Origin of the sequence: Mycobacterium sp. 050128, assembly GCF_036409155.1 — a bacterium.
Taxonomy (GTDB): Bacteria; Actinomycetota; Actinomycetes; order Mycobacteriales; family Mycobacteriaceae; genus Mycobacterium.
In genome coordinates this window covers 341482-802854 of record NZ_JAZGLW010000001.1, presented here as the reverse complement: position 1 = coordinate 802854, position 461373 = coordinate 341482, and the positions used below count along the sequence as shown (strand labels likewise).

442 protein-coding genes, 4 tRNA genes, 6 pseudogenes and 1 riboswitch (2 of these 453 cut by a window edge) are annotated in these 461373 nt (G+C 66.4%); of the genes and pseudogenes, 270 read left to right on the top strand and 182 right to left on the bottom strand.

Annotation, left to right across the window (positions count from 1 at the left end; translation table 11 throughout):
• Both SKC41_RS03905 and SKC41_RS03900 read right to left on the bottom strand, forming a co-directional pair.
• A protein-coding gene (locus SKC41_RS03905; RefSeq protein ID WP_330976408.1) for an NAD(P)/FAD-dependent oxidoreductase crosses the window boundary here: on the bottom strand, positions 1–799 show its 5' portion. It extends 503 nt beyond the left edge of the window; 799 of the gene's 1302 nt are visible here — the first part of the coding sequence; the start codon lies at positions 797–799; its stop codon lies beyond the left edge, outside the window.
• Positions 800–855: 56 nt separating this feature from the next.
• Positions 856–2601: a cytochrome c biogenesis protein DipZ gene (locus SKC41_RS03900; protein WP_330976407.1), complete on the bottom strand. Its 1746-nt coding sequence runs from the start codon at positions 2599–2601 to the stop codon at positions 856–858.
• Between the two features lie 110 nt (positions 2602–2711).
• On the opposite strand from SKC41_RS03900, the gene SKC41_RS03895 reads away from it, so the two are divergent.
• The 3 genes from SKC41_RS03895 (at position 2712) to SKC41_RS03885 (ending at position 6994) form a co-directional block, all read left to right on the top strand.
• Complete coding sequence (locus SKC41_RS03895; protein ID WP_330976406.1) at positions 2712–3401, top strand: TetR family transcriptional regulator; 690 nt, start codon at positions 2712–2714, stop codon at positions 3399–3401.
• 198 nt (positions 3402–3599) lie between these two features.
• The gene (locus SKC41_RS03890) at positions 3600–4043 is read left to right on the top strand and encodes an MmpS family transport accessory protein (protein WP_330976405.1); all 444 of its coding nucleotides are present in this window, start codon (positions 3600–3602) and stop codon (positions 4041–4043) included.
• Positions 4044–4072: 29 nt separating this feature from the next.
• Positions 4073–6994 (top strand): MMPL/RND family transporter, encoded by a 2922-nt coding sequence (locus SKC41_RS03885; protein ID WP_442931659.1) that lies wholly within the window; start codon positions 4073–4075, stop codon positions 6992–6994.
• 4 nt (positions 6995–6998) lie between these two features.
• On the opposite strand, the gene SKC41_RS03880 is transcribed toward SKC41_RS03885, so the two are convergent.
• From SKC41_RS03880 to SKC41_RS03860, 5 genes are all read right to left on the bottom strand, one after another.
• Positions 6999–7277: a hypothetical protein gene (locus tag SKC41_RS03880; RefSeq protein ID WP_330976403.1), complete on the bottom strand. Its 279-nt coding sequence runs from the start codon at positions 7275–7277 to the stop codon at positions 6999–7001.
• Positions 7278–7419: 142 nt separating this feature from the next.
• Positions 7420–7872 (bottom strand): DUF5078 domain-containing protein, encoded by a 453-nt coding sequence (locus SKC41_RS03875; RefSeq protein WP_090599662.1) that lies wholly within the window; start codon positions 7870–7872, stop codon positions 7420–7422.
• A 65-nt stretch (positions 7873–7937) separates the two neighbouring features.
• Positions 7938–8858, bottom strand: coding sequence for a crotonase/enoyl-CoA hydratase family protein (locus tag SKC41_RS03870; protein WP_330976402.1), 921 nt, complete (start codon positions 8856–8858; stop codon positions 7938–7940).
• A gap of 15 nt (positions 8859–8873) precedes the next feature.
• Complete coding sequence (locus tag SKC41_RS03865; RefSeq protein WP_330976401.1) at positions 8874–9200, bottom strand: hypothetical protein; 327 nt, start codon at positions 9198–9200, stop codon at positions 8874–8876.
• Positions 9197–11221, bottom strand: coding sequence for a prolyl oligopeptidase family serine peptidase (locus SKC41_RS03860; RefSeq protein ID WP_330976400.1), 2025 nt, complete (start codon positions 11219–11221; stop codon positions 9197–9199). The genes SKC41_RS03865 and SKC41_RS03860 overlap by 4 nt, the downstream gene beginning before the upstream one ends.
• An 82-nt stretch (positions 11222–11303) precedes the next feature.
• Between SKC41_RS03860 and exaC the strand changes: the two genes are divergently transcribed.
• The 6 genes from exaC to SKC41_RS03830 are packed head-to-tail and all read left to right on the top strand — an operon-like array spanning position 11304 to position 15994.
• Positions 11304–12827 (top strand): acetaldehyde dehydrogenase ExaC, encoded by a 1524-nt coding sequence (gene exaC, locus SKC41_RS03855; protein WP_330976399.1) that lies wholly within the window; start codon positions 11304–11306, stop codon positions 12825–12827.
• Complete coding sequence (locus SKC41_RS03850) at positions 12827–13315, top strand: DUF779 domain-containing protein (RefSeq protein WP_330976398.1); 489 nt, start codon at positions 12827–12829, stop codon at positions 13313–13315. The genes exaC and SKC41_RS03850 overlap by 1 nt, the downstream gene beginning before the upstream one ends.
• An 18-nt stretch (positions 13316–13333) precedes the next feature.
• A complete protein-coding gene (locus tag SKC41_RS03845; RefSeq protein ID WP_330976397.1) occupies positions 13334–13609 on the top strand; it encodes a putative holin in 276 nt (91 codons plus the stop codon).
• Positions 13602–14255, top strand: coding sequence for a hypothetical protein (locus SKC41_RS03840; protein WP_330976396.1), 654 nt, complete (start codon positions 13602–13604; stop codon positions 14253–14255). The genes SKC41_RS03845 and SKC41_RS03840 overlap by 8 nt, the downstream gene beginning before the upstream one ends.
• A gap of 59 nt (positions 14256–14314) precedes the next feature.
• The gene (lpdA, locus tag SKC41_RS03835; protein ID WP_330976395.1) at positions 14315–15712 is read left to right on the top strand and encodes a dihydrolipoyl dehydrogenase; all 1398 of its coding nucleotides are present in this window, start codon (positions 14315–14317) and stop codon (positions 15710–15712) included.
• Between the two features lie 6 nt (positions 15713–15718).
• Positions 15719–15994 (top strand): hypothetical protein, encoded by a 276-nt coding sequence (locus SKC41_RS03830; protein ID WP_330976394.1) that lies wholly within the window; start codon positions 15719–15721, stop codon positions 15992–15994.
• A 4-nt stretch (positions 15995–15998) separates the two neighbouring features.
• Here SKC41_RS03830 and SKC41_RS03825 read toward each other — a convergent pair whose 3' ends face one another.
• A complete protein-coding gene (locus SKC41_RS03825; RefSeq protein ID WP_330976393.1) occupies positions 15999–16577 on the bottom strand; it encodes a carboxymuconolactone decarboxylase family protein in 579 nt (192 codons plus the stop codon).
• Complete coding sequence (ramB, locus tag SKC41_RS03820) at positions 16574–17998, bottom strand: acetate metabolism transcriptional regulator RamB (protein WP_330976392.1); 1425 nt, start codon at positions 17996–17998, stop codon at positions 16574–16576. Before ramB ends, SKC41_RS03825 begins: the two co-directional genes overlap by 4 nt.
• A gap of 163 nt (positions 17999–18161) precedes the next feature.
• Here ramB and SKC41_RS03815 point away from each other — a divergent pair, with 163 nt between their 5' ends.
• The 4 genes from SKC41_RS03815 to SKC41_RS03800 all read left to right on the top strand — a co-directional run bounded on the left by SKC41_RS03815 (position 18162) and on the right by SKC41_RS03800 (position 22484).
• Positions 18162–18956 carry an acyl-[acyl-carrier-protein] thioesterase gene (locus SKC41_RS03815; RefSeq protein WP_330976391.1) on the top strand — a complete coding sequence of 265 codons (795 nt, stop codon included), beginning with the start codon at positions 18162–18164 and terminating at the stop codon, positions 18954–18956.
• 263 nt (positions 18957–19219) lie between these two features.
• A complete protein-coding gene (gene aceA / locus SKC41_RS03810) occupies positions 19220–20506 on the top strand; it encodes an isocitrate lyase (RefSeq protein WP_330976390.1) in 1287 nt (428 codons plus the stop codon).
• Positions 20507–20651: 145 nt separating this feature from the next.
• A complete protein-coding gene (locus tag SKC41_RS03805) occupies positions 20652–21515 on the top strand; it encodes a 3-hydroxybutyryl-CoA dehydrogenase (protein ID WP_330976389.1) in 864 nt (287 codons plus the stop codon).
• Positions 21516–21623: 108 nt separating this feature from the next.
• Positions 21624–22484 carry a cyclopropane mycolic acid synthase family methyltransferase gene (locus tag SKC41_RS03800; RefSeq protein ID WP_330976388.1) on the top strand — a complete coding sequence of 287 codons (861 nt, stop codon included), beginning with the start codon at positions 21624–21626 and terminating at the stop codon, positions 22482–22484.
• Between the two features lie 48 nt (positions 22485–22532).
• Here the strand turns inward: SKC41_RS03800 and pcaA are convergent, their stop codons facing one another.
• A complete protein-coding gene (pcaA, locus tag SKC41_RS03795) occupies positions 22533–23396 on the bottom strand; it encodes a cyclopropane mycolic acid synthase PcaA (protein ID WP_330976387.1) in 864 nt (287 codons plus the stop codon).
• 180 nt (positions 23397–23576) lie between these two features.
• On the bottom strand, positions 23577–24278 hold the full coding sequence (locus tag SKC41_RS03790; protein ID WP_090599733.1) for a TetR/AcrR family transcriptional regulator: 702 nt from the start codon (positions 24276–24278) through the stop codon (positions 23577–23579).
• Positions 24279–24415: 137 nt separating this feature from the next.
• Between SKC41_RS03790 and SKC41_RS03785 the strand changes: the two genes are divergently transcribed.
• The 6 genes from SKC41_RS03785 to deoC all read left to right on the top strand — a co-directional run bounded on the left by SKC41_RS03785 (position 24416) and on the right by deoC (position 28657).
• The gene (locus tag SKC41_RS03785) at positions 24416–25783 is read left to right on the top strand and encodes a DUF445 domain-containing protein (protein ID WP_330976386.1); all 1368 of its coding nucleotides are present in this window, start codon (positions 24416–24418) and stop codon (positions 25781–25783) included.
• Positions 25784–25863: 80 nt separating this feature from the next.
• Positions 25864–26271, top strand: a complete 408-nt coding sequence (locus SKC41_RS03780; protein ID WP_330976385.1) for a helix-turn-helix domain-containing protein — start codon at positions 25864–25866, stop codon at positions 26269–26271.
• A gap of 313 nt (positions 26272–26584) precedes the next feature.
• The gene (locus SKC41_RS03775) at positions 26585–27193 is read left to right on the top strand and encodes a heparin-binding hemagglutinin (RefSeq protein WP_330976384.1); all 609 of its coding nucleotides are present in this window, start codon (positions 26585–26587) and stop codon (positions 27191–27193) included.
• Between the two features lie 72 nt (positions 27194–27265).
• A complete protein-coding gene (locus SKC41_RS03770) occupies positions 27266–27553 on the top strand; it encodes a DUF2516 family protein (protein ID WP_207768449.1) in 288 nt (95 codons plus the stop codon).
• 4 nt (positions 27554–27557) lie between these two features.
• Positions 27558–27989 (top strand): DUF2599 domain-containing protein, encoded by a 432-nt coding sequence (locus tag SKC41_RS03765; protein WP_330976383.1) that lies wholly within the window; start codon positions 27558–27560, stop codon positions 27987–27989.
• A complete protein-coding gene (deoC, locus tag SKC41_RS03760) occupies positions 27989–28657 on the top strand; it encodes a deoxyribose-phosphate aldolase (RefSeq protein WP_330976382.1) in 669 nt (222 codons plus the stop codon). The genes SKC41_RS03765 and deoC overlap by 1 nt, the downstream gene beginning before the upstream one ends.
• 165 nt (positions 28658–28822) lie before the next feature.
• Here deoC and SKC41_RS03755 read toward each other — a convergent pair whose 3' ends face one another.
• The 3 genes from SKC41_RS03755 to SKC41_RS03745 are packed head-to-tail and all read right to left on the bottom strand — an operon-like array spanning position 28823 to position 31158.
• Positions 28823–29776: an LmeA family phospholipid-binding protein gene (locus SKC41_RS03755; RefSeq protein ID WP_330976381.1), complete on the bottom strand. Its 954-nt coding sequence runs from the start codon at positions 29774–29776 to the stop codon at positions 28823–28825.
• Positions 29773–30615 carry a carbon-nitrogen hydrolase family protein gene (locus SKC41_RS03750; RefSeq protein ID WP_330976380.1) on the bottom strand — a complete coding sequence of 281 codons (843 nt, stop codon included), beginning with the start codon at positions 30613–30615 and terminating at the stop codon, positions 29773–29775. Before SKC41_RS03750 ends, SKC41_RS03755 begins: the two co-directional genes overlap by 4 nt.
• 21 nt (positions 30616–30636) lie before the next feature.
• Positions 30637–31158 (bottom strand): DUF2505 domain-containing protein, encoded by a 522-nt coding sequence (locus SKC41_RS03745; RefSeq protein ID WP_330976379.1) that lies wholly within the window; start codon positions 31156–31158, stop codon positions 30637–30639.
• Between the two features lie 26 nt (positions 31159–31184).
• On the opposite strand from SKC41_RS03745, the gene SKC41_RS03740 reads away from it, so the two are divergent.
• Together SKC41_RS03740 and SKC41_RS03735 are read left to right on the top strand one after the other, a co-directional pair.
• On the top strand, positions 31185–32258 hold the full coding sequence (locus tag SKC41_RS03740) for a UDP-N-acetylmuramate dehydrogenase (protein WP_330976378.1): 1074 nt from the start codon (positions 31185–31187) through the stop codon (positions 32256–32258).
• 51 nt (positions 32259–32309) lie between these two features.
• The gene (locus SKC41_RS03735) at positions 32310–33692 is read left to right on the top strand and encodes a L,D-transpeptidase (RefSeq protein ID WP_330976377.1); all 1383 of its coding nucleotides are present in this window, start codon (positions 32310–32312) and stop codon (positions 33690–33692) included.
• On the opposite strand, the gene SKC41_RS03730 is transcribed toward SKC41_RS03735, so the two are convergent.
• Positions 33676–34425 carry an SDR family oxidoreductase gene (locus SKC41_RS03730; protein WP_330976376.1) on the bottom strand — a complete coding sequence of 250 codons (750 nt, stop codon included), beginning with the start codon at positions 34423–34425 and terminating at the stop codon, positions 33676–33678. The genes SKC41_RS03735 and SKC41_RS03730 overlap by 17 nt on opposite strands.
• 178 nt (positions 34426–34603) lie before the next feature.
• On the opposite strand from SKC41_RS03730, the gene SKC41_RS03725 reads away from it, so the two are divergent.
• The 6 genes from SKC41_RS03725 to regX all read left to right on the top strand — a co-directional run bounded on the left by SKC41_RS03725 (position 34604) and on the right by regX (position 40764).
• A complete protein-coding gene (locus SKC41_RS03725) occupies positions 34604–35911 on the top strand; it encodes an ROK family transcriptional regulator (protein WP_330976375.1) in 1308 nt (435 codons plus the stop codon).
• A 69-nt stretch (positions 35912–35980) separates the two neighbouring features.
• Positions 35981–37294 carry a D-inositol-3-phosphate glycosyltransferase gene (gene mshA / locus SKC41_RS03720; RefSeq protein ID WP_330976374.1) on the top strand — a complete coding sequence of 438 codons (1314 nt, stop codon included), beginning with the start codon at positions 35981–35983 and terminating at the stop codon, positions 37292–37294.
• Between the two features lie 85 nt (positions 37295–37379).
• Positions 37380–37904: a YbjN domain-containing protein gene (locus SKC41_RS03715; protein WP_330976373.1), complete on the top strand. Its 525-nt coding sequence runs from the start codon at positions 37380–37382 to the stop codon at positions 37902–37904.
• Between the two features lie 39 nt (positions 37905–37943).
• Positions 37944–38693: a phosphoglyceromutase gene (locus SKC41_RS03710; RefSeq protein WP_330976372.1), complete on the top strand. Its 750-nt coding sequence runs from the start codon at positions 37944–37946 to the stop codon at positions 38691–38693.
• Positions 38694–38854: 161 nt separating this feature from the next.
• Positions 38855–40084 (top strand): sensor histidine kinase, encoded by a 1230-nt coding sequence (locus tag SKC41_RS03705; RefSeq protein ID WP_330976371.1) that lies wholly within the window; start codon positions 38855–38857, stop codon positions 40082–40084.
• Positions 40081–40764, top strand: coding sequence for a two-component sensory transduction protein RegX (regX, locus tag SKC41_RS03700; protein ID WP_090599796.1), 684 nt, complete (start codon positions 40081–40083; stop codon positions 40762–40764). The genes SKC41_RS03705 and regX overlap by 4 nt, the downstream gene beginning before the upstream one ends.
• A gap of 135 nt (positions 40765–40899) precedes the next feature.
• On the opposite strand, the gene SKC41_RS03695 is transcribed toward regX, so the two are convergent.
• A complete protein-coding gene (locus SKC41_RS03695; protein WP_330976370.1) occupies positions 40900–41376 on the bottom strand; it encodes an NUDIX hydrolase in 477 nt (158 codons plus the stop codon).
• A 609-nt stretch (positions 41377–41985) separates the two neighbouring features.
• Between SKC41_RS03695 and SKC41_RS03690 the strand changes: the two genes are divergently transcribed.
• On the top strand, positions 41986–43833 hold the full coding sequence (locus tag SKC41_RS03690; protein ID WP_330976369.1) for a PPE family protein: 1848 nt from the start codon (positions 41986–41988) through the stop codon (positions 43831–43833).
• Positions 43834–43866: 33 nt separating this feature from the next.
• On the opposite strand, the gene SKC41_RS03685 is transcribed toward SKC41_RS03690, so the two are convergent.
• A complete protein-coding gene (locus SKC41_RS03685; protein WP_330976368.1) occupies positions 43867–44808 on the bottom strand; it encodes a hypothetical protein in 942 nt (313 codons plus the stop codon).
• 31 nt (positions 44809–44839) lie between these two features.
• A complete protein-coding gene (locus SKC41_RS03680) occupies positions 44840–45625 on the bottom strand; it encodes a hypothetical protein (protein WP_330976367.1) in 786 nt (261 codons plus the stop codon).
• Between the two features lie 173 nt (positions 45626–45798).
• Here SKC41_RS03680 and SKC41_RS03675 point away from each other — a divergent pair, with 173 nt between their 5' ends.
• The 9 genes from SKC41_RS03675 (at position 45799) to SKC41_RS03635 (ending at position 53464) form a co-directional block, all read left to right on the top strand.
• Complete coding sequence (locus SKC41_RS03675) at positions 45799–46815, top strand: Ppx/GppA family phosphatase (protein WP_330976366.1); 1017 nt, start codon at positions 45799–45801, stop codon at positions 46813–46815.
• Positions 46812–47888, top strand: coding sequence for a hypothetical protein (locus tag SKC41_RS03670; RefSeq protein ID WP_330976365.1), 1077 nt, complete (start codon positions 46812–46814; stop codon positions 47886–47888). Before SKC41_RS03675 ends, SKC41_RS03670 begins: the two co-directional genes overlap by 4 nt.
• A gap of 15 nt (positions 47889–47903) precedes the next feature.
• Entirely contained in the window at positions 47904–48746 is an 843-nt protein-coding gene (locus SKC41_RS03665; protein WP_330976364.1) for a sugar phosphate isomerase/epimerase family protein, read from the top strand.
• 24 nt (positions 48747–48770) lie between these two features.
• Positions 48771–49595, top strand: a complete 825-nt coding sequence (locus tag SKC41_RS03660; RefSeq protein ID WP_330976363.1) for a thioesterase family protein — start codon at positions 48771–48773, stop codon at positions 49593–49595.
• A gap of 36 nt (positions 49596–49631) precedes the next feature.
• Positions 49632–50510, top strand: a complete 879-nt coding sequence (gene proC, locus SKC41_RS03655) for a pyrroline-5-carboxylate reductase (RefSeq protein WP_330976362.1) — start codon at positions 49632–49634, stop codon at positions 50508–50510.
• A 140-nt stretch (positions 50511–50650) separates the two neighbouring features.
• Positions 50651–50905, top strand: coding sequence for a cell division/environmental response transcriptional regulator (locus SKC41_RS03650; RefSeq protein WP_036466538.1), 255 nt, complete (start codon positions 50651–50653; stop codon positions 50903–50905).
• A 184-nt stretch (positions 50906–51089) separates the two neighbouring features.
• Positions 51090–51191, top strand: a complete 102-nt coding sequence (locus SKC41_RS03645) for a 30S ribosomal protein bS22 (protein ID WP_003402602.1) — start codon at positions 51090–51092, stop codon at positions 51189–51191.
• 84 nt (positions 51192–51275) lie between these two features.
• The gene (locus SKC41_RS03640) at positions 51276–52403 is read left to right on the top strand and encodes an SDR family oxidoreductase (protein ID WP_442931554.1); all 1128 of its coding nucleotides are present in this window, start codon (positions 51276–51278) and stop codon (positions 52401–52403) included.
• On the top strand, positions 52385–53464 hold the full coding sequence (locus SKC41_RS03635; RefSeq protein WP_330976361.1) for a lysophospholipid acyltransferase family protein: 1080 nt from the start codon (positions 52385–52387) through the stop codon (positions 53462–53464). The genes SKC41_RS03640 and SKC41_RS03635 overlap by 19 nt, the downstream gene beginning before the upstream one ends.
• Before the next feature lie 145 nt (positions 53465–53609).
• Here SKC41_RS03635 and SKC41_RS03630 read toward each other — a convergent pair whose 3' ends face one another.
• The 5 genes from SKC41_RS03630 to SKC41_RS03610 all read right to left on the bottom strand — a co-directional run bounded on the left by SKC41_RS03630 (position 53610) and on the right by SKC41_RS03610 (position 57031).
• Complete coding sequence (locus SKC41_RS03630) at positions 53610–54536, bottom strand: cyclopropane mycolic acid synthase family methyltransferase (protein WP_330976360.1); 927 nt, start codon at positions 54534–54536, stop codon at positions 53610–53612.
• A gap of 10 nt (positions 54537–54546) precedes the next feature.
• Positions 54547–55080: an FAS1-like dehydratase domain-containing protein gene (locus SKC41_RS03625; protein ID WP_330976359.1), complete on the bottom strand. Its 534-nt coding sequence runs from the start codon at positions 55078–55080 to the stop codon at positions 54547–54549.
• 46 nt (positions 55081–55126) lie between these two features.
• Positions 55127–56044 carry an HAD family hydrolase gene (locus SKC41_RS03620; RefSeq protein WP_330976358.1) on the bottom strand — a complete coding sequence of 306 codons (918 nt, stop codon included), beginning with the start codon at positions 56042–56044 and terminating at the stop codon, positions 55127–55129.
• Positions 56045–56436: 392 nt separating this feature from the next.
• Positions 56437–56727 carry a WXG100 family type VII secretion target gene (locus SKC41_RS03615; protein ID WP_330976357.1) on the bottom strand — a complete coding sequence of 97 codons (291 nt, stop codon included), beginning with the start codon at positions 56725–56727 and terminating at the stop codon, positions 56437–56439.
• Entirely contained in the window at positions 56720–57031 is a 312-nt protein-coding gene (locus SKC41_RS03610) for a WXG100 family type VII secretion target (protein ID WP_330976356.1), read from the bottom strand. Before SKC41_RS03610 ends, SKC41_RS03615 begins: the two co-directional genes overlap by 8 nt.
• 96 nt (positions 57032–57127) lie before the next feature.
• Between SKC41_RS03610 and SKC41_RS03605 the strand changes: the two genes are divergently transcribed.
• From SKC41_RS03605 to SKC41_RS03575, 7 genes are all read left to right on the top strand, one after another.
• On the top strand, positions 57128–57388 hold the full coding sequence (locus tag SKC41_RS03605; protein ID WP_330976355.1) for a glutaredoxin family protein: 261 nt from the start codon (positions 57128–57130) through the stop codon (positions 57386–57388).
• A gap of 122 nt (positions 57389–57510) precedes the next feature.
• Positions 57511–58878, top strand: coding sequence for a glutamyl-tRNA reductase (locus SKC41_RS03600; RefSeq protein WP_330976354.1), 1368 nt, complete (start codon positions 57511–57513; stop codon positions 58876–58878).
• Between the two features lie 14 nt (positions 58879–58892).
• Positions 58893–59840, top strand: coding sequence for a hydroxymethylbilane synthase (gene hemC / locus SKC41_RS03595; protein ID WP_330978740.1), 948 nt, complete (start codon positions 58893–58895; stop codon positions 59838–59840).
• 32 nt (positions 59841–59872) lie between these two features.
• On the top strand, positions 59873–61543 hold the full coding sequence (locus SKC41_RS03590; protein WP_330976353.1) for a uroporphyrinogen-III synthase: 1671 nt from the start codon (positions 59873–59875) through the stop codon (positions 61541–61543).
• A complete protein-coding gene (hemB, locus tag SKC41_RS03585) occupies positions 61544–62524 on the top strand; it encodes a porphobilinogen synthase (RefSeq protein ID WP_330976352.1) in 981 nt (326 codons plus the stop codon). It abuts the gene before it with no gap.
• Between the two features lie 39 nt (positions 62525–62563).
• Positions 62564–63106, top strand: coding sequence for a DUF3093 domain-containing protein (locus tag SKC41_RS03580; protein WP_330976351.1), 543 nt, complete (start codon positions 62564–62566; stop codon positions 63104–63106).
• Positions 63103–63363, top strand: a complete 261-nt coding sequence (locus tag SKC41_RS03575; protein ID WP_330976350.1) for a hypothetical protein — start codon at positions 63103–63105, stop codon at positions 63361–63363. Before SKC41_RS03580 ends, SKC41_RS03575 begins: the two co-directional genes overlap by 4 nt.
• Here the strand turns inward: SKC41_RS03575 and SKC41_RS03570 are convergent.
• On the bottom strand, positions 63347–63781 hold the full coding sequence (locus SKC41_RS03570) for an STAS domain-containing protein (RefSeq protein ID WP_330976349.1): 435 nt from the start codon (positions 63779–63781) through the stop codon (positions 63347–63349). The genes SKC41_RS03575 and SKC41_RS03570 overlap by 17 nt on opposite strands.
• 305 nt (positions 63782–64086) lie before the next feature.
• Here SKC41_RS03570 and SKC41_RS03565 point away from each other — a divergent pair, with 305 nt between their 5' ends.
• Both SKC41_RS03565 and SKC41_RS03560 read left to right on the top strand, forming a co-directional pair.
• Entirely contained in the window at positions 64087–65334 is a 1248-nt protein-coding gene (locus SKC41_RS03565; RefSeq protein ID WP_330976348.1) for an acyltransferase family protein, read from the top strand.
• A gap of 214 nt (positions 65335–65548) precedes the next feature.
• The gene (locus SKC41_RS03560; RefSeq protein ID WP_330976347.1) at positions 65549–66244 is read left to right on the top strand and encodes an Rv0518 family GDSL lipase; all 696 of its coding nucleotides are present in this window, start codon (positions 65549–65551) and stop codon (positions 66242–66244) included.
• Between the two features lie 275 nt (positions 66245–66519).
• Here SKC41_RS03560 and SKC41_RS03555 read toward each other — a convergent pair whose 3' ends face one another.
• Positions 66520–68733 (bottom strand): SGNH hydrolase domain-containing protein, encoded by a 2214-nt coding sequence (locus tag SKC41_RS03555; RefSeq protein WP_330976346.1) that lies wholly within the window; start codon positions 68731–68733, stop codon positions 66520–66522.
• 20 nt (positions 68734–68753) lie between these two features.
• Positions 68754–69629, bottom strand: coding sequence for an alpha/beta hydrolase (locus tag SKC41_RS03550; RefSeq protein ID WP_330976345.1), 876 nt, complete (start codon positions 69627–69629; stop codon positions 68754–68756).
• A gap of 214 nt (positions 69630–69843) precedes the next feature.
• Between SKC41_RS03550 and SKC41_RS03545 the strand changes: the two genes are divergently transcribed.
• The 3 genes from SKC41_RS03545 to SKC41_RS03535 all read left to right on the top strand — a co-directional run bounded on the left by SKC41_RS03545 (position 69844) and on the right by SKC41_RS03535 (position 73147).
• Entirely contained in the window at positions 69844–70992 is a 1149-nt protein-coding gene (locus SKC41_RS03545; RefSeq protein ID WP_330976344.1) for an LLM class flavin-dependent oxidoreductase, read from the top strand.
• Positions 70993–70994: 2 nt separating this feature from the next.
• A complete protein-coding gene (locus SKC41_RS03540) occupies positions 70995–72329 on the top strand; it encodes an MFS transporter (RefSeq protein ID WP_330978739.1) in 1335 nt (444 codons plus the stop codon).
• A gap of 86 nt (positions 72330–72415) precedes the next feature.
• Positions 72416–73147: a class I SAM-dependent methyltransferase gene (locus SKC41_RS03535; RefSeq protein WP_330976343.1), complete on the top strand. Its 732-nt coding sequence runs from the start codon at positions 72416–72418 to the stop codon at positions 73145–73147.
• Here the strand turns inward: SKC41_RS03535 and SKC41_RS03530 are convergent.
• Positions 73144–74343 (bottom strand): PPE family protein, encoded by a 1200-nt coding sequence (locus SKC41_RS03530; RefSeq protein ID WP_330976342.1) that lies wholly within the window; start codon positions 74341–74343, stop codon positions 73144–73146. The genes SKC41_RS03535 and SKC41_RS03530 overlap by 4 nt on opposite strands.
• Before the next feature lie 428 nt (positions 74344–74771).
• Between SKC41_RS03530 and SKC41_RS03525 the strand changes: the two genes are divergently transcribed.
• Positions 74772–76118, top strand: coding sequence for an amino acid permease (locus SKC41_RS03525; RefSeq protein WP_330976341.1), 1347 nt, complete (start codon positions 74772–74774; stop codon positions 76116–76118).
• Here SKC41_RS03525 and SKC41_RS03520 read toward each other — a convergent pair.
• Entirely contained in the window at positions 76115–76510 is a 396-nt protein-coding gene (locus tag SKC41_RS03520) for a nitroreductase family deazaflavin-dependent oxidoreductase (protein ID WP_330976340.1), read from the bottom strand. The genes SKC41_RS03525 and SKC41_RS03520 overlap by 4 nt on opposite strands.
• 154 nt (positions 76511–76664) lie before the next feature.
• On the opposite strand from SKC41_RS03520, the gene hemL reads away from it, so the two are divergent.
• Genes hemL through SKC41_RS03485 form a run of 7 tightly spaced genes read left to right on the top strand, consistent with a single transcriptional unit; the run spans position 76665 to position 83948 of the window.
• On the top strand, positions 76665–77996 hold the full coding sequence (gene hemL, locus SKC41_RS03515) for a glutamate-1-semialdehyde 2,1-aminomutase (RefSeq protein WP_330976339.1): 1332 nt from the start codon (positions 76665–76667) through the stop codon (positions 77994–77996).
• Positions 77996–78607 (top strand): histidine phosphatase family protein, encoded by a 612-nt coding sequence (locus SKC41_RS03510; RefSeq protein ID WP_330976338.1) that lies wholly within the window; start codon positions 77996–77998, stop codon positions 78605–78607. Before hemL ends, SKC41_RS03510 begins: the two co-directional genes overlap by 1 nt.
• A gap of 2 nt (positions 78608–78609) precedes the next feature.
• On the top strand, positions 78610–79248 hold the full coding sequence (locus tag SKC41_RS03505) for a TlpA family protein disulfide reductase (protein ID WP_330976337.1): 639 nt from the start codon (positions 78610–78612) through the stop codon (positions 79246–79248).
• Complete coding sequence (locus SKC41_RS03500) at positions 79245–80024, top strand: cytochrome c biogenesis CcdA family protein (protein ID WP_330976336.1); 780 nt, start codon at positions 79245–79247, stop codon at positions 80022–80024. Before SKC41_RS03505 ends, SKC41_RS03500 begins: the two co-directional genes overlap by 4 nt.
• Positions 80025–80071: 47 nt before the next feature.
• On the top strand, positions 80072–81661 hold the full coding sequence (gene resB / locus SKC41_RS03495; protein ID WP_330978738.1) for a cytochrome c biogenesis protein ResB: 1590 nt from the start codon (positions 80072–80074) through the stop codon (positions 81659–81661).
• Entirely contained in the window at positions 81658–82632 is a 975-nt protein-coding gene (gene ccsB / locus SKC41_RS03490) for a c-type cytochrome biogenesis protein CcsB (protein ID WP_330976335.1), read from the top strand. Before resB ends, ccsB begins: the two co-directional genes overlap by 4 nt.
• Before the next feature lie 32 nt (positions 82633–82664).
• Positions 82665–83948 (top strand): nucleotide-binding protein, encoded by a 1284-nt coding sequence (locus SKC41_RS03485; RefSeq protein ID WP_442931553.1) that lies wholly within the window; start codon positions 82665–82667, stop codon positions 83946–83948.
• An 8-nt stretch (positions 83949–83956) separates the two neighbouring features.
• Here the strand turns inward: SKC41_RS03485 and SKC41_RS03480 are convergent, their stop codons facing one another.
• Complete coding sequence (locus SKC41_RS03480) at positions 83957–84118, bottom strand: hypothetical protein (protein ID WP_330976333.1); 162 nt, start codon at positions 84116–84118, stop codon at positions 83957–83959.
• Positions 84119–84164: 46 nt separating this feature from the next.
• Here SKC41_RS03480 and SKC41_RS03475 point away from each other — a divergent pair, with 46 nt between their 5' ends.
• Entirely contained in the window at positions 84165–84533 is a 369-nt protein-coding gene (locus SKC41_RS03475; RefSeq protein ID WP_442931552.1) for a DUF4229 domain-containing protein, read from the top strand.
• 2 nt (positions 84534–84535) lie between these two features.
• On the opposite strand, the gene SKC41_RS03470 is transcribed toward SKC41_RS03475, so the two are convergent.
• Together SKC41_RS03470 and SKC41_RS03465 are read right to left on the bottom strand one after the other, a co-directional pair.
• Positions 84536–85543, bottom strand: a complete 1008-nt coding sequence (locus SKC41_RS03470; protein WP_330976332.1) for a beta-ketoacyl-ACP synthase III — start codon at positions 85541–85543, stop codon at positions 84536–84538.
• Positions 85544–85702: 159 nt separating this feature from the next.
• On the bottom strand, positions 85703–86581 hold the full coding sequence (locus SKC41_RS03465) for a 1,4-dihydroxy-2-naphthoate polyprenyltransferase (RefSeq protein WP_330976331.1): 879 nt from the start codon (positions 86579–86581) through the stop codon (positions 85703–85705).
• Between the two features lie 111 nt (positions 86582–86692).
• On the opposite strand from SKC41_RS03465, the gene SKC41_RS03460 reads away from it, so the two are divergent.
• Both SKC41_RS03460 and SKC41_RS03455 read left to right on the top strand, forming a co-directional pair.
• The gene (locus tag SKC41_RS03460; protein ID WP_330976330.1) at positions 86693–87469 is read left to right on the top strand and encodes an S-methyl-5'-thioadenosine phosphorylase; all 777 of its coding nucleotides are present in this window, start codon (positions 86693–86695) and stop codon (positions 87467–87469) included.
• A complete protein-coding gene (locus SKC41_RS03455; RefSeq protein WP_330976329.1) occupies positions 87466–88494 on the top strand; it encodes an NAD-dependent epimerase/dehydratase family protein in 1029 nt (342 codons plus the stop codon). The genes SKC41_RS03460 and SKC41_RS03455 overlap by 4 nt, the downstream gene beginning before the upstream one ends.
• A gap of 6 nt (positions 88495–88500) precedes the next feature.
• On the opposite strand, the gene SKC41_RS03450 is transcribed toward SKC41_RS03455, so the two are convergent.
• Positions 88501–90171: a DUF7937 domain-containing protein gene (locus SKC41_RS03450; protein WP_442931551.1), complete on the bottom strand. Its 1671-nt coding sequence runs from the start codon at positions 90169–90171 to the stop codon at positions 88501–88503.
• A gap of 227 nt (positions 90172–90398) precedes the next feature.
• On the opposite strand from SKC41_RS03450, the gene SKC41_RS03445 reads away from it, so the two are divergent.
• The 3 genes from SKC41_RS03445 to SKC41_RS03435 are packed head-to-tail and all read left to right on the top strand — an operon-like array spanning position 90399 to position 93505.
• On the top strand, positions 90399–92180 hold the full coding sequence (locus SKC41_RS03445; RefSeq protein WP_330976327.1) for a hypothetical protein: 1782 nt from the start codon (positions 90399–90401) through the stop codon (positions 92178–92180).
• 9 nt (positions 92181–92189) lie between these two features.
• Positions 92190–92846 (top strand): glycosyltransferase family 2 protein, encoded by a 657-nt coding sequence (locus SKC41_RS03440; protein WP_330976326.1) that lies wholly within the window; start codon positions 92190–92192, stop codon positions 92844–92846.
• Positions 92843–93505, top strand: a complete 663-nt coding sequence (locus SKC41_RS03435; protein ID WP_330976325.1) for a TIGR04282 family arsenosugar biosynthesis glycosyltransferase — start codon at positions 92843–92845, stop codon at positions 93503–93505. Before SKC41_RS03440 ends, SKC41_RS03435 begins: the two co-directional genes overlap by 4 nt.
• Before the next feature lie 130 nt (positions 93506–93635).
• Here the strand turns inward: SKC41_RS03435 and SKC41_RS03430 are convergent, their stop codons facing one another.
• A complete protein-coding gene (locus SKC41_RS03430) occupies positions 93636–94382 on the bottom strand; it encodes an SDR family oxidoreductase (protein ID WP_330976324.1) in 747 nt (248 codons plus the stop codon).
• A gap of 110 nt (positions 94383–94492) precedes the next feature.
• Between SKC41_RS03430 and SKC41_RS03425 the strand changes: the two genes are divergently transcribed.
• On the top strand, positions 94493–95041 hold the full coding sequence (locus SKC41_RS03425) for a TetR/AcrR family transcriptional regulator (RefSeq protein ID WP_330976323.1): 549 nt from the start codon (positions 94493–94495) through the stop codon (positions 95039–95041).
• Between the two features lie 65 nt (positions 95042–95106).
• Here SKC41_RS03425 and SKC41_RS03420 read toward each other — a convergent pair whose 3' ends face one another.
• From SKC41_RS03420 to SKC41_RS03365, 12 genes and pseudogenes are all read right to left on the bottom strand, one after another.
• Positions 95107–95457, bottom strand: a complete 351-nt coding sequence (locus SKC41_RS03420) for a DUF732 domain-containing protein (protein WP_330976322.1) — start codon at positions 95455–95457, stop codon at positions 95107–95109.
• Between the two features lie 51 nt (positions 95458–95508).
• The gene (locus SKC41_RS03415) at positions 95509–96873 is read right to left on the bottom strand and encodes a PPE family protein (protein ID WP_330976321.1); all 1365 of its coding nucleotides are present in this window, start codon (positions 96871–96873) and stop codon (positions 95509–95511) included.
• 14 nt (positions 96874–96887) lie between these two features.
• Positions 96888–98093, bottom strand: a complete 1206-nt coding sequence (locus tag SKC41_RS03410; protein WP_330976320.1) for a PPE family protein — start codon at positions 98091–98093, stop codon at positions 96888–96890.
• Between the two features lie 576 nt (positions 98094–98669).
• Positions 98670–99911, bottom strand: a complete 1242-nt coding sequence (locus tag SKC41_RS03405) for an APC family permease (RefSeq protein WP_330976319.1) — start codon at positions 99909–99911, stop codon at positions 98670–98672.
• 6 nt (positions 99912–99917) lie between these two features.
• Positions 99918–101270, bottom strand: coding sequence for a hypothetical protein (locus SKC41_RS03400; RefSeq protein ID WP_330976318.1), 1353 nt, complete (start codon positions 101268–101270; stop codon positions 99918–99920).
• 11 nt (positions 101271–101281) lie between these two features.
• On the bottom strand, positions 101282–102346 hold the full coding sequence (menE, locus tag SKC41_RS03395) for an o-succinylbenzoate--CoA ligase (protein ID WP_442931658.1): 1065 nt from the start codon (positions 102344–102346) through the stop codon (positions 101282–101284).
• Positions 102347–102414: 68 nt separating this feature from the next.
• A complete protein-coding gene (locus SKC41_RS03390) occupies positions 102415–102744 on the bottom strand; it encodes a DUF3349 domain-containing protein (protein WP_330976316.1) in 330 nt (109 codons plus the stop codon).
• A gap of 51 nt (positions 102745–102795) precedes the next feature.
• Entirely contained in the window at positions 102796–103095 is a 300-nt protein-coding gene (locus SKC41_RS03385) for a hypothetical protein (RefSeq protein ID WP_330976315.1), read from the bottom strand.
• A 17-nt stretch (positions 103096–103112) separates the two neighbouring features.
• A pseudogene (locus tag SKC41_RS03380) lies at positions 103113–104307 on the bottom strand (inorganic phosphate transporter).
• A gap of 97 nt (positions 104308–104404) precedes the next feature.
• Complete coding sequence (locus tag SKC41_RS03375; RefSeq protein WP_330976314.1) at positions 104405–104812, bottom strand: VOC family protein; 408 nt, start codon at positions 104810–104812, stop codon at positions 104405–104407.
• A gap of 13 nt (positions 104813–104825) precedes the next feature.
• Positions 104826–105458 carry a maleylpyruvate isomerase family mycothiol-dependent enzyme gene (locus SKC41_RS03370; RefSeq protein ID WP_330976313.1) on the bottom strand — a complete coding sequence of 211 codons (633 nt, stop codon included), beginning with the start codon at positions 105456–105458 and terminating at the stop codon, positions 104826–104828.
• 36 nt (positions 105459–105494) lie between these two features.
• The gene (locus SKC41_RS03365; RefSeq protein WP_330976312.1) at positions 105495–106391 is read right to left on the bottom strand and encodes an SDR family oxidoreductase; all 897 of its coding nucleotides are present in this window, start codon (positions 106389–106391) and stop codon (positions 105495–105497) included.
• A gap of 112 nt (positions 106392–106503) precedes the next feature.
• Between SKC41_RS03365 and SKC41_RS03360 the strand changes: the two genes are divergently transcribed.
• Positions 106504–107409 (top strand): AEC family transporter, encoded by a 906-nt coding sequence (locus SKC41_RS03360; protein ID WP_330976311.1) that lies wholly within the window; start codon positions 106504–106506, stop codon positions 107407–107409.
• A gap of 7 nt (positions 107410–107416) precedes the next feature.
• Here SKC41_RS03360 and SKC41_RS03355 read toward each other — a convergent pair whose 3' ends face one another.
• The 3 genes from SKC41_RS03355 to SKC41_RS03345 are packed head-to-tail and all read right to left on the bottom strand — an operon-like array spanning position 107417 to position 109734.
• Positions 107417–108319 (bottom strand): 1,4-dihydroxy-2-naphthoyl-CoA synthase, encoded by a 903-nt coding sequence (locus SKC41_RS03355; protein ID WP_330978736.1) that lies wholly within the window; start codon positions 108317–108319, stop codon positions 107417–107419.
• A 13-nt stretch (positions 108320–108332) separates the two neighbouring features.
• Positions 108333–108782, bottom strand: coding sequence for a nitroreductase family deazaflavin-dependent oxidoreductase (locus tag SKC41_RS03350; RefSeq protein ID WP_330976310.1), 450 nt, complete (start codon positions 108780–108782; stop codon positions 108333–108335).
• A gap of 13 nt (positions 108783–108795) precedes the next feature.
• Complete coding sequence (locus SKC41_RS03345) at positions 108796–109734, bottom strand: aldo/keto reductase (RefSeq protein WP_330976309.1); 939 nt, start codon at positions 109732–109734, stop codon at positions 108796–108798.
• Positions 109735–109817: 83 nt separating this feature from the next.
• Here SKC41_RS03345 and SKC41_RS03340 point away from each other — a divergent pair, with 83 nt between their 5' ends.
• A complete protein-coding gene (locus SKC41_RS03340; protein ID WP_330976308.1) occupies positions 109818–110366 on the top strand; it encodes a TetR/AcrR family transcriptional regulator in 549 nt (182 codons plus the stop codon).
• 84 nt (positions 110367–110450) lie between these two features.
• Here the strand turns inward: SKC41_RS03340 and fadD8 are convergent, their stop codons facing one another.
• Entirely contained in the window at positions 110451–112052 is a 1602-nt protein-coding gene (gene fadD8 / locus SKC41_RS03335; protein WP_330976307.1) for a fatty-acid--CoA ligase FadD8, read from the bottom strand.
• Positions 112053–112129: 77 nt separating this feature from the next.
• Here fadD8 and SKC41_RS03330 point away from each other — a divergent pair, with 77 nt between their 5' ends.
• From SKC41_RS03330 to SKC41_RS03300, 7 genes are all read left to right on the top strand, one after another.
• Positions 112130–113734 (top strand): amidohydrolase, encoded by a 1605-nt coding sequence (locus SKC41_RS03330; RefSeq protein WP_330976306.1) that lies wholly within the window; start codon positions 112130–112132, stop codon positions 113732–113734.
• 50 nt (positions 113735–113784) lie between these two features.
• Entirely contained in the window at positions 113785–114702 is a 918-nt protein-coding gene (locus SKC41_RS03325; protein WP_442931657.1) for an o-succinylbenzoate synthase, read from the top strand.
• Positions 114699–115481 (top strand): alpha/beta fold hydrolase, encoded by a 783-nt coding sequence (locus SKC41_RS03320; protein ID WP_330976304.1) that lies wholly within the window; start codon positions 114699–114701, stop codon positions 115479–115481. Before SKC41_RS03325 ends, SKC41_RS03320 begins: the two co-directional genes overlap by 4 nt.
• Positions 115482–115604: 123 nt before the next feature.
• Positions 115605–117254 carry a 2-succinyl-5-enolpyruvyl-6-hydroxy-3-cyclohexene-1-carboxylic-acid synthase gene (menD, locus tag SKC41_RS03315; RefSeq protein ID WP_330976303.1) on the top strand — a complete coding sequence of 550 codons (1650 nt, stop codon included), beginning with the start codon at positions 115605–115607 and terminating at the stop codon, positions 117252–117254.
• Positions 117251–117775: a DUF3592 domain-containing protein gene (locus tag SKC41_RS03310; protein ID WP_330976302.1), complete on the top strand. Its 525-nt coding sequence runs from the start codon at positions 117251–117253 to the stop codon at positions 117773–117775. The genes menD and SKC41_RS03310 overlap by 4 nt, the downstream gene beginning before the upstream one ends.
• 77 nt (positions 117776–117852) lie before the next feature.
• The gene (locus tag SKC41_RS03305) at positions 117853–119013 is read left to right on the top strand and encodes a glycosyltransferase family 4 protein (protein ID WP_330976301.1); all 1161 of its coding nucleotides are present in this window, start codon (positions 117853–117855) and stop codon (positions 119011–119013) included.
• Positions 119014–119132: 119 nt separating this feature from the next.
• Positions 119133–119825, top strand: a complete 693-nt coding sequence (locus tag SKC41_RS03300; RefSeq protein ID WP_330976300.1) for a demethylmenaquinone methyltransferase — start codon at positions 119133–119135, stop codon at positions 119823–119825.
• 3 nt (positions 119826–119828) lie between these two features.
• Here SKC41_RS03300 and SKC41_RS03295 read toward each other — a convergent pair whose 3' ends face one another.
• The 3 genes from SKC41_RS03295 to menJ all read right to left on the bottom strand — a co-directional run bounded on the left by SKC41_RS03295 (position 119829) and on the right by menJ (position 122297).
• Positions 119829–120248 carry a DUF732 domain-containing protein gene (locus SKC41_RS03295; RefSeq protein ID WP_330976299.1) on the bottom strand — a complete coding sequence of 140 codons (420 nt, stop codon included), beginning with the start codon at positions 120246–120248 and terminating at the stop codon, positions 119829–119831.
• Between the two features lie 42 nt (positions 120249–120290).
• Positions 120291–120980 (bottom strand): class I SAM-dependent methyltransferase, encoded by a 690-nt coding sequence (locus SKC41_RS03290; RefSeq protein WP_330976298.1) that lies wholly within the window; start codon positions 120978–120980, stop codon positions 120291–120293.
• Between the two features lie 84 nt (positions 120981–121064).
• Positions 121065–122297, bottom strand: a complete 1233-nt coding sequence (gene menJ, locus SKC41_RS03285) for a menaquinone reductase (RefSeq protein ID WP_330976297.1) — start codon at positions 122295–122297, stop codon at positions 121065–121067.
• Between the two features lie 51 nt (positions 122298–122348).
• On the opposite strand from menJ, the gene grcC1 reads away from it, so the two are divergent.
• From grcC1 to SKC41_RS03270, 3 genes are all read left to right on the top strand, one after another.
• Positions 122349–123356, top strand: a complete 1008-nt coding sequence (grcC1, locus tag SKC41_RS03280) for a nonaprenyl/(2E,6E)-farnesyl/geranylgeranyl diphosphat synthase (RefSeq protein ID WP_330978735.1) — start codon at positions 122349–122351, stop codon at positions 123354–123356.
• A 95-nt stretch (positions 123357–123451) separates the two neighbouring features.
• Complete coding sequence (htpX, locus tag SKC41_RS03275) at positions 123452–124312, top strand: zinc metalloprotease HtpX (RefSeq protein WP_330976296.1); 861 nt, start codon at positions 123452–123454, stop codon at positions 124310–124312.
• A 272-nt stretch (positions 124313–124584) separates the two neighbouring features.
• A complete protein-coding gene (locus SKC41_RS03270) occupies positions 124585–124935 on the top strand; it encodes a type II toxin-antitoxin system HicB family antitoxin (protein WP_330976295.1) in 351 nt (116 codons plus the stop codon).
• Here the strand turns inward: SKC41_RS03270 and SKC41_RS03265 are convergent.
• Positions 124932–125957, bottom strand: coding sequence for an NAD(P)H-dependent glycerol-3-phosphate dehydrogenase (locus SKC41_RS03265; protein WP_330976294.1), 1026 nt, complete (start codon positions 125955–125957; stop codon positions 124932–124934). The two genes, SKC41_RS03270 and SKC41_RS03265, sit on opposite strands and share 4 nt — an antisense overlap.
• A 183-nt stretch (positions 125958–126140) precedes the next feature.
• Between SKC41_RS03265 and SKC41_RS03260 the strand changes: the two genes are divergently transcribed.
• Complete coding sequence (locus SKC41_RS03260) at positions 126141–127592, top strand: trypsin-like peptidase domain-containing protein (RefSeq protein ID WP_330976293.1); 1452 nt, start codon at positions 126141–126143, stop codon at positions 127590–127592.
• A gap of 27 nt (positions 127593–127619) precedes the next feature.
• Here the strand turns inward: SKC41_RS03260 and SKC41_RS03255 are convergent, their stop codons facing one another.
• From SKC41_RS03255 to SKC41_RS03240, 4 genes are all read right to left on the bottom strand, one after another.
• The gene (locus tag SKC41_RS03255; RefSeq protein ID WP_330976292.1) at positions 127620–129131 is read right to left on the bottom strand and encodes a flavin-containing monooxygenase; all 1512 of its coding nucleotides are present in this window, start codon (positions 129129–129131) and stop codon (positions 127620–127622) included.
• 84 nt (positions 129132–129215) lie between these two features.
• Entirely contained in the window at positions 129216–129830 is a 615-nt protein-coding gene (locus SKC41_RS03250) for an RES family NAD+ phosphorylase (protein WP_330976291.1), read from the bottom strand.
• Complete coding sequence (locus tag SKC41_RS03245; protein ID WP_330976290.1) at positions 129827–130336, bottom strand: hypothetical protein; 510 nt, start codon at positions 130334–130336, stop codon at positions 129827–129829. Before SKC41_RS03245 ends, SKC41_RS03250 begins: the two co-directional genes overlap by 4 nt.
• Before the next feature lie 53 nt (positions 130337–130389).
• On the bottom strand, positions 130390–130881 hold the full coding sequence (locus SKC41_RS03240; RefSeq protein WP_330976289.1) for a YajQ family cyclic di-GMP-binding protein: 492 nt from the start codon (positions 130879–130881) through the stop codon (positions 130390–130392).
• A 69-nt stretch (positions 130882–130950) separates the two neighbouring features.
• Between SKC41_RS03240 and SKC41_RS03235 the strand changes: the two genes are divergently transcribed.
• The 4 genes from SKC41_RS03235 (at position 130951) to SKC41_RS03220 (ending at position 133299) form a co-directional block, all read left to right on the top strand.
• A tRNA-Tyr gene (locus SKC41_RS03235) sits at positions 130951–131036 on the top strand.
• 65 nt (positions 131037–131101) lie between these two features.
• Positions 131102–132376, top strand: a complete 1275-nt coding sequence (locus SKC41_RS03230; RefSeq protein WP_330976288.1) for a tyrosine-type recombinase/integrase — start codon at positions 131102–131104, stop codon at positions 132374–132376.
• Between the two features lie 282 nt (positions 132377–132658).
• Positions 132659–132856 carry a helix-turn-helix transcriptional regulator gene (locus SKC41_RS03225; RefSeq protein ID WP_330976287.1) on the top strand — a complete coding sequence of 66 codons (198 nt, stop codon included), beginning with the start codon at positions 132659–132661 and terminating at the stop codon, positions 132854–132856.
• A complete protein-coding gene (locus tag SKC41_RS03220) occupies positions 132853–133299 on the top strand; it encodes a hypothetical protein (RefSeq protein WP_330976286.1) in 447 nt (148 codons plus the stop codon). The genes SKC41_RS03225 and SKC41_RS03220 overlap by 4 nt, the downstream gene beginning before the upstream one ends.
• 215 nt (positions 133300–133514) lie before the next feature.
• On the opposite strand, the gene SKC41_RS03215 is transcribed toward SKC41_RS03220, so the two are convergent.
• The 9 genes from SKC41_RS03215 to SKC41_RS03175 form a co-directional block, all read right to left on the bottom strand.
• Positions 133515–134237 (bottom strand): GIY-YIG nuclease family protein, encoded by a 723-nt coding sequence (locus SKC41_RS03215; protein ID WP_330976285.1) that lies wholly within the window; start codon positions 134235–134237, stop codon positions 133515–133517.
• Between the two features lie 20 nt (positions 134238–134257).
• The gene (locus SKC41_RS03210; protein ID WP_330976284.1) at positions 134258–134854 is read right to left on the bottom strand and encodes a recombinase family protein; all 597 of its coding nucleotides are present in this window, start codon (positions 134852–134854) and stop codon (positions 134258–134260) included.
• Positions 134855–135118: 264 nt separating this feature from the next.
• Positions 135119–136876, bottom strand: coding sequence for a hypothetical protein (locus SKC41_RS03205; RefSeq protein WP_330976283.1), 1758 nt, complete (start codon positions 136874–136876; stop codon positions 135119–135121).
• A 336-nt stretch (positions 136877–137212) separates the two neighbouring features.
• Positions 137213–140962, bottom strand: coding sequence for a hypothetical protein (locus tag SKC41_RS03200; protein WP_330976282.1), 3750 nt, complete (start codon positions 140960–140962; stop codon positions 137213–137215).
• Between the two features lie 399 nt (positions 140963–141361).
• Positions 141362–142366 (bottom strand): zinc-binding dehydrogenase, encoded by a 1005-nt coding sequence (locus SKC41_RS03195; protein WP_330976281.1) that lies wholly within the window; start codon positions 142364–142366, stop codon positions 141362–141364.
• Positions 142367–142488: 122 nt separating this feature from the next.
• Positions 142489–143433 carry an aldo/keto reductase gene (locus SKC41_RS03190; protein ID WP_330976280.1) on the bottom strand — a complete coding sequence of 315 codons (945 nt, stop codon included), beginning with the start codon at positions 143431–143433 and terminating at the stop codon, positions 142489–142491.
• Positions 143434–143448: 15 nt separating this feature from the next.
• Positions 143449–144198, bottom strand: a complete 750-nt coding sequence (locus tag SKC41_RS03185) for a cysteine hydrolase family protein (protein ID WP_330976279.1) — start codon at positions 144196–144198, stop codon at positions 143449–143451.
• A 72-nt stretch (positions 144199–144270) separates the two neighbouring features.
• Complete coding sequence (locus tag SKC41_RS03180; RefSeq protein WP_330976278.1) at positions 144271–144837, bottom strand: TetR/AcrR family transcriptional regulator; 567 nt, start codon at positions 144835–144837, stop codon at positions 144271–144273.
• A 69-nt stretch (positions 144838–144906) separates the two neighbouring features.
• Positions 144907–145077 (bottom strand): hypothetical protein, encoded by a 171-nt coding sequence (locus tag SKC41_RS03175; protein WP_330976277.1) that lies wholly within the window; start codon positions 145075–145077, stop codon positions 144907–144909.
• Between the two features lie 88 nt (positions 145078–145165).
• On the opposite strand from SKC41_RS03175, the gene SKC41_RS03170 reads away from it, so the two are divergent.
• Positions 145166–146191, top strand: coding sequence for an FkbM family methyltransferase (locus SKC41_RS03170; RefSeq protein WP_330976276.1), 1026 nt, complete (start codon positions 145166–145168; stop codon positions 146189–146191).
• Between the two features lie 6 nt (positions 146192–146197).
• Here the strand turns inward: SKC41_RS03170 and SKC41_RS03165 are convergent, their stop codons facing one another.
• The 6 genes from SKC41_RS03165 to SKC41_RS03140 all read right to left on the bottom strand — a co-directional run bounded on the left by SKC41_RS03165 (position 146198) and on the right by SKC41_RS03140 (position 155668).
• The gene (locus tag SKC41_RS03165; protein ID WP_330976275.1) at positions 146198–148183 is read right to left on the bottom strand and encodes a molybdopterin-containing oxidoreductase family protein; all 1986 of its coding nucleotides are present in this window, start codon (positions 148181–148183) and stop codon (positions 146198–146200) included.
• A 172-nt stretch (positions 148184–148355) separates the two neighbouring features.
• Positions 148356–149693: a hypothetical protein gene (locus SKC41_RS03160; RefSeq protein WP_442931550.1), complete on the bottom strand. Its 1338-nt coding sequence runs from the start codon at positions 149691–149693 to the stop codon at positions 148356–148358.
• A gap of 91 nt (positions 149694–149784) precedes the next feature.
• Positions 149785–150762 (bottom strand): DUF1254 domain-containing protein, encoded by a 978-nt coding sequence (locus SKC41_RS03155; RefSeq protein WP_442931549.1) that lies wholly within the window; start codon positions 150760–150762, stop codon positions 149785–149787.
• Positions 150763–150793: 31 nt separating this feature from the next.
• A complete protein-coding gene (locus SKC41_RS03150) occupies positions 150794–152029 on the bottom strand; it encodes a cytochrome P450 (protein ID WP_330976272.1) in 1236 nt (411 codons plus the stop codon).
• A 114-nt stretch (positions 152030–152143) separates the two neighbouring features.
• On the bottom strand, positions 152144–153376 hold the full coding sequence (locus SKC41_RS03145; RefSeq protein WP_330978734.1) for a cytochrome P450: 1233 nt from the start codon (positions 153374–153376) through the stop codon (positions 152144–152146).
• Between the two features lie 105 nt (positions 153377–153481).
• Entirely contained in the window at positions 153482–155668 is a 2187-nt protein-coding gene (locus SKC41_RS03140) for an FUSC family protein (protein WP_330978733.1), read from the bottom strand.
• Positions 155669–155867: 199 nt separating this feature from the next.
• Here SKC41_RS03140 and galT point away from each other — a divergent pair, with 199 nt between their 5' ends.
• A complete protein-coding gene (gene galT, locus SKC41_RS03135) occupies positions 155868–156980 on the top strand; it encodes a galactose-1-phosphate uridylyltransferase (RefSeq protein ID WP_330978732.1) in 1113 nt (370 codons plus the stop codon).
• Positions 156977–158065 carry a galactokinase gene (locus SKC41_RS03130; protein WP_330976271.1) on the top strand — a complete coding sequence of 363 codons (1089 nt, stop codon included), beginning with the start codon at positions 156977–156979 and terminating at the stop codon, positions 158063–158065. Before galT ends, SKC41_RS03130 begins: the two co-directional genes overlap by 4 nt.
• Before the next feature lie 131 nt (positions 158066–158196).
• Here SKC41_RS03130 and SKC41_RS03125 read toward each other — a convergent pair whose 3' ends face one another.
• Positions 158197–158679 carry a hypothetical protein gene (locus SKC41_RS03125; protein ID WP_330976270.1) on the bottom strand — a complete coding sequence of 161 codons (483 nt, stop codon included), beginning with the start codon at positions 158677–158679 and terminating at the stop codon, positions 158197–158199.
• Positions 158680–158925: 246 nt separating this feature from the next.
• Here SKC41_RS03125 and SKC41_RS03120 point away from each other — a divergent pair, with 246 nt between their 5' ends.
• Positions 158926–161559, top strand: coding sequence for a GH92 family glycosyl hydrolase (locus SKC41_RS03120; protein ID WP_330976269.1), 2634 nt, complete (start codon positions 158926–158928; stop codon positions 161557–161559).
• 8 nt (positions 161560–161567) lie between these two features.
• Here SKC41_RS03120 and SKC41_RS03115 read toward each other — a convergent pair whose 3' ends face one another.
• Positions 161568–163943: a flippase-like domain-containing protein gene (locus SKC41_RS03115; RefSeq protein ID WP_330976268.1), complete on the bottom strand. Its 2376-nt coding sequence runs from the start codon at positions 163941–163943 to the stop codon at positions 161568–161570.
• A gap of 201 nt (positions 163944–164144) precedes the next feature.
• Here SKC41_RS03115 and SKC41_RS03110 point away from each other — a divergent pair, with 201 nt between their 5' ends.
• The 4 genes from SKC41_RS03110 to SKC41_RS03095 all read left to right on the top strand — a co-directional run bounded on the left by SKC41_RS03110 (position 164145) and on the right by SKC41_RS03095 (position 168031).
• Complete coding sequence (locus SKC41_RS03110) at positions 164145–165092, top strand: class I SAM-dependent methyltransferase (RefSeq protein ID WP_330976267.1); 948 nt, start codon at positions 164145–164147, stop codon at positions 165090–165092.
• A gap of 154 nt (positions 165093–165246) precedes the next feature.
• Positions 165247–166668, top strand: coding sequence for a CehA/McbA family metallohydrolase (locus SKC41_RS03105; RefSeq protein ID WP_330976266.1), 1422 nt, complete (start codon positions 165247–165249; stop codon positions 166666–166668).
• Positions 166669–166737: 69 nt separating this feature from the next.
• Entirely contained in the window at positions 166738–167253 is a 516-nt protein-coding gene (locus tag SKC41_RS03100; protein WP_330976265.1) for a nitroreductase family protein, read from the top strand.
• Positions 167254–167347: 94 nt separating this feature from the next.
• Entirely contained in the window at positions 167348–168031 is a 684-nt protein-coding gene (locus tag SKC41_RS03095) for a class I SAM-dependent methyltransferase (RefSeq protein WP_330978731.1), read from the top strand.
• Here the strand turns inward: SKC41_RS03095 and SKC41_RS03090 are convergent, their stop codons facing one another.
• From SKC41_RS03090 to SKC41_RS03080, 3 genes are read right to left on the bottom strand one after another with little or no spacing between them, the layout of a single operon-like run.
• The gene (locus SKC41_RS03090; RefSeq protein WP_330976264.1) at positions 168032–169318 is read right to left on the bottom strand and encodes a cytochrome P450; all 1287 of its coding nucleotides are present in this window, start codon (positions 169316–169318) and stop codon (positions 168032–168034) included.
• A 14-nt stretch (positions 169319–169332) separates the two neighbouring features.
• Positions 169333–170712 carry an NAD(P)/FAD-dependent oxidoreductase gene (locus SKC41_RS03085; RefSeq protein WP_330976263.1) on the bottom strand — a complete coding sequence of 460 codons (1380 nt, stop codon included), beginning with the start codon at positions 170710–170712 and terminating at the stop codon, positions 169333–169335.
• Positions 170713–170721: 9 nt separating this feature from the next.
• Positions 170722–170922 carry a ferredoxin gene (locus tag SKC41_RS03080; protein WP_330976262.1) on the bottom strand — a complete coding sequence of 67 codons (201 nt, stop codon included), beginning with the start codon at positions 170920–170922 and terminating at the stop codon, positions 170722–170724.
• Between the two features lie 173 nt (positions 170923–171095).
• Between SKC41_RS03080 and cynS the strand changes: the two genes are divergently transcribed.
• Positions 171096–171566, top strand: a complete 471-nt coding sequence (gene cynS / locus SKC41_RS03075) for a cyanase (RefSeq protein ID WP_330976261.1) — start codon at positions 171096–171098, stop codon at positions 171564–171566.
• Positions 171566–172573, top strand: coding sequence for a patatin-like phospholipase family protein (locus SKC41_RS03070; RefSeq protein ID WP_330976260.1), 1008 nt, complete (start codon positions 171566–171568; stop codon positions 172571–172573). Before cynS ends, SKC41_RS03070 begins: the two co-directional genes overlap by 1 nt.
• A 110-nt stretch (positions 172574–172683) precedes the next feature.
• Here SKC41_RS03070 and SKC41_RS03065 read toward each other — a convergent pair whose 3' ends face one another.
• From SKC41_RS03065 to SKC41_RS03055, 3 genes are all read right to left on the bottom strand, one after another.
• Positions 172684–173379, bottom strand: a complete 696-nt coding sequence (locus SKC41_RS03065) for a crotonase/enoyl-CoA hydratase family protein (RefSeq protein ID WP_330976259.1) — start codon at positions 173377–173379, stop codon at positions 172684–172686.
• Positions 173380–173404: 25 nt separating this feature from the next.
• A complete protein-coding gene (locus tag SKC41_RS03060) occupies positions 173405–174247 on the bottom strand; it encodes a hypothetical protein (RefSeq protein ID WP_330976258.1) in 843 nt (280 codons plus the stop codon).
• 79 nt (positions 174248–174326) lie between these two features.
• A complete protein-coding gene (locus SKC41_RS03055) occupies positions 174327–175049 on the bottom strand; it encodes an MBL fold metallo-hydrolase (RefSeq protein ID WP_330976257.1) in 723 nt (240 codons plus the stop codon).
• Positions 175050–175160: 111 nt separating this feature from the next.
• Between SKC41_RS03055 and SKC41_RS03050 the strand changes: the two genes are divergently transcribed.
• The 12 genes from SKC41_RS03050 to rplA all read left to right on the top strand — a co-directional run bounded on the left by SKC41_RS03050 (position 175161) and on the right by rplA (position 180242).
• The gene (locus tag SKC41_RS03050; protein ID WP_330976256.1) at positions 175161–175370 is read left to right on the top strand and encodes a type II toxin-antitoxin system VapB family antitoxin; all 210 of its coding nucleotides are present in this window, start codon (positions 175161–175163) and stop codon (positions 175368–175370) included.
• An 85-nt stretch (positions 175371–175455) separates the two neighbouring features.
• A tRNA-Thr gene (locus SKC41_RS03045) sits at positions 175456–175528 on the top strand.
• Between the two features lie 36 nt (positions 175529–175564).
• A tRNA-Met gene (locus SKC41_RS03040) sits at positions 175565–175638 on the top strand.
• A gap of 44 nt (positions 175639–175682) precedes the next feature.
• Positions 175683–175850 carry a 50S ribosomal protein L33 gene (rpmG, locus tag SKC41_RS03035; RefSeq protein ID WP_066818100.1) on the top strand — a complete coding sequence of 56 codons (168 nt, stop codon included), beginning with the start codon at positions 175683–175685 and terminating at the stop codon, positions 175848–175850.
• 74 nt (positions 175851–175924) lie between these two features.
• Complete coding sequence (gene hadA, locus SKC41_RS03030; RefSeq protein ID WP_442931656.1) at positions 175925–176377, top strand: (3R)-hydroxyacyl-ACP dehydratase subunit HadA; 453 nt, start codon at positions 175925–175927, stop codon at positions 176375–176377.
• On the top strand, positions 176364–176792 hold the full coding sequence (hadB, locus tag SKC41_RS03025; RefSeq protein WP_330976254.1) for a (3R)-hydroxyacyl-ACP dehydratase subunit HadB: 429 nt from the start codon (positions 176364–176366) through the stop codon (positions 176790–176792). The genes hadA and hadB overlap by 14 nt, the downstream gene beginning before the upstream one ends.
• 3 nt (positions 176793–176795) lie before the next feature.
• Complete coding sequence (gene hadC / locus SKC41_RS03020; protein WP_330976253.1) at positions 176796–177314, top strand: (3R)-hydroxyacyl-ACP dehydratase subunit HadC; 519 nt, start codon at positions 176796–176798, stop codon at positions 177312–177314.
• A 146-nt stretch (positions 177315–177460) separates the two neighbouring features.
• Positions 177461–177533, top strand: a tRNA-Trp gene (locus SKC41_RS03015).
• A gap of 137 nt (positions 177534–177670) precedes the next feature.
• Positions 177671–178153 carry a preprotein translocase subunit SecE gene (secE, locus tag SKC41_RS03010; RefSeq protein ID WP_330976252.1) on the top strand — a complete coding sequence of 161 codons (483 nt, stop codon included), beginning with the start codon at positions 177671–177673 and terminating at the stop codon, positions 178151–178153.
• A gap of 29 nt (positions 178154–178182) precedes the next feature.
• A complete protein-coding gene (nusG, locus tag SKC41_RS03005; RefSeq protein ID WP_330976251.1) occupies positions 178183–178959 on the top strand; it encodes a transcription termination/antitermination protein NusG in 777 nt (258 codons plus the stop codon).
• 61 nt (positions 178960–179020) lie between these two features.
• Positions 179021–179449 carry a 50S ribosomal protein L11 gene (rplK, locus tag SKC41_RS03000; protein ID WP_036466645.1) on the top strand — a complete coding sequence of 143 codons (429 nt, stop codon included), beginning with the start codon at positions 179021–179023 and terminating at the stop codon, positions 179447–179449.
• 85 nt (positions 179450–179534) lie between these two features.
• The gene (gene rplA / locus SKC41_RS02995; RefSeq protein ID WP_090600221.1) at positions 179535–180242 is read left to right on the top strand and encodes a 50S ribosomal protein L1; all 708 of its coding nucleotides are present in this window, start codon (positions 179535–179537) and stop codon (positions 180240–180242) included.
• Positions 180243–180316: 74 nt separating this feature from the next.
• Here rplA and SKC41_RS02990 read toward each other — a convergent pair whose 3' ends face one another.
• From SKC41_RS02990 to SKC41_RS02940, 11 genes are all read right to left on the bottom strand, one after another.
• Positions 180317–181534: an RNA polymerase sigma factor gene (locus tag SKC41_RS02990; protein WP_330976250.1), complete on the bottom strand. Its 1218-nt coding sequence runs from the start codon at positions 181532–181534 to the stop codon at positions 180317–180319.
• Between the two features lie 9 nt (positions 181535–181543).
• On the bottom strand, positions 181544–182242 hold the full coding sequence (locus SKC41_RS02985; protein WP_330976249.1) for a YciI family protein: 699 nt from the start codon (positions 182240–182242) through the stop codon (positions 181544–181546).
• 112 nt (positions 182243–182354) lie between these two features.
• Positions 182355–183251, bottom strand: coding sequence for a hydroxymycolate synthase MmaA4 (mmaA4, locus tag SKC41_RS02980; protein ID WP_330976248.1), 897 nt, complete (start codon positions 183249–183251; stop codon positions 182355–182357).
• A gap of 145 nt (positions 183252–183396) precedes the next feature.
• The gene (locus tag SKC41_RS02975) at positions 183397–184278 is read right to left on the bottom strand and encodes a cyclopropane mycolic acid synthase family methyltransferase (protein WP_330976247.1); all 882 of its coding nucleotides are present in this window, start codon (positions 184276–184278) and stop codon (positions 183397–183399) included.
• Between the two features lie 145 nt (positions 184279–184423).
• Positions 184424–185287, bottom strand: coding sequence for a cyclopropane mycolic acid synthase MmaA2 (gene mmaA2, locus SKC41_RS02970; protein WP_330976246.1), 864 nt, complete (start codon positions 185285–185287; stop codon positions 184424–184426).
• 93 nt (positions 185288–185380) lie between these two features.
• Positions 185381–186244, bottom strand: coding sequence for a cyclopropane mycolic acid synthase family methyltransferase (locus SKC41_RS02965; RefSeq protein WP_330976245.1), 864 nt, complete (start codon positions 186242–186244; stop codon positions 185381–185383).
• A 140-nt stretch (positions 186245–186384) separates the two neighbouring features.
• Positions 186385–187248 carry a cyclopropane mycolic acid synthase family methyltransferase gene (locus tag SKC41_RS02960; protein ID WP_330976244.1) on the bottom strand — a complete coding sequence of 288 codons (864 nt, stop codon included), beginning with the start codon at positions 187246–187248 and terminating at the stop codon, positions 186385–186387.
• A 95-nt stretch (positions 187249–187343) separates the two neighbouring features.
• Positions 187344–188261 carry an alpha/beta fold hydrolase gene (locus tag SKC41_RS02955; RefSeq protein WP_330976243.1) on the bottom strand — a complete coding sequence of 306 codons (918 nt, stop codon included), beginning with the start codon at positions 188259–188261 and terminating at the stop codon, positions 187344–187346.
• Positions 188261–189607, bottom strand: coding sequence for an ABC1 kinase family protein (locus SKC41_RS02950; RefSeq protein WP_330976242.1), 1347 nt, complete (start codon positions 189605–189607; stop codon positions 188261–188263). Before SKC41_RS02950 ends, SKC41_RS02955 begins: the two co-directional genes overlap by 1 nt.
• Positions 189608–189668: 61 nt before the next feature.
• Entirely contained in the window at positions 189669–190244 is a 576-nt protein-coding gene (locus SKC41_RS02945) for a DinB family protein (protein WP_330978730.1), read from the bottom strand.
• 23 nt (positions 190245–190267) lie between these two features.
• A complete protein-coding gene (locus tag SKC41_RS02940) occupies positions 190268–190417 on the bottom strand; it encodes a hypothetical protein (RefSeq protein WP_442931548.1) in 150 nt (49 codons plus the stop codon).
• Positions 190418–190508: 91 nt separating this feature from the next.
• On the opposite strand from SKC41_RS02940, the gene SKC41_RS02935 reads away from it, so the two are divergent.
• The 5 genes from SKC41_RS02935 to rplL all read left to right on the top strand — a co-directional run bounded on the left by SKC41_RS02935 (position 190509) and on the right by rplL (position 197583).
• A complete protein-coding gene (locus tag SKC41_RS02935) occupies positions 190509–194678 on the top strand; it encodes an NEW3 domain-containing protein (RefSeq protein WP_330976241.1) in 4170 nt (1389 codons plus the stop codon).
• Complete coding sequence (locus tag SKC41_RS02930; RefSeq protein ID WP_330976240.1) at positions 194675–195292, top strand: DUF7158 domain-containing protein; 618 nt, start codon at positions 194675–194677, stop codon at positions 195290–195292. The genes SKC41_RS02935 and SKC41_RS02930 overlap by 4 nt, the downstream gene beginning before the upstream one ends.
• A gap of 6 nt (positions 195293–195298) precedes the next feature.
• Positions 195299–196204 carry an ROK family protein gene (locus SKC41_RS02925; RefSeq protein ID WP_330976239.1) on the top strand — a complete coding sequence of 302 codons (906 nt, stop codon included), beginning with the start codon at positions 195299–195301 and terminating at the stop codon, positions 196202–196204.
• 327 nt (positions 196205–196531) lie between these two features.
• On the top strand, positions 196532–197155 hold the full coding sequence (rplJ, locus tag SKC41_RS02920; RefSeq protein ID WP_096284707.1) for a 50S ribosomal protein L10: 624 nt from the start codon (positions 196532–196534) through the stop codon (positions 197153–197155).
• 32 nt (positions 197156–197187) lie between these two features.
• The gene (gene rplL, locus SKC41_RS02915) at positions 197188–197583 is read left to right on the top strand and encodes a 50S ribosomal protein L7/L12 (protein WP_085222909.1); all 396 of its coding nucleotides are present in this window, start codon (positions 197188–197190) and stop codon (positions 197581–197583) included.
• A 58-nt stretch (positions 197584–197641) separates the two neighbouring features.
• On the opposite strand, the gene SKC41_RS02910 is transcribed toward rplL, so the two are convergent.
• Complete coding sequence (locus SKC41_RS02910) at positions 197642–198316, bottom strand: TetR/AcrR family transcriptional regulator (RefSeq protein WP_330976238.1); 675 nt, start codon at positions 198314–198316, stop codon at positions 197642–197644.
• Between the two features lie 95 nt (positions 198317–198411).
• Here SKC41_RS02910 and SKC41_RS02905 point away from each other — a divergent pair, with 95 nt between their 5' ends.
• The 4 genes from SKC41_RS02905 to SKC41_RS02890 all read left to right on the top strand — a co-directional run bounded on the left by SKC41_RS02905 (position 198412) and on the right by SKC41_RS02890 (position 209040).
• Positions 198412–199941: a carotenoid oxygenase family protein gene (locus tag SKC41_RS02905; RefSeq protein WP_330976237.1), complete on the top strand. Its 1530-nt coding sequence runs from the start codon at positions 198412–198414 to the stop codon at positions 199939–199941.
• Between the two features lie 174 nt (positions 199942–200115).
• Entirely contained in the window at positions 200116–201126 is a 1011-nt protein-coding gene (locus tag SKC41_RS02900; protein ID WP_090600281.1) for an ABC transporter ATP-binding protein, read from the top strand.
• A gap of 443 nt (positions 201127–201569) precedes the next feature.
• Positions 201570–205055 (top strand): DNA-directed RNA polymerase subunit beta, encoded by a 3486-nt coding sequence (rpoB, locus tag SKC41_RS02895; protein ID WP_442931547.1) that lies wholly within the window; start codon positions 201570–201572, stop codon positions 205053–205055.
• Positions 205056–205089: 34 nt separating this feature from the next.
• Complete coding sequence (locus tag SKC41_RS02890) at positions 205090–209040, top strand: DNA-directed RNA polymerase subunit beta' (RefSeq protein WP_090600289.1); 3951 nt, start codon at positions 205090–205092, stop codon at positions 209038–209040.
• A 152-nt stretch (positions 209041–209192) separates the two neighbouring features.
• On the opposite strand, the gene SKC41_RS02885 is transcribed toward SKC41_RS02890, so the two are convergent.
• Both SKC41_RS02885 and SKC41_RS02880 read right to left on the bottom strand, forming a co-directional pair.
• Positions 209193–210983 (bottom strand): hypothetical protein, encoded by a 1791-nt coding sequence (locus SKC41_RS02885; RefSeq protein ID WP_330976235.1) that lies wholly within the window; start codon positions 210981–210983, stop codon positions 209193–209195.
• Positions 210980–211216: a hypothetical protein gene (locus SKC41_RS02880; protein ID WP_330976234.1), complete on the bottom strand. Its 237-nt coding sequence runs from the start codon at positions 211214–211216 to the stop codon at positions 210980–210982. The genes SKC41_RS02885 and SKC41_RS02880 overlap by 4 nt, the downstream gene beginning before the upstream one ends.
• A 116-nt stretch (positions 211217–211332) precedes the next feature.
• On the opposite strand from SKC41_RS02880, the gene SKC41_RS02875 reads away from it, so the two are divergent.
• The 5 genes from SKC41_RS02875 to SKC41_RS02855 all read left to right on the top strand — a co-directional run bounded on the left by SKC41_RS02875 (position 211333) and on the right by SKC41_RS02855 (position 216292).
• Positions 211333–212091: a deoxyribonuclease IV gene (locus SKC41_RS02875; RefSeq protein ID WP_330976233.1), complete on the top strand. Its 759-nt coding sequence runs from the start codon at positions 211333–211335 to the stop codon at positions 212089–212091.
• Between the two features lie 59 nt (positions 212092–212150).
• Complete coding sequence (locus tag SKC41_RS02870; RefSeq protein ID WP_330976232.1) at positions 212151–213779, top strand: acyl-CoA dehydrogenase family protein; 1629 nt, start codon at positions 212151–212153, stop codon at positions 213777–213779.
• 85 nt (positions 213780–213864) lie between these two features.
• Complete coding sequence (locus SKC41_RS02865) at positions 213865–214803, top strand: crotonase/enoyl-CoA hydratase family protein (RefSeq protein WP_330976231.1); 939 nt, start codon at positions 213865–213867, stop codon at positions 214801–214803.
• A 2-nt stretch (positions 214804–214805) separates the two neighbouring features.
• A complete protein-coding gene (locus tag SKC41_RS02860) occupies positions 214806–215528 on the top strand; it encodes a PaaX family transcriptional regulator C-terminal domain-containing protein (protein WP_330976230.1) in 723 nt (240 codons plus the stop codon).
• Entirely contained in the window at positions 215525–216292 is a 768-nt protein-coding gene (locus SKC41_RS02855; RefSeq protein WP_330976229.1) for a crotonase/enoyl-CoA hydratase family protein, read from the top strand. Before SKC41_RS02860 ends, SKC41_RS02855 begins: the two co-directional genes overlap by 4 nt.
• A 4-nt stretch (positions 216293–216296) precedes the next feature.
• On the opposite strand, the gene SKC41_RS02850 is transcribed toward SKC41_RS02855, so the two are convergent.
• Complete coding sequence (locus SKC41_RS02850) at positions 216297–216782, bottom strand: DUF3060 domain-containing protein (protein ID WP_330976228.1); 486 nt, start codon at positions 216780–216782, stop codon at positions 216297–216299.
• A 39-nt stretch (positions 216783–216821) separates the two neighbouring features.
• The gene (locus tag SKC41_RS02845) at positions 216822–217199 is read right to left on the bottom strand and encodes a DUF3060 domain-containing protein (protein WP_330976227.1); all 378 of its coding nucleotides are present in this window, start codon (positions 217197–217199) and stop codon (positions 216822–216824) included.
• Between the two features lie 189 nt (positions 217200–217388).
• On the opposite strand from SKC41_RS02845, the gene SKC41_RS02840 reads away from it, so the two are divergent.
• From SKC41_RS02840 to SKC41_RS02795, 10 genes are all read left to right on the top strand, one after another.
• A complete protein-coding gene (locus tag SKC41_RS02840; RefSeq protein WP_330976226.1) occupies positions 217389–218036 on the top strand; it encodes a TetR/AcrR family transcriptional regulator in 648 nt (215 codons plus the stop codon).
• A 280-nt stretch (positions 218037–218316) separates the two neighbouring features.
• On the top strand, positions 218317–218691 hold the full coding sequence (gene rpsL, locus SKC41_RS02835) for a 30S ribosomal protein S12 (protein WP_007767794.1): 375 nt from the start codon (positions 218317–218319) through the stop codon (positions 218689–218691).
• The gene (gene rpsG / locus SKC41_RS02830; RefSeq protein WP_025738357.1) at positions 218691–219161 is read left to right on the top strand and encodes a 30S ribosomal protein S7; all 471 of its coding nucleotides are present in this window, start codon (positions 218691–218693) and stop codon (positions 219159–219161) included. The genes rpsL and rpsG overlap by 1 nt, the downstream gene beginning before the upstream one ends.
• A gap of 86 nt (positions 219162–219247) precedes the next feature.
• Positions 219248–221353, top strand: a complete 2106-nt coding sequence (gene fusA, locus SKC41_RS02825) for an elongation factor G (protein ID WP_330976225.1) — start codon at positions 219248–219250, stop codon at positions 221351–221353.
• A gap of 160 nt (positions 221354–221513) precedes the next feature.
• Positions 221514–222704 (top strand): elongation factor Tu, encoded by a 1191-nt coding sequence (gene tuf, locus SKC41_RS02820; protein WP_066818171.1) that lies wholly within the window; start codon positions 221514–221516, stop codon positions 222702–222704.
• Positions 222705–222875: 171 nt separating this feature from the next.
• Positions 222876–223670 carry a PE family protein gene (locus SKC41_RS02815; protein ID WP_330976224.1) on the top strand — a complete coding sequence of 265 codons (795 nt, stop codon included), beginning with the start codon at positions 222876–222878 and terminating at the stop codon, positions 223668–223670.
• Positions 223671–223766: 96 nt separating this feature from the next.
• A complete protein-coding gene (locus SKC41_RS02810; RefSeq protein ID WP_330976223.1) occupies positions 223767–224591 on the top strand; it encodes an SHOCT domain-containing protein in 825 nt (274 codons plus the stop codon).
• Positions 224592–224670: 79 nt separating this feature from the next.
• Positions 224671–225498, top strand: a complete 828-nt coding sequence (locus tag SKC41_RS02805; protein WP_330976222.1) for a mycofactocin-coupled SDR family oxidoreductase — start codon at positions 224671–224673, stop codon at positions 225496–225498.
• 25 nt (positions 225499–225523) lie between these two features.
• Positions 225524–226696 (top strand): NAD(P)/FAD-dependent oxidoreductase, encoded by a 1173-nt coding sequence (locus SKC41_RS02800; RefSeq protein ID WP_330976221.1) that lies wholly within the window; start codon positions 225524–225526, stop codon positions 226694–226696.
• 4 nt (positions 226697–226700) lie between these two features.
• Positions 226701–227684: a D-2-hydroxyacid dehydrogenase family protein gene (locus tag SKC41_RS02795; RefSeq protein ID WP_330976220.1), complete on the top strand. Its 984-nt coding sequence runs from the start codon at positions 226701–226703 to the stop codon at positions 227682–227684.
• A gap of 73 nt (positions 227685–227757) precedes the next feature.
• Here SKC41_RS02795 and SKC41_RS02790 read toward each other — a convergent pair whose 3' ends face one another.
• The 4 genes from SKC41_RS02790 to mftR form a co-directional block, all read right to left on the bottom strand.
• Positions 227758–229023 (bottom strand): VOC family protein, encoded by a 1266-nt coding sequence (locus SKC41_RS02790; RefSeq protein WP_330976219.1) that lies wholly within the window; start codon positions 229021–229023, stop codon positions 227758–227760.
• Complete coding sequence (locus tag SKC41_RS02785) at positions 229020–229541, bottom strand: RNA polymerase sigma factor (protein WP_330976218.1); 522 nt, start codon at positions 229539–229541, stop codon at positions 229020–229022. The genes SKC41_RS02790 and SKC41_RS02785 overlap by 4 nt, the downstream gene beginning before the upstream one ends.
• A 65-nt stretch (positions 229542–229606) precedes the next feature.
• Positions 229607–230659, bottom strand: coding sequence for a DUF2332 domain-containing protein (locus SKC41_RS02780; RefSeq protein ID WP_330976217.1), 1053 nt, complete (start codon positions 230657–230659; stop codon positions 229607–229609).
• Positions 230656–231252, bottom strand: a complete 597-nt coding sequence (gene mftR, locus SKC41_RS02775; protein WP_330976216.1) for a mycofactocin system transcriptional regulator — start codon at positions 231250–231252, stop codon at positions 230656–230658. The genes SKC41_RS02780 and mftR overlap by 4 nt, the downstream gene beginning before the upstream one ends.
• A 98-nt stretch (positions 231253–231350) precedes the next feature.
• Between mftR and mftA the strand changes: the two genes are divergently transcribed.
• The 7 genes from mftA (at position 231351) to mftG (ending at position 238035) form a co-directional block, all read left to right on the top strand.
• Entirely contained in the window at positions 231351–231440 is a 90-nt protein-coding gene (gene mftA, locus SKC41_RS02770; protein ID WP_036466690.1) for a mycofactocin precursor MftA, read from the top strand.
• On the top strand, positions 231425–231754 hold the full coding sequence (gene mftB / locus SKC41_RS02765; RefSeq protein ID WP_330976215.1) for a mycofactocin biosynthesis chaperone MftB: 330 nt from the start codon (positions 231425–231427) through the stop codon (positions 231752–231754). Before mftA ends, mftB begins: the two co-directional genes overlap by 16 nt.
• Entirely contained in the window at positions 231751–232944 is a 1194-nt protein-coding gene (mftC, locus tag SKC41_RS02760; RefSeq protein WP_330976214.1) for a mycofactocin radical SAM maturase, read from the top strand. The genes mftB and mftC overlap by 4 nt, the downstream gene beginning before the upstream one ends.
• Positions 232945–232946: 2 nt before the next feature.
• Positions 232947–234128 (top strand): pre-mycofactocin synthase MftD, encoded by a 1182-nt coding sequence (gene mftD, locus SKC41_RS02755; RefSeq protein WP_330976213.1) that lies wholly within the window; start codon positions 232947–232949, stop codon positions 234126–234128.
• A gap of 250 nt (positions 234129–234378) precedes the next feature.
• Complete coding sequence (gene mftE / locus SKC41_RS02750; RefSeq protein ID WP_330976212.1) at positions 234379–235110, top strand: mycofactocin biosynthesis peptidyl-dipeptidase MftE; 732 nt, start codon at positions 234379–234381, stop codon at positions 235108–235110.
• A gap of 73 nt (positions 235111–235183) precedes the next feature.
• Positions 235184–236596 (top strand): mycofactocin biosynthesis glycosyltransferase MftF, encoded by a 1413-nt coding sequence (mftF, locus tag SKC41_RS02745; RefSeq protein ID WP_330976211.1) that lies wholly within the window; start codon positions 235184–235186, stop codon positions 236594–236596.
• 8 nt (positions 236597–236604) lie between these two features.
• Positions 236605–238035, top strand: coding sequence for a mycofactocin dehydrogenase MftG (gene mftG / locus SKC41_RS02740; RefSeq protein WP_330976210.1), 1431 nt, complete (start codon positions 236605–236607; stop codon positions 238033–238035).
• Positions 238036–239060: 1025 nt separating this feature from the next.
• Here mftG and SKC41_RS02735 read toward each other — a convergent pair.
• Complete coding sequence (locus tag SKC41_RS02735; protein WP_442931546.1) at positions 239061–240686, bottom strand: MFS transporter; 1626 nt, start codon at positions 240684–240686, stop codon at positions 239061–239063.
• Positions 240687–240830: 144 nt separating this feature from the next.
• Here SKC41_RS02735 and SKC41_RS02730 point away from each other — a divergent pair, with 144 nt between their 5' ends.
• From SKC41_RS02730 to SKC41_RS02660, 15 genes are all read left to right on the top strand, one after another.
• The gene (locus SKC41_RS02730; protein ID WP_330976208.1) at positions 240831–241439 is read left to right on the top strand and encodes a TetR/AcrR family transcriptional regulator; all 609 of its coding nucleotides are present in this window, start codon (positions 240831–240833) and stop codon (positions 241437–241439) included.
• 668 nt (positions 241440–242107) lie between these two features.
• Entirely contained in the window at positions 242108–242413 is a 306-nt protein-coding gene (gene rpsJ / locus SKC41_RS02725) for a 30S ribosomal protein S10 (protein ID WP_003873519.1), read from the top strand.
• A 15-nt stretch (positions 242414–242428) separates the two neighbouring features.
• Positions 242429–243082: a 50S ribosomal protein L3 gene (gene rplC / locus SKC41_RS02720; protein ID WP_036466700.1), complete on the top strand. Its 654-nt coding sequence runs from the start codon at positions 242429–242431 to the stop codon at positions 243080–243082.
• On the top strand, positions 243082–243768 hold the full coding sequence (gene rplD / locus SKC41_RS02715; protein ID WP_330976207.1) for a 50S ribosomal protein L4: 687 nt from the start codon (positions 243082–243084) through the stop codon (positions 243766–243768). The genes rplC and rplD overlap by 1 nt, the downstream gene beginning before the upstream one ends.
• Entirely contained in the window at positions 243768–244070 is a 303-nt protein-coding gene (gene rplW / locus SKC41_RS02710; RefSeq protein WP_330976206.1) for a 50S ribosomal protein L23, read from the top strand. The genes rplD and rplW overlap by 1 nt, the downstream gene beginning before the upstream one ends.
• Positions 244071–244099: 29 nt before the next feature.
• Positions 244100–244942, top strand: coding sequence for a 50S ribosomal protein L2 (rplB, locus tag SKC41_RS02705; protein ID WP_090600413.1), 843 nt, complete (start codon positions 244100–244102; stop codon positions 244940–244942).
• Positions 244943–245017: 75 nt separating this feature from the next.
• Entirely contained in the window at positions 245018–245299 is a 282-nt protein-coding gene (gene rpsS / locus SKC41_RS02700; protein ID WP_025738376.1) for a 30S ribosomal protein S19, read from the top strand.
• Positions 245296–245883: a 50S ribosomal protein L22 gene (gene rplV, locus SKC41_RS02695; protein ID WP_330976205.1), complete on the top strand. Its 588-nt coding sequence runs from the start codon at positions 245296–245298 to the stop codon at positions 245881–245883. The genes rpsS and rplV overlap by 4 nt, the downstream gene beginning before the upstream one ends.
• Positions 245883–246719 (top strand): 30S ribosomal protein S3, encoded by an 837-nt coding sequence (rpsC, locus tag SKC41_RS02690; protein ID WP_090600419.1) that lies wholly within the window; start codon positions 245883–245885, stop codon positions 246717–246719. The genes rplV and rpsC overlap by 1 nt, the downstream gene beginning before the upstream one ends.
• 3 nt (positions 246720–246722) lie before the next feature.
• Positions 246723–247139, top strand: coding sequence for a 50S ribosomal protein L16 (gene rplP, locus SKC41_RS02685; RefSeq protein ID WP_077077568.1), 417 nt, complete (start codon positions 246723–246725; stop codon positions 247137–247139).
• Complete coding sequence (gene rpmC, locus SKC41_RS02680) at positions 247139–247384, top strand: 50S ribosomal protein L29 (RefSeq protein WP_330976204.1); 246 nt, start codon at positions 247139–247141, stop codon at positions 247382–247384. Before rplP ends, rpmC begins: the two co-directional genes overlap by 1 nt.
• Positions 247384–247728 carry a 30S ribosomal protein S17 gene (gene rpsQ / locus SKC41_RS02675; RefSeq protein WP_330976203.1) on the top strand — a complete coding sequence of 115 codons (345 nt, stop codon included), beginning with the start codon at positions 247384–247386 and terminating at the stop codon, positions 247726–247728. Before rpmC ends, rpsQ begins: the two co-directional genes overlap by 1 nt.
• Before the next feature lie 158 nt (positions 247729–247886).
• Positions 247887–250247, top strand: a complete 2361-nt coding sequence (locus SKC41_RS02670; protein WP_330976202.1) for an arylsulfatase — start codon at positions 247887–247889, stop codon at positions 250245–250247.
• Positions 250248–250299: 52 nt separating this feature from the next.
• On the top strand, positions 250300–250938 hold the full coding sequence (locus SKC41_RS02665) for a hypothetical protein (protein ID WP_330976201.1): 639 nt from the start codon (positions 250300–250302) through the stop codon (positions 250936–250938).
• 87 nt (positions 250939–251025) lie between these two features.
• Positions 251026–251955 carry a DUF4436 domain-containing protein gene (locus tag SKC41_RS02660; protein ID WP_330976200.1) on the top strand — a complete coding sequence of 310 codons (930 nt, stop codon included), beginning with the start codon at positions 251026–251028 and terminating at the stop codon, positions 251953–251955.
• Positions 251956–251979: 24 nt separating this feature from the next.
• Here SKC41_RS02660 and pstS read toward each other — a convergent pair whose 3' ends face one another.
• Positions 251980–253107: a phosphate ABC transporter substrate-binding protein PstS gene (gene pstS, locus SKC41_RS02655; RefSeq protein ID WP_330976199.1), complete on the bottom strand. Its 1128-nt coding sequence runs from the start codon at positions 253105–253107 to the stop codon at positions 251980–251982.
• Between the two features lie 466 nt (positions 253108–253573).
• Between pstS and SKC41_RS02650 the strand changes: the two genes are divergently transcribed.
• The 13 genes from SKC41_RS02650 to rplO all read left to right on the top strand — a co-directional run bounded on the left by SKC41_RS02650 (position 253574) and on the right by rplO (position 260971).
• Complete coding sequence (locus SKC41_RS02650; RefSeq protein WP_330976198.1) at positions 253574–254461, top strand: DUF4436 domain-containing protein; 888 nt, start codon at positions 253574–253576, stop codon at positions 254459–254461.
• 30 nt (positions 254462–254491) lie between these two features.
• Positions 254492–255391, top strand: a complete 900-nt coding sequence (locus tag SKC41_RS02645; protein WP_330976197.1) for a formylglycine-generating enzyme family protein — start codon at positions 254492–254494, stop codon at positions 255389–255391.
• A 135-nt stretch (positions 255392–255526) separates the two neighbouring features.
• Positions 255527–256480: a DUF4436 domain-containing protein gene (locus tag SKC41_RS02640; RefSeq protein WP_330976196.1), complete on the top strand. Its 954-nt coding sequence runs from the start codon at positions 255527–255529 to the stop codon at positions 256478–256480.
• A gap of 270 nt (positions 256481–256750) precedes the next feature.
• The gene (gene rplN, locus SKC41_RS02635; protein ID WP_085233453.1) at positions 256751–257119 is read left to right on the top strand and encodes a 50S ribosomal protein L14; all 369 of its coding nucleotides are present in this window, start codon (positions 256751–256753) and stop codon (positions 257117–257119) included.
• Positions 257120–257437: a 50S ribosomal protein L24 gene (gene rplX, locus SKC41_RS02630; RefSeq protein WP_090600435.1), complete on the top strand. Its 318-nt coding sequence runs from the start codon at positions 257120–257122 to the stop codon at positions 257435–257437.
• Between the two features lies 1 nt (position 257438).
• Positions 257439–258011, top strand: a complete 573-nt coding sequence (gene rplE, locus SKC41_RS02625; RefSeq protein ID WP_090600436.1) for a 50S ribosomal protein L5 — start codon at positions 257439–257441, stop codon at positions 258009–258011.
• A 4-nt stretch (positions 258012–258015) separates the two neighbouring features.
• On the top strand, positions 258016–258201 hold the full coding sequence (locus SKC41_RS02620) for a type Z 30S ribosomal protein S14 (RefSeq protein ID WP_090600437.1): 186 nt from the start codon (positions 258016–258018) through the stop codon (positions 258199–258201).
• An 86-nt stretch (positions 258202–258287) separates the two neighbouring features.
• Complete coding sequence (gene rpsH, locus SKC41_RS02615) at positions 258288–258686, top strand: 30S ribosomal protein S8 (protein ID WP_036466727.1); 399 nt, start codon at positions 258288–258290, stop codon at positions 258684–258686.
• 10 nt (positions 258687–258696) lie between these two features.
• Complete coding sequence (gene rplF / locus SKC41_RS02610; RefSeq protein WP_096284799.1) at positions 258697–259236, top strand: 50S ribosomal protein L6; 540 nt, start codon at positions 258697–258699, stop codon at positions 259234–259236.
• A gap of 2 nt (positions 259237–259238) precedes the next feature.
• Positions 259239–259640 (top strand): 50S ribosomal protein L18, encoded by a 402-nt coding sequence (rplR, locus tag SKC41_RS02605; RefSeq protein WP_330976195.1) that lies wholly within the window; start codon positions 259239–259241, stop codon positions 259638–259640.
• A gap of 22 nt (positions 259641–259662) precedes the next feature.
• Entirely contained in the window at positions 259663–260352 is a 690-nt protein-coding gene (rpsE, locus tag SKC41_RS02600; RefSeq protein ID WP_330976194.1) for a 30S ribosomal protein S5, read from the top strand.
• On the top strand, positions 260349–260531 hold the full coding sequence (rpmD, locus tag SKC41_RS02595) for a 50S ribosomal protein L30 (protein WP_330976193.1): 183 nt from the start codon (positions 260349–260351) through the stop codon (positions 260529–260531). Before rpsE ends, rpmD begins: the two co-directional genes overlap by 4 nt.
• On the top strand, positions 260528–260971 hold the full coding sequence (gene rplO, locus SKC41_RS02590) for a 50S ribosomal protein L15 (RefSeq protein WP_330976192.1): 444 nt from the start codon (positions 260528–260530) through the stop codon (positions 260969–260971). Before rpmD ends, rplO begins: the two co-directional genes overlap by 4 nt.
• Here rplO and SKC41_RS02585 read toward each other — a convergent pair.
• Positions 260968–261561 (bottom strand): TetR/AcrR family transcriptional regulator, encoded by a 594-nt coding sequence (locus tag SKC41_RS02585; RefSeq protein WP_330976191.1) that lies wholly within the window; start codon positions 261559–261561, stop codon positions 260968–260970. The genes rplO and SKC41_RS02585 overlap by 4 nt on opposite strands.
• A gap of 89 nt (positions 261562–261650) precedes the next feature.
• Here SKC41_RS02585 and SKC41_RS02580 point away from each other — a divergent pair, with 89 nt between their 5' ends.
• Positions 261651–262559, top strand: coding sequence for an alpha/beta hydrolase (locus tag SKC41_RS02580; RefSeq protein WP_330976190.1), 909 nt, complete (start codon positions 261651–261653; stop codon positions 262557–262559).
• On the opposite strand, the gene SKC41_RS02575 is transcribed toward SKC41_RS02580, so the two are convergent.
• Positions 262560–263489 (bottom strand): LLM class flavin-dependent oxidoreductase, encoded by a 930-nt coding sequence (locus tag SKC41_RS02575; RefSeq protein ID WP_330976189.1) that lies wholly within the window; start codon positions 263487–263489, stop codon positions 262560–262562. It lies immediately after the preceding gene.
• Positions 263490–263528: 39 nt separating this feature from the next.
• Here SKC41_RS02575 and sppA point away from each other — a divergent pair, with 39 nt between their 5' ends.
• Positions 263529–265331 (top strand): signal peptide peptidase SppA, encoded by a 1803-nt coding sequence (sppA, locus tag SKC41_RS02570; protein WP_330976188.1) that lies wholly within the window; start codon positions 263529–263531, stop codon positions 265329–265331.
• Between the two features lie 51 nt (positions 265332–265382).
• On the opposite strand, the gene SKC41_RS02565 is transcribed toward sppA, so the two are convergent.
• The 3 genes from SKC41_RS02565 to SKC41_RS02555 all read right to left on the bottom strand — a co-directional run bounded on the left by SKC41_RS02565 (position 265383) and on the right by SKC41_RS02555 (position 268256).
• Positions 265383–266297, bottom strand: a complete 915-nt coding sequence (locus SKC41_RS02565; protein ID WP_330976187.1) for a class I SAM-dependent methyltransferase — start codon at positions 266295–266297, stop codon at positions 265383–265385.
• A 75-nt stretch (positions 266298–266372) separates the two neighbouring features.
• On the bottom strand, positions 266373–267287 hold the full coding sequence (locus SKC41_RS02560; RefSeq protein WP_330976186.1) for a class I SAM-dependent methyltransferase: 915 nt from the start codon (positions 267285–267287) through the stop codon (positions 266373–266375).
• Positions 267288–268256, bottom strand: coding sequence for a class I SAM-dependent methyltransferase (locus SKC41_RS02555; protein ID WP_330976185.1), 969 nt, complete (start codon positions 268254–268256; stop codon positions 267288–267290).
• Between the two features lie 108 nt (positions 268257–268364).
• On the opposite strand from SKC41_RS02555, the gene SKC41_RS02550 reads away from it, so the two are divergent.
• Positions 268365–268616, top strand: a complete 252-nt coding sequence (locus SKC41_RS02550) for an SDR family NAD(P)-dependent oxidoreductase (RefSeq protein WP_330976184.1) — start codon at positions 268365–268367, stop codon at positions 268614–268616.
• Positions 268613–269845, top strand: coding sequence for a zinc-dependent alcohol dehydrogenase (locus SKC41_RS02545; protein ID WP_330976183.1), 1233 nt, complete (start codon positions 268613–268615; stop codon positions 269843–269845). The genes SKC41_RS02550 and SKC41_RS02545 overlap by 4 nt, the downstream gene beginning before the upstream one ends.
• Positions 269846–269893: 48 nt before the next feature.
• Here SKC41_RS02545 and SKC41_RS02540 read toward each other — a convergent pair whose 3' ends face one another.
• Entirely contained in the window at positions 269894–270538 is a 645-nt protein-coding gene (locus tag SKC41_RS02540) for a class I SAM-dependent methyltransferase (RefSeq protein ID WP_442931544.1), read from the bottom strand.
• 75 nt (positions 270539–270613) lie between these two features.
• Here SKC41_RS02540 and SKC41_RS02535 point away from each other — a divergent pair, with 75 nt between their 5' ends.
• Positions 270614–271465, top strand: coding sequence for a helix-turn-helix transcriptional regulator (locus SKC41_RS02535; RefSeq protein WP_330976182.1), 852 nt, complete (start codon positions 270614–270616; stop codon positions 271463–271465).
• Here SKC41_RS02535 and SKC41_RS02530 read toward each other — a convergent pair.
• Positions 271462–272496: an NAD(P)H-dependent amine dehydrogenase family protein gene (locus SKC41_RS02530; RefSeq protein WP_330976181.1), complete on the bottom strand. Its 1035-nt coding sequence runs from the start codon at positions 272494–272496 to the stop codon at positions 271462–271464. The two genes, SKC41_RS02535 and SKC41_RS02530, sit on opposite strands and share 4 nt — an antisense overlap.
• Positions 272497–272559: 63 nt before the next feature.
• On the opposite strand from SKC41_RS02530, the gene SKC41_RS02525 reads away from it, so the two are divergent.
• The 4 genes from SKC41_RS02525 to SKC41_RS02510 all read left to right on the top strand — a co-directional run bounded on the left by SKC41_RS02525 (position 272560) and on the right by SKC41_RS02510 (position 275813).
• Positions 272560–273291, top strand: a complete 732-nt coding sequence (locus tag SKC41_RS02525; RefSeq protein ID WP_330976180.1) for a maleylpyruvate isomerase family mycothiol-dependent enzyme — start codon at positions 272560–272562, stop codon at positions 273289–273291.
• Positions 273292–273310: 19 nt separating this feature from the next.
• The gene (locus SKC41_RS02520) at positions 273311–273889 is read left to right on the top strand and encodes a TetR/AcrR family transcriptional regulator C-terminal domain-containing protein (protein ID WP_330976179.1); all 579 of its coding nucleotides are present in this window, start codon (positions 273311–273313) and stop codon (positions 273887–273889) included.
• A 131-nt stretch (positions 273890–274020) separates the two neighbouring features.
• A complete protein-coding gene (locus SKC41_RS02515; RefSeq protein ID WP_330976178.1) occupies positions 274021–274590 on the top strand; it encodes a TetR/AcrR family transcriptional regulator in 570 nt (189 codons plus the stop codon).
• Entirely contained in the window at positions 274587–275813 is a 1227-nt protein-coding gene (locus SKC41_RS02510) for a cytochrome P450 (RefSeq protein ID WP_330976177.1), read from the top strand. The genes SKC41_RS02515 and SKC41_RS02510 overlap by 4 nt, the downstream gene beginning before the upstream one ends.
• Here SKC41_RS02510 and SKC41_RS02505 read toward each other — a convergent pair.
• The 3 genes from SKC41_RS02505 to SKC41_RS02495 are packed head-to-tail and all read right to left on the bottom strand — an operon-like array spanning position 275800 to position 278365.
• Positions 275800–276726 carry an MBL fold metallo-hydrolase gene (locus tag SKC41_RS02505; RefSeq protein ID WP_330976176.1) on the bottom strand — a complete coding sequence of 309 codons (927 nt, stop codon included), beginning with the start codon at positions 276724–276726 and terminating at the stop codon, positions 275800–275802. The genes SKC41_RS02510 and SKC41_RS02505 overlap by 14 nt on opposite strands.
• The gene (locus SKC41_RS02500) at positions 276723–277379 is read right to left on the bottom strand and encodes an L-fuculose-phosphate aldolase (RefSeq protein WP_330976175.1); all 657 of its coding nucleotides are present in this window, start codon (positions 277377–277379) and stop codon (positions 276723–276725) included. The genes SKC41_RS02505 and SKC41_RS02500 overlap by 4 nt, the downstream gene beginning before the upstream one ends.
• On the bottom strand, positions 277376–278365 hold the full coding sequence (locus SKC41_RS02495; RefSeq protein ID WP_330976174.1) for an NAD(P)-dependent oxidoreductase: 990 nt from the start codon (positions 278363–278365) through the stop codon (positions 277376–277378). Before SKC41_RS02495 ends, SKC41_RS02500 begins: the two co-directional genes overlap by 4 nt.
• A 30-nt stretch (positions 278366–278395) precedes the next feature.
• Here SKC41_RS02495 and SKC41_RS02490 point away from each other — a divergent pair, with 30 nt between their 5' ends.
• Together SKC41_RS02490 and SKC41_RS02485 are read left to right on the top strand one after the other, a co-directional pair.
• Entirely contained in the window at positions 278396–279769 is a 1374-nt protein-coding gene (locus tag SKC41_RS02490) for a xylulokinase (protein WP_330976173.1), read from the top strand.
• A gap of 34 nt (positions 279770–279803) precedes the next feature.
• Positions 279804–280469, top strand: coding sequence for a GNAT family N-acetyltransferase (locus SKC41_RS02485; RefSeq protein ID WP_330976172.1), 666 nt, complete (start codon positions 279804–279806; stop codon positions 280467–280469).
• 37 nt (positions 280470–280506) lie between these two features.
• Here the strand turns inward: SKC41_RS02485 and SKC41_RS02480 are convergent, their stop codons facing one another.
• Positions 280507–281430, bottom strand: a complete 924-nt coding sequence (locus SKC41_RS02480; protein ID WP_330976171.1) for a class I SAM-dependent methyltransferase — start codon at positions 281428–281430, stop codon at positions 280507–280509.
• 10 nt (positions 281431–281440) lie between these two features.
• Complete coding sequence (locus tag SKC41_RS02475) at positions 281441–282352, bottom strand: class I SAM-dependent methyltransferase (RefSeq protein ID WP_330976170.1); 912 nt, start codon at positions 282350–282352, stop codon at positions 281441–281443.
• Between the two features lie 256 nt (positions 282353–282608).
• On the opposite strand from SKC41_RS02475, the gene secY reads away from it, so the two are divergent.
• The 10 genes from secY (at position 282609) to SKC41_RS02425 (ending at position 291785) form a co-directional block, all read left to right on the top strand.
• Positions 282609–283934: a preprotein translocase subunit SecY gene (gene secY / locus SKC41_RS02470; protein WP_330976169.1), complete on the top strand. Its 1326-nt coding sequence runs from the start codon at positions 282609–282611 to the stop codon at positions 283932–283934.
• The gene (locus SKC41_RS02465) at positions 283931–284476 is read left to right on the top strand and encodes an adenylate kinase (protein ID WP_330976168.1); all 546 of its coding nucleotides are present in this window, start codon (positions 283931–283933) and stop codon (positions 284474–284476) included. Before secY ends, SKC41_RS02465 begins: the two co-directional genes overlap by 4 nt.
• Positions 284477–284478: 2 nt before the next feature.
• Entirely contained in the window at positions 284479–285279 is an 801-nt protein-coding gene (gene map, locus SKC41_RS02460) for a type I methionyl aminopeptidase (RefSeq protein ID WP_330976167.1), read from the top strand.
• A gap of 51 nt (positions 285280–285330) precedes the next feature.
• Positions 285331–285876 (top strand): sigma-70 family RNA polymerase sigma factor, encoded by a 546-nt coding sequence (locus tag SKC41_RS02455; protein ID WP_330976166.1) that lies wholly within the window; start codon positions 285331–285333, stop codon positions 285874–285876.
• Between the two features lie 70 nt (positions 285877–285946).
• Entirely contained in the window at positions 285947–286717 is a 771-nt protein-coding gene (locus SKC41_RS02450) for a zf-HC2 domain-containing protein (protein WP_330976165.1), read from the top strand.
• A gap of 74 nt (positions 286718–286791) precedes the next feature.
• Positions 286792–288534 carry a thiamine pyrophosphate-binding protein gene (locus SKC41_RS02445; protein ID WP_330976164.1) on the top strand — a complete coding sequence of 581 codons (1743 nt, stop codon included), beginning with the start codon at positions 286792–286794 and terminating at the stop codon, positions 288532–288534.
• On the top strand, positions 288515–289162 hold the full coding sequence (locus tag SKC41_RS02440; protein WP_330976163.1) for an SRPBCC family protein: 648 nt from the start codon (positions 288515–288517) through the stop codon (positions 289160–289162). The genes SKC41_RS02445 and SKC41_RS02440 overlap by 20 nt, the downstream gene beginning before the upstream one ends.
• A gap of 7 nt (positions 289163–289169) precedes the next feature.
• The gene (locus SKC41_RS02435) at positions 289170–290189 is read left to right on the top strand and encodes a 3-oxoacyl-ACP synthase III family protein (RefSeq protein WP_330976162.1); all 1020 of its coding nucleotides are present in this window, start codon (positions 289170–289172) and stop codon (positions 290187–290189) included.
• Entirely contained in the window at positions 290189–291226 is a 1038-nt protein-coding gene (locus SKC41_RS02430; protein WP_330976161.1) for a pyridoxal phosphate-dependent aminotransferase, read from the top strand. The genes SKC41_RS02435 and SKC41_RS02430 overlap by 1 nt, the downstream gene beginning before the upstream one ends.
• Positions 291227–291284: 58 nt before the next feature.
• Complete coding sequence (locus tag SKC41_RS02425) at positions 291285–291785, top strand: MarR family winged helix-turn-helix transcriptional regulator (protein ID WP_330976160.1); 501 nt, start codon at positions 291285–291287, stop codon at positions 291783–291785.
• On the opposite strand, the gene SKC41_RS02420 is transcribed toward SKC41_RS02425, so the two are convergent.
• The 4 genes from SKC41_RS02420 to SKC41_RS02405 are packed head-to-tail and all read right to left on the bottom strand — an operon-like array spanning position 291782 to position 295799.
• Positions 291782–292150 (bottom strand): STAS/SEC14 domain-containing protein, encoded by a 369-nt coding sequence (locus tag SKC41_RS02420; RefSeq protein ID WP_330976159.1) that lies wholly within the window; start codon positions 292148–292150, stop codon positions 291782–291784. The genes SKC41_RS02425 and SKC41_RS02420 overlap by 4 nt on opposite strands.
• Positions 292151–292194: 44 nt before the next feature.
• Complete coding sequence (gene mmsB, locus SKC41_RS02415) at positions 292195–293082, bottom strand: 3-hydroxyisobutyrate dehydrogenase (protein ID WP_330976158.1); 888 nt, start codon at positions 293080–293082, stop codon at positions 292195–292197.
• A gap of 10 nt (positions 293083–293092) precedes the next feature.
• Positions 293093–294262 (bottom strand): acyl-CoA dehydrogenase family protein, encoded by a 1170-nt coding sequence (locus SKC41_RS02410; RefSeq protein ID WP_330976157.1) that lies wholly within the window; start codon positions 294260–294262, stop codon positions 293093–293095.
• Between the two features lie 4 nt (positions 294263–294266).
• Positions 294267–295799, bottom strand: coding sequence for a CoA-acylating methylmalonate-semialdehyde dehydrogenase (locus SKC41_RS02405; protein ID WP_330976156.1), 1533 nt, complete (start codon positions 295797–295799; stop codon positions 294267–294269).
• 120 nt (positions 295800–295919) lie between these two features.
• On the opposite strand from SKC41_RS02405, the gene SKC41_RS02400 reads away from it, so the two are divergent.
• The 6 genes from SKC41_RS02400 to SKC41_RS02375 are packed head-to-tail and all read left to right on the top strand — an operon-like array spanning position 295920 to position 300429.
• Positions 295920–297347 (top strand): NAD(P)-binding protein, encoded by a 1428-nt coding sequence (locus SKC41_RS02400; RefSeq protein ID WP_330976155.1) that lies wholly within the window; start codon positions 295920–295922, stop codon positions 297345–297347.
• Between the two features lie 43 nt (positions 297348–297390).
• Positions 297391–297933, top strand: a complete 543-nt coding sequence (locus SKC41_RS02395; protein WP_330976154.1) for an RNA polymerase sigma factor — start codon at positions 297391–297393, stop codon at positions 297931–297933.
• Positions 297930–298640, top strand: coding sequence for a Rieske (2Fe-2S) protein (locus tag SKC41_RS02390; protein WP_330976153.1), 711 nt, complete (start codon positions 297930–297932; stop codon positions 298638–298640). The genes SKC41_RS02395 and SKC41_RS02390 overlap by 4 nt, the downstream gene beginning before the upstream one ends.
• Before the next feature lie 24 nt (positions 298641–298664).
• Positions 298665–299081, top strand: coding sequence for a cupredoxin domain-containing protein (locus SKC41_RS02385; protein ID WP_442931655.1), 417 nt, complete (start codon positions 298665–298667; stop codon positions 299079–299081).
• A gap of 35 nt (positions 299082–299116) precedes the next feature.
• The gene (locus tag SKC41_RS02380) at positions 299117–300025 is read left to right on the top strand and encodes a metallophosphoesterase family protein (protein WP_330978727.1); all 909 of its coding nucleotides are present in this window, start codon (positions 299117–299119) and stop codon (positions 300023–300025) included.
• Complete coding sequence (locus SKC41_RS02375; protein ID WP_330976152.1) at positions 300022–300429, top strand: hypothetical protein; 408 nt, start codon at positions 300022–300024, stop codon at positions 300427–300429. Before SKC41_RS02380 ends, SKC41_RS02375 begins: the two co-directional genes overlap by 4 nt.
• Here the strand turns inward: SKC41_RS02375 and SKC41_RS02370 are convergent.
• From SKC41_RS02370 to SKC41_RS02335, 8 genes are all read right to left on the bottom strand, one after another.
• Positions 300380–301453 (bottom strand): acyltransferase family protein, encoded by a 1074-nt coding sequence (locus SKC41_RS02370; protein ID WP_330976151.1) that lies wholly within the window; start codon positions 301451–301453, stop codon positions 300380–300382. The two genes, SKC41_RS02375 and SKC41_RS02370, sit on opposite strands and share 50 nt — an antisense overlap.
• Before the next feature lie 344 nt (positions 301454–301797).
• Complete coding sequence (locus tag SKC41_RS02365; protein ID WP_330976150.1) at positions 301798–302925, bottom strand: acyltransferase family protein; 1128 nt, start codon at positions 302923–302925, stop codon at positions 301798–301800.
• Positions 302926–303111: 186 nt separating this feature from the next.
• Positions 303112–303723, bottom strand: a complete 612-nt coding sequence (gene rfbC / locus SKC41_RS02360; RefSeq protein WP_330976149.1) for a dTDP-4-dehydrorhamnose 3,5-epimerase — start codon at positions 303721–303723, stop codon at positions 303112–303114.
• A gap of 1 nt (position 303724) precedes the next feature.
• The gene (gene rfbB, locus SKC41_RS02355) at positions 303725–304720 is read right to left on the bottom strand and encodes a dTDP-glucose 4,6-dehydratase (RefSeq protein ID WP_330976148.1); all 996 of its coding nucleotides are present in this window, start codon (positions 304718–304720) and stop codon (positions 303725–303727) included.
• 26 nt (positions 304721–304746) lie between these two features.
• Entirely contained in the window at positions 304747–305613 is an 867-nt protein-coding gene (locus SKC41_RS02350) for an LLM class F420-dependent oxidoreductase (protein WP_330976147.1), read from the bottom strand.
• Between the two features lie 21 nt (positions 305614–305634).
• Positions 305635–306498, bottom strand: coding sequence for an LLM class F420-dependent oxidoreductase (locus SKC41_RS02345; RefSeq protein WP_330976146.1), 864 nt, complete (start codon positions 306496–306498; stop codon positions 305635–305637).
• A 48-nt stretch (positions 306499–306546) separates the two neighbouring features.
• Positions 306547–308070, bottom strand: coding sequence for an ATP-binding protein (locus SKC41_RS02340; RefSeq protein WP_330976145.1), 1524 nt, complete (start codon positions 308068–308070; stop codon positions 306547–306549).
• 14 nt (positions 308071–308084) lie between these two features.
• A complete protein-coding gene (locus SKC41_RS02335; RefSeq protein ID WP_330976144.1) occupies positions 308085–309761 on the bottom strand; it encodes an FAD-dependent oxidoreductase in 1677 nt (558 codons plus the stop codon).
• 257 nt (positions 309762–310018) lie between these two features.
• Between SKC41_RS02335 and infA the strand changes: the two genes are divergently transcribed.
• The 8 genes from infA (at position 310019) to truA (ending at position 314783) form a co-directional block, all read left to right on the top strand.
• Positions 310019–310240 (top strand): translation initiation factor IF-1, encoded by a 222-nt coding sequence (gene infA, locus SKC41_RS02330; RefSeq protein WP_003418601.1) that lies wholly within the window; start codon positions 310019–310021, stop codon positions 310238–310240.
• A gap of 33 nt (positions 310241–310273) precedes the next feature.
• Positions 310274–310387 (top strand): 50S ribosomal protein L36, encoded by a 114-nt coding sequence (rpmJ, locus tag SKC41_RS02325; protein WP_003879483.1) that lies wholly within the window; start codon positions 310274–310276, stop codon positions 310385–310387.
• A gap of 217 nt (positions 310388–310604) precedes the next feature.
• On the top strand, positions 310605–310979 hold the full coding sequence (gene rpsM, locus SKC41_RS02320; protein WP_239722188.1) for a 30S ribosomal protein S13: 375 nt from the start codon (positions 310605–310607) through the stop codon (positions 310977–310979).
• 6 nt (positions 310980–310985) lie between these two features.
• Complete coding sequence (rpsK, locus tag SKC41_RS02315) at positions 310986–311405, top strand: 30S ribosomal protein S11 (protein ID WP_090600535.1); 420 nt, start codon at positions 310986–310988, stop codon at positions 311403–311405.
• Positions 311406–311415: 10 nt separating this feature from the next.
• Positions 311416–312021 carry a 30S ribosomal protein S4 gene (gene rpsD / locus SKC41_RS02310; RefSeq protein WP_090600537.1) on the top strand — a complete coding sequence of 202 codons (606 nt, stop codon included), beginning with the start codon at positions 311416–311418 and terminating at the stop codon, positions 312019–312021.
• A 76-nt stretch (positions 312022–312097) separates the two neighbouring features.
• The gene (locus SKC41_RS02305; protein ID WP_090600539.1) at positions 312098–313141 is read left to right on the top strand and encodes a DNA-directed RNA polymerase subunit alpha; all 1044 of its coding nucleotides are present in this window, start codon (positions 312098–312100) and stop codon (positions 313139–313141) included.
• A gap of 174 nt (positions 313142–313315) precedes the next feature.
• Complete coding sequence (gene rplQ / locus SKC41_RS02300) at positions 313316–313945, top strand: 50S ribosomal protein L17 (protein WP_330976143.1); 630 nt, start codon at positions 313316–313318, stop codon at positions 313943–313945.
• Entirely contained in the window at positions 313884–314783 is a 900-nt protein-coding gene (gene truA, locus SKC41_RS02295) for a tRNA pseudouridine(38-40) synthase TruA (RefSeq protein ID WP_442931540.1), read from the top strand. The genes rplQ and truA overlap by 62 nt, the downstream gene beginning before the upstream one ends.
• Positions 314784–314813: 30 nt before the next feature.
• Here truA and SKC41_RS02290 read toward each other — a convergent pair whose 3' ends face one another.
• The 6 genes from SKC41_RS02290 to SKC41_RS31830 all read right to left on the bottom strand — a co-directional run bounded on the left by SKC41_RS02290 (position 314814) and on the right by SKC41_RS31830 (position 321370).
• Positions 314814–315458, bottom strand: a complete 645-nt coding sequence (locus SKC41_RS02290) for a cutinase family protein (RefSeq protein ID WP_330976141.1) — start codon at positions 315456–315458, stop codon at positions 314814–314816.
• Between the two features lie 84 nt (positions 315459–315542).
• Positions 315543–316205: a cutinase family protein gene (locus SKC41_RS02285; protein ID WP_330976140.1), complete on the bottom strand. Its 663-nt coding sequence runs from the start codon at positions 316203–316205 to the stop codon at positions 315543–315545.
• Positions 316206–316235: 30 nt separating this feature from the next.
• Positions 316236–317102, bottom strand: a complete 867-nt coding sequence (locus tag SKC41_RS02280; protein ID WP_330976139.1) for a cutinase family protein — start codon at positions 317100–317102, stop codon at positions 316236–316238.
• 126 nt (positions 317103–317228) lie between these two features.
• Positions 317229–317477: a hypothetical protein gene (locus SKC41_RS02275; protein WP_330976138.1), complete on the bottom strand. Its 249-nt coding sequence runs from the start codon at positions 317475–317477 to the stop codon at positions 317229–317231.
• Positions 317478–317488: 11 nt separating this feature from the next.
• On the bottom strand, positions 317489–319945 hold the full coding sequence (locus SKC41_RS02270; protein WP_330976137.1) for a nucleoside triphosphate pyrophosphohydrolase: 2457 nt from the start codon (positions 319943–319945) through the stop codon (positions 317489–317491).
• A 780-nt stretch (positions 319946–320725) separates the two neighbouring features.
• Entirely contained in the window at positions 320726–321370 is a 645-nt protein-coding gene (locus SKC41_RS31830) for an HIT family protein (RefSeq protein ID WP_442931539.1), read from the bottom strand.
• A gap of 398 nt (positions 321371–321768) precedes the next feature.
• On the opposite strand from SKC41_RS31830, the gene SKC41_RS02265 reads away from it, so the two are divergent.
• From SKC41_RS02265 to SKC41_RS02245, 5 genes are all read left to right on the top strand, one after another.
• Positions 321769–323742, top strand: coding sequence for a GNAT family N-acetyltransferase (locus tag SKC41_RS02265; RefSeq protein WP_330976136.1), 1974 nt, complete (start codon positions 321769–321771; stop codon positions 323740–323742).
• A 756-nt stretch (positions 323743–324498) separates the two neighbouring features.
• Positions 324499–324942 (top strand): 50S ribosomal protein L13, encoded by a 444-nt coding sequence (gene rplM, locus SKC41_RS02260; protein WP_330976135.1) that lies wholly within the window; start codon positions 324499–324501, stop codon positions 324940–324942.
• 50 nt (positions 324943–324992) lie between these two features.
• A complete protein-coding gene (gene rpsI / locus SKC41_RS02255; RefSeq protein WP_442931654.1) occupies positions 324993–325475 on the top strand; it encodes a 30S ribosomal protein S9 in 483 nt (160 codons plus the stop codon).
• Between the two features lie 136 nt (positions 325476–325611).
• Positions 325612–326949, top strand: coding sequence for a phosphoglucosamine mutase (glmM, locus tag SKC41_RS02250; protein WP_330976134.1), 1338 nt, complete (start codon positions 325612–325614; stop codon positions 326947–326949).
• 47 nt (positions 326950–326996) lie between these two features.
• Positions 326997–327314 carry a type VII secretion target gene (locus SKC41_RS02245; RefSeq protein ID WP_330976133.1) on the top strand — a complete coding sequence of 106 codons (318 nt, stop codon included), beginning with the start codon at positions 326997–326999 and terminating at the stop codon, positions 327312–327314.
• Here SKC41_RS02245 and SKC41_RS31825 read toward each other — a convergent pair.
• On the bottom strand, positions 327272–327637 hold the full coding sequence (locus SKC41_RS31825) for a hypothetical protein (RefSeq protein WP_442931537.1): 366 nt from the start codon (positions 327635–327637) through the stop codon (positions 327272–327274). The two genes, SKC41_RS02245 and SKC41_RS31825, sit on opposite strands and share 43 nt — an antisense overlap.
• 146 nt (positions 327638–327783) lie before the next feature.
• Here SKC41_RS31825 and SKC41_RS31820 point away from each other — a divergent pair.
• Positions 327784–327858: pseudogene (locus SKC41_RS31820) on the top strand (hypothetical protein); the annotation flags it as partial.
• Positions 327859–327871: 13 nt separating this feature from the next.
• On the top strand, positions 327872–328711 hold the full coding sequence (locus SKC41_RS31815) for a hypothetical protein (RefSeq protein ID WP_442931536.1): 840 nt from the start codon (positions 327872–327874) through the stop codon (positions 328709–328711).
• Positions 328712–328714: 3 nt separating this feature from the next.
• Here the strand turns inward: SKC41_RS31815 and SKC41_RS02235 are convergent, their stop codons facing one another.
• A complete protein-coding gene (locus tag SKC41_RS02235) occupies positions 328715–329758 on the bottom strand; it encodes an LLM class F420-dependent oxidoreductase (protein WP_330976131.1) in 1044 nt (347 codons plus the stop codon).
• 118 nt (positions 329759–329876) lie between these two features.
• On the opposite strand from SKC41_RS02235, the gene SKC41_RS02230 reads away from it, so the two are divergent.
• Both SKC41_RS02230 and SKC41_RS02225 read left to right on the top strand, forming a co-directional pair.
• A complete protein-coding gene (locus SKC41_RS02230; RefSeq protein ID WP_330976130.1) occupies positions 329877–330287 on the top strand; it encodes a TA system antitoxin ParD family protein in 411 nt (136 codons plus the stop codon).
• Between the two features lie 13 nt (positions 330288–330300).
• The gene (locus SKC41_RS02225) at positions 330301–330879 is read left to right on the top strand and encodes a zeta toxin family protein (protein ID WP_330976129.1); all 579 of its coding nucleotides are present in this window, start codon (positions 330301–330303) and stop codon (positions 330877–330879) included.
• A gap of 2 nt (positions 330880–330881) precedes the next feature.
• Here SKC41_RS02225 and SKC41_RS02220 read toward each other — a convergent pair whose 3' ends face one another.
• Positions 330882–331721 carry a dienelactone hydrolase family protein gene (locus SKC41_RS02220; RefSeq protein WP_330976128.1) on the bottom strand — a complete coding sequence of 280 codons (840 nt, stop codon included), beginning with the start codon at positions 331719–331721 and terminating at the stop codon, positions 330882–330884.
• Positions 331722–331730: 9 nt separating this feature from the next.
• A complete protein-coding gene (locus SKC41_RS02215; RefSeq protein ID WP_330976127.1) occupies positions 331731–332237 on the bottom strand; it encodes a DUF2510 domain-containing protein in 507 nt (168 codons plus the stop codon).
• Positions 332238–332422: 185 nt separating this feature from the next.
• On the opposite strand from SKC41_RS02215, the gene glmS reads away from it, so the two are divergent.
• From glmS to SKC41_RS02180, 7 genes are all read left to right on the top strand, one after another.
• Positions 332423–334288: a glutamine--fructose-6-phosphate transaminase (isomerizing) gene (gene glmS / locus SKC41_RS02210; RefSeq protein ID WP_330976126.1), complete on the top strand. Its 1866-nt coding sequence runs from the start codon at positions 332423–332425 to the stop codon at positions 334286–334288.
• 31 nt (positions 334289–334319) lie between these two features.
• Positions 334320–335162, top strand: coding sequence for a DUF4436 domain-containing protein (locus SKC41_RS02205; RefSeq protein ID WP_330976125.1), 843 nt, complete (start codon positions 334320–334322; stop codon positions 335160–335162).
• Between the two features lie 193 nt (positions 335163–335355).
• The gene (locus tag SKC41_RS02200) at positions 335356–336195 is read left to right on the top strand and encodes a DUF4436 domain-containing protein (protein ID WP_330976124.1); all 840 of its coding nucleotides are present in this window, start codon (positions 335356–335358) and stop codon (positions 336193–336195) included.
• A 39-nt stretch (positions 336196–336234) separates the two neighbouring features.
• Positions 336235–336948, top strand: coding sequence for a rhomboid-like protein (locus SKC41_RS02195; RefSeq protein WP_330976123.1), 714 nt, complete (start codon positions 336235–336237; stop codon positions 336946–336948).
• 73 nt (positions 336949–337021) lie between these two features.
• Positions 337022–339643 (top strand): carboxylate--amine ligase/circularly permuted type 2 ATP-grasp protein, encoded by a 2622-nt coding sequence (locus tag SKC41_RS02190; protein WP_330976122.1) that lies wholly within the window; start codon positions 337022–337024, stop codon positions 339641–339643.
• Position 339644: 1 nt separating this feature from the next.
• Positions 339645–341426, top strand: a complete 1782-nt coding sequence (locus SKC41_RS02185; protein ID WP_330976121.1) for an N-acetylglutaminylglutamine amidotransferase — start codon at positions 339645–339647, stop codon at positions 341424–341426.
• Positions 341427–341430: 4 nt separating this feature from the next.
• Positions 341431–343326: an alpha/beta hydrolase family protein gene (locus SKC41_RS02180; protein WP_330976120.1), complete on the top strand. Its 1896-nt coding sequence runs from the start codon at positions 341431–341433 to the stop codon at positions 343324–343326.
• Here the strand turns inward: SKC41_RS02180 and SKC41_RS02175 are convergent.
• Positions 343323–344255: a class I SAM-dependent methyltransferase gene (locus SKC41_RS02175; protein WP_330976119.1), complete on the bottom strand. Its 933-nt coding sequence runs from the start codon at positions 344253–344255 to the stop codon at positions 343323–343325. The two genes, SKC41_RS02180 and SKC41_RS02175, sit on opposite strands and share 4 nt — an antisense overlap.
• A gap of 92 nt (positions 344256–344347) precedes the next feature.
• Here SKC41_RS02175 and SKC41_RS02170 point away from each other — a divergent pair, with 92 nt between their 5' ends.
• The 12 genes from SKC41_RS02170 to SKC41_RS02115 all read left to right on the top strand — a co-directional run bounded on the left by SKC41_RS02170 (position 344348) and on the right by SKC41_RS02115 (position 355923).
• Positions 344348–345778 carry an NAD(P)H-hydrate dehydratase gene (locus SKC41_RS02170; RefSeq protein WP_330976118.1) on the top strand — a complete coding sequence of 477 codons (1431 nt, stop codon included), beginning with the start codon at positions 344348–344350 and terminating at the stop codon, positions 345776–345778.
• A gap of 21 nt (positions 345779–345799) precedes the next feature.
• Positions 345800–347197, top strand: a complete 1398-nt coding sequence (locus SKC41_RS02165) for a glutamate decarboxylase (protein WP_330976117.1) — start codon at positions 345800–345802, stop codon at positions 347195–347197.
• A gap of 102 nt (positions 347198–347299) precedes the next feature.
• On the top strand, positions 347300–348466 hold the full coding sequence (gene alr, locus SKC41_RS02160; protein WP_330976116.1) for an alanine racemase: 1167 nt from the start codon (positions 347300–347302) through the stop codon (positions 348464–348466).
• Between the two features lie 52 nt (positions 348467–348518).
• Positions 348519–349571, top strand: coding sequence for an alpha/beta fold hydrolase (locus SKC41_RS02155; RefSeq protein WP_442931653.1), 1053 nt, complete (start codon positions 348519–348521; stop codon positions 349569–349571).
• 1 nt (position 349572) lies between these two features.
• The gene (gene tsaE / locus SKC41_RS02150) at positions 349573–350037 is read left to right on the top strand and encodes a tRNA (adenosine(37)-N6)-threonylcarbamoyltransferase complex ATPase subunit type 1 TsaE (protein ID WP_442931652.1); all 465 of its coding nucleotides are present in this window, start codon (positions 349573–349575) and stop codon (positions 350035–350037) included.
• The gene (tsaB, locus tag SKC41_RS02145; RefSeq protein ID WP_330976115.1) at positions 350034–350663 is read left to right on the top strand and encodes a tRNA (adenosine(37)-N6)-threonylcarbamoyltransferase complex dimerization subunit type 1 TsaB; all 630 of its coding nucleotides are present in this window, start codon (positions 350034–350036) and stop codon (positions 350661–350663) included. The genes tsaE and tsaB overlap by 4 nt, the downstream gene beginning before the upstream one ends.
• A complete protein-coding gene (rimI, locus tag SKC41_RS02140) occupies positions 350660–351127 on the top strand; it encodes a ribosomal protein S18-alanine N-acetyltransferase (RefSeq protein ID WP_330976114.1) in 468 nt (155 codons plus the stop codon). The genes tsaB and rimI overlap by 4 nt, the downstream gene beginning before the upstream one ends.
• Positions 351124–352149, top strand: a complete 1026-nt coding sequence (gene tsaD, locus SKC41_RS02135; RefSeq protein ID WP_330976113.1) for a tRNA (adenosine(37)-N6)-threonylcarbamoyltransferase complex transferase subunit TsaD — start codon at positions 351124–351126, stop codon at positions 352147–352149. Before rimI ends, tsaD begins: the two co-directional genes overlap by 4 nt.
• Positions 352150–352390: 241 nt before the next feature.
• Entirely contained in the window at positions 352391–352693 is a 303-nt protein-coding gene (groES, locus tag SKC41_RS02130; protein ID WP_090600574.1) for a co-chaperone GroES, read from the top strand.
• A 78-nt stretch (positions 352694–352771) separates the two neighbouring features.
• On the top strand, positions 352772–354394 hold the full coding sequence (groL, locus tag SKC41_RS02125) for a chaperonin GroEL (RefSeq protein ID WP_330976112.1): 1623 nt from the start codon (positions 352772–352774) through the stop codon (positions 354392–354394).
• A 248-nt stretch (positions 354395–354642) separates the two neighbouring features.
• Positions 354643–355242, top strand: a complete 600-nt coding sequence (locus tag SKC41_RS02120) for a hypothetical protein (RefSeq protein ID WP_330976111.1) — start codon at positions 354643–354645, stop codon at positions 355240–355242.
• A gap of 213 nt (positions 355243–355455) precedes the next feature.
• Positions 355456–355923 carry a cupin domain-containing protein gene (locus SKC41_RS02115; protein ID WP_330976110.1) on the top strand — a complete coding sequence of 156 codons (468 nt, stop codon included), beginning with the start codon at positions 355456–355458 and terminating at the stop codon, positions 355921–355923.
• On the opposite strand, the gene SKC41_RS02110 is transcribed toward SKC41_RS02115, so the two are convergent.
• Complete coding sequence (locus SKC41_RS02110; RefSeq protein WP_330976109.1) at positions 355901–356725, bottom strand: TetR family transcriptional regulator; 825 nt, start codon at positions 356723–356725, stop codon at positions 355901–355903. The genes SKC41_RS02115 and SKC41_RS02110 overlap by 23 nt on opposite strands.
• A 77-nt stretch (positions 356726–356802) precedes the next feature.
• On the opposite strand from SKC41_RS02110, the gene SKC41_RS02105 reads away from it, so the two are divergent.
• Genes SKC41_RS02105 through SKC41_RS02090 form a run of 4 tightly spaced genes read left to right on the top strand, consistent with a single transcriptional unit; the run spans position 356803 to position 360744 of the window.
• Entirely contained in the window at positions 356803–358011 is a 1209-nt protein-coding gene (locus SKC41_RS02105) for an FAD-dependent oxidoreductase (RefSeq protein ID WP_330976108.1), read from the top strand.
• A gap of 36 nt (positions 358012–358047) precedes the next feature.
• Complete coding sequence (locus tag SKC41_RS02100) at positions 358048–359028, top strand: methylenetetrahydrofolate reductase C-terminal domain-containing protein (RefSeq protein ID WP_330976107.1); 981 nt, start codon at positions 358048–358050, stop codon at positions 359026–359028.
• Entirely contained in the window at positions 359025–359780 is a 756-nt protein-coding gene (locus SKC41_RS02095; protein ID WP_330976106.1) for a class I SAM-dependent methyltransferase, read from the top strand. The genes SKC41_RS02100 and SKC41_RS02095 overlap by 4 nt, the downstream gene beginning before the upstream one ends.
• A gap of 46 nt (positions 359781–359826) precedes the next feature.
• Positions 359827–360744: an LLM class F420-dependent oxidoreductase gene (locus tag SKC41_RS02090; RefSeq protein WP_330976105.1), complete on the top strand. Its 918-nt coding sequence runs from the start codon at positions 359827–359829 to the stop codon at positions 360742–360744.
• Here the strand turns inward: SKC41_RS02090 and SKC41_RS02085 are convergent, their stop codons facing one another.
• Together SKC41_RS02085 and SKC41_RS02080 are read right to left on the bottom strand one after the other, a co-directional pair.
• Positions 360745–361206, bottom strand: a complete 462-nt coding sequence (locus SKC41_RS02085) for an OsmC family protein (protein ID WP_330976104.1) — start codon at positions 361204–361206, stop codon at positions 360745–360747. It abuts the gene before it with no gap.
• Between the two features lie 106 nt (positions 361207–361312).
• A complete protein-coding gene (locus SKC41_RS02080; protein ID WP_330976103.1) occupies positions 361313–362041 on the bottom strand; it encodes a superoxide dismutase family protein in 729 nt (242 codons plus the stop codon).
• A 50-nt stretch (positions 362042–362091) separates the two neighbouring features.
• Between SKC41_RS02080 and SKC41_RS02075 the strand changes: the two genes are divergently transcribed.
• On the top strand, positions 362092–362604 hold the full coding sequence (locus SKC41_RS02075) for a hypothetical protein (RefSeq protein WP_330976102.1): 513 nt from the start codon (positions 362092–362094) through the stop codon (positions 362602–362604).
• Positions 362605–362668: 64 nt separating this feature from the next.
• Here the strand turns inward: SKC41_RS02075 and SKC41_RS02070 are convergent, their stop codons facing one another.
• Positions 362669–362977 carry a WhiB family transcriptional regulator gene (locus SKC41_RS02070; RefSeq protein ID WP_036466967.1) on the bottom strand — a complete coding sequence of 103 codons (309 nt, stop codon included), beginning with the start codon at positions 362975–362977 and terminating at the stop codon, positions 362669–362671.
• Between the two features lie 356 nt (positions 362978–363333).
• Here SKC41_RS02070 and SKC41_RS02065 point away from each other — a divergent pair, with 356 nt between their 5' ends.
• The 3 genes and pseudogenes from SKC41_RS02065 to SKC41_RS02055 form a co-directional block, all read left to right on the top strand.
• The gene (locus tag SKC41_RS02065) at positions 363334–364149 is read left to right on the top strand and encodes a hypothetical protein (RefSeq protein ID WP_442931532.1); all 816 of its coding nucleotides are present in this window, start codon (positions 363334–363336) and stop codon (positions 364147–364149) included.
• Between the two features lie 80 nt (positions 364150–364229).
• Complete coding sequence (locus SKC41_RS02060) at positions 364230–364805, top strand: sigma-70 family RNA polymerase sigma factor (protein ID WP_330976101.1); 576 nt, start codon at positions 364230–364232, stop codon at positions 364803–364805.
• A pseudogene (locus SKC41_RS02055) lies at positions 364798–365490 on the top strand (anti-sigma-D factor RsdA); the annotation flags it as partial. The gene SKC41_RS02060 and the pseudogene SKC41_RS02055, both read left to right, overlap by 8 nt.
• Before the next feature lie 20 nt (positions 365491–365510).
• On the opposite strand, the gene SKC41_RS02050 reads toward SKC41_RS02055, so the two are convergent.
• On the bottom strand, positions 365511–365924 hold the full coding sequence (locus SKC41_RS02050) for a DUF5319 domain-containing protein (protein ID WP_003879523.1): 414 nt from the start codon (positions 365922–365924) through the stop codon (positions 365511–365513).
• Positions 365925–366075: 151 nt separating this feature from the next.
• On the opposite strand from SKC41_RS02050, the gene guaB reads away from it, so the two are divergent.
• The 3 genes from guaB (at position 366076) to SKC41_RS02035 (ending at position 370652) form a co-directional block, all read left to right on the top strand.
• Positions 366076–367665, top strand: coding sequence for an IMP dehydrogenase (guaB, locus tag SKC41_RS02045; RefSeq protein ID WP_330976099.1), 1590 nt, complete (start codon positions 366076–366078; stop codon positions 367663–367665).
• A gap of 14 nt (positions 367666–367679) precedes the next feature.
• Positions 367680–368807: a GuaB3 family IMP dehydrogenase-related protein gene (locus SKC41_RS02040; RefSeq protein WP_330978725.1), complete on the top strand. Its 1128-nt coding sequence runs from the start codon at positions 367680–367682 to the stop codon at positions 368805–368807.
• 99 nt (positions 368808–368906) lie between these two features.
• Positions 368907–370652 carry a GMC family oxidoreductase gene (locus SKC41_RS02035; RefSeq protein ID WP_330976098.1) on the top strand — a complete coding sequence of 582 codons (1746 nt, stop codon included), beginning with the start codon at positions 368907–368909 and terminating at the stop codon, positions 370650–370652.
• Positions 370653–370705: 53 nt separating this feature from the next.
• Here the strand turns inward: SKC41_RS02035 and SKC41_RS02030 are convergent, their stop codons facing one another.
• Both SKC41_RS02030 and SKC41_RS02025 read right to left on the bottom strand, forming a co-directional pair.
• Positions 370706–371608 carry a TauD/TfdA dioxygenase family protein gene (locus tag SKC41_RS02030; protein WP_330976097.1) on the bottom strand — a complete coding sequence of 301 codons (903 nt, stop codon included), beginning with the start codon at positions 371606–371608 and terminating at the stop codon, positions 370706–370708.
• 152 nt (positions 371609–371760) lie between these two features.
• Positions 371761–375300, bottom strand: a complete 3540-nt coding sequence (locus SKC41_RS02025; protein ID WP_330976096.1) for a non-ribosomal peptide synthetase — start codon at positions 375298–375300, stop codon at positions 371761–371763.
• Between the two features lie 104 nt (positions 375301–375404).
• Between SKC41_RS02025 and SKC41_RS02020 the strand changes: the two genes are divergently transcribed.
• Both SKC41_RS02020 and SKC41_RS02015 read left to right on the top strand, forming a co-directional pair.
• Positions 375405–377081, top strand: coding sequence for a (2,3-dihydroxybenzoyl)adenylate synthase (locus SKC41_RS02020; RefSeq protein WP_330976095.1), 1677 nt, complete (start codon positions 375405–375407; stop codon positions 377079–377081).
• On the top strand, positions 377078–382279 hold the full coding sequence (locus tag SKC41_RS02015) for a type I polyketide synthase (protein ID WP_442931530.1): 5202 nt from the start codon (positions 377078–377080) through the stop codon (positions 382277–382279). Before SKC41_RS02020 ends, SKC41_RS02015 begins: the two co-directional genes overlap by 4 nt.
• Positions 382280–382286: 7 nt before the next feature.
• Here SKC41_RS02015 and SKC41_RS02010 read toward each other — a convergent pair whose 3' ends face one another.
• The 6 genes and pseudogenes from SKC41_RS02010 to SKC41_RS01985 all read right to left on the bottom strand — a co-directional run bounded on the left by SKC41_RS02010 (position 382287) and on the right by SKC41_RS01985 (position 389790).
• Positions 382287–384662, bottom strand: coding sequence for a glycoside hydrolase family 65 protein (locus tag SKC41_RS02010; protein WP_330976094.1), 2376 nt, complete (start codon positions 384660–384662; stop codon positions 382287–382289).
• Positions 384659–385463, bottom strand: a pseudogene (locus SKC41_RS02005) (beta-phosphoglucomutase family hydrolase). The gene SKC41_RS02010 and the pseudogene SKC41_RS02005 overlap by 4 nt, the downstream one beginning before the upstream one ends.
• A gap of 25 nt (positions 385464–385488) precedes the next feature.
• Entirely contained in the window at positions 385489–386370 is an 882-nt protein-coding gene (locus SKC41_RS02000; protein ID WP_330976093.1) for an alpha/beta fold hydrolase, read from the bottom strand.
• Between the two features lie 5 nt (positions 386371–386375).
• Complete coding sequence (locus tag SKC41_RS01995) at positions 386376–387191, bottom strand: class I SAM-dependent methyltransferase (RefSeq protein WP_330976092.1); 816 nt, start codon at positions 387189–387191, stop codon at positions 386376–386378.
• The gene (locus tag SKC41_RS01990; RefSeq protein WP_330976091.1) at positions 387188–388258 is read right to left on the bottom strand and encodes an NmrA family NAD(P)-binding protein; all 1071 of its coding nucleotides are present in this window, start codon (positions 388256–388258) and stop codon (positions 387188–387190) included. Before SKC41_RS01990 ends, SKC41_RS01995 begins: the two co-directional genes overlap by 4 nt.
• A complete protein-coding gene (locus tag SKC41_RS01985) occupies positions 388255–389790 on the bottom strand; it encodes an MFS transporter (RefSeq protein WP_330976090.1) in 1536 nt (511 codons plus the stop codon). Before SKC41_RS01985 ends, SKC41_RS01990 begins: the two co-directional genes overlap by 4 nt.
• A 79-nt stretch (positions 389791–389869) precedes the next feature.
• Here SKC41_RS01985 and SKC41_RS01980 point away from each other — a divergent pair, with 79 nt between their 5' ends.
• Positions 389870–390508, top strand: a complete 639-nt coding sequence (locus SKC41_RS01980) for a winged helix-turn-helix transcriptional regulator (protein ID WP_330976089.1) — start codon at positions 389870–389872, stop codon at positions 390506–390508.
• A gap of 29 nt (positions 390509–390537) precedes the next feature.
• Here SKC41_RS01980 and SKC41_RS01975 read toward each other — a convergent pair whose 3' ends face one another.
• Positions 390538–391191, bottom strand: coding sequence for a TetR/AcrR family transcriptional regulator (locus SKC41_RS01975; RefSeq protein WP_330976088.1), 654 nt, complete (start codon positions 391189–391191; stop codon positions 390538–390540).
• Positions 391192–391250: 59 nt separating this feature from the next.
• Here SKC41_RS01975 and SKC41_RS01970 point away from each other — a divergent pair, with 59 nt between their 5' ends.
• A complete protein-coding gene (locus tag SKC41_RS01970) occupies positions 391251–392447 on the top strand; it encodes an acyl-CoA dehydrogenase family protein (RefSeq protein ID WP_330976087.1) in 1197 nt (398 codons plus the stop codon).
• Positions 392448–392467: 20 nt separating this feature from the next.
• On the opposite strand, the gene SKC41_RS01965 is transcribed toward SKC41_RS01970, so the two are convergent.
• Positions 392468–393562: a cytochrome P450 gene (locus tag SKC41_RS01965; protein ID WP_330976086.1), complete on the bottom strand. Its 1095-nt coding sequence runs from the start codon at positions 393560–393562 to the stop codon at positions 392468–392470.
• Positions 393563–393635: 73 nt separating this feature from the next.
• Between SKC41_RS01965 and SKC41_RS01960 the strand changes: the two genes are divergently transcribed.
• On the top strand, positions 393636–394211 hold the full coding sequence (locus SKC41_RS01960) for a TetR/AcrR family transcriptional regulator (protein ID WP_330976085.1): 576 nt from the start codon (positions 393636–393638) through the stop codon (positions 394209–394211).
• Between the two features lie 10 nt (positions 394212–394221).
• The gene (guaA, locus tag SKC41_RS01955) at positions 394222–395817 is read left to right on the top strand and encodes a glutamine-hydrolyzing GMP synthase (protein WP_330976084.1); all 1596 of its coding nucleotides are present in this window, start codon (positions 394222–394224) and stop codon (positions 395815–395817) included.
• On the opposite strand, the gene SKC41_RS01950 is transcribed toward guaA, so the two are convergent.
• On the bottom strand, positions 395818–396423 hold the full coding sequence (locus SKC41_RS01950; protein ID WP_330976083.1) for a hypothetical protein: 606 nt from the start codon (positions 396421–396423) through the stop codon (positions 395818–395820).
• Positions 396424–396528: 105 nt separating this feature from the next.
• Here SKC41_RS01950 and SKC41_RS01945 point away from each other — a divergent pair, with 105 nt between their 5' ends.
• Both SKC41_RS01945 and SKC41_RS01940 read left to right on the top strand, forming a co-directional pair.
• Entirely contained in the window at positions 396529–397215 is a 687-nt protein-coding gene (locus SKC41_RS01945; RefSeq protein WP_330976082.1) for a hypothetical protein, read from the top strand.
• 6 nt (positions 397216–397221) lie between these two features.
• A complete protein-coding gene (locus SKC41_RS01940; protein WP_330976081.1) occupies positions 397222–398805 on the top strand; it encodes a DNA polymerase Y family protein in 1584 nt (527 codons plus the stop codon).
• 6 nt (positions 398806–398811) lie between these two features.
• Here the strand turns inward: SKC41_RS01940 and kasB are convergent, their stop codons facing one another.
• The 4 genes from kasB to SKC41_RS01920 form a co-directional block, all read right to left on the bottom strand.
• Positions 398812–400065, bottom strand: a complete 1254-nt coding sequence (gene kasB, locus SKC41_RS01935) for a 3-oxoacyl-ACP synthase KasB (RefSeq protein WP_330976080.1) — start codon at positions 400063–400065, stop codon at positions 398812–398814.
• A gap of 103 nt (positions 400066–400168) precedes the next feature.
• Positions 400169–401188, bottom strand: coding sequence for a nucleoside hydrolase (locus tag SKC41_RS01930; protein ID WP_330976079.1), 1020 nt, complete (start codon positions 401186–401188; stop codon positions 400169–400171).
• 55 nt (positions 401189–401243) lie between these two features.
• On the bottom strand, positions 401244–403244 hold the full coding sequence (locus SKC41_RS01925; RefSeq protein WP_330976078.1) for an SDR family oxidoreductase: 2001 nt from the start codon (positions 403242–403244) through the stop codon (positions 401244–401246).
• A gap of 19 nt (positions 403245–403263) precedes the next feature.
• Positions 403264–403977, bottom strand: a complete 714-nt coding sequence (locus SKC41_RS01920; protein WP_330976077.1) for a histidine phosphatase family protein — start codon at positions 403975–403977, stop codon at positions 403264–403266.
• 94 nt (positions 403978–404071) lie between these two features.
• Between SKC41_RS01920 and SKC41_RS01915 the strand changes: the two genes are divergently transcribed.
• Positions 404072–404947, top strand: coding sequence for a MaoC family dehydratase (locus tag SKC41_RS01915; RefSeq protein WP_330976076.1), 876 nt, complete (start codon positions 404072–404074; stop codon positions 404945–404947).
• On the opposite strand, the gene otsB is transcribed toward SKC41_RS01915, so the two are convergent.
• Positions 404944–406023 carry a trehalose-phosphatase gene (otsB, locus tag SKC41_RS01910; RefSeq protein WP_330976075.1) on the bottom strand — a complete coding sequence of 360 codons (1080 nt, stop codon included), beginning with the start codon at positions 406021–406023 and terminating at the stop codon, positions 404944–404946. The two genes, SKC41_RS01915 and otsB, sit on opposite strands and share 4 nt — an antisense overlap.
• Before the next feature lie 59 nt (positions 406024–406082).
• A complete protein-coding gene (locus SKC41_RS01905; RefSeq protein ID WP_330976074.1) occupies positions 406083–407426 on the bottom strand; it encodes a wax ester/triacylglycerol synthase domain-containing protein in 1344 nt (447 codons plus the stop codon).
• 161 nt (positions 407427–407587) lie between these two features.
• Here SKC41_RS01905 and SKC41_RS01900 point away from each other — a divergent pair, with 161 nt between their 5' ends.
• Entirely contained in the window at positions 407588–410923 is a 3336-nt protein-coding gene (locus tag SKC41_RS01900) for an error-prone DNA polymerase (protein WP_330976073.1), read from the top strand.
• 144 nt (positions 410924–411067) lie between these two features.
• Complete coding sequence (locus SKC41_RS01895; protein WP_330976072.1) at positions 411068–411712, top strand: nitroreductase family protein; 645 nt, start codon at positions 411068–411070, stop codon at positions 411710–411712.
• Position 411713: 1 nt separating this feature from the next.
• Here SKC41_RS01895 and SKC41_RS01890 read toward each other — a convergent pair whose 3' ends face one another.
• Positions 411714–412040 carry a YciI family protein gene (locus SKC41_RS01890; protein WP_330976071.1) on the bottom strand — a complete coding sequence of 109 codons (327 nt, stop codon included), beginning with the start codon at positions 412038–412040 and terminating at the stop codon, positions 411714–411716.
• 36 nt (positions 412041–412076) lie between these two features.
• Positions 412077–412541: a tRNA (cytidine(34)-2'-O)-methyltransferase gene (locus tag SKC41_RS01885; protein ID WP_330976070.1), complete on the bottom strand. Its 465-nt coding sequence runs from the start codon at positions 412539–412541 to the stop codon at positions 412077–412079.
• A 31-nt stretch (positions 412542–412572) separates the two neighbouring features.
• Here SKC41_RS01885 and SKC41_RS01880 point away from each other — a divergent pair, with 31 nt between their 5' ends.
• The 6 genes from SKC41_RS01880 to SKC41_RS01855 all read left to right on the top strand — a co-directional run bounded on the left by SKC41_RS01880 (position 412573) and on the right by SKC41_RS01855 (position 418107).
• Complete coding sequence (locus tag SKC41_RS01880; RefSeq protein WP_330976069.1) at positions 412573–413178, top strand: class I SAM-dependent methyltransferase; 606 nt, start codon at positions 412573–412575, stop codon at positions 413176–413178.
• Between the two features lie 250 nt (positions 413179–413428).
• Positions 413429–416200, top strand: coding sequence for a sensor histidine kinase (locus SKC41_RS01875; protein ID WP_330976068.1), 2772 nt, complete (start codon positions 413429–413431; stop codon positions 416198–416200).
• A complete protein-coding gene (locus SKC41_RS01870; RefSeq protein ID WP_330976067.1) occupies positions 416197–416598 on the top strand; it encodes a serine protease inhibitor in 402 nt (133 codons plus the stop codon). Before SKC41_RS01875 ends, SKC41_RS01870 begins: the two co-directional genes overlap by 4 nt.
• 6 nt (positions 416599–416604) lie before the next feature.
• Positions 416605–416979, top strand: a complete 375-nt coding sequence (locus tag SKC41_RS01865; protein WP_330976066.1) for a DUF742 domain-containing protein — start codon at positions 416605–416607, stop codon at positions 416977–416979.
• The gene (locus tag SKC41_RS01860; protein ID WP_330976065.1) at positions 416960–417532 is read left to right on the top strand and encodes a GTP-binding protein; all 573 of its coding nucleotides are present in this window, start codon (positions 416960–416962) and stop codon (positions 417530–417532) included. Before SKC41_RS01865 ends, SKC41_RS01860 begins: the two co-directional genes overlap by 20 nt.
• A gap of 5 nt (positions 417533–417537) precedes the next feature.
• On the top strand, positions 417538–418107 hold the full coding sequence (locus SKC41_RS01855) for a pentapeptide repeat-containing protein (protein WP_330978723.1): 570 nt from the start codon (positions 417538–417540) through the stop codon (positions 418105–418107).
• A 7-nt stretch (positions 418108–418114) separates the two neighbouring features.
• On the opposite strand, the gene SKC41_RS01850 is transcribed toward SKC41_RS01855, so the two are convergent.
• The 3 genes from SKC41_RS01850 to SKC41_RS01840 all read right to left on the bottom strand — a co-directional run bounded on the left by SKC41_RS01850 (position 418115) and on the right by SKC41_RS01840 (position 424557).
• Positions 418115–420607, bottom strand: coding sequence for an ATP-binding cassette domain-containing protein (locus SKC41_RS01850; protein WP_330976064.1), 2493 nt, complete (start codon positions 420605–420607; stop codon positions 418115–418117).
• A 4-nt stretch (positions 420608–420611) separates the two neighbouring features.
• Positions 420612–423266, bottom strand: coding sequence for an ATP-binding cassette domain-containing protein (locus SKC41_RS01845; protein WP_330976063.1), 2655 nt, complete (start codon positions 423264–423266; stop codon positions 420612–420614).
• Between the two features lie 76 nt (positions 423267–423342).
• Positions 423343–424557 (bottom strand): NADH:flavin oxidoreductase, encoded by a 1215-nt coding sequence (locus tag SKC41_RS01840; RefSeq protein ID WP_330976062.1) that lies wholly within the window; start codon positions 424555–424557, stop codon positions 423343–423345.
• A gap of 39 nt (positions 424558–424596) precedes the next feature.
• On the opposite strand from SKC41_RS01840, the gene SKC41_RS01835 reads away from it, so the two are divergent.
• A complete protein-coding gene (locus tag SKC41_RS01835) occupies positions 424597–425442 on the top strand; it encodes a bifunctional methylenetetrahydrofolate dehydrogenase/methenyltetrahydrofolate cyclohydrolase (protein ID WP_330976061.1) in 846 nt (281 codons plus the stop codon).
• Entirely contained in the window at positions 425439–425723 is a 285-nt protein-coding gene (locus SKC41_RS01830) for a DUF3017 domain-containing protein (protein WP_330976060.1), read from the top strand. The genes SKC41_RS01835 and SKC41_RS01830 overlap by 4 nt, the downstream gene beginning before the upstream one ends.
• Here the strand turns inward: SKC41_RS01830 and SKC41_RS01825 are convergent.
• Entirely contained in the window at positions 425720–426274 is a 555-nt protein-coding gene (locus SKC41_RS01825; protein WP_330976059.1) for a DUF732 domain-containing protein, read from the bottom strand. The two genes, SKC41_RS01830 and SKC41_RS01825, sit on opposite strands and share 4 nt — an antisense overlap.
• A 270-nt stretch (positions 426275–426544) precedes the next feature.
• Between SKC41_RS01825 and SKC41_RS01820 the strand changes: the two genes are divergently transcribed.
• From SKC41_RS01820 to SKC41_RS01810, 3 genes are all read left to right on the top strand, one after another.
• Positions 426545–427987, top strand: a complete 1443-nt coding sequence (locus SKC41_RS01820; protein WP_330976058.1) for an FAD-dependent oxidoreductase — start codon at positions 426545–426547, stop codon at positions 427985–427987.
• Between the two features lie 133 nt (positions 427988–428120).
• Positions 428121–429485, top strand: coding sequence for an HNH endonuclease signature motif containing protein (locus SKC41_RS01815; RefSeq protein ID WP_330976057.1), 1365 nt, complete (start codon positions 428121–428123; stop codon positions 429483–429485).
• Positions 429486–429661: 176 nt separating this feature from the next.
• The gene (locus SKC41_RS01810) at positions 429662–430078 is read left to right on the top strand and encodes a pyridoxamine 5'-phosphate oxidase family protein (RefSeq protein ID WP_330976056.1); all 417 of its coding nucleotides are present in this window, start codon (positions 429662–429664) and stop codon (positions 430076–430078) included.
• On the opposite strand, the gene SKC41_RS01805 is transcribed toward SKC41_RS01810, so the two are convergent.
• From SKC41_RS01805 to SKC41_RS01790, 4 genes are all read right to left on the bottom strand, one after another.
• Positions 430050–431405 carry an MFS transporter gene (locus SKC41_RS01805; RefSeq protein ID WP_330976055.1) on the bottom strand — a complete coding sequence of 452 codons (1356 nt, stop codon included), beginning with the start codon at positions 431403–431405 and terminating at the stop codon, positions 430050–430052. The two genes, SKC41_RS01810 and SKC41_RS01805, sit on opposite strands and share 29 nt — an antisense overlap.
• Positions 431406–431512: 107 nt before the next feature.
• Positions 431513–432247: a class I SAM-dependent methyltransferase gene (locus tag SKC41_RS01800; RefSeq protein ID WP_330976054.1), complete on the bottom strand. Its 735-nt coding sequence runs from the start codon at positions 432245–432247 to the stop codon at positions 431513–431515.
• Positions 432244–433392, bottom strand: a complete 1149-nt coding sequence (gene metX / locus SKC41_RS01795; protein ID WP_330976053.1) for a homoserine O-acetyltransferase MetX — start codon at positions 433390–433392, stop codon at positions 432244–432246. Before metX ends, SKC41_RS01800 begins: the two co-directional genes overlap by 4 nt.
• Positions 433393–433402: 10 nt before the next feature.
• A complete protein-coding gene (locus SKC41_RS01790; RefSeq protein ID WP_330976052.1) occupies positions 433403–434740 on the bottom strand; it encodes a bifunctional o-acetylhomoserine/o-acetylserine sulfhydrylase in 1338 nt (445 codons plus the stop codon).
• 174 nt (positions 434741–434914) lie between these two features.
• Positions 434915–435036, bottom strand: a riboswitch (SAM riboswitch).
• Positions 435037–435163: 127 nt separating this feature from the next.
• On the opposite strand from SKC41_RS01790, the gene SKC41_RS01785 reads away from it, so the two are divergent.
• Both SKC41_RS01785 and SKC41_RS01780 read left to right on the top strand, forming a co-directional pair.
• Entirely contained in the window at positions 435164–437410 is a 2247-nt protein-coding gene (locus tag SKC41_RS01785; RefSeq protein ID WP_330976051.1) for an NADP-dependent isocitrate dehydrogenase, read from the top strand.
• Between the two features lie 26 nt (positions 437411–437436).
• Complete coding sequence (locus tag SKC41_RS01780; protein ID WP_330976050.1) at positions 437437–438666, top strand: NADP-dependent isocitrate dehydrogenase; 1230 nt, start codon at positions 437437–437439, stop codon at positions 438664–438666.
• A gap of 12 nt (positions 438667–438678) precedes the next feature.
• Here the strand turns inward: SKC41_RS01780 and SKC41_RS01775 are convergent, their stop codons facing one another.
• Complete coding sequence (locus SKC41_RS01775) at positions 438679–439524, bottom strand: alpha/beta fold hydrolase (RefSeq protein ID WP_330976049.1); 846 nt, start codon at positions 439522–439524, stop codon at positions 438679–438681.
• 82 nt (positions 439525–439606) lie between these two features.
• On the opposite strand from SKC41_RS01775, the gene trpS reads away from it, so the two are divergent.
• A complete protein-coding gene (gene trpS / locus SKC41_RS01770) occupies positions 439607–440638 on the top strand; it encodes a tryptophan--tRNA ligase (protein WP_330976048.1) in 1032 nt (343 codons plus the stop codon).
• A 10-nt stretch (positions 440639–440648) separates the two neighbouring features.
• Entirely contained in the window at positions 440649–441677 is a 1029-nt protein-coding gene (gene yhjD, locus SKC41_RS01765; RefSeq protein WP_330976047.1) for an inner membrane protein YhjD, read from the top strand.
• On the opposite strand, the gene nagA is transcribed toward yhjD, so the two are convergent.
• Genes nagA through SKC41_RS01750 form a run of 3 tightly spaced genes read right to left on the bottom strand, consistent with a single transcriptional unit; the run spans position 441674 to position 444455 of the window.
• Positions 441674–442801, bottom strand: coding sequence for an N-acetylglucosamine-6-phosphate deacetylase (gene nagA, locus SKC41_RS01760; RefSeq protein WP_330978722.1), 1128 nt, complete (start codon positions 442799–442801; stop codon positions 441674–441676). The two genes, yhjD and nagA, sit on opposite strands and share 4 nt — an antisense overlap.
• The gene (locus SKC41_RS01755; protein WP_330976046.1) at positions 442792–444129 is read right to left on the bottom strand and encodes a sugar porter family MFS transporter; all 1338 of its coding nucleotides are present in this window, start codon (positions 444127–444129) and stop codon (positions 442792–442794) included. Before SKC41_RS01755 ends, nagA begins: the two co-directional genes overlap by 10 nt.
• Positions 444126–444455 carry a hypothetical protein gene (locus tag SKC41_RS01750; RefSeq protein ID WP_330976045.1) on the bottom strand — a complete coding sequence of 110 codons (330 nt, stop codon included), beginning with the start codon at positions 444453–444455 and terminating at the stop codon, positions 444126–444128. The genes SKC41_RS01755 and SKC41_RS01750 overlap by 4 nt, the downstream gene beginning before the upstream one ends.
• A 149-nt stretch (positions 444456–444604) precedes the next feature.
• On the opposite strand from SKC41_RS01750, the gene SKC41_RS01745 reads away from it, so the two are divergent.
• Both SKC41_RS01745 and SKC41_RS01740 read left to right on the top strand, forming a co-directional pair.
• Positions 444605–445906 (top strand): MFS transporter, encoded by a 1302-nt coding sequence (locus tag SKC41_RS01745; RefSeq protein WP_330976044.1) that lies wholly within the window; start codon positions 444605–444607, stop codon positions 445904–445906.
• Between the two features lie 78 nt (positions 445907–445984).
• A pseudogene (locus SKC41_RS01740) lies at positions 445985–447208 on the top strand (MFS transporter); the annotation flags it as partial.
• An 11-nt stretch (positions 447209–447219) separates the two neighbouring features.
• Here the strand turns inward: SKC41_RS01740 and SKC41_RS01735 are convergent.
• The 3 genes from SKC41_RS01735 to SKC41_RS01725 all read right to left on the bottom strand — a co-directional run bounded on the left by SKC41_RS01735 (position 447220) and on the right by SKC41_RS01725 (position 451911).
• The gene (locus tag SKC41_RS01735; RefSeq protein ID WP_330976043.1) at positions 447220–450123 is read right to left on the bottom strand and encodes an MMPL/RND family transporter; all 2904 of its coding nucleotides are present in this window, start codon (positions 450121–450123) and stop codon (positions 447220–447222) included.
• The gene (locus SKC41_RS01730) at positions 450120–450557 is read right to left on the bottom strand and encodes an MmpS family transport accessory protein (protein WP_330976042.1); all 438 of its coding nucleotides are present in this window, start codon (positions 450555–450557) and stop codon (positions 450120–450122) included. The genes SKC41_RS01735 and SKC41_RS01730 overlap by 4 nt, the downstream gene beginning before the upstream one ends.
• Before the next feature lie 109 nt (positions 450558–450666).
• Entirely contained in the window at positions 450667–451911 is a 1245-nt protein-coding gene (locus tag SKC41_RS01725) for a D-alanyl-D-alanine carboxypeptidase family protein (RefSeq protein ID WP_330976041.1), read from the bottom strand.
• A gap of 168 nt (positions 451912–452079) precedes the next feature.
• Here SKC41_RS01725 and SKC41_RS01720 point away from each other — a divergent pair, with 168 nt between their 5' ends.
• Positions 452080–452373, top strand: a complete 294-nt coding sequence (locus SKC41_RS01720) for a hypothetical protein (protein WP_330976040.1) — start codon at positions 452080–452082, stop codon at positions 452371–452373.
• A gap of 33 nt (positions 452374–452406) precedes the next feature.
• On the opposite strand, the gene SKC41_RS01715 is transcribed toward SKC41_RS01720, so the two are convergent.
• Complete coding sequence (locus SKC41_RS01715; protein ID WP_330976039.1) at positions 452407–453804, bottom strand: aspartate aminotransferase family protein; 1398 nt, start codon at positions 453802–453804, stop codon at positions 452407–452409.
• Here SKC41_RS01715 and SKC41_RS01710 point away from each other — a divergent pair.
• Positions 453803–454744 carry a sigma-70 family RNA polymerase sigma factor gene (locus SKC41_RS01710; protein WP_330976038.1) on the top strand — a complete coding sequence of 314 codons (942 nt, stop codon included), beginning with the start codon at positions 453803–453805 and terminating at the stop codon, positions 454742–454744. The two genes, SKC41_RS01715 and SKC41_RS01710, sit on opposite strands and share 2 nt — an antisense overlap.
• On the opposite strand, the pseudogene SKC41_RS01705 reads toward SKC41_RS01710, so the two are convergent.
• Positions 454695–455306 (bottom strand): annotated as a pseudogene (locus SKC41_RS01705) (carboxymuconolactone decarboxylase family protein); the annotation flags it as partial. The gene SKC41_RS01710 and the pseudogene SKC41_RS01705 overlap by 50 nt on opposite strands.
• A 91-nt stretch (positions 455307–455397) precedes the next feature.
• Between SKC41_RS01705 and SKC41_RS01700 the strand changes: the two are divergent.
• A complete protein-coding gene (locus SKC41_RS01700; protein ID WP_330976037.1) occupies positions 455398–455844 on the top strand; it encodes a hypothetical protein in 447 nt (148 codons plus the stop codon).
• Here the strand turns inward: SKC41_RS01700 and SKC41_RS01695 are convergent.
• The 4 genes from SKC41_RS01695 to sdhC are packed head-to-tail and all read right to left on the bottom strand — an operon-like array spanning position 455816 to position 459194.
• Entirely contained in the window at positions 455816–456631 is an 816-nt protein-coding gene (locus tag SKC41_RS01695) for a succinate dehydrogenase iron-sulfur subunit (RefSeq protein ID WP_330976036.1), read from the bottom strand. The two genes, SKC41_RS01700 and SKC41_RS01695, sit on opposite strands and share 29 nt — an antisense overlap.
• Complete coding sequence (sdhA, locus tag SKC41_RS01690; protein WP_330976035.1) at positions 456631–458385, bottom strand: succinate dehydrogenase flavoprotein subunit; 1755 nt, start codon at positions 458383–458385, stop codon at positions 456631–456633. Before sdhA ends, SKC41_RS01695 begins: the two co-directional genes overlap by 1 nt.
• 3 nt (positions 458386–458388) lie before the next feature.
• A complete protein-coding gene (locus SKC41_RS01685; protein ID WP_330976034.1) occupies positions 458389–458859 on the bottom strand; it encodes a succinate dehydrogenase hydrophobic membrane anchor subunit in 471 nt (156 codons plus the stop codon).
• On the bottom strand, positions 458856–459194 hold the full coding sequence (gene sdhC, locus SKC41_RS01680) for a succinate dehydrogenase, cytochrome b556 subunit (RefSeq protein ID WP_330976033.1): 339 nt from the start codon (positions 459192–459194) through the stop codon (positions 458856–458858). The genes SKC41_RS01685 and sdhC overlap by 4 nt, the downstream gene beginning before the upstream one ends.
• 264 nt (positions 459195–459458) lie before the next feature.
• On the opposite strand from sdhC, the gene SKC41_RS01675 reads away from it, so the two are divergent.
• The 3 genes in view from SKC41_RS01675 to SKC41_RS01665 are tightly spaced (each overlapping or abutting the next) and all read left to right on the top strand, a layout consistent with a single transcriptional unit that may run on beyond the window.
• Positions 459459–459860: a cytidine deaminase gene (locus tag SKC41_RS01675; RefSeq protein ID WP_330976032.1), complete on the top strand. Its 402-nt coding sequence runs from the start codon at positions 459459–459461 to the stop codon at positions 459858–459860.
• Entirely contained in the window at positions 459857–461155 is a 1299-nt protein-coding gene (locus SKC41_RS01670; RefSeq protein ID WP_330976031.1) for a thymidine phosphorylase, read from the top strand. Before SKC41_RS01675 ends, SKC41_RS01670 begins: the two co-directional genes overlap by 4 nt.
• Positions 461152–461373, top strand: the beginning of a protein-coding gene (locus SKC41_RS01665; RefSeq protein WP_330976030.1) for an adenosine deaminase. 867 nt of this gene lie beyond the right edge of the window; the window shows 222 of its 1089 coding nt (coding positions 1–222); it begins with the start codon at positions 461152–461154; its stop codon lies beyond the right edge, outside the window. The genes SKC41_RS01670 and SKC41_RS01665 overlap by 4 nt, the downstream gene beginning before the upstream one ends.

Genomic DNA, 461373 nt, shown 5'->3' with positions numbered 1-461373 from the left:
CGACGACGGCTGCGTCGAACAGCCGCGGCGGGTTGTCGCCCGACCGCACCCACACGCCGTCGGGTACCCGCCGCAGCGAGGTCACCGGCGTCCCGGTCGACACCTCGGCGAGCCGTGCGGCGATGGCCTGCACGTAGTGCGCCGAACCCCCGGTCACGGTGCGCCAGGTGGGGGAGCCGAACACCGAAAGCATGCCGTGGTGGTCGAGGAAGACGAACAGATAGCGCGCCGGGTAGCGCAGGGCGTCGTCGCCGGCGCACGACCACACCGCCGCGACCAGTGGGGTGATGAAAAAGTCGATGAAATAGGACGAGAAGCGGTGCCGGCGCAGAAAGGATTCCAGCGTCTCCAGTTCCTCTGGCTCGGTGCTGTCGTCGCGCAGCAGCAGCGCCGCGGCGCGGTGGAAGCGGGTGATCTCGGCGAGCATGTGCAGGTAGCGGGGCCGCAGCGACTGCTTACACGCGAACAACCCACTCAGGCCCAGGGCGCCGGCGTATTCGAGCCCGATCTCGTCGGCGCGCACCGACATCGACATCTCGGATTCCTGGGTGGCCACCCCCAGCTCGCTCAGCAGCCGGCACAGCGTCGGATAGGTACGGTCGTTGTGCACCAGAAACGCCGAGTCGACGCCGATCACCGCGCCGCCGTCGTCCAGGAAATGGGTGTGCGCGTGGCCGCCCAGCCGCACGTCGGCTTCATACAGCGTGACGCGGTCCCGGCCGGACAGGATGTAGGCGGCGGTAAGGCCGGCTACGCCGCTGCCGATGACCGCGACTGAACGCACGTGTGACGAGTCCACGACTCCTATTCGTAACCACGCAGCTGGCGGATGGGCTGCTTCGCCCTTAAGGATGTCTAGCCGAAAGTGAACGAAAACACCTGCAGGCCCTTGCTCACCTGCAGGTCGAACTGATCGCGGTGGGCGCCGCCATCGGACACGATTTCGTGCAGCGTGGGGACGCCGCCGATCGGTGTGGTGGTGGTTTTCCCGTCGCGGGTCATGGTGATGGTTCCGGTGCCGCCCACGACGACGAAGACGCTCTTGGCCGTGTAGTTCAGCCGGATCGCGGCGTCGTCGCTTTCGGCGGTGATGCCCTGGTCGTCGAGGGTCCACCGGCCGCGCAGGGCGAATCTGTCGTTGGCCAGCTGTGCCGGGAAGCCGAACCCCGCGGTGCCCGCCTGATAGCTGCCGTCACCGCCGTAGGTGGTGGCTTTGTCGGGCGCCAGGTAGGTCTCGGGGGTGAGGTTGGTCTTCGGGGTGGTGTCGGCCCCGTTGGCCGGCGCGGGCAGGGCGACGTTCGGATTGGCGTCCCTCAGCAGTTGGCGGATCAGCTTCTCGGTGCCGTCGTAGTCGCCTTCGCCGAATTTGGTGTGCCGCAGCGTTCCGTTCCCGTCGATCAGGTATTCGGCCGGCCAGTACATGTTGTTGAAGGCGTTCCAGGTCGCGTAGTCGTTGTCCAGCGCGATGGGGTAGTCGATGTGCAAGCCGGCGGCACCGCTGGCCACGTTGCCGGGGACCCGTTCGAAGGCGTACTCGGGAGTGTGCACCCCGATGACCACCAAGCCGCTGTCGCGGTAGCGGTTGTACCAATCGACGACGTGCGGGATGGCGCGTTGGCAGTTGATGCAGGAGTAGGCCCAAAAGTCGATCAGGACGACCTTGCCCCGCACCGACGCGGGGTCGAGCGGTTTGCCGTCCGGGGTGTTGAGCCATCCGGTGATGCCGGTGATGGCCGGGGCCTGCCCGCACTGCTGCAGCTCGGTAGCGCCGTCGGTGCAGTTGGTGGGCAGCCCGTTACTGGTGTTGCCCTGATTGAGTTCCAGCACGCTACCCGTGGTCGGCCCCGGTGGGTGACTGGGGATCAGTGAGCGTTGGATATCGTTGGCGCCCAAGCGATTCTGCATCGCAGTCGTGTAGTCGGGGACGGCGCGCTGCAGCAGGGCGGGTAAATTGAACACCAGCGCCACCGCGAGCACGATCATCATGATTCCGCCGACGATCTGAATCTGGCGTTGACGACGGCGGAAGGCCGTAACCCGTTGCGCGACTTGCCGTCCGGCCAGCGCGAAAGCCAACAGCGGTATCGCGTTGCCGAGCGCGAACGTGGCGGTCAACACGAACGTGGCCGGCCCGAGCGACGTCGTGCCGCCGGCCACCACGATCGCGGCCAGCACCGGCCCGGCGCAGGGTACATACAGGGCGCCCAACGTCAGTCCCAGGCCGAAACCATCTGTGCTGGCGCTGCTTTGGCGTTGCGGTAGGAAGGCGAACGGCCGCTCGATCAGGTGTTGCAGCGGCGGGAAGATCAAACCCAGGCCGATCAGAGTGAGCACCACCAGTGCGGTCCACCGGATGGCATCCTGCGGCAGATGCAGTGCTGACAGCAGCGCGGAGCCGATCAGGGTGGCCAGGCTGAAGCTGCACACCAGGCCCGCGATCACCAAGTAGGGACGCATCGCCGAACTCAAACCGCGACTGCTGGCTTTGCTGTCGCTGCCGTCCATGCCGGACAGAAAAATCACCGGAAGCACGGGCAGGATGCATGGCGAGATGCCGGTGATCAGGCCACCGAGCAAGCCGATGAGCGCAATTGTGTGCATACGAGTTATTCGAGACGGCGGCGGTTACGGACGGGATAAAAGACGCTCACGACTCTCCACGGTAGCCGCCGGCGGAAAGCACATCGCGTGCGTTATACAAATCACATGACGTGCGTTACGCTCCGTCGGTGGCGCAACTCACGTTTCAGCGTGCCCGCACCGAAGAGAACAAGCGCCGACGTGCGGCCGCACTCGTCGAAGCCGCGCGCTCCCTGGCACGCGAGACCGGGGTTGCGTCGGTGACGCTGACCGCCGTCGCCGGTCGCGCCGGCATTCACTACTCGGCGGTGCGCCGCTACTTCACTTCGCACAAAGAGGTCCTGCTCCATCTCGCCGCCGAGGGGTGGGTGCGATGGTCGGGCACGGTGTGCGAGGAGCTGGCTCAGCCGGGCCCCATGTCGCCGGCGCGGGTGGCCGAAACTTTGGCCAACGGGCTGGCGGCCGATCCACTGTTCTGCGACCTGCTCGCCAATCTGCACCTGCACCTCGAGCATGAGGTGGAGGTGGATCGGGTGGTCGACATCCGGCGAACGATCTCCGCCGCCGCGGTCGCCCTCGCCGATGCCATCGAACGCGCGCTGCCCAAACTCGGCCGCTCGGGCGCGTTCGACAGCTTGATCGCCGCCTACTCGTTGGCGGCCGCTTTCTGGCAGATCGCCAACCCGCCGGAGCGGCTCACCGATGCCTACGCCGACCAGCCGGAGGCCGTGCCGCCCGAGGAGTGGAATATCGAATTCGGCCCCGCCCTCACCCGGGTGCTCACCGCCACTTGCATCGGTCTCCTCGCCGAATCGCCATGAGCAGAAAGCGGATTGGGATGTTCGAACTCCGAGCCATCGCAGCGTCGGCGAACCCGGACCGGCCCGCCGCGCGCCGGAGCGCGGGCGCGTTTGCGGGACTTGGCGCACCGAAGCAAACGGTGCGCGGCTCGCGCGGTCCGGCCATGGCTCAAGCACTCGGACGGGCGGTTGATCGCTCGGCAAGCGGAAGGTGAGTGAGTGGCAAAGGCGCCTGTTGCCAATGCGGTGAGACGACTGTGGATCGTTCTCGTCATCGCGGTCGTGATCGCGGTAGCGGTTTTCTGCGTCCTTCGCCTGCGCTCCTTCTTCGGCAATCACGACACGTCGGGGATCGGCAGCAGCAGCCTGGACGACATCAAGCCGTTCAACCCGAAGCACGTGGTCTACAAGGTGTACGGGTCGGGGAGCACCGCCAATATCAACTATCTGGACATCAATGCCCAGCCGCGGCGCATCGACAACGTGCCTCTGCCCTGGACGCTCTCGGTCACCACCACGCTCCCGTCGGTGAGCGTCAACGTGGTCGCGCAAACCGACGGAGACCAGATCGGCTGCCAGATCATCGTGAACGACGTAGTCAAGGACGAAAGGTCGGTCACCGGAGTGAACGCTGAAACCTTTTGCATAGTGAAGTCCGCATGACCGATCACCAAGCCGCCGGGCTTCCCCACATGCCGCTTTTCGCGCGGTCGGTGTACAAATTCGCGCCCTTGATCGTCGTGGGCTGGGTCGCGCTGGTGGTATGCCTGTCCATGTTCGTCCCCGACCTGGAAACGGTCGGCAAGCAACACACCGTGCCGATGAGCCCGAAAGAGGCGGCATCGATGCAGGCGACGCAGCGCGTCGGCAAGGTCTTCAACGAATTCACCAGCGACAGCGCAATCATGATCCTGCTGGAGGGTGACAAGCCGCTCGGCGACGACGCCCACCGCTTTTACGACCAGCTGATCAAGAAGCTCGAGGCGGACACGACGCACGTCGAGCACGTCCAGGACTTCTGGGGCGATCCCCTGACGGCGGCCGGCTCCCAGAGCTCGGACGGCAAGGCCGCCTACGTGCAGGTGTATCTGCGGGGTAACCAGGGCGAGACCAAGGCCAACGAGTCCGTCCGATCGGTTCGCCGAGTGGTGGACTCGACGCAACCGCCGCCCGGGGTGAAGGCGTACGTGACCGGTGCGGCGGCCCTGACCGCCGATCAGTCGGCGGCCGGTGACAAGGGCGTCATCTTGGTCACCCTGCTGACGTTCGCCGTGATCATCGTGATGTTGCTGTGGGTGTACCGCTCATTCATCACCATGTTCGTCACCCTGGTGATGGTGGTGCTCGAGCTGTTCGCGGCGCGCCAGGTTGTCGCGTTCCTGGCGCATAACGAGGTCATCGGCCTGTCAACCTTCGCCGTGAACCTGCTGGTGTTGATGGTGATCGCGGCGAGCACCGACTACGCCATCTTCGTGCTGGGCCGGTACCAGGAGGCGCGATCGCTGGGCGAGGACCGAGAACAGGCCTTCTACACCATGTTCCACGGGACCGCGCACGTGGTGCTGGGCTCCGGCCTCACCATCGCCGGCGCGATGTATTGCCTTAGCTTCACCCGCCTTCCGTATTTCCAGAGCCTCGGCATCCCGTGCGCGGTGGGGACGCTTGTCGCCGTGTTCGCGGCGCTCACCCTCGGGCCGGCCATCTTGGCGGTGGGCAGCCGCAGTCGCTTCCACCTGTTCGACCCCAAGCGGAAGATGCGGACCCGGGGCTGGCGGCGCGTGGGCACCGCGATCGTCCGGTGGCCGGGGCCGATCCTGGGCGTGTCGATCGGCATCGCGCTCATCGGCCTGCTGGCACTGCCCGGCTACAAGACCAATTACGACAACCGCCAGTACCTTCCGGCGAGCACGAAGGCGGTCGTCGGATACGAAGCCGCGGAGCGGCACTTCTCCAACGCCCGGATGAACCCGGAACTGCTGTTGATCGAAAGCGATCACGACATGCGGAATCCGGCGAACATGTTGGTACTGGACCGAATTGCCCGATTTGTCTTCCACATCCCCGGCGTTGCCCGCGTCCAGACGATCACCAGGCCGCTGGGAGCGCCGATCGAGCACACATCGATCCCGTTCCAGATCAGCATGCAGAACACGACGCAGGTCGAAAACCAGGAGTACATGAAGAAGCGGATGGCCGACATGCTCACCCAGGCCGACGCGATGCAGATGTCCATCGACACGATGCAGCGGATGTACGACATCACCTCGAAGATGGCCGCCGTCACGCACCACATGGACGGCCTCACGCACGAGATGCTGGACGTCACAAGCAATATGCGTGACGAGATCGCCAACTTCGACGACTTCTTCCGACCGATCCGCAGCTACTTCTATTGGGAGAAGCACTGTTTCGACATTCCGGTCTGCTGGTCGCTGCGATCCATCCTGGATGCCCTCGACGGCCTGGATCAGATCGTCGAAAAGTTCCAGTACCTGTCGAATGACATTGGTCAGCTTGATGCGTTGCTACCGCAGATGCTGGCGCAGATGCCGCCGATGATCGCAACGATGTCCACGATGAAGCAGATGATGCTGACCATGCACAGCTCGATGAACTCGATGTACGACCAGATGGACGTGATGAGCCAGAACTCGACCGCCATGGGTCAGGCGTTCGACGCGGCCAAGAATGACGACTCCTTCTATATTCCGCCGGAGGTCTTCGACAACCCCGACTTCAAGCGCGGTCTGAAGATGTTCTTGTCGCCCGACGGCCACGCCGCCCGTTTCATCATTTCCCATGACGTCGCTCCGGCGACGCCCGAAGGCATTTCGCACGTCGATCCGATCAAGTTGGCGGCGAAGGAAGCGATCAAGGGCACGCCACTGGAGGGCTCCAAGATCTGGCTGGGCGGCACGGCCGCGGTCTACAAGGACATGCGAGACGGGTCCAAGTACGACCTGATGATCGCCGGGATATCGGCGGCCAGCCTGATCCTGATCATCATGCTGATCATCACCCGCAGCCTGGTCGCCGCGATCACCATCGTGGGTACCGTGCTGCTGTCGTTGGGAGCCTCCTTCGGCCTCTCGGTGCTCGTCTGGCAGGACATCCTGGGCATCGAACTGCACTGGATGGTGCTGGCGATGTCGGTCATCCTGCTGTTGGCAGTGGGGTCCGACTACAACCTGCTGCTGGTGTCCCGATTCAAAGAGGAGATCCACGCGGGGTTGAAGACCGGAATCATTCGGTCGATGGCCGGCACCGGTGCGGTGGTGACGTCTGCCGGTCTGGTGTTCGCCGCCACGATGGCGACGTTTGCGATCAGCCCGCTGCGCGTCATGGGGCAGGTCGGAACCACCATTGCCCTGGGCCTGTTGTTCGACACCCTGATCGTGCGGTCGTTCATGATGCCGTCGGTCGCGGCGTTGATGGGGCGCTGGTTCTGGTGGCCGACGCAGGTGCGCACCCGCCCGGCCAGTCAGATGCTGCGGCCCTACGGCCCGCGCCCCGCGGTTCGCAAATTGCTCAACGAGCCCCTGCTGGTGCCCGCCAATGGCCAGTCACCCAACGGGCAGGCGGCCACTACGGATCGCTTCCCGGCGCACTACTGACGGATTACAGCGCTACCACCTGGGGCAGCACGTCGTTGGTCTCTTGCACTGACTCGCCGCAGGTGCGGCAGTGCGAACTCGCGTAGCGGCGAAGCCGTCCGACCTTCACCCGCGCCTCGGGCTCGACGTGCTGTCCACGAACCACGCACAGCATGTCGACGACCAGGCCGGCTTCGCGGGCGTGCACGTGCACGATGCGTGTGGTCGGGGCGTCGGAGTCGCCGACGACCTCACGCCAGTCGAGGGCTGCGGCTGGGAGCGTGGCTGGGGTCGCGGTGCGCATGGCCACCACTATTCCCCGTGCGCTGGTCGGCAAACATCCACCGAACGGGCCTGACATCGGCTGATTCGGTTGTCCCCCAATCGGGGGACGAAAAGCAATTAACCCCGGGCCGGGCCCGGGGTTAATTGGTGAGTGCGGGGGTTTACGCCCAGTTCCAGACCGACATGTCGCCGGGCGGGTACTGATTGCAGATGTCGGTCGACTTGGCGACCACACCCTTGTTGTTGAAGAAGATCTTCATGTGGTTGGGCCAGGCCACCCAGAGCGGGTCGGAGACCGGCGCGTAGAAGTTCTCGGAGTAGCCGCGACGGTCCTGCGGCGCCAACGAGTAGAACCAGTGCGCCTTGTCGATCGTCGCCTGCTGGACGTTCGGGTGGTTGTTGAAGTCGATCATGTACCGCTGGTAGTACACCGGGCTGGTGTCCCGGGTGGCCGCCAGGATCTGCTCGGCGTCACACGTGGTGTTGATCATCCGGCGGGGGATCGGGAAGTCCTCCGTGGAGTCCGCCCCCGCGGTCGCCGGGACGGTCACAGCGGCCATCCCCATTGCAAAGAACATGGCGCCTGCGCGCAGGCACGAACTCAGCCGAGACATAGGTATCACGGTAGCACTTCGGGCATCCTGCGGGCGAGTCTTGGTCGACCTTTTAGTCCAGCTTATTAGCTATCACTATCAGGGACGATGACGTGCGAGGGGTCGGGTCGCAGGTCAGGTGGGGCCTGGCTGTAGTCGCCGAAGGGGCCGTCGCGGCGCTGCACCGCGGCCCGGACGCCCTGGGTTTGAGCGGTGTCGATGAAGCCGAGCGCGTCGGGAGTATTGCGCATCAGGCCGTCCAGGATGCCGCCCAGCGTTTGGGTGGACGCCAGGCCCATGTTCTCGTAGGCCTGGTTGACGATCAGCTTCTGCGCCTGCAGCTGCGACAGTGGGATGTGTGCCAGCTCGGCGGCGATCTCTGCCACCCGGGCCTCGAGGCGGTCGAACGGCACCGCCTCGTTGATCAGCTCGATCTGGGCGGCCTGGACGCCGGACAGCGGCCGGCCGGTCAGCGAATGCCACTTGGCCTTGGCCAGGCTCAGGCGGTAGAGCCACATGCCGGTCAGGTACGCACCCCACATCCGGCTGTAAGGAGTGCCGATGACGGCATCTTCGCTGGCGATGATGATGTCGGCGCACAGCGCGTAATCGCTCGCGCCGCCGACACACCAGCCGTGCACCTGCGCGATCACCGGCTTGGACGCGCGCCAGATCGCCATGAACTTTTGCGTCGGCCCGGTCTCGCGGGCGCTGACCATCGCGAAGTCCTTACCCGGATCCCACTTGCCGTCGGTCATCATCGACGCGCCCCACTGCTGGAATCCGCCGCCGAAGTCGTAGCCGCCGGAGAACGCCCGGCCGGCGCCGCGCAGCACGATGACCTTTACTCCCGGATCCCGCTCGGCGAGGCCGATGGCGGACTCGATCTCGTCGGGCATCGGCGGCACGATCGTGTTGAGGTGCTCGGGGCGGTTCAGCGTGATGGTCGCGACCGGACCGGAGGTCCGGTACAGCACGGTCTCGAAGTCGGGCTTGGAATCTGACATAGGCCCCAGTGTGGGCTAGCGCTCCTCGACGGGCGGGTCGGGTTCGCGATTTTCCGGACTCGACGCGTAGATCTGGTCGCCGATCTTGAGGTAGGGCGTTGTGAAGTAAGCCGTGCTCAGGACCAGTGTGGAGAAGATCAGTGTCGTGATGACGGCGTTCGGCCACAGTTGTCCCGTCCCGAAGCCGAAAAGGACGATGCCGAGAGCCGAGGTCCCCCAGTAGAAGTACCGGGCCTTGCGGCGCTGCGAGATGAAGCGAAAACGCGACTGCGCCCACCCCGCGATGATCAGGATCAGACCGGCGATGACCATGCCGAATTCGATGATGTCGAGGATCTTCACGGTTGGCCTCCCAGTGTCCGCCATAGGAACGAATAGCTCAGAGCCGATTTGAAAGCGGCTTGCTCATTGTCCGCCGCACCGGCGTGCCCACCCTCGATATTCTCGTACAACCAGACCCGGTGGCCCGCGGCCTGCAGCGCCGCGACCATCTTGCGGGCGTGGCCGGGATGCACCCGGTCGTCGCGCGTGGACGTGGTGAACAGCACCTGAGGGTAATGACGCGTCGCCGAAATGTTCTGGTAGGGCGAGTATTTGGAGATGAAATCCCAGTCGTCCGGGTTGTCGGGATCGCCGTACTCGGCCACCCATGACGCGCCGGCCAGCAACAGGTGGTAGCGCTTCATGTCCAGCAGCGGCACATCGCAGACCAACGCGCCAAACTTCTCCGGGTACTTGGTCAACATGATGCCCATCAGCAGGCCGCCGTTGCTGCCGCCCTGGGCGCCCAGTTGCGCGACACTGGTGATGCCGCGGTTCACCAAATCGTCTGCCACCGCGGCGAAATCCTCGTCGACCTTGTGCCGGTTCTCGCGCATCGCCTGGGTATGCCAGCGCGGCCCGTACTCGCCGCCGCCGCGAATGTTGGCCATCACGTAGGTGCCGCCGCGGGCCAGCCACAGCCGGCCCAACACCCCGCTGTACCCGGGCGTCCTGGAGGATTCGAAACCGCCGTAACCGCCGAGCAGGGTGGGGCCGGGGCCTTCGAGCGCGCGTGACCGCACCACGAAGTACGGGATCTTCGTCCCGTCGTTCGACGGCACGAAATACTGTTTCACGTCCAGGTTTTCGGCATCGAAGAATTCCGGCGCAGACTTGATCTGCTCGAGTTTCCCGGCGCCGGTGCCGCGCAGCAGCTGCGAAGGCATATCGAATCCACTTGAATCCAAAAAGAATTCGTCGCCGGTGTCGTCGGCGGCCGCGATCACCGTGTTGGTCGCCGGTGGGATTCCGGCGATCGCTTCGCGCTGCCAGGTGCCGGGCATGACGATTTCGACCCGGCTGGCGACGTCGGCCAACGTGACCAGCAACAGCCGGTCGCGGGTCCACGCCGTCTGGTGCAGGCAGGTGTGCTCGTCCGGTTCGAAGACCACTTGCAAATCGGCTGTCCCGGCCAGGAATTCGTCGTAGCCGGCCGCCAGTAGTGAGCCGGCGCGATAGGTGGCGGCGCCGAACGTCCAATCGCTGCGCAGCTCGATCAACAGCCATTCACGATGAATCGACGTGCTCGCGTCGGTCGGCACGTCGATGCGGATCAGTTCCGACCCGCGTATTTCGTAGAGCTCCGAATTCCAGAAGTCGATGGAACGGCCCGCGAAGCTGCGCTCGAAGCCCGGCGTCCGGTCGGCGTTCGCCCCGGCGCTGACGTCGGTACGTGTGCCGGAGAAGATCGTCTCGGCCTCGCTCAACGGAGTGCCGCGCCGCCATCGCTTCACGATGCGCGGGTATCCGGATTCGGTCAGCGAATCGGGGCCGAAGTCCGTGCCGACCAGCACCGTATCCGGGTCGGCCCAGCCGATCTGCGACTTGGCTTCCGGCAGCGCGAATCCGTCGGGGATGAATTCCCGTGTGCGCATGTCGAATTCGCGCACGATCACCGCGTCCGAGCCGCCGCGGGAGAGATTGACCAGGGCGCGGGTGAACTCCGGTTCGATGACCGTGGCGCCGGCCCACACCCACTTCTCGTCGTCCGCTCGACCGAGCTCGTCGACATCGATCAGCACGTCCCACTCGGGGGAGTCGCTCCGGTAGCTGTCCAGCGTGGTGCGCCGCCAGAGCCCGCGCGGGTTGGCGGCGTCGCGCCAGAAGTTGTACAGGTACTCGCCGCGGCGGCGCACATAGGGGATGCGGGCGTCGGTGTCGAGCACCTCCAGGGCCTCGGCGCGCATCCGTTCGAAGTCCGCGTCGCAGAACTGCGCCATCGTCGGTTTGTTGCGCGCCCGCACCCAATCCAGCGCCTTTTCGGCGGTGACGTCCTCAAGCCACAGGTGTGGGTCGTCGGGGTCCGAATCTGTCGTTGTCATGAAAGCCCTGTCATGGAAGCCATTGTGGTCCCAGCGGTAATGTGAGCTGTATTACAGGTGAAGCAGAATGGAAGTCGAGCTAATGACTGTCTTCGCACGCCCGGGTTCCAGCGGGGCCCTGATGTCCTATGAATCGCGGTACGACAACTTCATCGGGGGTGAGTGGGTCGCACCCGCCAAGGGCCGCTACTTCGAGAACCCGACGCCGGTGACCGGCCAAACGTTTTGCGAAGTGGCGCGGTCCGACGAGGCCGACGTCGACAAGGCGCTCGATGCCGCACATGCCGCCGCCCCGGCCTGGGGCAAGACCTCACCGGCCGAGCGGGCCGCGGTTCTGAACAAGATCGCGGATCGCATTGAAGCGAACAAGGATTCGTTGGCACTTGCCGAAGTCTGGGAGAACGGCAAGCCGATTCGCGAGACGCTGGCCGCCGACATCCCACTGGCCGCCGATCATTTCCGGTATTTCGCCGCCGCGATTCGCGCCCAGGAAGGCTCGCTGTCGCAGCTCGACGACGACACCGTCGCCTACCACTTCCACGAGCCGCTGGGGGTCGTCGGGCAGATCATCCCGTGGAACTTCCCGATCCTGATGGGCGCCTGGAAGCTGGCGCCGGCGCTGGCCGCCGGCAACACGGTGGTGCTCAAGCCCGCCGAGCAGACGCCGGCGTCGATCCTCTATCTGATGTCGTTGATCGCCGACGTGATTCCGCCGGGTGTGGTCAACATCGTCAGCGGATTCGGCGTCGAGGCCGGCAAACCGCTGGCGTCCAGTGACCGGATCGCCAAGATCTCGTTCACCGGGGAGACCACCACGGGCCGACTGATCATGCAGTACGCGTCGCAGAACCTGATCCCGGTCACGCTCGAGCTCGGCGGCAAGAGCCCCAACATCTTCTTCTCCGACGTGATGGCCGCCAACGACAACTTCCAGGACAAGGCTCTCGAGGGCTTCACGATGTTCGCCCTCAACCAGGGCGAGGTGTGCACCTGCCCGTCGCGCAGCCTGATCCAGTCCGACATTCACGACGAGTTCCTGGAGCTGGCCGCGATCCGGACCAAGGCGGTGCGGCAGGGCGACCCGCTGGACACCGAGACCATGATCGGTTCGCAGGCCTCCAACGATCAGCTGGAAAAGATCCTGTCCTACGTCGAGATCGGCAAGGGGGAGGGCGCCAAGGTCATCACCGGCGGTGAACGTGCCGAACTAGGCGGTGACCTGTCCGGCGGCTACTACATGCAGCCGACGATCTTCTCGGGCAACAACAAGATGCGCGTCTTCCAGGAGGAGATCTTCGGGCCGGTGGTGACGGTGACGTCGTTCACCGATTTCGACGACGCGATGAGCATCGCCAACGACACCCTCTACGGCCTGGGTGCCGGGGTGTGGAGCCGCGACGGCAACACGGCCTACCGCGCCGGCCGCGAGATCAAGGCCGGCCGGGTGTGGGTCAACTGCTACCACATGTACCCGCCGCACTCGGCGTTCGGCGGCTACAAGCAATCCGGCTTCGGCCGCGAGACCCACCAGATGGCGCTCGACCACTACCAGCAGACCAAGAACCTGTTGGTGTCCTACGCCGACAAGGCGCAGGGCTTCTTCTGATGCGCGCTCCGGCGACCCCAGCAGGTGTCGTCATCACCGATGCCGCCGCCGACCTGCTGGCTCGGTTGCAGGACCGTCACGGGCCGGTGATGTTTCACCAGTCCGGCGGCTGCTGTGACGGGTCGTCACCGATGTGCTACCCGCGCGGCGACTTCCTCGTCGGTGACCGCGACGTGCTGCTCGGCGTCCTCGACGTGGGAGCCGACGGCGTCGCGGTGTGGATCTCGGGTCCGCAGTACGCGGCCTGGAAACACACCCAGCTGGTCATCGACGTGGTGCCCGGCCGCGGCGGCGGATTCAGCCTGGAGGCACCCGAGGGGGTGCGGTTTCTCAGTCGCGGCCGGGTCTTCACCGACGAGGAGAAAGCCCAGCTAGACACCGTCCCGGTGATCACCGGCGCCGCGTATGAGCGGGGCGAGCGACCGTCGATTCGGGGCCCGGTGATTGACGAAGCCGTGCCGGAAACGTGCCCGCCTCGTAGTCCGTGACTCAGTACCCTCGATGAGGTGATACCGCTACCCCGGCCCTGGCTGCTGGCCAGCGCGATGCTGATCGGCACCGCGGTCGGCTTCCTGGCGGGGGTGGCGTCGACGGTGCTGGTCCACACTCCGATGCGGTCCGACGTCGTCATCGCACTGGTGGTCGGGCTGCCCAGCTTGATCGGGTTGCTGACGATCCTGTTCTCGGGGCGCCGGTGGGTCACGATGCTGGGCGCGTTCATTCTGGCCATCGCACCCGGCTGGTTCGGGGTACTCGCCGCCATCGAGGTGACCGGTGGCTGACAAAAAGGTCGACAAAAAAGTTGAGGACGACCGCGCGTCCAATCCGGGGACCGAGCCGTTCGTCCCGGATTTCGAGGACACCGGCACCCAGGGATTCGTCCCGGACTTCGAGGACACCGGTGAGCATTCGGTGCCGTTCGTGCCGAACTTCGACGACACCGGCGTGCAGCTGATCCCCGTCGCCGCGAAGGAGCCGGCCAAATCCGAAGCCAACGAAGCCAACGAAGCCAACGAAGCCGCGGCCGAGGCGCCCGCCGTTGCCTCCCAGGCGGATGCCGAGCCGGCCGGTCTACCGGTGCAGTCCGTCACCGTCCCCGGTCGCTACCAGTACCTGAAGTGGTGGAAATTGGCGCTGGTGATCCTCGGCGTGTGGGCCGCGACGGCCGAGGTCGGGCTGAGCCTGTTCTATTGGTGGTTCCACACAATCGATAAGACGCCGGCGGTCTTCATGGCGCTGGTCTACGTCGTCGCGTGCACCGTCGGCGGCGTGATGCTGGCGATGGTTCAGGGCCGGCCCATCATCTCGGCGCTGTCCATCGCGGTGATGTCCGGACCGTTTGCGTCCGTCGTCGCCGCGGCACCCCTGTACGGCTATTACCACTGCGCGCGGACGGCTCATTGTCTGGTCGGCGTCATCCCGTATTGACCCAACAGGGTAGGTCCGGTGTCGTGCGGTGAGAAGTCCTCGCACACTAGTGTGGGCTCGTGACTTCTCACTATGACGTCGTTGTCCTTGGAGCTGGTCCCGGCGGATATGTCGCAGCGATTCGCGCCGCGCAGCTCGGTCTGAACACCGCGGTCGTCGAACCGAAGTACTGGGGTGGAGTCTGCCTCAACGTCGGCTGCATCCCGTCCAAGGCGCTGCTGCGCAACGCCGAACTCGCGCACATCTTCACCAAGGAAGCCAAGACGTTTGGCATCGGCGGCGAGGCGACCTTCGACTACGGGGTCGCCTTCGATCGCAGCCGCAAAGTGGCCGAGGGCCGCGTCGCGGGCGTGCACTTCCTGATGAAGAAAAACAAGATCACCGAGATCCACGGCTACGGGCGCTTCACCGACTCTCACACGCTGTCCGTCGATCTCAATGACGGTGGCAGCGAGACGGTCACGTTCGACAACGTCATCATCGCCACCGGCAGCAGCACCCGGCTGGTTCCCGGCACGTCGCTGTCGGAGAACGTGGTCACCTACGAAGAACTGATCCTGTCCCGGGAGCTGCCGCAGTCGATCGTCATCGCCGGGGCCGGCGCCATCGGCATGGAGTTCGGCTATGTGCTCAAGAACTACGGCGTCGACGTGACCATCGTCGAGTTCCTGCCGCGCGCGCTGCCCAACGAGGACGCCGACGCGTCCAAGGAGATCGAAAAGCAGTTCAAGAAATTGGGTGTCAAGGTCCTCACCGGAACCAAGGTCGAGTCCATCACCGACGGTGGTTCCGAGGTCACGGTCACCATTAGCAAGGACGGTAAGTCCGAGGAGCTCAAGGCCGGAAAGGTGTTGCAGGCCATAGGTTTTGCGCCCAATGTCGACGGCTACGGATTGGACAAGGCCGGCGTCGCGCTGACCGACCGCAAGGCCATCGGGATCACCGACTACATGCGCACCAACGTCGACCACATCTACGCGATCGGCGACGTCACCGGCAAGCTCCAGTTGGCCCACGTCGCGGAAGCGCAAGGCGTGGTCGCAGCCGAAACCATTGCCGGTGCAGAGACTTTGGCGCTCGGCGACTACCGGATGCTGCCGCGGGCGACGTTCTGCCAGCCGAACGTCGCCAGCTTCGGGCTGACCGAGGAGCAGGCCCGCGAGGAAGGCTACGACGTGGTGGTGGCCAAGTTCCCGTTCACCGCCAACGCCAAGGCGCATGGTGTGGGCGACCCCAGCGGTTTCGTCAAGCTGATCGCCGACGCCAAATACGGTGAGCTGATTGGCGGTCACCTGGTCGGCCACGACGTATCCGAGCTGCTGCCCGAGCTCACCCTGGCGCAGAAGTGGGACCTGACCGCCACCGAGCTGGCCCGCAACGTGCACACCCACCCGACCATGTCCGAGGCGCTGCAGGAGTGCTTCCACGGCCTGACCGGCCACATGATCAACTTCTGAGCGCTGATGATTCGCGGCGAGACCATTCTCGGTGCCCTGGCGGGCGCGGCTACCGGTTATGTGCTGTGGCTGGTTGCCATTTCACTCGTCGGCGACAACGCGACGGCGGGCCACTGGGGTCCGCTGGTGTTGCTGGGGTCGGTGCTGCTGGGAGTTTTCGGCGCGATCTGGGGTTTCGTGTTACGCCGGCGCCGCAAATACCTGTGGGCGGCGTTCGCTTTCGACTTGCCGATACTGCCGGTACTTTTGACGCTGGCGGTGCTGGCCGACGTCTACGCCTGAGGCACTATCTCGGGTTGTCCAACTCGATGTTCAACGCGGATATCGTCGCGGCCAGCCCATCGTATTGCGTTGCGAGCAAGCAGAATTCGATGAGCCGGTACCGGTCGAGGTGCATCGCGAGTTGTCGCCAAGTGTCCTCGCTGATGGATCGGTTCTTGATCAGCTCATCCGTCGCGTTCAGCAGCGCCTGTTGCCGGGCGCTCAATATCACCCGGGGCCCGTCGCCGTCCGGAGCGTCAGGCCAAGCGAAAATCGTCGCCTGCATGTGAGCGTCCAAACCGAATCGGCGTCCCATCTTCCGATGGTGCTGTAACTCGTATTCGCTCGACCGCAAATGCGCGACGCGCAGGATCACCAATTCGGTATCCACCCGCGGCAACCGGCCACGCAGCAGCCGGCCACCGTACAGCGACCAGGCCCAGAACAGCCCTTGGCGCTGACCGAGCGTGGTGAACAGATGCATCTCCGGTGCCTGCAGTTTGCGGGCGGCGCCTTTGGCCAGCAGCCAATTGAGTGGGCCCAGCCGGCGTAACTTGGTGGACGACGGGATGCGGGCGACGTGGCCGGCCTGCGTGCCGCTCATGGCTGTTTCACCAAGTACGGCGAGACCGTGCTGCGGTGCTCGTCGAGATCGAGGGCGTGGCCCAAAGCCGGGAAGGCCCGCTGTGGACAGTTATCGCGTTCGCAGACACGGCAACCCGCGCCGATGGGCGTGGCTGAACGGCCCGGGTCTCCCGACAAGTCCAGTCCTTCCGAGTAGACGAGCCGGTGTGCGTGCCGCAGCTCGCAGCCCAGCCCGATCGCGAAGGTTTTACCTGGCTGACCATACCGGGCTGCGCGGCGCTCTACGGTGCGGGCCACCCACATGTAGTTGCGGCCGTCGGGCATCTGCGCGATCTGCACCAGGATCTTGCCCGGGTTGGCGAACGTCTCGTAGACGTTCCACAGCGGACAGGTGCCGCCGCTGGAGGAGAAGTGAAAACCGGTGGCGGACTGACGCTTCGACATATTGCCGGCGCGGTCCACCCGGACGAACGAGAACGGCACCCCCCGCATCGACGGCCGTTGCATCGTGGAGAGCCGGTGCGCGATGGTTTCGTAGCTTACCGAGTAGAACGCCGACAGGCGCTCGACGTCGTAGCGGAAATTCTCGGCGACGTCGTGGAATTGACGGTAGGGCAGCACCGCGGCGGCAGCGAAGTAATTGGCCAGCCCCAGCCGGGCCAGCGTGTGGGACTCGTCGCTGGTGAATTTGCCCTCGGCGACCATGCTGTCGATCAGGTCGCCGAACTCGAGGTAGGCCAACTCGGCGGCCATCTTGAAGACCTGCTGGCCCAGCGAGAGGTAATTGCTCATCTCCAGCGTCTTGGTCTTGGGCTCGTAGCGGTGCAGGACCGTGTCGCCCAGGTCGATGCGCCTGTTGATGTGGACGCCGTGCACCTCGGTGAGCCGACGGGTCAATTCGCGGGCCAGGTCGCCATGGTTCAGCCGGGTGTGCACAGTCAGGTCTTCGGCGGCGGTGTCCAGCGCGTGCAGGTAGTTCTGCCGTTGGTAGAAGTAGTCGCGCACCTCCTCGTGCGGCATCGTGATCGATCCGCTGCCGCTGCCGTCGGAGTAGCGCTCCTCGGTGGCCGCGGCCAGCTGCGCGGTGGTGAGCCGGTAGCGCCGGTGCAGGTTGACCACCGCGCGGGCCAGGGTCGGATGGGCGTTGACCATCGCGGCGACCTCGGGCGCGTCGACGTTGATGTCCAGATCGCGATCCATGGTCACCTCGCGCAGCTCGGCGACCAGGCGGGTGTCGTCCTGGGAGGCGAAGAAGGTCGCGTCGACGCCGAACACCTCGGTGATCCGCAGCAGCACGGCAACCGTCAGCGGGCGCACGTCGTGCTCGATCTGGTTGAGGTAGCTCGGCGAGATCTCGAGCAATTGGGCCAGCGCGGCCTGGGAGAACCCGCGCTCGTTGCGCAGCTGGCGAACGCGTGACCCGACGAACGTTTTGGACATTTATGCCAGCTTACCTGGGTTGCGAAGAATCGATTTGCAGACTTGGCAATCAAGAATGGACGTCGTCAGGTTTGGCGTTTGTCCGCCGTCGTTGGCATGATTCGCCACGGGGTCTCAGGCAAACCCCGGGATTCCGGACGTAAAGCAATTGGGGAGCGAAGTCGTGAGCCTGGACAAATCAATGATGCCGGTGCCCGACGGTCACCCAGACGTGTTCGACCGGGAGTGGCCGCTGCGGGTCGGCGACATCGACCGCACCGGAAGGCTGCGGCTGGACGCCGCCTGCCGGCATATTCAGGACATCGGCCAGGACCAGCTGCGCGAGATGGGCTTTGAGGAGACCCACCCGCTGTGGATCGTCCGGCGCACGATGCTCGACCTGGTGCGGCCGATCGAATTCCAGGACATGCTGCGCTGCCGGCGCTGGTGTTCGGGCACCTCCAACCGCTGGTGCGAGATGCGGGTTCGCGTGGACGGACGCAAGGGCGGCCTGATCGAATCCGAGGCCTTCTGGATCAACATCAACCGGGAAACCCAGATGCCGTCGCGCATCTCCGACGACTTCCTCGAGGGACTGCACAAGACGACGTCCGTCGACCGGCTGCGGTGGAAGGGCTACCTGAAGCCTGGCAGCCGCGACGACGCGGCCGAGATCCACGAGTTCCCGATCCGGGTCACCGACATCGACCTGTTCGACCACGTCAACAACTCGGTCTACTGGAGCGTCATCGAGGACTACCTGGCGTCGCACGTGGAGTTGATGCGGGAGCCGCTGCGCATCACGATCGAGCACGAGGCGCCGGTGGGGCTGGGTGACAAGCTGGAGATCATCTCGCACATTCATCCGGCCGGATCGACCGAACAGTTCGGTGCCGGACTCGCCGATCGCCCTGTTAGAACGCTCACATATGCGGTCGGAGACGAGACGAAAGCGGTCGCTTCGCTCTTCAATCTCTAACCGGACAAGCGTTCTGGTAAATTGTTGGCTGACCTGCGGATACTGGTTACTGACGGGTAGCTTCTGAAACGGTTCAGTTGCTGTACATCTTCGCAAACTTTGCAAAATCGACGCGGAGCCGTGGCCTAAATTGGCAATGGAAATGGGTGGACCAGCATCAACACCCTGTGCCATGGTCGTGTCAGCACACGAGCGAAGTTGAGCCTCAATCATCGCAAGACGCGCGATGCGGCTCAGAATTCAGAATCAAAGGAGTAAGCCCAATGTCTGTCGTTGGCACCCCGAAGAGCGCCGAGCAGATCCAGCACGACTGGGACACCAACCCCCGTTGGAAGGACACCAGCCGCACCTACACCGCTTCCGATGTCGTGGCCCTGCAGGGCAGCGTCGTCGAGGAGCACACCCTGGCCCGCCGCGGCGCCGAGGTGCTGTGGGAGCAGCTGCACGACCTGGAGTACATCAACGCTCTGGGCGCCCTGACCGGCAACATGGCCGTGCAGCAGGTGCGCGCCGGCCTAAAGGCCATCTACCTGTCCGGTTGGCAGGTTGCCGGGGACGCGAACCTGTCCGGCCACACCTACCCCGACCAGAGCCTGTACCCGGCCAACTCCGTGCCGCAGGTCATCCGTCGCATCAACAACGCGCTGCTGCGCGCCGACGAGATCGCCAAGGTCGAAGGTGACCGGTCGGTGGAGAACTGGCTGGCGCCGATCGTCGCCGACGGCGAGGCCGGTTTCGGTGGCGCGCTCAACGTGTACGAGCTCCAGAAGGCGATGATCGCCGCAGGCGTCGCGGGGTCGCACTGGGAAGATCAGCTCGCTTCGGAGAAGAAGTGCGGCCACCTCGGTGGCAAGGTGCTGATCCCGACTCAGCAGCACATCCGCACCCTGACCTCGGCGCGTCTGGCCGCCGACGTCGCCGGTGTGCCGACGGTCGTGATTGCCCGTACCGACGCCGAGGCGGCCACCCTGATCACCTCGGACGTCGACGAGCGCGACCAGCCGTTCATCACCGGTGAGCGGACCAAGGAAGGCTTCTACCGCGTCCGCAACGGCCTCGAGCCGTGCATCGCGCGGGCCAAGGCCTACGCGCCGTACTCGGACCTGATCTGGATGGAGACCGGGACCCCGGACCTCGAGCTCGCGGCCAAGTTCGCCGAGGGCGTCAAGTCCGAATTCCCCGACCAGATGCTGGCCTACAACTGCTCGCCGTCGTTCAACTGGCGCAAGCACCTGGACGACTCCACCATCGCGAAGTTCCAAAAGGAGCTTGGCGCAATGGGATTCAAGTTCCAGTTCATCACGCTGGCCGGCTTCCACGCGCTGAACTACTCGATGTTCGATCTGGCCTACGGCTACGCCCGCAACCAGATGAGCGCCTACGTCGAGCTGCAGGAGCGCGAGTTCGCCGCCGAGGAGCGCGGCTACACCGCAACCAAGCACCAGCGCGAGGTCGGTGCCGGTTACTTCGACCGCATCGCCACCACGGTGGACCCGACCTCGTCGACCACCGCGCTGACCGGCTCGACTGAAGAGGGACAGTTCCACTGATCGGACGTTGACCAGCCGCAGCATCGCACGTCTAAAGCCCATTCGGGGCGATGCTGTGGCTGTCTGCCGATGAAGTAGCGTAGGCCCCGCCCGGCGATCCCGGGCGGGGCCTATCGCGTTTAAAACATACGACTGGAGAAACGCAGTGAGCGACAAAGGAATTCAGCGGGTTGGGGTTGTCGGGGCCGGCCAGATGGGGTCTGGAATCGCCGAGGTCTCGGTCCGCGCCGGCGTCGCGGTCACGGTGTACGAGACCACCGAGGCGCTGATCACCGCTGGCCGAAACCGCATCGTGAAATCGCTGGAGCGTGGCGTCAGCGCCGGCAAGGTGACCGAGCGCGAACGTGACCGCGCCCTGAGCCAGCTCACCTTCACCACCGACCTGACGGACCTCGCCGACCGCCAGCTGGTCATCGAGGCGATCATCGAGGACGACGCCGTCAAGGCCGAGGTTTTCGCGAAACTCGACGAAGTGATCACCGATCCCGACGCGGTGCTGGCGTCGAACACCTCGAGCATTCCGATCATGAAGATCGCGGCCGCCACCAAGAACCCGCAGCGGGTGCTCGGCTTGCACTTCTTCAACCCGGTGCCGGTGCTGCCGCTCGTCGAACTGGTCAGCACGCTGGTCACCGACGAAGCCGCCGCCGCGCGCACCGAGGAGTTCGCCGGCTCGGTGCTGGGCAAGCAGGTGGTGCGCTGTTCCGATCGGTCCGGCTTCGTGGTGAACGCCTTGTTGGTGCCCTACCTGCTGTCGGCCGTCCGGATGGTCGAGGCGGGATTCGCCACTGTCGAGGATGTGGACAAGGCGGTCGTCGCCGGCCTCTCGCACCCGATGGGTCCGCTGCGGCTATCGGATCTTGTTGGCTTGGACACACTCAAACTGATCGCCGACAAGATGTTCGAGGAATTCAAAGAGCCGCACTACGGGCCCCCGCCACTGCTGCTCCGCATGGTGGAGGCGGGTATGTTGGGCAAGAAATCGGGTCAGGGTTTCTACACCTACTGAGCCGAAAGGCGAAGTTTTCCCCGCACGTCGCATTGCCGTCGTCAGAGCCATAAGCCCGCGTCAGGTATCATTTCCGCGGTCACCAACGCGAGAGGTATCTATTTTCCCATGACGCAACTCAGGCCGTATTACGAAGAGTCGCAATCCATCTACGACGTGTCGGATGAGTTTTTCGCATTGTTCCTAGACCCGACGATGGGCTACACCTGCGCTTACTTCGAGCGTGACGACATGACGCTGGAAGAAGCACAGAACGCGAAGTTCGATCTGGCGCTGGGCAAGCTGAACCTCGAGCCCGGGATGACGTTGCTCGACGTCGGCTGCGGCTGGGGCGGAGCGTTGCAGCGCGCCGTCGAGAAGTTCGACGTCAACGTCATCGGAATCACGCTCAGCCGCAACCAGTTCGAGTACAGCAAGAAGCGGATGGCCAAGATCCCCACCGACCGCACCGTCGAGATACGGTTGCAGGGCTGGGAAGAATTCGAGGACCGCGTCGACCGGATCGTCACCATCGGCGCGTTCGAAGCCTTCAAGTCGGAGCGTTATCCCGCGTTCTTCGAGCGTGCCTACAACGTTCTGCCCGACGACGGCCGGATGTTGCTTCACACAATTCTGGCTTACACGCAGAAGCAGATGCATGAAAACGGCGTCAAATTGACGATGAACGACATCCGATTCGCCAAGTTTATTGGCGACGTGATTTTCCCGGGCGGACAGCTGCCGGCGGTGGAGGACCTGTTGAAGCTCGCGCCCGACGCCGGATTCTCGGTCGAAAAGGTGCAATTGCTGCAGCCGCATTATGCCCGGACGCTGAACATGTGGGCCGCCAACCTCGAGGCCAACAAGGACAAGGCGATCGAGATCCAGTCCGAAGAGATCTACGACCGGTACATGCACTACTTGACGGGTTGTGAGAACTTCTTCCGCAAGGGCATCTGCAACGTGGGGCAATTCACCTGCGTGAAGTAGACCCCGGCAGAAGCGGCGGGCCGGACCGATGTCCGGCCCGCTTTTCGTTTACTTCTCCAGCGTGAACTGGTCGACGTCGGTGTAGCCCTCACGAAACAGGTCGGCGCAGCCGGTCAGGTACTTCATGTAGCGGTCGTAGACCTTTTGCGACTGGATCTCGATCGCCGTATCCCTGTTGGCTTCCAGCGCGGCCGCCCACATGTCCAGCGTGCGCGCGTAGTGCAGCTGCAAGGACTGGGTTCGGGTGAGATTAAAGCCGGCATCGGCAGCGTGCTCTTCCACCAACGCCGGGGTGGGCAGCCAGCCGCCGGGGAAAATCTCGGCCAGGATGAATTGGGTGAAGTGAACGACCTCGCGGGTCAGCGGCACGCCGTTGGCCCGGGCTTCCTTGAACGAGGGGCGCACGATGGTGTGCAGCATCATCACGCCGTCGTCCGGCAGCACTGAGTAGGCCATCTCGAAAAAGCGGGCCCAGCGGGCGCGTCCGAAGTGCTCGAAAGCGCCGATCGACACGATCCGGTCGACCGGCTCGTCGAATTTCTCCCAGCCCTCCAGCAGCACTCGGCGGGTACGCGTCGTGTCGAGCTGGTCGAACGACTTCTGAACGTGCTCGGCCTGGTTCTCCGACAACGTCAGGCCCACGACGTTGACGTCGTATTTTTCGATGGCGCGCCGCAGCGTGGCGCCCCAACCGCAGCCGATGTCCAGCAATGTCATCCCCGGCTCGAGGCCCAGCTTGGACAGTGACAGGTCGATCTTGGCGAGCTGGGCCTCTTCGAGGGTCATGTCGTCACGCTCGAAGTAGGCGCAGCTGTAGGTCTGGGACGGGTCCAGAAAGAGCCGGAAGAAGTCGTCAGACAGGTCGTAGTGCGCCTGCACGTTCCCGAAATGCGGCGTGAGCTGCGCGGCCATAACGAAAGAAGCCTTTCTGTCTCCCGGAGGGCGGCGACGAACTGGGGAATGCCCATCGGCCTCCGGTGCATGCCCTGTGCATGCTATCGGTTTGACCGGCGCTAGTTCATGCGAGCGGCCGTCACATAGGGTCACACGAGACAGGTGCAATTCACAAACGAGCCGCAAGCCAGAGGGGGTTTAAGGCTCCCGCGGCGGCACTATCGGCGAAGGATGCGGCTCCTCGCGGAACTTCTCCAGTGATCCGCCGACTTCGACAATTCCGCACAGCGCGTTCCAGCTGAGCATGGTCAAGTAGTCGATGAGTTCGTCTCTTGTCATCCGCGGATTCGACATCCACGAGTGTGTGGCCAACTGCACACCGCCGACGATCAAATAGGACCACGGCTCCGCGCCGCCGGTGTCGATCCCGGCCTGCAGCATGCGCCGGCGCATCAAGACCGCGATCATGCGGGCGATGATCCGCTCGGAGTCGGCGATCACTTTGCTCTTGCTGGCCGAGCTGTTGGCCATCACGAACCGGTAGGGCTCGGGTTCGTTCGCCACGGTGTCGACGTAGACGCGGATGACCTCACGGGTCAGGTCCAGGCCATCGAGATTGGATGTCAGCGCGGCGGCCATGTTCGGAATCAGGGTTGTCTGCGCGAAGCGCATCATCACTGCCGTCGTGAGGTCGTTCTTGTCGACGAAGTAGCGATACAGAACAGTCTTGGAAACCCCGATCTCGGCAGCGATCTCGTCCATGCTGAGGTAGCGGCCGTGTCGGCGGATTGCGTCGATCGTGCCATCGACCAGCTCGTTGCGGCGGTCCACCTTGTGCTGATGCCAGCGCCGCTTGCGACCGTCGGTCTTCACTATTACAGCCGGGATTTGCTCTGTCACTGTCGACGATTCCCATTCACTAGACGCTGTCGATACTACGGCGTGGGGGTCTGTTTGGCGGACACGGACGCCGTGTGTGAGGGGCTTTACCGGCGGTGTCGTAACACGAACTCGCCCAAGCGATACATGATGGTGGGGTGTCACATAGAGCCGAGGGATCGGGTTCGGCCGCATCGCGGCCGGAGCCGACCACGCCCACGGCCGCCGCGGGCCGGACTCCTACGTCGCTCGCGGAGTCGTTCGCTGGAGCCGATCCCGAGGCGGACGCGCAGCGGCGGGTGGCGCTTCGCCGGATGAAATTGGTGGCACTGAGCTTCTTGGTCGGTGCCACAGTGGTGTTCCTGGCGTGCCGCTGGGCGCAGGCGCACGGCAGCGTGGGCGCTTGGGTCGGCTACGTCGGCGCGGCCGCCGAGGCCGGCATGGTGGGTGCCCTCGCGGACTGGTTTGCGGTGACCGCGTTGTTCAAGCACCCGTTGGGCATCCCGATCCCCCACACCGCGATCATCAAGCGGAAGAAGGACCAGCTCGGCGAGGGCTTGGGCACCTTTGTGCGGGAAAACTTCCTGTCGCCCGAGGTGGTGGAGACCAAGCTGCTCGACGCCCAGGTGCCGGGGCGGCTCGGCAAGTGGCTCTCGGAGCGGGCGCATGCCGAGCGGGTGGCCAGCGAGGCGGCGACAGTGCTGCGGGTCCTCGTCGAGTTGCTGCGCGACGAGGACGTCCAGCAGGTGATCGACCGGATGATCGTGCGGCGAATCGCCGAACCGCAGTGGGGGCCGCCGGTCGGCCGGGTGCTGGCGACGCTGCTCGCCGAGAACCGGCAGGAAGCCCTGATTCAGTTGCTCGCGGACCGGGCCTTCCAGTGGTCGCTGAACGCGGGCGAGATCATCCAGCGAGTGGTGGAGCGTGATTCGCCGACCTGGTCGCCGCGGTTCATCGACCATCTCGTCGGCGATCGCATCCACCGTGAGCTGATGGACTTCACCGACAAGGTGCGCCGCAACCCAGACCACGAGTTGCGCCGCTCGGCGACCCGCTTCCTGTTCGAATTCGCCGACGATCTACAACACGACCCGGACACCATCGCGCGCGCCGACGCGATCAAAGACCAGCTGATGGCACGCGACGAGATCGCCAACGCGGCCGCGACGGCGTGGAAGACGCTGAAGCGGTTGGTGCTCGAGGGCGTCGACGATCCCTCCAGCGCGTTACGCACCCGCATCGCGGACAGCGTCGTTCGCATCGGGGAGTCGCTGCGCGACGACGTCGAGCTGCGCGACAAGGTGGACGGCTGGATCGTGCGGGCGGCTCAGCATCTGGTCTCGCAGTACGGGGTCGAGATCACCGCGATCATCACCGACACGATCGAGCGCTGGGATGCCGAAGAGGCGAGCCGGCGGATCGAACTGCACGTGGGCCGTGACCTGCAGTTCATTCGGATCAACGGCACCGTGGTCGGATCACTGGCCGGGCTGGTGATCTACACCGTCGCGCAGCTGTTCTTCTAGGGGTGCTAACTACTGCTTGCAAATGCAAGCACATGGTCGTACGCTCTGTCGTACCAGCCATCGCACCCTAGGAGCACGCAATGCCACCGGAGGAGACGCTCTCCGCCAAGGTGTCGACAGCGGCTTCCGACATCGGCGGCTTCATCCGCAGCCAGCGTGAACTCGCCCAGGTGTCGGTGCGACAACTTGCCGAGCTGGCTGGTGTCAGCAATCCCTATCTGAGCCAGGTTGAGCGCGGACTGCGCAAACCTTCTGCCGACGTTCTGAGCCAGATCGCGAAAGCACTGCGGGTTTCCGCCGAGGTCCTCTACGTGCGGGCCGGGATCCTCGAGCCGAGCGATAAGAGCCAAGTGCGTGACGCGATCATCACCGACACGGCGATCACCGAGCGTCAGAAGCAGATTCTGCTCGAGATCTATACCTCATTTGCCCTGCAAAACGAATCGATCCATGAGGAGTGTTCGCCCGAATCCGACAACCACGAGTGAGGTAGCCCGGCCGGGCCGACTCAGCTGCGAAACGCCTGAGCACGAGTTGGTGACGTATATCCCAACGGCCGCCGGGTTACCCAGAAGGGAAGGATGCACCGATTCCCACTGATTCCCAGGCGCGACGCTGCGCCCACACCCACTCGATCGTCAACCCGACCCGACCAACCAGGAGGTTTCCCGGCAAGCCGCGTGCCATGTCAATCCGCGGGTCTTGATTACTCCTCGCACGAGGAGCCGACGCTTGCCTCGACTTCCATACCGAACACTTCAGCAACCCTGAGAACGACAACCGACCATGAAAGGAAACACCATGGCTGACAACTCGAACATCGAAGAATTACGGGCACCGTTGCTGGCGGCCCTGGGCGCAGCAGACCTGGCCCTGGCCACCGTGAACGAGCTCATCGGCAACCTGCGTGACCGCGCCGAGGACACCCGCACCGACACCCGCAGCCGGGTCGAGGAGAGCCGTGCTCGCATCGCCAAGCTGCAGGAAGACCTGCCCGACCAGTTCACCGAGCTGCGTGAGCGCTTCACCCCCGAGGAACTGCGTAAGGCTGCCGAGGGCTACCTGGACGCCGCGACCAACCGCTACAACGAGCTGGTTGACCGGGGTGAGGCCGCGCTGCAGCGGCTGCGCAGCCAGCGGCCGTTCGAGGAGACCACGGCGCGCGCCGAGGGCTACGTTGACCAGGCCGTCGAGCTGACCCAGGAAGCACTGGGCACGGTGGCGACGCAGACCCGCGCGGTCGGCGAGCGTGCCGCCAAGCTGGTCGGCATCGAGCTCCCCAAGAAGGCCGAGTCGGCCGGCAAGGCAGTGGCCAAGAAGGCTCCGGCCAAGAAGGCTCCCGCCAAGAAGGCCGCGGCCAAGAAGGCTCCGGCCAAGAAGGCCCCGGCCAAGAAGGTCACCCAGAAGTAGATCGGATTCCGAGTTGCCCTTCGGGGCAACTCGGATTCGACGTTTACGACGCTGCCCGCATACCCTTGAGTCGTGAATCATGCTGTGGGCACCGTCATGTTGGTCTTGCAGATCGGCGTCCTGGTGATGTCGGTCTACGCATTCATTCATGCGGCGATGCAGCGACCCGACGCGTACACCGCTGCGGACAAGCTGACCAAGCCGGTGTGGCTGGTGATCCTGGGCCTGGCCGTTGCGTTGACATCCATCCTCAGCTTCGTTTTCGGCGTGCTCGGCATGGCGATCTCGGCCTGCGCGGCGGGTGTGTATCTGGTCGACGTGCGGCCCAAACTTCTGGAAATCCAAGGCAAGTCGCGCTGACGCGATGAGGGCCGTGCTGGCCGCGGTCGTCGCGCTGCTGGGCTGGGTGCCCGCTGTGCCCGTTGTGGGCACCGCGTCGGCCGATCCCGGCACCGGTGAGGTCAATCCCGCCCCGCCGTTTGTCGACCACACCGCGTGGGCGCAGTGGGGACGGCTGGCCAGCTTGCGGGTCTTCCCGACGCCGTCGGGGCGGCTGGCCTCCCGGCAGCCCAACACCGCGGGTGCGGCCGACGAGGCGTGGGCCGAGGTGTTGGCGATGGCACCGAACGCCGATACCCCCGGCATGCGTGCGCAATTCATCTGCCATTGGCAATTCGCCGAAATGGCGCAACCCGGCAAGACGAGCTGGAACCTCGAACCATGGCGGCCCGTCGTCGACGACGCCGAGATGGTCGCGTCCGGCTGCAATCCGGGCGGCCCGGAGGAACCGTTCTGATGACACTTCGTCGAGAACAGCTCGCGGCACTCGTCGACCACACCCTGCTCAAACCCGAGGCCACCGACGCCGACGTGGTCGCGCTGCTGGCCGAGGCCGCAGACCTGGCCGTCTACGCGGTCTGCGTCTCCCCGTCGATGGTTCCCGTCGCCGCCGCGGCCGGTGGGGTCCGGGTCGCGACGGTGGCCGGCTTTCCGTCCGGCAAGCACGTCAGCGCGATCAAGGCCGAGGAGGCCGCCCAGGCGGTGGCAGCCGGGGCGAGCGAAGTTGACATGGTCATCGACGTTGGCGCCGCACTGGCCGGCCAGCTGGCCGCGGTGCGCTCCGACATCGCGGCGGTGCGCGCCGCAGTGCCCGATGCCGTCCTCAAGGTGATCGTGGAATCGGCTGTGCTGCTGGGTGATTCGGACGGACGCACGCTGACCGACGTGTGCCGGGCAGCCGAAGAGGCCGGCGCGGACTTCGTCAAAACCTCGACCGGGTTTCATCCCGCCGGTGGGGCGTCGGTGCGGGCCGTCGCGCTGATGGCCGAGGCCGTCGGCGGTCGCCTCGGGGTCAAGGCCAGCGGCGGTATTCGCACCGCCGCCGACGCGATCGCGATGGTGGACGCCGGGGCGACCAGGCTCGGCTTATCCGGGACGCGGGCAGTACTCGACGGACTCGGCTAAATCCCGGCGCCCAGCCGCGGCCTTCGAGTGTGCGTCCAGGGCGGTAAAGCCGCACAAATCCCACCCTGTGCGCTCACTTAACGCCCTGGGCGCTCACTTAACGCCCTGTGCGCTCACTTAATGCCCTGGGCGCGCAGCGAAAGCCCTGGGTGCGCGGCGGAAGCCCTAAATGTTGGCGAAGCAGGAATCGTTGTTTTCGCCGGCCGGAATCGTGGCGTTCTGGGTCGAGAAGTGGCTCGTCACGCCCGTCGGCGTCACTTGCACGCTGTCGGCGTGAATACCCAGCGGGTAGTCGGCGGTCAGTTTCGCGGTGTACGCATCGAGCGTGGACTGGACGCTTTCGCGGGGCAGCGTGAAGCCCAACGCGTTGAAGCTCTGAATCTGCAGCTGAATCCCCTTGCCGGACACCACGGGCTTGGTCGTGATGTTGTCCAGCATTCCCTTCAGTTCGATGGTGCCGTCGGCGGGATGGGTGGTCACGCTGTTCGTGACAAACGGGCCCAGCACCGGGATCGCGTTCTGCACCGAATCCTTGATGCCGTCACTGGTCCAAGTGATGGTCGCGTCGAGTGATCCGATGGTGCCCTTGGACGACGACGTCCGGTCCAGCTTGACGTCTTTGATGACGATGTCGATCTTCATACCCTTGGCATCGCGGATCTGGTTGCCGGCCGTCGACACCGAGATGTTGGTGAAGTGCTGCGTCGCGAGTTGCCACAGCAGCAACGGCGCGACTCCGAACGATGCCGTGGCCTGATCCTGGACCTCGCAGGCCACCGCCTCGGCGACCTTGGTGTCGGCCACGTGGCGGGCGTAGAGCTCGCCGCCGATCAGCCCCGCGACCACCAGCGACACCACGATGACACAGATCAGAACTATGGACAGCGGGTCGCGAAATCTCTTCTTCGTCGGCGGCTCGGGCTGTTCGCTAGGCCGGGTAACCCGTTCGGTGGGACTGAGCGGCGGCAGGGGTGGCGGTGCATAGCTGGCCTGCTGGGTGTCCGCTCCCGCCGGGTAGTGCTGCTCGGTCGGAGCGGTGGTCGGGCCGAACGGACCGTGATCCTCGCTGGGAGCCCACGATGACGGGCCCTCGTGCGGTGGTCCTGGTGGGTTCGTCACCCAACCGATTCTGCCCTATCGCAACGAGCAAAGTCGGACTGGTTGCGCAGCACGGCGATGCTGTCGCGGGCCTTCGCGACCAGGGTGGCGTCGATGTCGGCCAGCACCAGTTGTGGGTCGGGGCCGGCCGACGCGACCACCTCGCCCAGCGGCGAAGCGACCAGACTGCCGCCGACGCCGGTCGGCGCGCCCGCGGAAGACCCCGAGCCCGCCAGTGTGTCAGCGGGATCGGCTTGACCGGCTGCGGCGACGTAGCTCATCGAATCCAGTGCGCGGGCGCGGGCCAACAAGGTCCACTGTTCGAGCTTTCCGGGACCCGAACCCCAGGACGCGCACACCGCGATGAGCTGGGCGCCCCGCCGGGCCAGCTCGGTGTAGAGCTCGGGAAAGCGGATGTCGTAGCAAACGGTCAACCCCACCCCGACACCGTCGACGGTGATCACCACCGGTTCCCGGCCCGCGGCGACGGTGCGCGACTCGGTAAAGCCGAACGCGTCGTAGAGATGGATCTTGTCGTAGTGGGCGTCCGGCTGATTCGGTGTGCCCGGCCCGGCCGTGATCAGTGTGTTCGTCACGCGGCCGTCGCCGGCCGGGGTGAACATGCCGGCGATCACCGTGACGGCGGAGTCGGCCGCGATCTGCCGGACCCCGTCGGCCCACGGCCCGTCGACGGGTTCGGCGATCGGTGCCAGTGGGACGCCGAACCGGCACATGGTCGCTTCGGGAAACACCACCAGCGTCGCGCCGGCGTCGGCGGCCCGGGCGGTGTAGTCGCGCACCTGCCGCAGATTGGCCGCCGGATCGCTGCCACTGAGCATTTGCGCCAACGCGATTCGCATGGCCGCCAGCTTAGAAGCGAATCACGCGTTGTTGGTGATCCACGCGGTGGTGAAGCGCTGCTCTCTGCTCACCAGATCGGCCAGATGCGTGCCGATGATGTTCTCCACCTTGCCGCCGATCAGGGGAATCCGGACGTGGATGCTGACCCGGAACGTCAGGCGGGCGCCGCCGCGGTCAATGGGCGACAGCTCGGCGGTGCCCAGAACATTCACCGGGGTATCCACGATCGAGCCCTTGATGGACGCGGTGGCGATGCCATCGGTGACCGGTCCCCATGTCTCTTCGCGTCTGAAGAACAGATCGCCCCGGTGCAGCTGGGTGACCATCGCGGGCAGGTTGTGGCTGTGCACTTCCTGCAGCGTCACCACTTCAATGGTGCCGTCGTCGCCGGCTTCCCCACCCACGCGGATCGACTCCAGCCGCGCCTCGTCGACCGGAATGTCGGCCAGCCTGGCCCGCCAGTAGTCGGGCTCAGCGAACGCCCGGTGCAGTTCTTCGACGCTGCCCTGATAATCGGCGGACAAGTCGAATGAGCGGGGCATAGCAGGTCAGGCTACCGTTACGGGCCGTGACCGGATCGCTGTTCGCTGGTGCGCGCGTCGCCGAGGCGGTGCCGCTGGCGCCGTTGACCACGTTGCGCGTCGGACCCGTCGCGCAACGCCTGATCACCTGCACCAGCAGCGAACAGGTTGTCGCCGTGCTGGCCGAGTTGGACGGCGCAAGTGACGGTCCGGTGCTGGTGTTCGCCGGCGGCTCCAACCTGGTGATAGCCGACGACCTGACCGACCTGACCGCTGTGCACGTGGCCACCCGCGGGATCACCGTCGACGGCCGGCTGCTGCGCGCCGAGGCCGGGGCGGTGTGGGACGACGTGGTGGTCGCGGCGATCGAGCACGGGCTGGGCGGGCTCGAGTGCCTGTCCGGCATACCGGGATCGGCGGGAGCCACCCCGGTACAAAACGTCGGCGCCTACGGCGCGGAGGTGTCCGACACCATCACCCGGGTCCGGGTGCTGGATCGCGGCAGCGGCGCGGTGCGCTGGGTACCCGGCGACGAGCTGGCCTTCGGCTATCGCACCAGCATGTTCAAGCGGGCCGGTCCGCACGTTCCCGGGGTCGTGCTGGAAGTGGAGTTCGCACTGGACGATTCGGGCCGCAGCGCGCCCTTGCGCTACGGCGAGCTCACCGCGGCACTGAACGCGGCCAGCGGTGAGCGTGCGGATCCGCGCGCGGTTCGCGAAGCGGTGCTGGCCCTGCGTGCCCGCAAGGGGATGGTGCTCGACGCGGCCAACCACGACACCTGGAGCGTGGGTTCGTTCTTCACCAACCCGGTCGTCGCGCCGGAGGTCTACGAGTCGCTGGCCGGCCGCACCGAGGAGCCGGTGCCCAACTATCCCGCGCCCGGCGGCGTCAAGCTGGCCGCCGGCTGGCTGGTGGAGCACGCGGGCTTCGGCAAGGGCTATCCCGACACCCCGGGCGCGCCCTGCCGGTTGTCCACCAAGCACGCGCTTGCTCTGACCAATCGAGGCAACGCCGCCACGGCGGACGTGATGACCCTGGCGCGGACCATCCGGGACGGGGTCCGCGACGTGTTTGGCATCACACTGGAACCCGAACCGGTGCTGCTCGGCTGCCGCCTGTAGCTGTGGATTTGATGTGGCTGTAGGCTTTCGCGACTCGTCGTGGCGTAAGCGGTGTCGGTACTGCCGGTATCTTTTATTGTCGTGAGCACATCCCCCGAACAACCGCCGATTAATCGGCGGTTGGCGTTGGCAGCCCTTGGGCTGGGTGTGTTCGCGCCGAGCGTGCTGGCCGCCTGCGGCAGCCCCTCGGCTAAGCAAGCGCAGAAGAACAAAGAGCAGTCGGCGCCGAGTCTGAAATACCAGCCCGCCTTGGACAACCACGGGACCGCCGCCGACGTGGTTCCCATCGCCCCGGTCAGCGTCGCGGTCAGCGACGGCTGGTTCCAGAAGGTGGCGTTGACGAATTCGTCCGGCAAGGTCGTCGCCGGAGCGTTCAACGCCGACCGCACCGTCTACACGACCACCGAGCCGTTGGGCTACGACAGCAGCTACAGCTGGAGCGGTTCGGTCGTGGGCCACGACGGCAAGACCGTTGCCGTCACCGGCAAAATCACCACCGTCGCGCCCACCAAGAAGGTTGACGGCGGCTTCCAGTTGGCCGACGGCCAGACCGTCGGCGTCGCCGCGCCGATCATCATCCAGTTCGACGCGCCGATCAGCGACAAGGCTGCAGTCGAGCGGGCGCTGACCATCACCACCAACCCGCCCGTCGAAGGCAGCTGGGCCTGGCTGCCCGACGAGCAGCAGGGCTCCCGCATCCATTACCGCCCGCGCGAGTACTACCCGGCGGGCACCACCGTCAACGTCGATGCCAAGTTCTACGGGCTGCCGTTCGGCGACGGCGCCTACGGCTTGCAGGACATGTCGTTGAAGATCCAGATCGGCCGCAAGCAGGTCGTCAAGGCCGAGGTGTCGTCGCACCGCATCCAGGTCGTCACCGACGCCGGCGTGATCATGGACTTCCCGTGCAGCTACGGCGAGGCTGACAAGGCGCGCAACGTCACCCGCAACGGCATCCACGTGGTGACCGAGAAGTACGCGGACTTCTACATGTCCAACCCCGCGGCGGGATACAGCCATGTGCACGAACGCTGGGCGGTGCGAATCTCCAACAACGGCGAGTTCATCCACGCCAACCCGATGAGCGCCGGTGCACAAGGCAACACGAACGTCACCAATGGCTGCATCAACCTGTCGAACGAGGACGCCGCGGAGTATTACCCGACCGCGATGTACGGCGACCCGGTCGAGGTGACCGGCAGCTCGATCCAGCTGTCCTACTCCGACGGCGACATCTGGGACTGGGCCGTGGATTGGGACACCTGGGTGGCCATGTCGGCCCTCCCGCCGCCCAACGCGCACCCGCCGGCCAGTCAGATCCCCGTCACCGCGCCGGTCACGCCGTCGACCGCGCCGAGTCTGTCGGGCACGCCCACCACGACCACGACCACGACGACTACGTCCAGTTCGGGGTCGCCTAGCCCCGGCGGTTGAACCGCATCGTATTGGCCTGATCACGTGGCTTGAGCACGATCAGGTCCAGGTCGACGTGGGAGGGGCGTGACGCCACGAACCCGATCACCTCGGCCACGTCGGTCGCCGTCAGCGGTGTGATGCCGGCATAGACCGACTCCGCGCGTTCCTGATCGCCGTCGAATCGGACCAGTGAGAACTCGGTTTCCACGGCGCCCGGGGCGATTTCGGTGAGCCGCACCGGCTTGCCCAGCAATTCGCCGCGCAGCGTGCGGTGCAGCGCGCCCTGGGCGTGCTTGGCCGCGGTGTAGCCGGCGCCTCCGTCGTACACCTCGAGCGCGGCCACCGAGGTGACGGTGACGATCAGGCCGTCGCCGGAGTCGACCAGCTTGGGCAGCAGCGCGCGGGTGACCCGCAGCGTGCCAAGGACGTTGGTCTCCCACATCCAGCGCCAGTGCTCGAGGTCGGTGTCGGCGACGGGTGCCAATCCGCGAGCGCCGCCGGCGTTATTGACCAGTACATCGACCCGGCCCAATTTGCTGGCGAGTGCCTCTACGGCTGCGTCGTCTGTGACGTCAGCCACAATTGGTGTGCCGTCTATCTCGTTGGCGATGGCATTTATCCGGTCCGCGCGTCGCGCCACTGCGACGACGTGAAACCCAAGGGCGGCAAGGGTTTTGGCTGTTGCTTCGCCGATTCCGGAACTGGCACCGGTAACTACCGCAACCCGTTGATGCGCGTTATTTGAACTCACTGAGCCAACTCTAATAAACGTGCTAAATTCCTGAGGTGCACCACAGCGCCCTGTTCAACAACACTGCCGCGTGTCTTTGCGCGGCATGTGCGTGTTGTTGCCGCGCACTTTGCCGCGCCTGAACCCAAAAACAGGTTGTGGCCAAGACCGGCCATCAGAACTCGGACAAAGGACGCTCGTGCGCTCGACTTCTCTCACTCATACTCATCATTCGCCCAGCCGTAAGGGTCACCTGCGGCTGCACCGCCAGATTCTGCCGCCGTCGCTGCACATCTCCGACTCCGCTGCGGCCTCGGTGTTCCGGGCGGTCCGGCTGCGCGGCCCGGTCGGCCGCGACGTCATCGCCGGGGTCACCTCGCTGAGCATCGCGACGGTGAACCGGCAGGTCATCGCCCTGCTCGACGCGGGCCTGCTGCGGGAACGCGCAGACCTGGCCGTCTCCGGAGCCATCGGACGCCCACGGGTTCCGGTGGAGATCAATCACGAACCGTTCGTGGCGCTGGGCATCCACATCGGTGCGCGGACCACCAGCATCGTGGCGACCGACCTGTTCGGCCGCACGCTGGACACGGTGGAAACGCCGACGCCGCTGAGCCCGCCGGCCGCCGCGCTGACCGCGCTGGCCGAAAGCGCCACCCGCTACCTGAGGCGCTGGCATCGCCGGCGGCCGCTGTGGGTGGGGGTCGCCATCGGTGGCACTGTCGACGGCGCCACCGGCCATGTGGACCATCCGCGGCTGGGCTGGCGGCAAGCGCCGGTCGGGCCGGTGCTGGCCGACGCGCTGAGCCTGCCGGTTTCGGTGGCTTCGCACGTCGACGCGATGGCCGGCGCCGAGCTGCTGCTCGGCATGCGGCGGTTCGCGCCGAGTTCGCCGACCAGCCTGTACGTCTACGCCCGCGAGACCGTGGGATACGCGCTGGTGATCGGCGGACGGGTGCACTGCCCGTCCAGCGGTCCGGGCACCATCGCGGGCCTGCCCGCGCACTCCGAGCTGCTCGGCGGCACCGGACAGCTCGAGTCCACGGTCAGCGACGAGGCCGTGCTTGCCGCGGCTCGCCGGTTGCGCATCCTGCGCCCGGCGCCGGCTGGCCGCGCCAACGGCCCCGCCACGGGCATCACCGATCTGGTGCGCCTGGCCCGGGCCGGCAACCAGCCGGCCAAGGATCTGCTCGCGGAGCGCGCCCGAGTCCTGGGTGAGGCGGTTGCGCTGCTGCGTGACTTGCTCAACCCCGACGAACTCGTGGTCGGTGGCCAGGCATTCACCGAGTATCCCGAGGCGATGGAGCAGGTGGAGGCGGCATTCGCCGAGCGTTCGGTGCTGACGCCGCGGGATATCCGCGTCACCGCCTTCGGCAACCGCGTGCAAGAGGCCGGAGCGGGCATCGTGTCGCTGGGCGGGCTTTACGCCGACCCGCTGGGTGCGATGCGCCGTGCCGGGGTGATCGGCTCCCGGATCCCGGAGGTCGTCGACGAGTCTTCCGCCTAACGCGAACGGCTTGGGCTGGCTGCCGGACCGTGCTGTAAAGATGAAAGAGTGCGGCACGACGAGGTCCTCATGCGCAACGATCCGCGCCGGGTCGCGCTATTGGCAGTGCACACCTCACCCCTCGCTCAACCGGGTACCGGTGATGCCGGCGGGATGAACGTGTACGTGCTGCAAAGTGCGTTGCATCTGGCGCGGCGGGGCATCGAGGTGGAGATCTTCACCCGGGCCACCGCGTCGGCCGATCCGCCGGTCGTCGAGGTTGAGCCCGGAGTGCTGGTGCGCAACGTCGTTGCCGGGCCGTTCGAGGGCCTGGACAAGTACGACTTGCCTACCCAGCTGTGTGCGTTCGCGGCCGGGGTGCTGCGTGCCGAAGCCTCGCATGAGCCCGGTTACTACGACATCGTGCACTCGCACTACTGGCTGTCCGGACAGGTCGGGTGGCTGGCCCGCGACCGTTGGGCGGTGCCGCTGGTGCACACCGCGCACACGCTTGCCGCGGTGAAGAACGCCGCACTGGCCGCCGGCGACGCGCCCGAGCCCCCGCTGCGCACGGTGGGGGAGCAGCAGGTCGTCGACGAGGCGGACCGGCTGATCGTCAACACCGAAGACGAAGCGCGGCAATTGGTTTCGATCCATCACGCGGACCCCGAGCGGATCGACGTGGTCCATCCCGGCGTCGATCTGGAGGTGTTCCACCCGGGCGAACGCCGGGCGGCGCGCGTCGCGCTGGGCCTTGCGCTAGACGAACAGATCGTCGCGTTCGTCGGGCGAATCCAGCCGCTGAAGGCACCCGACATCGTGCTGCGGGCAGCGGCGAAACTGCCGGGCGTGCGCATCGTGGTGGCCGGCGGGCCGTCGGGCAGTGGTCTGGCTACCCCGGACGGACTGGTTCGCCTGGCCGACGAACTCGGGATCGGCGAGCGGGTGACGTTTCTGCCGCCGCAGTCCCGGCCGAACCTGGCGACCCTGTTCCAGGCCGCGAATCTTGTTGCAGTGCCCAGTTATTCGGAGTCCTTCGGCTTGGTCGCCGTCGAGGCGCAGGCGTGCGGCACGCCGGTGGTGGCGGCAGCGGTCGGCGGGCTGCCGGTTGCGGTGCGTGACGGCGTGAGCGGCGCGCTGGTGCCCGGGCATGACGTCGACGACTGGGCCCACGCGCTCGACGAGCTGCTGCGCCTGGACGGCACGGCCCAGGGCGCGGCGATGAGCCGGGCCGCGGCCACGCACGCGGCGACGTTCTCGTGGGAGAACACCACCGACGCGCTGCTGGCCAGCTATCGCCGGGCCATCGGTGATTTCAGCGCCGCGCGGCAGCGCCGGGTTCGCGACCGGGTGGCGGCGCGTAAGCCGCGTCGTTGGACGCCGCGCCGCGGGGTGGGCGCATGAGCCGCGCCGGCGAGGGGGACGTGGGGGGGTGGGCGCATGAGCCGCGCCGGCGAGGGGGACGTAGCGATGAGGAGGAGTGGCGCGCATGAGCACTGCGGTGCAGCAGGTGATTGAGCATGCGCTCGACGCCAGTGAGCTGACGTACTCGAAACACGAAGGCGCACATGGCGGGCCGGCGGGTCTGGTGGTCGAGTTGCCCGGCGAGCGCCGGCTCAAGACCAACACCATCCTGAGTATCGGTGAACACTCGGTGCGCGTCGAGGCGTTCGTGTGCCGCAAGCCCGACGAGAACCACGAGGGCGTCTACCGGTTCCTGCTCAAGCGCAACCGTCGGCTCTACGGGGTGTCCTACACATTGGACAACGTCGGCGACATCTACCTGGTCGGCCGGATGTCGCTGGCATCGGTGGACGCCGACGAAATCGACCGGGTACTCGGCCAGGTGCTCGAAGCGGTGGATTCGGACTTTAATACGTTGCTGGAGTTGGGGTTTCGCACGTCGATTCAGAAGGAATGGGATTGGCGGGTATCACGCGGCGAATCGTTGAAGAATCTGCAGGCGTTCGCGCATCTGATCGACGAGGAAGACGATGACGACCGCTCTGACTAGTTAGGCGAGCGCCACACCGTGCGTGAGAGACTGACCGGCATGGGTGACACTGCGACGCTGGTGCTGCTTCGTCATGGCGAAAGCGAATGGAACTCGCTAAACCTGTTTACCGGATGGGTCGACGTCGGACTGACCGAAAAGGGCCGGGCCGAAGCGGTTCGCAGCGGCGAGCTGCTGACCCAGCACGGCCTGCTGCCCGACGTGCTTTACACCTCGCTGCTGCGCCGCGCGATCACCACGGCGCACCTGGCGTTGGACGCCGCCGACCGGCTGTGGCTCCCGGTGCGACGCAGCTGGCGGCTCAACGAACGCCACTACGGGGCGCTGCAGGGCCTGGACAAGGCCGAGACCAAGGCCCGCTACGGCGACGAGCAGTTCATGGCCTGGCGGCGCAGCTACGACACCCCCCCGCCGCCGATCGAGAAGGGTAGCGAGTTCAGCCAGGATGCCGACCCGCGCTACGCCGACATCGGTGGCGGCCCGCTCACCGAATGCCTGGCCGATGTGGTGGTGCGTTTCCTGCCGTACTGGACCGACGTGATCGTGCCGGATCTGCGCTTCGGCAAGACGGTGCTGATCGTCGCCCACGGCAACTCGCTGCGCGCCCTGGTCAAGCACCTCGACCAGATTTCCGACGACGAGATCTCCGAGCTGAACATTCCGACCGGCATTCCGCTTCGCTACGACCTGGACGCTGATTTGCGTCCGGTGGTGCCCGGCGGCACCTACCTGGACCCGGAGGCAGCGGCCGCGGGCGCCGCGGCGGTAGCCAGCCAGGGTGCCCGGTAAGATTGACGCGGGCTCATTTTTCTCCGCTTTTGAGCGCCAAAGGCCCGTAGGCCAAATTTCGCATGAACTGCAGCCGAACACCTGTAGCGCAAGTTGTGACTTGTCCGATTTTGGCCTCGTTCCGCTAGGGCTGCGTTCACCAGATTTGTAGGATTTTGTTCGTGACTGTGTTCTCGGCGCTGTTGCTGGCCGGGGTCTTGTCCTTGCTGGCGCTGGCCGTCGGAGTGGCGGCCGGCACTCGGTTGTCCGCACGCGTGGTGCGACGGCGCCAGCGAGTGGCCACCGAGTCGACCGGCATCACCGTCGCGCAGATGCTGCAACAAATCGTCACCCTGATGCCGCTGGGCGCCGCGGTGGTGGATTCGCATCGCGATGTCGTTTACCTCAACGAGCGGGCCAAGGAACTGGGCCTGGTACGCGATCGGCAGCTCGACGACCAAGCCTGGCAGGCGGCGCAGCAGGCGCTGGGCGGCGAGGTCGTCGAATTCGACCTACAGCCCGGCAAGCGCGGGGCCGCCGGACGGTCCGGGATATCGGTGCACGGGCAGGCGACGCTGCTCAGTGAGGAAGACCGCCGGTTCGCCGTGGTCTTCGTTCACGACCAGTCCGACCATGCGCGCATGGAGGCCACCCGCCGCGACTTCGTGGCCAACGTCAGCCACGAGCTCAAGACCCCGGTCGGTGCCATGGCGCTGCTGGCCGAAGCCCTGCTGGCGTCGGCGGACGACTCCGAAACCGTGCGCCGGTTCGCCGAGAAGGTGCTGATCGAGGCCAACCGGTTGGGCGACATGGTCGCCGAGCTCATCGAGCTCTCCCGGCTGCAGGGCGCCGAGCGATTGCCGAACGTCGTCGCTGTCGAGGTCGATACCGTTGTGGCCGAAGCGATTTCACGTCACAAGGTGGCTGCGGACAATGCCAAGATCGAGGTTCGCACCGACTCGCCCACCGGTTTGCGGGTGCTGGGGGATCAAACGCTGCTGGTGACCGCATTGGCCAATCTGGTCTCCAATGCGATCGCCTACTCGCCGCCGGGCTCACCGGTGTCGATCAGCCGTCGCCGTCGTGGCGACAACATCGAAATCGCGGTTACCGACCGCGGGATCGGGATTGCGCTAGAAGACCAGGAGCGGGTCTTCGAGCGGTTTTTCCGGGGGGACAAGGCGCGTTCGCGAGCCACCGGCGGTAGTGGGCTGGGGCTGGCGATCGTCAAACACGTTGCGGCCAATCACGACGGCAGCATCGGTGTGTGGAGCAAGCCGGGAACCGGGTCGACGTTCACGTTGTCCATCCCGGCCTATCAGGACGCCGATAGCGACGAGGAAACCGAGCAACCCCGGGCTCGCGAAGCGCGACCCAACAGATCCCAACGAGAGGAAGAACTAAGTCGATGACCAGTGTGCTGATCGTGGAGGACGAGGAGTCGCTTGCCGATCCACTGGCCTTCCTGCTTCGCAAGGAGGGCTTCGAAGCCACCGTGGTGACCGATGGGTCAGCGGCGCTGTCCGAGTTCGACCGTGCCGGCGCGGACATCGTGCTGCTTGATCTGATGTTGCCGGGCATGTCGGGCACCGACGTGTGCAAGCAGCTGCGCGCTCGCTCCAGCGTGCCGGTGATCATGGTGACGGCCCGGGACAGCGAGATCGACAAGGTGGTCGGCCTGGAGCTCGGCGCCGACGACTATGTCACCAAGCCCTATTCGGCGCGTGAGTTGATTGCCCGGATCCGGGCGGTGCTGCGCCGGGGCGGCGACGATGACTCCGAGATCAGCGACGGCGTATTGGAGTCCGGTCCGGTCCGGATGGACGTCGAGCGGCACGTCGTTTCGGTCAACGGTGACACAATCACGTTGCCGCTCAAGGAGTTTGACCTGCTCGAGTACCTGATGCGCAACAGCGGTCGGGTGCTGACCCGTGGACAGTTGATCGATCGGGTGTGGGGCGCGGACTACGTCGGCGACACCAAGACGCTCGACGTCCACGTCAAGCGGTTGCGGTCCAAGATCGAAGCCGACCCCGCCAACCCGGTGCACCTGGTGACGGTGCGCGGGCTGGGCTACAAGCTCGAAGGCTAGGCGTTCGCAGCAGGCTCTCGTGGGCCCGCCTTTCGTTGTCGCTCAGCCCTTTTCGTTGAGTGTGCACTGAGGGCGGGAATTCGGGCGATTTTCCGCAGAGGCCGCACGCTCGTCGCCCAGGATGCGCGCTGGGCCCTAGAACCTGCTGGAGTCGAATACGGTCCGCTCCTCGTCGGCCGCGCCTGCCTCGATGCGCCGACGCATGTTCGCTGTCATCGGCGGAAGCTCGTCGAGATCGAACCACCTCGCCTCGGTACTCTCGTCGTCGGCCGCATACGGCTCCCCGGACAGCCACTTCATTCGAAATACGTGATCCAGGTACTGCGCGTGATCGCCGTTGGCGTGCACCGTCGGCTGGCCTACATGGACCCAGGCGAGTCTGACAGCCTGCACACGAACCCCGGCTTCTTCGAGTACTTCACGCACGGCGCAATCCGCTGGATTTTCGCCCGGTTCCACGATTCCCGTCACCGCTGTCCAGGCGCCGTTATCCGATCGCTTCACCAACAGAACTTTGTGGTCATGAATGGTGACGGCGGTAACACCGGGCAACCACAAGGGCGCATGGCCAATCGCGCGACGCAACTCAACGATGAAGTCGGGAACCGGCACACACCTTTCCTAACACAGGATCTCGTGGGCGACACGCTCGAAGGCTGGGCGTTCGCCTGCTGTATGGCTTCAGGTAGCGACGGCGGGACCCCGCGTCGTGTCGGTCAGTGGTGACGCAACTACGTTGCCGCTCAACGATTTCGAATTGCTTCGAGTGCCAGTCGTCGTATAGCACCGATCCCAAACATGTTGTGGCACAGGGGTGACCGCACGCTGTTGGTTGCCATGGCGGCCGAGCTTGCTGGAGTCGGCTCTGCACTGCGGCAGTGCCGTGCCCGGACCCCCGCGGCGTTGATTTCCCGAGGCTGCGCGGACCTGAATGCCGCCGAGAGATCGAAGCTCGCTGTTTAGCTTTTGGTAACGGGAATATCAACGGCGCGGCACCAGAAATAAGCCAAAAGAAATGTAACTTAAAAATGCGTAACACGGCGACAAACTCGCTGCGGACCGCTGGCGATCGTTCCCGAAACGACAGTGCCGCCAAGCATTTCACGGTTCTACCCCATGGTTACCGCCGAGCTTAAGCATGCTTTCACTGGGCGTTCACGTGTGCCGCGTTAATGTACTCGTGTCGAAAATCGCCGCGCTTAACTCGAAAAGAGGAAAGCCATGGACTTTGCGTTGATGCCGCCCGAGGTCAATTCCGGTCTCATGTACAGCGGCCCCGGGTCGGGACCGATGCTGGCGGCCGCGGCGGGCTGGGACGCGGTGGCCGTCGAGCTCGAGTCGACCGCGAGCGGCTGCGCGTCGCAGGTCTCGGCGCTGACCGGCCAGACGTGGTTGGGCCCGTCGTCGACGATGATGAGCGACGCGGCCACGGCCTACGTGGACTGGTTGTCTACCGCCGCCGCTCAGGCCGGGGAAACCGCAGCGCAGGCCTACGCAGCGGCGGCGGTCTACGACGAGGCGTTCGCGATGACGGTGCCCCCGCAGCTCGTCGCGGCCAACCGGCTGCAGTTGATGGTGTTGGTGGCGACCAATTTCTTGGGGCAGAACACCCCGGCGATCGCGGCCTGCGAAGCCCAGTACACGGAGATGTGGGTTCAGGACGCCACCGCGATGTACAGCTACGCCAGCGCTGCTGAGCCCCTGAGCACGCTGAAGCCGTTCGACGAGCCGCCGCAAACCACCAATCCGGCCGGGGCGGCCGACCAGGCCGACGCGACGGCTCAGGCCGCCGGCAACGCCACCGCCGCTGAAACCCAAGCGGAGCTCAGCAAGGTTCTCAGTTCGGCGGTCAGCGCCAACATCCAAGTCGTCAATGCCAGTGGCACCACTATCACTGCAACCGTTCCCACCGGCGGCACCGTCAGCCTCGGCCCCGGCGCCAGCCTCGCCCTCAGCCCCGGCAGCACGCTGAGCATCGGCCAAGGCGGCTCACTGGCGATCGGCCAGGCCAGCTCCGTCACCCTCGGCCAGAGCAGCGCCCTCACCATCGGTCAGGCCAGCTCCGTCACCGTCGGCCAGGGGAGTTCAGTGGGCGCTCTCAGCATCGGCCAAGGTGGCTCATTGACCGTCGGTACCGCCGGCCCCAACAGCTCCGCCTTGCTCGCCTCCAGCTCAGTCACCGGTTCTGGCCCAGTCACGGTCGGCACCGGCCCGGGCTCCGTCACCATCGGATCCGGCTCCGTCTCCGTCGGCTCCGGCTCCGTCCAGGTCGCGTCCGGCGGCTCCCTCAGCGTCGGCTCGGACGCCACCGTGTCGGGCTCCACCGCCACCACGGCAGCCCCCGGCTCCGTCTCCGTGGGCTCAGGCTCCATCTCCGTCGGCCCCGGCAGCTCGGTCACCGTTGCCCACGGTGGCGGCGTCTCCGTCACCTCGGGGTCGGTGAGCGTCGGCTCCGTCGCCCCCGACGGCACGATGGCCTCCAGCTCGTTCACTGTCGGCCCCGGCTCCGCCGTCTCCGTCGGGGATTCGGCGCACTTCTCGGTCGGTGGCGGGCTGTCATTCGGCACTGGCCCCGGCGCCTCCGTTGACCTGAGCTACAGCAGCGTCACCATTGCCCCGCAGGGAAGCCTCGACGTCGTGGGCAACCTGAGCGCCCTCAAGAGCAGCCTCGCCGTAGGCACGCATGCCCACCTCGCGGTCGCCCCTAAAAGTGCAATGGCTCTCAAGGCCAGTGCCCTCGCCGTCCCCCACGACGTCACCCTCGCGGTCGGAAATACCACTGTCCAAGGCGGTTTGGCGATCGACAACGGCGTCGTCGTCAGCCAGACCGGTGTTACCACGGTGCTCGCCGACGGCACCGCCGTAACGGGTGTCGACCCCAGCCTCGGCGTCGCCTCCGCGGGCTCCGCGGGCTCCGCCGGTGCGTCGTCGGCGCCGGCTCTCGGATCACTCAGCAGTGTGTCGAGTGCGACAAGCCTGTCCGGAAACGCAGGTCTCTCGGGTCTCTCGGGAATCCAGCCCGACATCGGAGTCAATGGTGTGCTGGATGTTCTCGGCGCTGTTGAGTAACGGGTGGAGCGACTGGCCCTGGGGCTCATGCGCTTAGCGCAAACCGACTTCAGCATGCCCGATTCCCCGCACTGACCAACTGTGGTCGACGACGCGGTCATGGCCTCGGCGGCGACTGATCTCGATGCGAATGTCGGCCTGCTCGGAGTTGGTGCACACCGCGGTGGCCCCGTCCGGATCGGTGTAGCGCAGACTCACGCACCTGCCCTCTGGCTGGTCGACCCGGATGGACACGTCGCGGTTCCCGATCCGGCCCTTCAGCTGCCAGTGCTCCAAGCCGAGTGTCGTGCGCATCCGAAGCGAGGGCAAAGGGCTTGCGGGCCAATCCTTTCCGTCGATACGGAAACGAACGAAGGCAAGCGGCGCAAGCCGGCGCAGCCCGGGCTTCTGTGACACCGCGGTGACCACCTCCAGGACGTCGCCGCCGCCGAGATCGGCGTGGATCCAGCCCCAGCGCTTGGCGTTGCCGTGCCCGTAGATGTGCGCGAGGGCTCCTCGCCAACTGTTGACCGGGTGGGTAGTCCCGTTGATGTTCAGCGACCCCGCGAAGTCGGCGCTGGGTGCGATCACCACCTGGGCGGCGGGCAGCAGCTCGCGCTTCCAGGCCACGCGGGGAAACGTCCACAGCGGCCCGGTGGCGTCCGTCCAGACCAGTTCCCATCCGAGCGATCCGGCCCGCCCGGTCAGCCCTTCGGGCCCCATGCGCACGCCCCTGATGTCGAACCAGGCCGCACCGGCGGCGGGTTGAGCAGACTCGGGGCCGAACCGTTCGGTGCGCGGTGGGCCGTCGGGCGGAAACCAGGTCGCCCAGCCATGCGCATAGGGGGCGCCGTCGGGAGTGGGGGAGACCGTCTCGCCGTGAATCCACAGCCCGGCCCGCGTCAGCGGATCCGACAGGGTGGCGTACCAGACTTCTAGCCGCCCGGCCTCGCCGCGCCACCGCGGGGCCGCCGCCAAGCGCACTTCGTCATTCATGGGCACACCTCCGCCCGGGTGGGGCGTGCGGCTACTCCGCGATCCGGGTCGCCGGGTGGATGGCGATTAGCCCTAATTGGCTGCGGCGCTTGCACATTGCCGCCAATTCAGCGTAGGCCTTGGAACCGAGGAGCTCGGTGAGTTCGTCGGCCAGGCTTTCCCATACCTGCTTGGCGCCGACGTGTGCAGCCGGATCGCCGGTGCAGTACCAGTGCAGGTCGGCGCCGCCGGAGCCCCAGCCGCGGCGATCGTATTCGGTGATCCAGGTCTTCAGGATCTCCGTGCCGTCGGGCCGGGTCACCCATTCCTGGCTGCGCCGGATCGGCAACTGCCAGCAGACCTCGGGTTTCATCGTCAGCGGCGCCACGCCCAGCTTGAGCGCCTTGCTGTGTAGCGCACAGCCGACGCCGCCGGGAAAGCCGGGCCGGTTCAAGAAAATGCACGCGCCTTTGTATTTGCGGGTGCGGTGTTGGGGCTGGCCGTCATGCTCGTCGAGTTCGAGGTAACCCTTACGGCCCAAACCTTTTTCGCGGAATTGCCAATCGGCCGCGGTGAGCTGCTTGACCGCGTCGTCCAAGCCGGCGCGGTCGTCGTCGTCGGACAGAAACGCGCCGTGCGAGCAACACCCGTCATCCGGCCGGCCCTCGACCGTGCCGCGGCAGGCCGGGGTGCCGAACACACACGTCCAGCGCGACAGCAACCACGTCAGGTCGGCCGCGATCAAGTGCTCCGGATTGTCCGGATCGAAGAACTCCACCCATTCACGGGCGAAATCCAATTCAACTTCTTGCCCTGGCTCGGGGTGCGAATTCGCCACGGATGCAACGTTAGACCAAAATTCGTATCCGTTGAGCCGCTGACACTCGCGCCCCCGGAGCGTGGATCAGCTGATCTTGAATTGCTTCAAGATCGCGGCGGCCGACACCGGATTGTTGTGCTCCTCAGCGGGGCGCAACCGCAAGCGCATCGTCGTCCCGCTAGTTTGTTTTCGTGCGATTAGGCGTGCTCGACGTGGGTAGCAATACGGTGCATCTGCTGGTGGTTGATGCCCACCGCGGTGGGCACCCCACCCCGATGAGTTCGACGAAGGCCACCTTGCGCTTGGCCGAGGCCACCGACAGCTCGGGAAAGATCACCAAGCGCGGGGCCGAAAAACTGATCTCCACGATCGATGAGTTCGCCAAGATCGCCCTCAGCTCCGGCTGCGCGCAGCTGATGGCGTTCGCCACCTCCGCGGTGCGCGACGCCGAGAATTCCGATGACGTGCTGAGCCGGGTGCGCAAAGAGACCGGTGTCGAGTTGCAGGTGCTGACCGGGGTGGACGAGTCGCGGCTGACGTTCCTGGCGGTGCGCCGCTGGTACGGGTGGAGCGCCGGGCGGATCATCAACCTCGACATCGGCGGCGGTTCGCTGGAGCTGTCCAGCGGCGTCGACGAAGAGCCCGAAGTCGCCTTGTCGATGCCGCTGGGTGCCGGGCGGCTGACCCGCGAGTGGCTGCCCGACGATCCGCCCGGGCGGCGCCGGGTGGCGATGCTGCGCGATTGGCTGGACGCCGAGCTGGCCGACGCCAGCGTCGCCGTGCTCGAAGCTGGCGCCCCGGACCTCGCGGTGGCAACGTCGAAAACGTTCCGGTCGCTGGCCCGGCTCACCGGCGCGGCGCCGTCGGCCGCCGGACCACGCGTCAAGCGGACGCTGACGGCCAACGGCCTCAGGCAACTCATATCTTTCATATCTAGGATGACCACCGCTGACAGGGCGGAATTGGAAGGAGTCAGCGCCGAGCGGGCGCCGCAGATCGTGGCGGGCGCTTTGGTGGCGGAGGCGAGTATGCGAGCGCTGTCGATCGAAATAGTGGATATCTGCCCGTGGGCGTTACGGGAAGGTCTCATCTTGCGCAAGCTCGACAGCGAAGCCGACGGAACCGCCCTCGTAGAGACCTCGGTGCGCAATGCTGGAGGTCAGGCAGTAGATCGGAACACCCACCGATCGAGAGGCGACAAATCATGACCGGACCACACTCAGATACCGAGAGCCCCGGCACTCGGCCCATCTCGGTGGCCGAGCTGCTGGCCAGGAACGGAACCATCGGCGCCCCGGCGGTCACCCGACGCCGGCGCCGCCGGCGCGGCGACAGCGACACGGTCACCGTCGCCGAATTGACCGGCGAGATTCCCGTCATCCGTGACGACGACGAGCACGGCGAGACGACACACGAGGCCAATGGGGCCGTCGAGGTCGCCGCACCCGGGGCCGAGGTCGAAGCGGCGGCCGAACCCGTCTCGGAAGCCGTCGTCGCCGAACCGGTCACCGAGGACCGGCCCAAGGCGGCGGCCCGGCCCGAGCCCGCGGCCCGCCCCGAGCCCCGCTGGCCCAAGTCGCCGCCGCAGCCGCCCCGGGCAGGGCCCGAGCGCAGTGCCTACCCCCGGCCCACGCGCCGTCCCGATGCACCAGAAGCCGAGTCGCCCGCGAAGCCCGCCGGTAAGCCCGCGCCATCCTCCGGCGCCGAGGACATGAGCCCGGATCCGCTCGAGCATTACGCCGACATCCCGGTCGACGTCATGGACTCCGACGTGCGCGAAGCCGAACCCGCGACCGAGGATTCCGCCTACGTGCGTTCCTACCTGCAGGCGTCGGATTCGACGCTGTTCGGCGGACAGACCCTCGCCGACGAAGTGGCCCGGCGACGCAGCGACGAGCGAGAGAGCGCCGACGCGGACTCGCTGACCGCGGAAAAGGCGCCCGCCCAGGACGGCGTCGCCCTAGCGCCGCCCCGCGCGGACAAACCCAAGGATGCCCATCCGGCGCCCGGCAAACTCGAGGCGCTCTGGCACGGCAGCTTGACCGTGTTGCAGTCGATGCTGGCCGTCGCATTCGGCGCCGGGCTCTTCATCGCGTTCGACCAACTGTGGCGATGGAACAGCCTGGTGGCCCTGGTGCTGTCGGTGCTGGTCATCCTCGGCCTGGTGGCCGGAGTGCGGGTGGTGCGCAAAACCGAGGACATCGCGAGCACGCTGATCGCGGTGGCCGTCGGGGCGCTGATCACCCTGGGACCGCTGGCGCTCTCGATGCAGTCCGGCTAGGCGTCACCCGCAACAGTGCGTCCAGCAATCAAGGTCGGCCTGTCCACGGCCTCGGTCTACCCGTTGAGGGCCGAGGCCGCATTCGAGTACGCGGCCAGGCTCGGCTACGACGGCGTCGAGCTGATGGTGTGGAGCGAGACGGTCAGCCAGGACATCGCCGCCGTCAAGAAGCTGTCGCAGCGCTATCAGGTGCCGGTGCTGTCAGTCCACGCACCCTGCCTCCTGATCTCCCAGCGGGTGTGGGGCTCCAACCCGATTCCCAAGCTGGAACGCAGCGTGCAGGCCGCCGAGGAACTCGGCGCGCAGACCGTCGTCGTGCACCCGCCGTTCCGCTGGCAGCGGCGCTACGCGGAAGGATTCAGCGAACAGGTGACGGCCCTGGAAGCGTCCAGCGACGTGATGGTCGCGGTGGAGAACATGTTCCCGTTCCGGGCGGACCGATTCTTCGGGACCGACCAGTCGCGGGAACGGATGCGCCGGCGCGGCGGTGGGCCGGGACCGGCGATTTCGGCGTTCTCGCCGTCGTACGACCCGCTGGACGGCAACCACGCGCACTACACGCTGGACCTGTCGCATACCTCGACCGCCGGCACCGATGCGCTGGAAATGACCGAGCGGATGGGCGCCGGGCTGGTGCATCTGCATCTGTGCGACGGCAGCGGCCTGCCCGCCGACGAGCATCTGGTGCCCGGGCGCGGCACCCAACCCACCGCCGAGGTGTGCCAGCTGCTGGCTGCCGGCCATTTCGCCGGCCACGCCATCCTCGAGGTGTCCACTTCCAGCGCCCGCTCGGCCAGCGAGCGCGAAGCCATGCTCGCCGAATCGCTGCAGTTCGCCCGCACGCATCTGATGCGCTGACCGCGCAGTGACCCTCAGGAGACCATGACCGCGCTATTCACCACCGCAATGACGTTGCGGGAGGTAGATCCGGGTGTATTCGAGGGAGAACTCAACAAGCACTGGACCATCGGTCCCAAGGTGCACGGCGGCGCGATGCTGGCATTGTGTGCCAACGCCGCGCGTCACGCCTGCGCCGAGGCCGGGCACGAACCGGTGGCGGTGTCGGCGAGCTTCCTGTGGGCACCCGACCCCGGGCCGATGCGGCTGATCACCTCGATCCGCAAGCGTGGCCGGCGGATCAGCGTCGTCGACGTCGAACTCACGCAGGGTGATCGCACCGCCGTCCACGCGGTGGTCAACCTGGGCGAGCCGGAGCACTTCGAACCCGGCGGCGACACCGCGCCGCTGCTGTCGGCGAATCCGGTCCTGGACCTGATGGCGCCGGAACCGCCCGACGACATCGAACCGATCGGGCCCGGCCACCCGCTGGCCGGCCTGGTGCACCTGGGTGAGGGCTGCGATGTGCGCCCGCTGCTGTCGACGCTGGCGCCCAGCACCGACGGGCGGCCGCCGATGCTGCAGATGTGGGCGCGGCCGCGCGGCGTCGCTCCTGACGGCCTCTTCGCGCTGATGTGCGGCGATCTGTCCGCGCCGGTGACGTTCGCCGTGGAGCGCACCGGCTGGGCGCCCACGATCCAGCTGACCGCCTTCCTGCGCGCCCTGCCCGCCGATGGCTGGCTGCGCGTGATCTGTACCTGCCTGGAGATCGGGCACGATTGGTTCGACGAAGACCACATCGTCGTCGACAGCTTGGGGCGACTCGTCGTGCAGTCCCGGCAATTGGCACTGGTGCCCGCGCCCCGGTAGCCGGGCGAAGCCGAGCCGTCTGCGATGCTTTCTCCCGTGGCGAGAATCGCGATCATCGGTGGCGGCAGCATGGGCGAGGCCCTGCTGTCGGGTCTGCTTCGGTCCGGGCGGAAGGTCAAGGACCTAGTGGTGGCCGAACGCGTCCCGGAACGCGCCAAGTACCTGGCCGACACGTATTCGGTGCTGGTGACGTCGTCGGTGGGCGATGCGGTGAGTGGCGCGACGTTCATCGTCGTCGCGGTCAAGCCCGCCGATGTCGAGTCGGTGATGGAGAAGCTGACCAAGGCCGCTTCCGCGGTCGAGGGGGACGGCGCCGAGCAGGTCTTCGTCACCGTCGCGGCGGGGATCACGCTCGCCTCCCTCGAGTCCAAGTTGCCCGCCGGGACGCCGGTGGTCCGGGCGATGCCGAACGCGGCGGCAGTGGTGGGTGCGGGGGTGACCGCGCTGGCCAAGGGCCGTTTCGTCACAGCGCCGCAGCTCGAGGAGGTGACGGCGCTATTCGACGCCGTCGGCGGAGTGCTGACCGTGCCCGAGTCCCAAATGGACGCGGTGACCGCACTGTCGGGATCGGGACCCGCGTATTTCTTTCTGATGGTCGAGGCACTGGTGGACGCCGGCGTCGCGGCGGGTCTGAGCCGGGGCGTGGCGACAGACCTGACGGCACAGACGATGGCCGGATCGGCGGCGCTGCTGCTGGAAAGGCTGGATCAGCAGCCGGGGCCTGCCGACAGCGAGGCAATGGGCAAACAGTCGGACGCCACCGCGGCGCAACTGCGGGCCATGGTGACCTCGCCTGGCGGTACGACCGCCGCTGCGCTGCGCGAACTCGAAAGAGGAGGCCTGCGCACCGCCGTCGACGCCGCCGTTCAGGCCGCAAAAACGCGCTCTGAGCAGCTAAGAATTACATCGGAATAATTTAAAGATGTCAAAATGATTGTCCCCCACCAGTACCAGTAACCCCACTAGTCCCGCTATTCTCCTTTCTGTATGCCCGTGTGGGTGCCGGCGGAGGGGAAGCCGCTGGCATTGCGCGAGCCTGACACGATTGGGTTGCGATGACGTCTACGAACGGGCCATCGGCGCGAGATTCCGCAGGTAAGCCGCGGGACACAGCTTCGGCCGATAGCCAGGCAAGGACACAATTTCTGACCGTCGCCGAGGTGGCCGCCCTGATGCGGGTCTCCAAGATGACGGTTTACCGCTTGGTGCACAACGGAGAGCTGCCGGCGGTACGAGTTGGCCGGTCCTTCCGCGTGCACGCCAAGGCGGTGCACGACATGCTGGAGACGTCTTACTTCGACGCCGGCTGAGCCGGTCGCCCGCCGCGAGACGCCGGCGGACGGATCGGGACCGACGCGTGGGGCGTGGCCATTCAAGCGGCCGCGCGACCGGCGGTTTGGTGTTCGGTGTTGCCCGCCGGGTAAAGTGACCCCGGAAGTTTTCAAGTCCTTTAGCAGTCCTTAAGAAGCGGTCACAGCTCAGATAGCGGAGTTCATGGGTTCAGTAATCAAGAAGCGGCGCAAACGTATGTCGAAGAAAAAGCACCGCAAGCTGCTGCGCCGCACGCGAGTGCAGCGCAGAAAACTCGGCAAGTAAGCCCGGCTTCGCCGCACCCATGCACTCGCCGACCACCGCGCGGCCATAGCGCCGGCGGATCATCTCGGCCGTTAGGCTGTTCGGGTGGATTCGTCGAGCGGGGGCGGCGCCGGAACCGGCGACAACGCGGATAACACCATGCACTACCCGAAGGTGGTGTTGGTGACCGGTGCATGCCGGTTTCTCGGCGGCTACCTGATTGCCCGGCTGGCGCAGAACCCGCTGATCCAAGGGGTTATCGCGGTGGACGCGATTGCCCCGAGCAAGGACATGCTGCGCCGGATGGGCCGGGCCGAGTTCGTCCGCGCCGACATTCGTAATCCCTTCATAGCCAAGGTGATTCGCAACGGCGACGTCGACACGGTGGTGCATGCCGCCGCGGCGTCGTACGCGCCGCGCTCCGGCGGCACGGCCGCGCTGAAGGAACTGAACGTGATGGGCGCGATGCAACTCTTCGCGGCCTGCCAGAAAGCGCCCTCGGTCCGACGCGTCGTGCTGAAGTCGACCTCCGAGGTGTACGGGTCGAGCCCACACGACCCGGTGATGTTCACCGAGGACAGCAGTAGCCGTCGTCCGCTGCGCGGTGGTTTCGCCAAGGACTCCCTCGATATCGAGGGATACGCGCGCGGACTGGGCCGGCGTCGCCCCGATATCGCGGTGACGATTCTGCGGCTGGCCAACATGATTGGCCCCGCGATGGACACCACCCTGTCGCGCTATCTCGCGGGCCCGGTGGTCCCGACCATGTTCGGGCGCGACGCGCGGTTGCAGTTACTACACGAGCAAGACGCGTTGGGTGCGCTGGAGCGGGCCGCGATGGCCGGCAAGGCCGGCACCTTCAACATCGGTGCCGACGGCATCATCATGCTGTCGCAGGCGATCCGTCGCGCGGGCCGGATTCCGTTACCGGTACCGGGTTTCGGAGTGTGGGCGCTCGATTCGCTGAGACGAGCTAACCGCTATAACGAGATCAATCGTGAACAATTCAATTACTTGAGCTATGGCCGAGTCATGGACACCTCGAGGATGCGCACCGAGCTCGGCTACCAGCCGAAATGGTCGACCGCGGAGGCGTTTGACGACTACGTTCGCGGTCGTGGCCTGACTCCCATAATCGACCCACATCGGGTACGCTCCATGGAGGGTCGCGCGATAGCCTTAGCGCAGCGCTGGGGAAGCCGAAATCCAATTCCATGGGGTGGGGTCAGGTAGATATCGTGGCGGGTGAAACCAGAGCGAATGTCATTCCCCTGCATAGCAATAGGAGTCGCGTCGCAGCTCGCCGGAGAGCCGAAGCCTCCCGTCAACATCCTTCCCTGATGTCCGATCCGCACGGCCCGGCCTCGGCCGAACAGATCGCCGCTGTGGTCCGCGAGATCGACGAGCACCGTCGCGTCGGCGGGGGGACTTCGTCAACTGAGGCTCCGCTCAACGAGTTTGCGCAACAAGTCGCAGGGGTCGCCGGATTTCTCCGGCAGCGGCTGACGGGTGATTACAGCGTCGACGAATTCGGGTTCGATCCGCACTTCAACAACGCGATCGTTCGGCCTTTGCTGAGATTATTTTTCCGGAACTGGTTCCGCTGCGAGGTCAGCGGAATCGAGAACCTGCCGACCGAAGGCCCCGCGTTGTTGGTCGCCAATCACGCCGGGGTACTGCCGTTCGACGGACTGATGTTGTCGGTGGCGGTACACGACGAGCATCCGGCGCAGCGGGACATGCGGCTGCTGGCCGCCGACATGGTGTTCGACCTCCCTCTGGTCGGCGAAGCCGCCCGCAAGGCGGGGCACACGATGGCCTGCACGACGGACGCGCACCGGCTGCTGGCCGCGGGCGAACTCACCGCGGTGTTCCCGGAGGGCTACAAGGGCCTGGGCAAGCGCTTCGAGGACCGCTATCGGCTGCAGAGGTTCGGTCGCGGTGGCTTCGTGACGGCGGCGCTGCGCACCAAGGCGCCGATCATTCCGTGCTCGATCATCGGATCCGAAGAGATCTACCCGATGCTCACCGACGTGAAGCTGCTGGCGCGCCTGTTCGGCCTGCCCTACTTCCCGCTCACCCCGCTGTTCCCGTTGGCCGGTCCGGCCGGCCTGGTACCGCTGCCGTCGAAGTGGCGCATCGCCTTCGGTGAGCCGATCTACACCAACGACTACGCCGCGTCGGACGCCGAGGACCCGATGGTCACCTTCGAGCTGACCGACCAGGTGCGCGAGACGATCCAGCAGACGCTGTACCGGCTGCTGGCCGGGCGTCGCAACGTCTTTCTCGGTTAGCACCGAACGTCGGGTTCCTGCGCGACTCGACCGCATTTCTGCCCAACAACTCGACGTTCGTCCGCGTGTCCGGCGCCTCGGCGCACCTACCAGCACAAACGCAGACGCCCCGGGCCGAACGGCACCGGGGCGTCTTGCGTACGAGTTACTTGACCAGAGTGAACTGGCAGACGTTGGTGTAGCCGTCGCGGAACAGGTCCGAGCAGCCCCGCAAGTACTTCAGGTAGATGTCGTAGGTCTCCTGCCCCTTCAGGGCGATCGCCTCTTCCTTGTGCGCCTCGAGGGCATCGGCCCAGGCGGTCAGCGTCGGGACGTAGTTCTTGCCGATGAAGTGGTGTCGCTCGATCTTGAAACCCGCATCCGTCGAGTATTTGTCGACCAGGTCGACCTGGGGCAACTTTCCGCCCGGGTAGATCTCCTTCAAGATGAAGCTGATGAACCGCAGCAGGGTCATGTTCACCTTCAGGCCCATTGCGTTGCCCTCTTCGCGGCTGGGGACCACGATCGAGTGCAGCAGCATGCGGCCGTCGTCGGGCAGCAGGTCGTAGTACTTCTTGAAGAAGGCCGCGTACCGCTCGTACCCGGCGTCACCGGCGCCGTCGGCGAAGTGCTCGAAAGCGCCCAGCGACACGATGCGGTCGATCGGCTCGTCGGGGAATTCCTCCCAGCCCTGGATCCGCACCTCTTTGCGGCGGGGGCTGTCCATCTTGTCGAACTCCGCCACGCAGTGGGCGTGCTGGTTCTCGCTGAGCGTCAGGCCGATGACGTTGACGTCGTACTCGGCCACCGCGTGCCGCATTGTCGAGCCCCAGCCGCTGCCGATGTCGAGCAGCGTCATGCCGGGCTCGAGGTTCAGCTTGTCCAGGGCGAGCTTGCGCTTCGCGTACTGCGCCTCTTCGAGCGTCTTGGTGAGATTCTGCGGGTCCGGATTTTCATCGAAGTAGCCGCAGCTGTAGGTCATTGACGGGTCAAGCCAGAGCTTGAAGAACTCGTTCGACTTGTCGTAGTGCGACCGGACTGCTTCGACCGGCGGCTTGAGCTGGGTACCAGCCTTTTCCCCCTGGGACGTCATTAAATCGACCCTACTTTCGTGCAGATATTGATGCAATCGCGGCGACGGTTTCTTCAGCGCGCGCGTCTGGATGTGAGGCTTCACCGAGCATCGTAACGACGCTGGTGACGATCGGTTTGCCGTCGGCGTCTGTTACCTCACTGCGGATCTCCGCGATGACAGTGCCGTGTGACTCGATGACCGAGTCTAGATACGTATCGAAGTACAACTTGTCGCCGGCCAGGATCGGGCGGTGAAATGTGAATTTCTGGTCGCGATGCAGCACCCTGGCGATGTTGATCGGGATGCTGAACTTCGTGAAGATATCCAGCTGGACCCGCCGTCCGGCGATTGCCAGGAATGTCAACGGAGCCACGACGGCCGGATACCCCGCTTCAGCGGCGTCAATCTCGCTGAAGTGCGTCGAGTGGTCGTCTTGTACCGAGGCCGCGAACTCCCGGATCTTCTCGCGTCCGACCTCGAAGTAATCCGGCGCCCGGTAATGGCTGCCGATGATGCCTTGGGTCCCCTCGGGAAGGGTCGTGGCCCCCTCTGATGGTGTCATGGCGTTGCGGGCTCCCCACTTAATCGATGCTCAGCGGCGCAGCCTATCAGCGGGATTGGCGCCGGGATGCCAATGCGGCCAGCGCACCGCCCGCGGCGCCGAGCGCCAGTGCCGACGGCACCCCGATCCGCGCGGCCTTGCGAGCGGTCCGGAAGTCGCGGATCTCCCATCCCCGTTCCCGGGCCAGGCTGCGCAGCCGGGCATCGGGGTTGATGGCGACCGCCGTGCCCACCAGCGACAGCATCGGCACGTCGTTGTAGCTGTCGGAGTAGGCCGTACACCGTTTGAGGTTGAGGCCCTCGCGGATCGCCAGGGACCGAACGGCGTGCGCCTTGCCCGGGCCATGCAGAATGTCGCCGACGAGCCGACCGGTGAAGACGCCGTCCACCGACTCCGCGACGGTGCCGAGGGCTCCGGTCAGGCCGAGTCGACGCGCGATGGTCGCGGCAAGCTCATACGGCGTTGCCGTGATCAGCCACACCTGCTGGCCCGCGTCCAGGTGCATCTGGGTGAGCTCCCGAGTGCCGGCCCAGATCTTCTCGGCGATGATCTCGTCGTAGATGTCCTCGCCGAGAGTGACCAGCTCTTCGACCGAGCGGCCCTCGATGAAGGTGAGCGCTTTGCGTCGGCCGGCGGCGACGTCGTTGCTGTTCTCCTTGCCGAGCAGCTGAAACTTGGCCTGCGCGTAGATGAATCCGATCACGTCGCGATAAGTGAAGTAGTTGCGCGCGGCCAGACCGCGTCCGAAATGCACCGCGGAGGAGCCCTGCACCAACGTGTTGTCGACGTCAAAGAACGCCGCGGCGGTCAGGTCGATCGGCGGTTGCGGGCCACCCTGCGCGCCCGTCGCCTGCTGCAGGTCCTCGAGCGCGCGGGCGGCACTGGCATTGGCGGCCACGGACTCCAGGTCAAACCGAACGGCGGGGTCGGCGTTGTCCGACTCATCCGACTCTGAGGAAGTCATCACCACACCTCCTAGATCGCCGGCCGCCTGGTGGCCGGTGCTGCGGCCGCCATCAACCCTATCCGGCAGGTGTCACGGTCGGGTTTACGCCTCTGGCATGCGTTGATGTCACGACAGCCGGTGGCGTGGTGACGGTCGGTTGGCTATGTGAAATAGCTTCGTGCCCTTAGGGTTTGGCCCCGACAGTGCGGGCGCGCAACCTGCCGTGCACGCCGGGGTCCGACACACCGTTTATTGCCCGGGTTGCGCAGTTGATCTGCTATATCGCAGCGCCGCACCGGCGGGATCACCGACAGCGCCGCGGCCATACCGGCGCCAACCCCTCGCGGCGGTGACCACCTCGGGCCCAGCTCCGCCGAGGGCCACCGGATCGACTCCCAGGGGGGATCCGCTCACGACCACATCGCCAAATTCGTCGACATGGCGCCGGTGTAGTTGCTGTGCGCCGTCGCACCGGCCGTTCGCAGCCGAGCCAGCGCCGCACGCATCATCGCCTCGCCGCGAGCCCAGTGTTGATGGGCTTCGGCATGGGCGGTCGCCCCCTCACCCGTCCACGTCGTGTGCAGATTGCTTACCAGAGAGTCGATTTCGGTCAACATGCTCTCGGCATAGCGTTGAAATTCGGCCATCCGCTGCACGGCATCCGCCAACGCCTGCGGATCCACCCGAAACGCCTCAGCCACGGTGCACCTGCCGAACCAGTTGCGTGGAGACGGCCTCGTTGTGCTGATATTCCTTGCCGGCTTGGTCTACCGCCTTGGCCAACACCGACAACCCCGTCTCGACCTCGCGGGCCCCGCGATGCCAGAGCTCCCAGGCGGCCGAGTAGGCGCTTCCTGATCCGCCCTGCCAGCCGCCCAGCATTTCGCCGACTTGGCCGTCCAGCTCGGCCAGCTGACTCCGGAGGTTTTCGGCGCCACCCAGCAGCGCCTGAGCGAATCCGGCCATCATCTGCGGATCGACGCGCAGCTCGTTGTCGGCAGCCATAGCCGCAACCTAGTAATTGCCGGAGCGCGCCACAATTCACCCCGCGCCGCCGCCCGAGGCCGGCAGGCTGCCCGGGGCCGATGCCACACTGGTGCCATGACTGAGCGCCCCAAGGTGGAGCTGCTGACTCGCGACGGATGCACCATCTGCGAGCGGGCCCACGCGCGGCTGGCGGAACTAGCCCGGGAGCTGAATTTCGACTTGGCCACCACCGACGTCGACGCCGCCGCGGCGGCCGGCAACCCCGGGCTGCGGGCCGAGTTCGGTGACCGGCTGCCCGTGATTTTGCTGGACGGCCGCGAGCACAGTTACTGGGAGATCGACGAGCCACGGCTGCGCGCGGACCTCACTGGCTAACGCTGCGGGCCGGAAGCGCGGTGGCCGCGGACTCATTATTTGGTAGCCCACCGAATAAACGTTTACCGTAGACAGCAGTTCAGTTACTGGAGTAGCGAGGGAGCTGGCCAGGTGATGCTGCCGTGAGCATCTTGCTCTTCGGGGTTTCGCACCGTAGTGCGCCGGTCTCCGTTCTGGAACAGCTCAGCATCGACGAATCCGATCGCAACAAGATCGTCGACCGGGTTTTGCAGTCGCCGCTGGTCACCGAGGCGTTGGTGCTGTCGACATGCAACCGGGTCGAGGTCTACGCGGTGGTTGACGCGTTCCACGGCGGGTTGGCCGTAATCGGGCAGGTGCTGTCGGAATACTCCGGAATGTCGATGGGCGACCTCACCAAATACGCCTACGTGCGCTACAGCGAGGCCGCCGTCGAGCACCTGTTCGCCGTTGCCAGCGGTCTGGATTCCGCGGTCATCGGTGAACAGCAGGTGCTCGGGCAGGTGCGCCGGGCCTACGCCACCGCCGAGTCGAATCGCACGGTCGGGCGGGTGCTCCACGAGCTGGCCCAACGTGCGTTGTCGGTCGGCAAGCGCGTGCATTCCGAAACGGCGATCGACGCCGCCGGCGCCTCGGTGGTGTCGGTCGCGCTGGGCATGGCCGAACGCAAGGTGGACGGACTGGCGGGCAAGACCGCGGTCGTCGTCGGTGCCGGCGCGATGGGCGCCCTGTCGGCTGCCCACCTGATCCGGTCCGGCGTCGACCACATCCTGGTCCTCAACCGGTCGCTGTCCCGGGGACAACGACTGGTCCGCAAGATCCGCGAATCGGGCGTGCGTGCCCAGGCGATGACGCTCGACCGGCTCGCCGACGCACTGGCCGACGCCGACGTGGTGGTCAGCTGTACCGGTGCGGTGAGTCCGGTGGTATCGCTGGCCGACGTGCACAACGCGCTGGCCGCAGCGCAGCGCGACGAAGCGGGCCGCCCGCTGCTGATCTGCGACCTGGGCATGCCCCGCGACGTCGATCCCGCGGTGGCCGGATTGCCCGGCGTCTGGGTCGTCGACGTGGATCGCATCCAGCACGAGCCCTCGGCTCACGCCGCCGCCAGCGACGTCGACGCCGCACGCCACATCGTGGCCGCCGAGGTTGCTGCCTACCTGGCCGGACAGCGGATGGCCGAGGTGACCCCGACCGTGACCGCGTTGCGCCAGCGCGCCGCCGACGTCGTGGAAGCCGAGCTGCTGCGGCTGGAGAACCGGCTCCCGGGACTCGAGAGCGCCCAGCGCGAAGAGGTCGCTCGCACCGTTCGGCGCGTGGTGGACAAGCTGCTGCATGCTCCGACCGTGCGAATCAAGCAACTCGCCAGCGCCCCCGGCGGCGACAGCTACGCCGAGGCCCTACGCGAGCTTTTCGAACTTGACCAGACCGCTGTCGACGCCGTGGCTGCGGGTGAATTGCCAGTAGCCCCAACGGGATTCGACGCCGGCACGCAGCAATCCGCCGAGTAACCCGATTGGCGCACGTGATCCGGTTAGGCACGCGGGGCAGTCTGCTCGCTACCACTCAGGCCTCCCTCGTTCGAGACACTCTGATCGCCAACGGCCACCCAGCGGAGTTGGTGATCATCAGCACGGCCGGTGACCAGTCCTCGGCGCCCATCGAGAGTCTGGGGGTGGGCGTGTTCACCACGGCGTTGCGCGAGGCGATCGTGGACGGCCGGGTCGATGCTGCCGTGCACTCGCACAAGGATTTGCCGACCGCCGACGACCCGAGGTTCACCATCGCGGCCATCCCGGCACGCAATGACCCGCGCGACGCGCTGGTCGCGCGCGACGGGCTGGTGCTCGGGGAGTTGCCGGCGGGTTCGCTGGTGGGCACGTCCTCCCCGCGACGGGCCGCGCAGCTTAGGGCATTGGGTCTCGGTTTGGAAATCCGCCCCCTACGAGGCAACCTAGATACCAGGTTGAACAGGGTAAGTAGTGGTGATCTAGACGCCATCGTGGTGGCCCGGGCCGGACTGGCCCGCCTGGGCCGGCTCGCTGATGTCACCGAGACGTTGGAGCCGGTGCAAATGTTGCCAGCACCGGCTCAGGGTGCGCTCGCCGTGGAATGCCGCGCCGGTGACAGCCGGCTCACGGCAGTGCTGGCGGAGTTGGACGACTCCGACACACGCGCAGCGGTCACCGCGGAGCGAGCCTTGTTGGCCGAACTGGAGGCGGGTTGCTCCGCACCGGTGGGAGCGATCGCCGAGGTGGTCGAGTCCATTGATGAGGACGGCCGGGTCTTCGACGAGCTGTCGCTGCGCGGTTGCGTGGCGGCGCTTGACGGATCCGACGTGATCCGCGCGTCCGGCATCGGCGCTCCCGAGCGGGCCCGAGAGCTAGGGCTCTCGGTGGCATCGGAGCTGTTGGAGTTGGGCGCGGGAGAGCTGATCGGGGGAGCGCGGCAAAACCCCGCGCATGAGAAATAAATGACGCTAAAAGGGATGACGTGGGAGCGACAATGACGACGCGAGGGCGCAAGCCGAGACCGGGCCGCATCACGTTCGTGGGTTCCGGCCCGGGTGATCCGGGATTGTTGACCACGCGGGCGGCCACAGTGCTGGCCAATGCGGCCCTGGTGTTCACCGATCCCGACGTACCCGAACCGGTGCTGGCGCTGATCGGCAAGGACCTGCCGCCCGTTTCGGGCCCGGCACCCGCCGAACCACCACCCGCGACCAGCGATCGGTCGCCCGACGCGGATCCGCCACGGGCGGCGCCGACGGTGCTGTCCGGTGGCGCCGACATCCGCCCGGCGCTCGGTGAGCCCGCCGAGGTCGCCAAGACGCTGACCGCCGAGGCCCGCACGGGCGTCGACGTGGTGCGGCTGGTGGCCGGTGACCCGTTGACGCTCGACGCGGTGATCAGCGAGGTGAACGCCGTCGCGCGGACGCACCTGCACGTCGAGATCGTGCCGGGGTTGTCCGCGACCAGCGCGGTGCCGACGTATGCGGGTCTGCCGCTGGGCTCCTCGCACACGGTGGCCGACGTGCGCGACCCACATGTGGACTGGGAGGCGCTGGCGGCCGCTCCCGGCCCGCTGATCCTGCAGGCCATGCCGACGCATCTGGCCGACGCGGCGCGCACGCTGATCGAGCACGAGCTGGCCGAGACCACTCCGTGCGTGGTGACCGCGCAGGGCACCACCTGTCAGCAGCGTTCGATCGAGACCACGCTGCACGGGCTGACCGATGCGGCCGTCGTGGCCGGCGCCGGCGACCCGGCGGGCCCGCTGACCGGGCCGCTGGTGGTGACCATCGGCAAGACGGTCAACAGCCGGTCGAAGCTGAACTGGTGGGAGAGTCGCGCCCTGTACGGCTGGACCGTGTTGGTGCCGCGGACCAAGGACCAGGCCGGCGAGATGAGCGAGCGGCTGACCTCCTACGGCGCGCTGCCGGTCGAGGTGCCGACCATCGCGGTCGAGCCGCCGCGCAGTCCCGCTCAGATGGAGCGTGCCGTCAAGGGATTGGTTGACGGCCGCTTCCAGTGGGTGGTGTTCACCTCCACCAACGCCGTGCGCGCGGTGTGGGAGAAGTTCGGCGAGTTCGGGCTAGACGCCCGCGCATTCTCCGGCGTGAAGATTGCCTGCGTGGGCGAGTCGACCGCCGACCGGGTCCGCGCTTTCGGGATCAGCCCCGAGCTGGTGCCGGCCGGGGAGCAGTCCTCGCTGGGTCTGCTGGACGACTTCCCGGAATACGACAGCATTTTCGACCCGGTGAACCGGGTACTGCTGCCGCGCGCCGACATCGCCACCGAGACGCTGGCCGAGGGGCTGCGCGAGCGTGGTTGGGAGATCGAGGATGTCACCGCGTACCGGACCGTGCGTGCGGCACCTCCGCCGGCGTCCACCCGCGAAATGATCAAGACAGGCGGCTTTGACGCGGTGTGCTTCACCTCCAGCTCGACGGTGCGCAACCTGGTCGGCATCGCCGGTAAACCACACGCGCGCACCATTATCGCCTGCATCGGCCCCAAGACGGCCGAGACCGCCGCCGAGTTCGGCCTGCGGGTGGATGTGCAGCCCGATACCGCGGCCATCGGCCCGCTGGTCGACGCGCTGGCCGAACACGCCGCGCGGTTGCGCGCCGAGGGTGCGCTGCCACCGCCGCGTAAGAAGAGCCGCAGGCGCTAAATGAGCTTCCCGCGGCAGCGCCCGCGTCGGCTCCGTTCCACCCCCGCGTTGCGTCGCTTGGTGGCGCAAACATCCTTGGAGCCAAGGCATTTGGTGTTGCCGATGTTCGTCGCCGACGGGATCGACGAACCGCGGCCGATCCCGTCGATGCCTGACGTTGTGCAGCACACTCGCGAATCGCTGCGCCGTGCGGCCGCCGATGCGGTCGAAGCCGGAGTGGGCGGGCTGATGCTGTTCGGTGTGCCGCTCGACGAGGACAAGGACCCGACCGGCTCGGCCGGTACCGACCCCGACGGCATTCTCAACGTCGCACTTCGGGACCTGGCCAAGGATCTCGGTGACGCCACGGTGCTGATGGCCGACACCTGCCTCGACGAGTTCACCGATCACGGTCACTGCGGCGTCCTCGACGCCCGAGGCCGGGTGGACAACGACGCCACGCTGAGGCGGTACGTGAAATTGGCTGTGGCGCAAGCGGAGTCGGGCGCTCATGTGGTGGGTCCGAGCGGCATGATGGACGGGCAGGTGGCCGCCATTCGCGACGGTCTGGACGCGGCGGGCTACACCGATGTGGTGATCCTGGCCTACGCCGCGAAGTTCGCTTCGGCGTTCTACGGCCCGTTCCGGGAAGCGGTGAGCTCTAGCCTGTCCGGCGATCGTCGTACCTACCAGCAGGAACCCGGCAATGCCCGAGAAGCGCTGCGTGAGATCGGGTTGGACATCGACGAGGGCGCAGACATCATCATTGTCAAGCCCGCGATGAGTTACCTCGACGTGTTGGCCGCCGCGGCGGAAGTCTCGCCGGTGCCGGTGGCCGCCTATCAGGTTTCGGGGGAGTACGCGATGATTTGTGCTGCGGGAGCGAACAATTGGATCGACAAGCGCGCCGCGGCGCTGGAATCGCTGATCAGTATTCGCCGTGCCGGTGCCGACATCGTGCTGACCTATTGGGCCGCGGAGGCGGCGGGTTGGCTTTCCTAGCGGCCACATCGGCGGTAGACATTCAGGGATGAGGCTTCAATGACGACAGCGAGGGATGTTGATCCCGGGCCGTTGTTCTACGAACCCGGCGCCAGCTGGCTTTGGGTGTTGAGTGGTCCGGTGGCGGCGGTTTCGATGGTCCTGATCGAAATGTGGAGTGGCGCAGCGATATCGCTGTGGGTCCCGGCCATTTTCCTGGTGATGGTGTCGGCCTTCATCTCGCTGCAGATTAAGGCGGCGCGGATCCACGTGTCGGTCGAACTGACCCAGGATGCCTTGCGTCAGGGCACCGAGACGATCTTGGTCCGCGAAATCATCAAGGTTTACCCCGAACCGGAGAACCCGGCGAATTCCGACAAGGAGTTGGCGCGCTGGCAGTCGGCTCGGGCGCTCGGCGAACTGTTCGGGGTGCCGCGCGGCCGGACCGGAATCGGCCTCAAGCTGACCGGGGGTCGCACCGCGCAGGCCTGGGCGAAACGCCATCGTCGTCTACGGGAAGTGTTGACCCCGTTGGTGCAGGAGCGCGTGGAGCCGGCCCGAGCAGACGCCTGGGACATCGACGACGATGAGCCCGAGCTGTGATGGCCCGATATCGCGCGCTGGCCGAACTCGTCGTCGCCTGTGCGGCGCTGGTGGGAGTCGGGGTGAGCTGGCTGCACGCGCGACACATCGTCCTCGTCGCGCCGATCACCGACGGCCAGCCGTCCACGACGGCGCTGGTATACAACCCACAGCTGCTGCTGCTGGCCATGCTGCTGGCGATGATCGCCGGAGTGCTGGGCGTCCTCGGGATCGCCAGGCTGCGGCGCGCTCGAGGCGCCGCTACGCCGTCTTCCTGAACAGCGGCAGTGTCAGCCGGCGCCGGCTGACGACCGCGTCGGCCAGGTCGCCGAATGCCTCGGGCACCGAGCCGGCGGTCGGAAACGCCGCGTCACCGTCGCCGGCGACCAGCTGCTCGATCACGCCGTCACCGGCGACCAGGGTCCACTCCACCCCGGCGCGGCGGCAATCCTCGTCGAATGTGTACAGCAACGAGAAACCGGCACCGGCGAAGTGGGTCACGGCGCTGATGTCGAGCACCAGGGGATTGTCACCGACGATGAAGCGGCGAACGCAGCCGCTGACCCGGTCGACATTGACGGCGTCGATCTCTCCCCGGATGGTCACCACCGTGGCGAGGTGGCGGCAGTGCGCCCGGACTTCGGCTCCGCCGCAGTCGAGGCTGCCCTGTTGTGCCGTGGTCATCGCGATCGTCATGACGCCCCCATTTCGGGTGATGGTGCGGAGGCCGCCCGCAGTGCCGACCAGCTAGTTATAACGGTGCCCGCCAAACTTAAGGAGACCGACAGTTACGTCTAACTGTTTGCTAAAAAGCTGACGGAGGCGGTGCCGGCGGAGGTATACGAGCGGGCACACCGTCGCCGTCACGAGATCCGGGCCGCCGCGCTGTTAGGCTGCTCTGGCTACCGGTTGCGAGTCGGGGGGCTTGGCATAGGGCGAAATGCCCGGTCAGCCGGGTGAGAAGGCCAACGAAACTGCAGGGTCCAGAGCGAAAGAGCGTCGTGCGCAGCGCAGAGATCAAGGGTGAGATCAAGGCCCTGACGGGACTCCGCATCGTCGCCGCGGTGTGGGTGGTGCTGTTTCATTTCCGGCCGATGCTGAGCGACATCTCGCCCGATTTCCGCGAGAACCTGGCCCCGGTGCTCAATTGCGGCGCCCAAGGCGTCGACCTGTTCTTCATCCTCAGCGGGTTCGTGCTGACCTGGAACTACCTGGACCGGATGGGCCGTTCCTGGTCGACGCGCGAGACCCTGCACTTCCTGTGGCTGCGGTTGGCCCGGGTGTGGCCGGTTTACCTGGTCACCATGCACCTGGCCGCGCTGCTGGTGATCCTGTCGCTGCACGTCGGCCATGTGCCGCTGCCCGAGGCGAACGACCTCACCGCGGTCAGCTACATCCGTCAGGTCCTGCTCGTGCAGCTGTGGTTCGAGCCGTTCTTCGACGGAACCAGCTGGGATGGGCCGGCCTGGTCGATCAGCGCGGAATGGCTGGCTTACCTGCTGTTCGGCGTGCTCGCCCTGGTGGTCTTCCGGATGAAGCTGGCCACTCGGGCGCGGACGCTGATGTGGCTGGCCGTGGCGGCCTCGCTGCCGCCGGTGGTGATGCTCTTGGCCAGCGGCCACTTCTACACGCCGTGGAGTTGGCTGCCGCGGATCGTGACGCAGTTCGCCGCGGGAGCGCTGGCCTGCGCGGCCGTGCGCCGGTTGCGGCTGAGCGTGCGCGGTCGCCACATCGCCGGATACCTCTCGTTGTTGTTGCTGGCCGCCGTGGTGGGCGTCCTGTACTGGTTCAACGCCCATCCGATCAGCGGGGTCGTGGAAAACGACAGCGGCGGCGTGGTCGACGCGCTGTTCGTCCCCCTGGTCATCACGCTGGCGGTCGGCCTGGGCAGCCTGCCCAGGCTGCTGTCCACCCGGGTGATGGTCTACGGCGGGCAGATCTCGTTCTGCCTGTACATGGTGCACGAGCTGGTGCACACGTCCTGGGGATGGGCCGTCGAACAATTCGAGCTCACGCCGTGGGAGTCCGATTCCCCCTGGAAATGGAACGTATTGGGCCTGTTCGCGATCGCTCTGGCGCTGTCCAGCCTGCTCTATCACGTCGTGGAGGAGCCCGCTCGTCGCTGGATGCGCCGGATGGTCGACGTCCGTCCCGCGGCCCAGCCGACCGAGCCCAGCGAGTCGGTCCCGGCCAGGGTTCACCAGATCGACGGTGGACTGGAACCCGTCGCCGAGCGCACGGCTTCCTGAGTGCCCGCGAATCATGCTGTGCCCCATAACCTCTCGGACCAGGAGTTGGCAGTGGTAACCGCACCGCACTGGTAGCTTGGGGCATGCTGATCGACTCGGTCCCGGTTCACACGGTGCAACAGCGCGTTGACGGCCGGTCCGCGTCGGTTATTCGTACGATTTCCGTTGGTTGGGGTGCACTACCAGGCCATGCCGTGCACAAGGGGAGGTAAGAGTGAGTCGTCTGGCCGCGTTCGTCGTCAACCTCGCTCTGCTGGTCGGCCTGGGCTGTAAAGTCGTGGCGCCCCCGGCACCCGTGCGGCCTTACCAGGCATTGACGCTGGATGGCCGGCTGACCCACATCGCGGTGGTCGGCGACTCCTACACGACCGGCACCGACGAGGGTGGCCTGGGCCCGAACGCGTGGACCGCCGTTGCCTGGCAGACACTCACCAAGCGCGGCCTGCAGATCGACGCCGATGTGGCGGCCGAGGGCAGGGCCGGTTATGCGGTACCCGGCGACCACGGCAGCATTTTCGAGGATCTGACCGCCAGGTCGGTCAAGGCCGACGACGTGCTGGTGGTGTTCTTCGGCTCCCGCAACGACCAGGGCACCGATCCCGGCATGCTGGCCGGCCGGGCGCGCGACACCTTCCAAGTCGCGCGGATCCTGGCACCGACGGCGAGATTCCTGGTGATCGGGCCGCCGTGGCCGACCGCCGATGTCCCCGAATCCGTGTTGCAGATTCGTGACGTGCTCAACTCCGAGGCGCGGGCCGCGGGCGCGGCGTTCGTCGACCCGATCGGCGCCCACTGGTTCGTCGACAGGCCCGACCTGATTGGCCCAGATGGCGTGCACCCCAACGACGCCGGGCACCGATACATGGCTGACAAGATTGCGCCGCTGATTCGCACACAGCTATTGAGGTAGCGAGGCACCGAAAGTTTCGGCGGGCTGGCCCCCTCAAAATGCCAGCCGCGCAAGGCTTTACGCGCCAACCCTTAGCGCTTAGTCTTCTGCGTGCCGTTCGTAGTCCCACTGCTCCAGGCGTGCTTGTAGCTGCATCAAGCCGATTCCGACGACTGGCGTAGCAGCCGCGATGCAGACCAACAAAAGCGGGGACATTTCAAACCTCCAAAACCCTTATATTCGTAACACGTTCGCTTTCGCGGCGGGGTTCATTCGCAAAGAAAGTCATCGCAACGTCATCCGTCCGTTATGGCTCCGTCTGCCAGTGCGCCCAGCACTGGTGCCAACAACTCCGCATATTCGGTTGTGACGTGGTTGTCGTCGCGAAACACCAGGGTGTTACCGACGATCATCGGGCAACGTTGTGCCGTGCAGAACAGGTCGGTGAGGTCGGCGTAGTGGCCGCCATTGCCGGTGGCCGCGGCCCGCTCAGCGGAGATACCGCCGTCGTTGACCGCGACCGAACGGTTTGGCGCGCAGGCGGTGGCGTCGTCCAGGTGTCCGGATAGGCACGTGGGCACCGGGGACTGCGGATCCGGGGCGGGGCCGAGAACCAGGACGGTCGCGCCGGTGCGCCGCAGTTGTGCGACGGTGCGACCCAGCGTCTCGATCCACGCCGGGTCGTAGGACACGAAACCGAAGTCGCCGCCGTAGCGCCGGCTCATGTCCAGCACGACCAACCGCGGATGCTCGGCCGCCACCCGGGCCAGGACCTGCGCGCGCCACTGTTCGCACTCGGTGTACTCGCGGCCCAGATACGGGCTGTCGATGGGCAGGTCCTGAATCGGGCAGGTCACTTTGGCCATCGTTTCCAGTCGCCAGTGCCGCTGCTCGGCGACCTGCGCAAAGGCCGGGTTCCACATCGCCGCGTGCGAGTCGCCGATCAGCGCGACCGTCGTCGGAGAGCCGATGTCGCCTGCCGCGCACTCGCTTTGCCCGATGTCACGCCAGGAGCGCACGCAGCCGTTGACGAAGACGGCGGCCTTGTCGGCCGGTGCGTGGGCCAGCGGCGGATCCAGGTTCGACGGAACGGCCCGCAGGCCGGCGGCCTTCGCGACGGCGTCGCGCACCTGCGCCAGGGCCTGCTCGACGGCCGTTTGTTGCGCACCGGCGTTGGGGGCGGCGCTGGGCAGCGCCATGATGGTGGCCTTCGCCGCGGCCGGGCCGTGGCCGACCGGAACCGGTATCACCGTCAGCAACAGCACGCAGGCGGATGCGGTGGCGGCACTGGCGATCCCGGCCACCGCCAGGCTCGTCTTGGCCGACCGGCGCAGCGCAGCGGCGAACCGGCCGGGATTCTCCACCAGATGCAACGTGATCACCGCGAGCCCGGCGGAGACCGCCGTCGCGGCCAATCGGGCCGCCAGGCCCGCTTCGCCCAGCAGCCGCGGCATCAGCAGCAGCACCGGCCAATGCCAGAGGTACCAGGAGTACGACACCCGCCCGATCGCGCGCATCGCCGGCCGGCACAGCAACCGGCCGACCCCCAGGCTGCGGGTGACGCAGCCGCCGCCGATGACCAGCGCGGTGCCCAGCGCCGGCAGCAGCGCCGCGGTGCCGGGGTAGGGCGTGGCGGGACCGAGCTGGGTGCAGGTCAGCAGGATCAGCGTCAGGCCGCCCCAGCCGGCGACCGCCGCGGGCAGCAGCGGCAGCCGGCGCCACTGCTCGATCGACAACGCGACCAGCCCGCCGACGGCCAGCTCCCAGGCGCGGGTGGGCAACGAGAAGAACGCCCACGGCGGCGAGCTGCGGGTCCACAGCACGGCCGCCGTCAGCGAGGCCGCGGCAACCAACGCCAGCACGGCCGCGTACGGCGCCGCCTTGGCCTTGGAATCCGCCTTGGAATCGGCCTCGGAATCGGCCTCGGAATCGGCTTTAGCGCCGCGCCGCACGCGCCCGACCAACCACGCGGTGCCGATGATCAGCACCGGCCACACCAGATAGAACTGCTCCTCGACGCCGAGTGACCAGTAGTGCTGGAACGGTGAGGGCGCCTCGGCGTTCAGGTAGTCGGTGCCTTGGTGGGCGAAGCGGTAGTTGCCGACGTAGAGCGCACTGGCGATGCCGTCGAGGAATACGCTGCGCGCCTGCAATGGCGGCAGCACGGCGGCCGCCGCAATGGCGGTGACGACGGCGACGGTGGCCGCGGCCGGCAACAGCCGGCGGGCCCGTGCTCCGTAAAAGTGGCCCAGCGCAATGGTTTTAGCGGTTCTGACTTCGCGCCACAGCAGGCCGGTGATCAGGAAGCCAGAGATGACGAAAAAGACGTCGACGCCGATGAAGCCGCCGGCGGTACCGGGTATGCCCGCGTGGTAGGCAACAACGGCGACAACCGCGACGGCCCGCAGGCCCTCGATGTCGGGGCGGAATCCGCGTCGCTGGATTTGTCGGGTGGGGCCATCGCCCGCTGGTGAGGGCGGGCTGGTCGCGGTTTCCTGCCGGACTGCCATGCCTTTGTTGGGATGCCTCGCTAGGTCGCCAGCCAGGAAAGCTCGCCGGGTAATTGCAAACGCCACCACGTCATGTCGTGGCCTCCGACGGTGAAGCTTACCGCCGGAGGCGTCTTGAGCTGGCTCACGAATTGGCGTGTCGCGGGATAGAAACGGTCGAATGTCCCGCAGTCCACCCGCAGCGGAATCTGGGACAACGCCGGCAGGCCCATGACGCTGTTCGTCATCCAGTCCTCTTCGCTGTCAAACGCTTTGGGTGCGCAGTCGGCGTAGGACGTGTACAGCGCCGGGCTGATTGCGCAGATCCCCGCGGTCCGCGACGGCCCCAGCTTGGCGCCCAGGCGCAGTGCCCCGTATCCACCCATGGACCAGCCCATGAAGCCCACCCGAGACGTATCCATGCCCATGGAGCCCAGCATCGGCAACAGCTCGTCGAGAACCATCGCACCGGAGTCGGTGCCGTCGGCCCGCTTGTGCCAGTAGGAGTCACTGCCACCGTCGACGCCGACCACCGCGAACGGTGGCTTGCCCTCCTTGGCCAGCCGGACCAGCGCGTCCTCGACGCCGCAGTCCAGCATCATGTTTGCGTCGCCGTCCTTGCCGTGCAGCGCGATAACCGGCCGCAGCAATCCGCTCTGCGACGTCTGCCCGGGCGGCAGCGCGATCACCCAGTTGGTCTTGACCCCGCCGCGCGCCTTGGAGATGAACGAGCCCGTCAGTTTGTTGGGCAGGTTGCTGCTCGCGGTCGACGGTTCGAACGGGGCGGGCAGTGGCGCCGCCTGTGGTTCGAGTGGATCCAGCCAGGCACTCAACGCCCAGGCACCTGCGGCCGCGACGGTGGCACTGGCGCCCATTCGCAGCACCGCGCGGCGGTTCGATTCAGGCACGAGCGTCATGATGCCGCGCCCCCCGCGCCATTCCGACCCCGTTGCGGCGTTTGCAAGAGCATTGTGATGCGGCAGTCATCGAGCAGTGACGTGCGGCGCATCACAGTCGGGCGGATTGAATCTGCGAGGTTTCAACCCTCGCGCCGCACAACATGCTTCGCGACGCTGGAGCTTTCATGCATGGTTGCGAAGCGAATGCTGATCAAGGACGGAAGAGGATTCGATGACTCTGGCATTTCACTGGTTTTTGCCGACGTACGGGGATTCGCGCAACCTCGTCGCCGGCGGGCACGGTACGTCGATGCACGGCGACCGGCCCGCGACTTTGCGCTATCTGCATCAGATTTGTGCCGCCGCCGAGGACAACGGTTTTGAGGCGGTGCTCACACCGACCGGATTGTGGTGTGAGGACGCCTGGTTGACGACGGCGACGCTGATCGAGCGCACCGAGACGCTGAAGTTCCTGGTCGCCTTTCGCCCGGGCCTGCTGAGCCCCACCCTGGCCGCACAGATGGCCGGCACCTTCCAGCGCCATTCGGGTGGACGGCTGCTGCTCAATGTCGTCACCGGTGGCGAACCCCACGAGCAGCGGGCCTATGGGGATTTCCTGGACAAGCAAGCGCGCTATGCACGCACCGCCGAATTCCTCGACGTGGTGCGGCAATTGTGGACCTCGAAAGAACCGGTGACCTTCGCCGGTGAGCACGTTCACATCGAGGGCGCACAACTGAACAATCCGCCCGACCCGATTCCGGCGGTGTTCTTCGGCGGCTCGTCCGGGTCGGCCGGGCCCGTCGCCGCGAAGTACTCCGACGTCTACCTCACCTGGGGTGAACCGCTGGCGGCCGTCGGCGAGAAATTGGACTGGGTGCGCGGGCTGGCCGCCGATGTCGGCCGGACCCTGAAATTCGGGCTGCGGATCCACGTGATCAGCCGCCCGAGCGCCGAGGAGGCCTGGGCCGAAGCTGATCGGCTGCTCGAGGCGATCGACCCGGCGGACGTCGAACGCGTGCAGGCGAGCCTGGCACGCAGCGAATCCGAGGGACAGCAGCGAATGCTGAAGTTGCACGGCGGCAAGAGCGGTCAGCTGCTGATCGCACCCAACCTGTGGGCCGGCGTCGGTCTGGTGCGCGGCGGGGCGGGCACCGCGCTGGTCGGATCCCACGAAGAGGTCGCGCAGCGGCTGATCGAATACGCGGACCTCGGCATCGACCACTTCATCTTGTCCGGATACCCGCACCTGGAAGAGGCGTACTGGTTCGGCGAGGGCGTACTGCCGCTGCTGGAGCGGCGGGGCGTGTGGAAGCACCCGAACCGCACCTCCCGGCAGCCGGCGTCGTCGACGCCGTTCGCGGCCGCCTCGGCGCAATAGCCATGGCGACGACGCTGCCCGCCCCCGCACCGGCGGCCACCCTCGACGAGTCCGACGCCGACCGGCGCCGGCGCCTGCGCACCGTCGTCGCCGCGAGCCTGCTCGGCACCACGGTGGAGTGGTACGACTTCTTCCTCTACGCCACCGCCGCCGGGCTGGTGTTCAGCAAGCTGTTCTTTCCCAACGCGAGCTCACTGGTGGGCACGCTGCTGGCGTTCGCGACGTTCGCCGTCGGGTTCGTCATGCGGCCCGTCGGTGGCCTGGTGTTCGGCCACATCGGTGACCGGATCGGGCGCAAGCGCAGCCTGGCGCTGACGATGCTGATCATGGGAGGTGCGACGGCGCTGATCGGCGCGCTGCCGACTGCCGCTGCGATCGGGGTATGGGCGCCGATCCTGCTGCTGGTGCTGCGCGTGCTGCAGGGTTTTGCGCTCGGCGGTGAGTGGGGCGGTGCGGTGCTGCTGGCCGTCGAACACAGCCCCGGCGACCAGCGCGGCCGGTACGGGGCGATCCCGCAAGTCGGCCTAGCGCTGGGCCTGGCGCTGGGGACCGGCATCTTCGCGCTCCTTCAGGTCGAGTTGGGTTCGGCGGAGTTCCTCGCCTACGGCTGGCGCATCGCCTTCCTGCTGAGCCTGGTGCTGGTCGTGGTCGGCGTCCTGGTGCGCTGGCGCGTCGACGAGACACCGGCGTTTCGGGAACTGCGCGACCTCGAGGTGGCGTCCACCGTGCCGATCCGCGAGATTTTCCGCGGAGCCCGTGCTAGGCGAAACACCTTGCTGGGACTGCTTTCTCGGTGGGCCGAAGGCTCGGCGTTCAATACCTGGGGCGTGTTCGCGATCAGCTATGCCACCGGGGCGCTGGGCTTCCACAAGGTGCCCGTCCTGGTCGTGGTGACCATCGCCGCCCTGGTGATGGCGGTGCTGTTGCCCGTGTCGGGCGCGCTGACCGACCGGTACGGCGCCCGGCGGGTCTACCTGGTGGGCGTGGTGTGCTACGGGCTCGCGACGTTCCCGGCGTTCGCCCTGTTCGGCACGAAGAACCTGGTCTTGTTCGGGCTGGCGATGGTCATCGTGTTCGGTGTCGTGCACGCGCTGTTCTACGGCGCACAGGGCACGCTGTTTTCGTCGCTGTATCCGACCCAGACCCGTTACACCGGATTGTCGTTCGTCTACCAGTTCTCGGGCATCTACGCCTCCGGGGTGACGCCGATGATCCTCACCGCGCTGATCGCGGCCGTCGGCGGCGCGCCGTGGCTGGCGTGCGGGTATTTGGTTGCGACGGCTTTGATTAGCGTGATCGCCACGGCGCTGATTCGCGACCAGGATCTATATCTCTAAGCCCCCTGGACAATCGCTTTCCTCAGTAGGCTGCACAACTGAAGTTGCCGTTCCCCGTCGGCAGCCGCCGAGGAAGCGAGAACACAGTGACTGACGCCGGTTTCGAACCGCTCTACGACCAAGCAGAGCACTCCGCCGGGCGGATCCCCTGGGATATCGGCGGCCCGCAGCCCGCGGTCCAGCAACTGGCGGCTTACGGCGGGATTCGCGGCGAGGTGCTCGATCCCGGTACAGGTCCCGGCTACCACGCGATTTACTATGCGTCGCAAGGCTATTCGACTGTGGGCATCGACAGTTCAGCCACCGCGATCGAGCAAGCCAAGCGTAACGCCGAGCGGGCCGGCGTGGATGTCGATTTCCGGGTGGCCGACGCTACCGAGCTGGAAGGCTTCGAGGGCCGGTTCGACACGGTGGTGGACAGCGCCTTTTATCACGTGTTCTTGAATGACGAGGACATCCAGACGCGGTACGCGCAGGCGCTGCACCGGGCCACCAAGCCCGGGGCGCGGCTGTACATGTTCGAGTTCGGTCCGCATAACGTCAACGGCCTTCAGTGGACGGCCATACCCGCCGACAACTTCGAGCGGGTGCTCGGCGGCAGCGGTTGGCGCATCGACTACTTGGGCGGCACGACCTATCAGGCCCGGTTCCTCAAGGAGGCGTTCGACGCGATGAAGACATTCGCCTCCGAGCAGCAGGGCGAGATTCTGGAGAAGATGCGACCGCTGGTGCATCGGCTGGGCGTTATCGATCCACTGCTGGAAGATCACCGGGTGCATCTTCCGGTCTGGTCCGTGGTGGCTACCCGCCTGGACTAAACAGGTTCAAGGGCGGGCGCTTGCAACGGCATCGGGACACCGGCGTCGGCCTGGCCCAGCAAGCCGGCGCGGGACGGCGTGCAGACCGTCTCGCCCAACAGCGCGCTGGCGTTGAGCTGGGGCTGGATTCCCGAGGTTCCCGCCAACCCCGGTGAGCCGCTTGCGACCGCGGCCGTCGGCGCCGCCGGGGCCGTGCCGGAGGCGATGGGCGTCGCGGACGGGGTCAGGGAGGTGATCGCGAATCCCTCACCGCTGATGTTGGCCGTGCCGCTGCCGACGTCGACGAGGGCGGAACTGCCGGCGCTGAGCATCACTGGGGCGTTTGGCTGGACTGCGGTTGCGACGCCCTGCTCTAAAGGTATTGAGAAGCCGTCCCCCAGCAGGATGACGCCGTTGCCGCTTTGGAGGGTGACCGTAACGGTGGAGTCGGCTTGCGCCCCGATGAACGTCACGCTGTTTTCGCCGAGGGTGGTTGCCACGGTGTAGGAGCCGGGACCGATGGCGGGGTCGGCGTAGGCGGCGGCGCTCGAGGCGAGCTGGTTGGTGATGCCGCTCGAGTTCAGTTGCTGCGTGGTGGTATTCGAGCTGAGCTGTACCAGGGATTGGGTGCGGGCGCTGGTGGTGTTGGCGGCGGCCTGGGCCACGGCGCGAGTCTGGTCCGGCTGCCCTTCCGGCCGAGTGGTCTGTTGCGGTTGTCCAAAGGGTTGCAGTGCACTGGCGATCTCGGAGTCGGCGGCGTAGGCGTACATCGCGGTGGCGTCTTGGACCCACATCTCCATGTACTGGGCTTCGGTGGCCGCGATCGCCGGCGTGTTCTGTCCCAGGAAGTTGGTGGCCACCAACCCCATCAGCTGCGCCCGGTTGGCCGCGACGACCGGCGGGGGCACCGTCATCGCGTACGCCGCCTCGTAGGCGGCTGCGGCGGCATACGCCTGTGCGGCGGTTTTCGCGGCCTGAGCGGCGGTGGCGTGCAGCCATCCGACTTGGTGTGCGGCCGCGCCCGCCATCATCAGCGACGAAGGGCCCAGCCAGCGGCCGGTCAGCTCCGCGACCTGCGCGGTGCAGCCACTCGCGGCCAACTCCAGCTGAGCGGCCACCGCATCCCAGCCCGCTGCCGCCGCCAGCATCGGTCCCGCCCCGGGGCCGGTATACATGAGCCCGGAGTTGACCTCGGGTGGCTGCAGGGCGAAATCCATGGCATGAGCCTCTTTTCGGCCATAAGCGTGCTTTTTGCGGAGCTACATGCATGCGCAACGGATCTAACGCCGCGCACGTAAACGCGCGGCGACAGCGTGCTGAAGCTCCGTTATAGACCACGGAATTCATGCGTGAAAACGTCCTCGCTACGGGAATTCCGGATGCCTGAGGGTTTGAATTACGTTCTGTCCCACCATTTCACGCGATATTCTCAACGCACGTCGAATCCAGGTAGCTCGAGCTAACACACCGCGGGTCCGGCTAAGGGTGAGCGGGCGCCGCTCGCATGCCTGAGGCGTGGCGGCTGCCTGCGTATGCTGAGCGCACGTGGTCGGGCGCTTCCGGTTGATGCCACGGCACCCATGTGCTGTGGTTAATCTCCAAGACTAGCTGGGGGCGTGCCGGGAGGCCCGTGACATGGCAAGACGTGAGTAGCACTGCGGAGCTACGCCAAGGGCTTTCGCAGCGACAGCTGAGCATGATCGCGCTCGGCGGTGTGATCGGCGCCGGATTGTTCGTCGGGTCGGGCGTGGTGATCCGGGACACCGGCCCCGCCGCGTTCCTGACGTATGCGCTGTGCGGCCTGCTGGTTGTCCTGGTGATGCGGATGCTGGGCGAGATGGCCGCCGCCAACCCGTCGACCGGATCGTTCGCCGACTACTCGGCCGAGGCGCTGGGCGGCTGGGCTGGGTTTTCGGTGGGCTGGCTGTATTGGTACTTCTGGGTGATCGTCGTCGGGTTCGAGGCGGTCGCCGGCGGCAAGGTCCTCAACTACTGGTTCCACGCGCCGCTGTGGGTGCTGTCGCTGTGCCTGATGGTGTTGATGACCGCGACGAATCTGTTCTCGGTGACATCGTTCGGCGAGTTCGAATTCTGGTTCGCCGGAATCAAAGTCGCGACCATCATCGCCTTCCTCGGCATCGGCGCGGCATTCGTGCTCGGCCTGTGGCCGGGTCACCACGGCGGGTTCGCCAACCTGACCGCCCACGGCGGATTCTTCCCGAAGGGCATCGGCGCGGTCTTCGCCGCGATCGTCGTGGTGATCTTCTCGATGGTCGGTGCCGAGATCGTCACGGTCGCCGCGGCCGAAAGTCGCGACCCGGCGCTCGGGGTGCAGCGAGCGACGCGCTCGGTGGTCGTGCGCATCGCCATCTTCTTCGTCGGCTCGGTCTTTCTGCTCGTCGTCATCCTGCCGTGGAACTCGGTCGAGCTCGGTGCTTCGCCCTATGTCGCGGCGTTCAAGCAGATGGGCCTGCCCGGCGCGGATCAGGTGATGAATGCGGTGGTGCTCACCGCGGTGTTGTCCTGCCTGAACTCCGGCCTCTACACCGCCTCGCGCATGCTGTTCGTGCTCGCCGCGCGCAACGAGGCGCCGATGCGGCTGGTCAAACTCAGCGGGCGCGGGGTCCCGCACTTCGCCATCTTGTTCTCGTCGGCGATCGGGTTCCTGTGCGTGCTCATGTCCTGGCTGTCGCCGCGCACGGTGTTTCTATTCCTGCTCAATTCCTCGGGCGCGATCATCTTGTTCGTCTACTGGCTGATCGCGTTGTCGCAGATCATCCTGCGCCGCCGCACTCCTCCGGAGAAGCTGCGATTGAAGATGTGGTTTTTCCCGGTGCTGTCGATCCTCACGTTGGCCGGAATCACCGCCGTGCTGGTGCAGATGGCGTTCGACCATTCGGCGCGCAGCCAGCTGTGGCTCAGCCTGTTGTCGTGGGCGGCGGTGCTGGCGATCTACGCCGTCGCCCGCGCGCGGGGCCGCCGCGCCGCCTAGGAAGTCTTGGTGAACAGCACCGCCTGCTCGAACGGCAGCCGCCCGAAGACGCGCCGCGTCCCGCTGCTCACATGCTCGGCCGCCTCATCCCTGGTCACGACCTGGGGGTTGGTGATGCCGAACGTCTTGCCGTGGCGCCGCATCTTTCCGCCGTCGGCGGCCTTGAGGTTCTTCAGCCAGTCGCGATCCGGGCCGTAGGTCAGCAGCACCGCGATGCCGGGCTTGCCGTCGACGGTGGCGTCGAACGCGCTCACCGGCGTGCGGAACTCCTTGCCGGACTTACGCCCGGTGTGCTCGATGATCGCGAAGGACGGGGCCCAGCCGGCCCACATCTTCTGAATGGGGTTGGTGACGTGCCGGTTAAAACGGGCCAGGCCTTGGGGAAGTTGCATAACCACCATCCAACTCTTCGTCGGCGGGCGACTTCAAGGCGTCGCCGCTTAATCGGGGGCAAACGGTCGAGGAGCGCAGGCATCCGGCCAACAGGACGCCCGACTGCTACACCCTGTAGTTGAGCGATCGGCCGAGACTGGGACACTGGTCGGTATGGGCAGCACTGATCAGGCGACCGCGTCGGTGCGCACCTCGGCGCGGCTGTTCGACGACGCCTGCAAGGTCATCCCCGGCGGGGTGAACTCGCCGGTGCGCGCGTTCACCGCGGTAGGCGGCACGCCGCGGTTCATCACCGAGGCGCACGGCTGCTGGCTCACCGACGCTGACGGCAATCGCTACGTCGACCTGGTCTGCTCCTGGGGTCCGATGATCCTGGGCCACGCGCACCCCGCCGTGGTCGACGCGGTCGTCAAGGCCGCGGCGAACGGTCTGTCGTTCGGGGCGCCCACCCCCGCGGAGTCCGAGCTGGCCTCCGAGATCATCGGCCGGGTCGCGCCGGTCGAGCGGCTCCGGCTGGTGAACTCCGGCACCGAGGCCACGATGAGCGCGGTGCGGCTGGCGCGCGGCTTCACCGGCAGGGCCAAGATCATCAAGTTCTCCGGCTGCTATCACGGCCACGCGGACGCGTTGCTCGCCGACGCGGGATCCGGGGTGGCGACGCTGGGTCTACCGTCCTCGCCGGGTGTCACCGGCGCCGCCGCGGCCGACACAATTGTTCTGCCGTACAACGACATTGATGCGGTGCGCGAAACGTTCGCGCGGTTCGGCGACCAGATCGCCGCGGTGATCACCGAGGCCAGCCCCGGCAACATGGGCGTCGTCCCACCGGGCGTCGGCTACAACGCGGCGCTGCGGGCGATCACCGCCGAGCACGGCGCGCTACTGATCGTCGACGAGGTGATGACCGGCTTCCGGGTCAGCCGAAGCGGTTGGTACGGAATCGATCCCGTCGCCGCCGACCTGTTCACGTTCGGGAAGGTGATGAGCGGTGGGCTGCCCGCCGCTGCGTTCGGCGGGCGGGTCGAGGTGATGGAGCGCCTGGCGCCGCTGGGGCCGGTGTATCAGGCCGGCACCTTGTCGGGCAACCCGGTGGCGATGGCCGCCGGGCTGGCCACCCTGCGCACCGCGGACGACGCCGTCTACGCCGCGCTGGACGCCAACGCCGACCGCCTGGCCGGACTGTTCTCCGAAGCGCTCACCAATGCTGGTGTGCCGCACCAGATTCCGCGGGCCGGCAATATGCTCGGCGTGTTCTTCACCGACACGCCGGTCACCGACTTCGCGTCGGCACGCAACAGCCAGACTTGGCGCTATCCGCCGTTCTTCCACGCCCTGCTGGACGCGGGGGTCTACCCGCCCTGCAGCGCGTACGAGGCGTGGTTCGTTTCGGCGGCACTCGACGACACCGCGTTCGCGCGAATCGCGGCTGCGCTGCCCGGTGCCGCGCGCGCCGCCGCGAGCGCGACCCAAGAGGGAGAATCTTGATGGCCGAACAAACCCGGGTGCATGTGATGCGCCACGGCGAGGTGCACAACCCCGACCGCATCCTGTACGGGAGGCTGCCCGGATTCCACCTGTCCGACAGGGGGAAAGCGCAAGCGGCGGCGGTCGCCGACGCGCTGGCCGGCCGCGACATCGTCGCGGTCATCGCCTCGCCGCTGCAGCGGGCCCAGGAGACCGCGACTCCCATCGCGTCCGGGCTCAACCTGCCGATCGACACCGATCCCGCTCTGATCGAGTCGGCGAACTTCTTCGAGGGCCGCCGGATCAGTCCCGGCGACGGCGCCTGGCGCGACCCCCGGGTGTGGTGGCAGCTGCGCAATCCGTTCACGCCATCGTGGGGCGAGCCCTATCGCGAGATCGCGGACCGCATGTCGACCGCGGTGGACAAGGCGCGGGCCCGCGGCGCGGGCCACGAGGTGGTGTGCGTCAGCCATCAGCTGCCGGTGTGGACGCTGCGGCTGCACCTGACCGGCCAGCGGCTGTGGCACGACCCGCGGCGGCGCGAATGCGACCTCGCCTCGCTGACCACCCTGGTCTACGACGGCGACCGGCTGGTCGACGTCGAGTACTCCCAACCGGCGGGCGGCACCTGACCATGCTTCGGCCGATGATCGCCGTGGCCGTGTTGGCAATCTGCGGATTGTCGACCGGCTGCTCGGCTGGTCATGATGCCGTCGCGCAGGGCGGCACCTTCGAATTCGTTTCTCCCGGAGGCAAAACCGACATCTTCTACGACCCGCCTTCGAGTCGCGGCCGCCCCGGCCCGCTGTCCGGACCGGATCTGGCCGACCCGTCGCACACGCTGTCGCTGGACGACTCGATCTTCTCCGGCAACGTCGTCGTCATCAACGTCTGGGGCCAGTGGTGCGGGCCGTGCCGCGCCGAAGTCACCCAGCTGCAGCAGGTGTGTGACGGCACCCGCGCATCCGGGGCGTCATTCCTGGGCATCGACGTGCGCGACAACAACCGTCAGGCGGCCCTGGACTTCGTCAACGATCGAGCCGTCACCTACCCGTCGATCTACGACCCGGCGATGCGCACCCTGATCGCCTTCGGCGGCAAATACCCGACCACCGTCATCCCGTCGACGCTGGTGCTGGATCGCCAGCACCGGGTGGCGGCGGTGTTCCTGCGGGAGTTGCTGGCGTCCGATCTGCGGCCGGTGGTGCAGAAGCTGACCCAGGAAGCGCCGCCGGGACTGAAGACGCCGGGGCAGCAGGGTTCGTCTCGATGACCGGTTTCGCACAGACGGCCGCCGCCGGGCCCTTGCTGGTAGCCCTCGGTGCCTGCGTGCTCGCGGGGCTGGTGTCGTTCGCCTCGCCCTGCGTGGTGCCGCTGGTGCCCGGCTACCTGTCGTATCTGGCCGCGGTGGTCGGGGTGGACGACCAGCCGGGGTCCGGCGCGGTCAAGGCCCCGCCCGCGGCCCGGTGGCGCGTCGCCGGGTCGGCGGCACTGTTCGTCGCCGGATTCACGACGGTGTTCGTCCTCGGCACCGTCGCCGTGCTCGGGATGACCACGACGCTGATCACCAACCAACTGGTGCTGCAGCGCGTCGGCGGCGTGCTGACGATCGTGATGGGCCTGGTATTCGTCGGCCTCATTCCCGCTTTGCAGCGCCAGGTCCGGTTCAGCCCGCAACAGCTGACGACGGTCGCCGGGGCGCCCGTGCTGGGGGCGGTGTTCGCGCTGGGCTGGACGCCGTGTTTGGGCCCGACGTTGACCGGCGTGATCACCGTGGCCTCGGCCACCGACGGCGCGAATGTCCCACGCGGCATCCTGCTGGTGATCGCCTACTGCTTGGGGTTGGGAATCCCGTTCGTGCTGTTGGCTTTTGGCTCGGCCCGCGCGGTCGCCGGCCTCGGCTGGCTGCGCCGGCACAGCCGGGCCATCCAGGTCTTCGGCGGCGCGCTGCTGATCGCGGTCGGGGTGTTGCTGGTCACCGGCGTGTGGAGCGACTTCATCTCCTGGCTGCGCGACGCGTTCGTCAGCGACGTGAGGTTGCCGATTTGAGACAAGTTCTGGCTTGGACGCGCAACACCTGGCGCGCGCTGACATCGATGGGCACCGCGCTGGTGCTGCTGTGTCTGCTGGCGCTTGGTGCGATCCCCGGAGCGCTGCTGCCGCAGCGCAGCCTCAACGCGGGCAAGGTCGACGAGTACCTGGCCGCCCACCCGACCATCGGCCCGTGGCTGAATCGGCTGCAGGCCTTCGACGTGTTCTCCAGCTTCTGGTTCACCGCCATCTACGTGTTGCTGTTCGTCTCCCTCGTCGGCTGCCTGACCCCGCGGATGGTCGAGCACGCCCGCAGCCTGCGCGCCACGCCCGTCGCCGCCCCGCGCAACCTGGCCCGGCTGCCCAAGCACACCAGCGCGCGGCTCACCCTGGCCGACGAGGCCGACCTGAACGCCCTGGCGAACAAGGTCGCGGGGCGGCTGAACGGCTGGCGGACCGTGATCCGACACGAGGACGACGCCGTCGAGATCTCGGCCGAAAAGGGCTACCTACGCGAATTCGGCAACATCGTCTTCCACTTCTCGCTGCTGGGGCTGCTGGTCGCGGTGGCCGTCGGCAAGCTGTTCGGCTACGAGGGCAACGTCATCGTCATCGCCGACGGCGGCCCCGGCTTCTGCTCGGCCTCACCGGCCGCGTTCGACTCGTTCCGCGCCGGCAACACTGTCGACGGCACCTCGCTGCACCCAATCTGCTTGCGAGTCAACGACTTTCAGGCGCACTACCTGCCGTCCGGGCAGGCCACGTCGTTCGCCGCCGATATCGACTACCAGGACGGCCGCGACCTGGCGGCCAACAGCTGGCGGCCCTACCGGCTGGAGGTCAACCACCCGCTGCGGGTCGGCGGCGACCGGGTGTACCTGCAGGGCCACGGCTACGCACCCAGCTTCACCGTGACCTTCCCCGACGGGCAGAAGCGCACGTCGACCGTGCAGTGGCGGCCCGACAACCCGCAGACCCTGCTCTCGTCGGGGGTGGCGCGCATCGACCCGCCGGCCGGCAGCTATCCCAACGCCGGCGATCGGCGCCAACACCAGATCGCGATCCAGGGTCTGTTGGCGCCCACCGAGCAACTCGATGGCGCGCTGTTGTCGTCGCGGTTCCCGGCGCTGGACGCCCCGGCGGTGGCCGTCGACATCTACCGTGGCGACACCGGCCTGGACAGCGGGCGTCCGCAGTCGTTGTTCACCCTGGACCCGCGGCTGATCGAGCAGGGCCGGCTGACCAAGGAGAAGCGGGTCAACCTGCGCGCCGGCCAACAGGTGCGCATCGACCAGGGTCCCGGCGCGGGCACCACGATCCGGTTCGACGGCGCCGTGCCGTTCGTCAACCTGCAGGTCTCCCACGACCCCGGCCAGGCCTGGGTGCTGGTCTTCGCGATCACGATGATGGCCGGGCTGCTGGTCTCGCTGCTGGTGCGCCGCCGCCGGGTATGGATTCGTCTGATGCCGGTGGAATCGGCCCCCGGTACGGTGAACGTCGAGCTGGGCGGCTTGGCCCGCACCGACAACTCCGGTTGGGGTGACGAGTTCGAAAGGCTCACCGAGCGCCTGTTGAGCGGGCTTGACGAATCCGGCGACCCGGGCCACGCCCACGACCCAGCGTCCAGAAGGAGTTCTGAGGTGGACGTCACGTGAACACCACACACGTCAATATCGGCCTGGCGCGCTACTCCGACTGGGCGTTCACCTCGGCGGTGGTGGCCCTGGTCGTCGCGCTGCTGCTGCTGGCCTTCGAGCTCGCCTACGCCGGCAGCCGGCGATCCGACGACCGCGAACGGGTGCTGGCCGGCGTTGCCGCCGACAGCGCCACCCCCGGCATCGTCGAGGACGTCGACCGGCGGCCGGTCGACGAACGCGCCGGGCGGGCCGGGCTTGCCGTCGTCTACCTCGGCATCGGTCTGCTGCTGGCCTGCCTGGTGCTGCGCGGCCTGGCCACCATGCGGGTGCCGTGGGGCAACATGTACGAGTTCATCAACCTCACCTGCCTGTGCGGGCTGATCGCCGGCGCCATCGTGCTGCGCCGCCCGCAATTCCGCCCGCTCTGGGTTTTCCTGCTGCTGCCGGTGCTGATCCTGCTCACGGTGTCCGGGCGCTGGCTCTACACCAATGCCGCACCCGTGATGCCGGCGCTGCAGTCCTACTGGCTGCCCATCCACGTGTCGGTGGTCAGCCTGGGCTCCGGGGTGTTCCTGGTCGCCGGCATCGCCAGCATCCTGTTCCTGCTGCGCACCTCGCGGCTGGGCGACCCCGCGACCGAGGGGGCCCTGGCCCGAATCGTGCAGCGGCTGCCCGACGCGCAGACGCTGGACCGCATCGCCTACCGCACCACGATCTTCGCGTTCCCGGTCTTCGGTTTCGGGGTCATCTTCGGAGCCATCTGGGCCGAGGAGGCCTGGGGCAGGTATTGGGGCTGGGATCCCAAGGAGACGGTTTCTTTCATCGCCTGGGTGGTATACGCGGCGTACCTGCATGCCAGGTCGACCGCGGGATGGCGGGACAGGAAGGCCGCCTGGGTCAACGTGGTCGGTTTCGTGGCCATGGTCTTCAATTTGTTCTTCGTTAACCTGGTGACCGTGGGCCTGCATTCGTATGCCGGCGTGGGCTGACAGTTAGGAAGCAACACCGCAACAAGGGGGAAATGCACGTGGCTGAGCAGTCATCGAGTGGCGTGGGGGCGCCGGAACATCCGACGGCTGATTTGAATCCGCAGGAGCAGCAGTCGGCCGGCGAGACGTCTTCCGATCCCAACGCCGAGGCGCCGACCAGGGCCTTCGCCGGCTTCCGCACCGAGCGTCGGGTCACGGCAACCGAGCGGCGCGAAGCACCGGCGCCTCCCCCGGCCGGGATGCCGCCCTGGGATTCCACGCCGGTGACCGGCATCCCGCGGGTCGACCCGACCGCATACGGCGCCTACTACAACGGCCCCTCCGAGGCGCCCGCGCAAGCCCCGGCCCCGTACCGCCGCGAGCACCTGCCGCATACGCCGTATCCGGAACTGTCCACCGGCATGCTGCTGCGGCCGATCAAGCCGCCGCCATCGGAAGGCTGGCGCCGGCTGGTCTACGTGCTGTCCGGCCGGACCATCAACCTGGGGGAGAGCCCTCGGGCCGCCCGGCAGAACAACCTGGTGGCGTCGGTCAACCGGCCGTTGCGCGGCTCCTACCGGATCGCGGTGATCTCCCTGAAGGGTGGCGTCGGTAAAACCACGATCGCCGCCACGCTGGGTGCCACCTTCGCCCAGATCCGCGGCGACCGGGTGGTGGCCGTCGACGCCAACCCCGACCGCGGCACCCTGAGCCAAAAGATCCCGCTGGAGACCGCGGGCACGGTGCGTCAACTGCTGCACGACGCCGGAACGGTCGAGCGCTACAGCGATGTCCGCCGCTACACCTCGAGGGGCCCGAGCGGGCTGGAAGTGCTGGCGTCGGAAAGCGATCCGGCGGTATCGGAGGCATTCAACGCCGACGACTACACCCGCACCCTGGGCATCCTCGAGCGCTACTACGGCCTGGTGATCACCGACTGCGGGCCCGGCCTGCTGCACTCGGCGATGTCGTCGGTGCTGGAGAACGCCGACGTTCTGATCGTGGTGAGTTCCGGTTCCATCGACGGTGCGCGCAGCGCCTCGGCGACGCTGGACTGGCTCGACGCGCACGGCCACGAAGCGCTGGTTCGCAACTCGATCGCGGTCATCAACGCGGTGCGCCCGAAGACCGGCAAGGTCGACATGAACAAGGTGGTCGATCACTTCTCGCGGCGCTGCCGCGCGGTGCGGTTGGTGCCCTACGACGCTCATCTCGACGAGGGCGCCGAGATCCACCTGGATCAGATGCGGCGGGAGACCCGTGAAGCACTCACCAGCTTGGCTGCCGTTGTCGCCGAAGGGTTTCCGGGAGACCAGCCGAACCTCGGCATCGCTTAACGGAGCGGTCAGCGGGGGTTGTCGTCCCCGCTTTCCAACCGCCGCATGAAGTCTGGATCGTCGTCGGGTCCGATGACGCGGGTCTTCGGCCGGTGCGCCTGCGATCGCGCCGCGCGCCAGCCAATGTAGATCAGCGTCCCCAAGACCAGGACAACCACCAGGTAGAGCACTGCACACCTCCTTTGAGCGAATATACTCGCGCCGTAGGCTCGAGCTGTGTCAGAAGGGCCAAGCGACAACAGCACTGGGAACACTCCGTCGGACGACGCGCCGCAGCGCACCCGCGACAGCGCGGTTGTCGACGTTTTGCTCTACGCGGCGGCGCGGCTGCTGCTGGCGCTCGTGCTCACTGCAGTGATCTATCTCGCGGCGCGGCTGCTCGGCGTCAATCAGATCCCGATCGTCGTCGCGGCTTTGTTCGCGTTGATCATCGCGATGCCGCTGGGCATCTGGCTGTTCGGCCCGCTGCGCCGGCGTGCCACGGCTTCGCTTGCGGTTTCCGGCGAACGCCGGCGCGCCGAACGCGAACACCTGCAAGCCCGGCTGCGCGGTGAGGCCGGCGACGACGAACCCTCCAAGAGCTGAGCTCAGTAGTTGGGCATCCGCACGACCTGCGCGGCATAGCTCAGGCCCGCGCCGTATCCGATCAGCAGGGCCAGATCGCCGGGCCGCGACGCCCCGGTGGCGAGCAGCTCGGCCATCGCCAGCGGAATGGACGCCGCGGACGTATTCCCGGTGTGCTCAATGTCATTGGCGACAATCGCGTCCGGGCGCAGGTTCAGATTCTTGGCCAGTACCTCGTTGATCCGGGCGTTGGCCTGATGCGGGATGAATACGTCGATCTGATCGGACCGCACGCCCGCGGCGTCCATCGCCTGTCGCCCGACCTTGCCCATTTCGAATGCGGCCCAACGGAAGACAGCGCTGCCTTCGAGCCGAAGAAACGGGCGCGGGCCGGTCGGGTTCTCGGTGTACGCGATCCAGTCGATGTCCTGACGGATGGCCATGGCCTGCTCGCCGTCGCTGCCCCAGACGGTCGGCCCGATTCCCTGCTCGGGCGTCTCGCCAAGCACGACCGCGGCGGCGCCGTCGGCGAAGATGAAGCAGTTGCTGCGGTCGAGCATGTCCACGGTGGGGGACAGTTTCTCCGAACCGATGACCAGCATCTTGGCCACGCTGCCGCCGCGGATCATGTCGGCCGCGACGCCCACCGCGTAGCCGAAGCCGGCGCATCCCGCCGAGATGTCGAATGCGGGCACACCGGTTGCGCCCAACGCCGAAGCGACCGCCGGTGCGCTGGCCGGGGTCTGCAAGAACTGGGTGCTGGTGGCGACGATGACGCCGTCGATGTCGGTCGCTTCCAGTGCGGCCTTGGCGATCGCTTCGCGGCTGGCCTCGACCGACATCGACGCGACGGATTCGTCGGCGGCGGCGAAGCGGCGGGTCTTGATGCCGGTGCGCGAGTAGATCCACTCGTCGGAGGAGTCGATGTTGCGACACAGCTCCTCGTTGGTGACCACGCGTTCGGGGCGGTAGGCGCCGACGCTGAGCAGTCCGATGTTCCTGGGCCCATTTGTCGCGGCGATCTGCTGCATTGCGCTCCTCGCTCGGGCTTGCTGTGTAAGGGCTGTCACATCGACGCTAACGCGTGTTGTCGGAATCCGACGACGTCTTCGTGAAGGAATCCCTTATCGGGTGTGCCGCTACGGCGACGACGCGCCGGCGAAGTCCGCCCTCAGCGCATACTCACCGCATCAGGCAGGGTGGGCCAGCGCCAGTGCCGCGGCCACCGCGACCGCCCAGACCAGCATCGTCAGCCCGGTGTCCCGCAGCACCGGGATCAGCTCGGGGCCGCCGCGCCCGGATCGCACCGGCCCGGCGGCGCGCAGCGCCAACGGGGTGGCAATCAACCCCACCGCACACCACGGCGTCGCCAGCATCAGCACCAGCGTCAGCACCCCGGCGGTCGCCAGCAGTCCCTGATAGAACAACCGGGTGCGGGTATCGCCGAGCCGCACCGCCAGGGTGATCTTGTGCGCCTGCGCGTCAGTCGGGATGTCCCGCAGATTGTTGGCCACCAGCACCGACGACGACAGCGCGCCCGTGGCCACCGCCAGCACCAGTCCCACCCAGTCCACCCGCAGCGCCTGGGTGTACTGCGTGCCCAGCACGGCGACCAGCCCGAAGAACACGAACACCGCGACCTCGCCGAAGCCCGCATACCCGTAGGGCCTCGAACCGCCGGTGTACAGCCAGGCGCCCGCGATGCACGCGACACCGACCGCGATCAGCCATGGCGCGCTGAGCAGGGCCAGCGCCAGACCGGCCGCCGCGCTCACCGCGAGCGACGCCACCGCGGCGGTCAGCACCGCTCGCGGCGTCGCCAGTTTCGAGCCCACCAGCCGGGCCGGGCCGGACCGGACGTCGTCGGTGCCCCGGATGCCGTCGGAGTAGTCGTTGGCGTAGTTGACGCCGACCGTCAGCGCGACGGCGACGGCCAGCGCCAGCAGCGCCTTCCACCACACGGCGCCGTGCTGCCAGGCCGCCGCACCGGTGCCCGCGACGACCGGCGCGATCGCATTGGGCAGCGTCCGCGGTCGGGCCCCCGAAATCCACTGCGCAAAAGTGGCCACCAGGGCATCCTGCCCTATGCACCACAATGGGCGAATGCCCGCCGGTGATGATGCAGAGCAAAAGAGCGATGTGGGGGCACCTCCCGCTTGCGGGGAGAGGAAGCGGCGTAAATGCTCGGAGTGATCGGCGGCAGCGGCTTCTATACATTCTTCGGCTCCGACGTGCACCACGTCAGCCCCGACACCCCGTACGGCCCGCCCAGCGCCCCGCTGACGGTGGGCACTGTCGGGGAGCACGAAGTCGCCTTCCTGCCCCGGCACGGCGCCAAGCACGAGTACTCGGCGCACACCGTGCCGTACCGCGCCAACATGTGGGCGCTGCGCTCGCTGGGTGTGCGGCGGGTGCTCGCGCCGTGCGCGGTGGGCAGTCTGAATCCCGCGTATGGACCGGGCTCCATCGTGGTGCCCGATCAGCTGGTGGATCGCACCAACAGCCGCGCGGACACCTACTTCGACTCCGGTGCGATTCACGTCGACTTCGCCGACCCGTATTGCCCGGCCTTGCGCGAGGCGGCCACCGGCCTGCCCGAGGTGGTCGACGGCGGCACCATGGTGGTGATCCAGGGCCCGCGATTTTCCACCCGCGCCGAGAGTCAGTGGTTCGCCTCGGCGGGTTTCACGCTGGTAAACATGACCGGATATCCGGAGGCGGTGCTGGCTCGTGAACTTGAAATCTGTTATGCGACAATCGCTTTGGTGACCGATTTGGATGCCGGCGTCGGCCACGGTGACGGCGTGAAGACGGTCGACGTGATGGTGGAATTCGAGAAGAACATCGAGCCGTTCAAGACGCTGGTGCGCGAGGCCATCGCCCGGGTTGCCGTTGAGCGCGACTGCACGCACTGCCTGTCGCACACCGGCGTCACGCTGCCGTTCGAGCTGCCGTGAGGGTGTTGCTGACCGGCGCGGCCGGTTTCATCGGGTCGCGGGTGGACGCGGCGCTGCGCGCGGCGGGTCACGAGGTGATCGGCGTCGACATGCTGTTGCCTGCCGCGCACGGACCAAACTCGTTGCTGCCCAACGGATGTCACCGGGTCGACGTCCGGGACGCCGAGGCGCTGGCCCCGCTGCTCGACGGTGTGGATCTGGTGTGTCACCAGGCCGCGATGGTGGGCGCCGGCGTCGACGCGGCCGACGCGCCCGCCTACGGCGGTCACAACGACTACGGCACCACGGTGCTGCTGGCGCAGATGTTCGCCGCCGGGGTTTCTCGCCTGGTGCTGGCATCGTCGATGGTGGTGTACGGGCAGGGCCGCTATGAATGCCCGCAGCACGGGGAGGTCGACCCGCTGCCGCGACGGCGCGCGGACCTCGATGCCGGCGCCTTCGAGCACCGCTGTCCGCTCGGCGGCGAGGAGCTGGCCTGGCGGCTGGTCGACGAGGATGCCGCCCTGCGGCCGCGCAGCCTGTACGCCGCCAGCAAGACGGCCCAGGAGCATTACGCGCTGGCGTGGTCGGAGTCGACGGGCGGCTCGGTGGTGGCGTTGCGCTACCACAACGTCTACGGTCCCGGCATGCCGCGCGATACCCCGTACTCCGGAGTGGCGGCGATCTTCCGCTCGGCGCTGGAAAAGGGCCAGGCGCCAAGGGTTTTCGAAGACGGCGGCCAGATGCGCGACTTCGTCCACGTCGACGATGTGGCGGCCGCCAACCTCGCTGCCACCGCTGACCGCGACGGTTTCACCGCGGTCAATGTCTGCTCGGGACGGCCGATCTCGATCCTGGACGTGGCCACGGCGATCTGCGAGGCGCGCGACGAGGCGGTGTCCCCGGTGATCACCGGGCAGTACCGCAGCGGCGACGTGCGCCACATCGTCGCAGACCCCGCCCGTGCCGCCGAGGTGTTGGGCTTCCGAGCGGCGATCGATCCGCGTAAAGGCCTGCGCGAGTTCGCGTTCGCGCCGCTGCGCTGACTCGCGCTAGGACGGGTCGTGCGGCGGCCGGTAGATCTGCGGCTTGGAGATCGGTAGCTGGCTGGTGGCCGAGTCTTGGTCTTCCGGGCCGCGGAAGATCCGCGGCGCACCGGCCAGTTGCGGTATTGCGGTGGTGGGTGATTCGCCGGTGTGGATCCGGGTCGTCGCATCGGCCGAGGCGGGGAGAGCGCCGGTCGGGATGTGGGTAGTCGGCGCCTCGGCATTCTGCGCGACGGCACGCCTGCGGGCGGCCCGGCGACGCCGCCGCAGCCGGCTGAAGTGTCCGGTGATGATCGCCGCCACCAGGATGCACACCGCCAGCGCGGACAGCGCGACGTCGAAGGTGCTGGTGATCTGCTGGGCCAAATCGTTTCCGTAGACCGGGTTTTGCACAGCATTGGGCGCTTCCTGGAACCGCGGCGCCAGCACGACGCCTACGATGACCCGCGAAATGCTCAGTGTGGCAACAAGTCCGCACAGCGTCGTGATCAGCCGGGCCGAGGCCGACGCTTTGCCCAGGTTGATCCGCAGCCAGATGGCCAGGGCGGCGGTGGCCACGTCGAACGCGGCCAGCACCACGCTATCGTAGCGCGAGTACGGGTAGTTCAGGCTCACTGCGACGGCCAGGTCGGTGATCCGCATCGCCACCGACCCCAGGCTCCAAATGACGATGAGCAGCAGGCCGGTTCGGGCCGCCGCCCGCCAGGCGCCTTCCTCGGACGACACGGTGCGGGCCCGCCCGAACAGCGTGCGCGGCACGAAGATCGCCGCGGCCGCGGCCCACGCCAGATAGCCCTCGAACCCGACGCCCGCCGTCGACGTGTTCTGCGCGATGCCGTGGAACGCGTCGATGTCACGGCCGACCGGGAGCAGCCAGACGATGATCCCGGCGACCAGCGTCGAGGCTCCGAGCGCGATCGTCGCCAGCCGGGACGCCCTGGTGCCGCTGAGCAGCCACCGCGAAGCCACGAGCACCGCGAGCAACGCGACCAGGCCGTACACCGTCGCCGTCACGATGACCGCGATGTTCTGCTTACCGAAGTCGCCGGCCGAGTCGCCCAGCGCGTACTTCACCCGCCAGTACAGGGTGAAGCCGAAGCTCAATGCCGCGGCCAGCATCGAGACGTAGCCGATGATCTGGGCGGACCGGTGCCGCCCGTCCGCGGCGTCGTCGTCCGGCGCCGCGGCGTGACCGCCCGATTGCGTGCTCAGCAGCGCGCCGGCCACACCCAGCCAGGCGCCCGGCCCGACACCGCCCGGCACGGTCACGGATCCGCCGAAGCGGACGGTCTCGAACGCGTCGAACCCGACGAAGCCGAGCACCAGCGCCAAATAGGGAGCGTTGAGCGCCAGCCGAAGCCCGCTGACCGTCCGCCCGAAACCGGGCAACGCGATGGCGATCAGCGAAAGCAGCGTCACCCCGATCAGGGCCGCGAACACGGACGGGTTGCTGTCGGCGATCGCGATGCCGAAGTACAGGTTCCACGGCAGCAGCGCCGCAGCGAGGAGCAACACGGCGGCGGTCAGGTCGGCCACGACGTTGCGTCGCGGGGCCGGCGCCCCGGCAACCTGCGGGTCCGCCGCCGGCACACCCCTGATGGGGCCGGTAGGCGCCTCGTCGCTGCTCTGGCTCACGGTTCCCCCCGGGTATCGAGGACGGTCACTGACGGCGCACATTCGCTTCGGCGGCCGGGGAACCCCCTGCCGAGGCGACTTCGTTGCTTACTTGGAAACATAATCTCCGTTCGGACGACGCGGGAGTGACCGCCCGGTCTGGGAACGCCGTTACGCTGCGCCTGTAGGCGAACGGGGTCGCCCGAATGATTGTTACTGCCGACGGTACCGAAGTGTAATGATGCCGGGACAAGCTGGTTGCGGGGTCGGCCAGCCGAAGGAGAGCAGGTATGGACGTCGTTTTGGGGGTCGCTGTCACCGGCCCCGTCGCCCGCTTGGCGCTTGTCGGAGCGGGTGCCGGCGGTAGTGACGTTATCGACCAGTCCGTCGTCGACCTGGCTAACAACCCCATCGAACAACTCACCGAAACCGTGGTCGGGACGAATCGGCTGCTGGCGAACGAGCACCACCGCCTGGTCGGGACCCGGTTGTGCTGGACCGACCATCCCAGCGCCGACCAGCTGCGGCAGGCGCTGGAGGATTCCGGCGTGCACAACGTCGCGGTGCTGTCGCAGTCGCAGGCGGTGACGGCGCTGATGCGCGCGGCGGGCCGGTCCGGCGGCGCGCTGGTGGTGGACGACAACACGGCGACGCTGTCGGTGGTGGGCTCGGCCGACGGGGATCCCGATGCGCCGCCGACCATGTTGGCCAGCGAGCTGCTGGGCGGCGACGCCACCGGCACGCTGGACACGATGATGGCGCGGCTAGGTGAGCACCCCGACGCCACCAACGACGTGTTTCTGGTGGGTGCCTCGTCCGATCTCCCCGGGGTCGCCGACCAGCTCCGCGACGCGACGATGCGGGTGCAGATTCCCGAAGACCCCACCTTCGCGCTGGCCCGCGGCGCCGCGATCGCCGCCGCACCGCCGACCGCAGACTCCACCGCGATGGCCCCGGCGGTCGGGCTGACCGGCGATGCGACCGCGATGGCGCCCGCGGCCGGGCTGACCGGCGATGCGACCGCGATGGCCCCGTCCGCCGGGTTGGCCGATCCCGCCGCGGTCGACCAGCTGGCCTACTCGATGACCGACGATGACGACGACCTGTTTGCGGGCGAGGTCGACGAGTTCGACGACTTCTATGACGACGACCCCGACGCGGAGACCGGCCCGCTGAAACTGAGCCGCCGGTCCTTGCTGGTCGGCAATGCCGTGATCGCCTTCGCGGTCATCGGGGTGGCCTCGCTGGCCGTCGCGGTGGTGGTCGCCGTCCGGCCGACCGCGGCCCAGGAGCCCGTGGTGGGACACCAGAACGCCGCGCCGGGCAAGTTCATGCCGCTGTTGCCGACCCAGCAGCAGGCGCCGGTGCCCCCGCCGCCACCCGAAGCGCCCAACGCGGGCTACCAGGGCGGCGTCATTCCGGCTGTGCCGCAGGCGCCCGTGGGTCCGGCACCGGTCGCTCCCGCTCCGGAAGCGCCGGTTGTTCCAGGCCTGGTGCCCAACCCGGACGGGCCGATTCCGATGCCGGTGCCGATCATCATCCCGTACCCGGGCTGGCGGCCACATCCGTGGTATCCGCCGTACACGCCGCCGACATACACGACGCCGACGACGCCGACGACACCGACCACGCCGACCACCCCGACGACGCCGACCACGCCGACCACCCCGACGACGCCGACGACGCCCACGACGACCCCGTACACGCCGCCGACAACGCCGACAACGCCGACGACCACGCCGATCACGCCGACGACCACGGTCGCGCCGACGACGACGACGCCGTACACGCCGATCACGCCGACGACGACCGTGGCTCCCACCACGGTCGCTCCCACGACGCAGCAGACCGAGACGCAGCAGACGCAGACGCAGCAGACCCAGACGCAGCAGCCGATCCAGCCGACGCAGACGCAGCAGCCGGTCCAGCCGACGCAACAGCCCTCCCAGCAGACGGTGGCGCCGAAGCCGCCCGTACAGCAGCAGACCGTGGCGCCCAAGCCGCCGCCGCAGACCGCGGCCCCCAAGCCCCCATCCAGTGGCGGGGGCGGTCACTCGTCTTCCGGGTTCTGATCGCGGCTCATGCCCGGCGATCTGGTCACGGTGGTGCTGCCGTGTCTGAACGAGGAGGAGTCGTTGCCGGCGGTCCTGGCCGCCATTCCCGCCGGCTATCGAGCACTGGTCGTGGACAACAACAGCACCGATGACACCGCGGGCGTCGCCACCCGGCACGGCGCTGACGTCGTCGCCGAACCGCGGCCCGGATACGGCTCGGCGGTGCACGCCGGCGTGGTCGCCGCGACGACTCCGATCGTGGCGGTCATCGACGCCGACGGCTCGATGGATGCCGGCGACTTGCCGCGGCTGGTCGCCGCGCTCGAGCAGGGTGCGGACATGGCGACCGGCCGGCGGCGGCCCGTGGCCGGGCTGCACTGGCCGTGGGTCGCGCGGGTGGGCACCGTGGTGATGAGCTGGCGACTGCGCACCCGTCACGGGCTGCCGGTCCACGACATCGCGCCAATGCGGGTCGCCCGCCGGGATGCGCTGCTGGGTCTCGGGGTCGTCGATCGACGCTCCGGGTATCCGCTTGAGTTGCTGGTGCGTGCCGCGGCGGCCGGCTGGAGTGTCGTCGAGCTCGACGTCAGCTATGGCCCCCGCACCGGTGGCAAGTCGAAGGTCAGCGGTTCACTGCGGGGCAGCATCACCGCGATCCTGGACTTCTGGAAAGTGATTTCATGACCGACCTCCCGGCCACGCTGCTGGTGGTCGCCAAGGCGCCGGAGCCCGGACTGGCCAAGACCCGGCTGGCGGCTTCGGTCGGCGATCGGGTCGCGGCCGAGATCGCCGCGGCGGCGTTGCTGGACACGCTCGACGCGGTGGCCGCCGCCGCGGTGAGCTCGCGGGTGGTGGCGTTGACCGGCGACCTGGATGCGGCCGCCGGTGCGGCGCAGATCCGGCAGCGGCTCGCGTCGTTCACGGTGATCGAGCAGCGCGGTGACGACTTCGCCGACCGGCTGGCCAACGCCCACGCCGACGCGGCTGACGGCTTCCCGGTACTGCAGATCGGCATGGACACCCCGCAGGTGACGGCCGAGCTGTTGACCGACTGCGCGCGCCGGCTGTTACGGGCGCCGGCGGTGCTCGGCCCGGCCGACGACGGCGGTTGGTGGGTGCTCGGGGTGCAGAATCCGGCGATGGCCGAATGCCTGCGCGCCGTGCCGATGTCTCAACCCGACACCGGGGAGCTCACGCGAAAAGCTCTGCACGACAACGGTATTGACGTTCTACTGGTGCAGCAGCTGAGCGACTTCGATGTCATCGCCGATGTCGCCGCGGTACGAGAGGCGTGCGCACCGGCCAGCCGTTTCGCACGCGCCACCCGCGCGGCGGGACTGTAAGCCGACGCTCACGGCCGCCGCCTCGATCGAGGGTGCGCCCAGGGCGGCGACACGCCGCACCGTCCCGCCGCCCGGGCATACTCAACGCCGCCCGGGCACACTCAACGCCGCGCTCGCACACCCATGAACGTCAGGCGGTATATCCGCCGTCGACGTTCCAGTTGGCTCCCGTCACGAATCCCGCCTCCGGGCCAGCCAGGAAACTCACGACTGCGGCGACGTCACCGGTGTGCCCGTAGTGGTCCAGCGCCATGACTTGCCGCATGGCGTCCGCGAATGCGCCATCGGCGGGGTTCATGTCGGTGTCGATCGGACCGGGCTGCACGTTGTTCACGGTGATTCCGCGCGGACCCAGCTCGCGGGCCAGGCCAAGGGTCAGCGATGCGACCGCGCCCTTGGTCATCGCGTACACGGCCAACCCCGCGACCGGGACACGGTCGGCGTTGATGCTGCCGATGTTGATGATCCGCGAACCCTCGCCGAGGTGACCGATCGCGCTGCGGATCGCCGAATAAACGCCGCCGATGTTGATCGCCACCACGCGGTCGAACTGCTCCTGCGGGTATTCGTCGATCGGCGCCATGTACGCGGTCCCGGCATTGTTGACGAGGATGTCCAATCCGCCGAGGTCGGCGACGGCCTGCTCGACCGCTGCGCTGACCTGTGCCGGATCGGCGCTGTCGGCGCGAATGGCCACCGCCTTGGTCCCGTTGGCGGTCACCTCGGCAACGAGCTTGTCCGCCTCGGCGGCCGATGACGCGTAGGTGAACGCCACCGCGGCACCGTCGGCGGCGAGCCGGCGCACGATTCCCGCGCCGATTCCGCGCGCGCCGCCGGTTACCAGCGCTCGGCGTCCGGCTAGGGGTGCTGTGCTCATGTCGCTGCCTCTCGTCGTAGTTTCGAACCGATTGGTTACAAAGTATGATCTGCTCAAGCCGGTTGTCGAGCGAAAGATGCGGCTGTGACGTGGATCACGGAAGGCAGAGCGTGGCGGTAGGGCGACCCCGGCAGTTCGACCCCGAACAGGTCGAGGGCATCGCGATGCGGCTGTTCTGGCACCGTGGCTTCGACGCCGTGTCGATCAGTGATCTGACCGAGGCGACGGGGGTGAATCGTCGGGGCATCTACGCCGAGTTCGGCTCGAAAGAAGGCCTCTTCGAGCGGGCCAAGCGGCGCTACATCAATGGTCCGGGCGGCTACATGGCAACGGCGCTCGCCCGCGCGACCGCCCGCGAGGTCGCCGAAGCCATGGTGCATGGAGCGGCCGACGCGACATCGGGTGACCCGGATGGCTGCCTGCTGGTCGGAAGCGCGGTGGGATTGGCCGAGTTTCGTGATGCGGCCGCGCGTGAGCTGGCACGCCGGTTCGACAAGGCGGTGACCGCGGGCGAACTCTGCGACGTCGACACCATGTTGCTGGCTCGCTGGATTAGCGCGGTCTGCCAAGGCATTGCAATCCAGGCCCGTAGCGGTGCCGATCGTGCGGAACTGCACGCGATCGCCAATCTGGCCTTGGCGGGTTGGCCGAAGTCCTAGTGTGAACTCCGGCCCCTACCTGCCCGACGGGTTGCGGTCGACGCGAAAGGCATTGATCCGCAAAGCTAACCGCGTCCGCCCCTGCCAGTTTCCTCGAGTTGTTTCGGGCAGTACGACTTCGCGGAAATCGTCGCGAACTGGGCCGCACCACTGGTGGTCAGCGCGGGGTTGTTTTCCTTGAGATCATTGAGAAGCTGCAGACCGGACACGCCGCGAGAGATCAATCCGCACACCGATTTTCCCGCGGCTATCGCTTGGCCGGGGTCCGCAAAGCTGATCCCCACCGCATGCAGGTCCGCCAGGAAGATTTCGTTGTTGTCATCGACGGCAGCTTCATCGACACCGGTTTCGGCATGCCCGGGCACCGCGATGACGAATCCCATCGCGATGCCGAGAACGGCTAGCAGCAGTTTCATAATTCCTCCGTCGGTGTGCTGATAGTCTTCCGCTGCAAGGGATTTCGTCCGCTACCCGAGGTTGGATTCGGTCGGAACGAGCGGGGTCTGGACGTCGTCGGTGACGTGCACCGCGTGGACGCCGGGCGTGGTCGTCAGCCTGGCAACCAAGTCGTCGAGCCCGGCTTCGTCGACGCTCCAGTGCTGCACCTGGTCGGGCTGTTCTTGCAGTTGCGCGATGACGCGGTCGAGTTTGACCGGACCCACGCGGCGCTCGCCGGTGATCGCGCGGGCCTGGATGCCGGTTGCGCCGACGACGCGCGAGACCGGGCTGCCCAGCGCACCGCCCGCCAAACTGCCCAGGGTCGCCTCGTTGATCATTGCGGCCGGGAACTCGGCCGCGGGCGCCGCTGCGACGCCGGCCGGCAGCGCGCTGGAGGTCAACCTGATCGCCGGGGTGGCGGTCGCCCAGCTTGGCGGCACCGACATCGATCCCACCGTCGGCGCGCCGCCCAGAACCGCCGACACCGGCCGCACCGCGCCGACCGCAGCAAGATGCCCTGGTGAAGCCAGACCGGCGCCCAGCGACGACTTGGCCATCGCGGCACTCCACGGCGCGTAGATGAAGAAGTTCTTCCACTGCGAAACACCAAGGCCGATACTGGCATTGACGACGTTGGTCCAGGTGCCCTGACTGCCGATCGACGAAATGGCGGAGTACAGCGCCTCCCACATCGGTGCGACGTCCGAGCTCCCCGTCACGCCCGCGATCAGTTGCTGCCAAAACGTCGCGTACTGGCCGGTGAGCGAATTGATGTAGTTCTCCAGCTCCGTCAGCCATGACGACAGAGATTGAGGTGGGGCCGCTGCCGCCGCGGCTGCTTGCGTCGCCTGCGCGGTCGCGGTGGTGGTTTGCGGCGCCTCGCCGAACGCCGTCAGCTCGCCCGCGGATTCCGAGGCGCTGGCGTAGCTGAACATCACCTCGACGTCCCGAGACCACATCTGGGCGTATTCGGCTTGGTTGGCCGCGATCTCCCCGTTGTTTTGGCCGAGGATATTGGTCGCCGACAGCTCTTCCAGCTCGAGACGATTCTCGATGATCAGCGCCGGCGGCACGGCCGCCGCCAACGCGGCCTCGTACGCGCGGGCCGCGGCCAGCGCCTGGGACGCGGCCTGCTCGGCCTGAGCCGCCGTGGTCGACATCCACGTCACATACGGTGCCAATGCTGCCGCCATGGCCTCGGACGACGGACCCGCCCACGATTCGCCGACCAGTTCCGAAATCACCGATCGGTACGAGGCCGCGGTGGAATGCAACTCCGCGGCCAGCGCCTCCCAAGCCGCGGCAGCGGCCAAAAATGAACCCGAACCCGGGCCCGAGTAGAGCAGACCGGAGATCAGCTCCGGTGGCTGCACCGCGAAATCCGCGAAAACCATTGCCGTGCCTATCCTTATCTCGCGTTGGGCGGTATCACGATGACCGTGGAGGTCGTCGCGATGTCGTCCAGTGCCACCGCACCGGGAACGCGCACGGCGGGGGCCACGGCGCGAGTGGCAGTCCCGCCGACAGCGCGGCCGGCCAGACTCGACAGGGCCGTCGGGGCGAACATGCCCTCGCTGGCGGCCACCGCGGGCGCGGCCTCGAGCGTGGCCGCCGGCAGCTCCAAGGCAACCGTCCTGATCGCCGGAACGGCCGACGCCCAATTCGCCGGCACCGACAACGCGCCGACCGTGCCGGCGCGACCCGCCGCGGCCGCCACCGCCCCGGCCGGGTGCGATGCGCCGGACCCGGTCAGCAGGTCGCTGTGCAGCAACGGCGCCAAAACCCCAAGCAGCGGCTTGGGGTGCAGGAGCGGTCCAATGCCTTGGATACCCGTGCCCACGGACGGGATGCTGATCGCGACCTGGTACCAGTTCCTGAACAGGCCCGCGATCCCGAGCGGGTTGTATGGCCCGGCCACGAAGTTGGTCATGAAGCCGTTGAACGTCTTCAGAATCCCCGTGATGTCCTTGATGCCCAACGGAACCTCGACCGCTGCGGCGTTTGCGGTGGCGTTCGCGGCGAGGCCTTGCACCGCGGCCGCCTGGCCGGCCGTGGCGACGACGGCGGCCGACTGGCCGGCCGCGGCGCTGTCGTTTGTCGTCGTGGGGGGTGCGGTGAACGGAGTCAGCCGCGTCGCAACTTCGGCGGCCGCGGCGTAGCCGTACATCGCGCCGGCGTCCTGGGCCCACATCTCGGCGTACTGAGCCTCGGTGGTCGCGATCGCCGGCGTGTTCTGACCCAAGACGTTCGTCGCGATCAACGACACCAACAACGCCCGATTGGCCGCGACCACCTGGGGCGCAACGGTAGCCGCGAAGACGGCCTCGAACGCGCCGGCCGCGGCCTTGGCTTGCAATGCCGTCTGCTCGGCTTGCGCGGCAGTGCTTTCCAGCCACGCGAGGTACGGCGCTGCCGCGGCCAACATCGACGTCGACGAGGGCCCAAGCCAACCGCTGAGTAGCTCAGCGATTACGAACCCGTAAGACGCTGCCGTTGAACGCAATTCGCTGGCCAGCCCATCCCAGGCAGTTCCAGCGGCCAGCAGCGGCGCCGACCCCGGCCCAGAGTAGATCTTGCCGGAGTTGATCTCCGGAGGTAGCGCTCCGAAATCCATTGCCTTCCCTCCGCCGGCGCCTGACCACCACGTTCCGCGCATGACTTCGCCGACATCGTTGAACGTCAACAACATTGAGCGGCTGCCACCATCGCTAGTCGATGACCGCGATGGGTTGCCGGTCATTGAGCTGCTCTCGTGGCCAGTACGCTAGCCAGCCCCGGCCGGACAACCTGGCCGTCGACTTCGGCCGCCGCGACGGCGGCCGAACGTGGGTCGAGATTCGGTGGCGGGCCATGCAAGGCGCCGATGACCCCATCTACCTCGTGTTAACGTCGAAGCTCGGCAGGGTGAACACATATAAAACACACAGGCGCCTTCTACCGGCCGACGATGCCGTAAATTTAAATCTCCCTACCACTAATTCGGATCCTCGCCAGCAAAGGCATCGGACGTTGATGCGCACCCGATGGCCTCGCCACCTCGGCAGCGGATCTGACGCCCGGCCTGGGGCCTTCGGCACCGGTAAGGCCAGTTGAACGGCTCGATATGCGATCGATCACTGGCAACATGTTGGCTCCACACCGGCCGGTAGAGCCGGCCGGCCGGCTTCTCTTTGGTTAACTGCCGGGAAGCTCAGTCGCGTCGGCGCAACACGGCCGCGCGCCCCCCGATCCCGACGGCGAATACCGCCAGCCCCGCGGCCGCCGATTCCCACGGCAGGGTAGCGACCAGCAGCAGGCACCCGGCCAGTCCGCCGGCATTCACCACCCGGCGCCGGTGCAATGTATACGCGGCGGCGTTGGCGATCGCGTAGTAGATCAGCACCCCGAACGACGAAAAGCCGATCACTCCACGCAGATCCACCGCACTCACCAGAATGCAGACCACTACGCCTATCGCGATCTCGGCGTGGTGCGGCACTCGGTGCGCCGGGTGCACCGCCGCCAGCCAGCCCGGCAGATCCCGGTGCCGGGCCATCGCCAGCGTGGTGCGCCCGAGCCCGGCGATCAGCGCCAGCAGCGCGCCCAGGCTGGCCAGCGCGGCCCCGACCGAGATCACCGGAACCAACTCCGGGGCGCCGGCCGCCCGCACCGCCTCGGCCAGTGGCGCAACGGCATTCGCGAGCCGGTCGGGTCCCGCGGCCAGCAGTGCGGCCACCCCGACAACCAGATAGATCACCACTGCGATCGCCAGGGCAACCGAAATCGCGCGGGGGATGGTGCGGGCGGGGTCGCGGACCTCCTCGCCCATCGTCGCGATGCGGGCATATCCGGCGAACGCGAAGAACAGCAGCCCCGCCGACTGCAGCACCCCGTAAATCGAGCCGGTGAACCACGAGCCGCTCAGCTGTGCAAGGTCCGGCTTGCTCATCGCGATGCCGATGACCACGGCGGCCAGTGCAATCAGTGTGCACGCCAACAGAATTCGGGCCAGCATCGCGGTCTTGGTGACGCCGCGGTAGTTCAGGGTGGTCAGCAGGACCACGGAGGCGATCCCGACGATGCGCTGCACCCAGACATCCGCCCCGGGAACCGCGTAGGCGGCGACGGTGAGCGCCATCGCCGCGCACGACGCCGTCTTGCCGATCACGAATCCCCACCCCGCGATGAAGCCCCACCACGGGCCGAGGCGTTCCCGGCCGTAGATGTACGTTCCCCCCGACGTCGGATATTGCGCGGCCAGTTGCGCAGACGAGGTGGCGTTGCAGTAGGCGATCACCGCGGCCAGCGCCAGCCCGATCAGCAAACCCGTGCCCGCGGCCCGCGCGGCCGGGCCGAACGCGGCGAACACCCCGGCCCCGATCATCGAGCCCAGCCCGATAACGACCGCATCGGTCGTATTGAGTCGGCGCGCCAGTACGGGTTGATCTTCCATGTCCGCCTACCAGAGGGTGACCATGACGGTATTGACCAGGAGCGCACCGGCCGCGTTGATCGCCAGCCACGTGCGGTGCGACCGCACCGCCAGCAGCGCGGGCGCGGCGGTCAGCCAGATCGTGAACGGCAGCCAGATCCGTTCCACCTCGGCCTTACTCAGCATGCTCAGGTCGGCGCAGACGATCGCGGCCAGCATGGCCAGCAACACCAGGTGAAACCCGGAGCGGCGACGGACGGCGGCACCGTCGAACACCCGGGTGATGCCCGCGACACCGCCGAGGCCGATCGCGCACACCACGCAGGCCAGATTAGCCCACCACCAATACTGGAACGGCCGGTCGTGGGCGATCCCCTGCCAATAGCGTTGCTGCACAAGGGTATAGCCGTCGAACCAGTAGAACCCGGCGACGGCGAAGGTCACCGCGACCACCAACGCGGTCAAGGTGGCCGGGCCGAGTGCCCGCAGCGCCGGGCGAAAATCCTTGGCGGAAACCAGCACGGCCGCGGCGGGAAGGCCCAGCAGCGCCAAGCCGTAACTGAGGAAGACGCACCAGCCGAGCAGCAGCCCGGCGGCGGCCGCGATCAGCGCGGGAAAGCGGACCGGCCGGTGCACGGCCACCGCCAGCAGTGCGATGCCCCACGCCGCGACGCCGGCGAAGTAGCCGTCGGCCGAGACCGCCACCCAGATCGCCGTCGGCGCTATCGCGACGAACGGGGCCGCCAGCCGCGCGGTCTGCTCGTCGGCCAACGCGCGGATGGCGATGACCACGGCCGCTGCCGCGCTGGAGCCGACCAGTAGGCACAGTAGGCCCGCCCACGCGCCGCCGTGCAGGCCGAGCCGGTCCAGCCAGACGAAGGTCAACAGCGCGCCCGGCGGGTGCCCGGACACATGGGTGATCCAGGAGTTGGGCTGGTAGTCGAGGATCCGGGTGGTAAACGTGCGCACCGTCGCCGGAATATCGGCGACGGTGCGCACCTGGGTCACATATTCGTCCCTGGTGGTCAACCGGCCCGCGAAGCCGCGCTGCCAGCCGTCGATCATCGCCAGTGCGAATGCCCACCCGCAGGCCACCGCCCAGGTGCTCAGCGTCAGCGTCCGCCACGAAAGGCGTTGAGCGACAGCCGGTCCCCACGCGACGGCGGCGATTGCAAGCAGAACCGCGGGACCCGTTCCCCAGCTGGCGTGCACCTCCCAGGCGCCGAACAGCGGTGCCGCTTGCGCGTGGGTGGCGAAGCGCTCGACGCCGAGGTCCAGCCGCGGCCTGACGCCCCAATTCAGCGACGGCAGCACCACCGCGGCGGCGACCAGGGCGGCACCGGCCGCTGCGGCCAGCATTTCCCGGCGGGCAATCCTCACGATCGTCCAGCCTATTGATCGGCGCCGAACCGGCGCACCAGCGCCGCCCGGTCTACCTTGCCGATGCCGCGGCGCGGCAGCGCGTCGACGATGTGCAACTCGCGCGGCGCGGCGGTGCCGTCCAGGCTGTCGGACACATGTGCGCGCAGCGCGTCCAGCGTCGGCGGTCCGAAGCCGTCCCGCAGCACGATCGCCGCCACCACCCGCTGCCCTAACCGGTCGTCGGCGAGTCCGAACACCGCGCAGTCGCCGACCGCCGGGTGGGTGCACAGCACCGCTTCGACCGGTTGCGGCAGCACCGTCAGCCCGCCCGTACTGATCGCGTCGTCGGCGCGGCCCAGCACGGTCAGCACACCGGAGGCGATCGAGCCGAGGTCGTCGGTGCGGAACCAGCCCGGCTCGGCGAACGGGTCGGGATCGACCGGGTTGCGATAGCCCTTAGCCACGGTGGCGCCGCCGATTACGATGTGCCCGTCGTCCACCCGCAGTCGCACGCCCTCAAGCGCGACGCCGTCGTAGACGCAGCCTCCCGCGGTCTCGCTCATCCCGTAGGTGCGGACCACCGTGATCCCCGAGGCCGCGGCGGCTTCGAGCACCGGTCGGGGAGCGGGGCCTCCGCCCAGCAGTACGGCGTCGAGTTCGGCGAGCGCGGCCGCTGCCGGCGGATCGGCCAAAGCCTTGGCCAGTTGCGCGGCCACCAGCGACGTGTAGCGCCGGCCGGCGCTCAATGTGCTTACGGCACGCGGCAATTCGGCGGTATCGAACCCGGAGGAGACGTCCAGCTCGACGGGCGCCGACCCGGCCAGCACGCTGCGCACCAGCACCTGGATACCGGCGATGTGATACGGCGGCAGCGCCAGCAGCCAGCTGCCCGGCCCGCCGAGACGGTCATGGGTGGCGGCTGCGCTCGCGGTCAGGGCCGCGGCAGTCAGCAAGGCGCCCTTGGGTTTTCCGGTGGTGCCCGACGTGGTCACGACCAACGCCACGTCGTCGTCGACGGCTTCGCCCACCCGCAAGGCGTCCAACTCGCAATTCGGTTGTGCCGCAACAAAGGCCGAGTCACGGCCGGCCAGCACCCGCTCCAAAGCGGGCAGCATTACTGCGGCAGCGGAGCCGGGCGAGACATACAGCGCACGCAGAACGGCTATGCGTGCGCTCCGCCATCGAGGCCATCGAGCTCGTCATCGTCGTCGTACGGGTCGTCCAGGGGCCAGCCCTGGGCGGCCAGCCGCGCACGCACCCGCTCGATGTCCTCGGGCGACGGCAGCTCGTCGGTCAACTTGCTGATCATCACGCCGATATCGATGTTGTCGAAATCGCCGCGTTCCATCAGCGCGTTGGCCACCAGCCGGACCTCGTCGTTGGACAGCCGGTTAGCCAACAGCGCCAGCAGGGCGAAGGTATCCGTCGGGGGAATGCCCTCCGGATAACCCGCGCGCAACCACGAGACAACCGAGGTGAGGAATCGGTTCATTCGATCAACTCCGCCCGGGGGCTCGGTAGTTCGGTGGACGACGATTCGATGTTACTTAAGCTTGGCCCCTAAGAAGGGATACCCGGTGTGATGCGCAATGAAATCGCGCGCGATGAATAACACGCCAACAACGATCACCGTCACCACCAGTGCGTAGATCAGCCAGGCCAGGACGGATAGCAGCGGGTTCGGCTGGGACGTGCTGCCGTCGGCGCCGACATCGCCGGAGCCGAGCGCTTGCAGCCGGATCCCCACCGCGAACAGCCCGGGTAGGAAAGCGCCGGCCAGCATGCTGAAGAGCAGGATCTTCAGCGTTGCCTCGTAGTTGAACCACTCGCTCAGTTGACTCATCGGACGCTACCCCACACTCACGTCGTCGGAACCGGCAGCGGCGCCCACCTTGGCCCCACCGGTCGGGCTTTTCTCATCGAGGCCGGCGGTCAGGTCGCCCTTCCATTCGTCGTTGACGTTGTGTTGGTCGACCTTGTTCTTGCGAGACCGGATGTAGATGGCGGCCGAGACCGCGACCAGGAGCCCGAAGCCGACGACGGCGCCGGGGTATCCGCCGATGTAGTGGACGATCCAGTAGGTGACCGCACCGACCAGGCCGGCCAGCGGAAGCGTCACCACCCAAGCAACGGCCATCCGTCCGGCGACGCCCCAGCGGACCTCACCGCCGGGCTTGCCCAGCCCGCTGCCCATCACCGAGCCGGTGCAGACCTGCGTGGTCGACAGCGCGTAGCCGAAGTGTGCGGACAGCAGAATCACTGCGGCAGAGGATGATTCGGCAGCCATGCCCTGCGGCGACGTGATTTCCACGAGGCCCTTGCCCAGCGTGCGGATGATCCGCCAACCGCCCAGGTAGGTACCCGTGGCCATCGCTATGGCGCAGCAAACGATGACCCACATCGGCGGGACCGCGGCGCTCTTGCTGACCGAGCCGTAGGACATCAGCGCCAGGAAGATGATGCCCATCGTCTTCTGGGCGTCGTTGGTGCCGTGCGCCAGCGAGACCAGCGACGCCGAGCCGATCTGGCCGCGCCGGAACCCGGCTTCGGTGCGCTCCTTGTGCAGGCCCCGGGTGATCCGGAAGACCGCCCAGGTCGCGCAGGCGCCGACCAACAGGGCCACGAACACCGAGATGACGGCCGGGATGATCGCCTTGGACATCACGCCCGACCAGATCACCCCGTGCGCGCCGACGGCCGCGATCGTGGCACCGATGATGCCGCCGATCAGCGCGTGCGACGAGCTCGAGGGGATACCGAGCAGCCAAGTCAGTAGGTTCCAGACGACGCCGCCGACCAAGCCGGCGAACACCAGTTCCAGTGACACGATGCTGGAATCGATGAGGCCCTTGGCGATGGTGGCCGCAACGGTGGTCGACAGGAACGCGCCCACCAGATTGAGCACCGCGGAGAGCGCGACTGCTGTTTTGGGCTTCAGGGCACCACTGGCGATCGAGGTCGCCATGGCGTTCGCGGTGTCATGGAAGCCGTTGGTGAAATCGAATGCCAATGCCGTGACTACGACAATGATTAGGAGGAACAGTTGTATGTCCACAGCGCCTGATTCTGATGGTTGGGGAATTAAATTGTCGAATGCTCAACTAGGTGAATCGCAGGTATATCATCAGTCGTCGCCAGATGTTACCTGTCAGTTAACCAGCCGTTCCCTGCTGTTCACCTCGGGTGTCGCGGCGTAACGGGTGGTCGCCCGGAACCTCGACGAAGATGAGCGTAATGCCATCCGGATCGGTCACGTGCATCTCTTTGAGACCCCACGGCTCGCGGCGCGCCTCGCGGGCAATCGGCACCCCGCGGCTTACCAGTTCGGCCTGGGTTGTCTCGATGTCGCGGACCTGCAGCCACAACGCGCCGGGGAAGGGTCCTTGGGCGCGCTCGCCGTCGCTCCAGCCGGTTAGCTCCAGCAAAGATTGGCCCGCGAAAAACACTGTGCCAGCACCATAGTCGCGGTAGATGGCCAGGCCGATTTCGTCGCGGTAGAACGTCAACGACCGCTGATAGTCAGCCGGCCGAAGCAGCATTCGGCTGAACAGGATCTCCATAAGCTCGTGTCTATCACGTCGCCGACGCGCATCGGCGTTGCAACAAGGCCACGCCCGGCCCGGTGAGCTCGGCGCACGCGCTGGCCCGTCCGGTCATGGCAAGCAGCAACGACAGCAGCGGGCCCTCGACGGTGTCGCCCCGTCCGTGCTGCCAGTCGCAGTCCGTGGCAGACAAGCTCAGCCCCCCGATGCGCTTCTTGGCGCCGATGAGCATGTTGGAGCCCCGGTAGAAGTCGATCACCCGGCGAACGGTGTCCAAGTCGTAGCTGTGCGGGATGCCCAGCGGTCGGCGGATGTCGGCGCCGTGGATCACCACCTCACCGAGCCAGGAGATTTTGGGGCCCGGCGGCGCGGAGGTGGAGTCCTGCACGCCGCGGAATTCGCCCAGCGTGGCTGCCGCGTCACGCCCGAGGTGCTTGACGATCTGGTCGTTGGCGAACCTGTCGAAGTTGAACCGGGCCTTCGCCATTGCGGCAAAGAACGAGGCCGGATTCAGCGAGGCCGTCGCCGACAGGTGAGCGACCACATCGCGCACTGTCCAGCCCGGGCAAAGTGACGGCTGATCCCATTGCGTCGGCGTGAGGTCGGCGAGATCCATCGCGAGCGCACCGCGCTCGGCAGCAATGGTGGTCCAGAGATCCGACATAGTCCTGAGAGGGCAACGCTAACACTCCGAAGGCGGTCAGCTCCCGTTCTCGCGATTGGGCTGTAGGTTCTGGCGCTGCATCAGGGTGTTCACCCAGCGGGGCCCGATGGTGTCGAGTGCCCGGGCCGCGATCGCCATTCGCGGGGCGATCCGCACCGGCCGGGTGCGGGCTGCGGTGACCATCCACTCGGCGGCTTCTTCTGACGTCAGCGCGGGCAATCCGTCGTAGGCCTTCGTCGGCTCGATCATCGGCGTGGCCACCAATGGGTAGTACAGCGTCGTCGAGTGCACACCCCGTCGGCCCCACTCGGTTTCGGCGACGCGGCTCACCGCGGACAGTGCCGCCTTGGATGCGTTGTAGGGGGCGAACAACGGCGACGCCTCGGACAGCACTCCCCAGGTCGAGACGTTGATGATGTGGCCGTCGCCGCGCTCCAGCATGCCCGGCGCGAAGCCGCGGATCAGCCGCAGCGGCGCGTAGTAGTTGAGCACCATGGTCCGCTCGACGTCGTGCCAGCGCTCCAGCGACTCGGCCAGCGGCCGGCGGATGGACCGGCCGGCGTTGTTGATCAGGATGTCGATCCCGCCGAGACGCTCGTCGACGTCGGCGACCAATGCATCCACGGCATCCATGTCCGAGACGTCGCAGGGGATCGACAGCGCCGTGCCGCCCGCGGCGGTGATGCGGTCGGCGAGCGCGTCGAGCAGGTCGCGCCGGCGGGCGACGACCACCACGGTGGCGCCCTGCTCGGCCAGCCGCTCGGCGCCGGCTTCGCCGATGCCCGACGACGCCCCGGTCAGCAGGATTCGCTTGCCGTCCAGGTCGATCGGCTTGATCGCGGGCCGGTTGACCAGCAGTTGCGGAGACATGGGCGGCCGCATGCTGGCCAGCACAATCTGGTCGGCGAACCGGCGAATCGGACTCTTGCTCACAGGCCCGGAGTCTATTCGGCGGCTGGGTCACGCAAGGGTGCGGCGGGTTGCTTCAATGCGTCGGAAACGTCTTGTTCGCCCTGCGGCTCGGGCCGTCGAGAAAGCGGGTTTCATGCAGCAAATCGCGTTGGTCTTAGCCTGCCTGGTCATCGGTGTGGCGTTGCGACTGTCGGGACGGTTACCCGACAACGCGACACAGGTGCTGGGCGGCTGGGTGATCAACGTGGCTCTTCCGGCGGCGGCCTTTCACAGCGTGCACAACCTGACGATCCGCCCGGACTGGTGGCTTGCCGTGGCGACGCCGTGGCTCGACGTGGTCTTCGCCATCGCCGTGATCGTTCCCATCTGTCGTGCGCTGCGCTGGTCGCGGCAACGCACCGGCGCGTTGCTGCTTGCCAGCGGCTGGTGTAACACGGCGTTTCTGGGACTGCCGCTGATCATCGCCTACGCCGGCGAAAAGTATTTGGCCCTGGGCATCGTGATGGATCTGTGCGGTTCGTATCTCGCGGTCTCCACCGTGGGCATCGCGATCGCCTCGGTGGCGAGTTCGAGCGAATTCAGCTGGCGCAAGGTTGCCAAGCGGATCGCGACCTTCCCGCCTTTCCTGGCGATTCTCATCGCGTTCGCCACCAATCATCTGGACCGTCCGATGTGGCTGACGGAGATCATCGATGTGCTGGCGCAGACGTTGACGCCGCTGGCGATGGCGGCCGTGGGCTATGCCCTGCGGCTGGACCGGGTGGCCGGCCGCATCTTGCCGTTGTGCGTGGGTCTGGGCTATCGGCTGTTCCTAGCGCCCCTGGCTCTCGCGCTCCTGTACCTTGCGCTCGACCAGGCCAGCGATCCCGTCGCCAAGGTGGCGATGCTGGAAATGGCGATGCCGCCGATGCTCGGTGCGAGCATCATCGCGATGGAGTACGACCTGGAGCCGGAACTGATCGCCCTGCTGATCGGGATCGGAGTTCCGGTGTCGATGCTGACGACATGGGCCTGGTGGTCGCTGATTCTGGTGCTGTGAGCGGACCCTAGAAATAGCGCGGGAACGGGCTCCAATCCGGCTCGCGCTTCTCCAGGAACGCGTCGCGGCCCTCGACCGCCTCGTCGGTCATGTAAGCGAGGCGGGTGGCCTCGCCGGCGAACAGCTGCTGGCCCACCAGGCCGTCGTCGAGCAGGTTGAACGCGAACTTGAGCATCCGTTGCGCCTGTGGGGATTTGGCGTTGATCTCGGCCGCCCACTGGATGCCGGTGCGTTCCAGGTCGATATGGTCGACGACGTCGTTGACCGCGCCCATGTGGTGCATCTGCTCGGCGGTGTAGGGGCGGCCCAGGAAGAAGATCTCCCGGGCGAACTTCTGGCCGACCTGACGGGCCAGATACGCGCTGCCGTAGCCGCCGTCGAAGCTGCCGACGTCGGCGTCGGTCTGCTTGAAGCGGGCGTGCTCGCGGCTGGCCAGCGTCAGGTCGCAGACCACGTGCAGGCTGTGCCCGCCGCCGGCGGCCCAGCCGTTGACCAGACAGATGACCACCTTCGGCATGAAGCGGATCAGGCGCTGCACCTCGAGGATGTGCAGCCGGCCGGCGCGGGCGGCGTCGACGGTGTCGGCGGTCTCGCCGGAGGCGTATTGGTAGCCGGAGCGCCCGCGGATGCGCTGATCGCCGCCGGAGCAAAACGCCCAGCCGCCGTCCTTCGGGGACGGGCCGTTGCCGGTCAGCAGGACGACGCCGACGTCGGGGGACATCCGGGCGTGGTCGAGCACCCGGTACAGCTCGTCGACGGTGTGCGGCCGAAACGCGTTGCGCACCTCGGGGCGGTTGAATGCCACACGGACCGTCGCGTCGTCGACGTGGCGGTGGTAGGTGATGTCGGTCAGATCGCCGAAGCCGTCGACCGGCCGCCAGGCCTGCGCATCAAATGGGTTGTCAATCAAGGCCATTCAACTCCTATGCGGGGTCCAGGCGGAACACCGCGCAGCGGCCCGCCAGACGCTCGAACTCGTCGGGACTGCCCTCGGTGACGAGTCCGGACCGCTTCATGAATCCCACACCCGTGGGCACCTCTTGGGGGAACAGCCGCAGAATCGGCCGGCCGTCGGCCGCGGATAACTCCACCATCCGCACCCGCTCGGTGCGGCGGCCGCGGGCCACGGTCGCCTGTCCGGCGGCCCGCACGTTGGCCACCCAGTCGGCGCCGGGGAATCCGGCGACGACGTACTGTTTGGCGTCGACGGTCATCGGCGTCACCGGCGTCGAGCGCTCACGTCCCGATTTGCGTCCCGGCACCGTCAGCACGACGGGACTTTCGCCGCCGAAACTCATTCCCAGCCGCGACATCTGGATGAAGAGTTTGTTGGCCGGCTTCAGCCACCACGGCGGCTTGATCGGATTGCCCATGCGACCACAGTAGTCAGCTCTGCGTCGCCTCCAAGAAGGGTTCGACACCGTGCGCCCACGGGTCCGTCCCCGGGGTGGTGATGGCGTCCAGCGCAGCGATCGCCTCGCCGCTCAGCGCGACGTCAGCCGCGCCGATGTTCTCCTCGAGATGGTCGATCGAGCGCGTCCCCGGAATCAGCAGCGTGGTCGGCGCGTGCGCCAGCAACCACGCCAAGCCGACCTGGGATGGTGTCGCGCCGATTTCGCCGGCGATGTCGATCACGACGGGGTTGTCGGCGACCTTGGGATAGCCCGGAAATGACGACCCGAGGGGGATGTACGGCACCCAGGCGATGCCCTCGGCCGTGCAGGCGTCGATCATCTCCTCCTGCGAGCGGTCGAGCAGGCTGTAGGCGTTCTGCACGCAGACGATGTTCGCCGGCAAGGCCCGGCGCAGCACGTCGAGCGGCACACTGCTGACGCCGATTGCCCCGATCTTGCCTTCGTCGCGCAGCTTGATCATCTCAGCCAGCTGGTCGTCGAGGTCGACGATTTGGTCGCCCTCGGCGGCCACGCCCGGGCCAAGGTCCATCCGCCGCAAATTGACCACCGGAATGCAGTCCAGGCCCAGCTGACTCAGATCGTCTTCGACGGCCGCGCGAAGTTCAGCGGGCTGCTGGGCGGCGGCTAGCGGCGTCGGGTCGTCGCCGGTCCACCTCGCCCCGACCTTGCTGACAATGACGAGGTCTTCGGGGTAGGGGGCCAGCGCCGCGCGGATGCGGCGATTCACCTCGCCGGGGCCGTAGAACGACGCGGTGTCGATGTGGTTGACGCCCAGTTCGACGGCGCGACGCAGCACCGCCGCGGCGTCGTCGGGCGAGGTCTCGAACAGCTGCATGGCGCCGTACCCGACGCGGGCGACCGCCGCCGCGCCGATACTGCCCAAGCCGCCGGGCTGTGGTTTGTCCGTCATGGTGCTCCTTATCCCGTGAGACACTGGAGAATGCGGAGGCCCCTCCGCTTGATCGAGAGTAGCAGAAACGGAGGAGCCTCCGCTTGGCTGGCAGTACCCGGTCCGACGCGCGCCGAAATCGCGAAAAGCTCCTCGAGGTGGCGACCGCGGCGTTTGCCACCGCCGATGGGCGCGCGGTATCGCTGGAGTCGATCGCGCGCGCCGCCGGCGTCGGAATCGGCACGCTGTACCGGCATTTCCCCAGCCGGGAGGCGCTCGTCGAGGCGATTTTCCGCGCCGAGCTCGCCGAGGTGGCCGCGGCGGCCGAGCAGCTGCTGGACAGGCATCCGCCCAAGACCGCGCTGCGGCGCTGGATGGACCGCTACGCCGGCTTCGTGGCCGCCAAGCGTGGCATGGCGGAGTCGCTGCACGCGATGTTCGACTCCGGTGTCGTGCAGCGCAGCCAGACCTACGACAGCGTCGTCGGTGCCGTCGAGAGGTTGTTGCGGGCCGGAGCCGACGACGGCAGCCTGCGCGCCGACGTCCGGGCCGATGACGTGGTGTCCAGCCTCATCGGAATCTTTCTGGCCACCGGCTCACCGGAGCAGACCGGCCGCATGCTCGACCTGCTGGTCGCCGGCATCGCCACGTAGGCCCGCTCTGTCGACCGCCAGCGCCCGGCCAGCCGGGCGCTGGGACACGAACGCCCGGCCGGCCGGGCGCTCGAGCCGGCCGACTTAGCCCACCGAGCGGGCGGCGCCTTCCCAGAACCGCGCGCGCACGGCCTTCTTGTCCGGCTTGCCCAGCCCGGTCAACGGCAGCGCGTCGACGATTTCGATCCGCTTGGGCGACTGCACCGAGCCCTTGCGCTCCTTGACCGCGGCCTGGATCTCGGCCGTCATCGCCTCGATCGCGGCCTCGTGGGTCGGTGCATCGGCGCGCAGCACCACCACCGCGGTGACGGCCTCGCCCCACTTGTCATCCGGCGCCCCGACCACACACACCTGCGCGATGGACGGATGCTCGGCGATCACGTCCTCGACCTCGCGTGGGAAGACGTTGAAACCGCCGGTGACGATCATGTCCTTGACCCTGTCGACGATGAAGTAGAAGCCGTCCTCGTCCTCGCGGGCCATGTCGCCGGTGTGCAGCCAGCCGTCTTTAAAAGTCTTCGCCGTCTCTTCGGGTAAATGCCAGTAGCCACCCGCCAGCAGCGGTCCGCTGACGCAGATCTCGCCCGGCTCGCCCTGCGGCACCGGCTTGCCGTCCTCGCCCAACAGCGCAACCCGGGCGAACAGCGTCGGGCGTCCGCACGACGTCAGCCGCTTCTCGTCGTGCTCGGACTTGGCCAGATAGGTGATCACCATCGGCGCCTCGGACTGGCCGTAGTACTGCGCGAATATCGGGCCGAACCGCCGGATCGCCTCGGCCAGCCTCACCGGGTTCATCGCCGAGGCGCCGTAGTAGACGGTTTCCAGCGAGGACAGGTCCCGGGTCTGCGAATCCGGGTGGTCCATCAGTGCGTAGAGCATCGAGGGCACCAGCATGGTGGCCGTAATCTTTTGTTCTTCAATGGTTTTGAGCACCTCGGCCGGGTCGAACTTGCTCAGCACCACCATCTCGCCGCCCTTGACCACGGTCGGCGTGAAGAACGCCGCCCCGGCGTGCGACAGCGGCGTGCACATCAAGAACCGCGGGTTCTCCGGCCACTCCCATTCGGAGAGCTGGATCTGGGTCATGGTGGCGATGTTTCCGGTGGTGCCCAGCACGCCCTTGGGCTTGCCGGTGGTGCCGCCGGTGTAGGCCATGCCGCCAATGTGGTCGGGCGGCAGCTCGGCGACCACCAGCGGCTTGGGCTGGTACTTGGCCGCCTCGGCCGACAGGTCCACGGCCACCCCGGCCAGCGCCTCGGGAACCGGGCCGATCGTCAGGATCTGTTTGAGCGAGTCGACCTTTTCCAGCAGGCCCAGTGCGCGCTCCACGAACGCCGGGTTGGGGTCCACGATCAGCGAGCTGGCACCGCAGTCCGACAGCACGTAGGCGTGGTCGTCCAGCGAGCCGAGCGGATGGAGCGCGGTACGCCGGTAGCCCTGGGTCTGGCTGGCGCCGAGGATCATCAGCACCTCGGGGCGGTTCAGTGCCAGCAGCCCCACCGTGACACCGGTGCCGGCGCCAAGCGCCTCGAACGCCTGGGTGTACTGGCTGATCCGCTCGGCCAGTTCGCCACCGGTCAGCGTGGTGTCGCCGAGGAACAGCACCGGCCGGTTCTTGTGGCGCTTGAGCGCGCCCACCAGCAGATGGCCGTTATGGGTCGGATGGCGCAACAAATCGTCACTCATGGGGCAAGACTAGAACGTGTTACAATTCTTGTCTGCCGCCCCCTCGGCAGGCGTCGGCAGCACTAGGCTTTCTGCCCATGGCGCAGGCAGATCTCGTCGTTACCGGAACCATCCTTACCGTCGATGACGCCAGGCCCACCGCCGAGGCGCTCGCCATCGCCGATGGCCGCATCGTCGCCGTCGGCAGCCGCTCCGAGGTCGCCGAGTTCATCGGCGCCGACACCCAGACCGTCGACGTCGGCGACGGCTGCGTGCTACCGGGATTCATTGAGGCACACGGTCATCCGCTCATGGAGGCCGTCGCGCTGTCGGACCGGATCGTCGACATCCGACCGGTCACCATCCCCGGCCCCGACGACGTCATCGCGGCGATTCGTCGCGAGGTCGCGCAGCGCGGATCAACGGGCGCCTACCTGAACGGCTGGGACGCGCTGCTGCAGACCGGCCTGCCGGACCCGACGCTGGCGTGGCTGGACGACATCGCGCCCGACGGCCCACTGGTGATCATTCACAACTCCGGGCACAAGGCCTACTTCAACTCGCACGCCGCCCAACTCAACGGCCTGAGCCGCGACACCCCGGACCCCAAGGGCGCCAAGTACGGGCGCGACGCCGACGGCGAGCTGGACGGCACGGCCGAGGAGATCGGCGCGGTGTTCCCGCTGCTCGGCGGCGCCATCTCGGGCGACAGCTACCCGGCGATGCTGCTGGCCGAGTGCGCCCGGCTCAACCGGGCCGGGCTGACCACCTGTTCGGAGATGGCGTTCGATCCGAACTTCGGGCCGATGGTGGCGCAGTTGCACGACCGGCTGACGGTGCGGCTGCGTACCTACGAGGTCTCCAACGCGCAGATGGCCACCGCCGCGGTCCCCGGCCAGGGCGACGACATGCTGCGCCAGGTGGGCATCAAGATCTGGGTGGACGGTTCGCCGTGGATCGGCAATATCGCGCTGTCCTTTCCCTACCTGGACACCGAGGCCACCCGCTCCATCGGTATCCCGCCCGGTTCGTGTGGCTGCGCCAACTACACCGCCGAGCAGCTGCGTGAGATCGTCGGCGCGTACTTTCCGCTGGGCTGGCAGATGGCCTGCCATGTGCAGGGCGACGCCGGCGTGGACACCATCCTCGACGTCTACGAAGAGGCGCTGCGCGCCCATCCGCGCGACGACCACCGGCTGCGCCTCGAGCACGTCGGGGCCATCCGGCCCGAGCAGCTGCAGCGCGCCGCCGACCTCGGCGTGACCTGCAGCATCTTCGTCGACCAGATCCACTACTGGGGCGACGTGATCGTCGACGGGTTGTTCGGCGAGGAGCGCGGATCCCGTTGGATGCCGGCAGGATCCGCCGTGGCCACCGGCATGCGGATCTCGTTGCACAACGACCCGCCCGTCACGCCGGAGGAGCCGCTGCGCAACATCAGCGTGGCCGTGACGAGGACGGCGCCCAGCGGCCGGGTGCTGGGCCCCGAGGAGCGGCTGACCGTCGACCAGGCGATCCGCGCCCAGACCATCGACGCGGCCTGGCAGCTGTTCGCCGACGACGACATCGGCTCGCTCGAGGTCGGCAAGTACGCGGACCTGGTGGTGCTGTCGGCCGATCCACGCACGGTGCCGCCCGAGCAGATCGCCGATCTCGAGGTGCGGGCGACGTATCTGGCGGGCCGCCAGGTCTACAGCCGGTGAGGCCGGCTTTGGGCGATCTGCTGGATCGCCTGCATGTGGTGGCGCTGCCGATGCGAGTGCGGTTTCGCGGCATCACCACCCGCGAGGTCGCGCTGATCGAGGGACCGGCGGGGTGGGGCGAGTTCGGCGCCTTCCTGGAATACGGGCCGGCCGAGGCGACGGCGTGGCTGGCCTCGGGCATCGAGGGCGCCTACCGGGCGCCGCCGCCGGTGCACCGCGACCGCATCCCGATCAACGCCACCGTGCCGGCCGTGGCCGCGGCTGAAGTGCCGGATGTGCTGGCCCGCTTTCCCGGCGCCGAAACGGCCAAGGTGAAGGTCGCCGAGCCGGGTCAGACGCTGGTTGACGACGTCGCCCGGGTCAACGCGGTGCGCGAACTGGTCCCGATGGTGCGGGTGGACGCCAACGGCGGCTGGACGGTCGACGAGGCGATGCTGGCCGCGGCCGTGCTGACCGTCCACGGCCCGCTGGAATACCTCGAACAACCCTGCGCCACCGTCGACGAACTTGCCGAGCTGCGGCGGCGGATCGACGTGCCGATCGCCGCCGACGAGAGCATCCGCAAGGCCGACGACCCGCTGGCGGTGGTCCGCGCCGGCGCCGCGGACATCGCGGTCCTCAAAGTCGCTCCGCTGGGCGGGATTTCGGCCCTGCTGGACATTGCCGCCCAGATCGACATCCCGGTCGTGGTGTCCAGCGCGCTGGACTCGGCGGTCGGCATCGCCGCCGGCCTGCGCGCCGCGGCGGCATTACCGCGACTGTCGCACGCTTGCGGGCTGGGCACCGGCGGGCTGTTCCTGGAAGACGTCGCCGCTCCCGCCGCGGTCGTCGACGGCCACCTGGCCGTCGGGCCTGTTGCACCCGACCCGGAGCGGCTGAGCGCGCTGCGGGCATCGCCCGAGCGTCGGCAGTGGTGGATCGACCGGGTCAAGGCCTGCCATCGGCTCCTTGTACCGTCGATCGAGTGATCAACCTGGCGTATGACGACCGAGGCAGCGGTGAGCCCGTGGTCTTCATCTCGGGCAGCGGCGGCCCCGGACGCACCTGGTTACCGCATCAGGTCCCGGCCTTCACGTCCGCGGGTTATCGCGTGATCACCTTCGACAATCGCGGGATCGGCGCCACCGAAAACGCCGAGGGGTTCACGACGGAGACCATGGTCAACGACACCGCGACCCTGATCGAGTCCCTGGGTGCGGCCCCGGCGCGCATCGTCGGGGTGTCGATGGGCGCGTTCATCGCCCAAGAGCTGATGGTGGCGCGCCCCGAGCTGGTGACCGCCGCGGTGCTGATGGCCACCCGCGGCCGCCTGGACCGCGCCCGTCAGGGCTTCCATGAGGGCGAGCAGGAGCTCTACGCGTCCAGCACCGTACTACCGCCCGCTTACGAGGCGAAAGTCCGTGTGCTGGAGAACTTTTCGCGTAAAACGATCAATGACGACGTGCTGGTCGCCGACTGGATCACCATGTTCCGGGCCTGGCCGGTCAAGCGCACCCCCGGGTTGCGCACTCAGCTGAGCGTGTCCCCGCAGACCAGCCGGCTCGCGGCGTACCGCGGCATCAACACCCCGGTGCTGGTGATGGGATTCGCCGACGATGTCATCACTCCGCCGCACTTGGGGCGCGAAGTCGCTGACGCCTTGCCCAACGGCCGCTACGTGCAGATCCCCGACGCGGGCCATCTCGGGTTCTTGGAGCGGCCCGAGGCGGTGAACAGCGTGGCGCTGAAGTTCTTCACCGAGGTCTGATTGCCCGCTTCCTCCTCCCGTCGCTGTGCGTCGGGCATCGTCAGCGCGTTGGTTTGATTGCCCGCTTCCTCCTCCCGTCGCTGCGCGTCGGGCATCGTCAGCGCGCTGTGACACCCTGTAGGAGTGAATCCTTCGACGACACAGGCTCGCGTCGTCGTTGACGAGCTGATCCGCGGCGGCGTCCGCGACGTGGTGTTATGCCCCGGCTCGCGCAACGCCCCGCTGGCGTTCGCGCTGCACGACGCCGATCGCTCCGGTCGCCTCCGGCTGCATGTGCGCATCGACGAACGCACCGCCGGCTATCTGGCCATCGGGTTGGCGATCGCGGCGGGCGCGCCGGTCTGCGTGGCGATGACCTCGGGCACCGCGGTCGCCAATCTCGGTCCGGCCGTCGTCGAGGCGAACTACGCGCGGGTGCCGCTGATCGTGCTGTCGGCCAACCGGCCCTACGAATTGCTGGGCACCGGGGCCAACCAGACGATGGAGCAGCTGGGCTACTTCGGCACCCAGGTTCGCGCCGCGATCAGCCTGGGCCTGGCCGAGGACGCGCCGGAGCGACTGGATTCGCTCAATGCGACCTGGCGGTCGGCCACCTGCCGGGTATTGGCGGCGGCCACCGGTTCTCGCACCGCCAATGCCGGGCCCGTGCAGTTCGACATCCCGCTGCGCGAGCCGCTGGTGCCGGATCCGGAGCCGCACGGCGCGGTGACGCCGCCGGGCCGGCCCGACGGCAGGCCGTGGACCTACACGCCGCCGGTCACCTTCGACCAGCCGCTGGAAATCGATCTGTCGCCGGACACCGTCGTCATCGCCGGCCATGGCGCCGGCGTGCAGCCCGCCCTCGCGCAGCTGCCGACCGTGGCCGAACCGACCGCGCCGGCGGCGGCCAATCCGTTGCACCCGCTGGCCCTGGCGCTGCTGCGCCCGAAGCAGGTGATCATGCTCGGCCGACCGACACTGCATCGCCCGGTCTCGTCGCTGCTGGCCGACCCGAAGGTGCCGGTGTACGCGCTGACCACCGGACCGCGCTGGCCGGACGTCTCGGGTAACTCGCAGGCCACCGGAACCCGGGCGGTGACCACGGGGACACCCAACCCGGCGTGGCTGGACCGCTGCTCGGAGATGAACCGGCACGCCGTCGCGGCGGTGCGCGGCCAGCTCGCGGCGCATCCATTGACCACCGGACTGCACGTCGCCGCCGCCGTGGCGGATGCGCTGCGACCGGGCGATCAGCTCGTGCTCGGGGCGTCCAACCCGGTCCGTGACGCCGCGCTGGTGGGGTTCGACACGACCGGCATCCGGGTCCGGTCCAATCGCGGCGTCGCCGGCATCGACGGCACCGTGTCCACCGCGATCGGTGCGGCACTCGCGCACGAACGCAACGGCACGACCGAGAACCCGGCCCGTACCGTCGCCTTGATCGGCGACCTGACGTTCGTCCACGACAGCTCCGGGCTGCTGATCGGTCCGACCGAGCCGACGCCGCGCCATCTGACCATCGTGGTGTCCAACGACAACGGCGGCGGCATCTTCGAATTGCTGGAGCAGGGCGACTCGAGGTTCTCGGACGTGTCCTCGCGGATCTTCGGCACCCCGCACGATGTGGACGTCGGAGCGCTATGCCGCGCCTACCACGTCGAATGCCGTCAGGTCGAGCTCGACGGACTGGACGCGGCGCTCAATGAATCCGGCGCCGGGATGCGGGTGCTGGAGGTCAAGGCGGACCGGTCGTCGCTGCGCGGACTCCATGCCGCCATCAAGGCTGCCTTGTGAAGTCACCAAAAGCATTGCTGCGCAGTCTGATCCACGGTCGCAGCGATGAGCCGCCGGGCACGCCGGCGCGGATTGCGTTGCGGCTGGCCCGGATCGCGGTGCTGGTCATCGCCGGGCTGGTGACGCTGCAGTCGGTGTTGCTGGTAGCCGGCGCCTGGCGCAATGACCTCGCGATCCGGCACAACATGGGTGTGGCGCAGGCGGAGGTGCTCAGTGCGGGGCCGCGCCGGTCGACAATCGAATTCGTCACACCTGAGCGAGTCACCTACCGGCCCGAGCTCGGCGTGTTATACCCGTCCGAATTAGCCACGGGTATGCGGATATACGTCGAATACAACAAGAGCGACCCGAACCTGGTGCGAGTCCAGCACCGCAACGCCGGGCTGGCGATAATCCCGGCAGGGTCGATCGCGGTCGTCAGTTGGCTCGTCGCCCTGGTTGTGCTGTTAGGCCTCGCGCTGATAGACAAGCGATTGGACCGGCGCGACACGGCCGAAAGTGCGGGTAGCAAAGACGCATAACGCTTTATGCGGCAAATTTCGCGCCCCGTATGCCAGTCGGCAACCTCAGAGACAGGCAGTGCTGACAGTATGTCCTCGTGCGCGTTGCGATCGTCGCAGAATCCTTTCTGCCACATGTCAACGGTGTCAGTAATTCAGTAATCCGCGTACTAGAGCATTTGCGCCGAACGGGCCATGAAGCTCTGGTGATCGCCCCCGACACCCCGCCCGGTGAACCTCCCGCCGAGCGCATTCACGACGGCATCCGGGTACACCGGGTGCCGTCGCGGATGTTCCCGAAGGTCACCACGTTGCCGCTTGGTGTGCCCCGGCCGCGACTGCTCAAGGTGCTGCGCGGATTCCAGCCCGATGTGATGCATCTCGCATCGCCGGCGCTGCTGGGCTACGGCGGCGTGCGAGCAGCGCGCTACCTCGGCGTGCCGACGGTCGCCGTCTATCAAACCGACGTACCGGGTTTCGCCGAGAGCTACGGCATCGGGATCACGACCCGCGCGGCGTGGGCGTGGTTCCGCCACCTGCACCGCCTCGCCGACCGCACGTTGGCTCCTTCCACGGCGACGATGGAATCGCTTGTCGCCCATCGAATCCCGCGGGTCCATCACTGGGCGCGCGGTGTCGACATCATGGGATACGCGCCGTCGGCGCGCGACGAGGCATTACGGCAGCACTGGTCGCCCGAAGGCAAGCCGATCGTCGGATTCGTGGGCCGGTTGGCGCCGGAGAAGCATGTGGAACGCCTCGCCGGCCTTGCCGCCGCCGGTGACGTGCAGGTCGTCATCGTCGGAGACGGCGTCGACCAGCAAAAGCTCCAATCGGCAATGCCCACAGCGCGATTCACCGGCGCCATGTACGGCGCCGAGCTCGCCGCGGCGTACGCGAGCATGGACGTTTTCGTCCACACCGGTGAGCACGAGACGTTCTGCCAAGTCGTGCAGGAGGCGCTGGCGTCCGGGTTGCCGGTGATCGCGCCCGACGCGGGGGGACCGCGTGACCTCGTCACCCCGTGGCGCACCGGACTGCTCTTGGGAGTCCACGAATTCGAGCAGCGGCTACCCGAAGCGGTGGGACATCTGCTGGCCGAGCGGCCGCGCTATTCGCAAGCCGCGCGCAAGAGCGTCCTGGCCCGCACCTGGCCCGCCATCTGTGACGAGTTGCTCGGGCACTACACGGCCGTGCAATCCCCCATCGCCAGGGCGCGCGCCCGCAACGCGCAACGCAAACTCGCGCAAGGCGAGTGACGCTGCGCCGCTAGCCCTGCGCTGGTTCGGCGACCGGCTGCCACCGCTCCAACGATGTCACGCGCTGATCGGCGCACCTTTGCCGAGCGGCGCGAACTGGGCCGGGTAGCGTCTTCGTCGTGAGTCGTGCGGCCTTGGACAAGAACCCCCGGGAGGTCGCGTCGATGTTCGACGGCGTCGCCCGACGCTATGACCTGACCAACACCGTGTTGTCGCTGGGGCAGGACCGGTATTGGCGACGGGCGACCCGCTCGGCGCTGCGGATCGGACCCGGCCACAAGGTGCTCGACCTCGCGGCGGGCACCGCGGTGTCCACGGTGGAACTGGCGAAATCCGGAGCCTGGTGTGTGGCGGCCGACTTCTCGGTCGGGATGCTCGCCGCGGGCGGTGCGCGCAAGCTGCCGAAGGTCGCCGGCGACGCCACCAAGCTGCCGTTCGCCGACGGCGTATTCGACGCCGTCACAATCAGTTTCGGTTTGCGCAACGTCGTCGACCCGCTGGCGGGGCTGCGGGAGATGGCCCGGGTCACCCGGCCCGGTGGACGCCTGCTGGTGTGCGAATTCTCCACACCCACCAACGCGCTGTTCGCCACCGTCTACAAGGAATATCTGATGCGGACGCTGCCACGGGTAGCGCAGGCGGTGTCCAGCAACCCCGACGCCTATGTGTATCTCGCGGAGTCGATCAGGGCCTGGCCCGATCAAGCCGCACTGGCAGAGCAGATGGCACAAGCGGGATGGTCGGGCGTGCGGTGGCGCAACCTGACCGGCGGAATCGTGGCGCTACATGCGGGGCATAAGCCCCTGCGCTGACGACTAGTTCGGGTGTTGGCCCGCGGCCTGGACGACGCCCACCTGGTCCGGGCAGTAGTGATCGACGGCCGCGCCGAGGAACTGGAACGCCTGTCCCTGGCTAGTACCCCGCGGCAGGTTGTGCTGGATGAAGTTGGCCGACTGGTACGCGTCGTGGTCCACGCCCCTGCCCAGCCGATCGCAGGCGATCTTGCCCAACCACGCGAGCTGGTCCTGCGGCTGGTAGATGCCGAAGCCGTTGACGGTTTGCTTGAATGGGGCGTCGTAGTCGCTGGGCGGCGACGGCGTCCGCAGCGGCGTCGGAGCCGGAGGCGGCAGCGGCGGTGTCGTTGGGTCGGCCATTGCCGGCGCTCCCAGCGATGCGCCCAGCGAAATTGCGGCCGCCGCCGCGGCGACGCTTGCAAGCAGCTTGGTACCCCTCATTAGCCGGACTATACACCGCGATAACGACTGGTTCACGGCCGATCAGCCAAGATGGGCGGTCAGCAGCCAGCCGCCGACCGACTTCAGACCGGTGGGCTCGTCGCGAATGTCGACGATGCCGGGCATCCCGACCGAGCCGCTCGGCAGCTGGGCGTGCAAACGGGCCGGCCTGATCTCGTCGACGACCCAATACTTGGACACGGCGTCGCGAAGTTCGTCGGCGGTCACCGCATTGATCGGGCCTTCGGGCACCGCGGCCTTGTCGAAGACCAGGGCGAAGTAGGAGGCGCCCGGCGCCGCGGCGCGGCTGATCGACTGCTGGTAGCCCTCGCGCGCCTCGACCGGGATGGAGTGGAACAAGGTGCTGTCGACGATGGTGCCGAACCGACCTTCCGATCCGGGTGGGTATCCGGTGAACGCGCTGATGTCGGCGACCTCGAAGGTGGCATTGGTCAGTCCCCGTCGCGCGGCCTCGCGGCGGGCCAGGTCGATCGCCGTGGGCGACATGTCGAGGCCCACCGTGTTGTGGCCCCGTTCGGCCAGCGTCAGCGAGATGGCGGCCTCGCCACAACCCACGTCGAGGACGTCGCCGTGGAACTTGCCCTGCTCGATCAGGGCGGCCAGCTCGGGTTGTGGGACGCCGATGCTCCAGGGCGGACGCACTCCCGCACCTAACGTGGTGGATTCGCCGCGGTAGACCGTTTCGAACTCGAAATCAGTTGGCTGAGTCATGCCTCCAGATATATCAATCGTACTGATACATGTCAACGAAGTTGATATTGCGCGCAGCGTTGGATGGCGGGCACAAAAGTTGGTTCAGCTGAACGGCGTTCGACGATCGATGAGTCGCGAGAGCCGGCCGCCGCCGCGCCAGGCCCGGGCTACCCAGTCGGCGTCGTCGTCGGTGACCAGGTTGGCCATCACCCGCACGGCGATCGTCATCAGCGTGGTCGAGCGCATCGCGATGGGGCCGGTGGCGGGCAGGAACCGCTGGAAGGTCAGCAGCAGCGCCAGCCGGCGCGCGACCGAGAATCCGCGGCCGTAGTGGTCGGACAACAGCGCCGGCCACACCTTCGACATATCGCTGGAGTCCAGCAACTCAGCGGCCAGCCGCCCGGTCTCCAGGCCGTAGTCGATGCCTTCGCCGTTCAACGGGTTGACGCAGGCCGCGGCATCGCCGATCAGCACCCAGTTCGGTCCGGCCACTCCGGAAACGGCACCACCCATCGGCAACAGCGCCGACGAGATCGCCCGCGGTTCACCGCTAAAGCCCCACTCGTCGCGGCGCAGGTCGGTGTAGTAGGAGATCAGCGGGCGCAGTGACAGGTCGGCCGGCCGCTTCGACGTCGACAGTGCTCCGACGCCGATGTTCACCTCGCCGTTGCCCAGCGGGAAGATCCAGCCATACCCCGGCAGCACGGCGCCGTCTGGGGAGCGGAGCTCGAGATGCGATGTCAGCCAGGGGTCCTCGCTGCGCGGGGTGGTCAGATACCCGCGGGCCGCGACGCCGTACACCGTCTCTTGATGCCAGCGCCGGCCTAGCTTGCGGCCGAGTGGGGAGCGGGCCCCGTCGGCGACGATCAGCTGACGGCAGCCCACCTCGGTGCCGTCGGCCAAGATCAGCGAGGTCACCTTTCGTGACGAGTCATGATGTGCACCAACGGCTTTAGCGCCGAGCAGCATGCGTGCCCCGGACTCCTCGGCGACCTTGCGAATTCGGTCGTCGAGCTCGAGGCGGGCCACAGCGCTACCGGTCGACGGGAACGACGGGCCGGGCCAATCCACTTCGACCTCGCCGCCGAACCCGCTCATCCGCAGGCCCCGGTGCCGGATGCGGGTGTCCAGCCAGGCGCCGAGGCCCAGGTTTTCCAGTTCGGCAACCGCGCGTGGAGTCAGCCCGTCGCCGCACGGCTTGTCGCGGGGGAAGCTGGCGGAGTCGACGACGAGGACGTCGCGGCCGGCGCGAGCGGCCCAGGCGGCGGCCGCCGAACCGGCGGGCCCGGCGCCCACGACCACCACGTCGGCCCCCGTACCAAGCCTGGTCTCCACGCCCACCAGTATGTTGGTCGCGTGAGTACTCCGGCGAATATGGGTGGTCGGGTGAAGACTCCTGCGACGGTGGTGGCAGGCATTGATTTTGGCGACGCCGCGTTCGCCACGACGGTGCGCGACGGCGTTTCGAAGATCGAGCAGCTCATGGACGTCGAGTTGCGCAGCGCCGATGAGATCATGACCGATTCGTTGACCCATCTGTTCAAGGCCGGCGGCAAGCGATTCCGGCCGTTGTTCACCGTGCTGTCGGCGCAGATCGGGCCGAACCCGGATGCGCCGGAGGTAACGATCGCCGGCGCCGTCATCGAGCTGGTGCATCTGGCCACGCTGTACCACGACGACGTGATGGACGAGGCCGAAGTGCGCCGCGGCGCTCAGACCGCCAATCTGCGCTGGAGCAACAACGTCGCGATCCTGGCCGGCGACTACCTGTTCGCGACCGCATCGCGGCTGGTATCGCGGCTGGGGCCCGACGCGGTGCGGCTGATCGCCGAAACGTTCGCTCAGCTGGTCACCGGGCAGATGCGGGAGACCCGCGGGGTGGCCGAAGGGGCGGATACGATCGAGCACTACCTGAAGGTGGTGTACGAGAAGACGGCCTGCCTGATCGCCGCGGCCGGCCAATTCGGCGCGATGTTTTCTGGGGCCGACGACGAGCAGGTCGCCCGGCTGAGCCGGCTCGGCGGCATCGTGGGCACCGCGTTTCAGATCTCCGACGACATCATCGACATCGACAGCGACTCGCATGAGTCGGGCAAGCTGCCCGGGACCGACATCCGCGAGGGCGTGCACACCCTGCCGATGGTCTACGCGCTGCGACAACCCGGGCCGGACGGCGACCGACTGCGCGAGCTGCTGTCCGGTCCCGTCGAGGACGACGACGCGGTGGCCGAGGCGCTGCGGCTATTGCGGGCGTCGCCGGGCATGGCCCAGGCCAAGGAATTTCTGGCGCAGTACGCCGCGAAAGCCCATCATGAGCTGGGGCTTTTGCCCGACGTCGCCGGCCGGCGCGCGCTGCAGACGCTGGTCGACTACACGATCAGCCGGCACGGCTAGCGGGTCATGGAACCCGGAAGGTCGTCCGGGGCGTTCAATTGACGGTAGTCACGCGATGAGCGAGTTCGCCCATGTCTTCTCAAGGAGGACAACCGATGACCTGGCATCCCCATGCCAACAAGCTAAAGACCTTCCTGCTGTTGGCCGGTATGTCCGCGATGATCGTGTTCGTGGGCTCGCTGTTCGGCAGGACGGCGATGTTCCTCGCGCTGATGTTCGCCATCGGCATGAACCTGTACACGTACTACAACAGCGACAAGCTGGCGCTGCGCGCGATGCACGCCCAGCCGGTTTCCGAACTTCAGGCTCCGGTGATTTATCGGATCGTGCGCGAGCTGGCCACCGCCGCACACCAGCCGATGCCCCGGCTGTACATCAGCGACACCAACGCTCCCAATGCCTTCGCGACCGGACGCAATCCGCGCAACGCCGCGGTGTGCTGCACCACCGGCATTCTGGACATCCTCAACGAGCGTGAGCTGCGCGCCGTGCTGGGCCACGAGCTCTCGCACGTCTACAACCGCGACATCCTGATCTCCTGTGTGGCCGGCGCGCTGGCGGGCGTGATCACCGCCCTGGCCAACATGGCCATGTGGGCCGGCCTGTTCGGTGGCAACCGCGATGGCGAGAATCCCTTTGCACTGCTGCTGGTTTCGCTGCTGGGCCCGATCGCAGCGACGGTGGTCAAGCTGGCCGTCTCGCGATCCCGCGAGTACCAGGCCGACGAGTCCGGCGCGGTGTTGACCGGCGACCCGCTGGCCTTGGCGTCGGCCTTGCGCAAGATTTCCGGCGGTGTGCAGGCGGCCCCGTTGCCGCCCGAGCCGCAGCTGGCCAGCCAGGCCCATTTGATGATCGCCAACCCGTTCCGCACCGGTGAGCGCATCGGCGCGATGTTCTCGACGCACCCGCCCATCGAAGATCGCATCCGCCGGCTGGAAGCGATGGCGCGCGGGTAGTCGGCACGCTGTCACGGCCGGAGCTGTCCGGGCCATGCGTGCTTTCGTAATTGCGATATCGCATGCGCTGTCGCGTTTGAAAACAGCCGCATGGTCCGCGGTGCCCGGCACGCTGGCACGGCCGGAGCTGCTCGGACCATGCGTGCTTTCGCAATTGCGATATCGCATGCGCTATCGCGTTTGAAAACAGCCGCATGGTCCTCAGCGCCCGTCCACAGCTCCCCCCGGGCGTGACTGTCGAAATCGATAGCGCCTGTGCTACCAGTTCGTGGGTGAACCACTACACCTACCGGGTGGAATGGTCGCCCGATTACCACGAGTACATCGGCGTCTGTCTTGAGCTGCCGTTCCTGCATGAACGCGCCGCAACCGCGCACGACGCGCTGACTGCGATCACGGCGACCGTCGATCAAAGGCTTGCCGAAATGCAGGGGTTCGAGCCACCGCCGCCCCTGGGCGAGCGCTCGTACAGCGGCACCTTCGTGGTCAGGACATCGCGGGCACTGCACGCACGCCTTGCCCGCGAGGCCGTCGAGCAACGCGTTTCGATGAACCAGTGGGTGGTGCAAAAGCTAAGCGGCCGCGAATTGCCCAGCGCCATAGGGCTTTTCGGCTTCGATTAGAAACCGGAGCCGTGCACCTCGTGCCCGGGCACCTCGGCGATCAAGCCGCTGTAGGCCTGCTCGACCGTCGAGCCGTGGTTGATGACGCCGTCGACTTCGCGGGCGATCGGCATGCTCAGGCCGCAATCGTTGGCGAACTCCATGATCACGCTGGCGGCCTTCACGCCCTCGGCGACCTGGTTCATCGACGTAATGATCTCGTCGAGGGGCTTGCCCGCGCCGAGTTGTTCACCGACGTGGCGGTTGCGGCTGCGCTGGCTGGTGCAGGTGACGATCAGATCACCCAGGCCGGCCAGCCCGGGGAAGGTGTCGGGATCCCCGCCCAGTGCCACGCCCAGCTTCGTCATCTCGCGCAGGGCCCGGGCGATCACCAGCGCGCGGGTGTTCTCGCCGATGCCCAGCGAGTAGCCCATCCCAACGGCGATCGCATAGACGTTCTTCAGCGCACCCGCCATCTCGACGCCGACGACGTCGTCGCTGGTGTACACGCGGAACCGCCGGGTGCGGAACAGCCCCGACAGTCGGGTCGCCAGATGCTGGTCGGGCATCGCCAGCACCGCCGCGGCCGCATAACCCTCACCCACCTCGCGCGCGATGTTCGGTCCGGCCAGGATGCCCGCCGGATGACCCGGCAGCACCTCCTCGATGATCTGCGACATCCGCATATTGGTGCCCTGCTCCAGCCCCTTGACCAACGACACCACCGGAACCCAGGGCCGCAGTTCCTTACTCAGTTCGGTCAGCACGCCGCGGAAGCCGTGCGAGGGCACGCCCATCACCAGAACGTCGGCACAGTTGGCGGCCTCGGCGAAATCGGTAGTGGCCCGCAGCGTCTCGCTGAGGATCACGTCGTTACCGAGGTAGCGCGTGTTGCGGTGGTGTTCGTTGATGTCATTGGCGGTCTCCTCGGAGCGCACCCACTGCAGCGTCGGTCCTCGGCGCGCGCAAATGGACGCCACGGTGGTTCCCCAGGAACCACCGCCAAGGACAACGACTTTGGGTTCGCGCATCTCGGCTGCCATGAAGCTCAGCGTATTGCCGAAACCTCACATTTAGTAGCAGTTCACTCGGAGTGTGGGTCGGCGCCGAGCTGCGGCCGTCGGATGAAGTCAAAACCAACGACCTCCGAGCATGGGACTTCGGTCCCTACCCGACGGCGCCCCGGCACCGGATCGTCAAGGTCATCGCATCATCGAGGAGGAATCATGTCCCGACGAGCGGACTTGGCGAAACGACGGTTCGTATCTCGCGGCAGCCGGGCGTTCGCGGCTGCTTTGGTGGTGCTGGCCGGATCGCCGGGCGTCGCCGTCGCCGATGGCGACCGGCCCCAGGTCAACCCCGAGGAGAGGGCGGCGGCGCTGATCCGGCCCGCCGTGGTCTATCTCGCCGTCGAAACCTTCGGCCAGGTGCGGCTGCCCGACGGGCAGATGTTGTCTCCATTCGGCGGCGGCTTGAGCCTGCCCTTCGATGCGACATGGTCCTGCACCGGTTTCGTCGTTAATCCCGACGGCTGGATCGCTACCGCAGGCCACTGTGTTGATCCAGAGACGGCGAAGGATTTCATCGCCAAGGGCGCTGCGGACGCCTACATCGAACAGTTTCCGGACTCGCCCACCGGGAAGGACCCGGTCGCAACCGCGGAATGGCTGCGCAAGAACGCGCGGATCGAGGGGAAGAGCCCCGACCGGGGTCCCGAGGTCGGCCTCACGGTGCTCTACGGCGCGGGGACCAAGCTCACCGGGAAGCTGCCCGCCAACGTGGTGGATTTCCGGCCTCTCAGCAAGGGTGACGTCGCGCTGTTGAAAGTGGAACAGCACAACATGCCGTCATCCGAGCTGGCCGGCGACGGTGACGTCAGCATCGGCACACCGGTTCTCGCGGTGGGTTTCCCGGAGGCAACCCAGCGGGTTACCGGTCCCTCGTTGGATCCAACGAACAAGAGCGGCAAGGTGAACAAGAAGTCGACGATCCACACCATGCCGGAGTATGAGATCGACGCCGCCGTTTCCGAAGGCATGAGCGGCGGCCCGACGATCGCTCTGGACGGCAATGTGATCGGCGTGAACAGCTTCGCCCCCGTCGGCGAACCGCAAGCGTTCAACTTCATCACGCCGGTGGATCGTCTTTCGGTGATGCTGGCCGGCAAGGCGGTGAAGCCGGAGCTCGGTCCCGCCGACGTGTACTACCGCAAAGGGCTCAGCAACTACTACTCCGGCCGCTACAGCGACGCGATCAAGAACTTCGACCAGGCTACGGCGTTGTCACCCGATTATCCCGGGCTGGCCGATCTGAAGACGAGTGCGGTGAATCTGCGCCAGCAATACGGTGACGTATCGGTGTTCCACAGCTCAAACCTGTTGTGGTACCTCGTCAGCGGGATCCTGATGATGCTCGTCGTCGGAGGCTGGGTCGTATTCATGGTGCTCAAGAGCCGCCGGCAGCGTCGTACGGAAGCCGCTGTGCCGGGCATGCCGGAGATTGTCGGCAGGCATGAACGCGTCGATAGTCCGGAGGCCGAACCTCACTCGGCTGCGGCGGAGCCGCACTACTGCGCCAATTGTGGAGCGCAGCACCACCCTGCCGAGAAGTTCTGTCCCAACTGTGGCAAGCACATCGAACTCTTGCAACCCGAGTCGGAAACCGGCCAATTATCCTGACGCCCAGACCTTTTGGGGCGAGCGGAGCTAACCCGCTACGGGCGCCCGGTCGGTGACGCGGCCGAATTCCATCGACTCCTCGATCCGGTCGAACCGGTAGTCGAGGGCGTCGGCGAGGTAGTTCTGCCGCACATTCCACGGCCGCTTAGTACCCGACTTGGGTAACTGATGCGCGGAACGCTGCACGTAACCGGCATTGATATCCCAGGACGGCTTCTCGGTCATCGGCTCGTTGCCCAGGTGCGGATAGGCGTGCGTGTAGCCATGAGACGCCATGTGCGCCAGCAGTTTTGCGGTGGCACGGGCGGTGATGTCGGCCCGCAGCGTCCACGACGCGTTGGTGTAGCCAACACACCAGAACAGGTTCGGCACGTCCTCGAGCATGTGCGCCTTGTAGACGAAACGCTCACGGTGATCGACCTTTTCGCCATCCAGGCTGATGGTGGCCCCGCCCAGCGCCTGCAGTTGCAGGCCGGTGGCGGTGACGATGATGTCGGCGTCGAGATGCGCACCGGACTTCAGCGCGATGCCGGTGGCATCGAAGTGGTCGATCTGATCGGTCACCACCTCGGCGCGGCCCTCGGTGATCGCGTGGTACAGGTCCGCGTCGGGGATCATGCACATCCGCTGGTCCCACGGGTTGTACCGCGGTTTGAAGTGGACGTCTACCTGGTACCCGTCGGGCAGATTGTCCACCGCCTGACGCCGCAACAACCGCTTGATCAAACCAGGCAACTTGCGGGACAAGAAGAAGAACACGGCCTCGGTCAGGGCGGTGTACATCCGGATCACGATGTGAGATGCCTTGCGGGGCAACAGAGCACGAATGACAGCATCGATCGTTCGATATTTCGTTGCAGAGACCAGATAGGTCGGCGAGCGCTGCAGCATGGTCACTTTTGCGGCCCGCTCCGACAGCGAGGGGAGCAGGGTGACCGCGGTGGCACCGCTACCGATCACCACGATCTTCTTGCCGTCGTAATCGAGGTCCTCGGGCCAGCGCTGGGGATGGATGACGGTGCCGCCGAACCGCTCGATGTCGGGGAACTCCGGGGTGTAGCCCTCGTCGTAGTTGTAGTAGCCGGAGGCGAAGAACACGAACCGGCTGCGGTAAATCGTGGTGGAGTCGCCTTGGTCGACGGTGATCGTCCAGGTGTCGGTGGACGAATCCCAATCCGCGGAACGAACATGGCTGTTGAACTGGATGTGGCGATCGATACCGTACTTGTGTGCGGTGGCCGCCAGGTATTCGCGGATGTGCACGCCGTCGGCGACGCCTTCCTTCCGGGTCCAGGGCTCGAAGGGGAACGACAGCGTGAAGATGCTGCTGTCCGAGCGCACTCCCGGATACCGGAACAGATCCCACGTACCGCCGATCTGCTCGCGGCGCTCCAAAATCGCGTACGTCATGTGGGGGTTGCGCTCGGCGATCCGGTACGCCGCATCAATGCCGGAGATCCCGGCCCCGATGATGACGACGTCGAAGTAGCCGGCCTTGGCCGGTGGGCGGCCGGTGGCTTCCTGGGGAGTCACGGTCATCGTGAACCTCGCTTGCAGTGTGGGACTCGTCACTACATTAGGCACCGGCTGGTCCGTGGAGCTAGCAGGCCGGAGCTGTGCGCGTCACGACGGCTCCATCAGCACGTCGACGTGCAGCGGCGCGCATCGATCGATCAGCCAGAGTTGGTCGGCCGCGCTGGCGAAGATGCGCGCGTGCGAGGGGTCCTGGCTGAACCCCCGCGGGCACCTGTCGCCGAAGAAGACGTATGCCTTGGTGTCGTTGCATTGCCGCGACATCCACGCCAGCCCGTCCAACCCGGCGTCGTGGGCGGCCTGCGCCCAGCGCACCGTGGTGGCGTAGGTCGAGGCCGGGCTGGACGTGAGGTCACCCGCGGTGACCTTGAGCCGGCGCAGCCCGGTGCCGTGCAGTACGGCGAGGCGCAACTCTTGCTCGACTTTGAGCCGGACGAGCACTTTGGTCGCGTATTGGTCGTACGGGAGCAGACCGCCGTCGGCCGGAATATCGTGCAGCAACGTCTCGGCGATCGCCGCGTCTTCGGTGTCCGCCGCGTACATGATCGGCACCGCCGGCTTGCCGAAGAAGCCGAACCGGGTCCGCGCACCGAAACCGGGGTTGAAGTCGGTGGCGGTTCGGGTGGCCGACAGGACCCGGTAGAGCAGGTGGCCCTCCGGCAGCGTGGCGGTGGCCGGGTCGAACGGGTCCGGCGGACGTCTCACCACGAAACGTTCAGCGCCTCCCCGGCGACCGCCACGACGCGATCCGGATCCGTCGCTAGGTGGTCGACGGGCCGGTCTCCGTTCAGATAGGTGGTGGGGGAGCAGAGCCACTGCACCAGGCCCGCCTCCGACCAGCCACTGTCGTCGGCCACCGCGAGCAGGCGTCCGATCACTGGCAACGGCTTGCCGTCCGGCCCGAACTGGAAGCCGGGGTAGGCGAGGTAATTGCCTTGGCGGACCGCGAGCAGCGTCTTGTTGCGGCGCGCGGTGGTGGCCAGGTTGCGTGGCGCGCTCGACCGCGACCCCATCCGCTTGCCCGCTTCGGTGCTGGTCAGCATCCCGAACTCGGCCTCGATGCGGGCATACAGGTTCAGTTCGGCCTGCACGGCCCGCGCGACGGCGGGCTCGGTGTACCCGGTGACCGACGACAGGGCGACGCCCACGGCGTGGGCGCTCTCGCGCAGCCGCCGGTGGGCGGCGTCCAACTCGGCGACCGTGGGGGTCATGACCAGCTCCTAGGTGCGGTTCGTGCAGTCCAGTTTACTGCACGATTCGAACGCTAGCGGTAGTTGACGAACTGCAGTGCCACGTCCAGGTCGGCGCCGCGCAGCAGCGCTTGGACGGCCTGCAAGTCGTCGCGCTTCTTGCTGCTGACCCGAATCTCGTCGCCCTGGATCTGGGTCTTGACGCCCTTGGGTCCGTCGTCGCGGATCAGCTTGGTGATCTTTTTGGCGTTCTCGCTGTCGATGCCCTGCTTGAGGGTGCCGGTGACCTTGAAGGTCTTGCCGGAGGCCTGCGGCTCGCCGGCGTCGAAGGCCTTCATCGAGATGTCGCGGCGAATCAGCTTCTCCTTGAACACGTCGATGGCGGCCTTGATGCGCTCCTCGGTGGAGGAGGTCAGCTCGACGCCCTCGTCGCCCTTCCAGGCGATCGTGGTGTCGGTGCCGCGGAAGTCGAAGCGGGTGGCCAACTCCTTGGCCGCCTGGTTGAGCGCGTTGTCGACCTCTTGCCGATCGAACTTGCTGACGATGTCGAACGATGAGTCCGCCATGCGAACGCCCTTCCTCGTTGCTCCTAGCCGTTTGTGAATTGTCTACCCGCTCGTTGTACCCTGCTAGGCGGCAGGTTGCCCGAGCGGCCAATGGGAGCGGACTGTAAATCCGTCGGCTTACGCCTACACTGGTTCGAATCCAGTACCTGCCACCAGCGTAAGTGTCTGAACTGCCCGAAAGGGCCGTCTCAGACTGTATGCAGAACGTAAACTCGGTTCCGTGGCGATCACGCGGACACCGGGCACGGGTGGGGTCATCGACCTCTGGAAGAACAACGACGGCACGCCTTCGAAGCTTGCGACCGGGCGATGGGCCGATGGCCAGGGGAAGCCTCAGGGAGTGGGGAAGCGGTGGCGCGGTTGGTATGTCGGCGACGACCGCAAGTCGCACACGAGGCGATTTCGCACTGAGGCCGAGGCCGAGGCATGGTCGAACGCCGAGCGCGGCAAGGTCGTCACCAACCAGTGGATAAGCCCCGATGTTGGTCGCAGCACCTTCAGCACTGCGGCAGAGGAATGGCTGAAGACGAAGGGTCACCGCAAGCCAAAGACCCTTGCCGGGTACAGAAGCATTCTGGACACCATCGTCTTGCCGAAATGGGGCGATTCGGAGATGAAAGCGATCTCCTACGGTGAGCTATCCTCCTGGTTCGCCAGCCTGAGCGTGAGCGGTTCCCAGGCTTGCACCGGCCTGTCGGCCAGCCGGATCATTCAGACTCACCAACTAATGGGCGCTGTCTACAAGCATGCGGTGAGGGCTGGCCTGGCATCCAGGAATGTAATTGCCGACATCGACCGCCGTCACGACCTTCCTACAGAGCACGCGAGGGAGATCAAGTACCTGACCCACGCCCAACTACAGGGGTTGGCCGAGCGCACAGAACGATTCGCGGTGCTAACGCTGATCCTCGGTTACTGCGGTATCCGCTTCGGAGAAGCCGCCGCATTGCGTAGGGGGAGCGTTAAGGACGCCAAGCTGACTATCAGGGAGTCGGCGACCCGCGTCACCGGCCAGGGCATGGTGACCACTAGGACCAAGACGGGGCACATTCGTGACGTGGCTGTGCCGCCACCGGTGTGGGAGCGATTGATTGCTGAGCTACCTGCCGACCAAGAGGATCTAGTGTTCCCCGGCAATAACGGGGGCACGCTCACATTGGGTCAGTATCGCGGACCTTTCGACAGGGCAGTGAAGGCCATGCAAGACCAGGCCGACGAGCAGCGCCAGCATGAGCTAGAAGCAGGGGCTTTGGACGAGCACGGTCAGCCGCTCACGCCGAAGTTTCCCGCCATCTCCCCGCACGCCCTCCGCCACACTGCAGCCAGCTTGTTTATCTCGACTGGCGCAAACATCAAAGTGGTGCAACGACAACTCGGTCACGCCACGGCATCAATGACGCTGGATCGCTACGGCCACCTCTATCACGACGACTTGTCCGCCGCCGCGAAAGCCTTGGGGGACGCCATGGCGGCAGCGAAGCAGACAGCCGCCTAACACGCCACTTCAGCGCCTCGACGTCGATGCTCGGTGACGTTAGGGCTGGTCTGGTGTTGATGCATGGCAGTTGTGGCACTGGGAACTAGGCCGCAGACTGGGCTCCCGGTTTACGCCAAACTGACCGCGCCACCGTCGGACGGGTCGACATACGCTGGGTGCGTTGGCAGCAAGAGTCATTCAACGAAGTCATGGGAGTCGAACACTGTTTCTCTGAATCACTCGCGCTATGCGGCGAGTGAAGTCGTTTCAGCACAACTCATTTCGAATATTGGAGCAGCAGTGAGCGAACTACTTCGCACCCGCGAGGTGTACGAGAAGACCGGCATTCCCGTCGCCACCCTCCGGTGGTGGCGTCACCGAGGCGAGGGGCCACCATCCTTCAAGCTGGGACGAAAGACCGTGGTGTATCCCGCAGATGCACTGGATGTTTGGATCAGTGCTCAGCGAGCTGTCACCACCAGGGGTGACCAACAATGACGATCGAAGCTCCTTGGGTGAAGGCATCCCAAGCTGGGTGGGAACAGCGCGCTTTGGAACTGGCGCAACCTCTTTGGCTCAAGGTGGCCTGCATGGCGTATGCGCGCGTCGGGGCCAGCGGCCATGCCGGTTTCGATCGCGGTGAGTTGGCGGAGCTGATGGGCAAGGGTCGACAGGATATTCACCGCGCGATACGAACTGCGGTCGAGTATGGCTGGCTTGAAGTTGGATCGTGCACGGAGTGTCTGATTCCCCCAGGCGATTTCATCGAGATGGGCTTCGGCAATAGCCGTAAGGTGTGCAAAGTCCATCGCGGGCTAAGAGAGATCAATAGAGAAGCCGCGCAAACATTCTGGTCAGAAGGTCGTGCCGGAGCACTCACTGCTTCAGATGTCAGCAATCAGTCCTTACATGCCCATACATTCAGTGCTTCGAGCAGTTGATGCGTGGGCGCGTCGGTGACGCATCTACCGTGATGAGTGTCGTCTGAATGCCCGGCAGCGAATCCCGCGCAGCGTGCTCGCGGCCTATCGAACGCAATTGAAATTGTAAATGCTCCAACACAAGTTGGTCGGGGAGAGAGGGCCGGGTTTGCGCGGGTGTCCGGGCGCTTCGCGTGTTTGGGGTCCCCCCCAGACATCCAACTCTGCAACCCGCCTCAGATTGACTCAGGGTGTGGAGCAGGTTCATCCAGATACGCCGCCAACTCAGCACATCGGTCTTGGGTCATGCCCCAGTACTCTGCGTTGTCCTGCACTCGCGCAAGTGCTGTGCGAATTGCTCCATCACCGACTTGGCTTACAAGCAAGGGCGTTCGGGCAATCACCAGATCGAATTCCTTCATCTCGGCACTGGCATCGGCGTCTAACTCTCGGATTGTTCGTCGGGACACCATAAGACTGTCCCCGCGGCCGGTGAGCATGTCGAACCATCCGCCCGTTAAGACTCCAGCCTTGGCCGCGCCCTCGGTGCTAGCGCCGATCTTGTTCCACGGTGGGATGGACCCATATCTGATCCGGTGCCCTTCGATCAGTTGGCCCTCCGCACGGGAAGATGCGCCTTCATACTTGTCATCGGCAATCGCCGATTGCAGGATGACGCTGTACCCAAGTCGGGGATGCGTTTGGAACCAATCATTAATCTCTTGAACCTTATTGCCGCGGGGCAGGCGGCCCGTTAGACCGTTGTGAGTGGCGAAGCGACCGGCCAGATTATTCGACACCCCGACATACAACGCGTCGTGCGTCTCTGGGTCCCAAAAGCAATACACACCAGCAGGACTCCAGATCATGCTATCGATCGGGAGGAGGCTCTTCAGGCTTGCCCGCATTTCCCGTCGTTCTGCGTCGGTATAAACGTCACGCACGACCACCGATAGCATTTCGCAATCTTAGTGCCTGTTTATTCGGCATCCTCCGCGAGCACTCGATAGACCGTGGCCCTACTGACGCCAAGCGTGGCCGCGATAGTGCTTGCCGACTCTCCGCTGGCGTGCATCCGCTGTGCCAGGCCCACTTTGGAAACGTCCAGTGCCTTCGGACGACCGACAGCCTGCCCGCGTGTCCTACGCGCCTCCCGCGCAGCAGACCGACGCTCGCGACCCAATTCCAATTCCAACTCAGCTAGGCTCGCCAGCACACCTGCCACCATGCGCCCAGTCGCGTTCGATGTGTCGATACCCTCGCGAAGCGACCGCAAAACGATGCCACGTTCACGTAGCTCGCGAATGGTGGTCATCACTTCGGCTGCGTTTCGGCCCAAGCGGTCGATGCCAACCACCACGATTGCATCTCCTTGGCGGGCGTAGTCCAGCAGTGCAGCAAGGCCAGGACGCTGCTCACGAGTCGACGTGCCAGAGAGCTTGTCGGTGTAGATGCGGTCAGTGTCGACTCCTGCCGCCGCGAGCGCATCGGTCTGTTGGTCAAGCGACTGGTGCCCCATGCTGACTCGGGCGTAGCCCAAGGTGGTTCCAATCATGGCGGGTGCGGTGATCGACATGAGAGTATCGTCTCAAAAGTCTCATAACACGTCAATATGAGACGATATTTTTGAGTCAACTTTTGAGACACTGCGAACTGATAATTGGTGTCGCTGAACCGATCTCTTAGATAGCGTTTCAAATCTAAAGATTTGAGACGTTGTGTCTTTGCACCCGGCAAGAACTGTGGGAAGCGCGGCCGCGCCCGGCTACCGCAGTGGCTTGTGACCTGCGTCCGTTGCGGGTGGAGCCAGCGTCGCCTGCTGAGACTTGGTAGGCCACCACTAACCGTCCGTACGCTGCCGCTGCCATTCGCCCTCTTCGCTCCCAGCGATGGGCGGTAAGAGGTCCACCGGCGTCTGCAGGATTCGAGCGCCCGCCTCAAGGAACTGTAGGCACCACGGTGGCCCTACGCGGCTGACCCAACTAGGGAGGATGAAGTCGAAGGAAGTGTCAGGTGTGTCGGGTGAGCGATTGAGTGCAAGCGCAAGCTGCACCACTGGGCCGAGAACCTCGCCGAACGATGTTACATACCGCTCCCGTGCATTTAGGTTGTCGTCGGGATCGATCCACGGTTCGAATGCGGCGCGTACCTCTGAAGGTTCGGGACCGGTGCTCGAAGCAAGGTATCGCCCGACTGCCAGAACTGCGACTGATCGGTCCGAACTGAGCCCGGCGCTATCCAGGACAAACCTTCCTTCCTCTGACTTGCGCGCCTCTTCCAGCCGGTAAAGTTCGAGTTCCGGCCAAGCCACGCGCCGGTAGTCGGAGCGGACTTGACCTAGGAAAAGCTGGGCTGTCGCGGCTGCATTCGCTCGCGGGCTAAATTCGACGTCTGATGGTCCTCGGTCGTGGGTGTCTGATGGTGGTTCTCGGTCGTGGGTGTCGGATGGTTCTCGGGCTTGAGTTGCGTACAGCGGCAGGGAAAACCGGTCTAGTCGTGGAAGCTGCTCGTCCCAAGCCGCGACTGCCGCCGACACAATACGCACTAGATCCCAGTTCGACGGCGTCGAGTCGGGACTGAGACTTGGAGTCGAGGCCAAATTGGCGGCAGCCGCCGCCGGTGGGCGAACATTGCCGGCCCGTAGACGATTTACCTGGCTTAGAAAAGGATTCGGTGTCATTTTTGTGCCATCTTCACCGATTTTCAGGATAGTCCCCAAGGCAGAAGCCAACCCCCGGAGCCCCTTGATCAGGAGCTCGAGTTGCTCCTCATCGGTTTGCTTCGTCTTATTGCTCAACGCATCGGTTACCACGCGAAGCACGAGAACGCGGTAACTCAAACCCAATGCCTCCATCGTGGAAGCGATACCGAAGCTCTCCATCTCGATGAGTACAGGTTTGGGCATATCCGGCGGCGTCGCCCACCTCTTCGCTAGATCGATGTACCAGGCAAGCCCCTCGGAGTACGTCCATTCCCCCTTTTCGTAGATGGGACTGGCCGGTGGCGGTGGCGTTTTGATTGGCCCCTTCGGGAGCTTGCCCGGCGAGACACGGACCACCTGGTCGGTGGCAAGAACGTGGGCGTCGTCAAGGTCGAGCCCAAACACGGAACCCGGAGCAGATGCTGAACCGGCTGGCAGCTCAATGGGTTTCAGTGGGGCTTGCGTGTTGGGTTCGGTCGGGACGATCCATTTGTTCCTTAGCATGACGACCTCGCCGCCAGGTGCGGGGTCTACCACTCCCAGTGACATGTATGAAACCCAATCGACCCGAAACACCTGACCAACCAGAGCCGGTTCGACTGCTCCGCAACACCCATAGAATATGAAGTAGTCGACATCGCAATTCTGAATTGTGTCCTTCGTCGCCCTGGCGAGGGCAGCCCCGGCGATGGCATTCCCCTGAGCAAGTAGCGCCTTGTGCTGAATCCGCGCTGTGCTGCCGTCGGACAACTTGCCCTCTACCACTTCCCCCAGCAGTTTCGCCGTCCAGACCGTTACGTTCGGCCCGCTTGGGTCACTAAGAATCCCGAGCAACCCTCGTACAGCCGTTGCCTCGTTCTCGGTGAAAGTTAGTATTGCAACGCTCACATCCGCCACGAGCGATATCGTAGCGCCGGAGTGCAGGATATAGGCGTCGAATAGCTCGCCGTCGGTCTTCCCTGTTGATCCCTGTCACGCAGTGTTAGTAACCTCGAGAAAACCAGCGGGCCGTTTGCATGCGTGACAATCACGACGATCTCGCGGCCATCCTTAGGATGCTGGGCATGTTGGCCATCTGAACTTGCAAACATCAATGGCGTACGTGACACGCTCTGCCGCCATCATCGTCGCGAGCCCGATGCTTTCGCTGCGGCATTTTAGAAACCCACAACAAAAGTTGTGCGACACCCGTATGGCGATACCCATGCGACTACCGGGCATGTCAGTCATGCATCACTCGATACCTTGACGACGCCGCTGCGCCTCGGCATCCTCACGACGCCCATCGGCCAAGTATGTCTCAGCGAGCGAACGAAGAATTGACGCCACTCGTGGATGGGTAGTCACGATCCGCTCGGACAAACCCCGGTACTTCTCTCCGAGCGCGTGCTCTTGCGCGCCACCTTCCCTGAGTGATCGCCAAGTCGCTCCGCGTTTGTTGAAGCAGCCGATATGGAACCCCTGATCGAGTTTGTCGTTGCCCACAGCTTCGATGAAGTCGCGGACGGTAGTACACGGCCACGACCCGTCGCTATCCTCGGGAGCGAATGCTAGTGTTTGTCCGATTACCCGTAGTCCGACTCGATAGCGGTCGGCCTGTTGCAACAGCGGTACTACTCCCTCATACCACTGCCCTAAAGCTGTGGCATCGATAGTTTCGCCTCGCCCGGTACTTCCGGGGACCCTTTTCCACATGCGCAGCAATTCGTGGGCGTTCGTCGCTATTTGAGGCGCGACGCCATCCGCGTCCTCGGTTTCGTCGGAGGCGCGTTTATATGCATACGAAATGATCTGCACAAAAAATTGCGGATCAGTCGCGAGCTTGCGCTCAAGTAGTAGTCCGTCAGCAGCTTCCTTGCCCAGCATCGGCAAGAAGCTCCATTCCAGTTGTGCAGTTCGCGTTTCGTCGAAGTCGGCTGCACGTAGGTATGCGATTGATGATTCGACCTGGTACGGCAATATTCGGTAAGAGTTGGTGCGACTAGCGAGGAGGGCTTCCAATGCCTCGGCAACGTATTGGGGCTCAGGCCTTGCGTCCTCATTGCCATGTAGATAAATATTTATTAGGTCAAGCGCTTTGCCAGGTTGGCCGTTGTCAAGCAGATGGCGGGCTGCTTCATTCGTCAGCGCGAAGTCCAAGCCTCGGCCCACGATACGAAACTCCTGCCAATACACCTCTTGAACTTGAACATCGGACTGGGCAACTTTTGCCCATGCCGTAGTTAATTGCGGTACATGAGAGAGGAGGCGTGCCTGGATTAACGGGCGGTCAGAGAGTTCGTCGACGAGGCCGATTAGTAAATCTGGATCGGTTTCCGCCCGCCTGCGGAAATAGCCGCCGACCATAGCTACCACTCCGTCCCTCTGATCATCGAAAAGGCGCGCCACGCTAAGGTCCTCAATGATGTCAGCGTCTGGGAGAGAATAGCCAACTAGAGCGGGGATCTTAACCTTCTGACAGAAATTATTAATTCCGTCGAGCCCTTGTGCTTCCGCGATTAACTGAAGGCTTTCTGTGCGCATCTGGCGTAGCGATTCTTCTGCGCTCGGAATATCTACAACACGGATCCCTGGATACATCTCATCAAACAACCAGCGGTTACTGATGCTCGGACTCTCAGGCGCAAGTCGTGCGATTGCTCCTTCCAACCTGTTTAGTTCTTGCTCCGGCAAGGCCCATGGCGCATCGCTGTATTCGCGATGCTGCCGCAGCAGATCACTGCCTGCCCTCCAAAGCTCATCGCCATTGGATTCCGTCAGATTGTCAGCGGTTGCGATGGAATCCAACACTTTCGAACGTTCATCAGGCGGGAAGTCGCCAAGTCGTGGGATGACACTTGGCCACAGTGAAGCGTCCTGGCTGAGCTTTGCCAATACGCGGTCTACGATCATGCCGATGCGCTTCACATATTCCGGCAAGTCGGTATCTTCGCCTTCAATTTCTAAACGGAAGCGCGGCCTCACAGTGTCAAGGATAAGTTCGCTTGTCCCAGGCAATAGCTTAATCAAGAGTTGAATGCCTACGTCGGGATGACGCTGGACGAGGGCATCTAAAACCTGAAACCGTTCCTGAGTCGACGCGAGCGTCTGTGGCGTGTGCAGTCGAAAGATGCTGAGCAGACTGTTGAGCGGGCGGTTCTGAAGTCTTCCGCCTTGATCTATCTCATCCAGCTGAGCGAGAAGGTCGACCGCACGGCCAAAAGTCTGACGATCCCAAGCTGCCACTTCCAACGCCCACAACACACCAGTATGCGGGCTCGAAGTTGTGAAAGAGCTACCCTGATCGTCAAGGAAAATCTGGGCAGCGAATTCAGACATACGAACCGCGCTAGCTAGCGCATTCAAGAACTGATCTGGACCCGCTTCGGCAAGAAGCGGTAGGACATCGGAAAGTGAAGACCAAAGTTGGATCGATTCATCGTTATTCGCACGATTAAATAACGCATTTACCATGCCTGTGGCCCAACCCGTGGCGGTTAATCCGTCGCCAAGATCGATGTTTGTCCCCCGTGCGCCGAGCAGTGCCAAAGTGACGGCCAGTCCCCGTCTCAACTCGCGTGAATGGAGTCGAGACCTTCCCAAAATCGCCGCCTGCCACCGTCGTTCCGGTGGTAAATCAAGTGCGGGATCGACGGAAGCTAGAACGTTTTGAACAGCGCGTTCTAATCCGACAAAATCGGATCGTATCAGCTGAAGTTCACTGAGTTCAATTTGTTCTTCTGGGTTAACGACCGCCCATACTGATCCGACGTTCGAAAAAATCGGATCTGACTCGCGGACTGCCGTACGCAGTTCTTCTTCTACTTCCTCAAAGCTATGGTTAACAACTACGCCGAAAGCATCCAGATCTCCTGACCGAGAGGTAGTCCAAGATCCCAAGAGCCACGCCCGACGGAGGCTTGCGTCAGAAAGCACACTGCGCCACTCTGATCCGATCGGTGGTCGCTGGGATGCAACGCGCTGAAAGCTGCGAACACTCGTACCCGCAGCCCTCGCAAGTCGTCGCGCGAAAGTTGATTGCACCCCCTCGGCTTGGAGCAACGACTCGACCTGCTCAATGTCAACAGGCGGTAGTTTGAGGTCGGCTGGGGTGTTGTCCGCACAAAGCAGAATTACGTGAGACGTCGCTTGCTCAGCATCTCGAAGAACCTCTTCCCGGTACGGCAATAGGAGAAGCAAGTCCCCCGAGCTATCGAACCGTCTCAATGCTGCTGGGTCATGCACAATCAAGCAACGCGCCAGAAGATCGGTAGAAATGTCTTCTTGCGTGCTGAGAATGGTAGCTGCCACAAAAGCTAGGGTATCGTCGACGCTTTTCGCGCTGATGGTCGTTAGTCGCCGATCCTCCTCGAACAAATTTAAAAGCTGTTGTGAGGAATCCGCACGGCCCGCTAAGACGGTCGAAAACGACAGCGCGGGTGACGTTCTAGTTGAGAATCGCGACCACCAACGGTCAAGGCTTTGAGCGGAATTTGCTGGCTTGTCAAGGAGTTCGCTGAGCCAGATATGAACGGCGGGGGAATCCTCCAAAACCTGCATAATGTTGTCGACGTCGTACACCCGCACATCAGCCCAGTTGGAGGACTCTTTCTTCCTAGCTGACCAGTCTTCCTTGTCCTCCCAACGATGAGGAGTAACGAAAACGAAAGTGCATTCCGGCGGATTCTCACCGAGTGGATCTAAGGTCCTCTTTCTAAAATCTTTATTTGCCTTCGCCCTGAAATCGTTGCTGACGCCTAGTTCCCACAGGCTCCGTCCCCTGGGGACGAAAGGCGTCGCGCGCAGCGCGTCAATTATGCCGTCGTAACCCTCCACGCCAGCGCCCTCCGCGTCGCGCATCTCGGACCGAACAACCTGATCGTTGTCGCGCAGGATCAGTCGGCGGATCAACCCAGGGAACTCGTACCTGCTGATAACTCGCTGCGGCCAGTCCATGATGTCGGCGCTATCTGCAAGGTGCGGCCGACGAGCATCGGGGGACACAACAGCAAAAGTACACAGCCACACCCGCCCACGATGGACTCCGCCGGTGCGCCCTCACGGACCGTTGGTCAGGCGGTACACGGGCCTGGCTGTGCAAGCTTGACGCCAATGCCTCGCGGGCCACGACCCTGACAGCTATGCGTAAACAAGTTGTACGCACATGTCACCCCAAGGAGCAGAACGGCGCCAACGCTAGACTAGCCATAGCCGCAGGTAAAATGCTCTTTTGCAATTGCGCCCACACTAGCCATCGTCAGCAAACGTTCAGAATAGCGGACTGTAAATCCGTCGGCTTACGCCTACACTGGTTCGAATCCAGTACCTGCCACCACAGCTCAGATGCTATTTTCGTCCACGGCAACGGGTTTGGCGCCGGGGCCGGGCGGCGCGGTTCGAGCGTCAGGCACCGTCGATTTCGGCCACGATCTTGCCGAGGACTTTGCGCTCGCCCAGCCGCGTGAGCGCTTCCGGGATGTCGTTGAACGACACGGTTTCACCGACCGTGTTCGCGATGGCGCCGGCGTCGGCCAATTCCTCGAGGCCGCGCAAGATCCCTTCGAGATGCGCACGGCTGTAGCCCGCCGCGAGCACGCCGACCAGTGTGGTGTTCGTCATGACCATCATCCCGACGTCGGGGGTCGGCCACGTGCCGCTGGCGAAGCCGACGGCCAGATGCCGGCCGTCGCGCGCCAGGGCGCCCATGGCCGCGGTGCCCTGCGCACCGCCGACCGGATCGAAGATCACGTCCAGACCGGCCCAGTCGGTCGCTTCGCGCAGCGCATGCGCGAGTGGTGTTCCGTCAGAAGCGGTTTCGCCGTGGGCGACGACGACGTGGTGGGCGCCCAGGGACCGGCAGTATTCGGCCCTCTGCTCGTCGCTGACGACGGCGAGTACCTTCGCGCCCTTGGCGTTCCCGAGTTGGACCGCCGCGATGCCGCTGCCCCCGGCTGCGCCCAGCACCGCGAGGTGTTCTCCCGCTTTGAGTCCGCCGCGATCGACCAGGCCGATCCATGCCGTCATGTTGGGGATCCAGAATCCGGCCGCGGCGGAGTCGTCCATGCCGGCGGGAGCGGGGAAGACGGTGCCGGCGTGCGCGAGAGCCCCCGTGGCGAAGGATCCGTTGCCGCTGACAAAGTCACTGACTCCCAGCACGCGGGTGCCGATTGCGATGTCGACGCTCGGCCCGACCGCGGTGACGGTGCCGACCAACTCCTGGCCGGGCGTAAACGGCAATGGGGGCGTCAGCGGGTAGGTGCCCCGACACATCAGCACATCCGGTAGGCCGAGGCCGGCTGCCGTGACGTGGATTCGTACTTGATCGGCGCCGGGCTCCGGCAGCTCGCGGTCCACTTGGCGCAAGACGTCGGTCGGCTCACCGCTGCCGTGGACCTGCCAAGCTTTCACGTTCTCTCCTCAGCCGGCCGGTGCTTTAATCACATAATAATTACACCGTAATTTTCCGACGGGCGACGGGCGGTCCGGGAAAGGGCTGTGTCCCGGCCAGGTGTTCGGCGAATGCCGGCGCCTCAACTTCCCGTCGGCACTTCGGCGAATCCCGGTACTCCCGCGTCCGCAACGGAATTGAACCGGTGGCGGGTGTCGAGGCTCTCGTTGATGTCGTCGATGGCGCTCTGGGGAAGCGCGGTGACATCGAAGTTCTCGCCGATGCGCCGGGGATTTACCGACGAGGTCAAAACGGCACTACCGCGCTGAATTCCCCAGGCCAGCAACACTTGTGCGGGGGTCTTGCCGTAACGCCGCGCCATATCGACGATTAGTGGGTCGTCGAGCAGTCGCGGTTCCAGTGCATGGCCCAGCGACGCAAAGGCCAGCAGAATGATGCCGTCGGACTTGCACAGCTCGTGCAGTTCCCATTGCGGGTGATAGGGATGCGACTCCACCTCGACGACCGCGGGTTTGATTCGGGCGGCATCGATGATCTTTCGGGTGCCCTCGACGCCGATGTCGGACAGACCGATCGCGTGGGTAAGCCCTTCGTCGACAAGCCCTTCCATCGCTGTCCACGTCTCTTCTAACGTGACACCGTCGTCGTAGACGACAGCTCCGTGCACGTCGCGGGGATCTTGATCGTCGCCCGGGCGAAACGCAAAAGGCGTGTGCACCAGGTAAAGATCGACAGCGTCGAGCCCGAGTCTGTCCAAGCTGGCTTGCAGCGCGGGCCTGACCCGTTCGGGTCGGTGGTTGTTGTTCCACAGCTTCGTGGTCACGAAGAGTTCCTCGCGCCGAACCGTTCCCTGCGCGAACAACTCTTTGAGCGCCGCCCCAACCTCCGCTTCGTTGCGATACCGTTCGGCGGCGTCGAGGTGGCGGAACCCCACTTCGACCGCGGTCTTGACGGCATTGTGTGTTTGGCCGCGATCGGATAGCGAAGTGCCGAACCCCAGCGCCGGGATCTGGCCGCCGTTGTTCAACGCGAGTTTGTGTTGGTACAGCTTCTCGGTTGTCTTCATGTTGTGCGCCTTTCTTTAGTATTGACGCGAAAGAGGTTCGGCGCCAATGGGTTTCTTCAACTGGACGACTGCCTCCGCAGTGGTCCACACGGCGCTGGCGAGGAAACGGAAGTTCACCAGTGCGGCTAGGTAGCCGTCGCCTTCGGGCAGGCGTGGTCCGGCGGTGGCGTCCTTGACGACGACGACCTCGAAGCCCTGCTCGATCAGTTCTCGCAGGTGTCCTTCGACGCAGAGGTTGGCGGCCATTCCCGCCAAGACCACCTGGCCGATGCCGCGCTTGCGCAATTGGAGGACAAGGTCGTTCGACTCGGGACCGACGATCTTGTGTGGAGACGCGATGACCGTTCGCCCATCATGAATGTGGTGTGAGTACTCCGGCAGGAAATCGGCCCCGGAGCCGGCGAAGCCGTCACTGGTGTACGCGCCCCGGCGCTCGAACATGCCGACGTTGCTCATGAACTGTTCAAGCGGATCACCAAACCGCCATTGGCTGTCGGTGGGATAGAAGTAGTGCGGCGATACCGCGACGATGATACCCGCAAGCCTGGCCGCGTCGAACAGTTCGCCGATGTGCGCGACGGTGTTGTTGTCGTCGACGCTGGCACCGAACACCGGCCAGGCAACCCCGTCGGGACTGAGAAAGTCGATTTGCGGATCGGTGACGACGAGGGCGGCGTGCTGATGATCGAGCTCGAAGTTCGAGCTCGGCAGCCCGGGGTTGTCCGGTTCGTCGTACCCGGACGGGTCGGTGGTTGGGGGCGCCATGCATCCGATAATAGATGACCAGTCGTCTATAAATCAAGAGGCCGCACTACCGTGTTCCGAGCGGCATGAGGTTCAGCGCAGCAGGGCCGGCACGGTGACCGTTTCGAACCGCTGATACGGGTCGCGGCTGCGGGTCACCTTCCCGCGCAGGGCGGCGCCCTCCCACGATTCGATCAGCAGGGAGGCGAGTTCGGCCGCATCGAGGTCGGATCGGATGTCGCCGGTGCCGCCCTGGCCCGAACGCACGCATGCGGTCAAGGCCGTATCCCAGCGTTGCAGAATACGGGCGAGCTCGGCGCGTACCGGTTCGCTCGATCCGGCAAGCTCGAGCGACAGGTTGCCGACCAGGCAGCCGAGCAGGAATTCACCCGATTCATGTTCGTCGGCGAGGGCATGAAAAAAACGCGTAATGCGCCGCTGTGCCAATCCATCTCCGTCGAGAATGGGCAGCAGCCGCGTTTCGATGCCGGACCAGTAGTGGTCGAGTATTGCCGCGGCGAAAGCCTCTTTGCTCGGAAAGTAGGCGTAGAAAGAGCCCTTCGGAACGCCGGCCGCATCGGTGATGTCCTTGACGCCACTGGCGGCAAAACCGCGCGCATGTACGAGTTCGAGTCCCGCCGCAAGCAGGCGGCGGCGCACGTCGGGGTTCGGCGGCCGTGGCATGCCAGCAATAATAGCCGACCGGTCACCTATCTTTTGGCGGCGGTGCTAGCAGCGTGCGCCGGGCCCATCGACCACCAAGCCCGAGCATCCACTGCGGCAGCGCATCCGGTAGATGACGCGTCCGACGGTGTTCCCCCGCGAGGAGTACTGATACCAGACCAGCGCGTCGGCTTGGCCCTGGCACTTTCGGCATTGTTCGGTTTCACGTTTGTACATTGGCGTCCTCCATCCAGCGGAGCGGGGGGAATCGTCCAACGGTGGGCGACTTGAATTTAAATTACCGGAGCATTATTGCTGAGGCGCGTTGGCGCGCCGAGAGTTTTACAACCGTAAACGCGAGGCGACACCATCGCCGCTCAATCGCAACATATTTGGTACACAGCGCGCGAAAGGCTGCGGTCCATTTCAGTGTTCGTCTTGTCCTAGACGGCACATGGCGAAATGCCGAATACTTGACTTCGTGGTTATGGCGGACGTTCCGGACGGTACCAGCAGGATTTCGGATTTCTGGGACCTTGTTGTCCCGCAACGCATTACTGAGGTCGTCGACGTCGGTGCGAATCCGATCGATTCCGAGCCGCCCTATACATCAATGCTGGCCGCGAGACTATGTCGGGTAACGGGATTCGAGCCGCAGGCCGATCCGCTGCGAACGTTGCTGAGCCGCAAAGGCTTGCCGGAGCGCTATCTGCCGTATGCCGTGGGCGATGGCGAAGCGCACACGCTCAACGTGTGTCAGGGATCCGGAATGACGAGCCTGCTCGAGCCGGACCCGGCGGCGCTGGACGTGTTCGAGTACCTCAAGCTGCCGGGGCGAGTGGTCGAGCGGGTATCCGTGCAAGCGCACAAGCTCGATGACATTTCCGAGATTGAACACATCGACTTTCTGAAGATAGACGTTCAAGGAAGCGAACTCGCGGTATTTCGCGGCGGTACAGCGAGACTCGCCGAGACGGTCGCGATACAAACCGAGATTTCATTCGTGACGTTGTACAAAGACCAGCCGACGCTGGGCGACATCGACTCCGAGCTGCGCAGCCAGGGATTCATTCCGCACGGTTTCCGCGAGATCAAGCTATGGCCGATTTCGCCGTGTGTGGATCCGCGCCAGTCCATCAACCAGCTCCTGGAAGCCGACATGGTGTACGTGCGGGACTTCATCCACACGGAGAAGATGAGTGACGAACAACTCAAGCACCTGGCCCTGATCGCGCACTACTGTTATCGGTCGTTCGATCTGGCGCTGCGCTGTGTGGTGCTGCTGGAGCGCCGGAAGGCGCTCGAGGTCGGGACCAGGCAGGGCTATTTGAACCTGTTGGCGGCCAATTGATTCCAATCAGGCCGGATGCAGGCTGACGGCGATGCCGGAGTAGCGGACCATACCTGTCACCACGTCGATGTCGTCCTTGTTGGTCAGCCGATTGACATTGGCCTGATGGTGGCCATGCGGGATCGACACCGCTCCACGCCGCATCGCTTCGTCGACCTTGGCGATGCCGGTCAGTTCTCCGTTGGCACTGCGCACGGTCACGCGCCCGCCGCCGACGACGCCCGCGGCGGCGCCGTCCTCGGGGTTGATCAAGATCTCCGGCCCCTCGCCGAGAAAGTCCAACTGTCCGTTGAGCTTTCGACGCTGACGGCGCGGCACCATCACTAGTGGCGGGGGCGGCTGCAGAGCAGCGAGTTGGTCGACGAGCAGCGGCGGGGCCAACCGCCAGCCGCCGATGCGCCCGATGTGGTCTTCCACCCACGCCGCCGGCAGTTCACGAGGCACCTCGGCCCAACCCGTAGCGGCGACTTCGTCGTACTTGGCTCGGGCGCCGGCCAACAGGACCGAGAGCACGTCGTCGTCGGTGCTGCTGTCCGGGTCTCCGAGACTGCCGAGGTCGTGGCCGAGCCGTTTGCCGATTTCGGCGAAGACCCACCACATCGAGCGCCGCTCGCCGACCGGATCCACGACCGCGGAACTGTATTGCACGGACACGTGCGAGCTCAGGATGTCGTGAATGGTGATGTCAGGTCGTTCCAGGGGATCCTTGGTGGGCAGCACGTGGGTGGCCAACTCGGTGGTCTCGTTGTTGATGATCTCGGTGGTGGCGAAGACCTCGAGGTTTTGCAGTGCGGGGATCAGTTTGCCGGTTTCGGGAAACGAGGTGACCAGGCTGCCGCCGACGTTGATCAATGCGCGGATGTGTCCGGCCGCGATCTCGTCGGGCAGCACGGCGCACGGCCATTCGTTGATGAACGCCTGCGCCTCCGGGCGGCTACGCGGGCCCGGTCCGAACGACCCCTCGATCGGTGTGATCGGCAGGAACTCGCCGAAAGTTTCCATCTGGTAAGCGAATCCGGGGTGGAACCAGGTACCGCCGGGCCGGTTCATCGCGCCGGTGAGAATCATCAGCACCCACGCCAACCACTGGGTGACATTGGCCCGCTCGGCCGTCATCGTCACGCCGGTGCCGGTCTCGACCGCCACGCACTTGGCGGCGCGCACGGCCGCGCACAGTCGCGTCAGTTCCGCGGCCGGGACGTCGGCGAGCGCGGCGGCGTGTTCGAGGGTGAATGGCTCAACTGCGGCGGTCAGCTCGCCGATACCTTGAACGGGCACATCGGTTTTCATACCGTCACGCAGAACCTCACGCACCAGGTAGGCCAGCACCGCGTGGTCGGTGCTGGGGCGCGCCGCCAGATGGCCGGTGGCCAGTCGCGCGGTCTCGGTGCGCCGCGGGTCGATCACCCACACCTGTCCGCGCTTGGCGATCTCGCGCACGGTGCCGGTCGGATTGGGCATCGAAATCGCGTGGCCATGCGAGACCACCGGATTGACGCCGACGAGCATCAGAAAATCGCAGCTGTCCAAATCGGTGCGGCCGGACAGGCCCATGAACCCGCCGACCAAATCAGAGACCAGAGGTTTGGCGGTGCCGTCGATGGTCAGTGGGCTGAACTTCGCCGGTGTGCCGATCGCGGCGTGGAGCGCCTCGGCCATCCGGAAGCCCGCACTCTCCATGGTGCTGAAGTAGAAGCCGACCGATTCCGGGCCGTGCCGGTCGATGATGTCCTTCAACCGGGTACCAAGGTCGTCGAGACAGGTGTCCCAAGTGGTGTCTTGCAACCGGCCGTCGATCCGGATCCGCGGCCGTTCCAGCCGGTCCGGATGGTGGTGCAGCTGCGGCAGGGCCCGGCCCTTCGGGCAGCAGTAACCCTGCGAAAACGGGTGGTCCTGGTCGCCGCGGACGCGGACCACCTCGTCGCCGTCGACGTCGACGAGAATGCCGCACACAGACGTGCAGATGCGGCAGAAGCTGCGCACGGTTTTCATACGTCGATAACGTACTCTCGCATACCGAGAAGCACTATCGCCTTTTTGATAATGGCATTTCCCGGTGGCTACGGCTTTGAGTGTGCGTCCAGGGTGCTCTCGGTCGGCGTGTCCCCGCCCCCAGTGCACACGCAAAGCCGGGGGTGCACACTCAAGGCGCCGCGGCGCGGCGTCAGAACCAGGGGCCGGGGTAATGGCCCTCCTGGTCTTGCACCATGACGATCTCCTTGCACTCTCCGCCCGCGGTGGTCTCGCCGCGGCAGACCAGCGTCCAGCCCGATATTCGCTCGAACGGCCGGATGGACCAGTTGGTCGCGACCGGATCCGGAGCGGGTAGGGCCAGCACCGAGTACGTTCCGCCGATGTTCGAGATGTAGAGGTGGTTGCCGAAGAACGCCATCTTGGCGATCGGCATCTTCTTGGCGTCCTCTCGGTTCTTCAGCAGGTCCCAGTGCTGGGTGCGCAGGTTCCACACTCCGAAGCCGAACTGCGAATCGGCCGAGTCCCGGGCGTCGACGAATAGCTGTCCGTCCGACAACGTCGCTGTCAATCCGCCGCCGGAGATCCGGTCGGTGTCGCCGACCTTGATGATGGCTTTGGAATTCAGGTCGAAGAACATGGTCGACACGGCGGTGGGGGAGTCACGATGAGTGATCTTCACCAATTTGTCTGGCCCGTCTGATAATTCGGCATCGACGGTCACGATATCGTTATCCTGATAGATCGGTTCCCCCGACGGCCGGCGCAATTCAGCCCCAGAGTCCTTGCCGGGCTGGGTGTTTCGCTGAAACGACAAGACATCCGGCCAGACTCGACCGGGTTGCGGGTCGTTCCACGACATGGACAGGTCGGCGCCGGAGAGAATGACGGTTCGCGGCGGCGACGCGGTCGTATGCCCGTCGGTGAAGGCGTTGAGCCACGCGGCGCCGGATGTCGTTGCGCCAAGCCGCCATTGCTTCGGTTCGCTCAATTTCAAGTCGGGACTTGGTGCTTGCAATTCTTTCGTCGCCGCCGACTTTCCGGTCTTGAAGTCGAAGGCGTAGGCGGTGGTCTTGGTGACCTCGGGTGCCGGCGCCTGCGCCGGTTTGAGGGTCGTCACCACATAGATGACTTTCATGTCGTCCGCGGTGCCCGAAAGCGCGCAGATGGCTCCGGTGACGTTCTCGCCGGCGGGAATCGTCGGCAGCGACGGCGCTACGTATTGTCCTGATTTGGTGTCGAATATTTTGGGGCGAATGTCTTCGAGTGCGGATTTGCTCACCGAGAATTCCTCGGGACAGCCGAAGTAAGCCGTTCCGCCGTAGCTTTTCCAATCTTTCTCCAGCGGGCCGGTGATCGGCGGCGGTGGTGGAGCCGAACTGGTGGTGGTCGTCGAAGCAGAAGTCGAGGTCGTCGACGTTACGGCTGGTGGGGACGCGGTCTCCGAACACGAGGCAAGGACCAGGCAGATTGCCGGCCCGAGCAGGACAAGCCGGTGTCTGGGCACACTTCGGCCCTTGAACCCACGCATCAGTGAACCCCCGTTAACTTCGTGTAACCAAGGAGCGTAAGGCGGGTTCGCTGGGGCCGCGACCCGTGGGGTCTTTCTCACAATTGCGCGATCACGAAACCGGTTGGGCCTCGGGGAATGTCCACTGCCCATCGAGGATCTTTTGTTGCGGCCGGTAGAGGCGGACCAGGTAATTCCAGCCCGCAGTGATCGGCAGGCAGTTGGCAGTCGCGGTATCACACCCGCCGAATTGGATGGTGATCGCGCCGCTGTTGTCGCGTTGCGCGGTGATGTTGTTCAGTGAATAGGCGTTGAGCGGGTTCGGGGTGAAGTAGCCGTCTTTGTTGTAGACCGTGACCGACCAGAAGCCGTCGACCGGCACCTCGTCCACGGTGAGCAGGTAAACGCTGGCGCCGTCATTTTCGACGGGATGGAAACTGAAATAGATCGCGTCTTTTTCCGGATTGCCGCCCCACGCCGACGCCGAACCGGCCAGGTGGCGCACCGGGTCGGTGTCGTTCCGGGTCCCGAACATCCGGTGGGAGTCGGGCAACGTCGCCGAAAGCTGAACGAGAGCTTCGCGAACCGACTTTTGGCTGACGGGATCCCAGTTTGGAATCTCGAAAGTCCCGGCGGCGTCCTGGTGTACCGCGACCGCATCTTGCAGTCGGTGGACCTCGTCGAGGTCGGCATCGTCATTGGGATCGACGAGGGTGCGGATCACCACGGCGACATAGCGCGTGCCAATGTCGTTGTGGGCGAGGGTGTGTTCGCCCTGACCGTAGAACACGGCGGGCACATAGTGGTCCTCGGTGATGACCTGCATCGACATGAACCGGGCGGCGGAGTCGGGCAGCACTATCGTCACCGGCGCGGCGTCGAGGTCGAAGACGCCCGCCGAATACAAGGTGTCACGGTTGGGGCGCACCACCAGCTGCTTGTCCAGCGGCGTCAGCTCCCGGATGTGCATGAATGTTCCGAACCCGCCGCCGTTGACGATATTGCCGAAATACAAGTCGCTTTCGGCCCTGGCGAAGTTGTCGGGTGAGACCAGCACCGCGCCGTCGGGTGTCGTCCGCTCTGCCACCATTCGGACCCTACGCGCGTAGCGCAAGCGCTGACTATCGGGCGGCTTCGAACTCGATGGGCACGCTCGTCGGCCCGCTCAAACTCACCATCGGCTTCCAGGGCACCGGGCCGGTGATGCGTGGGTTGACCATCCGCTGGCTGAGCACGGTCAGCGCCTCGGCGAGTTCGCGGCGGGCCAGGTTGGCGCCCAGGCAGTAGTGAATTCCGCCGCCGAAGGTGAGGATGGGCGGTGCTCCCTCGCGGGTGATGTCGACGCGATGCGGGGCGTCGTAGACGTCGGGATCGCGGTTGGCCGCAGCGGTGTTCACCAGCACCATGGTGCCGGCGGGGAAAAGATAGCCGTCGAGCTCGGCGTCCTCGACCACCAGGCGCAGGGTCCCGCAGGCGATCGGTGAGTGGCGCATGGTCTCCTCGACCGCGCGCATGGCCAGTTCCGGATGCTGCTTGAGCAAGTGCCACTGCTCAGGGTGCTCGCACAGCACTTGCACCGAGGCGCCCACCTGGTTGCGGGTGGTGTCCGTCCCCGCCAACAACAGACCTCCGGCGAGCATGCGCAGTTCGGCGGCGTCGAGGCGATCGCCGTCGTCCTCGGCGCGGATGAGGTCGGACAGCAGGTCGTCGGTCAGGCTGTGCCGGCGCCGGGCGACCATGTCGTCGACGTAGTCGTCGAGCTCGGCCCAGGCGCGCATCACGCCGGGCTCGAGCTCGCGGATGTCGGCGCTGAAGGTGAAGGCCTTGAAGATCTCGTCGGCCCACAGCGAAAACTGTTGCCAATCCTCACGTGGTGCGCCGAGCAGCGCGCAGATGATCGGGACGGGATAGGGGCGGGCGATGTCGGTGACCACGTCGCAGCCGCCCGCGTCGGCGACCTGATCGACGAGTTCGTTCATCAGGTCGGCCATCGTGTCGTGCAGGCGCAAGGTCGCTTTGGGGGTGAACGCCTTGGACGTCAGACTCCGCAGCCGATGGTGTTGATCGCCTTCCAGGCACAACAGGCTGGTGACCACCTTGTCCCACAGCGGGCCCGACGTGATGCCCTGGACCAGCAGATTGATGCCGGGTGGGATCTGGAACCGGGTGTCGCGTAGGACGGTACGCACGAGTGGGTACGAGAGCACCTCGGGTCCGAACGGCCCGATCGCGATGGGGCTTTGTCGTTGGACCGCTTCGATGCGCGGGTAGACATCCGCGGGAGGTTCCGCGGCGTCGTAGCTCAGCGTGGGCAGGTCGGCATCGAAAACACTTGGGGGAGCAGTACCGACGGCCATGGCGGTCTCCTTAGCCCGGAATCCGCGGGGCACCAGCTTGCGGACAATTACGAGATAATGTATGGCCACGTGGTACGAGTGTCAACGAGGCGCGTGGCAGGTGAGGCCTTCGCCTCAACGCGTGTAGTCGACCTGCCAGTGTTTGATGCCGTTGATGAACGGTGACCGCAGCCGCTGCGGATCGCCCGCGGAGACCAGGTCGGGCATGTGGTCGGCGATCGCATTGAACATGATGTCGATCGTCATGCGCGCCAGGTTGGCACCGATGCAGTAGTGAGCGCCGGTACCACCGAATCCCAGATGTGGGTTCGGGCTCCGTAAGACGTTGAACGCGTAGGGGTCGTCGAAGACCTCTTCGTCGAAATTGGCGGAGCGGTAGAACATCACCACCCGCTGACCCTTCTTGATCGCCACACCGCCGAGCTCGGTGTCGGTCAGCGCGGCACGCTGAAACGCGGTGATCGGGGTGGCCCACCGGATGATCTCGTCGGCCGCGGTCTTGGGTCGTTGCGCCTTGAACAGCTCCCACTGGTCGGGGTGGTCGGTGAAGGCCATCATCCCCTGGGTGATCGAGTTGCGGGTGGTCTCGTTGCCGGCGATGCCCAGCGTGACCACGAACATGCCGAACTCCGCGTCGGAAAGCCCGTCCCCGTCGGCGCCGGCTGCCACCAATGTCGTGACGATGTCGTCGCCCGGGTTCTCGGCCTTGCGGGCCGCCAATTGCATTGCATACCACATCAATTCGCCCGCCGAGGTGAGCGCGTCGTAATCGGCGAACTCCGGGTCGTCGCTTCCGATCATCTTGTTGGACCAGTCGAACAGCTTGCCGCGGTCCTCGGCCGGCACCCCGAGCAACCCCGCGATCGCCTGCAGCGGCAACTCGCAGGCCACCTGCAACACAAAGTCGCCCGAGCCCTCCGCCTTCGCCTGCTGGGCGATCTGCCGTGCCCGCTCATCGAGGTCGGCGCGCAGCCGCTCGACAGCCCGCGGGGTGAAGCCGCGCGCCACGATCTTGCGCAACCGGCTGTGTTCGGGATCGTCCATCATGATCATCGACGCCCGGCCGGCTTCGATCTGACCCTGCGCCTGGTCTTCCCGATAGCGCGGCACGATGGATTTCGACGCCGACGAGAAGACGTCGGTACGCAACGACACCTCGCGGATGTCGCGGTGCTTGGTCACCACCCAGTAGCCGCCGTCTCCGAACCCGCCCTGATCGAGCGGCTGCTCATTCCACCAGATCGGCGCCGCACGGCGCAGTTCCGCCAACTCCTGCACCGGTAACCGGTGGGCGTAGATGTCGGGATCGGTGAAGTCGAACCCCGGCGGGAGGTTGACACTGGCGATGGATGTGCTCCTCGGGAATCGCGGGCTGTGAGGAGATGCTAGCGCTTACCCGCGCCTGGGCATACACATCAGGCTAGATGTCGGCTAGTTGCCGTGCGGGTGGGCTCAACTCGTTGTCGAGTTGGACAGCTTCGGGGTGTCGTGCGCGCCGAGGTTGGTCGCGGCGGTGATGACGGCGCGTTCGATCTGGCGAAGCGCGTGCACCGCGGTGAGGAATCGCCGGGTGTCGGGATGCGGCCCGTTGGCACCGTCTTGGTGGCGGGCCAGCGCCTCGGCGGCGTCGAGCGCATCGGTCGTGGAGTTGACCGTCACCGCGGTTGCCCCGTCGACGAGGGCGATCAGCGCGTCGATGTTGTGCCGGGTCTGATCGGCGGCGGCGGTGAAGGCTTTGCCCATTTCGAACGCGAGCCGTTGCGATCCGACGGGGTCCTGGTAGCGCTCGCTGCTGCGCGCCAGGCGTCGCCCGTAACGGTCGCACGCGGTAAAGATGCGCAGGCCACGCCGAATGCTGCGGCGCCCGGCAAGGCCGGCCACCCCGGCCAGCAGCGGCTTGGCGGTGACCCGGAACTGCTGCAGGTTTCGGTCCAGTTGGCGTGCTTGCTCGGTCGGGCTGACCCCCTCGTCCTCGCCGAACATCGTCGCGGTGGAGATCTCGATCAGCGAGTCCAGAGCCTGCAGGAAGGCCCGAGTGTCGTCACGGATCGCGGTTCTGGTGTTGGTCGGCAGCACCAGGATCGCCACCGTCACTCCGATCACCGCACCGATCGCGGTTTCCTCGATCCGCAACATCAGGACGCCCAAAGAGAATTGACCCATCAAGCCGTAGAGCAGCGCCAGCATCGTGGTAATCCAGAAGGTCATCAGGCTGTAGGTGACCGTCATGAAATAGAAGGCACAGAACAGGCAGACGAAGATCGCGGCCAGCGATGCGGTCTTGTTGCCGGCGAACAGCGTGGCCGCCAGCATGCCGCAGGGCACGCCGAGCATGGTGCCGAACAGCCGCTGCCAGCCCTTGGTCAGCGTTTCGCCCCAGGAGTTGGTGCCGGCGAAGATCACGAACGCCGCGATCACCGCCCAGAACCAACGGGCCGGCGAAACCAACTCGCCGGTGATGATGGCCAACGACGCGGCGATCGTCACCTGGATGGCTTGCCGGGTGGTCTGCGACAGCCCGCTGTCGGCTTTCTCGGCAACGGCGTTGTCTTCTTGCGGGTCGTCTTGCGCATCGTCTTCCGGTTCGGGCGGCTCGGTGCTGCCGGGGCCGGCCACGGCGCCGGTGGTGGCGTGGTCGACGATCGCGCGGACTTCAGCAGTTGCGTTGGCGGCGTTGATGATTGCCAGCGCGAGGCGGCGCACCGCAAATTCGCCGGCGTCGTCGGCGGCGGTGGGCCCGGGCTGCTGGTCGAGGATCCGCTGCGCGCGATTCGCGGCCTCTTGCAGACCGCCGGGCGCTGGAATCCGGATCGCTCGCGCGAGTTCGTCGAGCGCCCCGACCAGTTCGAGGCGGGTGCCGTCCGGGATGGCGGCCGGATTTTCCGCGGCGACGGTTGTCACGGTCCGCCCGGCATTGGCGACCCATTCGATGGCGAGTTCGGCGTCGAACAACCACGGCGCCAGTTGTTGGCTGGTCACTCCGGGCCACAGGACGGCGGGATCGGCGTTATCCTCAATCTGGCCCTGCACCATCAGCGCGGTCTCGTTGAGCCGAGTCGTGCGGGCCCGCATGTGGCGTCGTCGCCGTTCGTCGAGCCGGCCGGTACGAACCGCCTCGGCCGTGGTGCCGACCAGGATGGCCATCCGAGCGCGCAGCGCCCGAATTGTGGCGCGCAGCACGCGTTCTGGCCGTTCGGGCATGACGTAGGTGCTCATCACGAAGGTGCACACCGTTCCCACCACGACGGCGCCGATCATCCACGGCAACTCCGAAAGGCTAGCTCGCAGATACAAAGTGAAGAAAAAGGCCATGAACGCGACCATGCCGAGTGCCCGGCCGCGAGGTCCGAAGCGACGGACGTAGACCGCGGCGAAGACGACTGCCACGAACACGGCGTCGGCGGCCACCGGGTAGGGCGCGAGCACCGCGGCGGCGGTGATGGACAGGGCCGCGGGCACCGGCAGCAGCGCCATCGTGATGCGCTGCTGGCGCGGGTCCGGCTCGTTGACGGATCGGGCCGCGATCATCGTGATGACGACGCCCAGCAACGCGACGGTCAGCGGCTGCCCCGTCGCCCGAGTCAGCACGAAAAGTACCCCCAGCGAGCAGGCCAGCGCGGCCGTCGTGCGAGTCGCCATCCGCAGTCGCAACAGTCCAGGATCGGAGCCGATCCACCAATTTCGCACTCGCTCGTAGTGCTCCACCGTGGATGCGCGCAGCCTGCCGGCGGCGTCGAGCTTTCGGGTATCGCCGAGGCCGCGCTCGTCCACCTCGCGCCCACCCGACACCCGCTACCGCCTCTGTTCTGCCCGCCCTATGGGCAGCGCCACTGCCTGACTGCTGCCGACCAGGCTAGTCTTCGAACTCGTGACAGCGCCGACGCGGGCGAAACTGGCCGACGGCCGTGACCTGTTGTTCTTCGCATTGCCGGGGCACTCGCCTGAGCCGGTCGCCGATCGCAGACCCTTGCCCGAGCGCAGCCCCGACCAGTCGCAGTTGCGGTTCGACCGCTCGACCGGGCAGTGGGTGATCATCGCCGCGCTGCGACAAGACCGCACCTACAAGCCGCCCGCCGACCAGTGCCCGCTGTGTCCGGGACCCACCGGACTGACCAGCGAGGTGCCCGCGCCGGACTACGACGTCGTCGTCTTCGAGAACCGGTTCCCCAGCCTGTCCGGCGCCGGCCGGCCGTTGGGCGCACCCGGCGGCGACGGCTTCGTCTGCGCACCCGGCCACGGCCGCACCGAGGTGATCTGCTTTTCCAGTGACCACACCGGTTCGTTCGCGGAGCTGTCGCCCGCGCACGCTCGGCTGGTGGTCGACGCCTGGCGGCACCGCACCGCCGACATGTTGGCCACCCCGGGTATCGAGCAGGTCTTCTGCTTCGAAAATCGTGGCGAGGAAATCGGGGTCACCCTGAGCCACCCACATGGTCAGATCTACGGCTACCCGTATCTGACGCCGCGCACTGCCACGATGCTGGAGCAGGCACACGAACATCGAAAGCATCACGGCGACAACCTCTTTGCCGCCCTGCTGGCGCGTGAGGTCGCCGACGGCAGCCGCATCGTCGCGCGCACCGAGCTGTTCACGGCGTTCGTGCCATTCGCGGCACGCTGGCCGGTCGAGGTGCACATCTACCCGAACAGGTTTGTTCGCAACCTGCTCGAATTGACCGACGACGAACTCGACGCGTTCGCACGGCTGTACCTCGACGTGCTGGGGCGGTTCGACCGGATGTATTCGGGTCCGCTGCCCTACATTTCGGCGCTGCATCAGTATGCCGACACCGATGCACAGGCGGACGGCTACTTCCACGTCGAGTTGATGTCGATCAGGCGCAGCGCCACCAAGCTCAAGTACCTGGCGGCTTCGGAATCGGCGATGGGCGCGTTCATCGGCGACGTCATGCCCGAAAGCGTGGCCCAGCGATTGCGCGAACTCGCATGACCGTCCGTTACGCGGCTCCCGGCCGGATTAACCTGATCGGGGAGCACACCGATTACAACCTCGGATTCGCGCTGCCGATCGCGCTCCCGCAGCGCACCGTCGTGACCTTTACCCCCGACCGCGGCGATGCGATCACCGTGACCAGCGACCGCGCGGACGCCGCGGTGCGCATTCCGCTGGCCACGGTTCCGGGCGATCTGGACGGCTGGGCGAGTTATGTGGCCGGGGTGATGTGGGCGCTGCGCCAGGCCGGCCATCCGGTGCCGGGTGGGGCGATGTCGATCACCAGCGACGTGGAGATGGGGTCCGGCCTGTCGTCGTCGGCTGCGCTGGAGTGTGCGGTGCTGGGCGCTATCAGCACCGCAGCCGGCGTCTGCCTCGACAGAAAAGTCCAAGCGCGGCTGGCTCAGCGTGCCGAGAATGAATATGTCGGCGCCCCAACAGGTTTGCTCGATCAACTGTCCGCGGTGTTCGGAGGACCGTCGACCGCGCTGCTGATCGACTTTCGCGATGTCACCGTCGAGACGGTGGCCTTCGACCCCGACGCCCGCGGCGTCGCGCTTCTCCTGATCGACTCCCGGGCGCGGCACCGGCATGCCGGCGGCGAGTATGCCGCTCGGCGCGCGTCGTGCGAGCGGGCGGCCGCCGAGCTCGCGGTGTCGTCACTGCGCGAGGTTCAACACCGTGGGCCCACGGCGCTGGCCGGGGTGAGCGATCCGGTCGACATGCGTCGGGCTCGTCATGTGTTGACCGAGAACCGGCGAGTTCTCGATTTCGTTGCCGCGCTGCGTGATTCGGACTTCACTGCGGCCGGACGGCTGATGACCGACTCGCACGCATCGATGCGCGACGATTTCGAAATCACCACCGAGCACCTCGATCTGATCGCCGACACCGCGGTGCGCGCGGGTGCCCTGGGCGCCCGGATGACCGGCGGCGGCTTCGGGGGTTGTGTGATCGCCTTGGTGCCAACCGATCGGGCGCAGACCGTCGGTGAGGCGGTGCGACGGGCGGTGTCGGAAGCGGGGTTCGAGCTGCCGACGATCACCCGCACCCGTGCGGCCGCGGGTGCGGGGCCCGGCTGAGCGCCTCGAGTGCGCGTCCTGGGCGGAAATTCAGCCCATTTCTCGCCCCTGGCGCACACTCAACGGCGTCGTTGCACACTCAACGCCGTCGTTGCACAGTCGCAGCCGTCGTTGGACAGTCGCAGTCAGGACTACGCCGGGGTAAGCCGGACCGCGCCGAGGTGCATGCGGTCGACTGCCTCGCCGAACTCTTCAAGCGTCGGGATCCGCTGGTCGCGGAACTTCAGCCCGATCATGGTTTGCGCACGCCGCGGGCCATACGCGTCGGCGCAGCGCTTGTAGAGATCGGAGACGATCGCGCGGTCCCGGATCAGCTCGCCGTTCATCGCGGTCGACTTGCCGTCGTAGACGACCTGGGCCGGTGCACCGCCGCGAAAGTTCTGCTTCCACGGCGCACCGGTCAGCGCGTACAGGTCGTTGTCGATCAGATGGGCGCTCACCGGAAGTGTGAACGGGCGTCCCGTCTTTCGCCCGGTGAAGCTCAGCACCATCAGCTGCTTGCGGGCCGGGCCGGCCAGCGGGGTGCGCAGCAGAAAGCCCAGCATCGGGTTGATGAGCTTGAGCAGGAACGAAGGCGGGTGCCCGGCGTCGATCGCGTACGACTCTTCTGCCATGCACCCACCGTAAGGCCAACCGCTACGTTGAGCAGCCTTTTCCGCGCAGGATCGACGCGAGCTGGGCCAGCGGAATGTGCGGCGCGACCACCCTGGTTCGGGCCCTCGCAGCCACAGGCGATAGCGAGCCGGGACGTGATATCGCCTCACCATAGGGGCTCGCTGAGCGTGCGCCCCGTCGCCGGTTGTCGACATCCATTTGCAAAACGCGCACGCTAAGGCCCGGTTATGCAGTAAGAGACAGCTATGAAGCCGCGAAGGATCCTCATCGCACTCGTTGCGGTGACGGCTGTCTTCATGACGTTCGTCGCGGCCGCCCCGCCCATTGCTTACGACGGTGAACCGGCGTTCGTCGCGAATCCAGTCGAGCATGTCGACACGCTCATCGGAACGGGCACGGGGGGCGAGACGGTGGGAGAGATCAACGACTTTCCCGGCGCCTCGGTGCCCTTCGGGATGGTGCAGTACTCGCCCGACACCGTCGACAACTACGCCGGCTACAACTACCACAATGCGCGCTCGACGGGCTTCAGCATGACGCACGCGTCGGTGGGCTGTGCGGCATTCGGCGATATCTCAATGTTGCCGACTACCACGCCGCCCCGCTCGCAACCGTGGGACGCCTGGGAACGGATCGCCCACGATGACACGGAGCAGGGCGAGCCGGGTTACTACGCAGTGCGATTCCCCGACACCGAAGTGACGGCGGAACTGACCGCCACCACCCGCACCGGCGTCGGTCGGTTCAGCTACCCGCACAACGGACGGCCGGCCGTGTTCCATGTGCGCTCCGGCGCTTCGTTGGCGGGCAATTCCCGCGCCGCTATCCAAATCGGAGAAGACAACACCACGATCACCGGATGGGCGACCAGCGGTGGATTCTGCGGCAAAAACAACACGTACACAGTGTATTTCGCGATGCAATTCAGCAAGCCGTTCACCTCCTACGGTACCTGGGACGGCTATTCGGTCTCCGCCGGTTCCCGCGTTGCCGTTTCGCCTTTTAGCGGAGGTTACGTCGAGTTTCCGACCGGGTCGGCGGTCGAGGTTCGCACCGCGATCTCCTACGTCGGCGTCGACGGGGCGCGCGCCAACCTGGCTGCCGAAGGGGCGAGCTTCGACGAAGCGCGGGCCTCTGCAACCTCGCAGTGGAACGCGACTTTGTCGCGCATTGCCGTGGCCGGGCGCAATACTGCCAACATCGACACGTTCTATACGTCCCTCTACCGATCTCTGTTGAACCCCAACACCTTCAACGACGCGGACGGACGCTACATCGGATTCGATGGCGCCATCCATCAGGTCGCCGAGGGACACACGCAGTATGCGAACTTCTCCGACTGGGACACCTACCGCAGCCTGGCGCCCCTGCACGGACTGCTCTTTCCGAAGGAAGCCAGCGACATGGCGCAGTCACTCGTCAACGACGCCGAACAAAGCGGATCGCTTCCACGTTGGTCCTTTGCGAACGCGGCGACCGGCGAGATGAGTGGAGACAACGTGGTACCGCTCATCGTCAATCTTTACACCTACGGAGCAAGAGACTTCGATACTCGAACGGCGTTGCGCTACATGGTGAATGCGGCGACCAACGGCGGTATCGGTCTGAATGGCTACGTGGAACGACCGGGCATCTCCACGTACTTGGAGCTCGGTTATGCGCCGTTCACGTACGAGTTTCGCACCGACGGGTGGATCGCCGACGCGTCCATCACGCTCGAATGGTCGGTCGATGACTTTGCCATCTCCCGATTCGCCGACTCGCTCGGAGACGCCGCGGTCGCGGCCCAATTCCAGAATCGGTCGCAGTACTGGCAGAACCTTTTCAATCCGACCACCCGCTACGTTTCTCCCCGGGACCCGATGGGATTCTTCAGCGAAGGTCCCGGATTCGTGGATTCGCCTTCAACTTTCGGTCAGATCGGATACGACGAGGGCAATGCCGAGCAATACGTTTGGTGGGTGCCGCACAACGTCGCCGGCCTGGTGACAGCGCTGGGCGGCCGCCAGGCAGTGGTGAGCCGACTCGACCGCTTCACCAAGAAACTCAACGAGGGTCCCAACGAGCCGTACCTGTGGGCCGGCAATGAGCCCGGCTTCGGGGTGCCGTGGCTCTACAACTACGTCGGTCAGCCGTGGAAGACCCAGCTCACCGTCGACCGGGTGCGCGGGCTATTCGGGCCTACGCCGGACGGTGCGCCGGGCAACGACGATCTGGGCGCGCTCTCCAGCTGGTATGTCTGGGCAGCGCTCGGCCTGTATCCGGGAACGCCCGGTACGTCGACCCTCATGCTCAACGCCCCGCTCTTCGATCGCGCGGTCATCAGGCTTCCGGCAGGCAATTCCATTCGGATATCCGCGCCGGGGGCATCCGGACCAAACCACCTGAAATACATCAGCAGCCTGACCGTCGACGGCAAGCCCACCGACCACACCTTTCTTCCCGATTCGATCATCCGTACCGGTGGCGATCTCATGTTCTCGTTGGCCGCCCACCCGAACATGGGCTGGGGTGTCGATAAGTATTCGGCGCCACCGTCGTTCGGTGTGGGCGGTTCTGCGATGACTCTCAGTGTGTCGCGTCCGATTGTCGCGATTGCACCCGGAGGGACGGCCGGCGTCAAAGTCGACGCCCAACGAATGGCCGACGATGTCGGCGGCTACAGCCTCGCCGGGGTGTCGGCTACCGACGGGATCACTACTACGACGGTGTCGGGCCAGTTCGCCTCCGACGGGTCATCCGCGGTTACCGTTCCCATCGCGGTGGCGCGGTCGGTGCCCGAGGGCTATTACCTCGTCTATCTCACCGCCATAGCGGGCGAAAGTGTCCGGCGGGCAATGGTACTCGTCATGGTGCACGCCGATAGCGACGAATTCTGAGCGTATCGCTACACCATGTCGTTGTCGGCGAGCCAGCGCATCACCGGCCAGCCGATGAACACCGGCAACCAGCAGGTCAGCACCCGGTACAGCAGCACCGACGGCACCCCGACGGCGGCCGGTACACCGAAGGCAGCCAACCCACCGATCAAGGCCGCCTCGACGGCGCCCACTCCGCCGGGTGTCGGGGCGGCCGAAGCCAGCGTGCCGCCGACCATCGTCACGACGGTGCAGGTGACGAACGTCGCTCCGCCACCGAAGGCCTGCACGCTGGTCCACAGCGCCAGCGCTGCGCCGAGAGTTGTTCCAGCACAACCTATTACGATCAGCGAGAGTCGACGCGGTTCACGGACCAGCTCGACGAGATCCTTGGCCACCTCCTGCAGTCGCGGGCGCACCGCCGTCGACAGCCAGCTCCGGAGCTTGGGTACGAACAAGAACGTCCCGATGATGCCCAGCGCCACGCCCGCGAGCAGATAGAGCACCGTGGCACCCGGAACGAAATGTGAAAGGTCCATCGACGCGCCCGCCACGGTGCTGAACAAAATCAGCAACACCAGGTGCATGATCACTTGCACCGATTGCTGCAAGGCCACCGCGGCGGTGGCCCGCATCACGGACAGGCCGCCCTTCTGCAAGATCCGGGTACTCAGCGCCAGGCCGCCGACCCCGGCCGGGGTGGTAGTCGCGGCAAAGGTGTTGGCTACCTGCGCTATTGACAGCTTCCAGAAGTTCACCGTGCCGTCCGTGCACGCCCACAACGCCGCGGCTGCACCCACATACGTCGAGGCCGAGATGAACAGTCCCAGCAGCGCCCACCACCAGTTCGCGGTTCGCAGTTCGGAAAAGAAGGTCGGCACGGTGCTGATGAAGGGGTATGCGACATACACCAGCGCGCCGAGCAGGACCAGCTGGACGACCTGGCTGCGGGTGAACCGGGTGATGGTTTCCTTCTTGATCTGATCCGCACCGGTCTGGGACTTGACTTCGGCGCGAGCCGCCGAGATGACGGCGGCCGCATCGCCGACCGACTTCCGCACTCGTTTGGGCACAGCGGATTTGGTGAGACGACGGGACGCGGTCAAGATGGCGTCCTTACCGAAGGTATCGATCGCCGCCCGCACCGCCGACTTCGCGTCGTACAGCGCCGTCGTCGTCACCAGCAGCTGGGCCAGGTCGGACTGGAGCTGTGCGTCGGTGGCACCGTATTCGGCGTTGCCGAACCCGCCGAACAGCACAGTGCCGTCCTCGACGGTGATCTCATGGCAGCGCAGGTCGCCGTGCGAGATCTGATACTCGTGCAACTTTCGCAGTGATTCCCATACCCGCGCCACCGGCGTGGTCTTGGTGCATTCGTCGAGGGCGGTACCCCGAACGGGTCTGTGCGCGTACAACGTCCAGCCCCGGTCCAGGGCCGCAAAAGCGATCGTCGACGTGTTCGCCACACCCGCCTCGCCGATCGCGATGGCCATCAACGCGCGATGCTCGACAGCGCGGCTCATCGAGGCTTGGAAGGGCGCGGCCTCCGCGTCACGCAGCCGCAGCTTGCGCCACAGTTCGCGCAGTGCGCCACCGCTGCGTTGGTGCGGGCCATACAACTCGATCGCCGCCGTCGAATCCGGATCCCCGGAATCGGTCGACAGCACCAGCGGACCCGGCCCGGCGGGGCGGACCACCATCAGCCGCGACACGACGAACCCGCGCTTGGCCATCGCGCGGACCGCGCCTACCAACGGCACTTCCAGCGCAGGCGTGCCGACGGCCAGCACCACCAACGCGCCGACGAACCATCCCACTGCCAACCCCAGCAGGGAGCGGGCCGGGACGATGGCGCTGATGACGAGGTGAATCGGCACGAACGCGAGCAGCAGTGCCCACCACCAGTGCCGCCAGCGCGCGGGTAGCCAGGGACCGGAAACCGTCAGCACCGCGGCCAGCATCGCGATCCAGCGCGGATCGTCGAGGAATTGCGCCGGCAGGGTGCTCAGCCGGTCGGAGACATCGAAGTGCCAGCGGGGTGCGGCGAGCCGGTTGCTGCTGATCGACAAGGGCAGTGCGGCGAGAATCGCGGCGGCACCGTAGGCGCCCAACAGTTTCCATTGCCGGGCGACGATCAAGCCGATCAGGATCATGAACGGCAGCGCCAGAATCGCGAATCCGTACACCAGGTACACCACATCGGCTTGGGTCGGTGTTAAAACCCCGACAATCCGCGAGACGGATTTCTCCAGCCGAATCCAGCGGCTGCGGGTAACCAGCGAACCGGTGATCACCGCCGCGAGAAACGCGGTGGCCAGGATCAGCCGCAGAATGTCATTGGTGCGCCGGTTGACCGGTTGCAGCAAGCTGCCAGAGACGCTGATGTCGCGCCCGTCAACTCGCATGTCAGGATCCTTCGGATCGGGGCCACGTTAGCCGCCCGCCGACAACTTAACCGGATACCTCCGGGCAAGCGCGCATGAACCTGAGGGTCAGCTTGTTCACCTGCGGGTAAACGGTAGCGGGCGCGAAAGCCCGGCACAGCCTGCGGACAGCTTGCTCGCGTAGGGTCGCCGAAAGCGGGTGTCAACCGGGAGGACGTGAGCGTGGCCAGGACCGATAACGACAGCTGGGAGATCACCGAGAGCGTGGGGGCGACGGCGCTGGGCGTCGCGGCGTCCCGCGCGGCGGAGACCGAGAGCGACAATCCCCTGATCCGCGACCCGTTCGCGCGAGTGTTCCTCGACGCTGCGGGCGACGGAGTGTGGAACTGGTACTCCGCCGGACAGCTGCCCGACGAGCTGCTGGAAACCGAACCCAATCTGGCACAGCAGATGAAGGCGATGGTCGGCTACATGGCCTCCCGAACCGCCTTTTTCGATGCGTTCTTTATAGATGCGGCAACGGCGGGTATTTCCCAGGCCGTGATCCTGGCGGCGGGCCTGGACTCGCGGTCCTGGCGGTTGCCATGGCCGGACGGCATCACTGTCTACGAGCTCGACCAGCCCAGGGTGCTGGATTTCAAGGCGTCGACGTTGGCCGAGCACGGGGCCGAACCTGCCTGCAACCGGGTCGCGGTCCCGGTGGACTTGCGCCAGGATTGGCCGACGGCGTTGCGGGAGGCCGGTTTTGACGCCTCAAGGCCGAGCGTCTGGTCGGCCGAGGGGTTGATGCCCTATCTGCCGGCCGCGGCCCAGGAGCTGTTGTTCGAACGCGTGCAGGCGCTGACCGTCCCGGGCAGCCGGGTCGGTGTGGAGGCGTTGGGGCCGAAGTTTCTCGATCCCGAGGCCCGGACGCGTCGGCGGGCGCGGATGGATCGCGTCCGCGCGGTGTTCGCGAAAGTGGACCCGCAGCGCCAGGTCCCCAGCACCGACGAATTGTGGTACTTCGAGGAGCGCGAAGACGTGGGCGAGTGGTTCGGCCGGCATGGCTGGGATGTGACGGTGACGCCGTCGCTGGACCTGATGGCCGGCTATGGCCGCAGGCCGGCGCAAGAGGTCGAGAACGACGTGCCCGGGAACTTGTTCGTGGCCGCCCAGCGCTCGGTGACGTAATTCGTAGCGCGATCTCACCAGCCCTACAGCGGTTGTTCGTGTCGATGTAACGGCTGGTTAGACCTTCATGGCGAATGCTGTGGGCGTAGCCGACGCCTTTATCGGAATGGCTCGGAACAGCTCGGAAATGGCGAGGTGCCGACGGGAGAAAGCCATGAGCATTGCCAGGGTCGCGCCCGGTGCCATCACCGGGCAACGCGACGGCAAGGCAATCGAAATAACGTTTTCTGGACGGTTCGGATTTGGTATCTACCGCTGGGCCTACCTGCCGTTTGAGGTACCACCGGGAGTGCAACAAATTCGGGTGACCACCTCCCACGACGCCGGTATGGGCGGGCTAACGCGAAATGTGTTGGACCTGGGGATGTTTGGCGCGGCCGGCCACGAATTGGGCAATGCCGCCGGATTCAGGGGCTGGTCGGGCGGGGCTCGCGACGAGTTCATGATCTCCAGCTCCTATGCCACGCCCGGTTACCTGGCCGGCCCGATCGAACCGGGCGTGTGGGCGGTGGCGCTGGGCCCGGTGGTCCTCAGCCCGTGGGGGATGGCCTGGCAGGTGCGGGTCACATTGGACTCCGAGCCGCCCGCTCGGCCGCCGGCGACGCCGAACGCATCGGCGGCGTTCACCCCCGCCTCCGTCGGAGCGCGCTGGTACCGCGGTGATCTGCATCTGCATACCGAGCACTCCGACGGCGAGCGCGATCCCGGTGAACTGGTGTCGGCCGCGCACGCCGGCGGGCTCGACTTCATCGTCTCCACCGAGCACAACACCAATTCAGCCAACCGGGTATGGCCCACCTGCCGCACCGGATCGCTGTTGGTGATTCCCGGCGTTGAGGTCACCACGCGGCATGGACACTGGCTCGCGGCCGGCCTGCCCCCGGGCGGTTGGGTCGACTGGCGCTACGGTCCCAGCGATGGGGTGTTCCCGCGCTTCGCCGCCGAGGTACGCCAAGCCGGCGGCTTGGTGGTCGCCGCCCACCCCGCCGCGCCGCTGCCGGGCTCGGCGTGGGAATTCGGCTATGCCGACGTGGACGCGCTGGAGGTATGGAACGGCCGATGGAACGTCGATGATGAAGTGTCCCTTCGCATTTGGCAGCGGCTCTTGAGGCAGGGCCGACGGATCGTTGCAGTCGGCGGTAGCGACTCGCACGCCAAACGGCAAGTGGTCGGCGCCCCGCAGACGGCCGTGCACGCCGACGAGCTGTCCATGTCGGCGATCATCGACGGGCTGCGCCGCGGCCGCTCGTACATCGCGGGATCACGCGATGTCGCGTGCGAGCTGGCCGCGTCCTGCCCGAGCGGCGAGGTGGCCGGGCCCGGGCAGCAGCTGCGGGTGCGAACCGGCGACGCGGTGACGGTCACCGCGGTCGTCAGCGGCGCCCCCGGCACCACCGCCGCCCTGATCACCGCGGCGGGTTGCGCCGGCCGCGCGACGGTAGCCTCGGCGGGAAGCAGGCTGCAGTGGAAGCTCGACGCCGCGTCCGCGCGCTTTGCCAGGCTCGAGGTACGCGACGGGCGGCGGGGCCGGCTCGGCGCAATGGTCGCGTTGACGAATCCGGTGTGGCTAGCCTGAGAAAGGGCTTGAAAAGGCCACAGCACAACGGCATTCGCGGCATGGGCGCGCGCTGATGAGAGGAACGAGATGGAAACCTGGGACGCAATCTGTGCGCGACGCAACGTTCGGCAGTACCAGCCGCAACCGGTGTCGGACGACGACCTGAACAGGATCGTTGAGGCCGGGTGGCGGGCACCGTCGGCGAAAAACCGCCAGCCGTGGGACTTTGTGATCGTCACCGACCCGGCTCAGCTAAAGGAGCTGTCCACCGTCTGGCGCGGCGCCGGTCACATCGCTTCGGCCCCGGCCGCGATCGTGTTGGTGGTGCCGGTGCCGCCGGACGAGCGCCGGCTGGTGACCGATAACTACGACGTCGGCCAGGCGACGATGGCGATGATGATCGCGGCCACCGACCTGGGCATCGGCACCGGCCATTCCTCGGTGGGGGATCAGGAGAAGGCGCGCTCGATCCTGGGTGTTCCGGACGATCATCTGGTGGCGTTCATGCTCGGTGTCGGATATCCGGCCGATCGCCCGCTGACCCCGATCCGCAAGCCGGACCGCCGCCCGCTCGACGAAGTCGTCCACCGCGGACGCTGGTGAGGGGGGCCACGTGACAGACAAGGGCCTGACGCGCGAGCACCGAGGCGAATACGGATATGACGGGTCCTTCCACACCGTCTCGCCCGCGGCGCAGATAGCGTGCATAGCCGGCGTTTCCGCGGTCCTGTTCGCGGGCGCCGGTGTCGCACTGGCTCGCGGCAACCGGTTGGCGGCGGCGCTCGGCGCCGCCTCGGCGGTCCAGGTGCTCGCGACGGCCGGCTCGTATATCTACGCCACCCGGCGCGGCAAATTCGTGGTGTGGGACCGGATCTTCGACGAGCTGAGGCTGCAAGGCGACGAAACCGTGCTTGATCTCGGTTGCGGGCGCGGCGCGGTGTTGCTGGCCGCGGCCAAGCGGGTGCCGCGCGGCCGCGCGATCGGCGTCGACCTGTGGCGCGCAGACCAGACCAAGAATTCGCAGCAGTCGACGCTGTCCAACGCGGATCTGGAAAGCGTCGCCGACCGCGTCGAGGTGCAGACCGCCGACATGACCGCGTTGCCGTTGGCCGACGGCAGCGTCGACGCGATCGTCAGCAGTTTGGCCATCCACAACATCGCGACCCACGAGGGTCGGCGAGAGGCTCTGCAAGAAGCGATTCGGGTGCTACGCCCCGGTGGTCGACTCGCGATCGCCGACCTCTGGGAAACGAACCGCCACGCCGGCTACTTGCGTCGACTGGGCTGGCACGACGTGCGGCGGCGCAACCTCGGATGGCGAATGTGGTACGGCGGCCCCTGGTTCGCAACGCGTTTGGTCACCGCGACCAAGCCGGGCTGATTACCGGCTCAGGATTTCGTCGTAGTCGACGAGCAGGTGCCGTGGGCCGCGGAACACCTGACTGATGCGGTAAGGCGGTGGATCTTCAACCAGCCGTGGGCCTTTCACCCGGCGCAGGAAAGCCTCGAACGCGGTGTTGACCTCCAGCCGGGCCAGCGGGCCACCGAAACACACGTGAATGCCGCGGCCCCAACCCACGTGCTCGTTGTCGGCACGCCGCGGGTCGAAGGTGTCGGGGTCCGCGAAGCGGCGCGGGTCCCGGTTGGCGGCACCGTACATGAGATAGATGGGCGCGCCTTTGGGAATGGTCGTGCCGGCGATGTCGATGTCGGCCAGCGCCGAACGCGTCGGGAAGAATTGCACCGATGACTGCAGTCGCAGCACTTCTTCGATGGCACCGGGGATCAATTCCGGTTTGTTGCAGAGTAATTCGATCGACCATGGGTGGCGCAACACGGTGAGAATGCAATGCGAGATCAGATTGACCGTTGAGTCATGTCCGGCGACGAACAACAGGATGGTGTTGTTGACGATCGCGCTCGTCGACATCTGCCCGTCGGGGCCGTCGTCGTGGACCAACTGCGAAATCATCCCGGGGCCAGGGGATTTCGCGGCCTTCTCGACCAGCCCCACGATGTACTCGTTGAGTTCGACGTCGGCGGCTTCGCCCTTGGCGCGTCGGGCCTGACCCTCCTCGGTTTGGTTGTCGGGGCCGAGATCGAAGATGCCGGAAGCGATGTCGGTGACCCACGCGTGAAACTGCGGCTCGTCCTCGACGGGTATGCCCACAATTCGGCAGATCACATTGACCGGCAGCGGATAAGCGAACTCGTCGACCGCGTCCATTTGGGTCTTACCCGTTGCCTTGTCGAGCATTTCGTTGACGATCTGTTGGCAGAACCGCTCTTGGCCCGGGATCAGGTCCGGCGAATCGGGTGGCCCGAAAAATCGCATGCACTGGCGGCGCGCCCGGTCATGGTCGGGTGGGTCCTGCGCGATGAAGCTCGGCTCCCGGCCGTAGGCCCCGGTGATTTCGGAGCCCATCTCACCCCCCGGCTCTTGCGCGCCAAGCCGATTGCGGCCGACGGCCGCCGGGCGTCCCTTGCGGAGGTCGGAACTCACGCGCGGGTCGTGGGCCAGCGCCATCAGCTCCTCGTACCCGGTGACCGCGTAGATGCCGCCCGACACTCGCACCACCGGCGTCTTGCGCAGCTCGTCGAAGTACGGATAGGGATTCGCGCGGTTTTCGTGCCGCATCGCGGCGTCGAAGGCTTCCTCGGGAGTCATGCAGAGGTCCTCACTCATCGGTGCCGGGGCCGGAATTCCGCGCGCCGTTCGCTGGGGTCGTGTCCTGTCAACACCACGTCGGGGGTTTCGGTCGGCACGCCGCGCGCGGGGAAGTCGGCCGGCATCACCCGCATGTTCTCCGGGAAGTCGAAACCCGGCGGATGCGGCGGGAACGGTCCCGAGTGCTCAATCTGGTTGCGGTAGTAGTCGATCCATTTCGCATGGTTGAAGGTGACCGCACCGACGATGCGGCCGTGCCGGCCGTAGGCCGCGGCGAACCGGCGCTGCCTGACCGAGCCCTGGGTGAAGACGATCTCGTCGCCGAATGACGGCACACCGACGGATTTGATGTTGACGCCGAATTGGGCCGACCAGAACTGCGGGACCAGCAGGTGCGCCCAGCGATCGACCTCGTCGCAGACCATGTTGTGTGCCGCGACCCGCGCGCCCAGCACGGCGTTGTCCCAATGCTCCATCGCCAGGAACTCATAGTCGTAAAGGACATGCGGTGCCCGGGCGATGTCGCCGGCCACGAAGATGCGGTTGGTCACGACGGCGTTGATATCGAACGCGCGGCACCCGGCGTCGCACCCCACGCCCCAGGGCCCGGCCGCCAGCCCGGCGCCCTCGAGCCACTCGACGTTGCGGATCGAGCCCAGCGACGTCAGCACCACGTCGACGTCGAGCGTGCTGCCGTCGGAGAGCCGGGCGCGCCGTACCCGCCCTTCGGCATCCCCGTCCAGCGCGAGCACCGATACCCCGGTGCGCAGATCCACCCCCGCGTCGCGCTGCATCTCGGCAGCGATCGCGCCGATCACGCCGCCCAGCGGACCGCTCAGCGGTGCCGGACCCCGCTCGGTGACCGTGACCTCCAGGCCGAGTTCGCGGCACACCGAGGCGGCCTCCGATCCGATGAACCCCGAACCGATGATCAGCACCCGGCTCGGGCGGGCGGCCAACGCGGCCTGCAATCGCGCGGCGTCGGCTTTGGTGCGCAGCGTGTAGACGCCTTGCAGCGCGGCCTCATCCGGGTTGGGCCATCGCCGCGACCGCACACCCGTGGCGATCAGCAGGCTGTCACCCGATACCTCGCTACCGTCGGCAAGGCGGACCACCTGGTCGGCCCGGTCCAGGGCGGTCGCGGCCACCCCGAGTCGCCAGTCGGCATCGACCGCACGCAGCCGCGGCAGCTTGGTGTGATCGGCTGCCACCCAGCCCTTGAGGACCTGCTTGGACAACGGCGGCCGGTCGTACGGCTCGTCCGGTTCGTCGCCGATGATGGTCAGCTCGCCCCGGAAACCCTCGTCGCGCAGCGCTTCGGCGGCACGCAGTCCGGCCAGTGAGGCGCCGACGATGACGATGCGTCCATTGTCCTTGAAGCCGTTCGGATTCACGGCCGGCCACTACTGCCCGTCGAGCTTGTCGACAATGATGGCCTGCACCGGGCAGGCGGCCGCCGCCCGCAGCACCCGGAGACGCTGACCGTCGTCCGGGTTGGGGTCGTAGGCGAGGGCCTCTTCCCCGTTGAGCTTGAGCACCTCCGGGGCCAGCGGTACGCAGTGCGCGTACCCCAGACAGCGGTTCAGGTCGACAACGATCCGCATAGCGCCTCCGATCCCCCGGGGCGAAAGATCCGACGCCTGGCAGCCTACCTCTCCCACATGAGGCCAATCGCGATGTTTGCGTAACCGTTTCGCCAGGGCGCACCGCATATTGCTGCGCTATGAAGTCTTCTTCGCGGATCGTGGCGAAAGAACTGCTAGTGCATGCTGGGTTGATGAACCGAAACGAGATCACCGAACAGATCGTCGTTGCCCGCCTGACGAAGGGCCTCACGTGGCAGGAGCTGGCCGACGCGATCGATCGGCCGTTGCTGTGGACCACGTCGGCACTGCTGGGCCAGCATCCGATTCCGCCGGAGCTGGGCAAGGTGCTGGTCGGGATGCTGGGTCTCGAGGAGTCGGCGGTACCGGTGCTGGCCGCCCCGCCGATGCGCGGGGGACAGCCCGCCTTCGCAAACGGGGGAGTGCCGACCGACCCCACCATCTACCGGTTCTACGAAGCGCTTCAGGTTTACGGCGGTGCCATCAAGGAGGTCATCCACGAGCAGTTCGGCGACGGCATCATGAGCGCGATCAACTTCAGCGTCGACCTGCAGCGTAAGCCCCACCCCGGCGGCGATCGCGTCGTCGTGACTTTCGACGGCAAATACCTTGCCTACGACTGGGTTTCGGCGCAGGACGACTGATGGCGAGCCGGCAGTCGAAATCCGCTGATCTCGTTCTCTCCGGCGGGGGGGTCAAGTTCATCGGTCTGGTGGGTGCCATCGTCGCCCTGATGGACGCCGGCTATACGTTCCCGCGGGTGTCGGGCGTGTCGGCCGGATCGGTGGTCGGTGCGATCCTGGCGGCCGCGTCCAAGGGCGAGCAATTGACGAGCGAAGAGGTCAAGGAGCTCGCGCTGTCGGCGCCGCTGAGCAAGTGGCGCGACTCGGGACGCGTCCCGATTCTTGGTGCCGCGTGGGGACTTGTCAGGGACACCAGCATGTTTCGGGGTGACGCCGCGCACGACTGGATTCGCAGCGAGCTGAAGAACCTGGGCGTCACCTACTTCGGAGATCTGCTCCTCGATGAGCGCACGATGCCCGAGAGGCCGCGTCACAAGCTCGTCGTTACCGTCGCCGACTTGACCGCGGCGCAGTTGGTGCGGCTGCCGTGGGACTACCGACGGCTCTACGGGCTGGACCCCGATGAGCAGCTGGTCGCCGACGCCGTACGCGCGTCGATGGCGATCCCGTTCTTTTACCCTCCGGTCAAGCTGCGCAGCCTCAGCGGGGCGACGTCCAGCCTCGTCGACGGCGGTGTGCTGTCGAACTTTCCGATCGACACGTTTGACCGCTTCGACGGAAAAGTACCGCGCTGGCCGACGTTCGGGGTCACGGTCTTGCCCCGACTCAACGAGGGTTTCAGCGCGGTGATGCCCGCGCTGAAACCGCTACGGCTTTTCGAACAGACGGCGTTACTGGAAAGCCTGCTCACCACGATGCTGACCGGCCACGATCAGACCCACCTCAACCAGCCGTGGGTCGCAGCCCGCGCGATCCCCGTCGAATCGACCGATGTGGGCGTCCTCGACTTCGATGTCGCCCCGGATCGCCTCGAGGCGCTGTATCAGAAGGGCTATGAGGCGGCGCAGGAGTTCTTGCTGACGTGGGACTGGGCGGCGTACCTCAAACGGTTCCGCTGGGCCGTCTGAGGCGGTGGTCTCAGGGTGAAGTGACGGCCGGTCGCCGTCGTGCCACACTCTGCGGTGGAGGAGGCGACAGGAGGGGAGGCGGTTGCCCGGGCAGCCGCATCGCCTCCTCCCTACATGCCGAATTCGGCTTCTATACCGTCGATTCCGGCGCGCAGCGCCTTGAGCGTGTCGGCGCGAGCGCGCAATTTCGTTGCGGCGTGGGCGTGTTGGTGTAGGCCGGCGAATTCTTTCGCGGCTTCCTCGGCGCGGCTAACCACCATCTCGGGCATCACGATCTCGTCGACAAAGCCTGCGGCAAGGGCGGTTTCACCGAAGAAGGTCTTGGCCAGCCCGGTGGCTTGCTGATACGCCGAACGCGTCAGCCGCAGCTTCATGATCTCTAGCGCGGCGTAGGGGATGGTCATGCCGATCGCGACCTCATTGGCCTGGATGTTGTAGGCGTGCGCGGCGATCCGGTGATCACCGGAAGCCAACAGGAACGAGCCCATCGCGATGGCGTGCCCGGTGCAGGCGATCACGACCGGCTTCGGGTAGGACAACAGCCGGTACGACAACTCGAAGCCGCCCCTGAGCATGTCGATCGCGGGCTGCGCCTCGCCCGAGGTCAGGATCTTCAGGTCGAACCCGCCGCTGAATACCCGCTCGTTTCCGGTGAGCACCAGCGCGCCGGCGTTGTCGCTGTCGGCCCGGTCGATCGCCTCGTTGATCGCCGCCTGCATGGTGGGGCCCAGCGCGTTGACCTTGCCGTCGTCCATCCTGATGACCGCGACCGTGTCGTTAAGCCTGTAGGTGACCGGACCGCTCATGCGTTGCTCCTTCGGACGTGGGCGCTCAAACGTGCTCGCCGCGGTGTTTACCGAGATCGTCTTGGGAGTTGCCCCAGCGCAGACCGACGTCGGTCGGTGCATCGAGCTGCCGGGCACGCCAGCGATCCTGAGTTTCGGCCACCGCGTTGTTGATTCGTTCGATCTCGGTGCGGAACACGTCGGCGCGCGTTTCCTTGCTCGCGTAGTGGAAGTAGGTCAGCAGGCTGCGTAGCAGTTCCAGTTTCTGCTTTTCCCGCTTGGCCAGGTCGTGCGTCGTCATCAACTCGATGCGCTGCACCGGCGGCAAGGCATCCCAGTCCAGCACCACGTTGGTCTCCAGCGGCTGGCGCTCGCGCTCCCAGAACCGCCACCCGCGCGGCTTGTCGGGGCGGTCGTAGTAGACCACCTTGCCGGTGAAGCGCGACTCGATGCCGCCGCCGATTTCGCCGCGGTCGAGTGCGGAATCCCAGACCATCCGCCACTCCTGGCCGGGCGCGAGTACCGGCAATTCGCTGGGCAGCTGCAGTTCGACCACTTCGGCATAACCGTCGGTGGAATTCTCGTATTCGGCCACCGTCGGCGGACTCGAAAACGAAAAGCGGATGTCGTAGGCGGCGGTACGACCGAAATTGCGGACGACCAGCTCGATCACGTGCCAGTCCGCGGCGTGCGGCTCCATCAGCATGCCCACATGAGGCCGGGTCTGCTCGGAGGCCAGCCGGCGGTTGCGGCTGATCTGATGGTTGGCAAAGACCAGGGCGATCACGCCGAGCGCAATCGCCGCCCACGCCGCCCACGCCAACCAGGTGCTGGACTCAACATCGGTGACCCCGTGCCAGCTGCCCTGGATCCACCCCATGGAATCCATCCCTCCGCTTATATCACAGCGATGTGCACCCGAAATTGTGCTGGCCCGGCCGCGGAATCGCAATGATCCTGGCTATTACTCAGCCGCCCATCAACATTCGCCACTGGTCAAGGTTGGCGGCGCGATACACATAGTTGGAACGCTTGACCTCGGCCAGCGACGCGCTCGGGTCGGTGGAATACCAGTGGCCCGGAAAAACGGTCGGGTCGCCGGGCAGCGCCGCCAGCTGCTGCAGGCTGCGATACATCTCGTCGGAGTCCCCGCCGGGAAAGTCGGTGCGCCCGCAGCCGTCCAGGAAGAGCGTGTCGCCGGCGACCAGCCGGCCGTCCAGCAGGAAGCACTGGCTACCCGGCGTATGGCCGGGGGTGTGCAGCAGCTCGATCTCGATAGCGCCGATGCTGATCTTGTCGCCGTGCTCGTGCGGGGTCAGGTCGTCGACGCCAATCCCGGTAACCCGCGACACCCAAAGCGCCTCGTGGGTATTCACGTGCACCGGCACACTGGTCCGCTCCAGCAGGTCGGCCAGGCCGTTGAGTTCGAAGCCCATCATCGAGCCACCCACGTGGTCCGGGTGATGGTGGGTGACCAGTACACCGGACAGGTGCATGCCGTCGGCTTCGGCCGCGTCGACCAGCTCGCCGGCGGCATATGCCGGGTCGACCACCATGCAGTCGCCGGTCTGACGGTCGCCGATCAGATACGCGAAATTGCCCATTTGGGCGGCCATCATGTCGCCGGCGGCGAAATCGCGACCGGAGAGCAGTTGCCGGAAATACAGTCGGTCCGCTGACGAATCTGTCACCGCAACAGACTATGACCCGGCGAACCGAGCTGGCATTTCGGGCGCATCACGGCCCGTCAACCGCACTTTCGCCGAACGGTTCGATCGGTGCTGCGTGGGTATTGTTGGTCCATGCTCAAGAAGGTCGAAATCGAGATCGACGACGACCTGGTGCAAGAGGCAATACGTCGCTATCACCTGGCCGATGCGCGCGAGGTCGTGCACCTGGCGCTGCGGACCCTGCTCGACGCGGAGGACGCGGATGGCGACCAAGAGGACATTTACGACGAGTTCAGCGACCTCAGCGCGTGGCAACCACACCGCAACAACGGCGGCGGCTGAACGCCTTCTTCTGGTTTGGTGCGGTCGCGCGTCGCGCTGTACCCTCTTTTAGGCCCGAGGCAAGACTGACCGCTACGGGTTCCAGGCCCCCTTAGCTCAGTCGGTAGAGCGTTTCCATGGTAAGGAAAAGGTCAACGGTTCGATTCCGTTAGGGGGCTCGGCGGACGCCGAACAGGCGGACGGCGGGTACCAGAGGCGATGTAGCTCAGTCGGTTAGAGCGAACGACTCATAATCGTTAGGTCGCCGGTTCGAGTCCGGCCATCGCTACAACACAACAACGTAGAGTTCGAGAGATTTGAGAGAGAACCGTAATGGCTTCCAGTACCGATGTGCGGCCGAAGATCACTTTGGCCTGCGACGTGTGCAAACACCGTAACTACATCACCAAGAAGAACCGCCGCAACGACCCGGACCGGTTGGAGCTGAAGAAGTTCTGCCCGAACTGCGGCAAGCACCAGGCACACCGCGAGACGCGCTAATTATCTCTAGCTGTTTAGACGAAATTGACCAGGTAGGTTTTAAAGCCGTGCCGTTGACCAAAGATCTAGTCGGGATGCATTACCGCTATCCCGACTACTACGAGGTGGAGCGGGAAAAGATCCGCGAGTACGCGGTCGCCGTGCAGAATAACGACGCGTACTTCTCCCAGGAGCAGGCCGCCGCCGAACTCGGCTACAAGGGGCTGCTGGCGCCGCTGACGTTCTGCTGCGTATTCGGCTACCAGGCGCAGTCGGCGTTCTTCAGGCACGCCAACATCGCGGTGAGCGACGCGCAGATCGTCCAGGTCGACCAGGTGCTCAAGTACTTCAAGCCGCTCGTGGCGGGCGACCGGCTCTACTGCGACGTATACGTGGACTCCATGCGCGTCTCGCACGGCACCCAGATCATCGTGACCAAGAACATCATCACCGACGAGGCCGGTGACATCGTGCAGGAGACCTACACGACCCTGGCGGGCCGTGCCGGCGAGAACGGGGAAGAGGGATTTACTGATGCCACTGCGTGAGTTCAGCTCGGTGAAGGTGGGCGACCAGCTTCCGGAGAAGACCTACCCGCTGACGCGCCAGGATCTGGTGAACTACGCGGGAGTTTCGGGGGACTTGAACCCGATCCACTGGGACGACGAGATCGCCAAGGTCGTCGGGTTGGACACCGCGATCGCGCACGGCATGCTCACGATGGGGATCGGCGGCGGTTACGTCACGTCGTGGGTCGGGGACCCCGGTGCCGTCAGCGAGTACAACGTCCGGTTCACGGCCGTGGTGCCGGTGCCCAACGACGGCAAGGGCGCCGAGCTGGTATTCAGCGGCCGGGTGAAGTCGGCTGACCCGGAGACCAAGTTGGTGACCATCGCGATCAGCGCCACCACCGGCGGTAAGAAGATCTTCGGACGGGCTGTCGCGTCGGCCAAGTTGGCGTAACCCATGGCGCTCAAGACTGATATCCGCGGCATGATCTGGCGGTATCCGGACTACTTCGTGGTCGGCCGCGAGCAGGTTCGTGAGTTCGCCCGGGCCATCAAGAACGATCACCCGGCCTTCTACGAGGAAGCCGCGGCGGCCGAACTTGGTTACGACTCGATCCTCGCGCCGCTGACCCTCGTCACGATCTTCGCCAAGTACGTTCAGCTGGATTTCTTCCGCCACGTCGATCTGGGCATGGAAAGCCTGGTGATTGTCCAGGTCGAGCAGCGCTTCGTCTTCAAGAGGCCGATCCAGGCGGGCGACAAGCTGTGGGGGCGGATGGACGTCGAGTCGGTCAACGAGCGATTCGGCGCCGACATCGTCGTTACCAAGAACATCTGCACCGACGACAACGGTGAGGTTGTGATGGAGGCCTACACGACGCTGATGGGGCAATACCGGGAAGAATCGAACGACGACGATCCCGTCAAGCTCAGATGGGACCACGAATCCGGGCAGGTCGTCAGAACCGCTAATTAGTATCTGACTCCCGTGCCGATGTACACTCGGACCTCGGGGTTTTCCCATTACAGCGCGCTGTCCATAGGTTCGGCGATCACCGAACGGAGAGCGCGTGTGTCATGTAGGCCCCGGAAGGTAAGCGCAGGTTGGCCTGCCAACCGCGAAGGGGCGTAGCTCAACTGGCAGAGCAGCGGTCTCCAAAACCGCAGGTTGCAGGTTCAAGTCCTGTCGCCCCTGCACAAGGCGAACGTCCGACGACGATGCAGGCCCCAACGGCCTGAGTAGGAGTCGGACAACGGATAACGTGCCATGCTGGACATAACCGGACAGCACGGAACGAATCGCGAGATAGCTAGCGAACAAAGGAGCATGCGGTGAGCGACGAGGGCCCCGACATCGGTGCCGCCAACGACGCCGCACGCGACGGCGGTGACACCGACGACAGCGCCAGCGGTGGTCGGACGGCCGTGGTGACCAAGCCTGCAGCGCGTCCGCAACGGCCAACCGGCAAGCGGTCCCGGCAGCGGGTGGCGGACGGCGAAGACGTCGACGTCGAGTCGTCGGACGAGGCCTCCAAGGACGCCAAGGAGTCCAAGAAGTCGACCGCCAAGAAGGCCGGAGCCGACAAGAAGGCCAAGAAGCCGAAGAAACCCGGGGACCGCACGGCCAACCCGCTCGTCTTCGTCTACAACTACCTCAAGCAGGTCGTTGCGGAGATGCGGAAGGTGATCTGGCCGAACCGCAAGCAGATGCTCACCTACACCTCCGTGGTGCTGGTGTTCCTCGCCTTCATGGTGGCGTTGGTCGGCCTGACTGATCTCGGCCTGACCAAGCTCGTGCTGCTGGTGTTCGGTTGAGCTTAGAGAGATAGAGAGGACTGAAAACCGTGACTACCTTCGACGGTGACACGTCCGCCGGTGAAGCGGTCGACGTAGAAGAGCCTGCCGAGGTCGTCGAGGCCCCTGAGACCACCGAGGACCCCGCGGCCGTAGCGGCCCAGGCAACCCCCGCGGAGTCGGCAGAGGCGGCCGACGAGGCCGACCCTGCCGCCGCCCTGAAGGCGGACCTGCGCAGCAAGCCCGGCGACTGGTACGTCATCCACTCGTACGCGGGATACGAGAACAAGGTGAAGGCCAACCTCGAAACCCGTGTGCAGAACCTCGATGTCGGCGACTACATCTTTCAGGTGGAAGTACCCACCGAAGAGGTCACCGAGATCAAGAACGGCCAGCGCAAGCAGGTCAACCGCAAGGTGCTGCCGGGCTACATCCTGGTGCGCATGGACCTGACCGACGACTCGTGGGCCGCGGTGCGCAACACCCCCGGCGTGACGGGATTCGTCGGCGCGACGTCGCGTCCGTCGGCGCTCAAGCTCGACGACGTGGTGAAGTTCCTGCTGCCGCCCGGTTCGGCGAAGAAGCCCGTCAAGGGCGGGACGACCGCCGCCGCCGCCGCCACCGAGGCCGGTGGGCTGGAACGCCCGGTCGTGGAGGTCGACTACGAGGTGGGCGAATCGGTGACGGTCATGGACGGGCCGTTCGCGACATTGCCGGCCACCATCAACGAGGTCAACGCCGAACAGCAGAAGCTCAAGGTGTTGGTGTCGATCTTCGGCCGCGAAACACCGGTGGAACTCACCTTTACCCAAGTCTCCAAGATCTAGCCAGCCATCCCGTTCGCGGGAACGGCTGGATGCATAAACCAGGAAGGAACGTCAAAATCTCATGGCCCCGAAGAAGAAAGTCGTTGGGCTGATCAAGCTCCAGATCGTGGCGGGACAGGCAAACCCTGCGCCGCCGGTGGGACCCGCGCTCGGCCAGCACGGTGTGAACATCATGGAGTTCTGCAAGGCATACAACGCCGCGACGGAAAACCAGCGCGGCAATGTGATCCCGGTGGAGATCACGGTCTACGAAGACCGCAGCTTCACCTTCGCGCTCAAGACGCCGCCCGCCGCCAAGCTGCTGCTGAAGGCCGCCGGCGTCGGCAAGGGCTCGGCCGAGCCGCACAAGACCAAGGTCGCCAAGGTCACCTGGGACCAGGTCCGCGAGATCGCCGAGACCAAGAAGACCGATCTCAACGCCAACGACATCGACGCTGCCGCCAAGATCATCGCCGGTACCGCCCGGTCGATGGGGATCACCGTTGAATAGGCGTGCATAACCCTGAGCTCCACCCCGTGGGAGGGCTGGCTTCGGCCCGAATAACCACGACCCCAACACCAGATTGGATTGATCAATGAGCAAGAACAGCAAGGCATACCGCGCCGCCGCCGAGAAGGTGGATCGCGACAACCTGTACACCCCGCTCCAGGCGGCCAAGCTCGCCAAGGAGACGGGTTCGACCAAGCAGGACTCGACCGTCGAGGTGGCGATCCGGCTGGGCGTCGACCCGCGCAAGGCGGACCAGATGGTCCGTGGCACGGTCAATCTTCCGCACGGCACCGGTAAGACGGCCCGGGTCGCGGTGTTCGCCGTCGGTGACAAGGCCGAAGAGGCCACCGCCGCGGGTGCCGACATCGTGGGCAGCGACGACCTGATCGAGAAGATCCAGGGCGGCTTCCTCGAGTTCGACGCCGCGATCGCCACGCCGGACCAGATGGCCAAGGTCGGTCGCATCGCGCGCATCCTCGGCCCGCGCGGCCTGATGCCGAACCCCAAGACCGGCACGGTGACGCCGGACATCGCCAAGGCCGTCAACGACATCAAGGGCGGAAAGATCAACTTCCGCATCGACAAGCAGGCCAACCTGCACTTCGTGATCGGCAAGGCGTCGTTCGACGAGAAGAACCTCGCGGAGAATTACGGCGCCGCGATCGACGAGGTGCTGCGGCTCAAGCCGTCGTCCTCGAAGGGTCGCTACCTGAAGAAGATCACCGTGTCGACGACCACCGGCCCGGGCATTCCGGTCGACCCGGCCGTCACCCGCAACTTCACCGAAGCCTAGTCACTTCACGTCGAGCGTCGACTTGTTGGGCGCTTTTTCCGAGATCAGCCCGACAACTCGACGTTCGGCGCATGTCACCCCCCACACTCGGCGATACGTCGCCGCAAGAAGTCGCGCCCCGGCTCAGACCCGTTGGACTCCAATGCCGTTCGATACCAGGTGAGCGCTTCGGTGGGCCGTCCGGCGCGCCGCAGCAGATCGGCCCTTACCGTCGCGACCAGATTCGAGCGGGTCAGCCGGGGATCGCGCGCCACCTCGTCCAGCGCTAAAAGCCCGGCGTCGGGGCCGTCGCGCAAGCCCACCGCCATCGCGCGGTTGGCGCCCGCCACCGGCGAACCCGTTAATTCCAACAGCCGGTCGTAGGCCGTGCAGATGGTGACCCAATCGGTCTGCTCCCATGACGGCGCCGTCGCGTGCACCGCGGCGATCACGGCCTGGGGCAGATACGGGCCGGTCGAACCCTCGGCCAGGCGCAGCCGGTCCAGCCCGCGCGCGATACGGCCGCGGTCCCACTTGCTGCGGTCCTGATCCTCCAATGGCACCAGCATCCCGGTGTGATCGATCCGCGTCGCTCGCCGCGAGTCGTGCAGCAGGGTCAGGGCGGTCAAGGCGTGGGCCTCACGCTCGTCCGGCATCAGCGTGCACAACTCGCCGGCCAGCCGGACGCCTTCGTCGCACAGTTCGTCGCGGATCGCCGACGAACCCGTCGTCGACCAATACCCCTCGGTGAAAACCGAATAGATACAACCGAGCACGTGTGGTGTCCGCTCGGGCAGCAGTTGCGCCGGCGGTACCCGCAGCGGGATGTTGGCGTGACGAATCTTGTTCTTGGCGCGCGTGATTCGTTGACCGACGGCGGTGTCCGTCTGCAACAGAGCCCGTGCGATCTCGGCGACGGTCAATCCGGACACCAGCCGCAGCGTCAGTGCCAATTGCGACTGCCGGTCCAGCGCCGGATGCGCACAGGTGAACATCATCCGCAGCTCGTCGTCGCGAACCGGATGCGGGTCGGTGTGCTCGGTGCGTGCCTTGATCTCGTCCACGAAAGCCGCCAATTCCTTTCCGGGACGGACGGATTCGCGGCGCAGCCGATCCCGGGCACGGTTGCGGGCAACGGTTATCAGCCACCCGCCGGGGCTGTCGGGCACACCGTCGCGGGACCAGCTGCGCAGCGCCTCGGCGCAGGCCTCCTGGACGGCGTCTTCGGCGACGGTGAGGTCGCCGGACCATCGCGCGAGCGCGGCGACGGCGGGACCCCATTCCCGGCGGAAGACGCCGTCCAGGCTGTTCATTGCGGACGGTTAGAGTCCCGAGATTCCAGCGAGCTGCCGCAACTGCACCGTCGAGGCGGGAATCATCGACGCGATCTTGACGGCCTCGTCACGGTCCGCCGCACCCAATAGGTAGATGCCGGTGGCGATTTCGGCGCCTTCCACATAGGGCCCGTCGGTGATCAGGACCTCGCCGTCGCGCACCCGCACGGTCGTCGCGGTGGACCGATCGTGCAACGCGGCTCCGCCGACAATGTGATCGCCGACGGCCGCGTGCAGGTCCGCGTGCTTGGCCGCCACCGCCTCCCAGTCCGGCGTGCCGGGGGTGTGTGCCTTCTCGGCCGGTTCCAGCAGCAGCGCCAGCCAGTCGTTGCCGGTGAGCGGGCGGGACGTCTCGATCGAGTGGACGGTGGGCCACACCTCCACGGCTCCATATGTGGCGAGCGGGATATCGCGCGCCAGGGCAAGCGCCTCATCGAGGTTTTCCGCTTCGAACACGTAGTAGCCGCAGGCCACCTCGGCGGACTCGGCGAACGGGCCGTCGGTGACCACTCGGGTGTCCGGGCCGCCGGTGATGACCGCCGCGCCGGCCGCGGGCGCCAGCGCGTCTCCGGACTTGATCGCCGGGCCGGCCTTGGTGTGGAACCTTTCCCATGCCGCCATCGCGGTGGCCGGGTCGTCGGGTGTGCGGTCTTGCTCTTTGCTGATCAACAGCGCGAAATACTGCATGTTCGTCACCTCCGATAGCGAGCGAAGCCTCGTGCTCCACTCTCTACCTATCCGACGAACGACGCAGCCCTAATCCGACAGCGCGGAGAAAATCAGGCCCATTGGGCCGCTACTAGTTCGAGGCACCCGGCTTGAGGTAGGTCACCAGGCTGCAGTCCAGCATCTCGTCGCCGAAGTAGTGCTCGCAGCCGCGTAGGTACTTCATGTAGCGCTCGTAGACCTCTTCGGAAGTGACCTCGATGGCCTTGTCCTTGTTGGACTCCAACGTATCGCCCCAGATGTGCAGCGTCTTGACGTAATGGTCGCGCAGTGAAAGCGGTTCGGGCACAACGAAACCCGCCTTCTCGCCGTGCTCGACCATCATCTCGGTGGTCGGCAGGCGGCCGCCTGGGAAGATCTCGGTGATGATGAACTTGATGAAGCGCACGGTCTCGAAGGTGAGTTTCTTGCCGCGGGCGTTCATGTTGTACGGGTGGTAGCTGACGCTGCTTTGCACGGTCATGCGGCCGTCGTCGGGCATGATCTCGAACGTCCGCTTGAAGAAGTCGTCGTAGTTCTCGTGCCCGAAGTGCTCGAACGCTTCGATCGAGACGATTCGGTCGACGGGTTCGGCGAAGTCTTCCCAGTTCAGCAGCCGCACCTCGCGAGAGCGGTTGGTGTCGATCGCACCCAGCACCTGCTCGCAGCGGGCGTGCTGATTCTTCGACAGGGTCAAGCCGATGACGTTGACGTCGTAGCGCTCCACCGCGCGGCGCATGGTGGTGCCCCATCCGCAGCCGATGTCCAGCAGGGTCATGCCGGGTTTGAGGTCCAGCTTGTCCAGGTTGAGGTCCATCTTGGCGTATTGAGCCTCTTCGAGGGTCAGGTCGGAAGGCTCGAAGTACGCGCAACTGTAGGTCCGGGTCGGGTCCTGGAACAGGGCGAAGAAGTCGTCGGAGACGTCGTAGTGCGCCTGGATGTCTTCCGAACGCGTTCGGACCTTCGTCGCACTAGTCGGTTGCTCTGCCATTTGCGTTTAATTCTCCTGAATTCACTGCTTTCAAACCCGTTGCCCAGCTTCACCCGATTGACCAGCAACGATACCCACACTTAATCGGGCTGCTTACTGTCGGTGGCGCTTTACGACCGGACCCCCCGCGGCCCGACGCATCAGTCTACTTTTCCAGCGTGAACTGATTGCAGTCGATATAGCCCATCCGGAACGCCCTGGCGCAGCCGGTCAGGAATTTCATGTAGCGCTCGTAGACCTCTTCGGATTGGATCTCGACCGCCTGGTCTTTATGGGCCTCGAGGGCGTCGGCCCACATGTCGAGGGTGTGTGCGAAGTCGGACTGCAACGATTGCCGACGGGTGACGGCGAAACCCGCCTTGGCGCTGTGGTCCTCCACCTTCTCGATGGACGGCAGGCGGCCCCCGGGGAAGATGTCATTCAGGATGAACCGGATGAACTTCGCCATTTCAATCGTCACCGGTATGCCGCGCTCCGTCATCTGCTTGGGATGCAAGGCGGTGATCGAATGCAGCAGCATCACCCCGTCATCCGGCAGGACGTCGTAGGCGAATTGGAAGAAGTCGTCGTAGCGGTCAAAGCCGAAGTGCTCGAGCGCTTCGATGATGACGATACGGTCCACCTGCTCGGTGAAATCCGCCCAGTCGGTCAGCAGCACGCGGTGTGAGCGCTTCGAGTCGATCGTGTCGAGCACCTGCTGACAGTAGGCGTCCTGGTTCTTGGACAGGGTCACCCCGACGACATTGACGTCGTACTTCTCGACGGCGCGCTTCATCATCGAACCCCAGCCACACCCGACGTCGAGCAGGGTCATCCCCGGCTCCAGCGCCAGCTTGTCGAGTGTCAGATCCAGCTTGGCGACCTGCGCCTCATGCAGCGACATGCCCTCCTGGGGGAAGTATGCGCAGCTGTAGGTGCGGGTCGGGTCCTGGAACAGCGCGAAGAATTCGTTGGATAGGTCGTAGTGCGCTCGAACATCGGCCTCGTTAGACCGTGGCCGCGTGGCACCCGCTGAACTTTTAGACATAGTTCCCCCCCGGTGGGCATGGCGTCCCGGTGGGGAGGCCATCTCGGGGACCCTACACCTGGTCGGACGCATCCATCGGATTTGAGCCGCGAGGCCACCGGGTTTCTCGATGGCCGACCCCCACCCGTCAGGGCGGACGCGATCGCTACTTCTCCAGGGTGAATTGGTTGACGTCGATGTAGCCGACCCGGAACGCGTTGGCGCAGCCGGTCAGGTATTTCATGTAGCGCTCGTAGACCTCTTCGGACTGGATCTCGATGGCCTCGTCCTTGTGCGATTCCAGCGCCGCTGCCCACAGATCGAGTGTCCTGGCGTAGTGCAGCTGCAACGATTGGCGCCGGGTCAACCGGAAACCATGCTTCGACGAGTGGTCCTCGACCTTCTCGATGGAGGGCAGCCGCCCGCCCGGGAAGATCTCGGTAACGATGAACTTGATGAAGCGGGCCATCTCGAACGTCAGCGGTATGCCACGTTCGACGATCTGCGGCCCCGTCAATCCGGTGATGGTGTGCAGCAGCATCACGCCGTCATCGGGCAGTACGTTGTGGGCCATCGTGAAGAAGTCGTCGTAGCGGTCGTGGCCGAAGTGCTCGAACGCGCCGATCGACACGATGCGGTCGACCGGCTCGTCGAACTGCTCCCAGCCGGCCAGCAGCACCTGCTTGCTCCGGGGGTTGTCCATTTCGTCGAACGACTTCTGCACGTGCGCGGCCTGGTTCTTGGACAGCGTCAGGCCAACGACGTTCACGTCGTACTTCTCGACAGCGCGACGCATGGTGGCACCCCAGCCGCAGCCGACGTCGAGCAGCGTCATGCCCGGTTGCAGGCCGAGCTTGCCCAGCGCCAGGTCGATCTTGGCGAGCTGGGCTTCCTCCAGCGTCATGTCGTCGCGCTCGAAGTACGCGCAGCTGTAGGTCTGGCTGGGATCCAGGAACAGGCGGAAGAAGTCGTCGGACAGGTCGTAGTGCGCCTGCACGTCGGCGAAGTGCGGTGTCAGTTTCCGAGTCATGACTGTCTGCCTTCCTGCCCAAAACGCACCTAAAGATACCCCGCGCGCGCCCCGGGACCGGCTATTCGGTCCCGGGAGGGCGACGTTGCCGGGTTACTTTGCCAGCGTGAATTGGTTGACGTCGACGTAACCCTCTCGGAATTTGTCGGCGCAGCCCGTCAGGTACTTCATGTAGCGCTCGTAGACCTCTTCGGACTGGATCTCGATCGCCTCGTCCTTGCGCGCTTCCAACGCCGCCGCCCACAGGTCGAGGGTCCGGGCATAGTGTGGCTGCAGCGACTGGCGGCGAGTCAGCGTGAAACCGGCATCGCTCGAATGTTCTTCCACCATAGGGATTTTCGGCAATCGCCCGCCGGGGAAGATCTCCCGCTGAATGAATATGATGAAGCGCAGCAGGTCGATGGAGATGGGCAAGCCCAGGTCGATGATTTCCTGCTTCGTGAAGTCGGTGATGGTGTGCAGCAGCATCACGCCGTCGCCGGGCAGCACGTGGTAGGCCATCTTGAAGAAGTCGCTGTAGCGGTCGTGGCCGAAGTGCTCGAACGCGCCGATCGACACGATGCGGTCGACCGGCTCGTCGAACTCTTCCCAGCCGGCCAGCAGCACGCGCTTGCTCCGGGGGTTGTCCATTTCGTCGAACGACTTCTGCACGTGCGCGGCCTGGTTCTTGGACAGCGTCAGGCCGATCACGTTCACGTCGTACTTCTCGACAGCGCGGCGCATGGTGGCACCCCAGCCGCAGCCGACGTCGAGCAGCGTCATGCCGGGCCGAAGGCCCAGCTTGCCCAGCGACAAATCGATCTTGGCGAGCTGGGCTTCCTCCAGCGTCATGTCGTCGCGCTCGAAGTACGCGCAGCTGTAGGTCTGGCTGGGATCCAGGAACAGCCGGTAAAAGTCGTCGGACAGGTCGTAGTGCGCCTGCACGTCGTCGAAGTGTGGTTCCAGTTTTTGCGCCATGAGTGTTGCGCCCTCCCCGCCAAACGCATCGAACTTCCCCCGAAGCCCGAGTGGGCAAATTTTATTACTTCGCATCTGCCCGTATTGACGAACGGCGAAACCTGGCAGTTCAACCCGACTGTCATGTCGGGCGTGTCGCGCTACTTGGCCAGAGTGAACTGTCCGACGTTGGAGATGCCTTTGCGGAACAGGTCCGCGCAGCCGGTGAGGTAGCGCATGTAGCGGTCGTAGACCTCTTCGGACTGGATGGCGATGGCGCGCTCGCGATTGGCCTCCAGGTTGGCCGCCCACATGTCCAGCGTCCGCACGTAGTGCGACTGCAGATATTGCGTCTGCTCGAGCGAGAAACCACTGGCCTGCGCGTTATCGACGATGTCGGGTTCACCGCACATCTGGCCGCCGGGGAAGATCTCCTTGCCGAGAAATCGTAGAAAGCGCAGATCGGTCATCGTGATCGGGATGCCGTGCTCTTTCCAGTACGACTGCGGGTGCGTGAAGATGCTGTGCATCAGCAGCCGGCTGTCGTCCGGGAGAACCTCGTAGGCCCAGTCCCAGAACGCGGGCCACCGCTCCTTCTTGAACGCGTCGAAGGCCTCAAAGCTGATGATCCGATCGACGTGCTCATCGAACTCTTCCCAACCCTGCAGGCGGGCCTCGGCCCGGCGGGTAGTCGAGATGGCGGCAAGCCGAGATTTGCTGCGCTCGTAGTGATTTCGGCTGAGGGTGATGCCGATGACATTTACGTCGTATTTCTCCACCGCGCGGACCAGCGCTCCGCCCCAACCGCATCCGACGTCGAGGAGCGTCATTCCCGGCTCGAGCTTCAGCTTGTCCAGGCCCAGATCCAGCTTCGCGCGCTGCGCCTCTTCCAGCGTCATGTCGTCGTTTTTGAAGTATGCGCAGGTGTAGACCATGTTGGGGTCTAAGAACAACGCGAAGAAGTCGTCAGAAATGTCGTAGGTAGCCTGCGACTCTTCGTAATACGGCTTCAATTTCGCGACCATCGCGTCCTCCCAAGTATCAACGCTATAACTCTGTGAGATCTCGTGCGAAAGTTGAGACGAACAAATACAGCCTAAGCCGCCTGCTCGACTCTGGCTCAGCTGGCTTCGGCGAAATTGCCCGTCAAGACACCGATCACCGGATCCCACAGCTGCTGTGGCAGATCATGTCCCATTCCGTCGAATAACACCAATCGGGCGCCGCTTATTGCGCGCGCGATCGCACGTCCTCCGAAAGGCCGCATCAGTTTGTCGGACCGACCGTGGATGACCACCGTCGGTGCCGTGATGCGCCGGTTGTGGTGCAGCAGGCTCCCGCTGCCCAGAATCGCGCTGAACTGCCCGGCGACGCCCTGCGGGTAGTAATTGCGGTCGTATCCCTCGGCGGCCTCCGCGCGAACCTGCTCGTCGGGAATGCGGTAACCCGGACTGCCGATGATCCTGCTCACCCGGACCGCATTGTCGAGGATCACGTCGCGGGGCGAGGTTGGCGGCGGACCTTTGATCAGCGCCAGCAATGCGCGCGGTGCCGGCGGGGGTAGGAACGCCGAATTATTGCTCGAGAAGAGGACCCCGAGAGTCCTTGTGCGATGCGCGAACTGCGCGGCGAAGACCTGGGCGATCATCCCGCCCATCGATGCGCCGACGACGTGGGCCGCCTCGATGTCCAGATGGTCCAACACCGCCGCGGCGTCGTCGGCCATGTCCTCGAGGGTGTACGTCGCCTTGCTGCGCAGACCCACCCAGGAGCGGCCCAATCGCGTCACCAACGACTGGCCGACGCTCCGCCGCTCGGTCTTGCCGGACAGTCCGACATCCCGGTTGTCGTAACGGATTACGCGCAGGCCATGGCCGACCAGCCGCTCGCAGAACTCGGTGCGCCACAGCAGCAGCTGGGCGCCGAGGCCCATGATCAACAACACGGGCGGGTCGTCGACGTCGCCCATGTCCTCGTAGTACAGCTTCAGGTCGTTCGACCCGGCTCCGGCGTTCGCATACCCGGTACGGATTTCCACTAGGCCTCCAGGTCGGTGTCGTGCTCCCGGCTGACCTCGACCATGAAGTTGGCGAAGTAGCCCGTCAGCTGCGGGTCGGACATCATCTGCCACTTCGGCGCGAGCAGCTTCATGTACCGCTCGACGTAGAGGAACTGCTTGCCGATCAACACCAACTCGCGCGGCAGCTTGACGTCGTAGGCATCGGCCAGCGTCGAGAGCTGCCGGCCGATGTCGGCATACGACATGTCGCCCAGCGTCGACATGGTCAGCGGGGTGGCGAAACGCTCCAGGTCCTTGGCGGCCTCGGCTTCGGGCTTGACCGTGCCGACGGCTCCCATCAGCACGACGATCTTGCCGGCCGCGGCGTGGTCCTTGGTGACCAGCAACGCGTACACCAACTCGCGCAGCAACCACCGGGTGCGCGGGTCGATGCGGCCCATGATGCCGAAGTCGAAGAACACGATGCGGCCCTGGTCGTCGACGTACAGGTTGCCCGCGTGCAGGTCGCCGTGGAACAGCCCGTGCCGCAGCCCGCCCTCGAAGAGCGAGAACAGCAGCGCCTTCACCAGTTCGACGCCGTCGAACCCGGCCTTGCGGATGGCGGCGACGTCGTCAATGCGGATGCCCTGCACCCGCTCCATCGTCAGCACCCGGTCGCTGGTGAATTCCCAGTGCACAGTCGGCACCCGGATGTTGCGGCCCAGCGGCGATACGTGCAGATGCGAGACCCAGGCTTCCATCGACTGCGCCTCGAGACGGAAATTCAGCTCCTCGGCCAGGTTGGCGGAGAAGTCGGCGACCACGTCTTGCGCCGACAGCCGGCGGCCCAGCTTGGCCAGCTCGACCGCCTGGGCGAAGCGTTTCAGGATCTGCAGGTCGGCGGCGACCCGGCGGCGGATGCCCGGACGCTGAATCTTGACCACGACCTCCTCGCCGCTGTGCAGCGTGGCGTAGTGCACCTGCGCGATGGACGCCGAGGCGAACGGCGTCTCATCCCACTTGGCGAACAGGTCGGCCGGGTCGGCGCCGAGCTCCTCGACGAACAGCTTGTGCACCTGTTCAGAGTCGGCGGGTGGGACCCGGTCCAGCAGGCCGCGGAATTCGCGGGACAGCGACTCTCCGAACGCGCCCGGGCTGGAGGCGATGATCTGGCCGAACTTCACATACGTGGGACCCAGGTCGGCGAAGGTCTGGGGGAGCTGCTTGATCACCTTCTGTTGCCACGGGCCCCGGCCCGGCAGCTTGGTGACGACGCGAGCGGCGGAGCGGGTGACCTGCCAACCGGTGACCGCGACTCGGGCCGCTTCGATCGGCAACGGCACCCGGTCGAGCTTGGCCACGTCTCGGTGTTTGGTAGAGCTCATCTGTGCAGTCTGCCAAACCAGGGCTGCCCAGGCCCAATTCGCTGTCCGGTGAGCAGGCGTTTTACCGATCCGGCCCGGTGTTCCAGGGTGTCACCCAGCCCTCGATCTCCCAGCCTTCCAGCCCGGCGATCAGGTCGTACATCGTGGCTCCGTCGATGGTCTCCCGGACGATGTCGGCGTGCCCCGCGTGGCGGGCCAACTCATTGATGACGTGCAGGATCACCCACCGCACCGACCAGGCATCCAGGTCCTTGGGAAACCACGGAACATCGTGTGGCACCGGCACCGCGGCGTCGAGGTCGGCGGTTTCCACCAGACGCAGCGACTCCGCGTTCTGTTCTGCGAAATCCCGCAGCAGCCCGTCCAGGGTCTCGTCGGGCCGCATCACGTGCTGGTCCGCGAACGCCTTGGCGTCGAACGGCCGGGGATCCTTCGGTCCCGGGTCCGGCGCGGCCGCGATGCGTGCCATCCAGCTGCGTTGCATCCGTGTCACGTGCTTGACCAGCCCGCCGACCGACAGCGCACTGGCCGACGGTGACGACCGGGCCTGCTCGTCGGTGAGGCCGTAGGACACCGCGAAGAAGGAGCTTTGGTGGAACGCCAGGTATTCGCGCAGGGCGCTGCGCTCATCGGTCACCGGCGGGGCGAGGGCTGGCATGATCAATCCTCCTGGTTGACGGTTTGGCGATGTGCGTAAGGGCCGCGCGGGCAAGCGATCTCGGCTCCATGGTGGATCGCCTCGCGATTGATGTGCAAGACCCGCCCGGGCGGCGGGTAGTCGGCGTACGGCGGTGTCGTCGGGTCAGCCATGGCGCCGAGTTTTCCAGCTACCGGTGACACCTTTGCGCTACGCCGACGGCTTAACCCTCGGCGCCGGGCCGTCGCGCGTTAAGGTGCGGGCATGCAGCTGGTTTCGGCGCAGTCGACCGAACTGTTCGTTGGACCGCAGAACACGCCGATACAGCTGGCCCGTGTCGCCGTCGAGGGGGTGACCGAGCCGACGCCGCTCCGCATCGACGGTGACGGTCTGCACGGTGAGGCGATCGCCGAGGTTGGCGACGAGGCCGTCGAGATTGCGGTGACCGTGCGGCGCCCGACCGTGGGTGAGCGGCGACCCGCCCGGGCGCACGCCGGCGACACCAGTGTTGAGTTCGAGTTCACCGTGGCCGAGCCGGGCTGGACGATGTTCATGGTCAGCCACTTCCACTACGACCCGGTGTGGTGGAACACGCAGGGCGCCTACACCAGTGAATGGCGAGAAGACCCGCCGGGCAAAGGTCGGCAGACCAACGGTTTCGAATTGGTGCACGCGCATCTGGAAATGGCCCGCCGCGAGCCCGAGTACAAATTCGTGCTGGCCGAGGTGGACTACCTCAAGCCGTACTGGGACACTCACCCCGAGGACCGCGCCGACCTGCGCCGCTTCATCGCCGAAGGCCGGGTCGAGATCATGGGCGGCACCTACAACGAACCCAACACCAACCTCACCAGTCCGGAAACGACGATCCGAAACCTGGTGCACGGCATTGGTTTTCAACGTGATGTGCTGGGCGCCGATCCGGCGACGGCATGGCAGCTCGACGTGTTCGGCCACGACCCGCAGTTCCCCGGGATGGCCGCCGATGCCGGGCTGACGTCGAGTTCGTGGGCCCGCGGACCACACCACCAGTGGGGACCGACCCACTCCGGCGGTGTCGAGGGCATGCAGTTCTGCAGCGAGTTCGAGTGGATTTCCCCCTCCGGGCGCGGCCTGCTCACGCACTACATGCCGGCGCATTACGGGGCGGGCTGGGGGATGGATTCGGCGGCGTCGCTGGCCGCGGCGCAAGACGCCACGTATGCGGTGTTCGACCAGCTCAAGAGGGTCGCGTTGACCCGCAACGTGCTGTTGCCGGTGGGCACCGACTACACCCCGCCGAACAAGTGGGTCACCGAAATCCACCGCGACTGGGCCGCGCGCTACACCTGGCCGCGATTCGTGTGCGCGCTGCCGAAGGAGTTCTTCGCGGCGGTGCGCGCCGAGCTGGACGAGCGAGGGTCGGTGCCGTCCCCGCAGACGCGCGACATGAACCCGATCTACACCGGCAAGGACGTCTCCTACATCGACACCAAACAGGCGAACCGCGCCGCCGAAAACGCGGTGCTGGACGCCGAGCGTTACGCGGTGTTCGCCGCGCTGATGACCGGCGCCGACTACCCGCAGGCCGCGCTGGCCAAGGCGTGGGTGCAGCTGGCCTACGGCGCGCACCACGACGCGATCACCGGCTCGGAATCCGACCAGGTCTACCTCGATCTGCTGACCGGTTGGCGCGACGCGTGGGAACTGGGTCGCGCGGCCCGCGACAACTCCCTGGCGCTGCTGTCGGGCGCGTTGAGTTCTCAGGCCGGTGACGTGGTCGTCTGGAATTCGCTGACGCAGCGGCGCACCGACATCGTCACCGCACGGGTTGATCCGCCGCTGGCCGCGGGGGTGCGGGTGCACGACGTCGACGGTGCCGAGCTGCCCACAATGGTTGAGCACGACGGGCGGTCGGTCACTTGGCTGGCCCGTGACGTCCCGTCGCTGGGCTGGCGGGCCTACCGGCTGGCTCCCGCCCAGGAGGCGACCGGCTGGGAGGCGGTGCCCGGATGCGAAATCGAAAACGAGCACTACCGGTTGGCGGTCGACCCGGCCCGGGGCGGCGCGGTGGTGTCGTTGGTTCAGGATGGCCGCGAGCTGATCGCGGATGGGCGGGTGGGCAACGAGCTCGCCGTCTACGACGAATACCCGGCCCACCCGACGCAGGGCGAGGGCCCTTGGCATCTGCTGCCCAAGGGGCCGGTGGTGGGCTCGTCCGAATCGCCGGCGCAGGTGCAGGCTTACCGAGGACCGCTCGGTCAGCGGCTCGTCGTGCACGGCCGGATTGGCGAATTGCTGTGCTATACACAGACATTGACGCTGTGGAACGGCGTAGCGCGGGTGGACTGCCGCACCACGATAGACGAATTCACCGGTGCGGATCGCCTGCTGCGGCTGCGCTGGCCGTGTCCGGTGCCAGGTGCCATGCCGGTCAGCGAGGTGGGCGACGCCGTCGTCGGCCGCGGTTTCGCGTTGCTGCACGACGGACCTCGCTCGGTGGACACCGAGCACTTGCCGTGGACGTTGGATAACCCGGCCTACAGCTGGTTCGGTCTATCGTCGGCTGCGCGGGTTAGATTGGGAGATAACGATATTCGCGCGTTATCTGTGGCCGAGGTGGTGTCGCCGTCGGAAGCGTCATCCGGACCACTGGCGCGCGAGCTGATGGTCGCCCTGGTCCGCGCCGGCGTGACGGCCACCTGCAGTGGCGCCGACAGGCCGCGCTACGGCAACCTCGCGGTCGACTCCAACCTGCCCGACGTCCGCATTGCGCTGGGCGGCCCCGACCGCAACGCCTTCACCAAAGCGGTACTCGCCGAAGCCGATCCGGAATACGCCGAGGAATTCGCGCGCCAGCTGTCGAAGCGGGGCCGAGCCAGGGTGTGGGTGCCCGCGGCGACGGCATTGGCGGCGGCCTGGGTGCCCGGAGCCGACCTGAGCGGGGTGCGTGCGCTGCCCGTGCTGGTGATCGACGGCACCGATGAGAAGCGTCTCAACGCCGAAATAGCCTCGGTGGCAGACGATCTCGATGATGCCGAGATCGTCGTCAAACAGCGCGCGGCCGCTGGCGTGGAACCCTTCGAATCCCGCACGGTCGCGTTGCTCAACCGCGGCGTGCCGAGCTTCGCCGTCGACAGCGAAGGCACGCTGCACACCGCGCTGTTGCGGTCCTGCACCGGCTGGCCGTCCGGCACTTGGATCGACGAACCACGCCGCACCGCGCCCGACGGGTCGAACTTCCAACTGCAGCACTGGACACACCACTTCGACTACGCGCTGACCGGCGGGGACGGCGACTGGCGGCACGTCGGCATCCCCAGCCGCAGCGCGCAGTTCTCCCATCCGCTGCGCGCCGTCTTCCCCGATCGGCGGCGAGGCAAGCTGGCCTCCACCGGGTCGCTGCTGCACATCGAGCCCGCCGATACCGTGCACGTCGGCGCGTTCAAGGCGGCCGGCAACCCGCTCACAGCCGGTCGCGCCGAGCCCGTCGACCCCGCCGCGGTGGCAGTGCGGCTGGTCGAATCGACCGGCGCCCACACTCGGGTGTCGATCGGTTCCGCGATCGGCAAGGTGGGCTCGCTACAGCTCGCTGACCTGCTGGAGACACCGCACGGACGCCAGCGGTCGATCCAGCTGCACGGCTACCAGGTCGCCACCGTGCTGGCCCGGCTCAAGATCCCCAAGGCATTCGATGAGCCCGCCGCGCTGGCCCCGGAAGCCGAGAACGCCCAGCCGCTGTACGCGCGCTACTGGCTGCACAATCGCGGGCCCGCGCCGCTGGGCGGACTGCCGGCCGTCGCGCACCTGCACCCGCAGCGGGCGACCGCCGAGCCGGGCGATGAGCTGACGCTGCGGCTCACCGCGGCCAGTGACTGCACCGACACCGAGCTGCACGGCGTGGTCGCGCTGGCGTGCCCGGACGGCTGGTCCGCGACGCCCGCCGAGCTGCCGCTGCGGCTCGGCAGCGGCGAGCACCGGGAGGCCGACGTAGTGCTGACGATCCCGGCCGCAGCTGCGCCCGGCCAGTACCCGATCCGGGCGCAGCTGCGCATCGCCGGGGACAACCTCCCGGCCGCCTGGCACCAGACCGTCGAGGACGTGAGCATCGTCGAAATCGGTGCGGACCAGGACACCGAGCTGGTCTACCTCGTCGACGGGCCTGACGAGATCACGATGCGCGCCGGGCAGACGACCCGGCTGGCCGTGACGATCGGCAGCCATGCCGCGGCGGACCTATCGGCCGAGGCCCATCTGATCAGCCCCTGGGGCACCTGGGAATGGATCGGCCCGGCCTCGGTCGGTGCGCTGCTGCCGGCCCGCAGGACCGTCGAGTTCGGCTTCGACGTCAGCCCACCCGCGTGGCTGGAACCCGGCCAGTGGTGGGCCCTGATCCGGGTGGGCTGCGCCGGACGCCTGGTCTACTCGCCGGCGGTGCAGGTGACCGTGACATGAGCGTGCCGCCGGTGGCCACCGTCGCGGGCGCGCCCGTCGCGGTTGAGGAGGTCGACGCGGCCGAGGCGCGATTGCGCGACGGCCCACACGCGGCGGCGCTGCCTGCCCGCGGCACCAGCGAGGGCCGCCAACTGCGGCGCTGGCTCACGCAACTTCTGGTGACCGAACGCGTGGTCGCCGCCGAGGTGGCTACCCGCGGATTGAGCGTCAACGACGCGCCGACCGAGGCCGAGTTGCTGCCCGACGTGACGGCCCGGCTGGAGATCGGCAGTGTGGCCGCGGCGACGCTGGCGGATCCGCGGGCGCGAGCGCTGTTCGTCGACGTGACGGCCGCGGTCCGAGTCAGCGATCTACAGGTGGCCGACTATCACGCCCGCAATCCGCTGCGGTTCGCCGCGGCGAGCCCCGACCGCCACGGCTGGCGCGCGCCGTCGGGTCTCGGGCCGCCGCTGGTACAGGTGCGCTCCGCGGTCGCCGAGCATCTGCGCGGCGCCGCGTGTCGTCGCGCCTTCCGGCTGTGGCTGGACGAGCGCCGCGCCGCGCTGGTCGTGCTCGCACCCGGCTACGAGCATCCCGGTGACCCCCGCCAACCCGACAACACCCATCGGCACTGATCGGCCATGCTTACTCTCGGTCTGGACATCGGCGGCACGAAAATCGCTGCGGGGCTTGTGGATCCCAACGGCGCGCTGGTGTACAACGCGACCCGGCCGACCCCGCCGGGCGGCTCGGCCGAACAGGTCTGGGAGGTCGTCGCCGCCATGATCGCCGAGGCCCTAGCGGCGGCCGGCGGTGCGGTCGGCGCGGTGGGAATCGCGTCGGCCGGGCCCATCGACCTGCGCAGCGGAACCGTCAGCCCGATCAATATCAAAGGCTGGCAACACTTTCCGTTACGGGACCGGGTCGTGGCGGCGGTGCCAGGGGTGCCGGTGCGCCTCGGCGGTGACGGATTGTGCATGGCCCTGGGAGAGCATTGGCAGGGCGCGGGTCGGGGCGCGGGCTTTCTGTTGGCCATGGTGGTGTCGACCGGCGTCGGGGGCGGATTGGTACTCAACGGCGCGCCGTACACCGGGCGTACCGGCAATGCCGGGCATGTCGGTCACGTGGTGGTCGAAGAGGGCGGTGAGCGCTGCGCGTGCGGGGGCCGCGGGTGCGTCGAGACAGTCGCGTCAGGTCCGTGGATGGTGCGCTGGGCACGGGCCAACGGATGGTCGGCGCCGCCTGTCGCCGGCGCTCGCGAGCTGGCCGCCGCTGCGGCCGATGGGGATGCGATAGCGCTGCGCGCATTCCGCCGGGGCGCCACCGGGCTCGCGGCGATGATCGCTTCGGTGGCGGCGGTCTGCGACCTGGACCTCGTCGTCATCGGGGGAGGAGTCGCAAAGTCCGGCCGCGTGTTGTTCGACCCGTTGCACGCGGTGCTGGCCGACTACGCCGGGCTGGATTTCCTGGCCGGATTGCGGTTGGTACCCGCCGAGCTAGGCGGCGAGGCCGGCCTGATCGGCGCGGCCCGGCTCGCGGGGGCCTAGCCAACCGCGTTGCGCTGCACAGGGTGGAGCCCGCTGCACATGCTGCCGGTGCATTTGCTCTGCTGAGCGTCGCCGTCACCTGAGATCCGCCGTTTTGGCCGACCGGCTGTTGTCACGCTATCCTTGGTGCCGATCCACCGAAGACCGTCGGTCACCGAGCAATCGGTTGAAGGTCCGGGAACATCCCGGCGGCCCACGCAGGAGGACGAGGCATTACCGCCGGCGCTCGCGCCGGTGTATTTCAACGCCCCGTGCCGCTTCCTGCGCCGGGGCGTTCGTCGTTCCTCGGGGGAAGCGCAGAAGACACTTCTAACGAGGAGGTTATGCATGGCCAAAGCCGACAAGGCCACCGCCGTAGCGGACATTGTCGAGCAGTTCAGCGCCTCGACCGCGACCGTCATCACCGAGTACCGCGGCTTGACCGTCGCCAACCTGGCCGAGCTGCGCCGCTCGCTGGCGGGTTCGGCCACCTACACCGTGGCCAAGAACACGCTGATCAAGCGGGCAGCGACCGAAGCCGGGATCGAGGGTCTCGACGAGCTGTTCGCGGGCCCGACGGCCATCGCGTTCGTCAGCGGCGAACCGGTCGACGCCGCCAAGGCCATCAAGACCTTCGCCAAGGAGAACAAGGCGCTGGTAATTAAGGGTGGCTACATGGATGGCCACCCGCTGACGGTGGCCGAGGTCGAGCGGATCGCCGACCTGGAATCGCGCGAGGTGCTGCTGGCCAAGCTGGCCGGTGCCATGAAGGGCAACCTCGCCAAGGCTGCCGGCCTGTTCAACGCGCCGGTTTCGCAGTTCGCCCGCCTCGCGGCCGCCCTGCAAGAGAAGAAGGCGGCCGACCCGGCTGCCGCAGCGGCTCCGGCCGCAGAACCCGCTCCCGAGGCAGCCGCTTCGGAAGCACCCGCCGAGGCAGAAGCACCCGCCGAGACACCGGCTGACGCCGAATAACCCAAAAATCCAAACTAGGAAGGACCCACACCATGGCAAAAATCTCCACCGATGACCTGCTCGACGTCTTCAAGGAAATGACCCTGCTCGAGCTCTCGGACTTCGTGAAGAAGTTTGAGGAGACCTTCGAGGTCACCGCGGCCGCCCCGGTCGCCGTTGCCGCTGCCGGTGGCGCCGCCGCCGGTGGTGCGCCCGCCGAGGCCGCCGAGGAGCAGTCGGAGTTCGACGTCATCCTCGAGGCTGCCGGAGACAAGAAGATCGGCGTCATCAAGGTCGTCCGCGAGATCGTCTCCGGCCTGGGCCTCAAAGAGGCCAAGGACCTGGTCGACGGCGCACCCAAGCCGTTGCTGGAGAAGGTCGCCAAGGAAGCCGCCGAGGAGGCCAAGGGCAAGCTCGAGGCCGCCGGCGCTACGGTCACGGTCAAGTAGTTCAACTCGCGCAAACCCCCGGGAGCCTGTTAACACGGGTCCCGGGGGTTTCGTGTGTTCAGTCGGGAAACGCAGACCGCACTGACTGTGCCACCCGCTCGGCTGTATCGCCCAGGGCGACAAGCAGATTCGACGTCATCGCGTTGAGCACCGGGGCGATCGCCGATCCGTCGTCGCCGTAGTACCCGGCCAACTCCAGCATCACGAACCCGTGGATCAACGCCCAGAACTGGGCCGCGGTGGCCACGACGGACGCGTCGTCGTCCGCGCCACCCACGGTGATCCGGCCGGCCTGCATGCATCGGCGCACCACCCGCACCACATGCGCGAAGCTCGGGTGGTGCTGCTCGATCTCGGCGACCGTGAGCGTCAGAACATTGCCGGCCGGCGCGTTGATGCCGTGCGCGCTGGTGCTGCCGAACATCAGGCGGTACATGTGTGGGCGCTCGATGGCGTAGCGGCGGTAGGCGGCGCCGGTGACGAACAGATCGGCGACCGGGTCGGCGGTCTGCGGCACCGTTTGGGCCTGGTCGAACTGCCGCAACCCTTCCTCGGCGACCGCTTCGATCAACGCGCGCATCCCGCCGAAGTGGGTGTACACCGACATCGTCGAGGTCCCCGCCGCACCCGCCACCTTGCGGGTTTGCAGGGCGTCGGGCCCGTGCTCGTCGAGCAGGCCGACCGCAGCGAGCAGCATCTCGTCGCGAACACTGCGCCGAATTTCCGAAGTCATCTCTCCAACCATCTCTGCCGCGGCCTTGCCATCTTCTCATCGCGGGCGTAGCGTCTCAATAACGCTGAAATATCAATGTTATAGGAGTTCAGCAAATGACTTCAACGCAGACAACCAAATCCGAGAACCCCTACCTCGAAGGCTTCCTGGCGCCGGTCGGCGCCGAAGTGACCGCTACCGACTTGCAGGTCACCGGGCACATCCCGGAGCACCTCGACGGGCGCTACCTGCGTAACGGGCCCAACCCGGCCGCGGAGGTGGACCCGGCCACCTACCACTGGTTCACCGGCGACGCGATGGTGCACGGGGTGGCGCTGCGCGACGGCAAGGCCTGCTGGTACCGCAACCGCTGGGTCCGTACCCCGCCCGCGTGCGCCGCGCTCGGCGAGGCCGAGCCCAAGGGGCTCAACCCGCGCGCCGGGATGCTGTCGGTCGGCCCCAACACCAACGTGCTCACCCATGCCGGGCGGACGCTGGCTCTCGTCGAAGGCGGCGGTGCCAACTACGAGCTCACCGACGAGCTGGACACCGTCGGGCCCTGCGATTTCGGCGGCACCCTGTTCGGTGGCTACACCGCCCACCCGCACCGCGATCCGCACACCGGAGAACTGCACGCCGTTTCCTATTCCTTCGGACGCGGGCGCACCGTGCAGTACTCGGTGATCGATACCGACGGCCAGGCACGGCGCACCGTCGACATCGAAGTCAGCGGGTCGCCGATGATGCACGACTTCTCCCTGACCGATAAGTACGTGGTGATCTATGACCTGCCGGTGACGTTCGACCCGATGCAGATCTTGCCGGCCAGCGTGCCGCGCTGGCTGAGTTCGCCGGCCCGCCTGGTGGTGCAGTCGCTGCTCGGCCGGGTCCGGATCCCCAATCCGGTGATGACGGCGATGAACAACAATCGGCAGCCGATGAATCGGATGCCCTACAGCTGGAAGGACAGCTATCCGGCGCGCATCGGAGTAATGCCCCGCGAAACCGGCGGCAATGCCGCCGGAAAAGCCCCGGTGCGCTGGTTCGACATCGAACCCTGCTACGTGTACCACCCGCTGAACGCCTACTCGGAAATGCGCGACGGCGCAGAGGTCCTGGTGCTCGACGTGGTCAGTTACTCGCGGATGTTCGACCGCGACCTGCGCGGTCCGGGCGACAGCCGGCCCGTGCTGGATCGCTGGACGATCAACCTGACCACGGGTGCGGTCGCCACCGAGCGCCGCGACGACCGTCCGCAGGAGTTTCCGCGCATCGACGAGTCGTTGCTGGGCGGCCGGCACCGGTTCGGCTACGCCGTCGGGTTGGACGGCGGCTACCTGTCCGGTGGCGCGACCGAGATGACCTCGGCGTTCTACAAGCACGACTACGTGACCGGCTCGAGCAGCGTCGCGGCGCTGGAACCGGGCCTTTTACTCGGCGAGATGTGCTTTGTGCCCAACCCTGCGAACGGTTCGGGGGAGCGTGCCGAGGATGACGGCGTATTGATGGGTTACGCGTATCACCGTGGCCGGGACGAGGGGCAATTGCTGATGCTGGACGCCCAGACCCTGGAGACGATTGCGACCGTGCACTTGCCGCAGCGCGTACCGATGGGCTTCCACGGTAACTGGGCGCCGACCAGTTGACCGCTTTACGGCCGCTGCCAGGGCCATTAGCCTGCCTGTAGGGGTGGGTCTCAGGTCGGCGAATTTTTCGCTGCGGTGCTGTGCAACCATGCTGTGTGGTCCCAGGCGTGCGCTACAGTGACTCATGCCACACAAAGGGGCAGGTGGCAGCATGCGTCGACGGAAGGATTCCCTATGGGCGTCGCTATTGAGGTCAGCGGTCTAACCAAGTCCTTCGGATCGTCGAGGATTTGGGAAGACGTGACCCTCGATATCCCTTCTGGGGAGGTCAGCGTTTTGCTGGGCCCGTCGGGTACCGGTAAGTCCGTGTTTTTGAAGTCCTTGATCGGCCTCCTTCGTCCGGAACGTGGCTCGATTGTCATCGATGGCACCGACATCATCGAGTGCTCGGCCAAGGAGCTCTACGAGATCCGCACGTTGTTCGGGGTTTTGTTCCAGGACGGCGCGTTGTTCGGTTCGATGAATCTCTATGACAACACCGCCTTCCCGCTGCGCGAGCACACCAAGAAAAAGGAAGGCGAGATCCGTGACATCGTCATGGAGAAGCTCGAATTGGTGGGTCTCGGCGGTGACGAGCGGAAGTTCCCCGGCGAGATCTCCGGTGGTATGCGCAAGCGTGCCGGCCTGGCCCGCGCCCTGGTGCTGGACCCGCAGATCATTCTCTGCGACGAGCCCGACTCGGGTCTGGACCCGGTCCGTACCGCCTACCTGAGCCAGCTGATCCTCGACATCAACGCCCAGATCGACGCGACCATTCTGATCGTGACGCACAACATCAGCGTCGCCCGCACCGTGCCGGACAACATCGGCATGCTGTTCCGCAAGCACCTGGTCATGTTCGGCCCGCGCGAGGTGTTGCTGACCAGCGATGAGCCGGTGGTGCGCCAGTTCCTCAACGGCCGCCGCATCGGGCCGATCGGCATGTCCGAAGAGAAGGACGAGGCGACCATGGCCGAAGAGCAAGCCATGGTCGATGCGGGTCACCACTCCGGCGGCACCGAGGAGATCGAGGGCGTACCGCCGCAGATCGTCGCGACACCCGGCATGCCGGAACGCAAAGCGGTGGCACGGCGTCAGGCCCGGGTGCGCGAGATGCTGCACACCCTCCCCAAGAAGGCACAGACGGCGATCCTCGACGACCTCGAGGGCACCCACAAGTACCAAGCGCACGAGTTCGGCGACTGACAACCCGCTGATCCCCAGGCCCGATCGGCACGGCTTGCCGTGGTCGGGCCTGGTCGTGCGTGCTGGAAGCCGCGGCCCGCGGAATTCGGTAACAACTTGCCGCCCGTTCCTCTTGACGAAAAGGCGTGCACAGGTCAATCTGTTGGGCAGAATGTACCCACGGGAAATTCGAGATGCCAGCCAGCGTCGACCCCCCTGGATGGGTAGTTGAGGAATGCGCGCGCCTGCGCTATTGTTGGACGTTGCGCTGGCTACTTCCTGCCCACCTCACCCGCCACCTGACACCGTGGTCTTAGCCTGAGCCCCCTCTGCGGTTCAGCTATTCGTTGCGCGCGTGAGGCTTGAGCAGTTCGTTCGCCGGCTTAAACCGAAACAATTTGCGGCGAAACAGGTCCGGTGCCTCCGGTTCTCGTCAGTCGCATGAGGTGCTGGAAGGATGCATCTTGGCAGATTCTCGCCAGAGCAAGACGGACTCCTCTAGTTCTAACAACTCCGTGCCTGGAGCACCTGACCGAGTATCTTTCGCCAAGCTTCGCGAACCGCTCGAGGTTCCGGGGCTTCTCGACGTGCAGACCGACTCCTTTGAGTGGTTGATCGGCTCGCCGCGTTGGCGCGAGATTGCCTCCGGCCGCGGGGACGTCAACCCGGTCGGTGGCCTCGAAGAGGTGCTGTACGAGTTGTCGCCGATTGAGGACTTCTCGGGCTCAATGTCGCTGTCGTTCTCCGACCCTCGCTTCGACGAAGTCAAGGCGCCGGTGGACGAGTGCAAAGACAAGGACATGACGTACGCGGCTCCGCTGTTCGTCACGGCCGAGTTCATCAACAACAACACCGGTGAGATCAAGAGCCAGACGGTCTTCATGGGTGACTTCCCGATGATGACCGAAAAAGGCACCTTCATCATCAACGGGACCGAGCGTGTCGTGGTCAGCCAGCTGGTCCGGTCGCCCGGTGTGTACTTCGACGAGTCGATCGACAAGTCGACCGAGAAGCTGCTGCACAGCGTCAAGGTGATCCCGAGCCGCGGTGCGTGGCTGGAGTTCGACGTCGACAAGCGCGACACCGTCGGTGTGCGCATCGACCGCAAGCGTCGCCAGCCGGTCACCGTGCTGCTCAAGGCGCTCGGCTGGACCAACGAGCAGATTCACGAGCGGTTCGGCTTCTCCGAGATCATGATGTCGACGCTGGAGAAGGACAACACCGCCGGCACCGACGAGGCGCTGCTGGACATCTACCGCAAGCTGCGTCCGGGCGAGCCGCCGACCAAGGAGTCCGCGCAGACCCTGCTGGAGAACCTGTTCTTCAAGGAGAAGCGCTACGACCTGGCCCGCGTCGGCCGCTACAAGGTCAACAAGAAGCTTGGGCTCAACGCCGGCCAGCCGATCACGTCGTCGACGCTGACCGAAGAGGACGTCGTCGCCACCATCGAGTACCTGGTGCGCCTGCACGAGGGCCAGCCGAGCATGACGGTTCCCGGCGGCACCGAGGTTCCGGTGGAGACCGACGACATCGACCACTTCGGCAACCGTCGTCTGCGCACCGTCGGTGAGCTGATCCAGAACCAGATCCGGGTCGGTATGTCCCGGATGGAGCGGGTCGTCCGCGAGCGGATGACCACGCAGGACGTCGAGGCCATCACGCCGCAGACCCTGATCAACATCCGGCCGGTCGTCGCCGCGATCAAGGAGTTCTTCGGCACCAGCCAGCTGTCCCAGTTCATGGACCAGAACAACCCGCTGTCCGGCCTCACCCACAAGCGCCGCCTGTCGGCGCTCGGGCCGGGCGGTCTGTCGCGTGAGCGCGCGGGCCTCGAGGTTCGTGACGTGCACCCGTCGCACTACGGCCGGATGTGTCCGATCGAGACCCCTGAGGGGCCGAACATCGGTCTGATCGGGTCGCTGTCGGTGTACGCGCGCGTCAACCCGTTCGGGTTCATCGAGACGCCGTACCGCAAGGTGGTCGACGGTGTGGTCAGTGACCAGATCGACTACCTGACCGCCGACGAGGAGGACCGCCACGTCGTGGCGCAGGCCAACTCGCCGATCGACGCCGACGGCCGCTTCGAGGAGTCGCGCGTTCTGGTTCGCCGAAAGGCGGGCGAGGTCGAGTACGTGCCCTCGTCCGAGGTCGACTACATGGACGTGTCGCCGCGCCAGATGGTGTCGGTGGCCACGGCCATGATTCCGTTCCTCGAGCACGACGACGCCAACCGTGCCCTGATGGGTGCCAACATGCAGCGCCAGGCGGTTCCGCTGGTGCGCAGTGAGGCGCCGCTGGTCGGTACCGGTATGGAGCTGCGCGCCGCGATCGACGCCGGCGACGTGGTGGTGGCCGAGAAGGCCGGCGTCATCGAGGAGGTGTCCGCCGACTACATCACCGTGATGGCCGACGACGGCACCCGGCACACCTACCGGATGCGCAAGTTCGCCCGGTCCAACCACGGCACCTGCGCCAACCAGTCGCCGATCGTCGACGCGGGAGACCGCGTCGAGGCCGGCCAGGTGATCGCCGACGGTCCGTGCACCGAGAACGGTGAGATGGCGCTCGGCAAGAACCTGCTGGTGGCGGTCATGCCGTGGGAAGGCCACAACTACGAGGACGCGATCATCCTCTCCAACCGCCTGGTTGAGGAGGACGTGCTCACCTCGATCCACATCGAGGAGCACGAGATCGATGCCCGCGACACCAAGCTGGGCGCCGAGGAGATCACCCGGGACATCCCGAACGTCTCCGACGAGGTGCTCGCCGACTTGGACGAGCGCGGCATCGTGCGGATCGGTGCCGAGGTTCGTGACGGCGACATCCTGGTCGGCAAGGTCACCCCGAAGGGTGAGACCGAGCTGACGCCGGAAGAGCGGCTGCTGCGGGCGATCTTCGGTGAGAAGGCCCGCGAGGTCCGCGACACCTCGCTGAAGGTGCCGCACGGTGAGTCCGGCAAGGTGATCGGCATTCGGGTGTTCTCGCGCGAGGACGACGACGAACTGCCCGCCGGTGTCAACGAGCTGGTCCGCGTCTACGTGGCCCAGAAGCGCAAGATCTCCGACGGTGACAAGCTCGCCGGACGCCACGGCAACAAGGGCGTCATCGGCAAGATCCTGCCCGTCGAAGACATGCCGTTCATGCCGGACGGCACCCCCGTGGACATCATCCTGAACACCCACGGTGTGCCGCGACGGATGAACATCGGCCAGATCCTGGAGACCCACCTCGGGTGGGTTGCCAAGGCGGGCTGGAACATCGAGGGTTCCCCCGAATGGGCGGCGAACCTGCCGGAAGGCCTGCGGCACGCGCAGCCCGACCAGACGGTGTCGACTCCGGTGTTCGACGGTGCCAAGGAGGAGGAGCTGCAGGGGCTGCTGTCCTGCACGCTGCCCAACCGCGACGGCGACGTCATGGTGAACGCAGACGGCAAGGCGAGGCTGTTCGATGGCCGCAGTGGGGAGCCGTTCCCGTACCCGGTGACCGTTGGCTACATGTACATCATGAAGCTGCACCACCTGGTGGACGACAAGATCCACGCCCGGTCTACCGGTCCGTACTCGATGATCACCCAGCAGCCGTTGGGTGGTAAGGCGCAGTTCGGTGGGCAGCGATTCGGTGAGATGGAGTGCTGGGCCATGCAGGCCTACGGTGCCGCGTACACGCTGCAGGAGCTGTTGACCATCAAGTCCGACGACACCGTCGGGCGGGTCAAGGTGTACGAGGCGATCGTCAAGGGCGAGAACATCCCCGAGCCGGGTATCCCCGAGTCGTTCAAGGTGTTGCTCAAGGAACTGCAGTCGCTGTGCCTCAACGTTGAGGTTCTGTCGTCGGATGGTGCGGCGATCGAACTGCGTGAGGGTGAGGACGAGGACCTGGAGCGCGCTGCCGCGAACCTGGGAATCAACTTGTCCCGCAACGAATCTGCGTCCGTTGAGGATTTGGCCTAATAGCTACTAAACCCGCAAGGGGAAAGGGAGTTACGTGCTCGACGTCAACTTCTTCGATGAACTCCGTATTGGCCTGGCCACCGCGGAAGACATCAGGCAATGGTCTTACGGCGAGGTCAAGAAGCCGGAGACGATCAACTACCGCACGCTGAAGCCCGAGAAGGACGGCCTGTTCTGCGAGAAGATCTTCGGACCGACTCGCGACTGGGAGTGCTACTGCGGCAAGTACAAGCGTGTCCGCTTCAAGGGCATCATCTGTGAGCGCTGTGGCGTCGAGGTAACTCGCGCCAAGGTGCGTCGTGAGCGGATGGGCCACATCGAGCTGGCCGCGCCCGTCACGCACATCTGGTACTTCAAGGGTGTGCCGAGCCGGTTGGGCTACCTGCTCGACCTGGCGCCGAAGGATCTCGAGAAGATCATCTACTTCGCCGCTTACGTGATCACCGCGGTCGACGACGAGATGCGCCACAACGAGCTCTCGACCCTCGAGGCCGAAATGGTGGTGGAGCGCAAGGCCGTTGAGGACCAGCGCGACGCCGACCTGGAGGCCCGTGCGCAGAAGCTGGAGGCCGACCTGGCCGAACTGGAGGCCGAGGGCGCGAAAGCCGATGCGCGGCGCAAGGTTCGGGATGGTGGCGAGCGTGAGATGCGCCAGCTGCGCGACCGGGCCCAGCGTGAGCTGGACCGGCTGGAGGACATCTGGACGACGTTCACCAAGCTGGCTCCCAAGCAGCTGATCGTCGACGAGAACCTCTACCGCGAGCTCGTCGACCGTTACGGCGAGTACTTCACCGGAGCGATGGGTGCGGAGTCGATCCAGAAGCTGATCGAGAACTTCGACATCGACGCCGAGGCCGACATCCTGCGTGACGTCATCCGAAACGGCAAGGGGCAGAAGAAGCTTCGCGCCTTGAAGCGTCTGAAGGTCGTCGCGGCCTTCCAGCAGTCGGGCAACTCGCCGATGGGCATGGTGCTCGACGCGGTTCCGGTGATCCCACCGGAGCTGCGCCCGATGGTTCAGCTCGACGGTGGCCGGTTCGCCACGTCCGACCTGAACGATCTGTACCGCCGCGTGATCAACCGCAACAACCGCCTCAAGAGGCTGATCGACCTCGGTGCGCCCGAGATCATCGTCAACAACGAGAAGCGGATGCTGCAGGAGTCGGTGGACGCGCTGTTCGACAACGGCCGCCGCGGCCGCCCGGTCACCGGGCCGGGTAACCGTCCGCTCAAGTCGCTGTCGGATCTGCTCAAGGGTAAGCAGGGCCGGTTCCGTCAGAACCTGCTCGGTAAGCGTGTCGACTACTCGGGCCGTTCGGTCATCGTGGTCGGTCCCCAGCTCAAGCTGCACCAGTGCGGTCTGCCCAAGCTGATGGCGCTGGAGCTGTTCAAGCCGTTCGTGATGAAGCGGCTGGTCGACCTCAACCACGCGCAGAACATCAAGAGTGCCAAGCGCATGGTCGAGCGCCAGCGTCCCCAGGTGTGGGACGTGCTCGAAGAGGTCATCGCCGAGCACCCGGTGCTGCTGAACCGTGCGCCGACCCTGCACCGACTCGGCATTCAGGCTTTCGAGCCAATGCTGGTGGAGGGCAAGGCCATTCAGCTGCACCCGCTGGTCTGTGAGGCGTTCAACGCCGACTTCGACGGTGACCAGATGGCCGTGCACCTGCCGCTGAGCGCCGAGGCGCAGGCCGAGGCTCGCATCCTGATGCTGTCGAGCAACAACATCCTGTCGCCCGCGTCCGGCCGCCCGCTGGCCATGCCGCGACTCGACATGGTGACCGGGCTGTACTACCTGACCACCGAGGTGGCCGGGGCCGAGGGTGAATACCGCGCGGCCGCCGATGATCAGCCGGAGCAGGGTGTGTACTCCTCGCCGGCCGAGGCGATCATGGCGTCCGACCGTGGTCTGCTCTCGGTGCGGGCCCAGATCAAGGTGCGGTTGACGCAGCTGCGTCCGCCGGCCGAGATCGAGGTCGAGCTGTTCGGCCAGAACGGTTGGCGGCCAGGCGATGCGTGGCTGGCCGAGACGACCCTGGGCCGGGTGCTGTTCAACGAGCTGCTGCCGCTGGGCTACCCGTTCGTGAACAAGCAGATGCACAAGAAGGTGCAGGCTGCCATCATCAACGACCTGGCCGAGCGCTACCCGATGATCGTGGTCGCGCAGACCGTCGACAAGCTCAAGGACGCCGGCTTCTACTGGGCGACCCGAAGCGGCGTCACGGTCTCGATGGCCGACGTGTTGGTTCCGCCGCGTAAGAAGGAGATCCTCGACCACTACGAGGACCGGGCCGACAAGGTCGAAAAGCAGTTCCAGCGTGGTGCTTTGAACCACGACGAGCGCAACGAAGCGCTGGTGGAGATCTGGAAGGAAGCCACCGACGAGGTCGGTAAGGCGCTGCGTGAGCACTACCCGGCCGACAACCCGATCATCACGATCGTCGACTCGGGTGCCACGGGTAACTTCACCCAGACCCGAACGCTGGCCGGCATGAAGGGCCTGGTGACCAACCCGAAGGGTGAGTTCATCCCGCGTCCGGTCAAGTCGTCGTTCCGCGAGGGCCTGACCGTGCTGGAGTACTTCATCAACACGCACGGCGCTCGAAAGGGCTTGGCCGACACCGCGTTGCGTACCGCCGACTCGGGTTACCTGACTCGTCGTCTGGTGGACGTGAGCCAGGACGTCATCGTCCGCGAGCACGACTGCGAGACCGAGCGCGGCATCATCGTCGAGCTGGCCGAGCGTCAGCCCGACGGCACCCTGATCCGTGACCCGTACATCGAAACCTCGGCGTACGCACGGACTTTGGGCGCCGACGCGGTCGACGAGGCCGGAAACGTCGTCGTCGCGCGTGGCGAGGACCTGGGTGACCCGTCGATCGAGGCCCTGCTGGCTGCGGGCATCACGCAGATCAAGGTGCGTTCGGTGCTGACGTGCACCACCGGTACCGGTGTGTGTGCGACCTGCTACGGGCGTTCGATGGCGACCGGCAAGCTCGTCGACATCGGCGAGGCCGTCGGTATCGTCGCCGCGCAGTCCATCGGTGAGCCCGGTACCCAGCTGACCATGCGTACCTTCCACCAGGGTGGTGTCGGTGAGGACATCACCGGCGGTCTGCCGCGTGTGCAGGAGCTGTTCGAGGCCCGGGTGCCGCGAGGTAAGGCGCCGATCGCCGACGTCACCGGGCGGGTTCAGCTCGAGGACGGCGAGCGCTTCTACAAGATCACCATCGTCCCCGACGATGGCGGCGAGGAAGTCGTCTACGACAAGCTCTCCAAGCGGCAGCGGCTGCGTGTGTTCAAGCACGAGGACGGTTCCGAGCGAGTGCTTTCCGACGGCGACCACGTCGAGGTGGGCCAGCAGCTGATGGAAGGCTCGGCCGACCCGCACGAGGTGCTGCGCGTGCAAGGCCCCCGCGAGGTGCAGATCCACCTGGTCCGCGAGGTCCAGGAGGTCTACCGCGCCCAGGGTGTGTCGATCCACGACAAGCACATCGAGGTGATCGTTCGCCAGATGCTGCGCCGCGTCACCATCATCGACTCCGGCGCGACCGAGTTCCTGCCGGGTTCGCTGATCGACCGTGCGGAGTTCGAGGCGGAGAACCGCAGAGTCGTCGCCGAGGGCGGCGAGCCCGCGGCCGGACGTCCGGTGCTGATGGGTATCACGAAGGCGAGCCTGGCCACCGACTCGTGGCTGAGTGCGGCGTCGTTCCAGGAGACCACGCGAGTGCTGACCGATGCGGCGATCAACTGCCGCAGCGACAAGCTCAACGGTCTGAAGGAGAACGTGATCATCGGAAAGCTGATCCCGGCCGGGACCGGAATCAACCGGTACCGCAACATCCAGGTTCAGCCGACCGAGGAAGCCCGTGCTGCGGCGTACACGATCCCGTCCTACGAGGATCAGTACTACAGCCCGGACTTCGGTCAGGCCACTGGTGCCGCGGTTCCGCTGGACGACTACGGCTACAGCGACTACCGCTAGTTCGCCGCTGAGGAGTCGGACGATCGGATCTAGTCAACAAACGAAAAAGCCCCGGGCCCAATCAAAAAGGCCCGGGGCTTTTTCGTTGCACCGGAGGTCAATCGGCCGCCGAGCGTGAAGTTGGTTTCACGCTGGACGGCGAACGGTAGGTTTCACGCTCGCGAATTCGCTTGCCCGAGGCCGCGGATCAGCTCGCAGAACTCCGCCGGCGTGTAATTGCGGTGCCAGTGCCGAAGGTAGACGTCCTTCGGCAGGATCAGCACATCCACCTCGTCCTCCGCGACGACCGTGGCGTTTCGGAAGTCGCCCCGGATGACGCCGGTGGCGCCCAGCGGTTCCCAGGGATGGACGCGAAAGTAGTCGTAGCCGCCCGACGGCCGGCCGCGCAGACCGGACGACAGCGGGATATACACGAAGCTCGCCCGCGCGCCGACTTCGGTCAGGCATTCGCCGCGCGAAAGGTGGCTCAGGCGTGTGCTTTTGAAGCCGAGTTCGGGATCGATGTGGTCGGTGCGGTAGCCGCGGCTCGCGACGTTGCGCAGGAACGCCGTGCGCTCCGCAAGGTCCCAGTCGACGGCGCTGGCCGCCAGGAAGCGCCGCCGCTCCGGTTCGGGAGCGTTGCGCAGGGCCGGCACGCAGACGACGCGATCGGTCAGCGACGGAACCCGGGCGATCAGCAAATCGGCTACCAGCGGTGCGAATTCGGGATTGTCCTCGGTGTGTTCGAGTAAAACCGACGTGCGCCGACCGCCGTTTTCGCCGGTGCTGCCGATGAAGCTCTCGACGACGTCGGCCTGGATGTCGTCGACGATGACCGACGCGTTGTGCGCCGCGCGGCGCACCGCCTCCTCCGATCCGAAGCTGCCCCGGAAGAAGGCGAAACGCAGGTCGCCTTCGTGGGTGACTTCGGAGACCTCGAGGTTGGCCTCGCCGGCATTGATCGGATTGTCGCCTTCGAGCAGGTAGGTTCGCCCCTCCCGGTCGTGCAGGGCGTAGATGGCGTTCGCGGTGCGCTGATCGATGAAAATCTGGTAGTTGCCCGAGGTCCTCAGATGGGTGCCGCGCTGTCGCAGGGCATCCGCGCAGCGCAGGCAGCGGATGGTGTCCACGACGTCGGCGACAAACTCCTGGGCTTGCGGCGCAACGACTTCCAGCCAGGCAAAGGCTGTGTTCTCGAAGTCGTCGTAATGGCGAGACAGCAGCTGCACCCGGTGCTCGTCCAGTGACTCGGGGGCCGCCGCGCGCTGCAGCGCGGTCTCGTGATGAGCACCCCGGTCGTCGCCGTGGCTCTTCGTCAGCTGCTTCGCGTGGTACAACGCCTCCAGCGGATGGCTCAGGATATGCAGCATCGTGTCGCGCAGTGCCGTGGTGTCGTTGAGCACCGCGGCGGGCACGGCGCTCTTGCTGTGCGCATAGCCCAGCGACGCCAGTTCACGCAGGATCCGTTGCGGGGGGCCGTCGAATACACCGGCGGTGGTCAGGCGCAACACCCGCCAGGCCAGGTTCCCGACGTTCTCCTCCCATAGGATGTCGACGATCTCGTCGAAGGCCCCGCCAAAAGGCTCATGGCCGCCGAACTCCGCGTGGACCGCTCGGCCAAAGGGATTCAGGTCTGACATCCCGATGTCGTGGACGTAGGCGAGTAGACAGCCGTAGCTCGTCATGAAGTCCAGGCGGCGTTGCGGCCGCTCGGCGATCTTGACCCCCGACACGTTCGCGATCATGTCGACGATGCGACGTGCGACGTCACGCATATGCATCACGCCGTGATCGGTGAACAGCGCGAGGTGGCTGATCGGATCCTCCAGAAAGGTCGGATCCTTGGCCACCTCTTCGAGGGTCAGGCTCGCGTTCACCTTCGAGTAGTAATTGCGTTCGATGAGTTCGCGAATGCGGGCAGGAAGCAGCAGATCCAGCGTGGCGTCCGCGTCCGCCGGCATCATGCCGGCTCCGCCGGTTGTGCGATCGCCAGCTTGAACAGCTTCGAAAGCGTTTCTGCCGGAAGGGAACTGAACCCAAGCACGACGCGGTCGGCAACGATCGCGTCCGGCGGGCAGGCGCGATGCCCCGGCAGCCCGGCCGGCCCGTAGCTGTCTGCACTTCCCATCTCGAAATTCGCGATGCGACGGGGATTGCGGATGAGTCCGGATTCGTCGAGCTGTTGCGTGCCAGGCAATCGAATCCACCGCCGAATCGGTCGAGCATCCGTGTTTGCTCAGACGATCTCACGTTCGGGCCGCGTGGTCCAGCGCAATTCCCGGCGGCCGGGCCCGGAACCGTAGACTGGCCGACGTGCTGATCGGTTCGCACGTCAGTCCGCAAGACCCGCTGGCCGCAGCGGAGGCCGAGGGCGCTGACGTTGTACAGATATTCCTCGGCGACCCGCAGAGCTGGAAGGCGCCCAAGCCCCGCGAGGACGCCGCCGTGCTGAAGGCCGCGGCGCTGCCGATCTACGTGCACGCGCCCTACCTGATCAACGTCGCGTCGGCCAACAACAAGGTACGGATCCCGTCGCGCAAAATCCTGCAGCAGACCTGCGACGCGGCCGCCGACATCGGCGCGGCGGCGGTCATCGTGCACGGTGGCCATGTCGCCGACGACAACGACCTCGCCGAGGGTTTCGTGCGCTGGCGCAAGGCGCTCGATCAGCTGGAATCCACCGTGCCGGTGTATCTGGAAAACACCGCGGGCGGCGACCACGCGATGGCCCGCCACTTCGACACCATCGCCAGGCTGTGGGATGTCATCGGCGACAGCGGAATTGGCTTCTGCCTCGACACCTGCCACACCTGGGCGGCCGGTGAAGCGTTGGTGGGCGCCGTCGAGCGCATCAAGGCGATCACCGGCCGGATCGATCTGGTGCACTGCAACGACTCCAAGGACGAGGCCGGCTCGGGCCGGGACCGCCACGCCAATCTGGGCACCGGCCTTATCGATCCCGACCTGCTGGTCGCGGCGGTCAAAGCCGCGGGCGCGCCGGTGATCTGTGAAACCTCCGACGAGGGCCGCAAGGACGACATTGCGTTCCTGCGAGACAAGACCACCGGTTGAGCCGGTTCGGTGGTATTACACCTCTTGTGCGGTTGTTGGAAAAATGTAATATGAGTGGCATGCCAGACACGCATGTCGTCACCAACCAGGTTCCGCCGCTGGAGAACTACAACCCCGCGACATCGCCGATGCTCGTCGAGGCCCTGATCCGCGAGGGCGGCCAGTGGGGCATGGACGAGGTGCACGCGGTCGGGGCGTTGTCGGCCAGTCACGAGGCCCAGCGCTGGGGTGAGCTCGCCGACCGCAATCAACCCATCCTGCACACCCACGACCGCACCGGGCACCGTGTCGACGAGGTCGAGTTCGACCCGGCCTACCACGAGTTGATGCGTGCGGCGATCGCGCACGGCATGCACGCGGCGCCGTGGGCCGACGACCGCCCGGGCGCGCATGTGGTGCGCGCCGCCAAGACTTCGGCGTGGAACGTCGAGCCGGGCCACGTCTGCCCGATCTCGATGACGTATGCCGTCGTTCCGGCGCTGCGCTACAACCCCGAGCTGGCAGCCGTTTACGAGCCGCTGCTGACCAGTCGCGAGTACGACCCGGAGCTCAAGCTGGCCACCACGAAGGCCGGCATCACCGCGGGGATGTCGATGACCGAGAAGCAGGGCGGCTCCGACGTGCGCGCCGGGACCACCCAGGCGACCCCCAACGGGGACGGCACCTACAGCCTGGTCGGTCACAAATGGTTCACCTCGGCGCCGATGTGTGACATCTTCCTGGTCCTCGCGCAGGCACCCGGCGGTCTGTCGTGCTTCGTGCTGCCGCGCATCCTGCCCGACGGCACCCGCAACCGGATGTTCTTGCAACGCCTCAAGGACAAGCTCGGCAACCACGCCAACGCCTCGAGCGAAGTGGAATACGACGGCGCCACCGCCTGGCTGGTCGGCGAGGAGGGCCGCGGCGTGCCGACCATCATCGAGATGGTCAACCTGACCCGCCTGGACTGCACCCTGGGCAGTGCCACCAGCATGCGTACCGGGCTGACCCGCGCCATCCATCACGCCCAGCACCGGAAAGCGTTCGGCGCCTACCTGATTGACCAGCCGCTGATGCGCAACGTGCTGGCCGACCTGGCCGTGGAGGCCGAGGCCGCCACAATTGTCGCGATGCGGATGGCCGGTGCCACCGACAACGCGCTGCGCGGCGACGAGAAGGAAGCGCTGCTGCGCCGGATCGGCCTGGCGGCCAGCAAGTACTGGGTTTGCAAGCGTTCCACCCCGCACGCCGCCGAAGCGCTGGAATGCCTGGGCGGCAACGGCTATGTCGAAGAGTCGGGCATGCCGCGCCTGTACCGCGAGGCGCCGCTGATGGGCATCTGGGAAGGCTCAGGCAACGTCAGCGCGCTGGACACCTTGCGCGCCATGGCAACTCGGCCCGAATGTGTCGAGGTGTTGTTCGCCGAGCTGAACGAGAGCACGAGCCAGGATCCGCGGCTGGGCAGCCACGTCGAACGGCTGCGCCAAGACCTGAGCGATCTGGAGACCATCCAGTACCGCGCCCGCAAGGTCGCCGAGGACATCTGTCTGGCCCTGCAGGGCTCGCTGCTGGTGCGTCACGGTCACCCCGCCGTCGCCGAGGCATTCTTGGCGACCCGGCTCGGCGGTGCGTGGGGCGGCGCGTTCGGAACCATGCCGACCGGGCTCGATCTGGCACCCATCCTGGAACGGGCCCTGGTGAAGGGCTGAGCCACAACATGACTCGCGCCGGCAACCATGCTGAGCGTAGCGATGTGGGGGCAGCTCCCGCTTGCGGGGGAGAGGAGCGGCGCGCATGACTCATGCCATCAGGCCGGTCGATTTCGACAACCTGAAAACGATGACCTACGAGGTCACCGACCGGGTTGCGCGGATCACCTTCAATCGGCCGGAAAAGGGCAACGCGATCGTCGCGGACACCCCGCTGGAGCTCTCGGCGTTGGTCGAGCGGGCCGATCTCGATCCCAACGTGCACGTGATTCTGGTATCCGGTCGCGGAGAAGGCTTTTGCGCGGGCTTCGACTTGTCCGCCTACGCCGACCGCACCGGCTCGGCCGGTGGCACCGGTGCCTACGAGGGCACCGTGCTGGACGGTAAGACCCAGGGCATCAACCACATGCCGGATAGGCCGTGGGACCCGATGATCGATTACCAGATGATGAGCAGGTTCGTGCGCGGGTTCTCCAGCCTGATGCACGCCGACAAGCCGACGGTGGTCAAGATCCATGGTTACTGTGTGGCGGGCGGCACCGATATCGCGCTGCATGCCGACCAGGTGATCGCCGCCGCCGACGCCAAGATCGGTTACCCGCCGACGCGCGTGTGGGGTGTGCCTGCGGCGGGCCTGTGGGCCCACCGGCTCGGCGACCAGCGCGCCAAACGTCTTCTGTTCACCGGTGATTCAATCACCGGCGCACAGGCCGCCCAGTGGGGACTGGCGGTCGAGGCGCCGGACCCGAAAGATCTCGACGAGCGCACCGAACGGTTGGTCCAGCGCATCGCGGCGGTTCCGGTCAATCAGCTGATCATGGTCAAACTCGCGCTGAATTCCGCTCTGCTGCAGCAGGGAGTGGCCACCAGCCGGATGGTCAGCACGGTGTTCGACGGTGTCGCCCGGCACACCCAAGAGGGACATGACTTCGTCGCCGACTCCGTCGAGCACGGCTTCCGCGAAGCGGTGCGGCATCGCGACGAGCCGTTCGGTGACTACGGCCGTCGCGCCTCCGAAGTGTAGCCATGCCGAACATGACGGCGCGGTCCGTGGTGCTGAGTGTGCTGCTCGGTGCACACCCCGCCTGGGCAACCGCGAGCGACTTAATCAGGCTGACAGCCGATTTCGGGATCAAGGAAACGACGCTGCGGGTCGCGCTGACCCGCATGGTCGGTGCCGGCGACCTGATTCGCTCCGCCGACGGGTACCGGCTCTCGGATCGGTTGCTGGCTCGCCAGGCGCGCCAGGACGAGGCGATGCGGCCGCAAACCCGGGCCTGGCACGCAGACTGGCACGTCGTGATCGTCACCAGCGTGGGCACCGATGCCCGCACCCGGGCCGCGCTGCGAGCCAGCATGTACCGCAAGCGTTTCGGTGAACTGCGCGAGGGCGTCTGGATGCGCCCGGACAACCTCGACCTCGACTTGGAGCCCGACGTTGCCGACCGGGTCCGGGTGCTCAAGGCTCGCGACGACGCACCCGAGCAGCTGGTCGCCGAACTGTGGGACCTGCCCGCATGGGCGCAGGCCGGGCAGCGCTTGGTCGACGAAATGGCCGCGGCGCGCGACATTCCCGGACGGTTTGTGGTGGCCGCGGCGATCGTGCGGCACCTACTCACCGACCCGATGCTGCCGGCCGAACTGCTGCCCGACGATTGGCCGGGCGCGCGGCTGCGCAGCGCCTACCACGACTTCGCGACCGAACTGCTGCAGCGGCGCGATGCAACTCAACTTCTGGAGGCGAGATGACTGATCCGGTACGAGTGGAGCGTAAGGGCGCGGTGACGACGGTGATCCTGAACCGGCCGGCCGCGCGTAACGCCGTGAACGGCCCGACGGCCGCGGCGTTGTACGAGGCATTCGACGAATTCGACCGCGATGATTCCGCGTCAGTGGCCGTGCTGTGGGGTGACGGCGGAACCTTTTGTGCGGGAGCCGATTTGAAGGCGTTCGGTACGTCAGAGGCCAACTCGATCCACACGACCGGTCCCGGCCCGATGGGCCCGTCGCGAATGGTGTTGTCCAAACCCGTGATTGCCGCGGTGAGTGGCTACGCCGTCGCGGGGGGCCTGGAGCTGGCTCTGTGGTGCGACATGCGGGTGGCCGAGGACGATGCCGTGTTCGGGGTGTTCTGTCGCCGCTGGGGAGTCCCGCTGATCGACGGTGGCACCGTGCGGCTGCCGCGCCTGATCGGACACAGCCGGGCGATGGACATGATCCTCACCGGCCGCGGTGTCAAAGCCGACGAAGCGCTCGCGATGGGATTGGCCAATCGCGTTGTCCCCAAAGGCGAATCGCGACAGGCCGCCGAGGACTTGGCCGCAGAATTGGCCGCGCTGCCCCAGCAGTGCCTACGAGCGGACCGGCTTTCGGCGCTACGGCAGTGGGGCCTGTCGGAATCGCAGGCAATCGACCAGGAATTCGCCAGCATCGCCGAAGTTGCCGCGGAAGCCAACGAGGGCGCCGGGCGGTTCGCGGCCGGCGCCGGACGGCACGGGGCGCCGGCCAGCTAGCCGGTCAGCTCGCCTTGTTGATGGTGTTGCCCGAGCCGAGGTTGTCGACCTTCGGTTCACCATCCTTGTAAGTGATCGTGTTGTCGAGCCCCAGCACGGTGATGCGGGTGTCGACCTTGTCGATGGTGATCTTGTTTTTGGTGCCGCCGACATTCACCGTCACGCAGCTGCCGGTGACGGTCAGGGTGTTGTTGGAACCGGCGACATTCAGGGATTTGCCGGTGGCGCAGTCAAGCGTGGCCGTCGTCCCCATCGAGCCGTAGTTCAGCGTGTTCCCGATTTCGACGGACGCCGTGGTGCTTTCGCTACCCGACGTCGTCGGCGCGGCCGCGCCGGTGGTCGTGGTGGTCGTGCTGCTCTTCGTCGTCGAGCTGGGGTTTCCGGGCGGGTTGGCGGTCGAACTGCAACCGGACAGCACTATTGCCGCGACGGCCGGCGCCAGCGCGAGCACCGCAAGCCGCGGCGATCGGTCAGTGATGTGGACGCGCAATGTTCCCCTCCTCGGTACTCCAACGGCGGTCGCGGTGGCTCAGGCGGGCACCTGCTGTAGCCGGTTTACCATTCCCAGCTCCCGGCCGCGGTCCCAGAGGATCGGCGAGCCGTTGTGAAAGAAGACGGTCTGGTCATAGCCGTACACCGTGATGTCGTGCGTGACCGAATCCGCGATGATCGTGTTGCCCGAGCCCATCACCGTCACCGCCCAGCAGTTGCCAAGCGCGTTAATCGAATTCCCGCTGCCGTTGACGATCAGGGTCCCGTCATTGCAATCCAGGGTTTGGGTGGTGTTCTGCCCGATGATGTGCGTGTCACCGTTCTTGGCTTGCGCGGCCGGCGGCGGCGCGGCGGGCGTGGCCGCAATCGCGATGACACAGGTTGCAAGCGACCCGGCGACAGTTCTCCGGTGCACCGCGGCCCCCTTCGTGTCGGCGGGTATCTGCTGGACTGAGCCTACGTGTATTCGCCTGCACGATGGCAAATATTTTTCCTCGCGGCCAACTGCGACCCGCTCTGGTTACGTCCGAGTAGATTGGCGACTCTGTCAACTAGAGTCATTAGTTGACCTTCAGCTATTCACCGCAATCGAAGGGCGATCGCCATGGCAGTTCATCCGGAACAGCCGGCGGCGACAGGGCGCCAACGTGGCGGCAGGTCCGGTTCCCGGCCGGGAAAGCTGAGTCGTGACGGCATCGTCGATGGCGCATTGACGTTCCTGGACCGCGAGGGCTGGGACTCGCTGACCATCAACGCGCTGGCGACACAGTTGGGCACCAAGGGGCCGTCGCTCTACAACCACGTGGACAGCCTGGAGGACCTGCGTCGCGCCGTTCGTATCCGGGTCATCGACGACATCATCACGATGCTGAACCGGGTCGGGGAGGGGCGGGCCCGCGATGACGCGGTGCTGGTCATGGCGGGTGCTTACCGCAGCTATGCCCATCATCACCCCGGGCGCTACTCGGCCTTCACCCGGATGCCGCTGGGCGGCGATGACCCCGAATACACCGCGGCAACCCGGGGTGCGGCCGCGCCGGTGATCGCGGTGCTGTCCTCTTACGGGCTCGACGGCGAGGAGGCGTTTTTCGCCGCGCTCGAATTCTGGTCCGCGCTGCACGGGTTCGTCTTACTGGAAATGACCGGTGTGATGGACGACATCGACACCGATGCGCTGTTCACCGAGATGGTGTTGCGGCTGGCAACGGGCCTGGACAGACGCACCGCGCCGGGCGGCGCCGCGCCGAAATAGCGGCCCACCCCGCGCGCGCGCTGAGCTGAGCGGTTGCGTCCAGCGGCCGCTTTGACCTGCCCGACCAGCGGCGGGTATTGTGGTGGCTCGTGCCTGGCGGCTTACGGCGCCTGACGTAAGGAAGTGGATGCCGGGCTAATTCGCATGTCCACCACGCATCGGATGAGATCCGGTGCTGAGCGGGTGCGACACACCCGGCCGCGGGGTAGTGCGGCGGGGAAAAACTGCAGTACAGAGACTTAACAGCAGCAAGAAGACTTCGAACATAGAAAGCCGGTAGATGCCAACCATTCAGCAGCTGGTCCGCAAGGGTCGCCGCGACAAGGTCGCCAAGGTCAAGACCGCGGCCCTGAAGGGCAGCCCGCAGCGCCGTGGCGTATGCACCCGCGTGTACACCACCACCCCGAAGAAGCCGAACTCGGCGCTTCGGAAGGTCGCGCGTGTGAAGCTGACGAGCCAGGTCGAGGTCACCGCTTACATCCCGGGTGAGGGCCACAACCTGCAGGAGCACTCGATGGTGCTGGTGCGCGGTGGTCGTGTGAAGGACCTGCCCGGTGTGCGCTACAAGATCATTCGCGGTTCGCTGGACACCCAGGGTGTCAAGAACCGCAAGCAGGCTCGCAGTCGTTACGGCGCCAAGAAGGAGAAGAGCTAATGCCGCGCAAGGGGCCCGCGCCGAAGCGTCCGCTGGTCAACGACCCGGTTTATGGATCGCAGCTGGTGACCCAGCTGGTCAACAAGGTCCTGCTGCAGGGGAAGAAATCGGTCGCTGAGCGCATTGTTTATGGTGCGCTCGAGCAAGCTCGCGATAAGACCGGTACTGATCCGGTGATCACGCTCAAGCGCGCTCTCGATAACGTCAAGCCCGCCCTGGAGGTGCGCAGCCGCCGCGTTGGTGGTGCCACCTACCAGGTGCCCGTCGAAGTGCGTCCGGACCGGTCCACCACGCTGGCGCTGCGCTGGCTTGTCAGCTTCTCGCGGCAGCGCCGGGAGAAGACGATGATCGAGCGGCTGGCGAACGAGATCCTGGACGCCAGCAATGGCCTCGGGGCTTCCGTCAAGCGGCGTGAGGACACCCACAAGATGGCCGAGGCCAACCGCGCCTTTGCGCACTATCGCTGGTAGAGCCCGAACGGGCGCCATTCGGCAGTGCGGCCGGGCGTAAACCGACAGCGAACTAACAACGCAATCGAAAGAGTGGGAAGACTTCTGTGGCACAGAAGGACGTGCTGACCGACCTGACCAAGGTCCGCAACATCGGCATCATGGCGCACATCGACGCCGGCAAGACGACGACGACGGAGCGCATCCTCTACTACACCGGTATCAGCTACAAGATCGGTGAGGTCCACGACGGCGCGGCCACCATGGACTGGATGGAGCAGGAGCAAGAGCGCGGGATCACCATCACCTCCGCCGCCACCACCTGCTTCTGGAATGACAACCAGATCAACATCATCGACACCCCTGGGCACGTCGACTTCACCGTCGAGGTGGAACGCAGCCTGCGGGTGCTCGACGGCGCCGTTGCCGTGTTCGACGGCAAGGAGGGCGTCGAACCGCAGTCCGAGCAGGTGTGGCGGCAGGCGGACAAGTACGACGTGCCGCGGATCTGCTTCGTCAACAAGATGGACAAGATCGGCGCCGACTTTTACTTCTCGGTGCGCACGATGGAAGAGCGCTTGGGCGCCAACGTCATTCCGATCCAGCTGCCCGTCGGCTCCGAGGGTGACTTCGAGGGCGTCGTCGACCTGGTCGAGATGAAGGCCAAGGTGTGGCGGGGCGAGACCAAGCTCGGCGAGACCTACGAGACCATCGACATCCCCGCGGAACTGCAGGAGAAGGCCGACGAGTACCGCACCAAGCTGCTCGAGGCCGTCGCCGAGACCGACGAGGCGCTGCTGGAGAAGTACCTCGGCGGCGAGGCGCTGACCGTCGCCGAGATCAAGGGTGCGCTGCGCAAGCTCACCATCAATTCCGAGGCCTACCTGGTGCTGTGCGGCAGCGCATTCAAGAACAAGGGTGTGCAGCCGATGCTGGACGCCGTCATCGACTACCTGCCCTCGCCGCTGGACGTGCCGCCGGCCGTCGGCCACGCGCCGGGCAAGGAAGATGTCGAGATCACCCGCAAGCCGTCGACCGACGAGCCGTTCTCCGCGCTGGCATTCAAGGTCGCGACGCACCCGTTCTTCGGCAAGCTGACCTACGTCCGGGTGTACTCGGGCAAGGTCGACTCCGGTAGCCAGGTCATCAACGCCACCAAGGGCAAGAAGGAGCGGCTGGGCAAGCTGTTCCAGATGCACTCCAACAAGGAGAACCCGGTGGAGACCGCGTCGGCGGGGCACATCTACGCCGTCATCGGCCTCAAGGACACCACCACGGGTGACACCCTGAGCGACCCGAACGACCAGATCGTGCTGGAGTCGATGACCTTCCCCGACCCGGTGATCGAAGTGGCCATCGAGCCCAAGACGAAGAGCGACCAGGAAAAGCTGTCGCTGTCGATCCAGAAGCTCGCCGAAGAGGACCCGACCTTCAAGGTCCACCAGGACGCGGAGACCGGCCAGACCGTGATCGGTGGCATGGGCGAGCTGCACCTGGACATCCTGGTCGACCGGATGCGCCGCGAGTTCAAGGTCGAGGCCAACGTCGGCAAGCCGCAGGTGGCCTACAAGGAGACCATCAAGCGGACGGTCGAGAAGGTCGAGTTCACCCACAAGAAGCAGACCGGTGGCTCGGGCCAGTTCGCGAAGGTGCTCATCAGCCTCGAGCCGTTCCACGGCGAGGACGGCGCGACCTACGAGTTCGAGAACAAGGTCACCGGTGGTCGCATCCCCCGCGAGTACATCCCGTCGGTGGATGCCGGTGCACAGGACGCGATGCAGTACGGCGTGCTGGCCGGCTACCCGCTGGTGAACCTGAAGGTCACCTTGCTCGACGGTGCCTACCACGAGGTTGACTCCTCGGAAATGGCGTTCAAGATCGCAGGATCACAAGTGCTGAAAAAGGCTGCGCAGCAAGCCCAGCCGGTGATCCTCGAGCCGATCATGGCGGTCGAAGTGACCACACCCGAGGACTACATGGGTGACGTGATCGGCGACCTGAACTCTCGCCGTGGCCAGATTCAGGCCATGGAGGAGCGGGCTGGTGCGCGCGTCGTTCGGGCGCACGTCCCGCTGTCGGAGATGTTCGGCTATGTCGGCGACCTGCGGTCCAAGACACAAGGCCGGGCGAACTACTCCATGGTGTTCGACTCGTATGCCGAAGTCCCGGCGAACGTCTCGAAGGAGATCATCGCGAAGGCGACGGGCGAGTGAGTGTCAACTCACGAGCACGGAGTCGAGCAATCGTCGGAAGCGAAGGCGACGGGCGAGTGAACACCAGCTCGGAGTAACCTAGCCCGGTTACCACCGCGGCACTTACAACAACATCAACACTGCTTTTCAAAAGCACCAATCAGTCCAGGAGGACACAGAAGTGGCGAAGGCGAAGTTCGAGCGGACGAAGCCGCACGTCAACATCGGGACCATCGGTCACGTTGACCACGGCAAGACAACACTGACCGCGGCGATCACCAAAGTCCTGCATGACAAGTATCCGAACCTCAACGAGTCGCGCGCCTTCGACCAGATCGACAACGCGCCCGAAGAGCGTCAGCGCGGTATCACCATCAACATCTCCCACGTGGAGTACCAGACCGAGAAGCGTCACTACGCCCACGTGGACGCCCCGGGTCACGCCGACTACATCAAGAACATGATCACCGGTGCGGCCCAGATGGACGGCGCGATCTTGGTGGTTGCCGCGACCGACGGCCCGATGCCTCAGACCCGTGAGCACGTGCTGCTCGCGCGTCAGGTCGGCGTGCCCTACATCCTGGTCGCCCTCAACAAGGCCGACATGGTCGACGATGAGGAGCTCCTCGAGCTCGTCGAGCTCGAGGTCCGCGAACTGCTGGCCGCCCAGGAGTTCGACGAGGAGGCTCCGGTCATCCGCGTCTCGGCGCTCAAGGCGCTCGAGGGCGACGCGGACTGGGTCAAGTCCGTCGAGGATTTGATGGACGCCGTCGACGAGTCGATTCCGGACCCGGTTCGCGAAACCGACAAGCCGTTCCTGATGCCCGTCGAGGACGTCTTCACGATCACCGGTCGTGGCACCGTGGTCACCGGACGTGTCGAGCGCGGCGTGATCAACGTGAACGAGGAAGTCGAAATCGTCGGCATCAAGCCGACCAGCACCAAGACCACGGTCACCGGTGTGGAGATGTTCCGCAAGCTGCTCGACCAGGGCCAGGCCGGCGACAACGTCGGGCTGCTGCTGCGCGGTATCAAGCGGGAAGACGTCGAGCGCGGCCAGGTTGTGGTCAAGCCCGGCACCACCACGCCGCACACCGAGTTCGAGGGCAGCGTCTACATCCTGTCCAAGGACGAGGGCGGCCGGCACACGCCGTTCTTCAACAACTACCGTCCGCAGTTCTACTTCCGCACCACCGACGTGACCGGTGTGGTGACGCTGCCGGAGGGCACCGAAATGGTGATGCCCGGTGACAACACCAACATCTCGGTGAAGCTGATCCAGCCCGTCGCCATGGACGACGGTCTGCGGTTCGCGATCCGCGAGGGTGGCCGCACCGTCGGCGCCGGCCGGGTCGTCAAGATCATCAACTAGTTCCACAGCACGAAGCCCGGACTCGCCGATCGCGGCGGTCCGGGCTTTGTGCTTTCTGCGCGGGTGAAAGCTGCACACCTGGTCAGCGAATTTCCGGTAAGATCTTGCGGTGTCCAGTCTGAAATTGACGGTTGGGGAATTTGACCGCCGCGGCCTGGCCGGGAGGTTCGGATGTCGTTCGTAAACGCGACGCCGGAGTATGTGGCGGCCGCCGCATCAGACCTGGAAAAAATCGGTTCGGCGATCAACTACGCCAACTCGGTGGCGTCGGGCGCGACGTCGGCGGTTCAGGCCGCCGGGGCCGACGCCGTGTCGACGAGCATCTCGCAGCTGTTCGGCGTGCACGCGGCGGCTTATCAGGCGATCAGCGCTCAGGCGGCGCTGTTCCATAACCAGTTTGTGCAGCTCATGAGCGGTGGGGCGCAGCAATATGCGGACACCGAGATCGTCAACGCCGAGCCGCTGGCGGTCGCCCCGCAGGCGATGGCGGGTGCGGCCAACGTGTCCGGCCAGGCAATGAGCGGTCAGCAGTTCATCGGCGCCGCGGCGCAGGCGGGTGGCGTGGCATCCGGAGTGCCGGTGGCAGCGGCGGTGCAGCCGGCTGCCGCGGCGCCGGCCGCCGTGGCAGCGCCCGCGGCCGCGCCTGCAGCGGCGACAGTGACACCGATGGCCGCAACCACCACGGTGGCGGCGGCCCCGGCCGGACATTCGGCAACGGCGCCCCACCCAGAAACATCCCCTTATGCAGCGGCGGCGGCTCCGGCGGCAGCGGCGGCGGCGGTCCCGGCAGCGGCAGCAGCCGACGTCACCGGACCGGCGACCGCGTCGGCCGCCCCGGCGGATGTGGCGGCCGCGGAACTGTCGTCGGCCACGATGCTGCCCGCTGCGATGCCAGTGTCCAACGGGCCGGCCATGGCGCCGCCGCCCACCTCCCCCAAAGGCGCACCACCGAAGCCGTCGCGCTGACTGGCCTGGGCTGATGGCCGGACGCCGGCTATGGATACCGCGCCCGCGACAGCGCTAATCTGACACGAACCTTCCGGGCAAGGCGAGGAGAGACACGTGTTGGCGCGATATCTGAAGACACAGTTGGTCGTTTTGCTATGCGGTGGTTTGGTCGGGCCGATCTTTCTGGTCGTCTACTTCACCCTCGGCATGGGCAACCTGCTGCAATGGATGTTCTACGTCGGCCTACTCATCACCGTGGCCGATGTCCTCATCGCGCTCGCGCTGACCAACTACGGTGCGAAATCGGCGGCCAAATCGGCGTTGCTGGAGCAGCACGGGGTACTGGCGCTGGCTCAAATCGTCGGTCTCTCCGAGACCGGAACCCGGATCAACGACCAGCCGCTGGTGAAGGTAGATCTGCACATCGAGGGACCTGGGATCACGGCGTTCGACAGTCAAGACCGGGTCATCGCCAACGTCACCAGGTTGGGCAACCTCACCGCCCGAAAGCTCGTGGTACTGCTTGACCCCACGACGCAGGAATACCAAATCGATTGGGAGCGAAGCGCTTTGGTCAATGGCCTGGTGCCCGCACAATTCACCGTTGCCGAGGACAACAGGACCTATGACCTCAGCGGGCAAGCCGGGCCGCTGATGGAGATCCTGCAGATCCTCAAGGACAACAACGTTCCGCTCAACCGGATGGTCGACATCCGGTCGAACCCGGTGCTGCGCGAGCAGATCCAGGCGGTGGTGCGCCGCGCCGCCGCCCAGGCACCCGCGGCGCAAGGGGCCCCCGCCGGAGCGGCGCCGCTCGCCACACCGCCGCAGACCTCGATCGCCGAGCGGCTCCAACAGCTCGAGACACTGCGCGCCAGTGGCGCTTTGACCGACGACGAATACAACGCCCGCCGGACCCAGATCATCTCGGAGATCTGAACCCGTTCGCGTCGACGAACCGAGTTAGAACACGTTTCAGTTTCGCTGCTAGCCTGTGATGCGGCGAAAGGGGCGTGCCGTGTCGGGACGTGAAGGATCACTGCAGGGACGGGTGGCATTCGTTACCGGCGCCGCCCGCGCACAAGGGCGCGCACACGCGGTGCGGCTGGCCCGCGAGGGCGCCGACATCGTCGCGCTCGACATCTGCGCATCGGTGTCGGACACCGTGACCTACCCGCCGGCCACCCCCGAAGATCTCAGTGAGACCGTCCGCCTGGTGGAGGCCGAGGGCCGCAAGATCCTGGCCCGCGCCGGCGACATTCGTGACGACCCCACCGTGCGTCAGCTGGTGGCCGACGGGGTGGAGCAGTTCGGCCGTCTCGACATCGTGGTGGCCAACGCCGGGGTGCTGGGCTGGGGCCGGGTCTGGGAACTCACCGACGAACAGTGGGACACCGTGATCGGGGTCAACCTGACCGGCACCTGGCGCACCCTGCGCGCCGCGATCCCCGCGATGATCGAGGCCGGCAACGGCGGATCGATTGTGGTGGTGAGCTCGTCGGCCGGTCTCAAGGCCACACCCGGCAACGGCCACTACTCGGCCAGCAAGTTCGGGCTGACCGCGCTGACCAACACACTGGCGATCGAGCTCGGCGAATACGGTATCCGGGTCAACTCGATTCACCCCTATTCGATCGACACCCCGATGATCGAACCGGAAGCGATGATGGAGATCTTCGCCAAACATCCCCGCTTCGTGCACAGCTTCCCGCCAATGCCGATGCAGTACAAGGGATTCATGGCACCCGAGGAGGTCTCCGACGTCGTCGCCTGGTTGGCCGGTGACGGCGCGGCCACCGTGACGGGTATGCAGATCCCCGTCGATAAGGGCGCCCTAAAGTACTGAGCGTCCCGCGTGCTATGAACTCCACGTGAGCAATCAAGGAATCGTGATCGTCGGGGGCGGGCTGGCTGCGGCCCGCACGGCGGAGCAATTACGTCGGTCGGAGTACACCGGACCCGTCACGATCGTCAGCGACGAGGTCCATCTGCCCTACGACCGGCCGCCGTTGTCCAAGGAAGTGCTGCGCAAAGAGGTCGACGATGTCGCCCTCAAGCCGCGTGAGTTCTACGACGAGAACAACATCACGCTGCGCCTCGGTGCGGCGGCCACCGGCCTGGACACCGCCGCGCAGACCCTGACCCTTTCCGACGGAACGTCGCTCGGCTACGACGAGCTGGTGATTGCGACCGGGTTGGTCCCGCGGCGCATTCCTGCGTTCCCGGATCTCGAGGGCATTCGCGTGCTGAGGTCGTTCGACGAGAGCATGGCGTTGCGCGAGCATGCCGCTAAGGCGCACAACGCCGTGGTCGTCGGAGCCGGATTCATCGGCTGCGAGGTCGCCGCCAGCCTGCGCAGCATGGGGGTCGAGGTGGTGCTGGTGGAGCCGCAGCCGACGCCGTTGGCATCGGTGCTCGGCGAACAGATCGGCGAGCTGGTGTCGCGGCTGCATCGTAATGAGGGCGTCGACGTGCGCACCGGCATCGGCGTGGCCGAGGTGCGCGGCGACGGCCACGTCGACACCGTGGTGCTCAGCGATGGCACCGAGTTGGCTGCCGACCTGGTGGTCGTCGGGATCGGATCGCGGCCGGCCACCGAGTGGCTGGAGGGCAGCGGGGTCGAAGTCGACAACGGTGTCATCTGCGACGAGGCCGGACGCACCAGCGCACCCAACGTGTGGGCGCTCGGAGATGTCGCCTCATGGCGTGATGCGACGGGACATCAAGCGCGCGTGGAGCATTGGAGCAATGTGGCCGACCAGGCCCGCGTCGTGGTGCCCGCGATGCTTGGTCAGGAGGTGCCGTCTATCACGGTCGTGCCGTACTTCTGGAGCGACCAGTACGACGTCAAGATCCAGTGTCTGGGCGAGCCGGAAGCCACCGACATCGTGCACCTGGTCGAGGACGACGGACGAAAGTTCCTGGCCTACTACGAGCGTGACGGGGTAGTGGTCGGCGTGGTCGGCGGCGGTTTGCCGGGCAAGGTCATGAAGGCCCGCGGCAAAATCGCTGCGGCAACACCGATTTCGGAGCTGCTAGGCTGACATCATGCACCGGGTGGCGATACTCGATGACTATGCCGGGATGGCACTCGAGCTCGCCGACTGGTCGCCGGTGCAGCGCCGATCCGAGATCACGGTCTTCGATCGGCATCTCGGTCAAGCGGAGGCTGTAGAGGTCCTGCAACCGTTCGACGTGATCTGCACGATGCGCGAACGGATGGCGTTGCCGCGCACCCTGCTTGAGCGGCTGCCGAACCTGAAACTGATAACGATCGTGGGCATGAGCCTGCCGAATCTGGACATCGCCGCGGCCAGCGAATCCGGTGTCCTGGTTGCCCATTCGGATTTCGTCAACCCCCGGTTCCGGGCGGTCCGCGACGCCACCCCCGAACTCGCCTGGGGGTTGCTGATCGCGACGGTGCGCAACCTGGCCGAAGAGCACCGGCGGATGCGCGATGGCGGGTGGCAGAGCAGCGTGGGCATGACACTGGCCGGTAAGACCCTCGGGCTGCTGGGCCTGGGCAGGACCGGCAAACGGATGGCCGAGTACGCAGCGGTGTTCGGCATGGAAGTCGTTGCGTGGAGCCAAAACCTGACCGATGAGACCGCGGCGGCTGCCGGTGCGCGCCGGGTCGAGAAGGCGGCATTGTTCGAATCCTCCGATGTGGTCTCCATCCACCTGGTGCTCTCCGAGCGGACACGAGGTTTAGTCGGCGAACCCGAGCTGGCCCTGATGAGGCCGCACGCCTACTTGATCAACACGTCCAGGGGTCCGATCGTCGACGAGGCGGCGCTGATCTCTTCGCTACAGACCGGTCGTATCGCCGGAGCCGGCCTCGACGTCTTCGACGTCGAACCTCCCGCGCCCGACCATCCGCTGCGCGGTCTGCCGAACGTGACGTTGTCCCCCCACCTGGGGTACGTCACCCGCGAGATGCTGAGTGCCTTCTACTCGGACAGCATCGAAGCGGTGGTGGCCTGGCTGGACGGTGCGCCGATCCGGATTGTCAATCCCGAGGCGTTGAGCTAGACCTCCGCAGAACATCAGGGAGGCAAGCGGTTTGGGGTTACCGCCCCGAGTTCCCCCGCGAAATGCTGTCGCCTCAGAATTCGCCCAGGTAGAACCGTGCGCCCTGATCGTCGGTGCACTCGGCGCTGATGCCGTAGGGCTGGCGGGTCGGCTCGTCGCGCACGGTGCCGCCGGCTTCGCGGACCCGCGCGACCGCCACGTCGATGTCGGCCACCGTCCACATCGGCACGATGGTGGGACGCGCACTGCCACCGGCGGCGCCGGCCATCGGATGCGTGTCCACCACCTGCCAGCCGTCGGAGATGTGGCCCGGCTCGAAGGTCCAACGCAGCAGCCGCCCATAGAAGTCGCGGAACGCGGCCGAATCCGGCACCTGGTAGGTGACATAGGACAGTTCACCGGGCCCAGAACCGTTGATTTCCGGCCGCTTTCGGCCAGCGATGGGTTGGTGCACCGCGAAGGCCATGCCTTGTGGGTCGGTGGCGTCGAGTACTACGCCGTACTCGGTGTCCCGGATTTCGCCGGGAACACCGCCGGCTTCGGCTATCGCGATGCGGGCGGCCCGGACGTCGTCGACGGCGTAGCAGCAGAACAAGGTGGCGGGTTCGTCGGTGGCGAAGATGCCGGTCGGCAGGTCGGTATTGGTCACCCGGTGTGACGCGGGGTCGTATGTCCAGCCCAGGACGTGCCCGTAGAAGGCCGCCGCGCGATCGGCATCCGGAGTCCACACCGAGATGTATCCGATGTCGCCGTGCGCGATGCCCGAAACCGGCGCGACGGTCGGCCCGGACAACATCCAGCGGTGCCCGAATGGGTCGACGATAGTGGCGTTGCGGGAACCGTGATTCTGGTAGATCTCCCGCTCGACGGTCGCGCCGTGGTTGCGCGCCTGCTGCAGGGCGGCATCGGTGTCGGCGACGTGCAACATCAGGCTGACCGAAACCGCTTTCGCTGCAGGTGCTTTCAGGCCGAGCTCGGGATATTCGTCAGCCAGGTACAGCACGCCGTCGCCGATCGCGATCTCGGCGTGCCCGATGCGCCCGTCGTCCATCACGATTGGGTCGCCGACGACCACGGCGCCGAATGCGTCGGCGTACCAGTCGATGGCCGCGCGTGCGTTCGCCACGCTGAGGTAGGGCAATGCCGCCGGCCGCGGCGCCCGCGGCGCAACGGGTGCGGCCAGGTCGGCAAGGGCAGTCGTGGTGGCGCTCATGACAACTCCTTCGGGTAGCGACAGTGCGGATTCCAGTTGCCGGCGCAGCCGCGCGGCAAAAGCCGGATCGGGTTGAACCGGAAGGTCATCGGTGCGCAGCACGCGCAGTGGGTCGCTGCGGTTCATGACGTGCCTCCTTCCGGGTACTGCTTCTTGAATGCGCGGCGTGCCCGGACCAGCAACGCTTCGGTGGCATGCACCGTGCGCCCGATCAGCTCGGCGCATTCGCCGACGCTGCAGTCGTCCATGTAGCGCAGCACCAGCACCGTGCGGTGCGGCTCGGTCAGCCGGGCCAGCACGGCTTCGGCGACCATGCGATCCAGCTCGGCGTCCCAGTCGTCGGCGGTGTCGACGGGTTCCGGTAGCTCGGCCATCGGCACGCTGAGCCGGTCCTGACCGCGGCGATAGTGGTCGGCCAGTTTGTGTCGCGCCACACCGAGCAACCAGGCAACCGAGATCGGCGGCGGCGCTGCCCGACGCGCGGCGTCCATCGCCGCGAGGAAGGTCTCCGACGTCAGGTCCTCGGCCGCGGCACGTTCGCCGCAGCGTCGGACGAAGTACCCGTAGATCACCGGCAACGCCTCGTCGTAGAGCGCCAAAAGCGCGCGTCGAGCGTCGGATTGGTGATCCGGTTCGGCGCTCACACCCTTATCGTCGCCGGGGCACCGCGAACTCCGACGCGTTGAGGGCAATATTTTTCTGATCGTGGCTATCGCCAGTTCACCGGTGGGCCGTGCGGATGGCATTCACCCAGCACCACATCCTCGCCGCCGGGCCAGCGATGAACGCGCACCAGGAATTTGAGCGGACCGCCCGGGCCGTTGCGCTCGGGTTCCATCGTCAGATGCGCGAACGGCGCTGAGGCGTCGGCGCGGTCGCCGAGCGAGTTGACCCCATTGCGCACGGCGTCGCGTTCGTCCTGCGACAGGTACTGCCACGTGATCGAATGCCACAGCACCGTCAATGCGCCGTCGGCCAGTGTCAGGTCGCCCACGGCGGTGCCGGCGCTCTGTCGCACCAGGAGTGCGGGCACCGTGCGGGCGACCGCGATGGCGCCACGCAGCCGCTCCAGCCGGGCGGCCTGGTCGGGCCAGACGTAGCTCAGCGCGGTCATCTCGCCTTCGGTGCCGGTGACGTCCACCGGCGCGATGTCGTAGCCCCGGCGTTCGACGATCCGCACCGAACCGGCCGGCGGCACCCGGCCCTGCCATGCGTCGTCGATGATCACCGGTGAGTCGATCGGTCCCCACTGCCCGCCGTCGTAGCGGTAGTGGTATCGGTCGGCCCGCAGGTTCAATCCGGCACTCGATCCGATCTCGAAAAGTCTTATCGGGAAATCGGTTTCGTGATTGATACGCAGCAGCGCACCGATCAGCGCGGCGGATCGGCCCACCTCATTGGTTTGCGGTGGCTGCCCCAGCGCCGTACGCAGCGACTCGGCATGGGCCGCCGCGGCGAGCTTGATCTCGGGCCACGCGCTGCCGGCGTCCCAGCTGCCGCCGGTGCTGGGATACCACTGGCGCAACACCTCAGCCCGGCCGTCGAGCACCAACCGGTGCAGGCCGCCCAGCAGTCGCAGCGGTACCGCCTCGCGCGACGGGTCGTCCTCGTGGCCGGTCAGGATCGCCGCGAAGATCCCGCCGGTTTCGACGTCGGAGGCCACCAGCTCGAACAGTTCGTCGTACATCTTGGATCCCGACGCACCGCAGAATCGCCCCTGCGACCGCAGGGTGTGCAGCAGGTGCTCGCTGTCGGCGGTCATGGTTTCAGCTTGTCGAGCCCGGGACCGACGACGTCGAAGGCATTGCCGAGTGCGGCCTGCAACGTAACGGACTCGTCGCGCAGCCAATGCTCGTAGGCCGAGAGCGCGACCCCGAGCAGCGTCCACGCGACGGTCTGCGGCGTCAAGTCGGTCGTCTTGGCGCCCGAGCGCCGGGCGACGAACGCCGCGATCACGTCGCGCCAGCCGGCGTACATCGTCATCGAATACGCCTGCAGTTCGGCGGTTTGCAGGATGACCCGCATCCGCTGACGGTGCTGGACGGTCTCGGAGTCGTCAAAGGTGTTGAACGCCAGCAGTGCTGCCCGCAGTGCCTCGCCCAGCGGAACTCGCGGACCGACGGTGTCGAGCAGCTCGCGAAGATGTGCGAGGTGGCTGTCGAAGTCACCCCAGAGGATGGCGTTCTTGGAGGCGTAGTAGCGGAACAGTGTGCGGCGCGAGATCCCGGCGGCCTGCGCGACGTCGTCGACACTCACCGCGGCGAATCCCCGCGAGCTGAACAACGCGATGGCGACGTCGGTGATGTGGTCCGGCGTCGTCGAGCGGCGCCGACCGACCCGCGCCTGCGGATGCATCAGACCCGCCCTTCCATTTCGGCACTCGATGCCATATTCTGACGACGATTGTGACAAGATCGACCTTCGTTGTCGAGACCGTAGGAGAGGCAATTCATATGGATCGCGAGATCGAAACCGACGCCGAGCTCGTCACCGAGACTCTGGTTGAAGAGGTGTCCATCGACGGAATGTGCGGGGTCTACTGACCGTGCCTGCGCCCGCGCAGGCTCGACCGACCGAAAGCCGGTTCGACCCTGATCGCGGTTGGCGATTGCACCCGCAGGTCGCGGTTCGTCCGGAACCGTTTGGCGCCCTGCTTTATCACTTCGGCACCCGCAAGCTTTCGTTTCTGAAGAACCGCACCATTCTTGCGGTGGTGCAGTCGCTGGCCGACCATCCCGACGTCCGGTCCGCCCTGCGGGCCGAGGGAGTCGACGACTCAGAGCAGGGGCCGTACCTGCACGCGTTGGGTGTGCTGGTCGATTCCCGCATGCTGGTGCCCCAGGAGGACCATCAATGACAACAGCTGCCCCGGTACCCCGCCTCGTCGAGCAATTCGAGCACGGGCTGGACGCGCCCATCTGCCTGACATGGGAACTCACGTACGCCTGCAACCTGGCCTGCGTGCACTGCCTTTCCTCGTCGGGTAAGCGCGATCCACGCGAACTGTCCACCCGACAGTGCATGGACATCATCGACGAGCTGGAACGCATGCAGGTTTTCTACGTCAACATCGGTGGCGGGGAACCGACTGTGCGCCAGGACTTTTGGGAGCTCGTCGACTACGCCACCGCGCACCACGTCGGGGTGAAGTTCTCGACCAACGGGGTCCGCATCACGCCGGCGGTTGCCGAGCGACTGGCGGCCAGCGATTACGTCGATGTCCAGATCTCACTGGACGGCGCCACCGCCGAGGTCAACGATGCCGTCCGCGGGCCGGGGTCCTTCGCGATGGCGGTGCGTGCGCTGGAGAACCTGGCCACGGCCGGCTTCAAAGATGCCAAGATCTCTGTCGTGGTCACCCGCCACAACGTCGACCAGCTCGACGAATTCGCCGCCCTGGCAAGCCAGTACGGCGCCACGCTGCGGATCACTCGGCTGCGGCCCTCGGGGCGTGGCGCGGATGTCTGGGAAGACCTACACCCCACCGCGGCCCAGCAGGTTCAGCTCTACGACTGGCTGGTCGCCAAGGGGGAGCGGGTGCTCACCGGCGACTCCTTCTTCCATCTCGCCCCGCTCGGCGCCTCCGGCGCGCTGTCCGGCTTGAATATGTGTGGAGCCGGTCGAGTGGTGTGCCTGATCGACCCGGTGGGCGACGTGTACGCCTGCCCGTTCGCCATCCACGACCGCTTTCTGGCCGGAAACGTTTTGTCCGACGGCGGTTTTGACAACGTCTGGAAGAACGCTCCGCTGTTTCGTGAGCTGCGCGAGCCCCAATCGGCGGGCGCCTGCGGAAGTTGCGGGCACTACGACAGCTGCCGTGGCGGTTGCATGGCGGCCAAGTTCTTCACCGGCCTGCCAATGGACGGGCCGGATCCCGAATGCGTCCAGGGGCACAGCCAGTCGGCACTGGCCCGGGAACGGGAGACTCCGCGCCCGCGTGCCGACCACTCGCGCGGCCAGAAGGTTCGCCAGCCGGTGCCGCTGACGCTGTCGGTGCGGCCGCCGCAGCAACCGCCGGCGCGGCTGTGTAACGAAAGCCCGGTCTAGTCGTGGCCGACGAGTGGTTTGAAACCGTCGCCATCGCTCAGCAGCGCGCAAAGCGCCGGCTGCCGAAATCCGTTTATTCGGCCCTTGTTGCGGCCAGCGAAAATGGAATTACGGTCTCCGACAATGTCAACGCTTTTGGAGAACTCGGATTCGCGCCGCATGTGGTAGGCGCGCAGGAAAAGCGTGAGTTGTCGACAACCGTTATGGGACAAGATATTTCCATGCCCGTGCTGATTTCGCCGACCGGCGTTCAGGCGGTCGACCCGGAAGGTGAGGTGGCCGTCGCGCGGGCCGCGGCGGCACGGGGAACGGCGATGGGTCTGTCCTCGTTCGCCAGCAAGCCGATCGAGGAAGTGATCGCGGCAAACTCCAAACTGTTCTTCCAGGTGTACTGGCTGGGCGGGCGCGACGCGATCGCCGACCGGGTGGAGCGGGCGCGCGCGGCCGGTGCGGTCGGTTTGATCGTCACCACCGACTGGTCCTTCTCACATGGGCGCGACTGGGGCAGTCCGAAGATTCCCGAAGAAATGAACCTGCGGACCATTCTGCGGTTGTCGCCGGAGGCGGCCTTTAAGCCCCGGTGGTTCCTGAAATGGGCGAAGACCATGCGTCCGCCGACCTTGTCGGTGCCGAACCAGGCGGCGCGCGGCGAGGCAGGTCCGCCGTTCTTCCAGGCCTACGGCGAGTGGATGGGCACCCCCCCGCCGACGTGGGAGGACATCGCCTGGCTGCGCGAGCTGTGGGGCGGGCCGTTCATGCTCAAGGGCGTCATGCGTGTCGATGACGCGAAAAGAGCTGTGAATGCTGGTGTTTCGGCGATATCGGTGTCCAACCACGGCGGCAACAACCTGGACGGGACGCCAGCGTCCATCCGGGCGTTGCCCCCGGTGGTGGCCGCGGTCGGCGACCAGGTCGAGGTGTTGCTGGACGGCGGCATCCGCCGTGGCAGCGACGTGGTGAAGGCCGTGGCCTTGGGAGCGCGGGCGGTGATGATCGGCCGCGCCTATCTGTGGGGCCTCGCCGCGAACGGTCAAGCCGGCGTCGAGAACGTGCTCGACGTCCTGCGCGGGGGTATCGACTCGGCGCTCATGGGCCTCGGGCATGCCTCGGTCCACGACTTGCGCCCGGACGACATTCTGGTGCCGGACGGGTTCACCCGCGCGCTCGGCGTTGCGCCGGCCTAACCTCGGCGCCGGCCGAGTTAATCTGCAGCATGTTGGGCGGCTTTGCGATATTTAGACCCTCGGGTGCTGCACCGGACCTTGTCGCGACGCCGCCGAATTCAGGCGGATTTGGGATTGCCAGCGAAAATCGACGTATGCGAAAATTGTGATACGCGCGTGGCAACCGTGACGGACGAGCCGAATTTCGGTGCCCCGATGAACGGCTCAGAAAAAAAATAACTTTGAACGCTCAACAATTGGTGCACGCCAGGTGAATTCGGCCTACCATCACCGAGTGCCCGTACTCGGCGAATTAGGAGCTGCGACGTCGTACGAGCTATTTCCCACCTCGCCGTCGATAATGATCCCGCTGGGGTCGACCGAGCAACATGGTCCGCACCTGCCGTTGGATACCGACACCCGCATCGCGACTGCGGTCGCCAGGGGGGCCCGGGCAAGCCTTGAGCAGGCCTGGTGGGTGGCGCCGGCTATCTCCTACGGCGCCAGCGGTGAGCACCAGAGCTTCGCCGGAACGATCTCCATCGGCACCGGCGCCTTGACGATGCTGCTGGTCGAGTACGGCAGGTCGGCCGCCGACTGGGCCCAGCGCCTGGTCTTCGTCAATGGCCACGGCGGCAACACAGAGGCATTGCACCGCGCCGTGACCACCCTTCGCAGCGAAGGCCGCGACGTCACCTGGTGCCCGTGCGCGGCCGCGGGCGGCGACGCCCATGCCGGCCATACCGAAACATCGGTGTTGCTGCATATCTCGCCGTCCGATGTGCTGACCGACCGGTGGCTCGCCGGGAATCGGGCGCCGCTGCCCGAGTTGCTCCCGGCGATGCGCACCGGCGGCGTGGCGGCGGTCAGCCCGGTAGGCGTGTTGGGAGACCCCACCACCGCCACGGCGGCCGAGGGCAAGCGCATCTTCTCGGAGATGGTCGACGGTTGTGTGCGCCGCATCGTGCGCTGGACGCCCGGCCCCGACGGGATGCTGACATGAGCGCGCCGTCGACGATGCAGAGCGCGAGCGATGAGGTGGGGGCACCTCCCGCTGGCGGGGGCGAGCGGCGCATATGACCGCGCCTCGACTGCCGGACGGGTTCGCCGTTCAGGTCGATCGCCGCGTGCGGGTACTCGGCGACGGCTCGGCCTTGCTGGGCGGCTCGCCGACCCGACTGCTCAAGCTGGCTCCCGCCGCCCAGGACATGCTCTCGGATGGCCGGCTGAAGGTCCGCGACGACGTCAGTGCCCAGCTGGCCCGCACCCTGCTGGACGCCACCGTCGCCCATCCGCGCCCTGCGGGCGGCCCGTCGCATCGCGACGTCACTGTGGTAATTCCGGTGCGTGACAACGTTTCTGGTGTGCGACGCTTGATGAACTCGCTGCGCGGCCTGCGCGTGATCGTGGTGGACGACGGCTCGCTGTCGCCGATCGAGCAGGAAGACTTCGCCGGCACGCACTGCGACATCGAGGTGTTGCACCACCCCCGCAGCAAGGGTCCGGCGGCGGCACGCAACACCGGGCTGGCGGCGTGCACCACCGACTTCGTCGCGTTCCTGGACTCCGATGTGACGCCGCGCCGAGGCTGGCTGGAAGCTCTCCTCGGTCACTTCTGCGACCCGACGGTGGCCCTGGTGGCGCCCCGCATCGTCGGCCTGGCCCACAGCGAGAACGTGGTCGCCCGGTACGAGGCGGTGCACTCCTCACTGGACCTCGGGCAGCGCGAAGCGCCGGTGTTGCCGCACAGCACGGTGTCCTACGTGCCCAGCGCGGCGATCATCTGCCGCCGCTCGGCTCTCGCTGAGGTCGGCGGGTTCGACGAGACCATGCAGTCCGGGGAGGACGTCGACCTGTGCTGGCGACTGATCGAGGCGGGTGCCCGGCTGCGCTACGAGCCGATCGCGCTGGTCGCGCACGATCACCGCACCCAATTGCGGGATTGGCTTGCGCGCAAGGCATTCTATGGCGGTTCGGCGGCCCCGCTCTCGGTACGCCACCCGGACAAGACCGCCCCGGTGGTGATCTCCGGGTGGGCGCTGATGGCCTGGATCCTGATGGCGCTCGGGACCAGCCTGTCGCAGCTGGCGTCGATCGTGATCGCCGTGCTGACCGGCCGGCGCATCGCCAAAGCAATGCGCAGCGCCGATACCGCTTTCTCCGATGTCGTGGTGATCGCGACCCGCGGCCTGTGGTCGGCGGCGCTGCAGCTGGCGTCGGCCATCTGCCGGCACTACTGGCCCGTGGCGTTGCTCGCCGCCGTCGTGTCGAGGCGCTGTAGACGCGTCATCGTGGTGGCCGCCGTGATGGACGGCGTGGTCGACTGGCTGCGCCGCCGCGACACCACCGGCGACGACGCCGAGCCGATCGGCCTGCTGACCTATCTGTTGCTCAAGCGCGTCGACGACCTGGCTTACGGCCTCGGGCTATGGTGGGGCGTGGTCCGCGAACGCAACCTGCGCGCGCTCAAACCGCAAATCCGGAGCTAGCCGGCACCTTGACAACGCACAGCGATGTGCTGATCGTCGGCGCCGGAAGTGCTGGATCCGTTGTTGCCGAACGTCTTTCCGCCGACCCCGCCCAGTCCGTGACCGTCCTCGAGGCCGGCCCCGCGCTCGCCGACCCGGCGCTGCTGGCCCAAACCGCCAACGGGCTGCAGCTGCCGATCGGGGCGGGCAGTCCGCTGGTGGCGCGCTTTGCGAGTCGGATCACCGATCAGCCCGTTCGGGAACTGCCGATCGTGCGGGGGGCGACGCTCGGCGGCTCGGGGGCGGTCAACGGCGGATACTTCTGCCGCGGATTGCCACGCGATTTCGATCGGGCCGCAATACCGGGCTGGGCGTGGTCCGACGTGGCCGACCATTTCCGGGCCATCGAGACCGACCTCGACTTCACCGGTCCCGCCCACGGCGACAACGGGCCGATTCTGGTTCGCCGGACACGCGAAATGACCGGTACCACTGAGCGTTTCATCGCCGCGGCGCAGACCGCCGGGTTTTCCTGGATTGCCGACCTCAACGATTGCGGGCCCGAGCTGGTCCCGGGTGTCGGTGCGGTGCCGCTCAACATCGTCGACGGCGTCCGGATCGGGTCGGGCGCCGGATATCTGCTTCCGGCGCTGGGGCGATCCAACCTGACCCTGCTGTCGCAGACTCGGGCCGTGCGGCTGCGATTCAACGGCACCGTTACTGTCGGGGTCGACGTGGTGGGCCCGCAAGGCCCGGCGACGCTGACCGCCGACCGAATCGTCCTGTGTGGCGGTGCTATTCAATCAGCGCAGCTGCTGATGCTGTCCGGCATCGGCGACGAGGCGATGCTGCGGGCACTCGGTGTGCCGGTGGTCGCGCCGCTTCCGGTGGGGATGAACTGCCGCGATCACCCCGAATGGGTGCTGCCCACCGACTGGAGTGTGGCCACCGGGCGACCCGTGCTGGAGGTGGTGCTCAACGCCGCCGACGATATCGAGATCAGGCCGTACACGGGTGGGTTCGTCGCGATGACCGGTGACGGCACCGCCGGGCATCCCGACTGGCCGCATCTCGGGGTCGCGTTGATGCAGCCACGGGCGCGCGGGCGCATCTCGCTGGTGTCCGCGGATCCGGCCGTGTCCCCGCGAATCGAGCATCGCTACGACAGCGAACCCGAGGACGTCGCCGCGCTGCGCCGCGGCAGCGAGCTGGCACGTGAAATCGCCAGTGCGGCAACATACGTCGGGCCGCCGGTATGGGCGACGTCGCAGCACCTGTGTGCCAGCGCCCCGATGGGTACCGACGGTGACCCGCACGCCGTCGTCGACCCTCGGTGCCGGGTGTACGGGATGGACAACCTTTGGGTGATCGACGGCTCCATCCTGCCCTTCATCACCAGCCGTGGGCCGCATGCGACCATCGTGATGCTGGGGCACCGCGGGGCGGAATTCCTCCGGTGAATAAGCGCCAGGCCCGACGGGATGATGAAATATGTTGTCTGCCAGTCGATATGGCAACGGTGATGCTCGGGGATGCTGTACGGCCCCCCAAGAGAGGGTAGAGGTAGATGGGCGGGCCGCGCTCGGTTCGTCGAGAGGCCGAAGAGCGCGACCCGCCCGATGAGACTGCGTTCATGCGTTCCACGTAAACGGCCACGACCAGTGGCGGTGCGCGCGCAGATAATGGTGCGTCATGCGCGAGTAATGCGTCGCAATATTCGTGGACGGCATGACAGCCGTATCACCTCGGTATGCGATGGCTCGTCTAGCAGATCACCTCCTTGCGCTCGAATGCTCTTGTTGCAGTGGCAATCACGACTGCAGCGGGGGCGATCGCTGGCGCGGCCACACCATGGTGACGGGCCAGCGTGCACCTGGCCTACCGCACTCAGCGGACCCCACGTGCGACGTGGGCCGCAGGGTCACTACGGCGCGTGTTCGGCGCGGACACGACTGCCCAGCGGGCAGCTCACACGTTGCATGACCATCCGGTTCGCTCGACCTGCTCACGCGTATCCACTCGGCCTCCACGATGGCCGCCGCCTCCATCATCGCCGGGCAGCAGGGCTCGATCACCACTGTCACGTGATCACCCCACTGAACGGCCGATCCGATGCGGGCATCGAGGCGGAGCGAATTGTCCACCGAGACAAGCAGACCGGCGGCGACAATGCCGGCGGCACATCGGCGCCCGGCGCCGGTGACGACCAACGTACTCGTTGCCTGCGTGGGTCAATACCCATCAACATCACATCCACCTCACCCTGCGAGATGACCTGTCCCTGTCGATATATATCTCTGATACCAGAACGAATTGGTCGTTTCAAGTACCTCTGAGGCGCCAATTTTGGCCAGCGGCACCGAACGCACGGATCCCGTCTTGGACGCCGGCATTATGCGTCTTTCGCTCTGCCGTCCGGCATTTCGATTGCTGCCTGGCGTGGTGATCGGCCGGTGGGCCGCCATTCGGCTCGGCGGTGAGGCGGCTATCGATCGGCGACGTCGGGACTGATCGCGCTCGCCTGATCCGCCGTCGCTGCGGCCTGACGCCGGCGGTACCGGGCCCGGCGCACCAGGCGCAGCTGCCTTCCGTCCCGACCGGGTGCCCACACCCCGATCAGCAGCGAAATCACCGCGACGATCGCGGCCATCACGATCGTCGACGCATGCATAGCGGTCAGGAAGGCGGTCTTGCTCAGCTCGGCGAGCTTGGCTCCTTGCGGGCCGAGCTGGCCGGCCACCTCGACGGCCTTGGCCAGCGAGTCGGTGGCCGGGACCCGCACCGCCGGCGGGAAGCTCGCCAGTTGGGGCGCGAGCTCGTGGGAATAGCGTCCGGCCAGGATCGAACCCGCCACGGCGATGCCCAATGCCCCGCCCATCTCGCGCGAGGTGTCGTTCACCGCCGAGGCCACACCCTGCTTTTCGTCGGGAACCGCGCCCATGATCGCCGAAGTCGTTGGTGCCGTGCAGATCCCGATGCCGGTGGCCAGGATCAACGTCGGCCACGCGAACTGGGAGTAACTCGAGTGCAGGTCGAGGGTGTACATGCACGCAAAACCAACCGCCATCAGCAGCGTGCCGATGAACAGCACCAGCCGCAGCCCTAGCTTCGGCACATACCAGAACGACAGCGCCGAGAAGATGCCCAGTGGAATCATGAAGGGGCCGAAGGCTATTGCCGTCGTCAGCGGTGAATAGCCCATGATCTGCTGGACGTACTGCATGCCGATGTAGAAGAAACCAAACGTCGCACCGAACAGAACGACGATCGCTGCCACCCCGGTGGCGAAATTGGGGTCGGCGAACAGTCGCACGTCGAGAAGTGGTTGCCGCCGGCGGAATTCGACGACACCGAACAGCGCCGCGATGATCGCCCCGGCGGCCATCCCGCCCCAGACCAGCGGATCGTCCCAGCCGCGAGTGGGGGCTTCCAGGATGGCGGCCACCGCGATCGCGACGGCGGCACCGATCAGGACCGCACCCAGCGCGTCGATGCGGGGAGCGTTGGCGTCGCGCGACGACGAGACGGTGCACGCCAGGGCGAAGATCACCAGCCCCGCGATGCCCAGTGACCAGAAGATCGCATGCCAATCCCAGAAGCGCAGCAGCAGGCCGGATCCGATCAAGCCGAAGACCCCGCCGGATCCCGCGGTGCCGGCCCAGATGCCGACGGCCTTCATCCGATCGTCCTTCGGGTAGGCCACGGTCAGCAGTGACAGTGTCGCGGGCATGACGAACGCCGCGCCGACACCGGCCACCGCGCGCCCCGCGATGATTTGCATGGGGGCGTGCAAGATTGCCGGCGTCGCCGAGCCGAGCGCGAACACCACCAGGCCGGTCAGCAGCGCGCCGCGTCTGCCGTAGCGATCACCGATCGCCCCGGCCGGCAGCAGCAGGCAGGCCAGCGCCACGGTGTATCCGTCGACGATCCAGTTCAACTGCGACTGCGTCGCCGAGGTTGCCACCGCGAGGTCACCCAGCGCGGTCATGGATGCGACCACCAGCGCGACCCCCATGCAGGCGACCGCGAGGGTCCAGACCCGCGCGCGCGGGCTACCGCCAATGTTCACTGCATCAGTACGCTGGTCAGGCCGGGTCAAGACATCGACCATGGAGATGCGCCTCCCTTCGGGGGCCGCGAAGTTTCGAGACCAATAGTCTCGTAGATAGACCGATGGTCTTGTTTCTAAACAGGGAGGTGAGTCACAATCACCGAGGGAAGTACGGATCCCCGACCCGCGCGATCGCGGGCTCGTTTGCTGGAAGCCGCCGCGACGCTGCTCAACTCCGGGGGCCCCAGTGCGGTGACCGTGGAAGCGGTCACCCGTACCGCCAACGTAGCGAGAGCCACCCTGTATCGCCACTTCCCGAGTGGCAATGATTTGCTGGCGGCGGCGTTCAACAGCCTGATACCGCCGTCCCCGATACCGCCCGACGAGGGCTCGCTGCGGGATCGGCTGGTCGCCCTGGTGCTGGCCCAAGCCGAATCGGTGGCCCAGGCGCCCGCGCTCATGACCGCCATGTCGTGGTTGGCGCTGGGTCGCGACCTGGAAGGTTTGCCACAACCTCACCACGACAATTGCACCGACAGCCCGGCGATCACCACACTTCGCGAACGCATCGCTCAGCAGTACGCGGCGCCGTTCGACGCCTTGTTCGATAGCCCGCAGGCCGCGGAACTGGGTGAGGTGGACCGATCCCGGGCTATCGCCCTGCTGATCGGCCCGCTGGTGCTGGGGCGTCTGTCCACGCTGCCGGATTTCGACTATCGGGAATGCGCGTTCGCGGCCGTCGACGGTTTCCTGCACGTTCAGCGCGCGCAGGGCAGGGCTAGCGCAGCGAGTACCGAATCGGCAGGTGCTTGAGCCCACCGCCGAACGTCGTGACGTTGATCGAGAGGTCGTCCGCGCGCTCGATCGCCAGCTGATCGGCGGACTTGGCGATGGCCCAGAACGGCGGTACGGCGCATGGTCGACCCGCGAAACCGGCGCGTGTGCGCGTAACTGGGCCGGCGCCGCATGAAATCGGGCCTCGTCGGTGTACGCGATGGGGTCGGTCACCCTCGCGGCCGCATCCGCACCTGGTTTCCCCTGCCCGAATCTGTGCCCGAAACTAACGCTCAGTGCCGGGTCGCCGTCGGCGAAGGACCGCGGTCCTTGTACCTGTTCAAAATCGCCTATCTGACCTGGTCGCGAGATTCTGGCCGGGATTTGGGCGCAATTTTGTTTGGGCCATGATCTAGGGCATACTGTTCGGGTTGCCTTGAGCCGGGTTCGCGCCTGGCCGGGCATACGACCAGCGCCCAAACGGGCGCGTCCGGTCCCATCCTTGGAGCGACTTTTTTTCTGGCCGCGAACAAGGCTGTGTGAGGGTGACACGCCCGACCGCGGGGGCCGGTGAACCACGACAGGTAAACAGCGGCGCAGTATCCGGCGCGGCGCTCGATCGGCCCAGAGGGGCCGGGTCGGGTCGGCGCGCCGGGGGCACCAGGCCCGGATATCCGGGCCTCAAGAGTAGTGAGGGTAGGAGAAGCGTGGCGGGACAGAAGATCCGCATCAGGCTTAAGGCCTACGACCATGAGGCCATTGACGCCTCGGCGCGCAAGATCGTCGAGACCGTCGTCCGTACGGGTGCCAGCGTCGTAGGGCCGGTGCCGCTGCCGACCGAGAAGAATGTGTATTGCGTCATCCGCTCCCCGCACAAGTACAAGGACTCGCGGGAGCACTTCGAGATGCGCACCCACAAGCGGTTGATCGACATTCTTGATCCGACGCCGAAGACCGTTGACGCGCTGATGCGTATCGATCTTCCGGCCAGTGTCGACGTCAACATCCAATAGGGGATCGGCGAACTCATGGCAAGAAAAGGCATTCTGGGTACCAAGCTGGGCATGACGCAGGTGTTCGACGAGAACAACCGGGTCGTTCCGGTGACGGTGGTCAAGGCCGGGCCCAACGTGGTCACGCGCATCCGCACCCCGGAACTCGACGGCTACAGCGCCGTGCAGTTGGCCTACGGCGAAATCAGCCCGCGGAAAGTCAACAAGCCCGTCACGGGCCAGTACACCGCCGCGGGCGTCAACCCGCGCCGTCACCTGGCTGAGCTGCGTCTGGACAACCCGGAGGCGGCCGCCGAGTACGAGGTCGGCCAGGAGCTGACCGCGGAGATCTTCGCCGACGGCGCTTATGTCGACGTGACCGGTACCTCCAAGGGCAAGGGCTTCGCCGGCACCATGAAGCGCCACGGCTTCCGTGGCCAGGGCGCCAGCCACGGTGCCCAGGCGGTGCACCGTCGTCCGGGTTCCATCGGCGGTTGCGCCACTCCCGCGCGCGTCTTCAAGGGCACGCGGATGGCGGGCCGGATGGGTAACGACCGAGTGACCGTGCAGAACCTGGTGGTGCACAAGGTCGATGCCGAGAACGGTGTGCTGTTGATCAAGGGTGCGGTCCCCGGCCGCACCGGCGGGCTCGTTGTGGTTCGCACCGCGATCAAACGAGGTGAGAAGTAATGGCAGCGGTAAAGATTGAGGTAAAGACGCCGGACGGCAAGGTCGACGGCTCCATCGAGCTGCCCGCCGAATTGTTCGACGCGCCAGCCAATATCGCGTTGATGCACCAGGTGGTCACCGCGCAGCGCGCGGCGGCTCGCCAGGGCACGCACTCGACCAAGACGCGCGGCGAGGTCAGCGGTGGTGGCCGTAAGCCCTACCGGCAGAAGGGCACCGGACGTGCGCGGCAGGGTTCGACGCGGGCCCCGCAGTTCACCGGTGGTGGCACCGTGCACGGCCCCAAGCCGCGCGACTACAGCCAGCGCACGCCGAAGAAAATGATCGCCGCCGCATTGCGCGGGGCGCTGTCCGACCGGGCCCGCAACGGCCGCATCCACGCGGTGACCGAGCTGGTGTCGGGTCAGACTCCGTCGACCAAGAGCGCCAAGGCATTTCTGAACACGCTGACCGATCGCAAGCAGGTGCTGGTCGTCATCGGCAGCACCGACGAGGCCGGTGCCAAGAGCGTGCGCAACCTGCCGGGTGTGCACATCCTGGCGCCGGGTCAGCTCAACACCTATGACGTGCTGCGTGCCGACGACGTGGTGTTCAGCGTCGAGGCGCTCAACGCCTACATCGCGGCCGCAACGGGCGGTGCCGAAAACAACGATGGGGCTGACAACAACGATGTGGAGGTTTCGGCCTGATGGCGACCGTCACTGACCCACGCGACATCATCCTGGCTCCGGTCATCTCGGAGAAGTCCTACGGACTGCTCGACGACAACGTGTACACCTTTGTGGTGCACCCCGATTCGAACAAGACGCAGATCAAGATCGCTGTCGAGAAGATCTTCTCCGTCAAGGTCGCATCGGTGAACACCGCGAACCGTCAGGGCAAGCGGAAACGCAGCCGGACCGGGTTTGGCAAGCGCAAGGGCACCAAGCGCGCAATCGTCACCCTGGCCGCGGGCAGCAAGCCGATTGACCTGTTCGGAGCACCGGCCTAGCCGCGCGCGAGAGAAAGACCTGATAAGACATGGCAATTCGCAAATACAAGCCGACGACCCCCGGTCGTCGCGGCGCGAGCGTGTCCGACTTCGCCGAGATCACTCGGACGGAGCCGGAGAAGTCGTTGGTGCGCCCGCTGCACGGTCATGGCGGACGTAATGCCCACGGCCGCATCACCACCCGTCACAAGGGCGGTGGCCACAAGCGTGCCTACCGGGTGATCGACTTCCGGCGCAACGACAAGGACGGCGTCAACGCCAAGGTCGCACAGATCGAGTACGACCCGAACCGCACCGCCAACATCGCGCTGTTGCACTTCCTGGATGGGGAGAAGCGCTACATCATTGCCCCGCTTGGTCTCTCGCAGGGCGACGTGGTGGAGTCCGGCGCCAACGCCGACATCAAACCGGGTAACAACCTGCCGCTGCGCAACATCCCGGCCGGTACCTTGGTCCACGCCGTGGAGCTGCGGCCGGGCGGTGGCGCCAAGATGGCGCGGTCCGCCGGATCCAGCATCCAGTTGCTCGGTAAAGAGGGCACCTACGCGTCGCTGCGTATGCCCAGTGGTGAGATCCGCCGCGTCGACGTGCGCTGCCGCGCCACCGTCGGCGAGGTGGGCAACGCCGAGCAGGCGAACATCAACTGGGGCAAGGCCGGTCGTATGCGATGGAAGGGCAAGCGCCCGACCGTGCGTGGTGTGGTGATGAACCCGGTCGACCACCCGCACGGTGGTGGCGAGGGTAAGACCTCTGGTGGTCGCCACCCGGTCAGCCCGTGGGGTAAGCCCGAGGGCCGTACCCGTCAGCCGAACAAGGCCAGCAACAAGCTCATTGTCCGACGCCGGCGCACCGGCAAGAAGCACGGTCGCTAGCGCGTGATGACGATGCAGAGCGCGCAGCGCGATGAGAAGGAACTCGCGCCGATGACTGAAGTCGAGGAGTAACAGATGCCACGCAGCCTGAAAAAGGGTCCGTTCGTCGACGACCACCTGCTCAAGAAGGTGGACGTGCAGAACGAGAAGAACAGCAAGCAGGTCATCAAGACCTGGTCGCGTCGTTCGACGATCATTCCCGACTTCATCGGCCACACCTTTGCGGTGCACGACGGCCGCAAGCACGTCCCGGTGTTCGTCACCGAGGCGATGGTCGGCCACAAGCTCGGTGAGTTCGCGCCGACGCGCACCTTCAAGGGGCACATCAAGGACGACCGGAAGGCCAAACGGCGATGAGCGCCACCACTACTGAATTTCCGTCTGCCACGGCCGTGGCACGCTTCGTGCGCGTGTCGCCCACCAAGGCGCGCCGGGTGATCGACCTGGTGCGCGGCAAGTCGGTGACCGACGCGCTCGACATCTTGCGCTGGGCGCCGCAGGCGGCCAGCGAGCCGGTCGCCAAGGTGATCGCCAGTGCCGCGGCCAACGCGCAGAACAACGATGGCCTGGACCCGGCGACCCTGGTGGTCGCCTCGGTCTACGCCGACGAGGGCCCCACTGCCAAGCGCATCCGTCCGCGCGCCCAGGGTCGTGCGTTCCGGATCCGCCGGCGCACCAGCCACATCACCGTTGTGGTGGAAAGCCGCCCGAGCAAAAACCAGCAGTCTTCGAAGTCGTCGCGCGCCCGTCGCGCCGAGGGCAGCAAGGCCGCCGCGAAGGCTGGGCCTGGTTCCGAGGCCAAGAAGGCTGGTTCGGCCCCGAACGCCACTGCGGCCGCCAAAAAGGCGCCCGCCACCAAGAAGGCGCCCGCGAAAAAGGCTGCGCCGCAAGCCGAAGCCAAGACGTCTGAGACTTCTGACGCGAAGGGAGGCTCAGACTAGTGGGCCAGAAGATCAATCCGCACGGCTTCCGGCTGGGTATCACCACCGACTGGAAGTCCCGCTGGTACGCCGACAAGCAGTACGCCGACTACGTCAAGGAAGACGTGGCGATCCGCCGGCTGCTGTCCACCGGTCTGGAGCGCGCCGGCATCGCCGACGTGGAGATCGAGCGCACCCGCGACCGCGTCCGCGTCGACATCCACACCGCGCGTCCCGGCATCGTCATCGGCCGCCGCGGCACCGAGGCTGACCGGATCCGTGCGGACCTGGAGAAGCTGACCAAAAAGCAGGTGCAGCTGAACATCCTCGAGGTGAAAAACCCGGAGTCGCAGGCACAGTTGGTGGCTCAAGGTGTTGCCGAGCAGCTGAGCAACCGGGTGGCGTTCCGTCGCGCGATGCGTAAGGCCATCCAGTCGGCGATGCGTCAGCCCAACGTCAAGGGCATCCGGGTGCAGTGCTCGGGCCGCCTCGGCGGCGCCGAGATGAGCCGCTCGGAGTTCTACCGCGAGGGCCGGGTTCCGCTGCACACCCTGCGTGCCGACATCGACTACGGCCTGTACGAGGCCAAGACCACCTTCGGCCGGATCGGCGTGAAGGTGTGGATTTACAAGGGCGACATCGTCGGCGGCAAGCGCGAATTGGCCGCTGCCGCACCGGCGGGCGCCGACCGTCCGCGCCGCGAACGGCCGTCGGGCACCCGCCCGCGCCGCAGCGGCGCATCGGGTACCACGGCCACCAGCACTGAGGCTGGACGAGCCGCGGGCGCCGAAGAAAACACGGCGAACGCCGCGGCCGAGAGTGCGCCTGCACCCGAACCGCAGAGCACGGAGAGCTGAATCATGTTGATTCCCCGCAGAGTTAAGCACCGCAAGCAACACCATCCACGCCAGCGCGGCATCGCCAGCGGTGGCACGGAAGTGAACTTCGGCGACTACGGCATCCAGGCCCTCGAGCATGCCTACGTCACCAACCGGCAGATCGAGTCGGCCCGTATCGCGATCAACCGGCACATCAAGCGTGGTGGCAAGGTATGGATCAACGTCTTCCCCGACCGTCCGCTGACCAAGAAGCCCGCCGAAACCCGAATGGGTTCGGGTAAGGGCTCGCCCGAGTGGTGGGTGGTCAACGTCAAGCCGGGCCGGGTGCTGTTCGAACTCAGCTACCCCAACGAGCAGACCGCTCGCGAGGCGCTCACCCGAGCAATCCACAAACTGCCGATCAAGGCACGCATCATCACCCGAGAGGATCAGTTCTGATGGCAGTGGGTATTTCGCCTGGCGAACTGCGCGAGCTCACCGACGAGGAGCTGACCGAACGCCTGCGCGAATCCAAGGAGGAGCTGTTCAACCTCCGCTTCCAAATGGCGACCGGACAGCTCAACAACAACCGCCGGCTGCGCACGGTGCGTTCGGAAATCGCCCGTGTGTACACGGTGCTGCGTGAACGAGAGCTGGGCCTGGCTAGTGGTCCTGACGGATCCGACGGAAATAAGGAAGCGTGATGGCAGAAGCTAACGCCGCCCCCAAGCAAGCCGCTGCGAAGGATGGCGCTTCGAAAGCGAAGGGCCCGCAGCACACTCCGGCGAACCCGAAGACGCGTGGCCGGCGCAAGACGCGCATCGGCTACGTGGTGAGCGACAAGATGCAGAAGACCATCGTGGTCGAGCTGGAAGACCGGATGCGTCACTCGCTGTACGGCAAGATCATCCGGACGACCAAGAAGGTCAAGGCGCACGACGAGGACAGCGTCGCCGGCATCGGCGACCGCGTCTCGCTGATGGAGACCCGCCCGACGTCGGCCACCAAGCGGTGGCGCCTCGTCGAGGTGCTGGAAAAGGCCAAGTAACTCCCGATCGGCATCCGACGCCCGAGACCTCACGGTCTCGGGCGTTTGTCGTTGCGGGCCGAGGGACCCGCCACTCGCGAGCCGGGGGACCGCCCGCTTGCGGGCAATGCCATTGCGAAAAAAGGTCGGAAATTTCGCGGTGGGGTTACGCTCGGCGCATGTCCCATGACGCGCAAGGCTTTCAAGGCAAGATCGAGCTGGACATTCGCGATTCGGAGCCGGACTGGGGCCCGTATGCCGCTCCGACCGCCCCGGAGAATTCGCCGAACATCCTGTATCTGGTCTGGGATGACACCGGAATCGCGACCTGGGACTGCTTCGGCGGCCTGGTCGAGATGCCCGCGATGACGCGGATTGCCGAGCGCGGCATCCGGCTGTCGCAATTTCACACCACCGCACTGTGCTCGCCGACCCGCGCGTCGTTGCTGACCGGTCGCAACGCCACCACGGTGGGTATGGCGACCATCGAAGAATTCACCGACGGTTTCCCGAACTGCAACGGCCGGATCCCGACCGATACCGCGCTGATCTCCGAGGTGCTCGCCGAACGTGGTTACAACACTTACTGTGTCGGCAAGTGGCACCTCACGCCGCTCGAAGAATGCAGCATGGCCTCGACGAAACGGCACTGGCCCACCTCGCGCGGCTTCGAGCGGTTCTACGGATTCATGGGCGGCGAGACCGACCAGTGGTACCCCGACCTGGTCTACGACAACCATCCGGTGAACCCACCCGGCACTCCCGAAGACGGCTACCACCTGTCCAAGGACCTTGCCGACAAGACAATCGAATTCATTCGCGATGCCAAGGTGATTGCGCCCGACAAGCCCTGGTTCAGTTATGTGTGCCCCGGCGCCGGACATGCGCCGCACCATGTCTTCAAGGAGTGGGCCGACAAGTACGCCGGCCGGTTCGACATGGGCTACGAACGCTACCGCGAGGTCGTGCTGGAAAATCAGAAGTCGGTGGGGATCGTGCCGCCGGACACCGAACTGTCCCCGATCAACCCGTATCTGGATGTCCAGGGGCCGGGCGGCGAGTCGTGGCCGCTGCAGGACACGGTTCGACCCTGGGAATCGCTCAATGATGAAGAGAAGAAACTGTTTTCGCGGATGGCCGAGGTGTTCGCCGGTTTCCTGAGCTACACCGACGCCCAGATCGGCCGCATCCTGGACTATCTCGAGGAGTCCGGCCAGCTCGACAACACCATCGTCGTGGTGATCTCCGACAACGGCGCCAGCGGCGAAGGCGGCCCGAACGGATCGGTGAACGAGGGCAAATTCTTCAACGGGTACATCGACACCGTCGAGGAGAGCATGAAGCTCTTCGATCAGCTCGGTGGGCCCCAGACCTACAACCATTACCCGATCGGCTGGGCGATGGCCTTCAACACGCCCTACAAGCTCTACAAGCGCTACGCCTCGCACGAAGGCGGTATCGCCGACTCGGCAATCATCTCGTGGCCCAACGGAATTGCGGCGCACGGTGAGGTGCGCGACAACTACGTCAACGTCTCCGACATCACCCCGACCATCTACGACCTACTGGACATGACCGCACCGGACACGGTCAAAGGCATTACGCAGAAGCCGCTGGACGGCGTGAGCTTCAAAGCGGCCCTGGCGGATCCCGCCGCCGACACCGGCAAGCAGACCCAGTTCTACACGATGCTAGGCACCCGCGGGATCTGGCACAACGGCTGGTTCGCCAACACCGTGCACGCCGCCACCCCGGCGGGCTGGTCGCACTTCGACGCCGACCGGTGGGAGCTGTTCCACATCGAGGCCGACCGCAGCCAGTGCCACGATCTGGCCACCGAACAACCCGAGAAGCTGGAAGAGCTTAAGGCGCTGTGGTTTTCCGAGGCCGCAAAGTACAACGGCCTGCCGTTGTCGGACCTCAACCTGATGGAGACCATGACCCGCTTCCGGCCCTACCTGGTGGGGGAGCGGACCAGCTACATCTACTACCCCGACTGCGCGGACGTCGGAATCGGTGCCGCCGCCGAAATCCGTGGGCGCTCGTTCGGCCTGCTGGCCGACGTGACCGTGGACACCACCGGCGCCGAAGGCGTGTTGTTCAAGCAGGGCGGCGCGCACGGCGGGCATGTGCTGTTCATCCAGGACGGACGCCTGCATTACGTCTACAACTTCCTGGGCGAGCGCCAACAGCTGGTGTCCTCGTCGGACGCGGTGCCGTTGGGCAGACACCTCTTCGGCGTTGCCTACACGCGGACCGGGACGGTGCCGGACAGTCATACGCCGCTGGGTGACGTCACCCTGTTCATCGACGACGAGGTGGTTGGCACACTCGCGGATGTGACCACCCACCCCGGAACCTTCGGTTTGGCGGGCGCCGGCATCACCGTCGGCCGAAACGGCGGATCCGGAGTATCCAGCCGCTACAAGGCGCCGTTCACCTTCACCGGCGGCACTATCGCGGCGGTCACCATCGACTTGTCCGGGCGGCCCTACCAAGACGTGGAAACCGAACTTGCGCTTGCATTTTCGCGCGACTGAACGCTCGCGACGAGCCAGGATTGTCTTGGTTGGCGCAGCGGGAGTGATTTGCGTGCTGGCAGGTGGGGTCTGCGGTTGCGGGAAAACCACGGGCGGCAACGCCGTTCGGGCCAGCGCAACGGCCGCGTCAACGACGACGTCCAGTGCGCCGCGCAAATCCGACCCGGCTGAGCCGGTGCCCGGCGTCGAGGCCACACCGCCCGATCACATTCCGCCCAACGCCCTGGCCTGCCTGCCGGCCGCCACCGGCAGCGGCCGGATGACCGCGGCGTCGGTGTCGGATCCGGTGGCCCCTAGGCTCACCGTGCCGCTGCCCGACGGCTGGAACTCGGCCCCCGGCAGTGGTGATGTGGCACTGACCGCGACCGGGACCGACGGGCTGTCGGCCAAGGTGACGATCACGCCGACCGACCTCGAACCCGGCGGGGCGTTTTTGCGCTTCGGCGCCGATCTGCGCACCGCCAACCCGGGTGTACAGGTCAGCGTCGACGCGGCTCAGTTCTGCGGCTACAGCAGCCAGTTGCTCGGCGGCAGCGCCGGTGGGGTCGCCTTCGCCGACCGAATCACCCACATCTGGACGAACACCAAGGCATTTCTCGTGGTCGTCCACCTGGAGGGTCCTGCGGCTGCCCCCGGATTCAGTGCGGCGAAATCCACGGTGATGCAGCAATTCGCGGTCGTTATCCCCTGAAACCGGCCGCTTGACTGCTAGCATCTGACCCCGTGCCTGCCGGGAAAGGCGTCAACCTATCCGTTCTACTCGTGGTGGTGATGTCCGATGACCGCTGAAGCCCCGCCGCTGCCGCCGTCGAAACCAGAAACGCGCGGTCGCCAAATCGCAATAGCCTTCGGAATTCTCGTAGCGGTCATCAGCGTCTACGTCCTATCCCTGATTGCGGTGCACCTGTTGGCCAAATCGGCGCCGCCGTTGCCCGCCGTGGACTTCAGCAAGGTCGAGGCCGAAGACAGCGTCGTGCAGGTGAACCTGAGCGAGCTGAAAACGGTGGCGAATCGTCTGACGGTGAATGTGCTTGTCTATCCGAAAGATTCGCTGTACGACAAGAACTTCGGTGTGCTGACCACCGACGCGGTAGTGCGACTGTATCCCGATAACGACCTCGGCGACCTGCAGTACCCGATTGGCAAGGCGCCGGCGCAGTTGACGACCACCATCGAGGCGCGCGGCGATCCGGGTAACTGGCCTTTCGACTCGTACAAAACGGAAGTCATCGCGGCCGACGTGTTCACCGGAACCGGCCAAAACCGCGAAAAGGCGCCTGCCCGCGTGGAAGTCACCGGAAAGCTGGACGGCTGGGACGCTAGCGTCACCCGGGTCCACGACCCCGATGACGCAGATCCCAACATCATGGACAACGTCGTCATCACGCTGCACCGGGCCAAGGGCCCGCTGATCTTCGATGTCGGTGTGTGCCTCGTGCTCATCACGCTGCCGATCCTGGCGTTATGGGTGGCCATCCCCATGGCTTTGGGCAGGACCTCGTTCCTCCCACCGTTCATCACCTGGTACGGCGCGATGCTGTTCGCCATCGTCCCGCTGCGCAATATCCTGCCCGGCAATCCGCCCTATGGTTCCTGGATCGACCAGGCCGTCGTCCTCTGGGTATTGATAGGCCTGGTCGCCGCGATGACGATTTTCGTCTCCGCCTGGTGGCGGCATCGCGATCGAAAGTCGCCCAAGAAGACCTAGGGCAGACCTGGAGCGCGAAAAGCCTTAACGCACGTTCTCTACGGACGACGTGGTGATGGCGTCGATGGCGGTGAAGACTCGTGACTGGAAGTCGGGCGGCAACGGGATGTAGCCGTTCTTGTCGAGATCGACCTGGCCTGGTCCGACGGCCGCCTGCAGGAACGCCTTGACCGCCTGGCCGACCGCCTGGTCGGTGTATTTCGAGCACACGATCTCGTAGGTGACCATCACGATCGGGTACACGTCGGGCTGGGTGGGGTTGTAGAACGGCGTGGTGTCCAGCACGAGATCGTTACCCTTGCCGACGATCTTGGCGTTGGCGATGGTCTTGCCGACGCTGTCGGTTCCGATGCGGACCGGCCGCAACGATTTCCGGCTTGCCGGGGTCTTGATCTGGGCGGCGAACAGGCCCTGGTCCAAGGCGAACGACAGCTCGTTGTAAGAGATCGCGCCCTCGGTGTTCTTCACCTCCGCCGACGTGCCGACGTTGCCGTGGGCGCTGGTTCCCACGCCGCCGTTGAAGATCTTGCCGGTGCCCTTGTCCCAGGCCCCGCCCGACGCGGCCTGTAGGTAGGCCTGGAAGTTGGCGGTGGTGCCCGATGGGTCGGCGCGGTGGATCACGTGAATGTTTTCCGGCGGCATCGAGGCGTTCATTGCGGTGATGGCCGGATCGTCCCAGCGCGTGATGGTGCCGTTGAAAATCTTGGCCAGCGTGGGCGCGTCAAGCACCAGGGAATCAATGGCGTTGAGGTTGTAGGTGATAGCGATCGGCCCGAACACCACGGGCAGGTTCCACGCGTCGGCGCCGCCGCAGCGCTGCTTGGCGGCCGCGTACTGGTCACCGGAGAGGGGAAGGTCGGATCCGGCGAAGTCGGTCTTGCCCGCGAGGAAGTCCTCGACCCCGGCGGCCGAGGCGTTTGCGGTGTAGGACAGACTCTGTCCCTTGCAGGCCTTTGCGTAGGCATCGACAAAGCGCTTCATCGCATTTGCCTGCGCGGTCGAACCGCTGGCGGTGAGGTCTTGTTTGCCGCCGCAATCGACTCGCGCTCCGTTGGCGTAAGACAGCGAGGTGTGGGGTTTTCCGCATCCCGAGAGCACCAGTGCGGCCGCGGTCAGCACGCTTATGGCGGCGGCCGGTCTGTTGTGCTTCACGTTGAATGCCTCCTTGGGAACGGCAGCCGGTGATACGGCCTTGGGCTGTGATCGAAGTCTAGCGATGCGGCGTGCTTCGTGGGAGCGGTGACCTGGGGTAACCGCATCGATCGAAACGGGGGCTGGCAGGTGTGCACTCGGTCTGAGGCAGCGTAGCTAGCCCGGCCGACCGAGACGGCGCCCGGCATCAGCGGCGAGCCCGGTTTCGGGGTGCATGTCCACCCCGCTTTCGATACACGTCGACATTTACAGCTATCGAAGCGACGCGCAAACAAACATCGGGTGAATTGGCACTTGGCAACGCCGAGCCCGGTGCAGGGACTGACTAGGGAAGTTTGCGAAAAGACGCATTTCGAGCGCGATTGCCGCGGGTTGATTACCATCTGACTTCGTGTCGTCTCCGGTTAGCTGGAATCGTCCAGCGAATTGCGGGACGGCCGCCAGTTGTCCACCGTGGAGGTGACCGATGACCGCTCAAGCCCCGCCTACGCACGCCGCCCCGCCGCCACCGTCCAAGCCGAAAGGCCGCTTGTTCCTCGGACTGGGAATTCTCGTCGCTTTCATTGTGGTCTACGGCTTGTCGTTGTTCGGCTTTCATCTCCTCGGGGAATCGGCGGCGCCCCTCAAGGCTCCGGATCTCAACGCGGCCGACGACACCGTCGTGCTGGTACGTATCGAGGAGCTCAAGACCGTCGCCAATCGCCTCGGGGTGAAGGTGCTCGTGTACCCGCAGGAGAACATGTGGGACCCGAAGCTGGAGGTGCTGAAGACCGACACCTCGGTGCGCATGGATCCCCCCAACGACGCGGGTGACCTCGCCTACCCGGCAGGCAAGTCACCGGCAATGGTCGCCACCACGGTGGAGGCGCACGGCGACCCCGAGATCTGGCCCTTCGACTCCTACGAGACGGACACGCTCTCGGCCGAGGTTCTGGGCGGATCCGGCGACGATCGCAAGTACAAACCGGCCCGTGTCGAGGTGGCCGGAAAATTGGAAGGCTGGGATGTCAGGGTTCAACGCGTCGGCGAAGGCGGCGACAGCGTGATCATCACCCTGGAGAGGTCCAAGGCCCCGCTGATCTTCGATCTGGGAATCTGCCTTGTCCTCTTCGCTCTGGCGACCATGGCGTTGGCGGTTGTCATTCCGATGGCGCTCGGCAAGCGGAAGTTGGTGCCTCCGTTCGGCGGGTGGTTCGCCGCGCTGCTGTTCGCGGTCATCCCCATCCGCAACTTCCTGCCGGGGGCCCCACCGCCGGGTGCCTGGATCGACCAAGCCCTCGTCATCTGGGTGCTGATCGCACTCGTCGCGGCGATGATGGCGTACATGTTCACGTGGTACAAGAAGTCGGACTAACGCGGGTTGGGCGCCGCCTACCCTGAAATGGTGCTCACCGAGTTGGTCGATCTGCCCGGCGGCACTTTCCGCATGGGTTCGACGAGCTTCTACCCCGAAGAGGCGCCGATCCACACGGTGACCGTGAGCCCCATCGCGCTGGAGCGGTACCCGGTGACCAATGCGCAGTTTGCCGAATTCGTCACTGCCACAGGCTATGTCACGGTCGCCGAGCGGCCGATCGATCCGGCGCTCTACCCCGGTATCGATCCCCGCGAGCTCAGTGCGGGCGCAATGGTTTTCCGTCCCACGCCGGGCCCGGTCGACCTGCGCGACTGGCGGCAGTGGTGGGACTGGGTGCCGGGCGCGAGTTGGAAGCACCCGTTCGGACCGGACAGCGATGTCGCGGACCGGGCCGATCATCCGGTCGTTCAGGTCGCGTATCCCGACGCCGCCGCCTACGCGCGCTGGGCCGGGCGGCGGCTGCCGACGGAGGCGGAGTGGGAGTATGCGGCCCGCGGCGGAAGCCAGACCACCTACGCGTGGGGCGACGAGCCCCAGCCGGGCGGGCAACTGATGGCCAACACATGGCAGGGCGACTTCCCGTACCGCAACGACGGAGCGCTGGGCTGGGTGGGAACGTCACCGGTGGGGGAGTTTCCGCCGAACGGATTCGGACTGCACGACATGATCGGCAACGTCTGGGAGTGGACCGCCACCGAGTTTTCCGCGCACCATCGGCTCGATCAGCCCCCGAAAGCGTGTTGCACCCCCTCGGGACCCGCCGACCCGGCTGTCAGCCAGGCGCTGAAGGGCGGTTCGCACCTGTGCGCGCCGGAGTACTGCCACCGCTACCGTCCGGCGGCCCGGTCGCCGCAATCGCAGGACACCGCTACCACCCACATCGGGTTTCGCTGCGTGGCCGACCTCGGATCCGCCGTCGAGCGTTAACGACGGCTTTCGGGCAGGTGACAGTAGTCCCTGGCGCGCGAGATTTAGTTGCGCGGGCGGTGCGGATGTTCGCTACCATCTGCCGGTGTCACCCCGTCAAGCTGGACTTCGCCAGCGAGTTGCCGGCCGGGTCCGATGACCACCGAAACACCGCCGACAGAGGCGCACTCGGAGGAACCATCGGCGAAGAAGTCGGGCCCCCTCAGCTTTCTGAACCGGCACCGACCGCGCCTGTCACTGGGCGCGTTCATTCTGGCCGTGGTGATCGGCGTCTACGCCTTCTCGCTGTTCGGTGTGCACTACTTGCAGCGATCGGAGGGACCGCTTCCACCGCTGGACCTCAGTGAGGGCGGCGGCAACGACACGATCGTGCAGTTGCGCCTGGACGACTTTAAAACCACGTCCAATCGTCTCAAGGTGGATGTCCTCGTCTATCCCCCGGATACGCTGTACGACAAGCGATTCGACGTGCTGAACACCGACGTCGCGGTGCGGCTGTATCCGACGAACGACCTCGGCGACCTGCAGTTCCCGAAAGGCAAGGCGCCGGCACAGGTCGAAACCACCATCGAAGCGCACGGCGATCCGGCCAACTGGCCGCTCGACACCTACAAAACCGAGAAGATCTCCGCCGACACCTTCATCGGCTCCGGCGACGACCGCAGAAAACTCCCCGCCCGTGTCGAGGTGACCGGGGGGTTGGACGGCTGGGACGTCACCGTCAGCCGCGACGACGAAACCAGCAACGTGAACTCGCGCGGTCTCGACGACGCCCAGCTGGTCATCACGATGAAGCGGGCCAAGGGACCGCTGGTCTTCGACATCTTCATCTGCATCGTGCTCGTCACCCTGCCGATCTTGGGCTTGTCGGTGGCCATTCCGATGGTGATGGGCCGCAGAAAATTCGTGCCGCCGTTCGGGACGTGGTACGCCGCGATGCTGTTCGCGATCGTTCCGTTGCGAAATATCCTGCCCGGGTCACCACCCCCGGGCTCGTGGATCGACCAGGCCGTCGTGCAGTGGGTGCTGCTCGCGCTGGTGTCGGCGATGAGTTTGTACATCCTGGCCTGGATCCGGCAGGGCGACTGACGCCCGCGAGGGCCGGTATCGTCGCTGCTAAATGTGGGTTGCGCGGCAGGTGTGAGTTGGCCCGCCAGGAATTTGGCGCTGAGCAGGACTTCACCTAGACTCTAGGGGTTGCCTTGGGCAGACCTCGGCCGGTGCGTGCAAGCGTCACAGGCCCCGCGTGCCCTTCGGTAACAAAGACCGCGCACGTCAGGTTTGTGGTGGGCCTTGCTTTCTTGAGGTTTGCCGAGGTGTCCTCCTGCCGTGCACACGTGAACGCAGTCAGGAGATCGAGTGATTCAGCAGGAATCGCGGCTGAAGGTCGCCGACAACACCGGCGCCAAGGAGATCTTGTGCATCCGGGTGCTCGGTGGCTCGTCGCGACGCTACGCCGGCATCGGTGACGTCATCGTCGCCACCGTCAAGGACGCCATCCCGGGTGGCAACGTCAAGCGCGGTGACGTCGTCAAGGCCGTCGTGGTGCGCACCGTCAAGGAGCGCAGGCGTTCCGACGGCAGCTACATCAAGTTCGACGAGAACGCCGCGGTAATCATCAAGCCCGACAACGACCCGCGCGGAACCCGCATCTTCGGGCCCGTCGGGCGCGAACTGCGCGAGAAGCGATTCATGAAGATCATCTCGCTGGCCCCGGAGGTTTTGTAGATGAAGGTCAAGAAGGACGACACCGTCCTGGTGATCGCGGGCAAGGACAAGGGCGCCAAAGGCAAAGTGCTCAAGGTGTTCCCGGACCGCGACCGCGTGCTGGTCGAGGGTGTCAACGCGATCAAGAAGCACACCGCGGTTTCGACGAACCAGCGCGGCGCCCGCTCGGGCGGAATTGTCACCCAGGAAGCGCCGATTCACATCTCCAACGTGATGGTGGTCGACTCCGACGGTAAGCCGACCCGCGTCGGTTACCGGGTCGACGAGGAAACCGGCAAGCGCGTCCGCATTTCCAAGCGCAACGGCAAGGACATCTAAGGTGACCACAACAGAGGCCAATGTGAAGGCGCAGCCGCGCCTAAAAGAGCGCTACCGCAACGAGATTCGCGACGCGCTGCACAAGGAATTCAACTACGGCAACGTCATGCAGATCCCGACCGTGACCAAGGTCGTCGTCAACATGGGCGTCGGCGACGCCGCCCGGGACGCCAAATTGATCAACGGCGCCGTCAGCGACCTGGCCCTGATCACCGGGCAGCGACCCGAAATCCGCAAGGCCCGCAAGTCCATCGCGCAGTTCAAGCTGCGCGAGGGCATGCCGATCGGCGCGCGGGTCACCCTGCGGGGCGACCGGATGTGGGAGTTCCTCGACCGGCTCACCTCCATTGCGCTGCCGCGTATTCGTGACTTCCGCGGGCTTTCGCCCAAGCAGTTCGACGGCGTCGGCAACTACACCTTCGGACTGGCCGAGCAGTCGGTGTTCCACGAGATCGACGTGGACAAGATCGACCGGGTTCGCGGCATGGACATCAACGTCGTCACTTCGGCGACGAACGACGACGAAGGACGAGCGCTCTTGCGGGCCCTCGGCTTTCCGTTCAAGGAGAACTGAGTAGATGGCTAAGAAGGCACTCGTTAACAAGGCCAACGCCAAACCGCGCTTCGCGGTGCGTGGCTACACGCGCTGCAACAAGTGCGGACGTCCGCGTGCGGTTTACCGCAAGTTCGGGCTGTGCAGGATCTGCCTGCGCGAAATGGCGCACGCAGGCGAACTGCCCGGCGTGCAGAAGAGCAGCTGGTAACAGGCACAGGACGAGAGACCAACCCAGAACAGGTGCGCGACAGGCCCCTAACGGGAACCATCGCGAGGAAGGTTACAGACGCTGTCATGACAATGACGGACCCGATCGCAGACTTTTTGACACGTCTGCGCAACGCCAATTCGGCGTATCACGACGAGGTGACGTTGCCTCATTCCAAGATCAAGGCCAACATCGCGCAGATCCTCAAGAGCGAGGGATACATCAGCGACTTCCGGACCGAAGATGCTCGGGTCGGCAAGGCGCTGGTCGTTCAGCTCAAGTACGGACCCAGCCGGGAACGCAGCATTGCCGGCCTGCGCCGGGTCTCCAAGCCTGGTCTGCGGGTGTACGCGAAATCCACCAACTTGCCGCGCGTGCTCGGCGGGCTGGGCGTGGCGATCATTTCGACGTCGTCAGGTCTGCTCACCGACCGTCAGGCAGCCAGACAAGGCGTGGGCGGCGAAGTCCTCGCGTACGTGTGGTGAGGGGGTAACCATGTCGCGCATTGGTAAGAAGCCGATTCCGGTTCCCGCCGGAGTCGACGTAACGATTGACGGCCAGAAGGTCTCGGTGAAGGGTCCCAAGGGCTCCCTGGACCTGACCGTCGCCGAGCCGATCACGGTGGTTCGCAGCGAAGACGGTGCGATCGTGGTCAACCGTCCGGACGACGAGCGGGAAAACCGTTCGCTGCACGGGCTTTCGCGAACGCTGGTGTCCAACCTGGTCACCGGTGTCACCGAGGGCTACACCACCAAGATGGAGATCTTCGGCGTCGGCTACCGAGTGCAGCTCAAGGGCCGCAACCTCGAGTTCGCGCTGGGATACAGCCATCCCGTGTTGATCGAGGCGCCCGAGGGCATCACGTTCGCGGTGGAGACGCCGACGAAGTTCAGCGTCACCGGGATCGACAAGCAGAAAGTCGGCCAGATTTCGGCGAACATCCGCCGCCTGCGCCGTCCCGACCCGTACAAGGGCAAGGGCGTGCGCTACGAGGGTGAGCAGGTCCGCCGCAAGGTCGGAAAGACAGGTAAGTAGCCATGGCGAAAACACAGGCTGAAACGCAAAAGCCAGCGGGGAAGAACATCTCCGCGACTCGCCGCGTCGCGCGGCTGCGCAGGCACGCCCGGCTGCGTAAGAAGATCGCCGGCACCTCGGAGCGTCCTCGGCTGGTGGTGAACCGGTCGGCGCGACACATTCACGTGCAGCTGGTCAACGACCTCACCGGCACCACGGTGGCGGCCGCGTCGTCCATCGAGGCGGACGTTCGCGGACTCGACGGGGACAAGAAAGCCCATAGCGTGCGGGTCGGCCAATTGATCGCCGAGCGCGCCAAGGCCGCCGGCATCGACAGCGTGGTGTTCGACCGTGGCGGATACAGCTACGGCGGACGGATCGCGGCGCTGGCTGATGCCGCGCGCGAGAACGGATTGAAATTCTGATGACAACTGGAAGGACCGCATAATGGCGGAGCAGTCCGCTGGGGGGCAAGGCGCCCCGGACAGCCGTGACGGCCGCGATTCCCGCGATTCCCGTGACGGGCGAGGTCGGCGCGACGGCGGCGGTGGCCGCGGCCGCGACCGTGACCGCGACGGAGACAAGAGCAACTACCTGGAACGGGTCGTCGCGATCAACCGCGTTTCCAAGGTGGTCAAGGGTGGTCGGCGCTTCAGCTTCACCGCTCTGGTCATCGTGGGTGACGGCGCGGGCATGGTCGGCGTCGGCTACGGCAAGGCCAAGGAAGTTCCGGCCGCGATCGCCAAGGGCGTGGAAGAGGCGCGCAAGGGCTTCTTCCGGGTCCCGCTGATCGGCGGCACCATCACGCACCCGGTGCAGGGTGAGGCGGCCGCGGGTGTGGTGCTGCTGCGCCCGGCCAGCCCCGGTACCGGTGTGATCGCCGGCGGTGCGGCGCGCGCAGTGCTGGAATGCGCTGGGGTGCACGACATCCTGGCCAAGTCGCTGGGCAGCGACAACGCGATCAACGTGGTGCACGCCACGGTGGCCGCGCTCAAGCTGCTGCAGCGCCCGGAGGAGGTGGCCGCTCGCCGCGGTTTGCCGATCGAGGATGTCGCCCCGGCCGGAATGCTGAGGGCGCGACGGGAAAGTGAAGCGCTGGCCGCCAGTGCAGCGCGTGACGGAACGGCACAGCAATGAGCCAGCTGAAGATCACCCAGGTGCGCGGCACCATCGGGGCGCGCTGGAAGCAGCGCGAATCCCTGCGCACCCTGGGGCTGCGCAAGATTCGCCAGTCGGTGGTCCGGGAGGACAACCCACAGACCCGCGGGTTGATCGCGAAGGTGAGCCACCTGGTTGAGGTGGAGGAGACCAAATGACCATCAAACTGCACGACCTGAAGCCGGCCCCCGGGTCGAAGAAGGCGCGCACCCGCGTTGGTCGCGGTGAGGGCTCGAAGGGTAAGACCGCCGGCCGCGGTACCAAGGGCACCAAGGCACGTAAGAACGTGCCGGTGACCTTCGAGGGTGGTCAGATGCCGATCCACATGCGGCTGCCCAAGCTCAAGGGATTCAAGAACCGGTTCCGTACCGAGTACGAGATCGTCAACGTCGGTGACATCAGCCGACTGTTCCCCGAGGGCGGTGCGATCGGCGTCGCCGAACTCGTCGCCAAGGGCGCGGTTCGCAAGAACTCGTTGGTGAAGGTCCTCGGCGACGGCGACCTGGCCGTCAAGGTCGACGTCTCCGCGCACAAGTTCAGCGGCAGTGCCCGCGAGAAGATCACCGCCGCCGGCGGCTCGGCCTCCGAGGTCTCTTAGTCACGCGATTCGGCGTCCATTAGTGCGGATGCCGTACGAAGCGCGGAATCTAGTGCCGCGCTTCGGGTTTCGCTCTGCTCGGGCATACCGCGCGATATCAGCACCGATCCGACCATCAAGGCGACGATGCTCCATGCTCGCCGTCGGCGGTCGGATTCTTCTCCGTCGAGCAGTTCGGTGAGCCGGTCGATCAGGGCGAGCATCTTGCGTTCGTAGGCCTCTTTGACGGACGGTTCGGCGCGGGATACGTCCGCGCTCAACGCGGGCATCACGCACCCTCCCGCCACATCGTGGCTGTGATCGGTGTTCATGTATTCGTGGAGGAACGCGATCATGTGCGCCCGAGCCTCGTCGCGGGTCATCGCGCCGGTGTCCGTGACGATCGGTTCACCGAGCCCCGCCTCGATGACGGCCTCGAGAATCGCCGTCTTGTTCGGGAAGTTCGAATAGAACGCGCCTGACGTGACGCCCGCGGCGGCGGCCAGCCCGTCGACGCCGATGCCGTTGAATCCGCTCGTCTTGAGCGAGCGGGTTCCGGCGCGGACGAGTGCGTCGCGCGCGCGTGCCTTCTGATCGGGTGGATATCTCACGGGTCTCCCTATGGCTTGACGCTCCTGCCATCATAGGATAACGTCCGTTACTATAACGATCGTTATTCAATAACTGGAAAGGTAACCCCATGGTCAGCTCGCAGGCGAAAGAGTTCGCCGACTTCTTCGGCGCCCTGAGCGCGCGATCCGCCAACCCGAATTTCGACCTGGACACCGTGCGCGACGTCATCGAGACGATGCATATCGCCACCAAGGAACCCGAGGGCGTGACCTATGCGGAGGTAGACGCGGGCGGGGTGGAGGCGCTGTGGTGCATTCCCGTCGACAGTGACCCGGACCGCGTGTTGCTGCACAACCACCTGGGTGGCACCGTCGTCGCGTCCATGCACTCCGACCGCAAGGCCGCGGCGCACATCGCGAAGGCGGCGGGTGCGCGGGCCCTGGTGCTCAACTTCCGACGCTCACCGGAACACAAGTTCCCGGCGCAAGTCGAAGACGTGCGCAACGCCTACAACTGGCTGCTTCAGCAGGGCTACCGGCCGGAAAACATTGCCAGCGTTGGCCATTCGGTCGGTGGCAACTTCGCGGTCGGGCTGGCGATCGCGCTGCGGGACGAAGGAGCCGCACTGCCGGGCGCGATCGTGTCGATCTCCCCGTGGGTCGACCTGACAATGACAAACCAGACCTACGACAGCAACGCGGAGCACGACCGGTTGCTGTCGCGTCCGCTCGCGGAGTTCTTCCGGTCATGCTGGCTGGACGACACCGGAGTGGGCTTCGACGACCCGCGGGTGAGTCTGCTTGCCGCGGACCTGTCCGGGCTGCCGCCGACCGCGGTGTTCTGGGGCAGCGACGAAGTGCTCGCCGGCGAGGATGCCGAGTTCGCCCGTCGCCTCGACGCGGCCGGAAACGACGTCCTGGTGGGCGAAGTCGAGGGGGGTCAGCACTCCTTCATCATCGCGGCGGGCTGGGTGCCCGAGGTCGACGACGCAATCGCCGAGATCGGCGAGTGGCTGCGGAAGAAATTGGGGAACTGACTAACCGAGCTGCGGGATTACTTCCGCGGCAAGGCGTTCCATCTGCTCGCGGTTTTCTCCGACGTCGGCGCCCAGCGGATTGAGCAGCAGCGTCTGGGCGCCGGCGTCGAGCACCTCTTGGAGCCCGCGGGCGACGTCGTCGGCCGTTCCGGACACCGGAACGGCCTCGATGCCGGGTATCACACCGCTGTAGGTGCGCTCTAACCCGTCGAGCACCCGCTCGCGGGCGCGTGCGGGGTCGTCGTCGACCATCAGATAAACGCGCTTGCTGATCGGAAAGTGGGCCGGGTCCTTCTGCTGTTCGTCGAGTTCGCGGCGCACGATCGGAACGGCTTCGGCGAAGGCTTCGGTGGGCGACGCGCCCGCGCCCATGAAGGCGTCCCCGTGGCGCACCGCCCGGGCCAAGGCCTTGGGGGCCATACCGCCGAACCAGATCGGCGGGTGCGGGCGCTGCACCGGCTTGGGTTGGAACGGCAGGTTGGCGACGTCACGGAACCGGCCATGGAAGTTCACCGTCGGCTCGTCGGACCAGGCCGCCTTCATCAGGGTGAGGCCCTCGGTGAAATAGGAGATGAAGGTCTCCTTGTCGACGCCGAACGCCGCGAGCGTGGGGCCGCCGCGCCCCGGCGCGACACCGATATCCAGCCGGCCGTGACTGATCCGGTCGACCGTGGCCACCGCCGAGGCCAGCTGAAGCGGCTCGTGCTGCGACGTCACCAGCACGGCTACCCCCAGCCGCAATCGCTCGGTGAAGGCCGCGCAGTACGACAGCAGCTCCAGCGGTGCCAGCAGCGGTGCTCGGCCGATGGTTTGCTCGAGCGTCCAGATCCCTTCGAATCCGAGTTCCTCGGCGCGCATCACATAGGAGCGCATCCCCTCAGTGTCGAAGACGTCGTAGTCGAACTGTGGGATGGCAATCGAGAACCTCACGAAATCACCCTACGGGCGTCAATCGGTACGCTGCAGAGCATGTTCGCCTTTCTGCCTTCACTGCCCGGTGTCGACGACGTGCGTGCCCTGGCCGGCCGCGTCGATACGGTTCGCCACCACGGCGTACCCAATGGCTGCGTGCTCGAATTCAACCTGCGTTCGGTGCCGCCCGAGACGGCGGGCTTCGACCCCATAGCGTTCGTCACGGGGGCGGAGCGACCGATAACGCTGCCCCAGGCGGTCGCCGCGATCCACCGCGCCGCCGAGGACTCCCGGGTGGCCGGGCTGATCGCGCGCGTGCAACTCGAGGCCTCGGCGCCGGCCGCGGTCCAGGAGCTGCGCGAGGCGATCGCCGCGTTCAGCGCGGTCAAGCCATCGCTGGCCTGGGCCGAAACCTACCCGGGGACGCTGTCCTACTACTTGGCCTCGGCGTTCAGCGAGGTCTGGATGCAGCCGTCGGGCAGCGTCGGGCTGATCGGCTTCGCGAGCAATGCGACCTTTTTGCGCACCGCACTGGACAAGGCGGGGATCGACGCCGAGTTCGTTGCCAGAGGCGAATACAAGTCGGCGGCAAACGTTTTCACCGAAGAGGGCTTTACCGAAGCCCATCGCGAAGCGGTCACCCGGATGCTGGAAAGTCTGCAGGACCAGGTGTGGCACGAGATCGCCGTGTCGCGCAAGATCGATGCGGCCACACTCGACGCCCTGGCAGACCGGGCCCCGCTGCTGCGCGATGACGCGGTGTCCTCCGGCCTGGTCGACCGGATCGGCTTCCGCGATCAGGCCCACGCGCGAATCGCGGAATTGATTGGTGTGGAAGGTGTTTCGGCTGACGAAGATGACCCCGGGGCCGACCCGGAAAAGTTGGCGCCGCGGCTCAATCTGACCCGCTATTCCGCCGCGTCCCGGTCGCGGCTGGTGCCGCCGGCGCCGCCGATTCCCGGACGCCGCCCCAAGCCCACGTTCGCCGTGATCACGCTGCAGGGTCCGATCGTCAACGGGCGCGGCGGCCCGCAGTTCCTGCCGTTCGGCAACTCCAGCGCCGGCGGCGACACGATCGCGGCGGCCCTGCGGGAGGCCGCGCGCGACGATTCGGTATCGGCCATCGTGCTGCGGATCGACAGCCCCGGCGGTTCGGTCACGGCGTCGGAGACCATCTGGCGCGAGGTCGCGCGGGCCCGTGAACGCGGCAAACCGGTGGTGGCATCGATGGGGTCGGTCGCCGCGTCCGGCGGTTACTACGCCGCGATGGCCGCCGACGTGATCGTCGCCAGTCCGGGCACGATCACCGGCTCGATCGGTGTGATCACCGGGAAGCTGGTGTTCCGCGATCTCAAGGAACGCTTCGGAGTTGTGTCAGATGCGGTGCGCACCAACGCAAATGCCGACGCGTGGTCGACCGATGTGCCCTTCACGGCGCAGCAGCGGGCCGATCGAGAGGCCGAGGCGGACCTGATCTACGACGACTTCGTGCAGCGCGTCGCCGAGGGCCGAAACCTGACCACCGAGGCCGTCAACGCCGTTGCTCAAGGACGGGTGTGGACCGGAGCCGACGCCCTCGAACGTGGCCTGGTCGACGAACTCGGCGGCCTGCGCACCGCGGTGCGCCGCGCCAAGATCCTGGCCGGCCTGGACGAGGACACCGATGTCCGGGTCGTCAGCTTCCCGGGATCCTCGTTGCTTGCGCTGGTGCGCCCCCGGGCGTCCTCGCAGCCGGCCGCCGCATCGCTGCCGGATGCGCTGGGCGCACTGCTCGGCCGCACGGTTGCCGCGGTGGTGGAAAACCTCGAGCAGGCGGTCAGCGGTGCCAGTGTGCTGTGGCTGGGGGAGTCGCGCTTCTAGCCCGATGGTGGCGACCCGCTGCGCCCGGCTACGCCGCGCTTGCGATCGCCACTAGCCGGCGAGCCGGCCGCTGATGAAGATGATCTCGCCGAGCGGGTCGTCGTTTTCCGGCGGCGGGACCTCCAGGCCGTTTTGGCCGAATAATTCCGTTCGCGTCACGCCCTCGACGGTCCAGCCCTTGATACCCAGATAGTCGACGACGTGATTGCGCTGCCCGGCGTACACCAGCGACGCCATGTCGATGTCGACGCCGTGCTCCTTGAAGGAGCCCGACATCTCCCGTACCCGGTCGGCATCGAAATCCACAATGCCCGGGACGAATTCGGTGGCGATTGTGCTGCCCGGCGCGGACAGGGCGGTGATGTTGTCGAACAACAGGTCCTGGGCGTCGGGCGGCAGGTAGATCAGCAGACCCTCGGCCAACCACGCGGTCGGCGTGGTGGTGTCGAACCCGGCCGCCCGAAGTGCCGCCGGCCAGTCCTGGCGCAAGTCGATCGAAATGGTGCGCCGGGTAGCGGTGGGATGGGCCCCGATACCGGCCAAAGTGGTTGTCTTGAAATCGATTACCTGCGGCTGGTCGATTTCGTAGACCACCGTCTCGGCGGGCCACGGCAACCGGTAGGCGCGCGAGTCGAGGCCGGACGCGAGGATCACCACCTGGCGCACGCCGGCGGCGGTGGCGTTGACGAAGTAGTCGTCGAAATACTTCGTGCGCACCGCCATTCCGTCGATCATCGCCCGCATGCGGACCGGCGTGGCGTTCTCGATGGCCGAGAGGTCGAGCTCACCGTCCATCATCTTGGTGAAGAAATCCACGCCGACCGCGCGCACGAGCGGTTCGGCGAACGGATCGTTGATCAAACCGCGGGGATCCTTCGTCGCCATGGCACGCCCGGTCGCGACCATGGTTGCGGTCGCGCCCACGCTGGACGCCAGATCCCAGTTATCGTCGTGTGCGCGAGGCATGAGACGACTCTAGCCCGACGACGATGCGCGCCGAACGGCGCGATGAGGAGTTGGGCAAATGGCGTGAGCCAAGCCCTAATTGCGCGTCGCGGCCACATAGCTCATGTCGCCGAAGGCGGTCGTCATCTCCTCCGAGGGGAACTCAAACCCGTTGCGGGCATACAGCTCCTTGGCGGGATGGGCCGTCACCTGCCAGCCGTGCGTGCTCAGATAGTCCACCACGACGCTGCGCTCGCCCTGGTAGAACAGGTCGGCCGCGTTCAGGTCGAATCCGAAGCTGCGCCACCGGTCGCTGATCTGCTGTAAGCGCTCGTCGGAGAACGCATTGGGGTCGGGCACATGCTCGGTGGCGATGCGGCTGCCCGGCGCGCTCAGGGCGGTGATGTTGTCGAACAGCCGGTCCTGGGCCTCCGGCGGCAGGTAGGGCAGCAGCCCTTCGGCACTCCAGGCGGTCGGTTGCGTGACATCGAAGCCGGCCGCGCGCAACGCCGCCGGCCAGTCGTCGCGCAGATCGATGGCGACGGTACGGCGCTCGGCGCTCGGCGCGGCCCCGATACCGGCCAGTGTGTCGGTCTTGAACGCGACGACCTGGGGCTGGTCGATCTCGTAGACCACCGTGCCTGCCGGCCACGGCAGCCGGTAGGCCCTGGTGTCCAGACCGGACGCCAGGATCACCGCCTGCCGCACACCCTCTTCGGCTGCGCCGGTGAAGAAGTCGTCGAAGAACCGGGTGCGCACCGTCATCTGATGGATCCGCGCCTTGCGGTTGAGCAGCGCGTCGTCCTCGAAATCGATCTCGCCGTCGATGACGCGGACGAAGACATCCAGCCCCACGGCCCGCACCAGTGGATCCGCGTACGGATCGTCAAGCAGCGCGTCGGGTCCCTGCGACGCCACGGCGCGGGACGCGGCGACCATGGTGGCCGTCGCTCCCACGCTGTTGGCCAGGTCCCAGCTGTCGCCTTCGGTACGTCCTGAATCAGTGCTCATCTACTTCGCTTTCTTATCCAGGGTGCCGCTGGTGTAGAGCATCTCGCCCATCCGCATGTCGTCGTCTTCGAGCGGATCAAATCCGTTGTCCGCGAACAACTCCTGGATGGTGCTGCTGGCGAGGCTCCACCCGCGATCGGCCAGATAGGGAACCGCTTCGTTGCGGTCGCCGAGGTAGACCAGGGCCGCCATGTCGAGGTCGAAACCGTGTGCACGCCAGCGTTCGGTGATGGTCTGCATGCGCTCGCGCATCTTTTCCTCTTCGCCGGGCTCCGGGTTGGGCGCGCTCTCGGTGGCCAGTCGGCTGCCCGCCGCGCTGAGCGCGGTAATGGTGTCCAGCAGGCGATCCTGGGCGTCCGGCGGCAGGTAGCCGAGCAGACCCTCGGCGCTCCATGCCGCCGGCTGGGCGGGGTCGAAACCCGCGGTGCGCAGCGCGGTGGGCCAGTCGTCGCGCAGATCGACCGCCACCACCCGGCGGTCGGCGGTCGGTGCCGCACCCAGCTTGGCCAGCGCCTTGGTCTTGAATTCGATGACCTGCGGCTGGTCGACCTCGTAGACCACCGTGCCGGCGGGCCACGCCAACCGGTAGGCGCGGGAATCGAGCCCGGAAGCCAGGATCACAACCTGCTTGATACCAGCCTCGGTGGCACCGATGAAGAACTCGTCGAAGAATTTGGTGCGCACGGCCATGTTGTCGGCCATCCGCGACATCGCCCCGGCCGATCCGGCCGCGCCGTCGTGGACGTCGTTCAGCTCTGCGGGGTCCAGCTCGCCAGTGGCCAGCCGAGAGAGCAGGTCCACGCCGACGGCCTTGACCAGCGGTTCGGCGAATGGGTCGTTGATCAGCGGGCGATCGGCGCGGGTCGCGATAGCGCGCGCGGCCGCGACCATCGTTGCCGTCACACCGACGCTGGACGCCAGGTCCCAGGTGTCGCCCTCGTATCTGGTGGAGTTGGTGGAAGAAGTCATTTGGTGCCCCCTCAATCGGATGTATTTAGCTTACCTTCGTTAATACTTAGCTAATATAACAAGCTTCCACCACTGTACGCTTCCCGCGATTCGGGGCAACCTTGACGAATGGCGTACGCACCGCCCTTCACGATGGCCGGAAAACGGGCGCTGATCACCGGTGCTTCTTCGGGCCGGGGGGCGGCCCCGGCCCGGCGGCTGGCTGCCCAGGACGCGGTCATGGGGCTGATCGCCCGGCGACGCGACCGTCTCGGCGAGGGGCTCGCGCAGTGCCGTCGAACCTCGCCGGACTTGGCGATGTGGGTTGGCGACCTGGCCGAAGCCTTCATCGCCGGGGTGGCCGGGATGGCACCCGGATGAAGGCGCTGGTGTACGGCGTGGCACCGGAGCCGTTCGAGGTTCCCGGCGACGCCAACACGCTGACAGCCAACTTGGCCCGCACCCCGACCGCCCTGCGGTCAGTGCCGGATCCGCAACTGCCGCAAGAGGATTGGGTGGTCACGCGGCCGCGGCTGACCGGAATCTGCGGCTCGGACTCCAAGCAAATCCTGATGGACTTCGGCGAGGACGACGCCGACAATGCAATGGGCGGCTTCTGTTCCTTTCCGCAGGTGATGGGTCACGAGGTGGTCGCCGACGTGGTGGCGCTGGGGGCAGGAGCCCGCGGGCTCGAGGTGGGGCAGCGCGTCGTGCTCAACCCGTGGCTGTCGTGCGGGCCGCGCGGCATCGAGCCGGTGTGTCCCGCCTGCGAAAGCGGCGACTACAGCCTGTGCTGGAGCTTCACCGACGGCGATATCAAGCCGGGGATCCACACCGGGGTGTCGGCCGACGTGACCGGTGGATACGCGGAATTGATGCCGGCGCACGACAGCATGCTGTTCGCGGTTCCCGAGTCGATACCCGACGAGATGGCCGTGTTCGCCGACCCGTTTTCGGTGTCGCTGCACGCGATCACCCGCCATCCACCGCCCCGCTCGGGCCGGGTCTTGGTCTACGGGGCCGGTTCACTCGGGTTGTGTGCGGTCGCGATCCTGCGGGCGCTGTATCCCGACGTGGCGGTGGCCGTGGTGGCGCGCTTCGATGCCCAGGCCGAGGTGGCCCGAAAGTTCGGGGCCGCCAAAGTCCTTGCGCACGAGCCACGCCTGTCCCTGATCGAAGGGTTGGTCGGCTGGGGCGGCGGCCGGCTGCGCCAACCGCTGCTGGGGCTGCCGATGGCGCACCCGGGAGCCGTCGACGTCGTCTACGACACGGTCGGCAAACCCGAGACGTTCGAGGTCGGGGTGCGGGTGCTGCGCTCGCGGGGCACGCTGGTCAAGGCCGGGGTTCACGCGCCCGGACGCTGGGAGTGGAGCCCGCTGTACTTCAAGGAGATCGCCCTCGTCGGGTCCAATGCCTTCGGTTTCGAGGAGGTCGACGGGCTGCGCAAGCACGCGATCGCCCACTACCTCGACCTGGTCGCCGACGGCCGGGTGGACCTGCGGCCGATGCTGACCCACACCTTCGCGCTGGACCGTTGGCGCGACGCATTTTTGGCGATTGCCAACCAGGGCGAAAGCGGTGCCATCAAGGTCGCCATCGATCAGCGTTAGTCGGTCGCTCGCCCGGTATCCGATCTCGATCGTCGGTCAATCTCGCGCCTAAGCGGGCCGGGTGGCCTGATAGAAGGTGAGTTGGCCGACGATCCGTTGCCGCTTGGTGGCGAGTTCGGTGCAGTCGAATCCTGCCGTGCGCAGCAGTGTGGGCACTGCGTCCCCGAGGTTGCCGGCCGCGTGATGGTTGTGCCGGATGAGCCGCGCCAGCAGGCCGCCGCTGTTCGTGTCGCCGCTGATGTCGACCAGGTGCAGCCTCCCGCCGGGACGCAACACCCGAAATATCTCCGCTGCCGCCACCGGCTTCGCGTCGTCGTTGATGTGATGCAGCATCATCGAAGACAGGACCCGGTCGAACTCGCCGTCGGCGTAGGGAAGCCGTTCGGCGTAACCCTGTTCGAAGCGGATGCCGGTCAATCGGGTGGCCTTTCGCTTCGCGAGCGCCAAGATCCGCGGGTCTGGGTCGCAACCCACCACGTCCGCAGAAGGCTGGGCACGCTTGGCGCGGATCGCGAGATTTCCCGTGCCGCAGCCTATTTCCAGGACTCGCTGACCGTCGGCGATGTCCGCTTGGCTGACTAGCCGTTCGTAGACGCCGTCGAGGCCCATGAGCCGGGCGATCGCGTCGTATGCGGGCAGAAAAGCATCGTGACCGGTGGCGGGAAGATAGTCATGTGGATGATGTTTCGTCATGAAATCCATAGTGGACCGCTGGTTCACCGAAGAATTGGGTGATCATCGCCAAAAGTAGGATTATATTTTGCAATCATGACGCAGGCAGCTCGGCTGGTCGGTCACCGTGGCGGTGTCCCGATCTACCAATATCGGACCGACCCGGACACGTATCCGGTGGCCCTGCACCGCCACCTGGGCGACCTCGACGAGCGGGGCCGTCACATTCACGACTTCCCGGCGCTGTGGTACGTCCCCGCGGCGGGCCTGGTGTACGTGGCCGCGGCCGGTGAGGTGCTCGACCCGGAGCAGCTGGAAGATTTGGATGCCGGTGTCGCGGTCTTCTTCGATCCCGCGGCGCTCGGCGAGGACGGGCGCTCGCCCTGGCCGGCCTGGCGAGGGCACCCGCTGCTCTTCCCGTTCTTGCACGGATTTTCCGGTGGGGTATTGCGCCTGGAGATACCCGAGGACCGAATACCCATGTGGGACAACGCGATCCGATCGATCGAAACCGAACTCACCGCTCGGCAGGAGGGCCATCGACAGGCGGCCCTGGCGCACCTGACGCTACTGCTGATCGAGCTCGCGCGGCTCGCTCGCGACGTGGTGGCCGATCTCAAGCGCAGCGGTGAGCCCTTGCTGGCCGACGTGTTCGCGGTGATCGACCGCCGTCACGGCGAGGCGTTGTCGCTGCGCGACGTGGCGGGCGAACTCGGCATCACGCCGGGGCATCTGACCACGGTGGTGCGCCGCCGCACCGGGCGCACCGTGGGTGAGTGGATCATCGAACGCCGGATGGCGCAAGCGCGCACCTTACTGGAGGAATCGGATCTTCCGGTCGCCGAGATCGCCCGGCGGGTAGGGGTTTTCGATCCCGGCTATTTCAGCCGGCAGTTCACCCGGGTGCACGGCATGCCACCACGGGACTGGCGCCGCCGCTCTGCCTAGGCCATCGCGCCGTGAGATCCCATGATCGGCAGGTCAATTGGGGTGATGATGCCCGGGTCTGTCTCACAGAGGAAGGGAATGGCATTGACCGCCGCGACGGCGGTGCTGTCCATCAACACCGTCATCGCATCCTGACCCGGATGGCCGAACCGGATCGTCGCGTCGACGTACGGTTCGCCGTCGATCACCACGCTGAAACCCTCGGGGTCTTCCCATTGCGGATCCAGCGCGTCGCTGCTCATGGTCCAGCAGATCGCCAGCTCGATCACCGGACGGCCGTTGCGGTGACCGCGGTAACTGCGGCGTTGACCTCCCGTCGTGCCGGCGGCGTAGTCCGTCCACCCCAGGTGCAGGTCTCGTGTCAGAACCGCGTTCTCGACAAAGCCTTCCGTCGAGTCGAGCTGCACGCCCAGCATGGTGGCGACCATGTCGAGCGTCTCGAAGTAACCCAGGCCATACCGTTGGGCCTGCGGGTCAATCGACTTCACTCGTTCGCGCGGTGGCTTGCCGAATCCGAGCACCTTCCACACGTCTTGCACGGGATAGGTGGTGCAGTCCAGCGTCTCAACCAGCTTGACGCTGTGCACTTTTCGGCACGCGCCGGTGAGGAAGCCGGCGACGACGTTGATGAACCCCGGCTCGAAACCCGTTCCCAGGAAGGTCGCGCCGCCATGAAGCGCCGCCTCGCGCAACGCGGCCCGCTCGACCGGGTGATGCGAACCGGTCAGGAAGTCTCCGGTGGTCACCACGTTGATGCCGCTCCGCAGCAGCCTGTCCACCAGTTCGAAGTCGATGACGCGAGGCATGTAGTTCACGCAATCCGGGGCCAGCTCGATCAACGCGTCGACATCATCGGTCGCGGCCACCCCGATCGGGGGGCGCTCAGCGAGAACTCCTACGTCACAACCCACTTTGTCGGGCCCGAACGCATGGACGCCGACCACCTCAAAGTCGTCGCGGTCGATCAGGGCACCCAGTGCGCGCTTGCCGATGTTGCCGGTCGACCACTGAACCACCCGGTATCGGTCCATGCTGTTCCTTCGCTTGCCGAGGGTTAATTGCCAACAAAAAGTTAACGCTGTAAAGATTAGCTCGTGATTGCGGTGCCGGCGGACGACTACCTCGGATTGATCGAGTTGGAGAGCCGCAGGCTGATCGAGATCGCCGCAATGGCTTCGGGCGACGTCGGTGTCCCGACCTGTCCGGAATGGACACTTCGCGACCTTGTCGGGCACGTCGGCGGTGCGCATCGATGGGTGAGCACCTGTGTGACCGGCGGTCTGGAAGCGCAGCAGCGGCTTCTGCCACTGCCGCCTGACGACGTGAACCAGCTGTCGGGCTGGTTCGGCGAGAGCGTCGACCGGCTTCGGGCGGCACTGTCTTCGGTCGCGGCCGATGAGTTGGTCTGGACACCGCTGAAAGGCCCCCAGGCCAGCAGGTGGTGGCGCCGCAAGGCTGCGCTGGAGGCGGCCATTCACCGATGGGACGCAGACAACGCCACCCATCCGGCACCCGAGCCACTGGCCGCCGCCCTCGCCCTGGACGGGATCGCCGAATTCACCGAAGAATTCCTCCCGTTGATGGTGCAGGCCGCACCGGCAGCGCCCGTGCCTTCAATCAGGCTGTGTCCCAACGACATCGACATATGCTTTGATGTCCCCCTGATGACCTCACCGGACGGCGCGGTTCCCGGCCGCTCGGGTACGGAGCTGTCCGGATCGGCCTCGGACCTGTTGCTCTGGATCTGGAATCGGATAGGTGCGGACAATGTCGTCGTGGTTGGTGACGCCGCGATCCTGCGGTGGTGGCCATGTTTGGCGATCTGAACTCCGTAGCGTGGCGGCCATGGCCGTAACCGGAGCGCGACCGTCGCGAAAGGTGCCCCATTACGGGGAGCTGGATCGTGAAGCAATCGTCGCTGCGGCCATGCGCGTGGCGCAGCGTGGCGGTATCCGCAGCGTGACCGTCCGAGCGCTGGCCGGCGAACTCGGGTTATCCACCACGGCGATGTACCACCACGTGGACGGTAAGCGCGAGCTGCTAAACCTGATTGCCGAAGCCACGCTGTCGGCGGTGACGCTGCCCGACCGTGGGTCCTGGCAACGACGCCTGAAGGTGTTCGCCCGTAGCGCCCGAACGGCCCTATTGCGCGTCGATGGCATCGCCGACGTGCTGCAGACCTATCCGGCCGAGGGTGCGGCGTTGCAAGTCGATTTGCTCATGCAACGCGTGCTTGCCGATGCCGGGGTGCCCGAGGGACGTCGTGAAGGCACCCGGGTGCTGCTGATGGTGTTCGTGCTGGGTTCGGTTTCGTTCGAGCAGGCGATCGAAGGCTTGCCGACCCAATTGAGGGTCGACCCCGCCCGGCGTTTCGAGCAGGGCCTCGAGGTGTTGATCGCGGGAATCGAATCGATTTCGCGGTAGCCGGCGGGGCGCGATTCAACGGACACACGAAGTCCGGGCGGCGTTGACACCCGACTCGAACGCTGTTCTAATCGGAACACTGTTCGAAACGCAATCGTGCGAAACAGAAGTGCGAAACAGTGGAGGAATCCGTGGTGAATGCGCCGGTGCTGCGCTATGGGGCGCTGGATCGGGCGCACCTGACGAAGCACCTGCTGCGACTGGCCAAGCGCGTCGGCGTCAACCGGGTCACGATGCGCGAACTCGCGGCCGAGGCGGGCACGGCGGCCTCATCGGTCTATTACCACGTCCGCGACAAGCGCGAGCTGCTCGATCTGCTGATCGAATCGGTGCTCGCTCAGATCCAGGTGCCGCGGCAGGGCGACTGGGAGGCGCGTTTGATCGCGCTCTACACCGACGCGTGGAAGGTGTTGCTCGAGGTGCCGGGGATCGCGGCGTTGCTCCAGGAGTATCCGCACACCGCCGCGGCCACCGAGATGGATCGTGCCTCACGCGCCATCTTGCGTGAATCCGGTTTGCGGGCAGACGATTTCGAAGCGGCGCACGCCGCGTTGTATATCCATCTGCTGGGTTCGGTACAGCTCACCCACATCCGAAACCCCGACGCCGCGGCTGACCGGCCGAGCGAGCGGGTGTTCGGGTACGGGTTGCGGCTGATCCTCAACGGTCTGCGCAACGAGATAGGGGAGAACGCATCATGACCCATACCACGATCGACCTGGGCGAACCGGGGATCTGGGCGTCGCGATTTCCCGACGAGCTGTTCGCCGCTTTGCGCGCCCGCACGCCGGTGTTTCACCAGCAACTAACCGCCGACGTGAAATCTGTTGTGGGTCGCGAGTTCTGGGTGTGCACGAAGCATGCCGACGTGGCGCGAGTGCACCGCGACCACGAGTCCTTCACGGCGACGGGTGGACCGCTGATTCAGGACGTGCCGCTGTTCGACGCCTATCCGGCGATCGTGAGTTTGGACCCGCCGGATCACACCATCCGCCGCAAGGTCATCTCGCGCGCGTTCACCCCCCGCGCGGTGGCGAAGCTGGAAGACGGAATTCGCCAGCGGGCCAAGGAGATGGCCGGCGCCCTGCTGGAATCCGGTGGGGGTGAGTTCGTGGATCTGGCCGCAGGACTGCCGATCTCGGTGATCGGCGACATCGTCGGGATCCCCGAGGCCGACCGGCCGCACGTGTTCGGTCTGATCGAGCAGGTATTGAAGACCGCCGGAGCGCAGCTCGCCATGCCCGATGGCGACGACGTGTTGCCCTTCGTCGAGTTGTTTCAATACGCGAGCACGCTGACGGCGAATAAGCGCGAACATCCCGTCGACGACATCTGGAGTGCGCTGTGCACCACGGAGATCACCGCGGACTCGGGCGAGAGTTTCCTGCTGCCCTCCAACGAACTGGAGATCTTCTTCTTCGTGCTCGGGTTGGCCGGCGCCGACACCACTCGCAATGCGTTGTGCGACGGAATACGGGCCTTCGTCGCCAACCCGTATCAGATCGACGTCTACCGATCCGAGCCCGACGCGCGGGCCACGGCCGTCGAGGAGGTGCTCCGGTATTCCACGCCCATCATGTTCTGGGTGCGCGGTGCAACGCGGGACGTGATGCTCGGTGACACGCTTGTCCCAGAGGGCGCGCGCGTGGTGACCATGTTGCGGTCGGCCAATCGTGACGAGGACGTGTTCGAGGACCCGAACCGGTTCGACATTCGCCGTGATCCCAATCCCCATCAGTCATTCGGCGGCGGCGGCGCCCACCATTGTCTGGGCGCGATGCTTGCCCGGGCGGAAATCAGGGCCGCGCTGGACGAGATCTTGTTGAACACCCATGTGGTCGAAACCGGGGAGCCGACGATGACGCTGCCCGACCTCTGCAACAACATGACCGTGTACGACTCGTTGCCGGTCACTCTCGGCTGAGCGGTTCGATCTCCAGCCATTCGTCAACCTCGAATTGGTCGCCGACGGCGCGCAGCGACGCGCCGCCGTGACCGGGGTAGTGCGCGGGGATCACGGTCGCGCCGGCATTCGCCGCCTCGGTGAAGATCCGGTGCCGGGTCACCGCGGCGGCGTCGGTGTCCACGTCGAAGGCACACGGGTCGGCGGGCCGGCGCACCTGCAGCGGGCTGTGCGTGATGTCACCGACGAACACCACGGGAACCCCGGCATCCAGCCACAGCACCGAGGAGCCGGGCGTGTGTCCCGCGGCCGGTCGCAGGCGTAGCGACGGGCTGATCGGATAGTCGTCGGACCAACAGACGAGCTGTCCGGCCGCGTCGACGGGCGACACGCTGTCGGCGAACACCAGCTGATCACCGTGCTGCTGGGCGGCCTCCTGCTCGGTGCGCGGCGATCGCCGTGCCACGGGTCCATCGGGCGCGAAGTAACGGTAATCGGCTGCGGGCGCGAGGTATCGGGCGTTGGGAAAGGTCGGCACCCAGGTGTCGTCAACGAGCATCGTGTTCCATCCGACATGGTCGGAATGAATGTGGGTGTTGATGACGACGTCCACGGCCCTGCGGTCGATGCCCGCTGACTCCCACGCGGTGAGGAACCCGGTGTTCAGCCGATCCAACGGTGGCATGTGCGGGCGGTGTCGATCGTTACCGACGCCGGTGTCCACGACGACGGTCAACCCGTCGACCTCGACGACCCAGCTTTGCACCGCGATACGCCATTTCTCGGTGTCGGGGTCGAAGAAATCCGGCACCAGCAGGTCGGCGTTGTCGTGCCAGCCGTCCGGCGGGGTCTGGGCGAAAGACTTTGTCCCCAAATCGAACTGAAATTCCACGATGCGCGTCACACACGCGCGACCCAGCTGCACCCGGCTCATAGAGGATTGGTGCGCAGGTAGCCGTAAACGCCGGCGAAGTTGCGGTTGACGTCTTCGGGAATCGGCACCGGACCGCCGAGAGCCCTTGCGCCCCAGACGATTTGAGCGGTGCGTTCGACGAGTGCGGTAATGTGCAGGACCTTGTCCGGACGGGGTCCCACCGCGACCAGGCCGTGGTTGGCGATCAGCGCCGCGCCACGGCCTGCCAGCGCCTTGACCGCGTTGATCCCGACATCGGGGGTGCCGGATGCGGCATAGTCGGCGCACCGGACGTCGCCGCCGACGTAGACCGCGAATTCGTCGATGCAGGCCGGGATCGGCTCGTGGGCAATGGCGAACATGGTCGCCCACACGGGATGACTGTGGATAACGCTGCCGATGTCGTCGTACGCCTGATAGGCCGCCAGGTGCAGTTGCATTTCCGACGACGGCGCCCGGCCGTCCTTGGCGTGCTGCACAACGCCTTGCGCGTCGATGAGCACCAAGTCGTCGAGCTGCATATCGCGGTAGTCCACCGAGGAGGGGGTGATCACGATGTTGCCGTCGCAGCGTCGTGCCGAGATGTTGCCGGCGGTTCCCTCGACGAGTCCGCGACGCAGCATGTCTTTGGCCGCGTCCAGCACCGCGGTTTCCGGGTTGTCGACGAACTTCATGACCCCAGTACCTCCGGGTTGACGATATGGGCGGGCGTGTTGCCGGATAGCAACGCTTCCAGGTCGTCGGCGACCATCTGCGCCTGCCGTGCCTCAGTGTCCCAGGTGGCCCCGCCGATGTGCGGGGTCAGCACGACATTGGGCATGCCGACCAACGGATGGTCGGTCGCCAGAAACTCGCCCACGAAATGGTCCAGTCCCGCCGCGGCCACCTTGCCGCTACGCAGCGCGTCGACGAGCGCGTCGGTGTCGTGCAGCTGCGCTCGGGCCGTGTTCAGGAAAACCACGCCGTCACGCATCGCGGCGAATTCCTTGGCGCCGATCATCCCGGTGGTGTCGTCGGTGACCGGTGCGTGCAACGAGATGACGTCGGCCTCGCTCAGCAGTTCGTCGAGGCTGTGCTGGGCTTCGTCGTGATACGGGTCGTGCGCGATGACCCGCATGCCCAGTCCCGTCAACCGCCATCGCAGCGCCCGGCCGACGGCGCCGAGGCCCACCAGCCCGGCGGTGCGCCCCGCGATCTCCCACCCCCGGAAGCGCTGATAGGGGATGCTGCCGTCGCGAAACATGTTGCCGCTGCGTACATCCGAGTCGGCGGTCAGCACGTGGCGGGTGGCGGCCAGCAGCAGGGCCACCGCGATCTCGGCGACCGCATCGGCGTTGCGAGCCGGCGTATTCAGCACCGGGATGCCCGCCGCGGTGGCTCCGGCGATGTCGACGTTGTTGGGATCGCCGCGGGTGGATGCGATCGCGCGCAGACCCACGTCTAACACCGGTCCGCGCACCGAGTCGCTCTCCACCACAACGACGTCGGCGGCTTCGGCGGTGATCCGTTCGGCCAACTGCTCGGGGCCGTAGATCCGCAGCGGGGCCGCCTCGAGCTCAGTTATCCAAGGGTCATAGATCACATCGGCCAGCTGGCGGAGTTTGGCGAACCCCGGGCCACGCAGCGGGGCCGTCACCAGGGCACGCGGTCTTGATGTCACGAATGCCAATGCTGGCGTACGGTGACGCCCGTGTCACGTAACGGCGTCACAATCGGCATCGACATCGGGACAACGGCGGTCAAAGCGGTCGCCGCCGACGCCGACGGCCGCGTGACGGCGCGGGTGCGCATTCCCCATCACGTTCGGGTGCCCGCACCCAACCGGCTCGAGCACGACGCCGACGAGGCGTGGCGGCGCGGTCCATTGGCCGCCCTCGACCAGGTGCGGCAGTTGGCTCCCGGGCCCGAGCCGCGTGCGGTGGCCGTTTCGGCGATGGTTCCCTCGCTGACTGCCGTCGATGCCGCGGGCCGGCCGTTTACCCCGGGATTGCTCTACGGTGACGAGCGCGGCCGGGTCGACGGCGATCAGCCGCTTCCCGCGCTGGGTGAAGCCGCCGAGTTCCTGCGCTGGACGGCCGCCGAAGCCCCCGGGGCGGCCGGGTACTGGCCGGCGCCGGCGGTGGCCAACCACGCGCTGGCCGGCGAGGCGGTGATCGACTTCGCCACCGCGGCCACCTCGTACCCGCTGTTCGACGGCACCGGCTGGAATCAGGCCGCCTGCGCCGAACGCGGCGCCGCTGCGGCGCAGATGCCGCGGGTGGAGACGATCGGCGCGGCGGCCGGGCAGCTACCCGGGACCCGAATTGTGCTCGGCACGGGTGCCGTCGACGCGCTGTGTGAGCAGATGGTGGCCGGCGCCGATCGCGACGGCGATGTGCTGGTGATGTGCGGAACCACCTTGATCGTGTGGGTCACCATTCCCGAGGCCCGCCAGGTGCCGGGGCTGTGGACCATTCCGCACACCAAGGCGCCCAAGAGCCAGATCGGCGGCGCCAGCAATGCGGGCGGGCTGTTTCTCGGCTGGGTGGATCGCGTCATCGGGCCCGGCGACCCCGCTGGCGTCTCCCACGAGGTCGATCCGCGCCGGATCCCGGTGTGGTCACCCTACATTCGCGGTGAACGCACGCCGTTCCACGACCCGGACCGGCGGGCGGTGCTCGACGGCATCGATCTCACCCACGGCCCCGCCGCGTTGCGCCGAGCCGCCTACGAGGCGTCGGGATTCGTCGTTCGTCAGCTGATCGAGCTCAGCGGAGCGCCGGTATCGCGCATCGTGGCCTCCGGCGGCGGGACCCGGCTGCAGCCATGGATGCAGGCCATCGCCGACGCGACCGGCCGTCCGGTGGAGGTATCCGCGGTGGCCGAGGGCGCGGCGCTGGGAGCGGCCTTTCTGGGCCGGATGGCCGCCGGACTGGAAACGTCGATCGCCGACGCCGCCCGCTGGGTCGGCACCGAGCGCATCGTCGACCCCGATCGCGCCTGGGCGGCCGCGGTCGAGGACCGCTACCGGCGTTTCCTGGAGCTGGGCGACCGCCCGTCGCGCCTATCGGAGTCGGGCATCTAGCGCGGTACTCGGGTTGGCGTTCTAGTCTGGTGCAATGACTGACCAGGACCGCAAAGCCGCCCGCAGAGAGATCGCAGATGCCCTTCTGAAAGCTCTTGAACGCCGGCATGAAATAGCCGACGTCGTGGTGGAGTCGGAAAACAAGGCAGTCGCGGTCGAGGGGATCGTCAAATTGCTCGACACCTCCCACGTCGCGGCCGAAGCGGTGATGGGCATGTGCTTCGAGCAGCTCACCATCGATTCGCGACGCAAGATCCTCGCCGAACTCGAAGATTTGAACAAGCAGCTGAGCTTCACGCTCGGCGAGCGGCCGGCGAGCTCGGGGGAGAGCCTGGAGCTGCGGCCGTTCTCCGCCGCCGAGGACCGCGACCTGTTCGCAACCCGCACCGCGGAAATCGGCGAGGCCGGCGATGGCTCTCGTGTCCCTGCCGGAAACATCGACGACGAGATCCGTGCGGCCCTCAAGCGTGTCGAAGACGAAGAGGCCGCCTGGTTCGTCGCGATCGATTCCGGCGAGAAGGTCGGAATGGTGTTCGGCGAGCTCCTCGCCGGCGAGGTGAACGTGCGGATCTGGATTCACCCCGAGCACCGCAAGCACGGCTACGGCACCGCCGCCCTGCGCAAGTCACGTTCGGAGCTGGCCTGGTGTTTTCCCGCCGTGCCGTTGGTGGTCCGGGCGCCGGCGGCCAAACCGGAGTAACCGCTTGGCTATTCGCGGACCGCAGTGCGTGTCACGCTCAGCCCCCCAGCGTTGCGGACAAGTATCTGATGTCGCCGAAGGCAACCATCGACCGTTCGGTGGGAAATTCAAAACCGTTGTGCGCGTACATCTCCGGGGTGCTGCGGACCGTGGTCTGCCAGCCCCGCTCGGTGAGGTAGGCCGACACGTCGTTGCGCTCGCCGGTGTAGACCAGTTCGGACCAGTTCAGATCCAGGCCCATCCGGCGCCACCGTTCGCTCATCTCGCGACCGCGCTTTTCGACGCGGTCACGCATGTCGGGGACGTAGCCGGTGCCGATCCGGCTGCCAGGCGCGGACAGCGCGGTGATGTTGTCGAACAGGCGATCCTGGGCGTCCGGCGGCAGGTACCCGAGCAGGCCTTCGGCGATCCAGGCGGTTGGCTGCGTCGAGTCGAATCCGTTGCCGCGCAACGCGGCCGGCCAGTCGTCGCGCAGGTCCACCGCCACCGTGCGGCGGTCGGTGGTCGGGGCCGCACCCAGTTCGGCCAGGGTGCGGGTCTTGAACTCGATCACCTGCGGCTGATCGATCTCGTAGAGCACGGTGCCGTCCGGCCACGGCAACCGGTAGGCGCGGGTGTCCAGCCCCGACGCGAGAATGAGCGCCTGACGCACCCCGGCTTCGGCGGCATCGAGGAAGAAGGTGTCGAAATACCGGGTTCGCACCGCCATGCCTTCGCTGAGCCGCTGCGCGGTGAACGCGGGATCGTCATCGCCGAGTTCGACCTCGCCGTTCATCATCCGGATGAAGGCGTCGACGCCGACGGCGTTGACCAGCGGCTCGGCGAAGGGATCGTCGATCAACGGATTGGGGCCCTTGGACGCCATCGCCCGGCGGGCCGCCACCGCGGTGGCGGTGGCTCCCACGCTGGACGCCAAATCCCAGCTGTCTCCGTCGAATCGCTTGCTGTCGGTGCTCGTCATGCATGCGCTCCTAACTGAGAGTGGCGGTAACCGAGACGATGTTGCGCAGTTGGGACAGGGCCTCGCTGTCATAAAAATCGCGTCCGTAGTCGGCGAAGAGTTCGCGCCGTGGCCGCGAGCTCACCTGCCAGCCGTGGCCGCTCAGGTACTCGATGACGTCGCTGCGATCGCCGTCGAAGAACAATTGCGACAGGTCGATGTCGCAGCCGAGATTGATCCAGCGCTGGTTGAATTCCTGCGCGCGCTCGGACATCGTCGTCTCCGACGGTGGATGGAACTCGGTGGCCAGCATGCTCCCGGGTGCCGACAGCGAGGTGATGTTGTCGAAGAGCCGGTCCTGGGCATCCGGGGGTAGATACATCAGTAACCCCTCGGCGCTCCACGACGTCGGCTGGGTCACGTCAAACCCGCTGCTGCGCAAGGCCGTTGGCCAGTCGTCACGAAGATCGATGCTGACGGTGCGTCGCTCGGCGGACGGCAGTGCGCCCAGGCTGGACATCGTGGTGGTCTTGAACTCGACGACCTGGGGCTGATCTACCTCGTAAACGACGCTGCCGTTCGGCCAGGGCAGCCGGTAGGCGCGCGCGTCGAGTCCGGCGGCCAGAATCACCGCCTGGCGGATGCCGTCACGAGCGGCGTTGAGAAAGAAATCGTCGAAGAAGCGGGTGCGTACCGCGATCGAGTCGGTCTCGACCTGCAGGTCGCCCAGGCCACCCTCCGGCGTTTCGGCCGTGGTCAGCTTGCCGTCGACCACCCGGGTGAAGAAGTCCAGCCCGACCGCCCGTACCAACGGCCCCGCGAATGGATCGTTGATGATCGGGTTGTCCTCGTTGCTGGCCACCGCGCGGGCCGCGGCGACCATCGTGGCCGTGGCGCCGACGCTCGAAGCCAAATCCCAACTGTCTTGGTCAGTGCGTGTCATCGTGCTCCTCGATCTCGGCGGCCAGCTTTGATACTTAGCAAATGCAACGAGCTGCCAAAACTCTACGCCTGGTTGCTGTCCGCTTCCTGAATTTTTTGAGCCCTTTTGGTACGGCTCCATGACGCCCTTTTAAGGATCTACTCCGACCAGCTGTTAGTCTCGTACACGATTTGACGCGTGACGCCGTACGTCCTGGCCTGCGGGTGTTGAGCGCGCGTAAACGCAGGAAGACCCCCGGCCGCGCAGGAGGATAGAAGTGCTTTCGGCTTTCATCTCGTCGCTGCGAACAGTCGACTTGAGACGGAAGATCCTCTTCACGCTCGGCATTGTCGTGCTGTATCGCGTCGGCGCCGCTTTGCCATCGCCCGGCGTCAACTTCCCGAACGTGCAGCAGTGCATTAAAGAAGCCAGCGGTGGCGAAGCCGGGCAGATCTATTCGCTGATCAACCTGTTCTCCGGCGGTGCGCTGCTCAAGCTCACCGTGTTCGCGGTGGGCGTAATGCCCTACATCACCGCGAGCATCATCGTGCAGCTGCTCACCGTGGTCATTCCACGGTTCGAGGAATTACGCAAAGAAGGCCAGGCCGGCCAGGCCAAGATGACGCAGTACACGCGTTATCTGGCGATTGCGCTGGCCATCCTGCAGGCCACCAGCATCGTGGCGCTGGCGGCCAACGGCGGCCTGCTGCAGGGCTGCTCGCTGGACATCATCGCCGACCAGAGCATCTTCACGCTGGTCGTCATCGTGCTCGTCATGACGAGCGGCGCGGCGCTGGTGATGTGGATGGGTGAGCTGATCACCGAACGCGGCATCGGTAACGGCATGTCGCTGCTGATTTTCTGCGGTATCGCCGCGCGCATTCCGTCCGAGGGTAAGACGATCCTGGACAGCCGCGGCGGCATGATCTTCGCGGCTGTCTGTGTGGCCGCGCTGGCCATCATCGTCGGCGTCGTCTTCGTCGAGCAGGGCCAGCGCCGGATCCCGGTGCAGTACGCCAAGCGCATGGTGGGCCGGCGCATGTACGGCGGCACCTCGACGTATCTGCCGCTCAAGGTCAACCAGGCCGGTGTTATCCCCGTCATCTTCGCGTCGTCGCTGATCTACATTCCGCACCTGATCACCCAGTTGATCCGCAGCGGCAGCGGAGGCGTGGGCAACAGCTGGTGGGACAAGTTCGTCGGCACCTACCTGTCCGACCCGAGCGATCCGGTCTACATCGGCATCTACTTCGGGCTCATCATCTTCTTCACGTACTTCTATGTGTCGATCACCTTCAATCCCGACGAGCGCGCTGACGAAATGAAGAAGTTCGGCGGCTTTATCCCCGGCATCCGGCCGGGCAAGCCGACCGCCGATTATCTGCGTTTCGTGCTGAGCCGGATCACGCTCCCGGGCTCGATCTACCTCGGTGCGATCGCGGTGCTGCCCAACCTGTTCCTGCAGATCGGGAACGCGGGGGCGGTGCAGAATCTGCCATTCGGCGGTACGGCGGTTCTGATCATGATTGGCGTCGGGTTGGATACCGTCAAACAGATCGAGAGTCAGCTCATGCAGCGCAACTACGAAGGGTTCCTCAAGTGAGAGTCGTTTTGCTGGGGCCACCGGGGGCGGGTAAGGGCACACAGTCGGAGAAACTCAGCGAAAAGCTCGGAATTCCGCAGATCTCTACCGGAGATCTGTTCCGGAGCAACATCGGGCAGGGCACCAAGCTGGGCCTGGAGGCCAAGCGCTACCTGGATGCCGGCGACCTGGTGCCCTCCGACCTGACCAACCAGCTCGTCGATGACCGGCTGAACGACCCGGACACCGCCAACGGCTTCATTCTGGACGGATATCCCCGCTCGATCGAGCAGGCCCGCGCGCTACACGAAATGCTTGAACGCCGCGGCTCCGACATCGACGCCGTGCTGGAGTTCCGGGTGTCCGAGGACGAGTTGCTGCAGCGCCTCAAGGGCCGCGGCCGCGCTGACGACACCGAGGAAGTCATCATCAACCGGTTCAAGGTCTACAACGACGAGACCGCGCCACTGCTGGAGTACTACCGCGACGAACTCAAGACGATCGACGCCATCGGATCGTTGGACGAGGTATTCGCGCGCGCGCTGCGAGCGCTGGGCAAGTAGTGATGCGCGCGCTGGCGCGGCTGCGCAGAAGCAAGGTAGTGCCGCAGCGCAGCGCCGGTGAACTCGACGCGATGGCCGCGGCCGGCGCCGTGGTCGCCAACGCCCTGCAGGCGGTGCACGCGGCCGCGGTTGCGGGCGTATCCACCCTGAGCCTGGACGAAATCGCCGAGTCGGTGATCCGGGACGCCGGGGCGACGCCGTCGTTCCTGGGCTATCACGGTTACCCGGCGTCGATCTGCGCGTCGGTCAACGACCGGGTGGTGCACGGCATCCCCTCCGCGGCGGAAGTCCTCGCCCACGGTGACCTGGTCTCCATCGACTGCGGCGCGGTGCTGAACGGCTGGCACGGCGATGCCGCGATCACGTTCGGGATCGGGGCACTCGATCCCAACGACGACGCGCTCTGCGCGGCGACCCGGGAGTCGCTGGAAGCCGGCATCGCGGCCATGGTCCCCGGCAACCGGTTGACCGATGTCGCGCACGCCATCGAAATGGGCACGCGGGCGGCCGAGGTTCGCCACCGCCGCGCGTTCGGGATCGTCGAGGGTTACGGCGGCCACGGCATCGGCCGGCAGATGCACATGGACCCGTTCCTGCCCAATGAGGGATCACCGGGCCGCGGCCCGCTGCTGGCCCCGGGTTCGGTGCTGGCCATCGAGCCGATGTTGACCCTCGGAACAGGTAAAACGCTGGTGCTCGACGACGACTGGACGGTCACCACCACCGACGGCTCACGTGCGGCGCACTGGGAGCACACCGTGGCGGTCACCGAGCACGGGCCCCGCATTCTCACCTTGAGCTGAACTCGAACTAAACGCCTGTTCCGCTCGTTTCAATGGGCAGGAGGTGATCGAGTGGCTCGGGGCGCTGGTACCTGGGGGGCTTCGGGGGCGGCGGAAGCTGCGTTGATGAAGGCGCTCTACGACGAGCACGCCGCCGTCCTGTGGCGCTATGCGCTGCGGCTGACCGGCGACGCCGCCCACGCCGAGGACGTCGTCCAGGAAACGCTGCTGAGAGCGTGGCAGCATCCAGAAGTCGTCGGCGACACCGAGCGCTCGGCCCGCGCCTGGTTGTTTACCGTCGCCCGCAACATGATCATCGACGATCGGCGCAGCGCCCGGTATCGCAACGTAGTCGCTTCGACCGATGTCGACGGAGCGCCCGAGCAGGCCACGCCCGACGAGGTGAACGCGGCACTGGACCGGCTGCTGATCGCCGACGCGATGACGCAACTGTCCGCGGAACACCGGGCCGTTATCGAGCGTTCGTACTACCGCGGATGGACCACTGCACAGATTGCTGGAGACCTCGACATTGCCGAGGGAACCGTGAAGTCGCGACTACACTATGCCGTGCGGGCTTTGCGGCTCACTCTGCAGGAACTCGGAGTTACTCGATGACAGCGCGATGCCTTGTCGGGGCACCAATCCGTGTGGTCATCGGCTCCGAATGCTTGAAGGGTGACAGGAGATGGATGAAATGAAGACGCCGATACGAGATGTAGGCCCACCCGGCGACAACGAGGCCTTTGGTCTGATCATGGGTGACAATCACCGCTACGCGATGTGGGATGCCGCATACGTGCTGGGGTCGCTGTCGTCCGTCGATCGCCGTGAGTTCGAGGGGCACATGGTGCACTGCCCGGCGTGCCGGCACGCCGTCGCCGAGCTCAGTGGAGTGCCGGCCCTGCTTTCGCAACTCGATCGCGAAGAAGTTGCCGCGATCGCGGAGTCCGGCGACATCCCACCGGCGACGCCGGAGCCCTCGCCCGAGCTGTTGCCGTCGTTGCTGGCGAAGGTGGCCTGGCGCCGCCGCCGGACGCGGGCGATCACCTGGGTGGCCTCGTCCGCCGCGGCCGCGGTACTAGCGGTCGGCGTGTTCGTCGGCGTTCAGGGTCATACCCCGTCGGCGACCCCGCCGCAGCCGGTGGCCGCTTCGTCGGAGATGGCGCAGGTGGGTACCAACCTGCTGGCGTCGACGGTGCAGATCTCCAGTCAGCACTGGGGGACGTCCATCAACTTGAAGTGCGTCTGCCTGGCGCCGCCGTATGCGCACCACGACACGTTGGCGATGGTCGTGGTCGGTCGCGACGGCAGTCAAACCCGACTGGCGACCTGGGTGGCCGAACCGGGCCACACCGCGACGCCGGCCGCGAGCATCTCGACGCCGATCGAGCAGATCGCCGCCGTGCAAGTGGTCGCCGCCGATAGTGGTCAGGTTTTGTTGCAGCGTTCGCTGTAAAACCTCCTCAGGTGAACCGACGGCTCACCTGACTCGTGCCTTAGGCATCGTCTCAATCGAACTTAGGTGAGCAGATGCCTCGGAAGCACCGGGTTGTTGACCATATCGTCGAATGCCTCGCGTCAATCGGCGTCGACCACATCTTCGGAGTGGATGGCGCCAACATCGAAGACCTTTACGACGCGGCACATTTCCGCTCCGAGATCACCGCAGTACTGGCCAAGCACGAGTTCTCCGCCGCCACGATGGCCGACGGCTACAGCCGCAGCGGCGCCGGACTCGGTGTGGTGGCCGCTACTTCGGGCGGCGGTGCGCTGAATCTTGTAGCGGGACTTGGGGAGTCGCTGACGAGCCGAGTACCCGTGTTGGCTTTGGTCGGGCAGGCTCCGGCGACCATGGATGGCCGCGGCAGCTTCCAGGACACCAGCGGCAACAACGGAGCCCTGAACGCCGAGGCCGTTTTCTCCGCGGTGTCGGTGTCCTGCGAGCGGGTGCTGCGGCCGGCTGACATCGCTGCGGCGTTGTCCCGGGCCATCGCGGCAGCGCGCACCGGTGGACCGGCAGTGTTGTTGTTGCCCAAAGACATTCAGCAGGCATTCGTCTACGCCGATCGACCGGGCCCTATTGCTGTCGAGCCGCGGCCGATCGGAAACCCGCAGCCGATAATTCCGGTGTTGCGCAACGTCACCGGGCCGATCACGATCATCGCCGGCGAGCAGGTGGCCCGCGACAACGCTCGCGCCGAGCTCGAAGAGCTGCGAGCATTGCTGCGGGCCCGGGTCGCTACCGTGCCCGACGCCAAAGATGCCTCCGGCACACCGGGATTCGGCTGTTCGTCCGCGCTGGGGGTAACCGGCGTGATGGGCCACCCGGGTGTGGTCGAGGCGGTGGCCGCCAGCGCGGTGTGCCTCGTGATCGGCACCCGTCTTTCCGTCACGGCCCGGGCCGGTCTCGACGACGCCCTGGCGACGGTGCGGACCGTCTCGATCGGCTCTGCGCGGCCTTATGTTCCGTGCACGCACGTGCACACCGACGACCTGCGTGCGTCGCTGCGCATGCTGACTCATGCCCTGTCCGGTAGCGGGCGACCAACCGGCGTGCGGGTGCCCGACGTCGTGTCGCGCTCCGAATTGACGCCCCCGTCCTGCGTTGGCGAGGGCTTGCGTTACCGCGATGCCATGACGGTGCTCAACGGTGTTCTGCCCGACGGCACCGACATCGTGGTCGACGCGGGCAACACCGGTGCGTCCGCGGTGCATTACCTGCCGGCCCGGCGCGGCGGCAGATTCACCGTCGCACTCGGCATGGGCGGCATGGGCTACAGCTTCGGGGCGGGTATCGGGATGGCTTTCGGACGGGCCAACAGCGGACGGCCGCATGGGCGCACCGTGGTCATCGCCGGCGACGGAGCGTTTTTCATGCACGGCATGGAAGTTCACACCGCGGTGCAATACCGGTTGCCGGTGACGTTCGTGTTGTTCAACAACAACGCGCATGCGATGTGCGTGACCCGCGAGCAGTTGTTCTACGACAACCTATACAGCTACAACCGATTTCGCCCCAGCCGGCTGGGTGCCGGGCTGGCAGCCATGTTCCCTGGGCTGAGGTCGACCGACGTCAGCGACGCCAAAGAACTCGCCGCCGCGATGGGCACAGCGCTCGGCATCGACGGTCCCGCGGTGGTCAGCGTCGAGTGCGCCGCCGACGAGATCCCGCCGTTCGCCCCATTCCTCACGGCGGCCAAGACCGAAACCATTGCTATTGACCAGATTCCGACCGTTAAGGAGAAGTGTGCCAATGTCGCTGCCAGCGCTTGAAGATATCCCCGATCTCATCGACGGGGTTACTCGCATCGAAACCAGCCCTAGGGAGCAGGCCACTCCGATCATCATGGACATGATGCGATCGGTGTACCCGCACGATCAGGTCTTCGGGGAGTACTGCACCGTCAACGATTACATCGACTGCCCGCCCGACGAGCTGTTCGAGTACCTGTCCGACACGCGCAGCCTCGAAGAGTGGACCTACAGCCTGCGCGGCTTCACCCCGACCGAGGAGCCCGGCCTGTGGCTGGCCTACGACCGGCTCGGCTCGGAGACCGAGATCTACACGCGCACCGTCGCCAACGAGCAGGCTCGCACCGTCGACTATCACTGCGCGTGGGACCAAGGCAAGCATCTGTGGATGATCTACCTGATGCGCGTAATCGACGCGCAGGTGGTCCTCGACAAACCCGGTTCGGTTGTGCTGTGGACCAATTGCCATCATCCGTTCTACGACCAGAACCCGTATCCGGAGACCGCGCCTGCGCAGCGCCCGGTGTGGGTCGGCGACTTCTGGGACATGTTCGGCGCAGGCCACCTGCTGGAATTGAAGAACCTCAAGGCAATCGCCGAGTACCGCCATCACAATGGCCTGCCGGTGACCCCCGAATGGATGAGATGAGCGAATCATGGGTAACCGAACCGTCAGCCTGATCGACGTCTCCACCTATCTGCCCGGCGAGCCGATCCCCGCCGAGTACTACGCACAGTTCGCCGAATCCGACGAGCTCCGGGAGAACGTCATGTTCCGGGCTCCGAAGTTTCGCCATCACGTTGCGCCGGACGAGAGTTCGATCGACATGATCGAACGCGCGGCGCAGGGACTCGTCGAGCGGCACGGCCACGACGTCGTCGAAGGCGCCGACGTGCTGATCACCCACACTCAGGTGCCCGACATGGCGTTCTACGGGCAAGGCGGCGGCATTGCGCACCGGCTGGGCCTGCGACCGTCGTGGGTGCTCGACCTGAACAACGGTGGCTGTGCGGCATTTGTGTTGGCGCTCAACGTGGCCCGCAAACTGCTGGCATCCGGTGAAGGACACACCGCGCTGATCGCGATCGCGCAGAACGCGGCCGGGCAGTTCTTCGATCAGCCGACGATTCGCTGCAAGGCGCAGTCGGCCGTGCCCGGTGACGGGGCGGCGGTCGGACTCGTCACGGTGGGCGACGAGTCGCCGATCCTCGATGTCGAGTGCCGCACCTTCGGCGAATACGCGGGAGAGATGACGCTTTCCTACGACCCGCCGCGCAAGTGGTGGCAGGCCGGCCCCGGCGAGGGCAGCATCGGCTTCACCGAAAGCAAGATCACCAAGGTGCTGGCCCGCGGCAACCGGCAGGTTCCCGAGGTGGCGTACGCGGTCTGTGACCGAATCGGATTGTCCACCAAAGACATTGATCTGATGGTCACCAATCAACCGAACAGGGCGTTTCTGCGCAACTGGCGTGACGCGCTCGAGTTGCCACCGGAACGGCACCGGGACACCTTTGAGGAGTGCGGCAACCTGTTCGGCGCCGGGATCCCGATCAATCTGGATCGCGCGATATCCGACGGCCAGCTCAAGTCCGGTGATGTGGTGCTGATGGCGGGCTTCGCCCACGCCGGCGACTTCGCCGGTGCGGCGGCGGTGCGCTGGGGCGGTCGAGCCTGATGCAACCACTCGTAAGCTCCGCCACCGCGGAGGTCGATGACTCGGTTCCGCATGCTGTCGATCCATTGGCGTTGTCGCTCAACGAAAATCCGTTCCCACCACTTCCCGCGGTGCGATCGGTGTTGGTCAAATCCATCGACGCGGCCAACCGGTATCCGGAGTTCCTGCCCGAGCGATTGCGCAATCTGATCGCGAATCGCATCGGAGTCGGCTCGGAGCAGGTGGTGCTGGGCGCCGGCGCGACGGGGGTGGTGTTGCAGACCCTGCAGGCACTGACCGTTGCGGGCGACACGATGGTCATGTCGGCTCCCACCTTCGACGGCTACCCGATCATCGCGCAGATGGCGCGGCTGAACCCGGTGACGGTGCCGCTGAACAAGGGCGGCCACAACGATCTCGACCGGCTGGCCGACGCGGCCGCGAGTGCCCGCATTGTGGTGCTGTGCCGGCCGCACAACCCCACCGGCACGCTGGAGCCGACGTCGCACCTGTTCCGCTTCCTGCGCCGGGTGCGTCGCGACACCATCGTGCTGCTCGACGAGGCGTATATCGAATTCGCCGCACCCGAACACCGGGTCGAGGTGTCGGCGCTGGCGCGTCGATTCCCCAATGTGGTTGTGGTACGGACGTTTTCCAAAGCGTACGGGCTGGCCGGGCTGCGGATCGGCTACGGGGTGGCGGCGCCCGAGCTGGCCGCGACGATGTGGTCGCACCAGCTGCCGTTCGGTATCGCGATGACCAGTCTGCCGGCGGTCGCGGCGTCCTACAACGCTGAAGGCGAACTGCTGCAACGGATCCGGATGATCACCTCCGAGCGGCGGTATCTGCGAATGCGGCTGTCCGCGCTGGGGATATACACGACCGACGCGCACGCGAACTTCATGTACCTGCCGTCGAAGAACGCGCAGGGCCGGCCGTGGAGTGAGGTGTTCGCCGACAGCGGGCTGCGGGTGCGCTGTTATCCCGATGCTGGCGCGCGGATTACCGTGGGCAGCCGCGAATCCACGCTCGCGGTGCTGGCCGCGGTGGGCAGATAGGCGCCCGCTGAATCGGGCCAGTTGACCCGCTTTTGCCGCAAGTGCGGTAAGAAAAGGGGTGGCCCCCGATAAGAAGCGCGACCCGATCGCCGCCGCACGCACCAACTGGGAACGTGCCGGCTGGGGCGATGTGTCGCAGGGCATGGTCGCGGTGACGTCGGTGATGCGTGCGCATCAAATCCTGCTGGCACGGGTAGAGACGGCGCTACGGCCGTATGACCTGAGTTTCTCGCGCTACGAGTTGCTGCGGCTGCTCGCGTTCAGCCGGACCGGGGCGCTGCCCATCACCAAGGCGTCCGACCGACTGCAGGTCCACGTCACCAGCGTCAGCCACGCGATCCGCCGGCTGGAGGCCGACGGGCTGGTTCAGCGGGTGCCGCACCCCACCGATGGGCGCACGACGCTGGTGCAGATCACCGAGCTTGGGCGGTCCACTGTCGAGGACGCCACCGTCACACTCAACGAGCAGGTGTTCGCCGACATCGGCATGCAAACCGCCGAATCGCAGGCGCTGGTGTCCGCGATTGAAACGTTGCGCCGCAACGCCGGTGACTTCTAGCCGGCGGCCCACTGTTTGGCGCGCTCGAGGTCGTCGAGCCCGAACACGGCAATCTCGCCCGGGACCATCCATGCCAGCGCGTGCAGGGTATGGGCGACCCACTCCTTGTCGGACACGACCGCGATTCGCTTGAACGCCGAGTGATGCTTGAATACGCTGCCGAGGCCCAGCTTGAGGTCCTCGACCAGGCCGCCGGGGCCGAAGCCCTCGTAGTCGGGCGCGATGACCTCGACGATCCTGATCTCGTCGCCGCTCACGAGCCCTTCCATGGCGGGCTTGAAGTCGCGCAGATCGTCACCGTTCAACCGGCCCGATACGCGGATGCCGGTGACCCCGGCCGGCATGTCGTCCAGCACTTCGATCATCGAATGCCCCTTTCTGACAACCGCATTGCGGAAGACCGATCCTCCTAGCGCAGCGCCTCGATCACCGCGCTGAAGTCCAAGGCGCCGTGGGAGGCGTCGGACGCGATAAACGCAGCGTAGATCTCGGCGGCGTGCTTGCCCAGCGGCGCGGCCGAACCCGTCGACGACACCGCGTCCATCGCCAGTCCCAGGTCCTTGTTCATCAACGCGGTCGCGAAACCGGGCTTGAAGTCGTTGTTGGCCGGCGAAGTCGGAACCGGGCCCGGCACAGGGCAATTGGTGTGCACGGCCCAGCAGTTGCCGGTCGCGCCGGTAATCACGTCGAACAGCGATTGCGCCGACAGCCCGAGTCGCTCGGCCAGGACGAATGCCTCGCCGATCGCGATCTGTTGCACGGCCAGCACCATGTTGTTGCACACCTTGGCGGCCTGCCCGGCCCCGGCGGCGCCGCAGTGAATGATCTTGCCCGCCATGGGTTCTAGCACTCGGCGCGCTCGCTGCACCGCGTCTTCCTCGCCGCCGACCATGAATGCCAGCGTTCCGGCGACGGCACCTTTCACCCCGCCGGAGACCGGGGCGTCCAGCTGCGCGACGCCGTGTTCCTTGGCCTGCGCATGAACTTCCCGGGCGTCGTCGACCGAGATCGTGGAGCTGTCGATGAACAGCGCGCCGGCGCGCGCGGCCGGCAGCACCTCGGCGTAGCAGCGTTTGACCAACTCGCCGTTGGGCAGCATCGTGATGACCACGTCCGCGCCGGCCACCGCTTCGGAGGCGCTGCCGAAACCGGTGACGCCGGCCGAGGTTGCCGCGGCCAGGGCCGCGGGCACCGGGTCGAATCCGCGCACCGCGTGGTTGGCGGCGACAAGGTTGGCCGCCATCGGCGCGCCCATGTTGCCCAGCCCCAGGAAAGCCACCGTCAGATGCTCCGTCATTGCTGCCTTTCTAACCGGTGGCTTGAGAAGCCCTGAATCGGCCGGCCTCGGCACGACCGATGACCACCCGCATGATTTCGTTGGTCCCCTCCAGGATTCGGTGAACCCGAAGATCGCGGACGATCTTTTCCAGACCATACTCGCGCAGGTAGCCGTAGCCGCCGTGGAGTTGCAGCGCCTTGTCCGCGACGTCGAAGCAGGTGTCGGTGACGTAGCGTTTGGCCATCGCGCACAGCTCGACCTTGTCGGGGTCGCCGGCGTCCAGTGCGCTTGCCGCCCGCCACAACATCAGTCGTGAGGTCTCCAGCCCGGTGGCCATGTCGGCCAGGGTGAAACGGATGGTTGGCTCGTCGAGCAGTGCCGAGCCGAACGCCTGCCGCTCGCGCACGTAGGCCCCCGCCTTGTCGAAGGCAGACTGCGCGCCGCCGAGCGAGCACGCCGCGATGTTGAGCCGGCCGCCGTTGAGGCCGTTCATCGCAATGCCGAAGCCGGCGCCCTCGCCCTCGGCGCCGCCCAGCATTGCGTCGGCGGGAATCCGCACGCCCTCTAGGATCACCTGTGCGGTCGGCTGGGCGTGCCAGCCCATCTTCTCCTCAAGAGCGCCGAAACTCAGCCCCGGCGTGCCCTTTTCGACGATGAAGGCCGAAATACCGCGCGGTCCCTCGCCGCCGGTGCGGGCCATCACCACGTAGACATCCGACGCGCCCGCGCCCGAGATGAACTGCTTGACGCCGTCGAGCACATAGTCGCCGCCGTGGGCGACCGCACGGGTGCTCAACGCGCTGGCATCGGATCCGGCGCCGGGTTCGGTCAAGCAGTAGCTGGCGATGACGTCCATCGGCGCCAGCCGCGGAATCCATTCCTTGCGTTGCTCGTCGGTGCCGAAGCTGTCGATCATCCACGCGCACATGTTGTGGATGGACAGGAACGCGGCGGTGGTGGGATCGGCGATGGCCAACTGCTCGAAGATCCGCACCCCGTCGAGGCGGCGCAGCCCGCTGCCGCCGACGTCCTCGCGGCAGTAGATCGCCGCCATGCCGAGCTCGGCGGCTTCCCGCAAGACATCGGTCGGGAAGTGCTGCGCCGCTTCCCATTCCAGGGCATACGGAGCAATCCGCTTGGCAGCGAATGCCGCTGCCGTCTCGGTGATGACCCGTTCGTCGTCGTTCAGGGCGAACATGGACCTAATCCATTGTCGGGATGACGAATTCGGCGCCGTCCTTGATCCCGGATGGCCAGCGCGACGTCACGGTCTTCACCTTGGTGTAGAACTGGATCGACGCCGGGCCGTGTTGGTTGAGGTCGCCGAAGCCGGAGCGCTTCCAGCCGCCGAAGGTGTGATAGGCCACCGGCACCGGGATCGGCACGTTGACACCGACCATGCCCACTTCGACGCGTGCCACGAAATCGCGCGCGGCATCCCCGTCGCGGGTGAAGATCGCGACACCGTTGCCGTACTCGTGCTCCGACGGCAGGCGCAAGGCCTCCTCGTAGTCGTGTGCCCGCACGATGCACAACACCGGCCCGAAGATCTCGTCGGTGTAGATCGACATGTCGGTGGTCACATGATCGAACAGGGTCGGCCCGATGAAGAAGCCGCCCTCCAGGCTGGCTGTGCCTTCTGGGAGCCCATACGTCAATTCATCGCTGCGGCGTTCGCGGCCGTCGACCACGATCTCGGCCCCGGCTTCCACACCCTGGTCGATGTAGTTGCGCACCCGGGCCAGCGCGGCCTCGGTGACCAGCGGGCCGTAGTCGGCCTTCGGGTCCAGGCTGTGGCCCACCCGCAGCTGGTTGATCCGCTCAACCAGCCTGGCGCGCAACCGATCCGCGGTCTGCTCGCCGACGGGCACCGCGACGCTGATCGCCATGCAACGCTCGCCGGCGCTGCCGTACCCGGCGCCGATCAGCGCGTCGACGGCCTGGTCGAGGTCGGCGTCGGGCATCACGATCATGTGGTTTTTGGCGCCGCCGAAGCACTGCGACCGCTTGTCGTTGGCCGCGGCCGTCGAGTAGATGTAGTGCGCGATGTCGGAGCTGCCGACGAAGCCGACGGCCTTGATGTCGGGATGGTGCAGGATCGCGTCGACGGCTTCCTTGTCGCCGTGCACGACCTGGAACACCCCGGGCGGCAGACCGGCCTCGAGGAAGAGTTCGGCCAGGCGCACCGGCACCGATGGGTCGCGCTCACTTGGCTTGAGCACGAACGCGTTTCCACACGCCAGGGCGGGCCCGGCCTTCCACAGCGGAATCATCGCCGGGAAGTTGAACGGGGTGATGCCCGCGACCACGCCCAGGGGCTGGCGCAGCGAGTAGACGTCGATGCCCGGGCCGGCGCCCTCGCTGTATTCGCCCTTGAGCAGATGCGGGATGCCGATGGCGAACTCGATCACCTCGATGCCGCGCTGAATGTCGCCACGTGCGTCGGGCACTGTCTTGCCGTGCTCGAGCGACAGCAATTCGGCCAGCTCGTCCATCTTGCTGTTGACCAGCTCGATGAACTTCATCATCACCCGGGCGCGGCGCTGCGGGTTCGTTGCGGCCCAGCCCTTTTGGGCCTCGACCGCCGAGGCGACCGCGGTGTCGATGTCGGCCGCCGACGCCATCGGGACCTTTGCCTGCACCTCACCGGTGCTGGGGTTGAAGACATCGGCCGTGCGGGTGGATTGGCCGGCGACGCGCTTCCCGTCGATGAAGTGCGGGATCTGTGTGGTCATGGGGTGCCCTTGGGTCTTGTTCCAGTGCTTAAGCGGATACTTGCATATCCTAGTAACCGCGTTCTGACCTTGGCAAGGTGGGTTACCTGCGCGGACAACGCGGGTTAGCGTTGAGCCGGTATGCATACGATCGAGGCCGATTACCTGGTCATTGGCGCGGGCGCCATGGGCATGGCGTTCATCGACACGCTGGTCACGGAGACGGAGGCCAGCGTCGTGGTGGTGGACCGCAACGACGCGCCGGGCGGGCATTGGACCACCGCCTACCCGTTCGTCCGTTTGCATCAGCCATCGGTGTTCTACGGCGTCAACTCGCTGCGGCTGGGCCGCGACACCATCGACCGGGCCGGCTGGAACCAGGGGCTCTACGAGCTGGCGACCGCCGGCGAAGTCTGCGCCTATTACGACCACGTCATGCGCCAGCAGCTGGTGCCGACCGGGCGGGTCCGCTATTTCCCGATGAGCGAGTACCTCGGTGACGGCCGCTTCGCCACACTGGCCGGCGACGAGTACACCGTCGAGGTGGCCCGCCGGGTGGTCGATGCCACCTACATGCGAGTGATGGTGCCCGCGATGCGCCCGCCGCCGTATCCGGTCGCGCCCGGCATCGCCTGCGTCCCACCCAACGACCTGCCGGGCCGTGCCGCCCACGAGCGCTACGTCATCGTCGGGTCCGGCAAGACGGGCATCGACACCTGCCTGTGGCTGCTTGGCCACGGCGTGGCGCCGGACCGGTTGACCTGGGTCATGCCGCGCGACTCCTGGCTGCTGGATCGCGCCACGATGCAGCCCGGGCAACCGTTCGCCGACCGCATCAAAGCCGGCTTCATCGCGCAACTGCGCGCGATCAGGGACGCCGCCTCGCCCGACGACCTGTTCGCCCGGCTCGAGGAGGCCGGCACCCTGCTGCGGGTAGACCCGGCGGTGCGCCCCACGATGTACCGCTGCGCGACCGTCACCCGGGCCGAGCTGGACCAGCTGCGTCGCATCGGCGATATCGTGCGCAAGGGCCACCTGCTGGCCATTGAGAAGGACAACGAGGACGACAAGATGGTCCTCGAGGGCGGCGACGTGGCGATGGACGGGGGCGCACTCTACATCGACTGCACCGCCGACGGGGCCGAAAAGCGTCCCGCCAGAACGATTTTCGCTCCCGGACGCATCACACTGCAAAGCGTGCGGGGTTGCCAGCAGATATTCAGCGCCTCGCTGATCGCCCACCTGGAGGCGGCCTATCCAGATGACGCAACGCGCAACCGGCTGTGTGTGCCGCTGCCGCACCCCGACACCGATCTGGACTGGCTGCGCATCGCGCTGGCCGACTACAGCAATCAACTGCGCTGGTTCGACGACCCCGACCTGACCGCCTGGCTGTCCGACTCGCGCCTGGATCTCTTCGGTCACCTGGTGGGCCAGCTGCTGCCGCCGGCCTCGGCCAAACCCCGGGTGCGCGAGCGCATCCTCGGCGTGGCCAAAACAGTCCTGTCCGCCACCGCGGCGAAGCTCGACGGGCTGGTCGTCGATGAATCTTCGCTCGCCGCGCCCTGACCGCGTGTAACCCCCGCTGATATTGATCGGGTGAGGGAGACATGTGACGTCACAAAACGAACCCGCGGGCCCGCGCCCCCTACGCGCGGTCCCTAATGACGGCTACACCGACTGGGAAGCCGTGTACTCCGACAACGCGGACTGGGTGTACCGGACGCTGTTCGCCCGGGTGGGCAACCGGGCGGACGCCGAGGATCTCACCGCCGAGGTGTTCCTCGCCGCACTGCGGCCGCTACGGCTGACCGCGAGCGTCGGTGAGGTGCGCGCATACCTGCGCGCCACGGCGCGAACGGTGCTGGCCGCACACTGGCGCGAGACCCTGGGACGGGAGATAACCTCGATCGAGGAGGACATCGAGCAACCACCCGATAGCGAGGAAGCGATCAGCAACGCGCCGGCGCGGGTCGCCCACGTTCTCGAAAGCCTGCCCGACCGCTATCGCCAAATCCTGGAACTACGTTTTCTGCAAGGCAATTCAATCAAGGAGTCAGCCGCGGAACTTGGAATCAGCGTCGCCAACGCCAAGGTGCTTCAACATCGCGCGCTGCGGCTGGCGGCACAGGTCAACGATGGGGGCCAGTCATGAACGCGCGAGGATTGCGTCGCTACATCGACGATATGCTGCGGGGCCGACGGCCAAAACCGTTTGCGCCAACTGACTTTGAGGCCGCCCAGATCCGCACGGCGATCGACCTGCGCGCTGCCGGGCAGGGCTCTGAGGTGGGGGCCGCCCCACGCCAGGAATTCCTCACCGACCTGCACCGGCGGCTCGCCGAACAGATGGCCGGCGCACCACCCGCGCCACCGGCACCCAAGCAGAACACCACGCGACGTCAGGTTATCGTGGGCACGTCGGCCGCGGCAGCCGCCGCGGTCACCGCGGTTTCCATCGATCGAGCCGTGACCGGAGGCGTCACCGAAGGCCCTGCCGTCGCAGGACAACTCACGCCCAACGACGGAAGCTGGCAGCGCGTCGCGACCAGTTCGGACGTGCCGGACGGTCGCATGCATGCGTTCGATCTGGGATCGGTCAGCGGATTCGTTCGCCGCGTCGATGGCAAACTCGAAGCCGTGTCCGGGGTATGCACGCATCAGGGGTGCAAGTTGTGGTTCGACGCGCCAGACGACAGGTTGCGCTGCCCCTGCCACTCGACCTCGTTCTCCCCGGCGGGAGAAGTGCTCACCCACCAACTGCCGATCGCCCCAAAGCCATTGCCCACATTGATGGTTCGCGAGGTCAACGGGGTCGTCGAGGTGCTCGCCCCACCGCCGTACCCCGAACGGCCGGCCTAAGCGGTGTAACCACCCGCCCTATCACTGGGCATGAAGATTGCCACGTTCCGAAAACACTTTGCCTTGCTGGCGGCGGGGACGCTGTTGCTGGCCGGGTGCTCTGCGTCGCGGCCCGATGCGCACGCGTCGGTCACGATGAAGCCGGACTCCGGTGCAACGCCATCGGTCACCGCGCCGTCGGCACCGGCCAGCGGTAACCAAGTCACCATCGACGGCTTCGCGTTCGCTCCCGCGACGCTGAAGGTCAGTGTCGGCACGACGGTCACCTGGATCAATCGTGACGAAGAACCCCACACAGTGGCCGCGAGTGACGGATCGTTTCATTCACCCGGCATGGGGACCGGGGCCAGTTTCACCCACACCTTCTCCACCGCAGGGACTTTCGACTATGTCTGTTCGATTCACCCGATGATGCACGGCACCGTGGTGGTGACGCAGTGAACTCGGACACGAACGCGAACCGCGACCCGAACACGATGAGTCGTCGGCAGCTGATCCGGCACGGGGCATGGTTCGGTGCGGCTGTCGGGTTCGCGGTAGCCGGCGGCGAGGTGATCTCACACGTCGCCGGGGCCGCCGCCGCCGAGCGCGCAAAGGTCCGGCCCGCCCTGCGCTTCGCCCAGATCAGCGACAGTCACCTCGGCTTCACCGGTGCGCCCAACCCGGACGTGTCCGGCACGTTCGGCCATGCGATCGATCAGGTCAACAACCTCGGCTATACACCGGATTTCGTCGTCCACACCGGTGACCTCACGCACCTGTCCACTCCCGAGCAGTTCGACCAGGTGAAGCAGATGATGAGTGGGCTGAAGACGCCTCACGTGTTCACCGTGCCGGGGGAGCACGACTCGGTCGACGATGCGGGACAGAAGTACCGCAAGGTATTCGGGGCGGGGTCGGTAGGCGACGGGTGGTACAGCTTTGACGCCGCCGGCGTTCACGTGATCGCACTGGTCAACACGCTGAACCTGCGCAAGCTCGGGCATCTCGGTGTCGACCAGCTGGCATTCGTCGAGAAGGACGTCGCGGGCCTGTCCAGCGACACGCCGATTATCGTGTTCAGCCATATCCCGCTGTTCGCGATGTACCCGGACTGGGGCTGGGGCACCGACGACGCCACCCAGGCCCTCAGTTACCTGCGCCGGTTTGCCTCCGTTACATGCATCAACGGGCATGTGCACCAATTGTTTTCGAAGACGGAAGGCAACGTGTCGTTCTACAGCGGGACGACGACCGCCTACCCGCTGCCCCATCCCGGCGATGGGCCGGCGCCCAAGCCGATCACGCTGCCGGCCGGCAAGCTGCACGACGCGCTCGGCATTCGCGAGGTCAGTTACACCAAGGGCGAGACCGCCCTGGCTTTGAAAGAGCAGAGGCTGCAATGAACATCTTGATCCGGGTTGGCTTCGCCGCGTCGTTGCTCGCCAGCGCCGCCAGCCATGCGTACCTGTATGTCCATGGTTACCAGCACATTCCGACGATCGGTACCGGGTTCCTGGTCCAGGCCAGCGTCTCGTTCGCGGTGGCCGTGCTGATCCTCCTGGGTGGTCCATGGTGGCTGCGCTGGGCGGGGGCCGCGATCTCCGGCGGCTCCCTGGTGGCCTTCGCATTGTCGCGCACCGGCGGGCTTTTCGGCTTTTCCGAGCAGGGTTGGGATCCAGCGCCGTACGCGGCGATCAGCGTGGGGGCCGAAGTGCTGACGGTGTTGTTGTGGACGCTTTCCGACCTTCCCGGTGGCCTCAGGTTCGGCTGGCTTCGGAGAGCTCGGCGTCAACCGGCTTCTTCTTGAATCGAGATTTCAGGGACAGCGCGGGCTTTTCGATCAGGAACCAGCTCAGAGCCGCCAGCGGCAGGGTAGCGGTCGTCGCAATGACGGCGAACACAAAGGGATTCGTGCCGGCCAGCCCGCAGATAACAAGCAACTGCTGGACCGGGAAGGCGTAAATGTAGACGCCGTAGGACAGATCCGTCGGCAACCGCAAATACCTGTTGTGGGCCAGCGCCCCGGAAACAATGACGGCGTATGCCAACGGAACGGCGCCGACCAGCCGGTAGTCAGGTAGCAGGCCGGTCAGCACAACGATGCCCACGCACAGTGCGACGAGTGACCATCGAGCGGGAATCACGTCTTTGAACTGATACACCAGGGCGCCGGCGGCAAACACGATGGCGAAGCGCGCGATGCATTGCTCGTTGCTCCAGATCCCGGGAAATGTCATGGGCGGCAAGTACGCAGCGACGAGCACGGCCAATGCCAACACCACCGCAGAAGTCCATCGACGTGCAGCCAGTCCCACCAACCCGAGGACTGCCACGCCGGCGTAGCACAGCACCTCGTAGATGAGGGTCCACAGTGATCCGTTCCACATCCCCGCAATCGGGACTCCGGTCGGCGTTCCACCGACATCGAACTTGAGCACCGCTATGGCGGCGTTGTCCACCACATACTCGAATGGCGCGCTGGACAGCAGGAGCCGTGCCGCCGGTCCACCCTGGATCGCCACACCGATCGGCGCGATGACAAACGCGGTCACCGCCAGGCAGACATAGAGCCCGGGGAGAATACGAAGAGCGCGATGGACGATATAGTCCCGGATTTGCGGATTGTTAAGCCAGCTCGCGGTGATCAGGAAGCCCGAGATCGCAAAGAACCCGTCGACGCCCACCCCGAACAGCAATTGCCGTATGTGCGCGGACGGCAGTAAGCCACCCGTGACGGCGAACGAATGCCAAAGGATCACTTCGGCGGCCATCGCCAGCCGCAACGCATTCAGTGCATTGTTTCGCGGATCGAATACTTGCCCGAGCTTCATCCGTTATCACCAGCCGTCCCCGTTCCCGGCGCTACCCCGTTCCTGCATCTAAGCGCATTGCGCCGTCTTCGCATCGGGTCTTTGGTCCCGAAAACACGGATTGCCATCCCGGGCGCGGTCAGGATTGGCTGGCTTCGGCGAGCCGCGAGCCAGAGCACTTTCGCCTGAGTCGAAATTTGAGAGACTGCGCGCGCGTTTCGATCGCGAACCAACGCAGCGGGGCCAACGGCACCACCACTGTCGTCGACATACCGGCGAACACTATCGGATTCAGCGTCGCGACACCCACCGAGAAGAAAAGCTGTCGCAGCGCGCGCGGCGAAACAGGGCGAAAGCAGGCCCGTCTACACCGCGCCCGGAACGTCGGAAGTCGGCTGCTCGGTGGCCGTGGCCGCGGATGTGCCGTCGGCTCCGAGGCTTGCGGGCGCACCCCACTTGCGTTTGAGACGGGACTTCAGCGCCATCGCGGGCTTCTCTACCCAGAACCAGCTCATCGCGGCCAGCGGAAGAGTAGCCAGGAACGCAACGACGAAGAACAACATCGGATTTAGGAAGCTCAGTCCCAAAACGGCAAGGAATTGCTGAGTCGGAAACGCGTAAATGTAGACGCCGTAGGAGATGTCCGTGCGCAGCGTCAGGCGTTTCTTGCGAAGCAGCGAACCCGCAGTGATCACGGCATAGGCCAGCGGAAGGGCCGCCACCACCCGGTAGTCGGGCAGCAGAATGGAAGCGACGACGACGATGACCACGCTGAGGGCGACGAGTGACCACCGAGCGGGAATCACGTCGCGCCATTGATACATGATGGCGCCGCAGGCAAACATGATGGCCGAGCGCGCGGCGAGCTGGGGGATGGTCCACGCCCCCGGGAATGTCAGCGGCGGCAACAATGCCGCGCCAATCACCCCGAGCACCAGGATCGCCGGCGAAATCCATCGCCGATTGGCCAGGCCGACGACGCCGATCACGGCAATGGTGATGTAGCACAGCACTTCCCAGATCAGAGACCACAGCGAAGCGTTCCAGGCTCCCGGGGATGGGATATTGCGCGGCGTCCCGGCGACGTCGAACTGAAGCACCGATATCAGGGTGGCGTTTTTCAGGACGTATTCGTATGGCGCGCTGGACTGCAGCAGTTTCGCCGCCGAACCACCCTGCACCGCCACGCTCAGCGGCGCGAACACGAACGCGGTGACGATCAGGCAGACGTACAGCCCGGGCAGGATGCGCAGCGCCCGAGCGGTCAGGTAATCGCGCACCCGAGGGTCGCGGAGCCAACTTGCGGTGATCAAGAATCCCGAGATCGCAAAGAAACCATCGACACCGACCGCGAAGAGGAGCTGCAGCAGCGCGTGTGGCGGCATGTGACCCGTGATCGGCCAGGAGTGAAACAGCATGACCTCGGCGGCCAGCCCCAACCGAAACAGGTTCAGTGCGTTACATCGGGGATCGAACACCTCCGCTAGCTTCATGCGTGCAAATCCGTATCTGTCGTCGACTCCGCGCGGCCGGCCAGAGTTTCCGCACGGAATGCCCAAGGTAGTCGATGAACCCGCGACAAACGTGGGTTTAATGCCAACCCGACGTTGCCGCCTCGCTACGGGTAGGTGGCGACGACGCCGAAAGGCTATTGCGGTTGCGGCCCGGCAATCAGTATCTCAGGACTTGCCGCGCAGTTGCGCGGCAAACTTCTGCGCCTCGTCCCAGGTGGGCAGCAGCCCGGCGGCATGCACCTCGTCGAAGCTGGGGGCGACGGCGTCGCGGTCGGACAGACTCGGGGCGGCACCGTCGACCAGTGGCCAGTCGATGCCCAGGGCCGGGTCGGTGGCGCAGATGGTGTGCTCGCGCTGCGGGCTGTATTCCGCCGAGCACAAGTACATCACCGTCGAATTATCTTGCAGCGCAAGGAAACCGTGCCCGAGGCCTTCGGAGATGTAGATCGTGCGCCGGTCCTGGTCGTCGAGCAGTACCGAGTCCCACTGGCCGAATGTCGGTGAGCCGACCCGAATGTCGACCACCACGTCGAACACCGCACCACGCACGCAGGTCACGTATTTGGCCTGGCTGGGTGGCAGCTGGGCGAAGTGCAGCCCGCGCAGCACCCCGGCGGCCGATACCGAGCAATTGGCCTGCTGCACATTCAGCCCATGGCCGGCGAACGAGCCGAAATCGGTGTTCTTCAGCCATTCGAAGAACATGCCGCGCGAATCCCCGTGGATTCTCGGGGTGATCTCCCAGGCGCCGGGCACCTTGAGTTCGCGAACTTCCATCTCACTGCCCCCGTTGTTCGTAGCGGGCTTCCGATGCGTCCTTCAGCGGACGCCACCAGGATTCGTTTGCCCGATACCAGTCGATGGTTTCCCGCAATCCCTCTTCGAAGTCGGTGTGCTTTGGCGCCCAGTGCAATTCGTCATACAGCAGGGACGGATCGATGGCGTAGCGCAGGTCGTGGCCGACGCGGTCGGTGACGTGGTCGAAGTCGTCTTCGTCGCGACCCATCAGCGAAAGCAGCGTCCGCAGCACGGTCAGGTTGTCGCGCTCGCCCTCGGCCGAGATCAGGTAGGTCTGACCGATCTGGCCCTTGTCCAGGATCTGCCAGACCGCGCTGTTGTGGTCGTCGACGTGGATCCAGTCGCGGACGTTGGCGCCGGCGCCGTACAGCTTGCACCGTCTGCCGGTCAGCACATTGGTGATCTGGCGCGGGATGAACTTCTCGATGTGCTGATACGGCCCATAGTTGTTCGAGCAATTGGACAGGGTCGCGCGCACGCCGTACGAGCGCACCCACGCCCGCACCAGCATGTCGGCAGCGGCCTTGGTCGCCGAGTACGGGCTCGACGGGTTGTAGGGCGTCGACTCGGTGAACCGCTGCGGGTCGTCGAGCTCCAGATCGCCGTAGACCTCGTCGGTCGAGATGTGGTGCAGCCGCACCCCGCGACGCCGTACCGCTTCCAGGATCGTGTACGTGCCGACCACGTTGGTGTGCAGAAACGGCTCGGGATTGTCCAGCGCGTTGTCGACGTGGCTCTCTGCGGCGAAGTGCACCACCGCGTCGGATTCGGCGATCAGCCGGGACACCAGCTCGGCGTCGCAGATGTCGCCCTCCACCAGCCTGATGGCCGCGTCGACACCGGCCAGCGATTCGCGCCGGCCGGCGTAAGTCAGGGCGTCCAGCACCGTCACTGAAACGTCGGGACGTTCGCGCACGGTGCTGTGCACGAAATTCGCGCCGATGAAACCGGCACCACCAGTGACCAGCAGCCGCATGGTCAAACCCTAACCGAGGGTCGCGGTCAGCTTGTGGGGGTTAGCCCAAGCGGCTCCGCCAGTTCCCTCAGCGAGGGCAGCAGCGTCTCGTCGTTGTAGCCGCCCAGCACCTGGATGGCTACGTGGTCGGCGCCGGCGTCGAGGTGCTCGCCCAGACGCTTCACGATGGCCTCCGGGGTGCCGTAGGCGACCACCGCGTCGATCAGCCGGTCGCTGCCGGCCCCGCGCACGTCGTTCTCGGTGAATCCCAGCCGCAGCCAGTTGTTGACGTAGTTGCTCAGCCCCAGATAGTGCTGGACGATCTGACGGCCGGCCTCGCGCGCCTTGTCGCGGTCGGTGGTCAGCACGACTTTGTGCTCCGGGGCCAGGAACACCGAATTGCCGAGCTGTTCGCGCGCCCTGGCCGTGTGCTCCGGCGTGGTCAGGTACGGGTGCGCACCGGCGCTGCGTTCCGCGGACAGCGCCAACACCTTGGGCCCGAGCGCGGCGAGGACCCGCCGGCTGGTCGGCACCAGCGCCTCGTCGAGGGCATCGAGATAGCCGACCAGTGCGGCGTAGGGCTTGACATACTCCTGGGTGTGCTCGGGGTGGCCCACCCCGATACCGAGCAAAAACCTTCCAGGGTAAGCACTTTCGATGCGCTTGAACGATTCGGCGACGGGTGCGGCCGCCGCCGTCCAGATGTTGACGATGCCGGTGGCCAGCTGTAACGAATTGGTCTGCGCCAGTGCCGGTTCCACCCAGGCCAGATCGGCGTCCGGTGATCCGCCGATCCAGGCCGCCGAATACCCGAGGGCTTCGATCTCGGCGGCCAGCTCGGGTGTGATGGATCGGGTGGGCAGCCAGGCGCCGTAGCGACCGAGGTTGGGCTTGAGTGCTGCGGCGTCATTCATCGAGGTCCCCTCCGCGGTTGATTACGAGCGGTTCAGTCCGAGCGGCCCCGCCAGTTCAGCCAAAGCCGAGACCAGGTTTTCATCTTCGGTGAGGACCTGCACGGCCACGTGGTCGGCCCCTGCCTCCAGGTGCTCGTTAAGGCGTGCGGCGATCGCGTCGGGAGTGCCGTAGGCCACCACCGCGTCGACCAGGCGGTCGCTGCCCGGACGGACGACCTCGTCCTCGCCGAAGCCCGACCGCTTCCAGTTGTTGCGGTAGTTGGCCAGGTTGAAGTACATGTCCAGCGCCTTGCGTCCGACCGCGCGGGCCTGGTCGGCTCCCGCCTTGTCCGGGGTGGTCAGCACCACCTTGTGCTCGGGTGCCAAGAACGCCGACGGCCCGATCAGCTCGCGCGCGTGCGCGGTGTGCTCCGGCGTCGTCAGATACGGGTGCGCGCCGGCGCTGCGCTGCGCCGAGAGCTTCAGCACCCGTGGGCCCAGGGCGGCCACCACCCGCCGATGGGCGGGCACGCCGTACTCGTCGAGCGCGTCCAGGTATTCGACCAGCGCGTCGTAGGGCTTGCGATATTCGCTGATCACCTCGCGGTGGCCGACGCCGATGCCGAGCACAAAACGATCCGGGTAGGCCTTGTCGATCCGATGGAACGACTCGGCGACCTCGTTGGCTGGCGCGGTCCAAATGTTCACGATGCCGGTGGCCACTTGCAACGTGCTCGTCGCTTCCAGGATGGGCTCCACCCAAGCCAGTTCGGCGGGCGGTGAGCCGCCTACCCAGACGGCTCCGTAGCCCAGTGCCTCGATTTCCTTTGCTTGCTGTGGCGTTACGCCACGTCCGAACGATCCGAACCGGCCAAGATTGGGCTTGCTCGCAGCTGCATCGGTCATGCCGTCTCCAACCCGGCCGCCGGTGCGGCTATTCCACCTTGTCCAGCCTTATTCAGCCTCGGCGTCGTCCACCTCGTCGTCATCCACGGCGGCGACGTCGGCGACGGGGCTCTCCAGCGGCAGCAACACGATGAACCGGGTGTCGCCCGGCACCGATTCCACCCGCAGATCGCCGCGATGCTTCTTGACGACGATGTTGAACGCGAGGTCCAGCCCGAGGCCGGTGCCTTCGCCGAACGGTTTGGTGGTGAAGAACGGCTCGAAGATGTGCTCGCGGATATCGGCGGGGACACCCGGCCCGGTGTCACAGATTTCGACCCGGGCCATGTTGTCGTTGTAGCGGCAGGTGCGGATGGTCAGCGTGCCGCCCTGATCGCGCATCGCGGCGATCGCGTTGTCGATGATGTTGGTCCATACTTGATTGAGATCGCCTGGGTAGCAAGGGATTTCGGGTAGCGAGCGGTCCCACTCCTTCACCAGGTTGATGGTCTTGGCGTCCTTGCCGGCATCCTTGCCGCCGTCCTTGGTCAACCGGTCGGCGAACATCACCAGCGTGCTGTGCAGCAGGTCGTGCACGTTGGCCACCTGGAACGGCGCCCGATCCAGTTGCGAGTACTGCTTGGCGTCGGCGACCAGCGCCGAAATCCGCTTGCTGGCTTCCAGAATCTGGTTCATCAGCAGTTCGCTCTCGATGGTGTAGTTGATCCATCGGACCGCCTGCTCCAACGTTGCCGACGCGAGTTCCTCGGCGACCGTGGAAATCCGCTCCAGCCAGTCGGTGTCGACGCCGCCCTCGACGAGCGTCGGCGCGATGTCCCATCCGCCGTCGATGCCGTGCTCGTCGAGCCAGTCGCCGATGGCATCCTCGCGGTCGGAGCTCTCCAGCGCGCTCAGGTGCTGGGTCGCCGATTTGGCGACCTGCTCGGCAACCCGCTCCTGCAGGCGCACCAGGGCGCTCAACGCCTCGGGTGTGATGGTGCCGTCGGCGAGCATCGCGAGCTTGTGACGCATGCTGGCGACGCGTTCGCGCAGATCCGCCGCGGCCCGCGAGATCGCCGCGGCCGGGTTGTTGAGCTGATGCGTCAGCCCGGCGGACAGTCGGCCCAGCGCCAGCAGCTTTTCCCGGTTGTCGATGATGCGGCGGGTTCGGTCGGTGCCGACGGCGATGCCGTCGAGCAGATGCACCGCCATCGGGAACTGGTCGCGCATGAACTGGGCGAAGACGGGCGCCTCCATCACGAAGAACCGCGACGGCCTGGTCACGTGGACCGAGGCGTCGTAGGTCTTCTGCTTCCCGCCGGTGAACGCCCGCCAGGCCCCGGCATACACGCCGCGTTGCGAGGTGCGGACCGTTTCGATGTCCTGCCCGCCGGACAGCTTCGACATCGCCAACTCGCCGTCGATCAGCACGTAGAAGCAGGTCGCCGGTTCGCCTTCCACGCAGATCGGCCCCGGCTGGTACTCCTGGATGCGCCCGTTGGTGCACAGCACCGCGAGCTGTTCGTCGGTCAGCGCCTCGAACAGGAACAGGGAGCGCAGCTCGTCTGGCTCACACGGCGTATTGGCGGTCATGACGCGCGACCCTTCTAGGACTCGGCCAGGTAGCGGTGGACCAGCATCACGGCCATCGACCCTTCACCGACGGCGGCCGCGACCCGTTTGGCGGAGGTGGAGCGGACGTCGCCGGTGGCGAAGACGCCCGGCACGCTGGTTTCCAGGTGATGCGGTGGCCGGTCCAGCGTCCAGCCGCACACGTTGCGTAGGTCCGGGCCGGTCAGGATGAAGCCGTGGTCGTCGCGGGCCACCACCCCGTCCAGCCACTCGGTGCGCGGGGCGGCGCCGATGAAGATGAACATCCGGGCGCAGGCGACGTCCTCGACCTGCTCCGTCCGGTTGTTGACCAGGGTCAGCTTCTCCAGGTGGCCGTCGCCGGTGGCGCGCTGCACCTCGGTGCAGGTCAGGACGTTGATCTTGGGGTTCGCCTCGATCTGCTGGATCAGGTAGTACGACATCGACGCCTCGAGCGACGGAGCGCGCACCACGATGTTGACCGACTTGGCCGTCCGCGACAGATACATCGCGGCCTGGCCGGCGGAGTTGGCGCCGCCGATCACGTACACCTCTTCGTCTTCGCAGTCCGAGGCGACCGACACCGCGGCGCCGTAGTAGACGCCGCAGCCGGTCAGCTCCGTGAGTCCCTCGGCGGTCAGCTGACGGTAGGAGACGCCGGTGGCCAGGATGACCGCGTGCGCGTCGATCGACCCGCCGTCGGCGAACCGCACGGTGCGCTTGGGCCCATTGACCTCGATGCCGGTTGCCCTGCGGGCGGTGATGATCTCGGCGCCGAACTTCTCGGCCTGCCGGCGTGCCCGCTCGGCCAGCTGGCCGCCCGATACTCCGTCGGGGAAGCCCAGGTAGTTCTCAATGCGCGAGCTCTGCCCCGCTTGCCCGCCGGTCGCGGTGTGCTCGATCAGCACCGTGCGCAGTCCCTCGGAGGCGCCGTACACCGCGGCGGCCAGGCCCGCCGGCCCACCGCCGATGACGATGAGGTCGTAAAACTCCTGCGACGGCGTGGAGGACAGGCCCAGTTTGTCGGCCAGGTCGGCGTCGGAGGGTTCCACCAGCGGGTCGCCGTGCTCGGTGACGACGACGGGCAGCCGCTTGCCGTCTTCGCCGGCCGCCTGCAGGAGTCGCTCGCCGTCGGGCTCGTCGGCCATGAACCAGGTGTAGTAGAGGCCGTTGCGAGCCAGGAAGTCGCGCACCTCCCAGGACCGCGCCGACCAGCGGTGCCCGATCACCTTGGTGTGCGGGATGGGGTGTTCCGGTGCCGCCCGCCAGGCCTCGAGCAGCCCGTCGATGACGGGGTAGAACTTCTCCTCCGGCGGATCCCACGGCTTGAGCAGGTAGTGGTCCAGGTCCACGACGTTGATCGCGTCGATCGCGGCGTGGGTGTCGGCGTAGGCGGTGAGCAGCACGCGGCGCGCCACCGGGTACAAATCCATCGCCTGCTCGAGAAACTCGATGCCGCTCATCTGCGGCATCCGGTAGTCGGCGATCAGCGTGGCGACCGTTTCGCCGCGCAGCTTGAGCTGCTTGAGGGTTTCCAGCGCCTCGGGACCAGACTCCGCGCGCACGATGCGGTGATTCTCGCCGTATTTGCGCCGCAGGTCTCGGGCCACTGCGCGCGAAACCGCGGGATCGTCGTCGACGGTCAGGATCACCGGTTTGCGTGACTGCGCGGCGCCAGCAAGGGGACGTGTCATCGTGGTCAAGTATGCGCTTGTCAGGAGTGCTGTGGTGGGTCGAGGTGGCGCCCGCGAGCGCCCGGATCGCGGATTTTGGCCATGCCGCACGAGCGGGTACCATGGAGCGACGGTGCGACATTTCGCGCCGGCTTTTTTGTGTGTCCGTTCCCTGGGAATTTCCTGTCACCGGCTCACGTTCCAAAGTCGGTGTGAATCCTGTGCCGCGTTGGCGCAGACGACAACGAAACTAAACGACGAGGATTTGACGAGTAGTTATGGCCAAGAAGGACGGCGCCATCGAGGTCGAGGGCCGGGTGGTCGAGCCCCTGCCCAATGCGATGTTTCGCATTGAGCTGGAGAACGGTCACAAGGTGCTTGCCCACATCAGCGGCAAGATGCGGCAGCACTACATCCGCATCCTGCCCGAGGACCGGGTGGTGGTGGAGCTGTCTCCCTACGACCTGTCCCGGGGCCGCATCGTGTACCGGTACAAGTAACCAACCAACAGACGAGAACAGGATCGAAAAGCCGTGAAGGTCAACCCCAGCGTGAAGCCGATTTGCGACAAGTGCAGGGTGATCCGTCGGCATGGGCGGGTCATGGTGATCTGCTCCGATCCACGCCACAAGCAGCGCCAGGGTTAGCCGCGACCGCAAGCACGGCGTAGCGGGTCGGCACAAACGAACCAAGACCCAGGCCGAGTAGCACCCACAACTGAATGCAGACCTCCCAGCACCACTGAACGGCTCGCATCTTTAGAGATGGGCCCTTTCATCCACGCCCGGTCGGAGGCCGGGCCCCGATCAATTCGGGAACGGGCTGGGAAAAGACCTCCGCTTAGAAAAAGAGGAAACGCCACCTATGGCTCGACTAGTAGGCGTCGATCTGCCGCGTGACAAGCGGATGGAGATCGCGCTGACCTACATCTTCGGCATCGGCCGTACCCGCTCCACCGAGATCTTGGAAGCGACCGGCATCGACCGGAATCTGCGCACCAGGGACCTCACCGATGACCAGCTGACCCACCTGCGTGACTACATCGAGGCCAACCTCAAGGTCGAGGGTGACCTGCGTCGCGAGGTTCAGGCCGACATCCGCCGCAAGATCGAGATCGGCTGCTACCAGGGTCTGCGGCACCGCCGCGGCCTGCCGGTGCGTGGCCAGCGCACCAAGACCAACGCGCGTACCCGCAAGGGCCCCAAGCGCACCATCGCCGGCAAGAAGAAGGCCAGGTAACCGCCCATGCCACCAGCCAAGAAGGCAGCAGCGTCGGCCCCCAAGAAGGGGCAGAAGACTCGCAAGCGGGAAAAGAAGAACATCCCGCACGGCGCCGCGCACATCAAGAGCACGTTCAACAACACGATCGTGAGCATCACCGACCCGCAGGGCAACGTCATCGCCTGGGCATCGTCGGGCCACGTCGGCTTCAAGGGCTCGCGGAAATCGACGCCGTTCGCCGCGCAGCTCGCCGCCGAGAACGCCGCGCGCAAGGCCCAGGAGCACGGCGTGCGCAAGGTCGACGTGTTCGTGAAGGGCCCGGGCTCGGGCCGCGAGACCGCGATCCGTTCGCTGCAGGCCGCGGGCCTGGAGGTCGGCGCGATCTCCGACGTCACCCCCCAGCCGCACAACGGCTGCCGCCCGCCCAAGCGACGCAGGGTCTAGGAGGAGAATCATGGCTCGTTACACCGGACCCATCACTCGCAAGTCGCGCCGGCTGCGCACCGACCTCGTCGGTGGCGACCAGGCCTTCGAGAAGCGTCCCTACCCGCCCGGCCAGCACGGCCGCGCACGGATCAAGGAAAGCGAATACCTGCTGCAGCTGCAGGAGAAGCAGAAGGCCCGCTTCACCTACGGCGTAATGGAAAAGCAGTTCCGTCGCTACTACGAAGAGGCCGTGCGCCACTCCGGCAAGACCGGTGAGAACCTGCTGCAGATCCTGGAGAGCCGGTTGGACAACGTCGTGTACCGCGCCGGGCTGGCGCGTACCCGCCGGATGGCCCGCCAGCTGGTCAGCCACGGGCACTTCAGCGTCAACGGCGTGCACGTCAACGTCCCCAGCTACCGGGTGTCGCAGTACGACATCATCGACGTGCGGGACGGGTCGCTGAACACCGTGCCCTTCCAGATCGCGCGGGAGACGGCGGGCGACCGTCCGATCCCGAGCTGGCTGCAGGTGGTCGGGGAGCGTCAGCGCATCCTCGTGCACCAATTGCCCGAGCGCGCACAGATCGACGTGCCGCTCACCGAGCAGCTCATCGTCGAGTACTACTCGAAGTAATGGAATTTCGGGCCGCCCGGCCCGAAAACCCTAACGGCATCAAATAGCGGGTGCCGAGAAGGAGAAAAGAAACACCATGCTGATTTCTCAGCGACCCACACTGTCCGAGGAAATCCTCACCGACAGCCGGTCCCAGTTCGTCATCGAACCGCTGGAGCCGGGTTTCGGTTACACCCTTGGCAATTCGCTGCGGCGCACACTGCTGTCGTCGATTCCCGGCGCGGCCGTGACCAGCATTCGCATCGACGGCGTGCTGCACGAGTTCACCACCGTGCCCGGTGTTAAAGAGGATGTCACCGACATCATCCTGAACCTCAAGGGTCTGGTCGTGTCCTCCGAGGAGGACGAGCCGGTCACCATGTACCTGCGCAAGCAGGGCCCGGGTGAGGTCACCGCGGGTGACATCGTGCCGCCCGCCGGCGTCACGGTGCACAACCCCGGCATGCACATCGCGACGCTGAACGACAAGGGCAAGCTCGAGGTCGAGCTCGTCGTCGAGCGCGGTCGTGGTTACGTGCCGGCTGTGCAGAACCGTGCTTCCGGTGCCGAAATCGGCCGTATCCCAGTCGATTCCATCTACTCGCCGGTGCTCAAGGTCACCTACAAGGTGGACGCCACCCGTGTCGAGCAGCGCACCGACTTCGACAAGCTGATCCTGGACGTCGAGACCAAGAGTTCGATCACCCCCCGCGATGCTCTGGCGTCGGCGGGTAAGACCCTGGTCGAATTGTTCGGCCTGGCACGCGAACTCAACGTCGAAGCCGAGGGCATCGAGATCGGGCCGTCGCCGGCCGAGGCCGACCACATCGCCTCGTTCGCGCTGCCGATCGACGACCTGGATCTGACCGTGCGGTCCTACAACTGCCTCAAGCGCGAGGGTGTGCACACCGTCGGCGAGCTGGTGAGCCGCACCGAGTCCGACCTGCTCGACATCCGCAACTTCGGCCAGAAGTCCATCGACGAGGTCAAGGTCAAGCTGCACCAGCTGGGCCTGTCGCTCAAGGACAGCCCGCCGAGCTTCGACCCGTCGGAGGTCGCGGGTTACGACGTCGCCACCGGCACCTGGTCCAGCGAGGGGTCGTACGACGATGCGGACTACGCCGAAACCGAACAGCTGTAAGCACCGTCCGGCGACGATGCGGCCGTGCAGCGGCCGCTGAGGAACCGGACACCTGCAACACCGTCCGGCGACGATGCGGCCGTGCAGCGGCCGCTGAGGAACCGGACACCTGCAACACCGTCCGTCCCGGCCCTACCTGATACGGGGGTCGGCCGCTAAATAGGAGATAGTGCAATGCCCAAGCCCACCAAGGGCCCTCGCCTCGGCGGGTCGTCTTCGCACCAGAAGGCTCTGCTGGCCAACCTGGCCACGTCGCTGTTCGAGCACGGTCGCATCAAGACGACCGAGCCGAAGGCACGTGCGCTGCGGCCGTACGCGGAGAAGCTGATCACGCACGCGAAAAAGGGCACGCTGCACAATCGCCGAGAGGTGATGAAGAAGATCCGCGACAAGGACGTGGTGCACGCCCTTTTCGCGGAGATCGGGCCGCACTTCGCCGATCGTGAGGGTGGCTACACCCGCATCATCAAGGTCGAGGCGCGCAAGGGCGACAACGCCCCGATGGCCGTGATCGAGCTGGTGCAGGAAAAGACCGTCACCGCGGAGGCCGACCGTGCGCGTCGGGTGAAGGCGTCGAAGAAGGCTTCCGAGACTGGAGGGGCGCCGGTGGTCGCGGCCGCCGCGCCGCAGGCCGCGGTCGAGCCCGAGGCCGCCGAAGGCCCGACGGCCGAGGAGGCGACTGCTCCCGAAGCCGAGGTCGAAGAGGCCACGACCGAAGCCGTTGAGCCGGCCGCCGAGGCCGATGCGGCCGAGCAGCCCGAGGCTGAGGTCGCCGGCGAGGGTGACGAGTCCACCGACAAATAGCGAAGCCGTCCGTCTTAGGCTCGATATCGCCTACGACGGAACCGATTTCGCGGGCTGGGCAACGCAGGCCGGGCAGCGCACTGTCGCCGGCGTCATCGACGACGCGCTGACGACGGTTTTCCGCACGCCGGTAAAGCTGTGCGCGGCCGGGCGCACCGACACCGGAGTACATGCCACCGGACAGGTGGCCCATGTCGATGTGCCCGCCGCCGCCTTGCCCAATGCCTACCCGCGTTCGCCACGCGCGGGCGATCCGGAATTCCTGCCACTGCTGCGCCGCCTGGGCCGCTTTTTACCCACCGACGTCCGGGTACTCGGAATATCCCGCGCCCCAGCGGGTTTCGACGCGCGGTTCTCGGCGCTACGGCGCCATTACGAGTACCGGTTGTCGACGGCCGCCTACGGTGTGCAGCCGCGGCAAGCGCGCTACATCACCGCCTGGCCGCGCGACCTGGACGTCGAGGCGATGCGCGTCGCATCGCAAGATCTGCTGGGGTTGAACGACTTTGCGGCCTTCTGTCGCTATCGCAGCGGCGCCACCACGATTCGCGACCTGCAGCGGCTGGATTGGTCGCGCGACGGCGACCTGATCACCGCGCACGTCACCGCGGATGCGTTCTGCTGGCAGATGGTGCGCTCGCTGGTCGGCGCGCTGCTGGCCGTCGGGGAACACCGGCGCAGCGCGCAATGGTGCCGTGAATTGCTTAGCGCCACAGCACGATCCAGCGACTTCGCGGCCGCTCCGGCGGAGGGCCTGACGCTGGTGGGGGTGGACTATCCGCCCGACGACGAGCTCGCGTCGCGGATCCTGATCACCCGCGATCTGCGCACGCGCTAGCTTGAGGCTCGCGGTCGGCGATCGCGACGACTACAGCTTGCCGGCCGCGAAACTGGCCGCCTGATCCACCAATCCCGAGTCGATGTACGACGGTTGCAGATGCGACGCCCACACCGCCTTACCGTTGCCGTTGCAGATCGGGTCGCCGGGTGCACACTCCTCGATCGTCTTGCCGGCGAACGCCGGGCTGAAGCCGGGGACCGGGCCGAGCACCCGCTGAGTACCGTTGCCGAACAACGCGACCGCCGCGACGTGCTGATCGATGCCCGGGGGCAGCGGATTCTTGAAGCCGAACGAGGGCTGGGTCACCGCGATCACCAGGTCGGCCGACACGGCGCCGAGCGAGTAACCCCCGAGCACCTCGCGGGTGTCCGGGCAGTGTTTGGCCATGTACTGGACGTGGTTGCTCATGTCGATGGCGCCCTTGGCCGGATCGACGTCGGCGGGGTAGTTGACCCCGTAGACGCCGACGGGCAGCTGCGTCTTGCCGCGCAGCGAATTGGCGAACGCATCGCCAACCAGGCCGGCTCCGGGCGGTTCCTCGCGGCCGCGGGCGAAGACCACCTCGGCACCCGGACACGGCGGCCCCGCCGAGGCCACCGGCGCCAAGGCCACTGCCGGACCGATGGTCATGAATGCTGCGAGCACTGCGTTGCTGAACGGTCTAACCCCCATGAGCCGATGGTACGCATTTTCGGCGGGTGCTAGTGAACGGCTGTGACCACTCCGCGACCGCAGTGTGACCGGATCTTTGTGCGGCTAGATCTTGCCGGCGACGAAATGTGCTGCCTTATTGGTCAATTTGGGCACGTAGCTGAGGTGGGCCGGCCACGAGTTGCCGTCGGAGCAGATCGGGTCGCCGGGATTGCACAAGTTGAGGATCTTGCCGCCCAAATCCGTGCTAAGGACCGTCATCAGATTGCCGGCCCGCCCCGACGGATTCCCGAACAGGACGACCGCGGCGACGTGATCGGCGGCCGCGGCCGGCAGCGGATCGCGAAACCCGAGGGCGGGCAGCGGTGCGGCGGTGACGATATCGATGACCGCGGCGCCCTGGGAGTAACCGCCCAGCACCAGCTTGGTGTCGGGGCAGTGTTCGGCCATGTGCTGGATGTGGGCACTGGCGTCGTTCGCCCCGTCGGTGGCGGCCAGGAAATCGTCGTTAGCGGGGTAGTTGACGCCGTAGGACCCCACATTGCGGTTGGTCTGCTGGCGCAGCGCGTTGACGAAGGCGCCGCCGACTTTGCCGAGGCCGGGAGGCTCGTCGGTTCCGCGGGCGAACACCACCTCGACATCCGGGCACCTGGCAAACGCGCGCGGGATCAGCGGAGACCCGAACACCAGCGCGGCGCCCACCACCAGTGCGGCGACTGCCAACAAGGAAAAGTTATGCGCCCGTGATCTTTTCGCGGCAAGGCTCATGCCGCGATAGTACAAGTTATTGACTGTGCGTCAGTGAACCGCGGCAACCATGTCGGTCTGGGGAACCGTAGGTCCGGGCGCCGCCGGGGCCGGCGATTGCGGCGCGTAGCTGGGGCTCAACGGGCCGGGGGTCGGCGAGCCGGGACCCGGTGCCTGCCCCGGCGTTTGCGGCGTGTTGGGGCCAGCGCCCGGCGTCGACGGCCCATACCCGGGCACCGACTGGCCGGTGCCGGCCATCAGTTTGGACGCGACGAACTGCGCCGCCTGGGTGGTGTAGACGGGGACATAGCCCTCGGTGTGCCCGCTCCACTCGTTGCCGGGACCGGCGTGGCAGATCGGGTCGTTGGGGTTGCAATAGTCGACGGCCTTGGAGCCGAGCATCGCACTCTGGCTGGGCAGGGTGCCGCCGGCGCGGTCGGCGACGTCACCGAAGGTGACGACGGCGGCGATGTTGTCCGCGTACTGCGGCGGCAGCTTGTTGCCCCAGCTGATACCGCCGATCGGGACGCCGGCCACGATGTCCATCACCGACGCGCCCTGCGAGTAGCCGCCCAGCACGATCTTGGTGTTGGGGCACGTTTCCACGCTCTTCTTGACGCGGTCGATGGTGTCGTTGGCCCCGTCGCCGCCGTGCAGCTGCAGCTTGCTGGCGGCGTAGTTGACGCCGTAGGGCAGGATGTTCAGACCGGTCTGCTGGCGCAGCGAGTCGACGAAGGCATCGCCGACGCGGCCCAACCCGGCCGGCTCGTTGGTGCCGCGGGCGAAGATGACCTCGACGTCGGGGCAGTCGAAGGCGGAGGCGATTGGCGTCGCAGCTGGGGACAGGAGCAGGCCGGCGGTGGTGAGCACTGCAGAAACCCCCGGGCCCACCCAGCGACCTATGCGGTGGGAAGACACGTGGAAATGTTACTCGTTTCCAGCGGGAACCGGAATTCGAAAACCTGTGGATAACACAAGCGATGAGTCGGTTGCGGCTCAGATCAAGTTGGTAGTGCACTCAGTCTCGTCCGGCAGTGACCAGCATCAGCCACCGTCCAGTGCTTCTTCTTGGTTCGGTGCATGAACCACAACGCGTGCCTGTGTCTCTATCCATACTCGTGCACCGCAGGAAAGCGGCTTGTCAGGCTGGTATTTCACAGTCGCCACTACACGGCCATCAACCACAATGTCGATATGGTTTGCCTCGCTGTTGGACTTGTAGGTTTTGACCGTTAAAGGTGCAGGATGCTTCGCGCGAACTTTGTGCTGATTGACATGGATGATGGTTTTCACCCGGTCCCCTATCACTGGAACAGCGTCGGTTGATCAGGTTGTATTGGCTTGGAGTCTAGAGTGACCACAACGCCGTCAGTGGCATACTCGACTGCCAAGCGAGCACCGCTAGCCGTCTCAACGACAAACGAAGCCGCTTCACCCGGCATCGGCGGGATATTGCTGATAGCAAGGCGGTCGCCCTCGAGTTGTACCTGCCATCGCGGGAGTCGGCGAGAGCCTTCTGGCAGGACTGGCAAAGCGAGTTGACATGTCTCCTCCTGCGGTTCGGGGCCGAGTCTTGTCGCAACAAGAACTCGCCCCTCGTCAAAGGCCCCCCGGCTTTCTCGTTTTGATCTGCGCCGCTCGGTTACGGCGCGGATCGACAAGCCTGCATTTCTGCGTAAAGCGTCTACAACCTCTAGCAAGTCTGCAATCTCGTCGAGAATCGCATCTCGGTCGCTTGACCGAAATAATTCCATTGCTTCCTCAATTAGCTTGACTCTTAGCAACCTTGATATCTCCGTGGGAGTCGCACGGTAAGTCACCACCGACTCGCCTTTTAGTGCGATGAGGTCCGGAATTGCGTCTCGCACGAGCTTCCCGAAGGAAACCGGCTTGGCCTCACGGACACCTCGGCATACTACGGGAATGCCTGCGCGCTGCAAAAGATAAAACGGGTGGCACAGCGGGCTGCCATCGAGCTCGACAGCGAGCGCACGGCGTTGGGCTACCTCGATTACTTCATGAATAAATGACGGATCTCGGACCAAGTCGGATGTAGGGGCCAGCAACAAGACCTTCGCGGAATCCTGAGCGGTGAACCGATCGTCGAAGGCTGCTAAGTCGTGGCGACTTTTAATCGACGCCCTTAGCGCGGTAGGGCTGACATCAATTACACCGTTCGAGTTTTCTGGTATTTCGTGATTTTGAAACGACGGTATGCAATCCGCGTCCGCGCCATCAAGGAGGCCGATAAACCACATCGTGAGTACTGGCTCCCCGGCCTGAACCGCGAGGCGCCTTGCGCCTCGCGCAACGCTAACAAATTGCTGCTCACTCATGCTGGAACGCCAGATCCATTCGCTCGGCGTATCCCTGTACCCCCATGAGCGGTCTTCTAATACATCGTAAAGTGAGGGCTTACCTACGATCGAACGTTGCATCGTTGATCCGTCTACATCAATCATAAATCGGTCATGGGGCAGCCAACTCATTCCATCGGCTAAACCCCAACAGCTATCGATGGTTACTACAGACGAGTGGGGAGACGAAATTGTCCATGCACACGCACGAGCGCGAAGATAGCGATGAGCTAGGAAACAGATACTTCGATAAGGAATCCCTTGGCCGACAAGCCTGCCTGTTTCCTTGCGAAGAAATCCAACCACCTCTGTCGGATCATTAGTACAGTTTATCTTCGGCAACATCAATCCTTCGAAGTTAGAGGTCACGTCGACCCGCACCACGATGTGCCCAGCGCAAAGCTCTTGAAGATCACTGAGTAACCCTTCAGGTGTGCCCCCATTGGCTAGTATTTCAATAGCAGCCGCATTCGAAAGAGCCCACACCTCCGGGACGGGCAATGCTGCTCGGTAGAACTCTCGTAGACTCTCAATTTTTCTCCATGGCGATGCCGATACCTTCTCAAAATGGCGAGCAGCCGGCTCCCAATACCGTAAGGAGTTCGAATTTACTTCGTGCGCGCGCGGCGGAATCCAGCAATCGCCCGGGCTTTTCCCCGTAACGGGATGGACAGGGTCCGCTTGCACGATCCACAGGCGATTCCCGTCCCAAACCCACTCAAGATGATATCGGGTGGGCTTACTGCTAAACCAGTTTGCCACGCGACGGAGTTGAGCTGTCAGTGAGGTCACTGTGGAGCAGTGAAGGGGCCCGTCATCCACACCTTGGTCACCGCTAACGCGCCAACGTTCGGTCGACTGCGACCCGCCAGCAATAAACGTTGCTAGCCAACCGTAGCTTTCTCGACTTACTCGATGCTCATTCGACAAGTGACCAGCGAGCTTAGCGGCAATTTGGGGTTGCAGGAGAGCGGCAATCCACGCGCCATCTCGTAGTTGCTGGGCAGCAACCCAAATCTCTCGAAGTCGGGAAGCTACTCCATTCACGTCGGGTTGGGAAACGAACGTCTCGTAAGCACCCCGCTCAGCGATACCTTCGTTTAAGGCACTGCTCCTGACGAGGACTTGCTCCTGGGATTCCACTGATACCAACTGGCTAAGCGCAGCGCCCAACCCATCGCCGGATAAAGCGTGTTCCAAAGTTGCTTTCGCAGCCGCGTCGGCGGCATCGAACCATGCATGCAGCCCGGCTCCCACGATTATCGTCGGGGGATACCAATCCGGTGGTATGCGCATCAGGCCAGCGCCTTTGCCGCCAGCGTCGGCCATGTCAGCTATCGGCAGGCCGGTATATTCCCCTGATGGCGCGGCGAACACGTACCTGTTCTGTGAACCCAGGTTCACTAACCGTCAGCCTCATCGTGCTTGCTCGAACCCAGATGACTTTCCGCTAGATTCTCCAAGCGTGAGAATGTGCGGTCAGAGAAATAGCCAACCAAAATTGCCACACCTGCAGCGCCTGCATTAGTACGAACGAGGTCGGGCCCAAAGATGGGTATAATTCGTCCCGCCGATAATAATATAACTGCAACCGCCACGCCACCGGAGAGCATTGGAGTGAATAGTCTCCAGAGAAGTCGGTCAGCATTCCAGGTACCCCGTGCAACGGTATGGTATAGCCATTTCGTCGAAAAAAGTGCGCCACCCAACAGGCCGGCCAAATAGGCGACTACGAATGGCGAGCAGTGATTCCACTGAGCGTCAGTCAGGTGTGTTTGGGGTTGTGGGAAATGTAGGACAACAGCCAGTTGAAGCAAGAGTGATGACAGCATCACGCTGAAAACGTATACGGACTCCAAGGTAATTTGAACAAGAGCACGCCGGTCGTTATAGCGGCTCCTCCAGTCGCCTACCGGCCTGCCGTCCGTCGGCTCATTAGGCGCGAAATCGGGCACAGCGTGCGTCCTAATTTCGGCCGTCGCCGCAACGGAGTTCTGCGCACTCTGCGCCGGAGGATTTTCCCCTTGATTCGTTGTCGACCCGGGTGTAGTTGCCGGGCTAACGTCGGCGTTTGTCGCTTGGTGTGCAGGCGTGACCTGGTCGCCGACATTTGTCGTGACCGGCTCGGGCGGGTTGTTGCCGCCGGTGCTGATCGGAATCTCCTATTTTGATGGACGAAACGTATTATTGGTTCAGAAGCATACTTAGCGTGTCTGCGACAATATCTTGACAGTGGTCCTCTTTCCAGTCCCAGATATTGCGACCACACTCAGCGGCAAGGGCGCGGCGGACTACTTGGCTAGGAATCGAGTCACCATAAGTAATCCATTGGCCTGAGCTATCGGCGATGTACAGATAGTCGAGTGATCGCCGTGCTTCTGGCTTCCCTTCGGCGGGCTCCCATTGAAAGCGGCCGACGGTCGTCGAGATTGCATCAATCGCTGACCGAAGATTCGTGGTAGACGGAACGATATGTAAGTGAGCATGGTCGACACCGCAGCCTGCTAATCTGTTCGGTCCTGCGGATCCGTGCTCAAATGAAATTACGTCGCCGTAAGCGCCTTCAATTCGCGTTCGGACATAGTTCACGGTGCTAGTAAACCCACTCCACTCGTCGCTACTTAGGTCCGATAGAGCCAGAACGTGACGGCGAGGGACCACGAGAGTCCAACCTGCGATGAACGAGCCGAGAGACGGAACGGCCGAAGCATCCGCGGATTGGTGGATGGTCGGTTCTTGCGCTTCGATGTTGCAGAGCCTGCAGCTGCGGAGCACACGCTGCGGCCGGTCAAATATGTTGAGCCCCAACGCTCCTGCAGTGGTAGGCATGTTCTTGGAACCTCCGATTGGGATGTACCACGAGTGTATCTCCCCTGATGGCTCTGCGGGCGTGTCGCCTGATTGTGTCGATTCCTCATGTCCCAGTGCTGATGGCTCCTGGCGAGGTGAGTCGCTCCACCCGCCTGCTACCCACCGACGATGAGCGGGTGGGTCGCAGGCGGGGCGCGACTGCCCGACCCGCCTCTTTCCGCCGTATTTGGGCATAAGCATCGGACGAGCGAAGTAATCACGGCGATGTAGGGACGGACCGTGCCGATCCCGAATTACGATGTCTTCCTATGCTTGGCGGAGGCAACTCGAACTTGAGCTTTTGCGCGCCCCCGCCAGACTCCGATCTATTTCGGGCGGCCCGTGAACTGGGCGACTCACAGTCCCAGTTCCTCGGATTGCTGCCCTACGCAGCATGGGAAGAGTATGCAGCCCAAAAGCGCATAGTGTGTGCGGTCGGCGGCGATGCTGCGGCTGAGTCTGGGCCGGCCCAGCAGCTCTTGGGCTACGTCGCTATTCGTCTGCCGCGCCAGAGCGTCGCAATCACGCATCTAGTTGTGCGCGAAGATATGCGGAAAACCGGGATAGCGAGGAAACTAGTCGAAGAAGTTCGTCGACGTTACCCGGATCGAAGAGGCATCTCTGTACGCTGCCGACGGGACTATCCGGCCAACCAGGCGTGGCCAAAGCTGGGCTTTGTGGCCCGCGGCAATCGCAAAGGGCGCAGCGCGGAAGGCCACCTACTTACTGACTGGTGGTACGACTTCGGTCATCATGACCTGTTAACGTGGCAAGGCGGGGCTCAATCAAGCGTCCCCGTCGTTATCGACGCAAACGTATTTTTGTCGCTGCACGCGCGCAGCCCCGAAGAGCGCATCCTTCAAACTATCAGTGCTGTCGAGGACAGATTACAGATTCTAATTACACCGGAACTCTTCAACGAACTAAATCGGCATTCCGATGGTGGTGAGCGTGAGCGCTTGCTGCGTATTGCGCAGGGATATCCCCAGCTGGCGGTTGATCCTTCCGTAGTCAATTTGCACGAGGAGCAAATTCTGCGGGGCCTAGCTAGGCGTCCGAAGAGCTTGCAGGACAGGAGCGATGTGCGGCATGTTGCTTATGCCATGGCTGCAGGCATCAACATTGTTGTTTCCGAAGACCGCAAAGCGAAATCACGCCTTAGTAGTGCGCCCGCATTGAAGCTGGCGAATGTCGTCATCACCAACCCCTTCAATCTGGCCGCTCTGCTCGATGAGCGCGAAGGCGACCCGGCGTACGCACCTCAAGCGTTGAAGGAGACCGGTTACAAACTCGGGGAAGCTGGTAGTGACGACGCCGACCTCGGGAGGTTCATCAACAATGCTGCCGGGGAAAGACGGACAACGTATCAAGCAATATGCGATGGACTAGCCGCTAAGCGACCCAGCTCCCATCGCCTGCTACTTCGCGATCCTCAGGGCTCGCCGGTTGGGTTGCTGGGAACCGTGCCGCTTGGCGGGAATCTTGAAGTGCCGCTTCTAAGAATTCGGCAGTGTGCGCTACAGACCAGCGTGGCCACTCAACTCGTCGGGCATCTTCGCGAGCTTGCCGCAGAGGAATCAGCGGAGATTATCATTGTAAAAGATCGGCACTTAGATAGCGCCATTTACGATGCGCTTCTCGAAGACGGTTATCATTCTTTCAGCGGCGGTTTAATTTGTCTGACTATTCGGTCTGTAATGTCGCTACACCAGTTAAGAGTCCGGATAGGAGAGTTGCGAACTAGACTGACGGAAGTTCAACGGCAAGCGATCGTGCCGCTGAGCAACATTGCAAATCAAGATCACTCACCTTTAAATACGTACATGTTGGAGCATCAATTGAGACCCCTCCGATTGCTTGATTCAGACTTAGACACATGGATCTTGCCGATAAAGCCGGCGTATGCAATGGATCTATTTGGGTATCCACCTCAGTTATTCGACCGGCGATCCGACTTAGGTATGCGGCGAGAACACGTTTTCTTCCGTGGGCAGAAATCGGGCGAGGTGGCTCCCGGGCGTGTTCTTTGGTATGCCAGCCAACCTCAGTGCGCGGTATTCGCGATCAGCACCTTGGTAGAAGTTCGCGACCTAACACCTGAGGTCGCGCATCGTAAATACCAGCGGCTTGGTGTCTTTGGTCTTGAGCGGTTGAGAGCGGCCGCCGGTCCCGCGGGCACAGTCCGAGCTTTGCGCATAGCCGACACCGAGCTGCTTGATCACCCAGTCCCGCTGGCGCGGCTTCGGCGAGTTGCGGGGCGTAGGAGTCGGACTCTGCAGCTATGGTCCGCTACCAAGATCGACAAGGCGCTGTTCGCGGAATTGATCGGAAAGGCCCTTGCAAGTGACTGAGGAATACCGTGCCGGTCAAACCAGGCTGATGCTGCTGTCGATTCGGCCACGTCATGTGCGAGATATCTTGAACGGCACCAAGACAGTGGAGTTGCGGCGCGTGAGACCCCACGTCTTAGCAGGGCAGCCGGTCGCCGTGTATGGAACGGCCCCGATGGCGGCGGTTGTTGCGACTTGTCGGGTTAGCGCGATCGAGGCGAGCACGCCGTCAAAGATCAAACACCGCTACCTCCATCGCTCGGCAATTTCCGGAAAGGAGTTCGATGACTATTTCCACGGATCTTGCCGCGCGGTAGCGATCCACCTGAGTGCGATTACAGCTCTGAATAATGTCGTAACTCTTGAGGAGCTACGGTCGCGGCAACACTCCTACAACCCCCCACAGACGTGGCACTTCTACGACCACTTAAGGCTCACGCAACTAGTCGGCGGCCACCTCGCGCACAGCCACTTAGCCAGGATGCTCGGCAGCTGAAACCTCCGTTGAACCTGGCGCCCTCAAACGAGTGCCTAAGCGTGGTAACGCAAGGCTCACGTGCGCCTCGCCTGCGGACCTGGCAGAGCCCTGGGACCACACAGTCATTTTGACCTGCGGGGATGTGGGTCGGTAAGCTGCTCTGTTGGCGTGCGGTACGCCGGGGACTCGGGTCAATGTCGGTCGCCGAGACCAAACCCCAACCGCAGACCCACCAGGGCCGCCTTGACCGGCACCCGGCTCGAACCGGGATCCACCCGAGAGAAGAGAAGGTAAGCGCTGTGCCCACCTACGCGCCAAAGGCGGGTGACACCACGCGGTCGTGGCACGTCATCGACGCCACGGACGTAGTGCTTGGACGCCTTGCCGTCGCGGCAGCCACCCTGTTGCGCGGTAAGCACAAGCCGACGTTCGCCCCCAATGTCGATGGCGGCGACTATGTCATCGTCATCAACGCCGACAAGGTCGCCATCAGCGGCGACAAACTGCAGAGCAAGCTGGCCTACCGCCACTCGGGGTATCCCGGCGGTCTGCGCAGCCGCACGATCGGCGAGCTGCTGGAAAAGCACCCCACCCGCGTCGTCGAGAACGCGATCGTCGGCATGCTTCCGCACAACAAGCTCAGCAAGCAGATCCAGCGCAAACTCCACGTCTACGCCGGCCCGCAGCACCCCCACGCGGCGCAGCAGCCGGTTCCGTTCGAGATCAAGCAGGTGGCCCAGTGACCGAAACCAACGAGGCAACGCCTGAGGAGACCGCCGAGGTCGCCGTCGAGGTGGTCGTCGAGGAAGTCCCGGCCGACACCGCCGAGACCCCGGCCGAGCCCGCCGCCGAGGCGCCCGCGGCCAAGGCCAGCGAGCCGATCGTCCTCGAGCGGCCCATCCAGACCGTCGGCCGCCGCAAGGAGGCCGTGGTGCGGGTGCGCCTGGTGCCCGGCAGCGGCAAGTTCGACCTGAACGGCCGCAGCCTGGAGGCCTACTTCCCGAACAAAGTGCACCAGCAGCTGATCAAGGCGCCGCTGGTCACCGTCGATCGGCTGGAGACCTTCGACGTCTACGCGCTGCTGCACGGCGGCGGCCCGTCCGGTCAGGCCGGTGCACTGCGTCTGGGCATCGCCCGGGCGCTGATCCTGGCCCAGCCCGAGGACCGGCCCCCGCTGAAGAAGGCCGGCTTCCTCACCCGTGACCCGCGCGCCACCGAGCGCAAGAAGTACGGCCTCAAGAAGGCCCGTAAGGCACCTCAGTACAGCAAGCGCTGATCAGCGATCACTTTCTGGCCGCGACCGCGCATTGTTATCAGTCCTGTGCGGCGTGTCGTCGCACAAACGTGCGCGGTTACGGTCACAAAAGTAAGTGCACTTTGTGCGCATGACGTCACTGTGAGAGGTTTGTCCGATGGGTCGACTATTCGGCACCGACGGTGTACGCGGAGTCGCCAATCGCGAATTGACCGCTGAGCTGGCACTATCGCTGGGCAGCGCGGCCGCGCGACGGCTGGCGGGTTCGGGTAAACCGGGCCGGCACGTCGCCGTGATCGGCCGCGACCCGCGGGCCAGCGGCGAGATGCTCGAAGCCGCGGTGATCGCCGGCCTGACCAGCCAGGGTGTTGACGCGCTGCGCGTCGGCGTCCTTCCCACCCCGGCGGTGGCCTACCTGACCGGCGCTTACGACGCCGACTTCGGCGTGATGATCTCGGCGTCACACAACCCGATGCCCGACAACGGCATCAAGATCTTCGGGCCCGGCGGCCACAAGCTGGACGACGACACCGAGGACCAGATCGAAGAGCTGGTCGCCGCCGGTCCGGGCATGCGCCCCGTCGGTGCCGCGATCGGCCGCGTGATCGACGCCGAGGACGCCGCCGATCGCTACCTGCGCCACGTCGGCAAGGCCAGCACGCAGCCGCTCGACGGCCTGACCGTCGTCGTCGACTGCGCCCACGGCGCGGCATCGTCGGCCGCGCCGCGCGCCTATCGCGCCGCCGGTGCCCGGGTCATCGCGATCAACGCCGAGCCCAACGGCCTCAACATCAACGATCTCTGCGGATCGACGCACCTGGACTCGGTGCGGGCCGCGGTACTTGAGCACGGGGCCGACCTGGGCCTGGCACACGACGGCGACGCCGACCGCTGCCTGGCGCTGGACGCCAAGGGTGAGCTGGTCGACGGCGATGCCATCATGGTGGTGCTCGCGCTGGCGATGCAGGAAGCCGGTGAGCTGGCGTCCAACACCTTGGTCACCACCGTGATGAGCAACCTCGGACTGCACCAGGCGATGCGCTCGGCAGGCGTCACCGTCCGCACCACCGGCGTCGGCGACCGCTACGTCCTCGAGGAGCTACGGTCCGGCGAATACAGCCTGGGCGGCGAGCAATCCGGCCACATCGTGATGCCCGCGCTGGGCTCCACCGGCGACGGCATCGTCACCGGGCTGCGCCTGATGACCCGCATGGTGCAGACCGGCTTGTCGCTGGCCGACCTGGCCGCGCCGATGCAGTCGTTCCCGCAGGTGCTGATCAACGTCGAGGTCGCCGACAAGACCACCGCGGCCGCCGCGCCGTCGGTGCGCAGCGCGGTCGACGAAGCCGAGGCCGAACTCGGCGACACCGGTCGAATCCTGTTGCGCCCCTCAGGAACTGAGCCGATGATCCGGGTGATGGTGGAAGCGCCCGAAGAAGATATCGCGCAGCGGGTGGCCAACCGCGTCGCCGAAGCGGTCAGCGACCAACGCTAGTTTCTTTTCGCTGGAACCCCATGCGCTAGTCCGGCGTCGGACTAGGCATGGGAATACGACACGCCACATTCGACCGCACCGGGATCGACGTCGCGGCGGTACATCGCGTTGCCGATCAACTGCGGGCTGCCGCCGAGCTGGTCGACAGCGCGGTCGGTGATCACTTGGCGGCGTTGGCTTTTAGCGGCGCGACGGCCGGACGGGCATACACCGCGCGCGGCGATGCGTTGCGGGCCGAGCTGGAGCGATTGACGACGCAGTTGTCGCAGTGGTCACGTGCGTCGGTCGCGATCGCCGTCGCGCTGCGCTCCGGTGCGCAACGCTATGCCGACGCCGAGTTGTACGCCGCGGCGCGAATCGCCTGACCGTGGCCGATCGGTTGGACGTCGCCGAACGCCTCGCCGAAGGCCGGGTCGCGATCGAACACACCCAGGCCTACGTACGGGCTTGTCAGACACTGGGATACGAACATCCGGACTTGACGTCGCACCCGTCGCAGATTCGCGGCTGGTTCGATAGCGAAGACGGCCTCGATCTTCGTGCCCTCGACCGCGACTGTGCGCAGCTGCGGGCGGCCGGCGCCGCGGCTTTGGAAGGCCTGCGGATTCAGCAGGATCAGGTTGCCGAGTTGGTGGCGGCTTGGATGGGAGCGGGAAGCGATGCCGCGGTTTCGTTCTTGCAACGGCATTGCGATGCCGCCAACGTGGTGGCCACCGAAATGCGGGCTGCCGCGCAGCGGTGCGAATCGCTACGCGACAACTTGTGGTACTTGCTCGACTCGAAGGTCGGTACTGCCATCGCCATCGACGATCGCAGCCAGGCGCAGCGGTCGCCGTGGTTGGCCGCCGCCGCGGTGGTGACGGCCGGGGCAGGGGAGCGATCGACCGCCGAGCAGGTCGTCCGTGGGCAGCTAATGCCATACGTGGACAACGATATTCGTAACGACTGGCTAGCGGCCATGCGTTCGTCGCTGACGGCGTTCGGCACTGCCTACGACATGGTGAACGACCGGATGGCCGGCGCACCCGCGGTGTACTTCGATATGCCCGGCGACCTCGCCCCCGGTTTCCCACCGCCCCAACCGTCCCCGGCGCCACCTCCCCAGCCCGCGCCGCCTCCCGCTGCGATGGTGCCTGAGGCTGCGACGGCGCCCGCGGCTGTGCTTCCCGCCGTCGCGCCGGACCCGGCCCCCGCGCCAGTAGCCGCCGCCCCCGCACCAGTAGCCGCCCCTGCTGCGACTCCGATGCCCGCGGGATCTGATCTTGCGCCACCGCTATCGGACCTGGGCGCCGGCCTGGGCGATGCTGCTGGCCTGCCAACGGCTGGCGGCGGGCTTGGTGATGTGGGTGGCGGAGCCGGCGGCCTCAGCGGGCTGGCCGGCCGAATCGTCGATGCACTGGGTGGTCTGCTGGGCTCGGCCACCGACGGGCTCGGCGATTCGTCGGGGCTCGACGATCCGGTGGGTAAAGATCCGTTCGACGATGATGAGGATCCATTCAAACCCGACAACGAGCATGACGACGCCGAAAAAGAGCATGACAATGCCGACGCTGAAAAGACCGATGCGGCAAAGGAAGCCGAGGAGGCTCAGCCCGTGAGCGCGCCGCCGGCTGCCGGGACACCGCCACTACCGGTTGGCGAGCCGGCGCCCGCTGACCCGCCTAATCCGGCGGCAACGCCCGCGGCCGCACCGGCGCCGCCAACGGACGGAGCAACGCCGTGTGAGATTGCCGCAGACCAGGTTCCGCAGGCGGGGCAGTGACGCTCAGGCGCCCCGCAGTTCGAGCACCTCTTCGACGAAGCGCACGGCCTCGTTAGGGTCGGCCGCGGCCGGACTTGCCAGCAACGTCGTCACACCGGACTCGGCGAAGGCGGCGATGCGCTCTTTGACGAAACCGCGCGGGCCGATCAGCGACATACCGCGCACCAGCTCGTCGGGCACCAGGTCGATGGCCTCGCTTTTGCGGCCGGACAGGTACAGCTCTTGGATCTTGTCCGCGACCTCGCCGTAGCCGTAGCGCGTGGCCAGGTTGTGGTAGAAATTCTTGCCCTTGGCACCCATGCCGCCGATGTAGAGCGCCAGCTGCGGCTTGACCCAAGCCAGCCGCTCCTCGACGTTGTCGCCGATGGCCACCGAGGCGTGCACCATGATGTCCAGCGGCCCCAAGGCCGGATCCCGTTTGGCATTACCGGTGGCCAGCGCCTCGCCCCAGACGGTATGAGCCCTCTCCGGAAGGTAGAACACCGGCTGCCAGCCCTCGGCGATCTCCGCGGTGAGCTCGACGTTCTTCGGGCCAAGCGCCGCAATTGTTATCGGAATACGTTCGCGCACAGGGTGATTGATGAGCTGAAGCGGCTTGCCCAAACCCGTCCCGCGGTCCGCGGGTAGCGGCAGCTGGTAGTACTTGCCGTCGTATTGGACTCGCTCGCGCCGCCACACTTTCCGGCAGATCTCCACGACCTCGCGGGTGCGACCGATCGGGGCGTCGAACGCGACGCCGTGAAACCCTTCCATCACCTGAGGCCCCGAGGTCCCGATGCCAAGCCGGAATCGGCCGCCCGACACGAAATCCAGGCCCGCGGCGGTCATCGCCAGCAGCGACGGCGTGCGGATGTAGATGGGAACCACGCCGGTGGCCAATTCGATCGTGTTGGTCTTGGCGGCCAGGTACCCCAGTTGGCTGACCGCGTCGTAGGAATACGCCTCGGCCACCACGGCGATGTCGAGGCCGGCCTTTTCGAGTTCGACGATGCGGTCGACGGCTTCATGAAAGCCGCCCGAATAGTCCAGAGCGATTCCGATTCGCATGACCGACACTTAATCACGCCGGATGCAGCGGGTCTCGCCGCGGTGCTCTTAGTTCAGTCCAGCACGAGCGTAGCTAATTGCTACACTCGTTACATCCTGCTACAGAATTGAGAACGGGATGGCGGACACTGGCGATCGGGTGACCCGGTTTGCCGCGGATTTGGTCGACAGCGCCGCCGCCGAGGGTGCGCGGCAGAGCCGGTCGGCGAAACAGCAGCTCGATCACTGGGCCCGGGTCGGGCGCGCGGTGTCGAGTCAGCACACCGCGGCGCGACGCCGAGTCGAGGCAGCATTGGCCGGAGAGCTCGAACCCGGCGAGCTGAGCGTCGAAGAAGGTGTCGTCTTCAATGCCGAAATCGCCGCCGCAATCCAGGAAAACCTCAACGAAGCCAACTACGGTGAGCTCTTGGCCAAGCGCGGCATCACCACGGTCGCCCTCAACGATGCCGGTGAGATCGTCGAGTACCGGCCTGATGGGGGTTCGGCGGTGTTGACGGCCACCGCGCGTCCCGCACGACGCAAGAAGTGAATGTCGGGACTCGATGAACCGGCTTGACCTGGTCGTCGGGCCCAATGGCGCCGGAAAGTCAACTTTCGTCGAATTCACGCTCGCGCCGCTATTGCCGAGGAGTGTGTTCGTCAACGCTTACGAGATAGCCAGACGGCGGTGGCCTGCCGATTCCGACGCGCATGCCTACGAGGCCGCCAAGATCGCGGCTGCTACCCGAACGCGGCTCATCGAACTACGCCGAGCGTTCATCGCCGAGACCGTGTTTTCTCACCCGTCCAAACTCGAGCTGATCGACACCGCGCAAGCGGCGTCCTACACCGTCGTTCTGCACGTACTGCTCATTCCCGAGGAACTCGCGGTGGAGCGGGTGAAACGTCGAGTTGCCTCCGGCGGCCATGCTGTGCCCGAGGATAAAATTCGTCAACGCTATCAACGCCTTTGGCCACTGGTCGCTACCGCGTTCGTGCGCTGCGACTCCGCGACCGTCTTCGACAACAGCGCGCTCAAAGGTCCTCGCATCGTCGCCCAAATGAGTGGTGGCCAACTCGTCGGAGCACCGACATGGCCGGCCTGGGCGCCGAGCGCTTTGACGTCGCGCCGGCCCGCGTAGCGCTACTTCAGCAGCGCGACGATCTTCTCTTCGAGGGCGACCGGTTCTGCCTCCGGGTCGACCGGAGTTGTCTTGGGCAGCACCACATCCGGATCGGCGAACTCGCGATAGGTTTTGTCACCGGCCAGGGTAGCGAGCAAGTATCCGGTCAGCAGGGCGCGCACCGATCGCTGGGTGCGGCGGTGGGAACCGGGCAGCCCGAACACGGACGCCAGTCGTCGGCCTTCGCCAAGCCCACGGGGTTCGGCTTTGCTGACAATGCGCAGCGTGGCCGAATTCCACGCGCTGGAAAGCGCAATCGCGTTGGCGTTCAATGTCTTTGGATCTCCCGGCGCGGTCAGGATCAAACCCGGGACTTTCAGTGACGCGGCCGGCTGCTCGGCCGGGGGAGTCGTGACGGTCGGGAACAGCGCGACCGCCGCAGCCAGCGCGGTCGGCATTCCGGCAGCGGCGAACACGGCCGCCGAGGCGCCGAATCCATGGCCCACCACGCCGAGCTTGGCGGGGTGCACGCTGATGTTGCCCGGCCCCAGGCGCACACCTGCCACGATGTCGAGCGCGGTGCCCAGATCCGAGGCCAAGTTGAGGACCGACGGCGCCAGCCCCCGCTCGGTGTCGGGCGCGCCCGCCACGATGCCCCACGACGCGAGATGCTCGAGCAGACCCGAATAGCGGGCGGTGCTGGTGAGCCAGTCGTGGCCGAACGCGATCCCGGGGAGGCTCAGACCGGACTCGGGGGTGTAGACCACCCCCGGCAGTCCGGCAAAAGCCAGGTCACCACGCAAAACCTTGTGCGGGCCACGGCGGCTGAGGGCGGTGACGAGCTTGCGGATGCGGGCCACCCGTCGACGTTAGCGGGGATGGGTCCAGTGAGTCCACGCGACACCGTCCCAGTACCGTTGCCCCGGCCCGCCAGGGTTGGGGTACCAGCCCGGTGGCGGCCCGACCGGTGGGGGTGGCGCGACCGGGCGAGGCGCGACGGCCTGGCGAGGCGCGACGGCCTGGCTGGGCGCGACGGCCTGGCTGGGCGCGACGGCCTGGCTGGCCGGGACGACTGGGCCCGCGACCTGGCCGGTGGGGGTGTAAGGCGTCGCGCCGTAGGGCGCGGGAGCCTCCTTCGCCAGGGCGCGCACTCGTCGAATCGCCGTGTAGTTCGAGATCAGCGCTATCGGGTTCAACAGGAAAAACGACACCAGGCCCCACCAGCCGGTGACCAGGCAATGCAGCTGCGCATCGCGGTATGCCTTCTCGCATTGCTCGAGCGTGCCGGTGCAGGTGATGCTGCGCTGGAACCAAAAGACCACGATGCCGGTGTGCTCATGCAGCCTGACGGAGAAGCGGCGGTACGGGTCGGTCAAGATGGGCCTTTCGCGCTGGTGGGCGGGCAAAACGTTACCGGCTGGGCGTCGTGTGTCACTTCAGGGCGTCGAGTGTGCGCTCAGGGCGACATTTCGGCCGAAAAACCGCCCTGAGCGCACACTCGATGCGGGTTGGGCCTGGCAGCGGGCCGAGCAGCCGCTTCATCTGCACTACCCTGGTCACAATGTGTGGAATCGTCGGCTACGTCGGGCAGGCCCCTGCCTGCCAAGTCGTCATGGACGCACTGCGGCGCATGGAGTACCGCGGCTATGACTCGTCGGGCATCGCGCTGGTCGACGGCACGGGCAGGCTCACCGTGCGCCGCCGGGCCGGCCGATTGGAAAACCTAAGCAAAGCGGTGGCCGACATGCGGCCGGAGGACCTGGGCGCCACCACCGGCCTGGGCCACACCCGCTGGGCCACCCACGGCCGCCCGACCGACCGAAACGCCCACCCGCACCGCGACGCCGCCGGCAAGATCGCCGTGGTCCACAACGGCATCATCGAGAACTTCGCGACCCTGCGTCAGGAGCTGGAGGCTGCCGGCGTCGAGTTCGCCAGCGACACCGACACCGAGGTCGCCGTGCACCTGGTCGCCCAGGCGTATCGCGAGGGTGAGACGGCCGGCGACTTCGCCGCTTCGGTGCTCGCGGTGCTGCGCCGGCTTGAGGGCCACTTCACTCTGGTGTTCGCCAACGCCGACGAGCCCGGCACCATCGTGGCCGCGCGACGGTCGACCCCGCTGGTGGTCGGAGTCGGCGACGGCGAGATGTTCGTCGGTTCGGACGTGGCCGCGTTCATCCCGCACACCCGCAACGCCGTCGAACTCGGCCAGGACCAATGCGTGGTGCTCACCGCCGACGGCTACCGGATCACCGACTTCGACGGCAACGAAGATGTGGAATATCGCGAGTTCCATATCGATTGGGACCTGGCCGCCGCCGAAAAGGGTGGCTACGAGTACTTCATGCTCAAGGAGATCGCCGAGCAACCCACGGCGGTGGCCGACACGCTGCTGGGCCATTTCGTCAACGGCCGCATCGTGCTCGACGAGCAACGCCTCTCCGATCAGGAACTGCGCGAGGTCGACAAGGTATTCGTCGTGGCCTGCGGCACCGCCTATCACTCCGGGCTGCTGGCCAAGTACGCGATCGAGCACTGGACGCGACTGCCGGTGGAAGTCGAGCTCGCCAGCGAATTCCGTTACCGGGACCCGGTTTTGGACCGCAGCACACTGGTGGTGGCCATCTCGCAGTCCGGTGAAACCGCGGACACCCTGGAAGCGGTCCGCCACGCGAAGGCGCAGAAGGCCAAGGTGCTGGCGATCTGCAACACCAACGGCTCGCAGATTCCCCGCGAATGCGATGCGGTGCTCTACACCCGCGCCGGGCCGGAAATCGGGGTGGCCTCGACGAAGACCTTCCTGGCCCAGATCACCGCCAATTACCTGGTCGGCCTGGCGCTTGCGCAGGCCCGTGGCACCAAGTACCCGGACGAGGTCGAGCGCGAATACCGGGAGCTGGAAGCCATGCCAGATTTGGTGTCGCGGGTGCTCGCGACGATCGAACCGGTTGCCGCCCTGGCTTATCGGTTCGCCCAATCCTCGACCGTGCTGTTCCTGGGCCGCCATGTCGGCTACCCGGTGGCGCTCGAAGGCGCGCTCAAACTCAAAGAGCTGGCCTACATGCACGCTGAGGGCTTCGCCGCCGGCGAACTCAAGCACGGCCCGATCGCGTTGATCGAAGACGATCTGCCGGTCATCGTCGTGATGCCGTCACCCAAGAGCGCTGCCACCTTGCACGCCAAGCTGATGTCCAACATCCGCGAGATTCAGTCCCGTGGTGCGGTGACCATTGTCATCGCCGAGGAAGGGGACGACACCGTGCGCCCCTACGCGGATCATTTGATCGAAATCCCTTCGGTGTCAACGCTTTTACAGCCGCTGCTGTCGACCATCCCGCTGCAGGTGTTTGCGGCGTCGGTGGCGCAAGCCCGTGGTTATGACGTCGACAAACCGAGAAACCTGGCCAAGTCGGTCACGGTTGAATAACCGCCGCAGGATATTCGGCATCGTCGGTGTCGTGTTGTTCGTCGCCGCCTATGCCTTCTCGGTGTGGCTGTACGTCGACGGTGGAATGGGCCATCCCAATGTCGTTGTTCGGGGCGAGCCGGTACCCGACGCGACCAGGGTGACGATCGACATACAAGAAGTCCAGTCGGCCAACAGCCTGGTTGTTTCCAGCATCAACGTTTATCCGGGACCCGGGCTGCTGGATCCGCAGACTCACAATCTCAAGGAAGATCTCACCATCGCGGTCTCCTCCGCGGTGAGCGCGAGCAAGCGCACCTGGCCGAAAGGCACGCTGCCCGACGTGTTTCGCATTTCGCTGGCCCTCGACGGCGAGGTCGCCGCATGGCCGTTCGACGAATACCATTCGGGGCCCGTCGTCGCCCAACTCGTGTCGGGCCCCAGCTCCACCCGGGTGCCGGCGGTAGTGACCATGGTCGACCGCTTGCTGGGCTGGGATGTCGCTACGGACCGCATCCACGAGGACGATCTGGTCGGCCCCTACCAAGTCGACTTGGTCCGGTCGACGAGCACCGTGGCGTTCGCGGTCGTCATCCTCGTTGTGCTGATCGCCCTCGCCTTCTTTGCCTTCTTTGTCGCGGTCCAGACGGTGCGGGACAAACGAAAGTTCCAGCCGCCGATGACAACCTGGTATGCGGCGATGCTATTCGCGGTGGTGCCACTGCGAAATGCGCTGCCCGATTCGCCCCCGATCGGAGTTTTGATCGACGTCACGATCGTGCTCTGGGTGACTGTCATCCTGGTGATCTCGATGGGGCTCTATGTCTCTTGCTGGTGGCGGCATCTGCGGCCCGAACCCGATGAGCCGGCGTCATTCTCGAGTGGCCGCTTGTAGTCGACGTTTCTACAATCGATCTACATCTCCTGGCGGTGGCGCCACGTTTGAGAACACTCGCACCGGCCGACTTAGCGTCTGGTAGCGGCGCGGGAAGCGAGTCTGGTATTTCTGGCCGGTAATGCATCTCGGACGGCACAGTTAGGGGGAGGCAACCTTGGCATCGAGCGGCTTCGCCAGAGGCACTTCGTTCATGAAGTTTTCGATCATTGGTTTGGTCATCTTTTTCATCGGCGCATACGCCACCACCGTCGGGCTCTACGCCAGGTCGGGCTGCGGTTGCCCTCTTCAACTGACCCCCGGCAAGCCGGCGGCCGACGGGACCACGGTGACAATCGACTTCCTCGAGACCGAGTCGATGAAGGGGTCGGTTCACGCCAACGTCACCGTCACCCCCGGCCCCGGGCTGCTGGATCCGGTAACCCGCGGCCTCAACTCAGACTTCGCCGTCGTGGTCCACTCCTCGGCCACGCCCAGCAAGCGCGCTTGGACGAAAGGAATGCTTCCCGGCGAATACCCTGTCCCGCTGACGATTAGCGGCGATCCGTCGGTGTGGCCGATGGACAAATACCATTCGGGCCCGATCACGGTCGACCTCATCTACGGCACCGAGCCACCCCAACAGCTGCCGGTGAAATTCGTCGACCGTGTCTCGGGCTGGCAGCTTTCTGTTGCTGGGGACGGCAATCCACAGTCGCCGTACCGAGTGGAGCTGCGGCGCTCGCCCAGCATTGCGGTGTTCGCGGCCGTCATCGTCGTGGTGATGCTCGCGCTCGCCGGAGTCGGCGCCTTCGTCTCCATTCAGACGGCGCGCGACCGTCGAAAATTCCAGCCGCCGATGACAACGTGGTACGCGGCAATGCTGTTCGCGGTGATACCACTGCGAAATGCGCTGCCCGACGCGCCCCCGATCGGGTCGTGGGTTGACGTCACGGTCACGCTCTGGGTGATCGTCACACTGGTGATGTCGATGGTGCTGTACATCTATAGCTGGTGGCGGCATCTACGACCCGAACCTGAAAAGGCGGCATAACAGTTTGCCCAAGCCGCTGGGCATGCGAAGGTTGACGCCGTGGCGGATGTATCGGTGGGGGCGCGACTACGGAGCTTGGCTATCGGGATCTGGCATTTCGTCGCCGGCGCGCCGCTGACCTACGGCTGGCTACTCGTGTTGATGATCACGACGCTCATCCAGAACCAACTCTCCGGGCGGCAATTGCACTCGGTGTTGCTGCACCGCTCCACCAACATTCACGAGTTGGGCACCGATCCCCTTTCCGTGCTGTTTTCCAGCCTGCTGTGGATCGACGGCAAAAGCCTGGAGCCCTACCTGCTGCTGTTCACCTTGTTTCTCGCCCCGGCCGAACACTGGCTCGGCCACTTGAACTGGCTCACCGTGGGATTGACCAGCCATATCCTGTCGACCTACATCAGTGAAGGCATCCTGTACTTCGCGATCGAGGAACACGACGCATCGGAACGGCTGGTGCGCTCACGTGACATCGGGGTCAGCTACTTCCTGGTCGGCATCATGGCCGTGTTGGCATATCGCATCGAACGGCCATGGCGCTGGCTCTATCTCGGCGTGCTATTGGTCGTCTTCGGCTTTCCGCTGATCACGATGTCCAAACATGGGCTGAACTTCACCGCGATCGGGCACTTCACGTCGATCCTCATCGGGCTCTGCTTCTATCCGATGGCCCGGGCGAGAAAGGACAAGCCATGGAGTCCGGCGCGGTTCAGAGCCGGGGTCCGGCGATTCCGTTCCCGCGAGGATCCGGTCTGACGAGTCGCGATTTGCTGTGCGAACGCGATCTGCGTTTAACGCCACGGTAATTGCGCCGCCATAGCGTGGCTTAATGCGACCTGAATCGGCGAGAACGCTGGGCGTCGAAGAGGAATTCCACCTTGTCGATCTGAAGACGAGGCGGCTCACGGCCCGTGCGCCCGAACTGCTGGCCGAGCTGACCGACGACTACGTGGCTGAGCTGCAGCGGTGTGTCGTCGAGACGAACACCCAAGTGGTTGATTCGATCGGCGAGTTGCGCCAGGAACTCGTCCGTCAGCGCAAGGTTTTGGTCGAGACCGCCACGGAATTGGGGATGGGGGTCGTCGCGGCCGGTGCGGTGCCGCTGGCGGTGCCGGCCGAAATGCAGGTGACCAAAACGCCGCGTTATCGGCAGATGCTCGCCGATTATCAGCTGCTGGCCCGAGAGCAGCTGATCTGCGGCACCCAGATACATGTGGGTGTCGCGGATCGCGACGAAGCGGTCGAGGTCGGCTACCGGGTGGCCGCGTATCTCCCGACGTTGCTGGCCTTGTCCGCCAGCTCGCCGTTCGCTTCGGACGGGTCTGACACGGGTTACGCGAGTCTGCGCACGCTGGTTTGGCAGCGCTGGCCTACAACGGGTCCGGCCGCTCCGGTGCAGACGGCCGCAGAATACGACCAACTGGTCGCCGACCTGGTGGCCAGCGGAGTCATCTCGGACGTCGGGATGGTCTATTTCGACGTGCGACCGGCGAGCGCGGCGCCGACGCTGGAGCTGCGTGTGTGCGACAGCTGCCCGTCCGTGGACACGGTCGTCCTGATCGCCGGGATATTCCGGGCCCTGGTGGAGCGCGAGGCCGCGGCCGCGCAGGCGGGAACTGCGCCGACGGTCCTCTCGCCGGCGGTGAGCCGGGCCGCGGTGTGGCGAGCCGCCCGGTCGGGGCTAGAGGGCGAGCTGATCGACGTCCGCGGACCCGTCAGCCGCCCGGCATCCGAGGTGGTTGGCGAGCTGGTCGAGGGACTGCGCCCGCAATTAGAGCAAACCGGTGACTGGGAAACCGTCAGCGAGCTCAGTCGCCAAGCCCTCCAGAGGGGTACGTCGTCGGCGCGGCAGCGGCGGGCGCTGCGCCGTCGCGGGCGTCTCACCGACGTTGTCGACCAACTGATCGCCGAGACGGCCGCCTCGGGTCCGACCTTGATGACCGTCAGTGACGATCGGACGCTGCTGTTCGGCTACCAACCGGGCAGCAAACTGCCGGTCGATACCGCTCGTGGCAATCTCGACGACAGCTACGACGAAGCGGTCGACGGCACCGGCCAACCGCGCCCCCACTATCGGAATGTCCTGGACGCCATCGCCCAGATCGGCGTGGCCCAACTGCGTTCTCGGGAAGCGGCCATCGAGCAGGAGCAGCGCGCCGACAACGTCACCTTTCGCGTCACTGGTCAAAGCCGGGCCCAACTGTTCCCCGTCGACCTGGTGCCGCGCATGGTGATCGCTCAGGAGTGGGCGCAGCTGCGCGAAGGCCTGGCGCAGCGAGCGCGCGCACTGGACGCGTTCCTGCGTGACATCTACTCCGCGCAAGAGATCATGGCGGCAGGCATCATCGGCGACCAGATCCTCGACCGTGCACCCGGCTTTCGCTCGACGGGCCGGCTGGCGGGCGATACCGTCCGAGCCCACATCAGCGGCACCGACATCGTGTGCGACCGAGCCGGCGGGTGGATGGTGCTCGAGGACAATCTGCGAGTGCCATCGGGGATGGCCTACGCCATCGTCAACCATCGCCTGGTCACCAAGCACCTCGGCGAACTGCAACCACCGGTCGCGGTCGAGGACGTCGCCCAGGCACCCGCAATGCTGCTGGAGACGCTGCGCGCCGCGGCGCCGGCGCACGCGCCCGACGACCCGACCGTCGCGGTGCTGTCGGCCGGCTGGAAGGACAGCGCATGGTTCGAGCACACCTTTTTGGCCGAGGAAATGCCCGTGGCGCTGGTGCAGCCGTCAGACCTGTCACTGCGCGACGGCAAGCTGGTACAGCACGTCGGATCGAGTGTCCGGCGCATCGATGTGGTGTATGCGCGGATGGACGAGGACATGCTCTTGTCGTCGACCGGATACGACGGCGCGCCGCTGCGGCCGGGCCTGCTTCGCGCTATCGCCAACGGCCATCTCACCGTTGCGAACGCGCTGGCCAACGGAGTCGCCGACGACAAAGCGATTTATGCCTATGTGCCGGAAATGATCAAGTTCTATCTTGGCGAGAAGCCCAGCCTGGCCCAGGTGCCCACCTGGATCTGCGCCGAACGCGACCAGCGTGACCACGTACTGGCGAATCTGGGCGACCTGGTGGTCAAACCGATCGACGGGCTGGGCGGCAGCGGGGTGCTGATCGGGCCCGACGCCTCCGAGGCTGCGCTGGACGCGCGCCGACGCGAGCTGGAAACTCAACCGGAGCGGTTCATCGCTCAGGAGCCGGTTAACTTGTCGACCCATCCCACCTTTGACGGCGACGGCCTATACCCTCATCACGTCGACCTGCGCGCATTCGTGCATCTCCGTGCGGCGGCGAATGGCGCGGTATCGGCGCATGTGATGCCCGCCGCGCTGACCCGAGTAGCCAGCCGCGGGTCGCGCATCGTCAACTCGTCATACGGCGGCGGCAGCAAAGATACCTGGATCCTCAGCGAGCCATTGAGCGAAAGCGACTGATATGTGCGGTATTTGCGGTGAAATCCGCTGGGACGGGCACGCGGCGGACGTCGGTGCCGTCGCCCGCATGACGGGGGCGATGACGTCGCGCGGGCCGGACGCCGATGGTGTGGTGGCGCACGGACCCGTCGCTCTCGGGCACCGGCGGCTGTCCATCATCGACTTGTCCGCCCGCGGCGCTCAGCCCATGGTGGACGCGGATCTCGGGTTGACGCTGGTGTTCAACGGCTGCATCTACAACTACCAGGAGCTGCGCGAGACACTGCAAGCCGACGGGTACCGATTCTTCTCGACCGCCGACAGTGAGGTCGTGATAAAGGCGTTCCACAAATGGGGGGAGCGCTGTGTCGAGAAGTTCAAAGGGATGTTCGCGTTCGCCATCGCAGACCGGGACTCCGGCGCGGTGACGCTGGCCCGCGACAGGCTGGGCATCAAGCCGCTCTATATCGCGTCTTCACCCGGCGGGCTGCGGTTTGCATCCTCGGTGCGGGCGTTGCTCGAGGCCGGCGGGGTGGACACCGAGCTCGACCGTGAAGCGCTGCACCATTACATGACTTTTCACTCCGTGGTACCGGCGCCGCTGACGATATTTCGCGGAGTGCGCAAGCTGCCGCCGGCAACCGTGCGGGTGATCCAACCCGACGGCACCCAGGCCGACACTGTTTACTGGACACCGCAGTTCGGCCGTGACCCGGCGAAAGCGGCATGGTCAGACCGTGATTGGGAAGCTTCGCTGATGCAGGCACTGCGCACCGCGGTCAAACGCCGGATGGTCGCCGACGTTCCGGTGGGTGTTCTGCTTTCCGGCGGCATCGATTCATCGATCGTGGTCGCGTTACTGGCAGAGCAGGGACAGCAGGGGCTGGCAACCTTCAGCATCGGGTTCGACTCCGCCGACGGGGAATCCGGAGACGAGTACTTCTATTCCGATCTGGTCGCCAAGACGTACGACACCGACCACCACAAGATTCACATCGACGAATCGCGACTGGTACCCGCCGTACCGAAATGCATCGCCGCGATGAGCGAACCAATGGTCAGCCATGACTGCGTCGCCTTTTACCTGCTTTCGCAAGAGGTGAGCAGGTCGGTGAAGGTGGTGCAGTCGGGTCAGGGTGCCGACGAGATCCTGGCCGGTTACTCGTGGTATCCGCCGCTGGCCGATATCGCCCGTGAGCAGACCACCGAGGCGTATGCCAAGGTTTTCTTCGATCGCAGCCATGACGATCTACGGTCAATCTTGGCTCCCGAGTACATGATTGATGCCGACGTTAGTCGCGAGTTCGCGGCAGCCCATCAGGGCGCGCCGGGTGCCGACTGTGCTGTCGACGCGGCACTGCGCCTGGACACCCAGGTGATGCTCGTCGACGATCCCGTCAAGCGGGTCGACACGATGACGATGGCGTGGGGCCTCGAGGCTCGCGTGCCGTTCCTTGACCATGATTTCGTCGAGCTTGCCGCAGCATGTCCGCCCGAGTTGAAGCTGGCCTCGGGCGGCAAGGGGGTCCTGAAAGGTGGTGCGCGAGATCTACTTCCGTCGGAGGTGATCGACCGGACCAAAGGCCACTTTCTGGTGCCGGGCATCCGACATCTGCACGGCGAGGTGCTCGAGATGGTGCGCGACGCGCTGACCAACGGTGCGGCCCGCAACCGCGGCCTGTATCGCGCCGACACCGTCGATGCCTTGCTGGCCGCGCCCAACGAGACGCGAACCACATTGGGCTCCAACGCATTGTGGCAACTGGCGGTGCTCGAAATGTGGCTGCAGAGCCTGGGGGTCTGAGTCGATGGCGCAACACGTGCGCGCCATCTACGGCGCGTCGCTGTCCCCGGACGCGACCGCATTTGCACACCTGATCGACGACGGCGGTTATCCCCGTGCGGTGCAACGCTTTCTACGAGGCCGCCGGGCAAGCTCGTCGCGCGACGTCGTGCTGCCGGTCGAGGGTCCTGTTTCGCGGGTAATCCACTCGGCGGACGGTCAGTGGCTGGCGTGCGAGGTGGCACCCAGCGGCGGCACCCGCACCCAGATCTGGGTCGTCACCACCGATCCCGACGACAGGTTGGCCCGGCGCATCGACGGCGAGCACGCCGGGACCGCTGAGCTCGTCGGCTGGGACGGTAGCCGCGTCGCGGCGATCCTGACCGGTGAGGACGGGGTCGGGGAATCGTGTCTGATCGATCCGGCCGACGGCTGTTGCACGGTGTTGGACCGACGGTCCGGTGGCCGCCTGGTCGACGCCTGGGCCGGAGCGGCGCTGATCCGGGTCGGACCGCGCGGCTATCACGAACTGATCATGCTGCACGGGCCGACCGAGATCGCCTTATTGCCAGCCGATCCCGGGTCCACGACGGCCGACGGCGTCATCCTCGACGACCATCATCCGCGCCGCATCCGCTACGGTCCGGACCGCGATCTGACCAAGCTTTACTACCCGGGTACGGGCGCGAACGGATATGTGCGGGCACTGATCCGCAGCGATAATGGCTGTGAATACGCCCGGCTGCTGGAAGTGACGGCCACCCACGACGGCGTCAGTTATAGCGTGGTGGCCGAGCGCCCCGACTGTGAACTCGACGCATTCGCCGTCAGCGACGACCTGTCCACCGTGGTTCTGCTGTGGAACATGCAGGGCCGCAGCGAATTACAGATTCTCGAATATGCCGACAACACCCTGACCGACCCGATCCCACTGCCCGGGCTGGTCGCCGGTGAGCTGTCCATCAGTGCCGGCGGCTCGATGATCGCGATGACCGTCGAAGGCCCGGCGGCGCCGCGCACGGTCGAGCTGGTCGATCCTCGATCGCGCCGATGGGAACTCATCGACCGCGAACCGAGCCAGGGCCCGGTCGTCCCCGGATTTTCCGCCGCGACGAGGCCGCAGACGATCACCGCGCGCGACGGGCTGAGCCTGAACGCCTGGCTCTACCGGCCGCCGGCTGCAGACGCCGTCAAAGGGGCGGTGGTATACCTGCACGGCGGACCGGAAGGTCAGGCTCGTCCCGGTTACAGCGAGATCTTTGCGCGGCTGGTCAACGACGGGATCCTGGTGTTGGCACCCAACGTGCGAGGCTCCGGCGGCTTCGGCCGGACCTTCATGCATGCCGACGACAAGGAGAAGCGGTTCGCCGCCATCGACGATGTCGCCGACTGCGTGCGATTCCTGGTGGACAACGGCCTGGCCGACCCGCGGCGTATTGCCTGCGCGGGCTGGTCGTACGGCGGTTATCTGACCATGGCGGCGCTGACGTTTCATCCCGCGTTGTTCGCGGCGGGCATCAGCATCTGCGGGATGAGCGACCTCGGCACGTTTTACCGCCACACCGAGCCGTGGATTGCCGCCGCGGCCTATCCGAAGTACGGCCATCCCGTGAGCGATCGTGAGTTGCTCGAGCACCTGTCGCCCCTGCATCGGGTGGACGCGTTGACGGCGCCGTTGTTGGTGGTCCACGGAGCCAAGGACACCAATGTGCCGATGAGCCAATCGGAACAGATCGTCGACGCGCTGCGAAAAGCCGGTCGTCGGGTTGGTTATCTGGTGTTCAGCGACGACGGACATGGCATCGCCAAGCGCGAGAACCGGGAGACGTTGGCCAGCTCGATGAGTCAGTGGCTAACCGCAGCGTTCGGCGCCGACGACCTTTCGCCGGCCTTACGTGCGATCGGCGAGAAGCCGACTTAGCGTCGCGTCGCGGTCACGTATTGCATCGAGGAGAGTGTCTCCTGTTCGCCGGGTGCGGCCGGCCTCGGCGGCAGCGAAAGACCATAATTGGCAGCCAGATCCGGCACCGCGGTGGCCGTCGTTTGCCAGCCGTGGGACCTCAGGTACTCGACCACGTCGTTGCGTTCACCCGTATACCAGAGGTCGGACATCTCGACGTCGAAGCCGTGTTCGCGCCATTGCTCGGTGACCTCACGCATGCGGTCGGCCATCGTCTGTATGACATCGCTGGTGCCCTGCAGGTTTTCGGTGGCCAACTGACTTCCCGGCGCGCTGAGCTCGGTGATGTTGTCCAGCAGCCGATCCTGGGCGTCGGGCGGCAAGAACGGCATCAGGCCCTCGGCGCTCCACGCGGTCGGCTTGCCGGGGTCCAGTCCCGCGGCGCGCAGCGCGGCCGGCCAGTCGTGGCGTAAGTCGACGGGCACCGCACGCCGATCGGCGGTCGGGGCGGCGCCCAGGTCGGCCAGGGTCGCGCTCTTGAACTCGATGACCTGCGACTGGTCGATCTCGAACACCGTCGTTGCGTCCGGCCAGGGCAGCCGGTACGCACGGGCGTCCAGCCCCGAGGCCAGAATCACCACCTGCCGGACGCCCGCGGCGGCCGCGGTCACGAAGAAGTCGTCGAAGAAGCGGGTGCGGATGCCCATCATGTCGGCCATCCCCAGCATCCCGAAGTCGCCGTTGTCGTCCACCGCGGCGGGATCGAGTTCGCCGCTGGCCAGGCGGCTGAAGAACTCCACGCCGACGGCGCGCACCAACGGCTCGGCGAACGGGTCGTTGATCAGTGGCTGGGGTGCGCGGGTGGCCAGCGCGCGGCCCACGGCCACGCCGGTTGCGGTGGCTCCCACGCTATTTCCCAGGTCCCAAGTGTCGTCATCCGTCCGCGCCATCGCCCCTCCGTTCGTCGTTGCCACCGAATGTACGGACGGCTGCTGAACGAGCGCTGTGCGCAAACACAGCCGAGCATGGAATGCTGAATTCGATGCGGCATTACTACTCTGTAGATGCGATCCGCGACGCCGAAGCTCCGCTGCTGGCCAGCCTGCCCGATGGCGCCCTGATGAAGCGCGCGGCCTTCGGGCTGGCCACCGAGATCATCGGCGAGCTAATCGCTCGTACGGGCGGGGTGGCCGGCCGACGGGTATGCGCGGTCGTCGGCTCGGGCGACAACGGCGGTGACGCGCTGTGGGCGTCGACCTTTGTGCTGCGTCGCGGCGCGGCCGCGGATGCGGTGTTGCTCAGCCCGGACCATACCCACCGCAAGGGCCTGGCCGCGTTCCGAAAAGCCGGCGGTCGCATCGTGGACAGTGTCTCGACGACAACCGATCTCGTCATCGACGGCGTGGTCGGCATCTCCGGCTCGGGTCCGCTGCGGCCGGCGGCGGCGGAAGTGTTCGCCGCGGTCGACGTCGACCAGATCCCGGTGGTCGCCGTCGACATCCCCAGCGGCATCGACGTGGCGACCGGGGCGATCACCGGCCCGGCGGTGCACGCCGCGCGGACGGTGACGTTCGGTGGCCTCAAGCCCGTGCACGCGCTCGCCGACTGCGGCGAAGTCACGCTGATCGACATCGGGCTCGACCTGCCGGACACCTCAAAGACATCGGTGCTCGGTTTCGAGGCCGACGACGTCGCCGCCCGCTGGCCGGTCCCGGGCCCGCATGACGACAAGTACACGCAGGGAGTGACCGGCATCCTGGCCGGCTCGTCGACGTATCCGGGGGCGGCCGTGCTGTGCACCGGCGCCGCGGTCGCGGCCACCTCAGGCATGGTCCGCTATGCGGGCAGCGCGCACCGCCAGGTACTGGCGGTCTGGCCCGAGGTCATCGCGACGCCGTCTCCCGCGGCGGCCGGGAAGGTGCAGGCATGGGTGGTCGGACCGGGTTTGGGCACCGACGACGTCGGCGCCGCCGCCCTGTGGTTCGCGCTGGGAACCGACCTGCCGGTGCTGGTGGACGCCGACGGGCTGACGATTCTGGCCGCCCACCCCGAGCTGGTGGCCAGCCGGCGCGCGCCGACGGTGCTGACCCCGCACGCGGGGGAGTTCGCTCGATTGGCCGGGGCGCCGCCCGGCGACGACCGGATCTCGGCCACCCGCAAGCTGGCCGACACGTTCGGCGCGACCGTTCTGCTCAAGGGCAACGTCACCGTCATCGCCGACCCCGGCGGCCCGGTCTACCTCAATCCGGCCGGGCAGTCCTGGGCGGCCACCGCCGGGTCGGGTGATGTGCTGTCCGGGATGATCGGCGCGCTGCTGGCCGCGGGTTTGAAGCCGGCCGAGGCGGCCGCCGCCGCCGCCTACGTCCACTCCCACGCCGCGGCGCTCTCGGCCGCCGACCCGGGTCCCGGTGAGGCACCTACCTCAGCGTCGCGCATCGTGCCCCACATCCGCGCCGCCCTGGCCGCTCTGTAATCGTCCACGAGAGGATCCGCCATGACCGGCACCCATCCGTCCGTCCCCACTCACTCGATCGCGCCCGCCTACACCGGACGAATGTTCACCACCCCGGTGCCGGCGCTACGGCTGCCCGAGGAATCGATGGATCCGGAGGCGGCGTACCGCTTCATCCACGACGAGCTGATGCTCGACGGCAGTTCCCGGCTGAACCTGGCCACCTTCGTCACCACCTGGATGGATCCCGAGGCCGGGAAACTGATGGCCGAGACGTTCGACAAGAACATGATCGACAAAGACGAATATCCGGCGACCGCGGCGATTGAGCAGCGCTGCGTGTGTATGGTGGCCGACCTGTTCCACGCCGACTATCTGCGCGACGACGACCCGTTCAGCGCCTGCGGGGCATCCACCATCGGCTCCAGCGAGGCGGTGATGCTGGGCGGTCTGGCGATGAAATGGCGGTGGCGTGAAAAGGTCGGCTCCGGAAAACAGGAAGGCTGGAAGGGCCGCACGCCGAACCTGGTGATGGGCTCCAACGTCCAGGTGGTGTGGGAGAAGTTCTGCCGCTACTTCGACGTCGAACCGCGCTACCTGCCGATGGAGGAGGGGCGTTACGTCATCACCCCCGAGCAGGTCGTCGATGCCGTCGACGAGGACACCATCGGGGTGGTGGGGATCCTGGGCACCACCTACACCGGCGAGCTGGAACCCATCGCCGAGATCTGCGCGGCGCTCGACAAACTGGCCGCCGGCGGAGGTGTGGACGTCCCGGTGCACGTCGATGCCGCCAGCGGGGGCTTTGTGGTGCCGTTCCTGCATCCCGAGCTGAAGTGGGATTTTCGGCTACCCCGGGTGGTGTCGATCAATGTCAGCGGCCACAAGTACGGCCTGACCTATCCCGGCGTTGGGTTTGTCGTGTGGCGCAGCAAGGAGTACCTGCCCGAGGACCTGATTTTCCGGGTCAACTACCTGGGCGGTGACATGCCGACGTTCACGCTGAACTTCTCCCGGGCGGGCAACCAGGTCGTCGGCCAGTACTACAACTTCCTGCGGTTGGGCCGCGAGGGCTACACCCAGGTCATGCAGTCGCTGTCGGCGACCGCGCGGTGGTTGGGCGAGCAGTTGCGCGTCGGCGACCACTGCGAGCTGATCTCGGACGGCTCGGCCATCCCGGTCGTCAGCTTCCGGCTGGCCCGCGGTTTGGGCTACACCGAGTTCGACGTCTCCCACGAGCTGCGCGGCTACGGCTGGCAGGTGCCCGCCTACACCATGCCGGACAACGCCACGGACATCTCCGTGCTGCGCGTCGTGGTGCGCGAGGGACTGTCCGCCGACCTGGCCCGGGCCCTGCACGACGATGCCCGCAGCGCGCTGGCGTCGCTGGACAAGCTCAAGCCCGGCGGCCACTACCGGGCCGAACACTTCGCGCACTGATTCTTGGCGCCGAACGTCGACTTGTCGGGCCGACCAGGCCGAAACCTCCGCAACAAGTCGACGCTCGACGGCGCTTGGCGCACTTCTGGGACAATGGCGGCCGTGGCCGTTACCCCGATATCCCTGACCCCCGGCGTCCTCGCTGAGGCCGTGGTGGACCTCGGTGCCATCGAACACAACGTGCGCGTGCTGCGTGAGCATGCCGGTTCCGCCCGGGTGATGGCCGTCGTGAAGGCCGACGGCTACGGCCACGGCGCCATCCGGGTCGCCCGGGCCGTGCTCGCCGCCGGGGCCGCCGAACTGGGTGTGGCCACGGTCGCCGAGGCCCTGGCGCTGCGGGCCGACGGAATCTGCGCGCCGGTGGTTGCCTGGCTGCATCCGCCCGGCATCGACTTCGGTCCCGCGCTGCTCGCCGACGTCGAGATCGCCGTGTCGTCGGTGCGCCAGCTCGACCAGGTGCTCGACGCGGCGGACCGGACGGGGCGCACCGCGACGGTGACCATCAAGGTCGACACCGGGCTGAACCGCAATGGCGTGCCCGCCGCGGAATACCCGGCGATGCTGCAGGCATTGGGCTCCGGCGTCGCGGCCGGCGCACTCTGCCTGCGGGGACTGATGTCGCACCTGGTGTTCGCCGATCAGCCGGACAACCCCATCAATGACGTTCAGGCGCAACGATTCCGCGAGATGTTGGCGTTCGCGCGCGATCAGGGCGTGCGGTTCGAGGTTGCCCACCTGTCGAACTCCTCGGCCACGATGTCTCGCCCCGACCTGGCCTTCGATATGGTGCGGCCCGGGATCGCGGTGTACGGCCTGAGTCCCGTTCCCGAGCTCGGCGACATGGGACTGATTCCTGCCATGACGGTGAAATGCGCTGTTGCACTGGTGAAGTCGGTCCGTGCGGGCGAGGGTGTGTCATACGCCCACACCTGGATTGCGCCGCACGACACGACCGTGGCGCTGATGCCGGTCGGCTACGCCGACGGTGTCTTCCGGGCGCTGGGCGGGCGACTCGACGTGCTGATCAATGGCCGGCGACGCCCCGGCGTCGGGCGGATCTGCATGGACCAATTCCTCGTCGACCTCGGTCCTGGACCGGTCGACGTGGCAGAAGGTGACGAGGCGATTCTGTTCGGCCCCGGCGCCAACGGTGAACCCACCGCCCAGGATTGGGCCGATCTGCTTGGCACCATCCACTACGAAGTGGTCACCAGTCCGCGGGGCCGCATCGCCAGGACCTATCGCGAGGCCGAAACCGTTGGACGATGAGCAAACTCGCAGGCGCCTGAGGGGAGGGGCTTGGCTTGCGGGAGGGGCGGGGCTGACTGCGGTCGCCACCATCGTCGGTGCTTCGGTTCGCCGGTCGATGACGCAACGCGTCACGCGCACCGAGGACCCGTATGCCGACGAGGATTTCGAACGCCTCAACAGCGACCGCAGCTATGTGGTGACCACACCCGACGGCGTGCCTTTGGCGGTGCGCGAAGTCGGCCCACTGGACGCTCCGCTGACGATGGTCTTCGTGCACGGCTTCTGTCTGCGCATGGGTGCCTTCTACTTTCAGCGGAAGCGACTCGCCGAGAAGTGGGGTCCGCGGGTGCGCATGGTCTTCTACGACCAGCGCGGGCATGGGCGCTCGGGCGCGGCCTCACCCGAGACCTACACGCTGACCCAGCTGGGGCAGGACCTGCAAAGCGTCCTGACCGAGGTGGCGCCGCGTGGGGTGATCGTGTTGGTCGGCCATTCGATGGGCGGCATGACGGTGTTGTCGCATGCCCGCCAATACCCGAACCTCTACGGTAGCCGCATCGTCGGTGCGGCGCTGATTTCCTCTGCCGCCGAAGGGGTTACCCGCTCGCCGCTGGGTGAGATCCTGAAAAACCCTGCGGTGGAGGCACTGCGGTTCACCGCACGGTCGGCGCCGAAGCTGATGCATCGCGGCCGCAATGTGTCGCGCTCGCTGATAGGCCCGATTTTGCGGGCCGCGTCCTACAGCGATCTGCATGTCAGCCGCAGTCTGGACGCATTCTCCCAGCGGATGATGAACGGCACCCCGATCCCCACGATGGTGGGGTTCCTGCACGCGCTGGAAACCCACGACGAAACCGCCGGCCTGTGGACGTTGTTGCGGATCCCGACCCTGATCGCTTGCGGCGACCACGATCTGATCACGCCGGACGAGTACTCGCGGAAGATGGCGGCCTCGCTGCCGCGCTCGGAGCTGGTCATCGTCAACGGGGCCAGTCACCTGGCCCTGTTGGACAAGCCCGAGGCCATCAACGACGGATTGGTCCGGCTGGTCAATCGGGCCATTCCGGGCAGAATGACCCTGTGGTACCGGCGAACTCGGCAGCGGTTGCGGCGCCGTGGCTGAGCTGAGATCCGGTTCAGGCACGGCGACCTGCGAGCGCGTCGAGGACACGATTGCGCTCGGGTCGCGGTTGGGACAGCAGCTGCGCGCCGGTGATGTCGTGGTGCTGTCCGGCCCGCTCGGCGCGGGAAAGACCGTGATGGCCAAGGGAATTGCGGAGGCGATGGACGTCGACGGCCCGGTCACCTCGCCGACGTACGTGTTGGCCCGCGTGCACCCGCCGCGGCGGGCCGGCGCGCCGACGATGATTCACGTCGATGTCTACCGGCTGCTGGACCACCAGGGCGCGGACCTGCTCGGGGAACTCGATTCACTGGACCTCGACAGCGATCTCGAGGACGCGGTCGTCGTGGTGGAGTGGGGCGAGGGCCTGGCCGAACGCCTCTCCGAACGGCATCTCGACATCCGGCTGGAGCGGGTCAGCGGATCCGACGTGCGGATCGCGACGTGGGAGTGGGGCCGGCCGTGAGCCTGATCTTGACCCTGGACACCGCCACCCCCGCGGTGACGGCCGGCGTCGTCCGCCGCGACGGCGCCGAGTGCACGGTGCTGGCCCAGCAGGTCACCGTCGACGCGCGCGCCCACGCCGAACGGCTTACCCCGAATGTCCTTGCCGCGCTGGCCGAAGCCGGGCTGGCGATGACCGACCTGGACGCCGTCGTGGTCGGCTGCGGCCCGGGCCCCTTCACCGGTCTGCGCGCCGGGATGGCTTCGGCCGCCGCCTACGGCCATGCGCTGGATATCCCCGTGCGGGGGGTCTGCAGCTTGGACGCCATCGGCGCGCTGACCACGGGCGACACCCTGGTGGTCACCGATGCTCGGCGGCGCGAGGTCTACTGGGCCCGATACAACGACGGGTTCCGCACGGCCGGCCCGGCGGTCAACGCGCCCGGCGACGTCGACCCCGGACCGGCGACAGCGGTCGCCGGCTCGCCCGCGCACGCTGCGCTGTTCGGTCTTGCGGTCTGCGAACCCGTCCATCCGACTCCGGCCGGCCTGGTCGCCGCGGTTCCCGACTGGTCGCAGCCGCCATTGCCGCTGGTGGCGTTGTATCTGCGCCGGCCCGACGCCAAGCCCCAGTCGGTCCGGGGATGACCGCCTGCAGTGAACCCGTGACGATCGGCGCGCTGACCCGCGCCGACGCGCAGCGGTGTGCGCAACTGGAAGCCCAGCTCTTCGACGGCGACGACCCCTGGCCCGCGGCCGCGTTCCACCGCGAATTAGCCAGTGCCCACAACCATTACGTGGGTGCGCGTACCGCCGGCATCCTCGTCGGCTACGCCGGCATCTCCAGGTTGGGCCGCACCCCGCCGTTCGAATACGAGGTCCACACGATCGGCGTCGACCCGCAATACCAGGGCCAGGGCATCGGCCGCCGGCTGCTTGGGGAGTTGCTGGAGTTCGCCGACGGTGGCGTCGTCTACCTGGAGGTCCGCACCGACAACGAGGCGGCCATCGCGCTGTACCGTAGCGTGGGTTTCGTGCAGATCGGCCTGCGAAAGCGCTACTACCGAGTCAGCGGCGCGGACGCGTACACGATGCGGCGGGAAGCACTATGACCACCGTCCTGGCCATCGAAACCTCTTGTGACGAAACAGGAGTCGGCATCGCCCGGCTCGACGCCGACGGCACGGTCACACTGCTGGCCGACGAGGTGGCCTCCAGCGTCGACGAGCACGTCCGGTTCGGCGGTGTGGTCCCCGAAATCGCCTCCCGCGCCCACCTGGAGGCGCTCGGACCGGCCATGCGTCGCGCGCTGGACGCCGCCGAACTGGACAAGCCGGACGTCGTCGCCGCGACCATCGGACCCGGGCTGGCCGGCGCCTTGCTGGTGGGAGTGGCTGCGGCCAAAGCGTATTCGGCCGCGTGGGGCGTGCCGTTCTACGCGGTGAACCACCTGGGCGGGCACCTGGCCGCCGATGTATACGAGCACGGGCCGCTGCCCGAGTGTGTGGCATTGCTGGTGTCCGGCGGGCATACGCATCTGCTGCACGTGCGGTCGCTCGGCGAGCCGATCCGCGAACTCGGCAGCACCGTCGACGACGCCGCGGGCGAGGCCTACGACAAGGTGGCCCGCCTGCTGGGTCTGGGCTATCCGGGCGGCCGGGTCCTCGACGAGCTGGCCCGCACCGGCGACCGCGACGCCATCACGTTCCCGCGCGGCATGACCGGCCCGCGAGACGACCCGCACACGTTCAGCTTCTCCGGCCTCAAGACCGCGGTCGCGCGGTACGTGGAAAGCAACCCCGATGCGGTTCAGGCCGACATCGCCGCCGGATTCCAGGAAGCCGTCGCCGACGTGCTGACCATGAAGGCAGTGCGCGCGGCCGCCGGGCTCGGCGTGCAGACGCTGCTGATCGCCGGGGGAGTGGCCGCCAACTCGCGGCTGCGGGAGCTGGCCACCGCGCGCTGCGCCGAGGCGGGCCTGGCGCTGCGTATCCCCAGGCCACGGCTGTGCACCGACAACGGCGCGATGATCGCGTCGTTCGCTGCTCACCTGGTGGGTGCGGGTGCGGCTCCGTCACCGCTGGACGTACCCAGCGACCCGGGGCTGCCGGTGGTAAAAGGCCAGGTGGGCTGAGCTCAGAGCGTAATTCCGTAGGAAGCAGCGGGGTGGCCTTGAGTGCTAGCACTCTCATGTATAGAGTGCTAGGTGGCAATCGGACGATCCCCTGTGTCGGCACCCGCGACGACGACCCAAGGGCACGGCCGAATGCCGAAACATCTGGTTACTGGCCGGTTCGGGCAAGCCCTGGGCCGACCGCCAACTCCAGTCCGGGCGAGCGTCCCGGACCCGATCCAAATAGTGGAGGGCTCCAATCGTGGCGAAGGTGAAGATCAAGCCACTCGAGGACAAGATCCTCGTGCAGGCCAACGAGGCCGAGACCACGACCGCGTCCGGTCTGGTCATTCCTGACACCGCCAAGGAGAAGCCGCAAGAAGGCACCGTCGTCGCAGTCGGCCCCGGCCGGTGGGACGAGGACGGCGACAAGCGGATCCCGCTTGACGTGTCGGAGGGTGACACCGTCATCTACAGCAAGTACGGCGGCACCGAGATCAAGTACGGCGGCGAGGAATACCTGATTCTGTCGGCACGCGACGTGCTGGCTGTCGTATCCAAGTAACGAACCGTGTTCCGCCCCGGCGATCCCTGTGCGCGAGCACGGGTGATTTCCGGGGCGGCATGCGTTTAAAGGAGCCTGATGAGCAAGCTAATTGAGTACGACGAAACCGCGCGTCGCGGCATCGAGGCGGGCGTGAACAAGCTCGCCGACGCGGTGCGCGTCACGCTGGGACCGCGCGGCCGGCACGTGGTGCTGGCCAAGGCGTTCGGCGGGCCCACCGTCACCAACGACGGTGTCACCGTCGCGCGTGAGATCGACCTGGAAGACCCGTTCGAGAACCTGGGTGCTCAGCTGGTGAAGTCGGTGGCCACCAAGACCAACGACGTCGCCGGCGACGGCACCACCACAGCGACCGTGCTGGCCCAAGCCCTGATCAAGGCCGGCCTGCGCCAGGTCGCCGCGGGTGCAAACCCGATCTCGCTGGGCTCCGGCATCAGCAAGGCCGCCGACGCGGTGTCCGAGGCGCTGCTGGCCGCGGCCATCCCGGTGTCGGGCAAGGAGGGTATCGCGCAGGTAGCGACCGTCTCCTCGCGCGACGAGGTGATCGGTGAGTTGGTCGGCGAGGCGATGAGCAAGGTCGGCACCGACGGCGTCGTCAGCGTCGAAGAATCGTCGACGCTGAACACCGAGCTGGAGTTCACCGAGGGCGTCGGCTTCGACAAGGGTTTCCTGTCGGCGTACTTCGTCACCGACTTCGACGCACAGGAGGCCGTGCTCGACGACCCGCTGATCCTGCTGCACCAAGAGAAGATCAGCTCGTTGCCGGACCTGCTGCCGATGCTGGAAAAGATCGCCGAATCGGGCAAGCCGCTGCTGATCGTCGCCGAGGACATCGAGGGCGAGGCATTGGCGACGCTGGTGGTGAACTCGATCCGCAAGACGCTCAAGGCGGTTGCGGTCAAGTCGCCGTTCTTCGGCGACCGCCGCAAGGCCTTCCTCGAGGATCTGGCGATCGTGACGGGCGGCCAGGTGGTCAACCCCGACGCCGGTCTGGTGCTGCGCGAGGTGGGCACCGAGGTGCTGGGCTCGGCCCGGCGCGTGGTGGTCAGCAAGGACGACACCATCATCGTCGAGGGCGGCGGCGCGAAGGACGCGGTGGAAAAGCGCGTCAAGCAGCTGCGTGCCGAGATTGAGAACAGCGATTCCGAATGGGATCGCGAAAAACTTCAGGAGCGGGTGGCCAAGCTGGCCGGCGGCGTGGCCGTCATCAAGGTGGGAGCTGCCACCGAGACCGCGCTCAAGGAACGCAAGGAAAGCGTCGAGGACGCCGTCGCGGCCGCCAAGGCAGCCGTCGAGGAGGGCATCGTCACGGGCGGCGGATCGGCGCTCATCCAGGCCGGCAAGGTGTTGGAGAAGCTGCGTGAGTCGCTGGAAGGCGACGAGGCCACGGGCGTCGATGTGTTCGCCGATGCTCTCACCGCGCCGCTGTACTGGATCGCTTCCAACGCCGGGCTCGACGGTGCGGTCGCGATCAACAAGGTCCGTGAGCTGCCGGCAGGGCACGGATTGAACGCGGCCTCGCTGGACTATGGCGACTTGGTTGCCCAGGGCGTCATCGACCCGGTCAAGGTCACCCGGTCGGCGGTGCTCAACGCGGCCTCGGTTGCCCGCATGGTGCTGACCACCGAGACGGCGATCGTCGAGAAGCCCGCCGAGGCGGCGGACGACCACGGCCACGGCCACGGTCATCACCACCACTGAGTGAGTTTGTGCGAAGCACCCCCGGTCGTTTGGCCGGGGGTGCTTCGTCTTAGGCGTCTGCGCGTCGATTGCTAGGCTGACCGCACCATGACGTGGGGGGCACGAGGGTGAGCTATCCGCAGCAGTGGCCGCCGCCGCAACCACCGCACCACCCGCAGCAATGGCCGCCGCCCTACCCGCCGCCTTATCCGCCGGCGCCCTACCCGCCGGCGCCCGCGCCGCGTAAGACGAATCGCGCACTGATAGTTGTGCTTTCGATCGCCGCGATCGTCCTGCTCGTACCCGCGGCGATCATCGGGTTTTTCGTGGTCCGCGATATTGCCCGCGACGGGCGCGGCGAAAGCAGGAAGGCCGCCTCCATCACGGACTTCAGCGCGGTATGCGATGGCGGGTCGATCAGCAACGCCGCCACCTACGCGAAGCCGTACCAGATCGCCGCGTTCGCACCAGACGACGAGCCGAACCCGATGCGCGAAATGACAGACACTCACTGGAGCGAAGTGTTGCTCGACTCCCGTGCCGATTATCGGGCGAATCCCGACGACTTCCGGTCAGTGAATGTTGTTGCCTGCCTTACCCGCAAGTCTGAGACCGAGGTGAAGTCACTTACCTGCGACTTCAAAACTGACACGGGCGAACACGTGAGCGTCGACTACTACGCCGTGCAGTACAACATCGAACTGCGCGAGGCGAAGACGGGCAAGCGGATCGAACAACTGGGAACGGTCGACGGTCCCGCGGCCAGCTGCCCCTTCCTGTTATGGGTCAACAAACGCGAGCGGAAAGCCTACGCGGGACCCGATCATGCGGCAGTCGACGCCAAGCTCGCTGAATTCGCGCACCGGTGACCGGGGATCACGAGAACTGAAGGGAAAGTCGGCGCCTGTGCAGGTCTTCGGCCTCGACTTAGCGGTGACTCCCATCGGCTGAAATGGCGTTCCCGCCTCGCGCTTCACAGCTATGCGTCCCTGGGGCACAATCCTCATACCCGACATCGACGTCGCCCCATGGAGTGACTCGCGAACACGCGGTGCTTCGCGGATAACGGAGAGGGACGACAGATGAGCATGGCATACCTGGCGCAACCGGAACAGCAGCAGCAATTGGAGTGGCTCGACGGTGCCACGTTGGCGATCTTGCTCGACGGCAATGCCACAGATGGCCAGTTGATGGTCGGGCGCTTCGATGTCAGCGAGGGCGAAGCGCCCCCGTATCACAAGCACACGCGTGAAGACGAGGTCTTCCTGCTGATCAAGGGGACCGCGCTGCTCTGGTTGGACGACCAGGAGTTCGAGCTATCCGAAGGCGGAATTGTATTCCTGCCCAAGAACATTCCGCACGCCTACCGCATCACATCTAAAAAAGCGGATCTGCTCATGATCAACACTCCCGCAGGAATCGAGGGTATGTTCCGGTACTCCGGTCGTGATAGAGCTACTCCGCGGCCCGAGGGTTTCGAGATCTCGCCTGAACAGATGGCCGAGGGAGCCGATAAGTTCGGACAGATCATTCTTGGCCCCCCGCGCTGACCTCGCCCGGCTTGGGCGCGACGGCGCGCACGAAGTTCTCGGCGAAGACGTCGCAGACCGTGTCGACCTCAGGCATCGACCACTCGGGGACATTCGGCAACACCGGCCGGGTGAGCATGTGAAGCATGATGGGGCCCAACAGTTGTTGGGCCACCAGCGGTAGAGGCAGGTCGCGGATACGCCCGGCACGGATCTCGGGTCCCAACCAGCCACCGAGAACGGCGAGCATGCGAGGTGGACCGTAGGCCGCCAGGGATTGCACGGCCGGACTGGTGGGCCGCGCGAAGGCTTCGGCGAAAATCGCCGGGGCAACGCGGGGTTCGCGGCTCAGCGCGTACGACACCGTTCGGTAGAAGCCGCGCACAGTCTCGAGCAGGTCATCGCCGGGACGCGCCAGGTATGCCTCGATGTCCAGGATCGGGCTGTGCAGTTCGAAGACCGCTCGCATCAACTCGTCGCGTCCGCCGAAAACCGCATGCAGACTGTAAACCGAGCAATCGGCGCGGGCCGCGACGGCTTCCAATGTTGCTGCGGCAAGGCCGGATTCGCTGATCAATGCTGCGGCGGCCGCCACCGCCCGGGTGCGAACGGGAGGTAAGCCGCCGGGGTCGACTCCCGCCGCGCGCACGGCGTCGTTGAGGGCGGCGCGGGATCCGTCGAAGCGCCGCAACAGCGTGCTGCGGGATATCCCCGCCTCCGCAGCGATCATCGCGACCGGGACGTCGGCCACATCCTTGCCCAGCTTTTCCGCGGCGCGTAACGCGGCCGCCACCACGTCGGGTGCTTCCACCGGTCGCGCCATACCACCTCCCTGGTTCCGTGATACATTACTTGACGTATGCTGCAATTGTATTCCAGACGCGCGAGGAGTCGTAAAGCATGACGAAAGTTCTGCAGACCCAGGTATGTGTCGCCGGTGGCGGACCGGCCGGCATGGTGCACGCTCTGCTGCTCGCCCGCGCCGGCATCCCGGTGGTGGTCTTGGAAAAGCACAACGATTTCCTGCGTGACTTCCGCGGCGACACCGTGCACCCAAGCACCCTGCGGATCATGGACGAGCTGGGGTTCATCGACGAGTTCTTGACGCTGCCACACACCAAGATCGACCGCCTCGCCTTCGACACCGGTGGCTCGATTCGCACGCTAGGCGACTTCAAGGTACTCAAACGGCTCGGCTTCAAACAGCCCTACATCGCCATGATGCCGCAGTGGGACTTTCTCGACTTCCTCGCTGAAAAGGCTTCTGCCTATCCGGAATTCACCTTGGTCCGCAACGCCGAGGTCACCGACCTGATCTTTGACGGCGATCGGGTGATTGGCGTGCGCACGCCGGATCTGGAAGTGCGGGCGCAGTTGGTGGTGGCCGCCGACGGGCGCAAGTCCGCGGTGCGCGCCGCCGCGGGACTGCAGACCGCGCAGGCACACTCCCCGATGGACGTGCTGTGGTTCCGGCTGAAGTGGCGTCCCGGCGATCCCCGGGAACTGTTCGGCGTCGCTCGGAAGGGCCTGATGATGGCCATGATCTACCGCGGCGACTACTGGCAGGTCGCCTATCTGATGCCGAAGGGAGCCAGCCCGCGCGGTGGATCGCTGGAGGAGTTCAAGGAAAAGATCGTCACCGCGCAACCGCGGCTGCGTGCGCATGTCAACGATCTGACCTCGTGGGATGACACCAGCGAGCTCGACGTGCGGGTAGACCGGCTGCAGACGTGGTGGCGCACCGGGCTGCTGTGCATCGGCGATGCCGCGCATGCCATGTCACCGGCCGGTGGGGTCGGCATCAACCTTGCGGTGGCCGACGCGGTGGCCGCGGCCAACATCCTGTGTGCTCCGCTGCGCGAAGGCCGGCCGGCCGACGCCGACCTGGCCAAGGTGCAGCGGCGCCGCGAGCTGCCCACCCGGATCATCCAGGCAGCTCAGGTGTTCGTGCAGGACCGGGTAGTCGCGCCCAATCTGAGCGGTGACCTGTCGCCGATCCGGATTCCGAAGATCGTCGGATGGGGCCCGCTGCAAGCGCTTCCGCCAATCTTCGTCGGCCGCGGCTTCCGCCCCGAGCATGTCCGCACTCCGGACGTACACGCTGCTTGACGCTTGCCGACGTCCGCGGCGGGGTACACGTCCGCAGTGACATCGACGGAGTCGGACTGCCCGAAGCGCATGGAGTTCGGTCCCTGTGGCGGGGTGCGGCCGGACGGTCAGTGCGAAATGCGCCCCGGCGATTGCGCGTTCGTCGACGTCGTGCCCTGGTCGGGAGCCGAGCGGGCACCGCGACCGGTCCGCGCGCCGCTGGTGTTGACCGACTTCAGCGCTACCCCGTTCGACCGCAACGATATTGCGGCGACGGCCGCGGCCCTCGCTTCCGGGTGTGACGCGGTCCTGGTCGGCGAGCATCAGAACAAACCGGACTTCCCGCCCACGCTGATGGGGTCGCTCTTGCTGGACGCCGGCGTCACGCCCTGGATCACGCTGTCGTGCCGGGACCGCAACCGCGTGGTACTCGAGCAGGAACTCCGGGGGCTGCGCACCATCGGCGTGGAAACGGTGCTGTGTGTGACGGGGGACGGACGCGGTTACGACGTGCGGCCGGACGTCACGCAGACCTTCGATCTCGACGGGCCAAGGCTGGTGTCCCTGGCCGCCTCGGTGGGGATGATCGCGGCGGTACCCGAGACACCGAGCGCGCCGCCCATTCACGCCCGCCCCGATCGCCTGATGCAGAAGCAACGCGCGGGCGCGAGTCTGGCGGTGCTCAACCACGTTCCGTTTCCGAAAATGATTGCCGAGTTCATGGCCGCGGCAACGTCGGTGGGTCTGTCGATCCCGGTGATCGCCGCCGTCGCGGTGTTCACCGACAGCGTTTCGGCGGCGGTGCTACAAGGGCTGCCCGGTCTCGAACTCGACGAAAACGTGACCGAGCAAGTGCTCGACGCGGCCGATCCGGTGGCGGCCGGGATCGCCGCGGCGGTCGAGGAGGCGCGCGCTCTGCTTGCCATCGAGGGCGTGCAAGGCGTCAACGTCTCCGGCCTCGCATCGGCCTCGGGTGGCCGGGTGGGCGCCGAAATCAAAGCCGAGGTCGGCCGCCTGATCCGAGCGGAGGCGCTGTGAGCGAGGCGATGGAGGCCGAGTTCGACACGGTTGCGGAATGGACGGCGCAGGTCGCGGCGGACCTTGGCCCGCAATATCACGTGCCCGCGGGGTGCCGGGGCAGCGGCAGCCCCGCGGCTCTGGACTGGCTGATCGAGCAGATGGGGCTGCGGCCGGGCGCGCGGTTGTTGGACTCCGGGGCGGGTGTCGGGGGTCCCGCCGCCTATGCGGCGCAATCGTGTTCGGTGCACCCGGTGCTCGCAGAGCCGGCAGTCGGCGCCTGCCGCGCTGCCCGAAAGCTGTTCGGCTATCCGGTGGTCTGTGCGGATGGGGCCACGTTGCCGTGGCCGAACGAAACATTCGACGCCGCTTGGTCATTGGGGGTGTTGTGCACGACGCCGAATCAACTCGCGGTGCTCGAGGAACTACGTCGCAGCGTGCGGGCCGGCGGCAGTATCGGGTTGCTCGCGTTCGTCGCGCACCACGAGGATGCGTCCAATCAGCTTGAGGGGAACCACTTTCCGACATCCGATAACCTGCTCGGCCTGATAGACAGATCCGGGCTGAAGGTCGAGCAGTGGACGGGGACTTCGGGTCTGCCCGCCATACCCCAGGAGTGGAATCGGCGCGTCGACACCGTGGAGAGGGCGCTCAGCGAGCGGTACGGGCACACCGAGGTGTGGCGGCTGGCCGAGCGTCAGAGTTCGGCCATCGGCGACCTGCTGGCCGACGGCAAGCTCACCGGCGAATTGCTGGTGCTGCGCCGCGCCTGACAGTGGTCCGGAATGCAATGCCCGGTCCGTGTCGTTGTAGGAGAGCGTGACTATCAGACTTGGATTGCAGATCCCGAACTTTTCCTATGGCACGCCGGTGGCCGAGCTGTTTCCCGCGGTCAAGGCGCAGGCCGCCGAGGCCGAGGCCGCCGGATTCGACACCGTTCTGCTGATGGACCACTTCTATCAGCTGCCGGGATTGGGCGAGCCCGACGAGCCCATGCTGGAGGCCTACACCGCGCTGGGAGCGCTGGCCACGGCGACCGAACGGGTGCAGCTCTCGACGCTGGTGACCGGCAATACCTATCGCAACCCGACCCTGCTGGCCAAGGCGATCACGACGCTGGACGTCGTCAGCGCCGGGCGCGCGATTCTCGGTATCGGGGCGGGCTGGTTCGAACTGGAACACCAGCAGCTGGGATTCGACTTCGGCACGTTCACCGAACGCTTCGAAAAACTCGACGAAGCGCTGCAGATCATCGTGCCGATGCTGCACGGCGAGCGACCCACCTTCGACGGGAAGTGGTATCACACCGAGAGCGCGATCAACGAGCCCCGCTACCGCGACCACATCCCGGTCATGCTCGGCGGCAGCGGCGAGAAGAAGACCTTCCGGCTGGCAGCCCGCTACGCCGACCACCTCAACCTCATTGCCGACATCGATGCGCTGCCCCACAAGCTCGAGGTACTGCGGCAACGCTGCGCCGAAATCGATCGCGAACCAGCAACTTTGGAGACCAGCACGTTGCTGACGGTGGTGCTCGACGGCGCGCCCGCCGACATTGGCGAGGCGCTCGGTGGCCGGGCGGTCATCGGCACTGCGGACCAGGTAGCCGATCAAATCAAGCGCCGGGTGCTCGACGTGGGCGTCGACGGCGTGATCGTCAACCTGCCCACCCATGGCTACACGCCCGGCGTGATCACGAAGGTGGGCGAGGCGCTGCGGCCTCTGGTCGACGCGTAATCACTCCAGAGAAGTCGTGACCCGGACCTCCGAGGTGAGGGTCTGGTGGACGGGGCAGCGCTCGGCCATCTGCAATAGCCGATCTCGTTGCGATTCGTCGAGGTCGCCGGTCAGCTCGATCCGCCGGTCGATCTGGTCGATGAATCCGACGGCGGTTTCGCATTCGGCGCAGTCTTTCGCGTGAATGCGCGAGTGCCGCAACGTGATTCGGACCCGCTCCAGCGGCCAACCCTTACGGTTGGCGTACATCCGGATGGTCATGGATGTGCACGAACCGAGCGCGGCCAGCAGCAGGTCGTACGGTGTCGGCCCGGCGTCGTCGCCGACCGGCGCCGGCTCGTCGGCGAGGAGTTCGTGGCGCCCGGCGCTGATCTGCTGGGTGTAAGTTCCCCTGCCGGTTTCCATGACGGTCACGGTGCCCTCGGTGGGCGCCCCGTCACCGCCGGCGTCGTGTGTGGTCATGCCTCTTTGTAGGTGCGTGAGCACGGCGGGCACAAGAGTGGCACGCGACGACGGTACCGTCGACGATCCAACGTGCGGTCTCGACCCGGTCCCGGTCGTGAGCGTCTCAGTGCGCGCCCGGCGGAAGAGTGGGCTGAGTCGTCGTGGTCGGCACGGTGTTGATGGTCGGCGTGCTGGTAGTGACCGTGACGGTGCTCGTGCTGACCGACGGCGAGGGCACGACGGCGGTGGTGGTCACCGTCGTCACGCTGCTCGTCGTCGTGGTGGGCGAGGTCGACGACGCAGACGGCGCGGCAATCACACCGCAGGCCACCCGCTTGTTGGACTCATCGGTCGGGGCAGCGCTCAGATTGTCCGCAGTTTGGTGCAGGATCAACGCTGAACCCGAACTGCTCCGCAGGTTCGCAGCGGTCAGCAAGTTGGTGGTGGTGACGAGTTTCGCCGAGCCATCGGAGCGCACCTGCAATGCGGTCAGGTCACCGCTGGCCGGAAAACCGGTGTGATCGGCCGCCTGGTAGACGCTGCCAGCCGATTCGAAGTCCGGCGCATCGCATTTGCCGACCGCGTGGACCATCAGCGCGTGGAAACCGGGAGTCAGCACCTGGTTGGGGCCGGTTTCCACGGTCACCGTCGCGTAGCCGCTCGCGAAATCGATGGTGGCGGTGCCGACCTGGGTCCCGTCGGCGCTCTTCAGCTGCGTGGTGAACCGTTCCGTGCCGGGCGGCGCGCTGGACGACGACGTGGCGGCCTGGTTGCCCTGCTGATTCGCGCATGCGGCCAGCGCAGCCATGGTTGCGGTCAGCGCCGCGACGGCGAAGGATACGCGGTTATTCATAGGCCGGGAACTACCCGTCTCGGCGGGCGCCGAAACGAAGGTGAACCTTGATGAGGAGCCACACCCTTACCCAGCGCATCGGGGCCTCGACGATCGCCTTCGCCGGCGCGACCGCGCTGATGCTGGTGCTGGAACGGCGCATGCGTGCGACCGGCGGCCCAGGGATCATCCCATTTGAGTTGGCCGGCAACGCTTCTCGAGCCGAGGCCATCATGGCCCGCTGGGGCGCCGACGGTCAGCGTGCCGCACGGATATCGACCTGGCTGGATTTCGGCTACATGGCAACCTACGGCAACCTGTTGGCCCTGCTGGTGGAACGCACCCGCAGGCGGTGTGGCCACCCGGTCGGCCTGCCCGTGGTCGTGGGTGTTGCCGTCGCCGGCGACGCCGTCGAGGGCGTCTCGCTGCTCAACGTGCTCCACGGCACCCGCGTCGCGGAGAATGCACGGCACGCGCGGACCGCAGCGCTGATCAAATTCGCTGTGCTCGTGCTGTCACTCGCGTATGTCGCGGCGGGCTCGATGCGGCCGGCAGCGCAAGGACGTGGCGATGTGGACTTCTGACGTCAGGGTCCGATGGACGGGCCAGCGTAGGGCGCGGACCCTTTGATTAGGCGGAGACCGTCGATCAGGCCGAGCGGCGGATGCCGCGGTTGCGGCCGATGTCACCCTTGAGCAGCATGTCGCGCTCGGATTCGGACAGGCCGCCCCAAACCCCGTACGGCTCACCGACATCGAGTGCGTGCGAGCGGCACTGCTGGATCACCGGGCACTGCCGGCACATCTCCTTGGCGCGCTGCTCACGCTGCATGCGGGCCCGGCCACGCTCCCCGTCGGGGTGAAAGAACATCGAGGAGTCGACGCCGCGGCACAGTCCTTGCAGCTGCCAGCTCCAAATGTCTGCGTTGGGCCCAGGTAGCTGCTCCGGCTGTGGCATGGCTAGTTCCCTCTCTGCACGGCACGCCCAAGTGAGGTTTGGTTCGCAAAGTGAGTGTGCAACTGATTTAAGGGTGGCGTCACCGATGACTACCCGTCATTGCTAGAACTTAGGTGGGGCGGTGAATTTACGTCAATAGGCCCTTAGTGTGACAAAGTATATAGAGGTTGGAGCAGAATTAACTCTGCGTTCATCAGCCACGCATTTGGCGTAGGAGAAGCCTGCTACCAGGCGCTTGATCAAACCGAGATTTCCCAGCTCAGAGCGTGAGGGCGGCCCGAAGCCATTTATTACAGAGATGATCGTGATTAACATTTCAGTAACATCAGCAGCACGAACTGTTTACTACTATCACCGTGATTGAAACTCGTCACACTTCGATGATTGCGCCGAGGCTGGCCGCGGCCGCGTTCGGCGACCAGCCGGCCCTCTGGCCACTGCCGGCGGCGAGGACCCCGAGCGAACTCTGGTTGCGCGCCGTCGCGGCCGGCGGGCAGGGCCGCTACGGCAGCGCCTACCGAGATCTGGCGGTGTTACGCCGCGACCGCCCGGCCGGCCGGTTGGTTTCGTTGGCCCACAGCACGCAGGGATCGTTTCTGCGCCAACTCGGCTGGCACGCGCGGGCAAGGGGCTGGGACGGTCGTGCGCTCGCGCTGGCCGGCGCCGATCCCGAAGCCCGCGCCGACGCGCTGATCGGATTGGCGGCCGACGCATTGGGCGTCGGCCGTTTCGCTGCCGCGGCGACGTTGTTGGCTCGCGCGGACGCGGAGTTGGCGGCGGGCGTGCCGGACCGGCTGCCGGTGCGCCGGAGCTGGGTGGCCGCCGAGTTGGCGATGGCCAGCGGTGACGGCGCGGTCGCGGTCGGTCATGCCGAGGCAGCCGTCGAGCTCGCCCGAGCCATGGAGCGACGCTCCGAGCGGCACCGGGTTAAGAGCGATGTGGTGCTCGCCGCCGCGTTGTGTAGCGCCGGCGAGATGGACCGCGCACGCGCCGTGGCCGACGCCGCGCTGGACGCCACCGGCCGTCTGGGCCTGATACCCCTTCGTTGGGCCTCGGCTTGCTTGCTGTTCGATATCCAAAGCGTCACGATTTCGGGGCCGAAATTGGCCGAAATTCGGGATATCTGCGCAGGCCAGGTGCGGCGCGCCGGTGGAACCTGGCCTTCCGGCTGAAACGGCTTCCGGCCGTTATGGTCATTGCGAGAGTTAGCCCGCGATGTGCCTCGTTTGTAACGTTGGAGATACCGCCGTCGATGACAATTCAAGCGGAACGTCTCGACGCTGTGGTTGCCGAAGCCGTAGCGGGAGACGGAAACGCCCTACGGGAGGTGCTGGAGACCATCCGTCCGATAGTGGTGCGATATTGCAGGGCGCGAGTCGGCACAGTCGAGCGGGGTGGCTTGACAGCCGACGATGTGGCTCAGGAGGTGTGCTTGGCGACACTGACAGCCCTGCCGCGCTACCGCGATCGAGGACGTCCCTTTCTGGCCTTTCTGTACGGCATTGCGGCGCACAAGGTGGCCGACGCCCATCGCGCCGCCGGTCGCGATCTCGCCTACCCTTCCGAATCCGTTCCCGAGCTCTGGTCGTCCGAGGCGGGCCCTGAGCAGCGGGCTCTCGAAGCCGATTCGGTCAGCCGCATGAATGAATTACTCGATATCCTGCCCGCCAAGCAGCGCGAGATTCTGATTCTTCGCGTCGTCGTCGGTCTGTCTGCCGAAGAGACCGCTGCCGCCGTGGGCGCGACACCAGGAGCCGTCCGGGTGGCTCAACACCGAGCTTTGTCGCGGCTCAAATCCGAGATGGTTGCGGCGGGGGACTATGCCTGAATCTGGTTTTACGGACCGACCGGGGCTCGACGAGTTGACCCGGAGCGACCTGCTCCTCGACGCGCTCGCCGAACGCGCGCCGATCGACGTCGACGATCCCAACGAGGACGCGCTCACCGCACTGTTGGGGGATTGGCGCGACGACCTGCGGTGGCCACCGGCCAGCGCCCTGGTCTCGCCGGAGGAGGCCGTCGGGGCGCTGCGCGCCGGAATGGTCGAGCAGCGGCGTAGCCGGCGCGGCCTGGCGGCGATCGGCTCGGTGGCGGCGACGTTGATCGCCCTCAGCGGTTTCGGCGCCATGGTGGTCGAGGCGCGTCCCGGTGGAACGCTCTACGGCCTGCACTCGATGTTCTTCGACGAGCCGCGAAGCAACCAGAACCAGATCATGTTGTCCGCCAAGGCCGATTTGGCGAAGGTGCAGCAACTGATCGACAAGGGGCAGTGGACCCAGGCCGAGGATCAGCTGGCGGAAGTCAGCAGCACCGTTGCGTCGATGAACGACAGTGCCGGCCGCAAGGAATTGTTGGACGAGATCGATCTGCTGAACGCGAAAGTCGATTCGCGCGATCCGAACGCGACGCTGCCGCCCGCCGCGCCGGCGCCGAACTCGGTGGTGCTGCCGGCTCCGCAGTCCCCGAAGGCGATCAGCCCGAGCGCAACCCCTTCGGTGCCCCGTAAATCGCCCTGAGCGGGAAGCGCAATCGCTCAGTGGCGGCGGTGGAATCCGTCGGCGTCTGACGTCGCTTCGTTGAGCGAGGCGTCGGCGTACCCCCGGCAGTAATCCCACGTGACGTAGGCGTCCGGCTCGGGGTCGTAAGCAGGCTCGTGCGGGCGGACGGTGCCGTCGATCAGCAGCTGCAGCAGGTTGGCGCGCAGCATGTCCCAGTCGTGGTAGTGGTCTTGCTGACACTCGTCGCAACACACTACGAGGCCACGAATTCCCTTGTGCGCCAACAGGGCTTCGTATACGGCCAGATCGGCCAGGTCCGCCTCTACCGCCATCCGCTCTTGTTGATCCAGCGGTTGTCCAGGTTCGACAGCGTCCAGCGCCGCCGACGGGTCACATGGGTCGTCCGCGAAGGGGTCGGGTGGCAAACCCGGGGGGAGGTGGTCACGCACGCCCCTAGCCTACGCAGCCAGGCCGTGGTAGCGCCAGCAGGCAGGCGCGCGTCGATTTGGGCCGGGCGGCGCGCCAACAGGTGCGACTCCCCGAGGTCCGGGACCGATAGGATGGGACTCTCGCTCCGCGCGCGTATGGAGGGTTTCACCGATGTCCCGTGGCACGTCCCACCTCGAAGACAGCTCCGACCTGGTCGCAAGTCCCTACCTGCGGGTCGGCGGTCTGGCCGACGAAGGGGTGCCGACCGGGGGAGACAACCCCAACAAGGTGGCGATGCTGGGCCTGACCTACGACGATGTATTGCTGCTGCCCGCCGCTTCCGATGTGGTCCCGGCCACCGCCGACACCTCTAGCCAGCTAACGAAAAAGATCCGGCTGCGGGTGCCGCTGGTCAGCTCGGCGATGGACACCGTCACCGAGTCGCGGATGGCCATCGCGATGGCCCGGGCCGGCGGCATGGGCGTGCTGCACCGCAACCTGCCGGTCGCCGAACAGGCCGGCCAGGTCGAAATGGTCAAGCGGTCGGAGGCCGGCATGGTCACCGACCCGGTGACCTGCCGCCCGGACAACACCCTGGCCCAGGTCGACGCGCTGTGCGCCCGGTTCCGGATCTCGGGCCTGCCCGTCGTCGACGACTCCGGCGCGCTCGTCGGCATCATCACCAACCGCGACATGCGCTTCGAGGTCGACCAGACCCGCCCGGTCTCCGAGGTGATGACCAAGGCGCCGCTGATCACCGCCCGTGAGGGCGTCACCGCCGATGCCGCCCTGGGCCTGCTGCGCCGCAACAAGATCGAGAAACTGCCCGTCGTCGACGGCCACGGCCGGTTGACCGGGCTGATCACCGTCAAGGACTTCGTCAAGACCGAACAACACCCGCTGGCCACCAAGGACAGCGACGGACGCCTGTTGGTGGGCGCCGCCGTCGGCGTCGGCGGCGACGCCTGGGTGCGCGCGATGATGCTGGTCGACGCCGGGGTGGACGTCCTGATCGTCGACACCGCGCACGCCCACAATCGGCTGGTGCTGGACATGGTCGGCCAGCTCAAGGCCGAGGTCGGCGACCGCGTCGAGATCATCGGCGGCAACGTCGCGACCCGCTCGGCGGCCCTGGCGCTGGTCGAGGCCGGGGCCGACGCGGTGAAGGTGGGCGTGGGACCGGGCTCGATCTGCACCACGCGGGTGGTCGCCGGGGTGGGTGCCCCTCAAATCACGGCGATCCTGGAAGCCGTCGCGGCCTGCGGACCGCACGGTGTGCCGGTGATCGCCGACGGCGGACTGCAGTATTCCGGCGACATCGCCAAGGCACTGGCGGCCGGCGCGTCGACGGCCATGCTGGGCTCGCTGCTGGCCGGCACCGCCGAGGCGCCCGGCGAGCTGATCTTCGTCAACGGCAAGCAGTTCAAGAGCTACCGCGGCATGGGGTCGCTGGGCGCGATGGCGGGCCGCAGCGGCGGCAAGTCGTACTCCAAGGACCGCTACTTCGCCGACGACGCGCTCTCCGAGGACAAGCTGGTGCCCGAGGGCATCGAGGGCCGGGTGCCGTTCCGCGGACCGCTGTCGTCGGTGATCCACCAGCTGACCGGTGGCCTGCGCGCCGCGATGGGCTACACCGGCTCGCCGACCATCGAGGTGCTGCAGCAGGCGCAGTTCGTCCGGATCACGTCGGCCGGACTCAAAGAGAGCCACCCCCACGACGTCACGATGACCGTCGAAGCACCGAACTACTACGCCCGGTGAGCAGCGAACTGAACATGGTCGAGATCGGGATGGGCAGAGTCGCCCGTCGCACTTACGAGCTCAGCGAGATCGGCATCGTGCCGTCCCGGCGCACCCGCTCGTCGCAGGACGTGTCGACGACCTGGCAACTGGACGCCTACCGGTTCGAGATCCCCGTGGTGGCCCACCCGACCGATGCGCTGGTCTCGCCGGAGTTCGCGATCGAGCTGGGCCGGCTCGGCGGCCTTGGCGTGCTCAATGGCGAGGGGCTGATCGGCCGGCACGCCGACGTGCAGGCCAAGATCGCGCAGTTGGTCGAGGCCGCCGAAAAGGAGCCCGAACCGTCGGCGTCGATCCGGCTGCTGCAGGAGCTGCACGCCGCGCCGCTGAACCCGGACCTGCTCGGCGCCGCGGTGGCCCGCATCCGCGAGGCCGGCGTGACCACCGCGGTCCGGATAAGCCCGCAGAATGCGCAGTCGCTGACCCCGGTGTTGCTGCAGGCCGGCATCGACCTGCTGGTCATCCAGGGCACCATCGTCTCGGCCGAGCGCGTCGCCTCCAACGGCGAGCCGCTGAACCTGAAGAGCTTCATCTCCGAGCTCGACGTGCCGGTGGTCGTCGGCGGCGTCCTCGATCACCGCACCGCGCTGCACCTGATGCGCACCGGCGCCGCCGGCGTCATCGTCGGCTACGGCTCCACCCGGGGCGTGACCACCAGCGACGAGGTGCTGGGCATCAGCGTGCCGATGGCCACCGCGATCGCCGACGCCGCGGCCGCGCGCCGCGAATACCTCGACGAGACCGGCGGCCGGTACGTGCACGTGCTGGCCGACGGCGACATCCACACCTCCGGTGAGCTGGCCAAGGCCATCGCCTGCGGCGCCGACGCCGTGGTGCTGGGCACCCCGCTGGCCGAAAGCGACGAGGCGCTCGGCGGCGGCTGGTTCTGGCCGGCCGCGGCCGCGCACCCGTCGTTGCCACGCGGGGCGCTGCTGCAAATCGCCGTCGGTGAGCGCCCGCCGCTCGAGCAGGTGCTCAACGGTCCGTCCGACGACCCGTTCGGGAGCCTGAATCTGGTCGGTGGCCTGCGCCGATCGATGGCCAAGGCCGGCTACTGCGACCTCAAGGAATTCCAGAAGGTCGGCCTGACCGTCGGCATCTGAGTTTCGGCGTCGGGCGTCACGCCACCGCCGGGCGTCACGCCAGAGTGACGACGGATAGGGACTGGCTCGTTACTGGCCGGTAAGTTCATACTGGTGGGGATGAATCCAGATTTTGACGTCCTGATCATTGGTTCGGGGTTCGGCGGCAGTGTCAGCGCGCTGCGGCTGACCGAAAAGGGCTACCGCGTGGGTGTTTTGGAGGCGGGTCGGCGCTACGCCGACGACGAGTTCGCCAAGACGTCGTGGAATCTGCGGAAGTTCCTGTGGGCGCCTCGGCTCGGTTGCTACGGCATTCAGCGGATTCACCCGCTCAAAAACGTGATGATCCTGGCCGGCGCCGGGGTGGGCGGCGGGTCGCTGAACTACGCCAACACGCTGTACGTACCGCCGGAGCCGTTCTTCAACGACCAGCAGTGGCGGCACATCACCGACTGGCGCAGCGAGCTGATGCCGCACTACCGGCAGGCCCAGCGGATGCTGGGCGTGGTCGAGAACCCGACGTTCACCGACGCCGACCGCATCGTCAAGGAAGTCGCCGACGAGATGGGCTGCGGCGACACCTTCGTGCCCACGCCGGTCGGGGTGTTCTTCGGTCCCGACGGCACCAAGACGCCCGGCAAGACGGTGCCGGACCCGTTCTTCGGCGGGGCGGGCCCCGACCGCACCGGCTGCCTGGAATGCGGCTGCTGTATGACGGGCTGTCGGCACGGTGCCAAGAACACCCTACTGAAGAACTACCTTGGCCTCGCGGAATCTGCTGGGGCGCAAGTGATTCCGATGACGACGGTAAAGAGCTTCGAGCAGCGCTCCGACGGGTTGTGGGAGGTTCGCACCGTGCGCACCGGAAGCTGGCTGCGCCGGGACCGGCGCACCTATACCGCGAGCCACCTGATTCTGGCCGCGGGCACCTGGGGCACGCAGCATCTGCTGTTCAAGATGCGCGACAAGGGCCGATTGCCGCGTCTGTCAAAGCGTTTGGGAGTGCTGACCCGGACCAACTCGGAATCGATCGTCGGCGCCGGACGGTTGAAGGTCGCCCCGGATCTGGACCTGACGCACGGTGTGGCGATCACGTCGTCGATTCACCCGACGCCGGACACCCACATCGAACCCGTCCGCTACGGCAAGGGCTCCAACGCGATGGGGCTGCTGCAGACGTTGATGACCGACGGCCCCGGCCCGCAAGGCACCGACGTGCCGCGCTGGCGGCAGCTGCTCGACACCGCCGGTGAGGACCCGGGCAAGATGCTGCGCTTGCTCAACCCCAGCCGGTGGAGCGAACGCACGGTGATCGCGCTGGTCATGCAGCACTTGGACAACTCGATCACCACATTCACCAAGCGCGGAAAACTAGGCATCCGTTGGTATTCCAGCAAGCAGGGGCACGGCGAGCCGAACCCGTCGTGGATCCCGGTGGGCAATGAGGTCACCCGCCGCATCGCGGACAAGATCGACGGAGTTGCCGGGGGCACCTGGGGCGAGCTGTTCAATATCCCGCTGACCGCGCACTTCCTCGGCGGAGCGGTGATCGGCGACAGTCCCGAGCATGGCGTCATCGACCCGTATCACCGGGTCTACGGCTACCCGTCGCTGCTGGTGGTGGATGGCGCCGCGATCTCGGCGAACCTGGGCGTCAACCCGTCGCTGTCGATCACCGCGCAAGCCGAGCGCGCCGCGTCGCTATGGCCGAACAAGGGCGAGACGGATCTGCGACCGCTGCAGGGCGATACCTACCGCCGGCTGGACCCGATCGCGCCGAAGCACCCGGTGGTGCCGGCCGATGCGCCCGGCGCCCTGCGCTGGCTGCCGATCGACCCGGTCGGCTCCACGGCCGACGCCAGTTGACGATCGCAAGCGCGGCGTAGCCGGGCGCAGCGGGTCGTCACCATCAAAACCGGCTAGCTCGCGAGTACCTCGAGCGGCGCGCCCGTGACCACCATGCTGCGCTCGCCGTGCACGTTGACCGGCACGTCGCCCATCAGGGTGACCCGGTGCATCAGCCGCTTCTGGTCGTCGTAGTCATCGACCGCCCGGTGCTGGGTTGAGCGGTTGTCCCAGATGGCAACGTCACCGGCTTCCCAGTGCCAGCGAATAGTGTTCTCGGGCTTGGTGATTCGCTTTTGCAGCAGTTCCAGCAGTGCGCTTGACTCGTGGCTGTCCAGGCCGACGAAGTTGCGCACGAAATTGCCCGCGACCAGCGCGCGCTCGCCGGTCTCCGGATGCACTCGCACCACCGGGTGTTTGGTCTGGAACTCCTGCTTTTCGAACGCCTGCCGGAACGCCCGCTGCGCGTCGCTCATCGAGAGGACCGCTTCGGCGGGCACGTAGTCGTAGCGGTTGCTGTGCACCGCCCACAGATTTTCGACGAGGCACTTCAACGGCTCGGGCAGGTCGTCGTAGGCCGCCACCGTCGAGGCCCACAGTGTCGATCCGCCGTAGCGGGGTAGGGTGATCGCCCGCAGGATCGAGGCCGCCGGGTAGTTCGCGGCGAACGTCACGTCGGTGTGCCAGCGGTTGGCCTTGCCGTAGTCCGAGTTGATCGGCGTGACGACCGGCGCGCCTTTGGCCGCGAGCGCACCGGCGGCCGGATGGCCGACGGGGGTGCCCAGCAACCCACCGAACGCCAGCTGCTGCTGGTCATCGAGGTGGTGCTGACCGCGGAAGAAGATGACCTTGTGGGTCAGCAACGCCCGGCGGATCTCCTCGACGGCGGCCGGGTGGAGGTCGCCGTCGAGGTGCACCCCGTCGACCCGGGCACCGATCCGGCTGCCCAGCTTGGTGACGGTTATCTGGTTTGTCATGTCTGTCGTCCTTGCCTGAAACATCGGGTGTAGTCAGTTGACTAACCTTGAGTGTAGTCAAATGTATACAGATTCGGCAAGGGGGCGTATGCATGAAAATTTCCACCGCAAAGCAGCAGGTCAGTCAGGAAATTCGGGGAAATTGCCCGTTGTCAGGACGCGGTGGAGTCCAGCGCGGAGGCCACCTCGTGCTGCTCCATCTCCGCCACCTCGAGGTAGACCTCGGCCACCTGGGCCAGTCGGTCGCTGCCCGGTTCGCGGCCCTGAAGCAGGGCGGCCAGCGCCGCCACACTGCGGGCGGCGAAGATGTCGGCAACCATCACGGTGGGGGTGTCCAGCCAGGCGCGCACCCGGGCGACCAGCTGCGTGGCCAGCACCGAATCTCCGCCGAGGCCGAAGAAGTCGTCGTCGGCGCTCACCGCCTCGACCCGGAGCAGCCCGGCGGTGATAGCGGCCAGCACCCGTTCCAGCGGTGTCGACGCCGCGCGCCGGCCCGTCCCGGTGTCGGCGGCCCGCTCCTGCGCGGCACGCGCGAGCAGCCGGCCCGCCGCCTTCCGGTCGATCTTGCCGCCGACGGTGTAGGGGATCTCGGGGACCAGCACGATGAGGTCCGGAACCATGTGCGGCGGAACGAATCCGGCCACCGCGGCCATGAGTTGCGACGGTGTCAGCGCGGGATCGGTGACCCGGGCCAGCGCCGCCAGCTGCTCGCGCCCGGTGTGCCCGGCGACCGGGATCACCGCGGCGACGGCGCCGTCCACCGGCTCCAATCGGTCGAGCGCTCGTTCGACCTCGCCGAGTTCGACCCGATACCCGCTGATCTTGACCCGATGGTCGGCGCGCCCGACGAACTCCAGCGTTCCGTCCGGCAGGTACCGCGCCAAATCGCCTGTGCGATACCAATTCTCGCCGTCATGCTGGACGAACTTGCCCTCGGTCAGGTCCGGCCTGCCGCGGTAGCCGCGGGCGATGCCGCGCCCACCGACCCAGAACTCGCCGGGAACCCAGTCCGGGCAGTCGGATCCGTCGGCGGCGACGACGCGGCAGCGGTTGTTCGGCAGCGGGTGGCCGAACGGCAGCGCGGCCCAATGCTTCGGCAATTCCGCGGGCTCGCAGATGGTGTTGTGAATGGCCGTCTCGGTGGCGCCGCCGAGGCCGGCGACGCGGACCCGCGGTGCCTGGGCACGCAACGCGCGCACCATCTCGGTACGCACCCAGTCGCCGCCGGTGGGCACCACGCGCACCGACGAGATCCGTCCCGAGTTCACCGCGACCAGCATCTCGAGCCAGCCGGGCAGCCAGTGCAGCACGGTGACCCGGTGTCGTTCGATCATCCGGGCCCAGGCGTCGGGATCGCGCCGCTGCTCCTCGTCCACCACCACGATCGAGCCGCCGGCGCGCAGCATGCCGAAAATGTCCAGCACCGAGATGTCGCATTCCAGGGTGGACAGCGCCAGGCACCGATCGTCGGCGCCGATCTCGAAGTGGGAGTTGATGAACTCGACGGTGTTCATCGCGGCGTCGTGGCTGACTTCCACGCCCTTGGGTTCACCGGTGGAGCCCGAGGTGAACAGCACATAGGCGGCGTCGGCCGGATCGGTCGCGGCCGGCTCGGTGCCGGCGGCCAGAGCCAGGCCCTGCGCGATGGCCTCCGACACGGTCAGCGCGGGCACCGGCAGTTCGTCGAGCCCGGGTGTGCGGGGCCCGCACACCAGCGCCGAGTGCACGCCCGCGCCGCCCAGGATGCGTGCGGCGCGATCGGCCGGCTGGTCGACGCCGATCGGCAGGTACACACCGCCGGCGGCGTGAATGCCCAGCAGCGCCGGGATCTGCTCGGCGGTCTTGGGGCCCAACACCGCGACCGCGTCGCCGCGTCCGACCCCGCGTGCCCGCAATGTCGCAGCGACGGCAAGGACCTGCTCGCGCAATCGGGCGTAGGTCAGGTCGCCCAGGCTGCTGTACACCGCGGGCGCATCCGGGTGCGCGGCCGCGGAGCGAAAGAAGCCGTCGTGCAACGCTTCTGCGCTCGGCACCGTGGTCACGCCGTTGAGCTTGGCGCGCAGGGCGCGCTGTTCATCCGGCAGCGCGGGCGGGTCGAGCGCCTCCCAGGCGTCGTCGTCGTGGGCCAGCCGGATCAGCTCGGCGACGTGGTAGGCGAACATCGCCTCGGCGACGCCCGGCCGAAACGCGTCCGCGCGCACGTCCCAGTTCACCAGCAGGCCGCCGTCGAACGGGGTGGCCTGGGAGTCCAGCAACACCTGCGGCCCCTGCGAGATGTGCCAGACGCACTTGCCGAACTGTTCGGTGACCTCGCCGTCGAACAGGTCACCGAGTCCGAGCCCACTGGTGAAGACGAACGGCGCCAGCGTCGGCACGCCGCGGTGCCGGGTCAGGTCGCGCAGGATCGACAGCCCCGAGTAGCTGGAGTGCGCGGCGCTGGCGTGCAGCGACTCCTGCAGGGCGCGGGCCCGGGCCGCCGCGGTCGGCGCTTCGGTGAGGTCGACGTCGAGCATCAGCGACGTGGTGAAGTCGCCGACGAGCTTGTCGACATCGGCGTGGAAGGGCTCGCGGCCGAACATCGGCAGGTTCAGCAGGAACCGCGAATTGGTGGACCAGCGCGCCAGCGTCCCGGCGTAGGACGCGGCGATCGCCATCGCGGGGGTGACGCCGCGTTTGTGCGCCGCGGCCAATAGCGCCTCGCGAACGTCGGCGTCGAAGTAGTGCCAGAGCCGGATGTTGCGGCGCGGATTGGCCTGCTCGGAGGACGGCACCAGCGGGGGCGACGGCGGTTCGGGTAGGTCGGGCACCCGCTCGGCCCACCACTGCCGGTCCGCCTCGGACACCGAGGTGGCGGCCGTCAGCGCGGCCCGGTACTCCCGGTAGGTGTAGCCCAGCTCGGGCAGCTCGCCGCCGCGATAGAACACGGCGAGGTCGGCCATGAAGTTGCGATAACTGACGGCGTCGGCGGCCGCCATGTCCATGTCGACGTGCAGGCGCGTGCGGCCGCCGGACATGAGCGTCAGCGCGATGTCGAGCACCGCGCCGTGCAGGATCTGATGCGATTTCGCGTCGCGGATCTCCTCGAGCCGCTGCTGCGCCGCGGCGGCGTCGAGGTCACGCAGGTCGACCACCTCGACCGGCAGCGTGCGGTCGGTGATCCGCTGAGTGCCGTCGGGCAGGATCTCCACCCGCAGCATCGGGTGACGGCGGGCCAGCGCGGCCGCGGCTACCCGCAGCCGGTCCGGGTCGACGCCGGCGCCGTCGAACTCCACATACAGGTGTGGGGCCACGCCGCCGAGCGCCTGTTCTTCGTTGCGGCCCAACCACAATGCGTGCTGGATGGGGGCCAAGGGGAAGGTTTCGCGCCCCTCGTCGTCGGTCGCCTGCGGCTCGTCGTGGCCGGGCGCGCTTTCGCTGGGTGCGCTGTCGCTGGGTGCGCTGTTGCTGGGTGCGCTTTCGCGCAGCGCCGAGACCAGCCGCGTCCACGCGGAGACGGTCGGCCTCTCGGCCAGCGCCGCGAAACCGATGTCGATGCCCTGCCGGCGCCACCGGCCGGACAGCGACATCATCCGGATCGAGTCGAGTCCGGAGGCGATGAGGTCGGCGTCGGGGTCCACTTCGTCGGGGGTGACGCCGAGTAGCTCGGCGACCTGCTCTCGGACACTGAGTGAGCTTGTCGCGCCGCGGCCCATTGTGTGAAACCTCTCAGCAATTAGTAAAGGCTGCCCTAACTATGTGGAGGCTACCCTATATTAGGATTCTCTAAGTTAACTTACCCCGGAAGGGCGCCACCGCGATGAGCACCGGATTTCATCCCGATGCCGAGGTCGGACGACACGAAAGTATCGACCTCGCAACGGGATTCGTGCCGTTCCCGAGCGACCGGGCGGACTGCTATCGGCGGGCGGGTTATTGGGCCGGGCTGCCCTTGGATTCGATCTTGCGCGAGGCCGCGCAACGTTGGCCGGACCGCTGCGGCATCGCGGATGCCCGGGTCAGCTACACCTTCGCCGAATTCGACGCACTGGCCGACCGCATCGCGAGCGGCCTGATCGATCTCGGATTCGTCGCCGGCGATCGGGTGATGCTGCAACTGCCCAACTCCTGCCAATTCGCGTTGGCGCTGTTCGGGCTGCTGCGAGCGGGTGTGGTGCCGGTGATGTGCCTGCCCGGCCACCGCACCGCCGAACTGAGTCACTTCGCCGATGTCAGCGGCGCGGTCGGGATGATCATCACCGACAGGGCGGGCGGCTTCGACTACCGCGAGATGGCCACCGCGCTGGTGCGCGAGCGGCCGCAATTGACCTGGGTGCTGGTCGACGGCGACCCGGGCGACTTCCGGGCCTGGTCCGACGTCGCGAACCACGCCGGCCCGGCCGTCCGGGCAAACCCGGCGCCGGATCCGGGGCTGCCCGCGTTGCTGCTGGTGTCGGGCGGCACCACGGGGCTGCCCAAGCTGATCGCCCGGACCCACGACGACTACCGCTACAACGCGTCGGCCTGCGCGGCGGCGTACGGGATGAGCGGGGACGACGCCTACCTCGTGGTGCTGCCGGCCGGGCACAACTTCCCGTTGGCCTGTCCGGGTCTGTTGGGCGCGATGACCGTGGGCGCCAGAACAGTTTTCACCGACGACCCCAGCCCCGAGGCGGCCTTCGCGCTGATCGACCGCCACCGGGTCACCGTCACGGGGTTGGTCAACGCGCTCGCCAAGCTGTGGGCACAGGCCTGTGACTGGGAACCAATCCTGCCGACCTCGCTGCGAGTGGTGCAGGTCGGCGGGTCGCGGCTGCTGCCCGACGAGGCCCGGTTCATCCGGGAGAACCTGACGGCGGGCATGCAGCAAATCTTCGGGATGGCCGAGGGGATGTTGAACTTCACCCGCCCGGGCGACCCCGCCGAGGTGGTGGACAACGTGCAGGGCCGGCCCATGTCGCCCGACGACGAGATGAGGGTCGTCGACGAGAACGGCGACGAGGTGGCCCCCGGCGAAGAGGGTGAGCTGCTGGTGCGCGGGCCGTACACGATCAACGGCTACTACCGCGCCGACGAGGCCAACGCCCGCTCCTTCAGCCCCGACGGGTTTTACCGCAGCGGCGACCGGGTGCGGATCTTCGCCGACGGCCCACGGGCCGGATATGTCGAAGTCACCGGCCGGATCAAGGACGTCATCCACCGGGGCGGCGAGACCGTCTCGGCGTCCGACCTCGAGGAACACCTGCATGCCCATCCCGCCGTGGCCGACGCGGCGGCCGTCGCACTACCGGATCAGTATCTCGGCGAAAAGATCTGTGCGGCAGTTGTTTTCAAGGGCACACCGGTTACCCTGGCCGAGCTCAACGGATTTCTCGATGGCCGTGGCGTCTCTGTCCATGCCAAGCCCGACGTACTGGAAGCCATGCGTTCACTGCCCAAAACAGCGGTGGGCAAGGTGGACAAAAAGCAAATCGTCGTCAGCCTGACACGGGCATGAACGACGCACCAACTGACATGACATTGAATGGTGGCCCTGATGACCAACTTTCGGCACCGAGTGTGACCGGCAGCGCGACACCCGAACCGATCGCCGTCATCGGCCTCGGTTGCCGGCTGGCCGGTGACGTCACCACCGCCGAGGCGTTTTGGCAGTTCCTCCTCGACGGCGGCAGTGCGGTGCGCGAGGTGCCCGCCGACCGCTGGGAGCCCTATCTGTGGCGCGACCCGCGCAACGCCGCGGTGCTCAGGGACACCACCCCCTGGGGCACGTTCATCGACAACCTCGCGGGTTTCGACGCCGAGTTCTTCGGTGTCTCTCCCCGCGAGGCCGAACTGATGGACCCGCAGCAGCGGCTGGCCGTCGAGGTCAGCTGGGAGGCGCTCGAACACGCCGGGGTGCCGCCCCGTTCGCTGGCCGGCACTGACACCGCCGTACTGATGGGCGTGAACTCCGACGACTACGGCAAGCTGCTGATGGAGGACCTGCCCGGTATCGAGGCGTGGACCGGGATCGGCACCTCGCTGTGCGGGATCGCCAACCGGGTGTCACATCTGCTCGATCTGCGCGGGCCCAGCGTGGCGCTCGACGCCGCGTGCGCGGCCTCGTTGGTGGCGGTGCACCAGGCCTGCCAACTGCTGCGCTCGGGCGAGACGGCGCTGGCGCTGGCCGGCGGGGTCAGCGCGCTGATCGGTCCGGGATTGACCCGCGTGCTCGATCAGGCCGGCGCGACGGCTCCCGACGGTCGCTGCAAGACCTTCGACGAGTCCGCCGACGGCTACGGCCGCGGCGAGGGCGCGGCAGTGGTGGTGCTCAAGCGCCTCGCTGACGCCGTCCGCGACGGCGACCGGGTGCTGGCCGTGGTCCGCGGCGGCGCGGTCGCCCAGGACGGCCGCACGGTCGGCATCATGTCACCCAACGGCGCCGCCCAGGCGGATCTGTTCCGGCTGGCATGCCGGTCCTGCGACATCGACCCGGCCACCGTCGATTTCATCGAAGCCCACGGAACCGGGACGCCCACAGGCGATCCCGTGGAAGTGGAGGCGCTGGCGCAAGTGTATGGAGCCGTCCGGCCCGCCGACGACCCGGCGCTGGTCGGCTCGGTCAAACCGAACACCGGCCACCTCGAGGGCGGCGCCGGCGCCGTCGGCCTGATCAAGGCCGTCCTGGCCCTGTATCACCGGACCGTTCCGCCCACGGCGGGCGTGCGCAATCTCACCCCCGGCGTCGACTGGGCCCGCAGCGGCCTGCGGGTGCCGACCGAGACACAGGCCTGGCCGCGGCGGCCTGACCACCCGCGCCGGGCAGCGGTGTGCAGCTACGGCTACGGTGGCACCATCGCGCACGTGTTGCTCGAGGAGGCGCCGCCCGCGACCGCGCCTCAGCACACGAAAATGACTGGACCGGTGGTGATTCCGCTTTCGGGTCGTTCGCAGAGCAGGCTGACGGCGCAGGCCGCCGCGTTGGCCGATCACCTCGGCGGCCGCGACGTCTTGCTGACCGAGGTCGCCGCGACCCTGTGGGCCCGACGCAGCCATGAACCGGTGCGCGCGGCCGTGCTCGCCGAAGATTGCGGGGAACTGCTCGGTGGGCTGCACACGCTGGCCGCCGGCGAGCGTGACGGCGCGGTGGTGCGCGGCACCGCGCTGGCCGAGGCGTCCGAGGGCGCGGTGTGGGTGTTCTCCGGGCACGGCTCGCACTGGCCGCAGATGGGCAGGGAGTTGTTGGCCGGCGAACCGGCGTTCGCCGCCGTGATCGACGCGATCGATCCGATCTTCGGTGCCGAACTCGGCTTCTCGGCACGCGAGGCGCTGACCTCCGGCGAACTGGGCGGCACCGATCAGGTGCAGGCGCTGACCTTCGCGATGCAGGTCGGCCTGGCCGCGGTGCTGCGTGAGCGCGGCGTGCGACCCGCCGCGGTGATCGGTCATTCCGTGGGCGAGGTCGCCGCCTGTGTGACCGCGGGCGTATTCGACCTGGCGCACGGCGCGGCCGTGGCGTGCTACCGCGCCCGCGGGTTCCGCAAGGTGATGGGCCAAGGCGCGATGGCGCTGGTGCCGCTGCAGTTCGCCGATGCCCAACAGCGGCTCGGCGCCCGCACGGACGTGGTGGCGGCGATCAGCGCCTCGTTGACCTCGACGGTGGTGTCGGGCACTGTCGCGGCCGTCGACGAGGTGGCCGCCCGCTGGGGCGACGAGGGACTGATGGTGCGCCGCGTCAAAACCGACGTCGCGTTCCACAGCCCGGCGATGGACGCGCTCACCGCCGACCTGGCTCGGCTCACCGGTGCGCTGCCGAAGCCACGGCCGGCCCAAATTCCGCTGTACACCACCGCGCTGGCCGATCCGCGGTCCACGGCGCCGCGTGGACCGGACTACTGGGTCGCCAATCTGCGCGACCGGGTTCGCTTCGCCGAGGCGGTTTCCGCGGCGGCCGCGGACGGCCACCGGCTCTTCCTCGAGGTCGCGGCCCACCCGGTGGTGTCGCATTCCATCGCGGAAACGTTGCTGCACTTGAATATTGAGGAGCACGCGGCCGTCGGCGTACTGCGCCGTGACCAACCGGCACGGCGTTCGGTCGCCGCGGCGGTCGCCGCCCTGCACTGCCACGGCGCGCCCGTCGGCGACGGCGTCACCACCGCCACACCGTGGGCCGGCGAGCTGCCGGGCACGCAGTGGCAGCACCGCGACTTCTGGCGCATCCCGAGCGCGCCGCCCGCCGGCCGCGGTGTCCACGACGCCGACTGCCACACCCTGCTCGGAGGCCGACTCGAAGTCACCGGCACGGTGCCGGCGACGGTCTGGGAGACCCGGCTGGACATGTCGACCCGGCCCTACCCCGGCAACCATCCCGTGCAGAGCACCGAGATCGTGCCGGCCGCGGTGCTGCTCAACACGTTCCTGACGGCCGTGGGAACCGATCTGACCGAGGTGCATCTGCGCACCCCCGTTGCGCCGGGCCGCACCCGCGACGTGCAGGTGGTGCTGCAGGATCGCGCGCTCGCGATCGCCACCCGACTGGTCGACGAGGACGGCCCCGACGTCGGTGGCTGGCTGACGCACTGCACCGCGATCGCCGCCGCCACCGACGACCGCGAGGTGCCGCGGCTCGACGAGACCGCGATCCGGGTCCGCTGCACCGAGCAGTTGTTGCCGAACAGCGTGGTGGACAAGCTCGCGAAACTCGGTGTCGCCGAGATGGGTTTCGGCTGGGAAGTCGTCGATCTGTGGGCCGGTGACGGCGAATTCCTGGCGCAGGTGCGAGCCGAACCGGACGGGTCGCACCCCTCGACGTGGGCCGGGCTCATCGATGCGGCCACCTCGGTGGCGTCCACGGTGTTCGACGGAGCGCCCCGGCTGCGCATGCCCGCTCGCATCGAGCGGGTGAGAGTCCTTGGCAAACAGTCTGATTCGGTGCTACTGCACGTTCGCCGTCGCGATCGGGGCAGCTGCACCGACGTGACCATCGCGTCGCTGACCGGGCGGCCGCTGGTGGAGATCACCGGCATGACGTTCGAGGAACTCGAGCACACCGGCGGCGACGTGTCGCGGGTGGTGCACCGAATCGACTGGAAGCCAACATCTTTCGACGTCCAGGCCGCACCGGCCGAAGTGATGCTGGTTGGCGGCGATCCGGCCGTTCGCGCCTGGTGCCAACGCGACCTGAAAGCCGCCGGCGTCGCCCACCGGGTATGTGCCACGCCCGCCGACATCCCCGCCGATCTCGACTCCGAGGCCGTCGTGCTGGTGCTGCCCCGCGCCGCCGAGAGCCCTCTGGAAGCCGTGGACACGGTACTGGAGGCGCTCAAAGAGCTTCTGTGCAAAAGCATCTCGTCGCGGCTGTGGGCCCTGACTCACGGTGTGCACGAAGGCGCCGACGTGAGCCGTTCCCCACTGTGGGGCTTTTCGCGAGTGGCCGCGGCCGAGCACCCCATGCTGTGGGGTGGCGTGCTCGATCTCGCCGAGGACCGGCTGCCGCTGGGTGCGCTGGCCACGCTCAGCGGCCACGCTGTGGTGGTGGTTCGCGACGGCGTCGCGCAGACCGCGCGGATGGCGAACATCGTCGGCGCGGCCGGACCGACGATGGCATGCAGCCCGGCCGGCACCTATCTGGTCACCGGTGGGACCGGCGTGCTGGGCCTGCGTGTCGCCGAGCGATTGGCGGATCTGGGTGCGCGCCGCGTGCTGTTGTTGTCCCGGTCCGGTCTGCCGGAACGCTCGCAGTGGGCGAGCGCGGACAATCAGGCGCAGATCCGCGCGGTGTCCGCGCTCGAGGAGCGCGGTGTCTGGGTGGACTCGGTCGCCCTGGACATCGCCGCACCCGGTGCCGCCGACGAACTGCGCTCCGTGCTGGCCGGCCTGCCGCCGGTGCGCGGCGTGATTCATGCCGCCGGCGTGGAAGCCGGTGTGTTCCTGGCGAATACGACGATCGACGAGATCGCGACGACCATGCATCCGAAGGTCGACGGGGCGCTGGCCCTGCACGAGATGTTCCCGCCCGGGGAGCTGGACTGGATGGTGCTGTATTCCTCCTGCGGATACCTGGCCGGCTTCCCCGGGCAGGGGGCCTACGCCTGCGGCAACGCCTTCCTGGATGCGCTGGCCCGGCACCGGCGCGCGCTGGGCGACGTCACGACGAGTGTGGCGTGGACCGCGTGGCGCGGCCTCGGAATGGGCTCGGACTCGGGATACATTGCCGCGCAACTGGATGCGCTGGGGATGGACACCATCGGCGCGGACGACGCATTGCGTGCCCTGGACGTCGCGATGCGGTCGCAGGAGGCCAACCCGGTGGTGTTGCCGGTGCTGCCGGAGGCCACGTCCGTGCCGATCCTTGCCGACATCGCGGCCGCGGTCGCCGCGGATTCCGTTGTGCAGCATCAGGATTTCGCGGCGGTGGGCCCGGGCGACATGGACACCGAGGAATGGGTGCGCCAGCAGGTCCTCACGGCGGTGGCCGCCGAACTCGGCCTGTCCGCCGACAGCGTCGACCCCCGGATGCCGCTGGTCGAAATCGGCGTGGACTCGATCATGACGGTCGCGCTGCGGCGTCAGCTCGAGAAGCAGACCGGGCTGGCGTTGCCACCGACGCTGCTGTGGGAACACCCCACCGCGGCCGCGGTTACGGCGCGCATCGTCGAGCTACTGGACAACGAGATCGTTTCTGCCGCAACCGAAGACGGCGCGCCGGTGGTGTAACTGCGGGTTAGTTGCTCCCGAGCTGGTGGGCCTGCGTCCGCCGGTGCGTGGGCTCGCAGCCGGGCGGCTGCGGCGGCGCCGGGAGCAGTGCCTTGCGCTGACGCACCGCGATGGTTTTCGGCGAGTCCGTCGTGAGCACGATCTCCTCACCGGCGTGCCGGATGGCAAGCTCACCGCTGTCCCCGTCGCTCAGGGTGTAGGTGACGTCGTTGTGGTTGGCGTCGACCATCAGCCGGAAGGCACGCCACCGCACCCGGAACCGCAGCCGGGTGATGCCGTCGGGCAGCGCGGGATCGATCTCCAGGATGCCGTCGTCGTCGCGCAGGCCGCCAAACCCCGCGACGATCGCCATCCAGGCGCCGGCCAGCGATGCCATGTGCAACCCGTCGCGGGTGTTGGAGTGCAGGTCGCGCAGATCGATCAGCGCGGCCTCGTAGGCGTAGTCATGCGCCAGCTCCAGATGCCCGACCTCCGCGCACATCACGGCCTGACAGCATGCCGACAGCGACGAGTCGCGCACCGTGCGCCGCTCGTAGTAGTCGACGTTGCGCGCCTTCTGCTCGGGCGTGAACGCGTGGCTTTGCCACTGCATGGCCAGCACCAGGTCGGCCTGCTTGATCACCTGCGCGGGGTAGAGCCGCACATACGGTTCGTGCAGCAGCAGCGGATATTTGTGCCTCTTCTCGAAATCCCACTCCGCGAACTTGGTGAAGCCCTCGCACTGCTGGTGGACGCCGAGCTCTTCGTCGTAGGGAATGCTGACCGCGTCGGCCGCATCCCGCCAGGAGGCCGTCTCCTCGTGGTCGACCCCCATCGCCTCGGCCGCCTCGGGGTGACGGTTGCACGCATCGGCGGCGACCATCAGGTTGTGCGCGGCCATCAGATTCGTGAAGACGTTGTCGCGCACGATCGCGGTGTACTCGTCGGGGCCGGTGACGCCCTCGAGGTGCCAGACGCCGTGGCGGTCGTGATGCCCCAGCGACATCCACAGCCGAGCCGTCTCGACCAGCACCTTCAGGCCGCAGTCGGCCTCCAGCGACTGATCGCCGGTGACGACGCGGTAGCGCTCGAAGGCCATCGCGATGTCGGCGTTGATGTGGAAGGCCGCGGTGCCGGCCGGCCAGTAACCCGAACACTCCTGGCCGCGGATGGTCCGCCACGGGAAGCTCACACCCTCGAGGCCGAGTTCTTTCGCGCGGTCCCGGGCCATGTCCATCGTCGACGCCCGCCAGCGCAACGAATCGGCGACCGCGTGCGGCAGCGTATAGGTGAGCACGGGAAGCACGAAACCCTCGGTGTCCCAGAAGGCGTGGCCGTCGTAGCCCGTTCCGGTCAGCCCCTTGCTGGGGATGGCGCGGCGCTCGGCCCGGGCGCTGGCCTGCACGAGGTGAAAGAGCCCGAACCGCACCGCCTGCTGGGATTCCGAGTCGCCCTCGACTTCGACGTCGGCGTTTTCCCAGAAGTCGTCGAGGAATTCCCGCTGGGCTTTCAGCAGCCCGTCCCACCCGCTGTAGCGGGCGCTGTGCAGCGCCGCGGCGACCTGGTCACGCAGCGCGGGCCGGGAGCGCTGGCTGGACCAGCCGTACGCGAGATATTTGACGATGCGCAGCTTCTGGCCGGGGCGCAGCCCGCAGATCACGGTGGTGCGCGCCAAGTCGGAACTCGCGTCGTTGGTGACCTCGACCCGTCCGGGCACCTCGACGATGTGATCCATTCCCGCGGCCATCATCAGTTGGCTCGCCCGGGTCCGGTGCATCAGCAGCGCGCCGCAGTCGGTCTCGTCGTGTTCGACGGCCTCCAACGGGTTTTCCAGGATGGCCGCCACCCGGGGGTCAGCCGACGTCGTCGGCTGGTCCTCGTTGGTGACGAGCTCGGATTGCACTGTGACACGGACGAACTCGTTGACCGCCTCGACGCAGTACTCGATGGCGGCGACACTGCGGTGGGCCAGGGAGACCAACCGGGTGGACGTCACCTTGACTTCCTTGCCCACCGGTGATCGCCAGTGCGCGTTGCGCGTCAGCGTCCCGGCCTTCAGGTCGAGCACGCGCTCGTGTGAGACGAGTTCGCCGTAGCGGACGTCGAACGGCTCATCCTCGACGAACAGCCGGATGATCTTGCCGTTGGTCACGTCGACGATGGTCTGACCGGCCTCCGGATAGCCGTAGCCGGCCTCGGCGTAGGGCAGCGGCCGGATCTCGTAGAACGAGTTCAGATAGGTGCCCGGCAGGCCGTACGGTTCCCCCTCGTCGAGGTTGCCGCGCAGCCCGATGTGCCCGTTGGACAAGGCGAAGAGCGATTCGGACTGGGCGATCAGGTTCAGGTCGAGCCGCGTCTCGCGGACCACCCACGGTTCGACCGGGAAGGCTTCCTGAGTGATCATGGCTTGACCTCGGTTGAATTCCCCAGCAATTCTGCGAGGTCGGTGACCACGACGTCGGCGCCGTTCTTGAGCAGGTCTTCGGCCTGGCCGACTCGGTCGACCCCCACCACGTAGCCGAAGTTACCGGCACGACCTGCTGCCACCCCCGACAGAGCGTCCTCGAACACCGCGGCCGCATCGGGGGCGACGTCGAGCAGCTGCGCCCCCCGCAGATAGGAATCCGGCGCGGGTTTGCCTTTGATGTGTTCCTCCCGCAGCGTCACCCCGTCCACGCGCTGCTGGACGAACCGCTCCAGCCCGGTGATCTCGAGCACTTCGCGGGTGTTGGCGCTCGACGACACGACGGCGATGCCCAGGCCCGCGGCCGAGGCCGCCTCCAGGTAGCGCCGCGACCCGTCGAACACCTCGACGCCGTCTCGCTCGAGCACCTTCTGGAACATGTCGTTCTTGCGGTTGCCCAGACCGTAAACGGTTTCGGCATCGCCGGAGTCGTCGTGATCGCCGTCAGGCAGTTCGATTCCCCGGCTGTGCAGAAACGACCGGACCCCGTCTTCGCGCTTCTTGCCGTCCACGTATGTCCGGTAGTCCGCGGCGGCATCGAAGGGCACGAACTTCTCCCCGGTGCGCTCGGCGCGCTGGGACAGGTAAGCGTCGAACATGGCCTTCCAGGCCTTGGTATGCACGCTTGCGGTGTCGGTCAGCACCCCGTCGAGGTCGAACAGGCAAGCACGCACCTTCTCTGGCAGACCCAGCACCGAGGATCCTCACTGTAGGAGTAGTTGGGCGATACCACTCCACCATGCTTGACCGCAGGTCGCCAGCGAACTCACATACTTGCCACCCGCCGGACGACGCGAACCATCTCGGCGGGGCGTTCCAGCGCGGAGAAGTGTCCGACGCCGGGCACCGTGCTGGCCTCGACCTGGAGCTGGCGGGCCACGTGCTCCCGCTCGGCCACCCGCGACCAATCCTGAGCGGAATAGACCAGCGTGACGGGCACGCGCACTTCCGGATAGCGGCTGCGCGCCGCCATGAACTCGGTGAGGTTGCGCATGATGGCCCGATTCACCCTCGGATAGCCGCGCCGGCGGCCGCTGCGCCGCAGCTCGCGCAGAAAGTCGTTCGGCAGCGCGTGATGTTCGGCGAAGCCGCCGCGCAGCACGCCGCCCAGGATGAGTTGATTCTCCAGCCGGGCGAAGATCGGGCCGATGCCTGGCATGCGGACGGACGTTGCGATCAGACGGGCGAACCAGTTGCCGCGTTCCAGGCCGCTCGGGTAGTCGTAGGGGTTGAAGGCGATCACCGCGCTGACGTTGTCCGCCAGGTCGACCGACGCCAGCAGCGACAGAGCCGCTCCCATCGACTCGCCGGCCAGGGTGACGCCGTGCAGCTCCAGTAATGTCACGAATTCGATTACAGCGCTGCGTAGTTCGGCTTCGCCGTATCGGGCACCGGGGACGATGTCGGACCACCCCATGCCGGGCAAGTCCAGCGCGTAGACGGTGAAGTCGTCCCACAGCCCGGGAATGACCCGCTGGAAGTAGTCCAGCTGGGTGCGGACCGTGTGGAGCAATACCAGGGGTGGCCCGCTTCCCGCGGTGAAGTACCGCAACCGCGACCCATCGGTACGGGGCAGAAACCGGACTTCACCGCGTCCGCCGGTCCACGTCGTCGTGTAGCGCTGATCCGGAATCTCGTTGACGTCCATGGCAGTTAACCCGCGCCGTCCGCTCGGGCGATTCCCTGGATGACCCGCAGCCGTCCGTCCGACAACGCGCCGGTCAGGTTCTGCGCCTTGCGGGCGAAGTCGGCCACGAAGGCGTGCAGCCCCAGCGGGCCGGCGGGCTGGGTCAGCAGGGCTTGCATGATGGCGCCCGCCTGGTCGGTGAGATCGTTCCACTGTTCGACGACGAATCCGCAAGACTCGATGACCGAACGCAAGTCGTCGGGGCCGACCAGATGGCTGTGTGCGGGTTGATCGGCCCACGGCAGGGGATAGGAGAGTTCGCGACCATCGCCAATGGTGATGTCCCACAAGGCAAGACGGCCGCCGCTGACCAGCACCCGGCGCGCCTCCGAGTACAGGCGCGCCTTGTCGGCCACGTTCATCTGGACATGCTGGCTGATCGCGACGTCGAAGCCGGCATCGGCGAAGGGGAGCGCGGTGACATCGCCCTGATGAACCGATATCCGGTCGTCCAGCCCGACGAGCCGATTGAGCCAGCTGTTGGTTTCGCAGTATTCCTCGGTGAGGTCGACGGCCGTGACGGTGCAGCCGAAGCGGTCGGCGACGTAACGCGCGGTGCCGCCTACCCCGCTGCCCGCGTCGAGCACCGCACTCGCACTGGTGATCCCGGCGAGGTCCACCAGCGCAGCGGTCGCGATGCGGCCCATGGTGTGGAAGTCCTCCAGCAGGCCGAGGTCGGCGGGCGCCAAATGCTCGAGGTCTTTCCCCGCGGTAAGCAACGCCTGCTCGATGTTGTGCTGGGAGAGGCCGGTCGAATACTGGGTTCCCTGGGTGGTGGTCATGCGGAGATCCTTTCGGTGTGCTCACTTCGCCACAGCGACGATTGCCCGGACAGTTCGGGATGTGCGGGCTGGGGATGCTGCTGGAACCGGTCGAACCGATCCAGCCGATGCATCGGCACCAGCGGGATGATCATGAAGTTCCACAGCTGGCGCAGGAAATTGACTGCGGTAGTGCGGGTTTCCGGCACGTTGACATAACGGCGTGCGATCGTCAGGAAGTCTTCGGGTTCGACCCCGGCGACATCGCGAACATGCGTGGTCGGGCCGCCGACCTCCCAGCTCCCCAACGCGTGTTCGGGCAGGTAATAGCGCAAGCTGGATTCGAAGTACAGGTCGGCGCCGAGCCGTTTTCTGTTGACGTGCACCGCGCGCATGAACATCCACGCGGGAACGTCGACGTGCCGCACGCGTCGACCCAATGCCTCACCGACCGCGTCGGCGATCTGCGGTCCCGAGAGCAGCTCCGGGCCTGTTGGCCGGTAGGCACGGCCGTCGTGGCGGTGCGGATCGAGTAGCGCGCCCACCGCGACCCGGGCGATGTCTTCGTTGGAGGGCGGCGCATTTCGGCCGGCCCCGGTCGGTGTCGGCAACACTCCGAGTTGAGCGGCGATGGGGACCAGCTGCAGATAGTTGTCCGCGAAATATCCCGGGTCGACGGCCACATGCGCGGTATCCGGCAGCAGCTCGAACAGCTTGTCGGTCAACCAGGCGTGCCGGGTCATCAGCGAGGGGTGTTGCGGGCTGGCCAGCCATTGCCCAAGTGCCACAACCGCTTCGGTACCGGCTCGCCGGGCGGCCACGGCAAAGGTGACCGCACTATCGAGCGCGTGCGGGTGGTAAGGAGCGTTGAAGAACAGCCGGTCGACCCCGTCCATCGCGGCGGCAACCTGTTGAATGTCAAACATATCCGCGATGACGACTTCGGCGCCCAGCTGCCGTAGCCGCGCGCTGCGTGCGTCTTCACGGTGCACGACGGCCCGGGTGGCGACGCCCTTCTCGAGCAGCTGGGCCGCGACCGCACCACCGACTTTTCCCGTCGCGCCGGTGACCAATATGCGAGTGTTCATGCGTCTTCCCTTTCCATGTGACGAGCTCTTTCCCTTTGAGGTGCCTGCTGACGTGCCGGTAGCAGACCCGCGACGACGATCGCCGCGGCCAGTGCGATTCCCGCGCAGACCAGCGAGCCGACTTGCAGGCCGTCCAAAAACGCGCGGTTGACGGCGTCGCGCACCGGGCCGGCATGCTCCGCGGGAAGCTGTTCGATCACCCTGTGCGCCACCGCCATTGAACTGCGCATCGCGGCGGTGACGCCGGTCGGCAAGGTGGCCAGCGCGGGTGCGGTGCCCAGGTGCGCGGAGTAGACCGAGGCGAAGACGCTGCCCACGATGGCAACTCCCAGGGTGCCCCCGAGCTCACGCGTGGTGTCGTTGACGGCCGACCCGATCCCGGCCTTGTCGGCGGACAGCGAACCCATGATCGATTCGGTGGCCGGCGAAAACGTAAGGCCGAGGCCGCCGCCGAGCAGCAGCATCTGCGTGGCGATCTCGGCGTAGCTCGTCGCGGCGTCGGCGGTCGATGCCCACGCCAGACCCGCCGCGAACACGGCCAGGCCCCCGGCCACGACGGCGGTGGTACCGATCCACTCCACCAGCCGCGGCCCCAGGACACTGGCCAGCGCGATCGATATGGCGACCGGCAGCAATCGCACGCCGCTCTGAAAAGCGCTGTACTCCTTGATGAATTGGAAGTACTGGGTGATGACGAAGATAAAGCCGAACAAGGTCAGAAAGCCCGCGGTCACCGCCAGGCTGCCACCGGAGAACCGGCGATTGGCGAACACCGTGACGTCCAGCATGGGATGGGTGCTGCGCCGCTCCCACAACGCGAACCCGGCGAGCAGGACTGCCGCCAAGGCGAATCCGGCCGCGGCGCGGGGACTGGTCCACCCCCACGTCGGCGCCTCGATGACGGTATAGACCAGCGCGGTGACGCCGGCCGCCGACAGCACCAGGCCGGGCACGTCGACGCGTGGTGCCGCGGGGTCGCGAGAAGTCGGCACGAACAAGACGCCGCCGGCGATGGCGACCACCGCGATCGGGATGTTCACCATGAAGATGGCACCCCACCAGAAATGCTCGAGCAGCCAGCCACCGCTGATCGGCCCCACGGCCACGCCGACACCGACCATCGCCGCCCACAGCCCAATCGCCTTGGCGCGGGGTACCGGGTCGGTGAAGATGTTGGTGATCAAACCCAGTGTGGTCGGGAAGATCAGCGCCGCACCCACACCCATGGCGGCCCGCGCCGCGATCAGTTGATCCGCGGAATTCGCTTGCGCTGCAAGGCCCGACGTGATCGCAAATAATGCGAGGCCGGCATTGAGCCAGCCACGTCTGCCGTAGCGGTCGCTGAAGCTGCCGGCCGACAGCAGCAGCCCGGACATGACCAGGGTGTAGGCGTCGACGATCCATTGCAGCTGCGCGGTGTCGGCATTGAGTTCGCGCGACAGCGTGGGCAGGGCGACGTTGACGATGGTGGCGTCGACGCTGATGACGAAGACGCCGAGGCAGATGACGGCGAGTGCGAGGTTCTGACGCATGGACAAGACAGTAAATCTAATAGACAAATAAATCAACCATGAGATGGAAAAATATGTCTGCCGTTGGTAAACTGCGGTGGTGCGGACACGCAACTACAACCAGAACTGCCCGATCGCGCGCGGGCTCGACGTCTTGGGTGAGCGCTGGACGTTACTGATCCTGCGCGAGCTGGTCGGAGGACCGCGGCGGTACGGCGACCTGCGCGCCGAACTGCCCGGCATCGCAACCAATCTGCTTGCCGAGCGACTCAAGGAGCTGCAAGACGCCGGGCTGGTCGACCGGGCCGACCTGCCGGCGCCCATCGGGCGCACGGTCTACACCCTCAGCGACCTGGGCTGGCAGCGGGTGCTGCCGATCATGCAAAGCTTCGCCTGGTTCGGCCTGGACTACCTGGATCCGATCGACGAAGGACCGGCAACGCCGCTCAACGGGTTCCTGGCCGGCATCCTATTAGGCTTCGACTCAGGCAAGGCGGCGGGGCTCGAAGCGGCGTGCCGGGCCGAAATCGATGGTCGCCGTTTCGATTTCGTGGTTACCGAGGGGCGCCTGGCCGGCGCTCGCGGCGAGCCCGCGGTGACGATCACCGCCAGTGCGGCAGACCTCGTGACGGCCCGTCTCGCGACGGGCGACGCCCAGCGCAAGGCGGCCCTGCGGCGAATCGCCTTCACCGGCGAGCCGGGAGCCGTCGACGCCCTGCGTCGGGTGTTCTCGCTGTAGGCCTCAATCCCGGGCCTCAATCCCGGGCTTCAATCCTGGGTTTCGAGCAGGGCGTCGATCAGCGCTTGGGCGAGGAACCTGCCGTAGCGGGTGGCCGACCAACCCCGTTCCAGGACAAGGAGTTCGTAGAGCTCGGGTGCGTGGTACGTCCACAGGACATCGCGCGCTTCTCTGGCACTGACTCGCAGCTGTCCCGTTGCGGCGAGGTCTGCCGCGAACATCGTCATGCCGGCCAGCGTTTCCTGCCGCGTCTGCTGCCAGACCTCGCCGGCGTCCGGCGACGACGCGGCGCCATCGCGGGCGAGTAGCTGGACCGGAGCGCTGCGCGGCATGATCGCGGCCAGGTGTTCGGCATACATTCGCAGTTTGCGAGCCGCATCGGTCTCGTCGGCGACGGCCCGGATCACGTCTCGCTGGACCATCGGGATCGGCTCGTCGTCGCCGGCGACGGACACATCGAAGAGCGCTTTCAGCACGCCCGCCTTCGTCGTAAACGCCTTGTACACCGTTTCGACCGATACGGCGGCGTCCCGCGCGATTTCGGCGATCGTCGTCGCCGCGTAGCCCTGGTCCAGGAACCGCTGCCGGGCGGCCGCGAGCACCGCGTCCCGGTTGCGCTGGGCCTGCTCGCGCCGGCGGGTCGAGTCGTAGCGGCGGGGGGCCTGCTTGTTGACAGATCCCATAATTGAGTACAAGCTCCTGTATTGAATACTGGTTACTGTATGAAAATAGGGAACGTGACATGACAAGTGCAACATGCCCCGCCGTCAGCCTGTCGAACGGCGCCGATTCCGTCGCGGTGGCGCGCGCCCTGACACCCGAGATCACGCGCCGCGCCGACGAAGCCGAGGCGCTCGGGACATTGCCCCTCGATCTGGTCGAGCGACTGCGGGCGGCCGGCATCTTCCGCGCCATGCAACCGCGCTCGCTCGGCGGATTCGAAGTAGCCCCGGCCGACAACATTCAGATGATCGAGGAACTGGCGCGCGCCGACGGTTCCACCGGCTGGGTTGCCGCCATCGGCGGCGGCGCACCGGCGTTCACCGCCTGGCTTGAACCCGCAGTCGCCACAACGCTGTTCGGTTCGGACGCCGACTTCTTATCGGCCACGATCTTCGCGCCCACCGGGCGTGCCGTCCCGGACGGTGGCGACCGGTTCGGCGTCGACGGGCGATGGCCGTTTGCCAGTGGTTGCCGCCACGCCGAGTGGATCCTGGGCGGGGTCTTCGTCTTCGACGGCGACCAACCGCGAATGATCCCCGAGCAAGGCCCCGACCAGCGGCTTGCGTTCTTCCCGCGCGCCCACGCCGAGATCGTCGACAACTGGGACGTCCTGGGGTTGCGCGCCACCGGCAGCAACGATGTGGCCGCCCGAGGTCTCAAAGTGCCCGACGAACACACCATCAGCCCGTTCTTCCATCCGGCCCGCCACGACGGCCCGTTGTGGAGAATTCCGTTCTTCACGCTCGCCGGGATCGGCATGGTCGGAGTCCCGCTCGGGATCGCGCGGCGCGCACTCGACGAATTCACCGATCTCGCGACCACGAAGCTGCGCGCCATGGCGTCCGAGCCGCTCGCGAGGGATGCCGCTGCCCAGGTCGAGTTCGCCACTGCCGAAGCCGGTTTGAGGTCTGCGCGGGCATTCGTACTCGATGAGGTCAGTGCGCTGTGGGACACCGCCATCGCCGGTGACCCGCCGTCCATCGAGCAGCGTGCCGGCTTCCGGCTTGCCGCCTCAGAGGCGATGCGTGCGGCACGTCAGGTGGTCGATGTGACGTTCGAGTTGACCGGTGCGGGCGCGGTACACGCGAATCACCCGCTGCAACGCTGCTTTCGCGATCTGCACACCCTAAGCCAGCACGCTTACTTCAGCCCGTCGGCGCTGAAGCGTTACGCCAACCACCGATTCGGCTTTGCCCAGCCGACCTACCTGATGTGACGCGTGGCCACGCCCCGGCCTCACCACGACACCGGCAGCGTGACGAGCCCGCCGGCCAGCACGTCGCGACGCATGGGCAATGTTGCGGGATCGACCGCCAGCCGCATCGACGGAAATCGTGGAATAAGTTGCGTGAAAACGGAATTCAGCTCGGCTCGCGCCAACGGCGCGCCGATGCAGTAGCGGCCGCCGTATCCGAAAGCAACATGGGTGGCGTCGTTGCGGGCGATGTCGACGGCCTCGGGATGGGTGAACGCAGCGGGGTCGTGGTTGGCCGCCGCGATATCCAGCAGCACCAGGTCTCCGGTGTGGATGGTGGCGTCGTCGACGACGAAGTCGGTACGTGCGTAGCGGGGCACGCCACCCGCCCCACCTCCTGTCGTCGCCGCCCGCAAGAGCTCCTCGACGGCGTTGGGAATCAGTGCTGGGTTGTCCAGAAGTGCTTGCCACTGTTCGTGATTCGTCAGCAGCAGCAATGCGCCGAGGCCTATGTGGACCACTGTGGTCTCATGTCCGGCGAAGAGCAGGAACATGGACATGGTGGCGGCGTCCTCGTCGGATACACCGTCGGTCGCGCACAGCCGCGAGATCACGTCGTCGCCGGGGTGAGCGCGCTTGCGCGCAACCAATCCGCGGCCGTATTCGAACAGGTCGGCCAGCCCGCGCTCGGAGCGGGCGTGATCGCGCACGTTGCCGGCATCGTCTGCCCAGGCGCGGAATTGGGCTCGGTCGGAATAGGGCACGCCGAGTAGCTCGCAGATCACCAGGATCGGCAACGGCAAGGCCAGCTGCGCGTGCAGATCGGCCGGGGGTCCCTGTGTCGCAAGCTCGTTCAACAGCTCGGTGGTCAGCGCCTCCACCCGTGGTTTGAGCGCCCGCAGGTGCTTGGGCGAAAAGTGCGGCTGCAGTAGTTTTCGCATCCGGGCGTGGTCGGCGTCTTCGGTGTCGAAGTTGCCCAGCGGACCACCGAACAAAGCCGACTCCCCGGTACGCGACGCCTTGTCGGGTTCGCGATGGGACCGACCGAGACGATCGTCGTCGAGCAGGTTTCGCACCTGGGCGTAATCGGTGACCAGCCAGGCTTCGTGGCCTACCGGTGTGCGCACTCGATGCATCGGCGCCGCCTTAAGTATAAGAAGACGTATACAAGAGTACTTGTACACTGTCCCCTATACAAGTGAGGTGCAGATGACGGCCGTTCGATCCGATGCGACCCCGCGACTACCACGCGCCCAACGGCGGGAACAGATCGTGGATGCCGCCACTCGTGCGTTCGCCCGCGGCGGTTTCGCCAACACGGGCCTCGACGCCATCGCCGGCGAAGCCGGGGTGACGCCGGTGATTCTGTACCGCCATTTCGCGTCGAAGGCAGAGCTCTACCGGGCCGTCATCGACAGCGGCCACACCCGTCTGCGCGAGGCCACCGGCACCGATGACTTCGACGACGCCAGCATCCCGGCACTGATCCGCGCGGCCGCGGCCGATCCGGACGCCTTTCGGCTGCTGTTCCGACATGCCGTGCGCGAGCCGGAGTTTCGCGACATGATCGACTCGCTCAGCGAGAGCTCGACCGAGATCACCCGTCGCCACCTGGCCGGGGTCGCCGACGACCGATGGCGGAGCTGGGCGGCACGACTGCTACCCACCATGACGATTGACGCGGTGATCGCCTGGCTCGACGCAGGCCAGCCGGACCCGGACCACGCCGCGGCCCGCATCCGGCGCGTTGTCGACGCGGTGATCGACGCCGCAACCGAACACTAGACTCGTGGCCGTGGCTGAACCTGCTGACCTCGACCCCGATCTTGGTGGAGTCGGACCCGTGACCCGACCGGTATTGGTGGTCGATTTCGGCGCGCAGTATGCGCAGCTGATCGCCCGTCGCGTCCGGGAAGCGCGGGTCTTTTCGGAGGTCATCCCGCACACCGCCTCGATCGAGGAGATCAAAGCCAAGGACCCGGTGGCGCTGGTGCTCTCCGGCGGGCCGGCCAGTGTGTATGCCGAAGGCGCCCCGCAACTGGACCCGGCGGTGTTCGACCTGGGCGTGCCGGTGTTCGGCATCTGCTACGGGTTTCAGGCGATGGCGCAGGCGCTGGGCGGTACCGTCGCCCATACCGGCACCAGTGAATACGGTCGCACCGAGCTGAAAGTGCTTGGTGGCGAATTACATTCGGGACTACCAGCGGTGCAGCCGGTCTGGATGAGCCACGGTGACGCGGTCACGGCCGCGCCCGAGGGGTTCGACGTGGTGGCCAGTAGCCCGGGCGCCGCGGTCGCCGGCTTCGAGAATCGGGCCCGACGCCTGGCCGGCGTTCAGTACCACCCCGAGGTGATGCACAGCCCGCACGGGCAGCAGGTGCTCAGCCGCTTTCTGCACGGCTTCGCCGGGCTCGGCGCGCAATGGACGGCCGCCAACATCGCCGATGCGCTGATCGAACAGGTGCGTGCCCAGATCGGTGACGGCCACGCGATCTGCGGGCTGTCCGGTGGGGTGGATTCCGCGGTGGCCGCGGCGCTGGTGCAGCGGGCCATCGGCGACCGGCTGACCTGTGTCTTCGTCGACCATGGGCTGTTGCGCGCCGGTGAGCGCGCGCAGGTGCAGCGTGATTTCGTCGCCGCCACCGGTGCCAACCTGGTCACCGTCGACGCGGCCGACACCTTCCTCGAGGCGCTGGGCGGCGTGACCAATCCCGAGGGCAAGCGCAAGATCATCGGCCGCCAGTTCATCCGGGCCTTCGAGGGCGCGGTCCGAGACATCGTGGCCAACGACGGTTCCGGTGTCGACTTCCTGGTGCAGGGCACGTTGTATCCGGACGTGGTGGAGTCCGGCGGAGGCAGCGGAACCGCGAACATCAAGAGCCACCACAACGTTGGCGGTCTGCCCGACGACCTGAAGTTCAAACTCGTCGAGCCGCTGCGGTTGCTGTTCAAGGACGAGGTGCGCGCGGTCGGACGGGAACTGGGTCTGCCGGAGGAAATCGTTGGGCGCCAGCCCTTTCCGGGTCCGGGGCTGGGTATTCGGATCGTCGGTGAGGTCACCGCGCAGCGGCTGGACACGCTGCGGCGTGCCGACTCGATCGCGCGCGAGGAGCTGACCGCCGCCGGCCTGGACAACCAGATTTGGCAGTGCCCGGTGGTGCTGCTGGGCGACGTGCGCTCGGTCGGCGTGCAGGGCGACGGCCGCACCTACGGGCACCCGATCGTGCTGCGGCCGGTCTCCAGCGAGGACGCCATGACCGCGGACTGGACCCGGGTGCCCTACGAGGTGCTGGAACGCATCTCGACCCGGATCACCAATGAGGTCCGCGAGGTCAACCGCGTGGTGCTGGACATCACCAGCAAGCCACCCGGCACCATCGAGTGGGAGTAGTTACTCCGCGAATTCGCTTCTGCCGTAAGCAATATCGGCGGCTTGCCAGTTACCGCCGGCCGCAGTGACGAGCCGGCGGGCGAGGTCGCGGTCGCCGTTTGCGGCGATCAGAATCAGGGTGTGGTCGGTCGCGGTGACGGATCCGCCGCGCAGCCGGTCACGGACCGAGAGATCGGCCGCCAGCGCGGTGGTGAGGCGCCCGACGTCGACATCCGGCACGGTGATGATGATCGCGTTCTCCTGCGGCGCGGTTGGTGGCAGGTAGTCGAAGGACAGCACCGATTCCTGGTCGAACTGACGGCGCAGTGCCTCGGCGGCGGTGTGCAGGGCGGGCTCGGTGCCGCACAGATGGAATTCACGCGAACGCTCCAGGGTGATTCGCTGCTGCGCGGCGAACCAGTACACCCCGTCGAGCGGCGTTGACCCGGTGACCGTCACGCCGTTGAGGGCGATCGTCACGTCGGCCCGCGGCTCGAACAGGGGATCGCCATTGTCGACGACGAAGAACTCGGCCGGTTGACAGCTATCGCCGTCGCTTCGAGCCGGCGTGGGCACCACGATGGCGCCACAAATAAGCACCAGAAGCCACAACAGCACCGAGCGCATAACCAGCCTCTCCCGTTTCTTGACGGTTGTCGGAGGGTGGGTGTTTACTCGAATCAATCGAACATACATTCGAAAATATTCGAGGAACTGCTGGTAGGAGGCTATATGACGGCGGCTGTCGCCTCCGACCTGGATCGTGCGGAACGGCTCGAATCGCTACGTCGGCAGATGGCGGTGCTGTCCGGGAAATCGCCCGGAAGGCCCGCCGCCCACCCCGATAGCCTGCTGCCCGAATCGGAGTCCGGGCTGCCTGTCCCGCAGTGGCTGGCCGAGGCGCTACCCGCCCAGCTACCCCGGGGGTCGGTGGCTGTGCTGTCGGGAGCGCGGTCGCTGCTGCTGAGCATGGTCGCCGCGGTGACGGCGGCCGGGGGAAACGCGGCCATCGTCGGTCAGCCGGATATCGGGCTGCTGGCCGCGGTGGAGATGGGGGCGGATCTGAGCCGGCTCGCGGTGATACCGGATCCCGGGACCGATCCGGTTGAAGTGGCCGCGGTGCTCATCGACGGCATGGATCTGGTGGTGCTCGGACTGGGTGGGCGTCGGGTGCCACTGACCCGGGCGCGGGCGGTGGTGGCCCGTGCCCGCCTCAAGGGCTGCACCCTGCTGGTCACCGACGGCGACTGGCAGGGGGCGCCGACCCGGCTGAAGGCCCGGGTCAGCGGCTACGAGATCACGGCGGGTCACCGCGACGCCCCGGTCTGCGGATTCGGACGCATCAGTGGAGTGCGGCTGCAGGTCAGCGGGGTGTGCGCGGGGAGACGGGTGGCCGGTCGCCGAACGCGAACCGGGTGAGGTCGAATGTCTTCCCGGGTGCTGGCCATTTGGTGCATGGACTGGCCGGCGGTCGCGGCGGCGGCAGCGGCGGGCAAATCCATGACGACCCCGATCGCGGTCACTTTGGCCAATCGGGTGATCGCCTGCTCGTCGGCTGCGCGTGCGGCCGGCGTGCGGCGAGGGTTGCGACGCCGCGAGGCCGCGGCCCGTTGCCCGCAACTGCACGTCGCCACCGCCGACGCCGACCGTGACGCCCGCTTTTTCGAGGGGGTGATTGCGGCGGTCGACGACCTGGTGCCTCGCGCCGAGGTGCTGCGGCCCGGTCTCCTGGTGTTGCCGGTGCGCGGAGCGGCCCGCTATTTCGGGTCCGAAGCCCAGGCCGCCGAACGGCTGATCGACGCGGTGGCTGTGAGTTCAGTGGCCGGGACCGAGTGTCAGGTCGGGATCGCCGACCAGCTGTCCACCGCGGTCTTCGCCGCCCGGGCGGGTCGCGTCGTCCAGGCCGGCGGCGATGCGAAGTTCCTGTCGGCGCTGTCGATCCGGCAGTTGGCCACCGAGCCGAGCCTGTCCGGTCCGGGGCGAGAGGAGCTCACGGATCTGTTGTGGCGGTTAGGGATTCGTACCATCGGCCAGTTCGCCGCGCTGTCGGCGACCGACGTGGCTTCCCGGTTCGGCGCCGACGGGCGCAACGCCCACCGGTTCGCTCGCGGCGAGCCCGAGCGGGGCCCGTCCGGGCGGGAGCCACCGGCCGAACTCGAGGCCGTGCTGGACTGCGATCCGCCGATCGACCGGGTCGACGCCGCGGCGTTCGCCGGACGCTCGCTGGCCGGCACGCTGCACCAGATGCTGATGTCCGCCGGGGTGGGATGCACCCGGCTGTCCATTCACGCCGTCACCGCCAACGGCGAAGAACTGAACCGGGTATGGCGGTGCGCCGAGCCGTTGACCGAGGACGCCACCGCCGATCGGGTGCGCTGGCAACTGGACGGGTGGTTGAGCAGCCGGACGGCCCGCAATCCTGGCCCGACGGCGCCGGTGACATTGCTGCGGCTGCAGGCGGTGGAGGTGGTGTCCGCCGAGGCGCTGCAGCTGCCGTTATGGGGCGGCCTCGGTGAAGAGGACCGGCAGCGTGCCCGCCGCGCCCTGGTGCGGGTGCAGGGCCTGCTCGGGCCGGAGGCGGTGCGGGTGCCGGTGCTGTCCGGAGGCCGCGGACCGGCCGAACGCATCACGCTGACTCCGCTGGGTGACGAGCCCGCGCCGGATGCCGACCCGGGGTTGCCGTGGCCCGGCCAGCTGCCGAACCCGTCGCCGGCGGTATTGCTCGACGATCCGGTGGAATTGCTTGATGCCCAAGGAAATTCGATACGGGTGACCAGCCGGGGGATGTTCTCCGCCGACCCGGCGCGCCTGGTCGCCCGCGGCCAGGACGACCCACTGCGCTGGTGGGCCGGACCGTGGCCGGTCGACGAGCGGTGGTGGGATCCGGACCCGAACTCCACTGGTTCACCGGGCCGCACCGCGCGCGCCCAGGTGCTGCTGGAAAGCGAACGCGCGCTGTTGCTGTGCTATCGGCAAAGGAGGTGGTATTTGGAGGGGAGCTACGAGTAAGGGATGTCAGTACCGGCCGAAAGCCACGGCGACGTTGTGGCCGCCGAATCCGAACGAGTTGTTGAGCGCGTACCGGTAATTGCCGGGCCGCGGGTTGCCCGTAACCACGTCCAGGTCGATCTCCGGGTCCAGGTTTTCCAGGTTCAGGGTCGGCGGGATCACCTGATCCCGCAGCGCCTGCACGGTCAGGATCGACTCCACCGCGCCGACCGCCCCTACCGAGTGACCCAGTGCGGCCTTGGGCGCGTACACGGCCGGTTTGTTGCCGCGCAGCGCGTTGTTGATGGCCTTGGCCTCGGCCAGGTCGCCCACCAAGGTGCCGGTGGCGTGCGCATTGACGTGGTCGATGTCGCCCGGCGTCAGCCCCGCCAGCTGAATCGCCCTGCTCATCGCATGTCCGGCGCGTGCGCCGTTGGGATCCGGCGCCACCATGTGGTGGCCGTCCGAGGTGATGCTGGCGCCCATGATCCGGGCCAGGATGTTGGCGCCTCGTGCCTTGGCGTGCTCCTCGGTCTCGATGACCATCAGGGCGCCGGCCTCGCCGAACACGATGCCGGTCCGGTCCCGGTCGAACGGGCGGCACGCCCGGGGTGGGTCGTCGTTCTTCGTCGACAACACGATGCGCATCTGGGCAAACGCCGCGATCGCCACCGCTTCGATCTTGACCTCGACGCCCCCGCAAATGGCGATGTCGGCCTCACCGAGGACGATATTGCGCCAGGCCTGCGCGATGCCCTCCGAGCCGGATGCGCAGGCCGAAACCGGTGTGAGCACCCCGGCCCCGGCGTGTCGTTCCAGCCCGATCGCAGCGGCGGGGCCGTTGGGCATGTACTTCGCCACCGCGAGCGGAGAGACCGCCCGGCGGCCGCGGGCGCGCAGGTCGTCGTAGCTGAAGACGATTTGCTCGGCCGAACCCAGGCCGGTGCCGACGGATACCAGCAATCGACTGGGGTCGATCTCGGGTGTGCCGGCGTTTTCCCACACGCGGCGGCTCAAAATGGCGGCCATCTTCTGCAGCCAGCCCATCCGGTGCCGCTCGGCCCGCGTCAGCCCGTGGTCGAAATCCTCCAGTAGGTGCCCGCCGATGCGTACCGGTAGCTCATAGTGCTCGATGAACGAGTCCTCTAGGGTCCGGATGCCGCTTTGGCTGTCCAGCAACAACTTCCAGGTGCTGTCGGCGTCGGTAGCCAGTGCTGTCGTCATGGCAATACCGGTGACCACTACATTCGGTAACGCTTTCCCCGTAACCAGCTCTGTCATTGCGAAGGTCCTCCCTGCTGACTAACGCAACCCCGCGCAGATATTCAACTATTCCATCGTTTGCTGGCGGGATCTGTCAACGCCAGGCGCGGCCCAGGCCCCCTTACCAGGTGAGCTGACGCGCGAATGGCCCCACGCGTTCGATGAACCGGTCGAAGAATGCCGTCGGATCGACGCCAACACCGATGCGCGCATTTGGTTCTCGGCGCCAGTCGGTCACCGTCATACCGCGGGTCAGGGTGCCGGCGAGCTCGACGTCCACCCGGCCCGGACGGGTCGCGACGAGTTCGGGGTCCAGCGCGACCGCCGCGGCCAACGGGTCGTGCAGATGCGCCAGATATCCGTGTCCGTTGTCGTGGTAACCCTCGAGGTAGAACCGCATCGCGTCCTCGATCAGCCGGATCACCGGGTTGGACGCCGTCGAACGGGTGCCGCGTTCGTCGTCCACGCTCATGATCGTGGAAGTCGACTCCGCGGCGGCCGCCAACCTCGCCAGGATCTGCGGAGTGATCGCGACTCTTCGGGTGAGATCCAGCCCACACAGGATCGGAAGTCGCTGCAACCCAAGGCTTTCGTCGGACCAGGCTGCGAACACCTCGGCGGCCGCCTCGGGATCCACGCTGATGTTCCATTCCGCCACCGCGGTGGTGTTGCCGATGTGGTCATAGGAGCCGCCCATGATGACCAACCGGCGCAACAGGGTTGGGAGTGCCGGCTCGGCGCGCAGCGCCAGCGCCAGATTGGTCAGCGGGCCGGTCGCGAGGCCGATCAGCTCGCCGGGGAACGCGTGTGCCGCGCGCACCCAGGCGGTCGCCGAGTCGTACTCGGTCAGTGCAGCGTTGCCCGGCGGCAGGTCGGCATACCCCAGGCCGCGCGGGCCGTGAACCCTCGACGGGGTGCGCAGCGGCCCGGTCAGCGTCTCGTCGGCGCCCTTCGACACCGGGACATCGATGGCCTGGCACAGCTGCAGAAGGCCCAAGTTGTTGGCGCAAACCTGTTGTACGCCAACATTTCCCCCGGTCGAAGCGATGCCGACCAGATCGGCGTCCGGGCTGGCCAGCAGGTAAATCAGGGCCAGCGCGTCATCGACGCCGGTGTCGACATCGGCAAAAACGGGGTTCACTGCGGCAACGATACGCAGGCGTTAGGGGCCGGCGGTGCATGCCGGCCTACCTTCCTCACCAATGAATCCCGGGCACCAGCCGGACCGCCTTGCGGAAGGGTCGCGGGACCCCGATGCGGCCCACGGCACGCACCGGACGCCTGGGCCGACGGCGCACGGTCTTTACGTCGTTGGTGACCGGCGACACCCCCAGCGCCGCAGCAGAATCGGGGTAGCCCAGATAGACCTGGTGCAGAATTCGCCGCGAGGTCCTGGGCAACAGGTAATTGCCGGCCTCGGCCAGGGTGCCCAGTGGAGTGTCGATGCGGGCCGGCTTCTCGACGAGTCCGCGCACCACCATCGCCGCGGCGCGTTCGGGGCTGATCGGCGGCACCGGGTTGAGTCGCTGCGACGGCGCGATCATCGGCGTCTTGACCAGCGGCATATGGATATTGGTGAACGTGATGTGGTCGGACAACGTCTCCGCGGCGACCACGTCGGAGAACGCGTCCAGCGCGGCCTTGGTGGGCAGATACGAGCTGTACTGGGGATTGCGGGCCAGCACGCCCGCGCTGGAGACGTTGACCACGTGACCGAATCGGCGCTCGCGCCAATGCGGTAGCAGCGCCAGCACCATCCGGACCGCGCCGAAGTAGTTGACCGCCATCACCCGCTCGTAGTCGTGCATCCGGTCGTATGCGTTGACCACCGAACGGCGTATCGAACGGCCCGCGTTGTTCACCAGGTAATCGACGTGGCCGAAGCGGCCCAGGATGTCTTTGACGGTGTGCTCCACCGACACCGAATCGGTGACATCGCAGGTGAAGGCATGGGCCTGACCGCCGTTCGCGCGGATCTCGGCGACCAGCTCGTCGAGCGCGGAGCCGTTGCGGGCCAGCGCGAACACCGTGGCGCCCCGTTCGGCGACCGCGATCGCCGACGCCCGGCCGATGCCGCTGGATGCGCCGGTGATGATCACGTGCCGGCCCTGCAGCGGGCCGTCCGCAGCGTCGCGGCGGGCGCGGTCGGGATCGAGATGCTCGGCCCAGTAACGCCACAGCTTGGGCGCATAACTGGCGAACTCGGGCACCTCAATCCCGGTGCCGTGCAACGCATTTTGCGTTTTGTCGCTGACGAAAGTGGGGATCAGGTCGACGAGGTCGAGCACGTCGGCGGGAATCCCGAGTTGGGTGGCCGCCATGTTGCGCAGCCGTTTGACGCGCCCGCTGGCCTTCAGCACCGGTGCCGCCACCGAGCGGGGCAGCGAGCCGCGCAGCGGTGGCAGTCCGGCGGCCTTGGCGACACCGCGGTAAATGCCGCGCAGCCCAATGGTTTTCGGCGAGGTGAGGTGGAAGGTCTGCCCGTCGGAGCCGTCGGCGTGCATCAGCGCGACGAGTGCGTCGACGACGTAGTCGACTGGGACGATGTTGGTGCGCCCGGTGTCGGGCAGCATGATCGGGGTCAACGACGGCAAGATGGCCAGTTTGGACAGCACTCCGAAGAAGTAGTACGGGCCGTCGATCTTGTCCATCTCGCCGGTGCGTGAGTCACCGACCACGACGGCGGGCCGGTAGATGCGGTAGCGCAGCCCGGGCTCCGACCGGACCAGCAGTTCGGCTTCGAACTTGGTCTGGTGGTACGGGGTGGGCAGCTGCTGGCCGACGTCGAAGTCGTCTTCGGTGTACTCGCCGTCGAAGTCTCCGGCCACGGCGATCGACGACACGTGATGAAACGTCGCGTCCAGGCGTCGCGCCAGCTCGATGACGGCGCGGGTGCCCTCGACGTTGGCGGCGCGCTGTTCGGCTTCGCCGGCCGTGATGTCGTAGATCGCCGCGCAGTGCACCAGATGGTCGACCCGGCCCAGCTCGGCCAACCGCTCATCGGTCAGCGTCAGCTCCGGCAGTTCGCCGACCAGCGGTTTCGCGCGTTCACCCCACGGCGCAGCGAGGCGTTCGAAGCGTTCCAGCGACTGGCGCCGGACCAAAACCCACACTTCTGCGTCGGGGCGAGTGTCCAACAGGCGAGCTACGACGCGGCGACCAATAAACCCGGTACCGCCGGTAACGACATACCGCATCCAGTCATGGTAGCGGGGATCAGCTGAAGCTGCGGATGCCGTCCCACTCGACCAGCGTCCACCCGTCCGTCGGGTTTCCGGTGACCACCACACGGCCGATGTTCGGCAGCGGATGGGTGCTCAACAGGCTGCTCTTGCCGTCGCGGGCGTTCATCAGCGTCCACGCCATGATCGCCGCGCCCTGGGAGAACACGACCGGCTTGCTGTGCCCGCTGTTGTAGACCTTGTTCACCGCCGCGGTGAACTCCTCGTTGAACTGCTTGCCGCTCACCGAGCCCGGGATGCTGTCCGCGACGTCGCCGTTGATCCAGTCCGCCGGCGCCAACATGTACGTCGTCGCCGCCATCGATTGAGGTTTGCCGTTGTACCAGCCGGCGTTGAGCGCCTGCACGCCGCTCAGGACCTCCACCTGCTTACCGAGTTCACCGGCCAGCGGCCCGGCGGTCTGCTGTGCCTCTGCCATCGCGGAGGCGTAGACGGCGTCGAAGTCGTTGCGACCGCTCTGGTGTGCCAGCTGTTGGGCCTGGCCCTTGCCCTCGGCGGTGAGACCGGGGCCGGGCGGATCGGTGTTGATGACGCCGTCGGCGTCGGCCTGGGTCTGGGCGTTTCGGATGAACGTCAACGTGATGGCGCGCGCCTGCGTCGACCCCCCGCAGGCACCGACGATGAGCGTTGCGGCGAGTACGGCCCCTGTTTTCCAGAAGGCCTTTCCGATCGTGCTGCGCGTGGCCATGTCGATAGCCTGCCCTGCCGACTGCCCCATGGGGAAGGGTTTGCAATGGTTGAGTGCGCAAAAGCGTGAATCTGGTAGTCGAGAGGAGACTCGCATGGCGATTGACCCGAGTGCTGTCGGTGCGGTGACCGAGCCACAGTTGTTCGACTGGACCGACCGCGACACCCTGCTCTACGCCCTCGGCGTCGGCGCGGGGCTCGACGACCTGTCGTTCACCACCGAGAACAGCCACGGGATCACCCAGCAGGTGCTGCCTACCTACGCGGTGATCTGCTGCCCGGCGTTCGGGGCGGCGGGCAAGATCGGAGATTTCAACTGGGCCATGCTGTTACACGGCTCGCAAGGGATCCGGCTGCACGCGCCGCTGCCCGCGGCGGGCAAGCTGTCCGTGGTCACCGAGGTGACCGACATTCAGGACAAGGGCGAGGGCAAGAACGCGGTCGTGATGCTGCGCGGCCGCGGCACCGACCCGGATTCTCAGCAGCTGATCGCCGAAACGTCGACCACCTTTGTGGTCCGCGGCGCGGGCGGTTTCGGTGGGCAACCGGGTCAGCGTCCCATCGCGCCGGAGTTCCCGGATCGCGAGCCCGACATCACGCTCGCCCTGCCCACCCGCGAGGACCAGGCGCTGATCTACCGGCTCTCCGGGGACCGCAACCCGCTGCACAGCGACCCGTGGTTCGCCCGGGAGTTGGCCGGTTTCCCGAAGCCGATCCTGCACGGGCTGTGCAGCTATGGGGTGGCGGGCCGCGCGCTGGTCGCCGAGCTCGGCGGCGGGCAGGCCGCGAACATCACCTCGATCGACTCACGCTTCAGCTCGCCGGTGTTTCCCGGCGAGACGTTGACCACGCTGATCTGGCGCACCGAGCCGGGCAAGGCGGTCTTTCGCACCACGGCTTCGGGTGCCGAGGGCGCCGAGGCGGGACGAGTCGTGCTCGACGACGGCGCGGTCGAATACACGCAGAGCTAGCGGGCGCCGGCCCACTGCCGCGCCAGGCGGTCGACGAAGTCGGCCACCGCGGCCGGGCTGTCCAGCGCGAACAGCGCGGCGGTGGCCCGGTCGCCGTCGTCGTTGTGCCGCACCAGGATTGGGATTCCGTCCGGGCGCACCGCGTCGAACGCGTCCTCGTCGGTGATGTCGTCGCCGAGGAAGATCGGTGTCACGCCTGCCGATCCGTCCAGGTGCTCGAGCACCCAGTGCAGTGTCTTCCCCTTGTCCCAGTCGATATCGGGGCGTAGCTCGATGACTTCGCGGCCGGTGGTCACCCGAAGCGCATCGCGCTGACCCGCGGCGCGTACCGCCGCCGTCACCTCGCCGACGCGGTCTCGCGCCGCGTTGCGATAGTGCACGGCAACGCCAAACCGCTTGTGCTCCACCCTGACCCCCGGAATCGACCCGAGTCGGTCGCGGAGCTGGGCGGCCGCGGCTTCCAGCACCGGTATGGCCGCGGCCGCGGCGTCGTTCTGGTGATGCGTGCCGTCGGGCGCGGTCAGTTCGAATCCGTGGCTGCCGGCGTACCAGAGACCGGGCAGGCCGACGCGTGCGGTGACGTCGGCGAGGTCGCGGCCGGACAGTATCGCGACCGGGCAGCGCGCGGCCAACCGCTGCAGCGCGTCGGCCGCACCGGCGACCAGCTGCGCCGCGTCCGGGTCGTTCACAATGTCCGACAGGGTGCCGTCGAAGTCGAAGAACACCGCCGGCCGCCGGGCGGGAAGGTCCTCGCTGAGGAGCTGCGACGCGTCGGGCAGCTGCGACATCCGCAGGTCTCCGGTGCGGACCGTGACATCACCCAGGCGATGGTCCTCGATCACCAAAGCGAACCCGGCGTCGCGCGCGGCCTTCGCCACCCCCTCGCTCGCCGCGACGACCACACTGCGGCCTGCCCGCACCTCCAGCCGGTCGGCGGTCGCGGCCGGGTCCTCGACGCCCAGGGCGACGCGCACCCCGGCCTCGCGCAGTTGCGACACCGGCGCGCGGTCGACGTCCCGCTCAAACAGCACCGCGTCGTGGCGGCGTGGGTCGATGGTGACCGATGGCTCCGACACTGACTCCGGTACTGGCACTGACCAACCCTCTCACGGTGATCAACGCCGCAGGGGTTGGGTCAGTGCCGCGCTCGCGCGGTCGGGTGGCTGGGGGGCACGCCACCCCGCAGCGCGCGGGCCCGGCGCTTACGGCGGTCCCTGGTGAACAGCAAGACGGAGTCTTGGCTGAGCGCCGTCAGGCGCGCCATCTCCCGTTCGATGCCGCTGGCGAGCTGCTGTAGTTCGGGGGCGGCGTCGTAATCGGCGGTGATCCCGAAGATCAGCTCGTCGCCGTAGCTCAGCACCGCGACTCCGCTGGACAGCTGCGACGCCGTCGGCGGGATCGGCAACAGGCGTTCCACGGTTGCGCCCATCAGCCCCAGCCGGTGCCGCGGCCCCGGCGCATTGGTGGCCAGCGTCACGATCCCAGGTTGTGGGAGCCGGCTCATGACCAATCGAACTGCTTTGGCGCACAAGGTAAATGGCACGGAACTTGTTGCCAGATCCACGATGCTGGTGTGCTGCCGGACTGGCGCGGGCTGGTTCAGGCTGCTGTGCACAATTCGCAGCCGCTGCACCGGATCGTCGTGCTCGACAGGCAGATACCGCTTCTCCGGGGTGCGCAACGAACCCGCGCGCGGTTGTTCGCCGCGGTGCAGCAGCACAGCCCGGAAGCCCTCGGTGATGGCGGCGAGCGCGACGTCGTTGGTGGTCACCCGGAACTTGCCGCAGACCGCGTCGACGGTGGCAAGGGGAACGCGCACCGTGCTGTAGCGCCGCATCGTGACCGCCGGGCCGGTCGACGATGCGCGGGCCGCCGACCAGACCGTCTCGGCCAGCGTGCTGGTGACGGTGGTCGCGGCGGACGAGGCTCGCCAGAGTGTCTCGGCCCAGCCCTGCTTGCGGACTGGCGTCGAATCATCATTGGGTGCACCGTGATTGGCGAACATCTCGCTGTCGGCGTCGTCGCAGAGCCTGGTGAGCAAGTGGGCCGCGGGCGTGGCGTCGGCGAGGTAGTGGTGGACCTTCATCAGGACCGCCCACTTGCCACGCAGCCCCTCGATGACCCAGCACTCCCACAGCGGGCGGTCCAATTCGAGCGGGCGTTCCAGGGCGTGCGCGATCGCGCGAGACAGGTCGGCTTCATCGCCGGGGCGGGGAACCGCGACCCGGCGCAGGTGATGGGCGAGGTCGAAACCCGGATCGTCGGTCCAGTGCTGGGCACCGCTGAACGGATGTGTCCGCAGCACCTGGGTGCATCGCGGTATCGACTGAATGCGTTCTGCCAGAAGCGCTTTGAGGCGTCCCAGGTTCGGCACCGCACCCTCGACAATGGCGACCGCGCCCGTCACCGTACTTGCCTGCCGGTCAGGGTCCGCCGCGGTGCGAAAGCCCGAATCCAATGTCGTGGTCAGCTGTCCCATTTTCAGTTCCCGCCCTAGTCGCCCGTACCAGTATCGTTCGCCGCGCCCCCGTCGCGGTAGATCCCAGTCCGTTAAGACTGTGTTTAGAAGTTGAAGACCCGTTTAACAACCGCTTTAACAACCCCGCACTAAATCGAACATGCGTTCGATAGACTGTGCGTGTGGGTTTCAGCAATGAGCCGCGGAGTTGGGCGGAACTGGAGCGGCTACTCGACGGCAAGCCGCGCCATGCCGGCGCGCCCACCCCATCCGGCCCGGCGGAAGAGGCTCCCTTCTCGCACAAGCGCCCGGCCTATCGGCCACCGGACGGGGGCCGGATGGCCCGCTCGTCGGTCGCCTACGCCGAGCTGCACGCGCATTCGGCGTACAGCTTTCTGGACGGCGCCAGCACGCCCGAGGAGTTGGTCGAGGAGGCCGCCCGGCTGGATCTGCGGTCGCTGGCGCTGACCGACCACAACGGTCTGTACGGGGCGGTGCGGTTCGCCGAAGCCGCCGCCGAACTAGACGTGCGCACCGTGTTCGGCGCCGAGCTGTCGCTGGGCGTTTCGTCGGTAGCCTCTTCGGTTTCGCAGGCCCGTACCGAGAATCCGGATCCACCCGGCCCGCATCTGCTGGTGCTGGCCCGCGGCCCGGAGGGCTACCGGCGGCTGTCGCGGCAGCTGGCCGCGGCGCATCTGGCGGGCGGTGAGAAGGGCAAGCTGTGCTTCGACATCGACACGCTGACCGAAGCCGCGGGCGGGCATTGGCACATCCTGACGGGATGCCGTAAAGGCCATGTCCGACAAGCGCTTTCCGATGGCGGGCCGGACGCCGCAGCGGAAGCGCTGGCCGGTCTGGTGGACCGGTTCGGCGCGCAGCGGGTCAGCGTCGAGTTGACCCATCATGGTCAGCCGCTCGACGACGAGCGCAACGCGACACTGGCAGCCCTGGCGCCGCGGTTCGGCGTCGGCCTCGTCGCCACCACCGGAGCACATTTCGCCCACCCGTCGCGCCGGCGGCTGGCCATGGCGATGGGCGCGATTCGGGCCCGGCAGTCACTGGAGTCGGCCGCCGGATGGCTGGCCCCGCTGGGGGGCTCACACCTACGGTCCGGCGAGGAGATGGCCCGGCTGTTCGCGCATGGGCCTTTTGGGGGCCCTGACGTGGTGAGCGCCGCGGCCGAACTCGGCGAGCAGTGCGCGTTCGGACTGGCATTGATCGCGCCGCAGCTGCCGCCGTTCGACGTGCCCGACGGGCACACCGAGGACAGCTGGTTGCGGCAGTTGGTGATGGCGGGCGCGCGTGACCGGTACGGGCTCCCCGATGGCGCGCCGCGAGCGTATGCGCAGATCGAACATGAGCTGAAAGTCATTACCCAGCTGAGGTTTCCGGGCTACTTCCTGGTGGTGCACGACATCGCCCGATTCTGCCGGTGCAACAACATCCTGTGCCAGGGCAGGGGATCGGCGGCCAACTCCGCGGTCTGTTACGCCCTGGGGGTCACCGCGGTCGATCCGGTGGCCAACGAGTTGTTGTTCGAGCGCTTCCTGTCGCCGGCCCGCGACGGGCCACCCGACATCGACATGGACATCGAGTCGGATCAGCGCGAGAAGGTCATCCAATACGTCTACGACAAATACGGCCGCGACTACGCCGCCCAGGTCGCCAACGTCATCACCTACCGGAGCAAGATCGCGGTGCGCGACATGGCCCGTGCCCTGGGTTATTCGCAAGGCCAGCAGGACGCGTGGAGCAAGCAGATCAGCCACTGGAACGGGCTGGCCGACGCCGCGGACGTCGAGGGCATCCCGCCACAGGTGATCGAACTGGCCAACCAGATCCGGAACCTGCCGCGGCACATGGGCATTCACTCCGGCGGCATGGTGATCTGCGACCGCCCGATCGCCGACGTGTGTCCGGTGGAGTGGGCGCGGATGGAGAATCGCAGCGTCCTGCAATGGGACAAGGACGACTGTGCGGCCATCGGTTTGGTGAAGTTCGACCTACTCGGGCTGGGCATGCTCTCGGCGCTGCACTACGCGAAAGACCTGGTGGCCGAACACAAAGGTGTCGAGGTCGACCTGGCCCGGCTCGACCTCACCGAGACGGCGGTGTACGAGATGCTGCAGCGTGCCGATTCCGTCGGGGTGTTCCAGGTGGAGTCGCGCGCGCAGATGGCCACCCTGCCCAGGCTCAAGCCCCGGGTGTTCTACGACCTGGTGGTCGAGGTCGCGTTGATCCGGCCCGGACCCATCCAGGGCGGGTCGGTGCATCCCTACATTCGGCGGCGCAACGGCATCGACCCGGTCGTCTACGACCACCCGTCCATGGAACCGGCATTGCGAAAGACGCTGGGAGTGCCGCTTTTCCAGGAGCAGTTGATGCAGCTCGCGGTCGACTGCGCCGGCTTCTCGGCCGCCGAGGCCGATCAGCTGCGCCGCGCCATGGGGTCCAAGCGTTCGACCGAGCGGATGCAACGGCTGCGTGGCAGGTTCTACGAGGGCATGCGCGAATTGCACGGCGCCACCGACGAGGTGATCGACCGGACCTACGAAAAGCTGGAAGCGTTCGCCAATTTCGGCTTTCCGGAAAGTCATGCGCTGTCCTTCGCGTCGCTGGTGTTCTACTCGTCGTGGTTCAAGCTGCACCACCCGGCCGCGTTCTGCGCCGCGCTGCTGCGTGCCCAGCCGATGGGGTTCTATTCACCGCAGTCGCTGGTGGCCGATGCGCGCCGGCACGGCGTGCTGGTGCACGGCCCGGACGTCAACGCGAGCCTGGCGCACGCCACCCTCGAGAACGCCGGCACCGAGGTCCGCCTCGGGCTGGGTGCGGTCCGCCATATCGGCGACGACCTCGCCGAGCAGCTGGTCGAAGAGCGAAAAGCCAACGGCGCGTTCGCTTCCCTGCTGGACCTGACCACCCGGGTGCAGCTCTCGGTGCCGCAGACCGAGGCGCTGGCGACGGCCGGGGCGCTGGGCTGCTTCGAGATGTCGCGGCGCGAGGCGCTGTGGGCGGCCGGGGCCGCGGCCACCCAACGGCCGGATCGGCTGCCCGGGGTGGGGGCCCACGGTGCTGATGGGTCACCCATCCCGGCGTTGCCCGGAATGAGCGAGCTGGAACTGGCCGCCGCCGACGTGTGGGCCACCGGCATCTCCCCGGACAGCTACCCGACCCAGTTCCTGCGGGCCGACCTGGACGCGTTGGGGGTGGTGCCCGCCGACGAGCTGCTCGACGTGCCCGACGGCGACCGGGTGCTGATCGCCGGTGCGGTGACCCATCGGCAGCGGCCCGCCACGGCGCAGGGGGTGACGTTCATCAACCTCGAGGACGAGACCGGGATGGTCAACGTGCTCTGCACGCCGGGGGTGTGGGAGCGACACCGCAAGCTCGCGAACACGGCACCGGCGCTGCTGATCCGCGGTCAGGTTCAAAATGCCAGCGGCGCGGTCACCGTCGTGGCGGAGCGGTTGGGCCGCATCACCCTGGCCGTCGGCTCCAAGTCTCGTGACTTCCGCTGATTTCCCGAACCACATTCTTCGCCGAACGTGCTCTCACGGCGAGATTTCCGCCGATTTTTCGCCGTGAGAGCACGCTCGGCGCCTCCTGCCGGAAAAGCGCCGCTTCAAGCCGCCCGGGCAGTCGACCGACCTAGGCTCGGGTGCATGACCCTCAACCTGTCCGTAGACGAACTTCTCACCACTACCCGCTCGGTTCGCAAGCGCCTCGACTTCGACAAGCCGGTGTCTCGCGAGGTCCTGATGGAATGTCTCGAGCTGGCGTTGCAGGCGCCCACCGGTTCCAACTCCCAGGGCTGGCAGTGGATGTTCGTGGAGGACGCCGACAAGAAAAAGGCGATCGGCGACATCTACCTGTCGCACGCCCAGCCCTACCTCAGCGCGCCGAAGCCCGACTACGGCGACGGCGATACCCGCGGCGAACGGATGGGCAAGGTCGTGGACTCGGCGATGTATCTCGCCGAGCACATTCACGAGGTGCCGGTGCTGATGATCCCGTGCATCGCGGGCCGCGAAGACGAGTCGCCACTGGGCGGCGTCTCCTTCTGGGCGTCACTGTTCCCGGCGGTCTGGAGCTTCTGCCTGGCGCTGCGCTCCCGCGGGCTGGGCTCCTGCTGGACGACGCTGCACCTGCTGGGCGACGGCGAGCGCAAGGCCGCCGAGGTGCTCGGCATTCCCTACGAGAAGTTCAGCCAGGGTGGGCTGTTCCCGATCGCTTACACCAAAGGCACCGACTTCCGCCCGGCCAAGCGGCTGCCGGCCGAGACCTTGACGCACTGGAACACCTGGTAGGTCAGGGCTGTAGCGGCCAGACCTCGACGACCCCGTGCGCCATCGCGCACGGGGTCTGGCTCACCCGCTCGATCGCCGCGTCCAGATCGTCGGCCTCGATCACCGCGAACCCTGCGATCGGCAATGCCGATCGCAGGAACGCGCCCGGCTCGACCCGCACCCCCGCGCCGTCGTGATTGCGGACCTGGACGGGGTCACCGGCGCGGCCGATCAGCGCGCCGGACGCACTGATGTCGTCATCGCGGGCGTGCGCGGCCCGTCGGCGGTCGTCGCTCAATCGGTGGTATCCGGCCTCGTCGCCGTATCCGATCGTGATGAAGGTAGGCATATCAAGGCTGACTCGCGCCCGGCCCCGGACTCATCGCTACACCGCGCCGGGATAGCCGTGCTGGCGCCAGGCCTCGTAGATCGCGATCGCCGCGGCGTTGGACAGGTTCAGCGACCGACGGCCGGCCAGCATCGGGATGCGTACCTGGCCGGTGACGTGGCTGTCGGCGAGGGTCTGCGGGTCCAGCCCGTCGGGTTCCGGACCGAACATCAGCACGTCGTCGGGTTGATAGGCGACGTCGGCGAACGATGTAGGCGCGTGCGCGGTGAACGCCAACACCCGCGCCGGCATCAGCACCTCCCACGCGGCCTGCAGCGTCGCGTGCACGGTGACCGAGGCCAGGTCGTGGTAGTCCAATCCGGCGCGGCGCACCTTGGATTCGGACAGGTCGAAGCCCATCGGCTCCACCAGATGCAATTCGGCGCCGGTGGCCGCGGCCGTACGGATGGCGTTGCCCGTGTTCGGTGCGATCCGCGGGCAGTAGAACAGCAGCCGGAACACACCGCCATCTTCACACGGCGATAATTGCGGCATGGTCGAGCAGAGCATCTGGATGCGCAAGGTTGCCGCCGATCCGGGACACTCGGACTGGTACATCGAGCGCTTCCGTGCCATGGCCCGCGACGGCAAGGATCTGGTCGGCGAGGCGCGGATGATCGACGCCATGGTGCCGCGCGGCGCCCACCTCCTCGACGCCGGTTGCGGCGCCGGACGGGTGGGCGGGTATCTGGCCACGGTCGGTCACCGGGTGGTCGGAGTGGACGTCGACCCGGCGCTGATCGCCGCGGCCGAGCAGGACTATCCCGGCCCGCAATGGCTGGTCGGCGATCTCGCCGAGCTGGACTTGCCCGCGCGCGGCATCGCCGAACCGTTCGACGTGATCGTGTCGGCCGGCAACGTGATGGCGTTCCTCGCACCGAGTACCCGGCTGCAGGTGCTCAAGCGGCTACGCGCCCACGTCGCCGACGACGGTCGAGCGGCGATCGGATTCGGCGCCGGACGCGACTACGAGTTCGCCGAGTTTCTTCAGCACGTGGCGGCCGCCGGATTCGCTCCCGATGTGCTGCTGTCCACCTGGGATCTGCGACCGTTCACCGACGACTCCGACTTCCTCGTCGCGATCCTTCGGCCCGCGTAGGGATTTCGCGCAGCGGGCTGTTTGCCAGACCTGCGTGCCGGTGTGCCGGCGCACCTTGGGGGTGGCTGTCTACTCAGTAACGATTCTGGTGAGCCGGGCCGCGGGCTGTCATACTCGTCGAATTGCCACGCGTTTACCGCTCGCGCGTCTTGGCGCGGGGGGAGCGGAATAAAAGCAGGAAGTTCATGAGCCTCTCGTTTCTCTCGATGCGCGATGTCGGCGCAGCGGCCGGCCGCGCGGCCGCAACCACATGACGATGTTCAACCGCCCGGCCGGCGCGGCCGAGGCGGCGCCCACCGCGTTCGCCAAGGCCAAGGCGAGCGCGGCAGCCCCGGCGAAACGTCCGCCGGCCTGGTCACCGAGCAACTGGCCGGTCGGGTGGAAGGTGCTGGCGATTGTGCTGGTCCCGCTGATCCTGGCGGCGATTTTCGGCGGGCTGCGCGTCAACACCGCCATGTCGACTTCTAGCGGCCTGCGGTTGGCCGCCGCGCGCGCCGACTTGCTGCCGGCGATCACCAAATACATGTCGGCATTGGACGTAGCGCTGTTGGCGAACTCCACCGGACGCGACGTCGAGGGCGCCAAGAAGAACTACGACGCCCGCAAGGGTGAGCTGCAGACCCGGCTCGCGGACACCGACGTGACCCCCGATGTCCGGTCGGGGGTGGGCACGCTGCTGGGCGGCGGTCAGTCGCTGCTGGACAAGGTGGCTGACAACAGCATTGGCCTGCGGGACCGGGTGACCACCTATGCGCCGTTGCTGTTGACGGCCGAGGACGTCATCAACGCGTCGGTGCGGGTGGACGACGAGCAGATCCGGGCGCAGGCACAGGGTTTGAGCCGGGCGGTCGGGGCCCGCGGCCAGATGACGATGCAGGAGATCCTGGTGACCCGCGGCGCCGACCTGCCCGAGCCGCAGTTGCGCACCTCGATGATCACCCTGGCCGGCACCGAACCGTCCACGCTGTTCGGGATGAGCCAGGTGCTCGGTGTCGGCTCGCCAGAAGCCAAGACGCTGCAGCAGCAGATGGTGACCCGGATGGCGATCATGTCCGATCCGGCCGCCGTGCTCGTCGACAACCCGGACTTGCTGCGCTCGATCCAGACCACCGACGCGATCGCCGAACAGGTCGTCACCGACGCCACCGCGTCGGTGACGAAGTCGGTGCAAACCCAGGCCAACGATCGGCGCAACTCCGCGGTCGTCGACGGCGTCCTGGTGCTGGCCGCCATCGTGATCGCGCTGATCATCGTGCTGCTGATGGCGCGCGCGCTGGTGGTGCCGCTGCGGGTGCTGCGCGACGGCGCGCTCAAGGTCGCCCACACCGACCTCGAGGAGGAGATCGCCCGGGTCAAAGCCGGTGAGGTCGAACCGATTCCGGCTCCACTGCCGGTGTACACCACCGAGGAAATCGGTCAGGTCGCGCACGCGGTGGACGAGTTGCACACCCAGGCGCTGCTGCTGGCCGGTGACGAGGCGCGATTGCGATTGCTGGTCAACGACATGTTCGAGACCATGTCGCGACGCAGCCGCTCACTGGTCGACCAGCAGCTGTCGCTGATCGATCGGCTGGAGCGCAACGAAGAGGATCCCGACCGCCTCGACAGCCTGTTCCGGCTGGATCACCTGGCGGCGCGGCTGCGCCGCAACAGTGCCAATCTGCTGGTGCTCGCCGGCGCCCAGCTGGCCCGCGACCAGCGCGACCCGGTTCCGCTGTCGACCGTGATCAACGCGGCCGTCTCCGAGGTCGAGGATTACCGTCGCGTCGAGCTGGGTGAGCTGCCCGACTGCATGTTGATCGGTGGGGCCGCCGGCGGCGCGATCCATCTGTTCGCCGAGCTGATCGACAACGCCCTGCGCTATTCGCCGCCGTCGACGTACGCCCGGATTTCCGGGGCGCGCGGCGCCGACGGAGGCCTGGTGCTGCGGATCGCCGACTCCGGTTTGGGCATGAACGACTCCGACCGGCGGATGGCCAACATGCGTCTGCAGGCCGGCGGCGAGGTCACCCCCGACCCCACTCCTGACAATGCCCGCCATATGGGGCTTTTCGTGGTGGGCCGCATCGCCGCCCGGCACGGCATCCGGGTCGGGCTGCGGGGACCGGCGCCCGAGGAGGCGGGCACCGGCACGACCGCCGAGATCTACCTGCCACCGGCGCTGCTGGAGGGCTTCGACGGCGGCCGCACCGAAACGCCGGCGGAGCCGCGCGAACGGATTCGGGCGGTCTCCTCACCGAGTGCCAAGCTGGCCAGCGGACCGCCGGACACCCACAACGGCGCGACGCGGCAACGCCCCGTCGCGGCCACCAGCGACAACGGCTCCGGCGAGGCGCCACCGATCTCGTTGCTGCCCCGCCGCAGCCCCGGCTCCAGCGGCATCACCGACATGCCCGCCGCACCCGCCGCCCAGCCGCCGCTGCCCAAGCGCCGGCGTGAACTGGCCACTGCGTCGTGGGAAAACGAGAACCAGCCACGACCCACGCCAACCCAGCAGCCGACGCCAAAGCCAACCCGGCAGCCGACGCCAAAGCCCACCCCGAAGCCGACCCCGGCGGTATCGGACACTTCGGCGTTCTTCGCGGCGCGGTCGCGCGGGACCGGCGCCCCGCCACCCGCCCGCGCCCCTAAGCCGGGCCCTCCCGCGGCCGGCCCGTCGAAGGACGACGTGATCTATCGGCGGATGCTTTCGGAGATGATGGGTGACCCGCACGACCTGGTCAACAGCCCCGACCTGGACTGGCAGTCGGTGTGGGATCGCGGCTGGTCGCTGGCCGCCGAGGCCGACGAAAAGCCCGTCGAGCAGCGCACCGCCGACCACGGCCTGCCGGTGCGGACGCCCGGAGCCCGGCTGGTGCCCGGCGCGGCCGACGACGACGATTCCCTCGTACCATCGAACGGCGGGCACCACGCGGCCCGCGACCCCGAGGCGGTACGCGCCTCGTTCAGTAACCACTTCGGCGGCGTGCGCAGCGGACGGTCACACGCCCGCCACTCGAGTCAAGGACCCGACGAGGAATGACTTCTGCCGGCAGCTCACTGGACTGGCTGGTGACCAAGTTCGCCCGCGAGGTTCCCGGGGTGGCGCATGCGCTGCTGGTGTCCGTCGACGGTCTGCCCATCGCCGCCAGCGAGCTGCTGCCCCGCGAAAGAGCCGACCAACTGGCCGCGGTCGCCTCGGGGCTGGCCAGCCTCGCGACCGGTGCCGCGCAGCTGTTTGACGGCGGGCAAGTGCTGCAGTCGGTGGTCGAGATGCAGAACGGCTACCTGCTGTTGATGCGCGTCGGGGACGGGTCGCACCTGGCGACGCTGGCCGAGACGTCGTGCGATATCGGCCAGATCGGATACGAGATGGCGATTCTCGTCGAACGGGTGGGTGGCGTCGTGCAGTCCACCCGCCGTTCCGCTAGTCATTCGTGAGCCGCGATGGACAAACGCGAAGCCGGGCCGCCCTCACGTGAGGTGAGCCTGGTCCGCCCGTACACCCTGACGGCCGGGCGGACGAACGCGAGCATCGACATTCCGCTGGAAGCGCCGGTTCAGACGGTGCAGGCCGGGCAGGCTCACCGCTGGCCGGCCGATGATGCGAGAGGCAAGATCATCGGACTGTGCGTGGAAAGCCCGTCCGTCGCCGAGGTGTCGGCCCGGCTGAACCTGCCGATCGGGGTCACGCGCGTCCTGGTCGCTGATCTGGTCCTGTCCGGTTACCTTCGGGTGCATAGAACGTTGACCGAGCAGTCGACCCGTGATGAGCGCCACGAACTGATAGGAAGGACCCTGCGTGGCCTTAAGGCACTCTGATTCCGGCGCCACCGCCTCGACGAAGATCGTCATCGCCGGTGGGTTCGGCGCCGGCAAGACCACCTTCGTCGGGGCGGTCTCGGAGATCATGCCGCTGCGCACCGAGGAGATCGTCACCGACGCCTCGGCCGGCGTCGACATGCTCGAAGCCACCCCCGACAAGCGCACCACCACGGTGGCGATGGACTTCGGCCGGATCACACTGGACCGCGATCTGGTGCTCTACTTGTTCGGCACGCCAGGCCAGCGGCGGTTCTGGTTCATGTGGGACGACCTGGTGCGCGGTGCGATCGGCGCGATCGTGCTGGTCGACTGCCGCCGGCTGCAGGACAGCTTCGCCGCCGTCGACTTCTTCGAGCACCGCAACCTGCCGTTCCTGATCGCGGTTAACCAATTCGACGGTGCGCCAAGGTATCCCGTCGCAGCGATACGCGAAGCGCTGGCCCTGTCCCCGCACATTCCGGTGATCAACGTCGACGCCAGGGATCGCCGGTCGGCCACCGATGCGCTGATCGCGGTCAGCGAGTACGCGCTGCAGAGCCTGACGGCTTGACCGCGGTGCAGCAGTGGGCCGATCGCGAGTTCACCGGGAGCGACTTCCGCGACGAGGACTTGGGCCGGTTGCGCACCGAACGGGTGGTGTTCAGCGAGTGCGATTTCAGCGGCGTCAACCTGGCCGAGTCCACGCACCGCGGATCCGCCTTCCGTAACTGCAAGTTCGAGCGAACAACGCTGTGGCACAGCACATTTGCGCACTGCAGCATGCTGGGATCGGTCTTCGTGCAGTGCCGGCTGCGCCCGATCACATTCGACGAGGTGGATTTCACGCTCGCGGTGCTCGGCGGCAACGACCTGCGCGGTGTCGACCTGAGCGGCTGCCGGCTGCGCGAGACCAGCCTGGTGGAGACCGACCTGCGCAAGGCCGTGCTGCGCGGCGCCGACCTGTCCGGTGCCCGGACCACGGGCGCCCGCCTCGACGACGCCGACCTGCGCGGCGCGACAGCGGATCCGGCGTTGTGGCGCACCGCCACCCTGACCGGTGTGCGGGTGGACGTGCCCCAGGCGATGGCGTTCGCGTTGGCGCACGGGCTTCGCTTGGACGGGGGCCTGGACGCCAAATCGGACTAGCGCCCGGTTAACGGCGAAGCCGGATCCGCCACCACACGATGAGGGAGTAGATCACCGACAGCGCGCCGAGCATGCCCATGTCGAGCAGCCACGCGCTTTCCGTGTGCGCCCAGTGGCTGTCCTTCGGGCCGATCGGCACCAACAGCCGCAGATTGACCGTGGAGGCCGACGCCGCGTAGCCCCAGCGCGACGGCATCAGCCAGGACAGCTGGTCGAGGAAGAGCCGGCCGGTCACCGGAATCAGGCCGCCGGCGAGCACCAGCTGCAGCATCAGCGACACCACCAGCAGCGGCATGATCTGTTCGTTGGAGCGCGCGATCGACGACAACACCAGCCCGAGGATCGCCGAGGCCACGCACGTCGCGGCGACCGTGACGAACAGCTCCAAGCTGGCATTCCCGAGCAGCACCGCGGGCTGTTTGGGGGCGCCCTTGCCGATCAGTACGATGCCGGTCGCAATCGCCGCCTGGATGATCGCGAACGCGCAGAACACGGTGATCTTGGCGCAGAGATAGGCCCCGGTGGACAGGCCGACGGCCTGCTCACGCTGGAAGATCGCGCGTTCACCGATCAGATCGCGGATCGTCAGCGCCGTACCCATGAAGACGGCGGCGATCGACATCAGCGTCAGGATCTGGGCGGCTTCGTCGGGGGTCTCGCTGTTCGGGTCGCCGATCCCGAAGCCGCTATGGCCGGGAACGGTGAGCGACAGCGCACCCAGAATGAACGGCAACACCGCCAGGAACGCGAAGTAGGCGCGATCGGAGATGATCAACCGAATCTGGCGCCGCGCGATCGTGGAGAACTGGTGCAGCATGCTGGTGCGCGACGGGGCGCCCAGCTCGGCAGGCGTCTCGGCCCGGGTGGGCGGCGTGTGGTCCTGGCGTTCCAGGAATCGGCGGTTGGCCTCGTCGGGATCGGCGCCGACCTTGGCAAAGATCTGGGCCCAGTTGGTGGTGCCCATCACGTCCCCGATTTCGCCGGGCGGGCCCAGGAACGCGATCTTGCCGCCGGGCGCCATCAGCAGCACCTGGTCGCAGACGTCGAGATAGGTCAGCGAGTGGGTGACGACGAGCACCACGCGGCCGGCGTCGGCGAGCTGGCGCAGCATCGTCATGACCTGCAGGTCCAGCGCCGGGTCCAGCCCTGAGGTCGGCTCGTCGAGGATCAGCAGCGACGGACCGGTGAGCAGCTCGAGGGCGACCGAGGCGCGTTTGCGCTGCCCGCCGGAGAGTTTGTCGACCCGGGTCTCGGCGTGCGCGGTCAGCCCCAGCTCCTCGAGGACCTGAGCGACGACCTGGTCGCGGTCGGTCTTGCTGGTGTCCGGCGGCAGCCGCAGTTCGGCCGCGTAGCCCAGTGCCTGGTTGACGGTCAGCTGGCGATGCACGACGTCGTCCTGGGGGACCATCCCGATCCTGCTGCGCAGCGAGGCGTAGGCGGTGTGGATGTTGTGGCCCTCGAAGGTGACCGCACCCGCGGTCGGGGTGGTGTAACCGGCGATCAACCGTGACAGCGTCGACTTGCCGGCGCCCGAGCCGCCGATGATGGCCGTCAGCGTGCCGGGCCTGGCCGTCATCGTGATCTGCTGCAGCAGATCCTTTCCGTTGATCGCGAAGCCGACCTCGCGCACCTCGAGGCCGCCGGTGCGGGTCGCCGCGTCCTGACGACGGGCCAGCAGGCCGGCAGTGAACACCAGGTCGACATTGCCGATCGTGATCACGTCGCCCTCGGAAAGCAGGGCCTGCCCGACCCGTACCCCGTTGACGAACGTTCCGTTGATGCTGTTCGCGTCGCGGATCTCGATGCCGGCGGCGGTCGGCTCCAGGAACGCGTGATGGCGCGAGGCCAGCACGTCGTGGATGACGATGTCGTTGTCGAGTTCGCGACCGATCCAGGCGGTGCCGCCGGTCGGCGCCTGCACGCCCGATTCGGGTCCGACGACCTTCATCACCCTGGTCGGAAACTGCGACATGTCCGTGCCGGTGGGTTTCGCTACCCGGGTCGCATCGTTCGGGACGGCCTGGGTCGTCACGGTGGGCCGCACGATCGGCACCGCTCGGGTGTGCACCGCGTCGGTGGGCGGGTCCACGTACGGCGTGTGCTGCGGCGGCACCGGCCGGGCACCGGGGTCCGGCGGCGGGAGTGTCGGAACGGCTTGCGACGTGGGCGGCAGCACGCCGACGTTGCCGCGATGGTGGCCGATCGCCAACACGATCCGCGGTCCGTCGGGGGCGCCGAGGTTGATGCCCTGGCCGTCGCGGACGTCGATCGTCGGCACCCGCCGTCCGTCGACGAAGATGCCGCCCCGCGAACTGTTGTCGAACGCGACCCATCTGCCGTTATCGAAGCGCAGCAACAGATGTGCGCGGGCAACCAACGGGTGCGCAACGCGGAGGTCGGCGCGCACGTCGCTGCCCACGATGACGTCGCCGCCGGGGGCGAAACTGACCTCCGCTCGGTTGGACCGAACAGTCAGTACCGATTGCGCAGGGGCATTCATCAGTTCAGCGTCGTTTCAGCCGGATCTTCCACCAGACGATCGCGCTATAGCTTATGCACAGGACTCCGAGCATGGCCATATCGAACAGCCATGCGCTCTTGGTGTGATTCCAGTGCTGGTCTTTCGGGTCGGTCGGACCCGGTATCAGTCGATGCGTGTCGATCGTCGACGCCGAGGCCGCGAAGCCCCACCGCGCGGGCGTGACCCACGACAACTGGTCGAGCACGGCCCGGTTGGTCACCCAGATCATGCCGCCGGAGAACACCAGCTGACTCATGATCGACACCACCAGCATCGGCATGATCTGGTCCTGGGATTGGGCCAGCGCCGACAGTGCCATGCCGAGCAGTGCCGCACCCACACACGTCGCCGCCACGGTGACGAACAGTTCGAAGTTGACGTCGCCCAGGATCACGGCGTTGGAGATCGGCTTGCCCCACCCGATCACCGAAATGATCGTCGCGATCGCGGCCTGGACGATTGCGAACGTCGAGAACACCACGATTTTCGCGCCCATATAGGCGCCCGTCGAGAGGCCGACCGCCTGTTCTCGGCGGAAGATGGGTCGCTCACCGATCAGGTCCCGGATCGTCAGCGCGGTACCCATGAACACCGCACCGACGTTGAGCATCACCAGAATCTGGTCGGGCTGAGCGGGATTGTTGCCCAGCGGATCGGACATGCCGTATCCGCTGTTGCCGCGCACGGTGAGGGTCAGAATGCCGATCAGGAACGGCAACAGCGCGAGGAACACCGTGTAACCGCGGTCGGAGATGACCAGCCGTATCTGCCGGCGCGCGATCGTGGAGAACTGGCGAAACGCGTTGGCGTGCGGCGCTTCACCCAGATCGGCCGCCGGGCTGTGTTCGGACGGCACCTGCGGCAGCTGGTGCTGGTTTTCGGCCAGGAAGCGACGGTTGGCCTCATCCGGGTCGGCGCCCACCTTGGCGAAGATGTCGGCCCAGTTGGTGGTGCCCATCGCCGCGCCGATCTGGCTGGGCGGACCGAGAAACGCCGTCTTGCCGCCGGGGGCCACCAGCAGCAGCTGGTCACAGACGTCGAGGTAGGACACCGAGTGGGTGACCACCAGCACCACGCGGCCGGCGTCGGCCAGCTGACGCAGCATCATCATCACCTGCCGGTCCAGCGCCGGATCCAGACCGGTGGTGGGTTCGTCGAGCAGCAGCAGCGACGGGCCGGTGAGCAATTCCAGGGCCACCGAGGCGCGCTTGCGCTGGCCGCCGGAGAGTTTGTCGACGCGGGTTTCGGCGTGCTTGGTCAGCTCGAGTTCCTCGAGCACCTGGGACACCACCTGTTCGCGGTCGGCCTTGCTGGTGTCCGGCGGCAGCCGCAGCTCGGCCGCGTAACCCAGCGCCTGATTGACCGTGAGCTGGCGGTGCACGACGTCGTCCTGCGGGACCATCCCGATTCTGCTGCGCAGCGACGCATACTCGGTGTGGATGTTGTGGCCCTCGAAGGTCACGGTGCCGGAAGTCGGGCTGGTGTAGCCGGCGATCAGCCGCGACAGCGTCGTCTTGCCGGCGCCGGACCCGCCGATGATGGCCGTCAGGGTGCCGGGTCGGGCGGTCAGCGAGATGTGGTCCAGCAGCTGCTTTTTGCCCTGCTCGACGGTGTAGCAGACCGAGTTCACCTCGAGGCCGCCGGTGCGCGTCGCCGCTTCGGTGCGGCGCACCAGGGTGTCGCGGCTGAAGACGAGGTCGACGTTTCCGATCGTGACGACGTCGCCCTCGGTCAGCACCGCCGAGCCGGCGCGGACGCCGTTGACGAAGGTCCCGTTGATGCTGTGCGCGTCGCGGATCTCGGTGCCGAGCGCCGTCTGCAGCAAGAACGCGTGATGGCGCGAGGCCAAGACGTCCTGGATGACGATGTCGTTGTCGGTGGCGCGCCCGATCGTTTGCGCGCCGGCGGTGGGCTTTTGCATCGCGCCCGACCGGGACGGCAGCAGCGCCTGGAACATCTTGGTCGCCAGATTTCCCACCTCTGGCGCCGCTTTGTCCTCGGCGACAACCGGTGCCATCTGCGTTCGCGGTGCGGCAGGCATGGGCGGGGGAGGCGGGCTGCCGGGCGGCGGCGGGCCACCCGGGGGATACCCGGGCGGCCGCCCCAGCGACGTCGGATACATCGGTTGCCCCGGCGGCCCCGGCCGCTGGCCCGGCGCGCCGGGATGCGGACGTGGCGCGGGACCCGCGCCCCAGGTGGTCTGGCGCCCGGGTGGAGCGGCCAGCGGTTGCCCCGACGCCTGTGACGAAGGCCACGCCGTTCCGGCGGCCCCGGCCCCGACCGGGACGCCCATCGACTCGGTCCGCGGCGGACGCCCGGCCATCCCCTGATGCCGCCCGACCTCGAACGTCAGCAGCGGGCCGTCCGGGTTTCCGATGTTGACGCTCTGCCCGTCGTGGATATCGACGACCGGCACCCGCCTGCCGTTGGCGAAAGTTCCGTTGAGCGAACCGTTGTCGATCGCCAGCCACCGGCCCTGGTCGAAGCGCAGCAACAGATGGGCTCGCGAAATCAGGGGGTGCGTGATGCGCAAATCGGCCCGGAGGTCGCGCCCCACCACCACGTCGTGACCCGCGGCGAAGGTGCGCTCCGACCCGTCATGCCGGACGGTCAACGTCGGCGGGGCAGGTGGATTCATCGCCACAACTCTAGCTCGTGAACCTATTTCGCCATTTGCACCAACGCGGCACGTCGGGCCGGCTGTGGTCGCGCAATCAGCTGTTGTCGGGCGCTCCGGTGACGACGCAGCGGGTGCGCGTGTAGATCGTCGGCATGCACCGGTTGCAGTGCGTACACGCCGAATGGACGCTGTGCTGGGCGCCGTCGGCCACGAGCCGATTGATCAGGTCCGGCTCGGCCAGCAGCGCCCGGGCCATCGCGACGAATTCGAAACCCTCGGCCATCGCGAGGTCCATCGTCTCCCGGTTGGTGATGCCGCCCAGCAGGATCAGCGGCATCTTGAGTTCGGCCCGGAACAGTTTGGCGTCGCGCAGCAGATACGCCTCGTGGTAAGGGTATTCGCGCAAGAACTTCGTGCCCGTCATGCGCATGCCCCAGCGCAGCGGCGGCTTGAAGGCGCCGGCGAACTCCTTGATCGGCGCGTCGCCGCGGAACAGATACATCGGGTTGACCAGCGAGCTGCCCGCGGTCAGTTCGATCGCGTCCAGGCCACCGTCTTCTTCCAGCCACTTGGCGGTGATCAGCGACTCTTCGGTGGTGATGGCGCCGCGCACGCCGTCGGCCATGTTGAGCTTGGCCGTGACCGCGATCGGCGTTCCTTCGTTCTCCACCGCACGGCGAACGGCCATCACAATGCCGCGCGCCACCTTGGCCCGGTTCTCCAGTGAGCCACCGAATTCGTCGTCGCGACGGTTGATCAACGGCGACAGGAACGAACTCGCCAAATAGTTGTGGCCCAAATGAATTTCGACCGCGTCGAAGCCGGCTTCCATCGCGAACCGGGCCGCGTTGGCGTGTGCGGTGATCACGTCTTGGATGTCGTCGCGGGTTGCCTTCTTGGCGAAGCGCATTCCGATCGGGTTGAAGAACCGCACCGGTGCCAGCGCCTTGGCCTTGTTGGACTTGGCGTTGGCGACCGGACCGGCGTGGCCGATCTGCGCGCTGATCGCCGCGCCCTCGGCGTGGATCGCGTCGGTGAGCTTGCGCAACCCCGGCACCGCCTCGGGGCGCATCCACAGACCGTTGCCCTCGGTGCGTCCGCCCTGGGAGACGGCGCAGTAGGCGACAGTCGTCATGCCGACCCCGCCGGCAGCCGGCGCGCGGTGGTACTCGATCAGGTCGTCGCTCACCAGAGCGCCGGGAGTGCGTGCTTCGAACGTCGCGGACTTGATGGTCCGGTTGCGCAGCGTGATGGGACCGAGCGTTGCCGGGCTGAACACGTCCGGAATCTGGGGCTGGTCAGATGCCATGTCAGGAGACTAGACCCCCGACATGGAAGACTGTGAGGCGTGGGCGCAATCACACTGGACGGCAAGGCCACCCGCGACGAGATCTTCGTCGACCTCAAGGAACGAGTCGCGGCACTCACCGCGGCGGGGCGCACGCCCGGGCTGGCCACGATCCTGGTCGGGGACGACCCGGGCTCTCAGGCCTACGTGCGCGGCAAGCATGCCGACTGCGCGAAGGTGGGCATCACCTCGATCCGTCGCGACCTGCCCGCCGACATCTCCACGGCCAAGCTGAACGACACGATCGACGAGCTGAACGCCAACCCCGACTGCACCGGCTACATCGTGCAGTTGCCACTGCCCGAGCATCTCGACGAGAACGCGGCGCTCGAGCGTATCGATCCAGCCAAGGACGCCGACGGCCTGCACCCGACGAACCTGGGCCGGCTGGTGCTGAACAACCCGGCTCCGCTGCCGTGCACTCCGCGGGGCATCGTGCACCTGCTGCGCCGCTACGACGTCGTTATCGCCGGTGCGCACGTGGTCGTCATCGGCCGCGGCGTCACGGTCGGCCGACCGCTGGGCCTGCTGTTGACGCGGCGTTCGGAGAACGCGACGGTGACGTTGTGCCACACCGGAACTCGTGACCTACCGGCGTTGACGAAGCAGGCCGACATCATCGTCGCCGCCGTCGGCGTGCCGCACTTGGTGACCGCCGACATGGTTCGCCCGGGCGCCGCGGTGCTCGACGTCGGCGTCAGCCGGGTGGACGACAAGCTCACCGGCGACGTGCATCCCGACGTCTGGGAGGTAGCCGGTCACGTGTCGCCGAACCCGGGCGGCATCGGCCCGCTGACCCGCGCGTTCCTGCTCACGAACGTGGTCGAACTGGCCGAGCGGCAATGAGTTTGGCGAAGACCGCGGCAAAAGCCCAGTGGCCGATCCTGCTGGTCGGGCTGATCTTCGTGACGGCATTCGCGTTGGTGGGCGCCAACTTCTGGCGTCGCGGTTCGCTGTTGATCGGCATCGCCGTCGGTGCCGCCGCGATATTGCGTTTGGTGCTATCCGATGATCGCGCCGGCCTTTTGGTGGTGCGCAGCAAGGGCATTGACTTCATGACGACCGCGACCGTCGGGGCCGCGATGGTCTATATCGCCTGGACCATCGATCCGCTGGGTACCGGCTAGATCCCCGGGCCCGTTATCTGGGGCAGGTTGGGGACCGCGCCGCCCGGCATGTTCGGGATTGCACCCGGGATGTTCGGCATCACGCCGGGCAGGTTCGGCGTGCCGGGCATCATGCCGCCGGGCAGGTTCGGCATGCCGCCGGGCATCATGCCGCCCGGCATGTTGGGCATATTGCCACTGGCCAAGCTCGCCATCGCCTGCGGGCAGTACGACTGAATCGCGATCGTGGTGAACATCTGAGCCATCGCCGGCGACATGCCCTGGCGTCTGACGCTGGTAACGGCCCCGGCGAAGCTGCCGCCGGGCTGGGCCAGCATCGGGCAGATGGATTCGCCCACGGCCATTGCGTTTCCGGGCTGGCCGAAGTCGACGCCGGCGTGGTTCAGCGCGTCGATGAAGCTATCGTCGGCATTCGCGTCCGCCTCGGCCGGCGGTGAACCAAACGCCGCGGCGACGGCGAACAGCCCGGCCAGGGCGGTCAACAAGCGAACCGGCAGGGGTTGCTGACGAAACATCCAGACCCAACCATGCGCAGCTGCAACTGCTTTCATGACAGCTTCCCCATCTGTCGCGGAGTGCTCGGAAGGCACTCAAATCACTCTGGAAAGACTGATCTATGGCTGTCACGTTTACGACACGGGGAGATCAAGGTTTGCACACTATGCGTTTTGTGAGCGTGATGCTTCCGAAACATCGGTTATTGCGCGGAAAACGTTACAGGCGAAGGCGGATCGTGTCGGGGCCAATCGAAGCCACACTGTGATCCGACACATGCGCCGACACCGTGCCCTTCAGCGAGAAATGGTTAACAATTCGGCATCATGGATCGTGGCATCTCGCGCCAGGCGTTTCTCCGCGGCGCCGTTTCAATGTTGGCGACCGGCGCGGTGCTCGGGACCACGCGGGCTGCCGCCGACCCCGGCGCCGCCGTCGCGAGCTGGAACGGCTTGGCCTCCACCATCGGCGGCAGTGTCGTGCTGCCGACCAACGGCGCCCAATTTGCTTCCAGCAAACAGGTTTTCAACTCGTTCTACAACAACTCCAGCCCTGCGGCGATCGTCGCGGTGTCCTCGCAAGCCGACGTCCAGAAGGCGGTCGCCTTCGCGACGGCGAACAAGCTCAAGGTCGCACCGCGCGGCGGCGGCCATTCCTACATCGGGGCATCGAGCGCCAACGGCACGATGGTGCTCGACCTGCGCGGACTGCCGGGTGGCGCGAACCTCGACGGCGGCAACGTCACGGTGACCCCGGCGACGAATCTGTGGGCGCTACACCAGGCCTGCGCCGGCGCCGGTCGCGGGGTGCCGACCGGCAGTTGTCCCACCGTCGGTGTCACGGGGCTGACGCTCGGCGGGGGGATCGGCGCCGATTCCCGGCATGCCGGCCTGGCCTGCGACGCGCTGCAGTCGGCCACCGTGGTGCTTCCCAGCGGCGATGTGGTCACCGCGTCCGCCAACGATCATCCGGACCTGTTCTGGGCACTTCGCGGCGGCGGTGGCGGCAACATCGGGGTGACGACGTCGATGACCTTCGCGACCTTCCCGACCGGCGACGCCGACGTGATCCGGCTGGAGTTCGCCCCTTCGTCGGCGGTCCAGGTACTCGTCGGCTGGCAGAACTGGCTGAACGGCGCCGACCGAAACGCTTGGGCCATGGTCGATCTCGCGGTCGGCTCGGTCCAGCCCGACTGCCATATCCTGGCGACCTGCCCTGCCGGCGGTGCGCCCGGGGTGATCGACGCGATCAAGGCCGCGGTCGGTTTGCAGCCCAGTGCGGTGACCAACAAGACGATGAACCGAATGGACCTCGTGACGTATCTGGCCGGTGGCAGCTCGACATCGCCACCGCGAGGGTTCGTGGCCGGATCCGATGTGATCACCACCGTGAATTCTGCTGCGGCCCATGCCATTGCGGCCGCGATCGGGCAGTGGCCCGCGTCGGGCGGAAAGGCCTCGCTGCTGGTGGATCCGCTCGGTGGTGCCATCGCCGACGTCGCCCCCGGGGATTCGGCGTTTCCGTGGCGCAAGCAGTCCGCGGTGCTGCAATGGTACGTCGAACCCGCAGCCAACCAGGTCGCGGCCGCGACGCAGTGGCTGAGTTCAGCGCACCAAGCGGTCCAACAGTTTTCGGTCGGCGGTTACGTCAACTACCTGGAGCCCAACAGCCCGGCGTCGCGCTACTTCGGCTCGAATCTGTCGCAACTGACCTCCGTGCGCCAGAAGTACGACCCCAACCAGGTCATGTACTCCGGCCTGAAATTCTGACGACTGCGACTCGTTGCCCGCCTCGCCGCGCTAAATCGCCGTGAGCGCACACTGATGAAACCTCTTGTGTCACTGTGGTTTCAGCCGTCTCAGGGTGGGGTTTTTTGTCGGCGGGTGGGTTTAGTTTCGTTGTATGAGTTCGGGTGTGGTCGCGGATCGAGAGGCCGTCACGGCGGCCTTCGACGCGTTGGACACCGCCCTCGATACGGTCGCCGCACTCGATACGCAGATGCTGTGCACCCGCGAGCGCCTCGCGCTGCTGGCCCGCTACGAGAAAGTCCGGCGCCGCTTGTCCGTGGGCGAGCATCCGCTGATCAATGAGCTGGCACACGAAGCCACGCCGGCGGAGTTGGGGGGCAAACTGTGCCACGCGATCGCGGACTGGACGTTGATCAGCCGCGCCGACGCCGCCCGCCGGGTGCGTGAGGCCGCCGATCTGGGCCCGCGGCGCGCCATTACGGGTGAGCCGTTGGCGGCGGTGCTGGCTTCCACCGCCGCCGCGCAGCGCGAAGGTCAGCTGGGGCGTGACCACGTCGCGGTGATCCGGCGCTTCTATCACCAGCTACCCGGCTGGATCGACGCCGAGACCCGTGACTGCGCCGAGGCCGATCTCGCCAGGCTGGCCACCCAGTACCGCCCCGACCAGCTCGCCGGACTGGCTGACCACCTCGCCGACCTGCTCAACCCCGACGGCACCTACACCGACGACGACCGCGCCCACCGACGCGGCCTGACCCTGGGCCACCAGCAACCCGACGGCATGTCCGCCCTGACCGGCTGGCTGACACCGGAAGCCCGCGCCACCCTGGAAGCCGTGCTGGCCAAGCTGGCCGCCCCCGGCATGTGCAACCCCACCGACCACACCCCCTGTATCGACGGCACACCCAGCCAAGACGCCATCGATCACGACCCCCGCTCAGCAGCCCAACGCCACCACGACGGACTCAACGCCGCCCTGCGCGCGGTCCTGGCCTCCGGCGAGCTCGGTCAGCACAATGGGCTGCCCGCCGCCATCATCGTCTCCACCACCCTGCAAGAGCTCGACGCCGCCGCCGGCCACGGGATCACCGGCGGAGGCACCCGGCTGCCGATCAGCGACGTCATCCGCCTGGCCCGCCACGCCCACCACTACCTGGCCATCTTCGACAAGGGCAAAGCTGTTTCCCTGCATCACACCAAACGACTCGCCTCACCCGGACAACGAATCGTGTTGTACGCCAAAGACCGTGGCTGCACCGCACCGGGCTGCACCGTGCCCGGCTACTACTGCGAAGTCCACCACATCACCGACTACGCCACCTGCCACAGCACCGGTATCGACAACCTCACCCTGGCCTGCGGCCCGCACCACCGCCTGCTCCAACCCCACGGCTGGACCACCCGACAACACCCCAACGGCGACACCCAATGGATCCCACCACCGCATCTCGACCACGGCCAACCCCGCACCAACACCTACCACCACCCCAAACGAATGCTCTACGACCTCGACGAGTAGCGACGCATAACCGCGACGGAAGTCTATGTGCGCCAGGCATTTCGGGCGACGCAGTAATGATTGCCGCCGAGAGTGCTTTGGATATCAGTCGGGTGTCACCCACGCCGACTAAGCGATCCGGCCTTCGCGCGCCGTCTCAGCAACCACGCCGAATCCCGATCGGGTTAGGCTGAGCCATGCCTGCAGACGATCCGGTGACTGTGCTCAGCGAAGAAGACAGCTGGGACTTGCTATCGAGCGCGGCATTAGGCCGTTTTGTCGTCGTCACGAACGGCCGCGCCGAGATCTTTCCGATCAACTACATCACCCAGCGCCGGACGCTGGTCTTCCGAACTGCTACGGGTACCAAGCTCTACCAGGCCGTCATGAGCGACCAGATAGCTTTCGAGGCCGACGGCTACACCGACGTCGAGGGGTGGAGTGTGATCATCCAGGGCAGGGCACACCTGCTGACGGCCGCCGACGAGATCCTCGACGCCGAGGAAGCGCCGTTGCTGGCGTGGCCGGCAACGGTGAAGCCCCACTTCGTCCGGGTGGTGCCGATGGAGATCTCCGGGCGCCGGTTCAAGTTCGGCACCGCGCCGGTTCGGTAGTAGCCGTCAGGACCTCGGAAGCCATCGCCGTCGCGACATCGCGCGGGTAGGTACGCCGGGCCACGACCAGCAACAGCCCCGCGGCGACGATCAGCATGACCAGCATGATCAGGAAGGTGTCGCCCAATGCGCCGGGGGTGCCCCCCAGCGCCGTGGACACCCCGCCGAAGGCCACCGGCGCCAACCCCGTCGATACCGACACCAGGGTGCTACGCACCGCCTCCGCGGTGCCCCACAGCCGTGAATGGACGATGTCCAGCCTCGCCGCATTCAGCGGCGGGTTCACCCCGCCCATCGCGGTCCCCGCGAAGAACGCGAATACCAGCGCCAACAGCAGGCTGTCCGCGAGCAGTGTCGGAAGGATGAACACCGCCGCGGCGAGAAAAGCCGCCCCGCCCACCACAATCCGTGCGCTGATGTGACCCCGATGGGTCAGCCGGTCGGCCAGGCGTCCGGTGGTGAGCACGCCGGTCAGCGCACCGACCCCGAGGACGGCGATCAGCATGGTCGCCACCGACTGACCGATCTCAAACCGGCCGCACAGCAGGGCGACACCGAACGTGCTCAACCCGGTGGAGAAGAAGTAGCCGAACGAGGATGCCGCGATCAGAACGACATTGGTGCGGATCGAGAGCACCCAGCGCAGTTCCCGCCAGACCGAGCGGCGCGGTCCATCCGTCATCCGGTCGCCGAGGCGGCTGCCACGCGACGGTTCGCGCAGCAGCGTCCCCACCGCGACGCTGAGGACGAGACCCACCACGGCCAGCCAGCCGAAGCCCAGCCGCCAGCTGACGGCACCGAGTTCGCCCGCGACCAGCAGCCCGATGGCCGTACACGTGCCCTCGCCCGCGAGGACGAGCCCGTAGACGCGACCGCGCTCAGCCGGTTTGAAGTAGTCACCGACCAGCGAGGCGACCACGGGCCCGGATACCGCGATCCCGGCGCCGAGGGCCACCCGGCACCCGAGCAGCCAGCCGTAGTTGGGGCTGGCCGCGCTCAGCGCCATCGCCGCCGAACACAGCAGCAGCGCCGTCCACAGCAGGCGCACCCGCACCGTGCGGTCGGCGAGCGGTCCGGCCACCAGGGTGGCCACGGCGCCGACGCCGGTCGACACGGTAACCAGCAGGCCAACCTGAATGTTGTTGATGTGCAATGACCGCGTGAGTGGGACAACCAGTGCCCCCACGGTGCCGGCGTCGGCGCTTTGCAGCCCAACTACCAAAGCCAGCAGCACGATTGGCTTCCATCGCGGGGCACGCTGGGGATCCGCAACTTTCGCGGCTGGATAATCCTGTACCGCGGAGGCGTACTCTGCGGCCCTAGGCACGAGCTCAAGATACCCTGCGCGACATCATCGTTCGCTGCGACGATGGGCGATTTGCGACCCGCGCTCAACTTTAAGATGGAGTTCGGTTGTTAGATGTCCCGGATTCGTCAGCCGGCCAGCGTCGCCCGGATGCAGACGGTGACGTAAGGCATCGCCAGCCCGGTCGAATTCGCCAGCGCCGGGTGAGTGGCCAGCAGCTGACGAACCTGGTCGAGGGTCTGCGTACGAACCTCGGTCGGCGAAGTGATGCAGTAGCTGCGCGAAGCCACCAGGTCGATCAATGCTTGCGGCGTAAGGTAATTCGTCCACTCCACCTGATGACGCTGCCGCTCGGCAAACGGCGCCGGCAACGTCACGTCGAAACGACGGCCGTCGCCATCGCTTCCGATGATCTCACCGAGTTCCCGCACCCAGCCGAGCCGCTCGTCGCGGGTGTTCCACACCAGGCCCAGCCGTCCGCCGGGACGCAATACGCGGGCCACTTCGGGAATCGCTCGTTCCGGGTCCACCCAGTGCCACGCCTGGGCGACCAGCACCGCATCAACGCTGTTGTCCTCCAACGGAATCTCTTCGGCGGTGCCCAGCACCGCACGAGTTTCCGGCAGCGAGGCGCTCAGCACTTCGAGCATGTCCGGAATCGGGTCCACCGCCACCACGTCGAGGCCACGTTCCACCAGCCTGGTGGTGAGCTTGCCGGTGCCCGCGCCCAGATCGAGCACCTGGCGCGCACCCCGCGGCAACAGCCAGTCAATCGCCTCGGGTGGATACGATGGGCGGCCACGCTCGTAGGCTGCGGCCGCTGAGCCGAAGGACAGCGAGCGGTCGTGCCTCGACCGGGTCACCGCCGACCCGCACCTTCGTTCGCGGCCAAATCCAGTGTCTCGCGGATCAATTCGCCCACCGCCTCGGTCTCCACCAGAAACCCGTCATGCCCGGAGATCGAGTCGACGACCTGTAGGCCGCTGCAGCCGGGCAGCAAGTCGGCCATCTCCTGCTGCAAGCGCAGCGGATACAGCCGGTCGGAGGTGATGCCGCCGACCACGGCCGGCACCGGACACCTGCGCAGCGCCTTGCTCACCCCGCCGCGGCCTCGGCCGACGTCGTGGCTGTTCAGCGACTCGGTCAGGATTACGTAGCTGCTGGCGTCGAAACGGGCCAGGATCTTGTCACCCTGGTGTTCCAGGTAGCTCTGCACCGCGTAGCGCCCGTCGCCAAACGGGGGGGCCGGGTCCTCGTCGCTCTGGCTGTCGTTGGCGAACCTGTTGTCGAGCTCGACCTCGCCGCGGTAGGTCAGATGCGCGAAGCGCCGGGCGATCGCCAGTCCGGCGTCCGGGGACAGGCCGGTGTCGTGATAATCGCCGCCTTGCCAATTCGGGTCTGCCTTGATGGCCGCGATCTGGGTGGTCTGGGTGCCGATCTGGTCGGCGGTGGCACGCGCCCCGACCGCCAGCAGCAATCCGGCCCGAACCCGCTCGGGGTGGCCGACCATCCATTCCAAAGCCCTTGCGCCGCCCATGGATCCGCCAACGACGGCGGCGACCTGGTTTATTCCCAGCGCGTCCAGCGCGGCGATGTCCGCCTCGACCTGGTCGCGCACGGTGATCAGCGGGAACCGGGAACCCCATGGCTTGCCGTCTCGGGCAAGCGAACTCGGCCCGGTGGAACCACGGCACCCGCCCAGCACATTGGTCGCGACCGCGCACCAGCGGTTGGTGTCGATCGGTGCGCCCGGCCCCGCGATTCCGTCCCACCAACCGGGGGTGGGGTGCCCCGGCCCGGCCGGGCCGGTGATATGGGAATCGCCGGTGAGAGCGTGCAGTACCACCACGACGTTGTCGCGCGTCGGTGACAGCTCGCCCCAGCGCTGCACGGCGATACAGACGTTGTCGATGACCGCGCCGCTTTCCGTGGTCAGCGAGCCGATGTCGACCAGGCCGACCTCGCCTTCGGCGGGCAACGTTTGCGTTGGGACGTCGGAGATCGTCATGTCAGAGTCCCTAGAAGGCCGCCACGGAATGCGGGTCAGAGCTCTTCGGGACGGCGGCGAACCCGAGCTCGAGGTCGGCCAGGATGTCGTCGATGTTCTCGATGCCGACGGCCAACCGCACCAGTCCCGGCGTGACGCCGGTGCTCAGCTGCTCGGCGGGGGACAGCTGGGCGTGGGTGGTCGACGCCGGGTGAATCACCAGCGACCGCACGTCGCCGATGTTGGCGACGTGGCTGTGCAGTTGCAGCGCGTTCACGAACGCCTTGCCGGCCTCGATCCCGCCGGCCAGCTCGAACGCCAGCACGGCACCGGTTCCCTTGGGCGCCAGCTTCTTTGCCCGCTCATGCCACGGCGAGCTGGGCAGCCCCGCGTAGTTGACCGACACCACGCCGTCGTGGCCCTCGAGGAACTCGGCGACCCGTTGCGCGTTGGCGACGTGGCGCTCGATGCGCAGGCTCAGCGTCTCCAGACCCTGGGCCACCAGGAAAGCGTTGAACGGCGACGCCGCGGACCCCAGGTCGCGCAGCAATTGCACGCGCGCCTTCAGCGCGAACGCCGGCGGTCCCAGCTCGGCGAATACCACGCCGTGGTAGCTCGGGTCGGGTGTGGTGAACCCGGGGAAGCGGCCCTGCGTCCAGTCGAAGGTGCCGCCGTCGACGATGACCCCGGCGATCGCGGAGCCGTGACCGCCCAGGTACTTGGTCGCGGAGTGCACCACGATGTCGGCGCCCTGCGTGAACGGCTGGATCAGGTACGGCGTGGCGATCGTGTTGTCGACGATCAGCGGTACACCGTTGGCGTGGGCCACCCCGGCGACACCGGGGGTGTCCAGGATGTTGATCTGCGGATTGGAGATCGTCTCGGCGAAGAAGGCCTTGGTGTTGGGTCGCACCGCCGCCTGCCACGAATCCAGGTCGTCGGGATCCTCGACGAAGGTGACCTCGATGCCGAACTTGGGCAGCGAGTAATGGAAGAGGTTGTAGGTGCCGCCGTAGAGGCGAGGGCTGGACACAATGTGATCGCCGGCACATGCGAGGTTCAATATGGCGAATGTCTCAGCGGCCTGTCCGGAGGACAGGAACAGTGCGGCGACGCCGCCTTCGAGTGCGGCGATCCGCTGCTCGACGACATCGGTGGTCGGGTTGCCGATCCGGGTGTAGATGTTGCCCGGAACCTCGAGTCCGAACAGGGCGGCGGCGTGGCTGGTGTCGTTAAAGACGTACGAGGTGGTCTGGTAGATCGGCAGGGCACGGGCGTTGGTGGTCGGGTCGGGTTGCTGGCCGGCGTGAACCTGCTTGGTTTCGAACGACCAATGCGCGGTCGGATCGCTGTCGGTATCGGCGCTCATGAGCGGGGCTTTCTGCTGGAAGGGGACGTATCGAGGTGCTGGTAGCCGCCCGGGACGCCTGCATCGAAGACGCCGGCCGGGGGCCGGTGGTTCAGCACCGACACACGAACAGACGCGGATGAGGAGGGTGACTGCACATCACGTTCCCTGTCTACTCAGGGGCCCGTCATGGCGGACCCGCGCTTGCCGGATAGCCGGTGCTATGGCTACTCAACCTGGTCATCACCCGGGGCACCCCACCGCGGTTGGAGGGTTGCCGGCCAGCAAGCCGGGGCTTGATGCTGGCGCTCATGACCAATACGAAGACTATCTTACCGAGCCGACCGGATGCCAACGGCAGGTCGACACCTGCTCAAACGCCCTTGATAACGTGGCAAGGACAACGCTGAGCCCCCCAAAATCTGATCGGGAGAGGGACCGTCCGTGAGCGCCGATAAGCCGACCGTCATCTACACGCTGACCGACGAGGCGCCGTTGCTGGCGACCTACGCGTTCCTACCGATCGTGCGGGCCTTCGCCGAGCCGGCCGGCATCGAGATCAAGACGAGCGACATCTCGCTGGCCGCCCGGATCCTCGCCGAGTTCCCCGAGCACCTGACCGAAGAGCAGCGGGTGCCGGACAACCTGGCCGAACTGGGCCGGCTGACCAAGCTGGCCGACACCAACATCATCAAGCTGCCGAACATCAGCGCCTCGGTGCCTCAGCTGGTGGCCGCGATCAAGGAGCTGCAAGGCAAGGGCTACAAGATCCCGGACTTCCCGCAGAGCCCGAAGACCGATGAGGACTCCGAAATTCGCGAACGCTATTCGAAATGCCTTGGTAGCGCGGTCAACCCGGTGTTACGCCAAGGCAACTCGGACCGTCGCGCGCCGAACGCGGTCAAGGAGTACGCGCGCAAACACCCGCACAGCATGGGGGAGTGGTCTCAGGCGTCGCGTACGCATGTCGCGACGATGAAGCACGGCGACTTCTACCACGGCGAGAAATCGATGACGCTGGATCGCGGGCGCAGCGTGAAGATGGAGCTGGAGACCAAGGGCGGCAAGAAGATCGTGCTCAAGCCCACGGTGTCGCTGCGCGACGGCGACATCATCGACAGCATGTTCATGAGCAAGAAGGCGCTCTGCGAGTTCTACGAGGAGCAGATCGAGGACGCCTACGAGACCGGCGTGATGTTCTCGTTGCACGTCAAGGCCACGATGATGAAGGTCTCCCACCCGATCGTCTTCGGCCACGCGGTCAAGGTCTTCTACAAGGACGCCTTCGCCAAGCATCAGGCGCTGTTCGACGAGCTCGGCGTCAACGTCAACAACGGTTTGGTCGATCTGTACAACAAGATCGAGTCGCTGCCGGCGTCGCAGCACGACGAGATCATCCGTGACCTGCACGCCTGCCACGAGCACCGTCCCGAACTGGCCATGGTCGATTCGGCCAAGGGCATCAGCAACTTTCACTCGCCCAGCGACGTGATCGTGGATGCGTCGATGCCGGCGATGATCCGCGCCGGCGGCAAGATGTACGGCGCCGACGGACGGCCGAAGGACACCAAGGCCGTCAACCCCGAGTCGACGTTCGCCCGCATCTACCAAGAGATCATCAACTTCTGTAAGACCCACGGCGCCTTCGATCCGACGACGATGGGCACCGTCCCCAACGTCGGCCTGATGGCCCAGCAGGCCGAAGAGTATGGCTCGCATGACAAGACGTTCGAAATCCCCGAAGACGGCGTGGCCAACATCGTCGACCTCGACACCGGTGACATTCTGCTGAGCCAGAACGTGGAAGCCGGCGACATCTGGCGCATGCCCATCGTCCGGGACGAACCGATCCGCGACTGGGTCAAGCTGGCCGTCAACCGCGCGCGCAATTCGGGCATGCCGGTGGTGTTCTGGCTGGACCAGGAGCGTCCCCACGAGAACGAATTGCGCAAGAAGGTCAACACTTATCTTGCCGACCACGACACCGAGGGCCTCGACATCCAGACCATGTCGCAGGAACGTGCCATGCGGCACACGATCGAACGCGCCATGCGTGGGCAGGACACCATCGCCGCGACCGGAAACATCCTGCGCGACTATCTCACTGACCTGTTCCCGATCCTGGAGCTGGGCACCAGCGCCAAGATGCTGTCCATCGTGCCGTTGATGGCCGGCGGCGGAATGTACGAAACCGGGGCGGGCGGTTCGGCGCCGAAACACGTGCACCAATTGGTCGAGGAGAACCATCTGCGCTGGGACTCCCTTGGCGAATACCTCGCTCTCGGAGCGTGTTTCGAAGACATCGGGATCAAGACCGACAACGCGCGCGCCGAGATTCTGGCCAAGACGCTGGACGCCGCGATCGGCAAGTTGTTGGACAACAACAAGGGTCCGTCACGCAAGACCGGCGAACTCGACAACCGGGGCAGTCAGTTCTATCTGGCCCTGTACTGGGCCTCCGAACTTGCCGCGCAAACCGACGACGACGAGCTGCGCAAGCACTTCGCCTCGCTGGCCGACTCGTTGAGCAAGAACGAGGAATCCATCGTGGCCGAAATGGCCGGGGTACAAGGCGAACCGGTCGACATCGGCGGTTACTATCAGCCGGACAACGAGAAGACGACTGCCGTGATGCGGCCGAGCAAGAAGTTCAACGAGGCGCTGGCGGCTTCGCAGGGCTCCCAAGGCTAGCGAGCCGCGAGGAGGGTCGGGCGACGATGCCTAACGCACCCAAGATCAAAGTCAAGGGCACCGTAGTCGAGCTCGACGGTGACGAGATGACCCGGGTCATCTGGAAGATGATCAAAGACATGCTGATCCTTCCGCACCTCGACATCAACTTGGACTACTACGACCTGGGCATCGAACACCGAGACCGCACCGACGACCAGGTGACGATCGACGCGGCGTATGCGATCAAGAAGCACGGTGTGGGTGTCAAGTGCGCCACGATCACCCCCGACGAGGCGCGCGTCACCGAGTTCAACCTCAAGAAGATGTGGCTTTCGCCGAACGGGACGATCCGAAACATACTGGGCGGCACCATCTTCCGCGAGCCGATCGTGATCTCGAACGTGCCTCGCCTGGTGCCGGGCTGGACCAAGCCGATCGTCATCGGCCGTCATGCATTCGGTGACCAGTACCGGTCGACCAACTTCAAGGTCGAGAAACCCGGCACTGTCGCAATAACTTTCACGCCCGCCGACGGCGGCGAGCCGGTTGTGCACGAGATGGTGGACATCCCCGAGAACGGTGGCGTCGTGATGGGGATGTACAACTTCCGCGACTCCATCCGCGACTTCGCCCGGGCGTCATTCGCTTACGGGCTCAACGCCAAATGGCCGGTCTACCTGTCGACGAAGAACACCATCCTCAAGGCCTACGACGGCATGTTCAAGGACGAGTTCCAGCGCATCTACGACGAGGAGTTCAAGGCGCAGTTCGAAGCCGAGGGCCTGACCTACGAGCACCGGCTGATCGACGACATGGTGGCCGCCTGCCTGAAGTGGGACGGCGGCTACGTCTGGGCCTGCAAGAACTACGACGGCGACGTCCAGTCCGACACCGTCGCACAGGGTTACGGCTCGCTGGGGCTGATGACCTCGGTGCTGATGACGGCGGACGGCAAGACGGTCGAGGCCGAGGCCGCGCACGGCACCGTCACCCGGCACTACCGGCAGTATCAGGCCGGCAAGCCGACGTCGACCAACCCGATCGCCTCGATCTTCGCCTGGACGCGGGGACTGCAGCACCGCGGCAAGCTGGACAACACGCCCGCCGTCATCGACTTCGCGCAGAAGCTGGAATCCGTCGTCATCGCCACGGTCGAGAGCGGCAAGATGACCAAGGACCTCGCCATTCTGATCGGCCCCGATCAGAAGTGGCAGCAGAGCGAGGAGTTCCTCGCCTCGATCGCCGAGAACCTGAACAAGGCTTTAGCCGGATAGGCGCGGGCCTGACTAGCCGGTGGATTGCTGCGTGCGCGAGTCCGCCCGGCTGCACTCCTCGAGGAATCCGGTGATCACCTTGGTCACGCGTTCGGGCGCCTCGAACATCGGGACATGCCCGACGCCGTCGAGCTTGGTGACCTGGTGACTGTCCTTGGGCAGCTGGTTGGTGAAGTGCCGGCTGAACCTGGGTGCGGGCAGGATCCGGTCCTTTTCGCAGACCACCAGGTGGGCCGGAACGGCGTTCTGGGCGACCTCCCGCAGGCCGTGCAGCAGCGTCGCCTTGACCAGCAGCTGGAAGTAGGCGGGGCAGTGCGCGACGTCGTCGATAATGGCGGACAGCTGGCGCTCGCTGACGCCGTCCGGTTTGGCGCTGATCGCGTAGGTGGCCAACTGCCGGCTGAACGGTAGGTGCAGCACGCGCGGCCCGAACGCCCAGGCGGCCACCAGCAGCGGGATGCCGAGGATGAACTTGGCGATGACCTCGAACTTCGCCGGGGCCCAGCGCGTCCATCCGCCGGCCGGGGCGATGCCGGTGACGCTGCGCGCGCGCCCGCGCCGCTCGAGCTCGAACGCGACCCAGCCGCCCAGCGAGTTGCCCACGATATGTGCGGTTTCCCAGCCCAGCTCGTCCATCTGCTGCTCGACGTGGTCGGCGAGCACCGACGAGCTGAGAAACCAGGTCCCGGCCGACGGTCCACCGTTGTGACCTGCCATGGTCGGGGCGAATACCTCGTAGCGGCCGGTGTCCGCCAGCTGCCGCGCGACGTCCTCCCAGACCGTCTGGGAAAGCAGGAACGGATGCAGCAGTAGGACCGGCTCCCCAGAACCCAGGTGGATCGGATCGCGAGTCGTCATACAGCCGACATTAAAGGCGGTACCGCCGGTACCGCAAGCGAGGGCGCGGCGGGGAAAGCGCGCGTGAAAAGATCGGGACATCATGAGCACCACTACCGGACCCAGCCGGATCTTCTCCGGCGTGCAGCCCACGTCTGACTCGCTTCACCTCGGCAACGCGCTGGGCGCGATCACCCAGTGGGTGGGCCTGCAGGACGACCACCCCGACGAATACGAAGCCTTCTTCTGCGTGGTCGACCTGCACGCGATCACCGTCGCGCAGGACCCCGAGGCGCTGCGCCGCCGGACCCTGGTCACCGCCGCCCAGTACCTGGCGCTGGGGATCGACCCCGCCCGCAGCACCGTCTTCGTGCAAAGCCAGGTGCCCGCCCACACGCAGCTGGCCTGGGTGCTGGGCTGCTTCACCGGCTTCGGGCAGGCATCGCGGATGACGCAGTTCAAGGACAAGTCGCAGCGGCAGGGCACCGATTCGGCCACCGTGGGGCTGTTCACCTATCCGGTGCTGCAGGCCGCCGACGTGCTGGCCTACGACACCGATCTGGTCCCGGTGGGTGAGGACCAGCGCCAGCACCTCGAGCTGGCGCGTGACATCGCCGAGCGGTTCAACAGCCGCTTCCCGGACACCTTCGTGGTTCCCGACATGCTCATCCCGAAGGCCACCGCCAAGATCTACGACCTGGCCGACCCGACGTCGAAGATGAGTAAGTCGGCGGCCACCGATGCCGGCTTGATCAACCTGCTCGACGATCCGGCGTTGTCCGCCAAGAAGATCCGCTCGGCCGTGACCGACAGCGAACGCGAGATCCGCTTTGATGTCGAGGTCAAGCCGGGCGTATCGAATCTGCTGACCATCCAATCGGCGGTCACCGGAGTCGACATCGACAAGCTTGTCGACGGCTACTCCGGGCGCGGCTACGGCGATCTGAAGAAGGAGACCGCCGAGGCCGTCGTCGAATTCGTCACCCCGATCAAGGCCCGCGTCGACGAATTGACGTCGGATTTGGCCGAATTGGAGGCCGTGTTGGCGGCAGGCGCGCAGCGTGCCGACGAAGTGGCCGGAAAAACGATCCAGCGGGTCTACGATCGGCTGGGGTTTCTTCCGCGACGGAGGTAGTGCGCTCAACATGGACGAGCCGGCCAAGCCTGGAATCCTTGACCGGTTGCGGGCCCGGTTCGGATGGCTCGACCATTTGCTGCGTGCCTACAAACATTTCGACCAGCGCAACGGCGGCTTCTTGGCGGCCGGGCTCACCTACTACACGATCTTCGCGCTATTCCCTTTGCTGATGGTCAGTTTCGCGGTCGTCGGTTTCATACTGGCCCGAGATCCAAAGTTGCTCGGCACCATCGACGGCCATATCCGCGACGCGGTCTCGGGCACACTCGGACAGCAGCTGGTGGACTTGATGAACTCGGCGATCAACGCGCGCGCATCGGTCGGTGTGATCGGTCTGGCCACCGCTGCGTGGGCCGGTCTGGGCTGGATGTCGCACACGCGCGCGGCGGTGACCGAGATGTGGTGGGACGAACCGATCCAGTCGCCGGGCTTCCTGCGCGACAAGCTGTCCGATCTGGTCGCGATGGTGTCGACGTTCGTGGTCATCCTCGCGACCGTAGCGCTCACCGCACTAGGGCACGCGGCGCCGATGCGCGCGGTATTGAAATGGCTTGGCGTACCGGATTTCTCGATATTCGGCGAGATCTTCCGGTTCCTCTCGATACTGGTGTCGCTGCTGGTGTCGTGGATGCTGTTCACCTGGATGATCGGCCGGCTGCCGCGACACAAGGTCAACTTGCCCAACTCGGCGCGCGCCGGCCTACTCGCGGCGATCGGCTTCGAGCTGTTCAAACTGGTGGCCTCGATCTACTTGAGCGTCGTGCTGCGCAGCCCGGCGGGTGCGACGTTCGGGCCGGTGCTGGGCTTGATGGTGTTCTCCTACATCACCGGGTATCTCGTGCTCTTCGCCACGGCCTGGGCGGCCACGCTTTCCAACGACCCGCGCAGCAAGTACGCTCCGCCGCCGGCGCCCGCGATCATCGCTCCGCGCGTCCTGCTCGACGAGGGGATCAGCACCCGGCAGACGCTGACCGCGATGGCGATGGGAGCCGTTGGTGTGCTGGCCTTTTCCCGGCTGACCCGGTGGCGGCGTTAACGCCAGACGCCCTGCGCCATGACGGCCGTGACGCGCAAATCGCGATCCAGCACCACGAGATCGGCGTCGAAGCCGGCCTCCAGCGTCCCCACCCGCTCGAGCCCGAGCGCTCGCGCCGGTGTCGCGGAGGTCATCTGCGCCGCGGCTACCAGCGCGGCATCGGCGTCCGGGCCGAGCCGCGAAACCGTGCCGAACAGCCGGTCCATCGTCGCGGTGCTGCCGGCGATCGTCGACGTTGCGTGCACCCGGGCCACGCCCGACTCCACGTCGATGCGCACCGCGCCGAGCTGGTATGCGCCGTCGTGACATCCGGCGGCGGCGATGGCGTCGGTGATGACGGCGACCCGCGCGGGCCCGGCCGCCCGGACGACCGCGTGCACCGCGGCCGGGTGCACGTGCACACCGTCGGGGATCAGCTCGACGATCACATCGGGATGTTCCAGCAGCGCGAGGGCCGGCCCGGGCGCGCGGTGGTGCAGCGGCGGCATCGCGTTGAACAGATGCGTGCCGACCGTGGCGCCCAGGGCGATCGCCTGTCGGGTGCGCTCATACGTCGCGTCGGTATGCCCCACGGCGACAACAACACCCGCGTCCAGAAAGCGCCGAATCGCCTCGCTGGCGCCGGACCGCTCCGGTGCCAGCGTGACCATCCGGATGGTGCCCTCACCGGCGGCCAGGACGTCGTCGATCTCGGCGGGCTCGGGATCGCGCATCTGGGTCGGATCGTGGGCTCCGCATCGTGCCGTCGACAGCCACGGCCCCTCCAGGTGGATGCCCGCGACGACGCCGGATCGGGTGGCCTCGGCCAGCGCGCGCACTGCCGCGATCAGCTTGTCGGGCGAGGTGGTGACCACACTGGCCAGTGTCGTGGTGGTGCCGTGACGCTGGTGGAACTGCGCGGCTTCGGCGATGTGCTCGGCGTCCAGGTAAGAGGCCCCACCACCGCCGTGCACGTGCATGTCGATAAATCCGGGCACCACAAGGCAATCCGGGAAATCTCGGTCGGGCTGCCCGGGGGGCGCACCGGCCCCGCAGGACAGAATCCGGGCACCGTCGATCTGTAGCCATCCCGGCCGGCAGACCTGGCCGTCGAGGATGACGGCGCCCGCCCGGATCAGGTGCACGGGTCTTCCCACCGGCCGCCGTTTTCCCAGAAGCGCCGGATTTCCTCGAGCTGTCGCCCCTTGGTCTCCGGCGCAAACTTGTAGACGAACCCGAACGCGACCACGGCCAACACCCCGAATGCCGCGAAAGTGCCTGCGCCGCCCAAGGAATGCAACATGGTCAGGAAAACCGCCGCGACGATCGCGTTAGCGATCAAGTTGGAGGTCAGCATGGTGCTCGAGCCGATCGACCGCAACCGGGTGGGGAAGCTCTCGCTGGCGTACACCCAGCCCAGCGAGCCGAAACCGAGGGTGTAGCCGATGATGAACAGCAGAATGCCGGCAAACCCGAGCGCCGCGCCACCGGAGCCACGGGCGAACACGACCGTCAGCACGATGTCCGCGACGATCATCATGGCGATGCCGCACAACAGGATTGGTCGCCTGCCCACGCGGTCCACGAGCGTCATCGCGGCGCCCACCGCAGCCAAACCGGCGACCTGCACCAGTGCCGGCAGGCCCAGCAGCGCGAAGTTGCCGGTGAATCCCATGGCTTCGAATATCCGGGGGCTGTAGTAGATGATCGCGTTGATGCCGGTGATCTGGAGCAGGAAGCCGAGCGTGATGACGAACACGGTGGCCCGGAGATACGGCGGTCGCAGCATCTCGGCGATGCCGCCAGTCCCTTCGCCCAACGCCCGGCCGACCTCGGCAAGCTCGTCGTCGGCGTTGGCGGCGGGCTCCACCAGCAGCAGCGCGCGCCGGGCGTCGTCGACCCGCCCTTTGAGCAGGTACCACCGGGCGGTGTCGGGCAGCCGAATCACCAACGGCAGCAACAGGATCACCGGCACCGCGGCCAGCCCCAGCATCCAGCGCCAGCTGTGGCCGCCGGCCAAGCCATAACCGGCGAGGTACCCGACGATCAGGCCGCTGACGATCGCCAGTTGGTAGGTCGTCAGCAACGCGCCGCGTACCGCCGCCGGAGCTGATTCCGCGATGAACACCGGGACGACCACTACCATCACGCCGATGGTCGCGCCCAGCAGCAGCCGTGCCGCCAGCAGCATCGGAAACGACGTCGAAAACGCGCCCAGCAGTGCGAACGTCGCGTAGGCGACCAGGATCAGCACGATCGATTTCTTGCGGCCGATCGCATTGGCGAGCACACCGGCTCCGAGCGCTCCGATGATCTGCCCGATCACCGCCATCGTCGTCAGCAGTTCTTGTTGGGATGTGGTGAGGGCGAAATCTTCGGTGATGAACAGCTGCGCGCCGGCGATGATGGACAGGTCGTACCCGTAGATGAGACCGACGCTGGCGCCGGTGAGCCCAATGCGCGGACCTCTCAAGTGATCGGCGCCCGATCGCGCAGCAACTCGATGACACGGTCTGGGTCGTCGGGCGTGATGCACGGCCGCACGTGTCGGCCGAGCTCGAGCACGATCAGGATCTGCTTGCCGGCCCGGCGGATATCGAGGGGAAACCAGTAGCGCGGGTCGCCGGCGCCCCAGACGCGGCCCTTGCCGGAATTCCAGGTCATCTCTTCGGTCTTGATGGCGCGGATCTCGCTGTAGGGGATCCGCTTGGCCCCGGCCAACGGAAAGTAGTAGCGCCGGATGGTAATTCCGTCCTCGTCGAGCCGCAGGCCGGAATCCTCGTATAGGGCTTCGCTCACCCGCACGACGGTGCCACAGCAAACATTGGCGGTCAACGCTGGCGCGCATCGATCCCGAGCTGTCCACCGATCGGGGGACAAACAATTCCACCCACGGCACCCGATCGGAGGATGTTAGTAATTCTTGACCAACCTTAGATTTTGTTGTTATGCCCGTCGCACTGGTTCCCGCCCCCGAGGCGCAGCCGCGCGTGTTCGGGCGGCTGCTTTCCCAGGGCACCTTCTACACCGCGGGCATGCAACTCAGCAATGGCACCGTGATACTGCCGTTGATCTGCGTACACCAGGGTCTGAGCTGGGTGGCAGCGCTGCTCTTTCCGGCCTTCAGCCTCGGCGACATCGTCGGAAACTCGGTGTCTCCACTGGTGCTGCAGCGAGTGGGCCAGATGCGGCACCGGCTGCTGGCCGTGATCGTGGCCAGCGTGGCCGCGCTGACCCTGTGCGACGCGCTGATTCCCTGGCGCGGCGCCACCACCGCGGTGGTGTTTCTGCTGACCTGCGCGGTCGCGGGAGTTCTGCTCGGGGTCGCCGGCGTCGCCTACCCCGACATGGTCTCCAGCAAGCTGTCCGGTACGCGGCGCGGCGAGCTTTTCCTGTTCCAGAGTGCCATCGGGTCGGTGCTGGCCACCGTTGTCACGCTTGTCGTCGTGCCGCTGCTGGCCCACGGCAACGAGATGGCGTATCGCCGCGATCTGTTGTGGCTGGGCGCGGTCGGGCTGGCCGGTTCGGCCATCGCGGCGCTCTTCGTCGGCCCGGTGCGGTCCACGTCCATCACCACCCGGATGTCGATGCGTGACACCTACCGGGAGGGCTTCGCGGTCGCCCGGTCCCAGCCGTGGTTTGGCCGGTACATGGTCGCCTGCCTGTTGTTCGGCCCGGTCACCCTGGGCACCACCTTCTACGCCCTACGTACCGCCCACCACAGCCGCAGCCTGCATGTGCTGGTGATCCTGTCCAGCATCGGACTGGTCTTCGGGTCGCCGCTGTGGCGCAAGGTTTACCGCTTCTTCGGGGTGCGCGGCATGATGCTGGGCAGCGCGCTGCTCAGCATCGCCGCCGCCACGCTGACCCTGACGGCCGAAGTCTGCGGCCAGTGGACCCACATCTGGGCGTACGGCACGGTGTTCTTGCTGGCGACGGTGGCCGCCCAGGCCGTCTTCGCCGCGGCGATCTCGTGGCTCAGCCTGGTCGCCGAGGAGTCGCACCGCGGGACACTGATCGCGTTCAGCTCGACGGTGGTTGCCGTCGAAACCATGGCACTGGCAGCGGTGCTCGGGAACATCGCGCAGAACCACTCCACCATTTGGCCCGACGTCGTGGTGCTGATCCTGGCCATCGGCGCCGCGCTGGCTTCGCTGGGCGCGCCGCCGTCGGAAACACGGCGTACGGTCACTCCTCTTCGCCGGTCCTTCCCGGCCGTCTCACCGGCGGTGAGCCTGCAGGCCGCCTAGCGTTGCGCCGTCAACTCGCCGAATCCATCCGATCAAACGATAGTTCTGCCAGTTCAGCGCCCGGTACTGTCACCAGCCATGGGCGTATCGTTGGCGCCTGCCTTCTCGGCACAAACGAACCCGTTCTGGCTACTGCTCTCCCAGGGCACGATTCACACCGCCGGGATGCAGCTCAGCAACGGTGCCGTGGTGTTGCCGTTCATTGCCGCGCACCACGGCCTCACCTGGGCGGCCGCGATGCTATTTCCGGCGTACAGCATCGGCTCGATCGCGGGACATTCGTTGTCGCCGGCGGCCCTGCAGCGAGCAGGCCAGATGCGGCACCTGCTGTTGGCGGTGTCGGCGGCGATCTCGGCCGCACTGATTGTCTGTGACGCCGTCGTCCCCTGGACCGGTGTTTTCGCCGCGGCGGTGTTTGTGCTGGTGTCCGCGGGTGGAGGAGTGGTCGTCGCGGTTTCCCGCGTCGCCTACCTCGACCTGATTTCCAGCAAGCTATCTGTGTTTCGGCGGGGCGAGCTGCTGCTGGTCAAGGGGGCCATCGGTTCGGTGCTGGCAGTCGCTCTCACGCTGTTCGTTGTGCCGATGCTGGGCCATGGCGACACGATGGCATATCACCGCGGTCTGCTGTGGCTGGGCGCAGCCGGACTGGCCGCCTCCGGCATCGCGGCGTTGTTCCTCGGCCCGGTACGGGCCATATCGGTGACCACCCAGATGTCATTTCGGGAGACCTACCGGCAGGGCTTCGCGGTGGCCCGTTCCGAGCCGTGGTTTCGCCGGTATGTGATCACGTCGCTGCTGTTCGCTCCGGTCGGCCTGGGCACCACTTTCTATGCGTTGCGCACTGCCCATCAGGGCGGCGGTCTGCACGTACTGGTGATCGTTACCAGCATCGGACTGGTTTTTGGTTCGCCGCTGTGGAGTAGGGTGCACCGCCGCTACGGAGTGCGCGGCATGCTGGTGGGCAGTGCCCTGGTCAGCGCGTTGGCCGCCGCGCTGTGCATCGTGGCCGAGTCGTGCGGCCTGTGGCTTCACATCTGGGCGTACGGCTCGGTGTTCCTGCTGGCGACGGTAGCCACTGCGGCTGTCGTCGCTGCCGGGATCTCGTGGATCAGCGTGCTCGCCGCCGAACAGCACCGCGGCACACTGATCGGCTTTTGCTCGACGTTGGTTGCTGTCGTGTCCACGGTGCTGGGAGGGGCGCTGGGCGGCATCGCCCAGAAGCACACCACGATCTGGCCGGTCGCCGTGGTGCTGATCCTGTCCGTCATCGCCGCCCTGGTGTCTTTGGGCGCACCGCGGCGACCGCACGCCGCCTAAGGTCGCGCTATCTCCGGTGACTTTTCGGCCGGCGGCAGCAACAGGGCACGTACCAATCGGCGGGGTCCGGACGATCTGAGCATGTGGCTGGCCGGGCGGGGGCGTACTTGTTGTGGCCACCAGAACCAGCGTCCGAGCAGCGCGGCGATTGACGGTGTCATGAACGAGCGCACGATCAGGGTGTCGAAGAGTAGGCCCAGGCCGATGGTGGTGCCGATTTGGCCGATGATCCGCAGATCGCTGAACACGAAGAGCGACATCGTGACGGCGAATACCATGCCGGCGGCGGTGACGACGCCGCCGGTGCCGGCCATCGCGCGGATGATTCCGGTATTGAGCCCGGCACCGATTTCCTCTTTGAGGCGTGAGATCAGCAACAGGTTGTAGTCCGACCCGACGGCCAACAGCAGGATCACCGACATCGCCAGCACCAGCCAGTACAAGTCCATGCCGAGAATGTCTTGCCAGAGCAGCACGGACAGGCCGAAGGAAGAGCCCAACGAAACCAACACGGTGCCGACGATGACGGCAGCGGCGATCACGCTGCGGGTCACGATCATCATGATGATCAGAATGAGACTGATCGCGGCGACTCCCGCAATGAGCAGATCGTAAAAGGAGCCCTCCTGGATGTCCCGGTACGTCGAGGCGGTGCCGCCCATCGAGATCGCCGCGCCCTGCATCGGGGTTCCCTTGATGGCCTCCTTGGCCGCTTGCTGGATCGGCTCGACGCGCGAGATGCCCTCGGGCGTTGCGGGATCCCCGTCCAGCGCAATGATGAAGCGGGCCGCCTTGCCGTCCGGCGACAAGAACATCTTCAGGCCCCGCTTGAAAGCCGGATTCTCAAAGGCCGACTGCGGCAGATAGAACGAATCGTCGACCTGGGCGGCGTCGAAGACCCGGCCCATTGCGCCCGGGTCTTTGCTATTCATCTCCTGCTCTTTGTAGAAAGACACCAGCGTGCCGTGCCAGACGACCAGCATGTCGCGCATGATCGTCATCGTCGAAATCATCGGCAGCATCTGCGCGCGCATTTCCGGTAAGAGCCGGATGAGGACGTCCATATCCTTGACGAGAGACTCCAATTTCTCACTCAGCTGATCGACGTTGTCGAACGTTTCGAATATCGACCTGATAGCCCAGCAGGCCGGGATATCGAAACAGTGCTTCTCCCAGTAGAAAAAGCTGCCAATCGGCCGCAGGAAGTCCGACAAGTCCGCAAGATGATCCCTGATGGTGTCGGTGGTGTTCGACATATCGTGCGTGAGGTGATCCATATCGACGGTGTTGTCCACGATTTCACCCATGAGTTGATACATGTGCTTCATCGTGTCGATGGATACCGTCATCGCCTGCGCTTGGACCACCATGTCGTCCAAGCGGTCCTTCGTGAATTCCATGTTCTCGGCCTGCGAGACGCCTTGCATGCTCATGATGAACGGAATCGACGTATGTTTGAGCGACGTTCCCAGGGGCCGGGTTATCGATTTCACCTGTGAGATTCCGGGGCTGTGAAAGATGTTTTTTGCGACCTTGTCCAAGATCAGCATGTCAACGGGAGTGCGCATATCGTGATCGGTCTCGATCAACAGCACATCGGGGTTCAGCCACGACTCGGAAAAATGCCGGCCCGCGGCCGCATCCCCGACGACGGACGGCATGCTGGCCGGCACGAATCTGCGCAGATCGTAAGTTGTGCGGTAATTCGGTAGGGCCAATAGCCCGACGAACGCCACCGCGCAGGTCGCCGCGAGCACCGGGCCGGGCCAGCGCACGATCGCGGTTCCCACCCGCCGCCACCGCCGGGTGGCCATCCTCCGCTTGGGTTCGAAAAATTTGAAGAAGCTGGCGACGGTCAGCACCGCCGGCCCGAGCGTGAGCGCGGCCAGGACCGCGACCAACATGCCCACCGCACACGGCGGCCCGAGCGACTTGAAGTACGGCAGCCGGGCAAAGCTGAGGCAATACATGGCGCCGGCGATGGTCAACCCGGAGCCCAGAATCACATGGGCGGTCCCGTGAAACATGGCGAAGTACGCGGCTTCTCGGTCCTTACCCGCGTAGCGGGCCTCGTGGTAGCGGCCGAGCAGGAAGATCGCGTAATCCGTGCTGGCGGCAATGGCCAATAGCGTGAGCAAGTTGACCGCGAAGGTCGAAAGGCCGAAAACGCCGTGATAGACCAGAAAACTGACGACTCCGCGAATTGCCCCGAGCTCAATCCCGACCATGGCCACGACGAGGATCATCGTGACGAAGGACCGGTAGATGAAGAGCAACATCGCGGCGATCACCACCCCGGTGATCAGGGTGACCCTGGCGATACTCTTGTCGCCGGCCTCGGACTGATCCGCGATCAGCGCCATCGAGCCGGTGACATAGGCCTTGAGCCCATGCGGCGCCGGCGTGGTGTCCACGATATGGCGGACGGCGTCGACCGAGTTGTATGCCGCAGTTTCACTCTTGCCGGCGAGGTAGACCACCACATACGCGGCCTTATCGTCGGCACTTTGCGATCCGCCCGCGGTCAGCGGGTCGCTCCAGAAGTCCTGGATATGCGCGACATGCCGGGTATCAGCCGAAAGGCGCCGCAACAGCTCGCTGTAGTAACGGTGATCGTCGTCGCCGAGTGGTTTGTCGCTTTCCAGCACTATCGTGGCCGCGTTATCGGTACCGGACTCTCCGAATACCTGTCCCACTCGCTTGAGCGCCTGAATCGAAGCGCCGCCCTTGGGGCTCATCGAAACGGAGTGCGCTTTGCCGACCGCTTCCAGCTGCGGGATGGCGAGGTTGAGCACGGCCGTGATCCCGAGCCAGACCAAGACGATGGGCACCGCAGATCGGCGGATTATCTTTGGCAACAATGGGGGACTGGAGGCGGGTGCGGCGGCAGTTTCGCTCATCCGGCATTCACCTGGCAGAAGGTCAAGGCTTTCGGCCCGGTTTCGGATCGCTCGTCCTTGGTCGTGCCGTTCACCTTGATCCGGCAGCCGATGACGCCGCCGTTGCTTTGCGCCAAAAGGTTCACGGTGACCGAAGTCAGTGTGGTTGATACCGTTTGCGACCACGGCAGCGGAATATTTTCCAGACGTTGTACGCGCGCGTCGGGGTCTAAATACGCGATCTTTGCGGTCGGGGCAGGACCGAAGACTTCATAAGTGACTTGTTTCGGGTCGAACACCGGATCGTCGAGATCGGCCTTGACCCTGACCACGGGATGTCCGTGAACGCCGAACATGCTGTGCAGGCGATAGATTGCCAGCCCCGCGACGCTCGCGATCGCGATAACGGCCAGCAGCAACCACATTCGTTTCACGACTCGGGTAACCGAAACCATCTTTACCCCCGTGGTTTGTCACCGGGTCGCAAAACAATTTGATGTTTCGTTGCGTTGGCGACTTACGCTACCGTCAATGCGCTAAAGCATCGAGGGTTTCGGCCAATCGTTATATGGCGCGGCGGTTCATCGAGCGGGCGACCATGATCAACGAGAACACGACGATCGCTCCGATGATCCCCACGCCCACCCGCACCGGCAACGCGTCGGCCGACGGCAGCAGCCCCGCCGCCTGGGACCCGGCCCCGGGCCGGTCAGCGGCGGGGTCTTGCTTGGGCGCCAGCGACGGGTCGGGTGCGATCAGCGCGCCGACCTGGGTGCCTTGCGCGGTGGCGAAGCCGTAGTCGAGCAGATGCGCCGCCTGCTCCCAGGGCGCGATCGGCTGGCGGGTGCCGTGCATCAATATCGCCACCAGCCGTCGGCCGTCGTGGTTTGCCGCGCCGACGAACGTCTGGCCGGCGTCGTCGGTGTAGCCGGTCTTGCCGCCGAGCGCGCCGGGATATTTGTAGAGCAGCTGGTTGTCGTTTTCCAGCTCGTAGCCCGGGTGGTCGCCGTGACCGGGGAAGTCGAAGGTCTTCGTCGCGACGATGTCGGCGAAAGTCGGGTTCTGCCAGGCGTATCGGTAGAACAGGCCGATGTCGTAGGCCGAGGTGCTCATGCCGGGTCCGTCCAGTCCCGACGGTGTCGCCACCCGGGTGTCCTGGCCGCCGAGCTTGGCGGCCAGCACGTTGATCTTCTCCACCGCCTGCTGCATCCCGCCCAGCTGCATGGCCAGTGCGTGTGCCGCGTCGTTGCCGGAGTGCATCAACAACCCGTGCAGCAGCTGATTGACGGTGTAGACGCCGCCGTCGTCCACGCCGACCTTGGTGCCTTCGGCGGAGGCGTCGTCGGCGGTGCCGGTCACCGACTTGTTGAGCGGCAGTGCGTTCAGCGAGGCCATCGCGACCAGCACCTTGATGATGCTGGCCGGGCGGTGGCGGCCGTGCGGATCCTTGGCCGCGATCACCGCGCCGCTGTCCAGATCCGCGACCAGCCAGGCCTCGGCGGAGACGTCGGTTGGCAGCGCCGGGGTGTCGGGCGCGGTGACGATGCCGCAGCTGGACAGTGCCTCGCCGCCGACCGGCTTGGCGGGTACCGCCAGCGGGATCGGCGGATCGCCGGCCTGCGGCGCCTCAGACGAGTCCACCGCCGGTGGTGTGTTCACCTTGTACGGGCAGCTGGGTGCCCCGGCGTTGGCCCCGGGGCTCGGCTCCGCCAGCGCGGCGGGCATGCCCAAAGCCGCCGGGGTGGCGGTCATGAAAACCGCCGCAGCCAGGCAGGATGCAGACCGTAGGCGAGCTCTTGAGCGGGGCATTGGTGTGCAGACTAGGCGATTGGGCGCCCGATCCGCGGGAGCCGCGCTGTGACTGCTGGGGCGTATGTGACAAGTTCATCCGGGGGGCGCAGGCCACGGCCACCCACTACGCTGGCAGGGGTCAACAGCCATCACCGTCGAAAAGGGTGTGCCATTCCACGCGAGCGATTGTGGTCGAAATTGCGGCGCCGCGAGGGCACCAACGGATCCGGCAGCTCGCCGCGATCGCTGGATCAGCTGCTCAAGCAGGTGGAGAAGTCGACCCAGGTGCGGCGGACCGGACTCGACCAGGTGTTGGCCGAGTTGGAGATGCATCGCGACACCAGCGACGATCCCGAGGCGCGGTCGGCGCTCGCCTGGCTGTGCAACTCGCTGTCGCGGTTCGTGAGCAACCCGAGCGCGGCGCACGCCCGCCAGCTGGTGATGGCGACCGGCACCGCTAGAGCCGCGCTGAATCGTTGAGGTCGCGGCCTCTGCGCTCCGGCTTCGCCGGGTCTAGAACCGCTTCCACGCCTCGCTGAGCACGCCGCGCAGGATCGATTCGATCGTGTCGAATTCGGCCTGACCGCTGATCAGCGGCGGCGCCAACTGGACGACGGAATCGCCGCGATCGTCGGTGCGGCAATACAATCCGGCCTCGAACAGCGCCGAGGACACGTGGCCCAGCAGCGTCCGGCGTTCGGTGTCGGTGAAGGTCTGTTTGGTCGCCTTGTCCTTGACCAGTTCGACGCCGTAGAAGAAGCCCTCGCCGCGCACGTCGCCGACGATCGGCAGGTCGTACAGCTTCTCCAGGGTGGCGCGGAAGGCCGGCGCGTTGGCCTTGACATGGTCGTTGAGGCCCTCACGCTCGAAGATGTCGAGGTTGGCCAGCCCGACGGCGGCCGAAACCGGGTGGCCGCCAAAGGTATACCCGTGCGGGAACATCGTCTCGCCGTCGTTGAACGGCTCGAACAACCGCTCGCTGGCGATCATCGCGCCGATCGGCGAGTAGCCCGAAGTCATGCCCTTGGCGCAGGTGATCATGTCGGGCACGTAACCCATGTCGTCACAGGCGAACATCGAGCCGATCCGGCCGAACGCGCAGATCACCTCGTCGGAGACGAGCAGCACGTCGTAGGCGTCGCAGATCTCGCGGACCCGCTCGAAATAGCCTGGGGGAGCGGGGATGCTGCCGCCGGCGTTCTGCACCGGTTCCAGGAAGACCGCGGCCACGGTCTCGGGCCCCTCGAACTCGATCGCCTCGGCGACTCGGTCGGCAGCCCACTGCCCGAAGGCTTTTGCGTCGGTGTGAAAGGGTTCCGGCGCGCGGTAGAAGTTCGTGTTGGGCACCCGGAAGCCGCCCGGCGTGACGGGTTCGAACGGTGCCTTGAAGCGCGGTAGCCCGGTGATCGCGAGTGCACCCTGGGTGGTGCCGTGGTAGGCGATCGCACGCGAAATCACCTTGTGCTTACCGGGTTTGCCGGTGAGCTTGAAGTATTGCTTGGCCAGTTTCCATGCCGTCTCGACGGCCTCGGTGCCGCCGGTGGTGAAGAAGACCCGGTTCAGGTCGCCCGGGGCGTAGTGCGCCAGGCGTTCGGCCAGCTCGATCGCGGTCGGGGTGGCGTATCCCCACAGCGGGAAGAACGCCAGCGTGCTCGCCTGCCGGGCCGCGACCTCGGCCAGCTCGGTGCGGCCGTGGCCCACCTGCACGGTGAACAGTCCGGACAGCCCGTCCAGGTAGCTCTTGCCGCGGTCGTCGAAGATCATGACGCCCTCGCCGCGCGTGATGATCGGCGGCGTGATTCCCGCGCCGTGCCGGGCGAAGTGCAGCCAGAGGTTGTCAGTCATCGTGTCCGTGAGCGTAACGCCACGGGCAACGATCACTTGAGCAATGGCCTTATAGGCTCGGGGCATGACCGCAACGCAGGTCACCGATTTCGAAGCTCTGCGCTCACACCTGATGGCCGTTGCCTACCGGGTGACGGGCACCGTGGCCGACGCGGAAGACATCGTCCAGGAAGCCTGGCTTCGCCTCGACAAACAGGACGCCAAGAAAGGGTCAGAGATCGCCGACCTGCGCGCCTGGCTGACCACCGTGGTGAGTCGGCTCGGACTGGATCGGTTGCGGTCGGCCGCCCACCGGCGCGAGACCTATACCGGCAACTGGCTGCCCGAGCCGGTGGTGACCGGCTTTGACGGCACCGATCCGCTGTCTGCCGTGGTGGCGCGTGAGGACGCCCGCTTCGCGGCAATGGTGGTGCTCGAGCGGCTGTCCCCGGATCAGCGGGTCGCCTTTGTGTTGCACGACGGGTTCTCGATGCCGTTCTCCGAAGTGGCCGAGGTGCTGGGAACCAACGAGCCCGCCGCGCGGCAGCTGGCGTCGCGGGCCCGCAAGGCCGTCAGCGCACAGCCGCCCTCGATATCCGGGCAGCCCGATCCGTCGCACAACGAGGTGGTCGGCAAGCTGATGGCCGCGATGGCCTCCGGCGACCTGGCAGCAGTGGTGGCGCTGCTGCATCCGGACGTGACATTGACCGGCGATGCGAATGGCAAGGCGCCCACCGCAATCAACGTCATCCACGGGGCGGACAAGGTGGCCCGATTCTTCTTCGGTCTGGCCAACCGCTACGGCCCGGCGATGTTTACGACGTATCAGCTCGGGCTGGTCAATGGCGAACTGGGCGGCTACACCGCGGGTGTGCCCGCCAGCGATGGGTATCGCGAGATGATGCCCCGGATCATGGCGATGACGGTTCGCGACGGAAAGGTTTGTGCCCTGTGGGATGTCGCCAACCCCGACAAGTTCAGCGGATCCCCGCTTCGTCGTCGGTCGCCCACGGAATACGGCAACTAGCACCCGAATTGAAGCCCTGCTCGGTGATGCCCAGCGCCGAGTTCATCCGGGCCCGCATGTTCTCGACGCCGATCTGATAGGTCAGCTCGATCACCCCGGCGTCGCCGAACCGCGCCCGCAGGTCGGCCACCTGCTCGTCGGTGACGGTGTGCGGATCGGTGGTCATCGCGTCGGCGTACGCGATCGCGGCGCGCTCGTCGTCGGTGAACGCCGCCGAGGTGGCGTAGTCGTCGATCTCCTTGAGCCGCTTGATGTCCAGGCCGTCCAGGCGCTGCAACATGGACCCGAAGTCGACGCACCACGAGCAGCCGATCGCGCGCGCGGTCCAGTACACGGCGAGCTCGCGCACACTGACCGGTAGGGTGCGGGACGCCCGGTCGACCAGGGTCTCGTGCACGGCGCCGGCGACCATCAGCCGGCGATGATGCGCGGCCACCGCGAACGGTTCGGGAACCTGGCCGTAGCGGCGCTTGGCGATCCGGTACATGGCACGGGTCATCAGGCCGGCGCGCTTGGGTGGTAGGGGCTCGATGCGTGTTTTCTGCGTCATACCCCTCAGACGACACAGCTTCAGCAAGTGTGACCGACGCAGACGATCTTGATCCCAAGAATTTGCCAAGAATCCGATAAGGATCGCCGGCAAGTGTGTGGTGATGACTTACTGCTATTTCGACGAGCCGCCCCGCCTGGAAGACATCGAGCCCGCCACCCACAGCGAGGTGCTGGTCGCCGAACCGCGGCTGGACCAGGCGCGCGTCCGCGCCGCGGTCGACGCGGTTTTCGCTGCTCACCCCGACCTTGGCACCGTGTTCGAGTCGAAGTTGAAGATCTGGATGACCCGCCCGGGCGGCGGCTGGGCGTGGGGCGTCGAACCGCCCGGCGGCAGCGTCACCGACGTCATCGCCCGGCATTTGGCCAGCTTCGACATGCACACCGGCCGGTTGTTCGCGGTCTCGCTGCTGCCGGGCGAACCCGACCGCCTGGTGCTGACCGCCAGCCAGCTCTGCATCGACGAAGCGGCCTGGCGGGCGGTGGTCGACGACCTGGTCGCCGAGTGCAACTCCGCCGGACTCAGCGTGAGAACATCAGCGCGCGCTTGACCTCTTGGATCGCCTTCGTGACCTGAATTCCACGCGGGCAGGACTCCGTGCAGTTGAACGTGGTCCGGCAGCGCCACACACCGTCGACCTCGTTGAGGATGTCGAGGCGCTCAGCGGCGGCCTCGTCGCGGCTGTCGAAGATGAACCGATGCGCGTTGACGATCGCGGCCGGGCCGAAGTAGGTGCCCTCGCTCCAGAACACCGGGCAGCTGGTGGTGCAGCACGCGCACAGGATGCACTTGGTGGTGTCGTCGTAGCGGGCGCGGTCGGTCGGGCTTTGAATACGCTCGCGGGTCGGCGGGTTGCCGCTGGTGATCAGGTACGGCTTCACCGCCCGGTAGGCGTCGAAGAACGGCTCCATGTCGACGACCAGGTCCTTCTCCACCGGCAGCCCGCGGATCGGCTCGACCGTGATCGTCAGGGACTTGCCCGGCTGCCCCTTCTTTTTTTGAGGGAGCAGGTCGCGCATCAGCACCTTGCAGGCCAGCCGGTTCACGCCGTTGATCCGCATCGCGTCGGATCCGCAGACGCCGTGGGCGCAGGAGCGCCGGAAGGTCAGCGTGCCGTCCAGGTAGCCCTTGATGTAGATCAGCAGGTTGAGCAGCCGGTCGCTGGGCAGACACGGCACCCGAAAGCTTTGCCAGCCACCGGTTTTCGCGAACGCGTCGGGGTCGTCGGGGTTGAACCGGGCGATCTTGAGCGTCACCATCACCGCGCCGTCCGGGACTGCGGGCAGGGGTGGTTCCCCGGGCCGGGCCTCTGGCGCGTCGGGCGCTTCGACAGACATCAGTACTTCCGCTCCTTGGGTTCGTAGCGCGTCTGCACGACGGGTTTGAAGTCGAGCGCGATGTCGCTCAACAGCTCGCTGCCCTGCTTGTAGGCCATCGTGTGCCGCATGTAGTTGACGTCGTCCCGGTTCGGGTAATCCTCGCGGGCGTGCCCGCCGCGGGACTCCTTGCGGTTCAGGGCGCCGACGACGGTGACTTCGGCCAATTCCAGCAGGAAGCCCAGCTCGATGGCTTCCAGTAAGTCGCTGTTGAACCGTTTTCCCTTGTCGTGCACGCTGATTCGCGAGTAGCGCTCCTTGAGCGCATGGATGTCGGTGAGCGCCTGCTTGAGTGTTTCCTCGGTGCGGAACACCGCGGCGTTGTTGTCCATCGTCTGTTGCAGGGCGCCGCGGATGTCGGCGACGCGCTCGTTGCCTTGCTCGCTCAAGATGTCGGCCACCCAGCTGACCACCATCGCCTCCGGACTCGGCGGCATGTCGACGAAGTCGTGGCCCCGGGCGTAACTGGCCGCGGCGATGCCGGCGCGGCGGCCGAACACGTTGATGTCCAGCAGCGAGTTGGTGCCCAGCCGGTTGGCGCCGTGCACGGAGACGCATGCACACTCGCCGGCCGCGTACAGGCCCGGGACGGTGGATGTGTTGTCCCGCAACACTTGTCCGGTGACCGTGGTGGGGATGCCGCCCATCACGTAGTGGCAGGTGGGGTAGACCGGCACCAACTCCTTGACCGGGTCCACGCCCAGATAGGTGCGGGCGAACTCGGTGATGTCGGGCAGCTTGGATTCCAGCACATCCTCGCCCAGGTGGCGGACGTCGATGTAGACGTAGTCCTTGAGCGGGCCGGCGCCGCGGCCCTCCAGGACCTCCAGGACCATCGAGCGGGCCACGATGTCACGGGGTGCCAGGTCGACGATCGTCGGGGCGTAGCGCTCCATGAAACGCTCACCCTCGCCGTTGAGTAACCGGCCACCCTCACCGCGCACGGCCTCGGAGATCAGGATGCCCAGTCCGGCCAGGCCTGTCGGGTGGAACTGGTGAAACTCCATGTCCTCCAACGGAAATCCCTTGCGGAACACAATGCCGATGCCGTCGCCGGTCAGCGTGTGTGCGTTGGAGGTGGTCTTGTACATGCGGCCCGAGCCGCCGGTCGCGAGCACGACGGCCTTGGCGTGGAAGACGTGGATACGTCCAGTGGCCAATTCGTAGGCGACGACGCCGGTGGCCACCGGGCCGCTGGGCGTCTGGGTGATCACCAGGTCCAGCGCGTAGAACTCGTTGAAGAACTGCACGTCGTGCTTCACGCAGTTTTGGTAGAGCGTCTGCAGGATCATGTGGCCGGTGCGGTCCGCGGCGTAGCAGGCCCGGCGCACCGGTGCCTTGCCGTGATCGCGCGTGTGACCGCCGAAGCGGCGCTGGTCGATCCGGCCCTCGGGGGTGCGGTTGAACGGCATCCCCATCTTCTCCAGGTCGAGCACCGCGTCGATGGCTTCCTTGCACATGATCTCGACGGCGTCCTGGTCGGCGAGATAGTCACCGCCCTTGACGGTGTCGAAGGTGTGCCACTCCCAGTTGTCGTCCTCGACGTTGGCCAGCGCGGCGCACATGCCGCCCTGGGCGGCGCCGGTGTGGCTGCGGGTCGGGTAGAGCTTGGTCAGCACGGCGGTCCGCACCCGGGGTCCGGCCTCGACGGCCGCCCGCATCCCGGCACCGCCCGCGCCGACGATCACCACGTCGTATCGGTGTTGCTGGATCACGGGTTAGCCTCCGACATCGGGGTTGAACGTCATCAACACGTAGGTGCCCAGCACCAACGTGAATCCCATCGACAACAGCAGCAGGCTGTTCAGCCAAAACCGGGTGCTGTTCTTGCGGCTGTAGTCGTCGATGATGGTGCGCAGGCCGTTACCGCCGTGCAACTGCGCCAGCCACAGCAGCGACAGGTCCCAGAATTGCCAGAACGGCGACGCCCAGCGCTGGGCCACGTAGTTGAAGTCGATGCGGTACACGCCGTCGTCCCACATCAGCATGATGAACAGGTGCCCGATCGCCAGGAACACCAGCGCGACGCCGGAGAACCGCATGAACAGCCAGGCGAATTTCTCGAAGTTGGGGATGCCGGACCGCCGCCGCGGTGAGCGCGGGTTGTCCAGGCTGGGTGGACGATCGTGGCTGCGCTGCAGAACCGGCGCTACTTCGCCGCGGCCGAGCTGAAGGTCGGGGCTGCTCATCGCAAGTGCTCCATCATGTGGATGCCGATGGCCACCGCCGCGGGCACCATGACCAACAGGTAGACGACGGCGACGATCCACAGCATCGTCTTCTGGTGGCGGGGGCCTTCCGCCCAGAAGTCGATCAAGATGATGCGGATCCCGTTGAGCGCGTGGAATCCCACCGCGGCGACCAAACCGAACTCCATCAGGCCGACGATCGGCGTCTTATAGGTCGTGATCACTTCGTTGTACGTCTGCGGGCTCACCCGCACCAGAGCGGTGTCCAGGACGTGCACGAACAGGAAGAAGAAGATCGTCGCGCCGCTGATGCGATGCAGCACCCACGACCACATCCCCGGATCTCCCCGATACAGGGTCCGTGGTGGCCGCCGCTTGCGTGATGGCTCCGGTGGCGGTGTCGGTAATGCCGAATCTGTGGTCGTCGCTTGCGTGCTCAAACCAGTTCCCTTATTCATCCGCGAAACTAAAGCCGGGCAATCGAGCTTAGCCCGGCAACGATGGGTCCGGAACCAGCCAACATCGTTCGCCAACGGCGCTTTCGTGCCAGGGTTAGGGTGGCTTTCTCGACTCGGCCGATCGGTGATTGGGGTTGCGGTATGCCTGATATTGATTGGGATGTGCTGCGGGACAAAGCAATACAGGCAGCAGCGGGGGCTTATGCCCCATATTCGCAGTTCCCGGTGGGTGCGGCCGCGTTGGTCGACGACGGTCGCGTGGTCGCCGGCTGCAATGTGGAGAATGTCTCATATGGCCTTGGTCTCTGTGCCGAATGCGGCGTGGTGTCCGCCCTGCATGCGACAGGTGGCGGCCGGTTGGTTGCCCTGGTGTGCGTCGACTCACAGGGAGTGCTGTTGATGCCGTGCGGGCGATGCCGCCAAGTCCTGCTGGAGCACGGCGGACGCGACCTGCTGATCGCGCATCCGGTCGGCCCCCGCCGCCTCGAAGAGCTACTGCCCGATCCGTTCGATGCCGATGATCTCACCCGGGAACGCCCTTGACTGACTTCGCATTCGACGCCCCGACGGTCATCAGGACCAAACGTGACGGGGCTCGGTTGTCCGATGCCGCAATCGATTGGGTCGTGGCGGCCTATACCGATGGTCGCGTGGCCGAGGAGCAGATGGCGGCGCTGTTGATGGCGATCTTCTGGCGTGGCATGGACCACGGCGAGATCGTCAGGTGGACAGCGGCGATGCTGGCTTCGGGCGACCGGCTGGATTTCAGCGATCTGCGGTCCGGTGGTAAACCGCTGGCCACCGTGGACAAGCATTCGACCGGCGGGGTCGGCGACAAGACCACGCTGGTGTTGGTGCCCGTCGTCGCCGCTTGTGGTGGTGCGGTGCCCAAGGTCTCCGGCCGTGGTCTCGGCCATACCGGCGGTACTCTGGACAAGCTGGAATCCATCACGGGGTTCAGCGCGACGATATCCAAACATCAAGTGCACCAACAACTCTGCGATATCGGGGCGGCGATCTTCGGCGCCGGTGAGCTGGCCCCCGCCGACAAGAAGATCTACGCGCTGCGCGACATCACCGCCACGGTCGACTCCTTGCCGTTGATCGCCAGCTCGATCATGAGCAAGAAACTGGCCGAGGGCATCGGCGCGCTGGTGCTCGACGTCAAGGTCGGTGGCGGCGCCTTCCTGTCGTCGGAGGAGCAATGCCGCGAACTGGCCGAAACCATGGTCGGGCTCGGTGTGGCACACGGTGTGCCCACGCGTGCGGTGCTGACCGATATGGACAGCCCGCTGGGCGCGACGGTCGGCAATGCGCTCGAGGTCGCCGAGGCGCTCGAGGTGCTGGGCGGCGGCGGACCGCCCGACGTCGTGGAGCTGACGATCCGGCTGGCCGTCGAGATGCTCGAGCTGGCCGGGATCGACGGCCGTGATCCCGCCCAGACCCTGCACGACGGCACCGCGATGGACCGCTTCCGCCGGTTGGTCGCGGCCCAGGGCGGTGACTTGTCGCTACCGTTGCCAATCGGTTCACATTCAGAGACCGTGATCGCGCCGCGGAGCGGCACAATGGGGAACATCGACGCTATGGCAGTGGGGCTGGCAGCTTGGCGACTCGGCGCGGGACGATCCCGTCCGGGTGGGCAGGTGCAGCCCGGCGCCGGCGTCCGGATCCATCGGCGCCCGGGGCAGCCGGTTGCCGCCGGTGAGCCGTTGTTCACGCTGTACACCGACACCCCCGAACGCCTCGGCGCCGCGATGGCCGAGCTGGACCGCGGCTGGAGCGTGGGCGACAAGGCACCGCCGCCGCGACCGCTGATCATTGGGATGGCCTCGTGAGCGCCCCACTGGAATTGCGGCAGATCCAGAAAGCGCCGAAGGCACTGCTGCACGATCACCTCGACGGGGGATTGCGCCCGTCGACCGTGCTGGACATCGCCGGCCAGATCGGCTACGACGAGCTGCCCGCCACCGACGCCGACGAGCTGGCGACCTGGTTTCGCACTCGGTCGCACAGCGGTTCACTGGAGCGTTATCTGGAGCCGTTCTCGCACACC

Excerpts from the sequence above, each read along its gene's own strand:
- SKC41_RS02650 (WP_330976198.1), top strand. The coding sequence starts at position 253,574 with ATGACCGCTCAAGCCCCGCCTACGCACGCCGCCCCGCCGCCACCGTCC.
- mshA (WP_330976374.1), top strand. The coding sequence starts at position 35,981 with ATGCGCAACGATCCGCGCCGGGTCGCGCTATTGGCAGTGCACACCTCA.
- SKC41_RS01820 (WP_330976058.1), top strand. The coding sequence starts at position 426,545 with ATGGATCGTGGCATCTCGCGCCAGGCGTTTCTCCGCGGCGCCGTTTCA.
- sdhC (WP_330976033.1), bottom strand. The coding sequence starts at position 459,194 with ATGTGGTCGTGGGTGCTGCATCGCATCAGCGGCGCGACGATCTTCTTC.
- SKC41_RS01985 (WP_330976090.1), bottom strand. The coding sequence starts at position 389,790 with ATGCGTCAGAACCTCGCACTCGCCGTCATCTGCCTCGGCGTCTTCGTC.
- SKC41_RS02530 (WP_330976181.1), bottom strand. The coding sequence starts at position 272,496 with ATGGACCGATACCGGGTGGTTCAGTGGTCGACCGGCAACATCGGCAAG.
- SKC41_RS03610 (WP_330976356.1), bottom strand. The coding sequence starts at position 57,031 with ATGGCTGCCGACAACGAGCTGCGCGTCGATCCGCAGATGATGGCCGGA.
- cynS (WP_330976261.1), top strand. The coding sequence starts at position 171,096 with ATGAACCGAAACGAGATCACCGAACAGATCGTCGTTGCCCGCCTGACG.
- SKC41_RS02485 (WP_330976172.1), top strand. The coding sequence starts at position 279,804 with ATGACTGACCAGGACCGCAAAGCCGCCCGCAGAGAGATCGCAGATGCC.
- SKC41_RS02790 (WP_330976219.1), bottom strand. The coding sequence starts at position 229,023 with ATGAACCGCAGCGACCCACTGCGCGTGCTGCGCACCGATGACCTTCCG.
- SKC41_RS03060 (WP_330976258.1), bottom strand. The coding sequence starts at position 174,247 with ATGGATTCCATGGGGTGGATCCAGGGCAGCTGGCACGGGGTCACCGAT.
- SKC41_RS02440 (WP_330976163.1), top strand. The coding sequence starts at position 288,515 with ATGTCGCTGCCAGCGCTTGAAGATATCCCCGATCTCATCGACGGGGTT.
- SKC41_RS03175 (WP_330976277.1), bottom strand. The coding sequence starts at position 145,077 with ATGTACAAACGTGAAACCGAACAATGCCGAAAGTGCCAGGGCCAAGCC.
- SKC41_RS02110 (WP_330976109.1), bottom strand. The coding sequence starts at position 356,725 with ATGGCGCGACCGGTGGAAGCACCCGACGTGGTGGCGGCCGCGTTACGC.
- SKC41_RS01845 (WP_330976063.1), bottom strand. The coding sequence starts at position 423,266 with ATGAATCCACCTGCCCCGCCGACGTTGACCGTCCGGCATGACGGGTCG.
- pcaA (WP_330976387.1), bottom strand. The coding sequence starts at position 23,396 with ATGGCCGCGCAGCTCACGCCGCATTTCGGGAACGTGCAGGCGCACTAC.
- SKC41_RS02225 (WP_330976129.1), top strand. The coding sequence starts at position 330,301 with ATGAACCGGCTTGACCTGGTCGTCGGGCCCAATGGCGCCGGAAAGTCA.
- SKC41_RS03445 (WP_330976327.1), top strand. The coding sequence starts at position 90,399 with ATGGACGTCGTTTTGGGGGTCGCTGTCACCGGCCCCGTCGCCCGCTTG.
- SKC41_RS02000 (WP_330976093.1), bottom strand. The coding sequence starts at position 386,370 with ATGGACGTCAACGAGATTCCGGATCAGCGCTACACGACGACGTGGACC.
- SKC41_RS03150 (WP_330976272.1), bottom strand. The coding sequence starts at position 152,029 with ATGGCCGTCGGTACTGCTCCCCCAAGTGTTTTCGATGCCGACCTGCCC.
- SKC41_RS03660 (WP_330976363.1), top strand. The coding sequence starts at position 48,771 with ATGACCGCGCTATTCACCACCGCAATGACGTTGCGGGAGGTAGATCCG.
- SKC41_RS02200 (WP_330976124.1), top strand. The coding sequence starts at position 335,356 with ATGAAGTTTTCGATCATTGGTTTGGTCATCTTTTTCATCGGCGCATAC.
- rplB (WP_090600413.1), top strand. The coding sequence starts at position 244,100 with ATGGCAATTCGCAAATACAAGCCGACGACCCCCGGTCGTCGCGGCGCG.
- SKC41_RS03290 (WP_330976298.1), bottom strand. The coding sequence starts at position 120,980 with ATGACTCAGCCAACTGATTTCGAGTTCGAAACGGTCTACCGCGGCGAA.
- SKC41_RS02565 (WP_330976187.1), bottom strand. The coding sequence starts at position 266,297 with ATGCCTCGCGCACACGACGATAACTGGGATCTGGCGTCCAGCGTGGGC.
- SKC41_RS03430 (WP_330976324.1), bottom strand. The coding sequence starts at position 94,382 with ATGAGCACAGCACCCCTAGCCGGACGCCGAGCGCTGGTAACCGGCGGC.
- SKC41_RS02840 (WP_330976226.1), top strand. The coding sequence starts at position 217,389 with ATGGCAGTTCATCCGGAACAGCCGGCGGCGACAGGGCGCCAACGTGGC.
- SKC41_RS03625 (WP_330976359.1), bottom strand. The coding sequence starts at position 55,080 with ATGACACCATCAGAGGGGGCCACGACCCTTCCCGAGGGGACCCAAGGC.
- SKC41_RS01945 (WP_330976082.1), top strand. The coding sequence starts at position 396,529 with ATGACGGCGGCTGTCGCCTCCGACCTGGATCGTGCGGAACGGCTCGAA.
- SKC41_RS02985 (WP_330976249.1), bottom strand. The coding sequence starts at position 182,242 with ATGCAGTATTTCGCGCTGTTGATCAGCAAAGAGCAAGACCGCACACCC.
- SKC41_RS03215 (WP_330976285.1), bottom strand. The coding sequence starts at position 134,237 with ATGCTATCGGTGGTCGTGCGTGACGTTTATACCGACGCAGAACGACGG.
- SKC41_RS02935 (WP_330976241.1), top strand. The coding sequence starts at position 190,509 with ATGCAGCTGGTTTCGGCGCAGTCGACCGAACTGTTCGTTGGACCGCAG.
- SKC41_RS02105 (WP_330976108.1), top strand. The coding sequence starts at position 356,803 with ATGACGAAAGTTCTGCAGACCCAGGTATGTGTCGCCGGTGGCGGACCG.
- infA (WP_003418601.1), top strand. The coding sequence starts at position 310,019 with ATGGCCAAGAAGGACGGCGCCATCGAGGTCGAGGGCCGGGTGGTCGAG.
- resB (WP_330978738.1), top strand. The coding sequence starts at position 80,072 with ATGGGCACCGCGCTGGTGCTGCTGTGTCTGCTGGCGCTTGGTGCGATC.
- fadD8 (WP_330976307.1), bottom strand. The coding sequence starts at position 112,052 with ATGAGTGACGATTTGTTGCGCCATCCGACCCATAACGGCCATCTGCTG.
- SKC41_RS03435 (WP_330976325.1), top strand. The coding sequence starts at position 92,843 with ATGACCGACCTCCCGGCCACGCTGCTGGTGGTCGCCAAGGCGCCGGAG.
- SKC41_RS02185 (WP_330976121.1), top strand. The coding sequence starts at position 339,645 with ATGTGCGGTATTTGCGGTGAAATCCGCTGGGACGGGCACGCGGCGGAC.
- SKC41_RS03900 (WP_330976407.1), bottom strand. The coding sequence starts at position 2,601 with ATGCACACAATTGCGCTCATCGGCTTGCTCGGTGGCCTGATCACCGGC.
- rpsG (WP_025738357.1), top strand. The coding sequence starts at position 218,691 with ATGCCGCGCAAGGGGCCCGCGCCGAAGCGTCCGCTGGTCAACGACCCG.
- SKC41_RS02365 (WP_330976150.1), bottom strand. The coding sequence starts at position 302,925 with ATGAAGCTAGCGGAGGTGTTCGATCCCCGATGTAACGCACTGAACCTG.
- SKC41_RS03510 (WP_330976338.1), top strand. The coding sequence starts at position 77,996 with ATGGCCGAACAAACCCGGGTGCATGTGATGCGCCACGGCGAGGTGCAC.
- SKC41_RS03550 (WP_330976345.1), bottom strand. The coding sequence starts at position 69,629 with ATGACGCTCGTGCCTGAATCGAACCGCCGCGCGGTGCTGCGAATGGGC.
- yhjD (WP_330976047.1), top strand. The coding sequence starts at position 440,649 with ATGGACGAGCCGGCCAAGCCTGGAATCCTTGACCGGTTGCGGGCCCGG.
- SKC41_RS01995 (WP_330976092.1), bottom strand. The coding sequence starts at position 387,191 with ATGACCACCACCCAGGGAACCCAGTATTCGACCGGCCTCTCCCAGCAC.
- SKC41_RS03885 (WP_442931659.1), top strand. The coding sequence starts at position 4,073 with ATGCCGCTTTTCGCGCGGTCGGTGTACAAATTCGCGCCCTTGATCGTC.
- mmsB (WP_330976158.1), bottom strand. The coding sequence starts at position 293,082 with ATGACGGAGCATCTGACGGTGGCTTTCCTGGGGCTGGGCAACATGGGC.
- SKC41_RS03160 (WP_442931550.1), bottom strand. The coding sequence starts at position 149,693 with ATGCGTGGGTTCAAGGGCCGAAGTGTGCCCAGACACCGGCTTGTCCTG.
- SKC41_RS02500 (WP_330976175.1), bottom strand. The coding sequence starts at position 277,379 with ATGAAGTTCGTCGACAACCCGGAAACCGCGGTGCTGGACGCGGCCAAA.
- SKC41_RS03385 (WP_330976315.1), bottom strand. The coding sequence starts at position 103,095 with ATGAGTCAACTGAGCGAGTGGTTCAACTACGAGGCAACGCTGAAGATC.
- rplK (WP_036466645.1), top strand. The coding sequence starts at position 179,021 with ATGGCCCCGAAGAAGAAAGTCGTTGGGCTGATCAAGCTCCAGATCGTG.
- SKC41_RS03850 (WP_330976398.1), top strand. The coding sequence starts at position 12,827 with ATGCGCGCTCCGGCGACCCCAGCAGGTGTCGTCATCACCGATGCCGCC.
- metX (WP_330976053.1), bottom strand. The coding sequence starts at position 433,392 with ATGACGATCTCCGACGTCCCAACGCAAACGTTGCCCGCCGAAGGCGAG.
- rpsE (WP_330976194.1), top strand. The coding sequence starts at position 259,663 with ATGGCGGAGCAGTCCGCTGGGGGGCAAGGCGCCCCGGACAGCCGTGAC.
- truA (WP_442931540.1), top strand. The coding sequence starts at position 313,884 with ATGCGGCCGAGCAGCCCGAGGCTGAGGTCGCCGGCGAGGGTGACGAGT.
- SKC41_RS02190 (WP_330976122.1), top strand. The coding sequence starts at position 337,022 with ATGCGACCTGAATCGGCGAGAACGCTGGGCGTCGAAGAGGAATTCCAC.
- regX (WP_090599796.1), top strand. The coding sequence starts at position 40,081 with ATGACCAGTGTGCTGATCGTGGAGGACGAGGAGTCGCTTGCCGATCCA.
- SKC41_RS02905 (WP_330976237.1), top strand. The coding sequence starts at position 198,412 with ATGACTTCAACGCAGACAACCAAATCCGAGAACCCCTACCTCGAAGGC.
- SKC41_RS03295 (WP_330976299.1), bottom strand. The coding sequence starts at position 120,248 with ATGAGGGGTACCAAGCTGCTTGCAAGCGTCGCCGCGGCGGCGGCCGCA.
- SKC41_RS03125 (WP_330976270.1), bottom strand. The coding sequence starts at position 158,679 with ATGGCAGAAGAGTCGTACGCGATCGACGCCGGGCACCCGCCTTCGTTC.
- SKC41_RS03570 (WP_330976349.1), bottom strand. The coding sequence starts at position 63,781 with ATGACGATCGCGATGACCACGGCACAACAGGGCAGCCTCGACTGCGGC.
- rplC (WP_036466700.1), top strand. The coding sequence starts at position 242,429 with ATGGCAAGAAAAGGCATTCTGGGTACCAAGCTGGGCATGACGCAGGTG.
- SKC41_RS02430 (WP_330976161.1), top strand. The coding sequence starts at position 290,189 with ATGCAACCACTCGTAAGCTCCGCCACCGCGGAGGTCGATGACTCGGTT.
- SKC41_RS01890 (WP_330976071.1), bottom strand. The coding sequence starts at position 412,040 with ATGCCTACCTTCATCACGATCGGATACGGCGACGAGGCCGGATACCAC.
- rimI (WP_330976114.1), top strand. The coding sequence starts at position 350,660 with ATGACCGCCTGCAGTGAACCCGTGACGATCGGCGCGCTGACCCGCGCC.
- rplW (WP_330976206.1), top strand. The coding sequence starts at position 243,768 with ATGGCGACCGTCACTGACCCACGCGACATCATCCTGGCTCCGGTCATC.
- SKC41_RS02910 (WP_330976238.1), bottom strand. The coding sequence starts at position 198,316 with ATGACTTCGGAAATTCGGCGCAGTGTTCGCGACGAGATGCTGCTCGCT.
- SKC41_RS02015 (WP_442931530.1), top strand. The coding sequence starts at position 377,078 with ATGAACGACGCACCAACTGACATGACATTGAATGGTGGCCCTGATGAC.
- SKC41_RS03165 (WP_330976275.1), bottom strand. The coding sequence starts at position 148,183 with ATGAAAACCGTGCGCAGCTTCTGCCGCATCTGCACGTCTGTGTGCGGC.
- SKC41_RS03100 (WP_330976265.1), top strand. The coding sequence starts at position 166,738 with ATGGAAACCTGGGACGCAATCTGTGCGCGACGCAACGTTCGGCAGTAC.
- SKC41_RS03390 (WP_330976316.1), bottom strand. The coding sequence starts at position 102,744 with ATGAACCGATTCCTCACCTCGGTTGTCTCGTGGTTGCGCGCGGGTTAT.
- SKC41_RS02475 (WP_330976170.1), bottom strand. The coding sequence starts at position 282,352 with ATGACACGCACTGACCAAGACAGTTGGGATTTGGCTTCGAGCGTCGGC.
- SKC41_RS01695 (WP_330976036.1), bottom strand. The coding sequence starts at position 456,631 with ATGTCTGTCGAAGCGCCCGACGCGCCAGAGGCCCGGCCCGGGGAACCA.
- SKC41_RS03530 (WP_330976342.1), bottom strand. The coding sequence starts at position 74,343 with ATGGATTTCGCCCTGCAGCCACCCGAGGTCAACTCCGGGCTCATGTAT.
- SKC41_RS02640 (WP_330976196.1), top strand. The coding sequence starts at position 255,527 with ATGACCACCGAAACACCGCCGACAGAGGCGCACTCGGAGGAACCATCG.
- SKC41_RS03460 (WP_330976330.1), top strand. The coding sequence starts at position 86,693 with ATGCTCGGAGTGATCGGCGGCAGCGGCTTCTATACATTCTTCGGCTCC.
- SKC41_RS02060 (WP_330976101.1), top strand. The coding sequence starts at position 364,230 with ATGACAATTCAAGCGGAACGTCTCGACGCTGTGGTTGCCGAAGCCGTA.
- SKC41_RS01990 (WP_330976091.1), bottom strand. The coding sequence starts at position 388,258 with ATGAACACTCGCATATTGGTCACCGGCGCGACGGGAAAAGTCGGTGGT.
- SKC41_RS03470 (WP_330976332.1), bottom strand. The coding sequence starts at position 85,543 with ATGCAGCAGATCGCCGCGACAAATGGGCCCAGGAACATCGGACTGCTC.
- SKC41_RS02900 (WP_090600281.1), top strand. The coding sequence starts at position 200,116 with ATGGGCGTCGCTATTGAGGTCAGCGGTCTAACCAAGTCCTTCGGATCG.
- rfbB (WP_330976148.1), bottom strand. The coding sequence starts at position 304,720 with ATGCGGCTGCTGGTCACTGGTGGTGCCGGTTTCATCGGCGCGAATTTC.
- SKC41_RS02075 (WP_330976102.1), top strand. The coding sequence starts at position 362,092 with ATGAGGAGCCACACCCTTACCCAGCGCATCGGGGCCTCGACGATCGCC.
- rpsK (WP_090600535.1), top strand. The coding sequence starts at position 310,986 with ATGCCACCAGCCAAGAAGGCAGCAGCGTCGGCCCCCAAGAAGGGGCAG.
- SKC41_RS02990 (WP_330976250.1), bottom strand. The coding sequence starts at position 181,534 with ATGAACAGCCTGGACGGCGTCTTCCGCCGGGAATGGGGTCCCGCCGTC.
- groL (WP_330976112.1), top strand. The coding sequence starts at position 352,772 with ATGAGCAAGCTAATTGAGTACGACGAAACCGCGCGTCGCGGCATCGAG.
- rpsD (WP_090600537.1), top strand. The coding sequence starts at position 311,416 with ATGGCTCGTTACACCGGACCCATCACTCGCAAGTCGCGCCGGCTGCGC.
- SKC41_RS02180 (WP_330976120.1), top strand. The coding sequence starts at position 341,431 with ATGGCGCAACACGTGCGCGCCATCTACGGCGCGTCGCTGTCCCCGGAC.
- SKC41_RS03630 (WP_330976360.1), bottom strand. The coding sequence starts at position 54,536 with ATGACGTCCCAGGGGGAAAAGGCTGGTACCCAGCTCAAGCCGCCGGTC.
- SKC41_RS02040 (WP_330978725.1), top strand. The coding sequence starts at position 367,680 with ATGGTCGAGATCGGGATGGGCAGAGTCGCCCGTCGCACTTACGAGCTC.
- SKC41_RS03745 (WP_330976379.1), bottom strand. The coding sequence starts at position 31,158 with ATGCCCCGCTCATTCGACTTGTCCGCCGATTATCAGGGCAGCGTCGAA.
- SKC41_RS02020 (WP_330976095.1), top strand. The coding sequence starts at position 375,405 with ATGAGCACCGGATTTCATCCCGATGCCGAGGTCGGACGACACGAAAGT.
- SKC41_RS03500 (WP_330976336.1), top strand. The coding sequence starts at position 79,245 with ATGACCGGTTTCGCACAGACGGCCGCCGCCGGGCCCTTGCTGGTAGCC.
- SKC41_RS01970 (WP_330976087.1), top strand. The coding sequence starts at position 391,251 with ATGACAAGTGCAACATGCCCCGCCGTCAGCCTGTCGAACGGCGCCGAT.
- SKC41_RS02815 (WP_330976224.1), top strand. The coding sequence starts at position 222,876 with ATGTCGTTCGTAAACGCGACGCCGGAGTATGTGGCGGCCGCCGCATCA.
- SKC41_RS03650 (WP_036466538.1), top strand. The coding sequence starts at position 50,651 with ATGACGTCTACGAACGGGCCATCGGCGCGAGATTCCGCAGGTAAGCCG.
- SKC41_RS03255 (WP_330976292.1), bottom strand. The coding sequence starts at position 129,131 with ATGACCGTGACTCCCCAGGAAGCCACCGGCCGCCCACCGGCCAAGGCC.
- SKC41_RS03685 (WP_330976368.1), bottom strand. The coding sequence starts at position 44,808 with ATGAATGACGAAGTGCGCTTGGCGGCGGCCCCGCGGTGGCGCGGCGAG.
- rplJ (WP_096284707.1), top strand. The coding sequence starts at position 196,532 with ATGGCCAAAGCCGACAAGGCCACCGCCGTAGCGGACATTGTCGAGCAG.
- SKC41_RS01920 (WP_330976077.1), bottom strand. The coding sequence starts at position 403,977 with ATGGCCACGCGCAGCACGATCGGAAAGGCCTTCTGGAAAACAGGGGCC.
- rpmG (WP_066818100.1), top strand. The coding sequence starts at position 175,683 with ATGGCTTCCAGTACCGATGTGCGGCCGAAGATCACTTTGGCCTGCGAC.
- SKC41_RS02550 (WP_330976184.1), top strand. The coding sequence starts at position 268,365 with ATGGCGTACGCACCGCCCTTCACGATGGCCGGAAAACGGGCGCTGATC.
- SKC41_RS03545 (WP_330976344.1), top strand. The coding sequence starts at position 69,844 with ATGACTCTGGCATTTCACTGGTTTTTGCCGACGTACGGGGATTCGCGC.
- SKC41_RS03130 (WP_330976271.1), top strand. The coding sequence starts at position 156,977 with ATGACCGTCCGTTACGCGGCTCCCGGCCGGATTAACCTGATCGGGGAG.
- hemB (WP_330976352.1), top strand. The coding sequence starts at position 61,544 with ATGAGCTTCCCGCGGCAGCGCCCGCGTCGGCTCCGTTCCACCCCCGCG.
- SKC41_RS03375 (WP_330976314.1), bottom strand. The coding sequence starts at position 104,812 with ATGGAGATCCTGTTCAGCCGAATGCTGCTTCGGCCGGCTGACTATCAG.
- SKC41_RS03620 (WP_330976358.1), bottom strand. The coding sequence starts at position 56,044 with ATGACTTCCTCAGAGTCGGATGAGTCGGACAACGCCGACCCCGCCGTT.
- SKC41_RS02410 (WP_330976157.1), bottom strand. The coding sequence starts at position 294,262 with ATGTTCGCCCTGAACGACGACGAACGGGTCATCACCGAGACGGCAGCG.
- mftC (WP_330976214.1), top strand. The coding sequence starts at position 231,751 with ATGACAACAGCTGCCCCGGTACCCCGCCTCGTCGAGCAATTCGAGCAC.
- SKC41_RS03765 (WP_330976383.1), top strand. The coding sequence starts at position 27,558 with ATGAGGGCCGTGCTGGCCGCGGTCGTCGCGCTGCTGGGCTGGGTGCCC.
- SKC41_RS02930 (WP_330976240.1), top strand. The coding sequence starts at position 194,675 with ATGAGCGTGCCGCCGGTGGCCACCGTCGCGGGCGCGCCCGTCGCGGTT.
- SKC41_RS02940 (WP_442931548.1), bottom strand. The coding sequence starts at position 190,417 with ATGGCTGACCCGACGACACCGCCGTACGCCGACTACCCGCCGCCCGGG.
- SKC41_RS02285 (WP_330976140.1), bottom strand. The coding sequence starts at position 316,205 with ATGAGCCTTGCCGCGAAAAGATCACGGGCGCATAACTTTTCCTTGTTG.
- SKC41_RS03120 (WP_330976269.1), top strand. The coding sequence starts at position 158,926 with ATGAAGCCGCGAAGGATCCTCATCGCACTCGTTGCGGTGACGGCTGTC.
- kasB (WP_330976080.1), bottom strand. The coding sequence starts at position 400,065 with ATGACAGAGCTGGTTACGGGGAAAGCGTTACCGAATGTAGTGGTCACC.
- SKC41_RS02735 (WP_442931546.1), bottom strand. The coding sequence starts at position 240,686 with ATGGTCGATGTCTTGACCCGGCCTGACCAGCGTACTGATGCAGTGAAC.
- SKC41_RS03345 (WP_330976309.1), bottom strand. The coding sequence starts at position 109,734 with ATGACGGACAAACCACAGCCCGGCGGCTTGGGCAGTATCGGCGCGGCG.
- SKC41_RS01915 (WP_330976076.1), top strand. The coding sequence starts at position 404,072 with ATGGCGATTGACCCGAGTGCTGTCGGTGCGGTGACCGAGCCACAGTTG.
- SKC41_RS01895 (WP_330976072.1), top strand. The coding sequence starts at position 411,068 with ATGACCCTCAACCTGTCCGTAGACGAACTTCTCACCACTACCCGCTCG.
- SKC41_RS01735 (WP_330976043.1), bottom strand. The coding sequence starts at position 450,123 with ATGAGCGAAACTGCCGCCGCACCCGCCTCCAGTCCCCCATTGTTGCCA.
- rplD (WP_330976207.1), top strand. The coding sequence starts at position 243,082 with ATGGCAGCGGTAAAGATTGAGGTAAAGACGCCGGACGGCAAGGTCGAC.
- trpS (WP_330976048.1), top strand. The coding sequence starts at position 439,607 with ATGAGCACCACTACCGGACCCAGCCGGATCTTCTCCGGCGTGCAGCCC.
- rplF (WP_096284799.1), top strand. The coding sequence starts at position 258,697 with ATGTCGCGCATTGGTAAGAAGCCGATTCCGGTTCCCGCCGGAGTCGAC.
- SKC41_RS03050 (WP_330976256.1), top strand. The coding sequence starts at position 175,161 with ATGCTCAAGAAGGTCGAAATCGAGATCGACGACGACCTGGTGCAAGAG.
- SKC41_RS02865 (WP_330976231.1), top strand. The coding sequence starts at position 213,865 with ATGACTCATGCCATCAGGCCGGTCGATTTCGACAACCTGAAAACGATG.
- SKC41_RS03880 (WP_330976403.1), bottom strand. The coding sequence starts at position 7,277 with ATGCGCACCGCGACCCCAGCCACGCTCCCAGCCGCAGCCCTCGACTGG.
- SKC41_RS03860 (WP_330976400.1), bottom strand. The coding sequence starts at position 11,221 with ATGACAACGACAGATTCGGACCCCGACGACCCACACCTGTGGCTTGAG.
- hadC (WP_330976253.1), top strand. The coding sequence starts at position 176,796 with ATGGCGCTCAAGACTGATATCCGCGGCATGATCTGGCGGTATCCGGAC.
- rfbC (WP_330976149.1), bottom strand. The coding sequence starts at position 303,723 with ATGGAAGTTCGCGAACTCAAGGTGCCCGGCGCCTGGGAGATCACCCCG.
- SKC41_RS03220 (WP_330976286.1), top strand. The coding sequence starts at position 132,853 with ATGACGATCGAAGCTCCTTGGGTGAAGGCATCCCAAGCTGGGTGGGAA.
- glmS (WP_330976126.1), top strand. The coding sequence starts at position 332,423 with ATGTGTGGAATCGTCGGCTACGTCGGGCAGGCCCCTGCCTGCCAAGTC.
- SKC41_RS03350 (WP_330976310.1), bottom strand. The coding sequence starts at position 108,782 with ATGGGCAATCCGATCAAGCCGCCGTGGTGGCTGAAGCCGGCCAACAAA.
- SKC41_RS02390 (WP_330976153.1), top strand. The coding sequence starts at position 297,930 with ATGAACGCGCGAGGATTGCGTCGCTACATCGACGATATGCTGCGGGGC.
- SKC41_RS02960 (WP_330976244.1), bottom strand. The coding sequence starts at position 187,248 with ATGGTCGCGAAATTGAAGCCGTATTACGAAGAGTCGCAGGCTACCTAC.
- SKC41_RS03065 (WP_330976259.1), bottom strand. The coding sequence starts at position 173,379 with ATGAGCGGTCCGGTCACCTACAGGCTTAACGACACGGTCGCGGTCATC.
- SKC41_RS01745 (WP_330976044.1), top strand. The coding sequence starts at position 444,605 with ATGCCCGTCGCACTGGTTCCCGCCCCCGAGGCGCAGCCGCGCGTGTTC.
- sppA (WP_330976188.1), top strand. The coding sequence starts at position 263,529 with ATGTTCGCCTTTCTGCCTTCACTGCCCGGTGTCGACGACGTGCGTGCC.
- mftR (WP_330976216.1), bottom strand. The coding sequence starts at position 231,252 with ATGCATCCGCAGGCGCGGGTCGGTCGGCGCCGCTCGACGACGCCGGAC.
- rpsS (WP_025738376.1), top strand. The coding sequence starts at position 245,018 with ATGCCACGCAGCCTGAAAAAGGGTCCGTTCGTCGACGACCACCTGCTC.
- SKC41_RS02860 (WP_330976230.1), top strand. The coding sequence starts at position 214,806 with ATGCCGAACATGACGGCGCGGTCCGTGGTGCTGAGTGTGCTGCTCGGT.
- SKC41_RS01715 (WP_330976039.1), bottom strand. The coding sequence starts at position 453,804 with ATGCCCCGAGCCTATAAGGCCATTGCTCAAGTGATCGTTGCCCGTGGC.
- ramB (WP_330976392.1), bottom strand. The coding sequence starts at position 17,998 with ATGTCCAAAACGTTCGTCGGGTCACGCGTTCGCCAGCTGCGCAACGAG.
- SKC41_RS03830 (WP_330976394.1), top strand. The coding sequence starts at position 15,719 with ATGATTCGCGGCGAGACCATTCTCGGTGCCCTGGCGGGCGCGGCTACC.
- SKC41_RS01825 (WP_330976059.1), bottom strand. The coding sequence starts at position 426,274 with ATGAAAGCAGTTGCAGCTGCGCATGGTTGGGTCTGGATGTTTCGTCAG.
- SKC41_RS02335 (WP_330976144.1), bottom strand. The coding sequence starts at position 309,761 with ATGACACGTCCCCTTGCTGGCGCCGCGCAGTCACGCAAACCGGTGATC.
- SKC41_RS02975 (WP_330976247.1), bottom strand. The coding sequence starts at position 184,278 with ATGTCTAAAAGTTCAGCGGGTGCCACGCGGCCACGGTCTAACGAGGCC.
- SKC41_RS02375 (WP_330976152.1), top strand. The coding sequence starts at position 300,022 with ATGAACATCTTGATCCGGGTTGGCTTCGCCGCGTCGTTGCTCGCCAGC.
- SKC41_RS02350 (WP_330976147.1), bottom strand. The coding sequence starts at position 305,613 with ATGAATGACGCCGCAGCACTCAAGCCCAACCTCGGTCGCTACGGCGCC.
- SKC41_RS02305 (WP_090600539.1), top strand. The coding sequence starts at position 312,098 with ATGCTGATTTCTCAGCGACCCACACTGTCCGAGGAAATCCTCACCGAC.
- SKC41_RS03245 (WP_330976290.1), bottom strand. The coding sequence starts at position 130,336 with ATGACCCCCACGGTCGCCGAGTTGGACGCCGCCCACCGGCGGCTGCGC.
- exaC (WP_330976399.1), top strand. The coding sequence starts at position 11,304 with ATGACTGTCTTCGCACGCCCGGGTTCCAGCGGGGCCCTGATGTCCTAT.
- SKC41_RS02885 (WP_330976235.1), bottom strand. The coding sequence starts at position 210,983 with ATGATGCCGGCGGACGCGGACGCCACGCTGGATCTGCTGCTTCCTGCC.
- SKC41_RS02795 (WP_330976220.1), top strand. The coding sequence starts at position 226,701 with ATGCACCGGGTGGCGATACTCGATGACTATGCCGGGATGGCACTCGAG.
- mmaA4 (WP_330976248.1), bottom strand. The coding sequence starts at position 183,251 with ATGGCAGAGCAACCGACTAGTGCGACGAAGGTCCGAACGCGTTCGGAA.
- glmM (WP_330976134.1), top strand. The coding sequence starts at position 325,612 with ATGGGTCGACTATTCGGCACCGACGGTGTACGCGGAGTCGCCAATCGC.
- SKC41_RS02505 (WP_330976176.1), bottom strand. The coding sequence starts at position 276,726 with ATGAGCCGGGTGCAGCTGGGTCGCGCGTGTGTGACGCGCATCGTGGAA.
- SKC41_RS02235 (WP_330976131.1), bottom strand. The coding sequence starts at position 329,758 with ATGCGAATCGGAATCGCTCTGGACTATTCGGGCGGCTTTCATGAAGCC.
- SKC41_RS03800 (WP_330976388.1), top strand. The coding sequence starts at position 21,624 with ATGACGCAACTCAGGCCGTATTACGAAGAGTCGCAATCCATCTACGAC.
- rplA (WP_090600221.1), top strand. The coding sequence starts at position 179,535 with ATGAGCAAGAACAGCAAGGCATACCGCGCCGCCGCCGAGAAGGTGGAT.
- SKC41_RS01925 (WP_330976078.1), bottom strand. The coding sequence starts at position 403,244 with ATGCGGTATGTCGTTACCGGCGGTACCGGGTTTATTGGTCGCCGCGTC.
- SKC41_RS02540 (WP_442931544.1), bottom strand. The coding sequence starts at position 270,538 with ATGACGAAACATCATCCACATGACTATCTTCCCGCCACCGGTCACGAT.
- SKC41_RS01940 (WP_330976081.1), top strand. The coding sequence starts at position 397,222 with ATGTCTTCCCGGGTGCTGGCCATTTGGTGCATGGACTGGCCGGCGGTC.
- SKC41_RS02520 (WP_330976179.1), top strand. The coding sequence starts at position 273,311 with ATGGCCGTAACCGGAGCGCGACCGTCGCGAAAGGTGCCCCATTACGGG.
- SKC41_RS01810 (WP_330976056.1), top strand. The coding sequence starts at position 429,662 with ATGCCTGCAGACGATCCGGTGACTGTGCTCAGCGAAGAAGACAGCTGG.
- SKC41_RS02115 (WP_330976110.1), top strand. The coding sequence starts at position 355,456 with ATGAGCATGGCATACCTGGCGCAACCGGAACAGCAGCAGCAATTGGAG.
- SKC41_RS02175 (WP_330976119.1), bottom strand. The coding sequence starts at position 344,255 with ATGGCGCGGACGGATGACGACACTTGGGACCTGGGAAATAGCGTGGGA.
- SKC41_RS02510 (WP_330976177.1), top strand. The coding sequence starts at position 274,587 with ATGACCCATACCACGATCGACCTGGGCGAACCGGGGATCTGGGCGTCG.
- SKC41_RS03260 (WP_330976293.1), top strand. The coding sequence starts at position 126,141 with ATGTCCCGACGAGCGGACTTGGCGAAACGACGGTTCGTATCTCGCGGC.
- SKC41_RS01840 (WP_330976062.1), bottom strand. The coding sequence starts at position 424,557 with ATGGCATCTGACCAGCCCCAGATTCCGGACGTGTTCAGCCCGGCAACG.
- SKC41_RS03555 (WP_330976346.1), bottom strand. The coding sequence starts at position 68,733 with ATGGCAGTCCGGCAGGAAACCGCGACCAGCCCGCCCTCACCAGCGGGC.
- SKC41_RS02870 (WP_330976232.1), top strand. The coding sequence starts at position 212,151 with ATGCCAGACACGCATGTCGTCACCAACCAGGTTCCGCCGCTGGAGAAC.
- SKC41_RS03360 (WP_330976311.1), top strand. The coding sequence starts at position 106,504 with ATGCAGCAAATCGCGTTGGTCTTAGCCTGCCTGGTCATCGGTGTGGCG.
- SKC41_RS02405 (WP_330976156.1), bottom strand. The coding sequence starts at position 295,799 with ATGACCACACAGATCCCGCACTTCATCGACGGGAAGCGCGTCGCCGGC.
- SKC41_RS01875 (WP_330976068.1), top strand. The coding sequence starts at position 413,429 with ATGACGATGTTCAACCGCCCGGCCGGCGCGGCCGAGGCGGCGCCCACC.
- SKC41_RS02035 (WP_330976098.1), top strand. The coding sequence starts at position 368,907 with ATGAATCCAGATTTTGACGTCCTGATCATTGGTTCGGGGTTCGGCGGC.
- SKC41_RS02230 (WP_330976130.1), top strand. The coding sequence starts at position 329,877 with ATGGCGGACACTGGCGATCGGGTGACCCGGTTTGCCGCGGATTTGGTC.
- aceA (WP_330976390.1), top strand. The coding sequence starts at position 19,220 with ATGTCTGTCGTTGGCACCCCGAAGAGCGCCGAGCAGATCCAGCACGAC.
- SKC41_RS02950 (WP_330976242.1), bottom strand. The coding sequence starts at position 189,607 with ATGAGCTCTACCAAACACCGAGACGTGGCCAAGCTCGACCGGGTGCCG.
- SKC41_RS03825 (WP_330976393.1), bottom strand. The coding sequence starts at position 16,577 with ATGAGCGGCACGCAGGCCGGCCACGTCGCCCGCATCCCGTCGTCCACC.
- tsaD (WP_330976113.1), top strand. The coding sequence starts at position 351,124 with ATGACCACCGTCCTGGCCATCGAAACCTCTTGTGACGAAACAGGAGTC.
- SKC41_RS03115 (WP_330976268.1), bottom strand. The coding sequence starts at position 163,943 with ATGCGAGTTGACGGGCGCGACATCAGCGTCTCTGGCAGCTTGCTGCAA.
- rplO (WP_330976192.1), top strand. The coding sequence starts at position 260,528 with ATGACCATCAAACTGCACGACCTGAAGCCGGCCCCCGGGTCGAAGAAG.
- SKC41_RS02400 (WP_330976155.1), top strand. The coding sequence starts at position 295,920 with ATGCATACGATCGAGGCCGATTACCTGGTCATTGGCGCGGGCGCCATG.
- guaB (WP_330976099.1), top strand. The coding sequence starts at position 366,076 with ATGTCCCGTGGCACGTCCCACCTCGAAGACAGCTCCGACCTGGTCGCA.
- map (WP_330976167.1), top strand. The coding sequence starts at position 284,479 with ATGCGCGCGCTGGCGCGGCTGCGCAGAAGCAAGGTAGTGCCGCAGCGC.
- SKC41_RS03605 (WP_330976355.1), top strand. The coding sequence starts at position 57,128 with ATGACTGAGCGCCCCAAGGTGGAGCTGCTGACTCGCGACGGATGCACC.
- SKC41_RS01830 (WP_330976060.1), top strand. The coding sequence starts at position 425,439 with ATGAGTTTGGCGAAGACCGCGGCAAAAGCCCAGTGGCCGATCCTGCTG.
- rpsM (WP_239722188.1), top strand. The coding sequence starts at position 310,605 with ATGGCTCGACTAGTAGGCGTCGATCTGCCGCGTGACAAGCGGATGGAG.
- rplR (WP_330976195.1), top strand. The coding sequence starts at position 259,239 with ATGGCGAAAACACAGGCTGAAACGCAAAAGCCAGCGGGGAAGAACATC.
- SKC41_RS03540 (WP_330978739.1), top strand. The coding sequence starts at position 70,995 with ATGGCGACGACGCTGCCCGCCCCCGCACCGGCGGCCACCCTCGACGAG.
- SKC41_RS03105 (WP_330976266.1), top strand. The coding sequence starts at position 165,247 with ATGAGCATTGCCAGGGTCGCGCCCGGTGCCATCACCGGGCAACGCGAC.
- SKC41_RS03155 (WP_442931549.1), bottom strand. The coding sequence starts at position 150,762 with ATGGTGGCAGAGCGGACGACACCCGACGGCGCGGTGCTGGTCTCACCC.
- SKC41_RS01865 (WP_330976066.1), top strand. The coding sequence starts at position 416,605 with ATGGACAAACGCGAAGCCGGGCCGCCCTCACGTGAGGTGAGCCTGGTC.
- SKC41_RS03645 (WP_003402602.1), top strand. The coding sequence starts at position 51,090 with ATGGGTTCAGTAATCAAGAAGCGGCGCAAACGTATGTCGAAGAAAAAG.
- SKC41_RS02560 (WP_330976186.1), bottom strand. The coding sequence starts at position 267,287 with ATGAGCACTGATTCAGGACGTACCGAAGGCGACAGCTGGGACCTGGCC.
- rplQ (WP_330976143.1), top strand. The coding sequence starts at position 313,316 with ATGCCCAAGCCCACCAAGGGCCCTCGCCTCGGCGGGTCGTCTTCGCAC.
- SKC41_RS01815 (WP_330976057.1), top strand. The coding sequence starts at position 428,121 with ATGAGTTCGGGTGTGGTCGCGGATCGAGAGGCCGTCACGGCGGCCTTC.
- SKC41_RS02780 (WP_330976217.1), bottom strand. The coding sequence starts at position 230,659 with ATGACCGCCGACAGCGAGCACCTGCTGCACACCCTGCGGTCGCAGGGG.
- SKC41_RS03505 (WP_330976337.1), top strand. The coding sequence starts at position 78,610 with ATGCTTCGGCCGATGATCGCCGTGGCCGTGTTGGCAATCTGCGGATTG.
- SKC41_RS01905 (WP_330976074.1), bottom strand. The coding sequence starts at position 407,426 with ATGGGACAGCTGACCACGACATTGGATTCGGGCTTTCGCACCGCGGCG.
- SKC41_RS02965 (WP_330976245.1), bottom strand. The coding sequence starts at position 186,244 with ATGGCGCAAAAACTGGAACCACACTTCGACGACGTGCAGGCGCACTAC.
- SKC41_RS03325 (WP_442931657.1), top strand. The coding sequence starts at position 113,785 with ATGCGAGTGCGGTTTCGCGGCATCACCACCCGCGAGGTCGCGCTGATC.
- SKC41_RS03410 (WP_330976320.1), bottom strand. The coding sequence starts at position 98,093 with ATGGATTTCGGAGCGCTACCTCCGGAGATCAACTCCGGCAAGATCTAC.
- SKC41_RS03190 (WP_330976280.1), bottom strand. The coding sequence starts at position 143,433 with ATGAAGACAACCGAGAAGCTGTACCAACACAAACTCGCGTTGAACAAC.
- SKC41_RS01780 (WP_330976050.1), top strand. The coding sequence starts at position 437,437 with ATGCCTAACGCACCCAAGATCAAAGTCAAGGGCACCGTAGTCGAGCTC.
- SKC41_RS02435 (WP_330976162.1), top strand. The coding sequence starts at position 289,170 with ATGGGTAACCGAACCGTCAGCCTGATCGACGTCTCCACCTATCTGCCC.
- SKC41_RS03580 (WP_330976351.1), top strand. The coding sequence starts at position 62,564 with ATGACGACAGCGAGGGATGTTGATCCCGGGCCGTTGTTCTACGAACCC.
- SKC41_RS02085 (WP_330976104.1), bottom strand. The coding sequence starts at position 361,206 with ATGACCACACACGACGCCGGCGGTGACGGGGCGCCCACCGAGGGCACC.
- SKC41_RS03690 (WP_330976369.1), top strand. The coding sequence starts at position 41,986 with ATGGACTTTGCGTTGATGCCGCCCGAGGTCAATTCCGGTCTCATGTAC.
- SKC41_RS02370 (WP_330976151.1), bottom strand. The coding sequence starts at position 301,453 with ATGAAGCTCGGGCAAGTATTCGATCCGCGAAACAATGCACTGAATGCG.
- hadA (WP_442931656.1), top strand. The coding sequence starts at position 175,925 with ATGCATTACCGCTATCCCGACTACTACGAGGTGGAGCGGGAAAAGATC.
- SKC41_RS31830 (WP_442931539.1), bottom strand. The coding sequence starts at position 321,370 with ATGCCTACCACTGCAGGAGCGTTGGGGCTCAACATATTTGACCGGCCG.
- SKC41_RS02165 (WP_330976117.1), top strand. The coding sequence starts at position 345,800 with ATGACCGGCACCCATCCGTCCGTCCCCACTCACTCGATCGCGCCCGCC.
- SKC41_RS02025 (WP_330976096.1), bottom strand. The coding sequence starts at position 375,300 with ATGGGCCGCGGCGCGACAAGCTCACTCAGTGTCCGAGAGCAGGTCGCC.
- SKC41_RS02420 (WP_330976159.1), bottom strand. The coding sequence starts at position 292,150 with ATGATCGAAGTGCTGGACGACATGCCGGCCGGGGTCACCGGCATCCGC.
- SKC41_RS01965 (WP_330976086.1), bottom strand. The coding sequence starts at position 393,562 with ATGCATCGAGTGCGCACACCGGTAGGCCACGAAGCCTGGCTGGTCACC.
- SKC41_RS01950 (WP_330976083.1), bottom strand. The coding sequence starts at position 396,423 with ATGCGCTCGGTGCTGTTGTGGCTTCTGGTGCTTATTTGTGGCGCCATC.
- SKC41_RS03750 (WP_330976380.1), bottom strand. The coding sequence starts at position 30,615 with ATGCGAATCGCGTTGGCGCAAATGCTCAGTGGCAGCGATCCGGCGGCC.
- SKC41_RS02340 (WP_330976145.1), bottom strand. The coding sequence starts at position 308,070 with ATGACCGCCAATACGCCGTGTGAGCCAGACGAGCTGCGCTCCCTGTTC.
- SKC41_RS03715 (WP_330976373.1), top strand. The coding sequence starts at position 37,380 with ATGAGCACTGCGGTGCAGCAGGTGATTGAGCATGCGCTCGACGCCAGT.
- SKC41_RS01775 (WP_330976049.1), bottom strand. The coding sequence starts at position 439,524 with ATGACGACTCGCGATCCGATCCACCTGGGTTCTGGGGAGCCGGTCCTA.
- SKC41_RS01880 (WP_330976069.1), top strand. The coding sequence starts at position 412,573 with ATGGTCGAGCAGAGCATCTGGATGCGCAAGGTTGCCGCCGATCCGGGA.
- SKC41_RS02080 (WP_330976103.1), bottom strand. The coding sequence starts at position 362,041 with ATGAATAACCGCGTATCCTTCGCCGTCGCGGCGCTGACCGCAACCATG.
- SKC41_RS01850 (WP_330976064.1), bottom strand. The coding sequence starts at position 420,607 with ATGAATGCCCCTGCGCAATCGGTACTGACTGTTCGGTCCAACCGAGCG.
- SKC41_RS01960 (WP_330976085.1), top strand. The coding sequence starts at position 393,636 with ATGACGGCCGTTCGATCCGATGCGACCCCGCGACTACCACGCGCCCAA.
- SKC41_RS03870 (WP_330976402.1), bottom strand. The coding sequence starts at position 8,858 with ATGTCAGATTCCAAGCCCGACTTCGAGACCGTGCTGTACCGGACCTCC.
- SKC41_RS03440 (WP_330976326.1), top strand. The coding sequence starts at position 92,190 with ATGCCCGGCGATCTGGTCACGGTGGTGCTGCCGTGTCTGAACGAGGAG.
- SKC41_RS03080 (WP_330976262.1), bottom strand. The coding sequence starts at position 170,922 with ATGCGGATCGTTGTCGACCTGAACCGCTGTCTGGGGTACGCGCACTGC.
- SKC41_RS02620 (WP_090600437.1), top strand. The coding sequence starts at position 258,016 with ATGGCTAAGAAGGCACTCGTTAACAAGGCCAACGCCAAACCGCGCTTC.
- SKC41_RS03240 (WP_330976289.1), bottom strand. The coding sequence starts at position 130,881 with ATGGCGGACTCATCGTTCGACATCGTCAGCAAGTTCGATCGGCAAGAG.
- hadB (WP_330976254.1), top strand. The coding sequence starts at position 176,364 with ATGCCACTGCGTGAGTTCAGCTCGGTGAAGGTGGGCGACCAGCTTCCG.
- SKC41_RS02580 (WP_330976190.1), top strand. The coding sequence starts at position 261,651 with ATGGTCAGCTCGCAGGCGAAAGAGTTCGCCGACTTCTTCGGCGCCCTG.
- SKC41_RS03140 (WP_330978733.1), bottom strand. The coding sequence starts at position 155,668 with ATGGCGACTCGCACGACGGCCGCGCTGGCCTGCTCGCTGGGGGTACTT.
- SKC41_RS02535 (WP_330976182.1), top strand. The coding sequence starts at position 270,614 with ATGACGCAGGCAGCTCGGCTGGTCGGTCACCGTGGCGGTGTCCCGATC.
- SKC41_RS03210 (WP_330976284.1), bottom strand. The coding sequence starts at position 134,854 with ATGTCGATCACCGCACCCGCCATGATTGGAACCACCTTGGGCTACGCC.
- SKC41_RS03370 (WP_330976313.1), bottom strand. The coding sequence starts at position 105,458 with ATGTCGGATCTCTGGACCACCATTGCTGCCGAGCGCGGTGCGCTCGCG.
- SKC41_RS02545 (WP_330976183.1), top strand. The coding sequence starts at position 268,613 with ATGAAGGCGCTGGTGTACGGCGTGGCACCGGAGCCGTTCGAGGTTCCC.
- SKC41_RS01700 (WP_330976037.1), top strand. The coding sequence starts at position 455,398 with ATGACTTACTGCTATTTCGACGAGCCGCCCCGCCTGGAAGACATCGAG.
- rplX (WP_090600435.1), top strand. The coding sequence starts at position 257,120 with ATGAAGGTCAAGAAGGACGACACCGTCCTGGTGATCGCGGGCAAGGAC.
- SKC41_RS03485 (WP_442931553.1), top strand. The coding sequence starts at position 82,665 with ATGCACGTGGCTGAGCAGTCATCGAGTGGCGTGGGGGCGCCGGAACAT.
- SKC41_RS01975 (WP_330976088.1), bottom strand. The coding sequence starts at position 391,191 with ATGGGATCTGTCAACAAGCAGGCCCCCCGCCGCTACGACTCGACCCGC.
- SKC41_RS31825 (WP_442931537.1), bottom strand. The coding sequence starts at position 327,637 with ATGCCGTTGCAAGAACGAAACCGCGGCATCGCTTCCCGCTCCCATCCA.
- SKC41_RS03590 (WP_330976353.1), top strand. The coding sequence starts at position 59,873 with ATGACGACGCGAGGGCGCAAGCCGAGACCGGGCCGCATCACGTTCGTG.
- SKC41_RS02855 (WP_330976229.1), top strand. The coding sequence starts at position 215,525 with ATGACTGATCCGGTACGAGTGGAGCGTAAGGGCGCGGTGACGACGGTG.
- SKC41_RS01675 (WP_330976032.1), top strand. The coding sequence starts at position 459,459 with ATGCCTGATATTGATTGGGATGTGCTGCGGGACAAAGCAATACAGGCA.
- rpmC (WP_330976204.1), top strand. The coding sequence starts at position 247,139 with ATGGCAGTGGGTATTTCGCCTGGCGAACTGCGCGAGCTCACCGACGAG.
- rplL (WP_085222909.1), top strand. The coding sequence starts at position 197,188 with ATGGCAAAAATCTCCACCGATGACCTGCTCGACGTCTTCAAGGAAATG.
- SKC41_RS03405 (WP_330976319.1), bottom strand. The coding sequence starts at position 99,911 with ATGGAAGATCAACCCGTACTGGCGCGCCGACTCAATACGACCGATGCG.
- rplP (WP_077077568.1), top strand. The coding sequence starts at position 246,723 with ATGTTGATTCCCCGCAGAGTTAAGCACCGCAAGCAACACCATCCACGC.
- SKC41_RS02555 (WP_330976185.1), bottom strand. The coding sequence starts at position 268,256 with ATGACTTCTTCCACCAACTCCACCAGATACGAGGGCGACACCTGGGAC.
- SKC41_RS03875 (WP_090599662.1), bottom strand. The coding sequence starts at position 7,872 with ATGTCTCGGCTGAGTTCGTGCCTGCGCGCAGGCGCCATGTTCTTTGCA.
- SKC41_RS03635 (WP_330976361.1), top strand. The coding sequence starts at position 52,385 with ATGGGGTGGGGTCAGGTAGATATCGTGGCGGGTGAAACCAGAGCGAAT.
- SKC41_RS03185 (WP_330976279.1), bottom strand. The coding sequence starts at position 144,198 with ATGGCGCCCCCAACCACCGACCCGTCCGGGTACGACGAACCGGACAAC.
- SKC41_RS02480 (WP_330976171.1), bottom strand. The coding sequence starts at position 281,430 with ATGACGAGCACCGACAGCAAGCGATTCGACGGAGACAGCTGGGATTTG.
- SKC41_RS03330 (WP_330976306.1), top strand. The coding sequence starts at position 112,130 with ATGGCGCAGGCAGATCTCGTCGTTACCGGAACCATCCTTACCGTCGAT.
- rpsL (WP_007767794.1), top strand. The coding sequence starts at position 218,317 with ATGCCAACCATTCAGCAGCTGGTCCGCAAGGGTCGCCGCGACAAGGTC.
- SKC41_RS03780 (WP_330976385.1), top strand. The coding sequence starts at position 25,864 with ATGCCACCGGAGGAGACGCTCTCCGCCAAGGTGTCGACAGCGGCTTCC.
- SKC41_RS01730 (WP_330976042.1), bottom strand. The coding sequence starts at position 450,557 with ATGGTTTCGGTTACCCGAGTCGTGAAACGAATGTGGTTGCTGCTGGCC.
- mftA (WP_036466690.1), top strand. The coding sequence starts at position 231,351 with ATGGATCGCGAGATCGAAACCGACGCCGAGCTCGTCACCGAGACTCTG.
- rplV (WP_330976205.1), top strand. The coding sequence starts at position 245,296 with ATGAGCGCCACCACTACTGAATTTCCGTCTGCCACGGCCGTGGCACGC.
- rpsH (WP_036466727.1), top strand. The coding sequence starts at position 258,288 with ATGACAATGACGGACCCGATCGCAGACTTTTTGACACGTCTGCGCAAC.
- SKC41_RS01790 (WP_330976052.1), bottom strand. The coding sequence starts at position 434,740 with ATGAGCGCCGATACCGACAGCGATCCGACCGCGCATTGGTCGTTCGAA.
- SKC41_RS03670 (WP_330976365.1), top strand. The coding sequence starts at position 46,812 with ATGACCGGACCACACTCAGATACCGAGAGCCCCGGCACTCGGCCCATC.
- SKC41_RS02670 (WP_330976202.1), top strand. The coding sequence starts at position 247,887 with ATGTCCCATGACGCGCAAGGCTTTCAAGGCAAGATCGAGCTGGACATT.
- SKC41_RS02070 (WP_036466967.1), bottom strand. The coding sequence starts at position 362,977 with ATGCCACAGCCGGAGCAGCTACCTGGGCCCAACGCAGACATTTGGAGC.
- SKC41_RS02290 (WP_330976141.1), bottom strand. The coding sequence starts at position 315,458 with ATGGGGGTTAGACCGTTCAGCAACGCAGTGCTCGCAGCATTCATGACC.
- SKC41_RS03450 (WP_442931551.1), bottom strand. The coding sequence starts at position 90,171 with ATGTGCGCCGTCAGTGACCGTCCTCGATACCCGGGGGGAACCGTGAGC.
- SKC41_RS03415 (WP_330976321.1), bottom strand. The coding sequence starts at position 96,873 with ATGGTTTTCGCGGATTTCGCGGTGCAGCCACCGGAGCTGATCTCCGGT.
- SKC41_RS02010 (WP_330976094.1), bottom strand. The coding sequence starts at position 384,662 with ATGATCACTCAGGAAGCCTTCCCGGTCGAACCGTGGGTGGTCCGCGAG.
- SKC41_RS02925 (WP_330976239.1), top strand. The coding sequence starts at position 195,299 with ATGCTTACTCTCGGTCTGGACATCGGCGGCACGAAAATCGCTGCGGGG.
- SKC41_RS02345 (WP_330976146.1), bottom strand. The coding sequence starts at position 306,498 with ATGACCGATGCAGCTGCGAGCAAGCCCAATCTTGGCCGGTTCGGATCG.
- SKC41_RS01685 (WP_330976034.1), bottom strand. The coding sequence starts at position 458,859 with ATGAGCAGCCCCGACCTTCAGCTCGGCCGCGGCGAAGTAGCGCCGGTT.
- SKC41_RS02030 (WP_330976097.1), bottom strand. The coding sequence starts at position 371,608 with ATGACAAACCAGATAACCGTCACCAAGCTGGGCAGCCGGATCGGTGCC.
- SKC41_RS03420 (WP_330976322.1), bottom strand. The coding sequence starts at position 95,457 with ATGAAACTGCTGCTAGCCGTTCTCGGCATCGCGATGGGATTCGTCATC.
- hemL (WP_330976339.1), top strand. The coding sequence starts at position 76,665 with ATGGGCAGCACTGATCAGGCGACCGCGTCGGTGCGCACCTCGGCGCGG.
- SKC41_RS03520 (WP_330976340.1), bottom strand. The coding sequence starts at position 76,510 with ATGCAACTTCCCCAAGGCCTGGCCCGTTTTAACCGGCACGTCACCAAC.
- SKC41_RS02245 (WP_330976133.1), top strand. The coding sequence starts at position 326,997 with ATGGGAATACGACACGCCACATTCGACCGCACCGGGATCGACGTCGCG.
- SKC41_RS01710 (WP_330976038.1), top strand. The coding sequence starts at position 453,803 with ATGACCGCAACGCAGGTCACCGATTTCGAAGCTCTGCGCTCACACCTG.
- SKC41_RS03070 (WP_330976260.1), top strand. The coding sequence starts at position 171,566 with ATGGCGAGCCGGCAGTCGAAATCCGCTGATCTCGTTCTCTCCGGCGGG.
- SKC41_RS02450 (WP_330976165.1), top strand. The coding sequence starts at position 285,947 with ATGGATGAAATGAAGACGCCGATACGAGATGTAGGCCCACCCGGCGAC.
- SKC41_RS02660 (WP_330976200.1), top strand. The coding sequence starts at position 251,026 with ATGACCGCTGAAGCCCCGCCGCTGCCGCCGTCGAAACCAGAAACGCGC.
- htpX (WP_330976296.1), top strand. The coding sequence starts at position 123,452 with ATGACCTGGCATCCCCATGCCAACAAGCTAAAGACCTTCCTGCTGTTG.
- SKC41_RS03090 (WP_330976264.1), bottom strand. The coding sequence starts at position 169,318 with ATGACTCCCGAGGAAGCCTTCGACGCCGCGATGCGGCACGAAAACCGC.
- deoC (WP_330976382.1), top strand. The coding sequence starts at position 27,989 with ATGACACTTCGTCGAGAACAGCTCGCGGCACTCGTCGACCACACCCTG.
- SKC41_RS01870 (WP_330976067.1), top strand. The coding sequence starts at position 416,197 with ATGACTTCTGCCGGCAGCTCACTGGACTGGCTGGTGACCAAGTTCGCC.
- SKC41_RS02170 (WP_330976118.1), top strand. The coding sequence starts at position 344,348 with ATGCGGCATTACTACTCTGTAGATGCGATCCGCGACGCCGAAGCTCCG.
- SKC41_RS03265 (WP_330976294.1), bottom strand. The coding sequence starts at position 125,957 with ATGGCAGCCGAGATGCGCGAACCCAAAGTCGTTGTCCTTGGCGGTGGT.
- mmaA2 (WP_330976246.1), bottom strand. The coding sequence starts at position 185,287 with ATGACTCGGAAACTGACACCGCACTTCGCCGACGTGCAGGCGCACTAC.
- SKC41_RS03710 (WP_330976372.1), top strand. The coding sequence starts at position 37,944 with ATGGGTGACACTGCGACGCTGGTGCTGCTTCGTCATGGCGAAAGCGAA.
- mftF (WP_330976211.1), top strand. The coding sequence starts at position 235,184 with ATGACCGCGCCTCGACTGCCGGACGGGTTCGCCGTTCAGGTCGATCGC.
- SKC41_RS02445 (WP_330976164.1), top strand. The coding sequence starts at position 286,792 with ATGCCTCGGAAGCACCGGGTTGTTGACCATATCGTCGAATGCCTCGCG.
- SKC41_RS03775 (WP_330976384.1), top strand. The coding sequence starts at position 26,585 with ATGGCTGACAACTCGAACATCGAAGAATTACGGGCACCGTTGCTGGCG.
- rpsQ (WP_330976203.1), top strand. The coding sequence starts at position 247,384 with ATGGCAGAAGCTAACGCCGCCCCCAAGCAAGCCGCTGCGAAGGATGGC.
- SKC41_RS01725 (WP_330976041.1), bottom strand. The coding sequence starts at position 451,911 with ATGCCCCGCTCAAGAGCTCGCCTACGGTCTGCATCCTGCCTGGCTGCG.
- rpmD (WP_330976193.1), top strand. The coding sequence starts at position 260,349 with ATGAGCCAGCTGAAGATCACCCAGGTGCGCGGCACCATCGGGGCGCGC.
- SKC41_RS02380 (WP_330978727.1), top strand. The coding sequence starts at position 299,117 with ATGAGTCGTCGGCAGCTGATCCGGCACGGGGCATGGTTCGGTGCGGCT.